Raw genomic sequence first — 450,570 nt, 5'->3', positions numbered from 1 at the left:
CCCCCGCGGGCGGCGTCGACGAGTTCGACCCCGACTACGACCAGGTGAAGCAGATGGTGAAAGACAAGCTGCACCCGCCGACCGAGACGGAGGCGCCCTCCTCGTGACCGTGACCCTGCGCGTCGTGCTGGACCAGCTCGTCGCCCCGACCTCTCCCGACCTCGCCGAAGCCTCCGCCTCGCTCACCGCGGCGCTCGTGGCCACCGCCCCGCGCGGCTGCGACGTCGCAGCGATCGTCCCCTCCCCGGGTATCCCCGAGGAGCACGCGATCGCCGGCCTCACCTCCGAGACCCGCCTGGCCGTGCGCCGCCGCGAGCTCGCGGCATCCTGGCAGCTCGGTGTCGCCCCCGGCATCGGCAAGGGGCTCATCCACTCGCCGACCGCCCTCGCCCCGCTCGTGCGCCACGACCGTGTCAACGAGACGCACCAGATCGTCGTGACGCTGTGGGAGCTGCGGGCGTGGGAGACGCCCGACGAACTGCCCCGGGCCGAGATGCTCGCGTGCCGGGCCCTGCTGTCGCGCGTGACGAAGCACGCCGACGCCGTGATCGTCCCCACGCACGCGATGGCCGCGCGACTCGCCGACGTCGCCAAGGCGAAGCTGGTCAAGAAGGTGCGCGTCATCGAAGGTGCGCCCGCCGCGGGACTCCGGGTGCCCTCGGACGCGGTCGGGCGACTGCGCGCCCTCGACCTGCCCTCCACGTCGATCGTGCTCGCCGGTGGCACGGCGGCCTCCGACGGCCTCGAGGCCGCGTTCGCCGCGGTCGTCGCGTCGGGGTGGGACGGCGACGTCGTCGTCCTCGACGTCCCCGAGGGCGACGAGCCCGCCGTCGCCGAGGTCGCCGTGGCAGCGGGGATCGCTGAGACGCGCGTGCACGCGCGCGGAGCGCTCGACCGCTGGGACCGCGCCGCCGTGCTCTCGCACGCCGCGGCGTTCGTCACCGCGTGCGGCCGCACCGATTGGCCCTGGCGCGCGGTCGACGCACTCGCCGTCGGCATCCCGATCGTCGCCGTCGACACCCCCGTGCACCGCGAGGTGCTGGCGGATGCCGCCGCCTTCGCCGCCGCGGACGACCTCGGCGCCGCCCTCACCCGCGCGCTGGGGGAAGACGCCGAGCGCCTTCGCGTGCTCGCCGGCGACCGCGCGAAGGGGTTCGCGTGGGAGCTGTCGGCCGAGCGGGTGTGGGCGCTGCACGCGGAGCTGTGACGCAGCCCGCCCCTATGCTCGACTCCATGTCTTCACGCGTCGGTATCGTCGTCCGGACCCGGCAGCGGCCGGAGTTCCTCCGCCGGGCGCTCACCGACATCGCCGCACAGACATTCACCGACTTCCGTGTGGTCGTCGTGAACGACGGGGGAGACCCCGCACCGCTCGAAGCGGTCGTCGCCGACGCCCCGCTCGACGCCGTCTCCGTGCGGCACGTCCCCGCCGGAGAGGGCGGCCGCTGCGTCGCGGCGAATCTCGGCGTGAGCGACGTCGGGAGCGAGTACGTCGTGCTGCACGACGACGACGACCGTTGGCATCCGGAGTTCCTCGCGCGGACCGTCGCGTGGCTCGATGCTCATCCCGCGGACGCCGCGGTCGCGGTGCCCACCGAGATCGTCTACGAAGAGAAGCGCGGCGGCGTCTGGACCGAAGTGGGACGCGCGCCGTTCTGGGCCGGCATGCAGCGCATTTCCCTCAGCGACATGATGCGGATCAACCGGGCCGTGCCGATCTCCGTGCTGTACCGCCGCGCGATCCACGACGAGGCGGGCTGGTACGACGAGACCCTCGACGCCGTCGAGGACTGGGACTTCTACCTCCGGGTCCTCCGCCGCGCCGGTTTCGGCTTCCTCCCGGGGGAGCCCCTCGCCTTCTGGACGCAGAGACCGGATGCCACCGGCCTCGACGCCAACAGCATGTTCGCCCTCACGAGGGAGCACGCGAACGACGACGAACGCGTGCGCGACCGTGCGCTGACGGAGTGGGTGCGGCGCGAGGGAGAGGGCCTCCCGCTGTACCTGGCATCGCTGCAGGACGAGCTGATCGCGCACATCGACCGGCGTTTCGACGAGTTGCACGCCCGCCTGCGCGAGGACGTGCGCGGTGACGTCCGGCGCGAGATCGACGCTCACCAGCCGGTGATGTCGCGGCTGCGGCGACTGCGGTCCCGCATCGGCGGTCGGTAAAGACCTGGCGTCGGTGCGGCGTGGCAGCAGCGATGCATTCGAAGCGCGTTCATAATGACTGCGTGAATCACGCCACCGATGCTGCCGTTCCGTCCCCCCTACGGCGCGCTCGCGTCGCGCTCCCGCTGATCGTCATCGCAGGAGTGCTGACCCTGTCGGCGTGCGCCACCCCGGGGTCCGCGACGCCCGACCCGACCGACGGCGCGACCACGAGCGCCCCCACCTCTTCACCGACGGCCTCGCCCACCGCGACGTCGGACGCGAGCCCGTCTCCGAGCCCCACCGTCGTCGACGCCACCGAGGCCCCCTACAACGGGGAGATCCTCATCATCACCTCCGAGGTGCGCGACGACTCCCTCGAGGTGTCCGCCATGGTCCCCAAGGTCTCGGAATCGGGCGGAACGTGCACCCTCACCCTCGAAGCGACCGGAGCGCGCGTCTCGAGCGAGGCCAACGAGGGCAAGGACGTCACCTACTGCGGGCTGATGACCATCGCGCTCGGCGGCGCGGACCCGACGTTCGTCGTGGAGTACTCGTCGCCCACGACGTCGGCGAAGTCCTCGGTCACGACGGTCGAGCCCGCGTCGTGAACCCGGCACCGCCGCACCGTCGCGCTGCCGCGATCATCGCGATGTGGGCGTGCGCGCTCGCACTGCTGGTCGCCGCCCCGGTGGCGTTGCCCGCGACGATCGCACCCGTCGACTCCGCTGCGGCTGCGAACGCCGCGGATTGGAATCCGGGCAACATCATCGACGACGCGGTCTTCTACGACAGCAACGCCATGGGCTCGCCCGAAATGCAGGGCTTCATGGAGCAGCAGGTGAAATCGTGCCGCTCCGGCTACACCTGCCTCAAGGACTACCGCCAGAACACCGACAACCGTCCCGCCGACAAGTACTGCAACGGCTACACCGGCGCCCCCAACGAGAGCGCCTCGACGATCATCGACAAGGTCGCCCGCTCGTGCGGTGTCAGCCAGAAGGCGCTTCTCGTGCTCCTGCAGAAGGAGCAGGGTCTCGTGACCTCGACGGCTCCGTCGGCGTGGAACTACTCGGCCGCCACCGGCCAGGGATGCCCCGACACCGCGCCGTGCGACGCGTCGACGTCCGGTTTCTTCTACCAGGTCTACTACGGCGCGCGTCAGTTCGAGATCTACCGTCTGAACCCGACGTCGTGGGGCTACCAGGCGGGGCGCTACAACAACATCCTCTACAACCCCAACGGCAACTGCGGCACCCAGCGGGTCTACATCGAGAACCAGGCGACGGCCGGCCTGTACATCTACACGCCCTACGTGCCCAATCAGGCGGCGCTGAACAATCTCTACGGCACGGGCGACGGGTGCTCCGCGTACGGCAACCGCAACTTCTGGCGGACGTTCACGGACTGGTTCGGCTCGACGTCCCGTGTTAATCCGATCGGCAACGTCGAGCTCGTCGAGGCCCGTCCGGGAGAGTTTCGTGTCGCGGGCTGGGCATTCGATCCTGACACCACCGAGCCCATCGCCGTCCACGTGTACGTGGGCTCGGTGGGCACGGCAGTCAGTGCGGAACTTGAGCGTCAAGACGTGGCGGGGGCCTATCCGAAAGCCGGATCGCGACACGGATTCGACGCAACCATCAAGGCCACTGGCTCCGGCGCCGTCGACATATGCGTTTACGCGATCAACTCCGGGCCAGGCAGCACGACAGTTCTTGGCTGTTGGAACCGCACGGCTATGAGCGGGTCACCCGTGGGAAACCTCGAGGCGGTCACCGCGTCCGGGGGCAACGTCGTTGTGTCCGGGTGGGCGCTTGACCCCGACACGACCGACTCATTGTCGGTTCACCTCTACGTCGGCGACAAAGGGACGGCCCAGACGGCTGATATGAACCGTGCGGATATCGCCGCGGCGTATCCCGCCTACGGTGCCAAACATGGGTTCAGCGCAACCCTCGCCAGTCCACCTGGACCGCAGAGCGTATGCGCGTACGCGATCAACGTTGGTGCTGGCTCGAATGTGGAGCTCGGGTGCAAGGACGTCGTCGTATCAACCGCTTCGGACAAAGGAAGGGTACCCATCGGGAACATCGAGGCCGTCTCGGTCAACGGCGCTCAGGCCACCGTGAGCGGATGGGCGCTAGACCCCGACACCTCTTCGCCAATCAATGTCCACATCTACGTCGGTTCGCAAGGAACCGCCTACATTGCAGATGAAGAGCGGGCAGATGTGGGCGCCGCCTATCCGGGACTGGGGACGAAACACGGATTCTCCAAAACAGTGGCTCTGCCTGCGGGTCGGTCGGATGTGTGCGTGTACGCCATCAACGATGGCGCAGGTGGCAATGTTCAGCTCGGCTGCCGCACCGTTACCGCGTCCGCGCCCGACCCCGGTCGTGTCCCCATCGGTAATCTTGAAGCGGTTCGCGTCGAAGGCCGCACCGCTACGGTCATAGGGTGGGCGCTGGACCCCGACACCAGCGAACCCATTCGAGTTCACCTCTATGTCGGTAACTCCGGAACCGCGCTGACAGCTGACGCGAGTCGCCCTGATGTGGCGGCTGCCTACCCGGGTCTCGGGGATCGCCACGGCTTCTCTCAGGCGCTCACACTACCGGCGGGCACATCAGATGTGTGCGCATACGCCATAAACAATGGCGCCGGGGGAAACGTCCTGGTGGGGTGCAAGAAGGTGACTTCTCAGTAATCAGTTGCGCCTCGCGCTGATACCCGACGCGTGCAGGAAGCGTAGGTGAGATGGCGCACTCCGAAACGATCGGTGGTTGCACTCTTAGCGCCACTGCATACTGGCGCCGTAAATATTGGCGTCCGCTTCCCCGGCCCCGCTGACGGAGATGGTGCCGAACTGATCACAGTTTTACGACGGCCTCCCGGTCGCGGAGGGGTGGTCGGAGAGTTGCGAATCGGACCCGGCCTGGACGCTCGCCCTCAGCGTGTCGTCCGCCGGCCGATGATAGTGAGGGTGACAACCGCGACGCCGGTCAGGAACGCCAGTGCCAGCAGCACCGGGGGGAGCGGCGGCGTCCACTTCCACGCAGCCTCGAGCGGCGCCGACGCGCCAGAGAGGTAGCGGTGAGCGGTCAGGATGCCGACAACAACACTGCCCACGGCGAAGAACCCGGCGAGAAGCCAGCGCATCCCGTCCTCCCACTGCAAGATCATGGGCTCGCCCCGTCGCGCGTGCGCGATGCTCGTATCAACTGTCAGCGTGCCGATCACGACGAGCGCTGCAACGAGCGGAAGGGTATAACGGCCCTGCCACCCACCACCGGACCACTGCAGCCCCGCAAGGAGCCCCGGTGTCAAGGCAGCCGCTGCGAATGCAACAACGATGGCGATTCTTTGGCGAGCGGGTGCGAAGCCGAAACAGGCCACCAGGATGGCGCCGAGCAAGAATACCCACGCGGCGGAGAGTATTTGCGGGCTGGGGAGGTCGAGCCAGCCGAGGGTGCCGTACATCTGAGCGACCTGATTGTGATACTGCGAGAAGAAGACCGATATGCCCGTAATCCCATCGCCCAGAGTTGCCGGCCGGACGACGCCGACGTAGTTGGTGCCGTGGATAAGAACCCAGATGACGCTGAGAGCGGTCGTGAGAGCGAACGACCCGGCAATGATCCAGGAACGGCGGTCGACTGCAAGGCGCCGCATCCGTGTTCGACCCGCCGCGATGAGGACGATTGAGGCCGTTATCGCGAGAAATAGGGGAGACAAGCCTCGTGTGACGATCAAAACGCATCCGGAAGCGACTAGGAGCGAGTGCGCCTCGCTCCACGCCCTACGCCCGCTGCTCTCAGCGACAGCGAAGCCCGAAACGGCAGTCGCGAAGAGGGTTGCGATCTCCCAAGCGCTGGGGTTGAGCACCATGCCGACGTAGAGAGTCATCGGGGTGAGAATGAGGGAGATGGAGGCAAGAGGGAGGCGCGATCGGGTATTACGCGCCAAGAAGGAGGTGGTCCACGCGAGGAATACTGCTGTAACCGATGCCGCGAGTGCGCGGGAGATGTACAGACCGTATTCGGTGGGGACGAGCAGGGTGCCCACACCCGTCCACGCGTAGAACACAGGATTGTACAAGCCCGCATTCGTCTGAGTGAGCATCTGTGCGGATGACGCCGTGGCGTAGGCGCCCTGACACGCTGCTGTCACGTCCGGCTGAAAAGCGATGCACGTGGCGAATTGGTGGATGTTCGCCAGACGCGCTGGCAGCATGGGCTCCAGCATGCCTGCTTGTCCGCGCACGACTGCCGCCGCGTACACGTAATGCGCTGCCTCATCAGCGCCTGACGCCACAGGCAGAAACACCGCGCCCGATAGAAGGATCGCCATGAAGGCGATGAAGAGGAGCAGGCTCCCGCCGAAAGCGTGGCGGTACAGAACGGCGTGGAGAGGCCGAAGAATCATGGAGATGAGGAATCCTTCACTGCGGCGCAGACGGCGCGGAAGCACGACGGCAGGCGTGCTCAACCCTACAAGGCGCGCGCACGACGACATCCTCTGGCCCCTCGGGAGCTGAGCGGTCGTGCTGGTACGATGAACAGGATGTTTGCGGGAGGATCCAACACCTTGATCATCGTTCCCGCGTGGAACGAGGGCGAGAGCGTCGGCAACACCGTACGCGAGATCGTCGACCAGCCGGAAGCGTGGGACATCCTTGTCGTGGATGACGGTTCCCTCGACGACACGGCGTTACGCGCTGCGGAAGCGGGTGCGACGGTCCTGTCGCTGCCCTTCAATATGGGAGTCGGTGGCGCAATGCGCGCCGGATTCACGTACGCGCAACGCCACGGTTATCGCTACGCTATCCAGGTTGACGCCGACGGCCAGCACAATCCCCGCGACATCGTCACCGTCTTGGCTGGTCTGGCCGAAGCGGACATCTCAATCGGTGCGCGATTTGCCGACGTGGGCGACTACTCTGCCCGTGGGCCGCGCCGGTGGGCAATGCGACTTCTTGCCGCCGTGCTGAGCCGGATCGCGAGAACGCGGCTTACCGATGTCACGAGTGGGTTCCGGGCGGCCAATGAGAAGGCCATCGCGCAGTACGTGCGCTACTATCCGGCGGAGTATCTCGGTGACACCGTCGATTCGCTCGTCAGCGCTTTGCACTCGGGGCTGAGCGTTACGCAGGTGCCTGTCGCCATGCGCCCCCGAGCGGGTGGCCGCCCGAGCCAGAACCCTCTCGGGGCGACGATCTATCTCTTGCGTTCCGTTTTCGCTCTTAGTCTCGCCATAATGCGCGGGACTACCACTCGTACGGGAGTAAGCACATGATCGTCGCGGCCGGGATCACCTTCGCCGTGCTAGTGCTGGCGCTGATCATCGTCATGCTGCTACGTCGCCAACTGCGCGAGAAGTACGCCACGCTCTGGCTATTGATCGGTTTGGCGCTGTTGGTCATCTCGATCTTTCCCGGTTTGCTCCTTCAGCTGACCCACATACTCGGCGTTGAGGTCCCAGCGAACCTCATCTTCGCCCTGTCCATCGTTCTCCTCGTTGGAGTATCACTTCACCTCTCATGGGAGTTGTCCCGCGCCGAGGATGAGATCCGGCGACTCGCCGAAGACGTTGCCATCAATCGTGCGGAGATCGAGGCGCTATTGCGGCGCGTTCGAGACTTAGAGAGCCCGGGTTCCTCGACGAGCTCTGCGGACGATCATCACCGGTCGCGGTGAAATCTGCGACGCTCGGCGAAAATCCAGTGCCGGTACACGAAGTAGTTCCACACCGTCGTTGAACCGACGGCAACAACTTTCCCGACGATCCAGGGAAGGCCAAGCGACGCGGCTGCCGAGACAATTCCGGTTGTGGCGAAAGTGTTGAACATAACGAGTGCCGTGTACTTCGCCGCACTGGATGCGACACCGGCTGTGGATCCGAACGTGAAGGTGCGTTGCAGCACGTACGTTATCGCGAAGCTCATCAGAAACGCTGCCGGAGTGGCCACCACCAGTGGTACCGATAGAAGATCGTGCAGTCCGGCGAGCAGACCGACATCTATGAGGAAAGCTCCGCCGCCCACCACCAGATACCGCACCGCGCTGCTCGACCAGACGTAGTTCATGGCCTGCGTGAGGCGTCCTCGGCGCGCGCGGGATGGTCGCTCGTCCTCGCGATCGGTCATGCCGACTCTAGGTAGGCGCGCAGGCGTTCGCTAACGTCGCCGAGGGGCAGGTTCGCGGCCGCAGCAGCACGCAGGTCGAGCAAGCTGTTCGCAGGTCGAGCTGCGACGGGTGTGGGTGAATTGGCGAAGTACTCCGCCGTACTCAGCCCTGTCACCCGCTCAGGATCGTGACCCTTCAGTCGGAACACCTCCCGGGCGATGTCGAACCACGTGCCCGGTTCGCCCCGACTTGTGACGTTGTAGACCCCCCACGGGGCAGTGCCGCGGATGAGTGTCCGGATCGCCGCGGCGATATCCGAAGTGAAGCTGAGGCGTCCGATCTGATCGTCGACAACCCGCGGAGAGACCCCGCGCTCGGCGAGGGAGGCCATGGTGCGCACGAAGTTCGCGCCGTCACCGATCACCCAACTCGTGCGCACGATGTAGTGATGCGGCACGACAGAAACGATGGCGTCGCCGGCAGCCTTCGTCTGACCGTAAACGCCTAGAGGAGCGACAGGGTCGGACTCAAGGTAGGCGCCGTCTTTGAGGCCGTTGAAGACGTAGTCGCTCGACACGTGTACGAGGGTGAGGTCATTCTCGGCGGCCACACGAGCAAGACCCGCGACGGCCGTGACGTTCGCCGCCCACGCCTCGGTGCGACCCTCGGGAGTCTCAGCGGCGTCGACCTTGGTGTAGGCGGCAGCGTTGATGATGGTGCCATAGTCGCGCCAGCGACGTGCGGTGCCCAGATCGGGTGAGGTGAGGTCGAGGTCCGCGCGCGTGGAGTATTCCATCCAAGCGTGTTCGCCGAACTCCGCGCGCAAAGCCCGACCGAGCTGACCGTTCGCGCCCGTGACGAGAATCTTCTTCGGGGGCATCGGGACGACCTCCGCCAGTCGCGGGTGCTTCTGGTCCTTCTCACTGATCTCGACGTCGGCGAGCGGGATGGGCCACGCGATCGCGGCCGTCTCGTCAGCGAGGTTGAGGAATGTGTAGGTCGCATCGGGGGACCAGTGGTCGTTGACGAGATAGGTGTAGGCGGTGTCGGGCTCGAGCGTCTGATACGAGTTGCCGACGCCGCGCGGCACGAAGATGGCGGTTGAGGGGTCGAGCTCGGCGGAGAACACCGCGCCGAAGGTTTCGCCTTCGCGCAGGTCGACCCAGGCGCCAAAAATGCGGCCGGTGGCGACCGAGACATACTTGTCCCAGGGTTCGGCGTGGATACCGCGGGTGGTGCCGACGGCGTCGTTGAAGGAGATGTTGTTCTGCACGGGGCCGAAGTCGGGTAGCTCGACTCCTGCGGCGGACATCTTCTCGCGTTGCCAATTCTCCTTGAACCACCCGCGCGAGTCGCCATGCACGGGCAGGTTGATCAGCATCAGACCCGGAATCGAGGTCCCACGGGCGCTCAGGGCCTTGCCAAACGCGGTCATCACTGCCCCTTGCTGGCGTAGAACGCCTCGACGCCGTCTTTGGTCGGTGCCCACCACGCCTCGTTGTCGCGATACCAGCCGATGGTCGCGGCAAGCCCCGATTCGAAGTCGCCGTAGGTAGGAATCCAGCCCAGTTCGGTGCGTAGCTTTGTGGAATCAATGGCGTAGCGCAGATCGTGGCCGGGGCGGTCCGTGACAAGGTCGTAAGCGTCCACGGGCTGTCCGGTAATCTGCAGGATCAGCTCGACGACACTCCTGTTGTCTTTCTCGCCGTCGGCGCCGATCAGGTAGGTCTCGCCGATCTCACCCTTCTCGAGGATCGTGAGCACCGCGGAGGAGTGGTCGTCAGCGTGGATCCAGTCCCGCACGTTCTCACCCGTTCCATAGAGCTTCGGACGAATCCCTCGCAGTACGTTCGTAATCTGGCGGGGGATGAACTTCTCAACGTGCTGGTACGGCCCGTAGTTGTTTGAGCAATTGCTGATCGTGGCGCGAACTCCGAACGAGCGCACCCACGCGCGCACGAGCAGGTCGGATCCGGCCTTCGTTGACGAGTACGGCGAGGAGGGGTTGTACGGCGTGCTCTCGGTAAAGCGAGCCGGGTCGTCGAGTTCGAGATCGCCGTAGACCTCGTCGGTAGAGATGTGGTGGAAGCGCACCCCATAGCGGCGCGCGGCTTCGAGCAGCGTGTAGGTGCCGATAATGTTGGTGTCCAGGAACGGGCGCGGGTCGTGCAGAGAGTTGTCGTTGTGCGACTCGGCGGCATAGTGCACGACGGCATCCGCCTCCGCGACCAGCGGGTCGACGATCGCGGCGTCGGCGATGTCGCCGACGACTAGCCGCACCCGATCCGCGGGGAGACCCTCCAGAGAGGCCCGGTTGCCCGCGTAGGTGAGCTTGTCGAGCACGGTCACGGTGTGGTCGGTGTGCGCCACGACGTGGTGCACGAAATTGGAACCGATGAAACCGGCGCCACCGGTCACGAGAAGTCGACTCATGGGCTCCAGATTACTGGGCGGTGCCGACTCGCTCCGGCGGTGCGCGATTGGTGCGGGTGCCGAGATGGGGAAGACTGAGACCATGCGCGGAATCATTCTCGCGGGCGGCACGGGCTCGCGGCTCCATCCCATCACGCTGGGTATCTCCAAGCAGCTCGTGCCCGTCTACGACAAGCCGATGATCTACTACCCGCTGTCGACGCTGATCCTCGCCGGCATCCGAGACATCCTGATCATCACCACGCCGCAGGACTCCGAGCAGTTCCAGAGGCTGCTGGGCGACGGTTCGAGGTTCGGTATCTCGCTCACCTACCGGGTCCAACCCTCGCCCGACGGCCTCGCACAGGCTTTCATCCTCGGCGAGGAACACATCGGGTCGGAGTCGGTGGCATTGGTGCTCGGCGACAACATTTTCTATGGACAGGGCATGGGCACGCGCCTGCGCCAGTACACCGAGCTCGACGGCGGTGTCGTGTTCGGTTACCGCGTCGCCGATCCGACGGCGTACGGCGTGGTGGAGTTTGACGCCGACGGCCGCGTGGTCTCTTTGGAGGAGAAGCCCGCGGTCCCCAAGAGCGACTACGCCGTGCCCGGCCTCTACTTCTATGACAACGACGTAATCGAGATCGCGCGCAATCTCACCCCCTCGGCCCGTGGCGAGCTCGAGATCACCGACGTGAACCGGACCTACCTGGAACAGGGCCGGCTGCGCGTCGAGCTGCTCCCGCGGGGAACGGCATGGCTCGACACCGGCACGTTCGACTCCCTCAGCGAGGCGACCGAGTTCATCCGTACGGTCGAGAAGCGGCAGGGCCTTTCCATCGGTTGCCCAGAAGAGGTCGCCTGGCGTATGGGCTTCCTCTCCGACGCAGAGCTACGCGAGCGTGCGGAGCCGCTTGTGAAGAGCGGGTACGGTGCATACCTGCTCAAGGCCCTTGCACAGGGAAGCATCGACGGTCCGATCTAGGATCTCGTTTGGTCCGTGTGCGGTTGCAACCCCTGCCGCATCCGACATGCCTGCGGATGCGAAGAGGGGTGAGAAAGGTGCGTGCGTTGGTCTTCCCTCCCGATGGACGTCGACTCGTCATCTATGTCGTCTACGACCGGCGCGGGGGTGTGGACGACTACGTCGTGCATGCGCTCGCCGGTCTGCGTGACCGCGCCTCCCGGATCCTCGTGGTCGTCAACGGCAAGCTGACCGCCTCGGCGCGCCAGCGCCTGGAGCCGGTGTCGGACGAGGTCCTCGTGCGCAAGAACGTCGGGTTCGACATCTGGGCGCACAAGGAGGCCCTAGAGCACGTGGGTGCGGCGCTGGCCGACTTCGACGAGGTCGTGCTGACCAACGACACCTGGTTCGGTCCCGTCCGCCCCTACGGGCCGGTCTTCGACCGCATGGATGCGCTCGATGCGGATTTCTGGGGCATGACCGACCACGCACGGGAGGAGCCGAACCCCTTCACCGGTGAGGGGGTGCTGGCCTACCACCTGCAATCGTTCTGGATCGCCGTGCGCCGCTCGATGTTCACTTCCGAGCGGTGGGCGAGCTATTGGCGGGCCCTTCCAGCGATGCCGTCGTACTTCGATGCCGTTCTGAAGCACGAAACGATCTTCACCGAGACCTTCGTTGAAGCGGGATTCACGTCCGCGGTCGCCTACGCATCTGACGACTACCCCACCGATCATCCAGCGCTGTTCAACCCCACCTTGCTCCTCGACGACGGGTGCCCGCTGGTCAAGCGCCGGCCGTTCTTCCACTGGCCGCCTTTCCTCGATCGCCACGCGGTGATCGGGGCGGCGTTGATGGAGCGGATTGAATCCTACGGCTACCCGCCCGCGCTGATCCTGGACAATCTGGCCCGCACGGTCCCGCCGAAGGTGGTTAACACCAACCTCGCGATGCTCGATGTGCTTCCGCTGAGCACGGTGGCGGCCACCGAGGATCCGTCGTCGCTCCGGGTGCTCGTCGTGCTGCACGCCACCGGCGTAGCGTCCGCCACCTCGCTCATCGAGCGGCTCGCCTGGTTCCCATCGCCGGTCGACGTAATCGTGACGGTCTCGGACGCCGCTCTTGCGCCCGCGCTAGAAGAACTGCTCGCCGCTCAGGGGGAGCACCTGGGAATGTCGACGGTTCGCGTCGTCGCGTCGGCGAACGGCCGCGATATGAGCGCGTTTCTCATCGGATGCCGCGAAGAACTTCTCAGTGACCGCTGGGATGTCTTTGTCAAACTGCACGACCGGGTGCCGTCGCACCGTGGCCGGACAGTGTCCGACTACTTCCGGCGCTACCTGCGCGACAACCTGCTCGGCAGTCCCGCTTACATCGCCAATCTACTGGCCCTGTTCGTGCGCGAACCTGGGCTTGGGGCTGTCTTCCCCCCGGTGATCCAGACCGGTTATGCCACGACGGGTGAGGGGTGGTCGTGGTACCGGGGGATGGGTCAGGACGTGGCAGACCGCCTCGGCATCCGTGTCCCGCTCGACGGCATCACTCCGCTGGCGCCTCTCGGGGGGATGTGGATCGGCCGGCCGCGGGCGTTGCGTCCTTATCTCTCGGAGAAGTGGACGTACCACGACTTCCGCGACCGGTCCAAGGAACTGGTGCCCGACCTGCAGCGCTTGCTGGAGCGCCTCGTGTCCGCGTCCGCCGGCGAGGAGGGGCTGCATTCCAGGACGGTCCTCGACCCCGAGCACGCGAGCCTGACGCACCTGTCGATGGAGTACAAGATCGACCAACTCGCCGTCAATCTGCCGGGCTACCCGATCGACCAGATCCAGTTCCTGCATCGTGCGGGATGGATGGGGACGGCGGGGGCCGTGGCTTTCTTCCGGATGTACATGAAGACCAACCACAACGCCGTCGTCAAGCGGCTTGACCCCGTCATGCACCCCTTCGGGCAGGGGGCGCGCGCTGTCCTTCGCTCCGGACGCGCCGCCGTCGCGGCGGGTCGTGCGTTCGTGAAGGGGAATCGACGATGAGCACCGCCGAGGTCCCTCAGGCCGTCGTCTTCCCTGAAGCCGGTCGCCGCCTGATCATCTACACGATCTACGATCGCCGCGGCGAGATCGACGACTACGTCGTCCACGCCCTCCAGAACCTGCGCCCGCACGGCCACCGCATTCTCGCCGTGATTAACGGTCGAATGAGCCCGGAGGGTCGCGAGCGCCTCGCACCCGTCGCCGATGAGGTGCTCGAGCGGGAGAACACCGGATTCGACATCGGCGCGCAGCGCGACGCCCTCCGCCACCTCGGCGAGCGGGTGTCGGAGTTCGACGAGATCGTCCTAACGAACGACACCTGGTTCGGTCCGGTGCGCCCCTTCGCCCCGATCTTCGAGCGGATGGATGCCCGCCCCGTGCACTTCTGGGCGATGACCGATCACACCGCGGAGGATCACAACCCCATCACGGGCAAGGGCACGCTGCCGTACCACTTCCAGTCGTTCTGGATCGCGGTGCGTCGGGAGATGTTCCTCAGCGAGGCGTGGCGTCGCTACTGGCGCGATCTGCCGGCCATCTCGAGCTATCGCGACGCGGTTGTCGAACACGAGCTGGTCTTCTACCGCGCCTTCCACAACAGCGGCTTCACGGGCGAGGCAGCTTTTGCGTCCAACGATTACGGCGTCGTGAACGCCACACTCTTCGCTCCACTCGGGCTCATCGAAGACGGGTGTCCAGTGCTTAAGCGCCGGCCGTTCTTCCATTGGCCGCCGTTCCTCGACCGCTACGCGGTCATCGGTCGTTGGTTGCTCGACGCGGCGGCGGAGGGCGGGTACCCGATCGAGATCGCCCTGTCGAACCTCGCCCGCAACGTCGAGCCCAAGGTGCTCAACGCGTCCGCGGGTCTCATGGATGTCATCAGCGCAGACCACGTTCCCTACGACCCGGCGCGGCCGCTGCGAGTCGTCGTGATTGCGCACATCTTCTACGACGAGATGACCGAGGAGATGATCGAGCGCGCCGACACCTTGCCGGTGCCGTACGACCTCGTCGTGACCACGCCGGACGCCGATCGAGCGCGGCGCATCGCCGACCGGCTTGAGAGGCTGCCCGGCTCGCGCGGCGACATCTCCGTGCGCGTCGTCGACTCGAACGACGGGCGTGATCAGAGCGCATTCCTGATCGGATGCCGAGACGTGCTGCTCTCCGACCGGTACGACCTCGTCGTCAAGCTACACAGCAAGAAGACGCCGCAGGACGGCTTCAACGTGGGGACCCATTTCCGCGAGCAGCAGTTCCTGAACCTCCTGCACGACGGCGAACACACGTCCCGGGTGCTCGCGTTGTTCCAGAGGGAGCCCGGGCTCGGGCTCGCCTTCCCGCCGATGATCCACATCGGCTACCCCACCCTCGGGCGCGCGTGGTGGGCCAACAAGCCGGGCTTCGCCGTGCTGGCGGAGGAGCTCGGCATCCGTGTTCCGCTCGACGACGTTTCACCGCTCGCGCCGTACGGGTCCATGTTCTTCGCCCGCCCGGAGGCGCTCCGACTGCTCGTGAAGCATCCCTGGACCTATTCCGCCTTCGGCGGCGCCGAGGCGTACCAGGACGGTGGACTGGCGCATATCCTGGAACGCATGCCGTCATACGCGGCGGGCGAGCTGGGGTACCACTCTCGCACGATCGTCGCACCCGACTACGCAGCGATCAGCCACACGGCGCTGGACTACAAGCTGGACGAGATGGCCGGGACCACCCCCGGCTTCGCATTCCAGAAGATCGACCGGCTCCGCGCTCTCGGCTACGTCGGCAGCGGGACGGGCAAGGACTTCCTGCGCATGTACATGCGTTTGAACCACATGGGCACGGTGCATCGCCTGCGACGGGTGATGGATCCGGCGAAGAACCCGGGCCGGTGGATCCATCGTGTCGCCGATGGACTGACGAGACGACGGAAGAACCGATGACAGGACAGCGAGCACTGCACCGATGAGCACGGAGACCGAGGCGAGATTCGCTCGCATCAGCGAGGAGCCCTACGCGATCGTCGATTCGCGCGGCCGCCGCGCCACCGGACGACTCGGCAAGATCGGCGAGATCCTCGGGCGTCGGGACTTGTTGAATCTCCTCGTGCGCCGCGACCTCCAGGCGCGCTACCGCGACAGCTTCCTTGGCTTCCTCTGGACGGTCATCCGTCCGCTGATCCAGTTCCTGATGTATTTCATCGTGCTGGGACAGTTCCTGCGGGCGGCCGAGGGCATCGACAACTTCGCCGTCTACCTCTTCTCGGGCCTCACGCTGTACGCGTTCTTCAACGACATGGTCTTCGGCGCGACGGGTTCGATCCTGCAGAACGGTGGCCTGGTCAAGAAGATTTACCTCCCGCGAGAGATCTTCCCGCTGGCGAGCATCGGCGGCGCCGGTTTCATGTTCCTCGTGCAGCTGGGCGTGCTCGTCGTCGCGGCACTGATCTTCCGCGCCCTCCCGGAACCGGCCGAAATGCTATGGTTCTTCCCCTCGGTGATCCTGATCATCGTCTACGGTCTGGCCATCGGGCTACTGCTGTCGGCCCTGAACGTCTATCTGCGCGACATCCAGTACTTGACCGAGGTCGTGCTGATGCTCGCGATGTGGGGTGCTCCGATCGTCTACTCGTGGCGCATGGTGCAAGACGTGATCACGCGTTTCCAGCTGCCGGAGTGGGTACTCGACGTCTACGCGTCCAACCCGCTGACCATCGCGGTCCTCGGCTTCCACCGCGCCTTCTGGGGTGCGGGCACCGCCGAGGACTATCCCGCCAATCTCGGTCTGCGCATGCTCGTCGCCGGTGTGGTCGGTCTCGTCCTGCTCGTGATCTCGCACCGCGTCTTCACCCGCATGCAGGGCAATTTCGCTCAGGAGCTGTAATGACGAACATCGCCACCGCCGCACCGGACATCGTGCGCCTCACATCAGTCTCGAAGCACTTCCAGGTGCGCAAGGACAACAGCCTCAAGGATCGCGTCGTGCACCTCGGGCGGCTGGGCAAGTCGTTCCGGAAGGACTTCGTCGCCGTCGACGACGTCTCCCTCACCATCCAGGCAGGAACGACGGTCGGGCTGCTCGGTGCGAACGGGTCAGGCAAGAGCACCCTGCTCAAGCTGATCGGCGGCATCCTGTCCCCGTCCACGGGACTTGTCGAAACGCGCGGTCGGATGGCGGCGCTACTCGAACTCGGTGCGGGGTTCCACCCCGACCTGAGCGGCCGGGAGAACGTGTACCTCAACGCCTCCATCCTCGGCATGAGCCGCGAGGAGATCGACCGGGAGTTCGACAACATCGTCGACTTCAGCGGGATCGGAGACTTCATCGACACCGCGGTGAAGTTCTACTCCTCGGGGATGTACGTGCGTCTGGCCTTCGCGGTCGCGATCCACACCGATCCCGACGTCCTGCTCGTCGATGAGGTGCTGGCCGTGGGCGACGAGACGTTCCAGCGCAAGTGCATGGACCGCATCACCGAGTTCCGCGCGCAGGGCCGCACGATCATCCTCGTCACGCACTCCGCCCAGCAGGTGGCCGAGCTGTGCGACCGGGGGATCGTGCTCAAGGACGGCTCCGTGGTCTTCGACGGAGAGACCCGCGAGGCCATCGGGGCACTGCGTGACGTGCTGGAGGGCCGCCGCGTCGGCGAAGCGCCGCCGGAGCAGACCGTCCACCCCATCCAGGTCAAGCAGGTCGAACTGCTGTCCGATGACGGCGAGCGCACGAAGACGATCAATGAGGGCGATCCCCTCACCATCCGCGTGCACGTCGACTCGATGAAGCCGATCGAACGCTGGGAGCTCGGGTTCAGCATCGACACCCCCCTCGGGCACATGGTGCTGGCGTCGAACACCGAGATGCTCGAGCACCGCCTCGACCCCATCTCCGGGCCCGTGTCCGTGGATCTGCGCGTCGCGGCGATGAACCTTGGCGCCGGTCAGTACTACGTCAACGCCAACGCGGCCGGCGTCAGCGAGCCGAGCAGCCACGGGCTCGCCCAGGGCGCTCTCTTCACCGTCCGCGCCCGAGAAGAGGGCACAGTCGGCACGGTCGCGGCCAGCGTCTCGATCATGGGTGCGTCGAACGATGGAGTCCGCAGCGCCGGATAGACGCTCCGCAACCCGTGCGGGAGCGAATCAGCCGGGGCGCTCGCTCGGATCGGGCCCGGTGGCACTCAGTCCAAGGCGGCGTTTAGGAGTGTGCGGGCCCGTGCGTCGAAAGAGTGCTCTTTGCGGACGCGATCGGAGATAGCCTTCAGCTCGGCGCGGGACGGGAACAAGCCGGATGGGTCGTCGGACAGCATCGCGATGAGCTCAGGCACCGAATCCCACATGACGACAGCGGGTCCGAACAGATCGGCGATGCCGTCGACGCGGTCGCTGATGGCGCGGCCACCTGAGGCAATCACGTCGAAGAGGCGGTTACCGACGAAACCGCGCTCCTGCATCGCCGGCCAGTGATCGTTCAGGACGATCGCAGCACTCTCGTAGAGTGCGGGCAGCTCGTCATTGCTCACCCCGGTAGCCACAATCCGCTCGGCCGGAATCCATCCGCGCCAATCGGGGCCGATGACCGTGACCGGGATGCCCGCGCGGATCGGTTCGACGACGGAGGGGCGCAGGATTCCGCGCGCGGTGCCGACAAAGAGGATGTCGTCGCCCCGCGGCCGTCCGCCGGGATGGAACCGCGTGGCATCCGTGCACTGCGGCAGAGGGGTGATTGTCACGCCCAGCTCTGCCGAGGCATGCCGCGACCAGGGCGCGGACGCTGCGAAGACTCGATCGAAACCGACAACATCATCGGCGGCGATCTCGTCGGGGTGGCTGATGATCCACAGCAGCGACCGGCCGAACGGGGATGCCTTGATCGGTTCGGGGCCACGCAGAGCGACCGTGACGTCGTCGAGTTGTCGCGTCGGACGAGAGCGCGCCGCATAGGAGTCGATGACCACCTCCTGTCCGAGGCGTCGCAGGGCGGCCGCTAGCGCGCGCGCGAAATGGGTATCGCCCCATCCTTCAGCGCGCGGCCCGACCGGTGTCGCGGTGCGGAGGGCCCACCGCAGTCGGGGCACGGTGGTGCCGTCGGGGAGTTCGACCGTCTGCGGTGGGCGGCGGATGCCCGGCGCCTGTGATGTGCGCTCCCAGCCCGCGCGCCGCAGCAGGGCGGTCGCGTCGACGTCGAGCGGCGGCAGGTCGGGGAGGGGGACACGCGACCGCGTGCGCGACTCGAGGTCGAGTGCGATGATCCGCCGGCGCCCCAGACGAGCGGCGGGGTCGTCTCCTTGTAAAGCGGCGTCCACGTCAGCGCGGTGTGCCGCGAACGTCGTGCCTGCGAGGGCGGGGACCTCCAACGCTGTCTCGGTGCCGAAGGCAGCGAGGTCCTCCAGGGGATGACCGGCGAGCAGGCGGCCCTCGGACGTCGCGCCGACCGCGGCGATGGTGCCGTCGCCGTCGCACCAGACGGGGCCGATGACGACACCCGTACCGGCCTCCTCCACGCGGCGGGCCAGCGCCGCCGCCGTGTCAGCCGTCAGCGTCTCGTTCGGCCCGCGTACGACCACGACGTCGGCTTGCGAGGAGGTCAGGAGCTCGTCGAGGGCGACGCTGGCGTCGTCATGTCGACGCCGACTCACGCGGACCCTCGGTTGTGACGCGGCGAAGATGCTCGCCAGGACCCAATCCTCGCTGCGATCGTCCATCACCGCGATCGCGACGCCGTGATCCTCGTGCTCAGCGAAGCGCACCGCCTCGGCGAGGGATTCGTCGAAGTCCCATTCCTCAGGTCCAAGCGCGATCAGCAGCTCCCGCCGCAGCGGCACGGCACCGGAGAGCGGGGCTACCTCACCGCCTACTCGTGCGCGGTGCGCCGCGTCGATGATGACGCGAGAGAGGTCGTGCCAGGGGACCGACGCCGGCGCCGCGGAGGGACCGAAAGGGAGGGAGTGGTCGTGGCGGCGGTGCCATGCATGAGCGAGGGGACCTCCGTTTGCGCTCAACGCCTCGGGGTGTCGCTCACCGTAGGCTACGGCGTCCCAAAGCGGACTCACCTGCAGCCCCCGTGGATCAGCAACCAGGTAGGCGTAAAGCGCCGGAACACGCCACGCCTCGGGGAGGTGATCGCCGACGGACGTGTCGACGAAGAGAGGGGACAGCCGAAAACCGTCTCGAGACCCGCCATCGACGTATCGCCGGATCGCCGCCCGCGCACTCATCGGAACGCCGGTCTGGGCGCGGACGTAGTCGAGGTCGACGATGTCGGCTCGCTCGATGGTGCGCGCCCACCAGAGCCGATCAACCCGGGCGACGAGGGGACGCAGGAGCGGCAGATCCCGCGCGTGACGCACGCGCGATCGCAAAGCGGACAGCATAATTCGACTATAGGCAGTGGTCTTGACTGCTCTCCGCCGCGTAGGCCCGGAGTGGAGAATCACACGGGCGCTCCCGTTATCGCCGGACCGCGTCCTCGGACCTTGAGCGGGACGGAAAAGACGGATCTACTCGCGCCGGACTGGATCACCCTCGACGCGCGCTGACCCGCTTCGCCCCCGGACCGCGCCTCAGCCCGCGAGTACCCCGCGGAAGTACTCCACCGTCCGCTCGAGACCGGCGCGCAGCGCGATCGTCGGCTCCCAGCCGAGTTCGCGACGGGCGAGGTCGATGTTGGGCTGGCGCTGCTTGGGGTCGTCCTGGGGGAGCGGGCGGTGCTCGATCTGCGACGAGCTGCCCGTGATCTCGAGGACGGCGTTCGCGAGCTCCAGCATGGTGAACTCGCCGGGATTGCCGACGTTGATGGGGCCCGTCACCTCGTGCCCGGTGTTCATGAGGCGCACCATACCGTCGACCAGATCGTCGACGAAGCAGAACGAGCGGGTCTGCGAGCCGTCGCCGTAGATGGTGATGGGCTCGCCGCGCAGCGCCTGCACGATGAAGTTCGACACGACGCGCCCGTCGTTGGGGTGCATGCGCGGGCCGTACGTGTTGAAGATGCGGATGACCTTGATCGACAGGTCGTGCTGGCGCCGATAGTCGAAGAACAGCGTCTCGGCGGCGCGCTTGCCCTCGTCGTAGCAGGAGCGGGTGCCGATGGGGTTGACGTTGCCCCAGTAGTCCTCGGTCTGCGGGTGGACGGCGGGGTCGCCGTAGACCTCGGAGGTGGAGGCCTGCAGGATCGGCACGCGCAGTCGCTTCGCCAGGCCGAGCATGTTGATGGCGCCCATCACGCTGGTCTTGGTGGTCTGCACCGGGTCGTGCTGGTAGTGCACCGGGGAGGCGGGGCACGCGAGGTTGTAGATCTGATCGACCTCGACGTAGAGCGGGAACGTCACGTCGTGGCGCATCAACTCGAAGTGCGGGTTGCCGAAGAGGTGCTCGACGTTACGACGCGACCCCGTGAAGAAGTTGTCGACGCAGATGACCTCGTTGCCCTCGGCGAGGAGGCGCTCCGACAGGTGGGACCCGATGAAGCCGGCGCCGCCGGTGATCAGAACTCTCTTTGACACTTCCTCACCCTATCAGCGGGCCCTTGCGGGGCCCGGGGTGCCGCCGCGTCAGCGGGTGGTCGACACCATGCGGGACTGTCCGAACGTGCGGCCCAGTGCGCCTTCCAGTCGGCCGAGGAACATCGGCCACCCGTCGAGGAGCGTGATGGGCTTCGGGTTGCGCACACCGTAGAGCAGGCCCGCCACGGTGAACGCGGCGCGCCACCAGAGCGGGTAGCCGTGGGTCGCGAACGCGCGCCCGGTGCCTCGCCCGTAGGCGCGCAGCTTGCGACGCCGCTCGGCGTCGCTCAGTCCGAAGCCGGTCGAGATCCCATCCACGTGCACGGCGGCGGGAAGCCAGCGGAAGTCGCGGACGAGTCCCGGCTCGAGCGCCATAGCCCGCAGGAGCAGGTCGGTGCCCTCCGCGACCTGCCACGGCGTCGCCGAGCCCGGGCCCATGTTCTCGTCGAAGCCGCCGACGGCGTCGAAGAGCGAGCGCCGCATCAAGATGCCCATCTCGATGACCGACCAGACGTTGTACTTGTCCAGCGGTGTCCCGGGTTCGGGGAGGGTGGTCTTCGGGCCCCGCTCGTCCCACGACGTGAAACCGCCCGCCCGGAACGACGGGTCGTCGACGGCGGCGTGCAGCGCTTCGACGGTGCCCGCGGGGTAGGTGGTGTTGTCGTTGGGGAACGTGACGACGGCCTCGCCCGCGGGAAGCGCCGCGACACCGGTGTTGCGCCCCAGCGAAGCGCCACGGCCCGAGGAGGTGGCGGTGACCGCGACCCCCCTCTCGGCGAACTCGACGGCGAGGGCGGAGACCTCGTCCTGCGCCCCCTGCGCGACCAGCACCACGTGGTCACCGGGCTGCAGCTGGCCCTCCAGGGACGTCAGGAGGGCGCGGAGGGGGTCGAGGCGCCCCAGGGTCGTCACGACGAAGCCGATGTTCACGCTTTCGATTCTGCCCGGGATGCCCGCGGTGCGCGGAATCAGCGCGCCTGCGCGGCGATGATCTCGTTCCAGGCGGAGGTCGTGGCATCCCAGGTGAACCGCTCCGCGTTCTCGCGGCTGGCGCGCGCAAGGTCGGCGCGAAGAGCGGAGGATGCCGCGACCTCGGCCATGAGCGTGGCAAGCGCGTCGGGCCGGGTCGGTGGGAAGTAGCGGGCGGAGTCCCCGAGGATCTCGCGGTTGATCGGGATGTCGGAGGCGAGGACCGGCGCTCCGAGGCGCTGCGCTTCGAGCGGGGGGAGCCCGAAGCCCTCGTGCAGGGAAGGCCACACGAAGGCGTCGGCCCGGGCGAACGCCTCCGCGAGCTCTTCGTCGCTCACCGGTCCGCTCCACACGAGGCGCTGCGGATCGATATCCTTCTGCGCCGCGTAGGGCTCGAGCTCGGGGTCGAGCTTGCCCACGAACTCGACCTCGACGGCCGTGTCCGAGGGCAGCAGCGCGAGGGCGTCGAGGACGGCCCGCGTGTTCTTCGCCGCCCCGTGACGGCCGAAGGCGACCAGACGGGTGGGGGAGCCGGCATCCGGAGCCTTCTGCGGCGGAACGGGCAGGCTGTCGGCGCCCTCGTAGACGACCTCGATCCGCGAGACGTCCACACCGAAGCGCTCGGCGATCTCGTGCTGCGAGGCGTGGCTCACCGTGACGAGACTCTGTCCGCGCCGCAGCATTCCGTAGCGCACGGCGAGCTGCCACTGGAGGCGGAAAGGGAGGGTGAAGTCCTGCGGCCGGATGGCCGGGGCGATGTCGTGCAGCACCGTGATCTGTCGCCGATAGAGCATCGGGGCGATGTTCGCGAAGTTCAGCAGCAGGGGTGAGCCGTTGCGGCGGAGCCATCGCGGCAGCTCGAGCTGCTCCCACGCGGGTCCGGCGAGCCGGCCCACGGTCTCGGTGCGCACACCGGCGACGCTCGAGGTGTCGGCCGCTGCGGGGACCAGGAGGACGACGTCATCGCGTGCCGCCGCCAGGTGGTGGGTGAGTTCGGTGGCGAAACGGCGCACGCCGCCGAACGAGTCGATGAGGAAACGGCCGTTGATGGCGACGGTCATCGCGCGGTCCTTTCGGGGGAGGCGGCGCTCACGGCGCCACCTCGACGGTCTCGTGGCGCAGGTCGCGCAGCACGCGGAGGCAGCGACGGGTGAGCAGAAGGGCGGCGGCGCCCTCGGTGAACGCGTAGCCGAGGGCGGCTCCCACCGGACCCCACGCGATGCCGAGGCCGATCATGAGGGGGATACCGAGCACGGTGGCGATCAGAGTGGCCCGCATGACGGCTGCGGCTTGACCCGCCGGGAACAGCACGAGTCGCGCGACGGCGGTGCGCACCGAGAAGAAGAAGAACACCAGCCCCATGACCAGGAGGATGTCGAAAGGTGCGGGAGCGGCCGGGAGGTAGACGCTCGTCAGCCACGGTCCCACCAGCGCCAGGCCCGCCCAGCCGAGCAGTCCGGTCGCGGTGGCCAGACCGATCGCGACGGTCATGCGCCGCGCCCGGTGCGGGCCGTGCGCCTCGCCGATCCACGCCTGCAGGGCGTTGGCGAGGGTCATGGGGATGAACTGCCCGAGCTTGAGCATCTTGTCGGCGGTGGCGTAGCCCGAGGCCGCGGTGGGCATCGCCGTCACGTTGACGACCGGCGCCGGGACGCTGGAGTAGCCGCTCAGGCCGGCATCGTTCAGGGCGACGGCGAGGTTCGACCGCAGCAGTCGCGGCAGATCCCGGGGGCGCGGCCAGGGACCCGGATGCCGGCGAAGCAGACGCATCGTGAAGATGCTCGTGCCGACGAGGGTGACGAGAATCCCCGCGAGCGGATAGAGCACGACGACGCCCGTGGCGAGCACGAGGGCCGCGGCGGCGAGGTTGGCGAGCAGGCGCGGGGCCGCGTCGAAGATGACGATCGTCCGCGGGTCGCCGACGCCCGCGGAGAACCACGTGAACGACAGCGCGATGAGCGCGCCCTGCATGCCCATCAGGATGGTCAGCCACTCCGCACCCGGCGTCGCGATCAGCCAGCAGATGACGGCGAGTGCCGGGAGGGCGAGGATCGAGATCGACAGTCGCACGATCAACGATTCGCGGTAGAGCCGGGCGCGCTCGTCGTCGTTCCCCGCGATCGAGATGAGCGCGGGGCCCACCGTGGCCCACCCCCACCCGATGGCGATCGCGGCGAACGTGCCGATCGACTCACCCGCGATCGCGCTCGCCCATCCGCCGGGCCCCGCGATCTGGGTGACGGCGGGCAGGGCGATGATCGGCGAGAGCGCGGCGATCGCCGGCACGAGCAGGAAGCCGAGGAGGCGGCGCTTCATCGAGGGAGCGGTCATCGACGGCTCCCCGCGAGCACCGCGTCGAGCACGCGAGCGGTACCGTCCGCGGCGTCGTCCCAGGTGAATCGGGCGGCCCAGTCCTTCGCCGCCGCGCGCCGAGCGGCGTCCGTCGGGGCGGACAGCGCCGCCGAGATCGCGGCGCCGAAGGTCGCGGCATCCGTCGCATCGGCGTAACGGGCCGCGTCGCCGCCGACCTCGCGCAGCACCGGGACGTCGTTCGCCAGCACGGGCACACTGCGCCGGAGGGCATCGACGACGGGGAGACCGAAGCCCTCGACCAGCGACGGGCACACGTAGAGGTCGGCGACCTGGAACAGCGCCTCCAGCTGTGCGTCGCTCACCCAGCCGGGGAGCACCACATCCTGCTGCAGGCCGAGACGGACCACGTCGTCTTCGAGAGGATCGGGCAGGCTGCTGCCGGCGACCACCGTCACGGGACGATTCTCGGCGGGCAGGGTCGCGACGGCCTCGAGCAGTCCGCGGAAGTTCTTGTGCGGCATCCGGTTGCCGACACTCATCACGATCGGACGGCCGGCCGGGAAGGCGAAGGACGCGAGCTCGGCACGCGGGTCGTCGACGGGGCGCGGGGCGGAGCTGCCGTTGTGCACGACCGAGATGCGGTGCGCGTCCACGCCGAGATGACGGCCGATGCTGGCGGCGGCGGCGTGCGAGACCGTGATCACCCGGTCGGCCGACCGCGCCGACCGGCGCATGAGCGTCGAGGTCACGGCGCGCTGCGCCCGCTGCGCGAGGCTGCCGCGGACCTCGTCGTAGATGGCATCGTGGACCGTCACGACCCGCGGCAGGCCCCGCAGGACCGGACCGAAGTTCGCCGGAGCCCAGATGAGGTCGGCGCGGGCGCGGCGACCGGCGAGCTCGGTGCCGGCCACGGCCCCCAACGCCCACGTCGCCGGGTCGGCGCCGACCCAGGGGAGCGTCCGCACGGAGCCGGGAAAGAACGCCGAGACCCGGTCGGTGCCCGCTCGTCCCGTGAGCGCCGCGAAGCGCACGTCCGGCAGACGTTCGGCCAGGCGGGGCAGGATCTCCCGCACGTACGTCTCGGTACCGCCCCGCGCACCGGTGAAACCGAGCAGGTCGACCAGGACGCGTCTCGAGGACATCAACTCTCGATGACGGCTTCGGGGCGCTGCTCGCGCCGGGGCGTGGTGAGCACGCCCGAGAAGAAGCTCATCATCGCGGTCTGGAATCCGAGGATGATCAGCAGCGCGCTGGGCACGGCGATCCGCACGGCCTGCGCCGCGTTCTGCTGACCGAAGTCGAGATTGCCCCATACGGCGACCTGGACGATACCGATGACGATGCCGAGGAAGAACAGGCCCACACCGATCAGCAGGCCGCGTTCGGCGGACCACTTCGCGACGATTCGTCGGTACCGCTCACTCGTCGGGAGGAAGCCCTCCTGTGTGGCGTACAGCTTCGTGAGCCAGAAGAACAACAGCGATTGGAACCCGATCACGCATAGGGCGCTCGCGTAGACCATGGTCGTGACGTCGAAGCCGACGCCGCCGATGTTCACCCCGCCGAAGGCCAGCACCGCCACGGCGATCGCGCCGAGGAAGAACGCGACCAGACCCGGGTAGACGAACAGCCACCGGGGGGCGAAGAGCAGGAGGAAGCGCAGGTGGCGCCAGCCGTCGTGCCAGCTGCGCAGGTGCGGCGGGCGCGAGCGGCCGTCCTTCTTCAGCGTCGTCGGCACCTCTTCGATGCGGAAGCGGGCGAGCGAGGCGCGCACGACCATCTCGGAGGCGAACTCCATACCGGTGGTCTGCAGGTCGAGTTCGCGGATACGCGCGCGATTGAAGCCGCGCAGGCCGCAGTGGAAGTCGCGGATGCCGGGCTTGAAGAAGAGCTCGCCGATGAACGACAGCACCGGGTTTCCGAGGTACTTGTGCAGCGGTGGCATGGCGCCGGGGGCGATACCGCCGCGGAAGCGGTTGCCCATGACGAGATCGGCGCCGGCCCGCAGTCGCTCGACGAAGGGCTCGAGGTTCTCGAAGTCGTAGCTGTCGTCGGCGTCGGCCATGATGATGTACCGTCCGCGGGCCGTCTCGATGCCGTTGATGAGCGCGGCGCCGTAGCCCCGGCGCGGCGCGTGCGACACACGCGCACCGAGTCGCTCGGCGATGGCCTGCGAGCCGTCGGTGCTGCCGTTGTCGGAGATGAGCACTTCTCCCCGGATGCCGCTGCGGTCCAGGAATCCCTGTGCCTTGCGGATGCAGACCTCGAGCGTCTCGGCCTCGTTGAGGCAGGGCATGAGGATCGTCAGTTCGACGTCCGTCGGTGCGGGAGTGGTCACGGGCTGTCTTCTTTCGTCTTCACCGAGGTGGGGCTCGGCAGCGGCAGTGCCGAGAGGATCCCTTCCACGGTGCGGCGGATGGTGCGGGTGTCGAGGGCGGTGTCGTACCAGGCGCGCGCGGAGCGGCGCAGGTCGTCACCGCCGTCGACGACGTCCCGGATGGCCCGGGCGAGGTCGGTGGGGTCGGTGGTGGGCGAGACGACGCCGTTCACTCCGGCGTCGATGAGTTCGGTCGAGGCGTTGCCCTCGTCGTCGACGAGGACGACAGGAGTGCCGTGAGCGTTGGCCTCGACCACGACGAGACCGTACCCCTCGCGCCGCGACGGATTCACCAGGCACACCGCGCCGTGCAGGAGCGCGTCGAGCTCGGCATCCGAGACGAAGCCCGGGAGATCGGTCCAGGCGTCGCCGCCGACGCGGCTCACCTCCGCGCGGACGGCGCCGGAACTCGGACCGGTGCCGAGGATCACGAGACGCAGATCGGGGACGCTCTCGCGCGCCGCGGCGACCGCCGCGGGAAGGACCTCGACACGCTTGTCGGGGATGTGCCGGCCGACGTAGAGCACGTAGGGCGGCGACGCGGCCGGCCCGGCCTCGGCGACCTGAACGGCGCCGTCGATGAGACCGGGACTGACCAGCGGCGGTCGACGCAGTCCCTCGCGACGCAGACGGGTGGCGCTCAGCTGCGAGTGGCACGTCGCGAGCGGGGTGATGGCGATGGCGGCACGCTGCAGGACCCAGGCGATCGTGCCGGTGAGCGCGCCCGAGTACTCGACCCACTGCCGACGGTGCCACACCTCGAGATAGTCGACGACGAGCTTCGTCCCCGAGCCCAGGAGCGCGAGTCGAGCAGCGAAGACGTTGAAGATCGGCAGGCCGCTGACGATGACGGCGGCGTAGCGGCGCCGTCGCCGCAGGAGGGCGGTGAACAACGCGGTGGCATAACGGAGCGCGGCGGGGATGCGGCGCACCCCGCCCGCGTCGTAGAGCGAGAGGCGACGCGTGATCGGCAGGATGCGGAAGTGCTCTTCGGCCGGGGTCGCGCCGTCCCATTGCACCGACGTGAGGTAATCGACGTCGAACCCGAGATCGCCGAGGACGTCCGCCGACGCGCGGTACTGGCGTTCGCCCCCTCCCGTGGTGAACGGGAAGAGGCAGTCGTACGCGACGGCGACCGTGGAGGAACGGGTCACGTCAGCAGCCCTCGATGTGGAAGAGGCGGGCGTTCGGCCCCTCGGAGTCGACGAGCTGGAGGTGTCGGCCCGGGCTCAGATCCTGGATGCCGTCGTAGGCCGCGGCGCCGGCGGGATCCATCACGTCCTGACGACCGAAGTCGAGCACGTAGTCGATGCCGAGCTGATCGACGGTCCGGCAGACGGCCGGATCGGTGTCGATGTCGCGCAGATGCGCATTGAGGAACAGCAGTTCCGGCGAGGGACTGCCGAAGACGTGCTTCTGGGTCACCTGCCGGTCGGCGAAGGCGAGCGCGAGCGAAGCCCCCGTCCGAGGGCTGCCGGCGATGAGCGCATCCTCGGGGGTCTCGCCGTCGAGGCGCTCCAGCAATGCCTCTTCGTCCGACGAGAGGATGAGGGAGCTGTCCGTGTACGCGTACGCCTCGCGGACCTGGTCGAGGGCCATGCGCACGTTCGGACCCGTCGCGACGGAGAAGAGCGCGAGAACTCCGAGCGCCGCGGCGCCGATGCCGACCCATCGAGGAGTCCGACGGTGGCGCGCGGCGCGCCGGACCAGGTCGACGACGGTTATCGCGCCGAGGGTCGCCACCGGGATGGCTACCAGTGGTAGGAGGGCGGCGAGGCGGTTCGAGTCGTTGTACCAGGGGTTGGTCACCAGCTGACGCAAGGGGCTGTCGATGCGCAACCCGGAGGCGATCGCGAAGAGGGCGACGGCCACGGCGAACGGCATGACGGCCGGGAGCCACCGCGAACGGCGGGCGACGGCGAAGAACCCGACGATCAGCAGGATCGAGATCAGGGTGGTGGGGTTGTATCCGCGCGGTGAGACGAACAGCCCCTCTCCCAGAGACTGCGACAGCTGCTGCCACGGGGTCCATCCCGAGTGCTCCGCTCCCGTTCGGAAGACCGCGAGGGTCGCCGCCAGCGCGAGGCCGAAACCGACGACCGCCGCCGCGAGGAACAGGATCGATCCGCGCGTGCGTTCGCTCGCCGCCTTCACTGCGGCGGAGGTGATGACGACCGCGGCGGCGAAGAACAGGAGACTGAGGAACGCGTTCGGGTGCCCGAGGAACGTTCCTCCGGCCAGGAGGGCGACGAGCAGGGCGGAGCGCACCAGCGCGGGTGCACCCCGCTCCGGCAGCATCGTCACGACGGCAGCGAGTGCCGCGGGGATCATCGCGTACCCGACGAGGTTCGGGTACAGCACGCCCCAGTTGAAGAACAGGGCCGGGAAGGCGCCGAAACCCGTGGCGAGGGCGGCGGCGGTGACGTAGGCGGTCCGACGTTCGGCGAAGAACGCTCCGGCCAGTGCCATCACGGACGCGGGCCACAGGATCGAGACGATGGCGAGGTTCGCGCCGTTGACCGCGACCGGAACCGTCGCGCCCGTCATCTCGGCACCGAGAGTCGTCAGCGCATGCCACGCATTCGGGTAGAAGCCGATGTCGGAGGTCGACCCGATCTGGAAGGGCGACGCGCTGCCGTTCTGCAGAGCCGAGGCGATGGCGTTCAGGTGGACGATGTTGTCGAACCGCTGCGCGATGTTCCCGGGCGCGCCGAAGGCCCGCGCGAAGATGACGGCGTTGACCACGGCAGCGAGAGCGAGGGCGACGACGACGAACAGGCCCGTGCGGGGTGCGCGCGGGCGCGGATCCGCGGTCGCGCGACGGCGGAGGATGAGGCCGATACATGCGACGACGAGCGTGACCAGGACGAGGGGAATCAGACCCCAGCTCAACCCGACGAGGGGGGCGACCGACGCGGCGACGGCCGCGATTGTGGCCGAGATCGCCGGTGCGAGCAGCAGGCGTTGAGGGCTCCGCCATCCCCATCCGGCGACGATGACCGACGCACCCGGGAGGATCAGGACCAGTGCGACGACGAGGTACGCCGGAACCGCGCTGATCCACTCACTCATACGATTTCTTCTCCGTCTGCGGTCATTTCGACACGCCATCGTATCGGACCGTCTCTGCGGGGCCGCTGGACGCGGTCAGCGGACCTCGGAGACGCCGCGGGTAGTATCGAGCGGACGTTTCCCTCGGGGGTGAGCCCCGGCATCCGAATCGAAAGCCCTCTCTCATGGATCTCCTCATCGTCGGCTCGGGCTTCTTCGGCCTCACCATCGCCGAGCGTGCCGCTGCCGCGGGTCGCAAGGTCACGGTCATCGACCGTCGTCATCACATCGGCGGCAACGCCTACTCGGCGGACGAGCCCGAGACGGGCATCGAGGTGCACCAGTACGGTGCGCACCTGTTCCACACCTCGAACCCGACGGTGTGGGAGTACGTCAACCGCTTCACGGAGTTCACGAACTACGTGCACCGCGTCTACACCACGCACAAGAACGTGGTGTTCCCGCTGCCGATCAACCTCGGCACGATCAACCAGTTCTTCCAGGCCGCCTACACCCCCGATCAGGCGCGCGCGCTCGTGCAGGAGCTGGCGGGGGAGTTCGATGCGAAGGATGCCGCGAATCTCGAGGAGAAGGGCATCGCGCTGATCGGCCGGCCGCTGTACGAGGCCTTCATCCGCGACTACACCGCGAAGCAGTGGCAGACCGATCCGAAGGACCTTCCCGCCGAGGTGATCTCGCGTCTGCCCGTGCGGTACACCTACGACAACCGGTACTTCAACGACACGTGGGAGGGTCTGCCCGTCGATGGGTATACCGCCTGGCTGGAGCGCATGGCCGATCACCCGAACATCGAGGTGAAGCTGTCGACCGACTACTTCGACGAGTCGCAGCCGCTGAACAAGAACGCGACGGTCGGTCAGGTACCGGTGGTCTACACCGGTCCCGTCGACCGGTACTTCGACTACGCCGAGGGTGAGCTGTCGTGGCGCACGCTCGACTTCGAGCAGGAGGTGCTGCCGATCGGCGACTTCCAGGGGACGAGCGTGATGAACTACGCCGACGCCGATGTGCCGTACACGCGCATCCACGAGTTCAAGCACTTCCACCCCGAGCGCGCCGACCGCTACCCGACCGACAAGACGGTCGTGGTGCGTGAGTACTCCCGCTTCGCCACGCGCGCCGATGAGCCGTACTACCCGGTCAACACCGCCGACGACCGCACCGGGCTGCTGGCCTACCGGGAGCTCGCGAAGGGCGAGAAGGACGTGTTCTTCGGCGGACGTCTGGGCACCTACCAGTACCTCGACATGCACATGGCGATCGGTTCCGCCCTCTCGATGTGGAACAACCAGCTGGCGTGAGCTCGGCGCCCACCACCTCTCCCTCTCGCACTCGCGTTGTCGTCGCCGACGGCGACAGGTGGGCGTACCGCCCCGACGTCGACGGTCTACGCGCCGTCGCGATCCTCCTGGTCGTGTCGTACCACGTGTGGTTCGGACGGGTATCGGGCGGCGTCGACGTCTTCCTGATGCTGTCGGCGTTCTTCCTCACACGGGGGTTCGTCCGCCGCATGGACGGCCCCTCGCCCACCCGACCCGTCGCGCACCTGCTCGGCATCTTCCGTCGCCTGCTGCCCGCGGCCGCGGTGACCCTCGTCGGCGTGCTCGCCACGGTGTGGCTGGTCTACCCGGAGACGATGTGGCGCCCGGTCTGGGAGCAGACGTGGGCGTCCCTGACCTACACGCAGAACTGGCTCCTGGCGGTGGATGCCGTCGACTACTACGCGCGCTCCCAGGCGCTGAGCCCGCTGCAGCACTTCTGGTCGATGTCGGTCCAGGGGCAGGCGTTCGTGCTGTGGGTCGCTCTCCTCGCCCTGTGCCAGGGGATCGTGCGCCGCCGCGGCTGGTCACCCGATCGCGTCGTGGCCGTCGTCTTCGGTGCGGTGTTCGTCTTGTCGTTCCTCTATTCGGTCGTGCGGACCGAGACCGCTCAGCAGGCGGCCTACTTCGACACCGGCGCACGGCTGTGGGAGTTCGCGGCCGGGTCTCTGCTCGTGGTCGCCTTGCCGCACCTGCGGATGGGGAGGGTGCTCGGGGCGGTCATCGGCTGGGTCGGGCTCGCCGGGCTCCTCGTCCTCGGGGCGGTGCTCGACGTGCGGGGTGGCTTCCCGGGCTTCCTCGCGCTCTGGCCCGTGCTATGCGCGTCGGCGATCGTGGCGTCGGGCGCTCCCGAGGCCGGCGGGACCGGACCGGCGCGGCTGCTGGCATCCCGCCCCCTGCGCGCCCTCGGCCGCGACGCCTATGCGCTGTATCTCGTGCACTGGCCCATCCTCATCACCTTCCTCGTCGTGAACGACCGGGCCGAGGTGGGGCTGGTCGGGGGCCTTGGGATCGTCGGGCTCTCGCTCGTACTTGCGCGCATCGTCACGCGCGTCGTCGACGCCCCCCTGCGGGCATGGCGCCGATCCGACCGCTCTCCGCTCGTCCCTCTCGCGATCGTCGCGACCGCCGTCAGTGTGGTCGCCCTGCCCGTCGGGGCGTGGCAGACGACGACCTGGGCGCGCGAGCGTGCGATCGAGGCGCAGGCGGAGGCGATGAACCCGGGCGCCGGGGTCCTCCGCGACGCCTCCCTCGCCGAGCTCCCCGCGGACGCTCCTCTCCTGCCGCTGCCCACGTTGCTCGAAGACGAGTGGACGCAGTCCGACCGCGGATGCACGGGCGTGTGGAGCACCTCGACCGACATCCTGAACGGAACGTGCGGCGAGACGGAGCACATCACCCGTGCGCGCCGCACGGTCGCCGTCATCGGGGATTCGCACTCGCAGCAGGTCACCGCGGCCCTCTTCCCGGTGGCCGCCGAGAACGGCTGGGGAGTGGTCTCGCTGATCAAGGGCGGGTGCTCGATGGGGCTCGACGAGCCGGGCATGGACGACCAGTGCGACCAGTGGCGCGAGGAGGCCATCTCTCTCGTCGAACGGGTGCGACCCGACGCCGTCATGACCGTGCTCACCCGATCCGACGCCGGGGAGGACGACGAGATGCTGCGCCCGGGGATCGACCGGTTCCTGGACCGGATGGAGGATGCCGGTATCCCGGTCTTCGGCATCCGCGACAATCCGCGCTTCTCCTTCGACATGTTCGGGTGCGTCAGCGGCAGCGACGACCTCCTCGAATGCGCGACTCCGCGCGCGGCGTCGCTGGCGGACCGCAATCCGGCGGAACCGCTCGCCGGCCGGGAGGGATTGACCCTGGTCGATCTGACGCCATGGATCTGTCCCGACGATCTGTGCGTCGGCGTCATCGGCAACGTCGCGGTCTATCGCGACGACAACCACCTGACGCGCATGTACGCGCGCACGCTGGCGCCGCTGATGGCGGAGCAGCTGCCGACGCGGCTCGGTTGACGCCGAACAGCCGCTCGCGACGATTCGCGCGCCCTCGGCACGCGGCGACTCAGACCGCGGTCGTGGCCTCCAGCGGCGGCATCGGCTCCCAGGAGTCGTCCCGGGCGATCTTCCGCCCGTCGCGCAGACCCCGGAACAGGTGGCTGGTGCCCGTGACCTTGCGCTCGACGACGACGAGACGGATGAGCTCCTTCACGAACGTCAGCGCGGTACCCGCGGCGAAGGGGAGCGTTCGGTACACGCCGTGGGCGCGGTAGTACTTCGCCAGGTACGCGCGGTTGCGCATGATGTAGTACCGGTAGGCATCGCTCGAGGCGTTCATGTGACGGATGCCCATGTCCCACTGCTTGATCTCGCGGGTGCGGCGCAGCACGAACTCGTTCACGATGACCGAGGGCGTCTGGCGCGACGCGAGCCACCCGTACAGCTGGTCGTCCCAGTAGATGAAGAAGCGCGGGTCGGGCAGGCCGATCTTCGCGACGATGTCGCGGTGGATGAACATGCCCTCGAAGCATCCCGAGTTCATCGGCTTGAAGCCGCTCGCATCGAACGCGGCGGGCGCATACGGGATCGGGATGGCCATCGACTCGGCGACCCGGTACTGCCAGTAGAACTCGCTGCCGTCGTAGTCGTAGCGCCGACCCTGGATGCTGCGGAAGCGCGGCGCCCAGTGCCCCATGCGCGCGAGGCCGTCGGACACCACCTCGACGTCGTCGTCCATGAGCCAGATCCACTCGGAGCCCAGCTCGTAGGCGACGCGCATGCCTTCGCTGAACCCGCCGGATCCGCCGGTGTTCGTGTCGAGGCGGCGGTACACCAGCTCGGTCGGGAGCCGGTCGCGGAAGGACTCGACGACCTCGGTGGTGTCGTCTGTCGAAGCGTTGTCGATGATGACCAGGTGACCCGGGGCGGGGTCCATGCGCTCGATGCTCTCGAGCAGACGGGTCAGCAGGTGCGTCCGGTTGTAGGTGACGACGACGATCGTCGCGGTCTTCGGATCGAAGGATGCCGTGGTCACGGGCGCTCCTCGAACGTCGCGCGCCACTGCGCCTCGGAGACGAGGTCGGGCAGGGCGCGGCGGTACTGACGGGACAGTCGGGGCCACTCGCGCTGGAGGCGGCGGTGCAGTTTCCAGCTGTCGACGAGCATGCGGCGGAACTGCGCGCGGTCGCGCGTGTAGATGTTCTTCCCGGAGCCGTCGGCGGCGCTCACGAGCGCGCTGTCGTACAGGGGCACGCGCCACCAGTTGGCATCGCCCTTGCCGAACTCCACCTCGGGCTGAGCGACGTTCTCGGCCTTGGGCGTGTGGAACCAGTGCGAGAGGAGAGTGCGCGCGGTGAAGGTGCGCAGGGCGATCCCCGTGGGGCTGTCGAACTGGTGCTGCTTCAGACGCTTGAAGACCTGGCGGCCGCGGCGCGAGCGCAGCGGCACCCCCGAGTCCTTGTGCACGACGGTCTCGGGGTGCTTCTTCGCGACCGCTCGAGCCTCGGGCATGGCCGTCGCGAGGTTCTCACGCATGTGCGCGGGACCGGACAGCACATCCCGCAGCGCGCGGTGACGCAGCTCGACGGGGTAGTACTGCATCATCATGAGGTGCTTGAGGTCGACGCGTCGGCTGTGCCGGATGAGCGTTCCCCCCAGCGGTGAGCGCGAGTGCAGCAGGGCCGCGACGATGCGGTTGCGGGCGTGGAAGTAGGCCTGCCAGTCGATCGAGTCGTCCTTGCCGATCCACGACACGTGCCACAGGGCCACACCCGGCATCGAGACGGTCGGGTAGCCGGCATCCCGTGCCCGGACGCAGAACTCCGCGTCGTCCCACTTGATGAAGGCGGGAAGGGAGAGGCCTATCTCGCGCAGGATGCTGGTGGGGATGAGGCACATCCACCAGCCGTTGTAGTCGGCGTCGAGGCGCATGTGCAGCAGCGGCGACTGCCGGAGGTTCGCGACGCTGAAGTCATGGGGGAGGCGCTCCTGGAAGAGCGCGCGCCACATGAAGGGGGCGTCGTCGACGACCTCGGCCCAGGCGTGCAGCTTGGGGCGGTCGAGCAGGTCGAACATGTGCGCGCCGACGATGGTGGGGACCGAGGCGTAGCGACCGAAGACCACGGAGCGGCGGATCGATTCGGGCTCGATGCGCACGTCGTCGTCGAGCAGCTGCACGAAGTCGCTGCCCTCGCGAGCCAGCGTCTCGACCATGGCGCGGGCGAAGCCGCCGGAGCCGCCCAGGTTGGGCTGGCGGAGGACCTGCAGCGTCTCGCCGAGGCGTTCGGCGACGGCGGGGTACGCGTCCTGGGCCTCGACGAGATCGGTGCCCTGGTCGATGATGAAGACGCGGTCGACGACATCGAGCACATCGGGGGCGTCGGCGAGGGCCTGCAGCGTCTCGACGCAGTAGTCGGGCTTGTTGTAGGTGGTGACGCCGATGCTGGCCTTGCCGCCGCGGACGGGCTCCTGCTCGGTCGTCCACTCGGCGCCCTCGAACATCGCGTCGGTGCGGTCGGCGGCGACGTCGAACCAGATCCAGCCGCCGTCGCTGTACTGATCGAGCACGAGGTCGAACACGGAGGCGCTCTGCTCGCCGGAGACCTCGCGGGTCTCGATGCGCTGCTTCGTGCCGCCGCCGTTCGAGCGGTAGACGAGGATCGTCGCGTCGCCGGAGGTTCGCACCGTCAGCCGTACCTGGCGGACGGCCGTCCAGTGCTGCCAGTACGAGGCGGGGAAGGCGTTGAAGTAGGTGCCGAACGAGACGCGGCGTCCGGCCACGATGCGGGCCCGGTGCCGGTCGAGGATGTTGCCGAGCTGGGCGACGTTGGTGACCCGGACCGGTTCCTCGTCGATCGTCGACCACGTCTCGGGGTCGACGTACAGGGGGAGGAGGTCGGGGTCGCGGTCGAGCGGCAGGACGGCGTTCTGCAGGGTGTACGTCACGAAGAGATCTTTCGTCTAGGCGCAGGGGCCGCGGACGGCCAGCGGGAAGTCTACCCGGAGCGCTCCCGGCGAGCCTGAGCGCGGGCGCCCGCTCGACCTACCCGCGCGGCAGCTCGCCGCGCTCGATCGAGATGCTCTGCTCGCTCGGGCCGACGCCGACGAGCGGGGTCTGCTTGATCTTCGCGCCGAACAGGATGACGAACATCCACCCCCACAGCAGCAGCGGACCGGAGTCGGTGAGCCCCTGCACGACGAGCAGGGCGCCGAGCAGGGTCGGCAGCAGCGTCAGGGGGGAGTGGGGGCGGTCGTCGCGCAGGTCCCAGCGCGGTCGGTCGACGGCGAAGAACCACGAGCGCCAGAGGTAGGCGAGGTAGACGAGGGTCAGCAGGGCGACACCGATGCCGCCGAGCTGCAGGTACGCGTCGAGCCACATGCTGTGGGCCTGGATGACGGTCTGACCGTCTTCGAGGATCCACCGGTCTATGAGCGGCTCGGTGGGAATCCACGGCGTCGAGAATCCCCACCCGATGAACGGATGCTGATCGGCTCGCGCCAAGACGTCGGCCCAGATGCTGTCGCGACCCGTGAGGTCGGCCCCGCGGCCCAGGAGGTCGAACAGTGCGGGGCGGTTGATCCACAGGGTCGCGCCGCCGCCCAGTCCGATGAACGCGTACAGCAGGTACCAGCGGGTGCGCTCGCCGGGGCGGCGGGCCGTGCGCATGACGAGCACGGTGGCCAGGACCAGCGCGACGAAGGCCGCGGCGATCCACGCGGTGATCGACTCGGCGCGCACGAAGAGGAACGCGGCGACGGCGATCCACACGACGAGCAGCACGCGGCGCGGAGCGCCGACGGCGAGACGGATGCCGAAGACGATGATGGCGACGAGCATGACGGCCGCGAGCAGGTCGGCGTTGCCGAGCAGGCCCTGGATGCGCCCACCGGAGAACAGGGCGCCGTTCGACCAGGGCGCCGCCGGCTCGACCCCGGGAGCGGGCACGACGAAGCCCGCAAGCAGCGGTCCGCGGACGAACACGGCGACGGCGAGCTCGAAGATCAGCGAGAGTCCGACGATCCACTTCGCGGCCGACGCCACGGCGCGCACGACATCGCGCCACGTGAGCACGGCGCCGACGAAGAGTCCCTGGAACGTCGTGATGATCAGCAGCAGCCAGGTGACGACGGATGCCAGAGGCCACGCGCTCCACGCGATCGACGCGGTCGCCCAGGCGAGGTAGCCGAACGCGAGCCACGGCAAGCGGCGCACGGCGAGCGGCGGCCGGGTGACGGCCCAGATGACGGCCGAGACGAGGGCGGAGACGATGACGACCCCCGCGGTGACCACGGGCCCGACCGCAGCGACGATTCCGACGCCCCCGAGGGCGAGGACCAGCAGCAGGACGCACCAGCCGCGCAGCAGGAGGTGCCCGGTCGTCTCGCGCGCGGGCGCCGTCGGCAGCGCCGACACGGGGTGAGTCGTGTACATCGCCATGGTGCGTTCAGGCTACCGCCCGGCCCCGGTCGCGGGCGGGCCCGATGGATAGGCTGTCGTCGTGCTTGTCGCCATCTCGAATACGCCCCGCGACTACGCCTGGGGCAGCCCGACGCTCATCGCCGACCTCGAGTCCCGCGAACCCACGGGGGCGCCCGAGGCCGAGGTGTGGTTCGGCGACCACCCGGGCTCTCCCGCCCTCGTGCACGACGGCTCCGACCTCTCGCTCGACGCGTGGCTGCCCGCTCACGCCGCCCAGGACGGCGTGCCCGCGAAGCTTCCCTACCTGCTCAAGCTGCTCGCCGCCGGGGCGCCGCTGTCGATCCAGGTGCACCCGTCGAAGGAGCAGGCCGAGAAGGGCTTCGCCCGCGAAGAGGCCGAGGGCGTCGCCCGCGACGCCGCGGACCGCAACTACAAGGACGACAACCACAAGCCCGAGGTCATCGTGGCCCTCAGCGAGACGTTCACCGCTCTCGCGGGGCTCCGCGACATCGATCGCACGCGGGTGCTGGTCGAGGCCCTCGGCGACGCTCCGGCCGTCCAAGCTCTGCGGGACCGGCTCTCGGCGGACGATGCCGCCCAGGCTCTCCGCGCCGCGATCGGGTGGCTCCTCGGTGAGGCCGACGGGGCCGAGATCGCGCAGATCGTGGATGCCGCGGCATCCGCCGATTCCGAGGAGTTCGCGGCCGAGCTCGAACTGACGCGCTCGCTGCACACGGCGTACCCGGCCGACCCGGGGATCGTGGTGGCCCTGCTGATGAACCTCGTGGAGCTGCGCCGGGGGGAGGCGATCTTCGTGCCCGCGGGCGTGCTGCACGCCTATGTCGCCGGCCTGGGCGTGGAGATCATGGCGGCCAGCGACAACGTGCTGCGCGGCGGGCTGACCCCCAAGCACATCGACGTCGCCGAGCTGCTCCACCTCGTGGACTTCCGACCCGGCGAGCCGCCGTACCTCCGTCCCGAGGCTGCGGGGGAGGGGGCCGAGGTCTTCGCCCCCGGCATCCCCGACTTCTCGCTCGGCCACCTGAGCGGCGGCGGAGCCGCGGGCCTCGACCTGCGGGGTGTCGCGATCGCCCTCGGCGTGACCGGGGCGGCCACGATCACCGGCGCCTCGGGCGCGAGCCTCGTCCTCGAGCCCGGCCGGGCCGCCCTCGTCACCCCCGACGAGACGCCGCTGCGCTCCGACGGCGCCGGTGAGGTCTTCGTCGCGATGCCGGGGGCCTGAGCGCGCGACACGCCGTCGGCGCCCGTGAAGGTTCACCTCGGCCTTGAGGGTTTACGATCCGCGACTTGACCAATCGGAATCACACGAGTGTAATTATGCGTACGCGAAACCGCGTCATGGGGGCTTGAACGAGGCGGAGGACGATATGGCGACGTCGCAGTACCGGTCCGGGGTCCCGGAGAACTGGTTCGTCGACCCGGTGGATCTCGGTGTACCCGGGGTGCGCCGTGACATCGACTCGACCGACGAGAACGCCCTCGCGTGGCAGACCGACGCGTTGTGCTCGCAGACCGATCCCGAGGCCTTCTTCCCCGAGAAGGGCGGCTCGACCCGCGACGCGAAGCGCATCTGCACCTCGTGCGACGTCAAGTCCGAGTGCCTCGAGTACGCGCTGCAGAACGACGAGCGCTTCGGCATCTGGGGCGGCCTCAGCGAACGGGAGCGCCGCAAGCTCAAGCGCCGCGCCTGATCCCGGCGCCGCCACGGCGGCATCCCGTGAGCGAATCCGCCGCCGACGGCGCGGCGTCCGAGATCGCGCGGGAGCGCACTTAGGCTGATCCGCGTCATGCCCGCCCGTGTACACGCCATCCTCGTCGTGCGTCCCGAAGGACGCACGCCCGCTGCGAACCATCTGGAACGCACGCTCGCCGCGCTCGCGGCCCAGACCCGACCCGTCGACGCGCTGACGATCGTGCTCTGCGGCGCAGACCCGGCCCTGACACGGCTCGCGGCCTCGTCGGGTGCCGAGGGCGTCATCACCGCTCCCGCGGGCACCTCGTACGCCGTCGCCACCGCGCTGGCGACACCCCGCCTCACGGGCGACACCGTCTGGTTGCTGGCCCAGGACACCGCGCCCGACCCCGACGCCCTCAAGCGTCTGGCCGGCGCGCTCGAACTCTCGCCGCCCCTCGTGATCGCCGCCCCCAAGCTGGTGTCGTGGGACGACCGCGGCGTGATCCAGTCGCTGGGCGTGAGCATGAACCGCTACGGCGGGACCGTCGACCTCGCCGCGGGAGAGCTCGACCAGGGCCAGCGCGACGGCGATGCCGACGTGCTCGGCGCCGACGTGCGGGGTCTGCTCGTCCGGCGCGAGGCGTGGGACGCCCTCGGCGGACTCGACCCGGCGCTCGGGGGAGCCGACGAGGGCCTCGACCTGGGCGTGCGCGCCCGGCTCGCCGGTCACCTCGTCTCACTCGTTCCGGCCGCCCGTCTCGCCGTCGCCGGTGACGGCGTCGCGGCGATGGCACGCGGCCGCCGGCGCGCCCGCCGCCGCGCGTTCGCCACGCGGACCGCGCAGTTGCACCGACGCCTGGTCTACGCGCCGGCGCCCGCCGTGCTGCTGCACTGGCTGTCGTTCCTCCCGCTCGCCCTGTGGCGCAGCGTCATGCACCTCGTCACGAAGATGCCCCACCGCGTCATGCCGGAGTGGGGCGCGACGATCCTCGTGATGGTGCGACCCGCGGCCGTCGCCCGCGCCCGGCGGCGCATCCGCTCGGCGCGCAACGTGGGCTGGTCGCGCATCGCGCCGCTGCGCGTCTCGCGGAACGAGATGCGTCTGCGGTGGGAAGGCGACATCGCCGACCCCGACGCCCCGGTTCGCTCGGAGCTGCGCTTCTTCGTCGGCGGTGGGGCGTGGGCCGTGCTGGGGGCCCTCGCGGTCTCGGCCGCGCTGTTCGCCCCCCTGTTGGCCTGGCCCGTGCTCGGCGGCGGCGCCCTCGCACCCCTGCGCGCGAACGTCGGCCAGCTCTGGCAGGACGCCGCGTGGGGCCTGCGCCCCCTCGGCTGGGATGCCATCGGCCCGGCCGACCCGTTCTCGGCCCTCGTCGCGCTCATCGGCACCCTTTCCCCGGGAGAGCCCTCGCGCGCCTTCGTCGTCCTGTGGGTCCTCGCGCTGCCGCTGGCCGTGCTCGGCGGGTGGTTCGCCGCGACCCGCGTGACGGAGTCGTCGCTGCTGCGCATCGTCGGTGCGGTCGCGTGGGCGCTGGCCCCCACCTTCCTGGCGTCGCTCGTCGAGGGCCGCCCCGCGGGCGTGCTCGTGCACCTGCTGCTGCCGTGGTTGTTCTACGCCGCGAGCGTGGCGCACCGGTCGTGGGCGCCGGCGGGAGCGGCATCCCTCCTCCTCGTCGCCGTGCTCGCGTGCGCCCCGTCCCTCGCCCCGGCGGCCGTCGTGCTGTGGTCCGCGGCGCTCGTCGTGGTCGCCCTGGTCGCCGGCCGGGGCGTGGCGCGCGTGGTGTGGCTGCTCGTGCCCTCGATCGTGATCTTCGCGCCGCTGGTGTGGACCCAGGTGCGTGCGGGGAACCCCTGGGGGCTGCTCGCCGATCCCGGTGTCCCGTTCGTCGGAGCCGAGAACACCGCCGACCCGCTCGGCCGTGCGCTCCTGGCCGCCGGCTTCCCGACCTCCGACCCGGGCGGGTGGGCGAGCCTGCTGGGCGGGCCGGTCTGGTGGGTGGGACTCCTCGTGGCGCCCCTCGCCGTGCTCGCGCTGCTGTCGGTGCTCACGCCCCGGTGGATCGCGGCATCCGGTCTCATCGTGATCGCGGCCGCGGGCCTGGCGACGGCGTTCGCCGCCGTGGGGGTGGCCGTCTCGTTCGACGACGGCGCCGCGGTGCCGCTCTGGCCGGGAGCCGGGCTGAGCCTGGCGTGGATCGGTGTGGTCGGGGCGGCCGTCGTCGCGCTCGACGCGGGCATCCCCGCGCGCGTACGCGTGGTGCGGCCCGTGGCGGCGCTGGTGACGCTCGGGGCCCTCGCCGTCGCCGTCGCGCCCGCGTTGACCGCCCAGCCCGCCGGAGCAGAATCCGGCCGCACCGAGCTCACCAACGGGCCGGTGTCGACGCTCCCGGCCTTCATCGCCGCCGAAGGGCGTGGCTCCCTGGACATCGGCACGATGGTGCTGGACCCGGGCAGCGACGGCCTGCGGGTGCAGGTCGTGTGGGGCGGAAGCGCGACGCTGTCGGGGCAGAGCACGGTCTCCGCCACCCGTACCTCCGCCGATCCCGCTGACGAGGAGCTGGCGGCCGTCGCCGCCGACCTCGTCACGCCCTCGGCCGACGACGTCGTCTCGCGCCTCGCCGCCCGGGGCATCGGGTTCGTCCTGCTCGCGTCCGCGCCCGAGGGGCAGGACGACGTCATCCGGGGCGGGCGGCTCGGGGCCGCCGCCGCGCTCGATCAGCGCGATCTGCTCGACCCCGTCGGAACGACCTCGCGCGGCGAGCTGTGGCGTGTGAACACCGATGTGACGCCCCGGCCCGCGCTCGACGACCACCGCCTCGGCCTCCAGCGGCTCGTGGCGATCGGCTCGCTCGGCGTCATCCTCGTCGCCCTGCTGCTCGCCGTCCCCACCGCCGCCTCGCGCCGCACCGCCCGCCGCACCCCCCGCATCGTGGGGCCGACCCCGGGAGGAACGCGATGAGCGACCGCCGTCTCGCCCGTTTCGCCGCGACCAGCGCCCGTGTCGTGGCCGGGGCCGCCGTGGCCGGGGCCGCCGTGGTCGGGACGGTCGTCGCGATCGCCGCGCCCTGGCCGCAGTACCGAGCCGAACCGGTCAGCATCCAGGCCACTCCCGCACCGGGCGACACCGTCCTCGCCTGCGACGGCCCGGTGCTGGCGCTGGGACGCAGCGCCGACGCGGCCAACGGACTGAGCGCGGCCGCGGCGCAGCAGATCGTCAGCGGTCCGGCCGCGTCGGAGGCCGAGACGACGGCGCTGACCGGCGCCACCGGCGACTCGTCCGGCGAGGCCGAGGCCCTGCGCGCGGCCCCCCGCGATCGCGTGCAGACCCCGCTCGCCGCCGCCGGGTCGTCGACCGTCGTGTCGGACGACCTCATCGGCTTCTCGGCATCCGCCTGTCGGCCCCCGCTCGCGGAGTCGTGGCTGGTCGGCGGCGCCACCACCACCGGTGCGAACGACCTCGTCGTCCTCGCCAACCCGGGGAGCGTCCCCGCGACCGTCCAGCTGTCGGTCTACGGCGCGCAGGGCCTGTCGTCGCCGCCGTCGGGACAGAACATCGTCGTCGCGGCGGGCCAGCGCCGGGTCGTCCCGCTCGCGGGGCTGCTGCTGGGGGAGGAGAGCCCGGTCGTGCGGGTCGAGTCCGCCGGCGCGCCCGTACACGCCTCCCTGCAGGCGAGTCTGACCCGCCTCCTGCTGCCCGGGGGCAGCGACCAGGTCGCCCCCCTCGCGGAGGCCGACACGCGCCTGGTCATGCCGGGGGTGCAGGTGCTGACCACCGGCGAGGGGCAGGCGGGCACCGTCCTGCGCCTGCTGTCGCCGGCGTCCGACACGACCGCGAGCGTCACGCTCACCCCCGTCGACGCGGCCACGGCCGCTCCCGCCCCCGTGGAGATCCCGCTCACGGCCGGACTGCCCACCTCATACGACCTGTCCGGTCTCGCGGCCGGCGTCTACACCGTCGACGTCTCCGCCGGCGCCCCGATCGTCGGCGCGACGTGGTCGACGACCGGCTTCGGAGAGGGCGCCGATTTCGCCTGGTACGCGCCCGCGCCCGAGACCACGACCGGAAGCGTCGTGGCCGTGGCTCCGGGCGCGGGCTCGTCCGTCGTCCTGGCGGGCGGCGATGCCGACGCCGCGGTGACCCTCACGCCCGTTGAGGGCGGAACACCGGTCTCGACGACGGTCGCCGCCGGTACCACCGTCTCGGTCCCCGTCGACGCCGCGGTCTACCGCCTCGAGACCTCGGCGCCGGTCCGGGCTGCGGTGACGTACAGCGGAGACGGCGCGCTCGCGGCCTACCCGCTGTGGCCCGCGGATGCCGCGGCCTCGGCGCTGACGATCCTGCCCTGAGGCGTCTGAGCGACGCCTGCCGTCCGGACAGCGGCGGCCATGGCCGCGCCGGGTCAGAAGAAGCGAAAGCGCTCGGGACCGAGGTCCCAGGGGTCGCGATCGAGGTACTCGGCTGCCGCGCGGAAGACGGCGCCCTCGATCTGCATCCGTCGGTGGAGATCGTCGTCGTGGTGCGGGTGCCCCAGGCGTTCGATCGGCACGCGGTAGAGAATGATGCGCTTCTCGTCGCGCAGCACCGTCCACCGGGGGATGCCGTCGGCTGCGGCGGGCGGCATGATCCCGATCTCGAACGACACCTCGCGCAGGTCGGACCACGCCGACCGGAGGAACTCCGCCGCCGCGCCGACGGCGATGTCGAACCGCTCGACGCGCGTGTCGATGGGCGGCAGCGGCGGGCGCACGACGGGGCTGCGGTTCTCACGCCCGTGTCGGCCGTGACGCGAGGGCCGGGCGACCGGTCGCGCTTCGCGGGCTCGACGACGCATCATGGGCCCATCCTACGGTCGCCCGTGCCGCCCCGGCGGCCGGTTCGAGGCGTTCGGGCCTCGTCGGTGCGCGGCGCGGCGCGGACGCGGTGTCGGGGGTGCTGACTAGGCTGGCCGCGATGCGCGACAGACTCTGCTCGAAGGTGGGATGCGCCCGCGAGGCGATGAGCACCCTCACCTACGACTACGGCGACCAGATGGCGGCTCTGGGCCCCCTGGGTCCCGCGGGTGACCCGCACGCGCACGACCTGTGCGCGATCCACGCCGACCGGCTGTCGGTGCCGAAGGGCTGGGTCGTCGTCCGTCACGAGACGCTGCGCGCCTGACGCGCCGCCCCCGTCCGGCCGGTGCCCGACGGGGTGGTCGTCGGCCGGTGATCAGGCCCGCTCGGTCAACGCTGCGGCGCGGCGGTTCTCGCCCATCAGCGCCCGGTACTCACGGTCGCGGCGCGCGCCCGAGACCGCGCGCACGAAGGTCTCGGGATCGGTCGCCGGCAGGGGCGACACGAAGGGGCTCACGGCCTCGGCGAGGGATGCCGCGACCCGCACACGCGCGGCCGGGTCGAGGGCGTCTGCGGTGCGCACGAACTGCGAGACCCGGGCGGCGAGGCGGTCGGGCAGGCGCGAGACGTCGGCGATGCGCGCCCACTCCGCCAGGCTCGGCGGCACTCCGGGGGCGGCGGGGGGCAGCGGCTTCGTGCGGGTGCGTTCGCTCGCCGTGCCCGCCAGGAGATCGCCGAGGCGCTGCGCGCGCGGCGTGAAGATCCCGACGACGGCCGCAATCGCCCCGAAGGTGAACCACAGCTCGAGCACGCCGACCAGAGCGCGGATGAAGGCCTGGCGGAAGCCGGCGGCCCCGCCGTCGGTGCGCACGATCCGTGCGCCCACCGCGAGGCGGCCGAGGCTGCGCCCGCGCGAGAGCGTCTCGACGGCGGTGGGCATGACCACCATCACCAGCACGAGCAGCGTGATCGAGGCGATGCCGATCGCCGACATCGGCAGTGCGGCGTTCGCGACCATCGTGCCCAGCAGGAGCGCGCCGGCGATCAGCAGCACCACACCGACGATCATGTCGATGAGGGCGCCCACCGCGCGGAGGAAGAAACCGACCGGCTGCACGTCGAGGGCGACCGCCTCGCCGGTCAGCGTCTCGTCGGCGGCCATCTGCACGACGGTGACGGCGGGGCCGGGGGTCGACGACGAAGCCATGCGTACAGTTGACCATATGGACCTCGACGCGCTGACGGCCGCCCGCCGGGACGAGTGGGCGCGACTCGACGCCCTCGGCCGCACACGGCACCTCAGCGGGGCCGAGGTCGACGAGCTCGTCACCCGGTACCGCGCAGCCTCGGCCGACCTGGCCGACATCAAGACCTCCGCCGGACGCACGCCGCAGGGCGATCACGTCTCGATCCTGCTCGCCCGCACCCGTCTGCGACTGACGGGGGTGCGAGAGAACGTGGTGAAGCAGCTGCCGCGCTTCTTCCTCCTCCAGCTGCCGGCGGCGCTGTACCGCGTGCGCTGGATGACACTGGCGGTCACGGTCTTCTTCGTCGTGGTGGCGTCGCTCGTCGCGCTGTGGATCACCACCGACCCGGCGGTCGTCGCCGCCCTCGGTGCGCGCAGCGAGCTGCAGGACTACGCCGACAACCAGTTCGTCAGCTACTACCGCGAGAACCCCAACGCGATCTTCGCGGGCACCGTGTGGACCAACAACGCCTGGATCGCCGCGCAGTGCGTGCTGTTCGGGGTGACGGGCTTCTGGCCGCTCATGGTCATCATGCAGAACGCGGTCGGCGTGGGGCAGTCGGCGGCGATCATGATCGCGTTCGACCGCGGCGACGTCTTCTTCCAGTTCATCCTCCCGCACGGTCTGCTCGAGCTCACGGCGATCTTCGTGGCCGGAGCGGCGGGTCTGCAGATCTTCTGGGCGTGGGTCGCCCCCGGCCGGCGGACGCGCGGCGCGGCGCTCGCCGCGGCGGGGCGCTCGCTCGCGACCGTCGCGGTAGGGCTCGTCTTCGCGCTCGCGCTGTCGGGCCTCGTCGAGGGCTTCGTCACCCCGCGCGAGTGGCCGTGGCCGGTGAAGATCGCGATCGGCGCGGCCGCCCTCGGGGTGTTCCTCTTCTACATGCTCTGGGTGGGCCGCCGCGCCGCCCGGGCCGGCGAGACGGGGGATCTCACCGAGTACGAGGCCGGAACGCCGACGCTCACGGCCGGGTGACGGCATCCGTCGTTCCCGACCGTTTCCCGGCGTGTCATTTTTGATTCATTCAAAACAAGCTAGGCTGATCGCATGCTCGACAGTCGACCGGATGCCGCCGCGGATGCCCTCATCCGCGGTGCGGGTCTGCGGGTGACGGCGACGCGTGTCGCTGTTCTCGAAGCCCTGCGCGCCCGGCCGCACGCCACCGCCGACGCCGTCTACGACGGGATCGTCGGCATCCTCCCCGGCACGAGTAAGCAGTCGGTGTACAACGCGCTCGGCGACTTCGCCGACGCGGGTCTCGCGCGCCGTATCGAACCTGCCGGCCACGCCGGCACGTTCGAACTGCGGGTCGGGGACAACCACCACCACGTGGTCTGCACCGGGTGCGGGCGCATCGACGACGTGGACTGCGTCGTCGGCGCTGCGCCGTGCCTGCACATGCCGGAGGGGAGCGGTTTCTTCATAGAGACCGCCGAGGTGACGTTCTGGGGCGTGTGCTCCGATTGTCGAGCGAAGTCCGAAGCCGAAAAACCGAGAGGATCCCGATGAGCGACACTCTGAACGGATGCCCCGTCTTCCACGACGGCGGAGCCCCCGACGACAACCGACTGCCCGTGGGCGAAGCCCCTGCCGACAGCGAGCCCGTCGGCGCCCTGCCCCACCCGACCCAGGGATCGGCCAACCGCGTGTGGTGGCCCGAGTCCCTCAACGTCAGAATCCTCGCGAAGAACAACGCGCAGCGCGACCCGCTCGACGAGGGCTTCGACTACAAGGCCGCGTTCGAGGCGCTCGACCTGGACGCCGTCAAGAAAGACCTGCAGGCCGTCATGACGACCTCGCAGGACTGGTGGCCCGCCGACTTCGGTCACTACGGCCCCCTCATGATCCGCATGGCCTGGCACAGCGCCGGCACCTACCGCGTGACCGACGGTCGCGGCGGCTCGGGCGCGGGCATGCAGCGCTTCGCGCCGCTGAACAGCTGGCCCGACAACGTCAACCTCGACAAGGCCCGCCGCCTGCTGTGGCCGGTCAAGAAGAAGTACGGCCAGTCGATCTCGTGGGCCGACCTGATGATCCTCGCCGGGAACGTCGCGCTCGAGGACATGGGCTTCCCGACCTTCGGCTTCGCCGGCGGCCGCACCGACGTGTGGGAGCCCGACGACGACGTGTACTGGGGCCCCGAGACCACGTGGCTCGGCGACGAGCGCTACAGCGGCAACCGCGAGCTCGAGCGACCCCTCGCCGCGGTGCAGATGGGCCTCATCTACGTCAACCCCGAGGGACCCAACGGCAACCCCGACCCGCAGCTGTCGGCCCACGACATCCGCGAGACGTTCGGTCGCATGGCCATGAACGACGAGGAGACCGTCGCCCTCATCGCCGGTGGTCACACCTTCGGCAAGACGCACGGCGCGGCGAGCGACTCGCACGTCGGCGTCAACCCCGAGGCCGCCGACATCAACGACCAGGGCCTGGGTTGGAAGAACAGCCACGGCACCGGCAAGGGTGACGACACGATCACCAGCGGTCTCGAGGTCACCTGGACCTACCACCCGACCCGCTGGGACAACGAGTTCTTCCACATCCTGTTCGCCTACGAGTGGGAGCTCTTCCAGAGCCCCGCCGGCGCGCACCAGTGGCGTCCCGTCAACGGCGGGGGAGCCGACATGGTTCCCGAGGCGCACTCCGCCGGCCGCCGTGAGCCCCGCATGCTCACGAGCGACCTGGCGCTGCGGGTCGACCCGGCCTACGAGAAGATCTCGCGCCGCTTCGCCGAGGACCCGGCGGCGTTCGCGGACGCCTTCGCCCGCGCCTGGTTCAAGCTGACCCACCGCGACATGGGCCCGCGCGAGCGCTACCTCGGCTCCGAGGTCCCCGCCGAGGTGCTCGTCTGGCAGGACCCCGTCCCCGCCGTCGACCACCCACTGATCGACGCCGACGACGCCGCAGCGCTGAAGCAGCAGATCCTCGACAGCGGTCTGTCGGTGCAGCAGCTCGTCACCACGACGTGGGCCGCGGCATCCACCTTCCGAGGGAGCGACAAGCGCGGTGGCGTGAACGGTGCGCGCATCCGCCTCGAGCCGCAGAAGAGCTGGACGGTCAACAACCCCGAGCAGCTGGCATCCATTCTCGAGACCCTCGAGAAGATCAAGGCCGAGTTCGACGCGCAGGGCGAGAAGAAGGTCTCGATCGCCGACCTCATCGTGCTCGCCGGCAACGCCGGTGTCGAGCAGGCCGCTCTCGCCGGTGGTGTCGAGGTCGAGGTGCCCTTCACCCCGGGCCGCACCGACGCCTCGCAGGAGCAGACCGAGATCGAGTCGTTCCGCTGGCTCGAGCCGATCGCCGACGGCTTCCGCAACTACGCCTCGCGCGAGGCGCGGCTGCCCGCGGAGTTCCTGCTGCTCGACAAGGCCAACCTGCTCACGCTCACGGCACCCGAGATGACCGTGCTCGTCGGTGGCCTCCGCGCGATCGGGGCGAACTGGGACGGCAGCGACTGGGGCGTCTTCACCGACACCCCCGGTGCGCTGACGAACGACGTCTTCGCGAACCTGCTCGACCTCGGCACGACGTGGAAGCCGCTCGACAGCGGCAAGCACGCCTTCGAGGGAACGCGCGACGGTTCGGGCGAGAAGGTCGGGATCGGAACGCGCGTCGACCTGGTGTTCTCGTCGAACTCCGAGCTGCGCGCGCTCGCCGAGGTCTACGCCTCCGACGACGCGAAGGAGAAGTTCGTGCGCGACTTCGTCGCCGCCTGGCGCAAGGTCACCGAGCTCGACCGGTTCGACCTGGTCTGAGCCGCATGCCGGCCGCTTCGCGGCTCGGCGCCCGGAAGGCCCGTCCCCTCGCGGGGGCGGGCCTTCCGTCCTGTCCCCCCCGTCCCGTCCCCCCCCTCCTTTCCCCGGTGACTTGCGCCATATGCCCCTCCCGCGTGCGCGCGAGGGGCATCCGGCGCAAGTCATCAGGGGCGCGAAGCCAAAGGGGGACCCGCGCCGCGACAAGCGGGGCGCGGTTCGGCCGCGAAATCACACGATCCGCACGAGATCGCACGTCGCGAGGCCGCCGGAGCGTGTGCGCTCGGCAGGATCGTGTGATCTCGGCAGAGCCGGCGCGGCACCGGCCGGGCCGGCGGGCGGATGCCGTGGATCAGGCGCGCGCGAGACGGCGCAGGCCCTCGTCCAGCGACACGGCGGGGCTCCAGCGCAGATCGCGGCGGATCGCGGTCTGGTCGAACCAGTGCGCGGTCGACAGCTGCTCGGCGAGGAAGCGGGTCATCGGGGGCTCGTCCTGGCCCGGACGCACGGCCCAGACCCGTTCGATGAGCGAGCCCGCGGCCTTCGCCAGCCCCGCGGGCACGCTGAAGCGCGGCGGCGCGACACCCGAGGCGCGGCAGATCCCGGCGAGCAGATCGCCCACCGGACGCGGCTCCCCGTTGGTCAGCACGTAGGCGCGGCCGCTGACCTCGTCGACGCGGTCGAGGGCGGCGACGATCCCGGATGCCGCATTGTCGACGTACGTGGAGTCGATGAGCGCCGTGCCCCCGTCCAGCAGGGGCAGGGTGCCCCGGCGTGCGCGGGCGACGACGCGTTCGATGAGCTGCGTGTCACCCGGGCCCCACACGAGGTGCGGGCGGATCGCGACGAGGGCGGTGTCGCCGGTCGCGCGGGAGAGCGCGAGCAGCTCGGCCTCGGCCTTGGTGCGGGCGTACTCGCCGCGCGCGGCAGCGGGGTCGGCGGGCTCGGCCCCGACGCCGGCGAGGGCGTGACCGGCGTGCGCGACCGACGGCGAGGAGACGTGCACGACGCGCGTGACGCCCGCGGCGGCGGCGGCGTCGAGCAGGATGCGGGTGCCCTCGACGTTCACCGCGCGGAACTGGGCGGGATCGCCGGCGAGCGAGACCTTCGCCGCGAGGTGCACGATCCCCTCGATCCCCTCGAGGGCGGAGGCCACGGCATCCGGATCGGTGACCGAGCCGAGCCGGTCCTCGGCGTCGTCGACCCCGGAGGGGCGGCGCTGCAGGGTGCGGACCTGGTGGCCGGCGTCCTGGAGGGCGCGGACGACCGCACGTCCGAGGAAGCCGGACGCCCCGGTGGCGAGGACCCTCACGGTGCCGCCGGCTTCTCGCCCGCGAGCACGCGCTCGGCCCAGGCGGCGAGGCGCGACCGGTCGATCTTGGAGTTGTGGCGGATGTCGGTCGGCAGGGTCGGCACGACGAGCACGGCCGCGAGGCGCTGCGACGTCGCCGCGCGCACCTGCTCGGTCAGATCGGGGGATGCCAGTCCCGGACGCGTCGCGCCCGCCTCGACGACCGCGACGACGACCTGTCCGCCCAGCGGCCCCACGCCGACGGCCGCGGCGCGCGAGACGGCGGGCACCGTCTCGATGTCCTGCTCGATGCCCACGGGGGTCACGGGGCCCTCGGCGGTGGTGATGACGTGAGGGAGGCGCCCCTCGACCCAGAGGCGTCCGTCGGCGTCGAGGTGTCCGACGTCTCCGGTGCGGTGCCACCGCTCGGGGAGGCCGCGACGGGCTTCGCGATCGGTGAGGTAGAGGCGGAAGTAGCCGCGCTTGAGGTGCGGCGCCGAGATGACGATCTCGCCGGTGACACCGGCATCCGTCGTCGGCTCGCCCGTCGAGCGGCCCTCGGCGTCGATCGCGGAGATGCGGACCTGGCCGGTGCCCAGCGGGCGCCCGACGCACACGCCCCGGTCGCCCGCGGCGGCCTCGATCTCGGGCAGGGTGACGTCGGCGACGAGGAGGCACTCGGTCATGCCGTACGGGGTGTGGGCGACGGCGTTCGGCATGAGTTCCTGCGCACGGCGCAGCAGGTCGATCCCCACCGGCGCACCCGTCGACAGGAAGGTGCGCACGCGGGCGAGAGCCGCGCGGTCATCGGCGTCGAGGGCGCCCGCGGTCGCCACGACGTTCGCGACGGCGGCGGGCGAGAGGAACACGATCCGCGCGTCGGACGCCCGGACCGCCGCGGCGACGGACACGGCGGTGAGGGTGCGCGGGGCCGAGACGTCCATGTCGGGCGTGGCCGAGCGGGTGCCCAGCGCCGGCCCCAGCAGCGCGAAGGGCGCGAAGCCGGTGACCAGTCCCGTGTCGGCGGCGACGTCGAAGTGCGCGGCGAGGGTGTCGCGCAACGCCGTCAGCTGGGCGTGGGTGTACACGACGCCCTTGGCCGGCCCGGTCGATCCGGAGGTGAACAGCACCGCTGCGTCGGCGTCGGCTGCCGGAGGTGCCGGCAGCGACCGTCCGCGACCCGCGCGGGCGAGGTCGGACAGGCTCGCCTCCACACCGAGCGCCCGGGAGGTGACGGCGGGGAGCGAGGCGGCCGAGATCCGGCGTCCCGGCCAGCCGAGGGCGCGGGCCGCGGCGAGACCGGCGACCTCGCCGATGACCACGTCGGGCACGGCACCGCGCACGGCTCGGGACAGACCCGAGATGCCGAGACCCCGGTCGGCCACGACCACCACGGCCCCGATGCGCACGCACGCGTACAACGCCGCCGTGAGCGTCGGGCCGGGAGGCACCAGGAGCGAGACCCGGTCTCCCGCGCGGACGCCGAAGGCGTCGAGACCGGCGGCGAGCTCGTCGACGCGGGCGGCGAGCTGACGCCAGCTCACCCGCAGCGGGGCGCCGTCTCGGGCGGTGCTCATGTCGATCACGGCGGTGTCGTCGTCGTCGCGGCGCGCCTCCAGGGCGTCCCACAGGCGACCCGGGGCGTCGTCCGCGGGCGCCGGGGCGGCGGCCGAGCGAGAGGATCGAGGTGCGGGCGTCCCGGCATCCCGGACCTTCTCGTCGAGCCAGTCGAGCACGACCTCGGCGTAGGGCCGCTCCTCGGCAATCAGATGGCCGGCGCCCTCGAAGCGGTGCACATCGGCGTGCGGGAGGCGCTCGGTCAGGTCGTCGAGGTGGTCCTCGCCGAAGACGGGGTCCTTGGGTCCGCGCAGGAACAGCGCCGGCACGTCGAGCTCGCGCAGCCCCGCCGAGAGGCGGTGCAGGGCCGGGGTGCTCTCGTGGTCGGGGGTCGCGGGGATGTCGGCGACGAAGCCGCCGATGCCGCGCCGACGGGCGACGGTCGCGTACGGGGCGCGGAAGGCGGCCTTGACCGCGGGGTCGAGGTCGGCGAGGGCCAGGGTGGTGTCGAGGAACGCCGTGGTGCCGGTGGTCCCGGCCGCGAGCATGCCGCGAGCGGTGGCGACCCGCAGCGCGAAGGGCAGTTCGGCGTCCTCGGGGTGGTGGACGGCGGTGTTGAGCGCGACGATCGCGGCGAGCCGATCGCGGTTCTCGACCGCCCACCCGAGCGAGACGGGTCCGCCCCAGTCGTGGCCGATGGTCACGACCGGACCGCGGATGCCGAGCTCCTCGACGAGCGCGCCCAGGTCGGCGATGCGCTGGCCCAGCGTCCGCCGCAGGGGCGAGCGCTCCGAGAAGCCCATCTCGAGCTGGTCGACGGCCACGACCCGCCACGCGGTCGCACCGGCCTCGGCCCGCGCCAGCGACCCCGACACGAGGGCCCGCCACAGGTAGGACCAGGTGGGGTTGCCGTGCACGGCGACGATCGTGCCGACGGGGTCGATCCCGCGTTCGGCGAGGGCGTCTCCGGTGTCGAGCACGTGCCACAGGCGCGTGGCGCCGCTGTCGGCGAGGACGCCGTCGACGGCGAGCAGGCGGGAGAGCGCCGGGTCGAGCCCCGGCAGGCCCACGGGGGGAAGGGTCGCGCCGAGGGTCGTGACCCTCACCAGGCCAGCTCCAGCATGCCGGTGTTCAGCCCGGAGCCCACTCCCATCAGCAGGACGCGATCGCCCCGGCGCAGCGTCTTCTGCTCGTCGACGAGGGTGATCGGAATGGATGCCGGTCCGACGTTGCCCAGGTGCGGGTAGGTGACGGGGACCTTGGCGCGGTCGAGCTTCGCCGCGCGCACGATCGCGGAGGTGTGCACGGAAGAGACCTGGTGGGTGACGTAGCGGTCCATGCCCGTCCACGAGAACTCGTCCTTGGCTTCTTTCCACGCCGACACCACGAGGTCGAGACCGCCCTTGAGCAGGGCCTTGGCGTCGGTGAACATGCCGTCGACGCTGCCGACGCACAGGTCGTAGAACTGGGTCGCGGCACGCGTGACGCCGCCGACGATGCGGTGTCCCTCGGGGTGGTCGCTCGCGCGGCCGAGCACGGCGGCGGCGGCGCCCGACCCGAGGGTCAGGGAGGCGAACTCCTGCATGAAGGCGTCGCGGTCGAGGTCCTCGCGCACGAGCCGGTTGATGGTGTTGACCTGGATCTCGTCGGCATCCTCGCCGTTGACGATGAGGGCGTACTTGACCTGGCCCGACTGGATCATGCCCGCCGCGAGGCTCATGCCGTTGATGAAACCGAGGCAGGCGTTGGCGACGTCGAAGTTGATCGCGGAGCTGGGGAGCCCCAGGCCGTGGTGCAGTCGCACGGCCACCGAGGGCTCGAGGTGCTTGCGGGTGACCGAGGTGTTGATGATGAGGCCGACCTCGCTGGGGTCGACACCCGCTTCGGCGAGAGCCTGCTTGCCGGCGGCGATCGTGGCCTCGTCGGAGGACTCGCCCTCCGCCCAGTTGCGCCGTTCGTTGACCCCTGCGACGCGGCGAAGGAGGCCGGGCTTGAGCTTCAAGCGCTGCAGCGCCGGGGCCAGGCGCTCCTCGATGTCGTCCGACGTCGTCACGCGGCTGGGCAGGACGCTCGCCACCGAAACAAGGGCCACATCGTCGAAGTGCGTGGTGGCGTTACCTGGCAAGAGATCTCCCGCATCCTGTGCGTAGCGGCGCGGCCGCGCACACAGAAGAGCGTCGACGACCGAAAAGGGTACCCCCCAGGATAAGCCGCGTCGTATGTCGCGGGCTGCATGGGGGCTGGACGTGCTAGAGCCGTCCGGCCGCCTTCAGCGCCAGGTACCGATCGGCCACGAGGGGCGGGAGGTCATCGGCCGACGCCGTCACCGCGTCGCCGCCCGCTCGCACGACCGCGTCGCGCACGCGCTCGGCGTCGTGCCGCGCCCGCTCGATCGCCGCCGCCGTGTACACGTCGGCGGCGTCACGGTGGGCGGGGGCCTCCCCGGGTCCGTCGGTCGCGGTGGCGACCAGCAGCCGGGACCGGGATGCCACGGCGGGCAGCGCCGCGAGGAAGGCGCGCGCCGCCTCGGGGTCGTCGGCCGCGGTCAGCAGCACGACCAGGGCCGGACGCACTGACAGGCGCCGGACCTCGGCGAACGCGGCATCCCAGTCGGTGTCGATCAGCTGAGGTTCCACGGGAGCCATCGCGTCGACGAGGGCCGGGAGCAGGGGCGCGCCGTCGACACGGGTGACCCGCGCGCGCGTGGTGCGGTCGAACATCACCAGGTGCACGTGATCGCCGGCCCGCTGCGCGAGCACCGACAGCAGCAGCGTCGCCTCCATCGCGGCGTCCAGGCGCACGCCGTCGCCCACGCGGGCGGCCGCGGTGCGGCCCGTGTCGACGACGATCACGACGTGACGGTCGCGCTCGGGGCGCCACGTGCGCAGCATCGTGGTGCCCGCCCGCGCGGTGGCGCGCCAGTCGATCGAGCGGACGTCGTCGCCGCGCACGTACTCGCGCAGGCTGTCGAACTCGGTGCCCTGACCGCGCACCTGCAGCGTCGTGTTGCCGTCGAGCTCGCGGAGGCGGGCGAGCCGCGAGGGGAGGTGCCGGCGCGAGGTGAACGGGGGGAGGACGCGGATCCGCGCCGGCGCATCGACGACGGCCTGACGCCCGGCGAGTCCCAGGGGCCCCGCCGAGCGGACGACGACGAAGGCGCTGCGCAGCTCGCCGCGTCGGCGGGGGAGCAGCGGGAGGGGAACGGACCGGCGCTCCCCGGGGGGAACGGTGACACGTCGACGCTCCGAGGGCGCGCCCGCCGTCGGCTGCCAGGCGTCGCGCACCCGTGCGCGCAGCAGCCTCGTGCCGACGTTGCGCACGCGCAGCTCGCCCGGGACCGGCTCGTGGAGCAGGGCCCGGTCGGGCAGCACGCGGGAGATCTCCACGCGGCGGGGATCGGCGGCGAGGACGACGTCGACGAGGGTCAGCAGTGCGCTCAGCGCGACCCACCCGATCGCCGCCGCCCACGCCGGGACCCCCGCGCCGCTCAGCAGCACGAGGGGGACGACGCCGAGCGCGACGAGCAGGGCGAGACGGCCGGAGACGACCATCAGATCGGCACGCGTGTCTGCTGGAGCACGGAGGTGAGGATGGCGTCGACCGAGACGCCCTCGATCTCGGCCTCGGGGCGCAGGCGGATGCGGTGGCGCCACACCGGCACGAGCATGGTCTGCACGTGATCCGGCGTGATCGCCGGGTAGCCGCCCAACCACGCCCACGCCTTGGCCGCGGCGAGCAGACCCGTCGTGGCACGCGGGCTCACGCCCGTGAGCACCGAGGGGCTCTGACGGGTGGCGCGGGCGAGGTCGACGACGTAGCCGAGCAGGTCGTCGTCGACGGCGACGGATGCCGCTGCGCGCTGCGCCGCGAGGATCTGCGGGGCCGTGACGACCGCGGCGACACCGGCGTCGTCGAGCCGGCGCGGATCGAAGCCGGCGGCGTGGCGGCGGAGCACGTCGACCTCGGCGTCGCGGCCGGGCAGATCGACGACGAGCTTGAGGAGGAAGCGGTCGAGCTGCGCCTCGGGCAGGGTGTAGGTGCCCTCGTGCTCGATGGGGTTCTGGGTGGCGGCGACCAGGAACGGGTCGGGGAGCGGACGACTCTCGCCGTCGGACGAGACCTGCCGCTCCTCCATCGCCTCGAGCAGAGCCGCCTGGGTCTTGGGGGGCGTGCGGTTGATCTCGTCGGCGAGCAGCACGTTCGTGAACACCGGGCCGGGGCGGAACTCGAAGCCGCCCGCGCGGGCGTCGTAGACGAGGGAGCCCGTGACGTCGCCGGGCATGAGGTCGGGGGTGAACTGCACGCGGCGCGTGTCGAGACCGAGGGCCCGGCTGAACGAGCGCACGAGCAGGGTCTTCGCGACCCCGGGGACGCCCTCGAGCAGCACGTGACCGCGCGAGAGCACCGCGATGAGCAGTCCGGTGATCGTGCCGTCCTGCCCGACCACGGCTTTCCCGACCTCGAGGCGCACGCGGTGCATCGCGTCGCGCAGTTCAGCGTGGTCGGCGGGACCGAGGGATGCCGTCGACCACGTGTCGCGCGAGACGGGCGGGGGAGTGGAGTGATCGGGGCTGTCGGTCATCGGGTGGTCCCTTCGGTTCGGACGGCGGCGCGCACGCTCTCCTCCAGGTCACGGAGGCGATCGGCGGCCGCGACGAGCTCGCGGTCGGTTCTGGGCAGGTCGTCGATCAGGATGCCGCGCACGCGGGGGCGGTCCGCGCCGAGGCGAGCGGCCACCGCGTCGGCGACCTCCTCGGGCGCGCTGCGGGCCGAGAGCCCCAGGAGGCGTTCGAGACGGCGGCGCGCGGCGCGACGCAGCTCGTCGAGGGCGTGCGCGGCGTCGCCGGAGGCGGTGTAGAGGCGCGCCCGACCCTCGGTGGTCTCGTTCGCGCGGACGGTCACCGGGAGGCGTTCGGTCACGAGCGGCCCGAACCGGCGTCCGCGCCACACGGCGGTCACGAGGGCGGCCAGCAGCAGGAGCACCACCGCGGGCGAGACCCACGGCGGGGTGAGGTCGGAGATGCTCGGGGCCGATCCGCCCCCGTCGCCGTCGGACAGGCTCGGGACGTACCAGACGAGTGTCTCACCGCGTCCGAGCACACCGAGGGCGAGCGCGGCGTCGCCCTCGCTCGTCAGCGCGTCATTGGTGAGGACGGAGCGGCCGTCGAACGCGGTCACGGTGCGCTCGCCGTCGGCGAGTTCGAGGAGGCCGAACTCGCCGTCGACGGGGAAGCATCCCTGCACCCCCTCGCCGGGGACGAGCAGATCGCCGACCCGCGCGGACCGGGCGTTGGCCGCCGCGGGGACCTCGCAGTCGGCCGCGGAAGCCACGTCGTCGGCGAAGCCGCCGAGTCGCGAGCCGTTCATCAGCATGTCGAGCGCGCGGGAGAGGGGTTCGACCAGCACGACGTGGCGCGCCCGGTCGGCCAGGTCGCGCACCGCGTCGTCGGACAGCGCGGGGGCGTCGGGAAGGACCAGGGTCGCCCCCGGCTCCCGGAGTGCCCGTTCGGCTGCGCCGCGGTCGCGCGCGATCTCGACGCGCACGCCCTGCTCCTCGAGGAGGCGCACGATCGCCCGGGTGCCCTCGGGTCCCGCCGACTCCGGGTCGAGGACGCCGCGTGTCTGGTAGCCGCCGTACGCGAACCACCCGCCGACGACGCCGACCAGGAGCAGGCTCAGCCCCAGCGCGAGCCACCCGAGCGCGCTGCGGCGGCGCGAGCCCGCGGACGCGCTGACGACCGCGGTCACGCCGGAGCCGCCGGGATCGGGCGGGCGCGGACCGCGGCGTCGTCGAGATCGACGATCGAGCGATAGCGCTCGGAGGTGCCGGGACGTCGGAGGTAGCGCACGTCGTCGAACGTGTCGACGCCGGTCTCGAGATCCCCGGCGAGAGCGGGGAGCGCCCGCTCCGTCGCGCGGGCGAAGGCACGCACGGTCGCGCCCGGCGGGACGTCGACCAGCCCGCGCTCGGTGAGACCGCGCGCGAAGGCGCGGAAGCGCAGCACGATCGCGGCATCCCATTGCTCACGGGCGGCGGCGGACTCGGCATCCGCGCGCAGCTCCTCGGCGGAGCGGGCGTCGTCGTCGTCGAAGAGGGCGCGAGCGGCGGTCGTGGCGCGCACGCTCGCGCGCGGGCGCCCCCAGATGAGGATGCCGAGGACGATCGCGGCCACCACGATGACAGCCAGCACGATGAGGACCGAGGGGCTCCAGCCGCCGTTCTCGGGCACGCGGAAGAGGTTCTCGAAGAAGTCGCCGACAGCCTGTGCGATGCGGTCCACGATGTTCGGCTGCGCCGCCTGATAGGCGGGGTCCGAGAGCTCGCGCTCCGCCCAGTCCCGAGCCTGGTCGGGGTCGGGCAGGAGCGGGAAGACCGCCGTCGCGGGGATCACGCGCCGCCGTTCGACCCGGGCGCGGCCCACCGCGTCGCGGCGGGGCTGTCGGGGGAGGCCGCAGGAGGGGCGTCGGCCGGCGCGGCCTCCGGCGCAGCGGGCGCTGCGGACGGTTCCGCCGGCGCGGGCGGCGCGGGCGGCGCGGGCGGTGTCGACGGCGGCATGGCGTTCGCGGGCGCGGGCGGCGCTGCGACCCCCGGCGCCTGCCCGTACACGGGGGGTGCGCCGTACGGGACGTACCCCCTCGGCGGGGCGTGTCCGCCGGGGGCGACGGCGGTCGGGCGCGCCACGACGCGCCCCACGCCGATGAGGTACGGGTCGGCGAGGTCGGTCGCCCCGGCGTCGCGCGCCTCGACGTAGGTTTGCAGGTCGTGGTCGAGCGCCTCGACGCGCATCCTCGCGTCGACGTACACGAGCACCGCGGAGGTGGATTGGACGACGAGCGCGATGCACTGGATGAGCAGGACGCCGGCCTGCCCCGCCACCTGGACCGCGACGATCACCGCGATCGTGCTCGGATCCGACCCTCCCGTCGGGGCCAGGATCCCCGTCACCACGCTCGAGATGAGGCTGAACGGGATGGAGATGATCTGCGCGACGACGCTGAACCCGAAGGAGATGATGACGATCACGCCGAGGGTCGGCCAGAACCGCCCGCGCGTCAGTCGCCAGGAGCGCGCGATCGCCGCGAACACCGGGGACCGTTCGAGGATGATGACCGACGGCACCAGGAACAGCTTCGTGCTCAGCCACAGGTAGAGGGGGATGAGGGCGAGGAACGCCAGGACGCCGACGACGGCGCCCACCCAGGTGGCGGCGATGACGAGGAGGACCACGATGCCGGCGAGGATGCCGATGACGATGGACACCGCGGCGAGCGTCAGCGCGCCGTAGCCGATCAGCCGCCAGACCGCCGGCCGGACCCGGCCCCACACGGCCTCCAGGCTCGGCTTCTCCGCGACGACGGCGTGGGCCACCTCTGCCACCACGACGCCCTGCACGATGACGGTGAGCGCCCCGGTCAGCGCCCCGAGGACGAGCGCGGTCGCCGCCGTCAGTGCGATGGAGCCGGCCATGATGGCGTCGTAGTCGTCGCTGCCCGCCGTGACGGTGTCGAGTCGCGCGAAGCTCGCGACGCCGACCGCGCTGATCGCCGCGGTGACGACGACGGAGGCCACCGCCTGCACCACGAGGGCGAAGCCCAGCAGCACCTTGGGGTTGTGCCGGAGCGCCGTGAACGAGCGTCCGAGGATCGTGCCGAAGCCGTAGGGGTGCAGCGGAACGATGCCCGGGCGGGCTGCCGGAGTCCAGGCCGGATACGCGGTCACGGTGGCGCCTCCTCGTCGCGTGGCGGATGTCCTCATCGTGTCACACGCCCCCGACACGCTCGCCTCGCGTGCAGGGAGGTCGACTACTCTCGATACGAGGCGCCCCCGACCGGGGCGTCATGCCCGTTTCCCGAGCGGGTTCGAGACGGAAGACGTACACCCGAATGACTTCACGGATCCTGGTGGTCGACGACGACACCGCGCTGGCCGAGATGATCGGCATCGTGCTGCGCACCGAGGGATTCGACACGGTGTTCTGCGCGGACGGTGCGCAAGCGGTCGACGCCTGGCGCAGCCAGCGGCCCGATCTCATCCTGCTCGACCTCATGCTGCCGGGCGTCGACGGCATCGAGATCTGCACGCGCGTGCGGGCGGAGTCCGGGGTGCCGATCATCATGCTGACGGCGCGCACCGACACCGCCGACGTGGTCAAGGGGCTCGAGTCCGGCGCCGACGACTACATCATGAAGCCCTTCAACCCGAAGGAGCTCGTGGCCCGCATCCGCACGCGGCTGCGGCCCGTGCAGGCCCCGGTCGACGAGACGCTGCGCATCGGCGACCTCGTCGTCGACGTCGCCGCGCACGAGGTGCGCCGCGGCGACGCCCCGATCGCGCTCACCCCGTTGGAGTTCGAGCTGCTGGTCGCGCTCGCCGAGAAGCCGCAGCAGGTGTTCTCGCGCGAGATGCTGCTGGAACAGGTGTGGGGCTACCACTACAAGGCCGACACGCGCCTGGTGAACGTGCACGTGCAGCGGCTGCGCGCCAAGATCGAGGCCGACCCCGACAACCCGCGGATCGTCACCACCGTGCGCGGCGTGGGCTACCGCGCCGGCGCGGTGGCCTGAGCGGGTCATGACCGGCGCGGTGCGCACGCTCCCGCCGCGGACGCGAGGGTTGCGCGACTGGCGGGCCGTGCGCGACCGTCTCGCGACCCTCTGGCGGCGCTCGCTGCGCTTCCGCACGATCGTCATCACCGTCGCGCTGACGGCCGTGACGATCCTCGTCACCTGCGTGGCGATGGCCCTCGTCATCCAGAACGAGCTGTTCACGGCCCGCAAGGACCAGGTGCTGCTCGAGGCGCAGCGCGCCACGGCCGCGGCCCAGGCGACCCTCGACGCCGCCGTCGACTCCACCGACCCGGCCGCCGCGCAGACCCTCATGAACGGCATCGCCACCCGCCTGTCGCAGCAGTCGTCGAGCGATCTCATCGCGCTGTACCGCATCGGTCCGCCCTCGCCCCTGGCCCCGCAGCCCTTCATCTCGCCCGCGTTCGAGTCGGGTCTGGTCACCGAGGCGTTGCGCACCCAGGTGCAGTCGAGCCCCGACCTGCAGTGGTGGCAGTCCGTGGCCCTGCCCTCGGACGGCGGACGCGACGTCCCCGGCATCCTCGTCGGACACCAGTTGCGCTTCCCCGCCGAGGACGGTGTCGACTCCTACGAGCTGTACATGGGGTACGACCTCACGAGCGCCTCGCAGACGCTCGCGTTCGTGCAGGTGCTGCTGTGGGTGGTCGGGCTCGTGCTCGTGCTGCTGATCGGGGCCATCGCCTGGTTCGTGCTGCGATCCGTGACGACGCCGATCGCGGATGCCGCCGAGACCAGCGCCAAGCTCGCGGCCGGCGACCTGGGCGTGCGCCTGCCGGTGCGCGGCGAGGACGAGCTGGCGACCCTGAACCGCTCGTTCAACGCCATGGCGGACAGCATCGAGTCGCAGATCAAGGAACTGGCCGACCTCTCGCTCGTCCAGCAGCGCTTCGTCTCCGACGTCTCGCACGAGCTGCGCACGCCGTTGACCACCATCAAACTCGCCGCCGACATGATCAACGATCAGCGCGAGGAGTTCGATCCGGTCACCGGTCGCGCCGCCGAGCTCCTGCACGCGCAGGTGCAGCGCTTCGAGGTCCTCCTGACCGACCTGCTCGAGATCAGCCGGTACGACGCCGGTTCGGTGCAGCTCGAGCTCGAGGCCACGAGCCTCGCCCACCTGGCCGAGGACGTGATCCTCTCGATGGAGCAGCTCGCCGAGGGCCACGGTTCCGACGTGCGGCTGGTCGCCCCGGGCGGGTACACCCCGGTCGACATGGACCCTCGTCGCATCCGCCGCATCGTCCGCAATCTCCTCGGCAACGCCATCGAGCACGGCGAGGGGCGGCCGATCGTCGTCTCGGTCGACAGCACCCGGGATGCCGTGGCCCTCGGCGTCCGCGACTTCGGTCTCGGCATGCGCGCCGAAGACGTGGAGCGCGTGTTCGACCGGTTCTGGCGAGCCGACCCCTCGCGCGTGCGCACCATCGGCGGCACGGGCCTGGGGCTGTCGATCGCCCTCGGCGACGCGCGGCTGCACGGCGGCACCCTCGCGGTGTGGTCCGAGTACGGACGCGGATCGAACTTCGTCCTCACCCTGCCGCGCGACGGCAAGCCGGTGGGCACCTCGCCGCTGCCCCTCGTGCCCGACGACGAGCAGGGCGGCGCCCTCGAGGCCTTCGGTCTCACGCAACCCATCGCCACCCGCCCCGGCGTCCGGAGGACGACATGAGACGCGCCCTGGCCCTCGTGAGCCTGGCCCTGGTGCTCGCGCTCGCCGCGTGCACCGGTCTGCCCACCTCCGGTTACGTCAATCCCGGTCGCGGGCCCCAGGTCGACGACACCCAGGCCTTCGCCTTCGTGCCCGACGGCCCGCAGGAGGACGCCACGCCCGCTGAGATCGTCGAGGGCTTCCTCCGCGCGGGTTCCGGTCCCGCCGACGACTGGGCGACGGCGAAGATGTTCCTGGCCTCGGGGACGAAGTGGGACCCCAGCGCGCGGGTGACGATCGATCGTCTGGCGGACCGTCGGGCCACGCCCACCGCCGACGGCAGCGGTGTCTCCGTGTCCCTGAGCACCGTCGCCACCGTCGACGCCTCGGGGGCGTACTCGCCCAGCGCCGGGAGCACCGCGCAGTCGCTGTCGTTCACGCTGGCGCGCGTCGACGACCAGTGGCGCATCACCTCCGCCCCCGACGGCGTCGTGCTGTACGAAGAGGTCTTCCCGACCGTGTACCAGTCGGCATCCGTGGTCTACTTCGATCCGAGCTGGAGCGCCCTCGTCCCCGACGTGCGCTGGTTCCCGCGGCCGCTCGTGGCCAGCCGCATCGCGACCGCGCTCGTCGACGGTTCCCCCAGCGGATGGCTCGCCGGTGCCGTGCGCAACGCCTTCCCCGACGAGCTCTCGCTCGTGGGGCGATCGGTGACGTTGACCACCGGCGGAGTGGCGCAGGTGCAGTTGCCGCGGGCGGCGCTGGCCCTGGATCGCACGACGCTGGATCGCATGCAGACGCAGCTCGGGCGCAGTCTCGCCACCGCGGGCATCAGCGACGTGCAGATGACCGTGGAGGGCACCCCGATCGCCGCGAGCGAGGTCTCGGTCCGGGTCACCCGGGTCGATCCGACGCCGGCCGTGCTGACCACGGCGGGGGTGTTCGGCGCGCTGTCGGGCGACAGCGTCGAGGCCATCCCCGGTCTCTCGGATGCCGTCGAGTCGCTCGAGCCGCTCTCGATCGAGCTGGAGGTCGATCGGAGCCTCGCCGCCGTCCGCACCCGCCAGGGCGGGATCGCCAGTGCCCTGGCCGACGGGAGGACCTTCCTCCTGGACGATCGACCGGGCCTCATCGCCCCGACGATCGACGCGGACGGCGCGATCTGGAGCGTGCCCTCCACCGCGCCGACCCAGGTGCGCGTCACCACCGCCGAGGGTGTGCCGCGCGAGGTGGGCAACGCCTGGCCCGACGCCTCGGAGATCGTCGCGATGCGCATCTCGCGCGACGGCACCCGTGTGGCCGCGATCGTCACGGTCTCGGGTGTGCGGGAGGTGTGGGTGGCCGGCATCCAGCGGGAGGGCGGCGACATCGACCTCGGTGCGCCGCACGTGTTGTCGCTGTCGCAGCAGGGGGCGTTCGACCTGGCATGGCTCGACGACACGACGGTCGGGGTGCTCGCCGGCGTCGACGGGTCGAGCACGCTGCGCGAGTTGAGCGTGGGCGGGCGCGGCATCGAGGCGACGGCGCCCGACGGCGCGATCTCGCTGGCCGCCGGGAGCACCAGCGTGCGCGTGCTCGACGACCAGGGGCGGCTGTACAGCCGCCGCGGCAGCTCGTGGACCCTCGTGGCGACCGACGTGCGCGTCCTCGCGGCGCAGCAGGGGACGACCTCCTGACCCTCCTCCCCATCGCGCCCACGCCGCCGGTCGTCCCCGGAAGGACCCTCCGGCGTCCCGGGGCGAGGGGCGTTGCGTCCACGATGGTCGGATGCGGCTTCCTCCCATCCTCGTCACGGCCTTCCGCGACGCCCTGACGTTCTGGTTGCCGACGGCGTGCGCCGGATGCGACGCACCCGACGTGTCCCTGTGCACCGGATGCCGCCGCGCCCTGCGTCCGCGTCCGTCCCGGCGAACGCTGGGGCCCGGGCTCGTCGTCACCAGCGCGCTCGTCTTCGACGGCGTTGTCGCGCGATGCGTGCGCGCGCTCAAAGAGGAGGGCCGCACGAGCCTCGCCCGCGACCTGGCACCGGCGCTCGCCGCCGCTCTCGCCGCGACCGTGCCGCCGGGGGCGCGGGTCGCGGTCGTCCCGGGAACGCGCGCCGCCTTCCGGCGTCGCGGGTACCGCCCCGTCGAGCTGCTCCTGCGCCGCGCGGGGCACCGACCCGCGCGTCTGCTGCGGGTCGTGCGGGCCCCTGAGGATCAGCGAGGCCTCGGCCGCGCCGCACGAGGGGAGAACGTCGGGGGAGCGTTCGCGGCGCGCGCGGTCGCGGGCGGCACGGTGGTGGTCGTCGACGACGTCGCGACGACGGGGGCGACGCTCCGGGAGGCGGCCCGGGCGTTGCGCGCGGCCGGAGCCGACGAGGTCGTCGCGGTCGCGCTGGCGCACACGCCGCGTCGCAGCGTATCGGAAGAGGAATCGGAGGTGATTGACACGTGACAGGGCGATGACGTGGCACTAGCGTGGGGATGACTGAAGGCGACGGACGTTCCGCCCTTAGACCGGGCGGAACCCGGAACAAGGAGGTCACGGATGGACACCAACATCGTCGGCGTGGGAGTCGGTATCACCGATCGTTTCCGCTCGGTGGTCGAAGAGAAGGTCAGCCGCATCGAGCACCTGGCGCCGCGCGCTCAGGCCCTCGAGGTCAAGGTGACGCACCGTTCCTATCGCAACGGCCGCATGGAAGACGACACGGTCGAGCTCACCCTCGACGGCAAGGGCCCGATCGTCCGTGCGGAGGCGACCGATACCGACAAGTTCGCCGCCCTCGACCTGGCGGTCGACAAGATCACCGAGCAGGTGCGTCGGGCGAAAGAGAAGCGCGTCGACTCGCGCAACCACCCGCGCGGGGCCAAGTTCGAGAAGGGAACCGGCGAGATCGCCGGCATCGACGTCGAACCCGCGTCGGTCGAGGTGTTGCGCGCCGTGGCCACCGGCGCGGTGCCGATCCAGAACGAACAGGACGACGAGGCCGACTACTCGCCCGTCGTCATCCGCCAGAAGGAGTTCGGAGCCGAGTGGATGACGGTCGAAGACGCCGTCGACCGCATGGAGCTGGTCGGTCACGACTTCTTCCTCTTCATCGACGCCCGCAGCGACCACCCGAGCGTCGTCTATCGCCGCAAGGGATGGGATTACGGTGTGATCGCCCTCGCGACCCAGGCCCAGCCCGCCGCGCAGGTCGCGTCCTGATCCACGACTGACGACGAAGCCCCCGTCCGAGGACGGGGGCTTCGTCGTGAAGGTGGTCGGCGGGTCAGCCGTCGAAGATGTCGCCGAGGAGCGAGCCGATCACGAGACCGCCGAGCATTCCGCCCACCATGTTGCCGCCGCCCATTCCGCCGCCGCGTCCGTACCCGCCGCCGCGACCGTAGCCGTCGCCGCCCCAGTCGTTCGGACGGGACTGCTCGATGTCGCGCTGGGCGATCTGAAGGGCCTCGGATGCCAGGGACCCCGCGCGGCGCGCGGTGGCCAGGGCCGTGTCGCGCTGATCTTCGGGGACGGGTCCGAGGGGGAGGTCGGCGCGCAGTCGCTCGGCCTCGACGAAGCGGGTCCGCGCGTCGGCGCCGATCCATCCGCGGTGGCCGGTGATGAGGCCGCGCGCGACGGCGAGCTGCCGGTCGGCGTCGTCGATGGCGTGCTCGACCTGTTCCTGTGAGGGCACGGGGCGGGCCGCGCGCTCGCGCGCGAGGTCGAGATCGGCGTTCGCCTGGCGGAGGGCGGACAGCGCGGAGAAGGGGTCGGAACGCGTTCCCGAGGCCGGGAGCGCCGTGAGCGCCTGCTGGAGCTTCGCCATGGCCTGCGTCACCGCGGGCGTCTGCGCGCCCTGTCGCGCCTCGACGAGGTCGGTGCGCGAGTCGTCGACCACCGCGGCGAGCGTGGACTCGGCGCGCAGCGCCTCGATCTCGAAGGTGTCGACGGCATCCAGGAGGGATTCGGCCCGGCGCACGGCTTCGGTGGCCGCCTCGAGGGCCACCGAGGCCTGCTCGCGCTGGCCGGCTTCGCGGCGCCGCTCCGACACGCTCGCGGTGTGCACCGCGAAGTCGAGGAGCTGGTCGATCTCGTCGGGGTTGCCGCCGATCTGGGCGAGGGCCGAGTCGCTGTACCGGCGCGAGAGCCGTTCGACGACCTCGCGGGCGTTCGGCACGCGCGCGGCGAGACGATCACGGTCGGCGCGGACGCGGGCGAGGGTCTCGGGGGCGCGGCGCACGGCGTCGATCTTGGGCTGCAGCACCTGCGTGCGCTCCTCGAGCAGGTCTTCGGCCCACTCCGACAGCTGGATGATGCGCGCGTTGCGCGTGCGCAGCTCTTCCTTGGTGTCGGGGATCTCGTCGTGGTTCAGCTGGTGCAGCTGGAAGGCCTCGGCGAGGTGCGTGCGCACGGAGTCAAGCGCGGCCGCGAGGTCTTCCGTGGCCTTGTCGCCCAGTTCGGCGCGAGCGAAGTCGAGCTCGTCGGAGGTGAGACGCACGCGCTCGTCTGCGGCGACGATCGCCAGTTCCGCGCGACGCGCCAGATCGGCGTCCGCAGCGTCTTGTTCTTCACGCTTCCTCTTGCCCCAGAAACCCGCCATGGCTCGATCCTAGGCCGCGTCTTTCCGCCCGTCGCCGTGTGTTCGCTGCGGGCGCGCATCGGGGTGTCCGGATTGCGGGCTCCTCGCAGGTCACGAACGGGTAACACGGCTAGCATGGGCGGAGTATGCCTGTTCGCAGGCCGGTGTCCACGTGGGCGCCGCACCCGACAGATGGAGATTCTTCGTGGCAAATCCGCTCGAGAAACTGCTGCGTGCTGGCGAGGGCCGCATCCTGCGCCGACTGCAGGGCGTCGTGAAGGCGACGGGAGCCCTCGAAGAGGACTACGAGCAGCTCACCGATGACGAACTGCGCAACGAGACGATCGAGCTGCGCGCCCGCTACGACGCCGGCGAAACGCTCGACCAGCTGATGCCCGAGGCCTTCGCGGCCGTTCGCGAGGCGGCGAAGCGCACGCTCGGCCAGCGCCCCTACGACGTGCAGATCATGGGCGGCGCCGCACTGCACCTCGGCAACATCGCCGAGATGAAGACCGGTGAGGGAAAGACGCTGACCGCGGCGCTCCCGGCCTACCTGAACGCCATCGCCGGCAAGGGCGTGCACGTCATCACGGTCAACGACTTCCTGGCCAGCTACCAGTCCGAGCTCATGGGCCGCGTCTATCGCGCGCTCGGCATGACCACGGGCACCGTCGTCGCCGGTCAGACGCCCGAGGTGCGCCGCGAGCAGTACGAGGCCGACATCAGCTACGGCACCAACAACGAGTTCGGCTTCGACTACCTGCGCGACAACATGGCGTGGCGCAAGGAAGACCTGGTTCAGCGCGGCCACTTCTTCGCCATCGTCGACGAGGTCGACTCCATCCTCATCGACGAGGCCCGCACCCCGCTGATCATCTCGGGTCCGGCATCCGGGGAGGCCAACCGCTGGTTCGCGGAGTTCGCGAAGCTGGCCCGCACCCTCGAGGCCGGGGTCGACTACGAGGTCGACGAGAAGAAGCGCACGATCGGCGTGCTCGAGCCCGGTATCGAGAAGGTCGAGGACTACCTCGGCATCGACAACCTCTACGAGTCGGCGAACACGCCGCTCATCTCGTTCCTCAACAACTCGATCAAGGCCATCGCGCTGTTCAAGCGCGACACCGACTACGTCGTGATGAACGACGAGGTCATGATCGTCGACGAGCACACCGGCCGCATCCTGGTCGGTCGTCGCTACAACGAGGGCATCCACCAGGCCATCGAGGCGAAGGAGGGTGTGCCGGTCAAGGCTGAGAATCAGACCCTCGCCACGGTGACCCTGCAGAACTACTTCCGCCTGTACGACAAGCTCTCGGGCATGACCGGTACCGCCGAGACCGAGGCGGCCGAGTTCATGTCGACGTACAAGCTCGGCGTGGTGCCGATCCCCACGAACAAGCCGATGATCCGCAAGGACCAGTCCGACCTCGTCTACAAGAACGAGACGGCCAAGTTCGCCCAGGTCGTCGAGGACATCGTCGAGCGCCATGAGAAGGGCCAGCCGGTCCTCGTCGGCACGACGAGCGTCGAGAAGAGCGAGTACCTCTCACGGCTGTTGGCCAAGAAGGGCGTGCGCCACGAGGTGCTCAACGCCAAGAACCACGCGCGCGAGGCCGAGATCGTCGCCCGCGCCGGCCGTCTCGGCGCCGTGACCGTCGCCACCAACATGGCCGGTCGTGGAACCGACATCATGCTCGGCGGCAACGCCGAGTTCCTGGCCGTGCAGGAGATGAAGGCGAAGAACCTCGACCCCGTCGAGACGCCCGAGGCCTACGAGTCCGAGTGGGACACCGTCTACCAGGCGATGCGCGACACCGTGGCCGAGGAGGCGGCGAAGGTCGTCGAGGCCGGGGGCCTCTACGTGCTCGGCACCGAGCGCCACGAGTCGCGTCGCATCGACAACCAGCTGCGCGGTCGCTCGGGCCGTCAGGGCGACCCCGGCGAGAGCCGTTTCTACCTCTCGCTGACCGACGACCTCATGCGCCTGTTCCAGTCGGGGGCGGCCGAGGCCATCCTCGCCCGCACCAACTTCCCCGACGACGTCGCGATCGAATCGGGCCTCGTCTCGCGCGCGATCAAGAGCGCGCAGTCGCAGGTCGAGTCGCGCAACGCCGAGATGCGCAAGAACGTGCTCAAGTACGACGACGTGCTCAACCGTCAGCGCGAGGCCATCTACGCCGACCGTCGGCACATGCTCCAGGGCGACGACATCGCCGACCGTGTGCAGCACTTCATCGAAGACGCGATCACCGCGGTCATCGACGACCACACCGGCTCGGGCCACACCGAGTCGTGGGACTTCGACGCCCTCTGGACAGAGCTGAAGACGATGTACCCCGTGAGCGTCACGATCGACGAGGTCGTGGCCGAGGCGGGCGGCAGCAAGGGGCGCATCACGCCCGAGGGACTCAAGCGCGAGATCATCTCCGACGCCCGCATCGCCTACGAGAACCGCGAGAAGCAGCTCGGCGAGCAGGCGCTGCGCGAGCTCGAGCGCCGCGTCGTGCTGCAGGTGCTCGACCGCCGCTGGCGCGAGCACCTCTACGAGATGGACTACCTGAAAGACGGCATCGGCCTGCGGGCGATGGCGCAGCGCGACCCGCTCATCGAGTACCAGCGCGAGGGGTACCAGATGTTCCAGTCGATGATGGGCCAGATCAAGGAGGAGTCGGTCGGCTTCCTCTACAACCTCGAGGTCGAGGTCCGAAAGGTCGAGGGCGACGAGGCGCAGGTCGAGGCCAAGGGCCTGACCCCGACGCCGGTCGAGACCCAGCGGCTCGAGTACTCCGCGGCGAACGACGCGGGCGAGGTCGAGGTGCGCAACGACCGCGGCCAGGTGCAGCAGGCGGCCACCAACCGCGTGCGCCAGGCGGCGCAGGCGCAAGCCCCGGCCGCGGAGGCCGCCCCGGCGGGCCCGCGCGGTGCCTTCGGTCAGCGCACCGCCGCGCCCGAGGAGGCGACGGCGAACAACCGCGCCGACCGACGGGCCGCGAAGAAGAAGTAAGAGCGACACGGATGCCGCGCCCCCTCGCCGGGGCGCGGCATCCGTGTTCCACGCGACGGCGGCGCGGGCGGTCCACGCGGTGTCGATTGGCCGGATCGGGGCGGGGATATCCTGAACCGATGAGCCCGCTGCGCCCCGTCGACCAGTCATCCAAGCTGAAGGACGTCCTGTACGAGATCCGCGGGGAGGCCCTCGTCGAGGCCGACCGTCTGGAGGCCGAGGGGCACTCGATCCTCAAGCTCAACACCGGCAACCCGGCGATCTTCGGGTTCGAGGCCCCGCATCAGATCGTGCGCGACATGATCGCCTCGGTGCCGAACGCGCACGGCTACAGCGACAGCCGTGGCATCCTGTCCGCCCGCCGCGCGGTCGTCTCTCGCTACGAGCAGGAGCCCGACTTCCCGCACCTCGACCCCGATCACGTGTTCCTGGGCAACGGCGTGTCCGAACTCATCACGATGACGATGCAGGCCCTGCTCGACGAGGGCGACGAGGTGCTCATCCCCGCGCCCGATTACCCGCTGTGGACGGCGATGACGAGCCTGGGCGGCGGCACGCCCGTGCACTACCTCTGCGACGAGCAGCGTGAGTGGCAGCCCGACCTCGAGGACATCCGCTCCAAGGTCACCCCCCGAACCAAGGCGATCGTCGTCATCAACCCGAACAACCCCACGGGCGCGGTGTACTCGCGCGAGATCCTCGAGGGCATTGCCGACATCGCCCGTGAGCACTCGCTCCTGCTGCTGGCCGATGAGATCTACGACCGCATCCTGTTCGACGACGCGGTGCACATCCCGATGGCCACCGTCGCGCCCGACCTGCTCTGCCTGACCTTCAACGGCCTGTCCAAGACGTACCGCGTCGCCGGCTACCGATCGGGTTGGCTTGCGATCACCGGGCCGAAGGAGCACGCGCAGGGGTTCCTGCACGGGATCAACCTGCTGGCATCCACGCGGCTGTGCCCCAACGTGCCGGCGCAGTTCGCCGTCCAGGCGGCGCTGTCGGGCGTGCAGTCGATCGACGCGCTCATCGCCCCGACCGGTCGCCTCCACGAGCAGAGGGATGCCGCCTGGGAGGGGCTCGAAGCGATCCCCGGCGTCTCGTGCGTCAAGCCGCGCGGAGCGCTCTACGCCTTCCCGCGCTTCGATCCCGACGTCTACGAGATCCCGGACGACGGGAAGTTCGTCCGCGACTTCCTCGTGGCCGAGCACGTGCTGCTCGTGCAGGGCTCGGGTTTCAACTGGCCGGCGACCGATCACGTGCGCATCGTGACGCTGCCCGAGGCGCGCGTCATCAGCGACGCGATCGATCGGCTCGGCAACTTCCTCGCCTCCTGGCGGCCGTGACGACGTCCTCGGTCGGCGGGGCGGGCCCGCTGCGGGTCAGAGGACGCCGAGGGAGGTGACCCGCCAGCGCCCGTCGAGCCCCTCGAGGCGCAGGGCGATGGCCCGGGTACGCACGCGGGTGGACGCGGTCACGGTGGCCTCGACGACGTGGTCGGCGGGGGAGAAGAGGTGGACGCTGCGGATGAGGTGCGTCGTGCGGGGGCCCACGACCCCGCGGGCGCTGCGAGCCCGGGCGGCGAGGTTGGCCCGCACCGCGACGGTGCGGTAGACCTCCTCCGACAGCCAGCGGGAGAGCTGTTCGACCTCGCGCGAGCCGGCGAGCACCTCGAGGATGCCGCGCACGACGTTCAGCGTGAACGTCTCGGGCGAGGGGAGGTCGTTCGCCGAGGTTTTCTGTCGGCGGAAGAACTCCTCGGACTGGGCGGAGACGGCGAGCGACTTCCGCGTCGCGTGCGATCGGGGGTTCGGCTGGGACATGGGTTCCCCTCTGGTGGGTCGATGCGTCCAGCGAGCGGGGGGTGACGCCGACTGTAGGCCACCCGCGATTCGCGCCTCCGGCGTTCTCCCTGACGCGCGAGAGCTCCGGGAGAGGGTGAGGATGCCGCCGTCGAGCGGGATGACGCCGTCCGACCGGGCGATCTCGCGCCTCGGCGGGGCTCGCCGAACCGCCCCGGAACCGCGCGCGGATTCCCTCGCGGAGGCTCCGGCCTTCACCCTGTCCGCCGTTCTGGGGAGGCGTTGATTTCACCCGCGGGCTCACCTGCCGCCATCGGCGTCGCGGACGACGAGCGACGGGGTGCGCTCTAGGGTGGAGGGGTGTCGACACTCAGTGAACTCGTCTACGCCCAGGGCCGCTCCAGCGAGGCCGACGTCGAGTGGCTGCACCGGCTCGCCGGCGACGGCCAGCTGCTGGCCGACCTCGCCTTCGCCGACATCGTGATCTGGGTCCCGACGCAGGACGACTCGTTCGTCGCCGTCGCGCACACCCGGCCCGGGGGAGCGGCGACGCTGTTCTACCGCGACATCGTCGGCGATCGCGTACGCCCCCAGTGGCGCACCCAGGTGCGTGAGGCGTTCCAGAGCGGGCGCATCGTGGACTCGGCATCCCCTGACTGGTTCGAGGAGACGCCCACCCGTGTGCGGGCGGTGCCGATCGTCCGCGAGCTCTCGCGAGAAGGTGCCGCCGTCACCACCATCGGCGTGCTGACGCGCCACACCAACCTCGGCGAGACGCGCACGCCCTCGCGCCAGCAGATCACCTTCAACGACTGCGCCGACGACCTGTTCGGGATGATCGCCTCGGCCGAGTTCCCCGATCTAGCCGCTCCCACGGCGCCGCGTCGCGGTGCGCCCCGTGCGTCCGACGGCCTCATCCGGCTCGACGTCGACGGCATCACCACGTTCGCGAGTCCCAACGCCCTCTCGGCGTTCAACCGCATGGGCTTCGACGACGAGCTCGAGGGCGAGTCGCTCGCCGAGGTCACCGCCCGCATCCTCCCCGCCAAGCGTCAGGACGTCGACGAGTCGCTTCCGGTGGTCGTGAGCGGCCGGGCGCCGTGGCGCGCCGACATGGAGGCGCGCGGCGTGCAGGTGTCGCTGCGCACGATCCCCTTGCGTGATCGCGGGACGCGCATCGGCGCCATCGTGCTGAGCCGCGACGTGACCGAGATCCGCCACCAGGAGCAGGAGCTCATCACCAAGGACGCGACGATCCGCGAGATCCATCACCGGGTGAAGAACAACCTGCAGACGGTCGCCTCGCTCCTTCGCATCCAGGCTCGCCGTACCCACTCCGACGAGGCGCGCGACGCGCTGACGCAGGCCATGCGCCGCGTCTCGGCGATCGCCGTCGTCCACGACACCCTGTCGGAGGGGTTGGCCCAGAACGTCGACTTCGACGACGTGTTCGCCCGTGTGCTGAAGCTGGTCGCCGAGGTGGCGGCCGCGCCGAACACGCGGGCGCGGACGCGCACGACGGGGCAGTTCGGCACGCTGCCGAGCCAGTTCGCCACCCCCTTGGCGCTCGCCCTCACCGAGCTGGTGACCAACGCCGTCGAGCACGGTCTGGCGGGCCAGGAGGGCGACGTCGAGATCGCCGCGGAGCGAACCGGTGAGATCCTCGCCGTGAGCGTGCGCGACACCGGCGTCGGACTCCCCGAAGGACAGGTCGGCCGGGGGCTCGGGACGCAGATCGTGCGCACGCTCATCCAGGGCGAGCTCGGCGGCACCATCGACTGGCACACGCTGATGGGCAGCGGCACCGAGGTGACGATCGAGATCCCGTTGCGCTACATCGGCGGCACCGCGACCTGAATCGCGGTTCCGCTGCCCGGGGGATCGCGGCGGCTCGGTATCTCCGTCATCGGGTGGTGCGGGGTCCGGCTGCCGCGTGCAATGCCTCACAACGCGAAGAAGCCCGCCCCGGGAGGGGCGGGCTTCTTCGCGAGGCGTGTCGTCAGGACGCGCGGCGGGCGCGGGCGGCGCGGCGCTTGAGCGCGCGGCGCTCGTCTTCGCTCAGGCCGCCCCACACGCCCGAGTCCTGGCCGGACTCGAGGGCGTACTGCAGGCACACCTCGGTGACGGTGCAGCGGGCGCAGACCGACTTGGCCTTCTCGATCTGATCGACCGCGGGGCCGGTGTTGCCGACCGGGAAGAACAGCTCGGGGTCGACGGTCAGGCAGGCTGCTTTGTCGCGCCAATCCATGGGGGTGCTCCTTGTAACAGAAAAAATGGACGATTCGGCACCGGGATTCGGGTCCGGTACCCTGGTGGGAACGCGAGCGATTGCTCGCCCCACTTCGCTGTGGGAGCACACGGCTTGTTCCATGCTCCCATAGCGATTCCGCCTGATCAAGAGGTAACCGCGAGGTTTCCGGAACGTAACGGCGCCGTAGCGCCCTCGAGGAGGCCTTTCGGATGCCGGTTCGTCTCGCCGCCGCCGTCGTCCTCGGGCTCGAGGCCGTCGGCATCCTGGCCCTGGCGGGGTGGCAGACCGTCGCGCTCATCGGCGGCGACACCGACTCCGTGGTCAGCTCGATCGCGCTGATCGTGCTCACCGTGATCGGCGCGGTCGCCGTCGGCGCATTCGGGGTGTCCACGGCGCGGGACGTCTCGGCCGGGCGATCGGGCGGGATCGTGACGCAGCTGCTGATCCTCTCGGTCGCGATCGGCGCGATCACGGGGGAGTGGGCGGCGCCCGGGATCGCTGCGCTCATCGCTCTTCCCGCCGTGATCGGTCTGGTGCTGCTCGTCCTCGCCGTCCGCCGCGCCGCGCCGCGGCGCCGCGACGACGACTGACGCCGCGGCATACGCGAAGGCCCCGCCGCCGGAAACCGGAGCGGGGCCTCGAAGCGGGTCTCAGGCGGCGGCGAGCCCGAGCGTCTTGCGCAACCGCGCGACGTGGCCCGTGGCCTTGACGTTGTAGAGCGCCTCGACGATCTTGCCGTCCTCGTCGACGACGAAGGTCGAGCGCAGAACACCGGTGACGGTCTTGCCGTAGTTCTGCTTCTCGCCCCACGCGCCGTAGGCCTCGTGGACGGCGTGGTCGGCGTCGCTGAGCAGCGGGAAGGTCAGCGCATCGCTGTCGCGGAAGGAGCGCAGCTTCTCGGGGAGATCGCGGGAGATCCCGAGCACCGTGTACCCCGCGCCCTGCAGCGACGCGAGGCTGTCGCGGAAGTCGCAGGCCTGCGTGGTGCAGCCGGGGGTCTGCGCCGCCGGGTAGAAGTAGAGGATCACGCGGCGCCCGCGGAAGTCGCCGAGCGAGACGGGGTGTTCGTCCTGATCGAGCAGGGTGAAGTCAGGGGCGGTGTCGCCCTTTTCGAGGTTCGTCACCCCTCCAGCCTAGAACGCTCGATGCTCTGGAACGTCGTCAGCAGGCGCTGCAGCGAGTCGAGCCGCGCCTCGGCTCCGGGGCCCAGGCGACCGGAGGCCACGGCTTCGATGATCGCGCAGTCGGGGGCGTCCGGCAGGTGCGTGCACCCGCGCGGGCAGTCCTCGGCCGCCTCGGCGAGATCCGTGAAGGCGCCCAGCACGTGGGCCGGGTCGACGTGCCCGAGCCCGAACGAGCGCACGCCCGGGGTGTCGATGACCCACCCGCCGCCGGCGGGGCCCCGGTAGCGCAGCGAGACCGCGGATGAGGACGTGTGCCGGCCCCGCCCGGTGACGACGTTGACGTGGCCGATCGCGCGCTCCGATCCGGTCAGAGCGTTCACGAGCGTGGACTTGCCGACACCCGAGTGGCCGACGAACACCGTGGAGTGCCCGGCGATGGCCTCGCCGATCGCCCCGAGCGGCATGTCGTCCTGGGCGCTGGTGAACACGCGCAGATCGACGCCGGCGAAGTGGGAGAGGAACTCGGTCGGGTCGGCCAGGTCGGTCTTGGTGACGACGAGGAGAGGGCGGATGCCGGCATCCAGCGCCGCGACCAGGTACCGGTCGACGAGGCGTTCGCGCGGCTCGGGATCGGCCGCGGCGACCACGATGAGCATCTGGTCGGCGTTGGCGACGATGACCCGCTCGACCTGGTCGGTGTCGTCGGCGCTGCGGCGCAGGAGCGAGGTGCGCTCCTCGATGCCGACGATGCGGCCGAGCGTGCCCTCGTCGCCGGAGAGGTCGCCCACCACGCGCGCCCGGTCACCGTTGACGATCGGCTGCTTGCGCAGCTCGCGTGCTCGCGTGGCCAGGACCCGGCGCTCGTTCTCGCCGTCTTCGTCGACGAGCACCGTGTAGCGGCCCCGGTCCACGCCGAGGACCCGGGCGACCTGCGCATCGGCGTGCGCCGGACGACGCTTCGTGCGGGGGCGGTTCGCCTTGGGGTTCGGCCGTACCCGGATCGACGACTCGTCGTAGGCGAGGTCGTCGTCGTCGTCGCCGTCGTCGAGCCAGCTCACGCTCTACTCCGCGGCATCCGCGCCCAGCATGCTCCGCCAGAGGGAGGCGAACTGGGGGAGCGTCTTGGCGGTCGTGCCGATGTCGTCGACCCGGACTCCCGGGACGCGAAGGCCGATGAGGGCGCCCGTGGTGGCGAGGCGGTGGTCGTGGTGCGCCTTCCACTCGCCTCCGTGCAGCGGCCGAGGGACGATGCGGATGCCGTCGTCGAGCTCGTGCGCCTCTCCGCCGATCGAACGGAGGTTGCCCACGAGGGCGGCGATGCGGTCGGTCTCGTGGCCGCGGATGTGGCCGATGCCGTGCAGCGTCGTGGGACCGTCGGCGAAGGCGGCCAGGCCGAAGAGCGTCGGCGCCAGCTCGCCCGCGGCCGAGAGGTCGAGCTCGACGCCGACGATGCCCTCGTCGCCCGCCGCGACCGTGAGTGCGCCGCCGCGTCGGCTGACCCGCGCGCCCATCTCGGCGAGGATGTCGACCAGGAGGGCGCCGGGCTGGGTGCTGTGCAGGGGCCACCCTGTGACGGTGACCGAGCCGCCCGTCACCATCGCCGCCGCGAGGAAGGGCGCGGCGTTGGAGAGGTCGGGCTCGATCGCGACGTCTTTGTGCCGGATCGGACCCGCGGGCACGACCCACTCGCCGGGCGCGGGGCGTTCGACGTGGATGCCGCGGTGCGCGAGGGACTCGACCGTCATGTCGATGTGCGGAACGCTGGGCAGCCGGGAGCCGACGTGACGCAGGCGCAGGCCCACGTCGAACCGGGCCGCCGCGAGCAGCAGCCCGGAGACGAACTGGCTCGACTGGCTGGCGTCGATCTCGACCTCGCCGCCGCGCACGTGCCCATGCCCGCGCACCGAGAAGGGCAGGGCCCAGTGGCCGCCGTCGTCGATGTCGACGCCGACGTCGCGCAGCGCGCGGATCATCGCGCCCATCGGGCGGTGCAGGGCGCTCTCGTGCGCTGTGACGTGCACGTCGCCGCGGGCGAGGCCCGCCAGCGGAGCGACGAAGCGCATCACCGTTCCGGCCTGGCCGCAGTCGACCTCGCTCCCGCCGACGAACGCGGCGGGCGGGGTGACGAGCAGATCGGGGCCGAAGGGGGAGTCGGTGCCGATCTCCTCGATTCCCACGCCGAGAGCGCGCAGCGCCCGGATCATGTGCGCGGAGTCTTCGGAGTGGAGGGGCGCGTGCAGCGTGCCCGGACCGTCGGCGATCGCCGCGAGCACGAGTTCGCGGTTGGTCAGCGACTTCGAGCCGGGGACGGTGACCGTGGCGTCGACGGGACCGTCGGCGACGGGCGCGTCCCACGCGCCGCGAGGAGTGGCGGCGGAAGGGGAATACCCGAGCGGAGTCATCGGTTCCTAGCCTACTGAAAGGGGACGACACGTGACCGCACTTCTCGAGCGAGACCTGGCACCGGGCACCGCGCCGGTGCTCGTCGACATGCCCGACGTAGACTGGCGCGCGATGAACGACACGGCAGATGCGACGGAGCCCCGCGCGCAGTTCGAAGAGCAGGCGCTGCCCTTCATGGACCAGCTCTATGCGGCGGCCATGCGCATGACGCGCAACCCGGCCGACGCGGCCGACCTCGTGCAGGAGACCTTTGTGAAGGCCTTCGGATCGTGGGCGAGCTTCACGCAGGGCACCAACCTCAAGGCGTGGCTGTACCGCATCCTGACGAACACGTACATCAACACGTACCGCAAGAAGCAGCGCGAGCCCTATCAGAGCGCCATCGACGACCTCGAGGACTGGCAGCTCGGCGGCGCCGAATCGACGACCGCGAGCAGCGCCCGTTCGGCCGAGGCCGAAGCGATCGACCACATGCCGGCATCCGTCGTGAAGGACGCGCTGCAGTCGATCCCCGAGGATTTCCGGATGGCGGTGTACCTCGCCGACGTCGAGGGCTTCGCCTACCAGGAGATCGCCGACATCATGAAGACTCCGATCGGCACGGTCATGAGCCGTCTGCACCGCGGCCGGCGGCTGCTGCGCGACCTGCTGTCGGACTACGCCAAGGAGCGCGGCATCCAGGCCGCGACGGGAGAGAAGAAATGAGCGACTGCGGCTGCGACAAGGCACGACGCGATCTCGAGGAGTACCTGCGCAACGAGGTCTGCAAGACCGAGGCGAAGGACATCCGCGAACACCTCGAGAACTGCCCCGGATGCCAGGACGAGGCGCTGGTGGCGCGCACCCTGACCGACGTGGTGGCGCGCGCGTGCAAAGAGACGGCGCCCGACGAGCTGCGCGACCAGGTGCTGGCGCGCCTGCGGGCGATCCAGGCGACCCACTGAGCCCACGGGTCGCCGCGGCTCGCACGGTGTCGGAGCCGGTCCCTAGGCTGGGGACATGGCATCCATCGACACCCTGACGCTGCCCCTCGATCCGACCTCGACCGCCGAGCTCGCCGCCGGCGGCCTCGACTACGAACGGGTCGACGCCGACGGCGAGGGGTTCCGCCCGTTCCAGCGCGCGGTCGCGCGCGGCTTCCTCGGCGGCGAATCGACGGATGCCGAGGCGGAGAACGCCCGCTCGACGTTGCGCACCCGGCGACTCACCGGGGTCTTCGACCGGGCCGGCAGAGAGCCCGAGGTCCCCGTCGGGACGATCGACTCGTGGTCGAGCGCGCTCACCGTCTCTCCGGGACGATCGCTGGATCTGTGGTCGATCAGCGCCGTCACGGTGGCCCCGACCCACCGTCGGCGCGGCATCGCCACGGCGATGCTCGGCGGAGAGCTGCGCACGGCCGCCGCGGCCGGTTTCGCCATCGCGGGCCTGACCGTCACCGAGGCGACCATCTACGGGCGCTGGGGCTTCTCCCCGGCCGCGTGGGCCTCCGACGTGGTCGTCGACACGCGGCGTGCGCGGTGGACGGGCCCGGTCGCGCCGGGGCGCCTCGACTTCGTGGCGAAAGAGGGGCTCGTCGACCTGCTCGCCGCCGTGCACGAGCGCGTCCGCGTGCGTCGCCCCGGCTCGGTGCCCGGGTGGGAGGGGCGGTGGCGCGGGGTCGCCGGTGTCGCTCCCGGCGACAAGGATGCCGAGAAGGTGCGCGCGGTCGTCTACCGCGATCCCGAGGGCGTCGAACGCGGCATCCTGGTCTACACCCTCGACGAGAAAGACGACTACGCGGCCCACGATCTGTCCGTCCGCGCGCTCTTCGCCGACGGCGACGAGGCGTACGCCGCGCTGTGGCGATTCGCCCTCGAGCACGACCTGGTCGCGCACGTGCGGGCGTGGCTGCAGGCACCGGTGCCGCCCGTGCAGTGGATGGTGGCCGACCGACGCGCGGTCACCGCGACGCTCACGGATCATCACTGGCTGCGCATCCTCGACGTGCCGCGCGCGCTGTCCTCGCGCCGGTACGGCGCCCCGCTCGAGCGCACGATCCGGGTGAGCGATCCGCTCGGCTTCGCCGACGGCACCTGGCGGGTGCGCATCGACGATGACGGCGACGCGCACGTCGACGCGGTGGAGGCGGGGGTCGAGGCCGAGGTGCGACTGACCGTGAACGCCCTCTCCTCGTTGCTGCTCGGCGGGGTGCGGGCGACCGAGCTCGCGGCGGCGGGACTGGTCGCGGGCGATGCGGCGGCGCTCGCCGAAATCGACCGATCCTTTGCGCCTGCTATGACTCCGCTGCTCGACATCTGGTATTGACCACGCGGCCGCGGCATTCCTCATAGGCTTTCCGCGATGTCCGAATCCACGCCCCCCGCGCCCGAGGCGCCCGCCCCGTCCCGGCTGCGCGCGGTGGCCGTGTTCTTGCGCGCGTTCCTCGCGCGAAACCCCGTGGCCGTGGCCACCGCGGTCGTCGTGCTCACCGCCGCGGCCCTCACGGGAGCCCTGTGGAACGACGACGGAGCGCTCGTGTGGGGAGCCGGGCCGCTGGCCACCTTCGCGAACGGGCGGTGGTGGACACTGCTCACCGCGCTCGTCGTGCCCGACTCCGCGGTGGACGCCGTCCTGTCGGTCCTGCTCGCCCTCACCGTCCTGGCCGCCGCGGAGCGGCTCCTCGGCTCGCGCCGCACGGCGGTCCTGCTCGGGGCCGTGGGGCTCGGCGGCCTGCTGGTGGGCATCGGCCTCCACGCCGCGGCGTGGACGCTGACCGACCTGCGTCCTGTGGTGGCGGCCGAGGTCCCGGTGCTCGACCCGACGACCCCCATCGCGGGCGTCGTGATGGCGGGGACCGCCTTCGCCACGACCCTCTGGCGTCGCCGGCTGCGCCTCGTGGGCTTCGCTCTGCTCGGACTCTTCGCCCTCTACGCCGGCGATGCCGACTCCTGGTATCGCCTCGCCGCCGCCGTTCTCGGGCTCGTGGTCGGGGTCGTCCTCGCGCGCGGCCGCGACCACCGCTCCTGGCACCGCAGCTCGACGCGCGAGACGCGGACGCTGCTCGCCCTGCTCGTCGCCGTCGTCGGCAGCGGCCCCCTCGTCGCCCTCCTCAGCGGTGGCGGACGCGGCCCCCTGTCGCTCGTGGTCGACGCCTACACGCAGTACGACGACGAGCTCCTCGCACAGTGCGGCCGCATCTCCGCCTCCGTCTGCGACGAGCAGGTCGCCCTGCTCATGACGCGGGGTGCGGGTCCCGCCCTCCTCGCCGTCGTGCCGCTGGTCCTCCTGCTGGTGGCGGCCTGGGGTCTGCGGCAGGGGCGGCGTTCGGCGTGGATCGTCGCGGTGGTCGTGCTCGTGGCATCCGCGGTCCTGCCCATCGTGTCGCTGCTGGACGGGCGCCTGCGCATCGACCCCTGGGTCGACGGCAGCGGCGCCGAGTACGTGCTGTGGGCGCTCGCGTCGATCGTCATCCCCCTCATGCTCGCCGCCGCGCTCATCGTCGCCCGGGCGCGGTTCTCGGTCCGCGCCACCCGTCGTGCCGCGCGCGTCGCCGCCGCCGTCATCTCGCTCGCCTTCCTCGCCTGCGCCACCACGCTCTTCGTCGTCGAGGCGGTGGGCAAGCGTGCCTTCGACCGGGACGTCTCTGTCCTCGACCTGCTCGGATTGACGCTGCGCCGATTCCTGCCGCCCGCCTTCACCCACCCCGGCGGCTCGACCGCCTTCCCCCACAGTGGCCCCGCGCTGTTCGCCTACCAGTGGGTCGGCGTGCTGTTCTGGGCGATCGTGCTCACTGCCCTGCTCTGGCTGTACCGTCGCATCCAGCGTCCCGATCCCGACGGCGACGGGCTCTACCGCACGCTGCTGCGCCGCCGCAGCGACACCCTCGGGTTCCTCGGCACGTGGGAGGGTAACCTGCACTGGTACTCCGCCGACCGCGAGTGCGCCGTGGCCTACCGCCTCGTCGGGGACGTGGCCCTCGCCGTCGCCGATCCGCTGGCCCCCGAGGGCCGCCGCCCCGACGCGCTGCGCGGCTTCACCGACTTCTGCGTCGAGCAGGGGTGGATCCCGGCGTTCTACAGCGTGCACTCCGACACCCTCGACGATCTCGTCGCCCTGGGCTGGCGGCATGTGCCGGTGGGCGTCGAGACCGTCATGGACCTGCCCGGGCTCACCTTCGCGGGAAAGACCTGGCAGAAGGTGCGCCAGCCGCTCACCCGCGCCGAACGCGAGGGGTACACCGCGGTGTGGTCGCGCTGGCACGAACTGACCGTCGCGCAGGCGTCGCAGGTGCTCGCGATCGACGAGGAGTGGGTCGCCGACCGTGCGCTGCCCGAGATGGGGTTCACGCTCGGTTCCCTCGACGAACTGCGCGATCGCGACGTGCGGTTGCTGCTGGCGGTAGGCCCCGACGACCGCATCGAAGCGGTGACGAGCTGGATGCCGAGCTGGACCGACGGTGAGATCACCGGGTGGACCCTCGATTTCATGCGGCGTCGCACCGAGGGTCCCAACGGCATGATGGAGTTCCTCATCGCCAAGGCGGCCCTCGAACTGCAGGCCGAGGGCGCGACCGTCCTCAGCCTGTCGGGCGCACCCCTGGCCGACGATCCCGGCGAGAGCCCCGACGGCGACCCCGCCCCGCTGCGCGCCCTGCTGCGGTGGCTGGCGGAGGTGCTCGAGCCCGCGTACGGCTTCGCCTCGCTCTTCCGGTTCAAGGGCAAGTTCCGCCCGCGCTACCGCCCGCTCGCGCTCGCCTACCGCGATCCGCTCCAACTGCCCGGGATCGGTGCCGCCGTGGGTCGAGCGTACCTCCCCGACGCCTCCCGGCGTGACATGGTGACCCTGGCCCGCACCGCCTGGGAGGGCCGACGGTGAACAAGTTCCTGCTGTCTCTCGAGCTCATCGACAGCCCCCTGCTGACGGTGTGCGCGATCATCGCCGTCCTCGGGCTCGTCGCGGTGGTCCTCTGGCGTCCCCGCCGCCTCGTCACCACGCTGGTCATCGGCGTCGCCGCGGGCATCGCGATGTTCGTCGTCGCCAAGATCCTCGAGGCGATGGACGCCTTCCAGGGGCCGCTGCCCTCGGGAGCCATCTGGTGGGGCTCCGGCGCCGTGGCCGCCGCAGCCGTGGGTGTCGTCGGCCTCTTCCGGCGCCCCTGGCCGCGGCGGGTGATCGGAGCGGTGACGGTCGTCGCCGCGCTGCTGGCCGGAAGCCTCGGCGTCAACACCTCCTACGGGGTGACCCACAACCTCGCCGCGATCCTCGGCGTCCAAGCCCTCGACCCGGCGTCGCTGCCGCAGGCCACGGCCTCGACCGGTGACCCGGCCACGCTATACCAGACCTGGCAGCCGCCCGCCGACATGCCCGCGAAGGGCTCCGTGAGCGCCCTCACCGGCAGCTCGAAGATCCCGACCGGTCAGTACGCCGCCCGCGACGCCTCGCTCTACCTCCCGCCGGCCGCTCAGGTCGCGAACCCGCCGGCGCTTCCCCTGCTGGTGTTCATGATGGGTCAGCCCGGCTCACCCGACCCGACGGCGCTGGCCAAGGCGCTCGACGCGTTCGCGACGCAGAACAAGGGACTCGCTCCCATCGCGATCGTCGTGGATCAGCTCACCGCTCCCGAGCGCGACCCGGCGTGCGTGGACTCAGCGAAGTTCGGCGCCGTCTCGACCTACATCAACCAGCTCGTGCCGCAGTGGGCGTCCGCCAACCTCAACATCGTCCAGGACCACCGATACTGGACGATCGGCGGGTTCTCCAACGGCGGTTCCTGCGCCGCGTTGTACGGGTCGAAGTACCCGGGTACGTGGGGGCAGATGCTCGACATCATGGGCAATGAGTTCCCCGGCTCCGAGCACGTGTCGCAGACGGTGTCCGACGTGTACAACGGCGACGCCAACGCCTTCCAGGCCAACAAGCCGTCGGTCGTCATGGCCGCGGCACCGGCGGGGACCTTCAGCGGTCACACCGCCATCTTCACGTGGGGCAGTCTCGACACCACGTACGGACCGGGACAGCAGGCCAACGCCGACGCGGCGAAGGCCGCCGGCTTCACCGTCCTCACCCACGTCGTCGAGGGGGCCGGTCACACCGGTGAGGCCCTCGACGGCAGCCTCGCCTTCGCGATCCCGGCTCTGGCACCGGCCCTGGGGCTGGCGGCTCCGTCCTCCTGACGCCTCGGGCTCTCCCACCACGGCTGGCCGCTCTGGGCCGTGCGAGATTGCGCCGGGCGGCGCCGCGCTGCGTGACCAGGGATCGCGACGCGCGGGCCGGCATCCCGTGCCGACGCGAGGTCGCGGCGGACGCGCCGTCAACCACGCTGCGTGGGGTGAGGTGACCGCGGGCGGGTCGGCATCCACCCGTCCTAGACGAAAGGGCCCGATCGACAGACGTCGACCGGGCCCTTTCGGCGTTCGGATCAGCGCGCGAGCGCTTCCTTCATGATCGCGGCGTGCTCGTTGGCGTGCACCTTGGGCGAGCCGGTCGCGGTCGAGGCCGCGGCGGCGCGCGAGATGCGGCGGATCGAGCGGCCGCCGAGTCGGTCGGCGACCTCGAGGGCGATGAACGGCCACGCGCCCTGGTTCTCGGGCTCGTCCTGCACCCACACGAGTTCCGCGTTCGGGTACTGCTCGAGCACCGCGCGCAGCTCGTCGATCGGCGCCGGGTAGTACTGCTCCAGGCGCACGAGGGCGATCTCAGGGTTGGGGTTCTTCTCGAGCTCCGCGCGCAGATCCCAGTGGATCTTGCCGGCGTGCAGCAGCACGCGCTTCACGGCGCCCTTGTCGATGCCGCGGTCGTCGTCGAGCACCGGCTCGAAACGACCCTCGAGGAAGTCCTCGACCGGGCTCGTCGCACCGCGCAGGCGCAGCATCGCCTTGGGCGTGAACACCACGAGCGGACGACGCGGACGCTGGTACGCCTGGCGGCGCAGAAGGTGGAAGTACGACGCCGGGGTCGACGGGCGCGCGACGATCATGTTGTCTTGCGCGCACATCTGCAGGTAGCGCTCGATGCGCGCCGACGAGTGGTCGGGGCCCTGGCCCTCGTAGCCGTGGGGGAGCAGGAGCACGACGCTGGACTGCTGCGCCCACTTCTGGTCGGCCGACGAGATGAACTCGTCGATGACCGACTGGGCGCCGTTGGCGAAGTCGCCGAACTGGGCCTCCCACAGCACGAGCGCGTCGGAGCGCTCCACCGAGTAGCCGTACTCGAACGCCATGGCCGCGTACTCGCTCAACAGGGAGTCGTAGACCCAGAAACGGCCCTGGTTCTCGCTGAGGTTCGCCAGCGGCAGCCATTCCTGACCGTTGTCGCGGTCGTGCAGGACCGCGTGGCGCTGCACGAAGGTGCCGCGACGCGAGTCCTGTCCGGCGAGGCGCACCGGGGTGCCCTCCATCAGCACCGAGCCGAAGGCGAGGAGCTCGCCGAAGGCCCAGTCGATGTTGCCGTTGCGGCTCATGTCGTGGCGCTTGTCGAGCAGCTGCTGGAGCTTGGTGTGCACGGTGAAGCCGTCGGGCTTGTTCACGAAGGCGTCGCCGATGTGCTGCACGACCTCGCGCGAGACGCCGGTCGTCTCGGGCGCGCCGACCGCGGGCTCGTCGGCGGCGTCGGTCGTGACCACGGGGTTGGTTCCCGTCTCGGCCTCGTGCGTGTCGGCGAAAGCCACCTCGAGGCGGCTCTGGAAGTCGCGCTTCGCCTGCTCGTACTCGTCTTCGGTGATGTCGCCGCGACCGACGAGGGACTCGGTGTACAGACGGCGAACGGACCGCTTCGCCTCGATGAGGTTGGTCATCAGGGGCTGCGTCATCGACGGGTCGTCGCCCTCGTTGTGACCGCGGCGGCGGTAGCAGACGAGGTCGATCACGATGTCGCGGTGGAACTCCTCGCGGTACAGGAACGCGAGCTCCGCGGCGCGGACGACGGCCTCGGGGTCGTCGCCGTTCACGTGCAGAATCGGAGCCTGGATGGTCTTGGCGACGTCGGTGGCGTAGACCGAGGTGCGCGCGTCGGTCGGCGTGGTGGTGAAGCCGACCTGGTTGTTCACCACGACGTGGATCGTGCCGCCGGTGCGGTAGCCGCGCAGCTGCGACATCTGCAGCGTCTCGACCACGACGCCCTGACCCGCGAACGCGGCGTCGCCGTGCACGAGGATGGGCAGCCACGAGAACGTGCCGATGGGCTTGCGGTCCTGCTTGGCGCGCACGATGCCCTCGAGGACGCCGTCGACGGTCTCGAGGTGGGAGGGGTTCGCGGCCAGGTAGACGGGGAGCTCGTCGCCGGCGTCGCCGACGAAGGTGCCCTCGGTGCCGAGGTGGTACTTCACGTCGCCCGAACCGCGCTTGCTGCCGATCGCGACCGCACCCTCGAACTCACGGAACACGTGACCGTAGGTCTTGCCGGCGATGTTGGTCAGCACGTTGAGACGGCCGCGGTGGGCCATGCCGATGGCGGCCCCGTCGAGGCCGGCCGAGGCCGCGCCCTGGAGGATCTGGTCGAGCAGCGGGATGAGCGACTCGCCGCCCTCGAGGCTGAAGCGCTTCTGCCCGACGTACTTGGTCTGCAGGAAGGTCTCGAACGCCTCCGCCTGGTTCAGCTTCGAGAGGATGCGCAGCTGCTCGTCGTGACCGGGCTTGGTGTACTTGACCTCGATGTTGCGCTGGAACCACTGGCGCTGCGCCGGGTCTTGGATGTGCATGTACTCGACGCCCATGGTGCGGCAGTACGAGTCGCGCAGCACTCCGAGGATGTCGCGGAGCTTCGCGACGCGCTTGCCGCCGAGGCCGTTGGTGACGAACTCGCGGTCGAGGTCCCAGAAGGTGAGGCCGTGCGACTCGATCTCGAGGTCGGGGTGCGTGCGCTGGACGTACTCGAGCGGGTCGATGTCGGCCATGAGGTGGCCGCGGACGCGGAAGGAGTTGATGAGCTCCTGCACGCGGGCGCTCTTGTCGATGCGCTCGGAGATGTCGACGCTGATGTCGGGCGCCCAGTGGATGGGCGCGTAGGGGATGCGCAGCGCCGCGAAGATGTCGTCGTAGAAGCCGCGCTGCCCGATCAGCAGCTCGTGCACCTTCTTCAGGAACTCGCCCGAGCCGGCACCCTGGATGACGCGGTGGTCGTAGGTGCTGGTGAGGGTAATCGTCTTGCCGATCGCGAACTCGTTGAGCGTCTTCTCGCTCGCGCCCTGGAACTCGGCCGGGTAGTCGAGCGCGCCGGCGCCGATGATCGCGCCCTGGCCGCGCATCAGGCGCGGGACCGAGTGCACGGTGCCGATGCCGCCGGGGTTGGTGAGCGAGATGGTGGTGCCCTGGAAGTCGCCCGGGGTCAGCTTGTTGTTGCGGGCGCGGCGCACGAGGTCTTCGTACGAGGCGAGGAACTCGCCGAACGTGAGCGTGTCGGCGCGCTTGATGCTGGGCACGAGAAGGGCGCGCGAGCCGTCGGGCTTGGGCATGTCGATGGCGATGCCCAGGTTGACGTGCGCGGGGGCCACGACCGAGGGCTTCCCGTCGACCTCGGCGTAGTAGACGTTCTGGCTCGGGAACTCCTTGAGCGCCTGGATGAGCGCCCACCCGATGAGGTGCGTGAAGCTGACCTTGCCGCCGCGCGTGCGGGACATGTGGTTGTTGATGACGATGCGGTTGTCGATCATCAGCTTCGCGGGGATGGTGCGCACGCTCGTCGCGGTGGGGACCGTGAGCGAGTCGTCCATGTTGGATGCCAGGGCCTTCGGCATCCCCTTCAGGACCGTGACGCGGTCTTCCTCGGTGCTCTCGGACCCGGCCGAGGGGGCGGCGGCCGGAGCCTGCGCCGGGATCGGCTGCGGGGCGGCGGGCTTGGCCGTCGTACGCGCCACGGGCGCCTGACCGACGATCGGGATGGGTGCCGTCACCGGCTTGGGCTCGGTGGGAGCTGTCGCGGACGGCGGGGCGGCGGCGGTTCCGTCGACGACCGGGTGGTACGCCTCCAGAATCGGCCACCAGGCCTTGTCCACGGAGTGCTTGTCGACCTTGAACTGTTCGTAGAGCTCGTCTACGAGCCACTCGTTCGCGCCGAACTCGCCCTCGCTCGAAGTACCGACGCCCGTCACCTGGCTCGACACAGTCGATCGCCTGCTTTCCTCGATGAAGATTCCTGTGGATACGCGCCTCGTCGCCGTGAAGACGCCGACGTCGCGCGCGAAAACCCAGCCTAGCCGAGGTTCCTGCGTGCCTCCCGGGGTCTTTACATTCCGCTGATGTGGTGAGGTGGATGCCATGGAGTTCTACGGCGCATCCCCCGAGGTCGACCTCACCTATTCCGACGTCTTCCTCGTCCCCCGTCGGTCCGACGTCCGCAGCCGTCTCGACGTGGATCTGGCCCCCGGCGACGGCACCGGCGCGACCGTCCCGCTGGTGTCGGCGAACATGAACTCGGTGACCGGGACGCGGCTCGCGGCGACCCTGGCCCGTCGCGGCGGCCTGGGCGTGTTGCCGCAGGACCTTCCGCTCCAGGAGCTCGACGCCGCGATCCGGTGGGTCAAGGCGCAGCCGGTCCCGTGGGACAGCCCCCTGGTGCTGCCTCCGCACGCCACCGCGGCCGAGGCGGCGAAGCTGCTGCCCCCGACCGAGGGCCACGGCATCCTGGTGGCCGATCCGCACGCCGAGAGCCTCGCGATCGACGACGTCGTGGGGATCGTGCCGGCGACCCGTCTGGCCACCGCTCTGCCCGACGCGCAGTTGGGCGACCTCGTCCGCGCGCGGCCCGTCTCGATCGACGCCGACGACGTCGCCGACGCACGTCACGCCTTCGACCTGCTCGTGGCGGCCGAGGCGGAGGTCGTCGCCGTGCTGCAGCACGGCCGCGTGGTCGGCGTGCTCTCGCAGCGCAGCGCCCTGCGCTCCACCCTGTACCGTCCCGCCGTCGACGCCTCGGGTCGCCTCGTGGTCGCCGCCGCCGTCGGCGTGAACGGCGACGTGGCGTCCAAGGCGAAGGCCCTCGCGGCCGCGGGTGTCGACGTCCTCGTCGTCGACACCGCCCACGGACACCAGGAGCAGATGCTCCGCGCGCTGCGCGAGGTCGCGGCGCTGGATCTCGGCATCCCGATCGCCGCGGGCAACATCGTCACCGCCGAGGGTGTGCGCGACCTCACCGAGGCCGGTGCCTCGATCCTGAAGGTCGGCGTCGGACCCGGGGCGATGTGCACGACGCGCATGATGACGGCCGTGGGCCGCCCGCAGTTCTCGGCCGTGCTCGAGACCGCCGAGGCGGCCCGTGCCGTCGGAGCGCACGTCTGGGCCGACGGGGGAGTGCGCTACCCGCGCGACGTGGCGCTCGCCCTGGCGGCGGGAGCGGCCTCGGTGATGATCGGCTCGTGGTTCGCGGGAACCATCGAGGCCCCCGGCGAGCTGCTCGCCGACGCGGACGGGCGCATCTACAAGGAGTCCTGGGGCATGGCCTCGACCAAGGCGGTCCAGGGCCGCTTCGGCCGGCTCGACCCGTACGAGCGCGCCCGCAAGGAGCTGTTCGCCGAGGGGATCTCGTCGTCGAAGATCTATCTCGACCCGCAGCGCCCCGGTCTGGAGGACCTGCTCGACATGATCACCTCGGGCGTGCGCTCGTCGTTCACGTACGCGGGAGCGGCCAGCGTCGCCGAGTTCCACGAGCGCGCGCGGGTGGGCCTGCAGTCGGCCGCCGGGTACGAGGAGGGCAAGGCGCTGCCGGTCAGCTGGTGACGGCTCGCTCGAGGTCGGCGGCGGCCTCGAGCGTGATCCAGGCGCCCAGCTGCACCGACAGGTCGAGATCGTCGCCCTCCGGGCGCGCCGGGCGACGCGCGTCGGCGGCGAAGAGGGTGCCGTGGCGCCCCTGCCACAGAGCCTCGGCGTTGCGGTCGACGAGTCGCCGGGCGGCGTCCGCGGCGGCGTCGACGACCGGGCCCCGGGCCGCGGCCAGATCCCGCGCCGCGACGGCCAGGTAGCGCGCCAGGATGCCGGCGAACAGACCGCCGTCGCCGCCGCCCGCCCCCGGGAACAGCCCGTCGGGCGCGCACCAGCTCTCCACCGCGTGCACCAGGGCGCTCGCCCGCTCGACGTGGGTCCACGCGGGATCGGTCGGGTCGGCGAGCGCCGGGGCGCCCACGACCAGCGCGGATCCGATCGCCGCGCCCTGGTTGTACGTCCACAGCTCCGATCGCACGACCCCGTGCTCGACGCCGTCGCGGACGAGACCGGTCTCCGGGTCGTCGAGGGTGGATGCCACCCACGCGTCGAGCCGAGCCGCGTCGGCCGGGTGCCCGGTCAGGCCCAGTACCATCGATCCGGGGTTGTTCGCGGGGGCGTTGTACAGCTCGCTGCCCACCGCCCACGGGAGGGCCCCGAGATCGGGGTCGATCGCGCGGCGGAGGCGCTCCGAGATCCGGCGGAGTGCGCGTGGATGCCGATCGGCTCGCGCCAGCGCCAATCCCATCCACGCGATGTCGTCGTAGAACGGTGTCGTCCAGCGCCCGATCGTGCGCACGGTCACGCCTCGACCGATCCGGCGGATCAGGCGGCGACGCCGGACGTCGGGGCGGTGCGTCTCGGCGTCGGCGAGCACGTGCAGCAGGTGGGCGTGCCACCAGTAGTGCCAGGTGCGCGCCCCGGTCTTCTCCGAGGCGGCCGCGTGCGCCCACGCGACGGGGCCGTACCGGTGGAGGAAGCGCTCGGTCACCGCGGCCTCCGCGGCGGCGGCGCGTCGCTGCGCGGGGGAGTCGGCATCCATGTCACCCATCCTCCCCACCTCGAGCGCGACGGGGGATCGGGATGCCGGGGGCCCGGGGCTGCTTTAGAATCGACGGCACGATGGACGACCCTCCCAGTTGTAGACCCAGGCCCCAACGACCCTCTTCCGCCGGACGACCGAGCGGGGGTGATGCCTGATGGATTACGTCATGCTGGGCGTGGGGCTCCTGCTCACGGTGGGGACCGGACTGTTCGTCGCGAGCGAGTTCGCCCTCGTCAATCTCGACCGCGCCGACCTCGAATCCCGTCGCGCCGCCGGGGAGACCCGGTTGTCGCTGACGATCGACGCGCTGCGCATCACCTCGACGCACCTGTCGAGCGCGCAGCTGGGCATCACGCTCACGACGCTGCTCACCGGCTACACGATGGAACCGGCGATCTCGAACCTCCTGCGTCCGCTGTTCGCCTCGTGGGGACTGCCCGAGGCCGTCATCGTCTCGGTGGCCGCGATCATCGGCGTCGGCTTCGCCACCGTGCTGTCGATGATCCTGGGCGAGCTCGTCCCCAAGAACTTCGCGCTGGCCATCCCGCGTCAGACGGCGAAACTCGTCATCCCCTTCCAGGTGGCCTTCACCGCGGTGTTCAAGCCCGCCATCGTCGTGCTCAACGGCAGTGCCAACGGCGTGCTGCGCGCCCTCGGCGTCGAGCCGAAGGAGGAGCTGTCGGGCGCCCGCTCGGCCGAGGAGCTGTCGAGCCTGGTCAAGCGCTCCGCGAGCGCCGGGATGCTCGAGAAGGACACCGCGAGCCTGCTGGATCGCAGCCTCACCTTCGCCCGCCTCAGCGCCGCCGACGTCATGACGCCCCGCCCGAGCGTGCACGCGCTCGCGGCGGGCGACCCCGCCGACGACGTCGTGCAGCTCGCGCGTCGCACCGGCCACAGCCGCTTCCCCGTCTACGGCGAATCGATGGACGACATCGTCGGCGTCGTGCACCTCAAGGCCGCGATCGGGGTCCCGCGCGACCGCCGCGCCGACGTGCCCGTGGCCGCGCTCGCGACCGAGCCGCTGCGCGTGCCCGAGACCGTGCACCTCGACGCGCTCGTCTCGGAGCTGCGCTCCCGCGGCTACCAGATGGCGATCGTCGTCGACGAGTACGGCGGGACGGCCGGGGTCGTGACCCTGGAGGACCTGGTCGAGGAGATCGTCGGAGAGGTGCTCGACGAGCACGACCGCTCGCGTGCCGGCGTCGTGAGGTCGGCGGCATCCCTCACCTTCCCCGGTGATCTTCGTCCCGACGAGGCCCTCGACCGCGCGGGCGTCCGCGTGCCGGAGGGCGAGGTGTACGACACCGTCGGCGGTTTCATCATGGCCGCTCTCGAGCGCATCCCCGCCGTGGGCGACACCGTCGCCATCGACGACGGCGTGCTCGCCGTGCAGCGCATGGACGGCCGTCGCGTCGACCGCGTGCAGTTCACGCCCCGCCCCGAGGAGCAGGACATCGACGATCTCGTCCGCGCGGCGAAGGGCGGTGATCAGCGATGAACGACTGGGCCGGAATCGCCTGGCTGGTGGTGCTGCTGGCCGCCAACGCCTTCTTCGTCGGTGCCGAGTTCGCCGTCATCTCGGCACGGCGTTCGCAGATCGAGCCGCACGCCGACCGCGGGTCGCGGGCGGCCAAGACCGCGCTGTACGCGATGGAGCACGCCACGCTCATGCTCGCGACCTGTCAGCTGGGCATCACGATCTGCTCGCTGCTGATCCTGAACGTCTCCGAGCCCGCGATCCACCACCTGCTCGAAGGACCGCTGGGGCTCACCGGCATCCCCGAGGCGGCGGTCGACGTCGTCGGCTTCGTCGTGGCGCTGCTGGTCGTGTCGTACCTGCACGTCGTGTTCGGCGAGATGGTGCCGAAGAACCTCGCCTTCTCGCTGCCGGACCGCGCCGTCCTCATGCTCGCCCCGCCGCTCGTGGCCGTCTCGAAGGCGTTCCACCCGATCATCGTGGCGCTGAACTGGACCGCCAACCACGTGCTGCGCTTGTTCCGCGTCGAGCCGAAGGACGAGGCCGCCTCGACCTACACGCTCGACGAGGTCGCCACGATCGTGACGCAGTCGCGCCGCGAGGGCGTGCTCGACGACGCCTCGGGAACGGTGACCGCGGTGGTCGAGTTCACCGAGAAGAAGGCGGCCGACATCGCCGTGCCGATGGGCCGGCTCGTCACGCTTCCCGAGACGATCACGCCCGCCGAGATCGAACGCGCGGTCGCCCAGCACGGGTACTCGCGGTACGTCATCGTCGACCCGGCGGGCAACCCCACCGGCTACGTGCACCTGAAAGACGTGCTGCGCGCGGCCGAGGGGGCGGATGCCGACATGCTGCGCCCCATCCCGGCGAAGCGGGTGCATCACATGGTCTCGGTCCTCGAGACCACCGACCTCGAGGACGCCCTCGCCCTCATGCGCCGTTCCGGCCGCCACCTCGCTCAGGTGCGCGACGACAGCGGCGACGTGCAGGCGGTGCTCTTCCTCGAGGACGTCATCGAGGAGCTCGTCGGCGAGGTGCAGGACGCCACCGAGCGTCGCCGCTTCGTCTGATCGCAGAACACCGGATGCCACGGGCCCGGCGCCTCGTGGCATCCGGTGTCTTCGTCATGCGTGCGTGGGGGCGCCCAGGTCACGTGACGTGGGTGGGAGCCCCCGCCGTGGCGCGTGGTGTCGGCGAGGTCACGTGACGTGGGCGAAAGCCCCCGCCGTGGCGCGGGGTGTCGGCGAGGTCACGTGACGTGGGCGTCAGCGTGCGATGCTACGTCGCGCGGAAACGCCTGCGTCAGTACGCGCGCAGGTACTGCGCGGGGGCGGGCGAGTCCGCGCCGAGCGCGGCGGCCGCGCGCAGCGCGTAGTGCGGGTCGCGCAACCACTCACGTCCCGACATGATCGCGTCGGCGCGCCCGTCGGCGAGGATCTGCTCGCCGAACGAGGGGTCGTCGATCATGCCGACGGCGCTGACGAGCAGTCCCGTCTCGCGGCGCACGGCGGCGGCGTACTCCACCTGGTAGCCGGGGCCCGGGACGATGTGCTGCTGCGGCACGAGTCCGCCGCTGGAGACGTCGATGAGGTCGGCGCCGGCGTCGGCGACCAGGCGCGCGGCGGCGACCGTGTCGGCGACGTCCCAGCCGCCCTCGGCCGCATCGGTCGCCGAGAACCGCACGAACACCGCGGCGTCGGGCGCGGCGGCGCGCACGGCCTCGGTCACCCGCACGGTCAGCCGCACGCGGTTCTCGAACGAGCCGCCGTACTCGTCGTCGCGGTGGTTGGTCAGCGGCGAGAGGAACTGGTGGAGGAGGTAGCCGTGGGCGGCGTGGACCTCGAGCACCTCGAAACCGGCGGCCACCGCGCGGCGTGCGGCATCCGCGAAGTCGGAGACGACCTTCTCGATGCCCGCGGCGTCGAGGGCGACCGGCTCGGCGAATGCGTCGTAGGCGACGGCCGAGGGAGCGACGGGGGTCCATCCTCCGTCGGCGGGTGCGACGGTGCCGCGACCACCGGTGAGCGGCGAGGTGGTCGAGGCCTTGCGGCCGGCGTGGCCGAGCTGCACGCCCGCGACCGATCCCCGTGCGCGGATCGCCGCGACGATCGGGGCCCACGCGTCCGCCTGGGCGTCGTTCCAGATGCCCGCGTCATCGGGTGAGATCCGGCCCTCGGGCGAGACGGCGCTCGCCTCGGCGATCACGAGCCCCGCCCCTCCCGCGGCGAACTGCGCGAGGTGGACGTGGTGCCAGTCGTTCGGGATGCCGTCGACCGCGCTGTACTGGCACATCGGCGACACCCATAGACGGTTGCGCAGCTCGATACCGCGGATGGTCAGGGGTGTGAAGAGGGCACTCATGAGGGACCTTCGCGTTCTAGGGTGGCGCCATGACGGCGAGGGAGTTCAGCGGGCACGATGTCGCGCGCGCACTGCGCAAGCCAACGGCGGACGACGACAAGTATTCCCGTGGGGTGGTCGGGCTCCGCACCGGCTCGGCCCGGTATCCGGGTGCCGCGGTGCTCGGCGTCGAGGCCGCGTGGCGCACCGGGACGGGTATGGTCCGCTACCTCGGTCCCACCCGCGCCCAAGACTTCGTCCTGCAGCGTCGTCCCGAGACCGTGACGGCCGATGGGCGCGTGCAGGCGTGGGTGATGGGATCGGGGACGGATGCCGCCCAGCGCGACGCGGCCGAGACCGCGGCGCTGCGCGGGATCCTGCGCGGGGAGGTCCCGGTCGTCGTCGACGCGGGCGCCCTCGATCTCGTCCCGGGTGCGACCGCCCCGGTGATCGCGACCCCGCACGCGCGGGAGCTCGACCGTCTGCGTGCCTCGCTCGGGCTCGGCGAGGCGGAGGCGGGCGACGAGGACGCGCGCGAGCGGGCGGCGCGCGAGACCGCCGAGGCGTTCGGGGGCGTCGTGCTGTCCAAGGGGGCGGTCACGATCGTCGCCGCCGCGAGCGGGTGGACCCGGCGGGTGTCCGCGGGGACGCCGTGGCTGGCGACCGCCGGCACCGGTGACGTGCTCGGGGGAGTGCTCGGGGCGATCACGGCGGGAGCGGTCGCGGCCGGTCGGACCGGCATCGACGATCTGGCGGCCTGCGCCGCCGCCGCGGCCTGGGTGCACGGGCGGGCCGGGGTCGCGGCATCGCTCTCCCGCGGAGCGGACGGCGGACCGATCGCCGCTCTCGACGTGGCCGAAGCGCTGCCGCCCGTGATCGCGGAGCTGCTCGCGGACTCGATCGCGTAACGAATAGCGCCGGCGCCCGCGCGACCGCGGGGGAGGTCGCGGTCGGCGTCCGAGGCGTCCGGGGCGGCCCGCTTAGGATTGTGCGGTGTTGAGGCGTGTCGTTCCCCTGTTGATCGCGTTCGTCGCCGTGCACGTCGTGGTGGCGATCCTGGGCTACGAGCAGCCCAACGAGCCCATGGGCGACGTGTACCTCGTGTACGAACCCTGGTCGCGCTGCGCCCTCTTCGGAGGGGTCGACCTGACCTCCTGCACCCGAAGTGCCAGCTGGGAATGGCCGGGGATCACCGAGAAGTGGATCTACCCGCAGCTGGCCTTCCTGCCGATGACCTTCGCCTGGGTCTTCGCGTGGGCGGTCGGATACACGCCCGCCTGGGCGATCACCGTGGCGCTGTTCAACCTCGTCGCCTTCGTCGTGCTGGTGGGCAAGGGCCGTTCGACCGGTCGCGTTCTCGCCGCATGGTTCTGGCTCGCCGCCATCCTCCTGATCGGACCCGTGGGGCTCTACCGCATCGACGGCATCACCGTCCCGTTCGCGATCCTCGGCAGCATCTGGATGCTGCGCCGCCCGTTCGTGGCATCCCTCCTCCTCTCGATCTCGGTGTGGATGAAGGTCTGGCCCGCGGCGATCCTCGCCGCCGGTCTCGTCGTCGTGCGCCGTCGTCTCGCGCTCGTGTGGGGCGCGGTGGCCGTGTCGCTGTTCACGATCATCCCCGTCGTCTCGCTGGGCGGCGCCCCGTACGTCTTCGGCTTCGTGGGGGATCAGACCTCGCGCGGCATCCAGATGGAGGCGCCCGTCGGTGGTCTCTACATGTTCCTCGCCGCCTTCTACGTGCCCGGCAGCGAGGTGTACTACGACGGCGACGTGCTGACGTTCCAGGTCACCGGCCCGGGCGCCGAGCCGCTGATCGCTGCGATGACGCCGATCATGCTGCTGGTCATGGTGGGGGTGGCCGTCGTCGGCATTCTGAAGATGCGTCGCGGCGCGACCTTCCTCTCGCTCTTCCCCGTGCTGTCGCTGGCGCTGGTGACCGCGTTCATCGCCCTGAACAAGGTCGGTTCGCCGCAGTACTACGTCTGGCTGTTCGCCCCGGTCGTGCTCGGGCTCATGATCGACCGGCGTCGCTGGTACGCCTTCGCGGGCATGACGCTCGTGATCGCCGCGCTCACGCAGTGGATGTATCCGCTGCTGTACGACGGGCTGATGGCCACGCACCCGAACCCCTTCCCGGTCGTCGTGCTGGAGGTGCGGAACCTCCTCGCGCTCGTGCTGCTCGGGTGGGCGATCGTGCGCGTGATGCGGGTGCCGACGGGGCGGGTCCGCCCGCCGGCGGGACTGCGCGAGATCGTCACGGGACGCCGGCCGATTCCCGCGCGGATGCCGTCGCGCCGCTGATGCGGCCACCCGTTCCGCGTCGCGAGGCGGGGTCGTAGTCTTCAACCATGCTCATCGCCTTCTCGGTCGCCCCCTCCGGGGTCGGCACCGCCGCCACGGAGAACCCCGACGGATCCGTCCACGACGCGGTCGCCGCGGCCGTGGCCGTGGTGCGCGCCTCGGGTCTGCCCCACCGCACGACCTCGATGTTCACGGAGGTCGAGGGCGAGTGGGACGAGGTGTTCGCCGTCGTCAAGGCCGCGACGGACGCCGTGATGCCCTACGGCTCGCGGGTCTCGCTCGTGCTCAAGGCCGACATCCGTCCCGGGCGCACGGGAGAGATCGAGGGCAAGGTCCAGCGGCTCGAAGACGCGCTCGAGCGCCGCGACGACTGACCCCGCTCCCGTGGGCGCACGGCGCGCCCGTGACCTCGAAACGATTCGACGGCAGCCCGCTCCGGCGGCTAGCATCGCCTGGTGACCTCTTCGACGATCTCGAGAGGTGCGGCGATGCGGGCGCTCCTTTCCCTCGCCATCGGCAGCTTCGGCATCGGCATGACCGAGTTCGTGGTGATGGGCCTGCTGCCCAACATCGCCCGCGAACTCGTCCCCGGGGCGTGGGCGGCCTCTCCCGACGACGCGATCGCCCAGGCCGGCTGGCTCATCTCGCTCTACGCGTTGGGCGTCGTCGTCGGCGCCCCGACGATCGCCGGGTCCGTCGCCCGCTTCCCGCGCCACCGCGTCATGATCGCGCTCGCCGCGGCGTTGGCGTTCTTTTCCGTGCTGACCGTGATCGCCCCCACGTTCGAGCTCGTCGCGGCATCCCGGTTCCTCGCCGGCCTCCCGCACGGCGCCTACTTCGGCATCGGCGCCCTCGTGGCGGCCGACGCGCTCGGCCCCGGCAACCGCGCCAAAGGCGTCGCCTTCGTTCTCACCGGCCTCACCATCGCCAACGTCGTGGGTGTGCCGCTGGGCACGCTGCTGGGGCAGCAGGTGGGCTGGCGTGCCGCGTTCGCCGTCGTCGCGGCGATCTTCCTGCTCGCGACGATCTGTATCGCCCTCTTCGTCCCGAAGCACCCGGGCAGCCCCGGCCGCCGTCTGCGCGACGAGCTGCGCGTCTTCCGCATCGGCCAGGTGTGGTTCGCCCTCGGTATCGGTGCGATCGGATTCGGCGGGTTCTTCGCGATGTACAGCTACATCGCCCCCATGATCACCGACGTCGCCGGGCAGCCCGAGTGGGGCGTCTCGATCGTGCTGGTGCTCGTGGGAATCGGCATGACGATCGGCAACATCGTCGGCGGTGCCCTCGCCGACAAAGACCTGCGATTCTGGCTCTTCACCGGCCTCATCGCCCTCGGCGTGGCATCCGTGGGTCTCGCGCTCACGGCGGGCTGGATCGTCAGTCTCGTGCTGTTCGCCTTCCTGGTGGCGTTCTGCGGGTCGGCGCTGAGCCCGGCGATCCAGACGCGCCTCATGGACGTCGCCGAGGACAACCAGTCGATCGCCGCCGCCCTCAACCACTCGGCGCTGAACATCGGCAACAGCCTCGGTGCGTTCCTCGGCGGTCTCGCGATCGCGGCGGGACTCGGGCTCGTCGCCCCGGCCTGGGTCGGGGCGCTGCTCGCTCTCGGCGGTCTGCTGGTGGCGGTGCTGTCGTACCGCGTCGAGGACCGCTCGGGCCGGCACCCCGAGCACCGGATGCCGGCGGCCGAGGCCGCGCAGACCGCGATCACCGGCTCCATCCCGACGCAGGGCTGAGACAGCGCCGACGCGATCACGCGCTCGCGTCGCGCCCCTTCGGCCGGAGTCGAGTGTCCAGGCCACGCCGCGTCGCGCGGGGTGTGCGGCGTTTCGTGGACACTCGACGGTCGCCCCCGGCCCGTGACACCACGTGCCGGGAGCGGTGGGGCACCGGACCGGTGGATGCCGGTGTGTCCGGCATCCGGGATCGTCAGGTCGCGAGGAGCCGACGCAGGTGCGTGGCGACGGCGGCGGTCTCGATGAGGAAGCCGTCGTGGCCGAAGTCGCTCGAGAGCACGACCGAGGCGTCGCCGTCGAGCGTGTTCGGGATGCCGCGGGCGATGCGGTGCTGCCCGTCGATGGGGAACAGCCGGTCGCTGTCGATGCCGAGCACGAGCGTCGTGGCGGTGACGCGACGCAGGGCGTCCTCGACGCCGCCGCGGTCGCGACCGACGTCGTGGGAGTTCATCGCCTCGACGAGGGTGAGGTAGCTGTTCGCGTCGAAGCGTCGGGTGAACTTGTTGCCGTGGAAGTCGAGGTACGACTCGACCGCGAAGCGGCCGCCCCGGCCGAGCGGGCTCACGCCCGACTGCCAGGAGCGCTGGAACCGCTGGTTGAGTTCGGTCGGGCTGCGGTAGTTCAACAGCGCCATGCGGCGGGCGAGGGCCAGACCGCGGTGCGGGCCGTCGCCGTCGCCCGCGTCGTAGTACTCCCCGCCCGCGAAGCGCGGGTCCACGCGGACCGTGTCCAGCTGCACGGAGTTCAGCGCGATCTGATCGGCCGTGGTGACCGGCGGTGCCGACAGGATCGCCGCGCGTTCGACGCGACCGGGGTGCCCGACGGCCCACTCGAGGGCGTGCATGCCGCCCATCGAGCCGCCGACGACGGCGTGCCAGCTCTGCACCCCGAGCCGGTCGGCGAGGAGGGCCTGGGCGGCGACCTGATCGCGGATCGTGAGATACGGGAAACGGGAGGCCCACTCGTAGCCGTCGGGCGCGATGCTCGCGGGACCGGTGGAGCCCTGGCATCCGCCCAGCATGTTCGGGGCGACGACGAAATAGCGGTCGGTGTCGATCGCCGCTCCCGGCCCGACGAGGTCGCTCCACCAACCGGCGGTGGGGTGCCCGGGAGCTGCGGCGCCTCGCACATGGCTGTCGCCGGTGAGCGCGTGCAGGATGAGCACCGCGTTGTCGCGGGACGGGGACAGCTCGCCCCACGTCTCGTAGGCGAGGCGCACGTGCGGCAGGGACTCGCCGTTCTCGGTCTCGAACATGCCGAACGAGGCGAACAGGCGGTCCCCGGCCGGGTCGCCGTCGCGCCACGCGCCCGTCGCGGGCGGACGACCGAGGAGCGAGCGGGCGTCGGCCTCCGTCACCGGGGCCGAGGGCACCGTGTCTTCGGAGATCTGCCAGTCCATGGCATCCATTCTCGCCCGTGCGGAAGGGGTCGATCGGACTGTTACGGTCGCAGACCGCGTTGGTCGCCGATGTCAAGAACCCGTCGTCTCGCGGGTGGGCTCGCCATGATCGCGGCATGGCGAACTTCCTCCTCATCGCGGCCTCGAGCGACATCGGTCAGGCGACGGCGAAGCGACTCCGTGACGCGGGGCACCGCGTCCTCACCACCGCCCGGGACTCCTCGCGGATCGAGCCCGATTTCCGCCTGGACGCCACGGACTTCGACGCCGTGGACCGCGTCGTCGGCGAGGCGGGTGAGCTCGACGGCATCGCCGTGTTCGCGGGCTCGATGCTGCTCAAGCCCGCGCATCTGACCTCGCGCGAGCAGTACGACGAGCTCATCGGCGCGTCGCTCACCACCTCCTTCGCGGCGGTGCGTGCGGCGGGTTCGCACATGCGCGGCGGGGGAGCGGTGGTGCTGGTGTCGTCGGCGGCGGCCCTGGCCGGACTGCCGAACCACGACGGCATCGCCGCGGCGAAGGCCGGCGTGATCGGCCTTACGCTGTCGGCCGCGGCGAGCTACGCGGCGCACGGCCTGCGTGTGAACGCCGTGGCGCCGGGACTCGTGCAGACGCGGCTGACCGAGAAGCTCACCTCGAGCGACATGTCGCGGAAGGTGTCCGAGGCGATGCACCCGCTCGGCCGCCTCGGCGAGCCCGACGACGTCGCCCGGGCGGTGGAGTTCCTGCTCGCGCCGGAGAACGCGTGGATGACGGGCCAGGTGCTCGGCGTCGACGGCGGGCTCGGGAGCCTGCGCCCGCGGCAGAAGGTCTGACCGCCCTCGTGGCGTGAGTCGCCAAGGTTTGTCGCTTCGGCAGGCCCTGAAGCGACAAATTGTGGCGACTCACGCTCGGGATGCGGCGGGTCAGGCGCGCGCGGGCATGGGGCCCGCCAGGGAGGGGAGGAGAATCCGGGAGGGGAGGAGGAGCGGGCGGCGTTCGGCCCTCCCGTGCCCGGATCTCCTCCCTTCGCGGGCTGCCCCGCGGCTGACGCGCCGGGATGCGCGAACGCCCCGACCCGGGTGGGGGCGGGGCGTTCGGCGTCTACGGCGGCTCAGGCGCGCGCGGCCTCCGAGAGGCGTCGCGCGGCGGCGAGGGCCTGATCGAGGTCGGCCTTGAGGTCGTCGATGTTCTCGAGACCCACCGACAGACGCACGAGACCGGGGGTCACGCCCGCGGTCAGCTGCTGCTCGGGCGTGAGCTGCGAGTGGGTCGTGGATGCCGGGTGGATGACGAGCGAGCGCACGTCGCCGATGTTGGCGAGGTGGCTGAACAGGCTCAGCGAGTTGACGAACTCGCGACCCGCTTCGACCCCGCCCTTGAGCTCGAACGACAGCACCGCGCCGACGCCCTTGGGGGCGTAGTTGTTGGCGGCGGCGTACCACGGCGAGGTGGGCAGACCCGAGTAATTGACGCTCGCGACGTCGGGGTGCGACTCCAGCCACTCCGCGATCTCCTGCGCGTTCTGCACGTGGCGCTCGATGCGCAGCGACAGGGTCTCGATGCCCTGGATGAGCTGCCACGCGCTCTGCGGCGAGATCGAGGCACCGAGGTCGCGCAGCAGCTGCACGCGGGCCTTGATCACGTAGGCGAGCCCGTCGCCGACCGCCTGGGTGTAGACGGCGCCGTGGTACGAGGGGTCGGGCGTGGTGAGACCCGGGAAACGGTCGGAGTGCTCCGACCACGGGAAGCGCCCGCCGTCGACGATGACGCCGCCGATCGTGGTGCCGTGTCCACCGAGGAACTTCGTCGCCGAGTGCACGATGATGTCGGCCCCGTGCTCGAAGGGACGGATCAGGAACGGCGTGGCGATCGTGTTGTCGACGATGAGCGGCACACCGGCCTCGTGCGCCACGTCGGCCACCGAGCGGATGTCGAGCACGTTGATCTTCGGGTTGCCGATGGTCTCGGCGAAGAAGAGCTTCGTGTTGGGGCGGACAGCCGCGCGCCACTCCTCGGGGTCGTCCTGGTTCTCAACGAACGTCGTCTCGATGCCGAGCTTGGCGAGGGTGTACTTGAACAGGTTGTAGGTACCGCCGTAGATCGAGCTCGACGAGACGATGTGGTCGCCCGCCTGCGCGATGTTCAGCACGGCGAAGGTCTCGGCCGCCTGTCCGCTGGCGACGAGGAGGGCGCCGGTGCCGCCCTCGAGGCCCGCGACGCGCTGCTCGACGACGTCCTGCGTGGGGTTCTGGATACGCGTGTAGATGTTGCCGAACTCGGACAGCGCGAAGAGGTTCGCCGCGTGGTCGGCGTTGTCGAAGACGTACGAGGTGGTCTGGTAGATCGGGGTGGCGCGGGCCTTGGTGACCGGGTCGGGCTGGGCGCCCGTGTGGATCTGCTTGGTCTCGAAACGCCAGTTCTCGGGTGCCGACATGGCTGCTCCTCAGGTCTGGGGGTCGGGGCGGTCGCCGCGACCTTTTGCGAGCGTAGACATCCCCTTCCGATGCCGACAAGCGTCCCGGACACGGGCCGTAACACCCAGCTCTCGCGCCCCCCGGCGGAGGCGCGGCGCGATCCGAGGGCCCGCCCCGAAGCCGGTGGACCCTGCGACGGAGCGGCGTGTCGGAGGTCGCCGGTAGCGTGGATGCCATGACGCGACGCGCAGTGGTGACCGGGGCCAGTTCGGGTATCGGAGAGGCGACGGCACGACTGCTGCGCGCACGCGGGTGGGACGTCGTGGGGGTCGCCCGCCGCGCCGAGCGCCTGGCCGCCCTCGAGGCCGAGACCGGGGTCGTGGCGCACGCGGCCGACCTGACCGACGCCGACGCCGTCTCGGCGCTCGCCGCCTGGCTCGACGAGACCGGCGGCGTCGACGCCGTGGTGCACGTCGCCGGAGGGGCGCGCGGCAGCGACCGCGTCGAAGACGGCGACCCCGAGGACTGGCGCTGGATGTTCGAGGCGAACGTACTGTCGGGGCAGCGGCTCGTGGCATCCCTCCTCCCGGCTCTGCGTCGCGCGGCCGAGACGACCGGTCACGCCGACCTGCTGTTCGTCACCTCGACCGCCGCGCAGACGGCGTACCCCGGCGGCGGCGGGTACAACGCCGCGAAGGCGGGGGAGGCGATGCTCGTGCACGCTCTGCGGCAGGAGCTCAACGGCGAACCGCTCCGCGTGATCGAGATCGCCCCGGGCATGGTGCGCACCGAGGAGTTCACCCTCAACCGTCTGGGCGGCGACAAGGATGCCGCCGACAAGCTCTACGAGGGCGTCGAGGCGCCGCTGGTGGCCGACGACGTCGCCGACGTGATCGCGTACGCGCTCGAAGCGCCGGCGCACGTCAATCTCGACCTCGTCACGATGCGCCCGGTCGCGCAGTCGGCGCAGCACCTGCTGGCGCGCGGACCGCTGCGCACGCGGTGACCGCACGGGGCTGACGTGGCCGAGGCGAGGGTGCTCGACATCGATGCGCTGCGCGCTCGACCCAGCCGGGCCGAGGTCTCGCGCTTCTGGAGGCGGTTCCGGCAGGACAACCCTCGCGCGCGTGACCCCGAGGGTCGGGGCCGACGCATCGCGCTCACCGTCAACGTCGTGCTCCTGGCGACCGTCGTGCTGGTGCTCTCGCTCGTCATCGCGTCCGAGATCCGCCGGGGCGGCGACGCGGTTCCGATCATGGTCGTCATCGCGCTGCTCATGCTCGCGGCGCTCGTCCTGTGCGCGTCGCTGCTGCGGCGCGCGAGCCGACGACGAACCCCGCCTCGGGTGCACTGGGCCCTGGCGCACTTCGCGCAGGACAACGCCCTCGAGTACACGCCCGGACCCCGGTCGGGAACGATGCGGGCGTGGTGGAGCATGACGGGTCACAGCGTCTCCCGCGCGATGTCGCGCCGCACGCCCGATGGGCGGAGGGTCGAGTGGGCGGACTACGAGATCCGCAATGCCACCTCGGCCTTCACCTACCCGCCGGTCGGCGGCTGGATCGCGATCGGCCTGCGCCGTCCCCTGCCGCACATGATCGTGCGGGCGACCCGGCGCGGCACGCGGGCGTTCGCCGTCGCGGCGGTTCCCGACGCCGGACAGCGGCTCTCTCTCGAGGGGGATTTCGACGAGCACTTCGCGCTGTACTGCCCCGAGGGATACGAAGCCGACGCGCTCTACCTGTTCACGCCCGACGTGATGGCCCAGGCGATCGACGATGCGGGCGGGTGGGACATCGAGATCGTCGACGATCTGCTGCTGATGGTGCACCCGCGCGATGTCGTCACGACCGACCCCGAGCGGTGGGTCGAGGTCGTCCGCACGGCGGACGCCTTCGTGTCGAAGCTGGAGCAGTGGGAGCGGTGGCGCGAAACGCAACACCGGGAGGAGCCGCCCGGGCGGGGTGCTCTTCGCGGCTCGACCGGCGTCGCGCCGGCGGGACGACGCCTGCGTACCTCGTGGGGAGTCTTCGCGTGGCTGACGTTCGGTCTCGTCGCGGCGCTGTTCGTCGGAATGGTCGTGGTGGCCCTCCTCTGATCGGTCCGGCGCCGCGTGCACGACGTTTCGGCGGTCACGAGACGCTGCGAGGGGCAGAGACCCCCAGGAGACTCAGGCGAGATCGCCGCGCGCCGCCGTCGCCGAGACCCCGGCCTCGTCGGCATCCGCGAAGGCGACCTTGGGCACGAAACACAGCAGCAGGGCGGCGAGGAAGCCGCCCGCGCTGCAGATGAGCCACACGGTGACGTAGCCCGCGAGGGGCGCGGCGGTGCCGATCGCCGCTCCGGCCCCGCCGGCGAGGACCACCCCGAAGATCGCCGACGACATCGTGCCGCCGATGGTCTTGGTCGTATTCGTCAGCGCCGAGGCGACGCCGGTCTGCCCGCGGGGGGCGGCGGCCGCGGCGGCCGCCGGCATGGCCGCCACGAGGGCCCCCGACCCGAGGCCCGCGATGCTCAGGCAGAGCAGCACCTGCCACAGCTCCGTGTGCAACGGGAGGAACAGCGCGTAGCCGATGCCGACGAGCGCGGCCGCGCCGATCAACGTGACCCGGGGACTCGCGCGACGAGAGGTGACGGCGAACAGCACGGCGCCGACGATGAGCGAGACCAGGTAGACACCGATCACGTTCGAGCGGTCCGACGCGTCGAGACCGAGTCCGTACCCGAGCGATCGGTCGGTTCCGGCGTAGGTCGCGAGCGGGCCCTGCGCACCGAGCAGGCTGATGCCGACGAGGAACGCGGTGGCCTGCACCGGCCACATCTCGGGACGGCGCAGAACGCGGATGTCGACCGCGGGGTCGCTCTGGCGCAGCTCGAACATCACGAAGGCGACGCCCAGAGCGACGCCCGCAGCGAGGAGCCCGACGATGACGACCGGCCCCGGCCCCACGGGGAGACGCACGAACGACAGCGCGCCGGTCACGCACAGCAGAGCCGCGGCGAGGAGGACGAATCCGCCCACGTCGAGCCGCCGTCCGGTCTCGGAGGGCTGCGATTCGGGCACGCCCCGCCAGATCACCACGCACACCACGGTGACGACCACCGCCGGGATCGCGAGCGAGAGGCGGAGGTCGCCCCCGCTGGCGGCGAAGATGCGCCCCGCCGCGAGAGCGCCGATGATGGCACCCGCCTGCAGGCCCACGACCAGAAGCCCCGCGGCGCGTCGCGTCTGCGACACGCCTCTCCGCTGGCGTCGGCCGCGGTCGAAGATCAGCGCGATCTCCAGCGGCAGCCACACGACGTAGAACCCCTGCAGGGCCCAGGCGAGCAGGAACGTCGTGAAGGAGTCGGCGAAGACCAGCCACCAGCTGGCCGCCGCGGTCGCCACGGCTGAGAGCAGCAGGATGCGCTTGTGACCGAACATGTCGCCGAGCTTGGCGAGCACCGGCAGCACCAGCGCCGACAGCAGCAGCTGCGCCGCCTCGAACCAGTTCACGTCGGCGTCGCGGATGCCGAGATGCTCGACGATGTCGGGCAGCAGAGGCACGTAGAACCCCTGGAGGATGCCGCTGGCGAGCTCGACCAGCACGAACCACCCGATGAGGCCCGCGGTCACCCCGAGCGCGGAGCCGCGCACCCGGCCGACCGCGCCGGAGACGCGTGACATGGCGCGACAGTAGCACCGCGCGCGGCGGCATCCGTCCCTTCTCGCGGTGGGGGCGGCGCACGGCGAGACGCCCGGCCGCGACGGAGCCGCGGCGCCGGGGGAGCGGCATCCGGGAACGCCCTAGGGTGAGAGCAGTCGACGAGAGGAGCCCGCGGTGGCGGACGAGCGCGAGCGGTTGAGCTGGGACGACTTCGGAGCGGCGACGCGCGCGATCTCGCGGACGATCGTGGCCGACGGCTTCGAGCCCGAGGTGGTCGTGGCGATCGCCCGCGGCGGGCTCCTGCCGGGAGGCGCCATCGCCTACGGCCTCGGCGCCAAGAACTGCGGGGCCCTGAACGTGGAGTTCTACACCGGTGTCGGCACGGTGCTCGACGCGCCCGAAGTGCTTCCGCCCGCTCTCGACCTGTCGTACCTGTCGGGGCGACGGGTGCTGCTGGTCGACGACGTCGCCGACAGCGGACGCACGCTCGACCTCGCCGTCCGGCTCCTCGGCCGGCACGGCGCCGAGGTGCGTTCCGCGGTGATCTACACCAAGCCGTCCACCATCATCCAGCCCGACTACTCGTGGAAGGACACCGACCTGTGGATCGACTTCCCATGGTCGGCCCTCGGGTCGGTGCATGAGGAAGACGCGGCGTGACGGCGAAGACCCTCGCCGAGCTCGCGCAGGCAGGGCTCATCGACGCCTCCTGGGTGGAGCCGCTCGCTCCTGTCGCGTCCGACATCGCCGCCGTCGGCGAACGACTGCGCGCGGAGGGCAAGCCGTACCTGCCCGCCGGCGAGCTCGTGCTGCGGGCCTTCCGCATCCCCCTCGACTCGGTGCGCGTGCTCATCGTCGGGCAGGATCCCTACCCCACCCCCGGGCACCCGATCGGGCTGTCGTTCGCCGTCGACCCGCACGTGCGCCCCCTCCCGCGCAGCCTGGCCAACATCTACCGTGAACTCTCCGACGACCTCGGCATCGCCCCCGCACCGCACGGCGACCTTTCGGCGTGGGGCGCTCAGGGCGTCATGTTGCTGAACAGGGTGCTGACCGTGGCGCCGGGGGAGCCGGCATCCCACCGCGGTTGGGGATGGGAGCGCGTCACCGAGCACGCCATCCGGTGTCTCGTCGCACGGGACGCGCCCCTGGTCGCCGTGCTCTGGGGCAAGGATGCCGCCAACCTCGCGCCCCTGCTCGGCGAGACCGCGATCGTGTCGTCGGCGCACCCCTCCCCGCTCTCGGCGCGGCGCGGATTCTTCGGTTCCCGGCCCTTCTCGCGGGTCAACGCCCTGCTCGAGACGCAGGGGGCTCCGGCCGTCGATTGGCGCCTTCCGTCCTGAGGGCGGCGCCGCGCGGCCCGCGGACACACGCCCGAAACGGGGGCGGCCGTAGAGTGGCGACGTGCTGGAAGAGGAGTACGAGAAGAGCCGCCGGCGGCTGCCCGCGCATCTGCGCCGTGCGCCCGAGCCCGAGCAGCCCTTCTCGTTCGAGATCCGGCCGGCGACCGAGGCCGACATCCCCGACATCCGCGAGATCTACAACTACTACGTGCGCAACTCCGTCGTGACCTTCGACGAGAAGGCGTGGCCCCTGGCCAAATGGCGCGACAAGTTCGCCACCCTGCACAAGCTCGGGCTGCCGTTTCTGGTTGCACAGTCGCCGAGCGGCCAGATCCTCGGCTACGCCCTCGTTCAGCCCTGGCAGTCGAAGTCGGCGTACCGCTACACCGTCGAGAACTCGATCTACCTGGGTCAGGCGGCCGCGGGGAAGGGCCTCGGGCGTGCGCTGCTCGAGGCGCTCATCGATGCCTGCCAGGAGCTCGGCATCCGCGAGATGGTCGCTGCGATCAGCGACAAGGGCGCCGACGCGTCGATCGCCCTGCATGAGAAGCTCGGCTTCACCGAGGTGGGCCGCATGGGTCGCGTCGGGTTCAAGTTCGGGCGGTGGCTCGGGGTCGTGTACCTGCAGAAGAGCATCCCGTCGAAGAAGAAGCGGCGGAGGCTGTTCGGCTGAGGCTGTGCGGGGCTGCGGCTCGGCGGGGCGGGGGCGGCCGCGCTGCGGGGTGCCGGACTCCGGAGTTTTGGTGCGCGGATGCCGCTTCTCGGGTTTGTGGGTGGTTTAGCGCCGCGATTTTCCGGAGTTCCGCTCGGCCGCGCCGACCGCGCGGCGGTGAGTTCGGGCGCGGGGACGCGGGCGGCGGCACGAGCGTGGCGCGGGCCCTGCGGAGGCGCGGCGGGGCTGCCGCACGTGCCGAACTCCGGAGTTTCGGTGCGCGGATGCCGTCTCCCGAGCTCGCGGGTGATGTGGCGCCGCGTTTCTCCGGAGTTCGGCGAGTCCGGCCGGTGCGACCACGGCGGGTTGTGGCGCGGCAGCACGAGCGCCGCCCGCGGCGCGGGAGGACCGGCGCGAGCGTAGGGCCGCGGCGGCCGAGAGCGCGCGTCAGGGCCGCGGCGGCATGTGACGCGCGCCAGGGCCGCGGCGGCAGAGAGCGCGCGTCACGGCCGCGGCGGCAGAGAGCGTGCGTCAGGGCCGCGGCGGCAGAGGACGGGCGTCAGGGGCGCGGCGCGGAGGGCGCGGCCTGGCGCACCTCGTCGACGAGGCTGCGCCACGGGCCCTCGAGCTGACCGTCGCCCAGACGCGCCTGATGCACGGCCGTGTCGCCCCGGTGCACTTCGATGCGCCATTGGTAGCGGTCGGCACCGGGGGAGGCGGAGGGGGCCTGGTCCCACGGGCAACTGTCGACGAGCTGCCGCCATCGGGGGAGCCGCTCCGGTTCGGGCTCGGCCCGCCACTGCTTCGACAGGCCGGCGATTCCGCCGGAGCGCACGACCAGCACGCTCCAGCGCTCTTCGGTCTCAGGCTGCGGCATCCTCCATGACGCCGACTCCGGCCCATGCGGCGCGGACGGCGGCGACCTCCTCCGACTCCTCACCGTACTCCGCGGCCGCGGCCGCGAGGGTCGCGGCAGAGAAGGAGCGGAAGTCGGCGGTGGACGAGAGGGTGCCGGCGGTGATCGTGCGGTACCAGATGAGACCGGCGCGCTCCCAGGCGAAACCGCCCAGCGCGGTGGCGGCCAGGTAGAACGCGCGGTTGGGGATGCCGGAGTTGATGTGCACCCCGCCGTTGTCGTCCTGCGTCTCGACGTAGTCGCGCATGTGCCCGGGCTGCGGATCTTTGCCGAGCACGTCGTCGTCGTACGCGGTGCCCGGCGCCTTCATCGAGCGCAGCGCCTCGCCCTGCACGGCGTCGGCGAAAATGCCCTCGCCGATCAGCCAGGTCGCCTGCTCGACGCTCTGCCCGAGGTGATGCTGCTCGGCGAGCGCGCCGAATACGTCGGAGAGCGACTCGTTCAGAGCCCCCGACTGCCCCTGATATTCGAGCCCCCCGGCGGCCTCGGTCACGCCGTGGCCCAGCTCGTGCGCGATCACGCTCAGGGAGCGCGTGAAGCCGACGAACACCTCGCCGTCGCCATCGCCGAACACCATGCGCTCGCCGTTCCAGAACGCGTTGTCGTAGTCGTCGCCGTAGTGCACCGTCGCCAGGAGCGAGCCGCCGGCGGCGTCGATCCCGTCGCGTGCGAAGGCGTCCCAGAAGAAGTCGTAGGTCGCGCCGAGGCCGTCGTAGGCTTCGTCGACCGCGGAGTCGCCGGTGGGACCGTCGTCTTCGCTTCGGACGCGACGACCCGGCAGGTTCTCGGTGTTCGCCGCGTCGGAGATGATGCGATCGGGCGCGGGCCCGGTCTCGGCGACCAGGGTGTCGCCGTCGATCGACAGGCGCAGGCGTGTGCGCGTGGGGCGCGGCGGACGCGGGGCGGCGAGGGTCTTGCGCGCGGCGGCGGCGGCGCGGGCGAGGCGCGGGTCGTCGGTGGAGGCGAGCCGATCGAGCAGGAACGGGGGAACGATTCCGGGGGTCATGCGCCGAGGCTAGCGCCGACCCCCGACATCGCGGCATCCCTTGTGAGGAACCGGCGCGATCCCTCCGTGACGCCGGGCGGCCGGCATCCGTCACCGGAACGGGCGATGCGGCGAGAAGAGGGGGTCCGAGCGGAACAGCCCGCTCTCATGACGTCCCGCTGCCGCCACCGTCGCCGCAGCACGGCGCAGCCCGCCCTCAGGCCGGCAACGTCGGAATGGATGCCAGCAACTGGCGCGTGTACGCCGCCTGCGGCTGCAGCAGCACCTTCTCGGTCGGCCCCTGCTCGACGATGCGGCCGTCCTTCATCACCACGACCTGGTCGCACACGTTCTGCACGACGCCGATGTCGTGCGAGACGAGCACGAGGGTGAGCTGCTTCTCGGTCCGCAGACGCGCGATGAGGCGCAGGATCTGCGCGCGCACGGTGACGTCGAGCGCCGACAGCGGCTCGTCGCCGACGAGGATCCGAGGCCGGTGCACGATCGCGCGGGCGAGGGCGATGCGCTGGCGTTGGCCGCCGGAGAACTCGTGCGGGAAGCGCGTAGCCATGTCGGCGTCCAGACCCACCTGCTCGAGGACCTCGCGCACCCGCGCGCGGCGGTCGCCGTCGATGCCGAGGGCCCAGAGCGGCTCGCCGACGATGCGCTCGACGCTCATGCGGGGATCGAGCGAGGCGTAGGGGTCCTGGAACACGATCCCGGTCGCCCGGCGCAGCCAGTGCAGCGACCGTGCCGAGCCGCGCGCGTCGACGGCCCGACCGTCGACCTCGACGGTTCCGGCGCTCGGCGCGTCGAGACCGAGCAGCAGACGCACCAGCGTGGACTTGCCCGACCCCGACTCGCCGATGATGCCCACCGCACTGCCGGCGAGCACCGAGAGGTCGACGTCGGCGAGACCCACGGTTCGCTCGGCCCGCCCGATGCCCCGCGCCCGCGGAGTGGGATAGGTGCGGGACAGGCCCCGCGCGCGCAACAGCGTCTCGGTCACGGGGTCTCCTCGGAGGGGTCGACCGCGCTCCCGCGGGCGGGGAGTTCGGGATGCCACAGGGTGGCTGTCGCATCCCGCAGCAGCGCCTGCGTGACGGGCGAGGACGGCGCCTTCAGGAGATCGACGACCGCGCCCTCCTCGACCACTCTTCCGTGCTCGAGGACGACGGCGTGGGTGGCGACCTGCGCGAGGACCGCGAGGTCGTGCGTGATGAAGACGAGGGACATGCCGGCATCCTGGACGAGGGAGCGCAGGAGCGACAGGACGCCCGCCTGGATCGTGACGTCGAGGGCCGTGGTCGGCTCGTCGGCGATGAGCAGCCGCGGGCGGCACGCGAGCGCCATCGCGATCGCGACGCGCTGACGCTGGCCGCCGGAGAGCTGGTGCGGGTAGCGCGAGACGATCCGATCGGGGTCGGGCAGGGCCACGCGCTCGGCCTCGACGACGGCGCGACGCAGCGCCTCGCGGCGCGAGATGCCCTCGTGGATGCGCACCGACTCGCCGATCTGCCGACCCACCGTACGGATGGGGTTCAGAGCCGTGCGGGGCTCCTGGAAGACGATGCCGATGTCGTCGCCGCGCAGGCGCGCGAGCTCGCGATCGGGGAGTCCGAGGATCTCGCGACCGTCCCACCGGATGCTGCCCGAGGCCCGCGCCCCCTCGGGGAGGAGACCGAGCACCGCCAGGGCCGTCAACGACTTCCCCGAGCCGGATTCGCCGATGAGTCCGACCCGCGCGCCGTCGGGGACGTCGAACGACACGCCGTCGACCACCGTGCGACCGCCGATGTCGATGCGCAGGTCTCGCACGACCAGGCTCACACGACCACCCCCGGCACGTGCGTGCGCGCCGCGGGGGTGCGCTCGCCGAGGGTGGGGTCGGCGGCCTCGCGGAGGGCGTCGCCGAGCAGGTTCAGGCCCAGCACGGTCAGCGTGATCGCCACGCCCGGCCAGACGACGGTGAGCGGGTGCACGGCGATGTAGGCCTGGAGGTCGCTGAGCAGGACGCCCCACGAGGGCTGGGTCACGGGAGCTCCGAAGCCCAGGTACGACAGCCCTGCCTCGGCGAGCACGGCCACGGCCATGCCCCACGACAGCTGCACGATGAACACCGGCGCCACGTTGGGGAGCAGGTGCCGGGTGAGGTTCTGCCCGGTCGACAGCCCGCTCGCGCGGCCGGCGAGCACGAAGTCGCTGTGCAGCACGCGTCGCAGCTCCGGCCGCGTCACGCGCGCGACGTTCACGCCGAAGCCGATGCCCACCGACCAGATCACCACGGCGAGGGAACCGCCCCACACCGCGGAGATCATCATCGCGATGATGAGCACCGGGAACGCGATGAGGATGTCGACGAGCACCGCCACGCCCTCCCGGACCCAGCGTGCCGTGAGAGCGCCCAGGGCTGCCAGGGCGATACCGAGGACGGATGCCACCGCACCCGCGCCGACGGCCACGATCACGGTCGTGCGCGCTCCGGCCATGAGCAGACTCGCGATGTCGCGGCCGCTGTTGTCGGTGCCGAGCACGTGCGGCCACGACGGGTCCGCCCACCGCGCGCGGGCGTCGACGGCGGCGGGGTCGAAGGGCGTCCAGACGAGCGACACCAGCGCGGTCGCGATGACGAGGACGACGATCAGGATGCCGAACCGCCCGGTCCACAGGCTCCAGAGGCGTCTCATGGTGCTCATGCGGCCTCCCTCTGCCGGGGGTCGATGAGGCGATGGGCGAGGTCGACGAGGAAGCCGACGATCAGGACGAAGCCGGTGAGGGCCAGCAGCTCGCCCTGCACCTTGGGCAGGTCGCGCGAAGCGACGTCGGCGACCAGCATGCGTCCGACGCCCGGGAGGGTGAACAGCTGTTCGATGACGACTGCGCCGACGATGATCCCGGCGACCTGCAGGCCGAGCACCGTGATGACCGACAGCCCCACGTTCGGCAGACCGTGGGAGAGCAGGGCGCGCGTGCGGGTCAGGCCCTTCGCGGCGGCGGTGCGGACGTAGTCCTGGCCGACCGCCTGGAGCGTCGCGCTGCGCACGAACCGCAGGAGCATCGCGCCCTCGACGACGCCGATCGTCAGGGCGGGCAGGACGAGGGCGCGCACCGCCGCGGCGGGGTCGTTCCATCCCGCGCGGGGGAAGCCCTGCGGCGGCAGCCAGCCGAGCCAGACGGCGAACACCACCACGAGCATGAGACCCGCCCACACCACCGGGACGGCCGCCAGCGCCTGCGCGACGACGCTGAGCGCGGTGCCCGCGACCCGGCGACGGCCGAGCGCTGAGAGCACCCCGAACGGGATGCCGACGACGAGGGCGACCGTCAGGGACATCACCGCCAGGGGTACCGTCACGCGGGCCTTGTCGGCCAATTCGGCCGCCACGGAGGTGCCGGTGATCAGCGAGGTGCCGAGGTCACCGCGGAACACCCCGCCGATCCAGTCGACGTACTGCGACAGCAGGGGCGCGTCGAGCCCGAGGCTCGCTCTGACGGCGGCGACCTGCTCGGGCGTCGATTCCGCTCCGGCGATGAGCTGCGCGACGTCTCCGGGGAGGACGCGCAGCGAGACGAAGATCAGCACGCTGGCCACGGCCAGGCCCACCACGAGCAGGCCCAGCCGCGTCAGCGTGTAACGGATCACTCCGCCGCGACCGTCACGCCCGCCAGCGGCAACCGCACGTTGAGCGAGTTCTTCGGGAAGTCGCCGACGTTGGTGCCCACCGCGGTCAGGGGCGTGGACAGGAACAGCCAGTCGGCGGCATCCTCGTCGCTCACGATGCGCGCCGCCTCGGCGAGCAGGTCGGAGGACTGCTGCTCGTCGGTGGTGGCGAGCGCCTGCGTGTAGAGGGCCTGCACCTCGGGGTTGTCGTAGCCGAAGTAGTACGAGGGGTTGGCCCAGTTGCTGAAGTCGCGAGCCTCGACGTGGCGGACGAAGCTGAGGTCGTAGTCCTTGTTCGTGTAGACGTCCTGCAGCCACGCGGTGAAGTCGACCGAGTCGACCTTCAGGGTCACGCCCACGTCGGCGAACGAGGACACTAGGAAGGTGGGGATCGTCGTGGGGTACACGTTGGGGATCGTCAGCGTGAGATCGAGGTTCTCCGCGCCCGCCTCGGCGAGGAGCTCACGCGCGCGGTCGGGGTTGTACGAGATGCTGCCGGAGAGGTCTTCATAGCCGGGGTCGAGCGGCGGGATGGGACCGTAGAGGGTGCTGCCGGATCCCAGCGTCTCGATGAGGGCGTCGTGGTCGATGGACAGACGCAGCGCCTCGCGCACGCGCTGGTCGTTGAGCGGTGCGCGCTGGTTGTTGAACGCCAGGGTGCCCTTGTCGGTGGTCAGGCCCGACTCGATCGCGAAGTTGCCCGTGCCCTCGATCTGGCCGCGCAGTTCGGGGTCGATCTCGAGGGCGACGTCGACGTCTCCGCTGACGGCCGCGTTGACTGCCGCGCTCTGGTCGGGGATGTAGTCGAGCACGACGGAGGCGACGCGGGCCTTGTCGCCCCAGTACCCGTCGTAGCGGGCGAGCGTGAGGCTCTGCCCGGTGTTCCAGGACTCGACGCGGAACGGGCCGGTGCCGTTGGCCGCGGTCTGGAAGTTCGTCGTGTCGCCGTTCTTGAAGATCAGACCCGCGCGACCGGTGAGGGCGAACAGGAAGTCGATGTTCGGCTGCGAGAGCGTGACGACGACGGTCGAGGCGTCGGGCGAGGCGATCGACGCCACGTTCGCCAAGTCCGCGCTGTTCTGGATGGTCGCGTCGTCCTTCGCCGTCTGCAGCGACGTCACGACGTCGTCGGCGGTCAGCTCCGACCCGTCGTGGAAGGTCACGCCCGAGCGCAGGGTGAAGGTGTAGGTGAGGCCGTCGGGCGAAACGTTCCACTCGGTGGCCAGCGCCGGCACGATGGCGTTGTCCTGGTCGCCGTCGCGGGTGACGAGGCCCTGGTAGACGTTGTCGATGAGGGCCTGCTCGAGCGCGGCGCCGCTGGTGCGGCGGATGTCGAGGTTCGACGGCTCGAGGCTGAGACGAACGGTGAGGGTCGCGTTCGGGTCGGCCTCTCCGGTCGGGCCGGTGGAGGTGGGGGAGCCGGTGCACGAGGTGAGCAGGAGGGCTCCGATCAGGAGCGCACTCGTGGCGAGGGCGGTGCGGCGCAGCATTGCGGGGTTGTCCTTTCGCAGGCCGAGGGCATCCGGGTGCTGTGGATGCCGTGCAGGGGTGCCAACAGCCTACTTTCACCCGCATTCCCGCGACGTCGCGTGTGACGGTGCGCGACGGCGTATGACGCGGACGGCTGCGGTCAGCCGCGATCGATGATGTCGCGGAGGATCGCGGCCAGTGCCCCCGGGTCCTCCTCGTGCACGTTGTGGCCGGTCGGCAGCTCGCGCACGTCGGCGCCCGGGACGCGGCGGAGGAACTCCTCGGCATCCGGTTCCGTGACGAAACCGCGCGTGCCGCGCACGAGGGTGACGGGTGCCTCGACGGCCGCGATGTCGTCCCAGCCGGTCTCCGACAGCACCGCCTTGACGGCATCGGGGGTCGAGGGGTCCTCCCCGGCGTTCGCGGCCGCCGCCGCGAGATGGGCGAAGTGGTGCTTCCACTCCACCCGTCCATCGGCCCGCACCCGGGAGTTGAGGAAGACGCCTCGCGTGGCCGCCTCGCGGGAGCCGCCGAGACCGAAGGCGAGCGCCCTGTCGACGAGCTCCTCGCGGGAGGTCCAGTCGGTGGGGCCGGCGAAGAAGGCGCGGATCTGTGCGGGACCCGCGCTCGGATCGACCCCGGGGGTGATGTCGACGATGACGAGACGTGCGACGAGGTCGGGTCGGGATGCCGCGACCGCGGCCGCGGTGAGCCCGCCCAGCGAATGACCCACGAGCGTCTGCGGGGCGTCGGTCCACTGTTCCAGCGCGGTGACGATGTCGGGGGTGAGCACGCGGGCGACGTAGGCCGCGTCGTCGCGCCACGACGAGTCGCCGTGACCGGGGAGGTCCAGGACGAGGGCGGGGACGCCCAGGTGCAGCAGCGTGGTGTCCCACGTGTGGGCGTTCAGTCCCGCGCCGTGCAGAAGCGTCACCACCGGGGCGGACTCGCCCCAGCGCAGCCCGCTGAGGCGACGGCCGTCGGCCAGCGTCGTGTCCACGCGGTGCACGGCGGGGAGGTCGCGGCCGAGGTCGGTGGATTGAGCGGGCAGGAACGAGAACTCGTCGAGCGCGGGCATGCGGGACAGCCTGTCATCCGGGGAGCGGATGCCGCCAGCGCGTCGCGGGCAAACCGTCCGTGTCGCCGCGCGTCCGCCCCGTGGGAGGGGAGCGGGCGATCCGTGCGTGTCGCCGTGCGTCGGCCCCGGCGCCGGGGGAGCGGGGCGGACATAGGCTGTCGCCATGGGCGAGGAACGGCGCGTGCACCTGTCGAAGAAGGCTCCCGAGGCGTACGAGGCGCTGCGCTCGTTCTCGACGACGGTCGGCCGCATCGCCGCGGAGGCCGGTATCGACGCGCGGCTGCGCGAGATCGTCCAGATCCACGCCTCGCAGCTCAACGGTTGCGCGTTCTGCGTGCGCGTGCACGTCGACGCGGCGGTCAAGGCCGGCCTCGACGCCGACGTCATCGCGCAGATCGCGACCTGGCGCGAGTCCGGGGTGTTCGACGAGCGCGAGCGAGCGGCTCTCGAACTGACCGAGGCCTTCACCTTCATCCACGAGGGAGGCGTGCCCGACGACGTGTACGACCAGGCGGGCGGCATCCTGAGCGAGCCTGAGTACGTCGCCCTCAGCTGGGTGCTCGTGGCCATCAACGCCTTCAACCGCGTCGCGATCGCCGGCCGCTACCCGGTGCCGCCCCGCTCCGGCGCCCCCGCAGTCGTGTCCCCGGATGCCGCGCCCCCGGCGACGACGGCCCCGCGCGCGCCGCACGTGCATCCGGAGGGCGACGCATGAGCGCATCGCTCGTCTCGGGCGCGGTCAACTTCCGCGATACGGGAGGGCTGCCGGCGGGCGGGCGCCGCACCCGATCGGGTGTGCTCTACCGTTCCGGCAACCTCGTCGCCGTGGACGACGCGGGCGCGCAGACGCTCCGTGACCTCGGCATCCGGCGGGTCATCGACCTGCGCGACGAGTCCGAGGTCGCCCATGCGCCGAGTCGCCTCGACGACTCCGTCGAGATCCAGCACGAACCCCTCTTCCTCGGCTCGGTCGCGTCGTTCTTCACGCGCGACCTCGGCCTCGACGAGATGTACGCCGCCTTGGTCGACGACTCCGCCGACCGGGTCGTGTCCGCGATCCGCGGCATCCTGGACGCGCAGCCCGTGCTCGTGCACTGCACCGTGGGCAAGGACCGCACGGGCGTCACCGTCGCGCTCGCGCTCGCCGCGGCCGGCGTCGACCGCGAGGCGGTCATCGCCGACTATGCCCGCACCGAGGACTTCCTGCCGGCCGAGCGCAACGCGCGGGTCCTCGCGGCCATCCGGGCGGTGCACCCCGACAACCGTCACGCCGAGGCCCTGGCGACCCGCTCGCCCGCGCCGGTCATGCGCACCCTCCTGGAACGGATCGATCGCGAGGCCGGTTCTGTCGCGGACTTCCTCGTCGCGAACGGGATGACCGCGGCCGAGGTCGAGCGGCTGCGCGCGGTGCTGGTCGGCTGAGCGGCAACCGGTCGACATCGAGATACCGAGCGGGAACTCAGGTTAGGCAACCCTTCTTCGGCGGTATAGTGGGAGGCATCATGGCCCCCTCCACCGAGCACAACGACGCCGCCTGCCGCGCGTCGCGGCACACCCGTGTCCAGCACCTCATCACCGCCGACGAGACCTCTCTCGCCGAGCTCGAGACGCTGCTGGCCACCCTGCCGATCTGCTCGACCGGGCGCGTGTTCATCGAGGTTCCCGACGCCACCTGGATCGGCCCCGTCGCCGCTCCCGCGCGTATGACCCTCACCTGGCTCGACCGTTCCCGCCGCGGCGGGGCCCCCGGTACCGGTCGCGCCTGCGCGCCGGGCCAGGCGCTCGTCCGCGCCGTGTCGGGTTGGGCCGGCGAAATGCTGTGCTGCGACGACGATGCGACGCGGATCGTGCTGCTGGGCGGCTACCTCGGCACGGCCGAGATCGTCGACGAGCTCGTGAGCCGCCACGGCGTCGACGCCCAGGCGATCCACACCCCCGAACGCTTCGGACTCGCCACCGCCCGCTGACCGCTCCAGGAACCTTCAACTTCCCCGGGGGACGTAGTTCCCCTCGATCAACCCCGCCTCGATCTCGAAACGGTTGCGCAACGGGTCGCGGCCGGCCAGGGCGTACAGCACGGGCATGAGGAAGCCGTAGCGGCGCCACTGGCGCTGATGCACCGCCTCATGGCCGAGCACGACGTCGGTGGGGCGGTCGTCGCCGGTGAGGAAGCACCCGCCCACGCACACGCCGCCGCGCGGGAAGGCCCACGCCGGCAATCCGCGGAACACCCAGAGGCCGTGCCGCTTCTCGACGCGACCGGTGCTCCACAGCGACCCCCACACCCAGCCGACCGTGCAGCCGTACCAATAGCCGACGCGGCTGACGGGGGAGTCCAGCAGCAGACGCGGGATGAAGCGATCGAGACGACGGCCGCGGGCGACGGCCCGGTCGGCGTGCTCGCGCCAGTCGACCGGGGGGCGGGGGATGGGGCTCACGCGAGAGCCCCGATCAGGCGGAGGATCGTCCCGAGATCGTCGACCGCGGCGGCCGGCGACGACGGGGAGAACTCGGTCAGGGTCGCCCCCGCCAGCGGCATCCGCTCTCGAAGACGGCGGATGGATGCCGCGACGTCGGCGGTCCGCGCGCCGAAGGGCTCGGGCAGGGCGACGCCGGTGATGTCGGCGGGATCGAGCACGTCGAGGTCGACGTGGACGAACACGCGGGATGCGCCGGTCGCCGCCACCGCGTCGGCGAGGCTATCGGGATCGGCGAGGTCGGCGGGGAGCAGCCGGCGCATGCCGTTCTCGTTCGCGAACCGGTGCTCCTCGGCCCCCATCGTGCGGGTGCCGGCCAGCACCACGCGGGAGGGAGGGATGCCGGGCGCCAGGCGCAGCAGCTCGTTCCCGTCTCCGACCAGGGCGCGCAGCACCATGCCGTGGAATGCACCGCTGACGCTGGTGTCGGGGGTGTGAAGGTCGGCGTGGGCATCGAGCCAGACGAGCGCGAGATCGTCGGCGGCGACGGCCGAGACCGCGCCGAGAGCCACGCCGCAGTCCCCGCCCACCACGATCGCGGGCTCCGGGGAGGCGCCGACGGCGTCTTCGATGCTCTGCCGCATCCGGACGAGGGCGCTGAGGCGGTGGATACCGGACCCTTGCGCGTCCCCCGCCTCGGCGGGCACCTCCAGCATCGTGGTGGCGGCGCGCGGCAGGTCGCCGGCGATCGCCTCGGCGCCGTCAATCAGCTGCATCGCGCGCGACGACGACGAGCCCTGCCACTGCGGGGCCACGATGAATCGGGTCATGCGATCTCCTCCGCTGAAAGACGGGAGTGCACCGCCCGATGAACGGGCGGTGCACTCCCGGCGTCGTCAGACCTGGTCGGGGCTGGGCGCGTCGATCGCGGCGCGCTGCGGTCCACCGACCTTCAGCGCGGCGAGGCGGGCCTCGACCTCGGTCAGTTCACCCACGTCTTCGAGGGCGTTGAACTGCGCGTCGATGCTCGAGGCGGCGAGCTCCTGCTTGCCGGCGGCGAGAGCCTCCTGGCGGCGGATCTTGTCTTCGAAGCGGCCGAGCTCGCTCGTCGGGTCGAGCACGTCGATCGACTTGACGGCATCGTGCACCCTGTTCTGAGCCTCGGCGACCTTGGCGCGGGCCGTGAGCTCGTTGCGCTTGGCCTTGAGCTGCTCGAGCTTGGTCTTCATGCCGTTCAAGCCGTCTTTGAGCTTGTCGACGACCTCGGTCTGCGCGGCGATGGTGGGAGCGGCGGCCTTGGCCTCGCCCTCGGCGGTGATCTGACGCTGGAGGGCGATCTTGGCGAGGTTGTCGAACTTGTCGGCTTCGCTCAGGTTGCCGCCGGCGCGCAGCTCGTCGCCCTTGCGGCTGGCGGCGAGGGCCTTGTTGCCCCACTCGGCCGCGGCCTGAACGTCTTCCTGGTGGTCGCGCTCGAGCAGACGCAGGTTTCCGATGGTCTCGGCGATGGCCGACTCTGCGTCGGCGATCGAGTTCGAGTAGTCGCGGACGAGCTGGTCGAGCATCTTCTGCGGGTCCTCGGCCTGGTCGAGGAGCGCGTTGACGTTCGCGCGGACGAGAGTCTGGATGCGACCGAAGATGGACTGCTTGGCCATGCGGGGTGTTCCTTCCTGAGGGCGACGGTGTCGAGTCTGGTGGCGGATACTACGAATTGTCTGTGATCGAGCGGTGCGCCCGCGAGGGGTGGATCATCGCCGCCCTCCTCGTCCTCCGCCGGCGCGGCTGCGCCCGCCACCGGAGAAGCCTCCTCCACCGCCGCTGCGCGAGCGCCCGCCGCCGGAGAAGCCTCCGCCGAAGCCGCCGCTGCGAGAGCGACCGCCCGATGATCCGCCGAAGCCGCCGACGAGCCCGCCCAACCCGCCGCCGCCGAAGCCGCCGCGGGAGCGTCCGCCGCCGAGCAGGGCGTTGACGGCGATGCCGCCCAGGATCGCCCCCATCATGTCGCCGCCCCCGCCGCCCCCGCCGCCCCCGCCGCCCGGGCCCCCGAAGGACCCCACGTCGTTCTGCGCGGCGGAGCCCGCGGCGCTCGCGAGCTGGGCGGCGCGTTGCGCGTGAGCCAGGGCTCCGACCGGATCGGCCGCGCGCAGCTGTTCGGCCTGCACGAGCGCGGCACCGGCCTCGGCGAGCCGGGTGCGCGCCGTCGCTCCCACCGCGCCCCGGCGGGCGGCGATGAAATCCTCGGTCGCGGTCACCTGGGCGCGCGCCTGCGCGAGGGCGGTGTCGAGCTGACTCTCCGCGCGCCGCCGGCGCTCGGCGGCGTCGCGCGCCTCGTCGAGCACCGCGTCGATGGTGCCGTTCGCCTGCTGCAGCGTCTCGATCGCCCGCAGGGGGTGAGGACGGTCCGCCGCGAGTTCCGCGCGCGCCTCGTCGAGCTGCGACCGGGCCGAAGCAGCCGCGGCGGCGATGCGCCCGTCAGCGTCGGGCAGGTGCGCCGCCGCGGCGAGGTCGCCCTCGATCTCGGCCACGAGAGCCGAGGCGCGCTGTTGCGCGTCCGACAGGGCCTCCTCGAGGGTCGCCACGGCGCGCTCGAGGGTGTCGGCCTGGGCCACCGCCGCCTGGGCGGCGCGGATCGCGACCGCGGCCTCACCGGTTTTGCCCGCGGCCAGGGCGGTGTCGGCCGCGGCCTCCTGGCTGCTCGCCAGCTCGAGGCGGGTGAGCGCCTGGGCCGGATTGTCGACGACGGACGACAGCGCGTCGTCGCTGAACCGTCCGGTCAGTCGTGTGAGCCCGTCCTCTGCGGCGGCGAGCGCCGCGGCCACGGTCGCATGCCGCTCACGCGTCGCCGCGAGGGCCGCGGGAGCGTCGGCCTCGAGGGCGCGCAGCTCGTCGAAGGCGGCCGCCTTGGCATCCAGAGCATCGTCGGCGGACGCGCAGAGACGCAGGATCTCGCTGTAACCCGCGCGCTGCTGCTCGGGAGTCTCGGGGGTGTCGTCGTCGAGCTGCTGCTGCATCGCGAAAGCGCGATCGAGATCGGTCTTCGCCTGAGCGAGCACCTCGACGAACGGCGCGGCGGCCTCGTCGCCGAACTGCGCGCGGGCGAAGCCGAGCTCCTGCTCGCTGGTCTTGAGGGCGTCGTCGGTGGCCACGAGGGCCGAGCCGGCGCGCCGGGACAGGTCGTCGATGCTCTCGCTCGGAGCGGATCCCGCACCGCCCGTCGTCGCCCGACGGCGCCGCCGGACGGCCAGCCAGATGAGCGCCGCGGCGATGGCGAGAAGGAGCACGCCGACCAGCACGATCGGCACGAGGTTGGGACCGTTCTCGGTTGCCGGGGTCGGCGGCGGGTTCGGCAGGTTGCCGCCCGATTGGGCGTGCGCGATGCGCAGGCCGTCGGCGGCGGCGATCGCGGCGCCGGCGTCATCGCCGGCTTCGAGCGCCGGCTGGACGCGTTCCTGCTCGATCGCGGTGAGCTGCGCCGCCGTGATGCTGCCGCCGTCGACATCGCCCGAGAGGTAGTACTGGAACGTGTCGCCCACGACCGCCACCGCGAGGAGATACTGGTGCGGCCCGAGATTGTTGCGGTTGGCGGTCTCGTTCGCCCAGTCGTCGGCGCCCGAGGGGTTGTCGAAGCCGTCGACGTACACGGCCCAGAGATCGAGTCCCGTCTGCTCGGAGAAGGCGAGCAGGCTCCGCTGCACCTCGGTCTCCTGCGCGTCGGAGAGGGCGTTCGCCTGGTCGAGCACGTAGCTCGAGCCCAGTGAGAGCGGGGGGACCGCCGCGGCCGGAAGCGGAGCGAGGAGAACCCCGACGATCGCGAGGATGAGCGTCAGGACCGCCCCTGCCGCCTTCGGCTGTCGCATGCATCCCCCTTCGGTCGCCGGATGGTTCCACCCTATAAACGACCTCCGACACCCGGGAAGAAGCGGCGCGCCCGTCGAGACCGCCCCGGGCGGGCGCATAGGCTCGAACGCTCGGAGGTACACCATGGACGACCGCTACGGAACCGACGTGCTCGCCCGCGGGTGGCGCGACGCGGGACGCGTCCGACCCGCCGAGGTCGCGGCATCCACCGACCTCGTGGTCGAGGTCGCGGGCAGCGACTTCGTCGGAGCGGTGACCCGCATCGACGGCATGAACGTCGAGCTCGAGGACCGCTTCGGCAAGCGAAGACTGTTCCCCCTCGGCGGCGGCTTCCTCGTCGACGGCAATCCGGTCGTGCTGAAGGCCCCCGCCGCGGCGCCGAAGGGGCGCACACGCACCGCCTCCGGGTCGTTCGCGGCAGAAGACCAGCGCGCCCGCACCGCCCGCGCCAGCCGGATCTTCGTCGAGGGCAAGCACGACGCCGAGCTCGTCGAGAAGGTGTGGGGCGCCGACCTCCGCGCCGAGGGTGTGGTCGTCGAGTTCCTCGAGGGGGTCGACCTGCTCGAGGACAAGCTGGATGCCGAGCCCCCCACCGCCGAGCGCCGCTACGGCGTGCTCGTGGATCACCTCGTGCCGAACTCCAAGGAGTCGCGCATCGCCGAGAAGATCGCGCGCGGCCGCCACGGCGCACATGTGCGCATCGTCGGCCATCCCTTCGTCGACGTGTGGCAGTGCGTCACCCCGCGGGCGCTCGGCATCGCCGCGTGGCCCGAGGTGCCCCGAGGCATCGAGTGGAAGGTCGGCGTGTGCCGCGCCCTCGGCTGGCCCGCCGAGGAGCAGGCCGACACGGCCCGCGCCTGGCAGCACATCCTGTCGAAGGTCACCACGTTCCGCGACCTCGAACCGGCCCTGCTCGGCCGCGTCGAGGAGCTCATCGATTTCGTGACCGTCCCGTGAGCGGCCGCAAGCGCGCGCTCTCGCGTGAGGGGTCGGAAACTGTCGCTTCGGCGTCGGCTGAGCGACAGAAAGCGACCCCTCACGCGGCGGATAGCCTGGGGGACATGGATGCCAGCGCGCCCGTCTTCCGCGACAAGCCGGTGTCGTTCGTGCGGCGCAGCGGCCGCATGTCGGAGGCGCAGGACCGCGCCTGGGCCGAGCTCTCGCCGTTCTACCTGTTGCCCGTCGAGCGCGCCGCCGCCGCGACCAGCGTGAAGGCCGGCACGGCGATCGACCCCGCGGACGTCTACGGGCGCCGGGCTCCGCTGGTCGTGGAGATCGGCTCCGGCCAAGGCCACCAGATCGTGTCCGCCGCGGCCGCGCACCCCGACACTGACTTCCTCGCCGTCGAGGTCTTCACCGCGGGCCTCGCCCGCACGATGCTCGACGCCGATCGCGAGGGCGTGAAGAACCTGCGCCTCGTCGAGGCCAACGCCCCGGAGGCGCTCGAACACCTCCTGCCCGCGGCAAGCGCCTCCGAGCTCTGGGTCTTCTTCCCCGACCCGTGGCACAAGAACAAGCACACCAAGCGGCGCCTCGTGGCGCCGGAGTTCGCCCGCATCGCCGCCCAGGCGCTGCGCCCCGGCGGCACGCTCCGCCTCGCGACCGACTGGCAGGACTACGCCGATCAGATGCGCGACGTCCTCGACGAGGCGCCCGGCTTCGAGCGGGCGTTCGCGGGGGAGTGGGCCGAGCGCTTCGAGGGGCGCGTGCTCACCGCCTTCGAGCGCAAGGGCCTGCGCGTCGGGCGCGACATCCGCGACCTGACGTACACCCGGGTCACGCCGTGACCGCGCACACCGCGGTGCCGGTCCGCGAGCGCTCCACGTGGACGCTCAAGCTCATGCCGGCGCTGCTGGTGTGCCTCGCCGCCCCGGTGCTGTTCGTCGTCCAGATCGTGTGGCTGGGCTGGGTCCTGCTCGCCCTCGCGGTGGCATCCGGTGTTCTCGTCGACCGTCGCGCGGGCGTTCCCCTCGCCCGGAGCGACGAGCCGAGCATCGCCCGCGACGTGTCGCTCGTGGCGATCGGCCAGTTCATCGTCAGCCTCATCCCGCTGCACGCCGAGCTCGACAACGCGGCCTTCGTGCGCTTCACGCTCGCCCTCGGGGGCGCGGTGGTCGTGCCCTACGTGATCTCGCGCTTCGTCTACCGCGACCGCGCGATCTCGTTCCCGTGGCGAGGGGGCGGTCGGTGGACCTGGTGGCAGTGGGCGTGGCTCGGCGGCGTGATCGTGCTCGGCTACCTGATCCTGCCGTTCTACTTCATCACCTCCGGCGTCTACACGAACTGGCCCGAGGTGACCACGCCCGACCTCATCGCCCGGCTGTTCGTCGGCGTCGGCGCGGTCGGCATCTGGGACGAACTGTTCTTCATCTGCACGGTCTTCGTGCTGCTGCGCCGGCACTTCCCCGACCTCACCGCGAACCTGCTGCAGGCGATCGTGTTCGTCTCGTTCCTGTGGGAGCTCGGCTACCAGGCGTGGGGACCGCTGCTCACGATCCCGTTCGCGATCGTGCAGGGCTTCCTCTTCCTGAAGACCCGCTCGCTCTGGTACGTCGTGACGGTGCACCTGCTGTTCGACGCCGTGGTCTTCGGCGTGCTCGTCCACGCGCACAATCCCGATGCGGCATCCATCTTCCTGATCTGACCCCGGATGCCGCGCCCCGGCGCCCCGTTCTGTCTGGGGTCTACACCGATAAACGCTCCGGCGAGTGAAACACGACCTGTGACGGCATGTCTCACTCGCGCGAGCGTTTATCGGGGCTGGGCACGCGTGCACCGGCGCTGCCCAGCCACCGCCGCTACGCTGGAGATCGGACGCCCGCCGCGTCCCCGGACGAGGGATCAGTACCCGGACAGCGACAAGACTGGCCAAGGAGCACAGCCATGTCGTGGATCGTCCTCATCGTGTCCGGAATCCTCGAGGCCGTCTGGGCCACCGCCCTCGGCCGCTCGGAGGGCTTCACCAAGCTCTGGCCGAGCGTGATCTTCGGCGTCGCGCTCGTGGCATCCATGGGCGGGCTGGCCTTCGCGATGCGCGAGATCCCCACCGGCACCGCCTATGCGGTGTGGGTCGGGATCGGCGCCGCGCTCACCGTCGTGGTCGCCATGGTGGGCGGAACCGAGACGGTCTCGGTGCTCAAGGTCCTGCTCGTGCTGGGGCTCGTCGGCTGCGTGATCGGCCTGAAGCTGGTCGGCGACGCGCACTGACCGGACGGTCGGCCCGGAAGTCAACGGGAGGGAACGTGCAGTTTGATCCGCTACGATCTGGCCCACTGCACTTATCCGGGCCCGACACCGTCGTCACTCGCCCACATCTTCCCCTGTGAAAGGTTCCGAGTGAGCGCACCGCCGAGCGAGCTTGTCACCCCGACGCAACCGTCGCGGGTCATCGGGCGTCCGAGTCGACGCATCGACCGCCTTCGCGACTCCCGCGTGGGCCGTGCCCTGCGCCAGTACGGGCACGACGTCCTCCGCAAGCCCGAGGGCATCGTCCCCATCGAGCGCGGCGCCTTCACCAAGGTCCTGATCCTCTGGGCCATCGCCCGCGTGGTCAACTTCGGCCTCCTGTGGGGCTTCTATTCGATCGCCAAGGCGGCGCGCTGGGGCTTCGGTCCCGACAGCGAGCGTCTGGGCACCTTCTTCGACTACCTCACCGGGTGGGATGCCGACCGCTACGGGCAGATCGCGGCCCAGGGCTACCCGATGTCGCTGCCGATGAACGTCTCGGGCGACATCCTCCCGAACAACTGGGCCTTCCTGCCCGTGTTCCCCACGCTCGTTCGCGTGGTCTCCGGCGCGACGGGGCTCGGTTGGCAGCCGGTCGCGGTGCTGCTGAGCCTCGGTGCGAGCCTCGGTGCGACGTGGCTGCTGTTCGTGCTCATGCGCACCGTCACCAAGCCGCAGCCGGCGTGGTGGGCCGTGGTGTTCTTCTCCTTCGCGCCGATGTCGTTCCTCTTCGTCATCGGCTACAGCGAGGGCCTGTTCATGCTGCTGATCTTCGCCGGCATGCTGCTGGCGATCAAACGCCGCTACCTCTGGATCCTGCCCATCGGTCTCGTCACCGCGTACACGCGTCCCGGCGTCCTCGCTCTCGGGCTCGCCCTGGGCATCGTGTTCCTGGTGCGCTTCTTCCGCCGCAAGGTCGACCCGTTCCCGATGCGCGAGTGGGCGTCGCTCATGGCATCCGGTCTCGCGATCGCGGTGGCGGGTCTGTCGTGGAATCACATCGCTCAGTACGTCACCGGCACGCACAACGCCTACATCCGCACCGAGCTGGGATGGTGGCTCGACTACGTCGGAAACGACGAGTTCACCCCCTTCACCCCCTGGTTCCGGCAGGCGTCGACGCACCTCGGCGTGGTCGGTGTGATCCTCGTGATCGCCCTCATCGTGGGCTTCCTCGCCCTCATGTGGTCGCGCCCGGTCCGCAAGCTCGGCCTGATGGTCGTGACCTACGGCTTCAGCTACGGCGTGTACATCCTCGCGGTGTTCCTCCCGCAGCAGAGCACGTTCCGTCTGCTCATGCCGATGGCCCCGCTGCTCGGCGATGAACGCTGGTCGTCGACCCCGCGCCGCCGCGTCGCGATCCTCACCGGCTGCATCGTGCTGCAGGCGGTGGGCATCCTGCTGCTCTGGACGCGCGGCAACCCGTGATCCGATCCTGAGACGAGGAGAGGGGCGGTGCCGTGCGGCACCGCCCCTCTCCTCGTCTCGCGGTGTCAGTCGGGGCGACCGCCGGGATCGACGGCCTCGACCGTGGCCTCCTCAGCCGGGTTGTCGGCATCCAGCTCCGCGGAGCCGACCGCATCGCCCTCCTCATCGGCGAAGGCGCCCGCGGCGGAGTCCTCCGACGCGGGACCCGGCTGCGTCTCGGGCTCCAGCGGCACGGTGGGCTCGGACGGCGTCGGCACGGTCGGCTCGGCGGGGTTGGGCGCCGTGGGTTCGGACGGCGTGGGGCTGATGGGATCGGTGGGGGAATCGGGGAAGGGGGTCGGCGTGCTCATGAACCGACTCTGCGCCGACGACGCCGGCGGCGCGAGCCCCTTCCCGATCCGGTGGCAACGGTGTAACCGCCGAGCATTAGGCTCTTCGGCGAAGTGGAACACCGAGGGGGTCGAGTGTCGACAGCACACGACGTGACGCGCCGAGCGGCGATCGCGCAGTACCGGCTCGTGGGGGAGCCGTCCGAGCCCGACCTGCAGGGCCTCGTCGAACTCGCGGCCACCGTGTGCGGAGTGCCCACCGCGGTGATCAACATCATCGACGATCGCATGCAGCATCAGGTCGCAGCGGTCGGCATCCAGGCGGCGTCGTGCTCGCGGGAGGACTCGATGTGCGCGGCGGTCATCCACGACCCGCGCCGCGTGGTGGTCCCCGATGCCCGCCTCGACCCGCGCTTCGCCGACAACGCCTTCGTGACGGGCGAGATCGCCCTCACCCGCTTCTACGCCTCGAGTCCTCTCATCACCCCCGACGGCGTCGCGATCGGGACGCTGTGCGTCTTCGACTCCGAGGTCGGCGACCTCTCGGATGCCAGCAGCCGCGCCCTCGATCTGCTCGCCCACCAGGTGATCGATGTCCTCGAGCTGCGCCGTGTCGAACGCGACCTGCGGGAGTCCAATGCGCAGCTCGAGAACTTCGCGGTGCAGGTGAGCCACGACCTGCGCAACCCGCTCACGGCCCTGACGGGCTTCCTCGAGCTCGCGGCCGACAGTCCGGAGATGGTCGACGCTCCGCGCGCGTCCCGCTCCCTGGAACGCGCCGAGGCGGCCGCCCAGCGCATGACGTCGATGATCGCCGACCTGCTCGACTTCGCCCGGATGGGCGGGACGCGGCCCCACCTGACGGAGGTCGACATGGCAGACACGGTCGACGCGGTTCTCGAGGACCTCGACGGGACGATCGTGCGCACGGGCGCGACGGTGACGGTGGATGCCGAAACCTTCGTCCGCGGCGATGACACGCTGCTCCGGGTGCTGTTGCAGAACCTGATCGCCAACGCAGTGAAGTTCACCGTGGCCGCCGGGCGCGTGCCGACGGTCATCGTCACCGTCGAGACTCTCGCGGACGGATGGCGGGTGTCGGTGGACGACAACGGCGAACCGGTCGCGCCCGACCTTCGCGAGAGGGTGTTCGAACCGATGCAGCGCGGTCACGGCGCCGAGGTGCAGGGCCTCGGCATCGGACTGTCCACGTGCCGCCGCATCGTCGACGCCCACCACGGTTCGATCGGGCTCGACGTCTCGCCCCAGGGCGGGACGCGCGCATGGTTCGTCCTGCCGGCGGCGGCCTGACCGCGGGACGCTGCCGCACATCGACCGCCGCCGTGGGCCGCGCGTTCGGACGGCCGCGCCGGTACCGGGCGACGCGCCGGGGCGCAACCTCCGCGACGAGTGTCGCCGCCGGGCCGTAGCGTGGGCGGTGTCGAGGCGGTTCCTGCCGGCATCCGCCCGCACCCCGGCGACGAGGAGGAACGCGTCATGGCCCGCAACGTCCGTCTGCTGCACTGCACCCCCGACGACGTGTTCCGCGTTCTCGCGAACGGGTGGCTCTACCCCCTGTGGGTGGTCGGCACCTCGCGCATGCGCGACGTGGGCGAGGCGTGGCCGGCCGAGGGGGCGTCGCTGCACCACTCCTTCGGCTCCTGGCCGGTCCTCGTCAACGACACCACGGTGATGCGCGTGTGGGACCCGCCGCGCCGCGCCGTGCTCGAACCCCACGGCGGCCCCATCGGCATCGCCCGCGTCGCGATCGACGTCAAGCCGCGGGGCGACGCGTGCGTCGTGCGCATCCAGGAGGAACCGGTGACCGGGCCTACGAAGATCCTCCCCGACACCGTCTTCGACGCGATCACGCGGTGGCGCAACGCCGAGACGCTGCACCGTCTCGCCTACCTCGCCGAGGGCGGCGCCCCCGGGACGACCGGCGGCGCCGATGCGATCGGCCACGAGTCCACTGCCGAGAAGGAGCCGATCCAGCGATGACCGAGAGCTACGACGCGATCATCGTCGGCTCCGGCCCCAACGGGCTGGCCGCGGCCGTCACGCTCGCGCGGGCGGGTCTGTCGGTCGCCGTGTACGAGAAATCCCCGACGTTCGGGGGCGCGGCCTCGACCGCCGAGCTGACACTCCCCGGTTTCCGGCACGACCTCGGGTCGGCGGTGCACCCCCTCGCCCTCGAGTCGTGGTTCTTCCGCGAGTTCGGCCTCGACCGGCGGGTGCCGCTCATCGTGCCCGAGGTGTCGTACGCGCACCCGCTCGACGGTGGCCGTGCGGCGCTGGCGTACCGCGACCTGTCGCGCGCGGCCGAGGGGCTCGGCGTCGACGGTCCGGCGTACGAGCGGCTCATGCGCCCGCTCGTCGATCACCTCCGCGGAGTCGCCGACTTCACCGGCAACGCACTGCTGCGCGTCCCCGGCGACCCGATCGCGGCCGTGCTGTTCGGCATCCGGGCCCTCGAGCAGGGCGGGCCGTGGTGGAACGCACGCTTCCGCGAGGAGGTGGTGCCCAGCCTCATCACGGGTGTCTCGGCGCACACAATCCTGCACCAGCCGAGCCTCGCGGCCGGTGGTGCCGGTCTCGTCCTCGCCACCTACGGGCACGGCCGCGGGTGGCCCATCCCCGTCGGGGGCAGTCAATCGATCGCCGACGCGATGATCGCCGACATCCGCGCGCACGGCGGGGTGCTCCACGCCGGGGTCGACATCTCCTCACTCGACGAACTGCCGCCCGCCCGCGCGGTCCTGGTCAACAGCACGCCGCGCGCGCTCATCCGCCTGGCCGGCGACCGGATGCCGGCCTCCTACCGCCGCGCCCTCGAGCGCTTCCGCTATGGCGACGGGGTCGCCAAGGTCGATTTCGCGCTGTCCGACCCCGTGCCGTGGGCCCACCCCGACATCGCGCGGACGGGGACGATCCACATCGGGGGAACGCGCGCCGAGATCGCGGCGGCCGAGAACGCTGTCGCGCGTGGCGAGCTCCCCGACGCCCCCTACGTCCTCGCCGCCCAGCCCACCCTGTTCGACAGCACGCGTGCCCCGGCCGGTAAGCATGTGCTGTGGGCCTACACGCACGTGCCCTCGGGGAGCCCGGTCGATCGTGAAGAGGCCGTCATCCGGCAGATCGAGCGCTTCGCGCCGGGGTTCCGCGACACGATCCTCGCCACGGCGTCGCGCACGGCGGTCGACGTCGCCGCGTGGAACCCCAACTTCGCCGGCGGCGACATCTCGGCGGGAGCCCCCACCCTCACGCAGCTGCTCGGCCGACCCGTCTACCGCCCCGATCCGTGGCGCACGCCGATGAAGGGCGTGTACCTGTGCTCGTCCTCGACAAGTCCTGGGCCCGGCGTGCACGGTCTCGCCGGGTGGCAGGCGGCGTTGAGCGCTCTCCGGCACGAGTTCGGCACGCGGCTGCGTCCCGACCTCGCCCCGCGCGACGACCAGCTCATCGCCGCGGCGCGCTAGCCGTGCCCGAGGGCGACAGCGTCTACCGCTTGCGCGGGCGCCTGGATGCCGCGACCCGGGGCGCCCACGTGGGCGACGGCGAGCTCCGCTCCGGCAACGCCGCCGGTCGCTCGCTCGCCGGACTCGCCATCGATTCCTACGACACGCACGGGAAGCATCTGCTCACCAGGTTCGACGACGGCTCGACGCTGCACACTCACCTGCGCATGCAAGGCAGCTGGACGATCACGCGGGCGGGACGATCCCTGCCGACCGCCGCCCGCGGGAAGGCGCGGGTACGGCTGCGTCTGCTCGACGGACGGGAGGTCTGGGGTCTCGACCTCCCCGTCGTCGAGCTGGTGCCCACCGCCCGGGAGAGCGATGTCGTCGGATATCTCGGCCCCGATCCCCTGCGCGAGGACTGGGATGCCGCCGAAGCCGTCGCCCGTCTGTCGGTGCGGCCCGAGCGCACCGTCGTCGCGGCCCTTCTCGACCAGACGCGCATCGCGGGTCTGGGCAACCTGTGGGTGAACGAGGTCGCCTTCCTGCGCGGCATCCATCCCCTCGCTCCGATCGGCGGGACGGACGTCGCGGCGCTGGTAGCGACTGCGGCCCGCTGCCTCCGCGTATCGGCGACCGTGCCGGGCATGTACCAGGTCACCACGGGTGATCGCCGCACGGGGGCGTCGCACTGGGTCGTGGGTCGTGCGGGCCGACCGTGCTTGCGCTGCGGAACGCGCGTGCGCGTGCGCGACGAAGTGCAGAACGACCCGGAGCGACGCCGCACCTGGTGGTGCCCGCGCTGTCAGCCGCTTGCGGACGGCACCGATGTCGGAACCCCGGAGTAGAACGGAACGATGGCCGTCGAGCGAGAGAACCTGCTGCGCGTGACACGCATCTACGCCGAAGAGGCGGCGCTCGAGCTCGAGCGCGGGCGCGAGATCGTCGCGCGCTGGCCCGACGCCGACATCGTGTCCATCGCGTCGCACTGGCAGATCCCCGAGGTGCACGGCGACGAGCCGAACGTCGCGCGATGGGTGCGCATCAAGACCGAGGCGCTCGTGCTGGGGGTCAAGAAGAGCGTCGCGACGCGTGTGAACGGGCGCTCCGCCGACTTCATCGCCCCGTCACTGTCGAACGGCTGCGCGATGGCGTGCGCCTACTGCTACGTGCCGCGCCGCAAGGGATACAGCAACCCGATCACGGTGTTCGCGAACATCGACCAGATCACACGGCACCTGGCCCGGCACATCGCGGCGAGGGGAGCGAAGACCGAGCCCAACCAGTGCGACGCCGATGCCTGGGTGTACGACATCGGGGAGAACGGCGATTGTTCCGTCGATGCGCTGATCAGCGAGAACGTCCGCGACGTGTGCGACCTGTTCCGGATGACTCCCACGGCGAAGGCGTCGTTCGCGACGAAGTTCGTCAACCGCGACCTGCTCGACTGGGACCCGGCGGGCCGCACGCGCATCCGCTTCTCGCTCATGCCGGCGTCGACGGCCAAGGTGACCGACCTGCGCACGTCGCCGATGGCCGAGCGGATCGCCGCGATCAACGACTTCGTCGACGCCGGGTACGAGGTGCACGTGAACTTCTCGCCCGTCATCCTCACCCCGACCTGGCTGCAGGATTGGGCTCAGCTGTTCGATGAACTCGACGCCGCGCTGCACCCGCGCGCGAAGGCGCAACTGGCGTGCGAGGTCATCTTCCTCACGCACAACGAGGGCCTGCACGAGGTCAACCTCGGCTGGCACCCGCGGGGTGAGGAGCTGTTGTGGACGCCGTCGACGCAAGAAGAGAAACGCTCGCAGAACGGTGCCGTGAACGTGCGCTACCGGCATCCCCTCAAGGCGCAGAGCGTGGCGGCGCTCACCGCCCTGATCTCGCAGAAGCTGCCCTACTGCCGGGTGCGGTACGCCTTCTGAGCGCTCAGCCGATGTCGCCGGTCGGCGAGCCATTGGTCGTGGCGGCCTCGTCGGCGTCCTGCTGCGCGGCAGCTCCCTCCTCGGGGGATTCGCTGCCGGCGCCGTTCGACTGGTCGTCGGGGGCGTCGTCGGTGGGGCGATCGTGATCGGTCATTCGTCTCTCCATCCGTGGGATCGAGCGCCGAGCCTGTCACGGCGGAGCGGCCGTGTACAGGGGGTCGACGATCAGAGCGGTACGACGCCGAAACGTTCGGCGAACTCGGCGCTCGCGGCGTCTTCGAAACGGTCTGCGTCGTCGCGCAGGTCGATATCGCCCATGTCGTTCACAGGTAGGGCGCGAGCGCACCGGCGGTGAGCGCGAAGGCGAGAGCCGTACCGCCGACGGCGGTGGCGGCGACCAGTGACGCCCGGTCCAGGCGGCGGCGGTGGCGGACGTTGGCGGGGTGCGTCGTGGAACGCAGCGACGCCTTGGCGATCTCGAGCGTCTCGTACCGGCCGATCGGGATGCCGTGCGCGTCGCGCGAGACGAATCCGCCCGACACGGCGTCGACGCAGCCGAAGTACTCGCCGCCGCGGTGGGCGACCCAGAATCCCGTGTCGACTTTCGCCCACAGGACGCGGGCAGCGGAGAGCGGGGTGGGGGAGGGGGCGGGGGTGATGCTCACGTCACGCCGCCACGGAGAGAGGACGACGACGAACCGGGGCGGCGGTACGCGCCGGCGCCGGGCGGGAGGCGATCTCGGCCGCCGGAATCTCGGCGGTGAGGTCGATGACGAGTCCGGCGGACGAGTTGGCCATGTCGGCCATGTTCTTCAGCGCGGTGGCGTTGAGGGACTCGGGCTCGGCGGAGTCGAAGACGAAGCGGAGGGGGATCGCGGGCTGCAGCCACAGGGTCGAGCGCCCCGGGGCGCCGTCGATGTGCGCCCAGGTCACGGTGAAGCTCTCGCTGCGGCGGAGCTTGGTCGTCGCGACGACCTTGAGGTGGGAGAGCAAGCGGTCCGGGATCTGGATCGACTCGGTCGAGGTGCCGTAGAACAGGTGGCCCATGGGGGAACTCCCTTCGGAAGCGATTAACTGTGCTTAGAACATACTCGCTTAGTAACTAGTTTGTCTAACTATTCTTTTCGTGTAGAGTGTCGGCAGAGCGGGGAGGAGTGTGTCATGACAGACGTCGAAACCACGTCCCGCCGAACGGCGTCGACGGGGCCGACCGATGGGGTCACCTATTGGTACGGGGATGAGCCCGCCGACCGTCGTCAGCGCAGCAAAGCCGTTCTCGAAGCCCTGCGCATCTACCGCGCTGCCGAGGTGGCGATGCGCCGCCGGACGCGCGACTCGATGTCGATGGGCGAGAACGAACTGCTGGTGCTGCGCTACCTGCTCCGCGACTCCACACGCACGGTGCGTCCGGGGGAGCTCACGCGGTACCTGGGCCTGTCGACGGCGTCGACCACGGCGATCCTCGACCGGCTCGAACGATCCGGGCACATCGTCCGAACGGCGAACCCCGACGATCGTCGCAGCATCTTCATCAGTGCGACACCCCGAGCCGACGCGGAGGTGCGTCAGACACTCGGGAACATGCACGACCGCATGTTGGCTGCCGTCATCGACATGACGCCCGACGAGTCGGCTGCAGTCATCGCCTTCCTTCAGCGTATGAGCGACGCCGTCGACGGCGTCGCGGTCGACACTCGGGCGGTCGAGTCCCCGTGATCTACGTGCTCGTCGGCGGCCCGCGCGACGGACAGCACGTGGACGACCTGCCTCGCGGCTACCGCCTTTCCCTCAGCGATCCTCAACCTGCGCCGTTCGGCGAGTTCGACACCGTGCGCGCGGTGTGGTTCGAGCTCGACGAGGCGATGTTCCGGTCCGCCCAGCGACGCGATTGAGGCGCGCCCGCACGCGCGTGGCGGCGGCGCTTCGGTGACGGTGTCTATCCCACCGTCGGCACTCGGGCAACCCACCCTCCGCAGGCGTCGTCGTCCCGCAAGGTAGGGGAATGCGATGCGTGACCTATGCCGGCGAGACCGTGATCACATCTGACGACGTCGCCGCGTCATTGGTCGAATTGACGGCGGCGGTGGCCAAGGAGGGCCAGGCGGAGGCCGTGAGCATCCCCATCGTCACCGAGGAGAAGAAGGTGGCGCAGGCGGAGCTCGTGATCGGGGTCGGAAACGACGTCCTCTCCGCTCCGGTCGAATGGAACGACGAGGAGCCGGACTTCTCGCATGCCGCGGAGGAGCTGAAGAACCACCGCTTGTTCCCGCGCACGCACCTGCACGCCGTGGAATCCGACCCGGAGGCTGACGACGCGCCGATCGACTGGGACTTCGATCAGCCGACCGAGGCCTGACCCGTCGCGCCGCCAAGACAACCCCCGGCCGACACAAAGATGTTTGCGCTGGAGGCGCGGCATCCATTAGCTTCGGGAGTCCGTGCCGACCGGCACGCAGAGCCAGGAGACGACGACGCATGAGCGCCCAGCGCAATCAGCGACAGGAGCCGCAGGGAACGAACCTGCCGTTCCTGTACTCGTCGACCCCTCCGGCGCCGGCCGCGTAGACCTCGTCTTCTCGCGCCCCGCACCGTCAGGTCCGGGGCGCTTTCCTTTTCCGTGGAAGCTCCAGCCCCGACCCGGGCTCGCTCCCCGCGCAGCAGCGCTCCACACGAAGGAAAGGACCCATGCAGAAGCTCACCGAACGACTCGTGTCGTGGGCGAGCCTGATCGACGACAAGACCGTCGAACAGGCCCGCACCTCGTCGCGCATGCCGTTCATCTACCCCCACCTCGCCCTCATGCCCGACGCCCACCTGGGTTTGGGTGCGACGGTCGGCTCGGTGATCCCGACCCTCGGGGCGATCATGCCCGCGGCCGTCGGCGTCGACATCGGGTGCGGCATGATCGCCGTGAAGACGCAATTCGACGCCCCCGACCTCGACGGTCGGGACCTCGCGGAGCTCCGCCAGCAGATCGAGCGCGCCATCCCGCTCTCGGCAGGACGCGACAACCGCAAGATCGTCGCCACCGCCGAGCCGCGCGTCGCGGAACTCGAGGCACTCGCCGAGAAGGCCGGGTTCGATCCGGCGACCTACGCGGGGCACTGGCGGAATCAGCTCGGGTCGCTCGGCAGCGGCAATCACTTCATCGAGATCTCGCTCGACGAGAACGATGACGTGTGGATGTTCCTGCACTCCGGCTCCCGGGGCATCGGCAACCGCATCGCGCAGCACCACATCAAGGTGGCGCAGCGCCTGGCGACGCAGTGGTGGATCGAGCTTCCGCATCCCGACCTGGCCTACCTCGTCGAGGGGACGCCCGAGTTCGCCCGGTACATCGCCGAACTGCGGTGGGCGCAGCACTTCGCGCTGCTCAACCGCGAGGAGATGATGGACCGCGTCGCGAACCAGCTGGGTCGGTTCCTCGACACGCCCGTCGAGGAGCTCGAGCGCATCAACTGCCACCACAACTTCACCGAGTCCGAGATGCACTTCGGCAAGCGGGTGTGGGTGTCGCGCAAGGGCGCGATCATGGCCGATGCCGGTCGACCGGGCCTGATCCCGGGATCGATGGGCACGGCGTCGTACGTCGTGGAGGGCAAGGGCAACCCCGTCGCCCTGAACTCCTCTCCGCACGGCGCAGGTCGCGAGTACTCCCGGTCCGCGGCCCGCAAGACCTTCACGCACGAGCAGCTGCGTGAGGCGATGGCGGGCATCGAGTACCGCGACACCGACGCCTTCATCGACGAGATCCCGCAGGCGTACAAGCCGATCGACCGGGTCATGGCGGATGCCGCCGACCTGGTGACCGTGCGGCACACCCTGCGGCAGATCGTCAACGTGAAGGGCGACTGACAACGGATGCCACGGACGCGACACCGCGCCCGTGGCATCCGTCGTCCGGGGGAGGAAATCGTCCTTCCGGTTGATGCGCGCGAGCATCGGCCCCGGCGAGCATGGAGGTGCTCGCGAAAGCCGCGCGAGTGCGAACTTCCCCCGGAGTGGAGGATTCATGTCACCCGACCGCACCCATCTGCTCGACGTCGGCACCGGCGACACCCAGGCCCGCCGCGAACGTCAGCGTGCGAGCATCCGTCACGCGGCCCACCGTCTGGCGGCTTTCGTCGGCAGCTCGGCGACCGACGTCGATGACGCCTCCCGCGCCGCCGAGACGGCGCTGCGCGCGGCCGTGTCATCGGGGGCGGGTCTCGAGCGGGTCTCGGCCGAACTCGAGGTCAGTGTGCGGGCGCTGCGCGCCATCGTCGACGGCACGGTACCGCTGCGCAGCCTGCACCCCGACGCGCGGTTGCGCACGTCGTGAACGCTGCGTGCCGCCCGATCAGCGCACGCGCTCGAGCCGGTAGCGGTCGTCGCTGAAACCGATGATCAGATAGCCGATCACGTAGAACAGTGCGAGCAGGAAGATCGAGAACACCCAGCCGTGTCCGAACGCCCGGCCCACGCGCAGCTGGACGACGATGTGGAACACGAACCCGACGATCGGGATGAGGTAGAGCAGGGCGAGCCAGCCCGAGAACCCCGCGACCTTGGTGAGGAAGACCACGTTCACGATGGGGATGATCGCGAGCCACCCCGCATAGCCCGCCTTCGAGAACACGCGCCAGAGCGCGACGACCATCAGCACGTACATGGCGACGGCGACGAGGGACGTCGTCCCGTTCAGGGCGAAGAGCGACGTCTGCTCGGTGATCGAGGAGGGCGATGAGGTCAGCATGCGCTCATCGTAGGGCCGTCCGTCGCGTCTGGATTCGTGCGGATCGGCGTCGACCGCGACGGGCGGGGTTACCCTCGGGGGAAGACGGCAGAGGCGGCGAGATGAGCGAACGCAGATTCGAGTGGGGCGGGCTGGGCGCCGACCGCGGCGACTACGTCACCGCGGCGGAGGCGCTCGCGATGCTCGAGGTGCTCGTCATCGCCCAGGCCGATCTCTCGGTTACCACCGAGCTGCGCGACGGAGCCGCGTGGGCGCGCCTCTCACGCGGCGATCGGTGGGCGATCGTGTCGACCCCCGGCTCGCGATGGTTCTCGGTCGAGACCGATACCGGTCACCGTACGCAGTTGGTCGATCAGAGATCGTCGAAGGACCAGAGCGCGCAGCTGCTGGCCGTCTATGTCGACGTGGCCGAGGCGTACGTGCGCGGCGACGCCCGCCCCGAGCCCGGGGGAGCGTTCGGCGGGTCCATCGTGACCGTGGACGTGGACGGCCGTCGCGTCATTCTCACGCAGCCCGTTTCGCGCCGCGTGCGCAACATGTTCGGCCGATAGCCGCGCGTCAACCCGCTGCGTCCGGCTGCCTCCGGTTGCCAGGCTGGAGGTTCCACTTCACGAAGGGACCCCTCATGAGCGACCCCCAGAACTCTGCCCCGGCGGACGACGCGAAGGACCTGGGCGACGACCCCACGGTCAAGCCCAGCCAGGAGAACGACGTCGACGAGGAGTCCAAGGCGCCCGCCAAGGACGACCCGAACGCCGACCACCAGGCCACGGGGATCGGCGTCATCGGCGACGAATGACCCGGATGCCAGAGACTCGGCGCCGGCGTCCGTCGGGCCGGTCCATCCGGTCGGGGTGTGCCGCATCGCGATGCTAACCTTGACCGGTCCGCCTCCGTAGCTCAGGGGATAGAGCGTTGGTTTCCGGTACCAAAGGTCGCAGGTTCGATTCCTGTCGGGGGCACCACCAGAGAATGGCCGCGATCGCCGATCGCGGCCATTCTCGTTCCTCGGGTCAGTCCTCGTCCGTGACGGCACCGGTCGGCTCGGCGTCCTCGACGATGTGACGCGAGCCGAGTTCGTCGGCGGTGGCGCGTCCCTGGTCGATCGCCTCCTCACGGCTCGAGAAGCTGGCCGACAGCTCGGGGCGGCCCTCGACCGCGTTCTCCCACTGGCCGCGGTTGGATCGGGTGGTCACGTCGTTCTCGCTCATGGCATCCATGTCACACCCGGGAGCGGTACGCCGAACCCGTCTTGACAGGCGTTGTCAAGACGTGTCGCCGAACGGGGAGCGGGTTGGCATGCTGAGGGGCACTCTCGAAAGGGGTCTCTCATGAGCATCGGAGCCGGCATCGCGCTGTTCGTCATCGGCGCCATCCTCGCCTTCGCGGTGAACCTGCCCAACGACTACGTCAGCCTCAGCATGATCGGATACATCATGATGGGTGCGGGAGTGGTGGTCTTCCTGATCGGCGTGGTCCTCCTCGTCCGTCGTCGCCAAACCGACACGGTCACCCGCACCGAAGGAGTCGGGGGCGCCCAGGTCACCCGGTCCACCACGCGCTCCTCGAACGACGACCTCGTCTGACTGCGACGGGGGTGCACCCCGGAGGCAGAGCATGAGCGAACCGACACCCACCGTCGCCTACGACCCTGCCGTCGACGGCCTGATCGACGGGCGCTACCGCCTCGGCCGGCTCCTCGGCCAAGGCGGCTACTCGCGTGTCTACGAAGCCGTCGACACGGCGCTCGAGCGCACCCTCGCGCTGAAGATCATCGAGGGCGACGGCGCCGATCCCGCAGACGTCGCACGCGTGCGGTCGGAGATCCGGCTGCTCGCCTCGCTGTCGCATCCCTCGCTCGTCACGCTCTACGACGCCAAGCTCGACGCGCACCCCGCGTACCTGGCGATGGAGCTCATCTCGGGCCCGACCCTCACCGACCGCATCGCCCGAGGGCGCATGACCGGGCCCGAGACCGCACGGGTCGGCCGGGAGATCGCCGAGGCCTTCGCCGTCATCCACGCGCGCGGTATCGTGCACCGAGACGTCAAGCCGTCCAACATCCTGCTGCGACCCGCCGCCCACACGGGTGAGACCCCGCGTGCCACGCTGGCCGATTTCGGCATCGCCTCGTTGGTCGGCGCGACGCGGGTCACCCGCCCCGACACCGTCGTGGGCACCGCCGCCTACCTCAGCCCGGAGCAGGCGCGCGGCATGCCCGCCGCTCCCGCGAGCGACGTCTACGCCCTCGGCCTCGTCCTGTTGGAGACGCTCACCGGGTCGCGCCCCTTCACCGGGCTGACGCCGCACGAGGCTCTGGCGGCGCGACTGGTCGCGGCTCCCGAGATCCCGGCGCACATCCCCGGTCCGTGGCGGGAGGTGCTCGAGAAGATGACGGCCCTGAATCCGAGCGAGCGACCGGATGCCACGGCCCTCATCGTCGCCCTCCGCACCCTCTCGGGGGTGACCGTCCCGGCGGCGCCCACCGGCGCGGAGACGGCGGTCCTCCCCGGCGCGACGGCGCCGACGCGCATCTTCGATCGACCGGCTCAGCCCGACGCGCCGCGATCGGCCGCTCCATCCCGGCGACGGCCGTCGCGGCGCACCGTGCTCGTGGCATCCCTCGTCGCGTTCGTGCTGGCCACCGGGGCGGTGACGGCGGTCGCGCTCAGCGGAGGGTCAACCCCGTCCGATCCGGGTCTGCCCGCGCTGCCCCAGCCCCTCGACCAGCACGTCGACGACCTGTGGAACGAGGTGGGCCCGTGATGCGCCGCTTGATTCCCGCCCTGGCCGTGCCGGTGGCGCTCGCCGTCGCGCTCGCCGGGTGCACTCCTCCGGCCGCAGAGCCGACCGCGTGGCAGCAGAGCGTGCGGACCGTCGCCGACCAGGCATCGACCGGCGACTACTCCGCCGCTCTGGCGAGCCTGGATGCGCTCGAGGCCGACGTGATCGCCCGGCGCGACGCGGGCGAGATCACGACCGAGGAGGCCGACGGCATCCTCTCCCGCATCGCCACGGTGCGCGCCGACCTGTCCTCGCTCGCTCCGACGCCCGCTCCCGAGGAGACCTCCGAGCCGGTGCAGACGTCCGAACCGGTCGAGACGACCGCGCCCGTCGAGACGGTGCAACCCACCCAGGGCGGCTCGGACGACACGGGAACGGACGACGGCGCCGACGACGAGAAGGGGCCCGCGGACAAGGGCTCCGAGAACAAGGGCCCGGGCGGGAAGGACGACAAGACACCCGCGCCGAAGGACACCGGCGGGCCGGGCAAGAAAGACGGCTGAGGACGGGTCGACCACCGCGGGCCGCGCACCCTCCGGAGCGTGCGAGGATTGCCCGGTGCCGCGCCGAGTGACCGCTGAACTCGACCTCGATCTGGGGGCGTCCGTCGACCTCGTCTTCCAGATCACCGCCGCCCAAGGAGTGCCCCTCGTCAGCGAGAAACTCTCCTTCGCGCAGGGCAATCGCCTCTGGACGCCGACCGAGATCATCGACTCCTCCGGAAGTCGTCTGCACCGTCTCACGGGCGAGCAGGGGCCGCTGGCCGTTCGCTACGAGGCCGTTGTGGACGGAGTCGCGTCGCGCCCGCGCACGGGCGACCTCGAGACCATCACCTACCTGCGTCCGAGCCGGTACTGCCAGTCCGACGAGGTGTTCGCCCAGGCGCGACGCCAGTTCCGCGGGCTCGCGGGCGAGGAGCTGTTGGCCGCGGTGTCGACGTTCGTGGCATCCACCGTCACCTACACGCCCGGCCTCAGCCTCGGCACCGACAGCGCCGTGACGACCCTGACGACCGGTCAGGGGGTCTGCCGCGACTATGCGCACGTGGTGATCGCCCTGCTGCGGGCGATGGACGTGCCCGCGCGGTACGCGGCGTGCTACGCCCCGGGACTGGAGCCGATGGACTTCCACGCCGTCGCCGAGGCGTACCTCGACGGCGCCTGGTACGTCATCGACGCGACCCGGCTCGCCGACCGCCGCTCGCTCGTGCGCATCGCGACCGGCCGCGACGCCGCCGACTGCGCGTTCCTCAGCTACCACGGCGGATACGTCGGCCTCGAACGCATGCGGGTGGACGCCGTCCTCGACGCCGAGGTGCCGTCCGGCGCCGACGACCACGAGGCGCTGGTGCAGATCGGCTGAGGCGTCCCGGTCCCCTCCGCGCACACGGGGCACTCATTCGCTCGCCCTAGACTTGACGGGTTATGGATCCCGCAGCCCTCTCCACCGCCCTGCTCGCCGTCATCGCTCCGCTCGCCGAGGCACGACGAGAGGGCTCGTCCGAGGGGCTCACCGCGGCCGATCTGCCTCTGGAGCGGCCGAAGAACCGCGACCACGGCGACTGGGCGTCCAACGCGGCGCTGAAGCTGTCGAAGGTGGTCGGGGTCAACCCGCGCGAGTTCGCCGGCGAGATCGCGGCGGGCCTCGAGGCCGTCGACGGCATCGCGAGCGTCGAGGTCGCCGGTCCGGGCTTCATCAACATCCGCCTGGATGCCGCTGCCGCCGGTGCCCTGGCGAAGACGATCGTCGACCAGGGGGCGGCGTTCGGCACGAACGACTCGCGCGCCGACGAGGTCATCAACCTCGAGTTCGTCAGCGCCAACCCCACCGGTCCGATCCACCTCGGCGGCACGCGCTGGGCCGCCGCCGGAGACGCTCTCGCGCGCATCCTGTCCTCGCAGGGCGCGAAGGTCACCCGCGAGTACTACTTCAACGACCACGGGGCGCAGATCGACCGCTTCGCCCGTAGCCTCGTCGCCGCCCACCAGGGCGACCCGACCCCCGAAGACGGGTACGGCGGCGCGTACATCGGCGACATCGCACAGCGAGTGGTCGCCCAGTACGACGGTGACATCGACGCCCTCGATCCGGATGCCAAGCAGGAGGCCTTCCGCGAGCTGGGCGTCACGCTCATGTTCGGCGAGATCAAGCAGTCGCTGCACGAGTTCGGCGTCGACTTCGACGTGTACTTCCACGAGAACGACCTGCACGACTCCGGGGCCGTCGACCGGGCCGTCGCGCGGCTGCGCGAACTCGGCCACATCTTCGAGGCCGACGGGGCGACCTGGCTGCGCTCGACGGAGTTCGGCGACGACAAGGACCGCGTCATCATCAAGTCCGACGGGAACCCCGCCTACATCTCGGGCGACCTGGCGTACTACCTCGACAAGCGCGAGCGCGGCTTCAACCGCTGCATCATCATGCTCGGCGCCGATCACCACGGCTACGTCCAGCGCCTGATGGCGATGTGCGCGGCCTTCGGCGACGAGCCGAACGTCAACCTCCAGGTGCTCATCGGTCAGATGGTCAACCTCGTGCGCGACGGCCAGCCGATGCGCATGTCCAAGCGCGCCGGCACCGTGGTGACCCTCGAGGATCTCGTGGAGATCGTCGGCGTGGATGCCGCCCGCTACGCGCTCACGCGCAGCTCGGCGGACTCGAACCTCGACATCGATCTCGACGTTCTGCAGAAGCGCACGAACGACAACCCGGTGTTCTACGTGCAGTACGCCCACGCCCGCACGCACAACGTCGCCCGCAACGCGCACGCCTCCGGGGTCGACCGTTCGGAGTTCGCCCCCGAGCTGCTCGACCACGAGACGGAGTCGGCGCTGCTGGGCGCGCTGCAGGAGTTCCCGCGCATCCTCTCGTACGCCGCCGAGGTGCGCGAGCCGCACCGCGTCGCGCGCTACCTCGAGGAGCTCGCGGGCCTGTACCACCGCTGGTACGACAACTGCCGCGTCATCCCGCTCGGCGACGCCCCGGTCGAGCCGGTGCACCGCACCCGCCTGTGGCTCAACGACGCCACCGGCCAGGTGCTGCGCAACGGTCTGACGCTGCTCGGCGTGAGCGCCCCGGAGCGCATGTAGTCATGACGGATGCCGCCCGCCCCCGTCGTCGCACCGGTCGCTGGATCGCGGTGCTCCTGGTGCTGGCGGTGCTGCTGGCCGCCCTCGTCGTCGCGGCGGAGTTCATCGCCCGCTCGGTGGTGACCGGGACGGTGCGCACCCTCGTCGTCGAGAAGGTGGGTCTCCCCGCCGACCAGCCGGTCGACGTGGAGCTCGCCGGTCTCGTCCTGCCGCAGTTGGTGTCGGGCCGTCTCGACGACGTCCAGGTCGCGAGCGACGACGTCGCGCTCGGCCCGCTCACCGGCGATGTGCGCGTCGAGATGCAGGGTGTGCCGATCGACGGGGCGTCCGCCGCGACGGGCGGCACCGCGACGGTGCGCCTCGACGAGGCCCAGCTGCGCGAACTGCTCGGCCGACTCGACGGGTTCCCGGCCGACGGCCTCACGGTCGCCGCCCCCGACGTGTCCGTGTCGACCGACATCTCCGTGCTCGGCATCCCGATCCCCGTCGGCATCTCGCTCACGCCCGGCGCCGCGGACGGCCAGCTCACCCTGACACCCTCGGCGTTCCGCCTCGCCGGCAACGAGGTCGACGCCGACACGCTGCGCTCCCAGCTCGGCGGGCTCGCCGACGCCGTGCTGGAGACGCGCAGCGTCTGCATCGCCGACCAGTTGCCGCGTGCGCTCACGCTCACCTCGGCGTCGGCCCAGGGCAGCGATGTGGTCGCGTCGTTCGCGATCGACGGAGCCATCCTGAACGATCCCGCACAGCAGGAGAACGGCTTCTGCGGCTGAGCGCCCTGCTGCCGTGAGGAGCGGTACGTGGCGGCTTCCGGGGCGTCCGAGCGGCCGGCGCGGGAGAAGAGCGGCATACGCGGTGCCCTAGACTGCTGGGACTGCCCGTCGCGTGACTCTCCGCGCGGGTGGGAGCCGTGATCCGCGGCCGTCGCGTCGCCGCAAAACCCGATTGGTCCCTCTGTGTCCGTCTCGCACTCCGCCCTCGTGCCCGAGTGGCTCACCGCCCCGGCCGAAGCGAACGAGCTCGTCCCCTCCGTCTGGCCCGCCTCGGCGCACCGCGTCGCCGACGGCTCCGTCGAAGTCGGCGGCGTCTCGGTGTTCGATCTGCGCGATCGTTTCGGAACGCCCCTGTACGTGCTCGACGAGGCCGAGGTGCGCGCCCACGCGCGTCGCACCCGGGAGGCCTTCGAAGCCGCGGCCGCACGGCACGGCATCCGGGCTCGCGTGTACTACGCGGGCAAGGCGTTCCTGTCCACCGAGGTCGTGCGCTGGGTTGTCGCCGAGGGGCTCTCGGTCGACGTCTGCACACGCGGAGAGCTCGAGGTGGCGCTCGCCGGCGGCGCCGAGCCGGCGCGCCTGGGTTTCCACGGCAACAACAAGAGCGTGGCGGAGCTCGAACGAGCCGTCGACATCGGTATCGGCTCGGTCGTTGTCGACAGCCCGATCGAGATCGAGCGCCTCGCGGCGATCGCCGAGCGCCGCGGAGCGGTGCAGACCGTGCTGGTGCGCGTGCGCACCGGCGTCCACGCCGAGACCCACGCCTTCCTCGCCACCGCGCACGAAGACCAGAAGTTCGGATTCTCGCTCGAGGGCGCCGTCGAGGCCGTGACCCGCATCCGCCAGCTGCCGAGCCTGCGCTTCGTCGGTCTGCACGCCCACATCGGGTCGCAGATCTTCGACCCCTCGGGCTTCCGGGAGTCGGCCTCGCGGCTGGTCGACCTGCACGCCGACCTGCTCGCCGGGGGAGAGATCCCGCTGCTGAACGTCGGCGGCGGCTTCGGCATCTCCTACACCTCGGTCGACGACCCGCAGCCCATCGAGACGATCGCCGACGGCATCCTCGACGCCATCGCCGACGAGTGCGCGGCCCGTGGCATCCCCCTCCCCGATGTCGCCTGCGAACCCGGCCGCTCGATCGTCGGTCAGGCCGGGGTCACCCTGTACGAGGTCGGCACGGTCAAGACCGTCGCCGCCGGTGAGGGTCTGGATCGCACCTACGTCAGCGTCGACGGCGGTATGAGCGACAACGCGCGCCCCGCGCTGTACGGCGCCGACTTCTCGGCCCGGGTCGTTTCGCGCACCAGTGCCGTGACACCCGCCCTGGCGCGCGTCGTGGGGCACCACTGCGAGTCGGGAGACATCGTGGTGGATGCTGAGTACCTTCCGGGCGACATCACCCCGGGCGACCTCCTCGCCGTGCCCGCGACGGGGGCGTACTGCTTCTCGCTCGCGAGCAACTACAACTACACACCCCGCCCGCCCGTCGTCGCGGTGCGCGACGGCGCGGCGCGCGTCATCGTCCGCGGTGAGACGGTCGACGACCTACTCGCCCGCGACGTCGGGGTCGCGGCATCCGACTCGACCCTGTCCCGCGGCGCGTCCGCACCATCTGACGGAGACACCGAATGACCGACTACCGCACACTGCGCGTGGCGCTCCTGGGCGCCGGCGCGGTCGGCTCGCAGGTCGCCGACCTGCTCCTCAAGCACGCAGCCGAGCTCGCCGACCGCGCGGGCGCCACGCTCGAGCTCGCCGGCATCGCCGTCCGCGACATCGACGCCAAGCGCGACGCCGACCTGCCGCGCGAGCTGTTCACGACCGACGCCGAGACGCTCATCGTCGGAAGCGACATCGTCATCGAGCTCATGGGCGGCATCGAGCCCGCCCGCACGCAGGTGCTGCACGCCATCGCCTCGGGCGCCGACGTCGTCACGGCCAACAAGGCGCTCCTGGCCACGCACGGCTCCGAGGTGTTCGAGGCCGCCGACCAGGTTGGCGCCGAGGTCTACTACGAAGCCGCCGCCGCGGGGGCGATCCCCATCATCCGCCCGCTGCGCGACTCGCTCGCGGGCGACCGGGTGGTGCGCATCATGGGCATCGTCAACGGCACGACGAACTACATCCTCGACCGCATGGACACCGAGGGCGCCGACTTCGCGGACGTCCTCGCGCAGGCGCAGGCCCTCGGCTACGCCGAGGCCGACCCCACCGCCGATGTCGAGGGCTACGACGCCGCGCAGAAGGCCGCGATCCTCGCGAGCCTCGCCTTCCACACCACGGTCCCGCTCGACGCCGTCCACCGCGAGGGCATCACCTCGGTCGACGCCGCGATGATCGAGTCGGCCCGTCACGCCGGGTACGTCATCAAGCTCCTCGCCGTGTGCGAGCGCCTCACCGCCGACGACGGCGCCGAGTCGATCTCGGTGCGCGTGTACCCGGCCCTCGTCGACCGCGCGCATCCGCTGGCGAGTGTCCACGGCGCGAACAACGCCGTCTTCGTCCAGGCCGAGGCCGCGGGCGACCTCATGTTCTACGGCGCGGGCGCGGGCGGCGTGCAGACCGCCTCGGCCGTGCTGGGCGACGTCGTCTCGGCCGCGCGTCGGCACATCGCCGGGGGAGTGGGCGTGGGCGAGTCCACGCGTGCCAACCTGCCGGCCGTGCCGATCGGGCACGTGATCACGCGCTACCAGATCACGCTCGAAGTCGACGACAAGCCCGGCGTGCTCGCCACCGTCGCCGGCATCCTGAGCGAGGGGCGCGTGTCGATCGCGACCGTCGAGCAGACCGTCATCGAGGCGGCCCCGGATGCCGAGGAACCGGGCGCGTCGACAGGCTCAGCGACCGGAGCGGGCTCCGCCCGGCTGGTCATCGGAACACACAAGGCCCGCGAGCAGGATTTGAGCGAGACCGTCGAGCGTCTCGCCGCGAGCGGCGTCGTCGAGCGCGTGGTCTCCGTGCTGCGTGTGGAAGGGAACTGACATGGCACACCTCTGGGGCGGAGTCCTCCGCGAATACGCCGACCGACTGGGCGTCACCGACGCCTCCACGGTCGTCACCCTCGGCGAGGGCGGGACGCCGCTGCTGCCCGCTCCCGCGCTGTCGCGTCGTACCGGCGCCGACGTGTGGGTCAAGTACGAGGGGATGAACCCGACCGGGTCGTTCAAGGACCGCGGCATGACCGTCGCCCTCTCGCGCGCCGTCGAGCACGGCGCCAAGGCCGTCATCTGCGCGTCGACCGGCAACACCTCGGCCTCGGCCGCGGCCTACGCCGCGCACGCCGGCATCACCGCGGCGGTGCTCGTGCCGGAGGGCAAGATCGCGATGGGCAAGCTCAGCCAGGCGGTGGCGCACAACGGCCGTCTCATCCAGATCCGCGGCAACTTCGACGACTGCCTCGAGATCGCGCGCGAGCTCGCCGACCACTACCCGGTACACCTCGTCAACTCGGTCAACCCCGACCGCATCGAGGGGCAGAAGACCGCCGCGTACGAGGTCGTCGAGGTGCTGGGCGACGCTCCCGACTTCCACGTCATCCCGGTCGGCAACGCCGGCAACTACACCGCCTACTCGCGCGGCTACCGCGAAGAGGCGGCGCGCGGCGTCGCCACGCGCGTTCCCCGGATGTTCGGCTTCCAGGCCGCCGGCTCCGCCCCGCTCGTGCGCGGCGAGGTCGTCAAGCAGCCCGAGACCATCGCCAGCGCGATCCGCATCGGCAACCCCGCCTCGTGGGAGCTGGCGCTCGAGGCGCGCGACGCCACCGACGGCTACTTCGGCGCGATCGACGACGCCGGCATCCTCGAGGCGCAGAAGATCCTCGCCGGCGAGGTCGGGATCTTCGTCGAGCCCGCCTCCGCGATCAGCGTCGCGGGGCTGCTCGAGCGCGCCGAGGCCGGGGTCGTCCCCGCCGGGGCCAAGGTCGTGCTCACCGTCACCGGTCACGGCCTGAAGGACCCCCAGTGGGCCCTGCGCCGCGCCGACGGCACGGACGTCTCGCCGACGGTCGTCGACGCCACGACGACGGAGGTCGCCTCCGTGCTCGACCTGCAGCCGGTGACCGCGTGAGCTCAGGCCCCGGTCGACGGGTCGCGGTCCGCGTCCCCGCCACCAGCGCCAACCTCGGGCCCGGATTCGACACCCTCGGCCTGGCGCTGAGCGTCTACGACGAGCTCGAGGTCGAGCAGCTCGACGGCGACCGCCTCGAGATCGAGGTCGAGGGCGAGGGCGCCGTCGACGTGCCCCGCGACGACACGCACCTCGTCGTACGCGCCATGGCGCACACCTACGCCTCGGTCGGCCGCACCCTCCCGGGCCTCCGACTGACCGCGCGCAACGTCATCCCGCACGGGCGCGGCATGGGGTCGTCCGGGGCCGCGGTGGTCGCCGGCATCCTGGCCGCGAAGGGACTGCTCGAGGGCGAGGTCGCTTTCAGCGACGTCGACCTGCTGCGCCTGGCCACCGAGATGGAGGGGCACCCCGACAACGTCGCCCCGGGACTGTTCGGCGGTCTGACGATCGCGTGGATGGATGCCGAGGGCCCGCAGCACAAGCAGCTCATCGTGCACCGCGGTGTCTCTCCGCTCGTCCTGGTGCCGAGCTTCACGATGTCGACGGCCGTCGCCCGCAGCCTGCAGCCGCTGCAGGTGCCGCGCGAGGACGCGGTGTTCAATGTCTCGCGCTCGGCCCTGCTGATCGCGGCCATGACCCAGAGCCCCGAGCTGCTCATGGCGGCCACCGAAGACAAGCTGCACCAGAACTATCGCGCGCAGGCGATGCCCGAGACCGATCTCCTGGTGCGCTCGCTGCGCGCGGCGGGATTCGCGGCCGTCGTCTCCGGTGCCGGTCCGAGCGTTCTGGTGCTCGCCGACGGGCCGGGGCAGCGACTCGCGGCGGCAGATCTTACGGCATCCGTGGTCGACACCCCTTGGCAGGCGCTCATGCTCGCCGTCGACGTCAAGGGTGGTACAGTGAAAAACGCAGAGGGTTCCGCGTAACTTCGCGAATCTGAGCCTCTGCACCACCTGCGAAGTCCGCAACACATCGCGAACCCGGTATCGGCTGCAGTCTCCCGAACCGCTGGTGTCCTTCGTCTGCGTTCTGCACGGCGACGCGCGATCTGATCACGTTTCATTTTCTGAGGAGCACTCGTGGAGTCCATCTCCGAGACCCAGCCCGTCGACGCGCCCGAGGGTGTCGAGACCCCCGTCGACGAGCAGCCGACGGCCGCCCCCGAGGGCGCCGACGCGACCGACGCGGCACAGACCGAGGGCGCCGCCGCCCCGGATGCCGAGGAGGCCGCCGCCGAGCAGCCGGAGGCGCTGTTCACCGACGACGCCCTTGCCGCCGGCGAGGCCGCGGAGGCCCCCGCGGCCGAGGCGCCCGCCGAGCCCGAAGCGGCCGCCGAGCCCGAAGCGGCCGCCGAGCCCGAGGTGCCCGCCGCCGAGGCTCCCGCGACCGAGCCCGAGGCGCCGGCCGCCGACACCGCGGAGGTCCCGGCCGCCGCCGCTGCGGAGGCACCCGCCGAGGAGGCCGCGCCCGAGAAGCCCGCTCGCGCCCCGCGCAAGCGCGCCCCCCGCCGCGCCAAGAGCCCCACGGCTGAAGAGAAGGCCGCCGCCGAGGCCGCTGCCGCCGAGGCCGCTGCCGCCGAGGAGGCCGCTGCGGCCGACACCGCGGTCGTCGCCGACGACGACGCGACCACCCCCGTCACCACCGCGGCCGACGTGGCCGCCGACGCCGAGGCCGCCGCCGAGACGCCGAGCGTCGACGAGGCCGCCCCCACCGCCGACGAGGCGCCCGCGGCATCCGACGCTCCCGCCGACGAGGCGGCCGAGGCGACGGCATCCGAGGCCCCCGCCGCAGAGCAGGCGGAGCAGAGCGACGAGACCCCGTCGCGCGGCCGCGGCCGCAGCCGGTCGCGCAATCGCAACCGCAACAAGGCCGACGCCGCCGAGAAGACCGAGGCCGCCCCCGCCGAGGAGGCCGAGGCGGCGCCGCAGAACGGGCAGCGCGAGAACGCTCAGCGCGAGAACGGCCAGCGCGACAACGCGCAGAACGGTCAGCAGGCGCAGCAGCAGCAGGGCCCGGCGAACAGCCGTAACCGCCAGCGCAACAAGCGCCGCGGCCAGAACAGCACGGGCGACGAGTTCGAGACCGAGATCGGCGAAGACGACGTCCTCGTCCCGATCGCGGGTGTCCTCGACGTGCTCGACAACTACGCATTCGTGCGCACCACCGGCTACCTGCCCGGCCCGAGCGACGTCTACGTCTCGCTCGGCCAGGTCAAAAAGTACAACCTGCGCAAGGGCGACGCGGTCGTCGGTGCCATCAAGCAGCCCCGTGAGGGCGAGCAGCAGGGGCGTCAGAAGTACAACGCGCTCGTGCAGGTCGACTCGATCAACGGCCTGTCGGTCGACGACGCCGCCGCTCGCGTCGAGTTCACCAACCTCACGCCGCTGTACCCCCAGGAGCGCCTGCGCCTGGAGACCGGCCCCGAGAAGCTGACGCAGCGCATCATCGACCTGGTCGCCCCCGTCGGCAAGGGCCAGCGCGGTCTGATCGTCGCGCCCCCGAAGGCCGGCAAGACGATCGTGCTGCAGCAGATCGCCAACGCGATCGCCACGAACAACCCCGAGGTCCACCTCATGGTCGTGCTCGTCGACGAGCGCCCCGAAGAGGTCACCGACATGCAGCGCACGGTCCGCGGAGAGGTCATCGCCTCGACGTTCGACCGCCCGGCCGAGGACCACACCACCGTCGCCGAGCTCGCGATCGAGCGCGCCAAGCGTCTCGTGGAGCTCGGTCGCGACGTCGTCGTGCTGCTCGACTCGATCACCCGCCTCGGCCGCGCATACAACCTCGCCGCGCCCACCTCGGGACGCGTGCTCAGCGGTGGTGTCGACGCCTCGGCGCTGTACCCGCCCAAGCGCTTCTTCGGCGCCGCGCGCAACATCGAGAACGGCGGATCGCTCACGATCCTGGCCACCGCCCTCGTCGAGACCGGGTCGAAGATGGACGACGTGATCTTCGAGGAGTTCAAGGGCACCGGCAACAGCGAGCTGCGCCTGAACCGTCAGCTTGCCGACAAGCGCATCTTCCCCGCCGTCGACGTCAACGCGTCGAGCACGCGTCGCGAAGAGATGCTGCTGTCGAACGACGAGGTCAAGATCACCTGGAAGCTCCGCCGTGCGCTGGCCGGTCTCGAGCCCCAGCAGGCCCTCGAGGTCGTGCTCGGCAAGCTCAAGGAGACGCAGTCGAACGTCGAGTTCCTCGTGCAGATGCAGAAGTCGATCCCGGCGCCCGCGCGCGGCGGTGACGACAACAGCATCCGCTGACCCGGGGCGCAGACGCGATGTCGGTGCCTGCGATGTTCGAGTCGGTCCGGGGGCTCCTCGACGAGCACAAAGCCGTCCAGGAGGAGCTCTCCGACCCGGCCGTGCACGCCGACGCTGCGCGGGCCAAGCGCGTCAACCGGCGCTACGCCGAGCTGTCGCGCATCGTCGCGGCGCATGACGCCTGGGTCTCGGCATCCGATGATCTGGATGCCGCCCGCGAGCTCGCGAAAGAAGACGCGGCGTTCGCCGACGAGGTGCCGGCGTTGGAGGAGCGGGTCGCCGAGACGCAGGAGCGTCTGCGGCGCCTGCTCATCCCGCGCGACCCCGATGACGCCCGCGACGTGATCATGGAGATCAAGGGCGGCGAGGGCGGGGCCGAGAGCGCCCTGTTCGCTGCCGACCTGCTGCGCATGTACCTGCAGTACGCGGCGTCGATGGGCTGGAAGACCGAACTGCTCGAGCGCACCGAGTCCGACCTCGGCGGCTACAAAGACGTCCAGGTCGCGATCAAGGGCTCCTCCAGCGACCCGGCCCAGGGCGTGTGGGCGCACCTGAAGTACGAGGGCGGCGTGCACCGCGTGCAGCGGGTGCCCGCGACCGAGTCCCAGGGGCGCATCCACACCTCGACCACGGGTGTGCTCGTGTTCCCCGAGGTCGACGAGCCCGAAGAGGTCGCGATCGACCCGAATGACCTGAAGATCGACGTGTTCCGCTCATCGGGCCCGGGCGGGCAGTCCGTCAACACCACGGACTCGGCCGTGCGCATCACCCACGTGCCCACGGGGATCGTGGTGTCGATGCAGAACGAGAAGTCGCAGCTGCAGAACCGCGAGGCCGGTATGCGCGTGCTGCGCGCGCGCCTGCTCGCCAAGCAGCAGGAGGAGCGCGACGCCGTCGCCGCCGATGCGCGGCGGTCGCAGATCCGCGGCATGGACCGCTCCGAGCGCATCCGCACCTACAACTTCCCCGAGAACCGCATCGCCGACCACCGCACCGGGTACAAGGCCTACAACCTCGACCAGGTCATGGACGGTGCCCTCGGCCCGATCATCGAGTCGGCGATCGCCGCCGACGAAGAGGCACGGCTGGCGGCGCTCGCGGACTCCTAGGATCGGGTGGTGCTCACCGCCGCCCAGATCATCGCCTTCGACGACACCCCGCCGCCCCCGGGATGCTCCCCGTGGGTCGGTGCCCCCGAGCAGGTGCGGCACATCGAGATCGTCGAACCGGATGCCGCCTGGCCCGACATCTTCGCCTCCTTCCGGTCCGCGATCGTCGGCGCGCTCGGCGAGCGGGCCCTGGCCGTGGAGCACGTCGGCTCGACGTCGGTGCCCGGTCTCGCGGCGAAGCCGGTGATCGACATCGACCTCACCGTCGCCGACACCGACGACGAGGACGCCTACGTCCCGCACCTCGAAGCCCTCGGATTCATGCTGCGCGTCCGCGAGCCGTGGTGGCTCGGGCACCGGTGCCTGGTGTCGGCCGCCCCCGCCGCGAACCTCCACGTCTGGCCGCCCGACAGTCCCGAGGCGGCTCGTCACCGGCTCTTCCGCGACTGGCTGCGGATCGACGGCGCGGACCGCGAACGCTACGCGGCGATCAAACGCGCCGTGGCGGCCGACGGCCTGATGAGCGAGTACAACGCCCGCAAGCAGGGCGTGATCCGCGAGATCTACGCGCGGGCCTTCGCCGCGGCGGGCTTCCTGCCCTGACCTCGGCGCTCATCCCGCGCCGTGGGCGTCGCCGGAACAGTCCGAACGGGTCTCCGTGTTCAGTCGTCCCATGCGGGCGGGTGGGGGAGCGGTCCGCGGCGGGATTCGAGCTGCGCGGCGAGCGAGAGCAGCGCGGCTTCTCCGCCGGGGCGTCCGACCATCTGCACCGAGACCGGGTGGCCGGTGGCATCGGCGGTCACCGGCAGGGTCAGGGCGGGCAGGCCTGCGACGTTGACGAAGCTGGAGTACGGCGCGTACTCGACCTGCATCGCGAAGGTGCGCTCCGGGCTGTGGCCCGCGTAGGCGCCCACGGGCTGCGGCACTTGCGCGAGAGCGGGCATCAGGACGGCATCGAAGGCCGAGAAATCCGCGATCGTCCGACGCTCGAACGCCCGTGCGGCGGTGAGTCCGTCCAGCAACTCGAGGGCGCTCAACCGGCGTCCTTCCTGCACGAGCCAGGCGGTCAACGGCTCGACGAACTCCATGTCGGCCGCCGTGAGGGGGATCCGCGCGGCGCTCGCGCGCCAGAGCACGTGGAAGAGCGACGCGTAGCCGACCGGATGCCACTCGGCATCCGTCACCGCGTGACCCGCGTCGGAGAGCCAGGCGGCCGCCGTGTCGAAGGCGGCTCGTGCGTCGGCGTGGAGGCGGATGTCCTCCTCGTCGTCCCACGGCGACACCGTCGTGACGCCGATGCGGAGGGCACCCGGCTCTCGCCGCGCCGCGTCGACGAAGGGCCCTCCGCCCGGGGCGGCCGTCGCGTAACGGAACGGGGCGATGCCGACGAGCGCGTCGAGCAGGAGTCCAGCGTCCTCCGCCGAGCGCGCGATCGGCCCCGTCACCGACAGGCCGTCGGGGGAGTCGAAGCCCGATCCGATCGGCAGCCGCCCGCGCGAGGGCTTGAGCCCCACCACGCCGACGGTGGAGGAGGGGATGCGGATCGACCCGCCGCCGTCGGAACCCACCGCAGCGGGCAGCAGTCCCGCCGCGACCGCCACCGCGGCGCCTCCGCTCGACCCGCCTGCTCCGGCTGCCGGGCGCCAGGGGTCGCGGGCCGGGGCGTGGATCCGCGGCTCCGTGAACCCGGTCAGCCCGAACTCCGAGGTGCTCGTCTTGCCGAGGTTCACCGCTCCGGCGGTGTCCAAGGCCGCGGCGAGGGGGTCGGATGCCGCGGGCACGTGGGCGGCGCGCGAGCGCGAGCCGTACCGCGTCGGCACCCCCGCCCGGGCCACCAGGTCCTTGTCGGCGAGGGGTACTCCCCACAACGGACCCCGCTCGCTTCCGACGGTGATCTCGGCCGCGCGGCGGCGCGCGGCATCCGGGGTCACCTCGGCGAATGCGCCGAGATCCGCGAAGCGCCCGATGCGCGCGAGGTAATGTGCGGTGAGCTCGGCGGGGGAGAGGTCGCCGGCGCGCAGGCCCTCGACCTGCGCCGCGAGCGAGAGGTCGTGCAGCCGGGTCATCGTTCGAGCCTAGAGGTGCTCCGCCTCGTCAGATCCAGTACTCGGGCGTGGTCAGCAGGGCGCGGGTGTCGTCACCGCTGCGTCGCGTGCGGGCCTTGGCCGGCACCCCGACCAGGACGCTGTCGGCCGGCGCGTCCCTCGTGACCACGGCGTTCGCGCCGACCACCGAGCGCGCCCCGAGCGTGATGGGACCGAGGATCTTGGCTCCCGCACCCACCGCGACGCCGTCGTGCAGCGTCGGGTGGCGTTTGCCGCCCTCGCGCTGACGACCGCCGAGCGTCACACCGTGGTAGAGCATGACGTCGTCGCCGACCTCGGCCGTCTCACCGACCACGACACCCATGCCGTGGTCGATGAAGAAGCGACGGCCGATCGTCGCGCCGGGGTGGATCTCGACGCCCGTGAGCCATCGCGTCACCTGCGACAGCGCGCGCGCGGGGAAGCGCAGCCCACGATGCCACAGGCGGTTCGCCACCCGGTACGACCACACCGCGTGCAGCCCCGGGTACAGCAGTGCGATCTCGAGACCGCCGCGCGCCGCGGGATCGCGGAGCTTCGCGGCCTCGATGTCCTCACGGATGCGCGAGAGGGCCCCCACGTCAGTCTTCGCGCAGGTGCTCGTAGAGCGCCGTGGAGAGGTACCGCTCGCCGTAGGAGGGGATGATCACGACGATGTTCTTGCCCGCGGCCTCGGGGCGGCGGGCGACCTCGAGGGCGGCCCAGATCGCCGCGCCCGAGGACATGCCCACGAGGATGCCGTCTTTCGCGGCCGTCTCGCGCGCCAGGCGGATGGCGTCGTCGAACTCGACGTCGATGACCTCGTCGAGGATGTCGCGGTCGAGGATCGCGGGCACGAAGTTCGGGCCGATGCCCTGGATCTTGTGCGGCCCGGGGTGGCCCTTGGTGAGGATCGGGGAGTCGGCGGGCTCGACGGCGACCACCTTCACGCCGGGGACGCGCTCCTTCAGCACCTGGCCGACACCGGTGATGGTGCCGCCCGTGCCGATGCCGGCGACGAAGTAGTCGACCTTGCCGTCGGTGTCGCGCAGGATCTCCTCCGCGGTGGTCTTGCGGTGGATGGCCGGGTTGGCCTCGTTCTCGAACTGGCGCGCCCAAACGGCGCCCGGCGTCTCGGCGACGATGCGCTTGGCCTCGTCGACCGCGTGCGACATGCCCTTGGTGGGGTCGGTGAGGACGAGTTCGGCGCCGAACGCCTTGAGCAGGACGCGGCGCTCCTTCGACATCGAGGCCGGCATGGTCAGGATGACCTTGTACCCGCGCGCCGCACCGACCATGGCCAGGGCGATGCCGGTGTTGCCGCTCGTGGACTCCACGATCGTGCCGCCCGGCTTGAGCTCTCCCGAGGCCTCGGCGGCGTCGACGATCGCGATGCCGAGGCGGTCCTTGACGCTCGAGGCCGGGTTGTAGAACTCCAGCTTCAACAGGATCTGCGCCTCGGTGCCCTCGGCGACGCGGTTGAGCCGCACCAGGGGGGTGTCGCCGAATGCGGAGGTGATGTCGGAGTGAATGCCGGGCATGGAGCGCCTTTCGCCGTCGATCAGAACGCGACCAGCCTAGGCGAGGCCTCCGACGCCGGTTCTTGTGTGACGCTGCGCTACTAGGCTGGGGTCCCGACATGCCCGAGACGTCCTCGCCCCCGCCCGCCGCCCTCCGCGTCGCCGACGTCGTCCGCGACACCGTCGCGCGCTTGTCCGCCGCCGGGATCCCCGACCCGCAGGTGGATGCCGAGCTCCTCGTCGCCCACGTGCTCGACACGTCGCGCGGGGGAGTGCAGGCCGCGGCGATCCGCGGCGACGGGTTTCCCGATGCGCTCGCGTCGTCCTTCGCGGCTCTCGTGGACCGCCGCTGCGCCCGCGAGCCGCTGCAGCATCTGACGGGCCTCGCACCGTTCCGCTCGATGGAGCTCGCGGTCGGCCCCGGTGTCTTCGTCCCGCGTCCCGAGACCGAGATGGTTGCTCAGCTGGCCATCGACGCGCTGCGCGCCGTGGCATCCGAGGCTCCGATCGCCGTGGATCTCGGCACCGGCAGCGGCGCGATCGCCCTCGCGATGGCGACCGAGGTGCCGAACGCGCGCGTCTTCGCCGCCGAGAACTCCGTCGACGCCTTCGTCTGGACGAAGCAGAACGTCGCGCGGCTCGGAGCCGAGAACGTGACGCTGGCGTTCATCGACCTCGCCGAAGCCTTCCCCGAGCTCGACGGGACCGTCTCGGTCGTGGCATCTAATCCCCCCTACGTCCCCGACGACGCCATCCCGCGCGACCCGGAGGTGCGGCTGTTCGATCCGCCGGCGGCGCTGTACGGCGGGCCGGACGGATTGGACGCGGTCCGTCAGCTCAGTCGGGTGGGACTGCGCCTGGCACACCCCGGCGGCGCGATCGTCATCGAGCACGGGGAGTGGCAGGGCGAGGCGATCCGCGACATCCTCACCGCCGACGGATGGCGCTCGGCGGCGACCCACCCCGACCTGACCACGCGCGACCGGGCCACGACCGCCGTGCGGCCCTGATCGTCCGCGGGGCGGGGCGCGACTAGACTGGCGCGCGACATGTCACCCGTATACGACTGCCGTGACGAGTCGCAGCTGCTGTCCGGAATGCGCCACGCGCGTCAGGCGATCGGCCGCGGCGAACTCGTCGTGCTCCCCACCGATACCGTCTACGGAATCGCCGCCGACGCGTTCAACGCGCGCGCCGTCGCGGGGCTCCTCGAGGCGAAGGGACGCGGCCGCCAGCAGCCGCCGCCCGTGCTCGTGCCCGGTGTCGGGACGCTCCGCGCGCTCGTGGCCGAGGTGCCGCCCGCGGTCGACGACCTCGTGCGCGAATTCTGGCCCGGTGGCCTGACCATCGTCCTCCCCGCTCAGCCGTCGCTGTCGTGGGACCTGGGCGACACCCACGGCACGGTGGCGGTGCGCATGCCTGCCCAGAAGCTCACCCTCGAGCTGCTGGAGGAGACCGGTCCGCTCGCGGTGTCGAGCGCCAACCTCACCGGCCGGCCCGCCGCCGTCGACATCGATTCCGCGCGCGACATGCTCGGCGACAGCGTCGCGGCGTATCTCGACGCCGGCGCCAGCGAGACCGGCATCGCCTCTACCATCATCGACGCCACGACACTCGTCGGCGGGGCCGAACCGATCGTCCGGGTCCTGCGCGAGGGTGCGATCTCGCGCGAGCGCCTGCGCGCCGTGCTCGGCGACCTGCTCGAGCCCGATCCCGTCGAGGAGACCGACGCGGACCCCCTCACCGCCGCGGCGTCGACCGACGCGGCCCCGGATGCCGAGGCCCCCGGTCCGTGACCCAGTACCTCCTCACCATCCTCTTCACGGCCGCGGTGACCCTCGCGCTGTCGTGGGTGGTGTGGAAGCTCGCACTGCGGTTCAAGCTGTATCCCGGCATCCGCGACCGGGACGTGCACAAGACGCCGACGCCGCGGCTGGGCGGCGTGGCGATGTTCCTGGGCGTCCTGGCGGCGTTCGCGCTGTCGAGCCGCAACCCCTACTTCTCGATCTTTTGGGTCGATCCGGTCCCGGTGCTGTCCCTCCTGGGTGCGGTGCTGCTCATCGTGCTCGTCGGTGTGGCCGACGATCTCTGGGACCTCGACTGGATGATCAAGCTGGGCGCGCAGTTCGTCGCCGCCGGCGTCATCGCGTGGTTCGGGCAGCTGCAGATCCTGTCACTTCCGATCGGCGCGCTGACCGTGGGCTCGAGCTGGGTGAGCTTCCTGCTCACCGTGTTCGCTCTGGTCGTGGTCATGAACGCCGTCAACTTCATCGACGGCCTGAACGGGCTGGTCGCGGGCGTCTGCCTCATCGCGAACGGCGTCTTCTTCGCGTACTCCTACCTCCTCGTGCGCGACACCGGTGCGAGCACGTACTTCAACCTCGCCTCCTTCATCGCGGCGGTGCTGGTGGGGGCCTGCCTCGGATTCCTCCCGATGAACTGGACCCCCGCCAAGCTCTTCATGGGCGACGCCGGCGCTCTCATGCTCGGCCTGTTGATGGCCAGCTCCGCGGTGGCGATCACCGGACAACTCGATCCCGCCGTGCTCGATCCCGAGAAGATCGGGCGTTCCCAGCTGCTCGGTGCCTTCATCCCGATCCTGCTGCCGGTCGTCATCGTGCTGCTCCCGCTGCTCGATTTCGGCCTGGCCGTCGCGCGACGTCAGTGGGCCGGGCGCTCCCCGTTCTCGCCCGACCGCAAGCACCTGCACCACCGCATGCTCGACATGGGGCACAGCGACCGCGACGCGGTCCTCATCTTCTACAGTTGGACCGCCGTGGTGAGCCTGGCGTTCCTGCTGATGTACATCGGCACGCAGCAGAGCTGGCCCGGCGATTACGCGATCGGCATCGCGTTCGGCCTCGTCGGCGTCGCGGCGTGCGTCGTGCTCACCCTCCTGCCCTCCTCGCACCGCCTGCGGCGGTTGTCCCGCCGCGTCCGCCCGACCCGACCGGAGTCCCCCTCATGAGCAGCATCACCCCCGCCCCCCGCCGCGCCCTCTCGAGCACGCCGGTGCTGCGCACGGCGCTCACGTGGGGCGGTGTCGTCACCCTCGTCCTGCTCGTCGTCGGCGGACTCGTCGGCTTCCTGGTCGGGGGAGCGGGGGGCCTCGGCAGCGCCCTCGCGGGCGTGGCCGTCAGCGCGATCTTCCTCGCCGTGACCGCCGCGAGCATCCTCATCGCCAACCGCTGGTTCGGCGACCCGCTCTACGTGCCGATCTTCTTCGGCATCGTGCTGGGGGGCTGGCTGCTCAAGCTCGTGCTCTTCATCATCGCGATCGTGATCCTGCGCGGCCAGGACTGGGTCGACCCGATGGTCTTCTACATCGCGCTGGTGGTGAGCGTGGTGGCTTCGCTCGCCGTGGATGTCGTCGTCCTGCTGCGCATGCGCATCCCCAGCGTCAGCGACGTCAGCCTCCCCACCGACCCGGATGCCGGCGACCGCCGGTCCTGATCCCGCCCATAACCCACCCGATCGGCGCCCGCCGCACGATACTCCGGGGGCGAGACGATCCGCCCTCCGGACGCATGCATCCGCCGGGAGTTTGATAGGGTGGCATAAGTACCCGCCCGCGATGGGAACTCTTCTCCAGGTTCGCACTTCGGGTACCATCACCGACCATCGTCGCAACGGTTCACACCGATGCCCCGAAGCTGGAGCCAGCGCTGACTACTCAAGCTGCGACCCTGATCACGAACTTCGCGTCTGCGGGTGCGGAATTCCACCCGCCCTCCATCTCGGAGTTCTTCCCCGACGCGGTGCTGTTCGAGGGCACGATCTTCGCGATCACGCGAATCAACCTCATCCAGATGCTCGCGACGGCGGTCCTGGTCACGCTCCTCATCGTCGGCACCCGTCGGATGACCGTGGTTCCCGGTCGGTTCCAGAGCGTCGTCGAGATGGGCCTGGACTTCGTCCGCGTCAACATCGCGGAAGACATTTTGGGCCGCAAGGACGGCAAGCGCTTCCTTCCGATCCTCACCACGATCTTCTTCATGGTGCTGTTCATGAACATCACGGGCGTCATCCCGTTCCTGAACATCGCCGGCACCAGCGTCATCGCGGTTCCGATGCTGCTCGCGATCGTTGCCTACGTCACGTTCATCTACGCGGGCATCAAGAAGAGCCCCAGCGGGTTCTTCCGCAACTCGCTCATGCCTCCCGGGCTGCCCTGGTTCCTCTACATCCTCATCATCCCGCTCGAGTTCCTCTCGACCTTCATCATCCGCCCCGTCACCCTGACGCTGCGTCTGCTGATGAACATGGTCGTCGGCCACCTCATGCTCGTGCTGTTCTTCGCTGCGACGCAGTTCTTCGTCGTCGACCTCAGCGGATGGTGGACGGCGCTCGGCGCCGGCTCCCTGGCCTTCGGCTTCGCCTTCACCCTGTTCGAAATCTTCGTCGCCTTCCTCCAGGCGTACGTCTTCGCGATCCTCACCGCGGTCTACATCCAGCTCGCGGTCGCAGAAGAGCACTGAGCGGCCCGGCGCACGCCGAGCCACCCAACGAAAGGAAAAAACCCGTGGACGCAACTACGGTTCTCGCCCAGGTCACCGGTAACGTCGCCACGATCGGCTACGGCCTCGCCGCGATCGGCCCCGCCATCGGCGTGGGCATCGTCGTCGGCAAGACGATCGAGGGTGTCGCCCGTCAGCCCGAGCTCGCGGGCCGCCTGCAGGTCCTGATGTTCATCGGTATCGCCTTCACCGAGGCGCTCGCCTTCATCGGTATCGCGACCGGCTTCATCTTCACCTGATCCCGGCCGCTCTCGATTCACTGTAAGGAGACAGGATGCTGAACGCTCTTGTCACTCTCGCCGCGGAGCCCGCGGGGGAAGCGCACAACCCGCTGCTTCCCGCGGTCTACGACATCATCTGGTCGGCGGTGTGCTTCGTCGTCATCATCTTCGTGGTGTGGCGCGTCGCTCTGCCGCGCATGGCGAAGCTGCTCGACGAGCGCAGTGCTGCCATCGAGGGCAACATCGCGAAGGCCGACGAGGCCCAGCGCCAGGCCGAGGCCGCCCTCGAGCAGTACACCGCGCAGCTCGCCGAGGCGCGCCGCGAAGCCGGTGAGATCCGCGAATCCGCTACGCAGGACGGTCGCAAGATCGTCGCCGAGGCCCGCGAGACCGCTGCCGCCGACGCCGCACGCATCACCGCTTCTGCGCACGCGCAGATCGAGGCCGAGCGTCAGGCGACCCTCGTGCAGCTGCGTTCCGAGGTCGGTACCCTCGCGGTCGACCTCGCCGGCAACGTGATCGGGGAGACCCTGTCCGACGACGCGCGCGCCAACGCCGTGGTCGACCGCTTCCTCGCCGAGCTCGAGGCCTCCGAGAAGGCGGCCAAGTAATGGGCAGCGCGACCACTCAGGCGCGGACCGCGACGTCGGAGGCCCTGGCCTCCACGTCGGGTGTCGATCTCGACGTCGCTCGCGAGCTGTTCGCGGCCGTCGGTGCCGTGAGCGGATCGGCGCAGCTGAGCGGCGCGCTGTCCGACTCCTCGGCGCCGGCCGCCGCTCGCGCGGCCCTGGTGTCGGGCGTCTTCGGCTCGTCGTACCGTCCCGCCACGGTGGCCCTGCTCACCAGCGCCGCGCAGCAGCGCTGGTCGAGCTCGGCCGAATTCGTCGAGGGTCTGGAAGAGCTGGCGGTGCGCGCCACCGCGGTCGCCGAGACCAACGACATCGAGCCCGAGCTGTTCTCGTTCTCGCGCACGGTCGCCGCCAACGGCGAGCTCGAACTCGCCCTCGGCGGTCGTCTCGGCGACGCGTCGGCGAAGGGCTCGCTCGTGTCGACCCTGCTCGACGGTCGTGTCAGCGCCGGGACGACGCTGATCGTCTCGTCGCTCGTGCAGAACGCCCGCGGTCGCCGCGTCCGAGCCCTGCTGCGTCGCGCCGAGAGCATCGTCGCCGACCAGCGTGCGCGCATCGTGGCGACCGTCTCCGCCGCCGCGCCCCTGAGCGCCGAGCAGCAGACGCGTCTGCAGAACGCTCTCAGCGCACGTTACGGTTCGGCGGTCACGCTGAACACCGTGATCGACCCGACGGTGGTCGGCGGTCTGCGCGTGCAGGTCGCGGACGACGTCATCGACGCGAGCGTGTCCGCACGCCTCGCCGACCTCCGCCAGCGGATCGCAGGCTAAGACTTTCCGCCCGAGTGGGCGTGGATCTGGGGGCCGAGTGCCCCACGAACGAAGGAAGACAATGGCAGATCTCTCTATCAGCCCCGACGTCATTCGTGACGCGCTGAAGGACTTCGTCAACGCCTACGAGCCCACCGGCGCCGCGGCGACCGAGGTCGGCGCCGTCGTCGACGCGGCCGACGGCATCGCGCACGTCGAGGGCCTTCCGGGCGTCATGGCCAACGAGCTCATCCGCTTCGCGGACGGCACGCTGGGCCTCGCTCAGAACCTCGACGAGAACGAGGTCGGCGTCGTCGTGCTCGGCGACTTCGCCGGCATCGAAGAGGGCCAGAGCGTCACGCGTACCGGCGAGGTCCTCTCGGTCGGCGTGGGCGACGGCTACCTGGGTCGCGTCGTCGACCCGCTCGGCAACCCGATCGACGGTCTCGGCGAGATCGCGACCGAGGGGCGCCGCGCGCTCGAGCTCCAGGCGCCCGGCGTCATGCAGCGCAAGAGCGTGCACGAGCCCCTTCAGACCGGCATCAAGGCCATCGACGCCATGATCCCCGTCGGCCGCGGCCAGCGTCAGCTCATCATCGGCGACCGCCAGACCGGTAAGACGGCCATCGCGATCGACACGATCATCAACCAGAAGTCCAACTGGGAGTCGGGCGACGTCAACAAGCAGGTCCGCTGCATCTACGTCGCCATCGGCCAGAAGGGCTCGACCATCGCCTCGGTGAAGGGCGCGCTCGAGGACGCCGGTGCGATGGAGTACACCACCATCGTCGCGGCCCCCGCCTCCGACCCCGCCGGCTTCAAGTACCTGGCGCCCTACACCGGTTCGGCCATCGGCCAGCACTGGATGTACGGCGGCAAGCACGTCCTGATCATCTTCGACGACCTGTCGAAGCAGGCCGAGGCCTACCGTGCGGTGTCGCTGCTGCTGCGTCGTCCGCCGGGCCGCGAGGCGTACCCCGGTGACGTCTTCTACCTGCACTCGCGTCTGCTGGAGCGTTGCGCCAAGCTCTCCGACGAGCTCGGTGCCGGTTCGATGACGGGTCTGCCCATCATCGAGACCAAGGCCAACGACGTCTCGGCGTACATCCCGACCAACGTGATCTCGATCACCGACGGCCAGATCTTCCTGCAGTCCGACCTCTTCAACGCCAACCAGCGTCCGGCGGTCGACGTGGGTATCTCGGTGTCGCGCGTCGGTGGTGACGCCCAGGTCAAGTCGATCAAGAAGGTCTCCGGAACGCTCAAGCTCGAGCTGGCCCAGTACCGCTCGCTCGAGGCTTTCGCGATGTTCGCGAGCGACCTCGACGCCGCCTCGCGCCGCCAGCTCGCCCGCGGTGCGCGCCTGACCGAGCTGCTGAAGCAGCCGCAGTACTCGCCGTACCCCGTTGAGGAGCAGGTCGTCTCGATCTGGGCCGGCACGAACGGCAAGCTCGACACCGTCGAGGTGTCCGACGTGCTGCGCTTCGAGCGCGAGCTGCTGGACTACCTGCGTCGCAACTCGACCGTGCTCGACACGCTGCGCGAGACCAACGTGCTCGGCGACGACACGCTGGCCGAGCTCGAGCAGAAGATCGACGCGTTCGCCAAGGAGTTCCAGCCCGGCAAGGACCAGAGCGTCGTCGGCGCCGAGAAGGTCGATGCCGCTGAGGCCGAAGACGTCAACCAGGAGCGAATCGTCAAGGGCCGTCGCTGACAGCGACGACACGAGAACGTAAATCATGGGCGCACAACTGCGGGTCTACAAGCAGAAGATCTCCTCTGCTCAGACGACCAAGAAGATCACGAAGGCGATGGAACTCATCGCGGCCTCACGCATCCAGAAGGCGATGGCGCGTGTGCGCGCGGCATCGCCCTTCGCGCGGGCCGTCACGAGCGCCGTCTCCGCGGTGGCCACGCACTCCTCCGTCGATCACCCGCTGACGACCGAGCGCGAGAACATCCGCCGTTCGGCCGTGGTCATCTTCACCTCCGACCGCGGCCTCGCCGGCGCGTTCAACTCGCAGATCCTCCGCGAGGGTCTCGAGCTGGCCGAGCTCCTGCGCTCGCAGGGCAAGGACGTGGTGTTCTACCTCGTCGGTCGCAAGGCCGTCGGCTACTTCCAGTTCCGCCGCATGGCGAGCGCTGCGCAGTGGGTCGGCGACACCGACACCCCGCAGTTCTCGACTGCGGAGGAGATCTCGGATGCCGTCCTCCAGGCGTACCGCGCCGGTGGCGAGAACGAGGGCGTCGACGAGATCCACCTCGTGTACAACCGCTTCGTCAGCATGATGACGCAGTCGCCCGAATCGGTGCGTCTGCTTCCGCTCGAGGTGCTCGAGGCCGACGAGGCCCCGGCGCAGGCCGAGGTCTACCCGCTCTACGAGTTCGAGCCGGACGCCGAGACCGTTCTCGACGCGCTCCTGCCGGTGTACGTCCAGAGCCGCATCTTCAACGCCCTGCTGCAGTCGTCGGCCGCCAAGCACGCCGCGACCCAGAAGGCCATGAAGTCGGCCAGCGACAACGCCGACAAGCTCATCACCGACTACACCCGTCTGCGCAACAACGCGCGTCAGGCGGAGATCACGCAGCAGATCGCCGAGATCGTCGGCGGCGCCGATGCCCTGGCATCCGGCAAGTAAGTTCCCAAGGAGAGAAGAAGCCATGAGCCTCACCGCCGAGAAGACCGACGCGGCCGTCGTCGGACGCGTCGCGCGCGTCACCGGCCCGGTCGTCGACATCGAGTTCCCGCACGACGCGATCCCCGACATCTACAACGCGCTGAAGACGACGATCGCCATCGGCGACCAGTCGACCGAGATCACCCTCGAGGTCGCCCAGCACCTCGGTGACGACCTCGTGCGCGCCATCGCCCTCAAGCCGACCGACGGCATCGTCCGCGGTCAGGAGGTGCGCGACACCGGCGGCCCCATCTCGGTGCCCGTCGGCGACGTCACCAAGGGCAAGGTCTTCGACGTCACCGGTGAGGTGCTCAACGCCGCTCCCGGCGAGACCATCGAGGTCACCGAGCGCTGGGGCATCCACCGCAAGGCGCCCAGCTTCGACCAGCTCGAGTCCAAGACCGAGATGTTCGAGACCGGCATCAAGTCGATCGACCTCCTGACCCCCTACGTGCAGGGTGGAAAGATCGGCCTCTTCGGTGGTGCCGGCGTCGGCAAGACCGTCCTCATCCAGGAGATGATCCAGCGCGTCGCGCAGGACCACGGTGGTGTGTCGGTGTTCGCGGGTGTCGGTGAGCGCACCCGTGAGGGCAACGACCTCATCGGCGAGATGGAAGAGGCGGGCGTCTTCGACAAGACCGCCCTCGTGTTCGGTCAGATGGACGAGCCGCCGGGGACGCGTCTTCGCGTCGCCCTCTCGGCGCTGACGATGGCGGAGTACTTCCGCGACGTGCAGAAGCAGGATGTGCTGTTGTTCATCGACAACATCTTCCGCTTCACGCAGGCCGGTTCCGAGGTCTCGACGCTGCTCGGCCGCATGCCCTCCGCCGTGGGCTACCAGCCGAACCTCGCCGACGAGATGGGCGTGCTCCAGGAGCGCATCACCTCGACGCGCGGTCACTCGATCACCTCGCTGCAGGCGATCTACGTCCCCGCCGACGACTACACCGACCCGGCGCCGGCCACGACCTTCGCGCACCTCGACGCGACGACCGAGCTCTCGCGTGAGATCGCGTCCAAGGGTCTGTACCCGGCCATCGACCCGCTCACCTCGACGAGCCGCATCCTCGACCCGCGCTACATCGGTGCCGACCACTACCGCGTGGCCACCAGCGTGAAGCAGATCCTGCAGAAGAACAAGGAACTGCAGGAGATCATCGCGATCCTCGGTGTCGACGAGCTCTCCGAAGAGGACAAGATCGTCGTGTCGCGTGCACGTCGCATCCAGCAGTTCCTCTCGCAGAACACCTACATGGCCAAGAAGTTCACCGGCGTCGAGGGCTCCACGGTCCCGATCAAGGAGACCATCGAGTCGTTCGACGCCATCGTCAAGGGCGACTTCGACCACGTGGCCGAGCAGGCCTTCTTCAACGTCGGCGGTATCTCCGACGTCGAGGCCAAGTGGGCGCAGATCCAGAAGGAGAACGGCTGACATGTCGTTGCGCGTGAGCCTGGTGTCGGCAGACGCCGAGGTGTGGACGGGGGAGGCCTCGCTCGTCGTCGCCAAGACCGTCGAGGGTGAGATCGGCTTCATGCAGGGGCATGAGCCGGTGCTCGCGATCCTCGCCCAGGGCGAGGTGCGCATCACCCGCGCCGACGGCTCGAAGATCCTCGCCAACGCCGAGGACGGCTTCCTGTCGATGGCGAACGACGAACTCACGATCGTCGCCGGAAACGCCGCCCTCGTCTCCTGACGCCGCTTCATCGCTGACGCGCGTCGCCCGGTCCGCCGGGCGCCGCGCGTCGCTTTTTCTTCGGAGTCCGCATGCTCGTCCTGCTTCCCCCGTCCGAGACCAAGCGCCCCGGGGGCGAGGGGATGCCCCTCGATCTCGATGCGCTGTTCCTGCCCGCGCTGCGCGCCCCGCGCGAGACGGTGATCGACGCCCTCGTCGCGCTCTCGGCAGATGAGGACGAAGCCGCGCGCGTGCTCAAGCTCGGCGCGAAGCGTCGCCATGAGGTCGCCGACAATGCGGCGCTGCGGACCTCCCCGACCGTGCCAGCCGTCGACAGGTACACCGGGGTGCTCTTCGATGCCCTGGATGCCGCGACCCTCGACGCGTCGGCGCGCTCGTGGCTCGGTCGTCACGTCGCGATCCACTCGGCGCCGTTCGGGCCGGTCGGTGCGCTCGACGGCATCCCCGCGTACCGTCTGGCCGCCGGCACGTCGGTCCCCGGACTGCCCGCACTGCGGCGCGTGTGGGCCGACGCGACCCGGGACGCCCTCGAGCGTGCAGCCCCGGGCTTCGTCCTCGACCTGCGCTCGGAGGCCTACGCCGCGCTGGGCCCGGTGCCCGCGGGCGTGCCCTCGGTCTACGTGCGGGTGGTGACGGAGGGCGACGGGGGAGCGGTGCGCGCGCTCAACCACTTCAACAAACACGCGAAGGGCGCGCTCACCCGGGCGTTGGCCGCCTCGGGCGCCCAGGTCGACTCGCTCGACGACCTGCTCGTGTGGGCGGGCCGTGAGGGGTGGATCATCCGGCCGCAGGCGGCCGGAGAGGTATCCCTCGTCGTGTGACTTTCTCGGCGAGCTTGCTTTCAGCGAACACCCAGCTTCGCTAGCATGTGTCCGCGGGAGACGCCCGCCGGTGGAGCGCTGGGCGCTCGAATCCGTCCGAGAGGAACCTCGTCAACATGATGCATCTCGCTTACAACGACTACGGGACGAGCGGAGCCGAAGCGGCGTTCGTCGCCGTGACGTACCTGTTCATCTTCCTGTTCTCGATCATCGGCTACCTCATCAGCGCCTTCCTCCTCATGAAGGTCTTCGACAAGGCCGGCGTGCAGGGCAAGTGGCGCGCGTGGGTGCCGATCTACAACTACATCGTCTTCGCCAAGCTCGGCGACATCTCGCCGTGGGTGGTCCTGGCTCTGGTGGTCGCGAGCTTCATCCCGATCCTGAACTTCCTGACCGGTCTCGCCCTCACGGTGGTCATGATCATGGCGGCCTACCGCGTCGCCGAGAAGTTCGGCCGCCCCTGGCCGCTGCTGCTGCTGTTCATCCTCGGTCCCCTCGGTATCTGGATCTTCCTCGGCATCCTGGCCTTCGGTAACAGCCCCTGGAACCCGAACGTGCGCCCGGCCCCGTGGGCCTCGTCGTTCCTCGCCGACAAGACGGTCTGGAGCGGCATCCCGGTCCAGCCCGGGCAGACCGTCTCCGGTGCGAACGGCAACGGGTACGGCGGCTACGGCGGAGCGACTCCGCCCGCCCCCGGCTACGGCTCGGCGACGCCTCCGCCGCCCGCGGCGGGCGGCTACGCCCCGCCTCCCGCGAGCGGCACGACCCCGCCGCCGCCGGCGCCGCCGGCCGGCCCGCAGGTCTGACCCGACGATGAGCTCCCCGCCCCGGCGGGGAGCTCATCCGTTTCCACCGCGTTAGCGTGGGGGGATGACCTCGGCTGCTCTTCCCCTCCGTCCCGTCGGCCGCTCCGGACTGCGGGTGTCCGCCGTCGGCCTCGGCTGCAACAACTTCGGCCGCGCCGGCACCGCGACCGAGACGCTCGAGGGGACCCGTGACGTGCTCGACGCCGCTATCGACGCGGGCGTGACCTTCCTGGACACGGCCGACATCTACGGGCGCGAGTTCGGTCTGTCGGAGACGCTGATGGGCGAGGCGCTCCAGGGTCGCCGCGACCGCGTCGTGCTCGCCACGAAGTTCGGCCACGCCGACTTCGCCCCCGCCGTGACGGGAGGGGCGAAGGCGTCGCGGGCGCACGTGCGTCGAGCGGTCGAGGACTCCCTGCGGCGCCTGCGCACCGACTGGATCGACCTGTACCAGCTGCACACCCCCGATCCGTCCACGCCGATCGAGGAGACCCTGGACGCGCTCTCGGATCTGGTGCGCGAGGGCAAGGTGCGCTACATCGGCCACTCCAATTTCGCGGGGTGGCAGATCGGCGAGGCCGATCACGCCGCGCACGGGGTGCGTTTCGTCTCGGCGCAGAACCAGTACAGCCTGCTCGCGCGAGCCGTCGAACGCGAGGTGCTGCCCGCGGCGCAGCGCTACGGTCTGGGCTTCCTGCCCTTCTTCCCGCTGCACAACGGCCTGCTCACGGGCAAGTTCACGCGCGAGGGCGGACCCGACGGCAGCCGGATCATGCGCCAGCGTCCCCACCTGTGGCGCGACGCGCCCTGGGACGCCCTCGAGCGCTACCAGTCCTTCTGCGACGAGCGGGGGATCACCATGCTCGAGGCGACCTTCGGCTGGTTCCTCGCGAACCCGCTCGTCTCCAGCGTCATCGCCGGAGCGACCAGTGCGGAGCAGGTGCGCGCGAACGCGGCGGCGGCGACCGCGTGGTCGCCGGACGAGGCGGATCTCGCCGAGCTCGACGGCATCCTGGCGCTACCGGCCGATCCGGCGGCCGGATGACGCGCGGCGCGTCCCGGGCCGAGCGCCCGGCGTCGACTAGGATGACAGGGCCGTGCGTTCCCGCCGGCTCAGCTGTCGGCCAACCGGAGGATCGTTCGTGCCCGAGGTGACCACCCACACGCGCCGCGTCCCGCTCGAGGGCGGCACACTCGAGCTGTCGTGGGCGGCGAGCACCGAGACGGGGCGTCGCCGCGAGGTCAACCAGGACGCCGTCCTCGCTGAGTATCCGCTCTTCGTCGTCGCCGACGGGATGGGCGGCCACCTGGGCGGCGAGATCGCGAGCGCGAGCACGGTCGATCGGTTGCGCGCCGTCGTCGACGGGGGCACGGTCTCGACCAAGAACATCGAGAAGGCCCTCTCGCGCGCGGTCAAGGACATCGTCTCCCACCCCGAGACGACCGACGAGGGAACGGGGACGACCCTCACGGGCGTCTACCTCGAGACCCACACCGACGAGCCGCACTGGGTCACCCTCAACATCGGCGACTCGCGCGTCTACCTGCTGCGCGACGACGAGATCGTTCAGGTCACCACCGACCACTCCGTGGTCCAGGAGCTCATCGCGGCCGGGCGGCTCAGCCCCGAAGAGGCCGAGAACCACCCCTACGGCAACGTCATCACCCGAGCCGTCGGCCCGAGCGACAGCGTCAAGCCCGACTACCTCCGCCTCGACGTCGTCGACGGCGACCGCTTCGTCATCTGCTCCGACGGGCTGACGAAGGAGCTGACCGATTTCGGCATCCGACACTTCCTCGACGCTCATCGTGATCCCGCCGCGGCCGTTTCGGCCATGATGGCGGCGGCGCTCGAGAACGGCGGCCGCGACAACATCACCATCGTGGTACTCGACGTCGCCCGCCATTCCGGCTGAGACCCGCTCTTGACCCCGGCGGGCCGCTGATCCTACGTTCGGCCTATGACCTCCGCACCCGAACGGACGGCCGGCAAGGGCCTGGCCAGCGGCACCCTGGGGCTGTGGGGCTCGACCGTGATCGGTCTGGCATCCACCGCCCCCGTGTACTCGCTCGTGGCGACCCTGGGCTTCGTCGTCCTGGCCGTCGGCGCCTCGGCCCCGATCGCGTTCATCCTGGCGTTCATCCCGATGCTGTTCATCGCCTTCGCGTACCGCGAGCTGAACAACGAGGTGCCCGACTGCGGCACGACTTTCACGTGGGCGACGAAGGCCTTCGGCCCGTGGGCCGGCTGGATGGGTGGCTGGGGCGTCGCGGTGGCGGGCATGGTCGTGCTGGCCAACCTGTCGCAGATCGCGGGAATCTACCTGTGGTCGCTCGTCGGCGACGGGTCCCTCGCCGAGAACGTGCCCCTCGTGACGGCGACGGGGGTGGGCTTCATCGCGCTGATGACCTGGATCAGCTACCGCGGGGTGGAGATCGGTGAGCGCATCCAGAACATCCTCCTCGCGGTGCAGTACCTCGTCCTGGCGCTGTTCGTCGTGCTGGCGCTGTGGAAGTTCTTCGACGGCTCGGCACCCGATGCGACCCCGTTCGACCTGGCATGGTTCGACCCGTTCGGCTTCAGCGACTGGAGCGGTTTCACCGAGGCGGTGCTGCTGGCGCTGTTCATCTACTGGGGCTGGGACACCTGCCTGGCGCTCAACGAGGAGACGAAAGACCCGAAGCGCATCCCCGGTCGGGCGGCGCTGCTGACCACGGTGATCCTGCTCGGCACGTACGTGTCGGTGACGGTCGCGGCGATGATGTACGCCGGCGTCGGCGAAGACGGGTCGGGGCTTGCCAACCCCGAGAACGCGGACGACGTCTTCCTCGCGCTCAAGGACGGGCTCTTCGGTCCCTTCGGCTGGGTGCTGATCGTGGCGGTGCTCATCTCGGCGGTGTCGTCGACGCAGACGACGATCCTCCCCACCGCGCGCGGCACCCTCGCGATGGCCGCGTACAAGGCACTGCCCGAACGCTTCCGTTCGGTGCACCCGCGCTTTCGGACGCCGTCGTTCTCGACGTTGGTCATGGGCGTCGTGGCGAGCGTCTACTACGTGGGCATGACCCTCATCAGCGACAACATCCTGCAGGATTCAATCCTGTCGCTGGGTCTCGCGATCGCGTTCTACTACGCGATGACCGGTTACGCGTGCGTGTGGTTCTACCGGCGCGAGCTGTTCTCCTCGGGCCGGAACCTCGTGACCCGCGGCATCCTGCCGCTGCTGGGCGCGCTCATGCTGACGTTCGCGTTCGTGCAGTCGGCGATCGACATGTACGACCCCGAGTACGGCAACACGGTGCTGCTGGGGGTCGGCGGCACGTTCGTCGTGGGCGTCGGGGCGCTCGCGTTCGGCGTCGTGCTGATGCTGCTGTGGTTCCTCTTCCCCGGGTCGAAGCCGTTCTTCCGGGGGGAGAGCCTCAATCGCGACACCGAGGTGCTCGTGCCGGACGAGCCGATCGCGCACCCGCGGTCGGTCGACGGCGGCATCTGAGCGCTCGCGGACGTAGGCCCGGCGGTCGGGTCCGCGCACGTCGCCCGCGGTCGCGACGGCGACGCCGAGCCGCCGAACACGCCCGCACCGGGCGCTGACCCGCGCGTCAGACGGCGGAGCGGATGGACCCGACCTCGTGCCCGCCGCCGAGCACCGACAACGACAGGTGCGCGACCGTCTCGTCGACCTCGGTCGAGGAGAGGGCGCCGACCCGCTCCAGCAGTCGCAGCGCGACGACGTGACCGGCGCGGTTGGAGCCGTCGAACATCTTCAGGGCGACGGTGGTGCCGTCGGGCGCGGTCATGACCTGCACGCCCTCCGCGCCCATCTTGGAGAACACGCCCAGCCGTTCGATCACGACGGTGTCGGGGCGTCCAGGGCCGTCGATCGTCCACGGGTTCTCGCGCACCGCCCGGACCAGCGTGCCCGCGCTGCGGTGCAGCGCGAAGGGCGAGCGCTCCGACGAGGTGGCGATGCGCTGGATCGCCCGCGCGAGGCCGACGAGGCTCATCGCGTACACGGGTGCCCCGCAGCCGTCGATCGCCGTCGTGGTCATGCGCTCTCCGACGAGGCGCTCGATGACCTCGCGGATGTGCGCCTGCAGCGGGTGCTGCGGGTCGAGGTAGCCCTCGGTGGGCCACCCGTTGGCGACGCAGGTGAGCAGCATGGCGGCGTGCTTGCCGGAGCAGTTCATGCGCAGGGGCGAGGGAGCGGCGTGGTCGCGCACCATCTCGTCGCGCGAGGCGGTGTCGGTGGGCCAGGCGGCGGGGCAGCCCAGGTCGTCTTCGGTGAGGCCGGCGGATTGCAGGATGCCGCGGGCCACCTCGGCGTGGCGTTCGGTGCCGCAGTGGCTGGCCATCGAGATCGCCAGGCGCTCGTCGGCGAGCTCGGCGCCGGCCGACAGGCAGGCGAGGGCCTGCAGCGGCTTCATGCTCGAGCGGGGCAGGAACGGCGCCGTCACCTCGCCGAGGGCGAGCTTCTCGGAGCCGTCCGGTGCAAGGACCACCGCGACGCCGAAGTGACGGGATTCGACGAAGCCGTTGCGGTCGACGACGGCGAGTTCGACGGAGGCGGGGGGCGTGGCGGGCATCCCTCCATCGTATCGCCGGGGCTGTCCCGAACCCGGCGCGCGAGTCGCCAGGATTTGTCGCTTCCCGGGCAACCGAAGCGACAATTTCTGGCGACTCACGCGAACAACACCGGCAGACTGGGGGGATGAACGGAGAGCACCACTACCGCCTGCGCTCGACCTGGACCGGAGACCGGGGCAGCGGCACCAGCGGCTATCGCGACTACGACCGGTCGGTGACCCTCGAGGTCGACGGGAAGCCCGCGATCGCGGCATCCGCCGACAAGCCCTTCCGCGGCGACCCGGCCAAGTGGAACCCCGAGGAGCTTCTGCTCGCTGCGCTGAGCGAATGCCACCTGCTGTCGTACCTGCACGCCTGCGTGACCACCGGCGTGGTCGTCACCGGGTACGAGGACGACGCCTCCGGCACCCTGCAGGAGGACGGCAACAGCGGGGGAGCGTTCACCGAGGTCGTGCTGCGCCCGCGTGTGCGAGTGGCCGAGCAGTCGATGGTCGAGGCTGCCGTGGCCGCGCACCGCCAGGCGCGCGAGTGGTGCTTCATCGCCAATTCGGTCAACTTCCCGGTCCGGCACGAGCCGGTGGTCGTCGTCGGCTGACCCGCGCACGCCCCCGCGGTCGCGGTCGTCGTACAGTGAGCGCATGCAGCTCGAACCGGCCCTGCGGCGCCTCGACCGGATCGCGGGGGGCAGGCACGCCCATCACCGCGTCGACGAGACCGACGACCCGAAGGTCCGGCGGGCGTTCCGCGCGGTCGCGCTCCTGCTCGCGGCGGGCTTCGTGCTCGGCGTCGCGACGGTGGTGGTGGCGCTGGTCATGACGCTCGACGGCGCCGACGTGGGGTTCGCGGTGTGGATGCGCTGCCTCGTCGTCCTCGCCATCACCACGACCCTGTTCTACTTCCTCTGGCGGGCCCGCGCCGGGTGGTACTGGGCGTTCCGGCGCCTGCAGCTGTTCAGCCGCATCTTCCCCGTCGTCGCCCTCGTCCTCGCCGCGATCCCGGGCCTGTACCCCTTCTGGGTCGTCACGGAGCAGATCCTGTTCGCCATCCTGCTGATCGGCGTCTCGGACTATCTGCAGTCCGACGCCGTGCGCGCGGCGTACCCGAAGCCCGCGCGCTGAGCCGCGGCATCCCTCATCCCCGCCACAGACGGGATGCCACCGAGCCGGGGCACGAAGAAACCCCGCCGGCAGGGGGCCGGCGGGGTTCCGTTCTCAGGTGGTGATCACCGCACGTCGTCGTCGATCCAGTCCATGGACTTGGTGACGGCCTTCTTCCACAGGCGCAGCTCGCGCTCGCGCTCGCTGTCGTCCATGTTGGGCTCCCAACGCTTGTCCTCCTGCCAGTTCGCGCGGAGGTCGTCGAGGTTGTCCCAGAATCCGACCGCGAGCCCCGCGGCGTAGGCGGCGCCGAGCGCGGTGGTCTCGGCGACGACCGGGCGGACGACGGGCACGCCGAGGATGTCGGCCTGGAACTGCATGAGCGCATCGTTCGCGGTCATGCCGCCGTCGACCTTGAGCTCGGCCAGATCGACGCCGGAGTCGGCGTTGACGGCATCCAGCACCTCACGGGACTGGAAGGCGGTCGCCTCGAGGGCGGCGCGGGCGATGTGGCCGCGGTTGACGTAGCGCGTCATGCCCACGATGGCACCACGGGCGTCGGGGCGCCAGTACGGCGCGAACAGGCCCGAGAACGCCGGCACGAAGTACACGCCGCCGTTGTCGTCGACGCTCTCGGCGAGCTTCTCGACCTCGGGGGCCGAGGAGATGATGCCGAGCTGGTCGCGCAGCCACTGGATGAGCGAGCCGGTCACGGCGATCGAGCCCTCGAGGGCATAACGGGCGGGCTGATCGCCGAGCTTGTAGCCGAGCGTCGTCAGCAGACCGTTCTTCGAGTGGACGATCTCCTCGCCCGTCTGGAAGATGAGGAAGTTGCCGGTGCCGTAGGTGTTCTTGCTCTCGCCCGGGTCGAACGCCGCCTGACCGAAGGTCGCGGCCTGCTGGTCGCCCAGGATGCCGGCGATCGGCGTCTCGCGCAGCAGCGACGACGACTCGACGGTGCCGTAGACCTCGGAGGAGGAGCGGATCTCGGGGAGCATCGAGGCGGGGACGCCGAAGTCGGCGAGGATGTCCTCGCGCCACGACAGGGTCTCGAGGTCCATGAACAGGGTGCGGCTGGCGTTGGTCACGTCGGTCGCGTGCACACCGCCGTCGATGCCGCCGGTGAGGTTCCACAGCACCCAGGTGTCGGTCGTGCCGAACAGCAGGTCGCCCGCCTCGGCCTTCTCGCGGGCTCCGTCGACGTTCTCGAGGATCCAGACGATCTTGGTGCCCGAGAAGTAGGTCGCCAGGGGCAGACCGACGATGCTCTTGTAGCGCTCGGGGTCGCCGTCGGCGAGGCGGTCGACGATCGACTGCGTGCGGGTGTCCTGCCACACGATGGCGTTGTAGACGGGCTTTCCGGTGTTCTTGTCCCAGACCACCGCGGTCTCGCGCTGGTTGGTGATGCCGACGGCGGCGATGTCGTGGCGGGTGATGTCGGCGCGGCTGAGGGCCAGGCCGATCACCTCCTGGGTGTTGCGCCAGATCTCGAGCGGGTCGTGCTCGACCCATCCCGCGCGCGGGAAGATCTGCTCGTGCTCCTTCTGTCCGACGGAGACGACGCTCCCGGACTTGTCGAAGATCATCGCGCGCGTCGAGGTCGTGCCCTGGTCGATGGCGAGGACGTAGTCGGCCATGGATGGACTCCTTTGTCTGTGTTCAGTGAGAGATGAGGGGGAGTGGGAGGGGCGGGGACGCCGGCCGGCGCCCCCGCGGAGGGGTCAGTTGGCGAGGCCGAGGAGCACGGGGGCCAGCAGACCCGCGAGCAGACCGCCGACGAGGGGGCCGGCGACGGGGACCCAGGCGTAGCCCCAGTCGCTCGAGCCCTTGCCCTTGATCGGGAGGATCGCGTGGGCGATGCGGGGGCCGAGGTCACGGGCGGGGTTGATGGCGTAACCGGTCGGGCCACCGAGGGAGGCGCCGATACCGACCACGAGCAGGGCCACGGGAACGGCCGAGAGTCCACCGATGCCGGCCGGCACGCCGACGCTCGCGACGCCGTAGTCGGCGAAGCCGAAGATCACGAACACCAGGACGAAGGTGGCGATGACCTCCGTGACGAAGTTGAAGCCGTACGAGCGGATCGCGGGGCCGGTGCTGAAGACGCCGAGCTTGGCGGCCGGGTCGGGCTCGTCGTCGAAGTGCTGCTTGTAGGAGGCCCACGCGAGGACGGCACCGATGATGGCGCCGACCATCTGGGCGGCGACGGCCACGAAGAACTGCGCGACGCCGATCTTGCCGGCCACCAGGAGGCCGATCGAGACGGCGGGGTTCAGCTGAGCGCCGGAGTACGCGGAGACGATGACACCGGCGAAGACCGCCAGGCCCCATCCCCAGTTGACCATCAGGGTGCCGCCGGCGTTGCCCTTGGTCTTGGCCAGGGCCACGTTGGCGACCACGCCGCAGCCCAACAGGATGAGCATCGCGGTGCCGACGACCTCCGAGAGGAAGTACAGCCCCAAGTTCACTTCTTGCATGTCGTCATCGACCTTTCGTTCGTCACCCGGACACCTTCGGCTCGGGTGGTAGTGCGGCTCGGTGCTCCGAACCTACGGCTCCCGTGCGGGCGCGCAACAGGTGGCGCGCCCGCACGTTCTCTCAGATTCGCGCCACTCCGGACTGCGTCAGGTCGACGCGGTGGGCGGAGCGGAGGATCTCCGTCGTGCGGGCCACCTCATCGTCCACGCGGGTGGAATCCCACCCGAGCGGCTCGGCGACGGCCTCGGCGACCTCGCGCAGCGTGCGCTCTGTCATGCCGCCCACGAAGGCGAGGTGCGTACGCCGCAGGAGCACGTCGATCAGGTGCACGACCTGCTCGTTCTTCGCGATGAAGGCGAGCTCCTCGCGGTAGTAGCCGTCGGCATCCGGAACCGGGGTGGGCTCCGCGGGGAGCGCCGCGAGGATCGCGTCGGCACGCGTGCCGTAGCGCTCCAGCATGGCCTCGACGAGCCCGGCGGAGTGGGCATCCGTGCGCGCGGCGATCCACCGGCGCCGCTGCTCGGGCGTCGACGGGAAGCCGGCGCCGCCGCCGATCGCCAGCCCCTGGGTGCTGACGCGGTGCGGGCGGCGCAGCTTCTGCAGCGTCTTCATGCTGAGGTGCTCGGCGAGAGCGCGGAAGGTGGTCCACTTGCCGCCGACGAGGCTCATCGCCGGCACGCCCGCGATCTCGTCCTCCACGATGCGGTAGTCGCGCGACACGAAGCCGGGGGCGGTGTCATCGTGGCGGGGGAGCGGGCGGATGCCCGAGAACGTGTAGACGATCTGCTCGCGCGCGACCGCGACGGTGGGGAACACGTGGCCGATCAGGTCGAAGAAGTACTCGATCTCGTCGTCGGTGCACACGACGGGCTTCGAGGGGTCGGCGTCGATGTCGGTGGTGCCCACGAGAACGCGGTCCTTGAGCGGGTAGATCAGCACGATGCGGCCGTCGGAGTGCTCGAAGAAGATCTCGCGACCGCCGGTGGCGGCGAGCAGCTCGGGGTTGTCGAGCACGATGTGGGAGCCCTTCGTCCCGCCCATGAACGAGGTGTCGAGGCCCATCGCCTGGTTGGCCAGGTCGGTCCAGGGGCCGGCCGTGTTGAGGACGACCTTCGCCTTGACGCTGAACTCTTCGCCGGACACCTCGTCGCGCACACGCACGCCGTTCGCGTCGGCGCCGACGGCCGAGACGTAGTTGACGGCCTGGGTGCGGCCGCCGCCGGCCTCGATCCCGTCGCGGAGCACGTCCAAGGCGATGCGTTCGGGGTCGTGCATCGACGCGTCGAAGTAGGTGGCCGTGTAGGCGAGGTCGCTGTTGAGCTTGGGCAGCTCCGCGAGCGACTTCTTCTTGCCCAGGAACTTGTGGCGGGGCACCGACCCGCCGTCGCGCGAGAAGGTGTCGTACATGATGAGCCCGACCTTGATCAGCAGGGCGCCGCGCTCGTTGGGCTTGCCGCGACCGTGCGTGACGAGCAGGCGGAAGGGGGCGGAGAGGATGCCGGAGAACGTCTTGTAGATCGGGATCGTCGTCTCGAGCGGCTTGACGTAGTGGGGGGCCGTCTTGAGCAGGTCGTTGCGCTCGGTGACGGCTTCCTTCACGAGGCGGAATTCGCCGTTCTCGAGGTAGCGGATGCCGCCGTGCACCATGTGGCTGGAGGCCGACGACGCGCCGGAGACGAAGTCCCCACGCTCGACGAGAGCGACGCTGACGCCCTGCAGGGCGAGGTCGCGGAGGGTGGCGAGGCCGTTGATGCCCCCTCCGATGATGAGGACGTCGAGGTCTTCGGCGTCGCGGAGCGCCTGGACGCCGGCGCGGAGCGGAGTAGCGGGGGACGACATGTCGACTGCGACCTTTCGTTGTTGGTACGACGATCACAATGCGCCTGTCTGCACGTTGTTGCAAGCCCCTTGAACAAACGTGCAGAATAGTGATCATGAAGGTGACCGGACGGTGGTGACGCAGGCGGAGGAGCGCTCCCGCGACGCTCTGCGCGCCGCGCAGCTCTACTACATGCAGGACCTCACGATGGACGCCATCGCGCACGAGATGAGGGTCTCCCGCTCCTCGGTGTCGCGACTTCTGCAGCACGCGCGCGACGTCGGACTCGTCACGATCTCGATCAGCCCGCCCGACGACGCCCGCGGCCAGATGGCCCAGCGCATCGCCGATCGCTTCGGCATCACCGCGCACGTCGTGCCCACCCCCGCGCGCACGTCGGAGGCCGACCGGCTCGAGCGCACCGCCCTGACCGCGGCGCGCATCCTCGCCGAACGCGTCGAGTCATCCATGACGATCGGTGTCGCGTGGGGATCCACGCTGTCCGCGATGGCTCGACACGTGCCGCAGAAGGATGTGCACGACACCCACATCGTCCAGATGAACGGCGCGGCCAACATCCGCACCTCCGGCATCCCGTACGCGGGCGAGATCCTGTCGAAGTTCGGCTCCGCCTGGTCGTCGTCCGTGCACCAGTTCCCGGTGCCGGCGCTTTTCGACGACCCGCGGACCAAGCAGGCGATGTGGCGCGAGCGTTCCGTGCGCTCGGTGCTGGAGATCCAGCAACGCGTGGGTCTCTTCGTCTTCGGTCTGGGCTCCCCCCACGCGGACGTGCCCTCGCACGTCTACAGCGGCGACTACTTCGACGAACGCGACCGCGCGGTCATCGAGCGCGAGGGCGTCGTCGGGGATTGCGCGACGGTCTTCTACCGCGCCGACGGGTCGAGCGACATCCCCGAGCTGAACGCGCGCTCCAGTGGACCCGATCTCGACACCGTCCGCCGCATCCCGCGTCGGTTCTGCGTGGTGTCCAGCCTGTCGAAGCTCGACGGCCTGCGCGGCGCGCTCGCCGCGGGCCTGGTCACCGAGCTCGTCGTCGAGGAGGCGCTCGCTCGGCGTCTGCTCAGCGTCACGCGCTGAGCAGGGCGCTCTGCCGGCTCGGCCGTCCTCGCGGCCTGAGTGGTCCGGGCGGGCTCCCCGCGCGGCGCCGCGTGCCCGCGTCTCGACCCGGCCGCGCGCTCAGCGTTCGCCGAAGCCGTCGGCGATGAGCGCGCGCAGCTCGTCGAGCGCCTGGGCCGCCTCCGGCCCCGAGGCGCTCACGCGCACGAGGGAGCCCTGGCGCACACCGAGCGCCATGAGGGCCAGCAGGCTCCGCCCCGACACCTCGTCGGAACCGGCGGTGAGATCGACGATGCGTACGTCCGCGTCATGACGCGAGGCCGCCTTCACGAAGGTCGCGGCGGGTCGCGCGTGCAGGCCCGAGGGGTTGCCGATCACCGCCTCGAATGACGAATCGCCCTCCGGGGTGCGATCGGGGGATGCCGCGGCCTCGTCCGTCGTGGCCGTCTCGCCGTCGCCGAGCTGCCGCTGCTTGGCCTCTCCCGCCGAGCGCACCTCTGCGGCGACGACATCGAGTCCCGCACCCCCGGCGGCGGTGACGACGGCGGCGACGAGCCCCTCCACGAACGGCGCAGGGCTGAGCCGGACGCGCTCGGGCTCCGCGACGAACTCGAGAGCCGTCTCCGCGCTGAGGATCGCCGAGCCGAGGTCCATCAGCACGAGGACGCCGTCTCCGGAATCCGCCGCGTCGATCGCGGCGGCGATGGCGACGGCATCCGTCCCGAGGTCGTCGTCGGGGCCGCCAGCCGCGATCCGCACCGCCGGCGGGTCGTCCCCGCCCATCTGCAGGGCGAGGTGGACGGCGGCCTCGGCGAGCGGGCGCGAGTGCGAGACGGCGACGAGCCCGATCACTCCGCGGCCGCCAGGGTGTCGCGCAGCGCTTCGAGCAGGAGGGTCGCGGACGCGGCACCCGGGTCGAGGTGCCCGGCGCTGCGCTCGCCCAGATAGCTTGCGCGTCCCTTCCGCGCCACGAGCGGTTCGGTCGCGTCGCGACCGCGGGCGGCGGCATCCGCCGCGGCGCGGGAGGCTGCGGCCGGGCCGTCGCCGGCCGCGGCGTCCCACGCGTCGAGGGCGGGGGAGAGGGCGTCGATCATCGTCTTGTCGCCGAGCTCGGCCTTGCCCCGGGCGATCACCCCGTCGACACCGGCGCGGAGCGCGGCGCCGAGGGTGGCGGCATCCACCTCTCCCTCCGTGCCGAGCGCGGGACCCATGCGCAGGAACAACGTGCCGTAGAGCGGGCCGCTGGCGCCGCCGACCGATGAGACGAGGGTCATGCCGACCGTCTTGAACAGGTCGGCGGGCGTCTCGGGGACCGGATCGAGCCCTGCGACCACCGCGTCCAGGCCCCGCGCCATGTTCGAGCCGTGGTCGGCGTCGCCGATCTCGGAGTCGAGGCGCGTCAGCTCGTCCTTGTGCGCGTGGACCGCGTCGCGGAACGCCCGGAGCCACTGCACGAGGAGGTCGGTCGAGACGGCGCCGCTCATGCGCCCCACCGCAGCCCCGGCGTCACCACGGGCGCGTCCCACAGGCGCAGCATCTCGTCGTCGGCCCGGACGACCGTCAGAGACGCCCCCGCCATATCGAGGCTCGTGATGTAGTCGCCGATGAGCACGCGCTGCGCCTCGACGCCGGCCTCGGCCAGCAGCGGCGCGATCTCGCCGTACAGCAGGTACTGCTCGATCAGCGGGGTGCCGCCCAGGCCCGACAGCAGCACGATCGCCGGCCCCGCGGGGGCGCCGAAGTCGTGCACGATCGGGTCGACCATGAGCTTCGCGATCTCCTGAGCGGATGCCAGCTTCACGCGGGAGCGGCCGGGTTCGCCGTGGATGCCGACACCGACCTCCATCTCGTCGTCGGGCAGCTCGAAGGTGGGGCGACCTGCGGCGGGGACGGTGCAGCTCGTGAGCGCAACGCCCATCGAGCGGCCGGCATCGGCGACCCGGCGGGCCAGATCGGCAACGGCGGCGAGGTCGGCCCCCTCCTCGGCGAGGGCACCGACGATCTTCTCCAGGATCACGGTCGTGCCGGTGCCGCGGCGACCGGCGGTCCACGTCGAGTCCGTCACGGCGACGTCGTCGGCGACCACGACCGACTCGACCTGCACGCCCTCCGCGGCGGCGAGCTCGGCCGCCATCTCGAAGTTCAGCACGTCGCCGGTGTAGTTCTTCACGATGTGCAGCACTCCCGCACCCGAGTCGACGGCCTGCGTGGCCGCGAGCACCTGGTCGGGGGTGGGGGAGGTGAACACCTCGCCGGCGGCCGCCGCGTCCAGCATCCCGCGTCCGACGAAACCGCCGTGCATCGGCTCGTGTCCCGATCCGCCGCCCGACACCAGGGCCACCTTGCCCGGGCGCGTCGGCTCGGCGCGCAGGATGACGCGGTTTTCGGCATCCACCCGCACGTCCGGATGAGCGGCCTGGATGCCGCGGAGCGCCTCCGCCAGGACGTCGGCGGGGTCGTTGACGAACTTCTTCACGGTGCCTCCTCGTTGTGGCGACGACGGTCCGGGCCGTCGGTTTCGACCCTGCTCGCCGGGCGCCGTCACGTCAAGGAGGAAAAGGCGGGCCTCAGAGCCGCTCGTGGGGGAGGACCTGCTTGATGCGCTCGATCGGGTTCTGCGCGGGCGCCTCGTTGTAGGCGTTGGCCAGCTCCTGCTCGCTGAGGGCGTGGATCGCGGCCATGATCTCGTCGGTGGCGGCGCGGCGCGCGCGACCCGAGGAAGCGGCGCCGTGGGGGGAGAGGTCGAGGGGAGTGCCGAAGCGCACGGTGATGCGCTCCTTCGTCGTGGGGATCTTCGCACCCACCGGCATGACCTTGTCGGTGCCGATCAGGCCCACGGGGACGACGGGGGCACCGGTCTGCAGGGCGAGGAAGGCGACGCCGGTGCGCCCCTTGTAGAGCCGGCCGTCGAGGGAGCGGGTGCCCTCGGGATACAGGGCGACCGCGCGACCGTCGTCGAGCAGCGCGCGCTGCTGCTCGAGGGCGTCGAGGGCCTTCTGCCCGGCGCCGCGCTCGACGGGGATCGCGCCGATCGCGGTGAAGAACTGACGCGAGGCCCACTTCTCGAAGTACGCCGACTTCGCCATGAAGTGCACGGGTCGAGGGGCGGCGACCGGGATCGCGATCGAGTCGATGAACGACAGGTGGTTGCTCGCGAAGATCACCGGCCCGGTGCGCGGGACGTTCTCGCGCCCCTCGATGCGCGGGCGGTACACCGCGCGCGCGAGCGGGGCGATGAGGAGACGTCCGAGGCTGTAGGTGGCGCCCATCTGCTCCGGCGGCGCAGCGGGGGTCTCGGCGGGGACGTCGGAACTCACCCGACGAGATTACTCGCCGCCGCATGCCCGGGCGTGCATGGGGACTCCCAGCCACGGCAAAGCGGGATGGGGGAAGATGGAGCATCCCCGGCTCCCTTCGAGAGGTCTCCCGTGCGCTTCCGCCCGATCGCTTCCCTGTCCGTCGTCGCCGCCGCGGCGCTGCTGCTGGCCGGATGCGCCGGCTCGCCCGACGCCTCGCAGACGCCGAGCGACAGCGCGACCGCCGACACGGCCGGATGCCAGACCCCCTTCACCGGCGACGTCCCCGACGGCCTCGAGGTGTCGGGCGACTTCTCGAGCGCCGTCACCGTCACCCGTCCCGACGGTTTCGCCCCGGACGCCATCCAGCGCAGCACCCTCATCGAGGGATCGGGTGATGAGATCGCGCCCGGCGACCTCGTGAAGGCGAACTACACGGTGGTCGACGCGAGCACCGGCGAGGTGCTGCTGGACTCGTTGACGTCGGATCCGGCCGGGATGGACATGATCGTCAACGCCCAGCAGATCTTCGGCGCGGCCGTCTCGTGCGTCCCCGTCGGCTCGCGCACGGTCTCGACCTTCCCCGCCGGCACCCTGGGCGAGGGCTCTCCTGCCTACGTGCTCGTCGCCGATGCGCTCGCGGAGCTCCCCACCCGCGCCGACGGCGAGGAGGTGGCTCCGGTCGCGGGCCTGCCGACCGTCACCTTCGCCGACGACGGCGCTCCGACCATCACGGTCGGCAGCGACCCCGCACCCACCGAGACCCGCGTGGAGAACCTCCGTCGCGGCGACGGCGACGTCGTCAACCCCGGCGACACCGTCATCGTGCAGTACACGGGTGCTCTCTACTCGGACGGCACCGTGTTCGACTCGAGCTGGACGAAGGGCGCGCCCACGTCGTTCGCGACCACGGCCGTGGTGCCCGGGTTTAAGAAGGCGCTGGAAGGACAGACGGTCGGGTCGCAGGTCCTCGCCGTCGTGCCGCCGGCCGACGGATACGGCGATCAGGCCAACGACGCGATCCCCGCGAACTCGACGCTCGTCTTCGTGGTCGACATCCTGGGCGTCCAGCACGCCCCCGCCGCGGGATAAGTAGGCTGAGGGGATGCGCCGCGTCCTCATCCTCGGTTCCACCGGTTCGATCGGGACGCAGGCGCTCGACGTCATCGCCAGCAACGCCGATCGCTTCGAGGTCGTCGGTCTGGCCGCCGGCAGCGACCGCGCGGGCGTCGAGGCGCAGGCCGCGGCGTTCGGCGTCGAGCACACCGCCCTCGGCGCCGCCGAGGCGGAGCAGCTCGTCCGCGACGTCGAGGCCGACGTGGTGCTCAACGGCATCACCGGTTCGGTGGGCCTCGGCCCCACGATCGCCGCGCTCGAGGAGGGCCGCACCCTCGCCCTCGCCAACAAGGAGTCGCTGATCGTCGGCGGCGACCTCGTCACCGCCCTCGCGGCCCCGGGCCAGATCGTGCCGGTCGATTCCGAGCACTCGGCGATCGCGCAGGCCCTGCGATCGGGTGGGGCGCACGAAGTGCGCCGCCTCGTGCTCACGGCATCCGGGGGCCCGTTCCGCGGCCGCTCGCGCGAAGAGCTCGCGGACGTCACCCCCGCCGAAGCCCTCGCCCATCCCACCTGGGACATGGGGCGCGTCGTCACGACGAACTCGGCGACCCTCGTCAACAAGGGGCTCGAGGTGATCGAGGCGCACCTGCTGTTCGACGTGCCCTACGACCGCATCGACGTCACGGTGCACCCGCAGTCCATCGTGCACTCGATGGTCGAGTTCACCGACGGCTCCACCATCGCCCAGGCCTCGCCGCCGGACATGCGGCTGCCCATCTCGCTCGGGCTCGACTGGCCGCACCGCATCGCGGGTGTCGGCGCTCCGCTCGACTGGACGCGCGCCTCCCAGTGGACCTTCGAGCCGCTCGACGAAGAGGCGTTCGGATCGGTCGCGCTCGCGAAGAAGGTCGGGCGGGCCGGGGGCACGTACCCGGCCGTCTTCAACGCCGCGAACGAGCAGGCCGTCGACGCCTTCCACGAGGGCCGCCTGAGCTTCCTCGAGATCGTCGAGCTCATCGAGCGGGTCGTCGAGCGCCACGAGTCTCCCGCCGCGCTCACGCGCGAGTCGCTCGCCGAGGCCGAGGACTGGGCGCGCCGAACGGCCGACGAGGTCATCGCTTCGCGCTGATCCGCCTCGGGCGCTGCGCGGTCGCTGCGGCACCGGGCCGGCGGCCCGGCTCAGCGCGGGATCGCGGCGGGGCGACTCAGGCGGGGAAGTCGACGGGTCGCTCCGGATCCGACGACGGGGTGCCGTCGGCGGGGTAGGGCACGGGCCACTGCGGCTCGGGCACCGGCCAGCCGGCCGCGCGCAGCGCGCGACGCGACAGCTCCCGCGCCGAGTACGGGGTGCGCACGCCGCGGATGTCGCGGTAGTCTTGGTGTCCGGGACCGGCCCACAGGATCGCGTCGCCCTCGCCGACGAGCTTCACGGCCTCGAGGATCGCGCGCTCGGGGGGCGTGAACTCGAGGATCTCGGCGTCGGGCCGGGCGAGGCGCGCGCCCTCGACGAGCACCTCGCGAATGGCATCCGGATTCTCGTGGCGCGGGTGATGGTCGGTGATGACGAGGATGTCGCTGCCCTCGACGGCGGTGCGGCCCATGTCGTGGCGCTTGGTCGCGTCGCGGTCGCCGTCGGCGCCGAACACCATGACGACCTTGCCGGGTGTCACGCGGCGCACCGCGGCGAGGGTCTTCTCGAACGCGTCGGGGGAGTGGCCGAAGTCGACGTAGACCGCGGGCCCCTCGGGCCCGGAGACGAGCTGCGTGCGGCCGGGAAGCGACGCTTCGATGCGCGAGCCGTCGAGCGTGCTGTACAGGTGCTCCCAGGTGTAGCCGGTCTCGAGCAGCATGATGATCGCCAGCCCGGCGTTGGCGGCCATGTGCCGCCCGATCACGGGGACGACGGTGGTGAGGGACCGGCCCCGGCCGTCGCTGAGCGTGAACTCGGTGCCCTCCTGACGCTCGTCGACGATCTCGACGGTCCAGTCGGCGCGCGCGGCCGGGTCATGGGCGATCGCGGGGGTGATGACGGTCACGACGGGGATCTCGGCGCGTGCGGCGATCTCGCCCCCGGCGGCGGAGTCCAGGCACACGACGCCGCGCCGTGCGCGGTCGGGACGGAACAGGGGGAGCTTCGCCTCGAAGTACTCGCGCATGTCGGCGTAGTCGTCGAGGTGGTCGTGGGTGAGGTTGGTGAAGCCGGCGACATCGAAGACGAGTCCGTCGACGCGGTGCCGCGTGAGGGCCTGGGCGCTGACCTCGACGGCGACGGCCTCGACGCCGCGCTCACGCATGAGGGCAAGCAGCGCGTGGAACTCCGAGGCCTCGGGCGTGGTCAGGCGCGACACGATCACCTCGCCGGCGATGTGACGCTCGGCGGTCGAGGACAGGCCGGTGATGACGCCGAGCTGGCCGAGGATGCCTTCGAGCAGGTGCGAGACGCTCGTCTTGCCGTTCGTGCCGGTCGTCGCCAGCAGCCGCGGCAGCTCGTCGTCGGGTCCGGTGCCGTACACCCACGCCGACAGATCGCCGAGGAGCGCGCGGGGGTCGTCGACGACGACGAGGGGAAGACCGGTCGCCCCGGCGATCTCGGCGCCCGCCTCGTCAGTGATGACGGCGACCGCCCCGCGCTCGGCCGCGGTCTGCGCGAACTCCGCACCGTGACGGTTCACGCCGCGGATGGCGACGAACGCCTCTCCGTCGCGGAGGTCGGCGGTGGCGAGCGTGATGCCGGTGAGCGTCGTGCCGTCGACGTCGCCGCGGGTGCGCGCCCCGAAACGACGGGCGAGTTCGGCGAGGTCGCGATGGGGCGGGTTCTCCGGTCGGAGGACGGGCGGCAGGTTCGAGGGGGCGGCGGATGACATCGCCTCCATTGTCTCATCCGGTGTCGCACAGACACCGCATCGAGGCCGCACGGGCGGTTCAAAGCCGGGCGGCGGTATCGTCGGCGGGTGACTGCGATCGCCTTCCTCATCGGCGTCATCGTGCTCGTGATCGGCCTGGCCGTCTCGATCGCGCTGCACGAGATCGGGCACCTGCTGCCCGCCAAGCTCTTCGGCGTGCGCGTCGGCCAGTACATGATCGGCTTCGGACCGACGCTGTGGTCGAAGCGGATCGGCGAGACGGAGTACGGCTTCAAGGCTCTTCCGCTCGGCGGGTTCATCTCGATGGCGGGCATGTACCCGCCCGCACCCGAGGGGGAGGAGCCCGGGCGCAAACGCTCCCGCTTCTTCGCGACCATGGTGCAGGACGCCCGGGACGCCAACGCCGAGACCCTCATCGCCGCCGACGATCGCGTCTTCTACAAGCTGCCGGTGTACAAGCGCATCATCGTGATGCTCGGCGGCCCCGTCATGAACCTGCTGCTGGCCTTCCTGCTCTCGGCGATCGCGGTGAGCGGCATCGGCGTCGCCACGGCGACCACGACGGTCGCCTCGGTCTCGCAGTGCGTCATCCCCGCCAGCGAGGGCCGCACGGACTGCACCGCGAGCGACCCGACCGCTCCGGCCGCGGCCGCCGGCATCCTCCCGGGCGACGTCATCGTCTCGGTCGACGGCACCGCCGTGTCGACCTTCGCCGAAGCGGCGGCGATCATCCAGGACGCCCCCGGTCGGCCGCTGCCGGTGGTGATCGACCGTGACGGCTCGCGTCAGACCGTGACGGTCACTCCGCAGAGCACCGATCGCGCCGTCACCGACGCGCAGGGCCGGCCCGTGACCGACGCCTCGGGGGCGACGGAGTACGAGACGGTCGGCTTCGCGGGACTGCGGGCACAGGAGGCGCTCGTGCCCCAGCCCATCTGGGCCGGCCCCGAAGCCACCGTCCAGCAGGTCGGCGCGGTGGCGCAGATCATGACGCAGCTGCCGGTACGCATCTACGAGACCGCCGCCGACCTGGTCACGGGTCAGCCGCGCGATCCGAACGGCCCGCTGAGCGTCGTCGGCGCGGGGCGTCTGGCGGGAGAGTTCGCCGCCGTCGACGCGCCCATCCTCACCCGCGTGGGGTCGATCATCGGTCTGCTGGCGGCGCTGAACATCGCCCTGTTCGTCTTCAACCTCATCCCGCTGCTGCCGCTGGACGGCGGACACGTCGTGGTGGCGCTGTGGGACGGATTCAAGCGCTGGTTCGCGCGCATCCGCGGCAGGGTGGCGGCGCCCGTGGATGCCACGAAGCTCGTGCCCGTGACCTTCGTGGTCGTGGTGCTGCTGGTCGGGATGGGCGGTGTGCTGTTCCTCGCGGACATCTTCAACCCGGTGCAGCTGCTGTAGCGCTCCGGGGGCGGCTTCGACAGGCTCAGCCACCGCGGACCGGCTCAGCCACCGTTCGCGGCGGAGGTCCCTGAGCTCGTCGAAGGGTCCGGGGGCGGCTTCGATAGGCTCAGCCACCGCGGACGGGCTCAGCCACCGCGCATGAGGTCCTTGCGCCTGCGAAGGGTCTGAACCCCTCGACGTCAGAGCACGTGCGAGATGAGCCGCTCCAGCGTCCGCATGCCGTCGCGCGACAGGATCGACTCGAGGTGCCCCTGCACGCTCGCGAAGCCGGGTCCGCGCAGCGCGTACACGTCTCCGGTCGCGGGGTCGGCGGCGACATCGATGTCGAGGTGGGTCACGACATCGCCCTCGCCATACGTGATCCCGCGTCGGTCGCCCGGGTGCACGCGCGCCGTGAACGTGTTGTAGAACCCGATCGAGGCGTCTTCGCCGAACACGTCCACGCTCTTCTGCAGACCCTGGTGCGGTCGGTCGAGCGGCATGAGCTCGACGCCGAGCGAGTCGGCCAGGATCTGGTGGCTCAGGCAGACGGCGAGCAGGGGGTCGCGACGAGCGGTCCGGCGTCCGACGACGTTCCGCATCGCCGCCATGCGCGGGGTATCGTCTCGCGGGTCGCCGGGTCCGGGGCCCGACACGACGAGGTCGGCGGCATCCACGTCGGCATCCGTCACCTCCGACCAGTGCACGATGCGGGTGTCGAGGCCCAGGTGACGCAGCTGGTGGGCGAGCATCGTGGTGAAGCGGTCCTCGGCATCCACGACGAGCGCGGTGCGCCCGGCGAACGGACCCGACCCGTCGGGGTCCTGCGGGTTCATCCAGAACGGCGCGAGACGGTCGTTGCGGGATGCCAGCAGCTCGGCGATCGCGGGGTCCTCGGCGAGGGGGCGCTGCGGGGCGGTCGGGGCGTCGGGGTCGGCATCCGGGGTCGCTTTCGGCGCATCGCGCGGGATCGCGCCGATCGCGCCAAGAACGCCCGCGGCCTTGCCGTGCGTCTCGCCGACCTCGCCGTAGGGGTCGGAGTGGCGCACGAGCGTCGCGCCGACGGGCACGCGCAGGCGTCCGTCGACGAGGTACGCCGTGCGGATGAGGATCGGGGCGTCGAGGTCGTGCGTCGGTCCCTCGCTGGCGCCGTTCGGGGTGAACAGCGCGGCGACGCCGGAGTAGTAGCCGCGCGGCGTGGTCTCGTGCCGGGCGATGACCGTGCAGGCGTTCTGCATGGGGGAGCCCGTCACCGTGGGGGCGAACATCGTCTCGCGCAGGATGTCGCGGGGGTCGAGGTCGCTGCGCCCGCGCAGCATGTACTCGGTGTGGGTGAGCCGCGACATCTCTTTGAGGTGCGGGCCCGTGATGCGTCCGCCGTCGCTGCAGACGGCGCTCATCATCTTCAGCTCCTCGTCGACCACCATGAAGAGCTCCTCTGTCTCCTTGGTCGAGCGCAGGAACTCCGCGAGCGTCTCGGCGGTCGCTCCGCCCGCGGGGTGGCGGAAGGTGCCCGAGATGGGGTTCATCGTGACGATGCCGTCCTTGGCGCTCACGTGCGCCTCCGGGCTCGCGCCGACCGCGATGTGCCCGTCGGTGACCACCGCGAACGTCCAGTACGCACCCTTCTCGTGCTCGAGCAGAGCCCGGAACCACGTGAGCGCGGCGATGCGCGGGTCGACGTCGACGCCGGCGACGAAGTCGCGGCGGATGACGAAGTTCGCGCCCTCGCCGCGGCCGATCTCCTCCGCGATGACGCGACGGACGATGTCGGCGTACTCCTCGTCGGCGATGTCGAAACCGGCGTCCTCGAGCGGCACGGGGGAGGAGGGGAGGGATGCCATGGCCTCGGCGCGATCGAGGGCGACCCGCCCGTCGATGACCAGGCACCGCAGCGGAGCGCCGTCGTCGTGGCAGACGAAGCCGCGTTCGCGCACCTGGCGGTAGGGCACGAGGGCGAGCACTTCGCGCGCCGCGCCGGTGGCATCCGTCAGGGGGATGTCGGCGAGCAGCTCGACGTCGACGACGTCTCCGGTGAGCACCTCGACCGTTGCCCCGTCGCGGGCGATGAGGGCGAAGGGCGCGGCGCCGGCGGCGAGATCGTGGAGGAGGGAGGAGGGGTGGGGCCCGGTCATCGAAGTTCTTCCATCTGTGGACGAGGTCCGGAGCGGCCGCCGGAAACACGAAGACCGCCCGGGTTCCCCGAGGGGAGGGCGGTCTGTTGCATGCGCGCGCACCGCCTAGACGGTGGGCCACCAGGAGGGACATGCGCGCATGGCGCCGAACCTATCACAGGGGGCGGTTCAGCCTCCGTGCGGGCGCGGCGGCGTAGGCTGTGCGCGTGCCTGCTGTGAACCTCGGAATGCCCCGCGTGCCGGAGACCCTCGCGCCCCGTCGCAAGACCCGTCAGATCAAGGTCGGCAAGGTCCTCGTGGGCGGCGATGCCCCGGTGAGCGTCCAGTCGATGACCACGACGCCGACGACCAACATCAACGCAACGCTGCAGCAGATCGCCGAGCTCACGGCATCCGGGTGCGAGATCGTGCGCGTCGCCGTACCGTCGCAGGACGATGCCGACGTGCTGCACATCATCGCCAAGAAGAGCCAGATCCCGGTCATCGCCGACATCCACTTCCAGCCGAAGTACGTCTTCCAGGCGATCGACGCCGGCTGCGGCGCGGTGCGCGTGAACCCGGGCAACATCCGCAAGTTCGACGACCAGGTCGGGGCCATCGCGAAGGCCGCGAAGGACGCCGGGGTGTCGCTGCGCATCGGCGTGAACGCCGGTTCGCTCGACCGCCGTCTGCTCGAGAAGTACGGCAAGGCCACGCCGGAGGCGCTCGTCGAGAGCGCTGTCTGGGAGGCCTCGCTGTTCGAGGAGCACGACTTCCACGACTTCAAGATCTCGGTCAAGCACAACGACCCGATCGTCATGGTGAAGGCCTACCGCCTGCTCGCCGAGCGGGGCGACTGGCCCCTGCACCTCGGTGTGACCGAGGCGGGGCCCGCGTTCCAGGGCACGATCAAGAGCGCCACCGCGTTCGGCATCCTGCTGTCCGAGGGCATCGGCGACACGATCCGCGTCTCGCTGTCGGCCCCGCCGGCTGAGGAGGTCAAGGTCGGCCACCAGATCCTGCAGTCGCTGAACCTGCGCGAGCGCAAGCTCGAGATCGTCTCGTGCCCCTCGTGCGGTCGCGCGCAGGTCGACGTCTACACCCTCGCCGACGACGTCACCGAGGGCCTGAAAGACATGACCGTCCCGCTGCGCGTGGCCGTCATGGGCTGCGTCGTGAACGGCCCCGGCGAGGCGCGCGATGCCGACCTGGGTGTCGCGTCCGGCAACGGCAAGGGTCAGATCTTCGTCAAGGGCCAGGTCATCAAGACCGTTCCCGAGGCCGAGATCGTGCAGACGCTCATCGAGGAGGCCAACCGCCTCGCCGACGAGATGGGCCCCGACGCTGCTCCGGGCACCGCGCAGGTCATCACGGCCTGAGCCGCTCGCGCGGTCCACGCGCCGAGGATCGGACCGGGAGCATTCGGCTTTTGGTCCGATAGCGTCGGAAGTCTCATGACCGACTCCCGCTCCGCCTCGCCGTCCCGTCCGCTCATCGCCGGGGTGGTCACCGCCCTCGTCGGCTTCACGAGCACCTTCGCCGTGGTCCTCACGGGGCTGCGCGCCGTCGGTGCGTCGCCCGCTCAGGCCGCGAGCGGACTCCTCGCCATCACCCTGGTGGTCGGCATCGGCTGCATCGTGCTCGCCGGGCGCTACCGCATCCCCATCACCGTCGCCTGGTCGACCCCCGGGGTGGCCCTCCTGGCTGCGACCGGTGCCGTCGACGGGGGATGGCCGGCCGTCGTGGGCGGCTTCCTCGTCTCGGCGGCGCTGATCCTGTGCACGGCGCTGTTCCCTCCGCTCGGGGCGCTCATCGCCCGCATCCCGCCCTCGATCGCCCAGGCGATGCTCGCCGGGGTGCTGCTGCCGCTGTGCGTGGCCCCGTTCCTGGGCCTCGTCGCCGACCCCTGGGGCGTCGCCCCGATCCTCGTGGTGTGGCTCGTGGCATCCCGCTTCCTGCCCCGGTGGGCGGTCCCGCTCGCCTTCGTCGCGGCGATCGTCGTCGTGACGGTCGAGCTCGCGCGGTCGGGGGCGAGCGTGGATGCCGCAGCCCTCGTGCCGCGGCTCGAGTTCACCGCCCCGGCCCTCACCGTCGGCGCCGTGATCGGCATCGCCTTGCCGCTGTTCGTGGTGACCATGGCCTCGCAGAACGTGCCCGGCGTCGCCGTCATGCGCAGCCTCGGCTACACGATCCCCTGGCGCCCCGCGATGCTCGTCACGGGGCTCGGCTCGGCCGCCGCCGCCGGCTTCGGGGGTCACGCGATGAACCTCGGCGCGATCAGCGCGGCGATCGCCGCGGGGCCCGACTCCCACCCCGATCCGAAGAAGCGCTGGGTGGCGGGGATCTCGGCCGGCGGCACCTATCTCGTGCTCGGAGCGCTGTCGGCGGCGTTCGCGGCCATCGTGCTGCTCGCCCCGGCGGGGGTCATCCCCGCGGTCGCGGGCGTCGCCCTCTTCGGCGCCTTCGGCTCCGCCGTGCAGCAGGCGATCGACGACCCCGGCGAGCGGGTGCCCGCCGTGGTGACGTTCCTCGTGGCGGCATCCGGGATCGCGGTGCTCGGGGTGAGCGCGGCGTTCTGGGCGCTGCTGGCGGGCCTCGCCGTGCGCGGGGTGCTGCACGTCGGTCGCGCTCGGGCGTGACACCGGGCAGAGACGCCCACCGCCGTGCGACGCGAGGTACCCCCGGCGTGAGGCCACCGGCATCCACCGCTCTAGACTCGACTCTCGTGGTCACCCGTCTGTCGAACTACTTCCTCCGCACGCTCCGCGAAGACCCCTCGGATGCCGAGGTCACGAGCCACCGTCTGCTCGTACGCGCCGGTTACATCCGACGCAACGCCCCCGGCGTCTTCGCGTGGCTGCCGCTCGGTCTGAAGGTCAAGGCCAAGATCGAGACGATCGTCCGCGAGGAGATGGCGAACGCGGGTGCCTTCGAGGTGCACTTCCCCGCTCTGCTGCCGCGCGAGCCGTACGAAGTCACCGGCCGCTGGGAGGAGTACGGCGACGCGCTGTTCCGCCTGCAGGACCGCAAGGGCGCCGACTACCTGCTCGCCCCGACCCACGAGGAGATGTTCACCCTCCTGGTGAAAGACCTGTACTCGTCGTACAAAGACCTGCCGCTGACGATCTACCAGATCCAGGACAAGTACCGCGACGAGGCGCGTCCTCGCGCAGGCCTCCTGCGCGGCCGTGAGTTCACGATGAAGGACGCGTACTCCTTCGACGCGACGGATGCCGGTCTCGACGCGTCGTATCAGGCGCAGCGCGACGCCTACGAGCGCATCTTCACCCGCCTGGGCCTCGAGTACGTCATCGTCGCCGCCGACGCGGGGGCCATGGGCGGCTCGAAGTCGGAGGAGTTCCTGCACCCCACCCCGATCGGCGAGGACACCTTCGTGCGCTCGGCCGGCGGGTACGCGGCCAACGTCGAGGCATTCGCCACCGTCGTTCCTGACGCGCTGCCCATCGAGGGGCAGCCCGAGCCGGTCGTCTTCGACTCGCCGAACACCCCCACGATCGCGACCCTCGTCGACCACTCCAACGCGCACCTCGGCGCCCCCGCGCCCGGTATCGCCGGTCCCGCGACGGCCGAGGCCGCGGAATGGACCGCCGCGCACACGCTCAAGAACGTCGTCCTCGCGCTCACGCACCTCGACGGCACGCGTGAGCTCGTCGTCGTGGGCCTGCCCGGTGATCGCGACGTCGACGACAAGCGCGTCGAGGTCGCCTTCGCCCCCGCCGAGGTCGAAGCCGCCACCGAGGCGGACTTCGCGAAGAACCCGCTGCTGGTCAAGGGCTACATCGGCCCCTGGTCGCCCACCGGGGCGGTCCTGGGCGAGGAGTCGGCGACGAAGATCCGGTACTACCTCGACCCCCGCGTGGTCGACGGCACCGCCTGGATCACCGGCGCCAACATCGACCAGAAGCACGTGCACTCCCTCGTCGCCGGCCGCGACTTCGTCGGCGACGGCTTCGTCGAGGTCTCGACCGTCCGCGAGGGCGACCCGGCGCCCGACGGTTCCGGCCCGGTGGAGCTCGCGCGCGGCATGGAGATCGGCCACGTGTTCCAGCTCGGCCGCAAGTACGCCGAGGCGCTGGGTCTGAAGGTGCTCGACGAGAACGGCAAGCTCGCCACCGTCACCATGGGCTCCTACGGCATCGGCGTCACCCGCATCCTCGCGATCATCGCCGAGCTCAACAACGACGACAAGGGGCTCATCTGGCCCACCTCGGTCGCCCCGTTCGACGTACACGTCGTCGCAACCGGCCGCGACGCCGCCGCCTTCGAGCTCGCGGCCTCCGTCTCCGAGCAGCTCGAGGCCGCCGGTGTCGACGTTCTTTACGACGACCGCCCCAAGGTGTCGCCCGGTGTGAAATTCGGCGACGCCGAACTCGTCGGCATCCCGCGCATCCTCATCGTCGGTAGAGGTGCGGCTGAGGGCCAGGTCGAGCTCTGGGACCGCCGCACGGGGGAGCGCGAGACCGTCTCGGTCGCCGACGCCGTGGCGGCGCTCACGCGCTGACGTCCTCGTCGGAACGGCATCCCTCCCGCCTCTCGCGGACGGGATGCCGTTTCCTCGTTCCCGCCGGCGCCGGCCTCGGTAGCGTGGATGCCATGATCTCGGCCCCGCGTTTGTCCCTGTCCGACGGCTCCACCATCCCCCAGCTCGGAATCGGCACCTACAAGGTGCCCGCCGAGGTGACCGCCGGTCTCGTCGAGGGCGCGCTCGCCGCCGGCTACCGCCACGTCGACACGGCCGCCCTGTACGGCAACGAGGCCGAGGTGGGCGAGGGCTTACGCGCCTCGGGCCTCGACCGCGACGAGGTGTTCGTCACGACCAAGGTCTGGAACGACGACCAGGGGTTCGACGAGACGCTCCGGGCTTTCGACGCCAGCGCGGCGAAGCTCGGCCTCGACCGCGTCGACCTGTACCTCATCCACTGGCCGATCCCGAGCGCCGACCGCTACGTCGACACCTGGAAGGCCCTGCTGCGGTTGCAGGGGGAGGGGCGCGCCACCTCGATCGGCGTCAGCAACTTCTCGATCCCGCACCTCGAACGCCTGCGCGACGAGACCGGCGTGCTCCCCGCGGTCAATCAGGTGGAGCTGCACCCGCGGTTCCCGCAGGACGAGCTCGTCGACTGGCACGTCGCACACGGCATCGTCACCGAATCGTGGGCGCCGCTCGCGCGCGGGGGACTGCTCGACGAGCCCGTTCTCGGCCGTATCGCCGACAAGTACGGCAAGACGCCGGCGCAGGTCGTCGTGCGCTGGCACCTCGACCGCGGGCTCGTCGTCTTCCCCAAGTCGGTGTCGCCGGAGCGCATCCTTGAGAACGGCGACGTCTTCGACTTCACCCTCGACGCCGACGACCACGAGGCGATCGCCACTCTCGAAACGGGGGAGCGGACGGGACGCGACCCCGACCTCGACTGAGCGACCGCTCAGGCGTCGAGCCGGGCGTAGCGGGCGCGGAAGATGGTGAACACGCCGTAGGCGAGGAAGCCGAGGCCGACCAGCAACGCCAGGAGGGGACCGGCGGGCACGGCGATGACCGCCGAGGTCGCGCCGTCCAGGCCTCCCGCCGTGTCCGGCTCGACGGTGACCGCGGCGACGACCACCAGCACGCCCACGATGATGAGGGCCACGCCCTTGGTCACGAAGCCGACGACGCCCAGCACGGTGAGGGCGACACCGACGGGTCCGTCGGGGGTGCGCACCTTCGAGTGGAACGACCGGCGCAGTCCCATCCAGACGAACCCGATCCCGACGCCGGCGACCGCGAGGCCCACCGTCCCGAGGACGAATCCCCCGATGGGCCAGGACAGGACACCCTCGCTGAGGTCCTCGGCCGCCTGTTCGGCGTGCGGGCGCGCGCCGAGAGCGACGGATGCCGACACCAGGCCGATCGCGACGAAGACCAGGCCCTGAGGCGCCTCGGCGAAGATCCGACCGATGCGACGCCACACCGTGAGGTGCCGGGGTGCGAACGCCTGCAGAAGATGCCACGCACCCAGGGCGACGAGCCCGATCGCGAGCGCCCACAGCGCCGCCGCCCCCAGGGGCGCGGCCGCGAGCGCGCGGAACGCCCCCGTCTGGTCGCTGTCCTCCTGCGCGCCGAAGCCCACCGCGATGACCAGCCCGCCGATGAGCAGATGCAGGATGCCGTTGGCCGCGTACCCCGCGCGGGCGGTGACCCGGAACGCGGGGTTGGCCTCCGCTTCGCGGGCGGCGGTGCGAGCGGAGGACGGCACCTCGAAACCGTATGCCGATACCGGCGCGCGCGACAATCCGGTTGCGATGCCGGGCGTCGGCATCCTGTCGGGGGGCTTCGCGCAGACGGCCTCATGCGGCGAACGGGTGAAGATCCTGTGTCAACGCCGTTGCCGTGTTGGCACACGGGTTCGCATGTGATTACGGTCGGACCGTGCCCGAGAACACCTCTGAGCTGCGCCCCACGCACCCGCTCGCCATCGCGCCCGTCGTCGCCCCCGCCGCCTCCGTCGACGGGTTCGCGAAACAGTTCCTGCAGAACCTGAACTTCGACCAGGGTGTGACGCTGTCGACCTCCGACGTCAACGACCAGTACCTGGCGCTGGCGTATACGGTCCGCGACTACCTCATGGCCCGCTGGTTCGACGACCGCGCCCAGCAGAAGACGCAGCAGGCCAAGACCGTCTGCTACCTCTCGGCCGAGTACCTCCTCGGGCGTCAGCTCGACAACAACCTGCTCGCCGCCCGCTTGACCGACATCGCCACCGAGGCCCTCGCCCAGTGCGGCATCGACATCGACGATCTGCGCGCCGTCGAGATCGAGCCCGGACTCGGCAACGGCGGTCTCGGCCGCCTCGCCGCCTGCTTCATCGACTCGCTCGCGACCATGAGCGTCCCGACGATCGGCTACGGCATCCGCTACGAGTACGGCATCTTCCGCCAGGCCTTCGCCGACGGGCAGCAGGTCGAGCAGCCCGACGCGTGGCTGCGCATGGGATCGCCGTGGGACTTCGCCCACCCCGAGGCCGCTCAGACCATCTCGTTCGCCGGGACCACCGAGACCTACGACGACGGCGGTGTGGAACGCACGCGCTGGGTGCCCGAGTGGAACGTGCTCGCGGTGCCGTACAACATGATGGTTCCCGGCTATCACAACGGCCGCGTCAACACCCTGCGCCTGTGGCGGGCGCAGGCGACGAACGCCTTCGACCTGCACACTTTCAACTCCGGCGACTACGTCGAGTCGGTGCGCGCTCAGACCTTCGCCGAGAACATCTCGAAGGTGCTCTACCCCGAGGACTCCACGCCCCAGGGCAAGGAGCTGCGTCTGCAGCAGCAGTACTTCTTCGTGGCGGCATCCATCGCCGACTTCATCGAGAACGTGCTGCCGGGCGACTTCGACCTCGACAAGCTCCCCGAGCGCGTCATCTTCCAGCTCAACGACACCCACCCGGTCATCGGCGTGCCCGAGCTCATGCGCGTGCTCGTCGACGAGAAGAAGCTCGAGTGGGATGCCGCGTGGGCGATCACGCAGAAGTGCTTCGCGTACACCTGTCACACGCTGCTGCCCGAGGCCCTCGAGGTGTGGTCCGTCGATCTGCTCGGCCGTCTGTTGCCGCGGCACCTCGAGATCATCTACCGCATCAACGACGAGTTCCTGCTCGAGGTGCGCGAGCGCTTCGGCGACGACGAGATGCTCATCCGCAACATGTCGATCATCGGCGAGCACCCGTACCGCTCGGTGCGCATGGCGTACCTGGCCACGGTCGCGGGGTCGAAGGTCAACGGCGTCGCCGAGCTGCACTCGCAGCTCCTACGCGACAACGTGCTGAAGGACTTCGCCGCGATGTGGCCCGACAAGTTCACGAATGTCACCAACGGCGTCACGCCCCGCCGCTTCCTGCGGCTGGCCAACCCCGAGCTCTCGGCCCTCATCACCGAGGCCCTCGGCGCGGGGTGGACCGTCGACCTCGAGCGCCTGCGCGGGCTCGAGGCGCTCGCCGACGACGCCGACTTCCGCGAGCGCTTCGCAGCGGTCAAGGCCGCGAACAAACGCCGGTTCAGCCGCGTGCTCGAGGCGCGCGGCGAGACGCCGCTCGATGACGGCCACATGCTCGACGTGATGATCAAGCGCCTGCACGAGTACAAGCGCCAGACGCTGAAGGTGCTGCACATCGTCAGCACGTACGAGGGGATCGTCTCCGGCCGCCTCGATGTGGATGCCGTGCAGCCGCGCACGTTCCTCTTCGGTGCCAAGGCCGCTCCCGGCTACGGCATGGCCAAGCGCATCATCCACCTCATCAACGCCGTGGGCGAGGTGGTGAGCGCCGACGAGCGGGTCCAAGGCAAGCTGAAGGTGCTCTACCCCGCGAACTACAACGTCACCCTCGCCGAGAGCATCATCCCCGCCGCCGACCTGTCGGAGCAGATCTCGCTCGCCGGCAAGGAGGCGTCGGGCACGGGCAACATGAAGCTCGCCCTCAACGGCGCCCTCACGATCGGCACCGACGACGGAGCGAACGTCGAGATCCGCAAGCTCGTGGGCGACGACAACTTCTTCCTCTTCGGCATGAGCGAGCCCGAGGTCGAGGCACTGTGGGCCGAGGGCTATCGCCCGGCCGACTTCTACCAGGAGGACGACGAGCTGCGCCGCGCGATCGACCTCATCGCCTCGGGAGCGTTCTCGGACGGCGACCGCACCATGTTCGAACCGCTCGTGTCGAACCTGCTGTACGACGACCGTTTCATGGCGCTCGCCGACTTCCGGTCGTACCTCGACGCGCAGGACCGGGTCGACACCGCTTACGCCGACCAGGACGCGTGGGTCCGCTCCGCGATCCTCAACGTTGCCCGCAGCGGCTACTTCTCATCCGATCGCGCCATGCGCGACTACCTCGACCGCATCTGGCACGCGACCCCGGTGAACTGAGCGGTCCCGGATGCCGCGTCTTCGGGTCGCGGCATCCGGAACTCCGGCGGGGGCAGGCGACGCTGCCGCCCGCCGCCGCGGCGCGTCGCTTCGCGATCGGGGGTGCCTGCTCGGCCGCCTGCACCGGTTTGCGACCCTCCAGCCCTCGCCGAACTCCTGAGAACCGGTCGCGGGTCCCCTCGACGGGCCCGATTCTGCCGACCCCGCGGCGGGCGCGCGTCTCCTTCGTCAGGAGTTCGGCTAGCCTCGGCCGGGTCACGCGCTCCGTCACCGCCGGCGCGGACCCGGGAAACGCCTGTGCGACGCGGGACGCATCCGTGCCGCGGGTCGCGAGGCGTGCGGCATCCCGGGTATCGTAGGAGGGTTGTCGGCACCGGTCGTGTCGACGAAAGCTGAACAACGGAGGGCCTTGTGGACATCGATCTCGCACTTCTGAAGACGATCGAACGCGAGAAGGAGATCCCCTTCGACGAACTCGCGCGCATCATCGAGCAGGCGATCCTCACCGCCTACGCCAAGCACATCTCGCCCAGCGGCGAGATCCCGGCGGGCGCCCGCGCCTCGCTCGACCGCAAGACCGGGCACGTGGGCATCTTCACTCCCGTCACCGACGACGAGGGCGCCGTGGTCGGCGAAGAGGAGCAGGCGCCCGACGACTTCGGTCGCATCGCCGCCTTCGCCGCCAAGCAGGTCATCAGCCAGCGTCTGCGCGACATCGCCGACGACGCCGTGCTGGGGGAGTTCCGCGGCAAAGAGGGCGACATCGTCGCGGGCGTCGTGCAGCAGGGCCCCAACCCGCGCATGGTGCACGTCGACCTCGGCACCGTCGAGGCCATCCTCCCGCCCGAGGAGCAGGTCCCCGGTGAGACGTACGCGCACGGCTCCCGCCTCCGCGTGTACGTGACCAGCGTCGCCAAGGGCAACAAGGGACCGCAGATCACCGTGTCGCGCACCCACCCGGGTCTGGTCCGCAAGCTCTTCGCGCTCGAGGTCCCCGAGATCGCGGCCGGCCTGGTCGAGATCGTCTCGCTCGCGCGCGAGGCCGGCCACCGGTCGAAGATCGCCGTCAAGGCGAACGACCCGACGGTGAACGCCAAGGGCGCCTGCATCGGCGAGCTGGGCCGGCGCGTGCGGGCCGTCACCGAGGAGCTCGCGGGCGAGAAGATCGACATCATCGACTACGACGCCGAACTGCCGCGCTTCGTGGCGAACGCGCTGTCGCCGGCCAAGGTCACCTCGTCGTTCGTCCTCGACGCCTCGACCAAGGCGGTTCGCGCGCTCGTCCCCGACTACCAGCTGTCGCTGGCGATCGGCAAGGAGGGGCAGAACGCACGCCTCGCCGCCAAGCTGACCGGCGCCAAGATCGACATCCAGCCCGACAGCATCCTCGAAGACAACTGACCGTCCCACTCCCGCGTGAGCACGAGGTGTAGGATGGAACCCGTACGAACGTGCGTCGGATGCCGCGCACGCGCCCCCCGATCCTCGCTCCTGCGTGTGGTCGCGGACGGGTCGGTCCTCGTCAGAGACGAGAGAGCCGTCCTGCCCGGTCGGGGAGCGTGGGTGCACGAGACGGACGCGTGCGTGGGGAAAGCTCTCGCGCGTCGCGCCTTCGTACGAGCATTGCGTGTGTCAGGCCCGCTTGACACGCAGACCTTCGAATCAACCATCCAGCGAAAAGGCTGAACGGCTATGGACACGAAGTGAACGGCTCGAAATGAGACCCGTCCGCAACTAACGGTCTGCCCTGTCCGGGGTAGACCCCTCAGACAGGAGAATTGTGGCAAAACCACGCGTGCACGAGATCGCTTCCGAGCTCGGCGTCGACAGCAAGGTCGCGCTTGCGAAGCTGAAGGAGCTCGGCGAATTCGTCAAGAGCCCCTCTTCCACCATCGAGCCCCCGGTGGCTCGTAAGCTCCGCGCCGCTCTCGCGGCCGAGGGCTCCTCCGGCTCCTCGGATGCCAAGCCCGCCGCGCCCGCGGCGCGCCCCAGCACCGGCGCCCGTCCCGGTCCCGCGCGTCCCGCGGCGACCCCCGGCGCGCGTCCGTCCGGACCCACCCCCGGACCCGCCAAGCCCGCTGCCCCGGCCGCGGCGCCCGCGCCGGCGGCATCCACCCCCGCTCCGGCCGCTCCCGCGGCCACGCCCGCCGCGAAGCCCGCGGCTCCGGCGGCGACCCCCTCGGCGCCCACGCCGGGTGCGGGTGCCCCCAAGCCCGGCCCGAGCGCGCCCCCGCGTCCGGGCGGAGCCCGTCCGGGCAACAACCCGTTCGCCTCGTCGCAGGGCATGGGCCAGCGTCCCGCCGGTCCCCGTCCCGGCAACAACCCCTTCGCGTCCGCGCAGGGCATGGGCCAGCGTCCGACCCCCGGCAACATCCCGCGTCCGCAGGCCCCGCGTCCCGGTTCGCCGCGTCCCGGCGCCCCGCGTCCCGGCGGTGCCGGTCGTCCCGGTGGCGGCGGTCGTCCCGGCGCTCCGTTCCAGCAGCGTCCCGGCGGTCCCGGTCGTCCCGGCGGTGCCGGCGGCGGCTTCCAGCGTCCCGGTGGCGCACCGGCCGGCGGGTTCGCCGGTCGTCCCGGCGGTGGTGGCGGTCGCGGCCGTGGCCCCGGCGGCGGTACCGCGGGCGCCTTCGGTAAGGGCGGCGGCAAGTCCAAGCAGCGCAAGTCGCGTCGGGCGAAGCGGCAGGAATTCGAGATGCGGTCGGCGCCGGTCGTCGGCGGCGTCAACGTCTCGAAGGGCAACGGCGAGATCATCCGCCTGCGCCGCGGCGCCTCCATCGCCGACTTCGCCGACAAGCTCGAAGCCCTGCGCGGCTACACCGTGCAGCCCGGCACGCTCGTGACCATCCTGTTCAACCTGGGTGAGATGGCCACCGCGACCGAGTCGCTCGACGAGGCCACCTTCGAGGTGCTCGGCGAGGAGCTCGGCTACAAGATCCAGATGGTCTCGCCCGAGGACGAAGACAAAGAGCTCCTCGAGGGCTTCGGTCTCGACCTCGACGCCGAGCTGGAGGCCGAGAGCGAGGACGACCTCGAGATCCGTCCTCCCGTGGTCACCGTCATGGGTCACGTCGACCACGGTAAGACGCGACTGCTCGACGCCATCCGCCAGACCAACGTGGTCGCGGGTGAGGCCGGCGGCATCACGCAGCACATCGGTGCGTACCAGATCTGGACCGAGCACGAGGGCATCGAGCGCGCGATCACCTTCATCGACACCCCGGGTCACGAGGCGTTCACCGCCATGCGTGCCCGTGGTGCGCAGGTGACCGACATCGCGATCCTCGTGGTCGCGGCCGACGACGGCATCATGCCCCAGACGGTCGAGGCGCTGAACCACGCCCAGGCGGCGAACGTGCCCATCGTGGTCGCGGTCAACAAGGTCGACAAGCCCGACGCCAACCCCGCCAAGGTGCGCCAGCAGCTCACCGAGTACGGTCTGGTCGCCGAGGAGTACGGCGGAGACGTCATGTTCGTCGACGTCTCGGCGCGACAGAACCTCAACATCCAGGCCCTCCTGGATGCGGTCCTGCTCACCGCCGACGCCGGCCTCGACCTGACGGCCAACCCGAACAAGGCGGCGCGCGGTGTCGCGATCGAAGCCAAGCTCGACAAGGGCCGCGGGTCGGTCGCCACGGTGCTCATCCAGTCGGGAACGCTGCGCGTCGGCGATGCGATCGTCGCCGGCACGGCTTACGGCCGTGTCCGCGCGATGATGGACGAGAACGGCGAGTCGGTCGAAGAGGCCTACCCGTCGCGTCCCGTGCAGGTGCAGGGTCTCAACTCGGTCCCCCGAGCCGGCGACGTCTTCATCGTCACCGAGGAGGACCGCACCGCGCGCCAGATCGCCGAGAAGCGCGAAGCTGCCGAGCGCAACGCCCAGCTGGCCAAGGCCCGCAAGCGCATCTCGCTCGAGGACTTCACCCGCGCTCTCGAAGAGGGCAAGGTCGAGTCGCTCAACCTCATCATCAAGGGTGACGTGTCGGGTGCCGTCGAGGCGCTCGAGGAGTCGCTGCTCAAGATCGAGGTCGACGACAGCGTCCAGCTGCGCATCATCCACCGCGGTGTGGGTGCGATCACCGAGTCGGACATCAACCTGGCCACGATCGACAACGCGATCGTGATCGGCTTCAACGTCCGTCCCGACACGAAGGCCCGCGAGCGCGCCGCCCGCGAGGGTGTCGACGTGCGGTTCTACTCGGTCATCTACAACGCGATCGACGACGTCGAGCAGTCGCTCAAGGGCCTGCTCAAGCCGGAGTTCGAAGAGGTGCAGTCGGGTGTCGCCGAGATCCGCGAGGTGTTCCGCTCCTCGAAGTTCGGCAACATCGCCGGTGTCATCGTGCGGTCGGGGACGATCACGCGCAACGCCAAGGCCCGCGTCATCCGCGACGGTGTCGTGCTGGCCGACGGCCTGGCCATCGAGTCGCTGCGTCGCTTCAAGGACGACGTCACCGAGGTCCGCACGGACTTCGAGTGCGGTATCGGCCTGGGCAAGTTCAACGACATCCAGGTCGGCGACGAGATCGAAACGACGGAAATGGTCGAGAAGCCGCGAGGCTGATCGTCGTGCGGGGGTCGTGCCACGTGGCGCGGCCCCCGCTTCGGCCTGCGGGGTGTGCATCTCCGAGAGCAGAGCGGGGCCCCTACCCCGATGCTCTCGGAGATGCACACCCCTCCGGCCTACGCTGGTGCAGTTGCCACGCGACGCGCCTCCCACCCGGCGATGAGCCACGGGGGCACTCGACTCGCGGCGGTATGGGAAAAGAAGGAGAAGGACGTGGCAGGGGAACGACAGGCGCGAGTGGCGGACCGGATCCGCGTGGTGCTCGCCGAACGGCTCGAGAAGGGTCTGCGCGACCCGCGACTCGGGTTCGTGACGATCACCGATGTGCGGGTCACCGGTGACCTCCAGCACGCGTCGGTGTTCTACACCGTCATGGGCGACGAGGCGCACCGCAACGACACCGCGGCGGCGCTGAAATCGGCGACCGGCATGCTGCGCAGCGAGGTCGGCAAGAACCTCAACACGCGACTGACTCCGACGCTCGAGTTCATCCTCGACGCGATCCCCGAGAACGCCGACCACATCTCCGCCCTGCTGCGCGAAGCGCGCGAGCGCGATGAGTCGGTCGCCGCCTCCGCCGCCGCGGCCACGTACGCCGGCGACGCCGACCCGTACGTCAAGCCGCGCGAGCACGACGACTTCGACGACGACGAGGACGCCGCGCGCGACTGAGTCCCGAGACGACACGGCCGGATGACGCCCTGAGGGGTGGCATCCGGCCGTCGTTCTTCCCGGGTGTCTCCCGTCTCCGCGGCGGCGGGCTCGGTCTGCGCCGCCGTGAGGGCCCGCCGGAGCACGGAACCCGCCCCGGACACGTCGCCGACGGGCGGAATCAGGATGCCGCGTGGCCGGGCAGGCGGAGGAGGCCGTCCACCGCTTCGACGAGGCCGTCGGCGATGAGCGAGTCGATCGCTCTGTCGCGCTGGACGGTATCGGGCCAGTCCGCCAGGATCGCGACGAGGGGGACGGGAGCGGGGGCCGCCTGGCGCAGCGTCTGCAGCACGACGCCGCGGGCCTGCCGGTCGCTGCCCTCGTACGTCGCCTGGCGGCGTCGGCGGTCCTCGGACTCCGGGTACCCCGCCGCTCGCCACGCGCACAGGTCCGACAGGGGGCACACCTCGCACTTCGGAGACCGGGCAGTGCAGACGAGCGCCCCGAGCTCCATCGCCGCGGCGTTCACGATCGCGGCATCCGGGATGTCGGTGGGGAGCTCGGCTTCCATCGCCGCGAGGTCGCGCTTGTGCGGCGGCCCGGGTTGCGCGCGCCCCTCGACGGCGCGGGCCAGCACGCGGCGCGTGTTGGTGTCGACCACCGGATGCCGGTCCCCGTAGGCGAAGACGGCGACGGCGCGCGCGGTGTAGTCGCCGATCCCCGTCAGCGCGAGCAGCGCGTCGACGTCACGCGGGACGACGCCGTCGTGACGATCGCGGATCTCGACGGCCGCGCGGTGCAGCCACAGCGCGCGTCGGGGGTACCCGAGGTTCGCCCACTGCGTGACGGCGTCGCCCGGGGGCGAGGCGGCGAGAGCGCTCGGGGTGGGCCAGCGCGCGAGCCACGCCCCCAGGAGCGGGATGACGCGGTTCACCGGGGTCTGCTGCAGCATGAACTCGCTCACGAGCGTGCCCCAGGCGCCGAACCCGTCGCGACGCCACGGAAGATCGCGCGCCGCGTCGCGGTACCAGGCGATGAGCGGCGCGGCGAGTCCTGGCATCCCTCCAGCCTAGGAGGAGCGCAGCCGTCGGCGCTCCGGGAGGAGAGGCGGCGGCCGGATGCAGCGGGCGGCGGTGTCGGTGGTCGACCGTAGGCTGGAGGCATGCCGAGCGAGAACCCCGTCGAGACCCTGCAGCGGAGCCTCCGCGACCTGATGCGGCAGAACGCCCGCGCCGGTCGCGTGGTCGTGGCGATCGAGGCGCTGGACGCCGACGGCGCCCGCGCCTTCGCCGACGGATTCGCCGCGGCGGTCGCCGCCGACGGCACCGAGGTGCAGCGGGCGAGCGTCGACGATGCGCAGACCGATGTGCGCGAGACCGTCGTGGCACCGTTCCGCGCCGGGCAGGGAGATGCCGTGCTCGTCGTCGACGGCGTCTTCCTCCAGACGGCGGAGCGTCGCGGGCTCTGGAACTTCTCGGTGTGGTTAGAGGTCAACCCGCCCGTCGGCGCTCCGCGCCCGGAACTGCCCGAGGAGCAGGGGCACTACGTCCGCACGGCGCGCCCGCGCGTCGCGGCTTCGGTCATCGTCGAGAACTCCGACCCCGCCCACCCCGTGCAGGTCTTCGGGGACTTCTGCTGATGGTCCGCCCCGGCATCCTCCTGGTCGACAAGCCAGGGGGCATCACCAGCCATGACGTCGTGTCGCGGGCCCGGCGAGCGTTGGGCACCCGCAAGATCGGCCACGCGGGCACGCTCGACCCCATGGCGACGGGCCTGCTCGTGCTCGGTGTCGAGGGCGCGACCCGGCTGCTCACCTACATCGTGGGCGCCGACAAAACCTACGAGGCCACGATCCTGCTCGGCGTCAGCACCGACAGCGACGACGCCGACGGGGTCGAGACCTCTCGAGCGGATGCCGCCGCTGTGGAGGCCGTGACGGACGAGGCGATCGCGGCGGGCATCGCCGGGCTCACCGGTGAGATCGATCAGGTGCCGAGCACGGTCTCGGCGATCAAGGTCGCCGGGCGCCGCGCGTATGACCTCGCCCGTGCCGGCGAAGAGGTCGAGCTCACGGCCCGGCGGGTCACTATCTCTCGCTTCGACGTGAACGTCACCCGCCGCTCAGGGGCGACGATTGAACTCGACGTCGTCGTCGACTGCACCAGCGGGACGTACATCCGCGCCCTCGCCCGCGACCTGGGACGTGCCCTCGGCGTGGGCGGGCACCTCACGGCGCTTCGTCGTACGCGCATCGGGGCCTTCGACGTCTCGGCCGCGGCATCCGTCGACGACCTCGCCGAGGGAGTGCTCGTCGAACCCGCCACCGCGGCGGCGGTCGTCGTCGGTGCCCTGGCGGTGGGGGCCGACGAGGCCCGCGACCTCCGCCACGGCAAGCGCATCGACGGGGGAGGGCGGCTGACCGGTCCTCGGGCAGCCGCGATCGACCCCGACGGCCGGCTCGTCGGCATCGTCGAGAAGCGCGGGACGCAGCTCAAGAGCGCCATGAACATGCCCGAGGAGGCCGCCCGATGATCCTGTGGTTCACGCTCGCGCAGGTCGGTGTCGCCGTCCTGGCCGGCGTCGTGGCGATCATCGCGGGTCTCATCGGTCGCCGCCCCGGAGACGTGACCGTCGGCTCGCTCGCCCTCATCGAGCTGCTGCTCATCGTGCAGATCGTCGTGGCGATCATCGCGCCGTTCGCGGGCAACCCGCCGTCGGGGAGCCTGCTGGAGTTCTGGACCTATCTCGTGTCCGCCGCCCTCGTGCCGGTCGCGGGTGCCGCCTGGGCCCTGATCGAACGCAGCCGCTGGAGCACCGTGGTCATGGGCGTCGCCGCCCTCGCCGTCGCCGTGATGGTGTGGCGCATGCACGTCATCTGGACCGTGCAGATCGCCTGAGTCCGGGCCGCCGGGCGGCGCGGCCGCGGGCGAACTAGAATCGACAGGTCATGGCATCCACCACTCCCACCCGCCGTCGGGGGATGACCGGCATCGGCCGTGTCCTCGTCGTCGTCTACGGCATCATGGCGCTCGCCGCCACGGGCCGTTCCTTCGTGCAGATCGTGCGCGAGTTCGACGACGCGCCCCTGGCGTATTCGCTGTCCGCCCTCGCCGCGGTGGTGTACATCCTCGCCACGCTCGCGCTCGTCTTCTCGGCACGACCCGCCTGGTACCGCGTGGCGTGGATCGCGATCGTCTTCGAGCTCGTGGGCGTGCTCGTCGTCGGCACCCTCAGCCTCGTGCTCCCCGCGCTCTTCCAGCATCCGACGGTGTGGTCGGTCTACGGGTACGGCTACCTCTTCATCCCGCTCGTGCTGCCGTTCCTCGGACTGTGGTGGCTCGTGCGGCACCGCCGGACAACGTCGTGATCGTCTTCCGCGACCCCGCGGAGGTCCCCGCCGGTTTCGGGCCGTCGGTCGTGGCGATCGGCAAGTTCGACGGCGTGCACACCGGCCATCGTGCCGTGATCGACCGCGCTCGCGTCGACGCGTCCGACGGAGCGCGCGTGGTGGCGGTGACCTTCGACCGCAACCCGCTGAGCGTGCTGCGGCCCGAGAAGTGCCCGCCCGACGTCATAGGGCCCCACCAGAAGCTCGACCTGCTCGAGCGGGCCGGGGTGGATGCCACCCTGCTGCTCACCTTCGACCAGGCCCTGGCGGCCATCTCGGCGGAGGAGTTCGTCCGCGGCATCCTCGTCGACGCCCTGCAGGCGAGAACCGTCCTCGTCGGGCGCGACTTCCGCTTCGGCGCCGGGGGAGAGGGCGACCCCGTCCTGCTGGAGCGACTGGGCGCCGAGCACGGCTTCCGCGTCGACGTCGTCGACGACGTGCGGGCGGTCCACGCCGACCGCCGGGTCTCGTCGACGTGGATCCGCGAGGCGCTCTCCGCGGGCGACGTCTCCACGGCCGCGCGGCTGCTCGGTCGAGCCCCCTCCGTGTGGGGCGAGGTCGTCCACGGGCTCAAGCGCGGCCGCGAGCTCGGGTATCCGACCGCCAATCTCTCTGCCGACCTCGAGGGCTTCGTCCCCGCCGACGGCGTCTACGCCGGGTGGCTCGTCGATGTCGACGGGGCCAGGCGCATCAGCTACCCCGCCGCGATCAGCGTGGGGACCAACCCCACCTTCGACGACGTGCACGCACGCCAGGTGGAGGCCTACGTCATCGACGAGACCGGCCTCGACCTCTACGGGCACCACGTCGAGGTGCGCTTCGTCGAGCGGGTGCGCGAGATGACCGCGTTCGCCGGCATCGATGCGCTGCTGGTGCAGATGGCCGACGACGTCGAACGCGCGCGGGCGATCCTGCGCTGAGCGCGGGGGCGCAGGGCGGGCGGCATGCGGGCCTGAGTCGCGTGGTGTGTTGCGGGTGGGTCGGTGGGGCTCGGGGCGTGTCACGTGGCCCCGGGGCGTCGTGTGTGGCCCCGGGGCCACGGCGGGCCTGGCGACGGGACCCTGAGTAGCGCGGTGTGTTGCGGGTGGGTCGGTGAGGCTCGGGGCGTGTTGCGTGGCCCCGGGGCGTCGTGTGTGGCCCCGGGGCCACGGGCAGCGAACCGCCGCGCGCGACCACCGCATGCCGCACGGCCCGACCGGCCCGGCGTCACTCCTGCCGCGACAGGTGATTCCGGATGCCGAGGAACGATGCCGCCGCCCCGAGCACCATCAGCGCGGCGGTGAAGACGGCCGCGCGATGGAAGCCGTCGAGGTCGAGGGAGCCGCCGACGACGGCCGACACGGCGGCGATCGCGAGCAGTCCCGCCACCCGCGACACGGCGTTGTTCACGGCCGAGGCGATGCCCGACTGCTCGGTGTCGATCGCCCCGAGCACCGCGGCGGTCAGGGGCGACACGGTCGCGGTGAGACCCAGGCCCCACACCACCACCGCCGGCAGCACCTGCGTCCAGTAGTCGAAGTCCGCCCGTACGCTCAGCAGCAGCAGCGCCCCCACCGCCATCACGACGGGTCCGAGCGTCATGAACAGTCGCGGCCCGAAGCGGCCGGCGAGCGCACCCATGCGCGAGCTGAGCAGGATCATCAGCACCGTGCTCGGCAGCGACGCGAGCCCGGCGAGCGTTGCGGACAGTCCCGCGCCTTGCTGGAGGTACACGCTGACGACGAAACCGTTCAGCGACAGCGCGGCGTACACGAACACCGTCGCGAGGTTGCCGGCCCAGAAGTTGCGGGATCGGAAGAGATCGAGCGGCATCATCGGATCGCGCGCGGTGCGTTGGCGTGCGAGGAAGCCTGCGAAAGACAGGATGCCGATGACCCCCGGCACCCAGATGACCGGCGACGCCCAGCCCAGGTTCGGCTGCTCGATGAGGGCGAAGACGATCCCGCCGAGACCCAGGGCGCACAGCACCGCCCCGATGATGTCGACGCGCGCGCCGGAGCGCCGCTGGTCGCGGTGGCCGAGGCGGGCGAGCAGCCACATGGTCACCGCGATCGGCAGCACGTTGACGAGGAACACCAGTCGCCACGACAGGGTGTCGACGAAGATGCCGCCGATGAGGGGGCCGGCGATCATGGCCACGGTCGTCGCGCCCGTCCAGATGCCGATCGCGCGGGCCTGAGCGGGTCCGCGGAACGTGGAGGTGATGAGGGCGAGAGAGCTCGGCACGAGCAGGGCGCCCGCGATGCCCTGCAATGCCCGCGCGACGATGAGGAACTCGGCGGTGGGTGCGGCCGCGATGGCGAGGGAGGTCACCCCGAAGCCGATCAGGCCGATACGCAGCACCACGATGCGGCCGAGCACGTCGCTGAGCGAGCCGGCCACGAGGATGAAGGCGCCGAGTGTCACGAGGTAGGCGTCGACGACCCACTGCTGGGTCGACAGGCCGCCGCCCAGTTCTCCCGCGATCGCGGGGAGGGCCACGGTGACCACGGTCCCGTCGAGGAACGACACGAACGAGGCGAGGACCGCGATCGCCAGCACGGTGCGCTGTTCGCGCGTCATCGTCTCGGTCACCGTTCCAGCGTAGGGTCGGCCGCCTACATCGGGGCGGAGACGTCGACGTCGCAGGCCCTCCCTCACTGCTCCGGGAATACCCCCAGGGGGTATCGTGGTTGTCAGCGGTGAACGGAGGGACAGCCATGGGCGAACGCGCCGAGACCAGCGAAGCGGTCCTCGACATCGAGGGAATGACCTGCGCGAGCTGCGTGGCTCGCGTCGAGAAGCGGCTCGGCCGCGTCGAGGGTGTCGAGGCTGCGGTCAATCTCGCGACCGAGACCGCGCGGGTGCGCTATCCGTCCGACCTCGATCCCGCGGCCCTCGTCGACGCCGTTCGCGCCGCCGGATACGACGCCACCGTGCGCACGCGTTCGACCTCCTCCGCCGATTCCGCGCCGGCATCCGTCTCTTCGAGCTCCCTCTCACGTGAGCACCCGGATGCCGGCACCCCGGCGCCCGAAGCCGTCCCCGTGCCCGCACCCGGAGGCGAGATCGACGCGGTGACCGGCGCCGGCATCGCCGAGGCGCACGCACGTGGCGGGCACGAGGCCGCGACCGGCCGGGCCCCCGACGGGATCGCGGCCCACGGCGGCCACGTCCACGACACCGCCGACGCGTCCGGCTCCACGCCGCTGCGCGTGCGGCTGTGGGTCTCCCTCGCGCTGGCCGTACCCGTGGTCGCGCTCGGCATGATCCCGGCGTGGCAGTTCCCCGGGTGGCAGTGGGTGTCGCTCGCGCTCGCGACGCCGATCGTGCTCTGGGGCGGCTGGCCCTTCCACCGTGCGACGCTGCGCAACGCCCGACACGGGGCCGCGACCATGGACACGCTGATCACCCTGGGCACCTTCGCGGCTTACCTGTGGAGCGTCTGGGCGCTCGTGTTCGGGACGGCCGGGCGGATCGGCATCCGGCACGAGGTCATGCTCTTCGGTCCCGTGCACGACGCGACCAGCGTCGTCTACTTCGAGGTCGCCGCCGCGGTGACGGTGTTCCTGCTGCTCGGGCGCGTGATCGAGCAGCGCTCGACCCGGCGCGCCGGGGCGGCGTTGCGCTCCCTGCTCGACCTCGGCGCGCGGGAGGCGGAGCTCGCCGACGGAGGCCGCATCGACATCGACCGGCTCGCGGTCGGCGACCTCTTCGTCGTGCGGCCGGGCGCCACGGTCGCCACCGACGGAGAGGTACTGGAGGGGCGGGCCTCGATCGACGAGAGCATGCTGACCGGAGAAGCCCTGCCGGTCGACGTCGGTCCCGGATCCACCGTCACCGGCGGCACGATCGCCTCGGGCGGCCGGCTGGTCGTCCGCGCCACCGGGGTCGGTGAGCACACCCGGCTCGCGCGCATCGCCCGTCTCGTCGAAGACGCCCAGCTCGGCAAGAGCCGCGTCCAGCGTCTCGCCGACCGCATCTCGGGCGTCTTCGTGCCGGTCGTCATCGTCCTCGCCGTGGCGACCCTCGTCGCGTGGCTCCTCGCCGGGCAGCCCGTCGCCGCCGGCTTCACCGCGGCGGTCGCGGTGCTCATCATCGCCTGCCCGTGCGCCCTGGGCCTGGCCACGCCCATCGCGATCCTCGTCGGTACGGGCCGCGGGGCACAGCTCGGCATTCTCGTCACAGGACCTGCGGCCCTCGAGTCGGCCGAGCGGATCGACACGATCGTGCTCGACAAGACGGGCACGCTGACCAGCGGCCGCATGAGCGTCGCCGCGGTCACGACGGCCGAGGGCCAGGATGCCGCCGACGCCCTGCGGCGGATCGCCGCGGTCGAACGCGGGTCGGAGCATCCCGTCGCTCATGCGATCGTCGAGGCCGCGGGGGAGGGCGTCGTCGCCGCCGACCTCGAGGCGCTGCCCGGCCGTGGCGTCACGGGCCTCGTCGACGGTGTGCGCGTGTTCGCCGGCCGGCCGGCGCTTGCCGCCGATCTCGGCGCGGATCTTCCTGCGGCGCTCGCCGCGGCGGTCGAGGCGGGCGAGCGGCGCGGCACCGTCGTGGTCGCCGGCTGGGCTGGCCCCGACGGAGCGATGACCGCCCGGGCCGTGATCGAGGTGTCCGACACCGTGCGTCCGGAGAGCGCCGCGGCGATCGCCCAGCTGAAGGCGATGGGCCTGGAACCCGTGCTCCTCACCGGCGACAACGAGCACGTCGCCCGCGCGGTCGCCGCCGAGCTCGGCATCGAGCGTGTGCGAGCCGGCGTCCTCCCCGAGGGCAAGGTCGACGAGATCGCGGCGCTGCGCCGCGAAGGGCGCACCGTCGCGATGGTCGGCGACGGGGTCAACGACGCCGCCGCACTGGCATCCGCCGATCTGGGGATCGCGATGGGCGGGGGGACGGATGCCGCGCTGCACGCCAGCGACATCGCCCTCATGCGCGACGACCCGCGGGGGATCGTCACGGCCCTGACCCTCAGCCGTCGGACGATGCGCATCATTCGCGGCAACCTCTTCTGGGCCTTCGCGTACAACGTCGCCGCGCTGCCCCTGGCGGCGCTCGGGCTGCTGAACCCCATGCTCGCGGGCGCGGCGATGGCGTTCTCGAGCGTCTTCGTCGTGCTGAACAGTCTGCGTCTGCGCCGCTGACGCGCGCGTGAGGCGCCAGAATCTGTCGCCTGGCGGTCCCGTTCGGCGACAAATCCTGGCACCTCACGCGGAAAGGTGATCCCGGCCGCTAGAATGGGGGCGACCCCGACTTCCGCTGTCCTCGCGAGCCGTTCCGGCGTAGACGCGTTGCGGGTCGCCGACACCGCTTCTTCGGCGGCGGTTCGAGCGACGAACTCCGGGGTCACTGATCCACCGGCATTCGCCGGACGCTCCGGATCGTCATCCGGACGACACGCTCAGGAGGAGCATGCCGACCACGGCAACCGCGTCCCGAGGCTCGAGCCAACGGCGCAGGAAGACCACGTCATCCCGACGCGATGATGAAGCACCCGTCATCCCGATCCTCGCCCGAAAGGTGCGCGAGGTCGAGGCCAAGGCGCAGCGCGGAAAGCTCGGGCCCACCAACCGGGTGAAGTTCCAGGTGATCGCGTTCCTCGTGCGCGAGGAACGCGCTCGCGTCAAGGCTGACACCGAGATCACCGACGCCGCCCGCGCCGAACTGCTCAAGCGCCTCGACGGCGTCGCGACGATCCTCGCCAAGACGGCCGCGCGCGACACCTCGCTCATCCAGCTGCTCGAGGTCGATCAGGCCACCTCTCCCGTCGCCCGACGCATGCGTCGCGACTGGCTGCTGGAGTCGGGAGCCGAGCTGCCGCCCGACGAGCTCATCATCACCGACAACACGCCCAAGGTGGCCCCGGTCGTCCCGGCGGCTCTCGCCGAGAAGCAGGTCGTGCCGGCATCCATCGAGGCGCGCCAGATGGCGAACCCCTTCCTCGCGCCCGACCTCACCCCCCGCCCGAGCGGAGACGCCCCGCGTCGCCGCCTCGACGGCTGGGAGCTGATGGGCCCCCTCTACAAGGCGTTCGAGACCGGCGCCGGCGGCTCCGCCGCGAGCATGGAGCTGCCGCCCGTGCCCGAGTTCGACCGCGTCTCGCCGCGCGGACTCGAAGTCATGCCGCACCAGTCGCGCTTCCTCGAGGCCGTGCGCCAGGGGCACCGCTCGTTCCTGCTCGCCGACGAGCCGGGTCTGGGCAAGACCGCCGAGTCGGTCCTGGCCGCCTCGGTCGCCGACGCGTACCCGCTGCTGGTCGTCGTGCCCAACGTCGTGAAGATGAACTGGGCTCGCGAGGTGCAGCGCTGGACGCCGCACCGCCGAGCGACCGTGATCTCGGGCGGCGGCGCCGACATCGACGCCTTCGCCGACGTGTTCATCGTCAACTACGAGATCCTCGACCGGCACCTGTCGTGGCTGTCGTCGATCGGCCTCAAGGGCGTGGTCGTCGACGAGGCGCACTTCATCAAGAACCTCACGTCGCAGCGCTCGCAGAACGTGCTGGCCCTGGCATCCCGTGTCCGTCAGCAGACGCGCGACCCGCTCATGCTGGCACTGACCGGTACTCCGCTGATCAACGACGTCGAGGACTTCGACGCCATCTGGCGTTTCCTCGGGTGGACGAACGGCGAGAAGCCCGGCCCCGAGCTCATGGAGAAGCTGGATGCCACCGGCCTGACCCCCGCCGACAAGGCGTTCTACCCCGAGGCGCGCGAGGCCGTGATCTCGATGGGCATCGTGCGACGCAAGAAGAAGGACGTCGCCGCCGACCTGCCCGACAAGCTCGTGGCCGACCTCCCCGTCGAGCTCGACGACGAATACGGTCGCTCGATCCGCCAGGCCGAGCGCGAACTCGGCGCCCGCCTCGCGGCGAAGTACCGTCGCATCATCGAGGCGCGCGGCGATCGGGGCCTCGCCGCCGGCGAGATCGACGAGGACATCGTGCGCCTCGTCGCGCACGGCGAGCTCGAAGAGAGCAAGGCCGCGGGCTCGGGCAGCGAGAACGTCTTCACGATGGTCCGCCGCATCGGTCAGGCCAAGGCGCACCTCGCGGCCGACTACGCCGTGCAGCTGCAGCGTTCGGTCGGCAAGGTCGTCTTCTTCGCGAAGCACATCGACGTGATGGATGCCGCGGAGGCCCACTTCAAAGCCTCCGGCCTCAAGGCCGTGTCGGTGCGCGGTGAACAGACCTCCACCGCGCGCCAGGCCGCGATCGACGCGTTCAACAGCGACCCCGACGTGGGGATCGCGGTGTGCTCGCTGACCGCCGCCGGTGTCGGCCTGAACATGCAGGCCGCGTCGAACGTCGTGCTCGCCGAGCTGTCGTGGACCGCCGCCGAGCAGACGCAGGCGATCGACCGCGTGCACCGCATCGGCCAGGAGGAGCCCGTCACCGCGTGGCGCATCATCGCCGCGCACACGATCGACACCAAGATCGCCGAGCTCATCGACTCGAAGGAGGGTCTCGCCGCGCGCGCCCTCGACGGCCAGGCCATCGAGCCCGGCTCGAGCGACTCCGTGCAGCTCTCGGCGCTCATGCACCTGCTGCGCCAGGCGCTCGGCAAGGCCTGATTCGCGTTGTCACGAACGTCCCGGCGCTTCGGCGCCGGGGCGTTCGTGCGTGCTGGGCTCTTCGGTTCGGGGCGGATTCGGCGGCTCGGGGCGAAGATGGCCCGCCCCGAAGAGCAGGATTCGCCCCGAACCTCGGGCTCGGGTCGCTGAGCGCGCGGCGACGGAGCAGACCCGGGGCCGGGTGCGTGGTCCGCCTCCGTCACCGTGTGGCAGCGGTCCCGCCCGCGGCGATAAGGTCGAAGACGGCAACGGCGCCGCCCCCTCCACCCGAACCACAGCACCAAGAGGACTCTGCCCATGAAGATCGGCATCCTGACCAGCGGCGGCGACTGCCCCGGGCTGAACGCGGTCATCCGTGGCGTCGTGCTGAAGGGCACGACGAACTACGACATCGAGTTCGTCGGCATCCGCGACGGGTGGCGTGGCGTGGTCGACGGCGACTTCTTCCCGCTCACGCGTCACGAGGTGAAGGGGCTGTCCAAGGTCGGCGGCACCATCCTCGGCACGAGCCGCACCAACCCCTACGAGGGTGCGCGCGGCGGCGCCGAGAACATCTCCAAGACGATGTACGGTCACCGGCTCGACGGCATCCTGGCCATCGGTGGCGAGGGCACCCTGGCCGCGGCCGACCGTCTGTCGAAGGACGGCATCAACGTCCTCGGAGTGCCGAAGACGATCGACAACGACCTGCGCGCGACCGACTACTCGTTCGGCTTCGACACCGCCGTCAACATCGCGACGGATGCCATGGACCGCCTGCGCACGACCGGTGACTCGCACCAGCGCTGCATGGTGGCCGAGGTCATGGGCCGCCACGTCGGCTGGATCGCGCTGCACGCGGGCATCGCCGCGGGCGCGCACGTGATCTGCATCCCCGAGGTGCCCATGTCGATCGAGGAGATCGTCGAGCAGGTCACCCGCGCGCACGACCGCGGCCGCGCGCCCCTGGTCGTCGTGTCGGAGGGCTTCAAGCTCAAGGGCATGGACGAGGCGTTCAGCGACAAGGGTCTCGACGCCTTCAACCGCCCCCGCCTCGGCGGCATCGGCGAGCTCCTGGCCCCCGAGATCGAGCGCCTGACCGGCATCGAGACCCGCTCCACCGTCCTCGGCCACATCCAGCGCGGCGGGTCGCCCTCCGGCTTCGACCGCGTCCTCGCGACGCGCCTGGGCCTGCACGCCGCCGATGCCCTGCACGAAGGCGCCTGGGGGCAGATGGTCGCGATGCGCGGCACCGACATCGTGCGCGTCCCCTTCGCCGACGCCCTCGGCGAGCTCAACAGCGTGCCCCTGTACCGCTACGAGGAGGCGGCGGCGCTGTTCGGCTGAGCCGTTTCCGTCGACGCCCCGTCCCGCTTCGTGCGGGGCGGGGCGTTGTCGCGCGTGCGTTCACGGTCGCCCGGCGACGACAGCATCCTTGAGCGGTGCCGGGCCTACGCGCCCCGACTCGCGGAGGGGCAGTTCTTCAGCCACGAGACGGTGTTCGCCCTCCGGGGTCTCAGCACCCCGGAGTGGCCGTACACACCGCGCGTGCACGTGTCGGCGCATCGCCCCGCCCGCGAGCCGCGCACACGCGGCGTCGTCGGTCATCGATTGCAGACGCGGGAGCCGGCCATCGAAGCCGGACCCGACGGGATGCCGATCGAGAACGCCGTACGCGCCTGGCGGCAGTGCGGACGGTTATGGCGTCTCGACGACCTGGTCGCAGGAGCCGACGCGCTCCTGGCAGGGCGGGAGCCGCTCGCAACCGTTGCCGGCCTGGACGCCGAGATCACACGCATGGGTGATGTCCGGAGTGGCATCCTGCGTCGAGCACTCTCGCTGGCACGTCCGGGGGTGAGGTCGCCGCGGGAGACCCTCCTGCGCCTCCTTCTCACACGCCACGGGTTGCCGGAGCCCGACGTCAACATCGACATCTTCACCGGGCGCGGAGAATTCGTCGCGGAGGTCGATCTGGTCTTCGAGAGGTGGCGCGTCGCCGTCGAGTACGACGGGCGGGTCCACGCCGAGAATCCACGGCAGTTCGCTCGCGACGCCGACCGGTGGGCGGCGATCCGCGAAGCGGGGTGGGATCACGTCCGGATCCTCAGTCACCACCTCCGTGCGGACGGCGGTTCGGCGGTATTTCTCGTCCGCGCCGCGCTCATCAGGGCAGGCTGGCGGCCCGGCCACTGACCCTTGTCCCACTTATGGCTGGTTAAAGTCGCCCTAACCAGCCATAAGTGGGACAAGCACCGTCATATGTGGGACACACTGCCCCCGCAGCCACCGCCCCACCACCGAAGCCGAACGCCCCGCCGCGCCAGGCGACGAGGCGTTCTGCAAGCGGCGGGGTTACTCCGCCAGGCCGAGCACGTCAAGCAGCCAGGCGAGCTCGAACGCGCGCTCCCGCCAGGCGTTGTAGCGGCCGCTGACGCCGCCGTGGCCCGCGACCATCTCGCACTTCAACAGCGCGTCGGCGCCCACCTCGCGCAGGCGCGCGACCCATTTGGCGGGTTCGACGTACAGCACGCGGGTGTCGTTGAGCGAGGTGACCGCGAGGATGCGCGGGTACTCGACGCCCTCGCGGACGTTCTCGTACGGCGAGTACGACTTCATGTAGGCGTAGACGTCGGCGTCGTGGAGCGGGTCGCCCCACTCGTCCCACTCGATCACCGTGAGGGGCAGGGAGGGGTCGAGGATCGTGGTCAGCGCGTCGACGAAGGGAACGTCGGCCAGCACCCCGGCGAAGAGCTCGGGGGCGAGGTTGGCGACGGCGCCCATGAGCAGACCTCCGGCGCTCCCGCCCTCGGCGACGATGCGATCGGGGGTGGTGTATCCGGCGTCGACGAGGTGCCGAGCGGCCGCGACGAAGTCGGTGAACGTGTTGCGCTTGGCGAGCAGTTTGCCGTCTTCGTACCACTGGCGGCCCATCTCGCCGCCGCCGCGCACGTGCGCGACGGCGAAGACGACGCCGCGGTCGAGCAGCGACAGGCGCGGCACCGAGAAGCCGGGTTCGATGGAGTGCTCGTAGGAGCCGTAGCCGTACACGTGCACGGGACGGGGCGAGGAGCCCGGCTCGCCGAACGAGCGCTTCCACACCAGCGACACCGGGACCTGCGTGCCGTCGTCGGCGGGGGCCCACACCCGAGCCTGGCCGTAGTCGGCGGGGTCGAATCCGCCGAGCACCGGCTGGCGCTTGCGCAGCAGCAGTTCGCCGGTCTCGACGACGTAGTCGAAGACGGTGCCGGGGGTGACGAACGAGCCGTAGCCGAGGCGCAGCACCGGGGGAGCGTACTCGGGGTTGCCGCCCGTGCCGACGCTGTACAGCGGCTCGTCGAAGGCGATCTCGGTGACCGCGCCGTCGGCGTACGACAACATGCCCAGGCGCGCGAGACCGTCGCGGCGGTAGCCGACCACGCCCCAGTCGCGGAACGTGTCGACGCCCAGCAAGCGGTGGCCGGTGCGGTGCGCGATCACCGTCTCGCGGCGACCCTGGGGATCGGATGCCGACACCCGCACGAGCTCGAAGTCGAGGGCGCCGTCGTTGTGCAGGATGTAGAGCACGTCTTCGCCGTCGACCACGGCGTGCGACGAGGAGTACTCCACGCCCTCGCGACGCGGCCACACCACGCGGGGCTCGCCGCGCAGGTCGTCGGCATCCAGGATCCACTCCTCGCTCGTGATCGAGGAGCCCATCTCGATCACGAGGAAGCGGTCGCTGCGGGTGAAGTCGGCGCCGACCCAGTAGCGGTCGTCGGGCTCGTGGAGGAGCTTCACGTCGTCGGCGACGGGCGTGCCGATCTCGTGCAGCCACACGGTGTCGGGGCGCCACGCGTCGTCGACCGTCGTGTAGACGATGAAGCGCCCGTCGGGCGAGAACGTCGCTCCCGAGAAGGTGCCGGGGATCTCGTCGGGGAGGGTCTCGCCGGTGGTGAGGTCGCGCACGCGCACGGTGTAGCGTTCGTCGCCCGCGACGTCGATGCCGTACAGCATGCGCGTGCCGTCGTTCGTGATCTCGAAGCTGCCGAGCGAGAAGAAGTCGGTGCCCTCGGCCTCGACGTTGCCGTCGAACAGCACCTGCTCGCCGGGGACGGGCCGGTCGGGGGACAGCACGGGCGGGGTCCAGTCGTCGGGGGAGTCGAGCGGGGCGCGGCACTGGATGCCGTACTGCGCGCCGGCGACGGTGCGTCCGTAGTACCACCAGTCGCCGCGGCGGGCGGGTACTGACAGGTCGGTCTCGAGCGTGCGGCCCTTGATCTCGCCGAAGATCTCGTCGCGCAGGGCGCCGAGGTGCGCGGTGCGCTCTCCCGTGTAGGCGTTCTCGGCCTCGAGGTGCGCGATCACCTCGGCGTCGTCCTTGGCCCGCAGCCACTCGTAGGGATCGTCGAAGGTGTCGCCGTGGTGGGTGCGCGGGGCGGGGCGGCGGTCGGCGACGGGCGGGGCGAGCTTCGGGTCGAGATCGGTCACCGTTCCACGCTAGTGCGCCCTCGCCGCATCGGTCCGCGAGAATGCACAGGATGCCGCGCCCCCGACGCCCGCAAGTTTGACCGCTGCTGTCCTCGGTGAAATGATGACGACGCGACCTCGGTGAACGAGTGTCGAACTCCAGGTGAACTCTTCGTTCGTCGCGCCGATCCCGTCGGCATCCCTTCCTCCTTCTCACGGAAAGCGAACGGTGGAGAGCGCAGCCCTCATCATCGTGCTGGTCATCGTGCTGGCACTGTTCTTCGATTTCACCAACGGGTTCCACGACACCGCGAACGCGATGGCCACCCCCATCGCCACGGGTGCGCTGAAGCCGAAGGTCGCCGTCCTGCTGGCCGCGAGCCTGAATCTCGTCGGCGCCTTCCTCTCGACGGAGGTGGCCAAGACCATCTCGGGCGGAATGATCCGCGAAGACCAGTTGAGTCCGGACATCTTCCCGCCGATCATCTTCGCCGGTCTCATCGGCGCGATCACCTGGAACATGCTCACGTGGCTGCTGGGTCTTCCCTCGAGCTCGTCGCACGCCCTCTTCGGCGGCCTGATCGGCGCGACGCTCGTGGGCGTGGGGGCCTCGGCGATCGACACGGGCGTGGTGCTGAGCAAGGTCATCCTCCCGGCGCTCATCGCTCCGCTGACGGCCGGTCTCATCGCGTTCACCGTCACCAAGATCGCCTACGGCGTCACGCGCCGCTACGACATGAAGGCCGACGGCCGCGACGGCTTCCGCTGGGGGCAGATCTTCACCTCGAGCCTCGTCGCCCTGGCGCACGGCACCAACGACGCGCAGAAGACGATGGGCGTCATCACCCTCGCCCTCATCACGGTCGGCTGGCAGTCGTCGGCGAACCCCGACCCGCAGCTCTGGGTCGTCTTCGCGTGCGCGCTCACGATCGCGCTGGGCACGTACATGGGCGGCTGGCGCATCATCCGCACCCTGGGGAAGGGCCTCACCGACGTGAAGCCCGCGCAGGGCTTCTCGGCCGAGACCTCCACGGCGGCGACCATCCTGGCATCCAGCGCCCTGGGCTTCGCCCTCTCGACGACGCAGGTCGCGTCGGGCTCGGTGATCGGCTCGGGCCTCGGTCGTCGCGGATCGACGGTGCGGTGGAACACGGTCGGACGCATCATGATCGGGTGGGTCCTGACCCTCCCCGCCGCCGGTGCCGTGGGTGCCGCCGCGGCGCTCATCGTGGTCTGGCTCGGCGGGTGGGGTGTCGCGGTCGACGCGGTCATCGCGGTCGTCATCATCCTCGGTCTGTTCCTGCGCTCGCGCCGCGACGAGGTCACCTCGGCCAACGCGATGAGCGAGGTCGCCGACTCCGGCGCCGCGGTGAAGGTGCCGCGCAAGCCCGGACCCACGCGTCGTCAGCGCCGCCTCGAGCGCGCCAAGGCCGGGAAGGACGCCTGATGGTCATCGACTGGGAAGCCTTCCTGCACGTCTTCGTCGCGGCCCTGCTGGGCGCGTCGATCGTGGTGACGTTCTACGCGCTGGGCCTGCGTCTGCTCGTGCGCGGCGGTCGTCCGCCGCTGGTCGCTCCGGCGGAGTTCACGGATGCCATCACCGTGCTCACCGACAAGCAGAAGCGCCGGCACGAGAAGGCGGTCGCCAAGGCCGCGAAGAAGAACCCGCTCAGCGAGGGCCAGAAGCGGATCTCGCTCGTGGGCGCCTACGCCTGCTTCGCCGTCTGCGGGGCGGCGGTGCTCGGTGCACTGCTGCTGATCCTGTTCAACCACTGAGTCGCTCGCCCCGGCGATGTCGGGGGTCGCTCGTAGGCTGAGGGCATGGCATCCGTGCAGTTCGGTCAGCACGCGCCCGCGGCGCGCACCATCCTCCACCTCAGCGACACCCACCTGCTGGGCGGCGACCGCCTGCTCGGCGACCGCTACGACACCGCCCGGCATCTGCGCCGCACCCTCGAGGCGGCCGAGGCGACAGGCGTTCGACCGGATGCCGTGGTCTTCACGGGCGATCTCACCGACCTGGGCGAGCCCGAGGCGTATCGCGCCCTCCGAGAGGCCGTCGAGCCGTGGGCGGCGCGCCTCGGCGCCCCGGTGGTGTGGGTCGCCGGCAACCACGACGAGCGTCCCGCCCTGCGCGAGCACCTCCTCGATGCGGCACCGACCGAGGAACCCGTGACGGGGGTCTGGGATCTGGGCGGACTGCGGCTCATCGCCCTGGACTCGACCGTCCCGGGGTGGCACCACGGCGACCTCGACGCCGCACAGCTCGAGTGGCTGCGCGCCGAGCTCGCCGAGCCGGCGCCGCTGGGCACGATCCTGGCGCTGCACCACCCGCCGCTGCCCACGCACATCCCGTTCTTCGACATCCTCGAGCTGCGCGATCAGGCGGGGCTCGCCGCCGCGATCGCGGGAAGCGACGTGCGGGCGATCCTCGCGGGTCATCTGCACTACTCGACCTCGGGCACGTTCGCCGGTGTCCCGGTCAGCGTCGCCTCGGCCTCCTGCTACACGATGGACCTCGCCCGTCCCGCGGATGCGGTGAACGGAATGGATGCCGGTCGCTCCTTCCACCTCGTCCACGTGTGGGACGACACGATCACCCACGCCGTCGTGCCCGTCGTCGACGCCGAGACCTCGGGGATCTTCACTCCCGAGTGGACGGCGCGCATGGCCGCGCTCAGCCCCCAGGAGCGACTCGAGGCCTTCTCCCGCAAACGCGGCTGAGCGACACCGGACGGCAATAGACGCCGCGGACGGTGTCGATCGTGCGACCGGCCGCCGTGTCCAGCGCCCGGGCGGGACCTGCTCGTTAGGCTCGTGGCATCCCTGCTCGCCGTGACACCCACGAGGACTTCCACATGGCTTTGGACGCAATGACGCGCACCCGCACCGAGACCGACTCCCTCGGATCGCTCGAGATCCCCGCCGACGCCTACTGGGGGATCCACACCGCCCGGGCGCAGGAGAACTTCCCGATCGCGAAGCGACCGATCTCGGTCTACCCCGACCTCGTCCGGGGGCTGGCGATGGTCAAGCAGGCCTCGGCCCGCGCCAACCGCGAGATCGGAGTGCTCGACGCGGCCAAGGCCGACCTGATCGATCGGGCCGCACAGCGCGTCATCGACGGGGAATTCCACGACGAGTTCACCGTCGGCGTCATCCAGGGCGGGGCCGGAACCTCGACCAACATGAACGCCAACGAGGTCATCACGAACATCGCGCTCGAGATGGCGGGGCGCGAGAAGGGCGACTACGCCTTCCTCTCGCCAATCGACGACACCAACCGCAGCCAGTCCACGAACGACGTCTATCCGACCGCGATCAAGATCGGCCTCTCGCTCACGCTGCAGAGCCTGCTCGACGAGCTCGCGCTGCTGCGCCGGTCGTTCCTGACGAAGTCCGAGGAGTTCCACGACGTCCTCAAGGTCGGTCGCACCCAGCTCCAGGATGCCGTGCCCATGACGCTCGGTCAGGAGTTCCACGGCTTCGCGACGACGCTCGGTGAGGACTACGACCGCCTGAAGGAGAACGCCTACCTGCTGTTCGAGATCAACATGGGGGCGACGGCGATCGGCACGGGCATCACCGCGCACGCCGGCTACGGCGGAGCGGTGCTGCGGCACCTCCGTCAGATCACCGGTCTCGATCTCGAGACCGCGAGCGACCTCGTGGAGTCCACGAGCGACACGGGCGCGTTCATGTCGTTCTCGTCGTCGCTCAAGCGCAACGCGATCAAGCTGTCGAAGATCTGCAACGACCTCCGCCTGCTCTCCAGCGGCCCGCAGGCGGGTCTCGGCGAGATCAACCTCCCGCCGCGTCAGGCGGGTTCGAGCATCATGCCCGGCAAGGTCAACCCGGTCATCCCGGAGGTCGTCAACCAGGTGGCGTTCTCGGTCGTGGGCGCCGACATGACCGTCACCATGGCGGTCGAGGGCGGACAGCTGCAGCTCAACGCGTTCGAGCCGGTCATCGCGCACTCGATCTTCCAGTCGATCACGTGGATGCGCCAGGCGATGTGGACTCTCCGCGTCAACTGCGTCGACGGCATCACGGCCAACCGCGAGCGCCTCGGCGCGATGGTCGGTTCGTCGGTCGGCGTCGTCACGGCGCTCACGCCGTTCATCGGCTACGCCGCCGCCGCGGCCCTGGCCAAGACCGCGCTGCTGACGCACCGCAACGTCGCCGACCTGGTCGTCGAGGCCGGACTGATGTCGCGCGACGAGGTCATGAAGCAGATCTCGCCCGCTCGACTGTCGGGGCTGCAGGCCGTGACGGCGGCGATCCCGATCGTGCGCGCGGCCGACAGCGTCGTCGAGGACTGACGCGGCAGGGGAGAGCGAAGGGCCGGACGAGACCGTCTCGGCCCTTCGCCGTGCGTACCGGCGGTGCGCCGTGACCGGAGTGGCCCGCCTGGCCGTGGTACGCGCGTATGGGTCGACGGCGAGATGGCCCCGGGGCCACTTCTGTCGCCCCGGGGCCACCTGCGGGCACGTCGGTTCTCGGTGACGAGCACGGAGATCGCCCCGGGGCCACCTGCATCGCCCCGCCGACGCCGCATCGCGGGGCCCGCACGGAGGGCCGGGGCGCCGGCATCCGGGATCGAACCCGGATGCCGCCTCAGTCGAGGATGCGGCAGTGGGTGGTCAGCTCGCCGATGCCGTCGATGCCGACCGTGACGGTCGAGCGGTCGCGCAGGAAGATCTGCGGGTCGCGCGAGTATCCGGCGCCGCCCGGGCTGCCGGTGGAGATGAGGGTTCCGGGCAGGAGCGTCACGGATTCGGACAGCTTGTTGATGAGCGTCGCCACCGAGCGCACCATCTGGCCGGTGCTGGCATCCTGCACCGTGTGTCCGTCGACGACGGTCCAGATGTGCAGGTCCTGCGGGTCGGGGATCTCGTCGGCGGTGACCACGAACGGACCCGTCGGGGTGAAGCCGTCGAACGACTTGCAGCGCGACCACTGCGCTTCCGAGAACTGGATGTTGCGCGCGGTCACGTCGTTGACCACCGTGTAGCCCCACACGTGTCCGAGAGCCTCGTCCTCGGGGATGTCGCGGCCGGGGCGACCGATGATGACGCCGAGCTCGGCCTCGTAGTCGACCGCCTCGCTCAGCGAGCGCGGCCATGACGTCGTCTCGCCGTGCGCGGTGAGCGAGTTCGGCCACAGCACGAATACGGTGGGACCGGCGTCGGTCTTCAGACCCAGCTCGCCGGAGTGCGCGGCGTAGTTGAGCCCGACGGCCAGGATCGAGGGGGGAGCGAGCACCGCCGATGCGTACCGGATGCCGGCCAGCGGATGCCGCGGAGCAGCCGTCACCGCGTCACGGACGCGCGCGAGGAGCTCGTCTCCACCCGCGATGAGCTGCTCGAGGGTGCGCGGTGCGCCGTCGAAGAGCTCATCGACGAACGAGAACTCCTCGCCGTGGACGCTGACGAGACGGGGGGCGTCGGCCCCCTCCTGTGAACGGACGTGGGCGAAACGCATGCCTCCACGCTACCGGGCCGGGCCGGGCGGGACGCCCGCAACCCCCGGATGACGGGTGCGAGCGCGCCCCTAGGCTGAGCGCATGAGCACCCCTTCGCCGTTGTCGCGGCCCGACTCGGCCGAGCCTCCGCGCATCGAGACCGCGCCCCGGGCCGCCGTCTCGGCCGCCCCGCCCCGCTCGCGTCGCGGCGGTGTTGCCCTGTGGATCGTGGCCGTGCTGCTCGTGCCGCTCCTGGCGCTGCTCGTGCGTTACTTCACCGGGTTCCTGGGCACCGCGGCGTCGTTCATCGGTCTGCTGCTCGCCGCGATCCCCTTCGTGATCGTCTGGTTCGCGGTGCGATACATCGACCGCTGGGAACCGGAGCCGCGACGCCTGCTGGTCTTCGCGGTGGCGTGGGGGGCGATTGCCTCCGTCGTGATCGCCCTCGGCGTCGACCTGCTGGTCACCGTCGTCACCGGCGGTCTCGCCCCGGCCTTCGGGTCGGTCGTGCAGGCACCGATCGTCGAGGAGATAGCCAAGGGCCTCGGCGTGCTGCTGCTCTTCGCCTTCGCGCGCCGCGCGTTCGACGGTCCCGTCGACGGCATCGTCTACGGCGCGCTCATCGGCGCCGGCTTCGCCCTCACCGAGAACGTCCAGTACTTCGCCATCAGTTATCTCGAGGGCGGCCCCGCGCAGGTCGCGAGCACGTTCTTCCTCCGCGCCGTGCTGTCGCCCTTCGCGCACGTGATGTTCACCAGCCTCACCGGCTTCGCGTTCGGCCTGGCGGCTCGACGGGGGCTGCGCACCTCCGCCGCCCTGTCTTACGGCATCCCCGGGGTCATCGGCGCGATCGTGCTGCACGGGCTGTGGAACGGCTCGGCGACCTTTTTCGACTTCTTCGAGCTGTATGCGGCGCTCCAGGTGCCGCTGTTCGTGCTGTTCATCCTCGGCATCCTGGCCCTGCGCCGGGAGGAGTCGCGGCTCACGCGGGCGCGCCTGGGCGAGTACGCCGCGGCCGGGTGGTTCACGCCGCAGGAGGTCGACATGCTCGCCACGCCGCCGGGCCGCAGGTCGGCGATGGCGTGGGCGCGTACGCTGCCGGGCGACCGCTCGGGGGTGATGAAGGGTTTCATCACGGATGCCACGGCCCTCGCCGCCGCTCGTCAGCGCTCGCTGTCGGGGCGCGACCCGTACGCGCCGACGACCGAGCGCTACCTGCTCGAGCGCACGACGGCGGCGCGCGCGGCACTGCTGCGTCCCTGAGGGGTCTTGACACCGCCGCAGGGTGGGAGCACCATCGGGGTAGGCCAACTCAGCGCCCGGTCGACACGCAGGCATCGCCGCGGCACCGGGCGCTGAGTCTTTCCACCGGTGTCTGTCCAGGGGCTTCGCCGGAGCGCTGGGCGTGCTTGGATGGACGCATGACTGATCGCACCAAGCCGGAGTTCGACGCTCCCAGCGGCCCCGCCCCCTCCGACCTCGTCATCCGCGACATCATCGTCGGCGACGGCGACGAGGCCAAGCCCGGCGACACCGTCACCGTGCACTACGCCGGAGTCGAGTACGAGTCGGGCGAGGAGTTCGACTCCTCGTGGGGCCGTGGCGAGAGCATCCAGTTCCCCCTCCGCGGCCTGATCCAGGGCTGGCAGGACGGCATCCCGGGCATGAAGGTCGGCGGACGCCGCGAGCTCGTGATCCCGCCGCACCTGGCCTACGGTCCCGCCGGCGGGCACTTCCTGGGCGGCAAGACGCTCATCTTCATCATCGACCTGCTGAAGGTCGGCTGATCGGGCGATCTTCACCGAACATTCACGAACCCGAGGGGGCCGCGGCTCGCTCGGGTTCGTCGTTTTCCTCGATCGTGGAATACATTCGTATGAATGGGAGTTGGCCCCAGGCAGGACGCCGACACGGCTCCCCAGACCTTTAGGAGTGACATGACCGACACCACCGCCCTCGACATCCCCGGCTACAAGGCGGGCACCTGGGTCCTCGACCCCGCCCACAGCGAGGTCACCTTCTCGGTGCGCCACATGATGATCTCGAAGGTCCGCGGCACCTTCGGCATGAAGAGCGCCACGATCGTCGCCCCCGAGAACCCGCTCGAGGCCACCGTCGAGGCCTCCGTCGACGTCACCTCGGTCGACACCAAGGACGAGGGTCGCGACCAGCACCTGCGCTCCGCCGAGTTCTTCGACGTCGAGACCTACCCGACGATGGACTTCCGCTCCACCGGCGTTCGCCTCGAGGACGGCGACTTCCTCGTCGACGGCGACCTGACCATCCACGGCATCACCAAGCCCGCGACGTTCGCGCTCGACTTCGGCGGCTTCGGCACCGACCCGTGGGGCAACTACAAGGCCGGCGCGACCGCCAAGACGGTCGTCAACCGCGAGGACTTCGGCCTCACCTGGAACGCCGCCCTCGAGACCGGCGGCGTGCTCGTCGGCAAGGACGTCACCATCGAGCTCGACCTGCAGCTCGCGCTCCAGGCGTGATCATCGCGAAGGCCCCGGGTGCTCGGCATCCGGGGCCTTCGTCGTCCCCGCGGACCGGGTTCAGGCGAGGATGCGACGGGGCAGGCGGATCCGCTGCTGCACCAGCAGGATGCCCAGGAACACCACCGCGGCGCCGACCGGCTCGTTCCAGCTGATGCGCTCACCCAGGACCAGGATGCCGAGACCGACCCCCACGACCGGCGTGATGTAGGTCACGGTCGAGGCGCGCGTCGGACCCCAGGCGCGCAGGGTGTTCTGGTTCCACACGTACGCGACGCCCGTGCCGAGGACGCCCAGGGCCACGATGCTCCCGACGACCGGGAGGGTCAGCCGCATCGGCTCGGCGAGGATGACGGGCGAGAGCAGGAGCATGAACGCCGCCGCCGGTCCGATGTAGCCGAACGCGAAGGCGATGCCGCTCAGCCCGCTGTCGCCGAGGAACCGCCGCATGTACGCCAGGCTCACGCCGTAGCAGGCGGTCGCACCGAGCAGAGCGAGCTGCGCGACCGTGCTGTCGCCGACCTCGCCCACCGCCCCGGGGGCGATGATCACGACCACGCCCACGATGCCGACCCCGATCCCGATCAGCTGCCCGAGGCGCAGGCTCTCGACGCGGAACACCGCCCACGCCATGATCGCGGTCATGATCGGCGTGGTCGCGTTGAAGATGCTCGCCAGGCCCGACGACACGTGCTGCTCCGCCCACGCGAACAGCAGGAACGGCACGACGCAGAACGTCATCGCCAGAACGCACAGGTGCCCCCACGTGCGCAGCCCGCGGGGGAGCCGCTCGCGCCGGATCGCCACGATCGCGGCCAGCGCCAGAGCGCCGAACAGCAGGCGTCCGCCCGCGACCTGCGCCGGGGTCATGCCGGTCAGGGCCACCGCGATGAAGAGGAAGCTCGACCCCCACACGATTCCGGTGAGCACGAACTGAACGGCGACCGAGACGGGGGAGGGAGCGGGGGAGGATGCCACGATTTCGACCATACGACCGGTGACCGCCCGCGCGGGGGTCGAGCGGATGCGACGTCCGGAATCCGCCGACGGTCGGCAGGTTCCGCGCGAACGAGCCGGGTCAGGGCTTCGGGTCGAGGGCGTCGTAGGCGCGGAAGCGCGGCGAGAAGCGCACCAGCGTGCCCACGAGTCCCAGGATCAGGATGCCGCCGAACAGCGGCGGGACCCACAGGGCAGCGAGGGTCGCGAGAGTGCCGGCGTAGAGTGCGCCCACGCGAGGACCGCCGGCGACCACGACGATGAAGATTCCCTGGAGACGCCCGCGCATGGCATCCGGGACCGCCGCTTGCATCATGGTCGAGCGGTAGATCGCGCTGACGTTGTCGGCCGCGCCCGAGACGGCCAGGGTGAGGGCCGCGAGGGCGATGAGCGCCACCGCGGCGTGCGTCTCGTCGACGAGCGCGGGGCGCAGCCACCCCAGGCTCGCGGCGAGCAGCACCAGGCCGAAGAGCCCGATCGACAGACCGTAGACCTGTATCGCGCGCTCGATGCCGAGCCCCTGGCGTCGTACGCGACCGATCGGGCCGGAGAACAGGCTCGAGAGGAAGGCGCCCGCCGCGACGGCGGCGGTGAGGACGCCCGTAGTGATCGCGCCGCCCCCGAGCAGGACCGCGCCGAGGGCGGGGAACAGTGCGACCGGCTGCCCGAAGGCCATCGCGATGATGTCGAGGATGTACTGCAGGCGGATGTTCGGGGCGCGGCGGAGGAAGCGGACTCCGTCACGGAAGGACTCCAGCCCCGGGCGCACGATCTCGCCCTCGGGGCGGAGCTTCGGCAGCGACCACAGGCCGAGGAACAGCGAGGTCATGAGTACGACGTCGAGCGAGTACGTCCACGCGTACCCGGCGACCGCCACCAGGACCCCCGCGAGGGCGGGTCCGGCCATGACCATGATCCCGACGGTCACGCCCTGCAGCGCCGCCGCGGCCGGCAGCAGGTCGCGCGGGATCAACCTCGGGGTGATCGCCGACTTCGTGGCCATGACGATCGAGTTCGCCGCCGAGTTGACCACGCTGAGCACGAACAGCCAGCCCACGGTCTCGAGGCCCGTCCAGGCGAGGATCGCCAGCAGCGCGGTGGAGGCGAAGGTGACCACCGCGGCGAGCAGGGCCACCGTGCGCCGGTCGAACGCGTCGGCGAGCATGCCGCCGTACAGCCCCGCGACGATCATGGGCAGCAGCCCTGCGACGGCGATCATCGACACCGCGAAGGTGCTCTGCGTCAGCTCGAACACGTGCAGCATGACCGCGACGACCGTCAGCTGCCCGCCGAGGCCCGCGAGCGTCGACCCGATCCACAGCCGCGCGAAGGCGGGGGAGGTGGTGAGGGGGCGCAGGTCGATGAACGCTCCGCGCGCGCCTCGACGCGGGGGCGCGGCGGGATCGGTCTGACTCACGGCTCGAGGCTACGCCAGGCCTCCGACACCGGGCGTCGCGGACGGGTGCGGTCGCGGCATCCGGATGCTGGTAGACTCATGCGGTTGCCGTTCGATCGGCCGCGGATAAAGAGAGCTCGCACATCGTGTGTCGGGCGCCGCGCAATGAGAAGGAAGGGGATCCCATCTATGGCACTCGAAGCAGACGTCAAGAAGGCGATCATCGAAGAGTACGCGACGCACCCCGGTGACACCGGATCCCCCGAGGTGCAGGTCGCGATGATGACGCAGCGCATCAAAGACCTGACCGAGCACCTCAAGATCCACAAGCACGACCACCACTCGCGCCGTGGACTCTTCCTGCTCGTCGGTCAGCGCCGTCGCCTGCTGGGTTACCTGCAGGACGTCGACATCAACCGTTACCGCTCGCTCATCGAGCGTCTCGGTCTGCGTCGCTAATCGCACCAGCGTTCTATCGCGCAAAACATTCTTGGAAGGCCGCCCCACGGTGTGGGGCGGCCTTCGGCGTTCCCGGATGCCCTGGCCCCGTGGCATCCGCTCTGCCTCCGCGGGACCGTGGCGGTGTCCCCTCCGCGGGACCGTGGCGGTGTCCCCTCCGCGGGACCGTGGCGGTGTCCCCTCCGCGGGACCGCGGCGGGTTTCCTTCCGCGATAAACGCCGCCCCGAGTGAGACACGCGCTGACAGGGCGTGTTTCACTCGACGCGGCGTTTATCGGCGGACCCTCGCGGGCAGGTAGGCGGGCGTGCGGCCGCAGACGCGACCGGCGCGCGACCGTCGGCGACTCAGGATGCCGTGCGGGCGGCGAGCAGGTCGGAATGCCAGCGCTCGGCCACGTCGGGGTGGGCGCGCAGACGCGACTTGAGGGCGTTCTCGCCGTAGGTGGCGTGAATGGGGTTCGTCGGGTCGTCCTCGACGCCGCAGGCCTCGGCGGCGAGCTCCGCCGGCAGCTCGATGATGGGCAGTCGTGCGTCCAGGGCGGGGTTGAAGAAGAACGGCACCGAGATGCGCTCGTCGGGGAAGCGCGGCGAGATCACGCGGTGGTTCGTCGCCCGCAGGTAGCCCTGGGTGGCGTACTCGAGCAGTTCGCCGATGTTGACCACGAAGGCGCCGGACACCGGGGGAGCGTCGACCCACTCGCCGTCGCGCTCGACCTGGAGTCCGCCCTTGCCGGGCTCCACCCACAGCAGCGTCAGGACGCCGGAGTCCTTGTGGGCGCCGACGCCCTGCTGCGGGGTGGGGTCGTCCTTGCCGGGGTAGCGAACGATTTTGATGAGGGTCTGCGGGTCTCCGAAGTGCCGGTCGAAGTACTGCTCCTCGGCGCCGAGGGCGAGCGCCCACGCGCGCAGCAGTTTGCGCGCGACGCCGGTGAGGTGGTCGTGCCACTCGGTGACGACGTCCTTCAGCTCGGGTTGTGCCGCGGGCCAGAGGTTCGGGCCGATCAGGCGGTTGTACCCCGGTCCCTCGCGGTCGTCGATCGCGTCGCGCTCGGGTCCGATGTCGATCTGCTCGCGCCAGTCGACGCGTCCCTGCGTGCGCTCGCCGCCGACGCGCGTGTAGCCACGGAAGTGCGGGCTCGTCACGTTCTCGATCGAGAGCTTCTCGGCCTCGGGGAGCGCGAAGAAGTCCTTCGCGACCTTCAGGAGGTTCGCCTCGAGCTCGGCGCTGACGCCGGTCCCGGTCAGGTAGAAGAACCCGACGTCGTGCGTCGCGGCACGCAGCTCGTCGCGGAAGCGGGCGGCGGCATCCGGGCCCTGGTCGAGGAGCGAGAGGTCGAGGACGGGGAGATTCAGGTCGGACATGCGTCGAGGCTAGATCGCCCTCGTCGAGTGGCGCCCGAATGTTGCCGACGGTTACCGCGGGAGTGATGCGGACTCCGAGGCGACACAAAGGTGCGCGCAGCGGCGAGAATGCGTAATCTGTCCTGGTCAGGTGAGGCTGCCCTTACCTGATCCGCAGTGTCGCGGCATCCTCCGTCGTTCGAAAGTCGGTCACGCCCGTGCTCGCCACCTTCCTCATCGGCCTCCGTGAAGGCCTCGAAGCCGCCCTCGTGGTCGGCATCCTCGTCGCCTACCTCACCCGTCTCGACCGGCGCGACGCCCTCCCGCGCCTCTGGGCGGGCGTCGGACTCGCCGTCGCCCTCGCCCTCGCCATCGGCGCGGTGTTCACCTTCGGCGCTTACATGCTGACGTTCGAGGCGCAGGAGCTGCTCGGGGGCGGCCTGTCGCTGCTGGCCGTGGCGATGGTCACCTGGATGATCTTCTGGATGCAGCGTGCCGGCCGAACGCTCAAGGCCGGCCTCGAGGGCGGCGTCGACAAGGCGCTCCGCGGCGGCGTGTGGGCGCTGGTCGCGATCGGCTTCGTCTCGGTCGCTCGCGAGGGTGTCGAGACGACGCTGCTGCTGTGGTCGATGGTGCAGTCGTTCGGCGACGCCCCGCTCGCTCTTCTCGGAGCGCTGCTCGGTCTCGCCGCGGCGGTCGTGCTCGGTTGGCTGATCGCCCGCGGCATGCTCCGCCTCGATCTCTCGCGCTTCTTCACCTGGACGGGCGGATTCCTCGTCGTCGTCGCGGCGGGGGTGCTCGCCTACGCCTTCCACGATCTGCAGGAGGCCGGTGCGCTGCCCGGTCCCTTCGGCGCAGGAGCCCCGCTCGACCCGGCGACGGGTCTCGTCGCCACCGGCTGGGCGGGCTTCCCCTTCGGCTGGGCGTTCGACGTCTCCGGCGTCATCGCCCCGGGCGGTCCGCTCGCCGCGCTGCTGCAGGCCACCGTCGGCTTCATGCCGCAGATGACGTGGCTCCAGGTGCTGGCGTGGATCGCCTACGTCGCGGTCGTCGTCCCGCTCTTCGTGCGGGGTGTCCGTGCCAACCGGCGTTCGCGTCGGGTCGCGGGTTCGGCTCCGGCCTCGACCCCCGACCCTGTCACCGCCACCTCGTAGACCCCCGGCGCCGCTCGCGTGCCCGACGCCACGGCATCCATCCCTTCCGAACGGAGCATCATGAACCCGACTCGCCTCCTCGCGGCCACGGCCGTGGCCGGCGCGGCCGCCCTCGTCCTGTCCGGTTGCGTCGCGAAGTCCGACGCCGCCGCCTCCGGTGCCCTTACGGTCACCTCGACCGACGACGGCTGCGCGGTGTCGTCCGCCAGCGCGCCGAGCGGCACGGTCGCTTTCGACGTCACCAACCAGAGCGACCAGGTCACGGAGTTCTACCTGCTGGCATCCGATGGTCTGCGCATCGTCGGCGAGGTCGAGAACATCGCCCCCGGCGCCTCGCGCAACCTCACGGTCGTCGCCCAGCCCGGCGAGTACTTCACGCTCTGCAAGCCCGGCATGGTCGGCGACGGCGTGGGCCGGGCGAGCTTCTCGGTCACCGGAGAAGCGGTCGCCGTCACCGGGGCGGATGCCGAGCAGAAGCAGCAGGCCGTCGACCTCTACGCCGCGTTCGTCAAGGATCAAGTGGGCCAGCTCATCCCCGCGGTGCAGACCTTCGCCGCCGCGTACGAGTCGGGCGACGACGCCGCGGCGCGCGAGCAGTTCCCGCGCGTGCGCGCGTTCTACGAGCGCATCGAGCCGATCGCCGAGGCGCTCGGCGACCTCGACCCGCGCATCGACTACCGCGAGGTCGACGCGGTCGCCGAGGGTCTGGACTGGACCGGGTTCCACCGCATCGAGAAAGACCTGTGGGTCCCCGCGCAGGACGCGCTCAACGCCGACGGCGAGACGCCGGCCTGGGAGAACTGGGCGCCGTCGACCCCGGCCGAGCGTGCGACGTACGGCGACAAGCTCATCGCCGACACGCAGGAGCTCTATGACTACGTGCACTCCGACGCGTTCACCGAGGCGCTGACCACGCAAGGTGTCGCGGGTATCTCGAACGGCGCGATCGCCCTGCTCGACGAGGTCGCCACCGGCAAGATCAGCGGTGAGGAGGACTGGTGGTCGGGCACCGACCTCAACGACTTCGCCGCCAACGTCGAGGGTTCCAAGATGGCGTTCTCGCTCGTGCGCGACTTCGCCGACTCGAAGGGCGACAAGGGCACCGCGCTGGTCTCGCGCATCGACGGCGGCTACGCCGACCTCGAGGCGGCGCTGGCGACCTACGGCTCGCTCGACGCCGGCTTCGTCCCGTACGGCCAGATCACCGAGGCCGACAAGCGTCGGCTGACCGACCTCATCAACGCCCTCGCCGAGCCGCTGTCGCAGCTCACGGTGACGATCCTGGAGTGAGCGTGACCGAGCAGGAGGAGCAGACTCCGCAGGCGGGCCTCTCGCGTCGCGGACTGATGGGCCTCGCGCTCGGCGCGGGGGCCACGGGCCTCGTCGTGGGCGCCGGCGCGGGTCTGGTCGGGGGACAGGCGTACGCCCTCGAGCAACAGAAGACGGCGAGGGATGCCGCGGCCCCGGCGAGCGGCATCCATCAGCCCGGCATCACGACGCCCGTGCAGGAGCACCTGCACTTCGCGGCGTACGACATGATGGCGCGCACCACCCGCGATGACCTCGCCGAACTGCTGGCGGATTGGACGTACGCCGCCACCCGCATGATGCAGGGGCTCGAGGTCACCGCCACCGGCGCCGTCGGCGGCTCGCCCGAGGCGCCGCCGGACGACACGGGCGAGGCGCTGGGGCTTCCGGCGAGCAACCTGACCATCACCTTCGGCTTCGGTCCCTCGCTGTTCGACGCGCGCTTCGGGCTCGAGGGACAGCGGCCCGACGGGCTCGAGCGGCTCCCCGCGTTCCTCGGCGACGACCTCGACCCGCTGCGCTCGGACGGCGACCTCTGCATCCAGGCGTGCGCCGACGACCCGCAGGTGGCGGTCCACGCGATCCGCAACCTCAGTCGGATCGCGTTCGGACGGGCCACGATCCGCTGGTCGCAGCTCGGTTTCGGCCGCACCTCCAAGACCACGTCGGACCAGTCGACTCCGCGCAACCTCTTCGGCTTCAAGGACGGAACGGCCAACATCCTCGCCGACGACACGGCCGCCCTCGACGAGAACGTGTGGGTCTCGGCATCCGAGGGTCCGGCGTGGCTGGCGGGCGGGTCGTATCTCGTCGCGCGGCGCATCTCGATGCTCATCGAGACGTGGGACCGCACGCGACTCGCCGAGCAGGATCGCGTGATCGGACGCGACAAGGCGCGGGGCGCCCCGCTGTCGGGCGGCGACGAGTTCACGGCGCCCGACTTCGCCGCCACCGGATCGACGGGAGCTCCCGCCATCGACCCGCGCAGCCACGTGCGGCTCGCCCACCCCGACATGAATGGCGGCATCCGGCTCCTTCGCCGCGGCTACAACTTCGTCGACGGGACCACCGACCTCGGGCGGCTGAACGCCGGACTGTTCTTCCTGTCGTTCCAGAAGAGCCCGCAGCGCTACATCACGGTGCAGAGAGCGCTGTCGACGGATGCCATGAACGAGTACGTGCGTCACGTCGGCTCAGGGCTCTGGGCCGTGCCTCCCGCTCCGGCTGCCGGGGTGTCGGTGGGGGCCGGACTGCTCGGCGCGTAGCGCGTTCCGGTCTCCGTTGCCGGGCGGGTGCGCCGCCGCGACGCGCTGGGTGGCCGTGCGCGAGATCACACGATCCGTACGAGATCACGCGTTCGGTGGGTGACGGGACGCGTGATCTCGGACCGGGCGTGTGATCTGGCGGGCGCTCGGGCGGATGCCGCGGCGCGGGCGCGGAATAAAGCTGGGCGCCTCGCGTTGGAGTATGTATATTCAGATGCATACAAACAGGAGGCGCATCGTGAACGAGACGAGCAACTGGCCCGGAATGCAGTTCGGTGTCATGACGGTGAGCGACATCACCCAGGACCCGACGACGGGGAAGACCCCGAGCGAAGCCCAGCGCATCAAGGACACGCTCACGATCGCCAAGCACACCGAGGAGGTCGGTCTCGACGTCTTCGCCCTCGGCGAGCACCACAACCCGCCGTTCTGGTCGTCGTCGCCCACGACGACGCTCGCGTACATCGCCGCCCAGACCGAGCGCCTCATCCTCACGACGTCGACGACCCTCATCACCACGAACGACCCGGTGAAGATCGCCGAGGACTTCGCGATGCTGCAGCATGTGTCGGGCGGTCGCGCGGACCTGATGCTCGGTCGCGGCAACACCGGCCCCGTCTACCCCTGGTTCGGCAAGGACATCCGTCAGGGCCTGCCGCTCACGATCGAGAACTACGACCTGCTGCACAAGCTGTGGCGCGAGGACGTCGTCGACTGGGAGGGGAAGTTCCGCACGCCCCTGCAGGGCTTCACCTCGACCCCGCGGCCCCTCGACGGCGTGCCGCCCTTCGTCTGGCACGGCTCGATCCGCACTCCCGAGATCGCCGAGCAGGCCGCGTACTACGGCAACGGCTTCTTCGCGAACAACATCTTCTGGCCCAAGGAGCACTACCAGCGCCTGATCACGCTGTACCGCGAGCGCTTCGCCCACTACGGTCACGGCACGCCCCAGCAGGCGATCGTCGGTCTCGGCGGTCAGGTGTTCATGCGCGCGAACTCCCAGGACGCGGTGCGCGAGTTCCGTCCGTACTTCGACAACGCGCCCGTGTACGGGCACGGCCCGAGCCTCGAGGACTTCAGCGAGATGACCCCGCTGACCGTCGGCTCGCCGCAGCAGGTCATCGACCGCTACGCCGCGATGCGCGAGACGTTCGGCGACTACCAGCGCCAGCTCTTCCTCATCGACCACGCGGGGCTCCCGACCAAGACGGTGCTCGAGCAGCTCGACATCCTCGGCTCCGAGGTCGTCCCGGTGCTCCGCAAGGAGCTGCAGAAGAACCGCCCGGCCGAGGTGCCCGACGCGCCGACGCACGCCAACCAGGTCGAGAAGATCTACGCAGGTGCGGCTCCGCGCCAGGCCGTCCCCGGCGCGAACCGCGGCGACAACATGGTGGCGGGAAGCCCGTACCAGGATGCCGCTCCGCGTTCCGGCAGCGCGTTCGGTGCCGCGGCGACGAAGGTCGGTGCCTGACATGGCCGCGCGCCGTATCGCGGTCATCACCGCGGGTCTGTCGACGCCCTCGTCGACGCGCATGCTCGGGGATCGCCTCGCCCACGCGGCTCTCGCCGAGCTGCGCGAGCGCGGGATCGACGCGACGAGCGACGTCTTCGAACTGCGCGACTACGCCCATGAGCTCACCGACAACCTGCTGACCGGTTTCGCGCCGCCGGCGCTCGAGCAGATGATCAACACGGTCGTCTCGGCCGACGGCATCATCGCCGTCACGCCGATCTTCTCGACGAGCTACTCGGGGCTGTTCAAGTCGTTCATCGACGTGCTCGACCCGCAGGCGTTGAACGGCACCCCCGTGCTCATCGGCGCGAACGCCGGCACCGCCCGGCACTCGCTCGCGATCGACTACGCGATCCGCCCGCTCTTCACCTACCTGCACGCCAATCCCGTGCCGACCGGTGTGTTCGCGGCATCCAGCGACTGGGGTTCGAATGCCGACGAGGTCGCCCCGCTCGGCTCGCGCGTCGATCGCGGCGCCCGTGAGTTCGCGGATGCCATCGCGGCCCGTGAGCCCGTTCGCGACGCCGACCCGTTCGACCCGTCGTCGTACCTCGGCGAGGGCCGCTCCTTCGGACATCTGCTGGGTGGTCTGTCGGGCGAGTGAGCCCGTGATCGAGCCCCGCTGCCCCGAGTGGGCGGCGGGGCTTCGTCGTGCGGACCTAGGGTGGAAGCCGAGCAGAGGGAGTCGCGATGGATGCCGCGCAGTGGGACGAGCGTTACCGCGCCTCCGCCGGGGGAGTCTGGGCCACTCAGCCGCCCGCCGTGGTGCGCGAGATCGCCGCGACCCTGGTCCCCGGTACGGCGATCGACGTCGCGACCGGCGACGGGCGTACGGCGTTGTGGCTCGCCGAGCGCGGGTGGGCGTGCACCGGGGTCGACTTCTCGAGCGCGGGTCTCGCGCTCGCCGCGGCGCGACCCGGCGGCGACAGGGTCGACTGGACCGTGGGCGATGTGCGCGAGTGGCATCCGAAGACACCCGTCGACCTGGTGATCTCGTGCTATCTGCACCTTCGCGACAGCGCGGCGGCCATCGCGCGCATCGCGGAGTGGGTGGCTCCGGGGGGAACCCTCGTGGTCCTCGGTCACGACGTCGAGAACATCGCCGCGGGAGGACACGGACCAAGCGACCCTGCGATCCTCTACACGCCCGAGCTGCTGCGCGGCGCGGTCGATGAGCGGTTCAGGATCGAGCGGTGCGAGCGGGTCACCCGCACGAGCGCGGACGCCGAGCTCCGTGACGGGCACCAGGCTGCGGCGATCGACACGCTGCTGCACGCCGAGCGGGTGCGCTGAGACGCCGCCCCCGTGAGGTCGCGGGCGGCGTCCGGGGGACGCCGACGACTTCGCTTCGCTCGCGGCGCCGGTGGCCCGACAGGGTCGCCTGCTGTGCCCGGCTCAGAGCACGATCTCGTCGGCAGCTCGCAGCTCGCGGGCGGCCACCGGTCGCAGACCCCGACGGACGAAGGTGTCGGCGGCGGCCAGCGGCCCGACCTCGATCCCCGCCTCGGCGGCAATGTCGGCAATCGGAACCTGGAAGGTGCGGAAGGCGCCCAGTGGCGGGACGGCGAGACCCTGCCGGGTGTCGACCAGGTCGCTCTGATCGAGCACGAATCCGGCCGCCGCGAGGGCGTCGTCCTGACGCCAGACGGCGATCTTCCAGAAACGCAGCGGCACCCGGATGCCGCGATACGGCGGATCGTCGGGCTCGAGCACGGGGGCGGTGAACACCGCGAGGCGCTGATCGGTCGTCTCGGCATAGGCGAGCACGTGGTCCTCGAGGCCGAGCCACAGCTCCTTCGACTGGTTGAATCCCGCCGCCTGCGGGGCGGCGTTCGTGTAGAAGAACGTGGCCTCCGTGGCATCCCGGGCTTCGGACGCCGAACCCCAACCGGGATCGCGACGGCGCACGAGATGGCCCCGGTCGAGGTCGTTGCGACTGTAGACGTCGGGACCCGCCTGCGCGTCGGCGGCCACGCGCGGGTCGAGCCGCCACTCGCCGGTGCGGGGCTGCTCGCGCAAGGACGCACCGTCGATCACGACGCCCGTCACCGCCGCGAAGCGGCGCTCCTCATCGAGCAGCACCGAGAACCGCGGGTAGTCGAGTCGTGTCGTCCGGCGGTCGGGGGAGGGCAGGGGCAGGGGGATGCCGAGGAAGTCCGGGTCGTAGCCGTCGCTCATGCCTTCATCGTGCCGGTGACCACCGACATCGCGACAGACTGGGGACATGGAACAGCTGGTGAAGACCCGCGCCGACGCGCCCGACGGCTTCTTCGCCGCGGAGGCGGCCGGACTGCGGTGGCTCGCCGACGCGGGCGGCGCCCGCACGGCGAGGGTCCTCGAGGTCGGGGACGACCGCATCGCGCTCGAGCGCATCACCGAGGCCGCCCCGACCGCCGCAGCCGCGACCGCCTTCGGTGAAGCGCTCGCCGCGACGCACGCCGCGGGGGCCGAGGCCTTCGGGTCGCCGCCGCCCGGATGGGAGGGCGGCATCTTCATCGGTCGACGCCCGCAGCCCGCGGTCCCGACGTCGACCTGGGGAGCTTTCTACGCGGCTCAGCGGGTCGAGCCGTTCGTGCCCATCGCCGTCGCCGCGGGCAACCTGTCGGCATCCGGGGCGGAGATCGTGGGTCGGGCGTGCGCCCTCATCGCGCAGGGCGCCTTCGACGACGGCGAGCCGCCCGCGCGGCTGCACGGCGACCTCTGGGCCGGGAACGTGCTGTGGGCAAGCGAGGGCGTCGTGCTCATCGATCCCGCGGCGCACGGCGGTCACCGCGAGACCGACCTCGCGATGCTCGCGCTCTTCGGCTGCCCGTTCCTCGAGCAGATCCTCACCGCCTACGACCGGGCTCGACCGCTGGCCGCCGGGTGGCGGGAGCGGGTCCCGGTGCATCAGCTGCACCCGCTCGCCGTCCACGCCGCCGGACACGGGCCGTCGTACGGTCGGGCGCTGGTCGACGCCGCGGAACGGACGCTCGCCCTGGTCTGAGGCGCCGGGGCGCCGGCGTCCGGGACCGGAGAGCGGGGTAACGGATGCGGAGCCGCGCATGGGATGCGAACGGACGCCGGTTCGTCGTCCGAATCCGCCGTTCCGCTGGGCGCTCGGAACCCCGCCCTCTTCAGCCCCGAGCCGCCGCCCGCCGCTTCGCCCGCCGGGCCAGCACGAGGTCGATGCCGACGCCGATCCCCACCGCCACGGCGATCGACACCCCGACCGCCACCACGGGCCCACCGGGGACCACCGCCGCCACGACCGCGCCGATCACCGCCTGGTAGGCCGCCCACGCCAGCGCGGCCAGCGCCGCCACCCCCAGGTACCGGGCCGGGCCCACGCGCGCGGCCCCCGCGGCAAGGTTCACCGCGAGCCGCGCGAACGGCACGAAGCGCGCCGTGAACAGCACCACGGCGGCGTTGCGCTCCAGTCGCGCCCGCGCCCAGTCGAGGGCCGCCCGCACGCGGGGTCCGCGCATCCACGCCCAGCGCTCGACGCCGACCGTGCGCCCCACGAGGTAGCAGCACGCGTCGCCGGCGAAGGCGGCTGCTGCGGCGACGACGATGACCCCGGCCAGCGGCGGCGTCCCGTGCGAGACGGCCAGGGCGCCGAACGCCGTGACGGCCGCTTCACCCGGGATGACCACGAGGAACGCGTCGGCGAAGACGAGCGCCGCCATGCCGAGCAGCGCCCACGGGCTCGCCGCAATCGCCTGCAGCCAGGCGTCGACTCCGTCCATCCCGTCACTCTCCGCCGCGGATCGAGACGCCCCGCCGACGCGGGGGTGACGGCGGGCGGAGCATCGGGTGAACATCGCGAACGTCGTCCCGGAAACGCCCTTCCGCGCCCCACCCTGGTCTCGTGAGAGTCGCGCTGCTGGCCGAATCCTTCCTCCCGCACATGAACGGGGTCACCGGCTCCGTCCTCCACGTGCTGCGCCATCTCGCCGAGGCGGGGCACGAGACGCTCGTCATCGCCCCCAAGTCGGGCGACGTCACCGCCGACCTGCACGGCGCGCGCACCGAGCTGCTGCGCTCGGTGCCGCTGCCGTCGTACCCCGAGGTACGGGTGGTGTTCGCCCGCGCGGCCCGCCTGGGTGCGCTGCTGCGCGACTTCGATCCCGACGTCGTGCACCTGGCATCCCCGTTCGTGCTGGGTTGGCAGGGGCTCGCCGCCGCCGACGCCCTGAAGATCCCCTCTGTGGCGGTGTATCAGACCGACGTCGTCGCCTACGCGCAGAAGTACGGCCTGCCGCACGCCACGGCGCTCGTCGCGGCGCACGTCGCGCGCCTGCACCGCCGGGCGACCCTGACCCTCGCGCCGTCGTCGGCCTCGACCCGCCAGCTCGAGGAGCTGGGGGTGGACCGCCTCCGCCGCTGGGGGAGGGGAGTGGATGCCGTCCGCTTCGCGCCCGAGCACCGCGACGACGCGTGGCGTGCCCGGATCGCTCCCCACGGGGAGCGCATCGTCGGATACGTCGGACGCCTCGCGCCGGAGAAGCAGGTCGACGATCTGCGCGCGCTGGCCGATCTGCCCGGCACCCGTCTGGTGATCGTGGGCGACGGGCCCTCGCGTCCCGCGCTCGAGAAGGCGATCCCGGATGCCGTCTTCACCGGCCACCTGTCGGGCGCGGCGCTCGCGTCGACCATGGCGGGCTTCGACGTGTTCGTGCACCCGGGGGAGAGCGAGACCTTCGGCCAGACCATCCAGGAAGCGCTGGCCAGCGGGGTCCCCGTCGTGGCGACGGGCGTGGGCGGCCCGCTCGACCTCGTGCGTTCCAGCGTCGACGGATGGCTCTACAAGCCCGGCGACCTCGACGACCTGCGGGCGCGCGTCGCCGATCTGGCGGGAGACGAGTCCAAGCGCCGCGCGTTCGCCCGCGCCGCGCGGGACGCCGTGCACGGTCGCACCTGGGAGGCGCTCACGCGAGATCTCGTCGGGCACTACCAGGATGCCGTCGCCCTCCGCCGGGTCGACGACAGTCTGCTGCGGCGAGGCGGACCGCGCCCGGCGGCGGCGACGCCCTCGCGGTCGCGGGGACGGTGGACGCGCTTCGTCGCGCTCGGCGACTCGCTCACGGAGGGGCTGTGCGACGCCTCGCGCATGCCGGAGGGCCGGTTCCGCGGCTGGGCGGACCGTCTCGCCGAGCTCCTGGCGCACACCAGCGACGAGGGGCCGTTCCGCTACGCCAATCTCGCGGTGCGCAGTCGGCGCGTCCGGCACCTGATCGACGAGCAGGTTCCGGCGGCGCTCGCGCTCGAGCCCGATCTCGTGTCGATCCTCATCGGCGCGAACGATCTCGTGGGCCCGGCGCCGGTGATCCCGGCGCTCGTCGCGGAGGTCGAGTCCGCCGTGCGGGCGGTGCGTCGCACCGGGGCCGACGTGCTGCTGGTGACGACCTTCCTGCCGCGCCGGCCCGCGGCCCGCCTCTTCGCCCGGCGCTTCGCGGCCTACAACGTGGAGCTGCGACGCATCGCCGCCGAGCAGGGGGCGATGCTGCTCGACCTCGAGGCGGTGGGGGAGATCGGCGATCCGCCGCTGTGGGCCGACGACCTGGTGCACCTGCGCTCGGCGGGGCACCGCCTCGTGGCCTATCGCGCGGCCGAGACGCTCGGTGTCCCCGACGCGCGTGCCCTGCTCGGGCTCGACGAGGCGCTCCACGCCGACGACGACGAGCGCGCGAGCGGCGTGTGGCTCACGCGCGACGCCCTGCCGTGGGTGTGGCGACGTCTGCGCGGGCGCACCGCGGGCGACGGAGTCCGCGCCAAGCACGACGACTACGTGGAACTGCCCACGCGCGGCGACCGTGAGCGGGCTCGCACGTCGTGACGGCTCGAATCACGCCGCCGAGTCCACACGATCCGGCCGAGATCACACGCTGTGGCGCGGCGAGATCGTGTGCGCTCGACCCGTTCGTGTGAGGTCGCAGCGTTCAGTACCAGCCGGTGCGCTGGGAATGGTCCCACGCCCCGCACGGGCTGCCGTAGCGCGACTTGATGTACGACAGGCCCCACGAGATCTGGGTCACGGCGTTGGTCCGCCAGTCGAGTCCGGCGGAGGCCATCTTCTCGCCGGGGAGGGCCTGGGGGATGCCGTAGGCGCCGCTGCTCGGATTGAGGGCGTCGGCGCGCCATCCGGACTCGCGGTTCCACAGGGAGTTCAGGCACGAATACTGATCGTCGCCCCATCCCCAGCCGCCCAGGGCGCCGCGCGCGTGTGCGCGCGCGTCGTTCGGACTCATGATCGGGCCCGCGGGAGCGGTCGCTCCGCCGCCGGAGCCTGACCCGCCGCCCGAGCCCGAGCCGGAACCGGGCCCGGAGCCCGAGCCGCCGCCAGAGCCGGATCCGCCGCTCGAGCCGGAGCCACCGTTCGAGGCGGAGCCCCCGCCGGAGCCGCCGTTCGCGGGTGCCGCGCCCCCACCCGTGGATCCCGAGCCGGCCGAGGTCGAGCCACCGGGCGCCGCGCCGCCGCCGGTGGCGCCGCCCGGTGCGGCGGCGTCCTGCTGCGCCTTCTCGCGTTGACGGGCGGCGCGCTCCTCGGCCGCCGTCGTCTCGCGCAGGGCGGCCAGCTGCGCGTAGAGGTCGTCGAGGCGCGCCTGAGCGGCCGTGACGGCCGAGGACTCGGCATCCGCCTGCGTCTGCGCCTCCGCGGCGGCGGACTGCGCCTGCTGGGCCAGACGCGCCGCTTCGTCGCGGGCCTGCTCCGCCTGCGCGCGCAGCGACGACGCGACGTCGGCGGCGCTGCGGGCCGTTCCGGCGGTGCGAGCGGCGGCGGCGGATACGCGATCCAGGATGCCGAGCCGCTGGAGCAGGGAGTCTGGGTCGGCGTCGGTGAGCAGCTGCGCCACCAAGGGACCTCCGCCGACCGTGCGGTACAGACGCGCGGCGCTGAGTCCGGCCGCCGCGGTCGCCGCCTCCATCGTGGTGTCCGCGGCGTCGCTGCGGGTGGTCAGGTCTGCCGCGCAGGATGCCGTGGACTCGGCGAGCAGTCGCGCGCGCTCGGCGGCGGCGGACGCATCCAGGGCGCGACGCGACGCCTGCGCGGCCGTGGCTTCGGCGGTATCCAATTCCTGCTTCACGCGCGCGACGGCGCCGTCGTCGACCGCGGCGGCCGCCGGGAGGACGACGGCGGAGGCGGGGAGCGGGGTCAGAACGGTGCCGAGCAGCACGCACGCGAGAAGCGTGTGACTGCTGCGACGGATGAGACCCATGAGGTCACGGTAGAGCACGACTGCCCGCCGCGCCCAGCCCTGGCGGGTCGTCGCTGATAGGGTGGAGCAGGATGCCGTCTTGGCATCCGCTCAACTACATATGAGCTCACGGAGCAGGCCGGCAGACGCTGGTCCCCTGTGGTGGACTCCCCGTCGTCTCGCCGGGTGGTCGTCTACTGGTGGCCAGTCGCCGGGATTTCCGGGCCGATTCGTCGGCGCGCCCTTTCTGCCTGTTCCTGCTCCTTCGCATGTCAGCTCGTCGTCCACACGGGGCGGCGAGCCTAAACAAAGAAGGAGGGACCTCTTGGAAGGTCCAGAAATCACCGCCGCCGAAGCCGTTCTCGACAACGGCCGGTTCGGCACCCGCACCGTCCGGTTCGAGACCGGACGCCTCGCCCAGCAGGCTCAGGGCGCCGTCGCCGCCTACCTCGACGAAGAGACGATGCTCCTGTCGGCCACCAGCGCCGGCAAGCACCCGCGTGAAGGCTTCGACTTCTTCCCGCTGACCGTCGATGTCGAAGAGCGTTCCTACGCCGCCGGCAAGATCCCCGGCTCGTTCTTCCGTCGCGAGGGTCGCCCCTCCACCGAGGCCATCCTCGTGTGCCGCCTCATCGACCGCCCGCTGCGCCCGTCGTTCGTCGACGGCCTGCGCAACGAGGTCCAGATCGTCGTCACCGTGCTCTCGATCGCTCCCGGCGAGTTCTACGACGCCCTCGCGATCAACGCCGCGTCGATGTCGACCCAGATCTCGGGTCTGCCGTTCTCCGGCCCCATCGCCGGTGTGCGCCTGGCGCTCATCCCCGGCCAGGGCGAGCACGCCGACCAGTGGGTCGCGTTCCCCAAGGCCGAGCAGCTCGAGGACGCCGTCTTCGACCTCATCGTCGCGGGCCGCGTGCTCGACGACGGCGACGTCGCCATCATGATGGTGGAGGCCGAGGCCACCGAGGGCAGCTGGAACATGATCAAGGGCGGCGCGACCAAGCCCAACGAGCAGGTCGTGGCCGAGGGTCTCGAGGCGGCCAAGCCGTTCCTTCGCCAGCTCGTCGACGCGCAGAACGAGGTCGCTCGTACCGCGTCGAAGGAGATCCAGTCGTACCCTGTCTTCCCGGCCTACAGCCAGGAGGTCTACGACTTCGTCGCCGGTCGCGCCTACGACCGCCTGGTGCCCGTGTACCAGATCGCCGACAAGCAGGAGCGTCAGAACGCCGACGACGAGGTCAAGACCTCGGTCAAGGAGCAGCTGCTCGCCGCCGTCGAGTCGGGCGAGCTGCCCGCCGTCGCGACGCTCGAGTTCGCCGCCGCCTACAAGTCGGTCACCAAGACGATCGTGCGCGGTCGCATCCTGGCCGAGGGCGTCCGTATGGACGGTCGCGGACTCGCCGACATCCGCCCGCTCGACGCCGAGGTGCAGGTCATCCCGCGCGTCCACGGCTCGGCGATCTTCCAGCGCGGCGAGACCCAGATCCTGGGCGTCACCACGCTGAACATGCTCAAGATGGAGCAGCAGATCGACTCGCTGTCGCCCATCACGAGCAAGCGCTACCTGCACCACTACAACTTCCCGCCGTACTCGACCGGTGAGACCGGTCGCGTGGGCAGCCCGAAGCGTCGCGAGATCGGTCACGGCTTCCTGGCCGAGCGCGCGCTCGTCCCGGTGCTCCCCAGCCGCGAGGAGTTCCCTTACGCGATCCGTCAGGTGTCCGAGGCCCTCGGCTCCAACGGTTCGACGTCGATGGGCTCGGTGTGCGCCTCGACCCTGTCGCTGCTGAACGCGGGTGTGCCCCTTCGCGCCCCCGTCGCCGGTATCGCCATGGGCCTCGTCACCGACGAGGTCGACGGCCAGACGCGCTACGCCGCGCTGACCGACATCCTCGGCGCCGAAGACGCTCTCGGTGACATGGACTTCAAGGTCGCGGGTACGTCGGAGTTCATCACCGCGATCCAGCTCGACACCAAGCTCGACGGCATCCCGTCGTCGGTGCTGGCGGCCGCCCTCACCCAGGCCAAGGAGGCTCGTCTGACGATCCTCAACGTCCTGAACTCGGCGATCGACGCTCCCGACGAGATGGCGCCCACCGCGCCCCGCGTCATCAGCGTGCAGATCCCGGTCGACAAGATCGGCGAGCTCATCGGCCCCAAGGGCAAGACGATCAACGCCATCCAGGACGAGACCGGAGCGCAGATCTCCATCGAGGAGGACGGCACCGTCTACATCGGCGCGACCGACGGCCCCTCGGCCGAGGCCGCCCGCGCCCAGGTGAACGCGATCGCCAACCCGACCAACCCCGAGGTGGGCGAGCAGTTCCTCGGAACCGTCGTCAAGATCGCGACCTTCGGTGCGTTCGTCTCGCTGCTTCCCGGCAAGGACGGCCTGCTGCACGTCAGCGAGGTGCGCAAGCTCGCCGGCGGCAAGCGCGTCGAGAACGTCGAGGACGTGCTCTCCGTCGGTCGCAAGATCCTCGTGCGCATCACGAAGATCGACGACCGCGGCAAGCTCTCGCTCGAGCCCGTGCTCGACGAGGATGCTGCCACGCCCGAGCCGGCTGACACGCAGAGCTCGGCCGCTGCGAGCGAGGGCCCCGAGGCTCCCGCCGAGGGCTGATCCTCTTCTGCGACCGGATGCCCGTCCCGCTTCTGCGGGGCGGGCATCCGCCGTGTGACGGGTGTGACGGATGTGACCGCTGAGCAGGCGGCGCGCGCAAGCGTTACCCAATATTTACCGCCGAGCCGAGGGAAACGGGGGCCGGTCCACGGCAACGCCCTAACCTCGAAGTACGTCGGGGGGCGTATCGATACGGCGCGTGCCGTACCGCCACCCCGGTACCCGGAGAGGGGATGCCACCATGAGCGGCTCGGGCGTCGATGAGACGGCCTCGCCGCGCCTGCGTCGGGATCGTCCGCCTCACCCCTCCGCGCCCATCACGCTGCAGGGGCCGGGCCTCGGCTCGCACGTGCGCGTCCCGCTGGGCGAGACCGGCTTCGAGGTGTTCCCGCTGTTCCTCGGCGGGGGCGAGTTCGGGTGGAACGTCGACGCGCGGGCGAGCCACGAGATCCTCGACGCCTACGCCGAGCTCGGCGGCAATGCTCTGCACACCGCCGACAGCTACGCCGCGGGACGCAGCGAGTTCATCATCGGGGAGTGGATGCGAACGCGCCGGGTGCGCGACGACACCGTGGTGACGGTGCGTATCGGGGGACACCCCGACAATCCCGGCTTGGATTCCGTCAATCTCGTGCGCGCCGTGGAGGCCTCGTTGACGCGGTTGAGCACCGACCGCATCGATGTGCTCTCGCTCGACGCGGTCCGCGGCGACGCCGCCATGCTCGAAGACACGCTCGCCACCAGCGAATGGCTCGTCGAGTCCGGCAAGGTCCGCGCGATCGGCGCCCACGGCTACACCGCCGCCCAGCTGGTGGAGGCGCGCATCCTCTCGTCGGCCGGGTACCCGCGCATCACGGTGCTCGACGTGCCGTACAACGTGCTGCGCCGCTCCGAGTTCGACGGCGACGTGCGCCTCATCGCCAGCGCGCAGAACATGGCGGTCACGCCGTCCCACCCCCTCGCGCACGGTTTCCTCGCCGGCGAGACCCGCTCCCGGGGCCAGTCCTCGCGGTCGGCGCGCGGCACGCAGGTGGCGGCCCATCTCAACCGCCGCGGGTCCCGCGTGCTCCGCGCGCTCGACACGGTCGGGGAGGAGCTCGGCATCCCCGATGCCGCGGTCGCGGTGGCCTGGCTGCTCGCGCAGAAGATCATCACCGCGCCCATCGTCAACGCGTTCGCCCCCCGTCACGTCGTCGAGTGCATGCGAGCCGTCGGGGTGCGTCTCAGTCGCGCCCAGCTGTCGGACATCGCGCGCGCCGCCGAGTGACCGCCCCGCGCGCGAGGCGTGACGTAGGCTGGGACGGAGCGCCGGAGGACGGCGGATCGACGACGGAGTGAGCTGACGTGACGCACTACATCTACCTGGTGCGCCATGGCGAGCACCAGGATGCCGAGCATGGGCTGACCGACGGTCCCCTGTCTCCGCGTGGTCAGCGTCAAGCGGCCCTGCTCGCCGACCGGCTCTCGGGGCTGCCTCTCGATGCGGTCTGGCACTCGCCTCTCGAGCGCGCGGCGCAGACCGCGCGCGCGGTGGCCGACCGTCTGCCCTCGGTGGCGCCGGAGTCCTCGGCGCTGCTGTTCGACTGCGTGCCCACCGGGATGACACCCGAGACGCCCGCGGCCTACGAACCGTTCTTCGGCTCCGTCACCGAGGCCGAGGTCGATGCGGGGCGCGCGCAGATGGCCGACGCGACCGCCGAATTCCTGGCGCGCAAGACCGGCGAGGTGCACGAGTTGGTGATCACTCACAACTTCGTCATCGCGTGGTTCGTCCGCGAGGTGCTGCAGGCTCCCGAGTGGCGGTGGATGACCATCAACCAGGCGTACTGCGGTCTGACCGTCATCGCGCAGAAGAAGGGTCGCCCGTGGACGTTGCTGTCCCACAACGACCTCGCGCACCTTCCGGTCGAGCTGCGCACCGGCTTGATCGATCCCCTCCCGGTCTGACGGAGGGATGCCGCTGCCCGGCGCACCCGGAATCGCACGGCGGTCCGCGGCGCGTCTGTGGACAACTCCGCGTCCAGCCCCGTCGCCGCGCCTAGGCTGGAACGCATGACGACGCGCGTGGCCATCGTGGGCGGTACCGGCAAGCTCGGCGGAGTGATCCGCGAGGTCGTCGAGGCCGAGGACGGCTTCGAGGTCTCTGCGGTGCTCGGCTCCCGCTCCGACCTCGCCGAGCTCGACGGGGCCGATCTCGTGATCGACGCGTCCACTCCGGCCGTCTCCATCGACGTCGTCCGTGCCGCGATCGAGCGCGGCCTGAACGTCCTCGTCGGCACCTCCGGCTGGTCGAACGAGCGCATCGCCCTGGTGCGGCCGCTCGTCGAGGCCTCCGGCACCGGTGCGGTGTTCATCCCCAATTTCTCGCTCGGCTCCGTGATCGGCAGCGCCCTCGCCGCGGCGGCCGCCCCGTTCTTCCCCTCGATCGAGATCGTGGAGGCGCATCGCGAGACGAAGGTCGACTCGCCCAGCGGTACCGCGGTGCGCACGGCCGAACTCATCGCGGCCGCCCGCGCCGAGGTCGGACCCGTGGAGTCCCCGCACGTCGATCAGCGCGCTCGCGGCCAGCGGGTCGCCTCGGTCCCCATCCACTCCCTCCGCCGTCCCGGTGTCGTCGCGCGACAGGAGACCGTGCTCTCAGGGGCGGGCGAATCGCTCTCGATCGTGCACGACACCGTCGACCCCGCGACGGCCTACGCGCCCGGCATCCGCATCGCCCTGGCGGCGGCTCGCGACGCGCGCGGCGTGACGATCGGCCTCGACGCCTTCATCGACATCGGCATGCGCACGCGTCCCCTTCCGCCCGAGGCCCCGGTGGCCGACGGCGACGTGTCGGGCCAGGTCGCGGGCGCCACCAGCGCATGAGAACCCGCGTCGCCGTCGCCGTGATGACGGTGCTGCTCCTGCTCTACGTGGTTCTCGCGGGTCAGCGCGCGCTGGTGCTGCTGAGCAGCGGCGAGCCGGTGGGGATCGCGATGGGCGTCGCCCTGCTCGTCCTCCCGCTCCTGGCGCTGTGGGCGATCGGACGCGAGCTGTGGTTCGGTGTGCGGGCGCAGAAGCTCGGCGAGCGGCTCGATGCCGAGGGTGGGCTCCCCGACGAGGAGCTGCCGGTGCGTCCGAGTGGGCGTATCGAGCGCGAAGACGGTGACGCCCTCTTCCCGGCGTATCGCGCCGACGTCGAAGCGAACCCCGGCGATTGGCGCGCCCGATTCCGGCTGGCCCTCGCCTACGACGCGGCGGGCGATCGGCGGCGTGCCCGCGAGGCCGTCCGCACGGCGATCCGACTCGAGGCGGCGGAGCGCCGCGCGGGCTGAGCGGCGAACGGCGCCGCCTCGCCCCGGAGTGCGTCGCGGCTCACGCCGCGTCGTGCGCGGGAACGGCTGAGGCCACGGCATCCTCGACCGTGCGATGGGTGAAGCGGAACCCGCTCTTCTCCAGCACGGTCGGGCGGACGTCGGCATCCGAGGTGAGAAGGGCCTCGGTGGCATCCGTCCCCAGGGCGAGCTTGACACCCCACACCGGCGCGCGCAGCACGTAGGGACGGTTCATGCGGCGAGCGAGCGCGAAGCCGAGGTCGTTCGCCGTCGCGCGGGTGGGACCCGTGAGGTTGACGGGGCCGGCGATGTCGGAGTCGATCACGTGACGGATGGCACGCACCTCGTCGTCGAGCGTGATCCAGGGCCACACCTGGGTGCCGCGACCGATCGGCCCGGAGATGCCGAGTTTCGTCAGAAGGAGCAGGGGTTTGAGCACTCCTTGCTCGTGCACGACCGGCGCGGTGCGCAGCATCGCCACGCGCGCGGCGTCGCCCGCGGTGCGGGCCGCCTCTTCCCAGTCGACGCAGATGTCGGCGAGCAGACCCTGGCCGCGCGGCGAGTCCTCGGTGAGGACGGCTCCCGGCTGCGAACCGTAGAACCCCGTCGCGCTGGCGTTGACGAGCGCGGGCGCATCCGCGCCGAGGGCGCGCACGGCCGCGGCCAGCGTCCGCGTCGGCGTGATCCGCGACCACAGCAGCGTGCTCTTGTAGGACGGCGTCCAGGGGAAGCGCCCGATCGAGGCGCCGTTGAGGCAGACGACGGCGTCGGCTCCGGCGATCACGTCGGGGTCGAGGGGCGAGGCATCCTGCAGCCACTGCTTCTCGTGCGCGTCGGTGGGGGCATGACGCACGAGGGAGGTCACCTCGACGCCGTCGCCTCGGAGCGATGAGATGAGGGCCGAGCCGATGAGGCCCGACGCGCCGGCGATGACGACGCGTCGGGCCGGGGTCTCAGCCAAGCGTGGCCTCGAGCGTGATGTCGATGCCCGCGAGTGCCTGCGACACGGGGCAGTTGGCCTTCGCGTCCGCGGCGATCTTCTGGAACGTCTCGTCGTCGAGGCCGGGGACGACGGCGTTGACGTTGAGGTGGCTGCCCGTGATGCCGGTGCCGGGCTTGAAGGTGATCGACGCGGTGGCGTCGACCGACTCCGGCGGGGTGCCGTTGTCGGCGAGGGCGTTGGACAGCGCCATGCTGAAGCAGGCCGAGTGCGCTCCGGCGAGGAGTTCCTCGGGCGTGGTGACCGAGCTCGACCCTTCGCTGCGCGCCTTCCAGTTCACGTCGAACGTGCCGATACCCGACGAGGTGAAGGTGACCTCACCCGATCCCTCGAACAGGCTGCCCTTCCAGGCGGTGGTGGCTTCGCTCGTGACGGCCATGGGAACCTCCGTTTTCTCGGCGCGGTCCGGGCGACCGCGACGCGGCCAGCCTAACGACGGAGCTTTGCCGCGAACGGGTCTTGACAGCCCGGACGGGGCCGGGCGTCAGGCGGGGGCCGGGCCGCGCCGACCGATGAGGCCCGCGCGCTGCAGAACGAGGTAGAGCTGGCATCCGAGGCACAGCCCGAACACCGCGTTGAGGAAGGCGGCGACGAACGCCATGGCGGCGGCGATCGGCAGTGCCCACGGAACGCCCGCCAGGTGCAGCAGGAGCCCGACCGCGGTGACGAACAGCCCGACGCCCTGGGCGAAGCGCGGCGGGCGAGGGTCCTCGAACTCCGTCGGCGGAGCCAGGCGTGGCTGGACCACGCGGCGGTAGAGCAGGCCCCACGGCGCGGTGCGGGGAGCGGCGACGCCCCAGAGGAACAGCAGCGCGATCACGAGCAGGAGGATGAAGCCGGGGTCGGCGGCGCGGTCCCCGAGCGTCGCCTGGGGGAGTGCCCAGTCGCTCGGCGATGCGGTTGCGCCGGCGGAGGTGGACGTCACCGCTCCGCGGCGCGTGGCGATGCCGAGCAGACCCAGCAGCGTCGCCACGAGCAGCAGGACGGCGGTGATGGATGCCGCGAAGCGCGGGCCGCGGGCATCGATGCGCGAGACGTCAGGCACGGGAGGCCTCCTTCTGCAGGGTGTCCAGTTCGAGTTCCACCACGGCTCGGCCGGGCGTGCCGCCGAAGCGCGTGCGCACGATGCCGCGGCGGTCCAGGACGAGGGTCGTGGGGGTCTGCAGCACGCGGAAGTGCTGAGCGATGTCGGGGCGGTGCGTGAGGTCGACGTCGAGGTGCCGCACGCCGTCGCGGGCGTCGGCGACCTCCGACAGCATCCGGTGCACCTGGGGGCAGCGCGAGCACATCTCGGTGCTGAACTGCAGGAGTGTCGCCTCCTCGCCGAGCGCGTCGGCGCCCAGGCGACGCGGATCGACGACCTCGGCCGAGTCGACGGCGCGGGCGCGACCCTGACGTGCGCGGGCGAGAAGGCCCACGGCCGTCGCCACGACGACGAGCGCGGCGATCGCGAGGAGGGCGAGGGTCAGATCCACGACGAGCAAGGCTAATGCGCGGGGGAGGTCCTCGGGCCGATGAGTCGTTGAGTGACGGGGGATCCCCGGCGTTCTCCGAGGCGCGTCGCGGCGGCATCCTGTATCCGTCGCTCCTCCCCAGGCGACGCCGGACCCCTGGACGCGCGCGCGACCGCCCCCCAGGCCGCGCCGCGGGTACTGTGACATGCGTGACCGCCGACATCCCCACGCCCTACGAAGACCTACTGCGCGACGTGCTCGAGACCGGCGTGCACAAGTCCGACCGCACCGGTACCGGCACCACGAGCGTCTTCGGACGACAGATCCGCTTCGACCTCGCCGAGGGGTTCCCCCTCATCACCACCAAGCGCGTGCACCTCAAGTCGATCGTGTACGAACTGCTGTGGTTCCTGCGCGGCGAGTCGAACGTGGCGTGGTTGAAAGAGAACGGCGTCACGATCTGGGACGAGTGGGCCGATGCCGAGGGAGAGCTCGGTCCCGTCTACGGCGTGCAGTGGCGCTCGTGGCCGACCGCCGACGGCGGCACGATCGATCAGATCGCCCAGGTCGTCGAGCAGATCCGTCGCGATCCCGACTCGCGGCGCCTCATCGTGTCGGCGTGGAACCCGGCCGACATCCCCGACATGGCGCTCGCACCGTGCCACGCCCTTTTCCAGTTCTACGTCGCCGACGGCAAGCTGTCGTGCCAGCTCTATCAGCGCAGCGCCGACATGTTCCTCGGCGTTCCCTTCAACATCGCCTCGTATGCGCTGCTCACGCTGATGGTCGCCCAGCAGACGGGCCTCGAGCCCGGCGAGTTCGTGTGGACGGGCGGCGACTGCCACGTCTACGACAACCATCGCGACCAGGTCCGCGAGCAGCTCAGCCGCGAGCCTTACGCGTCCCCGACGCTGCGTTTCGCCCGCAAGCCCGAGTCGATCTTCGACTACGCCTTCGACGACATCGTCGTCGAGGGCTATCAGCACCACCCGGCGATCCGCGGAGCCGTCGCCGTATGACCTCCATCGGGCTCGTCTGGGCCGAGGCGCACGGCGGCGTCATCGGCGCCGACGGCGGGATGCCGTGGAACGTCCCCGAAGACATGGCCCACTTCCGCAAGGTCACCGCGACGCACGACGTCGTCATGGGGCGCCGGACGTGGGAGTCGCTCCCGCCGCGGTTCCGGCCGCTTCCCGGCCGCCGCAACATCGTGGTCACCCGCGACGGCGACTGGGCCGACGAGGGCGCCGAACGGGCCGCTTCGCTCGAGGCCGCGCTCGCGCTCGCCACGGGTTCGGAGGTCTGGGTGATCGGCGGGGGGATGCTCTACGCCGATGCCGTGCGCGCGGCCGATGTGCTCGAGGTGACCCGTCTCGACCTCGACGTCGAGGGCGATACCCTCGCCCCTTCCACGGACGGATGGCGACGGGTGGCGGCCGACCCCGAAGCCGGATGGCACACCTCGCGAAGCGGCATCCGGTACCGCTTCGAGACCTACCGGCGCGGGCGGTGACATGAGGCGCACGGCGATGGTCACCGGCGCGAGCTCCGGGCTCGGGGCGGAGTTCGCCCGGCAGCTCGCCGCGCGCGGTGCCGACCTCGTGCTCGTCGCGCGCGACCGCGACAGGCTCGCGGTCGTCGCCGCCGAGGTGGGCGAGCGGTACGGCGTGAAAGCCGAGATCCTCTCCGCCGACCTGCTCTCCGCCGAGGGACTGGCCGCCGTCGAGGCGCGGGCCGCGGGCGTCGACCTCCTCGTCAACAACGCGGGTTTCGGGCTCGACCTGGCGTTCGAGCAGAACCCCATCGAGGCGGAGGTCCGGCACCTGCGTCTGCACGTCGAGGCAGCCATGCGCCTCAGCCGCGCCGCGCTGCCGGCGATGCTCGAGCGGGGGAGCGGGCGCATCGTCAACGTCGCCTCGGTGGCCGGTTTCGTTCCGCGCGGCACCTACGGCGCCGCGAAGGGCTGGCTCATCTCGTTCAGCCGGTGGGCGAACGTCGTCTACCGTCCGCGCGGCGTCTCGGTCACGGCCGTCTGCCCGGGGTTCGTCCACACCGACTTCCACGAACGACTCGGCCTGCCGCCGGGTCAGGAGGGCGTCCCGCCGGGCATGTGGCTCGACGCGACGACCGTGGTGCGAGAGGGGCTGCGCGACGCGGCGCGCGGGCGCAGCGTCTCGGTGCCGTCGTGGCGGTACAAGGTCCTCGTCGCCCTCTCCCGGCTGCTTCCCGACGGCCTCGTCGTGCGCGCCGCGTCGCGCGGACGCTGACCGGCGCCGCGCGCTCCCGGGAGGCGGGGGCGCGTCCCCGTCGAACCGATAACCTGGACGCATGACGCACTCCGGCAATCCCTTCGGTCAGGTGCTCGTCGCGCTCATCACCCCGATGACCGCCGACGGCGAAGTCGATTGGCCCGCGACCGAGAAGCACATCGACGACGTCATCACCGCCGGAGCCGACGGCATCGTCGTCACCGGCACCACCGGTGAGACCTCGACCCTCACCGACCCCGAGAAGCTGCGTCTCGTCGAGGTCGGCAAGAGCGTCTCGGCCGGTCGCGCGAAGATCATCACGGGCGGCGGTTCGAACGAGACCGCGCACGCGATCGAGCTCTACAAGGCGAGCGAGAAGGCCGGCGCCGACGGCATCATGATCGTCACGCCCTACTACAACAAGCCCACCCAGGCCGGCATCCTGACGCACTTCCGCCTCGTCGCCGACGCGACCGACCTGCCGGTCATCCTCTACGACATCCCCGGTCGCACGGGCGTGCCCATCAAGTACGAGACGATCCTGCGTCTGGCCAAGCACCCCAACATCCTCGCGATCAAAGACGCCAAGGGCGACTTCAGCGAGGTCAGCCGCGTGCTCAACCAGACCGACCTGATGTACTTCTCCGGCGACGACGCCAACGTGCTCCCGCACCTCTCGATCGGCGCCGCGGGACTCATCGGCGTGACGGCGAACATCGCCGCGGCTCCCTATCGCACGATCGTGGATGCCGTGAACGCCGGCGACCTGGCATCCGCCACCGCCGCGCACCAGAGCCTCGAGCCGCTCGTACGCGCCGTGATGACCCATGTGCCCGGCACGGTGGCGGCGAAGTACATCCTGCACGGCCTCGGCCGGATCGGCAGCCCCCGCGTCCGCCTGCCCCTCGTGGGGCCGGAGGAATGGGAAGCCGCCGTCATCGAAGACGAACTGGCCCTCGTGAAGAACGTGGCCGGCGCCGACTTCTCCAACTTCCGCCCCGACCGCAACGCGGCCGCCGGCGGTGCCCTGCCGAAGGTGCACGGCACCACGAGATAAGCATCGGCGTCCGCCGAACCGCGGCCAGGGACGCCACACGAAGGGATGCCGCGAGGCGGCATCCGAGGAGGCTCACATGCCCACGACCCCGTTCGATCCGCCCGCGCTCGCCGCCGGCACCCTCCGCGTCATTCCGCTCGGCGGTCTCGGCGAAGTCGGTCGCAACATGACCGTGTTCGAGTACGACGGCAAGCTGCTGGTCGTCGACTGCGGGGTGCTGTTCCCCGAGGAGCACCAGCCCGGCGTCGACCTCATCCTGCCCGACTTCGAACCCATCCGACACCGACTCGACGACATCGTCGGCGTCGTGCTCACGCACGGCCACGAAGACCACATCGGCGCCGTGCCCTACCTGCTCAAGCTGAAGGGTGACATCCCCCTCATCGGCTCCGGTCTGACTCTCGCCCTCATCGAGGCGAAGCTCAAGGAGCACCGCATCCGTCCCTACACGCTCACCGTGGAGGAGGGCCAGCGCGAGCAGGTCGGCCCCTTCGACCTCGAATTCGTCGCCGTCAACCACTCCATCCCCGACGCCCTGGCCGTCGCGATCCGCACCCCCGCGGGTCTAGTGCTCGCCACCGGTGACTTCAAGATGGACCAGCTGCCGCTCGACGGCCGCATCACCGACCTGCGCGCCTTCGCCCGCCTCGGTGAAGAGGGCGTGGACCTATTCCTCGTCGACTCCACGAACGCCGATGTGCCGGGCTTCACGCCCACCGAGCGGGGGATCGGGCCCGTGCTCGACCAGGTCATCGCCAAGGCCCCGCGCCGCGTCGTCGTGGCGAGCTTCTCGAGCCACGTGCACCGCGTGCAGCAGGTGCTCGACGCCGCGCACGCCAACGGTCGACGCGTGGCGCTCCTGGGTCGAAGCATGGTGCGCAACATGGGGATCGCCGCCGACCTCGGCTATCTGAACGTGCCCGACGGCGTGCTGATCGACTACAAGAAGGCCCGCGACCTGCCCGACGACCGGATCGTCTACATGTCGACGGGTTCGCAGGGTGAGCCGATGGCCGTCCTGAGCCGGATGGCCAACCTCGACCACGCCATCGAGCCGGGCGAGGGCGACACGATCATCCTGGCGTCCAGCCAGATCCCCGGCAACGAGAACGCGATCTACCGCGTGATCGACGGGCTCACCAAGCTCGGCGCGACGGTCGTGCACAAGGGCAACGCCAAGGTGCACGTCTCGGGTCACGCCGCGGCCGGCGAGCTGCTGTACTGCTACAACATCCTCAAGCCCAAGAACGTGCTCCCCGTGCACGGCGAGTACCGGCACCTGATGGCCAACGCCAAGCTGGCGCGCGAGACCGGCATCCCCGAGCAGAACACGATCCTCGGCGAGAACGGCACCGTCGTCGACCTGCGCGACGGCGTCGCCGAGGTCGTGGGCCAGGTCGACATCGGTTTCGTCTACGTCGACGGCTCGTCGGTGGGCGAGATCACGGATGCCGACCTCAAGGATCGCCGCATCCTCGGCGAGGAGGGCTTCATCTCGGTCATCGTCGTCGTCGACTCCGCCACCGGGAAGATCGTTTCCGGCCCCGAGATCCACGCCCGCGGCGTCGCGGAGGACGACAAGGTGTTCGACAGCGTCAAGCCCAAGATCGCGGCGGCTCTCGCCGAGGCGGCGAAGTCCGGAGTCCGCGACAACCACGCCCTCTCTCAGGTGGTCCGGCGCACGATCGGACGCTGGGTCAACCAGTCGCTCCGCCGCCGGCCGATGATCGTGCCGATGGTCATCGAGGCCTGATCGGATCGGAGCGTCGCGGGTTCGCCCCGGCGCTTCGTCGTTTCCGGTGCGTGGTCGTGCCGGATGCAGGGGTGCGCCGTCGTTCCAGGCTGCCCGGGGCGCCTCGTCGTGCAGAACGCCTCGGTGCTCCGTCGTTTCCCGGTGTCCGCGGCTGTCGCTATCATGCGGGCATGCCCGGTCTCCCGATCCGTGCGGCGCTGGCCTCCGACGGCGCCTTCCTCGCCGACATGACGGTCGAGGCCGCCACCTGGCGTGCCGGCGTCTCGCGCCCGCGGCACGAGATCCTGAGCAGTCCGGAGCACCGCCGCTACATCGCCGGGTGGATGCGCCCGGGTGACGCGGGATTCGTCGCCGAATCCCCGACCGGCGAGCCGGTCGGGGCGGCGTGGTACCGCATGCTGCCGCGCGACGAGCCCGGCTTCGGGTGGGTGGGTACGGGGGTGCCCGAGCTCGTGATCGGCGTCCGACCGGTCTGGCGCGCGCACGGCACCGGTCGCGCCCTCCTGCAGCGACTCGTCGATCACGCCCGGGCACAGGGGTACGCACGCATCAGCCTGAGCGTCGAGCGCGACAACTACGCGGTGTCGCTCTACCGCTCGGAGGGTTTCGCCGTCGTGCGCAAGGGCATCGGGCGCGACGTCATGGTCAAGCGCCTGGGCTGAACTCCGCGTCGGTACCCCCGAATGTCCGAGGTCCGGCCTACCGTGGAGGAATGCCTCGTACCTCGTCACCGTCCGGCGGTCGCGCTCCCGCCAAGGGGTCGTCGCGCGCGAAGGCCGCGGCACCCGCGTCCAAGCGTGCCGCCCCGGCGCCCAAGCGCTATGTCGACGAGCCCGAGAGGCCCGCTGTCGCCGTCCGGGCGTGGATGGCCGTCGCCCACGGCGTGGGCGGCATGTTCCGCGCCTTCGGCCCCGAGAACCTCGAGCGCGATCAGCGCCGCGACGGCTTCCCGTTCTTCCTCGTGGTGCTCGCCGCTCTCGGCGCGGTGGTCGAGTGGTTCTTCATCGGGACGGATGCCGCTGCGCTGATCAGTGCGTACAGCTTCGGCATGCTCTTCGGACGCGTGGCCTTCGTGCTTCCCGTGCTGCTCCTTCTGCTCGCGGGCTGGTTGTTCCGTCACCCCGCGTCGGTTCACGACAACGGTCGAGTGGGCATCGGGTTCGGATTGTTCGTCATCGTCCTGGCCGGCTTCTGCCATGTCGCGGGAGGGCGGCCGGCGCCGAGCGACGGTGGTCCGCCCGTGCTCAGTCCCGCCGGCGGCATCGCCGGCTGGATCGTCGGCGAGCCCCTCGCTCTCGTCCTGACGAATGTCGGCGCCTACATCGCGCTCTCGCTCTTGGCGGTGCTGAGCGTCCTCATCCTCACCAAGACGCCGCCGAACCGCATCGGCCGCCGTCTGGGCGACCTGTACGCCTGGATGTTCGGCGCCGAGCGTGCCGAGCGCGATGAGACGGCGGCGACGCAGGTGCTCCCGGCCCACGACGCCGACGACGAGCCGGCGGAGAAGTCGTTGCCGTGGTGGCGACGGAACAAGACGGGGCGCGAAGAAGAGACCGACGGGTCCCTCGGGTCGAACGACCTGACCGAGCTGCTGTCGCCCGGAACGACGCAGGGCGGCTTCGAGTCGGCGATGGTCGAGCCCGAGCCGATGACACGTCCGACGCCGCCGCCGCTCCCGCCGACCCCCGACGCCCTGACCGAGGTGTTCGACGCCACGGCTCTCGCGGGAGCCGCCGCGGGCCGCGGCCTGCATGACGACTCGCCCCTCGAGGCCGCCGTCGACGACGATCTGCCCGGCATCTCGGGACTCGGCGGAGACCACGCCGGCGCGCCGCCCGCGGCGAACTACCGTCTGCCCGCGGTCACTGCCCTCGCCGCCGGTACGCCGCCCAAGGCCCGCTCCGCGGCCAACGACGCCGTGGTCAAGGCCATCGAGAGCGTCATGGAGCAGTTCAAGGTCGACGCGCGCGTGACCGGCTTCTCGCGCGGTCCGACGGTGACGCAGTACGAGATCGAGGTCGGTCCCGGTGTGAAGGTCGAGCGCATCACCGCACTCACCAACAACATCGCCTACGCCGTCGCCTCGAACGAGGTCCGCATCCTCGCGCCCATCCCGGGCAAGAGCGCGATCGGTGTCGAGATCCCCAACGCCGACCGCGAGATCGTGACCCTGGGCGACATCCTCCGTTCGGATGCCGCGACTTCGTCCACGCACCCCATGACCATCGGCGTCGGCAAAGACGTCGGCGGCGGATTCGTCGTCGCGAACCTCGCGAAGATGCCCCACCTGCTCGTCGCCGGCTCTACGGGTTCGGGTAAGTCGAGCTTCGTCAACTCGATGATCACGAGCCTGCTCATGCGCGCGAAGCCGTCCGACGTGCGCATGGTCCTGATCGACCCGAAGCGCGTGGAACTCACGTCCTACGCGGGCGTGCCGCACCTCATCACCCCCATCATCACGAACCCCAAGAAGGCCGCGGAGGCGCTGCAGTGGGTCGTGAAAGAGATGGACATGCGCTACGACGACCTGGCGTCGTTCGGGTTCCGTCACATCGACGACTTCAACAAGGCCGTGGTCGCCGGCGAGATCCAGCTGCCGGCCGGCAGCGAGCGGGTCCTCAAGCCCTACCCCTACCTGCTCGTGGTCGTCGACGAGCTCGCCGACCTCATGATGGTCGCGCCGCGCGACGTCGAGGATTCGATCGTCCGCATCACGCAGCTCGCGCGCGCCAGCGGCATCCACCTCGTCCTGGCGACCCAGCGACCGTCGGTCGACGTCGTCACGGGTCTCATCAAGGCGAACGTGCCCTCGCGCCTGGCCTTCGCCGTGACCAGCGTCACCGATTCGCGCGTCATCCTCGATCAGCCCGGCGCCGACCGCCTGATCGGGCAGGGCGACGGTCTCTTCCTGCCGATGGGAGCGTCGAAGGCGCTCCGCGTGCAGGGGGCGTGGGTGAGCGAGCAGGAGATCGAGAAGGTCGTCGCGCACGTCACGCAGCAGGCGCGACCCGAATACCGCTCCGACGTGCAGGCCGCGGCCGAGAAGAAGGAGATCGACGCCGACATCGGTGACGACCTCGAGCTGCTCCTCGCCGCAGCCGAGCTCGTCGTGTCGACCCAGTTCGGCTCGACGTCGATGCTCCAGCGCAAGCTCCGGGTGGGCTTCGCCAAGGCGGGTCGTCTCATGGACCTGCTGGAGTCCCGCGAGATCGTCGGGCCGTCCGAGGGCTCCAAGGCACGCGATGTGCTGGTGACCAACGAGCAGCTGCCCGCCGTGCTCGCCCGACTGCGCGGCGATGACACCCCGTCTGCCCCGGCGGCCGACGCCGACGACCGCTACGGGGCGGATCCGATCGAGGCGCAGTTCGAGGGCCTGCCCGTGGTGAACGCCGACGACGACGAAGGCTCGGAAGACGCCTGGCAGCTCACGGGGCGAGACTGATGGCCGTCCACCCGCAGCTCCCCAACGCCATCACGATCGCGCGCATCCTGTGCGCGCCCGTCTTCCTGTGGCTTCTTCTGGCCGACGCGGGCGCCGGGGGCGGTCTCCGCTGGGCCGCCGCGATCGTCTTCATCGTCGCGATCGCCACGGACGGCGTCGACGGATACATCGCGCGCCGGTACGACATCGTCAGCGACCTCGGAAAGCTCCTCGATCCGATCGCCGACAAGGTGCTCACCGGCATCGCCTTCATCGGCTTGTCGATCCTGGGCGAACTTCCGTGGTGGGTGACGATCGTCGTCCTCGTGCGCGAGGTCGGGATCACGGTGTACCGCTTCGTCGTCGTCAGCGACCACGTGCTGGCCGCCGCGTGGATGGGCAAACTCAAGACGGTCTTCCAGGCCGTAGCGCTCTCGATCGCGCTCGCCCCCCTCTCGGGTCTGTCCGACGCGTCCGCGTGGCAGAGCACCGTCTGGTGGGCCGGGGTCGTCACCATGACCATCGCCGTGATCCTCACCATCGCCTCGGGCATCGACTACGTCGTGACCGAGGTGCGCGCGGCGCGCGGCAAGAAGGGGCGCCGATGATCGACGGCATCCCCGACGACCTCGACGAGACGGTCGTCCGCACGCCGCGCGAGAGCGCGTCCCTGCTCCTGGATCGACTCGTCGAGCTGGGCTGGACCGTCGCCGTGGCCGAGTCCCTCACGGGGGGACTCGTCGTCTCGTCGCTGGTCGACATCCCCGGCGCCTCACGCGCGGTGCGCGGGGGAGTCGTGGCCTACGCAACCGATCTGAAGCACGGGGTGCTCGGGGTGGATGAGGCGCTCCTCGAGGCCCACGGCGCCGTGCATCCGCGCGTCGCGCGGCAGATGGCGCGGGGTGTGCGCGAGGTGCTGGGGCGCGACGGCGCGGCCGCGGACGTCGGCATCGCCACGACGGGGGTGGCTGGGCCCGACGAGCAGGACGGGCAGCCTGTCGGCACGGTGCACATCGCCGTCTCGACGCCGCTGGGCACCCGCGTCGACTCCCTCGTCATCGCCGGGGATCGCGAGCGGATCCGGCACGAGACGGCGCATTTGGCGCTCCGGCGGGCCTTGGCGGCGCTGTGACGTGCGGATCACGGCGCGTGCAGACGAAATGCGGGAACAAATCTTGTCACATCGCGGTTTCGTCCTGCGATTCCCATCCTGTGCACAGCGCGCGGCATTAGGGTGACCTTCAACGGTGTTCAACAGTCGCCCATCCGGGCGGCGACGGAATCAGCAGTGAGGAGGGCCCCCTAATGATCCTGGTTCGTCAAGAGATCGGCGAAGTCCTGCGTGACCTCCGCCAGCAGAAGGGCCGTACCCTCCGCCAGGTCGCGAGCCGGGCGAGTGTCGCCCTCGGCTACCTCAGTGAGGTCGAGCGCGGTCAGAAGGAAGCCTCGAGCGAGATCCTGGCCTCGGTAGCCGAGGCGCTCGACGTGCCCATCTCGACCATCATGCGTCAGGTCGGCGACCGCCTCTCCGTTCTCGAGGGCCTGCAGACCTTCCCCGACGTCGTCCCCGACGACCTCGTCGCCGCGGTCGAGCCCGAGCTGTCGCTGCGCTGACGCTGCATGCGTCGTAGCGAGTTCGACCGCGCCGTCGCCGACGAATTCGGCGCGCGCGGCGGGTCCCTGCTGTCCGACCTCGTCCTGTCCGCCGTCGGCGGGCGCACGAGCATCGATGCACTCGCCGCCGGCGTCGATCCGCGCGACGTGTGGCTCGCGCTCTGCGCGGAGACCGACGTTCCCGAGAACCGTCGCTACGGTGTCGGTCGGTTGGAGCCGCGTCGTTCCTGATCCGCCTCGCCGACGGTCACGTGCTCCCGCTCGTCGGACCCAGGATTCGAACAGAGATCCACGGCGTGTCATCGAATCTACGTTCGATACCGGCGTAGGCTCCTCCACAACAGGGTTCGTGTTCGATCTCTCCCCAGATGGACGGTTCTCCGACGCCAATGTCGGAGGTGCTCTCTACGGTGGGAAACATCGAACGACACCCTGAACGCCTTGTCGGGTCACCTCACCGTCGGTGGGGGCGCGACAGCCTACAGGCGACCGGAACGCGAGCAGAAAGAAGACGTCATGCCCTCACCCGCAGAGCGCGAAAAGGCCCTCGAGTCGGCACTTGCCCAGATCGATCGGCAGTTCGGAAAGGGCTCGGTCATGCGACTGGGCAGCGACGACCGCGCACCCATCGAGACCATCCCCACCGGCTCCGTCGCCCTCGACGTGGCCCTCGGCATCGGCGGCCTTCCTCGTGGTCGCATCATCGAGATCTACGGTCCGGAGTCGTCGGGTAAGACGACCCTGACCCTTCATGCGATCGCCAACGCGCAGCGCGCCGGCGGTATCGCCGCGTTCATCGACGCCGAGCACGCCCTCGACCCCGAGTACGCCAAGAAGTTGGGTGTCGACATCGACGCGCTCCTCGTGTCGCAGCCCGACACCGGCGAGCAGGCGCTCGAGATCGCCGACATGCTGATCCGCTCCGGAGCGATCGACCTCGTCGTCATCGACTCCGTGGCCGCGCTCGTACCCGAGGCCGAGATCAAGGGCGAGATGGGCGACTCTCACGTCGGCCTCCAGGCCCGCCTCATGTCTCAGGCGCTGCGCAAGCTCACCGGTGGCCTCAACACCACCAAGACGACGGCGATCTTCATCAACCAGCTGCGCGAGAAGATCGGCGTCTTCTTCGGCTCGCCCGAGACCACCGCCGGTGGAAAGGCGCTGAAGTTCTACGCGTCGGTCCGCCTCGACATCCGCCGCATCGAGACGCTGAAAGACGGCACCGAGGCCGTGGGTAACCGCACCCGCGTCAAGGTCGTCAAGAACAAGATGGCGCCGCCGTTCAAGCAGGCCGAGTTCGACATCCTCTACGGCGTGGGCATCTCGCGCGAAGGCAGCCTCATCGACTTCGGTGTCGAGCACGCCATCGTGAAGAAGTCGGGTGCCTGGTACACCTATGAGGGCGAGCAGCTCGGCCAGGGTAAAGAGAACGCTCGCAACTTCCTCATCAAGAACCCCGACATTGCGGCCGAGATCGAGTCGAAGATCAAGACGAAGCTCGGTATCGGCGGGGCCGCGGCCGCGTCCGGAGAAGACGAGCTGGCCGCGCGCCGTCCGGCCTGATGAGCGACGACCACGACGACCCCGGTCGCCGATCCGCCGGGCCGGCGGGCGGCGACCGGGACGTCGATGCCCAACACGGCTCCGCTGACGGAGGGGGTCGGCTGCGAGGACTGCCCGGTGGGGGCGCCGGCGAGGGGCTCGCACCGGTCATTCCGCTCTTCGGCGGGCAACGGAACGCCGCGAGCGGGCCTGGAGTTCGCCACCGCAGCGAGGCCTCCGACGTGTTCTCGGCTGGTCGAGGCGGCGTTCGTCCTGATGACGAGCCCGCCGCCGCAACCTCGCGCTCGGCCGGTGCGGCGCGTTCCGGTGCGCCGGCCCGGGCCGAATCATCGGAGGCGTCCGACGGCGACGCGTGGGCCGGTGCGGGCTCGGGGCGGGACGCTGCGAGCGGCCGTCGACCTCGGCTGCGGGCCATCCTCACCGACGACCCGTCGTCCCCGGGTATCGACGGGGGCGCCCCCGAGAACGGCGCGGAAGAGGTCCTGGAGCGCGCTGAAGAGGTGCTGCTGCGCAAGCTGCGGTCGCGCTCGCTGTCGCTGTCGGAGGCGCGCACCGTCATCCGCGGCGTCGACGGGGCCGACGACGTCGTCGTCGACCAACTCATCGACCGGTTCGTCGATCTCGGCTATCTCGACGACGCGACGTTCGCCGAGCAACTGGTGCTGTCGGCGATCGAGAAGCGCGGGGAGGGGCGTCGGGCGGTCGCCGAGACGCTTCGCAAGCGGGGGATTCCGCGTGATATCGCCGAGGCCGCTCTCGCCGATCTCCCCGATGACGACGCAGAGCGGGCGCTGGAGTTCGCTCGATCGAAGATGCGCGGCATCGACGGGAAAGACTACGACGCCGCCCTGCGGCGGCTGGGCGGCCAGCTCGCACGTCGCGGGTATCCCTCATCGGTGGCCCTCACCGCCGCACGAACCGCTCTGTCCGAGGCCGGGATCGGTCGTGCGCGCTCCTTCGGTCGACCCGCTCCGGCATCCGGGGTCCGGTTCACTCCCGACGACTGACGGCGCGGTCGGCCTCGCCGGTTGCACCGGGGGCGCCACCGTCCGGCACCCGAGGCGCACGACCGTCGGCGCCGCCGTCCCTCATCACCTCGGGCCGTTGCCCCCGCCGGCGCCGATCCGATCGCCACCGCCGGCCACGATCATCGCGAGTTCGCGGCGTGAGGCCGCTCCGACCTTCAACCGTGCCTGATAGACGTGGGACTCCACCGTCCGGATCGACAGGAACAGCCGGGTCGCGATCTCGCGGTTGGTCAGGCCGTCGTACGCCAGAAGCGCGATCTCGTGCTCGCGCGCGGTGAGCTGCTCGCCGGCCGGAGCCGTCGTGGCGCCGGTCGAGGGGGTCACTTCGGGGTCGTCCGGTCGCGGCGTCGAGACGGACCAGAGGGCGTGGAGTCGGAGCTCATCGACGGGGAGGTGCTCCTGCCTCCCCGATCGTGCCGTCGCGCGCCGCACGGCCTCCGAGGCCACTGGGAGATCGGTGGTGGCCGCGAGCTGGACGAGCTCGTCGATCTCATCGGCCTGCGCCTCTCCGAGCGTGGCGAGCCGGAACAGGTCGCGGATCCGCAGGGCGGCGGCTGTGCCGGAGCGGGACAGGTCGGCGGTGGCCCGCGCGGAGGCGCGCGCATCCTTCAGCCGTCCCTCTGCCACGAGCACCGTCGTCTCGACGTAGAGTCGGCTCCGCCGCAGCAGCGGGGCGTCCAGGTCGTCGACCTGCAGCAGAACAGCACGGGCTTCGTCGAGCCGCCCGGCCAGCGCAAGTTCCTCCGCGACGGCCATCTCGATCATCGCGGCGGCGGGGTCCGCGACCGCTGACCGCTCGCGCGAGAGGGCGGACGTCAACTCACGCCGGGACTCGTCGGGCCGCCCGGCGCTTGCGAAGGCGATCGCGGCGGCGGCTCCGGCGATGGTGAGTTCGGCCGGGTCCTCTTCCCGTGCGGTCGAGAGCAGCTCGCGCTGGAGCCGCTCATGCAGCTCTGATCCGTCGGCTCCGGCGACGAGGTGCCCGGAGAGCATCGTCATCACCGCCGCCAGTCGGTCGCGCGTGCGGATGTCCCGCGGACTCGGGCGGGCGTCCAGCAGGTGCAGAGCCGACCGGTAGTGGTGGCGGGCGTCGCGCCACGCACCGCGGAAAGCCTCGGCGGTCCCGGCCGCGACGGCCGCGCGAAGACGCACCGTGCAGGAGGCATCGGACTCCGACACCGCCCGCCCGGCGGCATCCGCTGCGCTTGCCCAGTCCAGTCGCATGCCCGCTTGCGCCGCATGATCGAGGAGCTCCTCCACCCGCGCGTCCGCCGCGGCGACGACGGCGACGGCGACGTCGGAATCGCTGCACTGGAGCGCGACCCGCGCGGCGCGTCGGCGCGCGTCGACATCGTGGCGGTCGAAGGTGTCAGTCGCCGCAGACGGGGGACCCTCGTGGGCCAGCGCGACCTCGACGCGCAGGGCGGGATCGTCGACCGCCTGCAACCCGCGTGCGGCATGGGCGGCCGCGTGCGCCGCGTCGCCGTGATCGTTGGCCTCCTGGGCTGCGGCGAGGGCGACACGTGCGCGGAGGGCGGGGGGATGGGCGGTCTCACCCGACAGCTGCGGACCGAGGCGGTGCCACCGCTGCGAGACGGCGACGGCGATGGGCCGACTCCACCACTCGTCCTCCTCGGCGAGCATCCGCGCTCCGGCCCCGTCGACGAGAGCCTCCAGGTGGGCGACACCGATCCGGCGTTGCGCCTCGTGGGCGATGAGGTCGTTCGCCGTGAGCCGCCGCTCGGCGGAGGCGTCCGCGTGCAGGAGTCCGGTCGCGAGCAGGGCGTGCGCGCTCTCAGCGTTGAAGAGGCGGGTGGCCGCGGCGAGCTCGAGCCGCGGGAGGCGACGGACCCCGGCGAGGCACTCGAGGTCGGGGCGGGGGAAGTCGGAGGCGTGTCTTGCGACCGCGACGGCGAGACGAGAGTCGCGGGCGACCGTCCGCAGGGCGGTCAACGGGTCCCTGCCCGCGCGGGCCGCGGCGATGGCCTCCACCAGGAGATGCTGCAGGAGGCTGCGGGAGCCGTCGGCGCGCCACACGAGCCCGGCGCGGGTCGCACTGTCCAGGATCGCGGCGTCGGGGGACAGGTCGATGAGCTGGAGCGCCTCGTCTCCGCTCAGCTCGAGCAGGTCGCATCGGCGCGCCAGACCTTCGGCCCACAGATCCAGGACGGCTGCGCGCACGTGGTCGGACTCCGCGGGCCGCTCCACGGCTCGCGGTCGCGAGGTGCGCAGTCCGAACACCGCCGTCACGCGTCGCGCGGCGACGGCCGTCGCGAGAAGGCGCAGGGACACCGGATCCAGGAGGTCGACATCGTCGACCACCACGACGGCGTCCACTCGAGCGCGGTGCGGCTCGGCCCGGAGCGCGCCGAGAGCTTCGCTGCCCGTGGCAGCCAATGCTCCGAACTCGACGCGCGACAGGGCGGCGGACGGCTTCACCGCGATGACGGTCGTGCTCGAGCGCCCCAGCTCCCCGGCGATGGCTCGCAGGAGGAAGCTCCGACCGCTGCCGCGGGGACCCGCGACCACGAGCGAGGTCCCTCCGCGAAGGCGCCCGGCGAGCGTGGCGACATCGCGGTCGGATCCGACCAACGTTCCCTGTCGGCCGCTCGCACCCTCCGCGCGCATGTCCCTCCCCGGCGCCCCGCACCAGGGACGGCACCTCCCCACGATATCCACAGGACACGCAGGTTAGCGGCCGTGACGCGCACGCTTTCGCCCGGTAAGCGTCAGAAGCCGCTCGATGATCGGACTCCTGTGGAGACCGGCCGCTCGTCGGGAGCCCGACGTTTAGACTTGCTCGCATCATGACCACCCCCGTTTCGACCCCGACGCTGATCGCTCCCTCCGCCGCCGCGCAGAGCGAGAACGGCCCGCGTACGTACGAAGTCCGCACGTTCGGATGTCAGATGAACGTGCACGACTCGGAGCGTCTGTCCGGTTCGCTCGAGAGCGCCGGCTACATCCGCGCCGAGGCGGGCATCGAGGCCGACGTCGTCGTCATCAACACGTGCGCCGTGCGCGACAACGCCGCCGGCAAGCTGTACGGCACTCTCGGACACCTCAAGTCGCGCAAAGACGCGCACGAGGGCATGCAGATCGCCGTGGGTGGCTGCCTCGCGCAGATGGACAAAGACGCGGTGCAGCAGAAGGCTCCGTGGGTCGACGTCGTGTTCGGAACGCACAACATGGGCTCGCTCCCCGGCATGCTCGAGCGCGCGCGCCACAACGGCGAGGCCGAACTCGAGATCCTCGAGTCGCTCGAGATCTTCCCCTCGACGCTCCCGACCAAACGCGACTCCGTGCACAGCGGGTGGGTGTCGATCTCGGTCGGCTGCAACAACACCTGCACCTTCTGCATCGTCCCGAGCCTCCGCGGCAAAGAGAAGGACCGTCGTCCCGGCGACATCCTGAACGAGATCCGCCTGCTCGTCGACGACGGGGCGATCGAGGTCACCCTGCTCGGTCAGAACGTCAACTCCTACGGCGTCGAGTTCGGCGACCGCCTGGCGTTCGGCAAGCTGCTGCGCGCCGCGGGAGAGATCGAGGGACTCGAGCGCATCCGCTTCACGAGCCCCCACCCGGCCGCCTTCACTGATGACGTCATCGCGGCGATGGCGGAGACCCCGGCGGTCATGCCGCAGCTCCACATGCCGCTGCAGTCCGGCTCCGACCGCATTCTCAAGGCCATGCGCCGGTCGTACCGGAGCGAGAAGTTCCTCGGCATCCTGGATCGCGTGCGCGAGCGCATCCCGCACGCGGCGATCACGACCGACATCATCGTGGGCTTCCCCGGCGAGACCGAGGAGGACTTCCAAGAGACCCTCCGCGTGGTCGAGGCCTCGCGGTTCTCGAGCGCGTTCACCTTCCAGTACTCCATCCGCGAGGGGACCCCCGCGGCGACCATGCCCGACCAGGTCCCGAAGGCCGTCGTCCAGGAGCGCTTCGAGCGTCTCGTCGCGCTGCAGGACCGCATCTCGGCCGAAGAGAACCAGAAGCAGCTCGGGCGCACCCTCGAGGTGCTCGTGTCCGCCGGAGAGGGTAAGAAAGACACGGCGACCCACCGCCTCACCGGCCGCGCCGAAGACAACCGCCTCGTGCACTTCGAGCTGCCCGCGGGGTCGGCCGTCCCGCGCCCGGGCGACGTCGTGTCGGTGACCGTCACGCATGCCGCGCCCTTCCACCTGCTCGCCGATGCGGTCGACGGTGCACCGTTGCGCATCCGTCGCACCCGCGCCGGCGACGCGTGGGACCGATCGCAGGCCGAGTCCTGCGGTGTCCCCGCCCCCGCGGGCGGGGCGGGTGCGCCGCGCGCGGTGTCTCTCGGGCTGCCCACGCTGCGCGTCGGCGTGTGACCGCGCCGGTCCTCTGGGCCGTCGTCGGCGCCACCGGCACCGGCAAGACGGGGCTGTCGCTCGACCTCGCCGAGACGCTCGCCGCGCGCGGTCGCCCCGCCGAGATCGTCAACGCCGACGCCATGCAGCTGTACAGCGGCATGGACATCGGCACCGCCAAGCTGCCGAGCGCTGAACGGCGCGGCATCCCCCATCACCTCTTCGATGCGCTGGAGGTGACCGACGAGGCCGCGGTGGCCTGGTATCAGGATGCCGCCCGCGCCGCCGTCCGCGACATCCACGGCCGAGGCGCGGACGCGATTCTCGTCGGCGGTTCGGGGTTGTACGTCTCGAGCGTGCTGTGGGACTTCCGCTTCCCGCCGCGCGACGCACAGCTGCGCGCGCGTCTCGAAACCGAGCTCGAAGAGCACGGTCCGGGAGCGCTGTTCGCCCGTCTGCGCGAGGCCGACCCCGCGGCGGCCGAACGCATCGACCCGCGCAACGGTCGTCGCGTCGTGCGCGCGCTCGAGGTGCTCACGCAGGGGGAGCGGACGCACGGGGGTGCACTCCCGTCGGCGCCCGAGCTCTGGCATCCGTCCACGCGTATCCTCGCCACGTCCGTGCCGCGCGATGATTTGGTCCCCCTCCTGGACGCGCGCGTGGACCGCATGTGGGCCGACGGTCTCGTCGACGAGGTCGAGGGCCTTCGCTCTGCGGGTCTCGAGCGAGGCGTCACCGCCGGACGGGCGATCGGCTACGCGCAAGCGCTCGCGCAGCTGCGCGGCGAGCTGACGCGCGACGAGGCGGTGGCCGAGACCCAGGCGTTGACCCGGCGCTACGCGCGTCGGCAGGTGTCGTGGTTCCGCCGCTACGACGAAGCCGAGTGGCTCGACGCTCGGACGACGGACGCCGCACAGCTCGCCTCCCTCGCCGGAGGCGCGGCGTGACCTGGACGATCCGGGCTTTCGACCCCGCCGACGAGGACGCCGTCGTCGCCCTGTGGGAGGAAGCGGGCCTCACCCGTCCGTGGAACGATCCGCGAGCCGATATCCACCGCAAACTGCGCGTGCAGCCCGAGCTGTTCCTCGTGGCCGCCGAAGCCGACCGCGTCGTGGGCAGTGTCATGGCCGGATACGACGGTCACCGCGGCTGGCTGTACTACCTGGCGGCGGCTGACTCGCACCGCGGACGGGGGATCGGGCGCGCGCTCGTCGCGGAGGCGGAGCGGCTGCTCGAGCAGATGGGGTGTCCCAAGGTGCAGCTGATGGTCAGACCCGACAACCTCGCCGCCCGCGGGTTCTACGACGCCCTCGGGTACGAACCGTTCGACACGTGGGCGACCGGCCGGCGCATCGTGGTGGACGGCCCGGGAGGACCGCCTCCGCCCGCTCCGTAGACTGGAGCGATGGCGACTCTCCCGTTCACCAAGGGCCACGGAACCGGCAACGACTTCGTGGTGGTGGCCGACCCCGACGGCGACCTCGACCTCTCCGACGCGCAGGTGGCCGCGCTCTGCGACCGCCATTTCGGTATCGGCGCCGACGGGCTGCTGCGGGTGGTGCGCTCGAGCGCGCTCGCCGAAGGGGCGTCGGCGGCCGCCGACGGGGCCGAGTGGTTCATGGACTACCGCAACGCCGACGGCTCGAAGGCCGAGATGTGCGGGAACGGCACGCGCGTGTTCGCCCGGTACCTCAGCGACACCGGTCTCGCCTCGATCGACGACGGGTTGCGCATCGGCACCCGCGCCGGGATCAAGACGCTCACGCGCAGCGACCGCGGATTCGAGGTCGACCTGGGGGTGTTCGCGGTGGATGCCGACGAGACCCTCGTCCGCGCGAAGGGGCTGCCCGTCGCGCGACCCGGCGTCGGCATCGACGTCGGCAACCCCCACGTCGTGGTGGCCCTGTCGTCCGACGCCGAGCTCGACGGGCTGGATCTCGCCTACCAGCCGGTCCTCGACCCGGCGCCCCGGCACGGTGCCAACGTGGAGTTCGTGGTGCCGGCCGACCCGCTGGTGCGCGACGGCGTCGGGGCGATCCGTCTGCGTGTCTTCGAACGCGGCGTGGGCGAGACCCTGAGCTGCGGCACGGGCGTGGCGGCCGCGGCTCTGGCCGTCCGCCACTGGGCCGGGGCGGCCGCTCCCGATCACTGGGTGGTCGACACTCCCGGCGGCACGCTCGGCGTGCGCGTGTCGGACGGACGCGTGTACCTGTCGGGTCCGGCGTCGCTCGTCTTCACGGGCGAGGTCGCGCTCGCCTGAGGCCCGGGCCACGTCGTCGGGCGCTCAAGATCACACGATCGGCGCGAGCGCACGCGAACCGATGATGCACGATCGTGTGCGCTCGAGCGGAACGTGTGTCCTCGCCGCCACCGGGTCGGGGCGTGGCGCGCTGCTCAGGCCACGACGTCGATGGGCTCGCTCGGCGGGGATCCGTGGCGACGCACCCGCAGCACGCGGAAGCCGCGTCCGGTCGCGGCTCGCTGCACCCCGTAACCGTCGGCGAAGGTGGCGGCGAGCCAGCGCTGCAGCGAATCGGAGCCGAGGTTGCGCTGCACGACGAACCAGCCGTCGGAGCGCTCCGTCATGCGGGGGATCCAGTGCTGCAACATGCCGTGCAGCTCGTTCTTGCCCACCCGGATCGGCGGGTTGGAGCGGATGGTGCGGAACGAGACGTCGTCGGGAACATCTTCGGGCCGGACGGCGTTGATGTTCTCGAGGCCGAGGGATTCGGCATTGCGCCTCACGAGATCGAGAGCACGTTCGTTGACGTCGACCGCCCACACGGTCGCGTGCGGTGACGCGAGCGCCAGCGACAGAGAGATCGGACCCCACCCGGACCCCAGGTCGAGGAAGTTCCCACCGGCGGGCGGGGGAGGCGTGTTGGCCAGCAGCACCGAGGTCCCGGCATCCACATGATCGGGACTGAAGACACCGCCCGCCGTGACCACCTCGAGATCCCGGCCGGCCAGCGTCACACGGATGCGGCGCAGCTGCTCGGGACTCGACGGCGACGCGCTGAAATAGTGCTCGCTGCCCATCAGGCCAGGATATCCGACCGGCCCCCCGCCCGCCCGGGCGGATAAAGTGCCAGAACACGCGGGGACACCCGCGGACGAAAGGAACACATGACCGAACAGACCACACCCCCGAGCACCGAAGCGCCCGCCGTCGACCCGGTGGACCGTGTGCTCTCGCGCGCCGAAGCGCACCGCGGGGTCCGGGTCTTCGGTGCAGCACAGGCACTCCAGGACGCCACCACGGCCTACGGCGGAGACACCGACGGCGATCAGTGGGACCGTGAGGAGCGCGCGGCGCTGCGCCGCGTCGCCGGACTCTCCACCGAACTCGAGGACGTCACCGAGGTCGAGTACCGCCAGCTGCGCCTCGAGAACGTCGTCCTCGTCGGCGTGCACCCGCAGGGCGAGCAGACGGATGCCGAGAACTCGCTGCGCGAACTCTCCGCCCTCGCCGAGACGGCCGGTGCGGTCGTGCTCGACGGCGTGCTGCAGCGCCGGCCCCACCCCGATCCGGCGACCTACGTCGGGCGCGGGAAAGCGGCCGAGCTGCGCGACATCGTCGCCGCGGTCGGCGCCGACACCGTCATCGCCGACACCGAGCTCGCGCCCAGCCAGCGGCGCGCGCTGGAAGACGTCGTCAAGGTCAAGGTGATCGACCGCACCACGGTGATCCTCGACATCTTCAGCCAGCACGCCAAGAGCCGAGAGGGCAAGGCGCAGGTCGAGCTCGCGCAGCTCGAGTACCTGCTTCCGCGTCTGCGCGGTTGGGGTGACTCGATGTCGCGTCAGGCCGGTGGACAGGTCGGTGCCGGTGGTGCCGGTATGGGGTCGCGCGGTCCCGGTGAGACCAAGATCGAGCTGGACCGTCGTCGCATCCGCACCAAGATGGCCCTGCTGCGCAAGCAGCTGCGCGACTTCGCGCCCGCGCGCGAGGCGAAGCGTGCCGAGCGCAAGCGTCACACGATCCCCTCCGTGGCGATCGCCGGATACACCAACGCCGGCAAGTCGAGCCTGCTCAACCGCCTGACCAGCGCGGGCGTCCTCGTCGAGAACGCCCTGTTCGCGACCCTGGATGCCACCGTCCGCCGCTCCGAGACCAGCGACGGCCGCGTGTACACGCTCACCGACACCGTCGGCTTCGTCCGCAACCTGCCGCATCAGCTGGTGGAGGCGTTCCGCTCGACGCTCGAGGAGGTCGGGGACGCTGACGTCATCCTGCACGTCGTCGACGCCTCGCATCCCGACCCGGCGGCTCAGCTCATGACCGTGCGCGACGTGATGGGCGACGTGGACGCGAACTTCGGTCAGGAGATCGTCGTCTTCAACAAGGCCGACCTCGTGTCCGAGGACGACCGGCTGGTTCTGCGCGGGCTCGCGCCCAAAGCGATCTTCGCCTCGTCCCGAACCGGCGAGGGCATCGAGGAGCTGCGGGCGGCGATCGAGGACGCACTGCCGCTGCCGGCCGTCGAGGTGCAGGCGGTCGTGCCCTACGATCGCGGCGATCTCGTCTCGGCGGTGCACGAGAGCGGACTCATCGTCGCTCAGGAGCACCGCGAGAACGGGACGTTCCTGCACGCGCACGTGAGCGCGCGCCTGGCGGCGGACCTCTCGCCGTTCACAGCCTGACCGCCTCACGAAGGCATCGACGACAGCGCGTCGCCGGGGCCTTCGTGCGTGCGGCGATAACCCTCAGTCTGTGCCGGTCTCCACGTCGAGAGGGGGAACGCCGGGGGTCTCGAAGCCGAACACCGCGCCGAGGAAACCGAGTTCGCGTTCGAGGGAGTCGATCACCGTCTCGGACCGACGGAACCCGTGACCCTCGCCCTCGTAGAGCACGTAGGCGTGGGGGACGCCATGAGCGGCGAGGGCGTCGCGGATGGCTTCGGCCTGCGACGGGGGAACGACCCGGTCCTCCGACCCCTGCAGGATGAGCAGAGGAACGCGGAAGAGCTCGGGACGGCCCAGGGGCGAGCGCTCGAGGTAGACCGCCTCGGCCTCGGGCAGCGGGCCGATGAGGCCGTCGAGGTACCGCGCCTCGAAGTCGTGGGTGTCTTCGGCCAGGGCGCGAGCATCGCCGACGCCGTAGCGCGAGATGCCGGCCGAGAAGACGTCGGTGCGGGTGACGGCGGCGAGCACTGTCCAGCCCCCGGCCGAGCCGCCCGCGACGGCGAGGCGCTGCGGGTCGGCGAGCCCCGCCTCGGCGAGGGCGGATGCCGCTGCGGCGACGTCGTCGACGTCGACCACGCCCCATTGCCCTTTGAGGCGGTCGCGGTACGTTCGGCCGTAGCCCGTGGAGCCGCCGTAGTTGACGTCGAGCACGCCGATACCGCGGCTGGTGAAGAAGGCGGTCCTGGCCGACGGAGCCGGCCCGACGTGCGAGGTGGGTCCGCCGTGCACTAGAACCACGTAGGGCGGCCGCTCTCCCGCTATCGGGGCGGCGTCGGGGTTGGTGGGTGCGTAGGCGAAGGCATGCACCGGGCCGTGCGGCCCCTCGGTCGTGAGCGCGCGGGCGCGCGGCATCCATTCGTCGGGCCAGGAGCTGGCACCTCCGGTGACGAGCTCGACCGCGCCGGAGTCGAGGTCGACCACCCACAGGCCCGAGCGGCCACCGGCGTCGGAGCCCGAGAGCAGTACGCGCGACCCCGAGACGTCGTCGACCGCGGCCCCCGCCACGATGGGCACGTCGATGGGCCTCACCCCGCTGGGCGCGATCTCGACGATCTCGTCGGCCCCGTTCGTGCGGACCGCGACCACGCGGCCGTCGGGTGCCGCGGCGAACCACCGCGTCCCGAGGACCCACAGTCCGCCGCCCGTGTCGGCGTCGGTGGGAGCGAGGGGTTGCGGACCGCCGGAGAGCGGGTGGCGGAAGAGGTTCCAGCGTCCCTCGGGGTCGTCGGCGTAGAGGAGTTCGTCGTCGGCGACCCACACGGGTTGCAGGGGAGCGCGCCGATCGCCGCCGGCGAGATCGTGCACGGCTCCGCTCTCGAGGTCGGCGACGCGCAGGATCGTGGCGTCCCACGGCATGTCCGGGTGGTTCCACGCGATCCAGGCCAGCCGGCGGCCGTCGGGGGAGAGGGCGGGTTGCGCGAGGAAATCGCTGCCCTCCGCGAGCACCTCGACCGGGCCGTCGAGAGGGATGCGGACGATCGAGCGGTGGGGCACGCGGGAGGAACCGTGGGTCTCACGGACCGCGAGCAGGACGCCGTTCTCCCAACGCAGGCCGCCGTGCCGCACGGCGTCGTCGGCGGGCGTGAGGGGGCGCGCGCTCTCACCCGGACGGAGCGCGTAGACGCGCTGGTCGGTCTTCTCGACGTAGTACAGCTCGCCGTCGTCGGACGCCGTCCAGGCGCCGCCGCCGTACTCGTGCACGGCGGAGCGCGCGTTGGCGGGGGCGGGCAGCACCGTCTCGACGGAGCCGTCGGCCCGACGCCGCTTCACCGCGACGCGGCCCGCCTCGTGCGGGACGGACTCGCCCCACCAGATCTCGCCGCCCACGAGTCGGGCCCCGTCGACGCGCGGCGACGCCTGCGCGACGGACTCGGGCGTGATGGGCGAGGGCCAGGAACCGTAGGGGAGGGTGTCAGCCATGAGCCCAGCCTAGGCAGACCCTCCGACACCCATTCGGCGGCCGTGCCTGAGGCGCCTCAGAATCGGGTAACGCGCGCGGGATGGGATGGCGCGGCCTCCTCGCTCCGATTCCGGTGCAGGTTCCCGGTTCCGGCGCGGGGCGAGGTCCGTGACGCGAGGAGAGCCGGATGCCGCCGCGCGAGCGGACAACCGGCCCTCGGTGATCTGATCAGACGGTGCGCAGGACCGCCACGACGCGGCCGAGCACGACGGCCTCGTCGCCGAGGATCGGCTCGAAGGCGCTGTTGCGGGGGAGCAGCCAGGTGTGGCCGTCGCGGCGGCGGAACGTCTTGACCGTCGCCTCGCCGTCGAGCATCGCGGCGACGATCTCGCCATTCTCGGCGGTGGCCTGAGAGCGGACGACGACCCAGTCCCCGTCGCAGATGGCGGCGTCGATCATCGAGTCGCCCGAGACCTTCAGCATGAACAGCTCGCCCTTGCCGACCAGCTGACGGGGGAGGGGGAAGATCTCCTCGACCTGCTGATCGGCGGTGATGGGCACGCCCGCGGCGATCCGGCCGACGAGGGGCACCAGGGCGGCATCGCCCAGGGCGGGGGCGGCATCGGCGGGATTCTCGGCCGCGGCGCCGGGAAGGTCGATCAGCACCTCCATCGCGCGCGTCTTGCCGGGGTCGCGGCGGAGGTAGCCGCTGAGCTCCAGCTGGTTCAGCTGGTGCGTGACGCTCGAGAGCGACTTCAGCCCAACCGCATCGCCGATCTCGCGCATGCTCGGCGGATAACCGTGCCGCGCGATGGACCGCTGGATGACCTCGAGTATGGCCAACTGCTTGTCGCTGAGGTTCTTCCGCCGGCGGGTCTGCGGTCGTTCGCGGCCGGCGGCGGTCGTCGCGTCGGTCATCTGGGCTCCCCTCGCGCCGCGGGAATCGCGGCGGAAATTCGAATGTCGGAGGTTGGTGATGAGGTCTCCGTGTCGAAACCGTATCCGGTCGACGACCCGAATGGCACGGAGCTGCACGCGTGTCGCGTTCGATTCGTCTCCGATATACGGGCTCTTGACACCCGATCAGGTTCGAATATAGATTCGGAATACAGATTCGCACCACCACCCTCCCGGCCGAGGGTGGGGTGCGAATCTCTCCCCACCAAGGAGCACATCATGAGCAGCATCGCCCTCACCGCCCCGTCCACCCGCCTGCGGATCACCGCGCGCGGTCGTCGCGTCGTGGCGTTCCTCGTCTCCCTCCCCATCGCCGCCGTCCTCGCGGTCGCGATCGTCGGTGGTGGCTCCGCGCTCGCCTCCGGAGACGCCGGGGCCCCGACGGGGTCGTTCACCGAGATCACCGTCATGAGCGGCGAGACCCTGTGGTCGATCGCCGAAGACGTCGCCCCCTCGGCCGACCCGCGCGACGTGGTGGCCGAGATCACCCGTCTGAACGCTCTTCCGGGCGGTTCGGTGTCGGCGGGCCAGCGCATCGCGATCCCCGCCGAATACGCCCCCGCCGCCTGAGCGGCGAGACCCCCGCTCGCGCACGTCATCCGTCCTCGCCGCCTACGATGGGTGAGGTGACCGTACGCCTCGACGACCTCCCTCTTCGTGACGATCTGCGGGGGATGACCCCGTACGGAGCCCCGCAGGCGGCACTGCCCGTCGCGCTCAACGTGAACGAGAACACGCATCCCGTTCCCGCCGAGGTCGCCGACGACATCTTGGATGCCGTTGCTCGGGCGCTGCGCGACGTGAACCGCTACCCCGACCGCGAGTTCACCGGTCTGCGTGAGGCGTTCGCCGGCTACCTGGGTCACGGGCTCAATCCCGAGCAGATCTGGGCGGCCAACGGCTCGAACGAGGTGCTGCAGCACATCCTGCAGGCCTTCGGTGGCCCCGGACGCACCGCTATGGGCTTCGCCCCGACGTATTCGATGTATCCGATCCTCACGCGCGCCACCGGCGCCCGGTGGATCGCGGGGGAGCGCGAGCACGACTTCACGCTGAGCGCCGAGTCCGCAGCTGCCCAGGTGCGCGAGAAGCGCCCGGACATCGTCTTCCTGTGCGCCCCGAACAACCCCACCGGCACGCCGATGCGTCTCGACGTCATCGAGGCCGTCTACGAGGCCACCGACGGCATCGTGATCGTCGACGAGGCGTACGAGGAGTTCGCCCCGCGCGACGAGCCGTCCGCGGTCTCCCTGCTGCCGGGCCGATCCCGTCTCGTCGTCTCACGCACGATGAGCAAGGCGTTCGCGTTCGCCGGCGCCCGCGTCGGATACCTCGCCGCCGACCCGGCGTTCGTCGACGCCCTGCGTCTGGTGCGCCTGCCGTACCACCTGAGCGCGCTCACGCAGGCGGCTGCGACGGCGGCGCTCTCGCACGCTCCGACCATGCTGCAGATGGTCGACGAGATCGTCGCGCAGCGCGACCGCATCTCGGCGACGGTGTCGGCGCTCGGGTACACCGCCCACGAGTCCTGGACGAATTTCGTCCTCTTCGGCGGCGTCGACGACCCGGCCGCCACGTGGAAGGCGCTGTACGACCGGGGCGTCCTCATCCGCGACGTCGGCATCGCCCACCACCTGCGCGTCTCCGCCGGCACCGCCGACGAGACCACCGCGTTCCTCGACGCTCTCGCCTCGGTAGGATCGCGGTCATGACCGGCCCCGCCTCGCCCCGCACCGCTTCGATCACGCGCGAGACGAGCGAGTCCCGTGTCGAGCTCGAGCTCGATCTCGACGGTCGCGGAACCAGTGACATCCAGACGACGGTGCCCTTCTTCGACCACATGCTCACGGCCTTCGCCAAGCACTCGCTGACCGACCTGCGCGTGCGCGCCACCGGCGACACCCACATCGACGCCCACCACACCGTCGAAGACACTTCGATCGTGCTCGGCCAGGCGATCCGGCAGGCACTCGGCGACAAGTCCGGCATCGCCCGCTATGGCGACGCGCTCGTGCCGCTCGACGAAGCGCTCGCCCAGGCCGTCGTCGACATCAGCGGGCGTCCGTACCTGGTCCACACCGGCGAGCCGGCCGGCTTCGAGCACCACCTCATCGGCGGCCACTTCACCGGGTCGCTCGTGCGCCACTCGTTCGAGGCGATCTCGATCCACGCGGGACTCACGGTGCACGTGCGCGTGCTCGGTGGACGCGACCCGCACCACATCGCCGAGGCCGAGTACAAGGCGCTCGCGCGTGCTTTCCGTCACGCGAAGGCTCTTGACCCGCTGGTCGACGGCATCCCGAGCACGAAGGGCGCGCTGTGACCGGCAAGCCGGTCGTCGCCGTCCTCGACTACGGCTCGGGGAACGTCCACTCGGTGGTCAAGGCGCTCATCGAGGCCGGCGCGGACGCGCGCCTCACGTCCGACCGCGCCCTGCTGCTCGACGCCGACGGTCTGCTCGTGCCGGGAGTCGGGGCGTTCGACGCCGTCATGGGCGCGCTCAACGCCAGCCGTGGTGGGGAGATCATCGATCGCCGACTCGCGGGCGGTCGTCCCGTGCTCGGAATCTGCGTCGGCATGCAGGTGATGTTCGAGCGTGGCATCGAGCGCGGAGCCGACACCCCCGGACTGGGGGAGTGGCCGGGGACCGTCGCCGAGCTCGAAGCGCCCGTTCTGCCGCACATGGGCTGGAACACCGTGGCATCCGGAGAGGGTTCCCGCCTCTTCCAGGGGATCGAAGACGAGCGGTTCTACTTCGTGCACTCCTACGGGGCGCAGGACTGGACACTCGAGGTCACGCCGCCGTTCCCCGAGCCCGTGCTGACCTGGTGCACCTACGGGGCGCCGTTCCTCGCGGCGGTCGAGAACGGGCCGCTGTCCGCGACGCAGTTCCACCCCGAGAAGTCGGGCGAAGCCGGCATCCGCCTCCTCGCCAATTGGATCGACGGCCTGCGCACGACTACTGTGTGACCTCGTGCCCCGGCTCGGCGAGATGCGCCGAAGGGTGCGAGGAGCCATGAACGATTTCGCGTCCACGCCCGAACTTGTGCTGCTTCCCGCGGTCGACGTCGCCGACGGCAAAGCCGTCCGTCTGACTCAGGGTGAGGCCGGTACCGAGACCAGCTACGGCGACCCCGTCGACGCCGCCGCGGATTTCGCCCGCCAGGGTGCGCAGTGGATCCACCTCGTGGACCTCGACGCCGCCTTCGGTCGCGGCAGCAACGCGAACGTCATGCGCAAGGTCATCAAGCAGGTCAAGGGCGTGCAGGTCGAGCTCTCCGGCGGCATTCGCGACGACCGTTCGCTCGAGGCGGCTCTCGAGAGCGGTGCGAGCCGCATCAACCTCGGCACCGCGGCCCTCGAGAACCCCGAGTGGGCGGCGGACGTCATCAACCGCTACGGCGAGGCGATCGCCGTCGGTCTCGACGTGCGCGGCACGACCCTGGCCGCCCGCGGCTGGACCCGCGACGGCGGGGACCTCTGGACGGTCCTGGAGCGTCTCGAAGATGCCGGTTGCAGCCGCTACGTCGTCACCGACGTCACCAAGGACGGAACGCTGCGCGGGCCCAACATCGAGCTGCTTCGCGAGATGACCCAGCGTACCCCCAAGCCGATCGTCGCCTCGGGCGGTGTCTCGAGCCTCGACGACATCGCGGCGCTGCGTGACCTCGTTCCGCTGGGCGTCGAGGGTGCGATCGTGGGCAAGGCGCTCTACGCGGGCCAGTTCACCCTGGCCGAGGCGCTGGATGTCGCCGGACACTGACGATCCGCACGGCCACACCCACGGCGCCCACGCGGACTCCGCCGGCGTCCCGTGGGAGGGCCGCAGCTTCGCGGCCAACCCGCACTCGGGCGACGACGGCTCCGCCGACCCGGCGCTGCTGGCCGCACTCCTCGCGTTCCGCGCGGGGGAGGGCGATGGTCGCGCCGTCGTCGACGCGTACCGCGAGGCGCGCCTGCTGATCCCGCTGGTGGCCGAGAAGGGCGACCACGGCATCGGTGCCCACGGCCTCGAGGTCGACAAGACGCAGGAGCTGTCGATCGTGACGGTCGCCGCTCCCGACGGCCGCAAGGTGCTCCCCGTCTTCACGTCCGTCACGGCCCTGCAGACCTGGGATGCCATGGCTCGTCCCGTCCCCGCGGATGGGCGTCGGACGGCGTTGGCGGCGGCCTCGGAAGACACCGAGCTCATCGTCATCGACCCCGCGTCCGAGACGGAGTTCGTCCTCCGTCGACCGGCCGTGTGGGCGATCGCCCAGGGCGAGGCCTGGGAACCCGCGCACACCTCGCCGACCATCTTCACCGGCCTGCAGGAGAGCATCTCGGGCGAGCTCGCCGTGCTCGACCTCGCCGTCGAGTCGGGCGACCCGACCGGGCGCCTGCGCGGCCCCGAGCTGGTGGTCCACCTGCAGCTGATGTCAGGCCTGGAGCAGGACGAACTGGATGCCGTGCTCGCGCGCATCGCTCGACGCTGGGCGGCCGACGACCGCATCGCCGTCCTCGTGGACTCCCTCACGGTAAAGCTGCACCGCAGCTCCGACGCCTGAGCCTCTCAGCCGCCGTGGCGTGAGTCGCCAGAATCTGTCGCTCCCGCCCACCCGGAAGCGACAATTCCTGGCGACTCACACGCTCTCATACCCCGCGGGTGTCACGGGGGAGGCGGCCTGCGGCGGGAAAGGGCGAAGGAATGCCCCCTCCCCAGGTCAATCGGGGTAGGGGCCCCGCTCTTGACCTGGGGAGGGGGCATTCCGGAGCCCGGGACCACCCCCAGAACGACCGACTTACGTGACGGGACCCGTCCACTTCTCGCCCGGACCCTTGCCGATCGGGTCGGGGATGGTGCTCGCCTCGCGGAAGGCGAGCTGGAGCGAGCGCAGGCCGTCGCGGAGCGAGCGGGCGTGCATGTCGCTGATCTCGGGGGCGCCGGCGGTGATGAGTCCCGCGAGGGCGTTGATGAGCTTGCGGGCTTCGTCGAGGTCGAGCTGCTGGCCCGGGTCGTCGGCGAGACCTGTCTTCACCGCTGCGGCGCTCATGAGGTGGACGGCGGCGGTGGTGATGACCTCGACCGCGGGCACGTCGGCGATGTCGCGGGTGGCGGAGGCGGAGGCGCGCTCCTGTTCCTCCCAGCGGGCGAGCCGCTCGTCTTCGGCGTCGTGGCGGTGCGCGGACCGGTCGTCGGCGGGCTGGTCGGAGGGGATCGTGTCCACGTGTTTCTCTCTGCTAGACTATTGCGGGCTTCGGAGTATTCACTCCGTACGAAAGAGGATCGAATCCCACCCGCGCTTGCCGCTCCAGGCTACCGGGTTCCCGCACTCCACTCCGTCTTGCACGGAGCTGCCAGGGTGCAGAAGCCGGTGCGTCAGCGCCGTGCCGGGTGGCATGTCTCTCCTCTTCGCCCGTGATCCCGACGGATCGCGGCGGCCACCACCCGCACACAAGAGGAGTTCCGCATCAGCGATCCCCGCACCAACGAGCGCATCCGAGTCCCGGAGGTCCGTCTCGTCGGACCCAACGGCGAGCAGGTCGGCATCGTCCGCATCGAAGCTGCGCTGCGCCTGGCCCAGGAAGCGGACCTCGACCTGGTCGAGGTTGCGCCGAGCTCGAAGCCGCCCGTGGTCAAGATCATGGATTACGGCAAGTTCAAGTACGAGGCCGCTCAGAAGGCCAAGGAAACGCGTCGTAACCAGGCCAACACCGTCCTCAAAGAGGTCCGGTTCCGTCTGAAGATCGAGGCCCACGACTACATCACCAAGCTCAAGCGCGCCGAGGGCTTCCTCCAGGCGGGCGACAAGGTCAAGGCCATGATCCTGTTCCGCGGTCGCGAGCAGTCGCGTCCTGAGCAGGGTGTGCGCCTGCTCCGCAAGTTCGCGGAAGACGTCGCCGAGTTCGGCACCGTCGAGTCGAACCCCACGATCGACGGCCGCAACATGGTGATGGTGGTCGCTCCTCACAAGAACAAGTCCGAGGTCAAGACCGAGCAGAACGCGCAGCGCGCGGCCAACCGTGAGGCAGCGCGCAGCGCCGCTCGTGGCGACTCGGCCCCCGAAGACAAGCCCGCCTCGGCCCCCGCCGAGTAAGCTCCCCGACTCCCGCTCCGCCGGGAACACCAACGAAGGAAGACAGATGCCGAAGCAGAAGACCCACTCGGGCGCCAAGAAGCGCTTCAAGCTCACCGGTAGCGGCAAGCTCATGAAGCAGCAGGCCGGCATGCGCCACAACCTCGAGGGCAAGGCGTCGAAGCGCACCCGTCGCCTCAACCAGGAGCAGGTCCTGGCTCCCGGTGACGCCAAGGTCGCCAAGAAGCTCCTCGGCCACTGAGCGCCGACGCACGTTAGGAAAGATGAGAAATGGCTAGAGTCAAGCGGGCGGTAAACGCCCACAAGAAGCGTCGCGTCATCCTGGAGCGCGCCTCCGGTTACCGCGGTCAGCGTTCGCGCCTGTACCGCAAGGCCAAGGAGCAGGTCACCCACTCCCTGGTCTACGCGTACCGCGACCGTCGCAAGCGCAAGGGCGACTTCCGCCGCCTGTGGATCCAGCGCATCAACGCCGCGTCCCGCCAGAACGGCCTGACCTACAACCGGTTCATCCAGGGCCTCGGCCTCGCGGGTGTCCAGGTCGACCGTCGCATGCTCGCCGAGCTCGCCGTGAACGAGCCCGCCGTGTTCGCCTCGCTGGTCCAGACCGCCAAGGCCGCGCTGCCCAGCGACGTCAACGCTGCGAAGACCGCGTAAGCACGTCTGTCCCGGAACGGGCGTCCTCTTCGGAGGGCGCCCGTTCCGTCGTTCCTGCGCGGCATCCGGGGCGCATGCCGTCAGCGCCATAAACTGGACGGGTGCTGGAGAACCCCCGTTCGCCGCGGGTGCGCGCCGTGGCCAAGCTCAGCAAACGCGCTGCCCGTCAGGAGACCGGCCTGTTCCTCCTCGAGGGCCCGCAGGCCGCCCGGGAGGCCCTCGCGTGGGCGCCCGACACGGTGCTCGAGCTGTACGCGACGCCGACCGCCCTCGAGAAGCACACCGACGTCCGCGACGCGGCCGAGCGGGCGGGCGTCGATCTGCAGTACACGACCGAGGCCGTCCTGGATGCCATGGCCGACACCGTCACCCCTCAGGGCATCGTCGCGGTGGCCCGGCAATCACCCACCGCTCTGAAGGACATCCTGGCCGCGGGTCCCCGTCTCGTCGCGATCTGCGAGGAGGTGCGCGATCCGGGCAATCTCGGCACGATCATCCGTGCCGCCGACGCCGCGGGAGCCGACGCGGTGATCCTCACCGGCCGGACGGTCGACCCCTACAACCCGAAGGTGGTGCGCTCCACGACGGGGTCGCTGTTCCATGTGCCGGTCGCGGTCGACCTCGAGCTCGCCGACGTCGTCGAGCGCATGCACGAGGCGGGGCTGCGCGTCGTCGCCGCCGATGTCGAGGGCAGCGACTTCCTGGCATCCCGAGACCTGCTCGCCGAGCCGACGGCGTGGCTGTTCGGCAACGAGGCGCGGGGACTCGAGGAGGCCGCGCTCGCGCGAGCCGATCTGGCGCTGCGGCTGCCGATCTACGGCCGTGCCGAGTCGCTCAACCTCGCCACCGCGGCCAGCGTGTGCCTGTACGAGACGGCTTTCGCGCAGCGCGCCGGCTGAGACGCGCTGTTACAGAACGGTTAAGGCGGGCGCGGGAATGTGGTCGCCCGCGCGTCGCCCTCATAGGGTGAAGGCATGGCATCCGTTCCCCCGAAGACCGAGCCCCTGGTCGTCGTCGCCGACGTCCAGAAGCACTATGGGCAGTTCCAGGCTCTGAAAGACATCGATCTCACGGTCGACCGCGGCGAGGTCGTCGTGGTCATCGGCCCCTCGGGCTCGGGCAAGTCGACGCTGTGCCGCACCATCAACCGTCTTGAGACCATCACGAGCGGGACGATCACGATCGACGGCAAGGAGCTTCCCAAAGAGGGGAAGGGCCTGGCCGAGCTGCGTGCCGACGTGGGCATGGTGTTCCAGTCGTTCAACCTCTTCGCGCACCTGACGATCCTCGAGAACGTCACGCTGGGCCCCATCAAGGTCCGCAAGATGAAGAAGGCGGATGCCGAGAAGGAGGCGCGCGCCCTGCTCGACCGCGTGGGCGTGGGTCATCAGGCCGACAAGCTGCCCGCCCAGCTCTCGGGTGGTCAGCAGCAGCGCGTCGCGATCGCCCGCGCGCTGGCGATGAAGCCGAAGGTGATGCTCTTCGACGAGCCGACCTCGGCCCTCGACCCGGAGATGATCAACGAGGTACTCGACGTGATGGTCGGCCTCGCCAAGGACGGCATGACGATGATCGTCGTGACCCACGAGATGGGCTTCGCCCGCAAGGCGGCGAACCGCGTGGTGTTCATGGCCGACGGGCAGATCGTCGAGCAGGCGACACCCGAGCAGTTCTTCACGAAGCCCGAGTCCGACCGCGCCAAAGACTTCCTCTCGAAGCTCATCACGCACTGACGAACGACCCTGACGGCGACGAACGAGGAGGTTCCTTGCCGAGACGAGAGCATCGCCCGCCCCGCGGCGATCGCGCGCGCCGTCACCGACGACCCTTATCCGCACAGCACACGTAACCAAGGAGACATCACATGCGTAAATCACGTTTTCTCGCCGGCGCGAGCATCCTCGCCGCCGGCCTGCTGGCCCTGACGGCCTGCAACAGCGGCACCCCGGGTGCGGCTCCCGGCGACGGCGGCAGTGAGTCCGACGCTCCGGTCTACGGTGCGGTCGCCACCGACGTCACGATCGAGGGAAGCCCCACGTTCGAGAAGATCGCCTCGGCCGGCAAGGTCGTCGTCGGCGTGAAGGAAGACCAGCCCGGCCTCGGCTACCTCGACCCCGTCACGGGCGAGCGCAAGGGCTTCGACGTCGACGTCGCCCGCTGGATCGCCGCGTCGCTCGGGTACGACCCGGCCGACACCTCGAAGGTCGAGTACAAGGCCATCGCCTCGGCCAACCGCGAGCAGGCGCTCATCAACGGCGACATCGACTACTACGTCGGCACCTACTCCATCACCGACAAGCGCAAGGAGCAGATCGCCTTCGCCGGCCCCTACTTCCTCACCGGTCAGGGCCTGCTCGTCGCCGCCGACAACGACACCATCACGGGCAAGGACTCGCTCACGGCCGAGACCACCGTGTGCTCGGTGACCGGCTCGACGCCGATCCAGCGCATCCGCGAGCAGACTCCCGCTCAGGTCGTGGAATTCGACACGTACTCGCAGTGCGTCGAGAAGCTGAAGAACGGCGAAGTGGATGCCGTCACCACCGACGAGGCGATCCTGCTCGGCTACGCAGCTCAGGACCCCGACAACCTCAAGATCGCGGGCGAGCCCTTCAGCGAGGAGCGCTACGGCGTCGGAATCGCCAAGGGCGACACCGCTTTCCAGGAGTTCGTGAACACCATGTTCACCGACGGCGGCTCGACGTGGGAGGCCATCTTCGAGAAGAACCTCGGCGCCTCGGGCGTCGCGGGCGAGCAGCCGGCGGTCGACCCCGTCAGCTGACGCCCCGGTGCGGGCGGCGCCGAGAGCGCCGCCCGCACCACCCGAACGGCAGCACGAGAAAGAACGGACAGCGTACGGTGAACCAGATCTTCGACTACCCCGATCTGTGGGCGCAAGCCCTCTGGGGGACGGTCGTGCTCTTCGTGGGCGGCGGCCTGATCGCGCTCGTGCTCGGCTTCATCGTCGCGGCCATGCGCGTATCGCCCGTGCCCATCGCCCGAGGCGTCGGCGCGGTGTACGTGAACTGGATCCGCAACACCCCGCTCACGCTGGTGCTGTTCTTCTTCGCGTTCTGCGTGCCGCTGCTCGTCGACGTCCCGCGCGGCAGCTTCCTGGCGTTGGCCGTGTGCGGCCTGGGCGTCTACACGGCGACGTACGTCGCCGAGACCATCCGCGCCGGCATCAACACGGTCCCGGTGGGTCAGGCCGAAGCGGCTCGCGCCCTCGGCCTCGGTTTCGGGCAGGTGATGACGCTCGTCGTGCTGCCCCAGGCCACCCGCTCCGTCATCCCGCCCATGATGAGCGTGTTCATCGCCCTGCTCAAGAACACCACGGTGGCCGCCGGGTTCTCGGTGGTCAACCTCGGGAACATCCGCGCGACCATGAGCGAGAACGGTGAGAACCAGCTCGTGACGATCCTGCTCGTCATGGTCGTGTTCGTCATCCTCGTGCTGCTGTTGGCCGCGCTGCAGAACGCCGCCGAGAAGAAGTGGAAGGTGGCCCGATGAGCTCCTCCGTCCTGTACGACGTTCCGGGCCCCCGCGCGCAGCTGCGCAACCGCATCATCGGTGTCGCGACGCTGCTGCTCGTCGCCGCCGTGATCGGCTTCGTGATCTGGCGCTTCATCGACACCGGGCAGTTCTCCGCCGCCAAATGGAACGTCTTCACCTACTCCGCCATCTGGGAGCGGTTCGGTCAGGCGACGCTCGCGACACTCGCAGCCTTCGCCGTCGCCGCCGTCGGCGCTCTCGTGCTGGGGTTCGTGCTCGCGATCGGCCGTCTGTCGGATCACCGGTGGGTGCGACTCCCGGTCGGATGGATCGTCGAGATCCTCCGCGCCGTTCCCGTGCTCGTCTTCATGCTGCTGCTCTACTACGGCCTGCCAGTCATCGACATCAAGATGTCGTCGTACTGGGCCGTCGTCATCGCGCTCATCCTCTACAACGGGTCCGTGCTGTCGGAGGTCATCCGCGCCGGCGTCGAGGCGCTCCCGCGCGGTCAGAGCGAGGCCGGCTATGCCGTGGGTCTGCGCAAGTCCGGGGTGATGCGCCTCATCCTGCTCCCGCAGGCGATCCGCGCAATGCTCCCCGTGATCATCGCCCAGCTCGTGGTGACCCTGAAAGACACCGCGCTCGGCTTCATCATCACCTACCCCGAGCTGTTGTACTTCGCGCGTCTGCTCGGATCGAACGGCGAGTACGGCTCGCCGCTCATCCCGGCCGCCCTGATCGCGAGCGTGATCTACGTCGCGATGTGCCTCGCCCTGTCGTTCGCCGCCCACCGCGTCGAGGTCGGGCTGCGCAGGTCTCCGAAAGCCGGGGCCGTCGCTCCCGCGGAGCCCGCGGGTCAGACCGGCACCGACACCGAGCTGATCGTCGCGCAGCGCGGCCTCGGCAAGTACGACTCGAACGGCGGCGCCCGATTCTGAGTCACGGCACCGACGGGCGGGGCACTATCCCCGCCCGTCGGTAGACTCTCATCTCGTGTCCGACGCACCCGAGATCACCCCCGAGGCCGTCGCCTCCGCCGTCGATGAGGCTCTCGCCGCCATCGCCGCCGCCGCGACCACGGCCGAGTTGAAAGCCGCCCGCTCCGCGCACACCGGCGAGCAGTCCGCCCTGGCGCGGCTGAACGCCCAGATGCGCCACGTCGCCCCCGACCAGAAGGCCGCGTTCGGCAAGCTCGTCGGGCAGGCCCGCGGGCAGGTCAATCAGGCACTGGCCGCTCGCGAGGCCGAACTGGCCGAGGCCGAGACGGCCGCGCAGCTCGAGGCCGAGCGCATCGACGTCACGGCGCTGCCGCAGCGCGCGCGCGTCGGGGCGCGGCATCCGATCTCGCTCCTGCAGGAGCAGGTGTCCGACATCTTCGTCGGGATGGGATGGGAGATCGCGGAGGGCCCCGAGCTCGAACACGAGTGGTTCAACTTCGACGCGCTCAACTTCGACGTCGACCACCCGGCCCGGCAGATGCAGGACACGTTCTTCGTCGACCCGGTCGCGCGCCACCTCGTGCTGCGCACCCACACCAGCCCCGTGCAGGTGCGGTCGATGCTCGAGCGCGACCTGCCGATCTACGTGCTCTGCCCCGGCCGGGTGTACCGCACCGACGAGTTCGATGCCACGCACCTGCCGGTGTTCACGCAGTTCGAGGGCCTCGTCGTCGACAAGAACATCACGATGGCGCACCTCAAAGGCACGCTCGACCACGCCGCGCGCGTGCTGTTCGGCCCCGAGGCCAAGACGCGCTTCCGCGCGAACTTCTTCCCGTTCACCGAGCCGAGCGCCGAGCTCGATCTGTGGCACCCCACCTTCAAGGGCGGGGCGCGCTGGATCGAGTGGGGCGGCTGCGGCATGGTGAACCCCAACGTCCTGCGGGCCGCCGGCATCGACCCCGAGGAGTACTCGGGCTTCGCCTTCGGCATGGGCATCGAGCGCACGCTCATGTTCCGCAGCGACGTGCAAGACATGCGCGACATGGCCGAGGGCGATGTCCGCTTCAGCGAGCAGTTCGGAATGGTGGTCTGATGCGCGTCCCGCTCTCCTGGTTGCGCGAGTACGTCGACGTGCCCGCCGACGCCACGCCCGAGGACGTCCTCGCCGCGCTGGTGTCGGTCGGCTTCGAAGAAGAAGACGTGCACCGTTTCGAGCTGTCCGGCCCCATCGTGGTCGGCGAGGTGAAGGAGTTCACTCCCGAGCCGCAGTCCAACGGCAAGACCATCCGCTGGTGCCAGGTCGACGTCGGAGCCGAGAACGGGGGAGTGCGCGGCATCGTCTGCGGTGCCGGCAACTTCTTCGAGGGCGACAAGGTCGTGGTGACCCTGCCCGGCTCGGTGCTGCCCGGCCCCTTCCCGATCGCGGCTCGCAAGACCTACGGTCACGTGTCCGACGGCATGATCGCCTCGGCGAAGGAGCTGGGTCTCGGCAGCGAGCACAGCGGCATCCTGCGTCTGGTCGATCTCGGGGTCGACGCGCCGGTCGGAACGGATGCCATCGCGCTGCTGGGTCTCGACGACATCGCCGTCGAGATCAACGTCACGCCCGACCGCGGCTACGCCCTATCGCTTCGCGGAGTGGCGCGCGAGTACTCGCACGCGACCGGTGCCGACTTCCGCGACCCGGGTCTCGGCCACGCCGAGGCCGTCTCGCGCACGCCCGCGGGCTTCCCGGTCACGGTCGCCGACCAGGCGCCCATCCGCGGACGCGACGGGGCGACCGAGTTCGTCGCACGCATCGTGCGCGACGTCGATCCCTCGAGGCCGACGCCGCCGTGGATGATCACGCGGCTGTCGCTGGCCGGCATCCGCTCGCTGGGCGTGCTCATCGACATCACCAACTACGTCATGCTCGAGCTCGGTCAGCCGATCCACGGCTACGACCTCGACCGCCTGCAGGGAGGCATCACCGTGCGCCGTGCCGAGGCGGGCGAGAAGCTCGAGACCCTCGACGGCCAGGTGCGCACCCTCAGCGCCGAAGATCTGCTGATCACCGACGAGTCGGGCCCGATCGGTCTCGCGGGCGTCATGGGTGGCGGCCCGACCGAGATGAGCGACGCCACCCGCAATGTGCTCATCGAGGCGGCGACCTTCGACCAGGTCTCGATCGCGCGCACCGCGCGCCGGCACAAGCTGCCCTCCGAGGCCTCGCGTCGCTTCGAGCGCGGTGTCGACCCGCTCGTGCCCTACGTGGCGGCGGAGCGCGTCGCCTCGCTGATGGTGGAACTCGCCGGCGGCACCCTCGACACCGAGCTCGGCGGCTCGCTCGGTTCGACGTCGCGTCGCGAGGCCATCGCTCTTCCCTCGGGGTTCGTGCCCGGCCTGATCGGCGTCGCGTACACCGACGAGGAGATCGTGTCGGCGCTGCGCCTGATCGGCTGCACCGTCGAGGAGCACGAGGGCGGTTGGTCGGTGACGGCCCCGTCGTGGCGCCACGATCTCAGCGACAAGTGGACGCTCGCGGAAGAGGTCGCACGGATCGAAGGCTACGACCGCATCCCCTCGGTGCTGCCCACGCCCCCGTCCGGTCGCGGGCTCACCTCCGCCCAGCAGGGTCGCCGCCGCGTGGCCAACGCCCTGGCCTCGGCCGGCTTCGTCGAGACCCCGTCGTTCCCCTTCACCACCGAGGAGCAGAACGCGCTGCACGGCTCGCCGTCGGGCGAGAAGCTCCCGGGCGTGAAGCTCGCGAACCCGCTCGACGGTCTCGCGCCGTTCCTCCGCCGCTCGCTGATCCCGGCGCTCCTGCAGGTCGCGCACCGCAACGTCTCGCGCGGAATCGTCGACCTCGCGCTGTTCGAGAGCGGCACGGTCTTCCTCCCCAAGCCCGGCGTGCAGTACGGCACCCCGTCGGTGCCGCCGCTCGCCGTCCGGCCCGACGCCGCGACCCTCACCGCGCTCGACGCCTCGATCCCGCCGCAGCGCCGGCACGTCGCCGTGCTGCTCACGGGGCACACGGTCGCCAAGCAGCCGGGTCAGCCGGCCGTCGCAGCCGATCTCACCGACGCGGTCGACGCGGTGCGCGTCCTCGCCGCCGCCGCCGGGCTCGACATCGAGCTCGTGCAGGCGCAGCGCGCGGCGCTGCACCCGGGCCGCACCGCGCGCGTCCTCGCGTCGGGCACCGACATCGGCTACGTGGGCGAGCTCCTGCCCGCCGTCTCGGCCGCGGCCGACCTCCCCGGTCGCGTGCTGGTCGCCGAGCTCGACCTCGACGCGATGCTCGAGCTGGCGCAGTCCCGCGTGGTCGCGGCATCCCTCTCGGGGTTCCCGGCGGCCACGCAGGACGTCTCACTCACCGTGCCTCGCGATGTCGCCGCGGGCGACGTGCGTCGCGCGCTGATCGAGGGCGGGTCGCCCCTGCTGGAGGGGGCGCGCCTGGTCGACGACTATCGCGGGGCGGGGCTCGCCGAGGGCTCGAAGAGCCTGACGTTCGCCCTGCGCTTCCGCGCCGACGACCGCACCCTGACCTCGGCGGAGGCGACGGATGCCAAGCTCGCCGGCGTCGCGGTGGCCGCCGAGCGCTTCGGCGCGGCGATCCGCGACTGACCTGCGAACCCAGAAGCGCCGCGCGGCCTCGGCCGCGCGGCGCTTCGTCGTCTCCGCGGCCGTCGCTCACGTCGTCTGCCGAATGGGGGGCGGCTGGACGACGCTCCGATGCGACGGGTGGGGGCGGAGAACTGCCCTCATCGCCGGTAAGGGGGGCAGTCGGAAGTGCCCGGCGATGAGGGCAGGACACCGAGCATACGCGAATTTTGTCCCCCATTTGGGGGACATGCGGTGGACGGGCTGCAGACCTCGTCGATAGGGGCACCCGGGAAGCGATTTGCCCCCTCGCCGTCGCGGCCGATACCCTCGCCACATGTCGTCGATCACCGTTCGCACCGAGGCGCTCTTCGTGAGCACCGGTGGCGAGCGTCGACGTCGGGTCGCGCGCCGATTCTCGGCGACCTCGTAACCCGCCATCGGTCGGGCATACGGGCGTCGCCGCCCCGGTTCATGCTGATTCAGCACCAGCCCCGACTCGTAAGGTAGATGTATGACCCTCTCGGTCGCCGTTTCCGGCGCTTCCGGCTACGCGGGCGGCGAGATCCTCCGCCTCCTCGCCGACCATCCCGATGTCGAAATCCGCACGGTCACCGCGCATTCCAGCGCGGGACAGCCCCTCGTCGCCCATCAGCCGCACCTGCGCTCGCTCAGCCATCTCGAGCTGCAGCCGACCACGCCCGAGGTGCTCGCCGGGCACGACGTGGTGTTCCTCGCGCTGCCGCACGGTCAGTCGGCGCAGTACACCGACGCGCTCGCCGACACCCCGCTCGTGATCGACGCCGGTGCCGACCACCGCCTCACCTCGCCCGAGGACTGGGCGGCCTTCTACGGCGGGCCGCACCCCGATCCTTGGGCGTACGGCGTCCCCGAGCTGCCCGTCGTCGGCGGGAAGCAGCGCGACGCCCTCAGCGGGGCGAAGCGCATCGCCGCCCCCGGCTGCAACGCGTCGACCGTCGCGCTCTCGCTCGCGCCCGGCGTCGCCGTGGGCGTCATCGATGCGTTCGACATCGTCTCAGTGCTCGCCGTGGGCCCCAGTGGCGCCGGCAAAGCGGCCAAGACGAACCTCCTCGCGAGCGAGATCCTCGGTTCCGCCAACCCGTATGCCGTCGGCGGTACGCACCGGCACATCCCCGAGATCCGGCAGGCGCTCGTCGCGGCCGGAGCGCCGGGCGACGGCATCCGGCTCTCCTTCACCCCCGTGCTGGTCCCGATGGCCCGCGGCATCCTGGCCACCTCGACCGCTCCGATCAGCGAGGGGGCGACGGATGCCGAGATCCGCGACGCCTGGGAGCAGGCGTACGCCGACGAGCCATTCGTCGAGCTGCTGCCGGAGGGAGTGTTCCCGCGCACGGCCGACGTGCTCGGAGCGAACGTCGCCTCGCTCGGACTCGCGATCGATCGTGCCGCGAACCGCGTGGTGGTGGTCGCCGCCGTCGACAACCTCGTCAAGGGAACGGCCGGTGCCGCCGTCCAATCCATGAACCTCGCGTTGGGCCTCGCCGAGACCACCGCCCTTCCCCGGAACGGAGTCGCCCCGTGAGCGTGACCGCCCCCGCAGGATTCGAGGCGGCCGGTGTCGCCGTCGGACTGAAGTCGACCGGGGCGCGCGACGTCGCCCTCGTGGTGAACCGTGGGCCGCTGAAGGTCGGCGCCGCCGTCTTCACCTCCAACCGCGCGAAGGCCAACCCGATCCTCTGGTCGGAGCAGGTCGTGAAGGACGGCGTCATCGAGGCCGTCGTGCTCAACTCCGGCGGGGCGAACTGCTTCACCGGCTCGTTCGGCTTCCAGACGACCCACCAGACCGCGGAGCGCGCGGCCGAGCTGCTCGGCATCGGAGCGGGCGATGTGGTCGTGTGCTCCACCGGCCTCATCGGCACAGGCGACGAGGTGTTCCGCGCCAAGGTGCTCCAGGGCGTCGACGAGGGCGTGGCCGCCCTTTCGGCCGACGGCGGAGAAGATGCGTCGGTCGCCATCATGACCACCGACTCGAAGCCCAAGCGTGCCGTGCACGTCGGCGACGGCTGGTCGATCGGCGGCATGGCGAAGGGCGCCGGCATGCTGGCCCCGGGTCTCGCCACGATGCTCGTGGTGCTCACGACCGACGTCGTGCTCGACGCGGCCGAGGCCGACGCCGCCCTCCGCGCCGCGACGCGGGTGAGCTTCGACCGCCTCGACTCCGACGGCTGCATGTCGACCAACGACCAGGTCACGCTCCTCGCGAGCGGCGCCAGCGGGAAGACGGTGGATGCCGACGCCTTCGCCGCAGCCCTCGTCGCGGTGTGCGATGACCTCGCCGCGCAGCTGCAGGGCGACGCCGAGGGCTCCAGCCACGACATCACGATCGAGGTCGTGAACGCCGCGAGCGAGGACGACGCCGTCGAGGTCGGCCGTTCGGTCGCCCGCAACAACCTCTTCAAGGCCGCGATCTTCGGCAACGACCCCAACTGGGGCCGCGTGCTCGCCGCGATCGGCACCACCGACGCCGCCTTCGACCCGTACGACGTCGACGTGTGGATGAACGGGGTGCGCGTGTGCTCCGCGGGCGGGCCCGACCGCCCCCGCGAAGACGTGGATCTCACCCCTCGCGCCACCGACCTCGTCATCGACCTGAAGGTCGGCGACGCGACGGCGACGATCCGCACCAACGACCTCACGCACGACTACGTCCACGAGAACAGCGCCTATTCGTCATGACCCACGTCGATCTCCAAGACACCGACCCCGCCGAAGCCAGCGAGCGGGCGATCACGCTCGTCGAGTCGCTGCCCTGGGTGCGCAAGTACCGCGACCAGGTCGTGGTGGTGAAGTACGGCGGCAACGCCATGGTCAGCGACGAGCTGCAGGACGCCTTCGCCGCCGACATCGCCTACCTCCGCTACGTCGGCGTCAAGCCCGTCGTCGTGCACGGCGGCGGCCCGCAGATCTCGTCGATGCTGAACCGCCTCGACATCCCGAGCGAGTTCCGCGGCGGCTACCGCGTCACCTCGACCGAGGCGATCGGCGTCGTGCGCATGGTGCTCACCGGACAGATCAACCCGCAGCTCGTGGCCAAGGTCAACGCCCACGGGCCGCTGGCCACGGGCCTGAGCGGCGAGGATGCGGGGCTCTTCGGGGGTCGGCGTCGCGGCGTCGTCGTCGACGGCGTCGAGCACGATCTCGGCCGCGTGGGCGACGTCGTCACGGTCGACCCGCAGCCCGTTCTCGACCACCTGGCCGCCGGTCGCGTGCCGATCGTGTCGAGCATCGCTCCCGACCTCGACCACCCCGGCACCTCGTTGAACGTGAACGCGGATGCCGCGGCGGCGGCCCTCGCGACGGCCCTCAACGCCAAGAAGCTCGTCGTGCTCACCGACGTGCCGGGCCTCTACGCCGACTGGCCCAACCGCGACTCGCTGGTGTCCCACCTGACCTCGACGGAGCTGCGGGCGATGCTGCCGCGGCTGGAGTCGGGGATGATCCCGAAGATGCAGGCGTGCCTCGACGCCGTCGACGGGGGAGTGCCCACCGCGGCCATCATCGACGGACGTGTGCCGCACTCGGTGCTCGTCGAACTGTTCACCAGCAAGGGAATCGGAACGGAGGTGGTCGCATGACCACCGCAACCTGGCAGGACGACGCGGGACGGGATCTGGTCCGCAGCTTCGGCGACCGCATGGCGCTGTTCGTGCGCGGCGAGGGCGCGTACGTGTGGGACAGCGAGGGCACGAAGTACCTCGACTTCCTCGCGGGGATCGCCGTGAACGCCCTTGGTCACGCCCACCCCGTCTTCGTGAAGGCCATCACCGAGCAGGCGGCCACGCTCGCCCACGTGTCGAACTACTTCGCCACGCCCCCGCAGCTGGCGATGGCCGCGCGTCTCAAGCGTCTGGCCGGGACGGGCGAGTCGGGCCGGGTGTACTTCGGCAACTCCGGCGCCGAGGCGAACGAGGCGGCGCTCAAGCTCGCGCGCCTGCACGGTCGCGGCACCGATCGCACCCGTATCCTGACGCTCAAGGGTGGGTTCCACGGCCGCACCATGGGGGCTCTCGCCCTGACCGGCAAGCCCGCGCTCCAGGCCGACTTCCTTCCCATGGTCCCGGGGGTCGAGCACATCGACGCCACCGTCGAAGCCCTCGAGGCCGCGATGGACGTGCGCGTCGCCGCGCTTCTCGTCGAGCCCATCCAGGGCGAGGCCGGCGTCGTCGAGCTGCCCGAGGGATACCTGCAGGCGGCGCGCGAGATCACCGCCCGTCACGGTGCGCTGCTCATCGTCGACGAGATCCAGACCGGCGCCGGCCGGACGGGGGCCTGGTTCGGCTTCCAGCACGCCGGCATCGTCCCGGATGCCATCACGGTGGCCAAGGGCATCGGCGGAGGTTTCCCCATCGGCGCGCTCATCACCTTCGGCGCCGCGAGCGACCTGTTCTTTCCCGGCACGCACGGGTCGACCTTCGGCGGCAACGCCCTCGGCACCGCCGTCGGCGGGGCCGTGCTCGAGGAGATCGAGTCGGCGGGCCTGGTCGAGAACGCCGCTCGCCGCGAGGCGCAGCTGCGCGAGGGGATCGCCGCGCTCGGCTCCCCGCTCGTCGAGGGCGTGCGCGGCCGCGGTCTGCTGCTCGGCATCGGGCTCACCAGCCCGGTCGCCAAGGCTGTGGTCGCCGCCGCCCAGCAGCACGGTCTCGTCGTCAACGCCGCGAACGACACCACGATCCGCATCGCACCGCCGCTGACGATCCAGGATGCCGAGGTCTCGGCGTTCCTCGAGCTCTTCGGCGCCGCGCTGGCGACCGTCTCCGATGCCCTGATCCTAGAAGGAGCCCCCGCGTGACCCGCCACCTGCTGCGCGACGACGACCTGACCCCGGCCGAGCAGGCCGAGATCCTCGACCTCGCGATCGAGCTGAAGAAGGACCGCTGGGCGCTGAAGCCGCTCGAGGGGCCCCAGACGGTCGCGGTGATCTTCGACAAGTCCTCGACCCGCACGCGCGTGTCGTTCGCGGTCGGGATCGCCGACCTCGGTGGCTCGCCCCTGATCATCTCGACCGCCAACAGCCAGCTCGGCGGCAAGGAGACCCCCTCCGACACCGCGCGCGTGCTGGAGCGCCAGGTCGCCGCGATCGTCTGGCGCACCTACGCGCAGTCGGGGCTCGAGGAGATGGCGCGCGGAACCCGCGTGCCGGTGGTCAACGCGCTGAGCGACGACTTCCACCCCTGCCAGCTGCTCGCCGACCTGCTCACGATCCGCGAGCACAAGGGCGAGCTGAAGGGCCTGACGCTGTCGTTCTTCGGCGACGGGCAGAGCAACATGGCCCACTCCTACGTGCTTGCCGGCGTCACCGCGGGCATGCACGTGCGCGTCGCCGCGCCCGCCGACTACGCGCCCCGCGCCGACGTGATCGCGGATGCCGAGCGGATCGCCGCCGAGACCGGCGGCTCGATCACCCTGCTCGGCGACCCCGACGTCGCGGCATCCGGAGCCGACGTCGTCGTCACCGACACGTGGGTCTCGATGGGCAAAGAGGAGGAGAAGATCGCGCGCATCCGCGACCTGGGCGGCTTCAAGGTCACCAGCGAGCTGATGACGCGCGCCGCCGACGACGCGATCTTCATCCACTGCCTGCCCGCCGACCGCGGTTACGAGGTCGACGCCGAGGTCATCGACGGCCCGCAGAGCGTCGTCTGGGACGAGGCCGAGAACCGTCTGCACGCGCAGAAAGCGCTGCTGGTGTGGCTTCTGCGTCAGGACTGACCTCCCGCGCCGGCCGGCTCTGGACCCGTTTCGACGGTCCGGGCCGGCTGGCCGGTGTCGACCTCGCCCGCGGACTCGCGGTGCTCGGCATGCTCGCCGCGCACTTGCTCGACACCGATCGGGTGCTCACTCTCGAGCCCGACACCTGGGTGACGCTCGTCAACGGGCGCTCCTCGATCCTGTTCGCGGTGCTCGCGGGCGTCTCGATCTCGCTGGTGACCGGGGGGAGCCGGCCCCTCGCCCCCGAGCGCCGCCCCCGGGCGGCGGCGCGCCTCGCCCTGCGCGGGGCCCTGCTCTGGGTGATCGGGCTGTTGCTGGTGCTGACCGGCGTTCCCGTCTACGTCATCCTCCCCGCCTACGCGCTGCTGTTCGTGCTGGCGCTGCCGTTCCTGGGGATGCGGGCGCGCGGGCTGTTCCTGACCGCGGGCGTGCTGGCGCTGGTCATGCCGTGGATCCAGCCGGTGCTCGATGCGGCGCCGATCTGGGCGGGGGCCGGGGGAGAGGAGCTCGCCGCGATCGTGGGGTGGCACTACCCGTTCACCGTCTGGATCGCGTTCCTGCTCGCCGGGATGGGGGTGGGTCGTCTCGACCTGCGCGCGCTGCCCGAGCAAGCGATGCTCGTCATGGCGGGACTCTCGCTCCTGCTCGCCGGGTACGGCTTCGCGGTCGCGACTGCGCCGCTCGTCGCGCGGCAGCCGTACCTCGCGGCGGTGCTGACCGCCGAGGATCACTCGTCGGGTCTGTGGGAGGTCATCGGCTCGGGTGGGTTCGCCCTGTTCGTGATCGGCTCGTGCCTGCTGCTGTGCCGGACGCCCGTGCGCTGGGTCGCCGTGCCGCTGCGCGCGGTGGGGTCGATGCCGCTGACCGGGTACGTGCTGCAGCTCGTGGTGTGGGCGATCGTCGCGCTCGCGCTCCTCGGCGACACGTCCGATCTCCTCGGCATCCGGGAGGCGGGCCTGTTCGTGCCGCTCACCGCGGGGCTGATCGTCGGTTGCACGGTGTGGGCGCTCACGGTCGGCCGGGGTCCCCTCGAGACGGTCATCGACGCGATCGTCCGCGCCGTCGTCGGACGGGATGCCGCCCCTCGGCCGGATGCGCCGGACTCGACGCCCGTCACCGGCTCCGGCGGTGTCGGCGGCCCTCGGTAGGCTGGACGTATGAGCAGCGAGACCGGTCAGTCGACGAACGAGGGCGCCCTGTGGGGGGCCCGTTTCTCGGGCGGACCGTCTCCCGAACTGGCGGCGCTGAGCCGCTCCACCCATTTCGACTGGGACCTCGCGCTGTACGACATCCAGGGCTCGCACGCGCACGCCGCGGCTCTCGAGGCCGCGGGGTACCTCAGCGCCGACGAGGCGCGGGCGATGCACGACGGTCTCGACGACCTCGCCGCCCGCGTGCAGGACGGCTCGCTCGTCGCCGCACCCGGTGACGAAGACGTGCACGGGGCCCTCGAGCGCGTTCTCATCGAGACGGTGGGCCCGGCCCTCGGCGGCAAGCTCCGCGCCGGCCGCAGCCGCAACGACCAGATCGCGACCCTCGTGCGGCTGTACCTGCTCGATCACTCGCGCACGATCACGCGCGACCTCCTCCGCCTCATCGACGCTCTCGTGGCGCAGGCCGAGGCGCACGAGAGCGCGATCATGCCCGGCCGTACGCACCTGCAGCACGCACAACCGGTCCTCCTCGCCCACCACCTCCAGGCTTACGGCTGGGCGTTCGTGCGCGGTCTCGAGCGGCTGCGCGACTGGTCGGTGCGCGCCTCGGTGTCGCCCTACGGCGGCGGGGCGCTCGCCGGGGCGACGCTCGGCCTCGACCCCCAGCTCGTGGCCGACCGCCTGGGCCTGGCCCGCCCGGCCGAGAACTCGCTCGACGGCACGGCCTCCCGCGACGTGGTGGCCGAGTTCGCCTTCATCACCGCCATGATCGGCGTCGACCTCTCGCGCCTGGCGGAGGACGTCATCCTCTGGAACACCCGCGAGTTCGGCTTCGTCACCCTCGACGACTCCTACTCGACCGGCTCGAGCATCATGCCGCAGAAGAAGAACCCCGACATCGCGGAGCTCGCGCGCGGCAAGGCCGGACGCCTGATCGGCAACCTGTCGGGCCTGCTCGCGACGCTCAAGGGCCTGCCCCTGGCGTACAACCGCGACCTCCAAGAAGACAAGGAGCCGGTGTTCGACTCGGTCCGCACGCTCGAGCTCGTGCTGCCGGCGTTCTCCGGCATGATCGCCACCATGCGGTTCCACACCGACCGCCTGGCCGAGCTCGCCCCGCAGGGCTTCTCGCTCGCGACCGACGTCGCCGAGTGGCTGGTGCGGCAGGGCGTGGCCTTCCGCGATGCGCACGAGATCTCCGGAGCGCTCGTGCGGGCGTGCGAGGAGCGCGAGATCGGTCTCGAAGACGCCGACGACGCCCTGCTCGCGCGCGTGTCGCCCGCGCTCACCCCGCAGGTGCGCGAGGTGCTGACGATCGAGGGCTCGGTGTCGAGCCGTACGGGCGTCGGCGGGACGGCGCCGGTCCGCGTGGCCGAGCAGCGCGAGGAGCTCGTCGCGCGAGCTCAAGCGGCATCCCGTGCCCTCAACGGTTGATATCAGCGAATCGCTTATCAAATCGGGTAAATAAGCTTTAGACTTATCTCATGACCGTCGCGGTGATCGCCGACATCGTGGCTTCTCGGCAGCTGGCCGACCGGGCCGGTGCTCAGCGCGCGATCGCCGAAGCCGTGCAGAGGGTCGAGCGCGATCTGCCCGTCGCAACGGCCCCGCTCGCGGCCGTCGTCGGCGACGAGCTGCAGGGCGAGTACGCGGCGCTCACCGACGCGCTCGCCTCCCTTCTGCTGCTGCGCCTTGCGCTGCCCGACGACGTCGACTGCCGGTTCGGCATCGGCGTGGGCGACACGCGCCCGATCGAGCTCGAGGGACGCACGCTGCCCGAGGGGCCGGCGTGGTGGGCCGCCCGCGATGCCGTCGAGCACGTCGAACGGCTGCAACAGCGCGCCGCGCCGCTCGCGCGCACCGGCATCCGGCTCGCAGAGGGGCAGGATGCCACCATGTCCGAGGCCATTGCGCTCGCCGCCGCCTACGCGCTCAGCCGTGACCAGCTCGTCTCGGCGATGAGCGAGCGCACGCGTCGCCTGACCTACGGACGGTGCATCGGCCTGACGCAGCGCGAGCTGGCCGACGCGGAGGGCGTCAGCCAGTCCGCGGTGTCGCAGGCCCTGGCCGCGGGCGGTTCCGCGGCGATCATCGAGGGCTTCGACGTGCTTGCGGCGAAGGCGCGCGCATGATCGCCGCGGGACTGCTCCTGCTCGCGGTCGGTGCGGTCGACCTGCTGCGGCAGATGATCCGCACGCGCCGCGTCCTCGCCTTCGCGATCGCGGCCGTGCTGCTGATCGTGGCGTCCGCGGGTCTCGACGCCCTCGTCGCCGGCATCCTCGCCGTCGCGGTCGGTGCGATCTGGATGTGGGTCGTCCCCGAGAACGGTCCCGCCCGCGCCGGGCTCTGGCCGGTGGCCCTGCTCGGGCTCGCCGCCGCCGCGTGCGTCGTCGTGGCCCCGGGGCGCGAGCGGCCGGGACTGCTCGGACAGCTGTGGGCCTCGTACCGCCCCGGGGAGGCGGTCTCGATCGACGTGGCCGTGCTCGTGATCGGCTGCCTGGTGTTCCTGCTCGAGTCGGGCAACGCCGTGGTGCGCATCGCCCTGCGCTCCGAGATGGGCGGGGGCGCGGTCGACGCCGACGCGGCGCCCACCCTGAAGGGCGGCCGCCTCATCGGTCCGCTCGAACGCATCCTCGTCTTCGTGCTCACGCTCAGCGCGGCTTACACGCTCTTGGCCGCGGTCCTCGCCGCGAAGGGCATCGTGCGCTTCCCCGAGATCTCGCGCGACCGAGACGACGGCAACCGGGCCGAGTACTTCCTCATCGGCAGTCTCGTCAGCTGGGTGACGTCTCTGGCGGCGGCCTTCCTGGTGTGGTGGGGCATCCGCGCGGGGTGAGGAGCGCGGCGGGCCGCGAGAGCTGAGGTCGTGGCGGTGCCGTGGGTGGCGGCATCCGGGGTCGGAACGGCCCGCTGGTACCCTGAACCGGTGTCTGCACCGATCGACGCGGCGCCCGTGAGCGCCCTCGCCCCCGCCAACGACCCGACCTTCGACAACGTCTGGGACGAGCTGGTGTACCGCGGACTCATCCACGTCTCGACCGACGAAGGCGAGCTGCGCGAGCTGCTGGGCGGCGACCCGATCGTCTTCTACTGCGGGTTCGATCCGACCGCGCCGAGCCTGCACCTGGGCAACCTCGTGCAGCTTCTCACCATGCGTCGCCTCCAGCTCGCCGGTCACCGTCCCCTCGGCCTGGTCGGGGGTTCGACGGGTCTCGTGGGTGACCCCCGCCCCACCGCCGAACGCACGCTGAACACGCGCGAGACCGTCGCCGAGTGGGTGGCGCGCCTGCGCGCGCAGGTGGAGCGCTTCCTGAGCTTCGAGGGCGAGAACGCCGCCCGCATGGTCAACAACCTCGACTGGACCGCGCCGCTCAGCGCCATCGACTTCCTGCGCGAGATCGGCAAGCACTTCCGCGTCGGCACGATGCTGAAGAAAGACGCGGTCAGCGCGCGCCTGAACTCCGAGGCCGGCATCAGCTACACCGAGTTCAGCTACCAGATCCTGCAGGGCATGGACTACCTCGAGCTGTACCGCCAGTACGGCTGCGTGCTGCAGACCGGCGGCAGCGACCAGTGGGGCAACCTCACCAGCGGCACCGACCTCGTGCGCAAGGTCGAGGGAACGTCCGTCCACGCCATCGGCACGCCGCTGATCACTAACAGCGACGGAACGAAGTTCGGCAAGAGCGAGGGCAACGCCATCTGGCTGGATGCCGAGATGTGCAGCCCCTGGGTCATGTACCAGTTCTGGCTCAACACCGACGACCGCGACGTGGCCGAGCGCCTCAAGGTGTTCACGTTCCTCACGCGCGCCGAGATCGAGGAGTACGAGGCCCAGGTCGAGGCGGAGCCGTTCCGCCGCGCCGCGCAGAAGCGCCTCGCGCGCGAGGTCGTGACGACCGTGCACGGCGCCGAGGCGGCCGAGGCCGTGATCGCGGCGACCGAGGCGCTCTTCGGTCAGGGCGATGTGACCGCGCTCGACGCCGCCGTGCTGCGCAGCGCCCTCGAGGAGCTGCCGCATGCGACGGTGCCCGCGCGGTCGAGCGTCGTCGAGGCGCTCACCGCCACGGGCCTGTGCGCCAGCCTCAGCGAGGCGCGCCGCGCGATCGCGCAGGGCGGCGTCTCTCTCGACGGCGAGAAGGTCACGAGCGACGAGGCGGTCGTCGAGGGAACGCTCCCCGGCGGTGTCTCGGTGCTGCGCCGCGGCAAGAAGACGCTCGCGGGTCTGTTCCTCAGCTGATATGCCGTTCACGCCGAGCCATGCCGTCGTCGCGCTGCCCTTCCTGCGCACGCGGCTGGTTCCGGCGGGGATCGCGATCGGGGCGATGACCCCCGACCTGCCGCTCTTCGTCCGCGGGATGTGGCCCGGCTACGGCCTCACGCACGACCTCGCGTGGCTCCCGGTCACGGTCGTGGTCGCCGTCGTCCTGCTGCTGGTGTGGCGATGCGTGCTCCGACCCGCGACCCGGGAGCTCGTGCCGCGCCCGGTCGCGGAGCGCCTACCGGCGGACTGGGACGCCGGTGCCCGCGCGGCGGCGCGCGAGAGCGAAGGCGGGGGAGTCGTCGGCATCCTGTGGCTCGTCCTCTCGCTCGCGCTGGGGGTGGCCTCGCACATCGCGTGGGACCTGTTCACCCACGAAGGACGGGCGGGGGAGCAGCTGTTCCCCGCGCTCGCGGGGCAGTGGGGGCCGTTCACGGGCGCGAAGTGGCTGCAGCACGCCTCGAGCGCCGTCGGGCTGCTCGTGCTCGCGGTCTTCGCGGCCGTGTGGCTGTCGCGGCGCGCGGCCCGGCCGGTGCGAAGGGTGATCCCGGATGCCGTCCGCTGGGCGTGGTGGTTCTCGCTCCCGGTCGCGCTGGTCGGCGCGGCGGTCGTGGCGGTGGCTCTCAACGGCGGGTTCGATGCGGATTACACCCCCACGCACCTCGTCTACGGCGTCCTGACGAAGATCGCCGCCGTCTGGGCGGCGCTGACGCTCGCGCTGGCGGTGCTCGTGCAGGTGCGGCGCGCGCGGGCGGTCGTGCGCGTCGGGTAGCGCTCGAGCCTCCGGAGGGCGGTGGCTGAGCCCGTCGAAGCCACCGGCCCGCGGGTCACACGGGCGGGGCGACGGGCGACGGCTAGACTCGACGACGTTATGACGAAGGCGGGAGACTCGGTGTCGGCGAGCACGAAGGGCCAGAAGACGGGCGCGGACGAGGTCATCCTCGGACCCACCGGTCGCCCCTACCAGGGGTTCCCCACCCCGAAGCCGCTCGACAGTCACGGCCCCGCCCGCATCATCGCCCTCTGCAATCAGAAGGGCGGCGTCGGCAAGACGACCACCACGATCAATCTCGCGGCCTCGCTCGCCGGGTACGGCCGCCGCGTGCTGGCCATCGACTTCGATCCGCAGGGTGCGCTGTCGGCCGGTCTCGGCATCCAGACGCACGACGTGCCGACCATCTACGACCTGCTGCTCGACACCAAGCGCGACCCGCACGAGGTCATCGTGCACACGCGCGTCGAGGGACTCGACGTCATCCCCGCCAACATCGACCTGTCGGCGGCCGAGGTGCACCTCGTCAACGAGGTCGCCCGCGAGACGATCCTCGCCCGGGTGCTGCGCAAGGTCGCCGCCGACTACGACGTGATCCTCGTCGACTGCCAGCCCTCCCTCGGCCTGCTCACCGTCAACGCCCTCACCGCGGCGCACGGCGTGCTGATCCCGCTCGAGTGCGAGTTCTTCGCGCTGCGCGGCGTCGCCCTGCTGGTCGAGACGATCGACAAGGTGCGCGACCGCCTCAATCCCGCGATCGAGCTCGACGGCGTTCTCGCCACGATGTACGACCCCCGCACGCTGCACTCGCGCGAGGTGCTCGAGCGCGTGGTCGAGGCGTTCGGCGACGACGTGCTCGAGACGGTCATCGGCCGTACGGTGAAGTTCCCGGATGCCTCGGTCTCGGGCATGCCGATCACGGAGTTCGCGCCCGAGCACGCCGCCGCCCAGGCCTACCTGCGGCTGGCGCGGGAGCTGGTCGCCCGTGGCGCCGTCGCCTGACGAGACCCCCGACGCCGTCGCCCTCGCGTCGGCCCCTCAGCCCGCGACCGAAGTCCTCGAGCCCGCGGCCGAGGTCCCTGAGCCCGAGAACGAGGTCCCTGAGCCCGTGACCGAGGTCCCTGCGCCTGTCGAAGGGACCGGAAGCGACTCCTCGGGCTTCCGCGTCACGCTCCCTGTCTTCGACGGACCCTTCGACCTGCTCCTCACCCTCATCTCTCGCGCTGAGCTCGACATCACCGAGGTCGCCCTGAGCCGAGTGACCGACGAGTTCATCGCCTACCTCCGGGCGATGGGGCCGGAGGGCGATCTCGACGAGGCGAGCGAGTTCCTCGTCGTGGCCGCGACCCTGCTCGACATGAAGATCGCCGGTCTCCTGCCGCAGGGCGAGCTGGTGGATGCCGAGTCGGTGGCCCTCCTCGAAGCGCGCGACCTGCTGTTCGCACGTCTGCTGCAGTACCGCGCCTTCAAGGAGGTGTCGGCGTGGTTCGCCCGCTGCCTCCAGCGCGAGGACCGGCGCCACACCCGGAACGTGCGCCTCGACGAGAAGTACCGCAGCGCGGTTCCCGAACTGAAGTGGACCCTGAGCGCCGACGACTTCGCGGCGCTCGCCGTGGTCGCTCTTGCGCCGAAGCAGATCCCCACCGTCGGTCTCGACCACCTGCACGCCCCGCTCGTGAGCATCCGCGAGCAGGCCGCGATCGTGGTGACGCTGCTGCGCTCGGCCGGGACCTTGAACTTCCGCGACCTCGTCGCCGGGGTCACCGAGACCGGCGTCGTCGTCGCGCGATTCCTGTCGATCCTCGAGCTGTACCGTCACGCGGCGCTGTCGTTCGAGCAGCTCGAACCACTGGGGGAGCTGACCCTGCGCTGGACCGCCGAGAGGTGGTCGGAAGAGAACCTCGCCGCCCTGGGAGCCGACTATGACCGATGACACCGCCGCCCCGGAGGCGCCCGCGCGCTCGGTCGACCCGGCATCCGTCGCTCGTCGCCTCGAGGCGATCCTGCTCGTCGTCGAGGAGCCGCAGAGCCTCGTGAGCCTCGCCGCGGCCGTCGGTGCGCCCGTGCCGGCCGTGCGCCAGGCCGTCGACGCGCTCGTGGCGGACTACGACGGCGAGACCGGGGGGCCGGTGCGCGGCTTCGAGCTGCGCGAGGTCGGCGGAGGCTGGCGCCTGTACGTGCGCGAGGAGTACGACGACGTGGTCGGCGACTTCGTCAACACCCAGGCGCCCTCGCGGCTGTCGCAGGCGGCGCTGGAGACCCTGGCCGTCATCGCGTACAAGCAGCCCGTGACGCGCGGGCAGGTGGCATCCATCCGCGCGGTGAACGTGGACTCGGTCGTGCGGACGCTCCTCGCCCGGGGGCTCATCACGGAGGTCTTCACCGACTCCGACACGGGCGCGATCCACTACGGGACCACCGACCAACTGCTGGTCAACCTCGGCATCAACTCGCTCGACGAGCTGCCGCATATCTCGCCGTTGCTCGACGACGGCTCGGACGGATTCGACGGAGAGGTACTGAAGTGAGTGAAGCGGATGCCGAGGGCGTACGCCTGCAGAAGGTTCTCGCGAACGCGGGCGTGGCCTCGCGCCGCGTCTCGGAGCAGATGATCGTCGAGGGACGCGTGCGGGTGAACGGCGTGGTCGTCACCGAGCTCGGCTCGCGCATCGACCCCGAGGTCGACCTCGTCGACGTCGACGGCACGGCGATCCAGCTCGACGCGTCGAAGCGCTACGTCATCCTGAACAAGCCCACCGGGGTCGTCAGCTCGATGAACGACGATCGGGGCCGACCCGATCTGCGTCGGTACACGAAGGAGTGGGACGAGCGTCTCTTCAACGTCGGACGACTGGATGCCGACACCTCGGGCCTGCTCGTCCTCACCAACGACGGCGACCTCGCCCACGTGCTCGCGCACCCCTCGTTCGGGGTGACCAAGGTGTACATCGCCAAGGTCGAGGGGCAGGTGCTGCCGCAGACGATCCAGCGCCTCATCAAGGGCGTCGAGCTCGAGGACGGGCGGATCGCGGCCGACAAGGCGCGGCTGCTCGACTCCTCGCGGGGCGAGAGCCTCGTCGAGCTGACCCTGCACTCGGGCAAGAACCGCATCGTGCGCCGCATGATGGCCGAGGTCGGTCACCCGGTCGTCGAGCTGGTCCGGCGGCAGTTCGGGCCGCTGCACCTGGGAACTCTCCCGGTGGGCAAGGCCCGCGAGTTGACTACAGTAGAACGCGGTGCCCTGCTCACGCTGTCTCGTCGAGACGGCGACGCTCCCGTGGAGTGAGCCTCCCGGGCGTCTTGCGGCGCGAGCGGTGCCGCCCAGGGCAGGAGACCCGATGAGCGAAGTCAAGGCAACGTCCGCGCGCGCGGCCGGACCTTTGGCGACCCGCACGAGCGGCACCGTCCGCGTCGTCGGTTCGGGTCTTCTCGGCGCCAGCATCGGTCACGCGCTCACCGCCGCGGGCGTCGACGTCGTGCTCGTCGATGCCTCGCCCTCTCAGCTGCGCCTCGCGATCGACTACGGCGCGGGTCGCGCCGAGCGCCCCGACGACCGTCCGTCGTTGATCGTGGTGGCCGTTCCCCCCGACGTGACGGCCGACGTCGTCCAGCGCGAGCTCGAGGCGTTCCCGGATGCCGTCGTCACCGACGTCGCGAGCGTGAAGCTCGAGCCGCTGCGCACACTGCGCCAGCGCGGTGTCGATCTCACCCACTACATCGGCTCGCACCCCATGGCCGGTCGCGAGCGCGGGGGAGCCATCTCGGCCCGCGCCGACATCTTCGTCGGTCGCCCTTGGGTGGTCTGCCGCGACGGCGAGACCAGCGCGCACGACCTGTCGCTCGTCGAGGGGCTCGCGCTCGACCTGGGTGCGACCCTCATCGAGATGACTCCCGAAGAGCACGACGAGTCCGTCGCGCTCATGTCGCACGTGCCGCAACTGGTGGCGAGCCTGCTCGCGGGTCGTTTCGTCGAGGCGCCCGACGGCTCGCTGCGCCTCGCCGGCCAGGGCGTGCGCGACACGACGCGCATCGCGGCATCCGCTCCCGAGCTGTGGGTGCAGATCCTCGGGGCGAACGCGGCGCCCGTCGTCGCGGTGCTCGATCGGCTCGCGGCCGACCTCGGCGAGGTCGCCGACGCGCTGCGCGACCCCGACGTCCCCGGCGCCCGCCGTGCGGTGGCCGACACCATCCGCCGCGGCAACGAGGGCGTGGAGCGCCTGCCCGGCAAGCACGGCCAGAACCGCCGCTTCGATACCTTCGTCGTCATGGTCGACGACACCTCCGGCCAGCTGGGGCGCCTCTTCGGCGAACTCGGCGACCTCGACGTCAACGTCGAAGACCTACGCCTCGAGCACTCGCCCGGAGCCCCGTTCGGTCTCGCCGAGATCAGCGTCGTCCCCGACGCGGTCCGCCGGGCCGTCGACGGTCTCCAGCAGCGCGGTTGGCGGATTGCGAGCACCACCCATGACTGAGTCCACCCCCTCCGTGACCACGGCGCGCGCAGGCACCGCCGCGCCGGTCGTCGTCGCGATCGACGGTCCCGCCGGCAGCGGCAAGTCGAGCGTGTCGAAGGCCGCCGCGGGCCGCCTCGGCTACGGCTTCCTCGACACGGGGGCCGCCTACCGGGCCCTCGCCTGGCACGCCCTCGAGCACGGGGCCGACACCTCCGACGCCACCGCGGTGCTGGAGGTGTTCGGCGACTTCGACTACGCGATTTCGCTCGACCCGGCCGACCGCTGGGTGCGCGTGGGCGGCGTCGACGTCACCGCGGCGATCCGGGAGCCCCGGGTCACCGACGCCGTGAGCGGGGTGGCCCGCGTCGGCGCCGTGCGGCACGCCGTGAACGAGCTGTTCCGTCGGCTCGTGGCATCCGCTGGTCTGGCCGGTGTCGTGGTCGAGGGACGCGACATCACCACGGTGGTGTTCCCCGACGCGCCCGTGCGCGTCCTGCTCACCGCGGCGCCCGAGGTGCGCGCCGCCCGGCGCAGCGCAGAACTCACCGATCAGGACGCCGCCAAGGTCGCCGCCGCGCTGCACAAGCGCGACGCGGCCGATTCCACGGTCGTCGACTTCCTCACCGCCGCCGAAGGCGTGCTGGTCGTCGACTCGACCCACCTCGATTTCGAACAGACCGTCGACGCCGTGCTGAGCGTCGTCGACAACACGATGGGAGCCCGCGATGGGCGTTGAAGACGAGTACGAAGGCGGGCCCGACCAGCTCGCCGAGAAGATGGAGAACCTCGACGAGGTGCTCGCCGAGCAGCGGGCCGAAGCGCTGCGCGCGGGACTGGAGGACTTCGACCTCGATGAGGACGACGCCCAGCTGCTGGCGGGGCTCGCCTCGGGCGAGGGCGCGATCGAGTTCCTCCCCGCGCTGCCGGTGGTCGCGATCGTCGGCCGCCCGAACGTGGGCAAGTCGGCGCTGGTGAACCGCATCCTCGGCCGCCGCGAGGCCGTCGTCGAGGACACCCCCGGGGTCACGCGCGACCGCGTCACCTACAAGGCCGAGTGGCTCGACCGCCGCTTCTCGCTCGTCGACACCGGCGGCTGGGAGCCCGACGCCAAGGGCATCGACCGATCGGTCGCGGCCCAGGCGGAGGTCGCGATCGATCTCGCCGACGTGGTGCTGTTCGTCGTGGATGCCACGGTGGGGGCGACCTCGACCGACGAGCACGTCGTGAAGCTGCTGCGCAAGAGCAAGAAGCCCGTCTTCCTCATCGCCAATAAGGTCGACGACGCGCGCCAGGAGCCCGAGGCGACGGCCCTGTGGAACCTCGGCCTCGGCGAGCCCCATCCGGTCTCGGCCATCCACGGCCGCGGCGTGGCCGACCTGCTCGACGAGCTCATGAAGGTGCTGCCCGACGTGTCGGCGGTCGCCAAGTACGAGATCGGCGGACCGCGCCGCGTCGCGATCCTCGGTCGACCGAACGTCGGCAAGTCGTCCCTGCTCAACAAGGCCGCCGGTGAGGAGCGCGTGGTCGTCAACGAGCTCGCGGGCACCACCCGCGACCCGGTGGATGAGGTCGTCGAGCTTGGCGGCAAGCTGTGGACGCTCGTCGACACCGCCGGCATCCGTCGTCGCGTGCACCTGTCCCAGGGCGCCGACTTCTACGCGTCGCTGCGCACCTCGACGGCGCTGGAGAAGTCCGAGGTCGCCGTCGTCGTGATCGACGTCTCGCAGCCGATCAGCGTGCAGGACCTCAACATCATCGACCTCGTGCTCGAGTCGGGTCGCGCGCTCGTGCTGGCGTTCAACAAGTGGGACCGCCTGAACGACGACGACATGGAGAACCAGGACCGTCGCCGCTACCTGGAGCGCGAGATCGAGCAGGACCTCGCGCACGTCTCGTGGGCCCCCCGCGTGAACATCTCGGCGCGCACGGGTCGTCACCTCGACAAGCTCGTGCCCGCCCTCGAGCAGGCGCTCGAGTCGTGGGACACCCGTATCCCGACCGGCAAGTTCAACGCGTTCCTGTCGGAGCTCGTCGCCGAGCACCCGCACCCGCTGCGCGGCGGCAAGCAGCCGCGCATCCTGTTCGGCACGCAGGCGGCGACGCGTCCGCCGACCTTCGTGCTCTTCACGACCGGGTTCCTCGACCCCGGCTACCGCCGGTTCATCCAGCGGCGCCTGCGCGAGATCTACGGCTTCGAGGGCACGCCGATCGTGCTCAACATGCGCATCCGCGAGAAGCGTCAGCGCTGAGGCAGGTCACGAACGCCCTGATCCCCGCGCGGGGGTCGGGGCTTTCGTGCGTGGTGGCGATGCGGCGAAACATTCCTGCGCGGAGCGCTGCGGAATCGGTACAGTGCTTCCGCGCCGACGATCCCGTCGGCGCCTCGAATCGCCACGTGTCAGGGGGACACACATGTCGAACACGAACACCAACGTTGCGCTCGGGCAGCCGTACTACGGCGCTCCGATCGGCGCAGCCGTGCAGCGCTTCTTCAAGAAGTACGCCACATTCACCGGGCGGGCCAGCCGCAGCGAGTACTGGTGGTGGGTCCTGGTGAACGCCGTGGTGCTGGCGGTGCTCGGAACGCTCGCGCTGGTCACCGGAGGCGGAGGCGGAGTCGACGAGTACGGCGCGCCCGCCGGACCCTCGGGACTGGGCGTGGTCTTCCTGGTCCTCTACGTCGTCTGGGGACTCGCCACCCTCGTACCCGGCGTCGCCCTCGTGGTGCGCCGCCTGCACGACACCAACAAGAGCGGCTTCTGGATCTTCGTCGGTCTGGTTCCATTCGTGGGCAGCCTCATCCTGCTCGTGTTCATGCTGTTGCCGCCCGTGCCGGAGGGCGCGCGCTTCGACGCCTGAGCATTCATCGAACGCCCCGATCCCCGTGCGAAGGTCGGGGCGTTCGTGCGTTCGGGGCGCGTGCCTGTGGACGGGGCGTCCGCTTGCGCTGTCCGACCCCGTGTGACGTCCGACGGAGCCACCGCCGCCCGGCTGTGCCAGGCTGGACGCGATGACGATCGAGCCTCCCGCCCCCGGTGAACCGCGGCGCCCGCACGGACCCCGCGATCCCGGCGACGCCTGGGTCGTCGCGCCCACCGGCGAGAAGTACTGGGGTCGATTCGGTGCGGCCGGGCTGCTCGCCCTCGACCCGCTGCGCGGCGTGCTGCTGCAGCACCGCGTCGCGTGGAGCCACTTCGGCGACACCTGGGCGCTGCCCGGGGGTGCGCGGCACGAGGGCGAATCCGCCCGCGACGGCGCGCTGCGTGAATCCGGCGAGGAGGCGGGCGTCCCGGCGGACGCCGTGCGGGCGCGGTTCGAGAGCGTGCTCGACCTCGGAATCTGGTCGTACTCGACGCTCGTGGCCGATGTCACGACTCCCTTCGAGCCCGTGATCAGCGACCCCGAGAGCGTCGCTCTCGAGTGGGTGCCGGTCGACCGTGTCGACGCGTTGCCGCTGCACCCCGGGTTCGCGGCATCCTGGCCCGCCCTGCGCGCCGCGCTGTCGACCCGGCCCGCTCTCGTGGTCGATGTGGCGAACGTCATGGGCTCGGTACCCGACGGTTGGTGGAAGGATCGCGCCGGTGCGGCCGGGCGGATTCTGTCCCAGCTGGCGTCGCTCGACGCGGCGGGCGTGGATGCCGAGCTCCTCGGCCTCTCGGCCACGCGCTGGTTCCCGTCGATCACCGCGGTGCTGGAGGGCCAGGCGCGGTCCGCTCAACCGGTGGGGCGAGCGGTCGAGGTTCGCCGTGCCGAGGGTGAGGGAGACGATGAGATCGTGGCCGTCGCCCGGGCACTCGTCGCGATGCATCGGCCCGTCATCGTCGTGACGAGCGATCGCGAGCTGACGCGCCGCGTCGAAGAGCTCGGCGCCGTGTCGCACGGCACGCGCTGGTTGCTGGATCAGCTGGGCTGACCGGCGACGGCGGCGCCGCGCTCGGGCGCTGTCACCCGCACGACCTCAGGGCCCGCGCCGCGAAGCGGATGCGCGCGCCCGCGGGTCAGTCGACCTCGCGGCCCCGCAGCTTCTCGATCTCACGGCGGTCGCGTTTGGTGGGGCGCCCGGCGCCGCGGTCGCGGACGGGCACGAACGGCATGCTCTCCTTCGGCGGCGGCGGGGGAGTGCGGTCGTCGACCGACTCGGCGACCAGCGCTGCGCCGACACGCTTCGCGATGGTCTTCTTGACGACGAGGATCCGGTCGAAGCCCTGGATGCGCACGCGCAGTTCGTCGCCCGGTCGCACCGGTTGCGCGGCTTTCACGCGCTCCCCGTTGACGCGCACGTGGCCCGCGCGGCAGGCGGTGGTGGCCGCCGAGCGGGTCTTGTAGACCCGCACCGCCCACAGCCACGCGTCGACGCGGGCGGTGGTGGTGGCATCCGTCATGTCAGATCCTTCGTCGGCGAACCTCCATGGTAGGTCGGGCCGTCAGTCGTGCAGCGTCAGCGAGACGAGGGCGCGGTCGGGCTTCGGCCGGTCGACGACGTCGAAACCGGCGTCCTGGAACATCGACACCGTTCCGCGGTACAGCTGATTCGCGGATCTCTTCGTGACGGCGGGGTCGAGGGGATACGCCTCGACGACACGCGCACCGGCGTCGCGAGCGGCGGAGACGGCGGCATCCAGCAGCTTCTTCATCAGGCCCTGCCCGCGGTGCGCCTTTCGCACGACGAAGCACGAGACCGACCAGACGTCGCCGGCGTCGAGCGGCTCGCGCGTTGCGGTGGTGACATCCCGGGTGCGCAGAAGCCGCGCCTGATCGACGCGGGGTCCCACGCGCACCCAGCCCGCGGGCTCGCCGTCGACGTAGGCGATGAGACCGGGGGCACGATCACCGTGCATCTCGGCGTGGAAGCGCTGCGTGAGCTCGTCGCGCGACGTCTTCTCGAACTCGGCGTTGGTCAGCAGCCACCACTGGCACTGGCAGCCGGGACCGTCGCCGCTGCCGAGCGCCGTCTCGGCGTCGTCGAAGCGGTCGCCGGTGGCGGGCAGGATCTTGATCGTCATGACGCGACGGTAGCCATGGCCACGGACATCGACAAGGGCGTGCCACACGCCCGGGGTGGCGGCCGGTTCGCGGGGTGGCCGGGGAGGGGCTAATATAGGGGAGTTGCCCGCTCGCGGGCGACGGGATGTGGCGCAGCTTGGTAGCGCACTTGACTGGGGGTCAAGGGGTCGCAGGTTCAAATCCTGTCATCCCGACAGAAGAGCCCTGATAGAACGCAAGTTCTGTCAGGGCTCTCTTGTTTCCGTGGGCCGCTTTCGTTGGTCCCCTTCTGGTCCCCCGGCGGTTGGGGTCAGCGGTCGCTCGACGGTGTCGACGGTCGCTGGAGCACCGGACCTGTGGATAAGGCCATCGTGCTCATCGCCCTCGCCGCGGTGTGGGTCGGTGTCCCCCGCCACGAAAGAGGGGTGCGCCTTGAGCGTCTAGGCGTGCTCGGGGCAGTTCTGGTCACCACGGGTGTGGGAGCGGCCGTCGCCGCCGTCGCCACGGGCAGTGAGGACGGCTGGACCGCTGCATCAACACTCCTGTGCGCTGCTGCCGGGGTCGTGCTCCTGATCGCCTTCGTCATCGTCGAGCAGAGGACAGCGCACCCGATCATGCCCCTGCGGCTGTTCCGCGTGCGCAGTCTCGTCGGAGCGAACGTGTTCGGCTTCTTCCTATCTGCGGGACAGCTCGCCGCGTTCTACTTCTGCTCGCTCTACATTCAGCAGGTCTGGGGTATCGAGCCCGCCCTCGCGGGGGTGCTGTTCCTGCCATTCTCCCTCTTCGTGGTCGTCGGTATCGCGATCGCGCAGCGCCTCGCGGCCCGGATCGGTATGCGCACGGCGCTCCTCGTCCACGGTATCGTCGGCGCCGCCGGGCTCGGCTGGTTCTCCCTCATGCCCGCGGAATTCGCGTTCTGGCTGGGGATCGTCGGGCCCTCCCTGTTCGCAGCCGTCGGCATCGGAGGGGGCTTCATGCTGCTCGGGTCGGCCGGCACCTCCGGCGTCGTGCCGCACGACGCCGGCATCGCCTCGGGGGTGCTCAACAGCTCACGCCAGCTGGGCGGCACGATCGGACTCGCCGCCCTGGTCGCCGTGGCCACCGCAACGACCGGTGCGGCGGCGACCCCCGTCGACGCGCTCGCCCAGGGCTATCGCGCCGGGCTCGGATACGGCGCGGTGCTGCTAGCGATCGGAGCAGTCGCTGCGTTCGCGATCGTGCCGCGCTCCGCTCGGGCCGACTGATACACGAGGCAGGCAAGGAGCCCGAGCGCCCGATCGATGAGCTCAGACGACCCCGGAGGTGCCGAGCAGGAGACCGATGGCGAAGGTGGCTGCCAGCGCGAGCGCCCCGCCCGCCACGATGCGGACCACGGGGCGCAGGGCCGGACTGCCACCGATGCGTGCGCTGATGAAGCCCGTGGCGGCCAGGGCGAGAAGGACCGCGCCGAAGGCGACCGGGACGCGTATCTCGGGCGGGGGCAGCAAGATGGCGAGCAGGGGAAGGAGGGCTCCGAGGAAGAAGGCGAGCGCGGAGGCACCGGCGGCGGCGAGCGGGCTCGCGACTCCCTCCTCGTCGAGTCCCAGTTCCGCTTCCAGGTGCGCGGTCAGGGCGTCGTTCGCCGTGAGTTCGCCTGCGACCTGGTGAGCGGTCTGCGGCGAGAGACCGCGGGCCCGGTAGAGCTCGGCGAGTTCTTCGAGCTCACCCTCGGGGTCTTCCTCGAGCTCCGCACGTTCTTTCGCGATGAGGGCGCGTTGGCTGTCGGTCTGGCTGCTGACCGAGACGTACTCGCCGAGCGCCATGGAGATGGCACCTCCCACCAGGCCCGCGACGCCCGCGGCGAGGATGGGAGCGGTCGCGGTGGTCGCTCCGGCGACGCCGACGACGAGGGCGGCGACGGAGACGATCCCGTCATTGGCTCCGAGGACTCCTGCTCGGAGCCAATTGAGCCGTCCGGTGATGGCGGTGTTGTGAGGTTCGGGGCGGAGATCGGACGGAGGGAGAGGCGACCCGGTGGGCATGAGACACATGCAAGCACCGTTCGGGCTATAAGGCCAGGCCGCTCCATCCTCTGGCTTCACCCCTCACCGTCACCGCGGCCCGGCTCATATGAAGTCGTAACCATCTCGGGGCGCAAGATGGTCCGCAGTGCGGCTCTCCGGTGGTTTGCTGAGCGCATGTGGCAGATCGCGGGCCTTCCCGCACATCCTCTCCTCGTGCACGCCGTCGTCGTGCTCGTCCCGCTCGCAGCTCTCATGGTGGTGGTGGGGTCCGTCTGGCCGGCGGCGCGGAGGAGGCTGGGGGTTCTCACCCCTCTCGTCGCGGCCGTCGCGCTCGTGTTCGTCCCCCTCGCGAAAGAGGCTGGGGAGGCTCTCGAACGCCAGGTGCCGGAGTCCGCTGTGCTGGAAGCGCACACAGAGCTCGGTGATCAGCTCCTGCCGTGGGCGGTCGGGTTGTTCCTCGTGGCAGCTGCGCAGTGGGTGTGGTTCCGTCTCCGCGCGCGGAGATCGGCCGATGAGGGGCGCAGGGGACGTGCGCGAGTGGGTTCCCTCGTTCTCGCGGTGGTGGCGGTCACGGTCGCCGTCGGCACCACGGTCTCCGTCGTCCAGGTCGGTGACAGCGGGGCCCGCGCGGTCTGGCAGGGAGAGGCCGGAACCGGAGGGCAGTGATCCGTCACGCGTGGTGACCGGCCGGCGGTTCCCGTTCCCTCGAGCGATCGGCCCGAAGTGTGTCGGCGGCTCACGGCGTCGCCAGCGAGGTCTTCCGTCGTCTCCGCCCGGCCCGCCGCTCACGGCGTCGGTGCGTACTCCGGACACAGATGGATGCCGCTGAGCACCACGACCGCGCTCGCCTCGGGGCTCGAGAGCGCACCGCCCTGCATCGAGTCGAAGACCTCCTTCGGGGTGAGGCCGCTGTCGAACGCCGCGCAGACGGCGTGGCCGAGATCCAGCCAGAGCTGCACGGACGACAGGTCGGTCTTCGGGAGCTGTTTGCGCAACTCGGCGAGGTAGGCGGATTCCTGCGCGAACGTCTCACGGGCGGCTGCGTCGGGGTCGGGCGTCGCGGTCGTCTTCGACGGCGACGGGCCGACCGGGAAGGTCCCGCACGCGGTCAGGCTCCCGGTCACCAGCAACACGGCCGCGATCGCGGCCATCTTCTTCATGGGCTGAGCGTAGGCCACCGCACGTGCGCAGGGGAGGGGGATCACCCCCGTGCCGCGTCGACGCGAGCCCGGTGTCACGGCGTCCCGGACATCGGCATCCGGGGGTGCGATCGCGGCCTCCCGGATAATGACGGCATGACCACCGCGCGTATCGTCGTCCTCTTCGCCCTCGCCGCGGTCGCCGAGATCGGCGGAGCCTGGTTGATCTGGCAGGCGGTGCGCGAGAACCGGGGGTGGTGGCTCGCACTGATCGGCATCCTGGCCCTGGGGGCGTACGGGTTCGTGGCGGCGCTGCAGCCCGATGCGCATTTCGGTCGCGTGCTGGCGGCCTACGGCGGTGTGTTCGTGGCGGGGTCGCTCGCGTGGGGGATCGTGGTCGACGGCTTCCGGCCCACCGTGTGGGACTACGTCGGGTCGGCGGTGGCCCTCGTGGGGGCGGGGATCATCATCCTCGCCCCGTCAATGGCGCAGACGGAGTGAGGGGCGCGCGTACGCTGGCGAGCATGACGAACGTCCCCGGAGACATCAACCGGCTGCGTGCCGTGACGGAGAGAATTGATGCGGACAACCCGTTGAAGGTGCCGTTCACCTTCAACCAGGGGCACATCAGTCCGCGGCTCGAGCGTCTCGAGGCGAAGCTCTCCTACATGGTCGAATACATCGCCTACCTCGAGCAGCGGATCGAAAGGCTAGAGGAGCGAGTAGTTAACTAGGCGTACTTTTCCTCGTCTGTCAACCACCACCCGTCGCGGGGCCGGGCCGAGGACACTCGTTCCATGAAGAACGACACCACGCCTCACGAGGGCCTCGCCGACGACTTCGCCGAATCCGACTCCGCACGCCCCTTCGGGTCGTACCTGTCGCTGATCAACGGCGGAAGCTGATCGTCCCGAGCCTCCCCGCGAGGTTCGCCACCGCAGGGTCGGATGCTGAAAGCATTCGGCCCTGCGTCGTTCTCGGGGCCGTGCGTGCGGCGGTGCCGACGGCCCACGTTCACCGGTGGAACACCGCCCCTTGGACCGCTCGGTCGACTGCGTTGCGGGGTCCGCGCAGGGCGATGCCGACGAGATCGAGATCGGATGCCGCCACCTCGGCCACCGCGGCACGGTTCGCGGCGTCGTGAGACGTCGTGAAGAGCTCCCGCGTGTAGATCGCGAGAGCCACGTCATCGCGCGCGGCGGCCTTCGCCCGCGCCCGGCCCAGGGTCTCGGCATCCGCTGACATCACCATGACGGGCTGACGGAGCATCGGGAGGTAGGTCGTGCCGTCGGCGTCGCGATACGGCTCGCCGACGAGGGCGGGGGCGCTCGTCGCGATCCCCGTCATGAGGAAGGCGGTCACGTTCAGCTCCTGCCACGCGGCGAGGCCGTCGCGGACCACGACGACGACCTTGGTGTCGAAGGACGGGGCGGTGTTCTCGGTCATCTCCCCAGCATCGGCTGGGATGTCGGAGGGGTCTTGTACGTTTCTTGCATGGTCGATCGTGTGCGGGCGTGGCATCCGCGAGTGCCCCACCTGCGTGAGGCCTACTACGCCGATCTCGACCACGCCTATCCGGTGCACACGCATGCCGACTGGGCGGTCATGCTCGTCGATCGCGGCGTCGTCCGCTACGCGCTCGACGGCGCGGAGCACCACGCGGAGCCCCAGGCGGTCACGCTGCTGCCTCCCGGCATCCCGCACGACGGCCGGTCCGACATCGCGGGAGAGGGGTATCGCAAGCGTGTCCTGTACCTCTCGGGCGAATGGATGCCGTCGTCAACGGCCTCGCGCCTCGCGCGGCGACCGACCCTGGCACACGTCGGCGCGCTCGACGCCGTGCGCCGGGTGCACGCCGCGCTGCGGCATCCGGGCGATGAGCTCGCCGCGGAGCACTGGCTTCTCGCCGTTCGCGAGGCCGCGGTGTCGCACGCGGGATCGGGGTCAACCGCCGCGACCGACGCCCCTCTCGCCCTCCGCTTGCGCGACCTGCTCGACGATCGCCTCACCGAGACGTTCACCCTCGCCGACGCCGCTCGCGAACTGCACGCGCACCCGAGCCACCTCGTGCGGGTGTTCTCCCGCGCGTTCGGTATCGCGCCCCACCGCTACCTGCTCACCCGGCGCGTCGACGCCGCGCGGCGGCTCCTGCTCGATGGAGTGCGACCGGCAGACGTCGCCGCCCGCACCGGCTTCCATGACCAGGCGCACCTGACGCGGCACTTCCGACGCGTCCTGGGCGTCACACCGGCCCTCTTCGCGGCGTCGAGCGGCCGGATGCCATGACCCGGCCGACGATCGAGATCGACGGGGCGGCGGTGCACGGCATCCCCTCCCTCTACGCCGAACTCGATCGGGCGTTCATGCCGGACGAGGAGTGGACGCTGGGGGAGAGCCTCGACGCACTCGACGATCTGCTGTACGGCGGATTCGGCGTGCTGCACGGCGCGGACGGGGCCCGCGTCGTGTGGCACGATGCGGAACTCTCGCGCGCCGCGCTGGGTGTCGAGACGACACGCGCGTACTACCGCGCCAAGCTCGACCGACCCGACGTGTACGCGGCGGCACCGGCGCGGCGCGCGCTGGAGGCGCTGGATCGCGGGGAGGGTGAGACGTACTTCGACCTCGTGCTGCGGGTGTTCCGGGGTCATACCGAGGTCGAGCTGGTCCTCGACTGAGGTCGTCGGTGGGAGCGCCGGTGCGTTGCAGCGCAGCGGGTCTGCCGGCGGGGCGCGGGGAGAGGCTCCGACGGCTGGTGGCTACGGACGGGAGCCCGTCGCGGGCGGAGCATGCGACGAGAAGGCGTCGATCGACCCTTCGGTGCGGGAGACCTCGGGTTCGCTTCCCGCCCCACGGCTTCTCCCCACGGGACTGTTCGTCCGAGCTGTCCCCACATCGTGCTTCCGGTCGACGTCGATGTCGGAGGTCATCGCTAGCATGCACACATGATCTTCGATTCCCCTTCCAGCGGCCGGTCCGACCCGCTCGCGGCGGTGCTGTGCGAGGTCCTCGACGCGGATGCCGCCCTCGCGGGCGCCGAAGCCCGCAAGACGCGGGCACTGGCCCGCGCGGGACGTCTCGCGCTTGACGTCATGGCGGCGCAGCGGGCGTCGTCCCGCGCGGCGGAGATGGCTTTGCGGGAAGTCGCGTCGGAGATCGCAGCCGCGGGGTGCTTGTCCGATCGGAGCGTGCAGGCACAGATCGGGAAGGCGCTGGCGCTCGTGGATCACTTCCCGGCGACGGTGGATGCGTGGGAAGCAGGGGTGTTGTCGCGGGCGCACGTGCAGGCGATCGTGGATGCCGGCACCCCGGTGCCCGTCGATAGGCGCGGGGAGTTCGATGTTCTCGCTGTTACCACCGCGGAGGGGTTGAGTCCGGGACGGCTGCGGGCACGGTTGGCGACTTTGGCGGAACGTCTGCAGCCGGCGACGATCACGGAGCGGCACCAGCGGGGCCGTGAGGAACGGTGCGTGAGGGTGGTGCTGGGTGAGAACGGTATGTCGGATCTGATCGCGACGCTGCCGACGGTGTTGGCGGTGGGGATCTATGACCGGTTGACGCAGCAGTCGAGGGCGTTGATGGATGCGCGCGATGAGACCGGTTCGCCGGTCTCGGCGGGCACCGGTGTCGCATCATCGCCCGGCTCGGACCGACTGGGCGTCAGCGGCGCCGCGTTCGGGATCGGCCGTACTGGCGACGGTTCCGACGAAGGGCCGGAACGGAGAACGATGGGCGCCGCCGACTCACAGGAGCGCGACGCGACCGCAGGCGCCGGCGATCTTCGCAGCGTTGATCAGGTGCGGGCCGACATCCTCGCTGACCTGCTCCTCACCGCCGCCCCCGACGCCGACCCCACCCGCACCGACGACGGCCCCGGCGCACTCGGTGCGATCCGCGCGCGGGTGCAGGTCGTCGTCCCCGCACTGTCGGTCCTGAACCCCGAGCGGGAGAACATCGACCCCGCCGAACTCGTCGGACACGGCCCCATCGACATCGACACCGCCCGACGCCTCGCCGAAGCGACGAGGGTGCCCTGGGACCGAGTACTCACCCACCCCGTCACCGGAGCCGTGCTCTGCACCGACGCATATCAGCGGACCGCCGCGATCGACCGACACCTCCGCGCCCGCGACCGACACTGCCGGTGGCCCGGCTGCACCGCCCCCGCGATCCGCTGCGAAGTAGACCACAACCTCGACTACGCCCTCGGCGGGAAGACGCACGTGTGCAACCTCTGCCACTTCTGCCAGCGACACCACACCCAGAAGCAGTTCACCCGGTGGCAGGTCCGGCAACTCGCCGGCGGGGTCATGGAGTTCACCTCACCCACCGGGAGGGTCTACACCGACCACCCCCTGCCGTACTCACCGGCGGTGAAGTTCATCTCGGAGGATCTTGTCCCTCCGCCCTATCGGGAGTCCGCACCGTTCTGAGGGCACGGCGCTTCGGCAGATCACGGGATGCGCGCGCATGTTCGCGCCCGCCGCCTGTTCGCGCACGAGGGTGTCGGCGCGCGCGGCCGGACTCAGGTTCGCGTGAGCCGGCGCCGTTGCGCGTGCGTGCTCCAAACCGCGCGAGCCCGCGGAGAGGCTGACGCGGGAGTTGGAACCGGGCTTGCGTCGATCCGTGCCGTGATGGCGCGGGCCGGTCCGTTCCGGTCCGCTCGCATGGGCCCGCGGTCGCGCTGCTCGGGTCAGTCTTCACCCTGCACGCGCACGTGATACCGCCCGGCCGCGGCATTCGCGTCCTGACGACTGATCGAGCTGCATCAGCATCTCAGGATCCGAGATCTCGCGAACCGTACTCGAGCGGGTTCTCGACTGACGGTGTGTGGGTTATCTGCCGCAGGCGGCGCGACGGGGCGATGTATTCGCCCCGCGCAGGGGAGCGGGCGGATGAATTTTGGTCGGACTTTTATAGGTTTCACCCCCGCGGAGAAGCGATGGGCGGGGTGGCGAGAAGGGCGTGGCGCGATCAAAGGCCGCGGGCCATTTCAACATGCGTGAAGCCATGGACGACCCATTCGTCGGTAGTGCCCCGCGTCCAGAGCAGGACATCCCGCCCCCGGCCTCCCGCCCGATAGAGGAGAATTTCAGAATGGGCCTCGTCACAACGCACCCACGTCTCGAAGAGCCGGGAGTGCCGGCCGTACCGCTTCTTCGAGACGGTCGTGCCCCCGGGTGGCTCGCACCGGTCGTGCTCCTCTTCGCGATCCTTCCTGTTGTGATGGCCGTCGCCGATGACCGTCTCGGACTGCGCCTTGTGATGGCCTCGCTCGTGATCGTGATCTGTTCGGCAGCCGTCGTCGCTGTCGTCCGGTCTCGAACGATGACGACGGGTGTGGTCCGTTTTCACGACACGTCGCGCTCTTTGTGGCTGCGGCCGCCCGCATCGCCCTCCGTCGCGGTCGTCGTTCTTCTCATCCTCCTTCTCCTCCCCGCGGTCGCCCAGGGCGCCACGGACATCCTCGGGCTCGAAACGATGCCGTCTGTCCTCGTGAGACGGGGGCCCTATCTTCTCGCTGCGCTGGCCGCAGGTGGTCTCGTCGTGATGCTGTGGCGCCTGCGAACCGCGCCGGGGATAGAGATGACGCCGTCCGGTCTCCGCGGCATCCGCGGTGTGGGCTCAGTGAATTGGGGATGGGACGAGCTCGGTGACGTCAGCGTCGAACCAGGACGCGTCGCCCGCCTCGGTCTGGCACACGCGGAAGGGTCTCCAGCGTTCGCCGTACCTTTTCTCATGCTCGGTTCAGATCCACAGCGCGCGGCGGCTCTGCTGCGGTTCTTCAGGGACAACCCGGGCGAACGACCTGTCCTCGCTGAGGGAGGCGCAGCGGCCGTCCGGCGCGCCAACGATGTCCTGCGCGCGCGGGTGGTCTCCACTCGCTGACCCCGTCGCGGTCGGAACCTTTGACCAAGGGTTCGCCGCGGTCGTCGTTCAGGCCGACTCCCGGACGAGGCCGAGCTTTCAAGGCGACGACCGAGACGACCATGACACGCTCATGGGGGACCGACGGCCGCTTCTTTCATCAGCAGAGACGGGGAACACGAATGCCGCAGATCAAGAGAACCCTGCGACTCCCGCCCGAAATCCGAACCAGGGTGCCGGTGAACGTTCGATCCCGCGCGGTGGGGCCGGTCTTCATCGGTGCCTACGCATTAGGCGGACTCGCTGTCTTCCTGGCCATGGTGCTGGGAGTTCCCGGCGTGCAGCTGGTGATGGCAGCGATGGGCTTCACCGTTGCCGTCGCCGTGACGGCGGCGGTCATGCAGTTCAGACACGTCAAGGAACGTCGTCTCCTGATCGACGCCTCCGCGGAGTCGCTCTGGTTCAGACCGCGGGCTTCGCGCGCGGCCTGGATGGTGGCGGCGGCCGCCTCCACCATCGCGCCGGCAGCAGCGATGGTCTACGGGCTCACCAACGGTCTGCCCGGGAGCGCATCGCGCTCGATCGTCGTCGGCACGAGCGTCCTCGCGGTCATCGGTTTGGTGAGTCTCGGTCGCATGCTCTGGTCGACTCGGCTCCCCGCCGGTCTCGCGCTGACGGAGTTGGGCATTCACGGCATCCGCGGTGCGGGAGATGCCCAGCTGATGTGGGAAGACATCGCAGATGTGGGAATCGTGGCCGCTCCCTCGGCCAAGCTGTCGATCACGGACACGAAGGGCTCGCCTCCGGTCCTCGCCCCGATGCTTTACCTCGGGGCGGACGCGAACGACGTCGCGGTGGTGCTGCGCTTCTTCCGAGACCACCCCGAAGAACGGTCCGTGCTGTCGAAGGGCGGGAAGGCCGCGCTACAACGTGTGGAGCGGGTGTTGAGCGAAACGGCCGCGTGACGGCCCATCCGTCGGATCCCCTGAGCTGGAGTCAGTCGCCCGCCTTCTCGAGCCCCCGCGTGCGGATCTCTTCCACGTCGAGGTCGGCGAGGATCCTGCGGGCGACCAGGTCGTCGATGGTCCCCTCGCGACGCAGGCGCAACAGGACTTCGCGCTTGCGCTCGAGGATCGCGAGACGAAGACGCTGCGCTTCCTTGTGGCGCAGCAGGGGCGAGCGCTGCGTGACGTCGATGTCGTCGCTGACGGCGATCATCGTGAGGGGACCCGTGGAGGCAGCTCCGTCATCCGCACCCTGAACCGCACGGTCTGCGCTGCGTTGCTCGCCGTCGGGCCCGTCGGGCGGAACCGGTCCGAGGACCGATGAGGAATCGTCGAGCGACGCATCGAGCTCGGCGAGATCGCGCTCCTCCGCCGCACGAAGCCGCGCGACGGTGCGCGCGTTCGCGAGCTCGAGACGTTCGTACCCCTCACGCCGCGCGCGGTCGCGCACCCGGTCGCTGATGCCGTGCTCGACGGCGAGATCGTCGAGCGCCGACAGAGCGGCTCCGGAGATCGCCCGCTGCGCGAGCTCGTACTCCTCGACGGCGGCATCGTCTTGCGGCAGCTTCGCCCACCGGATCACCGCCGGCAGCAGCGGTCCCTGCACGAGCAGGGTGAGCACGATCACCCCGGCCGTGACGAACACGATCGCATCGCGACCGGGCACGGGGTCACCGCCGGCCGTCGTCACCGGAACCGAGAGGGCGATCGCGAGCGACACCGCCCCGCGGAACCCGGCCACGGTGCTGACGACCCTCGAGCGATGGCGCAGCGACCGCGACGACCCTGCGGGCGGCCTCGAGAACGGCGAGAACAACCACTGGAACACGTAGCGCACGACAAACAGAGCCAGCCAGGCGGCGACGGTGATGAGCAGGAGGATGCCGATCTCCGACGGGGAGATCTCGTGCAGCACGAGCTGCACCTCGAGTCCGATCAGAACGAACAGTGCACCGTTGAGCAGGAACACGCCGAAGGGCCAGGTGGCATCCGCTGCTCGACGCGACATGGCCGTCGTGATCCTCGGTGCGACCCAGGCCACGATGAGGCCGGCGAAGACGACGGCGAGCACCCCCGACGCCTCGATCAGTTCGGCGATCAGGAACGCCACGAACGGCACGAGCACGAGCGTGAGGTTGATGGTGAGGGTCGACTGCATCCGCCGCAGCGCGAAGAACGCGCCCGCCGCAACGGCGATGCCCGCTGCCGCCCCGCCCAGGTACGACAAGAGGACCATGCCCGTGATCTGCAGCGGCGTGATCTGGTCGCCCAGCAGCAGCGCTACGGCGATGGCGTAGAGCACGAGCGCGGTCCCGTCGTTCGTGAGGCTCTCGGCCTTGAGCTTCATGAACGTCTTCGCCGGCAGCAGTCGGCCGAGCGCGGCGACGGCGGTGGCGTCGGGCGGGGCCACCGCGGCCCCCAGCACGAGAGCTGCCTCCCAGGGCACACCCATCCACGTCGCGACTCCCGCGACGGCGAACGCGGATGCCACGACGAGCAGCGTGCTCATCGGAATGATGTAGCGCAGGGAGCGTCGTACCGAGCGCAGCGACGTCGTCCACGCCTCGCGGAACAGCATGACCGGAAGGAACAGCAGCAGCACCGTCTCGGGCGGCAGCTCGATCTGCCGGAGCTCGGGGATGAAACCGAGAGCGAGCCCGATCACGAGCAGCACGAGCGGTGTCGCCACCCGCAGGCGCGGTGCCAGCACCGTACCGACGAGCATGGCCACACCCAGCAGAACCGTGATCTCGAGTCCCTGCATGCCTACCGCCCTTCGCCGCGCCTCTGGACACAGCGTAGAGAGGGGCCGGGGCATTCCCGAAGGGCTCAGTACTGTCAGGGGGTGATGACCGATCGCACCGCCGATCCTGCACCGGCGCGGCGCACCCGGCTCCTGGTCGCCGTCGTCGTGATCGTGCTTGGAACGCCGGTCGGCATCGCCGCGTGGATCGGTGGAATCCTCCTGGCCGAATCGGTCGGCATCCCGATGTCGCCGGAGCAGGTCCTGGCGTGGATCCTCTCGGCCGTCACCGGGACGGTGCTGTGGCCGCTCGCCCTGCACCGACTGCACCGGCAGGTGTGGCGGCGCTCGTACGCCTGGGACGCCTCGGCGATACCGCCTCGACCGCAGCGGGGCGAAGCCGTGGTCCGCGCGACGGTGGTCGTGCTGGGCGCTGCTAGCATCGTCGCCGTCGGCGGCCCCCTCGACACCGTGTCCGCGCTGTCGACGCTGTGGGCGGCGCTGCCCGGCGGGCCGCGCGAGCATACGCTCGTGCTTCAGCTGGTTGCGACCGTGACGGGACTTGTCCTCACCGCCCCGATCCTCGCCTGCACCGGGCGCGCGCGCCGCCGGGCGGTGGGAGACCGGCGACGGCAGGAGCAGCTCCAGGAGCGGGAGAGCTGGGTGATCGCGGCGGGGGCCGCCTGGACCGTCGCGCTGCTGCTCAGCCTGATCGTCTCGGTCGCGCCCCTGAACACACTGTGATTCGGCCCCGGCACCCCGGGCGGGTGGCTTCGCTCCGAGGGGCGGGGCGATCCGGGCACCGCGGCGCGGCCGAGGTCGTCCGCTACGCCGGCAGGGCCACCTTCGCCTTCGCCCACGACCGGCCGCGGGTGTCCTTGAGGATGTCGTACTCGACGTCGACGTGCGGCTCGATCGCGCTGTACTTGTCGTTGGGCGCACCGATCACGAGCTGGAAGCCGAGCCCGCGCCACGCACCGATCGCGCGCGCCACCCCCGGCGGTCGATTGGCGAGTATCAGCGATCGCATTAGGCTGTCGGAACGGTCGGAGATGGGGGATCTACGGTGGCGCTCGGCGGCAACAGGGGAGACACGATGCGGCGCGATGTCATCGTGCCGCCCGCTCTTTACCTGCCTATCGTGAAAGACCCCGATGGGCGCGGCCAGCTGGCTGTCGTGCAGAAGCTCAGTGACGGGCGTCGAGGGTTGCTTGCCTACACGGCGCTCGACAGGCTCGCCGACGCCTGCGGGCGTGAACAGCCGTGGATGTTGCTGATGACCTCGGAGCTCGACCGGATCCGTCGCGTGCAACCGTTCGACGTCGTGGCCTTCGATCTCGACGTGCCGCCGCAGTCGCGTCGAGGGGGGCGCCTCGGGTGAATGATCCGATCTATGTCGACCGCGACAACATGACACGGCGCGTGGGCCTCGTCGTCGACGAAATAGAGCGACTCGATGGGGCACTGACCTCCATCCCGACCGCGGCTGACGGCGGAGCGGCATCCGCCCTCATCGGCTTCATCGCGGGTGCCGCAGCCGAGGCGGCGAACGAGTATTCGGGAGCCGTTCGCCTCGTGGGCGCGGTGACGGACAGCGTCCTCGACGACATTGCGGCGACCGAGGAGCAGGTGCTGAGCGAGATCTCGCACCTCGAAGAAGGACTCGATCAGTAATGCCGATCGACGCGAGAGTTCCCGGCGATCCGGCGAGCGTGCGCGCCGTCGCGGACTGGCTCGATCGGGTGAAGGAGGCGTACACCGGCGCCGATCTCGAACTCACCTACCTGTGGGGCGACTCGAACAATTACTGGACGGGCGAAGCCGGCACCGCCTGGCGGTCGGCGGTCGGTGACATCCGTGACCGGGCCGATGAAGTGGGCAGCTACACGAGCGACGCGGTCGAGGTGTTCCGGGCGTACGCCGGCCGCCTCGAACGCGCGCAGGAAGACGTCGCCACGCTTCGATCCCAAGCGGCGGCGGTGGGGCTCGAGGTCGTCGGCACGACGGTGCTTCCCCCGACGACATCTCTCGCGTACTGCCCGGGTCCGGGCGCCCCGGCCGCCGATCTCGAGGCGTACGACGAATACGTCTCGTTGACCGCAAGCTACAACGACCTCGGCGAACAGATCGGCACGATGACCGGCGAACTCGACGCATGGGTCGGTGAGCACATGGCTCCGCTCATCGCTCGCGTCGAGGTCCTGCAGAAGCTCGCCGGCACGGTGTCGGCTATCGCGGCCAAGGGCAACGAATCTCTCGCTACGTCCGTTCTGGACGGGTACGACAGCTTCTACGAACAGACGCTGAGCAATTGGCGCAAAGAGCACGACTCTCTTCAATCCGCGGCGGAGACCTTCCGCGATCAGCTGCGGTCCGGCAACCCGGCGCTGCGCGCCGCAGCCGAGGCGGCTGACCCGCACGGGATGCGCGCCGGGGTGGAAGAGCTGGCAGAGCAGATCGGCCACGTGTCGCGCGTCACCCGGGTGCTCCCGATCGCCGGCAACGTGATCGATGTCGTGTCACTCGCCGCTGACGTCGCAGACGGGGGTTCGCTCAGTTCCGGCGTCGCCGAGATCGTGGGTGGAATGGCCGGCGGGGCCGGGGGTGCTGCCGCCGGCGGGGCCGCGGCGGTGGCGCTCGGCAGCAACCCGGTCGGATGGGTGATCGGCGGAACGGTGATCGGCGGCCTGGCCGTCGGCGCGGGGGCCAGATGGTTGTGGGAGGCCGCCGTCCCCCTTGATTCACGCGAAACGATCGATGACTTTTTCACCGGACGGCAGCCGCGGCTCGAAGGATATGTCCCGCCGTCCCCCCGATCGCAGCCGTACCAAGGAGCGTATTGACCGTGGCCATCACCAGGATGTCACCGAGACTTCCCTCCACCGACCCACGCAACCCGGTCTTCCCCGACGGTCGCCGTCCTTCCTGGCTCGTCGCCGTGGTCGGCATTTTCGCCGTGCTCCCCGTCATCATGGCTGTCGCCGACGACCGGCTCGGACTGCGCCTGGTGATGGGAGCGCTGACCCTCACCATTGTCGGAGCCGCGGTCTGTCTGCACGTGCTCTTCAGCACGATCCAGGAACGCCTCCTGCGCGTCGATGACTCGGTATCCGGGATCTGGTTCCGTCCGGCCCCGGCCGCGACCGCGGTGCCGTTCGTCCTCGGCGGCCTGCTGCTGCTTCCCGCAGTCGCCCAGATCGTGGTCGACGTCGCGCATCTGGCGACGATGCCATCGTTCCTTCTTACGCGGGCGCCGTACGCTCTCGGCCTCCTCGGCCTCGGAGTGATAGCAGTGAACGCCGTGCGTCTGCGCGAACCGGCCGGCCTCCACCTGACGGCCGAGGGTCTCAGGGGCATCCGAGGCCGCGGTCGCGTGGACTGGGGCTGGGACGAACTCGCCGAGGTGGGGGTGGGTGCCGGCCCGGTCGCCAAGCTCACCCTCGTCGCCGACGGTGCGGGCCCGCGCGTGGAAGCGCCGATGCTCGCTCTCGGGTCCGATCCCAATCAGGTGGCCACAGTGGTGCGATACTTCCGTGACCTTCCCTCGGCACGAGAGACTCTCGACGGCCCGGGAGGCGTCGCCCTGCGCGGCGTCGACGACGCTCTGCGCGCCCGGGAGAGTTGAGCGCGTCGATCAAACCCGGGCGACCGCTCAACGTCAGCCGTTGGATGCTCCCTCCGACGCAGCGGACGGGATCCGCTGAGGTCATTCGTCGCTCCGCGGCCGAGGCCGTCCGCTACGCCGGCAGGGCCACCTTCGCCTTCGCCCACGACCGGCCGCGGGTGTCCTTGAGGATGTCGTACTCGACGTCGACGTGCGGCTCGATCGCGCTGTACTTGTCGTTGGGCGCACCGATCACGAGCTGGAAGCCGAGCCCGCGCCACGCACCGATCGCGCGCTTGGTGAAGTGCGCGTCGGCCTTGATGAGCGCCTCGTCGAGGAAGACGGGCGCGTAGCGCGGACGCTCGGCACCGGCATCCCCGAGCTGATACCGCAGCGCGGCGCCGACGATGAAGGCGATGAGCTCCTGGGATTCCCCGCCGGATTTCTCGCCGATGTGGTCGTACAGCGCCACGTGCTCGCCGGTGTCCGCCCGGAACCGTTCGGCGCTGACGCGCACGTGATTGCGCACGTCGACGAGGTCGGCGAAGTCGGGCGCCGTCGGCCGGATGCGGTTGATGAGTCGGGCCATCCGTGCGTACACGGCCTCGCGCTCCTCGTCGGAGGAGGCCGCGTCGATCGCCGCGCGCACGTCGCGCAGCTCCCGCCGGAAGCGGCGCCGCACCTCGGACTGGCTCTCGCGCGGCACGATCTGCAGACGGTGCTCGTCGTCGTAGAACGGCAGGTCCTGCATGATGTCGTTGATCGGTGCGATACGCTCGCGGATCTCGCGCAGGGCCCGCGTGAGGGCCGAGTCGAGGTTGGTGAGGTCGTTGCCCGACAGACGCAGCAGCGAGTCCCGCCACTCCGCCTCGAGCTCGTGCAGCCCACTCGCCTCGAGGTCGGCGAGGATCCGCTCGAAATCGCCGAGCGACTCGTCGGGATCGGCGAGCAGATTGGGGCTGGGCCACCGGTCGGTGAACGCCGTGAGCGTGCGGCGCAGGCTCTCGCGCTGATCGCTCCACGTCTCCTGCGCGCTGCGCTGCTCCTCGAGCAGGCGCTTCGACGCCGACTCGAGCGCGGCGTCGAACCGCGCGAGTTGCTGCGACGACGAGATCTCCTCGCCGGATGGCGCGACGAACAGCCCGTCGAGGTAGGCGGCCTCGTCGGGCGAGAGCGTCATCTCACGTTCCTCGGCGCGTTCGAGCAGGATCTGCGCGGCGTCGACGTCGTCGGTGACTTCCGCCCAGCGCGCGGCGAGCGCCTGCTGCTCGGTCTTGGCCGCACCGATCTCCTCGCGCAACCGCGCGGCTCGCGAGCGCGTCCCGGAGATCTGCTCCTGCAGCTCCGCGATGCGGGGGTTGCCCGCGGTGATCTCGACGATCGTCTCGTTCCAGCGGTCGAGTTCGCGTTCGACGGATGCCACGTCCACCTGGTCCCACGACAGGTCGGCGATCTTCTCGAGAGCTCCTCGCCGGTCGTCGAACGCGTCGAGCGCCGCGGCGGCCTCGTCGACCGTGGCCTTCGCGGCGGTCATGTCGCGCCGGACCGTGACGATCTGCTCGCCGAGCTCGGTGAGGCGCACGCGGGAGGAGAACCCGAGGATGCTGTGCCGCGCCGATCCGCCGTGGGCGCCGCGCGCCCCCTGGCTCGTCTGGCCCGAGATGGTGAGCGCCATGCGGTGCTGCGACAGCTCGTCCGCGGCATCCACGCAGACGAAGACGAACTGCTGCTCGAGTCGATCCTGCAGCCACCCGGTGAAGGGGGAGCGCCGGAACTCGAGCCGGCCCGGCAGCGTCGCCGGGTCGAGACCGCCGCGCTCGGGAAGGTCGGTGGGCACGCCCTCGAACCGCAGACGCTCCGACAGTCGCACGCCGTCGATCGCCGCACGGAAGGATGCCAGGTGCGCGGCATCGACGAGCAGCGTCGTCGCGAAACCGCCGAGGGCGAGCGTGAACGCCCCGCGCCACGGCTCGAACTCCGTGCGCACGTCGACGAGCTCGGCGACGAAAGGGAGCTCGGCGGCGGTCAGCCCCGCGGCCTCGGCCAGCGCCTCGCGCGCCTCGTGCAGACGCGGGGGGATGTTGTCGTCGCGGGTCTGCGTCCGACGATGCTCGGTCTCGAGGGCGGCGAGCTGCTGACGCAGGTCGGTGTGCCGACTGCTCGCGGCGACGAACGCCTCGCGCACGGCGCTCTTGGCGTCGGTGTCGCCCAGAGTGCGCCGCGCCTCGGCGACGAGGGCGGCGAACTGCTTCTCGGTCGCGACCTCGACCGACAGAACCGCGAGCGCCGCGTCGAAGCGCTCGCGATCGCGCTGCATGCCCGCGAGCTTGCGCTCGAGGGTGCGCAGCTCCCGTTGGGCCGCGTCGAGCCGGTCGCCGCCGGCGGCGCGCAGCACGTCGCCCAGACCCTCGCGCTCGGCTTCGGCCGCGTCGGCGAGGGCCTGGCGCTCCCGCACCAGAGCGTCGGTCGCGTGCGTGCGGTCGCGCAGTTCCGCCTCGACGGCGGCGAGCAGATCGACGCGCCGTTGCGCGCGCCACAGCGAGGCGCGCGACTCGGGATCGGTGAAACGACCGAGCGCGTCGATCAGCCCCAGACGCTCGGCGGCCTCGTCGATGCGCTGCTTCATGGCGCGGATGGGCTGCAGCGCCCGCACCTGCTGACGCGCCTCGATCATGCGCGTGCGGGTGCCCTCGAGCCCGTCGAAGTGGGTCACCACGGCGTCGGCGACGGCCAGCGTCTCGGGCTCCTCGAGCACCATCCGCTTGTACAGGTCGTCGACGGTGGTGATCTGCTGACCGGCCTGGATGCGCGCGAGCAGGCTCATCGCCTTCGCTCCCGCCCCCGCGGCGCCGATGCCGAGCACCGCGTGCAGCCGGGCCGAGAACTCGCGGTCGGTCGCGAGGGTGTCCAGGCCCGTCGCCCGCACCGCCGCGTCGGAGAGGTGGCTCTGCGCCGCCCGCTCGAGCCGGCGCAGGTCGAACGCCGCGTGCACGGTTGCGCGCACCTTCACGGCGTCGTCGAGCGTCCGCGCCGCCGCCGGGATGTACCAGGCGCGCACCGCGGTGAAACGGGCGCCGTCGTGATCGGCCCAGGTCATCGCGATCGCGGTCCACGTGTCGACGCCGTCGCCGCGCAGCACCCGCACCTTCGTGCCCTCGTCGGTGCGCGACTCGTCGAGCTTGCCGCGGCCGTAGGAGAGGATGTTGCGCTGCTCCTGCCCGCGCGGACGCCCCACGACCGCGCCGTTCGAGGCGCCGTTGAAGGGGGTCGTGTGCGGCATCATCAGCGCCACGTACGCGTCCATGAGGGTGGACTTGCCCGACCCCGACCCGCCGCACAGCAGCGTCGCGGTCGGCGCGAAGCGCACGCGGTGGGTCCCGTCGTAGCCGCCCCAGTTGATCAGCTGCAGGTCTTCGGCGACCCACTGCTGTCCGCGCGAGGCGGCGGGGATCAGCCCGAACAGCGTCTCGAGCATCGTCATGCGGATTCTCCCGTCCCGGTCTGCTCTTCGAGCCAGCGCTGCAGCTCCCGCAGCGTCTCGGCGCTGAGCACGACCTCGATGAGCGGACCGATGCGGTAGCGCCCCTCCGACTCCTCCTCGATGATGCCTTCGCGATCCAGCCGCGCGATCGCCGTGCGCACCGCACGTTGCTGACTCGCACGCGTGCCGTCCGACTCGGCGAAGTAGGTCAGCACGGTCTGCTCGACCTCCTCGACATCGACCCGGGCCGACGACGTCCCCGCCGTCGTCTCACGCTGGAACACCGTCCGCAGGTACACCAGCACGAGTGTCTCCGCGCGCGAATAGGCCTCGTCCTTCAGCAGGATCGGCACGTCGAGCTCGTCGCTGCGCACCTGCTCCTTGTAGGCCACCCCGCGGGAGTGGTCGACGACGAGCCGCACGAACAGGTCGTTCAGGCGCGACTCGATCATCTGCTGGTGCTCCAGCAGCAGCTTCCATTCGGCCGGCGAACTCTCGGCCAGCAGGAACCTCCGCTGCAGCACGCGCACGAGCACGCGCCGCACGTCCGGGTCCAGGATGCCGCGGTCGCCCGGGAACAGCGCGTCGGGGTCGTTCTCCATCGCTACGGGGGCGATGAACGCGGGCGTCTCGTCCGCGGCGGGCATCGTGTCGACGTCAGTCATCGGCATCCGTTCCTCCAGGGCGTGCGGTGGTCGCGGCCGTCACCGCACCGAACGCGAAGCGTCGCGTCGAGCCGTCGGGGCGCACCGCCTCGACCACCGAGACCTCGTCGCCCTCGACGAGACCGCCGCGGTGCACGATCTCGAGCAGACCGACGAGATCGACGGGACGCCGGGTCTCGGCATCCGCCCCCGCGAAGGCCTCCGCAAGGTCGAACCCGTCGCCCAGTCGCGCGACGTACGCCTCGAGCTCGGGGTAGTGCGGCCCGCCCCACGCGCGCGTGTCGGCGTCGACGAACTCGACGTCGTCGTCGACGGATGCCAACGGCTCCGGCGCCCCGGCCGGACGCACGTCGCTGACCGACCGGCGCAGGTGCCCGACATCGGCGAGGGGGAGCGTGCGCACCGGCTCGACGCGGCCGGGCGCACGCGTCTGGCTCCAGCGGTGCAGACCCGCCATCACGGAGCGCAGCAGGTCGTCGACCTGCCGGTCGCGGATCGGGTCGTGGGTGCGCACCTGCGCGGTGATGACGTGCGACGCGCGCCGCTGCGCGGTGAGCACCTCGTGCACACCCGCCTCGACGCGCCGGGCGATGGCATCCAGTTCCGCCCGCTGATCGGGGGTCATCAGGCGCGAGAACGGCTGGGTGAGCACGGCGTGCAGGTGCTCGGTGAGCTCGTCGATGTGCTCGGGGTCGCCGATGAGACGCAGCGCCCCCTGGAAGGCCCGCCCCTCGGGCGTGGCCTGCATCACCTGACGCCCGCGTTCGAGGTACTCGCGCAGGACGTCGCCGGTCGGGCGCACGTCGCGACGCAGCTCGGCGACGACGTCGCGCTGCATCGCCGCGATCGACTCGGCGACGCGGGAGAAGTCGGCCGGCAGCTCGCGGGCGAGATGGATGACGTTCTCGGCCTCCTCGAGCAGGTGGTCGTCGTCGAGCGGTTCGACGATGCCGTCGTCGAGGGCCGCGATCTCGGCATCCAGGGCCGCCCGCTCCGCCAGCAGCGCCTCGCGACGCCGCGCGGGATCGCTCTCCGCGTCGCGCGCGAGACGTTCGACCGCGTCGAGCAGCGTGCGCACCCGCGAGCGCGACACGCGTGCCCGACCGCCCCCGGCCCGCCCCGCAATCTCGAGAGCGCCGACCGCGTGCGCCGAGAGGCGGTACACCTCGACGTCCTCCTCGATCTGCAGGCCCAACCAGCCCACGCGCACCCACCCGCGGCAGATCTCTCGGGCGGAACCGGCGGGGATGCGACGATCCTCGTCCGAGTCGATCCCGGCGGCGCGCAGCTCGTCGATGGCCTCGGCCACCTCGACGTGCGCGTCGGCGACCGCGACGGCGGGCCGGTCGGGAGTGAACACGACCGAGAGCACCGCGACGACGAACGGCGCGAACCGGCCGTGCAGGAGGTCGAGCGTGGGGTTCTTGAACGCCGTCGCCGAGCGCAGGTATGCGGCTTCGGCTCGGGTGCGGGTCACTGGCTGAAGTCTACCGGCGCGTCTCCGGCTCCTCCGCACGCGTAGAGCGTCGCCCCGGAGACCTTGCCGACGTCGCCGCCCTCCGCGTGGCTGCCGAAGTCCCACGCGCCGAGCTCGCGGCATCCGTCGCCGGTGGCCACGTGCCGCACGGGATCGCTCTCCGGCGCGCCGTCGGCGACGGCGAGCAGCCGCGCTCGTCCCGAACGGACCATCCCCTCCAGCTGCGCGACGGTGAAGACGGGCACGTGCCCCGAGTATCCGCCGTCGGTGAGCACGTCGGCGCCCGTGGCGCCGATGATCTGCGCCGACAGCGCCCACGAGTCGGTGACCAGCAGCGCCGATCCGTCATCTCCGCCCCCGTGCGCCTGCGCCAGGGCCACCATCTGCGACACCGCCGGCGTCTGGTGCGGCGAGCCGCCCCACGGGGCCGGGGCCGAGAGGGTGAAGGTCTCGTCGGGGTGCCCGCCGCGTCCGGTCACCCCCACGTAGGCGTCGCCGCCGCTGCCGTCGCGCGCGTCGTCGAGCACCTGCAGGCTCGTCGCGATCGGCAGACACAGCAGGGCCGCGGCGAGCGCCGCGGGCGCGAGGCGGCGCTGCCCGGACTTCCCGCGGCCCACGGCGGGGCGCAGGGCTGCGGACGTACCGATGACGAGACCCGCGGCGCCGATCGCGAGAGCCGGCACCGACAGCACCGCGGGCAGGCGTGCCTCGGCCAGGAGCACCGCCCACCAGGCGCCCTGCACCAGGGCGATCGCCGGCAGCGTGAGCCGCTCGAGCCGTCGAGGCGATCGGAGCAGCCGCATCCCCTCCGCCCACGCGACGGCGGTCAGCAGGGCCAGCGGCACGCCGAGCGCCGCCGTGTACGCGGTGTGCGGCACGTGCGTCGCGCTGAGCACCGAGGCCGCGGTCACGAGCCACACGACGAGGGTCAGCACCGTCACGAACCCGTGCCGCCGTGCGGGGGAGGAGCGCCGTCCCCGACGGGCACGCAACCGCCAGAGCCCGAGCGCCGCACCGGCGATCGCCGCGGGATACAGCCACCCGATCTGCGTGACGAGCGGAAGCTCGAGCAGCTTCGCGATCGACGAGGAGGCATCGCCCGCGGTCACGGCATGCGGGGCGAGAGCGTGCAGCACGGCCGACACCGTGGATGACAGGCCGCCCGACGAGCCGGACGAACCCACCGCGCCGGGAACCGCTCCGGGGACGAGGCGGTTCAGCCCGTTGTACCCGAACACCATCGCGAAGACGTCGTCGTCGGTCGACCCGTCGACGTAGGGACGGGAACCGGCCGGGACGAGAGCGATCACCGTGATCCAGGCGAGCGACGCCGCGACCGCCGCCCCCGTCAGCACCCCGGCACGCGCGAGGCCGCGCCGCAGCCCGCCGGCGGCGACGAGGGTCCCCACCGCCAGCGCCGGGAGGACGAACCAGGCCGACATCATCTTCGCCTGGAAGCCGACGCCGATGAACGCCGCCGCGAGCAGGAGGGGCCACCAGCGCGCGGTCAGCACCGCACGCTGCCACCACACGACGGCGACCGCGAGCGACATCGTGAGCAGTCCGTCCTCCATCGGGTGGGCGAACATCGACACGAAGATCGGCGTCGATGCCGCGGCGAGCGCCGCGACGAGGCCCGCTCCGCGGCCGGCGAGGCGCAGACCGATGACGGAGCACGCGACGACGGTCACGACGCCCTCGATCACCTGCGGGAGCGCGATGGCCGAGATCGACATGCCGAACAGGCGGATGCTGAGCGCTTGCGGCACGGCGAAGCCGCTGAGCTTGTCGAGGGTGACGGTGGCGGCGGGGTCGAACGCGCCGAAGAGCAGCGCGCGCCACGACTGCGACATCGAGCGCGCCGAGGCCTCGTAGAACGAGAAGTCCCCGCCGCGCGAGAGGTTCCAGCAGGTGAGGACGACGAATGCCCCGACGATCGCCCCGAGCGTCGCCCGCGCCCACCAGGGCTCCCTCCACCAACGCGCGAGAGGGGCCTGCGGCGCCGGCGCGGACGGGCGGGAGCGGGGGCGCGCGAGCGGTGCGGGGAAGGCCACGCAGCACAGCGTCCTCCCGGCGGGAGTGGGCGGCGTATCAACCGGGTATGAGCGCGCTGTGCGTCCGAGCCCCGCCCGAGGTCCCGGCATCCCTGGCCCTGGCACTCATCACCGGCGCATAAGAACCGCCAGGCTGCGATGAAGGCGGCGCTGCCTACGATGCGCCGGTGACCGCCGCCGTCTTTCCCGCCACCGTCCCCGTCGTCCCCGAGCCCGTCGCCGTCCGCCGACCGCGCGGGTGGCCTCTCGGGCTCGCGGTCGTCGGTGTCGTCGCCCTCGTGCTGACCGGGTGGCAGGTGTGGGCCGGGGCGCCGAGCGAGTACTACGCCTCGATCGCCCTGTCGATGAGCCGCTCGTGGTCGAACTTCCTGTTCGGGGCGGTCGACCCCGCCGGAACGGTCACCCTCGACAAGATCCCGGGGTCGTTCTGGATCCCCGCGCTGTTCGTGCGCGTCTTCGGGTACTCGACGTGGGCGGTCATCCTTCCCAACGCGCTCGCCGCGGTCGCCGCCGCTCTCGTCACGGCGGTCGCGGCGCGCCGTCTCGCGGGTGTGCGGGCGGGACTCATCGCCGGGGCGATCGTCGCGGTGACCCCGATCCTCGTCGCGGTCGCCCGCTCGAACCAGCCCGAGACGTTCTTCGTGCTCGGGCTGTCGTTGACCGTCTGGGCCGCGGTGCGCGCGGTGCAGCAGCGCAGCCTCGGCTGGCTGGTGGTCGCCGGCGCGTTCGTGGGGCTGTCGTTCCAGTTCTACATGCTCGAGGCGTGGGCGGTGTGGCCCGCCCTTGCGGCGGCTTACCTGTGCACCCGGCAGTCGTGGGTGCGGCGCGCGGTCCACCTGCTCGTCGCGGGCGCGGTGAGCCTGGTCGCGTCGCTGTGGTGGGTGGTGCTCGTGTCGCTCATCCCCGCCGGGAGCCGGCCCTACATCGGCAGCACCCTCGCGAACGACCCCTGGGAGATGGTGTTCGGCTACAACGGGCTCGGCCGCTTCTCGGCCACCTCCGACAGCAGCGCCTACGAGTCGTTCACCCCGCCGTTCTCGGGGGAGCCGGGCGTCCTACGGCTGTTCAACGCCCAGCTCGCCGGACAGGTGGCGTGGCTCATCCCGGCCGCCGTCCTCGCGCTGGTCGTGCTGTGGGTGCTGCGGTTCCCGCGTCCCCTCGCGGTGCTGCTGACGGTCTGGCTGGCGACCTTCGCGGCGATGTTCTCGACGGTCGCCGGGATGCACCAGTTCTACACCGCCGCTCTCGCCGTGCCGCTGGGGCTGAGCGTGGCCACGGCCCTGGCGGTCGCGCATCGCGCGGGGAAGACGTGGCCGCAGGTCGCGATCGTCGGCGTCGCCGGGGCGACCGCGCTCGGCATCGGGATCGCCTCGGGCGGGTACAGCGTCCCCGTCTCGATCGCGCAGGCCGCCGTCGCCGCAGGCGCGATCGCCCTGCTGCTCTCCCGCCGCGGCTCCCGCCGCGTGACCACCGCGGCTCTGATGGTGGGGCTGCTGCTGACCCCGGCCGTGTGGTCGGCGGTCACCATCGCCCACCCCAACTCCATCAACCCGGTCGCCGGGGGCGTCTCGGAGATGTCGGGCGCGGGCTTCGGTGGACGCGGCGGCGGTGCCGGGGGAGGGATGCCGGCCGGTCCCGGCGCACCGGCGGGCCAGGGCTCGGGCCCGGCGCAGGGGCAGATCCCGGGCGCCGGTGGTGGGCCGGGGCAGGGTCAGGCCTCCGGCCAGGGTCCGGGCCAGGGTCAGGCGCAGGGCCAGAACGCCGGCCCGGGACAGGGCCAGGGTCAGGGCCGAGGCGGCGCAAGCGGAAGCCGTACCCGCGGCGGCACGGGTGCAGCGGGTCCGGGCGGAGGCGCCGCCGACACGGCTCTGCTCGCCTGGCTCGAGAGCCACGCCTCCGGCTCGACCTACCTCGCCGCGACCTTCGGGGCGCAGTCCGCCGCCCAGCTCATCGTCGCCAGCGACGGCGGGAGCTTCCTCCCCATCGGAGGTTTCAACGGAACGGATGCCGTCCCCACGCTCGACGCGTTCATCGCGCTCGTGGAGTCGGGCCAGGTGCGCTACGTCATCGAGGGGCAGGACGGCACCGGAACGGGCCGCGGACAGTCGGCGTCGAACGACACCGAATCCGCCCGGATCCGGGAGTGGGTCGGACAGAACTGCGCGATCGACGCCGCCGCGCCCTCGACGGTCTACGCCTGCGGCTGATCGCGAGTCAGGAACTCCAGACCCGCCTCGCGGAAGGAGCGGGCGCCGGGCGCGTTCACGTGATGACGGCCGGGGATGTCGGCGAACTCTCCCCGGGGGAGCAGACCCGCCAGGTGCGCCGACTGCGCGTGGATCGGGTCATCCGTACCCGTGGCGATCAGCACGGGCTGCTGCGGCGGCGACGCCGGATCCGGGTCGGTCTCGCCCAGCCGCATCCCCTCCGCGATCGCGACCAGGGCCCGCAGGTCGTTGCCGGGCACGCGCTCGGCGAGCGAGACGTAGCGCTGGGTGGTGGCATCCTGGACCGGCTCGCCGTGATCGAGGAACGCTCGAGCCTGCTCGACCTTCAGCCGCGCGAGCGGGCGGCCGTCCGGGATGCCGCCGAGCACCGCGCGCTCGACGTGCTCGGGGGCGTCGACGGCCAGCTGCCATCCCACCCGGCCGCCGAGGGAGTAGCCGAGGTAGCGCACCTGGTCGACCAGGTAGGTGTCGAGCACCGCCACGAGATCGGACACGAGGGTCGGCATGGTGTAGGCCGCGGCCTCGTGCGGCTTGTCGCTGGCGCCGTGGCCCCGCTGGTCGACGGCGACGACCCGGAAGCCCGCTCGCAGCAGATCCCGCACCCAGCCGGTGTTGACCCAGTTGTCGCGCGTGCTCGAACCGAACCCGTGCACGCACAGCACCGGCTCGGCCTCGGGGTCGCCCCAGGTGTAGGTGGCGAGGCGCACGTTGTCGCCGACGATGACGAACTGCGCGGGAGGGACCTCGGTCAGGGCGGGAACGGCATCCATTCCTCCGATCCTGGCAGAGACGCCGCCCCCCGGCCGGGTAGTGGTCATAGTGGTCTCATGGGTACACCTGCGCGCCGCGTCCCGGCTCTCGTCGCCCTGATGGTCGTCATCGCGGCGGGGCTCGCGACCCACCGGCTGCTGCCGTCGTCGGCGGCGACCGACATCGCCGGCGACGCGCTGTACGCCGTGGCCGCGTACGCGGGACTGGTGGTGCTGCTCCCACGGCTGCGCTCGGCGGCCGTGGCGGCGATCGCGACCGGCTGGTGCCTGGCGGTGGAGCTGTTCCAGGCCACCGGTATCCCTCTCGTCCTCGCCGAGCGCTTCGCGCCGATCGCCCTCGTGCTCGGGACCGGCTTCGACGCCCGCGACCTCCTCGTCTACGTCGCCGCCGTCGCGGCCGTGTGGGCGATCGACGGCGCCGTGCGGCGGAGGACCCTCCTCCCCACCACCGCCCCGACCGACCGCCCGGGCGAGTCGACGGTAGGGTGACGGCGTCGCACGACGAACGGAGGTCCCATGATCGTGGAGTTCGAGGGCGAGATGTTCCGCTGGGAGGCCCGCCTCGACAGCGACTGGTACTTCGTCGCCCTCCCGCTCGAGCTCAGTGACGACATCCGAGAGACGCAGACCTACCGACGCGGTTTCGGGGGTGTCCGCGTGGAGGTCGAGATCGGCGGATCCACCTGGCGCACCTCGATCTTCCCCCAGGCCGGAGGCGAATACGTGCTCCCGCTGAAGAGGGCGGTGCGCGACGCCGAGGGGATCGAACCCGGCGACGTGGTCCGCGCGCGCCTCACCGTCCTCGGCGCGTGACGCCCGTCGCGGGGGCGGCTTTCGCGCTGTTCGCCGCCCTCAGCCTCGCGCTCACCGTCGTCGACGTGCGCTCCCTGCGCCTTCCCGACGCCCTCGTCCTGCCCGGGTACGCGCTCGCCGGAGTCCTCGCGCTGTCCGACCTCCTCTCCGGCGAGCTCGAGCGCGCGGCGCGCACCGCCGTGGGGGCGACGGCGTTCTTCGCCGGCGCGCTCCTGCTCCATCGGGTGCGACCGGACGGCCTCGGCGGCGGAGACGTCAAGCTCCTCGGGGTCGCCGGCGCCTTCCTCGCCTGGCGGGGACCGGATGCCGTCGCCCTCGGCGTCGCCGCGACCGCCCTGCTCGGCGCGGCGACCGCGGCATCCGCCCTCCTCACCGTCCGCGGGACCCCGGGGGCGACGACCGCCGTGCCCTTCGGGCCGGTGATCCTCGCGGGGACCTGGTGGGCCATCGTGGTCGCGAGCGGATGAGCGGTCAAGCCTGCGGGGCGATCCGCCCGGCGCCGATAACCTGACCGCATGGCCGACCTCATCCGTCGCGTCACCGCGTGGGCCCTGTCGCTCCGCCTCGTGCGCGCCTTCCTCGTCTACTCGGGGGCGCGTGGCCCCATGCTGGCCGACAGTGTCACGTACCGCACCCTGTTCAGCGTCTTCGCGGCGGTGCTGCTGGGCTTCTCGTTCGCGACCCTGTGGATCTCCGGCAATCCCGATGCCCTCAACGCTCTGGTGAACGCCGTGAACAGCGTCGTCCCCGGGTTGATCGGCGAGAACGGCCTCATCAAAGACCTGTCCGGGATCGAGGCCCCGGGCTTCACCCTCGCGGGCGTCGTCGGAACGCTGGGTCTGCTGGGCGCCGCGATCGGCGCGATCGGGTCGCTGCGCTCGGCCTTCCGTCAGATCGCGGGCGTCACCACCGACGACACCCTGATCGTGTGGGTGCTGCTGCGTAACCTCGCGCTCGGCGTGGGCATCGGTGTCGCCCTGGTCGCCGGTGCCGGGGTCACCTTCCTCGCCACCGCGGGCCTGACCTTCGTCCGCGAGCTTCTCGGCGTCTCCGCCGACTCCTGGATCACCGCCTTCCTGACGTGGTTGCTGTCGACCGCGGTGGTGCTGGTTCTCGACTCCGCCGCCATCGCGGCGGCCTTCGCGGTGCTCTCGGGCATCCGCACCCGCCGGAGCACCCTGATCCGCGGCGCGCTGCTCGGCGGGGTGGGTCTCGTCGTCCTCCAGCAGTTGTCGGGCCTGTTCGTCGGCGGCGCCACGAGCAATCCGCTCCTGGCGACCTTCGCCTCCTTCATCGCCCTCCTGCTGTGGCTGAACCTGTCGAGCCAGGTCATCCTCATCGCCGGCGCGTGGATCACCGTCGCGACCGAGGAGGACCACGACCGGGTGCGGGCCAAGTACGGGGCGACCACGATGATCCAGTTCCGCGTCCGCCGTGCCGAGAAGGCGATGGCCGCCGCGACCGGCGAGCTCGAGGCGGCCCGTACTGCCGAGAAGAAGGAGCGGGCGGCTCTGGCCGACGCCGACCCGGCCGCCGCCGCCCGGGAAGCGGAGGCCGACGCCAGAGCCGACGCCGATGCCTGACGCGCGGACGGACGTCGTCGACCCCGCCACCCGGGTCCGCGCCTACACCGCCGACGCGGTGCGCGCCGCCGAGCGGCCGCTGCTCGCCGAGGGGCAGCCCCTCATGGCCTGGGCCGCAGCCGCCCTCGCCGACGTCGTCGCCGCGGAGGCGCTCGCCCACCCCGGGCCGATCCTCGTACTGGCCGGAGCGGGCGACAACGGCGGGGACGCCCTGTTCGCCGCCGCACGCCTCGCCGCGCGCACGCCCGTCGACCTCGTCCTCGTCCGCGATCGCGTGCATCGCGCGGCTCTGGACGCCGCCGTGGCGGCGGGAGCGCGCGTGCGGCCCGCGTCGGAGGTGTGCGACGGGATCGCCGACTACGCCGTCGTGGTCGACGGCATCCTCGGTATCGGTCGCCTCAGCGATCGTCGGCTGCGCGGCAGCGCGCGCGCTCTCGTGGAGTGCATCGCCGCCCGCGCCGTGCGGCCGCGGATCGTCGCGGTCGACCTGCCCAGCGGACTCGATCCCGACGACGGGACCGCGGATGCCGAGGTGCTCGCCGCCGACACGACGGTGACGTTCGGCGCGCTCAAGGCCGGACTCGTACGCGGGCGGGGGCCGGAGCTGGCCGGTCGGGTGCACCTCGTCGACCTCGGCCTGGAACCGATGCTGCAACGGGCGCGCCCCGCCGTGACCGCGGCCATCGAGATCGTGCGCGTCGCGGGCCGCCGCTGACGCGGCGCTGTGTCAGCGCGCGTACCGCTCGACGAACGTCCGCAGCATCCGCGAGGGAGCGGTCACGGGGGCTCGTCGCACCGCGGCGAGCGTGACGTCCAGCTCGTCGGCGGCGAAGTAGCCGTAGTCGGCGTACGCGTGGATGCGCGTCACGATGCCGTCGACGTCGAGCTCGGGGTGGAACTGCGTCGCGTAGACGTTGCATCCCACCCGGAACATCTGCACCGGGCACGTCGGCGACGAGGCGAGCAGCGTGGCGTGATCGGGCAGTGCCCGGATTGCCTCCTTGTGCCCCACGAACGCGGGGAAGGTGTCGGGCAGTCCCGCGGCGAGCGGGTCGTCGCGACCCGCGGGCGTCAGCGACACATCGACGACGCTGATCGGCTCGGCGAACGTGCCGTCGATGGGAGCTCGCAGGTGCGTCCCCAGGGTGCCCACGCCGTAGCAGGCGCCGAGGAACGGCGTGTCACGGGCGACGACCTCGTCCACGAGAGCGGCCATCTCCGCCTCGACGCGGCGCTGGACGGGCGACTTGCGCTCGAGCGGGTCGGAGGCGTTGAACGGGCTGCCGCCGACGAGGACGCCCGAGATCTCCTCGAGGTCGAGAGCCGGCATCGGGTCGCGCTCGAGCCGGACGCGACGCAGTCGCTCGGGAGGCAGCCCCGTGAAGCGCAGGAAGAGCGCGTACTCCTCGTCGGCCGGCCGGTCCTCGGCGCGCGTGGCGAGCAGGACGAACGGGCGGTCACCGGGCAGGGCGGTCGGGGTCACCCGAGCGATTCTAGGCGGGCGGTGTCAAGGCGCCGGGCCCGGGCGAGCGGCCGGTCTACGCTGGCGGCATGGCTATCGCACGACTGACCGGGGGCCCGCTCGACGGGCAGGTCATCCCGCTCGAGAACGACACCGACGACACCCTGATCCTGCCCTACAGCGAGGGACAGCTGGTCTACCGCCGCCAGAGCGAGCCCACCCAGACGGGCGACTCCGACGGTCCGACGCAGGCGGTGTTCGCCTTCGACGAGGAGACCGAGGACATCAACCCCGACGCCGACGGACGCGACGATTGAGCGCAGCCCCCGACGGCTCGTCGAACGTCGAGGTCGAGGTCAAATACGACGTCGACGCTGACACACCCCTGCCCGACTGGTCGCAGCTTCCCGGCGTGGCCGCGGTCGGCGAACCCGAACCGCGCGCCCTCGACGCCCGCTATCTCGACACCGCCGACGCCGCCCTGGCGCGCGCGGGGGTCGCGGTGCGCCGTCGTCGCGGCGGCCCCGACGAGGGGTGGCACGTGAAGGGCCCGCTCGAGGCCGGTGGTCGGCGCGAGACGCAGTGGCCCCTCGGCGAGGTCGCCGACGACGACGCCGATCCCGTCATGCCGGCGGAGATCCAGGATGCCGTCTCCTCCCTCGCCCAGCCGCCGTTCACCCCTCTGGCCCGGGTACGTAACGACCGCACCGCCTACGCGCTGACCGACGCCGGCGGGGGACTGGTGGCCGAGTTCGTCGATGACCGGGTGCGCGCCCGTGACGAGCGCCGCGGCGCGGAGTCGTCGTGGCGCGAGTGGGAGATCGAGCTGGGCCCCGCTGGTCCCGCCGACGATGCCGGACGCGCGGCCTTCTTCGCCGCGGTCGAGGCGGCGGTGTTCGCCGCGGGCGGCCGGCCCGCGGCATCCGGATCCAAACTCGCCCGCGCCCTCGGACACTGAGTCCCCGCGTACACGAGAAAGCCCGCCCGGAGAACCGGGCGGGCTTTCTTCGTCTTCGCCGATCAGAGGTTGATCATGTGTCCCGTCAGGCCGTGGAAGGCCTCCTGCAGACCCTCCGACAGCGTCGGGTGGGTGTGCACGTTGCGGGCTGCCTCGAGGGCCGTGAGGTCCCACTTCTGCGCGAGGGTGAGCTCGGGCAGCAGCTCCGAGACGTCGGGGCCGATGAGGTGGCCGCCGATGAGCTCGAGCGTCTCGGCGTCGGCGACGAGCTTGACGAAGCCGACCGGCTCGCCCAGGCCGTTGGCCTTGCCGTTGGCCGAGAAGGGGAACTTCGCGACCTTGATGTCGTGGCCGGCATCGCGGGCCTGCTGCTCGGTGAGGCCGAAGGAGGCGACCTGCGGGTTGCAGAACGTGGCGCGCGGCATGTTGCGGTAGTCGCCCAGCGTCTGGGTCTCGGCGTTGCCGATCGTCTCGGCAGCGACGACGCCCTGCGCCTCGGCGACGTGCGCCAGCTGCAGCTTGGCCGTCACATCGCCGATGGCGTAGATGTGCGGGACGTTGGTGCGCATGTGGTCGTCGATGTCGATCGCGCCGCGCTCGGTGAGCTTCACGCCGGTGTTCTCGAGACCGAAGCCGTCGACCTTCGGTGCGAAGCCGATCGACATGAGCACGCGGTCGGCGTCGATCGAGCCCTGTGAGCCGTCCTTCGCGGTGTAGGCGACGGTGACCTTGTCGCCGTGGTCGGTGACCGACTCGACCTTGGTCGAGGTGAGGATGTCGACGCCGTAGCCCTTGTACTGCTTCTGGATCTCCTTCGAGACCTCGGCGTCCTCGTTGGGGAGGGCGCGGTCGAGGAACTCGATGATCGTGACCTTCACGCCGTAGTTCGTCATGACGTAGGCGAACTCCATGCCGATGGCGCCGGCGCCGACGATGACGATCGACTCGGGGAGCTCACGGGTGAGGATCTGCTCCTCGTACGTGACGACGTTCTCGCTCAGCGTGACGCCGGGGAGCAGGCGCACGGTCGAACCCGTGGCGATGATGACGTTGTCGAAGGTGACCTGCTCCTTCGAGCCGTCGGTCTTGGTCACGTCGAGCGTGTGGTCGTCGACGAAGTGACCGCGACCCTCGTACTCGGTGACCTTGTTCTTCTTCATCAGGTAGTGGATGCCCTTGACGTGGCCGGCGGCGACGCTGCGCGAGCGGTCGAACGCCTTGCCGAAGTCGAAGGTGACGTCGCCGGAGATGCCGAACAGATCGGCCTTGGCGTGGAACGTGTGCGCGAGGTCGGCGTTGCGCAGGAGGGCCTTGGAGGGGATGCAGCCCACATTGAGGCAGACACCGCCCCAGTACTTCTCTTCGACGATCGCGACCGACAGTCCGAGCTGTGCGCCGCGGACGGCGGCGACGTACCCGCCGGGACCCGCACCAAGAATGACCAGATCGTAATGAGGCATGGTTCCAGCCTATCGCCCGGTTGCGCCGCCACCGGCGGTGTTCCGGGGCCCGCGCGAGGCGAAGACGTACACGAGCACGCCCGCCACGATCACGAGGGCGACCACGAGGAGGATCCACGGGAGGGGAGAGCTGTCGGTCGCGGTCTCGACGGGCGCCGCGGTCGCTGCGCCGGAGTCCTCGGCGGCCGCGCTCGCGCTCTCGGACGCAGTCGGCGCGGGGGCCGCGGTGGCGGTGGGGGTGACGCTGGGGCTCGCCGACGCCTGCGGGAGGGTGAAGGAGAGATCGCCGTCGATGGGGTGGCCGTCGCTGGAGACGACGCGCCACTTCACGGTGACGGTCCCGGATGCCGTTCCCGCCAGTGCCTGGGTGACCTCGGTGCCCGCCACCTCGGGCGCTCCGTCGGCGAGGGAGGTGCCCGAGGAGTCTGTCACCTCGACGACCGTCGCCCCGGCGTCGGGCAGCACGTCGGCGCTGAAGGTGAAGGTGATCTGCGGGGGCAGGGCGTCGAGAACGGCGTCGGCCGACGGATCGGTCGAGACGAGCTCGTCGTGGGCGGCGGCGGGCAGCGCCGGCACCAGGAGTGCTGCGGCGGCCAGCAGGGCCGCGGCCAGGACGGCGGGCAGGGTGCGCCGACGAGGCGCGGGGGAGGACGTCATGGATCGACCCTAACGAGCGCTCTCGGCACGCGGCCTGGGAGCCGCCTCGGGACGCGATCCCGGCCGACGTCCGCCGCGGACTCGACACGACCGACCTCCGGTCGATAGGTTCGAGTGTCTCGTCGGCTGCCACCGCGCCCCGAACCGCGGTGTCCGGTCTCGACGAACAGAGACAGATCACGCATCACCGTGGCCCGCTCGAGGTCGGTCGCCCCTTTCGGCGCAGACCGATCGGTTATGGTGAATGAGAAGGAGAAGCCGTGGACGAGACCCGCCGATTCGAGCGAGACGAGATCCGGCGCGCGGCCGATGCCGCCGCGACCGACCGATCGCACGACACGACCCAGACCCACGACGCCGATCTGTCGTTCGTACCCTTCGGTGCCGACCTCACCGAGGCCGAGCTCGAGGCGATCGACGCCCTCCCCTCGGGAGCGGCCCTGCTGATCGTGCGCTCCGGCCCGACCACGGGCGCCCGCTACCTCCTCGACACCGACGTGACCACCGTCGGTCGTCACCCCGAGGCCGACCTCTTCTTCGACGACGTCACGGTCTCGCGCCGCCACGCCGAGATCATCCGCAGTGGCACGGCCTTCGAGATCGTCGACCAGCGTTCGCTCAACGGCAGCTACGTCAACGGCGAGCGCGTGGACCGCTCCGCTCTGGTCAACGGCGCCGAGGTGCGCATCGGCAAGTTCCGGCTGAACTTCTTCGGTTCCCCGGTCGACCTGCCCGCGGCAGATCACTGATGGCGGCAGCCCCGTCCCGTAGTCGTCAGACGGCTGCGGGGTTGCTGAGCATCGGACAGGTGCTGGCGCGCCTCACCCCCGACTTCCCGGCGCTCACCTCCAGCAAGCTCCGGTTCCTCGAGGTGCAGGGCATCGTCTCGCCCACGCGCACCGAGTCCGGCTACCGCAAGTTCTCGCCGGCCGACCTCGAGCGGCTGCGCCTCGCGCTCACCCTGCAGCGCGACCACTACCTTCCGCTCGCGGTCATTCGCGATTATCTCGCCGACCTCGACGCCGGTCGCAATCCGGCGCCGCCCACGTCGATCCCGTCGATGACGGACGCTCCGCGCCGCTACCGGCGCGACGAGCTGCTCACCGCGGCCGGGGCCCGTCCGCAGCTGCTCAACGACGCGGTCAGCACGGGCGTCATCGCGGGGGCCGAGACCTACTCCGAGCAGACGGTCACCCTGCTGCGCGCGCTGGTGGCGCTCGACCGGCACGGCATCGAACCGCGGCACGTCCGGGCCCTCCGCCAGAGCGCCGACCGCGAGGTGGCGCTCGTCGAATCGGCCCTGTCGGCTCTCCTGCGACGTCCTGACGCGCCGTCCCGGGCGCGCGCGAGCGAGCTCGCACCGGAGCTCGCGGCCCGTCTCGACGAGGTCCGCACCATGTTCGTGCGCGAGGCCCTTGAGCGAATCCTGAGCTGAGCGCGACACGCCGCCCTCCTCGGAGCGGATGTCATTGCCGGGGGACCCTCGCTGATCTAGCGTGGAGGAAACAAGCCGATGAGGAGGACGCGAGCATGAACGCTGGCGACGCACTCGGTGAACCCCGGTTCGCCACCGACCTCCTCTTCACCGACGGTCTGCCCGAGATGGACGACGACACCGGCTATCGCGGAGCGGTCGCCGCCCGCGCTGCCGGCATCACCTACCGCCAGCTCGACTACTGGGCCCGTACCGAGCTCGTCGTCCCCACCGTCCGCGGCGCCAGCGGTTCCGGTTCGCAGCGTCTCTACGGCTTCCGCGACATCCTGGTGCTCAAGCTCGTCAAGCGTCTGCTCGACACCGGCATCTCGCTGCAGCAGATCCGCACCGCGGTCGAGCAGCTGCGCGCTGCCGGCATCCGCGATCTCGCGGGCACGACGCTCATGAGCGACGGTGCCTCGGTGTACCTGTGCACCTCGAACGACGAGGTGATCGACCTCGTCAGCCGCGGTCAGGGCGTGTTCGGAATCGCCGTGGGCAAGGTCCTGCGCGAGGTCGAGTCCACGCTGGTCGACTTCGAGACGGCCACGCCCGACAGCGTCGACGAGCTCGCGGCCCGCCGCGCCGCGCGCACCGCCTGACACTCCGCCGGCTCCCGGATGCCGCGGCATCCGGTCTCTCCCCGCGTGAGTCGCCACAATTTGTCGCTTCACGGCCCTTCGAAGCGACGATTTCTGGCGACTCACGCGAGGTGCCACGGCCGGCTGGCACGACGGGGTCAGGCCTGCGGGGCCTCGTTCTCGACGGGGATCCGGCCGGTGCGCACGATGCGGTCGAGCAGGGCGTCGAAGTCGGCGGCGAGCTCCTGCGCGGAATCTCCCGGCCACACGTGCAGCGGCTTGGCCGCGCCCTGCGCCTGCTGAAGGGAGGTGCGCTCGGGCAGCTGAGGGTTGAGCACGAGCGGGCCGAACATGTCGCGCAACTCTTTGATGCGGAACTGGTGCTCGATCGACTGGGGGCGGACCCGGTTCACCACGACGCCGAGCGGCTGGAGGCGGGGGGAGAGGCCGCGGCGGATCTCCTCGATCGCGCGCAGGGCGCGGTCGGCGGCGGCCACGGAGAACAGCCCCGGCTCGGTGACGACGATCACGCGATCGCTGGCCGCCCACGCGGTGCGCGTGAGGGCGTTGAGCGAGGGGGCGCAGTCGATGAGGACGAGGTCGTACTCGCTCTCGATCGTGGCCAGGGCTTCCTCGAGCTTCCACACGTCGCGCACGCTCGGGTGGGGGCCGTCGAAGTTGATGGCCGACGGGCTGCCGATGAGCACGTCTATGGTGCCCGGATGCACCTTCGCCCACCCGCTGGAGGTGATCGCCTGACGGACGACCTTCTCTTTCGGGTTCGCCAGGACATCGGCGATGTTGAGCCGACCGGCGACCTGGATGTCCATCCCGGTCGACACGTCGGACTGGGGGTCGAGGTCGACGACGAGAGTGCGAACGCCACGTGCGAAGGCGGCGGATGCCAGCCCGAGTGTCACGGTCGTCTTGCCGACCCCGCCTTTGAGAGAGCTGACGGAGAGTACGTGCACGAGAGTCCACGTTACCGTCCCCTAGGCTGTGAGCACATTCAGCTCCGCCAGCTTGACGTGAGGTGCGCATGTTCTCGAAGATCCTGGTCGCCAATCGCGGGGAGATCGCGATCCGCGCTTTCCGCGCCGCCTACGAGGTCGGAGCGCGCACCGTCGCGGTCTACCCCTACGAGGATCGTGCCTCGTTGCACCGTCTGAAGGCCGACGAGGCCTATCAGATCGGGGAGCGCGGTCACCCGGTCCGCGCGTACCTCGACGTCGACGAGATCATCCGCGTCGCCCGCGAGTGCGGAGCGGATGCCATCTACCCCGGCTACGGCTTCCTCTCCGAGAACCCCGAGCTCGCCGAGAAGGCCGCCGCCCACGGCATCACCTTCATCGGTCCGCCGGCCGAGGTTCTCGCGATGGCGGGCAACAAGGTCACCGCGAAGGAGCACGCGATCGCCGCGGGCGTGCCGGTGCTGCGTTCCACGGCGGCGTCCGACGACATCGACGCCCTCCTCGCGCAGGCCGATGAGATCGGCTTCCCGCTGTTCGCCAAGGCCGTCGCGGGCGGCGGCGGACGCGGTATGCGCCGGGTCGAGAGCATCGGCGAGCTGGCCCCGGCTCTGGCCGAGGCGATGCGCGAAGCGCAGAGCGCGTTCGGTGACCCGCGCATGTTCCTCGAGCAGGCCGTGCAGCGTCCGCGTCACGTCGAGGTGCAGATCCTGGCGGATGCCACCGGGGAGACCATCCACCTGTTCGAGCGCGACTGCTCGGTGCAGCGGCGCCACCAGAAGGTGATCGAGATCGCCCCCGCCCCGAATCTCGACGACGAGGTGCGCCGCGACCTGCACCGTTACGCGGTCGCCTTCGCGCGGTCGATCGGCTACCAGAACGCCGGCACGGTGGAGTTCCTGCTCGAGACGGCCGGCCCGCGCACGGGCGAGGTCGTGTTCATCGAGATGAACCCCCGGATCCAGGTCGAGCACACCGTCACCGAAGAGGTCACCGACGTCGACCTCGTGCAGTCGCAGATGCGCATCGCCGCCGGGCAGACCCTCGCCGACCTCCACCTCCATCAGGACGAGGTCCACCTGCGCGGCGCCGCTCTGCAGTGCCGCATCACGACGGAGGACCCCACGCAGGGCTTCCGTCCCGACACCGGCAAGATCACCACCTACCGCTCCCCGGGCGGCGCGGGCATCCGCCTGGACGGCGGCACCACGGCGGCCGGCTCGCAGGTGAGCCCGCACTTCGACTCGATGCTGTCGAAGCTGTCGTGCCGCGGTCGCGACTTCCCCGCGGCGGTCGCCCGCGCCCGGCGTGCCCTGGCGGAGTTCCGCATCCGTGGCGTCTCGACGAACATCCCCTTCCTGCAGGCCGTGCTCGACGACCCCGCGTTCGTCGCCGGCGACCTGAGCACCTCGTTCATCGACGAGCGACCCGAGCTGCTGAAGGGCCGCGAGTCGAAGGACCGCGGCACGAAGATCCTGTCGTGGCTGGTCGACACCACCGTGAACCGCCCGAACGGCGACAACCCGCTGAGCATCGACCCGGCGACGAAACTGCCCTCCGTCGATCTCGCCGCCCCCGCCCCGGCCGGCTCTCGCCAGCGGTTGCAGGAGCTCGGCCCCGCCGGCTTCGCGAAGGCCCTGCGGGAGCAGACCGCCCTCGCGGTCACCGAGACGACGTTCCGCGACGCGCATCAGTCGCTGCTGGCGACGCGCGTGCGCACCCGCGACCTCGTCCGGGTGGCCCCCTACGTCGCGCGCACGACGCCCGAGCTCCTCTCCGCCGAGGCCTGGGGCGGGGCGACCTACGACGTCGCCCTCCGTTTCCTCGGCGAAGACCCGTGGGAGCGCCTCGACGCGTTGCGCACGGCGCTGCCGAACGTCGCGATCCAGATGCTGCTGCGCGGCCGCAATACCGTCGGCTACACCCCGTACCCCACGGAGGTCACCGATGCGTTCGTCGCCGAGGCGGCGGCATCCGGGGTCGACATCTTCCGCATCTTCGACGCGTTGAACGACGTGTCGCAGATGCGCCCGGCGATCGACGCCGTGCTCGCGACGGGGACCGCGGTGGCCGAGGTCGCGGTCTGCTACACCGGCGACCTCCTGGACCCCGCCGAGAACCTCTACACGCTCGACTACTACCTGCGCCTGGCCGAGCAGATCGCCGACGCCGGCGCGCACGTGCTCGCTGTGAAGGACATGGCGGGCCTGCTGCGTCCGGCCGCCGCGGCGAAGCTCGTGGCGGCCCTGCGCGAGCGTTTCGAGCTGCCGGTGCACGTCCACACGCACGACACCGCGGGCGGACAGCTCGCGACCCTGCTGGCCGCCTCCGCAGCGGGGGCGGATGCCGTCGACGCGGCCGCCGCGCCCATGGCGGGCACCACGAGCCAGCCGTCCCTGTCGGCGCTGGTCGCCGCCCTCGCGCACACCGAACGCGACACGGGTCTCGATCTGGCCGCGGTGAGCGACCTCGAGCCGTACTGGGAGGCGGTGCGTCATCTGTACCGTCCGTTCGAGTCGGGACTGTCGGGGCCGACCGGCCGGGTCTACCGTCACGAGATCCCGGGCGGTCAGCTGTCGAACCTGCGTCAGCAGGCGATCGCGCTCGGCCTGGCCGACGACTTCGAGCTCATCGAGGACATGTACGCCGCAGCCGACCGCATCCTGGGGCGCGTTCCCAAGGTGACACCCTCCTCGAAGGTCGTGGGCGATCTCGCCCTGCACCTCGCCGCGGTCAAGGCCGACCCGGCCGACTTCGAGCGCAACCCCGAGAAGTACGACGTGCCGGACTCGGTCGTGTCGTTCATGGCCGGCGAGCTCGGCGACCTCCCGGGCGGGTGGCCCGAGCCGTTCCGCTCGAAGGTCCTGGCGGGACGGGATGCCAAGACCGGCGTCACCGCGTTGACCGACGACGATGCCGCGGCGCTGGCGGGGGAGTCCGCCGAACGGCGCTCCCGACTGAACCGACTGCTGTTCCCCGGACCCACGCGCGCGTTCACCGAGATGCGCGAGACGTTCGGCGACCTGAGCGTGCTGGACACGGCCGACTACCTCTACGGGCTGCGTCCCGGCGGAGAGCACACCGTCGAGATCGAGCGCGGCGTGCAGCTGTTCGTGGGCCTCGAAGCGGTCGGCGACGCCGACGACAAGGGCATGCGCACGGTCATGACGACGCTCAACGGCCAGCTGCGGCCGGTGTTCGTGCGCGACCGATCGATCGACGTCGAAGCACGCCAGGCCGAGAAGGCCGACACCTCGAAGCCGGGGCAGGTCGCGGCGCCGTTCTCGGGCGTCGTGACGATGAAGTCCGCGCCCGGTGACCGGGTGCAGGCGGGGCAGGCCGTGGCATCCATCGAGGCGATGAAGATGGAGGCGGCCATCACCGCCCCCGTCGACGGCGTGGTCGAGCGTGTCGCGATCGGTACCACGCAGCAGGTCGAAGCCGGAGATCTTTTGCTGGTCATCCGCCCCGCGCAGTAGCCTGGGAGGGGGCGCTTTCGCGCCCTCTTCCCGTTTGGAGACTGCAGTGACCCCCGACCGCACCGACGCGAACCCCGACGAGAACGCCGAGCACGGCGTCCTCGACGAGAGCGGGAACCTCGACACCGCGAGCATCACGATCCTCGGCGGCCACATCGCGCAGGTCAACGTCGACCTGCCCGTGGCGTCCGACGACGACACCGACGACGACGTGATCGAGGACGAGATCCGGATCGACGTCGACCTCCCCGCCCTCGACGCCCCGTCCGATGCCGATGCCGACGCCGAGACGGGCGACGTCCGCGAGCCGCACGTCGAGACGCTCCCCACCGGCGACATCATCCTCGAGCCGCACGACGAGACCCACGCCGGCGCCGACGAGGTGCACGAGGTGCACGACGCCGAGCTCGTCGACGACGCTCCCGTCCAGCCCGACGACCTCGAAGTCGTCGAGGACGTCGAGCTGCTCGAGGCGGACGCGGCCGAGCCGGTCGACCTCGAGCCCGCGGCGGACGACCTCCCCGCGGACGACGCGCTGGTCGACGATGCGTCGGACGACGACGTGTCGAGCGAGCGCGATGCCGCACCGGATGCCGAGGAGCCGAGCGCCGTCGAGCCGGTCGCCGAGGAGCCCGCGGCCGCCGAGGTCGCCGACCAGCCCGACGACCCCTCGTCCTCCGACGACACCCCGTCGGAGGGCGCTGCCGATCCGGTCGACGATCTCGCCGAGGAACGCCTGACCCACGCACCGTGGACGCCCTCCGCCCCCGAGGCGGAGTCCGCTCTCCCGGTTCCGGATGATGCCCCGGCGACGGACCATGCTCCGGCCTCGCACGACGCCCCGGCGACGGACGATGCTCCGGCCCTGCACGACGTTCCGGCGACGCAGGAAGCCCCCGCGGCCGCGCCGGCCCCCGCGGCCGACGACGCGGCATCCCGCGACGAGACCGCCGCACCGGTCGCGACGCGCGAGGAGCCGACCGCGCCCACCACCCGGGCCGAGCGCGCGGCGACCGGGGTCATCGGCACGATCCCGCTCACCCGCCGCAGCGCGCACCAGGCCGACGAGGCCGCGCGCCTCGCCGAGAAGGCCGCTCGCGTCGACCGCGCGCACGCGATGGAACGCGTGCAGACGCCGACCGCCGAGGTGGCCTACACGTCCAAGCGCATCGGGCAGATCGACGACACGCGCGAGAGCAGCGATCTGCTCACCGCCGACCGCCTCCTCGACCCGCGTCAGATCGCGCGCCCCGAGCCGGAGGGCATGTGGCAGCAGCTGGTGTACTCGGTCTCGCGTCACCGCATCAACCTCGGCGACGGTCGCCGCGCCCGCGAGCGCAAAGACCTCGACCGGCGCATCGCCGCACCGCTGTCGGGCGGCGCCCGCTTCGTCCCCGTGCTCTCGCGCAAGGGCGGCGTCGGGAAGACGACGGTCACGTCGCTGCTGGGCATGGCCCTCGCCGACGCGCGCGACGACCGCATCATCGCCGTCGACGCGAATCCCGACCGCGGCACGCTGGCCGACCGCGTCGGCCGGCCCAACGGGCGGACGGTGCGCGACCTCGTCCGCGCGCACGACGAGATGGCCGGCTACAACGACGTGTCCTCGATCGTCGCTCGCGACGAGACGCGACTGGACGTGCTGGCATCCGATGCCGACCCGCGGGTGTCCGAGGCCTTCAGCGACGACGACTACCGTCAGGTCGCAGACGTCGCCGCGCACTACTACTCGATCGTGCTGACCGACACCGGCACGGGTATAGTCCACTCGGTCATGGGGGCGACGCTCGAGATGGCCGACACGCTCGTCATCGTCGCCGGTCTCTCCGTCGACGAGGCTCGTCTGGCCTCCGAGACCCTCACCTGGCTCGAGACCAACGGCTATGCCGCGCGGGTTCGCGACGCGGTCGTGGTCCTCAACGCCTCGCGCCCCGGCGCACCCCTCGTGCGCGAGAGCGAACTCGAGGCGCACTTCCGTTCGCGCGTGCGCACGGTGATCCGGATGCCGTACGACCCGCGCATCGCGGCCGGAAGCGCCATCGCCTTCCGCGAGCTGCAGCCGGCCACCCGGCAGGCGGCGCGCGAGCTCGCCGCGGCCGTCGTCGAGGGTCTGCGCGCACCGGTGGCTGCGGCATGACCGTCCGACCGATCCGACTCTTCGGCGACCCGGTGCTGCGGGCCGTGAGCGCGCCCGTCGACGAGATCGACGACGGCGTCCGCGCACTCGTGCAGGACCTGCTCGACACCGTCGAGCTCCCGGGCCGCGCCGGCGTCGCCGCCCCGCAGATCGGGGTGGGCCTGCGCGCCTTCAGCTACAACATCGACGGCGACATCGGGTACATCCTCAACCCCGTGCTCGTCGAGACGCGCGGTGAGCCGGTCCCGACGGGGGAGGGCTGCCTGTCGGTTCCGGGCCTCTGGCACGACGCCATGCGGCACCCGTGGGCACGGGTCGAGGGCATCGACCTCGACGGCAACGAGGTCGTGCTCGAGGGCGAGGGGCTGCTCGCACAGGCCCTGCAGCACGAGACCGACCACCTCGACGGCATGCTCTACCTCTCGCGGCTGCCGGCGGAGACCCGCCGCGAGGCCATGCGCCAGGTGCGCGAGAGCGACTGGTTCTGACCCGAACCCTTCTGCTGTTCGCGACCGTTGTCACGAGAACGGCCCGGCCCCTCGGGGACCGGGCCGTCACTCTCGCCTGCGCTCAGGGAAGCGACACGTTGGTCGTGTTCACCGGAACGGCGTAGATGTCTTCGATCGCGTCGGAGAAGTCCTTCACGATGACATTGCGCTTGATGCTCATCTTGGGCGTGAGATGCCCGCTCGCCTCGGTCCACTCGGTGGGGAGGATCGTGAATTTGCGGATCGACTCGGCACGCGAGACGCGCGTGTTCGCGCGGTCGATCGCGCCCTGGACCTCGGCGCGCACCTTCTCATTCGTGCTCGCGTCGGCGAGCGACATGTCGGCGGGCAGGCTGTTGTTCGCCAGCCACGTCGGCAACATCTCGGGGTCGAGGGTCACCAGCGCCGAGATGAACGGCTTGTGGTCGCCGACGACGACGACCTGGCCGATGATGGGGTTCGCGCGGATCGGGTCCTCGAGGGCCGCGGGGGCGACGTTCTTTCCGCCGGCGGTGACGATGATCTCCTTCTTGCGCCCGGTGATCGCCAGGAACCCGTCGGAGTCGAAGGCGCCGATGTCGCCGGTTCTGAACCACTCGCCGTCGAACGCCTCGGCCGTGGCCTCGGGGTTCTGCCAGTACTCCCGGAAGACGTTGATGCCGCGCACCTGGATCTCGCCGTCGTCGGCGAGGCGGACGCCGACGCCGGGGAGCACGGGGCCCACGGTGCCGATCTTCGACTTCGAGGCCAGGTTCACCGTCGCCGGGGCCGTGGTCTCGGTGAGGCCGTAACCCTCGAGGATCACGACGCCGAGGCTGCGGAAGAAGTGCCCGAGGCGCGGACCGAGCGGAGCCGACCCCGACACCGCGTAGACGACCCGTCCGCCCATGGCATCCCGGAGCTTGGAGTAGACGAGCTTGTCGAACAGCGCGAACTTCAGCTTCAGGGGGAGGGGGATCTTCTTCCCGTCCTGCAGGCGCTGCGAGTGCTCGATCGCGGTGTCGGCGGCGAGGCGGAAGATGCGGCCCTTGCCACCGGCCTCGGCCTTCTGCTCGGCGGAGTTGTAGACCTTCTCGAACACGCGCGGCACGGCCAGCAGGAACGTGGGACGGAAGGTGCCGAGGGCGGGCAGGAGCTGCTTGGTGTCGGGCTGATGTCCCGTCTTCACTCCCGCGTGCACGTTCAGCAGCGAGATGAAGCGGGCGAAGACGTGGGCGGTCGTGATGAACAGCAGCGTCGAGGATCCGGGCGTCTCGACGACCTCGTGCAGCGCCTTCGCCGAGTTGCGGGCGAGTTCGACGAAGTTGCTGTGCACGAGGACGCAGCCCTTGGGCCGGCCGGTGGAGCCCGAGGTGTAGATGAGCGTGGCGATGTCGGACGCCTTCGCGAGGTGCCGGCGCCGCTCGATCTCTTCGTCGGTGATGTGGCCGCCGCCGGCGACGAGGGCGTCGAGATCACCGGCGTGCATGGCCCACACGTCACGGACCAGGGGCAGGTCGCTGCGCACCTCGTCGAGACGGTCGGCGTGCTCGGCCGATTCGAGGACGACCGCGATCGCGCCGGAGTCCGACAGGATCCACGAGATCTGCGACGGCGAACTCGTCTCGTACACCGGCACCATGACGGCACCGGCGTAGAACAGCGCGAAGTCGACGAGCGTCCAGTCGTAGGTGGTGCGCGCGATGAAGGCGACCTTCTCGCCCGGTTGGACGCCGGCCGCGACGAAACCCTTCGCCAGCGCGATCACCTGCCGCTCGAACTCGGCGGCGGTGACGTCGCGCCATCCATCGGCATCGGGCACCGCGAACAGGGGACGGTCGGGGGTCGATCGCACGCGGTCGGCGAGCAGATCGGACGCGTTCGCGTCCGGGTCGGCGGTGACGACGGCGGGGAGGTCGAACTGGATCACGGCAACTCCTTCGGTACCGGAAAGAAGGTCGATCGGTGCGTCGAGTCTATCCGCACGGATGGGCGCGACACCGGGAGGAAGCGTTCCCACACCGGGCGTCCGGGGTGGCTAGACTGCTTCGGGCCGCGCCGCTCGCTCGGCCCGGAAGGGAGCGCGGTGCGCAACATCGGCATCGATATCGGCGGGACGAAGATCGCCGGGGGCGTCGTGGACCACGACGGCACCATCGTCGAGAAGCTCCGTGTCGACACACCGATCGACCCCGCGGCCCTCGTGGACGCCGTGGTCGACATGGCCGATCACCTGCGCCGCGCACACGAGATCCACGCGATCGGCGTGGCCGCCGCCGGCTTCATCAGCCGCGACCGCAGCACCGTCATCTACGCGCCGAACATCGACTGGCGCGACGAGCCGCTGCGCGCGCGTCTCGAGCAGCGCCTCGGCGCGCCGGTCACGATCGAGAACGACGCGAACGCCGCGGGCTGGGGCGAGTACCGCTTCGGCGCGGGTCAGGGCGTGCGCGACATGGTCATGCTCACGATGGGCACCGGTGTGGGAGGCGCCGTCGTCACCGACGGCGAGCTGTTCCGCGGCGGGCACGGCATCGGTGCCGAGCTCGGACACCTGCGTTTCGTGCGCGGCGGCCACCCCTGCGGCTGCGGGCAGAACGGATGCCTCGAGCAGTACGCCTCGGGCCGTGCCCTGCAGCGCGAGGCCAACGCGATCGCCGACGAGGGCGGCATCGGTGCCGCTCTGGCAGCCGTCCGCGAGGAGCGGGGAGCGATTCCCGGACCGGCCGTCTCGCGCCTGGTCCTGGCCGGCGACCCGGGCGCCGTGGAGGCGCTCCGTCGCGTGGCCACGGCCCTGGGCGAGGCGTGCGGCGGTTTCCAGGCGGTGCTCGACCCCGAGGTCTTCGTCATCGGCGGGGGAGTGGCGCAGCTCGGAGCGGACCTGCTCGAACCGGTGAAGCTCGCGTACGAGACCTCGCTCCCGGGGTACGGTGAACGTCCGGTCGCGGAGTTCGCGATCGCCCGACTGGGCAACGACGCCGGGCTCATCGGGGTCGCCGACCTCGCCGGGAAGGAACGCTGACGATGTTCTACTGGCTCATGAAGTACGTGGTCATCGGACCGGTCATCAAGGCCGTGTTCCGTCCGTGGATGGTGGGCCGGCGCAACATCCCCGCGGAGGGCGCCGCGATCCTCGCGAGCAACCACCTGTCGTTCTCGGACTCGATCTTCCTCCCGCTCATGATCGACCGTCGGATGGCGTTCCTCGCCAAGAGCGACTACTTCACCGGCAAGGGGCTGAAGGGGTGGGCGACCCGCCTGTTCTTCACCGCGACGGGGCAGCTCCCCATCGACCGCTCCGGCGGCAAGGCCTCGGAGGCCTCGCTGAACACCGGCCTGGGCGTGCTCGGCCGCGGCGAGCTGCTGGGGATCTACCCTGAGGGCACGCGCAGCCCCGACGGGACGCTGTACCGCGGGCGCACGGGCATCGCCCGCATGGCGCTCGAGGCGCGCGTCCCGGTCGTCCCCGTCGTCATGGTCGACACCGGCGCCGTCATGCCGATCGGTCAGCGCGTACCCCGCGTCGGCCGCGTCGGCATCGTCATCGGGGAGCCGCTGGACTTCTCGCGTTTCGCGGGCATGGAGGGCGATCGGTACGTGCTGCGGTCGGTCACGGACGAGATCATGGTGGCGCTGCAGCGCCTCGGTGAACAGCGCTACGAAGACGTGTACGCCTCGACCGTTAAGGACCGTCTCGCCACGTCGCAGGCGGCGAAGGCGCCGACGTCCCGCCACTAGACTTCAGGGGTGAATCAGCAGCTCCCCGACCTCGACCACTGGCGAACCCTGCCCATCAAGCAGCAGCCCCAGTGGTATGACGAGGACGCGGTGACCGCGGCATCCGCAGAGCTCTCGACCCTCCCGCCGCTCGTCTTCGCGGGCGAGGTCGACATCCTGCGCGAGCGCCTCGCGCGCGCCGCCGCCGGTCAGGCGTTCCTCCTGCAGGGCGGTGACTGCGCCGAGACCTTCGCCGGCGCGACCGCCGAGCAGATCCGCAACCGCATCAAGACGGTCCTCCAGATGGCGGTCGTGCTCACCTACGGCGCGTCGATGCCCGTGGTGAAGATGGGCCGCATGGCGGGCCAGTTCGCCAAGCCGCGCTCGAGCGATGTCGAGACGCGCGGCGACGTGACCCTCCCGGCCTACCGCGGCGACATCGTCAACGGCTACGACTTCACCGAGGAGTCGCGCAAGGCCGACCCCGCGCGGCTGCTCAAGGGCTACCACACGGCCGCGTCGACCCTGAACCTCATCCGCGCCTTCACCCAGGGCGGCTTCGCCGACCTGCGCGAGGTGCACAGCTGGAACAAGGGGTTCGCCAGCACCCCGGCCAACCAGGCCTACGAGCGTCTCGCCACCGAGATCGACCGCGCCATCAAGTTCATGGAGGCCGCCGGAGCCGACTTCGACGAGCTCACGCGCGTCGAGTTCTACACCGGTCACGAGGGGCTGCTCATGGACTACGAGCGCCCGATGACCCGCATCGACTCGCGCACGGGGCTGCCGTACAACACCTCGTCGCACTTCCAGTGGATCGGGGAGCGCACGCGCGAGCTCGACGGCGCTCACGTCGACTACTTCTCGAAGATCCGCAACCCGATCGGCGTCAAGCTCGGCCCCACCACCACGGCCGAGACGGCGCTGGCGCTCATCGACAAGCTCGACCCCGAGCGCGAGCCCGGTCGCCTCACCTTCATCACGCGCATGGGGGCGGGCAAGATCCGCGACGCCCTGCCGCCGCTGCTCGAGGCCGTCCGCGATTCGGGCGCGACCCCGCTGTGGGTGACCGACCCCATGCACGGCAACGGCATCACCACGCCCACCGGCTACAAGACCCGTCGCTTCGACGACGTGGTCGACGAGGTGCGCGGGTTCTTCGAGGCGCACCGCTCCGTCGGCACGCACCCCGGCGGCATCCACGTCGAGCTGACCGGTGACGACGTCACCGAGTGCCTGGGCGGCTCGGAGCAGATCGACGAGGCGACCCTCGCGACGCGCTACGAGAGCCTGTGCGACCCGCGCCTGAACCACCGTCAGAGCCTCGAGCTCGCGTTCCTCGTGGCCGAGGAGCTCGAGAAGCGCTGAGCGTCCCTGCGTCCCGACCGACGCCCCCGACCCGTTCGTGGTCGGGGGCGTCGTCGTTCGCGGGAGCGTCCGGTCCGTCGACGGGCTCAGCGACTACAGCGTCGGCGTCAGCGTGACCGTCGAGCCCTGCGGGGCGGTCGTGCCCGCCTTGGGGTTCGTGGCACGAACCTTGTAGATGTCCCAGTACTTGAAGCCGAGCGGCAGGGTGCCGTCGTCGATGCCCGCATTCACCTCGAAGCCGAGGCCCTGGAGGGCCGCGACGGCGTCGCGGATCGACATCCCGACGATGTTGCCGGGGATCTCCACGGGCCGGGGCCCGATGGACACGCGCAGCGGAACGGTGTCGCCCGGGCGCCAGTTGCCGCCTCCGTCGCGCGAGCCGATCCCGATGACGACCCCGGATGCCACCGAGTTGCTGTACTCCTCGGTCACCGACGTCTCCAGGCCCGCGTCGCCGAGCGAGCGCTCCGCCCGGGACTGCGACTCGCCGACCACGTCGGGGATGGGCCCCAGCGAGACGGTGAGCGACGCGGCATCGCCCTCGTAGACGGTGCAGCCCTCGGTGCACGGGATCGCGTCGCCGCCCGAGCGGGGGATGACGGAGGCGCCCAGAACGGTGTCGGCGCCGGCGTCGGAGAACTCCTGCGCGGGATCTCCCACCCCGACGAAGGCGGCCTCGAAGATGCCGCGGACCTCGTCGGCGCTGCGACCGGCGAGCTCGGGGATCTGATGCGTGGCGGGCCCGATCGAGACGAACACCGTGACGACCGTCTCTTTGTCGAGACGGGTCCCGGGGTCGGGATCGGATCCCACCGTCGTGCCGGCCGGGATCTCCCGGTCGGTGACCTCCTGACGCTGCGCCTGCAGCTGCTGCTCGGTCAGCAGCAGCTGGGCGTCGTCGAAGCTGCGACCCGAGACGTCGGGCACGGCGACCAGCGAGCCGGGGCCGGAGCCGAAGTACCAGCCGGTGAAGCCGGCACCGCCGGCGAGGAGCAGGGCGACGACGAGCAGCCACACGCCGCGGGCCGTGCGTCGACGCGTGCGCTGGCGCAGGCGGGCCGCGTTGTCGGGAGCCTCGGTCGCCGCGACGGGCGGGAGCGAGGCGGTCTGGGGGAGCACCTTCGTCAGCTCGCGCGACTCGGCCGGGGTCGCGGGGCTCGCCGTGCCGACGGCGACCGCGCGGGCGACCTGCGGGGCGAGACCGAGGTCCTTCTCGACCGCGCGGAGGCGCTGCAGCATGGCGCCGGCGTCGAGCGGTCGGTCATCGGGAGTGCGCTCGGTGGCCCACAGCACGAGCTCGTCGAGCTGCTCGGGCACGCCCGGGTTCTTCGCGCTCGGGCGCGGAACCGAGTCGGTGGCGTGCTGGTAGGCGATCTGCATGGGCTGCTCGCCCTTGTAGGGCTGCTCGCCCGTGAGCATCTCGTAAAGCATGATGCCGAGCGAGTAGATATCGCTGCGCGCGTCTGCGGTCCCGCGTGTGACGAGCTCGGGCGCGAGGTAGGCGATCGTCCCCATGAGCTGCGCGCCGCTCGCGGTGTTCGCCGTCGTCGCGCGGGCCAGTCCGAAGTCGCCGATCTTGATGCGGCCGTCCTCGGCGAGCAGGACGTTCTCGGGTTTGACGTCGCGGTGGACGATGCCCGCGCGGTGCGCCGCCGCGAGCCCCGAGAGGATGGCATCCATGATCGTCAGCGTCTGATCGATGGTGAGCCGGCGATGTTCGCGCAGGAGCTCGCGCAGCGTGATGCCGGGGAGGTACTCCATGACCAGGTAGGCCATCTCGCCGTCCTGGCCCTGATCGAAGACGTTGACCACGTGCGGGTCGCTCAGGCGGGCGGCCGAGCGGGCCTCCTGGATGAACCGGCTCTGGAACACGGTGTCGTCGCTGAGGTGGCCGTGCATGACCTTCAGCGCGACGCGACGCTCGAGGCGCAGATCGGTCGCCACGTACACGGTCGCCATGCCGCCGCGCGCGATGCGCGCGCGCACCCGGTACCGGCCGTCGACGAGACGGCCGATCAGCGGGTCTGCCTGCTGACTCGTGCTCACGGGTCGAGTCTACGGAGGGGCCCCTGTGAGCCGGGGGAACGGCTCACCGCCACCTCGAATCGGACCGGGGGATGCCGAGACCTCAGCCGAGGACCGCGAGCCACGTGGTGGCGGGCTGCTCCCACTGCGCGTAGCGGTCGGGGTAGGCGGAGATCTGCACCGCCTGCGCGGCGTCCGCGTAGGCGAGCCCGTCCCAGCCGGGGATGTCGAGCAGGCCGCGGGTGGCGGGGCCGTTGGGGTCGGCGGCGCCGCCGTAGAAGACGCGGGTGGAACGCTCGCGGTCCATGATCTGCTCGGGCGTGCCCCAGCCCGAGCTCGGCCGCTGCTGGAAGAGCCCGAGCGAGTCGCGGTCGCCCCAGTCGAGGTTGCGCAGCCAGGACTCCTGCATCGCGGTGCCGAGGGCGATCACGATCCCGCGATCCGACACCCCGAGTTCTCGACCGATGCGGATGATGAGGCGGGCGTTGTCGGACTGCTCCGCGTCGAGTCCCGGCGCGGTGGTCACGGCGACGGATGCCGGTGCGGCGGCGCCGCTCGCCGGGATGCGCAGCACGTCGCCGGGGTAGATGATCGAGGCGCGCGTGAGGCCGTTGGCGGCCAGCACCGCGTCGACGGAGACGCCGTTGGCGGCCGCGATCGCTGAGACGGTGTCGCCTTGCGCGACCTCGTGCGTGCGCTCCGCGGGAGCGGGAGCCGGCGCCGCGTCGGACGGGGCGGGCGCGACGCCGATCGTGAGCACCTGGCCGGGGCGGATGACGCTGCCGGCCCCGAGGCCGTTGACGGCCTGCACGGTGGCGACGTCGACGCCGTGGGCGCGGGCGATCGCCCACACCGTGTCGCCGGGTTTCACGGTGTAGGTGCTCGGCGCGGTCATCGCGGAGACCGGAGTGGCCGCGCGCGGCGTCAGAGGCGGCAGCGAGGCGAGCGGCGGGGCGGGTGGGGCGGCCTGGGCGGCGTTCTCGCCGGTCAGGGTCAGGGCGATGGTGCCGGCGACGGCCGCCGGCCAGACGGCCGCCGCGCGTCGACGCGCGAGGGGAGGGGACAGGGGGAGTCGTCGCATGGTGGGGGGATTCCGTTCTTCCGACTGCCCCGCCACCGTGACACGGGGCGGGGCGGATGTCAACGAAAGGGGCGCATGTGACGGATGTGACAGGTGTTCCTCGTCAGATGAAGGACACGGGCGCGGCGGCGGCCCTCGGCCGGGGTGAGATAGTGAGATGGTGACCGACGCTCCCCGTTACGAGACCGACTGGCTGACAATCCCCGACCTGGTGGAGATCCTGGACGAACCCCTCGGCCGGGTGCGTCGCCTGATCGACGAGAGCTACCTCGTCGGCTCGCGCCGCGACGGGGTGTTCAAGGTCCCCGCGGTGTTCCTCGTCGACGACCGCCCGTTGCCGGCGCTGCGCGGCACCATCATCGTGCTCCACGACGCCGGCTTCGACCCCGACGAGACGATCGACTGGCTGCTCACCCCGGAGGACACCATCGGCGTCGCGCCGATCGAGGCCCTCCGCGCCGGACGCAAGAGCGAAGTCCGTCGCGTCGCGGCGACCCTCGCCTGACCCGCAGGCTCAGGCCGCGCGCTGGGTCGCGGCCTGCGCGAGCTCGCGCAGCCGCTCGACGGCGGACGCCTCGAACGGCGCATCCGCCAGCGCCGCATCCGCGCGCCGGGCGTAGTCGCCGATGAGGTCCTCGACCCGCGACAGGGCCCCGCTGTCGACGATCCTGCGCTGCAGCTCGGCGATCTCGCCGGCGCTCAGGGCGGGGTCGCCCAGGCGCTGGTCGACGCTCCGGCGTTCGTCGGGAGACAGCGCCTCGCGGGCGTAGGCCACGAGGACCGTGCGCTTCCCCTCCCGGAGGTCGTCGCCCACGGGTTTGCCGGTGAGAGTGCTGTCGCCGAAGACGCCCAGCACGTCGTCGCGCAGTTGGAAGGCCATGCCCACGTCGTGCCCGAACCGGCCGAGCGCGTCGAGCTGCGCGGAATCGGCGCCGCCGAGCGCCGCACCGATCTGCAGGGGCTGCTGGATGCTGTAGCGCGCCGACTTGTACGAGGCCACCCGCAGCGCGCGCTCGGCGTGCGTGTCGTCGGGATAGACGGTGTAGGCCGATTCCTCGGCGACGTCGAGGAACTGTCCGATCGTGACGTCGCGGCGCATGCGTGCGTAGGCGCGCCGGGTCTCGGATGCCGTGGCGACGCCCTCGAGACCTTCTTCGAGCAGGTCGTCGCTCCACGCGACGAGGAGATCGCCGAGCAGGATGGCGCCCGAGCGCCCGAAGGTGTCGGAATCGCCGGTCCAGCCGGCATCCCGGTGGGCGTTCTGCAGGGCGCGGTGGGCGGCGGGCTGTCCGCGACGGGTGTCGCTGTTGTCGACCAGGTCGTCATGGACGAGAGCGGCCGCGTGGAAGATCTCGAGCGAGGTCGCCACGGCGAGCGCCGCGGGGTCGAAGAGTTCGGCGGGGCCGCGGACGGCCTCCCATCCGGAGAGGCAGAAACGGGCCCGCAGCCGCTTGCCGCCGCGGAGCGCGGCGGCTCCCGAACGGGTGAGCGTCTCGGCCTCAGGGCCCAGTGCGGCGGCGTACGATAGCTGTTCGGAGAGGAACTTGTCGAGTCGCTGGGAAACAGCTTCGATCGGTTCCGGGGAGGTCGGCACGGGCCTAGCCTAGTGATCCACGCCGCGCGTAGAATCGTCCGCAACGAACAACAGAGGGGGATGCATGCCACTCTCCGAACAGGAGCAGCGTCTGCTGGATGAGATGGAGCGCCATCTCATGAGTAACGACACCGATGTCGTGTCGGCCCCCAGTCGCGCCCTCAGCTACCGCAACATCGTCCTCGGTTCGATCCTCGTGCTCGCCGGTCTCGGCGCTCTGGTCGCCGGAGTCTCGATCGGGTTCAACACCGGCATCCTGGGCATCGCCGTCGGCGTCCTGGGGTTCGTGCTCATGGTGGGCGGCGTCATCTTCGCGGTGACTCCCACCCGGGGTGCCGCTCAGGCCGCTCCCGCCGCGGCGAAGACCCGCCCTGCGCGTACTTCCGACAGTTCGTTCATGGACCGCATGAACGACCGCTGGGATCGCCGCCGCGACGGCCAGTAGGCTCCCTCCACAGCATCCGCACCGGTCCCCTTCGGGGGGCCGGTGCTTTTTCGTGCGCCCGGAGGGGTGTGTCGGATCGGAATACGCGTTCGCCCTCCCTTTTCCTCCACCGCCGCGCCACGATCGCGGCACCGGCCGCGGATACCCGCGGAATCACGGGGGAGCGGGCGGGTTCGGAAGTCGAGCCGACCACTGTACACACCCGAGCGTCCGCCCAGAAGACCCCTGATTTCGATAGCGAAGTGGAGGGCGGTGGAGTAAAGTGGGGGAAACTTCGCAGGCCGGACGAAGGGGGTGGGTGCCCGAATGCTGCTCGGTACGCACACTCCCAAGCTCGACGACAAAGGGCGCGTCATCCTGCCGGCGAAATTCCGTGACGATCTCGGCGCCGGAGTGGTGATCACACGGGGGCAGGACCGCTGCCTCTACGTGTTCAGCACCGAGGAGTTCGAGCGCGTGCACGAGCGGATCCGCGAGGCCCCGCTCAGCAACAAGCAGGCCCGCGACTTCCTGCGCATGTTCCTATCGGGGGCCAGCGCCGAGAAGCCCGACAGCCAGAACCGCATCACCGTTCCACCCGCCCTGCGCTCCTACGCGGGTCTCGGGCGCGAGCTCGTCGTCACCGGCGTCGGCGCCCACGCCGAGATCTGGGATGCCGAGGCCTGGAACGCGTACGCGGAAAGCAACGAAGAGACGTACGCCGAGATGGAGCAGGAGGTGATCCCGGGACTGTTCTGACCCTCCGGCTGTGATGCCCAGCCGCACGCCCTGACGCACTTCCCCGGCGCCAGGTCGAGCGGATGGGGATCAGAGCCGGAGGAGCCGCCCCGACATCATGGACATCCGCGACATCCACACCCCCGTCCTACTCGAGCGCTGCGCCGAGCTGCTCGGCCCCGCCCTGCAGCGGCCCGGCTCCGTCTTCGTCGACGGCACCCTCGGCATGGGCGGACACTCCGAAGCGTTCCTCGAGCGCTTCCCCGAGGCGCGCCTGATCGGCCTCGACCGCGACACCGACGCCCTGCGCATCGCGGGGGAGCGGTTGGCCCGCTTCGGCGACCGTGTGACGCTCGTGCACACCGTCTACGACGGGATCGCCGCGGCCGTGGCCTCCGCCGGGGTCGACAAGGTCGACGGCATCCTGTTCGACCTCGGGGTGTCGTCCCTCCAGCTCGACGTGGCCGACCGCGGCTTCGCCTACGCCCAGGACGCCCCCCTCGACATGCGCATGGACCAGACGGCGGGCGTCACCGCCGCCGAGGTCCTGGCGACCTATGGCGAGGGCGATCTGCGGCGCATCTTCGAGCGATACGGCGAGGAGAAGCTGGCCGGTCGCTACGCCCGGGCCATCATCGCCGCGCGCGCCGAGTCCCCGCTCGAGCGCTCGGGGCAGCTGGTCGACGTGCTGCAGGCCGCGACGCCCGCCGCGGTGCTGCGCGAGCGGCATCCGGCCAAGCGCGTGTTCCAGGCGCTGCGGATCGAGGTCAACGCCGAGCTCTCGGTGCTCGAGCGCACGATCCCGGCCGCGCTGAGCGTCCTGGGCGTCGGCGGACGCATCGTCGTGCTGTCGTACCAGTCGCTCGAAGACCGACTGGTCAAGCGCGTCTTCGCCGAGGCGTCGACCTCCACCGCCCCCCGCGGCCTGCCCGTCGAGCTGCCCGAACACGCGCCCAAGTTCCGACTCCTCGTGCGCGGTGCCGAAGTGGCCGGCGACGAGGAACGCGCCGCGAACCCCCGCGCCACCCCCGTGCGTCTGCGCGCGGCCGAAAGGATCCAGGAGGACGCATGAGTGCACCCCAGGCCATCGACGCGGCCTTCCTGCCCGATTTCCCGACGCCCGTCCGCGAGCGTCGGCTCACCGTCGTCCCCGCGACCGCGCGGCGGAAGGCCCCGCGCCGACTGTTCGGCGTGATCGCCGTGACGGGCGCCCTCGCCATCGTGCTCGTGCAGATGGGGCTCGGCATCCTGACGACCCAGAGCTCGTTCGAGATCGCCGACCTCACGCAGCAGCAGCGCGACCTGACGTATCAGAAGCAGATCCTCTCCGACGAGAGCGCGGGGTTGGCGTCTCCGCAGTACCTCGCGGCCAACGCCGCCGCCCTCGGCATGGTGATCGACGAGTCGCCCACGTACCTGCGGCTGAGCGACGGCGCGGTGATCGGTTCCGACAAGCCGGCCGACGCGAACTCGTCGGTGGATGCCAAGGGGCGCGGGTCCGTGCGCAACGCCCTGCTCGCGGGGGTCCCGCTCGTGACCGACCCCTCCGCCGCGACGACGGAGGCGGGCACGCCGACCCCCGACGGCGGTACCGCCCCGGCCGCGGGGACCGCCGCCGAGGGAACCGCGCCTCCGGCCGCCGAATCCACGACACCCCCGCCGATCAGCGACGGTCTGCCGACTCCCGCGACACGATGAGAGCCATGACGACAGCCACCTCCCGGTCCCCGCGGCGTCGCACCGTCATCGCCCTCGCGGTCGTCCTGATCGTCATCGTCGCCTTCGTCGTGCGCCTGATCGACATCCAGGTCGTCAACGCCCGCGAGCACGTGGACGACTCGCTGTCGATGGGCCTGCAGGGCTCGCGCACCGAATACGGGTCGCGCGGCTCGATCGTCGACGAGAACGGCGTGACCCTCGCGTCGAGCATGAACCGCTACGACGTCGAGATCGACCCCTCGCTCGCCGCGAAGGGCATCACCGTCCGCGGCGACGACGACACCGACGACGTGACCACGACGTGGCCCGAGATCGCGGCGAAGATCGCGGCGATCACCGGTCAGGACGCCGCCGAGGTGCAGACGATCGTCACCGACGCCGTCGCCGAGAATCCGCACTCCCAGTGGGCGCGCATCGCGCGCAACGTCTCGACCGAGCAGTACCGCGCGCTCGTGGCGCTGGGGCTGCCGTTCCTCAGCTTCCCGCCGCAGGCCGGGCGCATGTACCCCGACGGGGCGGTAGCCGGCAATCTGCTCGGCTTCGTCGGCACCGACGGTCAGCCCCTCGAGGGTCTCGAGAGCGCCGACAACGCCTGCTTGGCCTCCAGCAACGGCAAGGTCGTCTTCCAGCAGAGTCGCGACGGGGTGGTGCTCCCGGGCACCGAGGTGGTCACGCAGCCCGCCGTCGACGGCGGGACCCTGCAGCTCACGATCGACCGCGACCTGCAGTGGTACCTCCAGCAGCTCATCGCCGAGCAGGTGCAGAACACCGGCTCGCTCGGGGGCACCATCACGGTGGTCGAGGCGAAGACGGGGAAGATCCGCGCCCTCGCGGAGTACCCCACGGTCGACCCCAACGACCCGACGGCATCGCCCGCGGGGGAGCGCGGCAGCTCCGCCTTCCGCGACCCCCACGAGCCGGGATCGACGATGAAGGCGATCACCGCGGCGATCGGTCTCGACAGCGGGGCGTTCTCCGCCGACACGACGGTCACCGCGTCCTCCAGCGAGACGCTGCCCGGCGGAGCCCGCGTGTCCGACTCGTTCTCGCATCCCGAGAACCGGTACACCCTCACGGGCGTGCTCATCGACTCCTCGAACGTGGGCATCTCGAAGTTCGGCGAGATGATCCCGCTCGATACCCGCGTCTCCGCGCTGGGGAAGTTCGGGCTCACGCAGCAGACCGCCGTGGGGTTCCCCGGGGAGTCCTCAGGGATCATGCGCGACCCCGCCGGGTGGGACAAGCAGACGTTCTACAACACCACGTTCGGTCAGGGCATCTCGGTCACCATCCCGCAGCTCGCCGGTGCGTATCAGACGATCGCCAACGGCGGCGTGCGGATGCCGCTCTCGCTGGTCGAGGGCTGCACCGCCGCCGACGGCACCGTCACCGACGTCCCCGACGCCGAGGGGCAGCGCGTGGTGTCGGAGGACGCCGCCCGGCAGGTGTCGCAGATGCTCGAGAACGTCGCCACCCAGGGCACCCTGGCGTCCCAGGTGGCGATCCCGGGCTACCGCGTGGCCATCAAGACGGGTACCGGAGAGAAGACCGACCCCGAGACGGGCGCGTACAAGGGCGACGCGTACTTCACCACGATGATCGGTTTCGCCCCCGCCGACGATCCGCAGTACGTGGTGGAGGTCAACCTGGACGAACCGCGGACGGTAAAATCGTCCGCGGCCACCGCGCCCGCGTTCCAGAAGGCCCTCACGCAGGTTCTCAAGACCTACCGGGTGATCCCTTCCGGAACCACGACACCCGAACTGCCCAAGTTCGGCTGAGACACCCCGAACGCCGGTCTCGTCTCGGTAACGAATGCGACACGGAAAGGGCGTCCGCACAGCAATGATCTCCTCCCGCCTCTCCCACCTCGCCGATGTCCTCGGCGGGCGGCTGGTGCTGCGCCGCGGCGACACCGGCGACACCGCCGTCTCGGGCCTCGTCGACACCGACTCGCGGTACATCCGCGAGGGTGACGTGTTCGTCGCCAAGCCCGGCGAGGCGACCGACGGGCACCTCTTCGTCGCGTCGGCCGTCGACGCCGGAGCCGCCCTCGCGATCGTCGAACGCGAGCTCGACGACGACGTCTCGCAGATCGTCGTCCCCGATGCCGTGGCCGCGCTGAGCGACCTCGCCCGCGACAACGTGGCCCGTGCGCGTGCTGCGGGCGACCTGCGGATCGTGGGGATCACCGGCTCGAACGGCAAGACCACCACCAAGAACCTCCTCGCCCGCATCCTGGAGGACGAGGGCGAGACGGTGTCGCCCCGCGCCTCCTTCAACAACGAGGTCGGGGCGCCCCTGACGATGCTGCGGGTCGACGAGCGCACGCGCTTCCTCGTCAGCGAGTTCGGAGCGAGCGCCCCCGGGGCGATCGCGCACCTCGCGGGTCTGGTCACCCCCGACATCGGCGTCGTCCTCATGGTCGGCATGGCGCACGCCGGCGGATTCGGCGGCATCGAGTCGACCTTCCACGCCAAGAGCGAACTCGTCCGCGCCACCCGGGAGGGCGGTCTCGCCGTCCTCAACGCCGACGACCCGCGCGTCGCCGCGATGGAGCCGATCGCGCGCGAGCGCGGGCAGGCCGTGCGGTGGTTCGGGCGCGGGGAGCGGGCCGAGGTGCGCGCCGTCGACGTGGAGGTCTCGGCATCCGGGACCCGCGCCGACCTCGTGGTCGACGGGGAGGCGCACACCCTCACCCTCCGGGTGCTGGGCGAGCACCACGTCATGAACGCCCTCGCCGCGATCGCCGCCGCCACGGCCCTGGGCGTCGCGGCCGCCGACGCGATCGCGCGGCTCGAGACGGTCGAGATCGCCGAGCGGTGGCGCATGCAGCCGCTGGGCTCCGAGCGCGTGCGCATCATCAACGACGCCTACAACGCCAGCCCCGACTCCATGGCCGCGGCCCTGCGCACCCTCGCGCAGATCACCGGCCCCGACGAGCGCACGGTCGCCGTCCTCGGGGCGATGAGCGAGCTGGGGGAGTACGCCGACGAGGAGCACGACCGCGTGGGTCTGCTGGCGGTCCGGCTGCGCATCCAGCGCATCGTCGTGATCGGCGCCGAGGCGCGCCGCATGTACCTCGAGGCCATCGCCCAGGGCTCGTGGGACGGCGAAGCGGTGTTCTTCCCCGACGCCGACGCCGCCTTCGACTACCTCACGACCGAGCTGCGCGACGGCGACCGCGTGCTGGTGAAGTCCTCCAACTCGGCGGGGCTGCGCCACCTCGGCGACCGTCTCGGAGAGGTGTTCGCGTGAGAAGCCTTCTGACGTCCGCCGCGATCTCGCTGGCGTTCACGCTCTTCCTCACCCCCGTCTTCCTCCGGTGGTTCCGCAAGTGGGGCTGGGGGCAGGTCATCCGCACCCCCGAGAACGTGCACAACCCCTCGCACGGCGCCAAGCGCGGCACGCCCACGATGGGCGGCACGATCTTCATCCTCGGCACGATCATCGGCTACGTCATCGGCTCGTTCGCCGGCAACAACCCGCCGACCATCTCGGGCCTGCTCGTGCTGTGGATGATGCTTGGCTTCGGCGTCGTGGGCTTCATCGACGACTACATGAAGGTGCGCCACCAGAACAGCCTGGGCCTGTCGGGCTGGCGCAAGATCGCCGGTCAGGTGATCGTCGCGGTCCCGTTCGCGATCGTCGCACTGAACTTCCCGAACAGCGTCGGACAGACCGCCGCCTCGGGCTACGTCTCGGTGTTCCGCGACATCCAGCTGCTGTCGTTCTTCGCGCTCGGACCGATCCTCGGCTGGCTGCTCTACCTCGCGTGGATCTCGCTGATCGGCACGGCGACGTCGAACTCCGTCAACGTCGCCGACGGGCTCGACGGCCTCGCAGCCGGCTCCGGCATCTTCGTCGTCGGTGCGTACAGCCTCATGGCGTTCTGGCAGAACAAGCAGGTGTGCGCCGACGTGCTCGACCCCACCGTGCAGGCCGGGTGCTACGCCGTCCGGGATCCTTTCGATCTCGCGATCGTCTCGGCATCCTTCGTCGGCGCTCTCGTCGGGTTCCTCTGGTGGAACGCCCCCAAGGCGAAGGTGTTCATGGGCGATTGCGGATCGATGGCGATCGGCGGCGTGATCGCCGCGCTCGCGATCTTCACCCGCACCGAGCTGCTGCTCATCCTCATCGCCGGTGTCTACGTGATCGCGTCGGGCTCCGTCATCCTCCAGCGGGCGTACTTCAAGATCACGCGCGGCAAGCGCCTGTTCCTGATGAGCCCGCTGCACCACCATCTCGAGATGCGCGGGTGGCCCGAGGTCACCATCGTCGTGCGCATGTGGATCATCGCGGGGCTCCTCGCCGTCTCGGGTATCGGATTCTTCTACGTCGAATGGCTCGCACGCGTATGACCGACCTCTCCTCCCTGACCAGCTGGTACGCCGACTGGAAGGGCCTGCGCGTCGCCGTGCTGGGCCTGTCGGTCACCGGCTTCTCCGTCGCCGACACCCTCGCCGAGCTCGGTGCCGACGTGCTCGTCGTCACCGAGCGGGCGGATGCCGAGTACGCCCGGCTCCTGCCGGTGCTGGGCGTGCGCCTGCACGAGGGCCCGTTGAACGCCGTGCCCGAGCCGCTCGACGCCTTCGACCCGCAGGTCGTCGTCGCCTCCCCGGGCTTCCCCCCGGCGCACCCGCTCATCCGCTGGACGCAGGAACGCGGCACGGCGCTGTGGGGCGACGTGGAGCTCGCGTGGCGCGTGCGCGACAAGGTGACCCGTGCCGACGGCCGCCCGGCCGACTGGGTGCTCATCACCGGCACGAACGGGAAGACCACCACGACGCGTCTCACGGCCGAGATGCTCGTGACCGCGGGGGTGCGCGCGGTGCCCGTCGGCAACATCGGCACGCCCGTCCTCGACGCGGTCCGCGACCCGAACGGCTTCGACGCCCTCGTCGTCGAGCTCTCCAGCCACCAGCTCTGGTACCTCAACCTGCAGACCGGCCCCGACGCGCTCTCGCCGCACGCCGCGGTGTGCCTGAACCTCGCCGACGACCACCTCGAGTGGCACGGCGGCGCCGACGAGTACCGCGCCGCGAAGGCGGGCGTGTACGCCCGCACCCGCGTCGCGTGCGTCTACAACAAGGCCGACGTCGCCACGCGCGAGATGGTCGAGGACGCCGAGGTCGTCGAGGGCGCCCGGGCCATCGGCTTCGACCTGGGCGTGCCCGGACCCAGCGACCTCGGCGTCGTCGACGGCATCCTCGTCGACCGCGCCTTCCTCGAGGAACGCGCGACGTCCGCCCTGGAGCTCACCACCGTCGCGGACCTCGCCGAGCGGGGGCTATCGGCCCCGCACGTCGTGGCCAACATCCTCGCCGCGGCCGCCCTCGCCCGCTCGCTGGGCGCGACGCCCGCGCACATCCACGACGCGCTCGAAGCCTTCCGCCTCGACCCCCACCGCATCCAGGTCGTCGGCGCCCACGCCGGCATCACCTGGGTCGACGATTCGAAGGCGACCAACCCGCACGCCGCCTCGTCCTCGCTCGCGGCCTATCCCGGCGCCGTGTGGGTCGTGGGCGGTCTCCTCAAGGGCGTCGATCTCGGCGACCTCGTGCGGGCGCGCGGCGCATCGGTGCGCGCGGCGATCGTGATCGGCATCGAGCGCGGCGACATCGTCGCGGCGTTCGCGCGACACGCCCCCGCGGTTCCCCTGTTCGAGGTCGACCACGCCGAGACTGAAGACGTCATGGCCCGGGTCGTCGAACTGGCGGCGGGTGTGGCTCGGGACGGCGACACCGTGCTCCTCGCTCCCGCTGCGGCATCCTTCGACCAGTTCTCGTCCTACTCCGACCGCGGCGAGCGCTTCGCCGACGCGGTGCGGACGTGGATCGCGGGTCACGGCGGAGAATCGCGACCGTAACACCGAGGGGGACACGTGACCACGACGGCTCCTCCGACGCGGCAGGGCTCGGACGAGCCCGCCCGCACCGGCCTCTCCGCCCGCGTCTCGCTCGGGCGGGCCTTCCGGCCGGTGTCGACGGAGTTCCTGCTGATCACCTCGGCGGCCCTGTTGCTGACCGGTTTCGGTCTCGTGATGGTGCTGTCGGCGACGTCGGCGCTCGACGGCGCCCAGAACCCCTTCGAGCACGTGGTCAAGCAGGGCGTGTTCGCCGTCATCGGCATCCCGCTGATGTTCGTACTCAGCCGCGCGCCGCTGCGGTTCTGGAAGCGCATGGCCTGGCCGGCGCTGATCTTCGCGGTGATGTTCCAGCTGCTGGTGTTCACCCCGCTCGGCATCTCGGCGAACGGAAACCGCAACTGGATCAACATCGCCGGCATTCAGGCGCAGCCCGCCGAGTTCCTCAAGCTCGCCCTGGCGCTGTGGATGGGCTACGTGCTCTTCCGCAAGCAGACGCTGCTGAGCAACTGGCGGCACGTGTTCATCCCCATCGTCCCGGTCGGGGCGCTCGTCATCGCGACCGTGATGGGCGGGAAAGACCTGGGCACCGCAATGATCCTGGTGCTCGTGCTGCTCGGCGCGCTGTTCTTCTCCGGTGTGAAGCTGCGCATCTTCGTGCTCCCGGCGATCGCCGCCCTCGGCGCCGTGGCGTTGCTGGCGGTGACCAGCGCCGACCGCATGCGGCGCATCATGAGCTTCCTCGACCAGGATTGCCTCGCCAACTACCTGGGCGACTGCTACCAGCCGCTGCACGGCATCTGGGGTCTGGCCGCCGGCGGGGTCTTCGGGGTGGGCCTGGGCAACTCGGCCGAGAAGTACGACTGGCTCCCGGCCGCGGCCAACGACTACATCTTCGCCATCGTCGGCGAGGAGCTCGGCCTCATCGGGTGCGTCGTCGTGCTGGCGCTGTTCGCCGTGTTCGCGGTGGGGGCGTTCCACATCATCCGCCGCACCGACGATCCTTTCGTGCGCATCGTCGCCGGCGGCATCACGATCTGGATCGTCGGACAGGCCATGATCAACGTCGCCGTCGTGCTGCGCGTGTTCCCCGTGCTGGGTGTGCCGCTGCCGTTCATGTCGCAGGGCGGTACGTCGCTGCTGTCCGTGCTCATCGGCTGCGGAGTGCTGCTGTCGTGCGCGCGGACGCTGCCCGACCGTCGTGCAGTGGGAGAGACGCCGCCGCGTGCGGCGCGCCGGGCCGCGGCGTCACCCCGTCGTCCGCGCGGCTGACCGCACCCGGGCGCGACGCGGGCGCGCTCGACCTGGTTAGGGTCGAAGCGTGACGACTTACCTCCTCGCCGGCGGCGGCACCGCCGGGCACGTGAACCCCCTCCTCGCCGTCGCCGACGGTCTGCGCGCGCGGGACTCCTCGGCCGACGTGCTCGTCCTCGGTACGCGCGAGGGCCTCGAGGCGCGTCTCGTGCCGTTGCGCGGCTACGAGCTGCTGACCGTCGCGAAGGTGCCTTTCCCGCGCCGCCCGAACGGTGCGGCGGCGGCGTTCCCGGTGCGGTTCCTCCGCGCGGTCGCGCACGTTCGGCGTCTCATCCGTTCGCGCGGGGTCGACGTCGTCGTCGGCTTCGGCGGGTACGCGGCCGCGCCGGCCTACGTCGCCGCGCGGCGCGAGCGCGTCCCGTTCATCGTGCACGAGGCCAACGCCAAGCCGGGCCTCGCCAACGTCCTGGGCGCCCGGGGGGCCGCGGGCGTCGGGGTGGCGTTCGAGGGCACACCGCTGCGCGGCGCTCGCGAGGTCGGGATGCCGCTGCGCCGCGAGATCGTCGAGCTCGACGCCGCGGCCCGGCGCGACGAGGCGGCCGCGAACTTCGGACTGGATGCCGCGCGCCCGACGCTGCTCGTGTTCGGCGGCTCGCTCGGTGCAGTGCGCCTGAACGCGGCGTTCGGGGGAGCGTGGCGCGACGTGCTCGACGCCGGGTGGCAGCTGTTGCACGTCACCGGGCAGAACTCCGACCTGCCCGACCCGGGGGAGACGGGCTACGCGGTGGTGCGCTACGTCGACCGGATGGACCTGGCCTTCGCGCTGGCGGATCTCGTCGTCTCGCGATCGGGCGCGGCGACCGTCAGCGAGATCAACGCCCTCGGCATCCCGGCCGTGTACGTCCCCTACGCGGTCGGCAACGGGGAGCAGAGTCTGAACGCCGCGGCCTCGGTGCGCGCGGGGGCGGCGATCCTCATCGCCGATGCCGAGCTCACTCCCGAGCGCGTGCGCACCGACATCGTGCCGCTGCTCGCCGACGACGGTCGACGCACCGCGATGCGCGACGCGGCGGCGCGCACCGGCATCCGCACCGGCACCGAGAACGTGATCGCCCTGATCGACGAGGCCCTGGCCCGCCGCTGACCGTGACGGCGGGGAGGATGCCGTACCGCCCCGGGCGCGCCGGGGCGGACGCGCAGGATCGGCGACGTAAACTCGCAGACGCCATGATCAGACCCGACCTGAGCCTCCCGATCCCCGAGACCATCTCCTCCGCGCACTTCATCGGCGTGGGCGGCTCGGGCATGTCCGGACTCGCGCGCATGTTCCTCGACCGCGGCATCCGGGTCTCCGGCTCCGACCGCTCCGACAGCGCGGCCCTGCGCGATCTCGCCGCGCGCGGCGCCACCGTGCACGTCGGACACGACGCCGCGCACCTCGGTGAGGCCGACACCGTCGTGCACACCGGAGCCATCTGGCCCGAGAACCCCGAGTTCGTCACGGCGAAGCAGCGCGGTCTGCACGTCATCCACCGTTCGCAGGCGCTGCACTGGCTCATCGGGGGCCGTCGCCTGGTGTCGGTGGCCGGCGCCCACGGCAAGACCACCTCGACCGGCATGATCGTCACGGCGCTGCGCGCGCTGGATGAGGACCCCACCTTCGTCAACGGCGGGGTGATCGCCGACCTCGGCGCCTCGAGCGGCACGGGATCGGACGAGCTCTTTGTCATCGAGGCCGACGAGTCCGACGGCACGTTCGAGCTGTACGACACCTCCGTCGCGCTCATCACGAACGTCGACCCCGACCACCTCGACCACTACGGATCGCGCGACGCCTTCGACGCGGCCTTCGCCCGCTTCGCCGACGCGGCCCGCGAGGCCGTGGTCATCTCGGCCGACGACGCCGGCGCCCGTGCGGTGCGCGAGCGCATCACGCACGCGAACGTGATCACGTTCGGACAGGATGCCGACGCCGACGTGCGGCTCAGCGGCATCCGCACCGACGGCCCCGTCGCCTTCACGCTCACCGCCGACGGCGAGAGCGTCGAGGTGCGGCTTCGCGTCCCGGGCGCGCACAACGCGGTCAACGCCGCCGGTGCGGTGGCCGTGCTCCGCGTGCTGGGCCACTCGCTCGAAGACGCCGCGCGCGCCGTCGAGGGCTTCGGCGGCACGGTGCGCCGCTTCGAGCTGCACGGCGTGCAGCACGGCGTGAGCGTGTACGACGACTACGCGCACCACCCCACCGAGGTGGCGGCGGCGCTGTCGGCCGCGCGCACGGTCGTGGGAGAGGGGCGCATCATCGCCATCCAGCAGCCGCACACGTACTCGCGCACGCAGGAGATGTACCGCGAGTTCGCCGAGGTGCTCGAGACCCATGCCGACCACACCGTCATGCTCGACGTCTACGGCGCGCGCGAAGACCCCGTCCCGGGCGTCACGGGCGAGCTCGTCAGCGGCGCCTTCGCCGACCCCGGTCACGTGCACTACGTGCCGGACTGGCAAGCGGCGGCCGACTACACGGCTGCGATCGCGCGCCCCGGCGACTACGTCATCACCCTCGGCTGCGGCAACGTGTACCAGATCATCCCGCAGGTGCTCGAGGCCCTCTCCCGCACCGAGGCGCCGGCGGTCTGAGCGTGCGCCGGCCCTCGCCCCTGCCCCAGACGCCGGAGTCCGCGCGACCGCGCTCCGCGCGCGTGCCCGAGCGGGAGGTCGGGCATCCGGCCCCCGCCGAGGAGACGGCGCCGGTGACCCCCCTCGCGCAGTCCGAGGCCGACCCGGCGTGGGACGACACCGGGGCCGCGGGCCTGCGCGACGTGTGGCGCGCGTCGCGAGCACGGCGACGGGCGCTCAAGGCCGAGGTCAAGCGGTTCACGGTACGCCAGCGGCGCCGTCGGAACATCTGGATCGGGGTGGGCGCCGCCTTCCTCGTGATGGTCGTGGGCACGGCCGGGGCGGCGTACAGCCCGCTGTTCGCCGTCGAGCGCATCGACGTCGTGGGCGCCTCGCAGGTCGACGTCGCCGCCGTCACCGAGGCCCTCGACGCGCAGCTGGGCACGCCGCTGGCGATGGTCGACGACAGCGCCGTGAAGGCGGCGCTCGTGCGCTTCCCGCTGGTGGAGTCCTACACGCTCGAGGCGCGCCCTCCGCACGATCTCGTCGTGCGGATCGTCGAGCGCACCCCGATCGGCGTGATGCAGACCCCGGCCGGGTTCACCGTGGTGGATGCCGCCGGCGTCGAACTCTCGACCACGCCCGAGGTCCCCGCGGGGCAGCCGGTGCTCGAGATCGCCGGGGGAACGGACTCCGCCGCCTTCACCGCGGCGGGGCGTGTCGTGCGCGCCCTTCCGGATGCGGTGCGGGCGCAGGTCACCGGGGTGTCGGCATCCACTCCCGACGACGTCACCCTCACCCTCGGCGCGTCCGGCTCGCGCGTGGTCTGGGGCAGCGCCGACCGCTCGGCGGAGAAGGCGATCGTGCTGGACCGGCTGATGGCGAAGAGCCCGCCGGACCGCGCGAAGGAGTACGACGTGACCTCGCCCGAGGCGGGCGTCGTCCGCTGACGACCGCCGCTCAGGACGCGTCCCGGGCGATCTTCGAGGCGAAAACGGAACACGCCGCGTGTCGGTCCCGTCGCGCCCGTGGCGCCGCCTACCTTCGAGCTAAGGAATTGCATACCGGGCAATTCTTTAACCCTCAACATGAGGTTTAGAGTTTCGGGTTCGGGGACAAACGGAGGCCGGCATGAGCCACAACCAGAACTACCTCGCCGTGATCAAGGTCGTCGGTGTGGGCGGGGGCGGCGTCAACGCCGTCAACCGCATGATCGAGCTCGGCCTGCGCGGCGTGGAGTTCATCGCGATCAACACCGACGCCCAGGCGCTGCTGATGAGCGACGCCGACGTCAAGCTCGACGTCGGTCGCGAGCTCACGCGCGGCCTCGGCGCGGGCGCCGATCCCGAGGTCGGCCGTCGCGCCGCCGAGGATCACGCGGAGGAGATCGAGGAGGCCCTGCGCGGGGCCGACATGGTCTTCGTCACCGCGGGCGAGGGCGGTGGCACCGGTACCGGTGGCGCTCCCGTCGTCGCGAAGATCGCGAAGTCGATCGGCGCGCTGACCATCGGTGTCGTCACCAAGCCCTTCTCCTTCGAGGGCCGCCGCCGTCAGAGCCAGGCCGAGGGCGGCGTCCAGCGCCTGAAGGAAGAGGTCGACACCCTCATCGTCGTCCCGAACGACCGCCTGCTCGAGATCAGCGACCGCGGCATCTCGATGATCGAGGCCTTCGCCACCGCCGACCAGGTGCTGCTCGCCGGTGTCCAGGGCATCACCGACCTCATCACCACCCCCGGTCTGATCAACCTCGACTTCGCCGACGTCAAGTCGGTCATGCAGGGGGCGGGTTCCGCTCTCATGGGCATCGGCTCCTCGCGGGGGGCGGACCGCGCGATCAAGGCGGCCGAGCTCGCCGTCGAATCGCCCCTCCTCGAAGCCTCCATCGAGGGCGCGCACGGTGTGCTGCTGTCGATCCAGGGCGGCTCGAACCTCGGCATCTTCGAGATCAACGACGCCGCGCAGCTCGTGAAGGAAGCGGCGCACCCCGAGGCGAACATCATCTTCGGTACCGTCATCGACGACACCCTCGGCGACGAGGTGCGCGTCACGGTCATCGCCGCGGGCTTCGACGGCGGCGAGCCGTCGCTGCGCATCGACGCCGTCCCGGCGCAGCGTCCGGTCTCCGCGCCCGTGGTGCCGGTCATCCCCGCCGACGACGTCGCCCGTGACCTCGACGCGGCCGAGGAGCAGAAGGCCGCCACCGAGCGCACCCCGGAACGCCGCCCCGAGCCGGCACCGGTCACCGCCCGTGTGCCCGAGACCTCGTACGACAACGGCTACGCCGAGGACGACCTCGACGTCCCCGACTTCCTGAAGTAACAGCGAGCGTTCCGACGAAAGCGGGTCCGGTGTCCACCGGGCCCGCTCTCGTCGTCGAAGGAGACCCATGGACACCGCCCTGGCCGACCGCCTCGCCGCCGTCGACGAGCGCATCCAGGATGCCGCCCGCGCGGCGGGCCGCGACCTCGCGGGGATCACGCGCATCGTGGTGACGAAATTCCACCCGGCATCCCTCGTGAGCGACCTGTACGCGCTCGGCGTGCGGCACGTCGGCGAGAACCGACAGCAGGAGCTCACCGCCAAGCGCGCCGAGCTCGTCGGCATCCCGGATCTCGTCTGGCACTTCATCGGGCAGGCGCAGACGAACAAGGCCCGCGCCGTGAGGGCGGCGGCGGATGCCGTGCACTCGGTCGATCGTTCGCGCATCGCCGACGCGCTGCACGGCGCGGCCGACGGGCACGCCGCGCTCGACGTGCTCGTCCAGGTGAACCTCACGGACGACCCGGGCCGCGGGGGAGTCGCACCGGACGGCGCGGAGCGGCTCGCCGCGCACGTCGCGGAGCTGTCGAGCCTGCGGCTGCGCGGAGTCATGGCGGTCGCCCCGCTCGACGAGGAGCCGGCCCGCGCCTTCGAGCGCCTGCGGCGCTCGGCCGACGCGGTGCGCTCGGTGGTGCCCGACGCGGGCTGGATCTCGGCCGGCATGACGGGGGACTTCCCCGAGGCGATCGCAATGGGCGCGACACACCTGCGGATCGGCTCCGCAATCACGGGCCCGAGGCCCCCGCGCGACTAGCCTCGGACCAGACGAGCGAACGGAGGATGCGATGTCGAACCCCCTGAAGAAGACGATGGTGTACCTGGGCCTCGCCGACGAGGAAGAGACCTACGAGGAGACGGCGCCGCAGCCCATCGCGCGCAAGCAGGCCGCCCCGGCCGCTCCCGTGGAGAAGGCCGCGCCGGTGACCCCGCTGCACCGCCCCGCCGTGGTGCGCCAGCCCTCGGCCGGCCCGGTGAGCGAGATCCTCACGGTCCACCCCAAGCAGTACCGCGACGCCCAGACGATCGCCGAGAACTTCCGTGAGGGCATCCCGGTCATCATCAACCTGTCGCAGATGAGCGACGCCGACGCGCGTCGCCTGATCGACTTCGCGAGCGGACTCTCGCTCGGGCTGTACGGCCGCATCGAGCGGGTGACGAGCAAGGTCTTCCTGCTCTCGCCCGAGAACATCGCCGTCTCCGGCGACGGTGCGATCGCGCAGGCCGATCCCGAGGCTGCGCCCTTCGCGTCCCAGTAAGCGATCGTGGCCGTCCTGAGCCTGATCGGCTCCGTCCTCAGCGCGATCCTTTTCATCTACATCATCGTGCTGCTCGCGCGCCTCGTGCTCGAGTACATCCCGCTGTTCAACCGGGAGTGGCGTCCCCGCGGTGTCACCCTGGTGCTCGCAGAGATCGTCTACACGGTGACGGATCCGCCCATCAAGCTGATCCGCCGCATCATCCCGCCCCTGCGCATCGGGGGCGTCGCGATCGACTTCGGTTTCGCGATCGTGATGTTCGTCTGCTTCATGCTGTTGAGCGTCACGCGGTCCCTCGCGGCCGTGTGACCTCTCCGCCGCCGCCCTTCGGCCGTCATCTTCGACACCGGCGAGGGGCGGCGGCTATGCTGTTCCGAAGCGGTACGCCCCGGTGCGACACCCCCACAGTTCCGAATCAGAGCTCTCGAAAGAGGAAACACCATGGCACTGACCCCCGATGACGTCGTCACCAAGCAGTTCCAGCACGTGCGCTTCAAGGAGGGCTTCGACCCCGACGAGGTCGACGACTTCCTCGACGAGATCGTCGTCGAGTGGCGCAAGACCATCGCCGAGAACGAGGAGCTGAAGACCAAGCTCGCCGCCTACGAGTCCGGTGACGCCGCTCCGGCCGCCGCAGAGGCTCCGGCTGCCGAGGCCCCCAAGGTCGAGGAGCCCGTCGCCGAGACGCCCGCCCCCGCCCCCGTGGCCTCGGCCCCCTCCAACGACGTCGAGCCCGCCGCCCAGAGCGCCGGCATCATCGAGCTGGCCCAGCGCCTGCACGACGAGCACGTCGCAGAGGGCAAGGCGCAGCGCGACCAGCTCATCGGCGAGGCGCAGGCCCAGGCGGCATCCATCGTCGCCGAGGCCGAGCAGAAGGGCCGCGAAGAGCGCGCCCGCCTCGAGAAGGAGCGCACCACGCTCGAGGGCCGCATCACCGAGCTCCGCAACTTCGAGCGCGACTACCGCTCGCAGCTGCGCTCCTACATCGAGGGTCAGCTCCGCGACCTCGACACCACCGCGACGTCCTCGGGCTCGACGCCGGTGTCGGCCATCGGTCTGTAGGCCGACTCTTTGCGCAGTCGATCCCCTCTGCGTCCGGCGGCGGCCGGCATCACCATCGCGATCCTCGCGGTGTTGGTGCTGGCCGCCGACCAGTTGGCGAAGGTCGCCGCCATCGACGCCCTCCCGCCGGAGCGCGTCGTGCCGATCCTCGGCGACTTCCTGCAGTTCTATCTCGTCCGCAACCCCGGCGCCGCGTTCTCGCTGGGCGAAGGCGTCACGTGGCTGTTCACGATCGCCCTGGCCGTCGTCGCGGGCGTCATCGTCTTCCTCGCCGTCCGCCGGGTGCGGTCGCGGCTCTGGGCCGTCGTGCTGGGGCTGCTCCTCGGCGGGGTGCTGGGCAACCTCACCGATCGCCTGCTGCGCGAGCCGGGGTTCCCGGTCGGCCACGTCGTCGACTTCATCTCGACTCCGTGGATGATGCCCGCGATCTACAACGTCGCCGACATGTTCATCGTCACGATGATGGTGGCCGTGGCCGCGCTGGTCCTGTTCGGACTGCGACTCGACGGCACGCGCGAGACCCGCGCCTCGCGCTCGGCCGAGGGCGACGTCGAGGCGCCCGCCGAGCCGGGAGCCCGCTGACGTGGAGTCGCGGAGCCTGCCCGTCCCCGACGGGCTCGACGGGACGCGCATCGACCAGGCCCTGGCCAAGATGCTCGGTTTCTCGCGCACGTTCGCCGCGGAGGTCGCCGACGCCGGGGGAGTGAGCGTCGACGGCCGCCCCGCGGGGCGCAGCGACCGGTTGCGGGCGGGCGCGTGGCTGAGCGTCGAATGGGAGCCCAAGCGCGACCCCGAGATCGTGCCGGTCGAGGTGCCCGACCTGGGCATCGTCCATGACGACGACGACATCGTCGTGGTCGACAAGCCCGCCGGTGTCGCGGCGCACCCCTCCGTCGGGTGGGAGGGGCCCACGGTGCTCGGCGCCCTCGCCGCCGCCGGCTTCCGCATCGCCACGAGCGGCCCTGCGGAGCGCCGCGGGGTCGTGCACCGCCTCGATGCGGGCACGAGCGGCCTGATGGTGGTCGCCAAGACCGAACGCGCGTACACGCTGCTCAAGAGCGCGTTCAAGGACCGCGAGGTCGACAAGATCTACCACGCCGTCGTCCAGGGGCATCCCGACCCGCTCGCGGGCACCATCGACGCCCCCATCGGGCGGCATCCGCACCACTCGTGGAAGTTCGCGGTCACGCCCGACGGCAAAGACTCCGTGACCCATTACGAGACCCTCGAGGCGTTCCCGCGCGCCTCGCTGCTCGAGATCCATCTCGAGACCGGCCGCACGCATCAGATCCGCGTGCACATGGCGGCGCACCGCCACCCGTGCGCGGGCGACCCGCTGTACGGCGCCGATCCCACGCTGTCGGCACGCCTCGGTCTCACGCGCCAGTGGTTGCACGCGCACCGGCTCTCCTTCACGCACCCGGGCACGGGGGAGTGGGTCGAGTTCGAATCGGCCTATCCCGACGACCTCGCGCGCGCGCTCGAAATCCTCGGCGACGGCGTCTGATCCCACGCGGCCCTCGCTCGGGCGACCGCATGCCGAGCCCCGGCGACGCGCCCGGGTCGACGCGTGCACCTGGGCGCGCGCTGCGAGGTTCCGCGAGCGGTGTCGGAGGGCGAACGTAGACTCGTCGCGTGGCAGCAGACTCCTTCGTTCACCTTCACGTGCACAGCGAGTACTCGATGCTCGACGGCGCGGCGCGCATCGGTCCGATGGTCCAGGAGGCCGTCAAGCTGGGCATGCCCGCCATCGCCGTGACCGACCACGGCAACACCTTCGCGGCGTTCGAGTTCTACAAGACGGCGAAAGACGCCGGCATCAAGCCGATCGTGGGCATCGAGGCGTACGTCACCCCCGGCACCCACCGCTCCGACAAGGCGCGCGTGCGCTGGGGAACCCCCGAGCAGCAGAGCGACGACGTGTCGGGTTCGGGTGCCTACACACACATGACGCTGCTGTCCGAGACGACCGAGGGCATGCACAACCTCTTCCGTCTGTCGTCGCGCGCGAGCATGGAGGGCTACTACTTCAAGCCGCGCATGGACCGCGAGCTGCTGCAGACCTACAGCAAGGGACTCATCGCCACCACCGGGTGCCCTTCGGGCGAGGTGCAGACGCGCCTGCGACTCGGCCAGTACGACGCGGCGCGCGCGGCCGCGGCCGAGTTCCAGGACATCTTCGGCAAAGACAACTATTTCGCCGAGATCATGGACCACGGCCTCTCGATCGAGCGGCGGGTCATGGGCGATCTGCTGAAGATCTCGAAAGATCTCGGCATCCCCCTCGTCGGCACGAACGATCTGCACTACACCCACCAGCACGACGCGACCAGTCACGCCGCCCTCCTCTGCGTACAGTCGGGATCCACCCTCGACGACCCCAAGCGCTTCAAGTTCGACGGCGACGGCTACTACGTCAAGTCGGCCGCCGAGATGCGTCAGGTGTTCCGCGATCACCCCGAGGCGTGCGACAACACCCTTCTCATCGCCGAGCGCTGCGACATCGAGTTCAACACCTCGGCCAACTACATGCCGCGCTTCCCGGTCCCCCCGGGCGAGACCGAAGACAGCTGGCTGGTCAAAGAGGTCGAGAAGGGTCTCGAGTACCGCTACCCCGACGGCATCCCCGACTCGGTCCGCAAGCAGGCCGAGTACGAGACCGGCATCATCCTGCAGATGGGCTTCCCGGGATACTTCCTCGTCGTGGCCGACTTCATCAACTGGGCCAAAGACCACGGCATCCGCGTGGGTCCCGGCCGCGGGTCCGGTGCCGGATCGATGGTCGCCTACGCCATGCGCATCACCGACCTCGACCCGCTCCAGCACGGCCTGATCTTCGAGCGGTTCCTCAACCCCGACCGCGTGTCGATGCCCGACTTCGACGTCGACTTCGACGACCGTCGCCGCGGCGAGGTGATCCAGTACGTCACCGAGAAGTACGGCGACGAGCGTGTCGCGCAGATCGTCACCTACGGCACGATCAAGGCCAAGCAGGCGCTGAAAGACGCCGGTCGCGTGCTCGGTTTCCCCTTCAGCATGGGCGACAAGCTGACCAAGGCCATGCCCCCGGCGGTGATGGGCAAAGACATGCCTCTCGACGGCATGTTCAACACCGAGCACCCGCGCTACAAAGAGGCGGGGGAGTTCCGCACCCTCATCGAGACCGACCCCGAGGCCAAGACGGTGTTCGACACCGCGCTGGGGCTCGAGAACCTGAAGCGCCAGTGGGGCGTCCACGCCGCCGGTGTCATCATGTCGAGCGAGCCCCTGATCGACATCATCCCGATCATGCGCCGCGAGCAGGACGGGCAGATCGTCACGCAGTTCGACTACCCGTCGTGCGAGACCCTCGGCCTGATCAAGATGGACTTCCTGGGGCTGCGCAACCTCACGATCATCTCGGATGCCCTGGAGAACATCCGGATGAACCGGGGGGAAGAGCTCGACCTCGAGCACCTGCCGCTTGACGATCGGCCCTCCTACGACCTTCTGGCCCGCGGCGACACGCTGGGGGTGTTCCAGCTCGACGGCGGGCCCATGCGCTCCCTCCTGCGACTCATGCGTCCCGACAACTTCGAAGACGTGTCGGCCGTCATCGCGCTGTACCGGCCCGGACCCATGGGCGCCAACTCGCACATCAACTACGCCCTGCGCAAGAACGGTCAGCAGGAGGTCACGCCGATCCATCCCGAGCTCGAGGAGCCGCTGCGCGACATCCTCGACATCAGCTACGGCCTGATCATCTATCAGGAGCAGGTCATGGCGATTGCGCAGAAGGTGGCCGGCTTCTCGCTCGGTCAGGCCGACATCCTGCGTCGCGCCATGGGAAAGAAGAAGAAGTCCGAGCTCGACAAGCAGTACGAGGGTTTCTCGGGCGGCATGAAGGAGCGCGGCTACGGCGACGACGCCATCAAGGCGCTGTGGGACATCCTGTTGCCCTTCTCCGACTACGCCTTCAACAAGGCGCACTCGGCGGCGTACGGTCTGGTGTCGTACTGGACGGCCTATCTCAAGGCGCACTACCCCGCCGAATACATGGCGGCGCTGCTGACGAGCGTCGGCGACTCGAAAGACAAGATGGCGGTGTACCTCAACGAGTGCCGCCGCATGGGTATCCGCGTGCTGCCGCCCGACGTCAACGAGTCGATCCGCTTCTTCGCGGCCGTCGGCGAAGACATCCGCTTCGGTCTCGGCGCGGTGCGCAACGTCGGCACCAACGTCGTCGACGGCATCGTCGCCTCGCGTCAGGAGGCTCCGTTCGCGCACTTCCACGACTTCCTCGCGAAGGTGCCCATGCACGTGGCCAACAAGCGCACCGTCGAGTCGCTGATCAAGGCCGGCGCGTTCGACTCCCTGGGCTCGACCCGCCGCGCGCTCGTCGAGGTGCACGAAGACGCGTGCGAAGGCGCGGTGCTCGACAAGCGTCGCGAGGCCAACGGCGAGGTCGGCTTCGACTTCGACTCGCTATGGGACGAGCCCCAGCAGGTGGTGAAGGTGCCCGAGCGCCCCGAGTGGACGAAGAAGGACAAGCTCGCGTTCGAACGCGAGATGCTCGGCCTGTACGTGTCCGATCATCCCCTCGCCGGCCTCGAGGTGCCGCTGGCCAAGCACGCGTCGACGTCGATCCACGATCTGCTCGCCTCCGAAGACGTGCAGGACGGCGACCAGGTCACGGTTGCGGGCCTGCTCACGAGCGTGCAGCACCGCGTGGCGAAGCAGAGCGGCAATCCGTACGGCATGGTCACCGTCGAAGACTTCAACGGCGAGGTGACCGTGATGTTCATGGGCAAGACCTATGCCGAGTTCGCCCCCGTCCTGCAGGCCGACTCGATCCTCGTCGTGCGCGGCCGCGTGTCGCGTCGCGACGACGGTCTCAACCTGCACGCGCAGAGCGCCTTCGCTCCCGACCTCGAAGGCCTCGATGAGGCGGGCGGGCTCACGCTGGTCGTCCCCGAGCAGCGCGCGAACGAGGCGCTCGTCGGGGAGCTCGCGCAGATGCTGCGTCGTCACGCCGGGTCGACCGAGGTGATGCTGAAGCTGCACAAGGGGGGCACGGCCAAGGTCTTCGAGGTGCCGATGCCCGTCCGCGTGACCGCCGATCTGTTCGGCGAGCTCAAGGGGCTCCTCGGCCCCAACTGCCTGGGTTGACCCCCGCCGATTCCTTCCCGCGTACACGCCGCAAGCCCCAGCGGGCGCAGAAGAACCGCTGGTTAGGATGACCGAGCGCTGCGGCGCCCTGGTGAAAGGACCACCACCGTGACCGATCGAAACCCCCACGACGGCTTCGCCCCCGGCGAGCACGCTCGTCCCGACGACACCGGCGCCGTCTTCGGCCGTGACACCGACGACCACGCCCCCGTCTCCGCCGGTGCGCCTCACCGGCACGACGCCGACGGCGATCACGCCGACCCCCACGCGGCACGGCCCGCATCCGCGCACGCCAACGCCGGATCGCACCCGCATGATGCCGCTCGTCCCGCGGGCGGCCCGCAGTACGGCGTGGGTCCGTTCTCGGTCCGTGAGATCGCCCTCCTGGGCATCTGGGTCGTGGCGTTCTTCGTATCTTTCTTCCGCACGAACATCCTCGATTCGCCCTCCGCGGTGCTCGTGGGAGGCGGGAACGTCTGGCTCTCGGGCCTGTGGTGGATCCCCACGGTGGCCCTGCCCACCGTCGCGGTCGGCCTTCTCGTGCTCCGCCGCCTCTCGCCGCAGGGCATCCGCCGGGTCGGCTCGCTCGGCATCGACCAGTTCGCCTCGGTGGCCTTCACGGTGGCCGCGCTCGTCTGGGTCGCCTGGGTGTGGGACACCGTCGCGGTGTTCGACGAGACCGGGGTCTGGACGCGTTCGTGGGTGATCTGGGTCGAAGCGGTCCTGCTGCTCGCCGGAGTCGTCCTGACCGTCTTCGCACCCATCGTCCCGCCGTTCTCGCAGGATTTCCGCGAGCGTGAAGAGGTGCCCGCGCACCGCAGCGCCCGTCCGATCCGCCCCGTCGTGGCGCGCCCGCGCGTGCCCCGCGCCCCGCGTCCCGCGGCCGAAGGACATGCGGCGAGCCATGACGCAGACGCACCGACCCCGGGCAGCTACACCGGATCGACCGATCTCGCCCACGATGACGCCGCGCCCGCCACCAGTGTGCTTCCCGCCCACGGCGCAGACGACAACGACACCGACGTGTTCGCTCCGCTGCGGGCGGACGCCGACCGCGACCGCGACGAGGCTCGTCCGACGCGCGACGAGCACGCCGCCTGGCGCGCCCCCGAGCGGTCCGCCCACGACGAGGACGAGCACCATGACCACCCGCACGCGCAGGCCTTCTGGGCCCTCGCCCCGGTCGAGCGCGACGTCGTCGACGACTACGGCACGCCGATCTTCCGGATCGGCCCCACCGCGTGGGCGCTCGTGGTCGAGGACCGCGGCGAGACGTTCGTCGTCCGCCACGACGACGGCCGCATCGGCTACCTGCACGACGTCTCGGGCGTCACGCGCGGCTGAGCACAGCCTGCGAGCCGCCCGCCACGCGCGAGGCGGCTCGCGGGCGGCCGGTAGCCTGGACGAATGCTCCGCACGATCGATCTCCGCGGCCGCGTGCTCTCACCGGCCGAGCTCCTCGCCGTCGTTCCGCGCGCCGATGCCGCGCGCGATGAGGCCCTCGCCACGGCCGCCCGTCTCGTCGATGACGTCGCCCGCCGCGGCGAAGATGCCCTGCGCGAGCAGGCCGAGCGGTTCGATCGAGTGAGCGACCACGCCATCCGCGTCCCCTCGGAGCACCTCGACGAGGCTCTGCGCGACCTCGATCCGGCCATCCGCGCCGCGCTCGACGAGGCCATCGAGCGCGTGCGCACGGCGTCCGCCGCGCAGGTGCCCGCCCCGGTCGTCACCGACCTCGGTGATGGCGCGCGAGTGACGCAGCGCTGGCAGCCGGTTCGTCGGGTCGGTCTTTACGTCCCCGGCGGCAAGGCGGTCTACCCGTCGAGCGTCGTCATGAACGCGGTGCCCGCGCAGGTCGCGGGGGTGCGCGAGGTCGCCCTGGCCTCCCCGCCGCAGTCCGCTTTCGGCGGCCGGGTGCACCCCGTGATCCTGGCCGCGGCGCGCCTGCTCGGCGTCACCGAGGTCTACGCGATGGGCGGCGCCGGCGCCATCGGCGCCTTCGCCCACGGCGTCGCCGAGATCGGTCTCGACCCGGTCGACGTCGTGACCGGCCCCGGCAACAATTTCGTGGCATCCGCGAAACGCGCCGTCGCCGGTCGCGTCGGTACCGACTCCGAGGCCGGCGCCACCGAGATCCTGGTCGTCGCCGACGATTCGGCACGCCCGGGCCTCGTCGCCGCCGATCTGGTGAGCCAGGCCGAGCACGATGAGCAGGCGTCGGCGGTGCTCGTCACCGATTCGCCCGCCCTGGCCGAGGCCGTGCAGGCCGCCCTTCCCGCTCGCGTCGAGGCGACCCGGCACACCGACCGCGTCACCGCGGCGTTCCACGGGCCGCAGTCGGCGGTGGTGCTGGTCGACGACCTCGCTCAGGCCACCGCGTTCAGCAACGCCTACGCGCCCGAGCACCTCGAGCTGCACCTGGCCGATCCGCGGCCGGAGGACTTCGTCAACGCGGGCGCGGTCTTCGTCGGCCCGTACACCCCGGTCAGCCTCGGCGACTACCTGGCCGGAAGCAACCACGTGCTGCCGACGGGGGGTCAGGCGCGGTACGGAGCGGGCCTGTCGGCGGCGACGTTCCTGCGGCCGCAGCAGGTCGTCGAGTACGACCGCGACGCTCTGTCCCGGGTCCGCGACGCGATCGTGATCCTCGCCGAGGCCGAGGCGCTCCCGGCGCACGGCGAGGCCGTGACCGCGCGCTTCGAGGGATGAGGACGGCCCGATGCACTGCCCGTTCTGCCGCAACCCCGACTCCCGCGTCATCGACTCGCGCACGAGCGACGACGGACTCAGTATCAGGCGACGCCGTCAGTGCCCGAAGTGCGGGGGTCGGTTCTCGACGGTCGAGACCGCGAGCCTGAACGTCATCAAGCGCTCGGGTGTCGTCGAGCCCTTCAGTCGCGAGAAGGTCATGTCGGGCGTGCGCAAGGCGTGCCAGGGTCGACCGGTGACCGACGCGGATCTCGCCGTCCTCGCCCAGCAGGTCGAGGAGGCCATCCGCCAGACGGGATCCTCGCAGATCGAGGCCAACGAGATCGGCCTGTCGATCCTCGGCCCGCTCCGCGAACTCGACGAGGTCGCCTACCTGCGCTTCGCGAGCGTGTATCAGGCGTTCGATTCCCTCGACGACTTCGATGCGGCGATCGAGCAGCTGCGTGCCGACCACGCCGCTCGGGGAGCCTCCGCGGACGACGCCTCCGACGCCGTCCAGTAGCCTGGCGGGGATGTATCCCCTTCTCTTCCGCACGGTTCTCACCCGCCTCGACCCCGAGTTTGCGCACCACCTGGGCGCTCTCGTCATCCGTGTCGCGGGTGTCGAGCCCGTGGCATCCGTGGTCCGTCGCTTCACGGCGCCGCGGGCGGATCAGCGCGTGCACGCGCTCGGGCTCGAGTTCTCGTCGCCGTTCGGCGTGGCCGCCGGTTTCGACAAGAACGTCACGATGGGCCGGGGCCTCGGCGCTCTCGGCTTCGGGCACGTCGAGGTGGGCACCGTCACGGCCCTGCCGCAGCCGGGCAATCCCAAGCCCCGGCTGTTCCGTCTCGTCGCCGACCGCGCCGTGATCAACCGGATGGGGTTCAACAACGATGGAGCCGCGGCCGCCGCGGCCCGTCTGCGGCGTCTGCGTCGCGCGCGCCGTCGTCCCGTCGTCGGTGTGAACATCGGTAAGAGCCGCGTCGTCGCGGTCGAGGACGCCACGACCGACTACGTCCGCAGCGCCCGTCTGCTCGCCCCGCTCGCCGACTACCTCGTGGTCAACGTCTCCTCGCCCAACACCCCGGGCCTGCGCGGCCTCCAGGCCGTCGAGACGCTGCGGCCCCTGCTGACGGCGGTTCGGGATGCCGCGGGCGCAACGCCCCTGCTCGTCAAGATCGCGCCGGATCTCGACGACACCGAGGTGCAGGACATCGCGCGTCTCGCCGTCGACGCGGGGCTCGCGGGCATCATCGCGACGAACACGACCATCGCGCGCTCACCCCTGTCGACCGACGCGGCGAAGGTCGAGGCGATGGGCGCAGGCGGGCTCTCCGGGGCTCCGTTGAAGGCGCGCGCCGCCGAGGTGCTCCGCCTCGTACGTGCGGCCGTGCCGGCGGAGTTCGTGGTCATCTCGGCCGGGGGAGTGGAGACCGCCGACGACGTGCGCGAGCGTCTCGCCGCCGGTGCGACCCTCGTGCAGGGGTACACCGGATTCCTCTACCGCGGCCCGCTGTGGGCGTGGCAGATCAACCGCGGCCTCGCTCGCGCGAACTGACGATCGCGACCGCCGTCGCGCGCGGTGTTTCCGGCACCGAGTGTCCACAACACGCCGGTAAGCATCGGTCGCGCCCGGTGTGTCCTGGACACTCGCCCCGGGGTAGAGAAGAAGCGGCGCGCCCGGGGGCGCGCCGCTTCGTGAGACCCGAGGCGATCAGGCGGGGTACTGACCCCGCTTGACCTGAGCCTTCGGCAGACGCATGAAGCGCATCTGGACGGTGCGCATCGCCGCGTACCAGCCCAGGCCCTTCTCGAGCCGGGACTCGCCGAACTTCTCTTTGGCGGCGCGCTTGACGCGGATCGACGTGATGATCATGTCGCCGACGACGAAGAGGATGAAGATCCACAGGGCGACGAACGACCAGTACTGGAAGAAGCCCACCGGGATCAGCGTCGCCACGATCACCAGGACCATGAACGGCATGACGCCCTCGCCGAGGTGCCATCCGGCGTCGACGAAGTCGCGGGCGAAACGACGCTGCGGACCGCGATCGCGCACCGGCAGGTACTTCTCTTCGCCGGCGGCCATGCCGATGCGGGCCTTCTCGCGCTGCGCGGCGAGCTCGGCGCGCGCGCGGGCCTTCGCCTCCTTCGTGTCGGGGACGAGCGGGCGCTTGCGGGCGGCCTCCTGCTCGGCGCGCGACGGGGTCGCGCGACCCTTGCCCGAACCGAGCTCCGTCGGCTCGACGGGGGTGTCGTTGGGGGCGGGGGCGGGGGACTTGGCCACGGGAAACCTCGGTGATTCGCTGGTCGGGAGACTTAAGATTACTCGCATGACCCTCGACCTGTCCCGGCAGGAAGCTGTGCAAAAAGCAGCGGACGCCGGCATCCCCTCCGCCCTGGCCGATCTCGGCTCCCTCGTGCGCATCCCCTCGATCGCCTGGCCGGCCTTCGACCAGAGCGCCCTCGTGCGCAGCGCCGACGCCGTCGCCGCTCTCCTTACCGGCACCGGCGTGTTCGACTCCGTCGAGGTCAAGCGCGCCGCGATCCCGGGCACCGACGAGATGGGCCAGCCCGCGGTGCTCGCCACGCGCGCCCCCCGCAACGGTCGTCCGACCGTCCTGCTCTATGCCCACCACGACGTGCAGCCCCCGGGCGACGAGGCGCTGTGGGATTCTCCGCCGTTCGAACCGACGGTGCGCGACGGCCGCCTGTACGGCCGCGGCGCCGCCGACGACAAGGCCGGTGTCATGGCGCACGTCGGTGCCATCCGCGCGGTGTCCGAGGTACTGGGCGACGACCTCGACCTCGGCATCGCCGTCTTCATCGAGGGGGAGGAGGAGTACGGCTCGCGCTCCTTCGGACAGTTCCTCGCCGACAACGCCGAGGTGCTCCGCTCCGACGTCATCGTCGTCGCCGACTCCGGCAACTGGGACGAGCGCACCCCCGGCCTCACCGTTTCGCTGCGCGGGAACGCGCGCTTCACGCTGACCGTGCGCACCCTGGAGCACGCCTCGCACTCGGGCATGATGGGCGGCGCGGTCCCGGATGCCATGCTCGCCACGGTCAAGCTCCTGTCGACGCTCTGGGACGCCGACGGCGCGGTCGCCGTCGAGGGTCTCGCCACGCGCGACGCCGAGACGCCCGCCTACGACGAGGCGACGCTCCGCGCCGAGTCGGGTCTGCTCGAGGGCGTCAGTCCCATCGGCCGCGACTCGATCCTCAGCCGCATCTGGAACAAGCCGTCCATCACGATCACCGGATGGGATGCCACCCCGGTCGAGGCGGCATCCAACACCCTGGCCCCGCAGACGCGGGTGGTCATCAGCGCGCGCGTCGCCCCCGGACAGCATGCCGAGGAGGCGTTCGCCGCGGTCGAGAAGCACCTGCGCGCGCACGCGCCCTTCGGGGCCCACCTTGAGTTCTCCGACGTCGACTGCGGCGACTCGTTCCTCGTCGACACCAGCGGCTGGGCCGTCGAGGAGGCTCGAGCGGCGTTCGCCGACGGGTACGGCGTCGAATCGGTCGACGTGGGGATCGGCGGGTCGATCCCGTTCATCTCCGACCTCGTGCGGGAGTTCCCCGCGGCGCAGATCCTGGTCACCGGGGTGGAGGACCCCCACGCCCGCGCCCACAGCCCGAACGAGTCGCTGCACCTCGACACCTTCCGCAACGCGCTCGTGTCCGAGGCCTTGCTGCTGGCCCGGCTCAACGACCGCACGGTCTGATCGACCCGCGGGGACGGGACGGGCGTAGACTCGTCTCGTCCCCGCGACCGAAAACCCGAAGGGCATCGCCATGACCGACACCACTCTGTCGTCCGCCGCCGAGACCCGTGAGCACGGCGTCGGCCTGACCGCGGCCGCCTCCGACAAGGTCAAGAGCCTGCTGTCGCAGGAGGGTCGCGACGACCTCCGTCTGCGCGTCGCCGTGCAGCCCGGCGGCTGCTCGGGCCTCATCTACCAGCTGTACTTCGACGAGCGCTACCTCGACGGCGACAAGGTCGTCGATTTCGACGGCGTCGAGGTCATCGTCGACGAGATGAGCGTGCCGTACCTCGACGGCGCCAACATCGACTTCAAGGACACGATCTCGGAGCAGGGCTTCACGATCGACAACCCGAACGCCCAGGGCTCCTGCGCGTGCGGCGACAGCTTCCACTGACCCCCTGACGCCGTCCTCCGGCGCCGGATCGAGGGCCCCCGGATCCACGGATCGCACCGTGGATTCCGGGGGCTCTCGATGTCTCGGCACTGGACGAATGGCCTGAGAACGGTGAGAGGTTGCTCTAGACTGTCAGAGCAACATCCACGACCCGGAAAGGTGCATTGTGCCCTCCAAACGTCGCCTTCGCTGGGCAGCGCTCCCTCTCGGGATCGCCTCCGTCGCACTCCTCTCCGGGTGCACCACGACCCAGCTCCACGGCTTCCTTCCCGGCTTCGTCGACGACGGCACGCCCGCCACGAATCACACCGACATGGTCGCCGGTCTGTGGGTCAACTCGTGGATCGTCCTCCTCGCCGTGGGTGTGGTCACCTGGGGCCTCATGCTGTGGTCGGTCATCGCGTACCGCCGGCGCAAGGGCCAGTCGGGCCTGCCGGTGCAGCTGCGCTACAACATGCCGGTCGAGATCTTCTACACGATCGTGCCCCTGATCCTCGTGGTCGGCTTCTTCGCCTTCACCGCGCGCGACCAGAACACGCTCGAGACGCAGTACGAGAACCCCGATGTGTCGATCACGGCCTACGGAAAGCAGTGGGCCTGGGACTTCCAGTACAACGGCGAGCGTGAGGACAACTCCGACGCCGTCTACTCCATGGGCGTCCAGGCCAAGGCCACCTCCGACGGGTACGACCTCGACGACGTGCCCACCCTCTACCTGCCGGTGAACAAGACGGTGAAGATCGACCTGCGTTCGCGCGACGTCATCCACTCGTTCTGGATCATCGACTTCCTCTACAAGAAAGACATGTACATCGGTCGCGACAACGAGTGGTCGTTCACGCCCACTCGCGAAGGCACCTACGAGGGCAAGTGCGCGGAGCTCTGCGGTGAATACCACTCCGCCATGCTCTTCAACGTCAAGGTCGTCAGCGAGGCCGAGTACGACGACTATCTCGATTCGCTCCGCCGGGCCGGCGACGTGGGCGACATCAGCGACCTGTCGCGTCTGCAGAATCTGACGACGACCGGTACCGAAGGGAACGAGTGATCATGGCCACGACGCTTCCGCTCCAGGGGACGGGCACTTCGCGCTCGACGACTCTCCCGCCGCGTCAAGCCGCACTGCTGAGCACCACGCGTGTCGAGCAGAAGGGCAACCTGGTCGTCAAGTGGATCACCTCCACCGACCACAAGACCATCGGGTACATGTACCTGATCGCCTCCGTCATCTTCTTCATGCTCGGCGGCGTCATGGCGCTGATCATCCGCGCCGAGCTGTTCGAGCCCGGGATGCAGATCATCCCGACCAAAGAGCAGTACAACCAGCTCTTCACCATGCACGGCACGATCATGCTGCTCATGTTCGCGACGCCGCTCTTCGCCGGCTTCGCCAACGCGCTGCTGCCGCTGCAGATCGGGGCGCCCGACGTGGCGTTCCCGCGTCTGAACGCGTTCGCCTTCTGGCTGTTCCTCTTCGGCTCCACGATCGCCGTCTCCGGCTTCCTCACCCCGCAGGGTGCCGCCGGATTCGGCTGGTTCGCCTACCAGCCGCTCGCCAACGCGAGCTTCTCGCCGGGCGTCGGTGGAAACCTCTGGATGCTCGGACTGGGCATCAGCGGTTTCGGAACGATCCTCGGTGCGGTGAACTTCATCACCACGATCCTGACCATGCGCGCTCCCGGTATGACGATGTGGCGCATGCCGATCTTCTCGTGGAACACGCTCATCACGAGCATCCTGATCCTGCTGGCGTTCCCCGTGCTGGCCGCGGCGATCTTCGCCGCCGCCGCCGACCGCGTGCTCGGTGCCCACATCTACAGCCCCGAGAACGGCGGTGTGCTGCTGTGGCAGCACCTGTTCTGGTTCTTCGGCCACCCCGAGGTGTACATCATCGCGTTGCCGTTCTTCGGCATCGTGTCGGAGATCTTCCCGGTGTTCAGCCGCAAGCCGATCTTCGGGTACAAGACCCTCGTCTACGCGACGATCGCGATCGCCGCCCTCTCGGTGGCGGTGTGGGCCCACCACATGTACGTCACCGGCGGGGTCCTGCTGCCCTTCTTCGCTCTGATGACGATGCTCATCGCGGTCCCGACGGGCGTGAAGATCTTCAACTGGATCGGCACGCTGTGGCGCGGCTCGGTGACGTTCGAGACGCCGATGGTCTTCGCGCTCGGCTTCCTCGTGTCGTTCGTCTTCGGTGGTCTGACCGGCGTCATCCTCGCGTCGCCGCCGCTGGACTTCCACCTCTCCGACTCGTACTTCGTCGTGGCGCACTTCCACTACGTCGTGTTCGGCACCGTGGTGTTCGCGATGTTCGCCGGCTTCTACTTCTGGTGGCCCAAGTGGACCGGCAAGATGCTCAACGAGCGTCTCGGCATGGTGCACTTCTGGATGCTGTTCATCGGCTTCCACATGACCTTCCTCATCCAGCACTGGCTCGGTGTCGACGGTATGGTCCGCCGCTACGCCGACTACGCCGCCGCGGATGGCTGGACGTGGGAGAACCAGTTGTCCACGGTGGGGTCGATGATCCTCGGCGCGTCGATGATCCCGTTCCTGCTCAATGTGTGGATCACCGCCCGTAAGGCGCCGCGCGTGACGGTCGACGACCCGTGGGGCTACGGCGCGTCGCTCGAGTGGGCCACGTCGTGCCCGCCCCCGCGTCACAACTTCACCTCGATCCCGCGCATCCGTAGCGAGCGTCCCGCCTTCGACCTGAACCACCCCGAGGCCGGAATCCCGGTCGGCGTGGGCCCGGTCAAGGACGCGCCCGATACACCCGTGGTCGACGCCGCCGCCGGAGAGGTCAAGTAACGATGCGTACCAATGTCGGACTCTGGTGGATCCTCGCGGTCTTCGCCTTCCTGATCGCCGGCGTCTACACGGTGTGGAGCCTGCTTCAGCACGGTGGCGTCGAGTGGGTCGGAACCGTCGCCCTGGCCTTCCTCGGCCTCATGTCGGCCATGATCGCCTTCTACATCGGGCGTGTCCTGAAGTCACAGAACGGCGACCTCCCGGAAGACATCCTGACCGCCGACATCGACGACGGCGACCCCGAGATGGGTGAGTTCAGCCCGTGGTCGTGGTGGCCCATCGTTCTCGCGGCGTCCGCGGCGATCGCCGTGATCGGTCTCGCTGTCGGCACCTGGCTCGTCCCCGTCGGCTTCGCGGTCTTCGCGATCGCCATCGTCGGCTGGGTGTACGAGTACTACCGCGGGTACTTCGCGCGCTGATCCCGTGCCCGTCCGGCTGATCGCCGCCGCCGTCTCCGACGCCGGCGCCCACCGTCCCACCAACCAGGACGCCGCCTTCGCGGCGCCCTGGGGTGCAGCGGTGGCCGATGGCGTCGGCGGGGGTCCCTCGGGAGATCTCGCGTCCGCCGCTCTCGTCCACCGTCTCGTGGCCACGCGGGGGAGCGTCCTCGATGCGGACGGTCTGCTCGTACGCATCCGCGAGGCCAACTGGGACATCCGTGCCCACGTCGAGCGCGACCCCGCCCTCGAGGGTATGGCGACGACATTCACCGGCATCTTCCTCAGCTCGGCCGGCGATCTCCTCCTCGCCCACACGGGCGACTCCCGTGCCTATCTGCTGCGCGATGGCGCGTTCTCCCGAGAAACGCGCGACGACTCCTACGTGCAGGCCCTGGTCGACCACGGCATCATCCCGCCCGAGGCGGCGGCGGCGCACCCGCGCCGGAACATCATCACCGCGTCGCTCGGCGGAGCCGAGGGCGATGTCGTCTCCGTCGCGGAGCGGCCTCCGCAGGTGGGCGATCGCTGGATGCTGTGCAGCGACGGACTCACCGACTACGTGCCCGAGGCCGACGTTGCGCGTCTGATCGCCGAGGCCGATGATGCCCGTTCCGCCGCGGCATCCGCCGTCGCGCTGGCGCTCGAGGCCGGTACGCGCGACAACGTCACCGTCGTCGTGTGCGACGTGGTCGACGATGACGAGCCCGCCGCGGGCGACCCGATCTTCTTCGGCTCGGCCGCACGGTGGTTCGCCGAGGACGTCGAAACGGCCTGACGCGCCGTCGCGTGTGCTCGGCGCGGTGGGCAACCGCGCCAGGGGCGCATGGCCATCCCGCCGTGATCGTCCCATCCGTTCCGCTTCTCGTGCCGCCCAGAACGGCGCAGCGCACCGGATGAGCGACCCGTTCTACCGGTCCGCCCGTGCGAACGCGTCCATGGCCTCTTGGCAGAGCTCTGCGCTGCGCGGGCCGCCGTGGCCGTCCTCCTCGACGATCTCCAGGCGCGATCCCGGCCAGGCTCGGTGCAGTGACCACGCGGTCAGCGCGGGACCACTGATGTCTCGACGTCCGTGGACGAGGACGCCGGGGATGCCGTCGAGTTCGTGAGCGCGGGCAAGGACCGCTTCGGGGCCAGGGAGGAAGCAGTCCCGGGCCCAGTAGTGCGAGACCAGGGTGGCGACGTTCAGCCGGTGGCGTTCGTCTGCGTGCAGTGGTCCGGGAGTGGCGAGTGGCCCCAGGGACATGTGGGTGGCCTCCCACTCGTCCCACTGATCGCCGGCTCTCTGTCGCACGAGCGGGTCGGGGTCGGTCAGAAGCCTCGCGTAGCCCTCGATCGTGCGTTCATCCGCACGCAGGAGTGAGCGCAGGCGCTCGTAGGCCTCCGGGAACACGGGGGAGATGCCGTCAGTGATCCAGTCCACCTCCCAGCGGCTGCCGGTCGTCACGGCGAGGTTGACGATCTCGGTGACCCGATCGGGGTGCTCGAGGGCGTACGCCAGCGCGAGGGTGGACCCCCACGACACCCCGTGCAGGAGCCACCGACCGATGCCGAGTTCTTCGCGGACAGCCTCGATATCCGCCAGCAGATCGCTCATCGTCTGATGTCGCAGAGTGGGCAGGTCATCGGCGGCCCAGGGCGTGCTCTGCCCGCAGCCGCGCTGATCGATCCCGACGATGAGGTGCAGGTCGGGGTCGAAGCGCCGCCGATACCCGCCCTTGCCCAGTCCGCCGCCGGGCCCGCCGTGCAGATAGAGGGCCGGTCGCCCCTGAGGATTGCCGGAGGTCTCCCAGTACAACCGAGCGCCGTCGGGCCTGTCCAGGAACCCGGACGCGAACGGCTCTAGGGGAGGATGCTGCATCTCGGAATCCTAACGGCCTCCGATGCGGCTCCCCACGGTCAGGAGCGCACGACCATCACGGTGGGATCGAAGACACGCTCGCACGGACCCTCGTCGTTCTCAGTCGGCTGACCTTCACGGACCCAGTACTCGTAGCCGCCGATCATCTCGCGCACCGCGTAGCCCAGCGCAGCGAAGGCCAGAGCGCCTCTCTGTCCGGCGTTGCAGCCGGGACTCCAGCAGTACACGACGACGGGGGTGCCCGCCGGGATCTCCCGGGGAGCCCTGTCGGCGATCTGCCGATAGGGCATGTGGATGGCACCGGTGATGCGCCCCTGAGCCCACGCCTCGTCGCCGCGGACGTCGACCAGGACGACGTCTTCCCCGCGCCGCTGCGCGGCGTAGACATCGGACGGATCCGTCTCGAAAGCGAGACGGCGGGAGAAGTAGTCCTGTGCATCGGTCATGCCTCACACGCTATGGCCCAGCGAGGAGACGGGGGAGGGGAACGGATGCCATGCCCCCGCGCATCTCTGCCAGATCAGGTGCGCCGCGTCCGGGCCGGACAGCGTGTCCGCGGGCGAGGGCCGTCAGCCGCCGTCCGCAGCAGGCCCCGTAACGCACGAAAACCCCGATGCCGAAGCACCGGGGTTTTCGTAGTTGTGCGATTACTCGCTCTTGTCGCCGTTCGGGCGGTTGCGGTCTTGGAGCCCCTTGGGAGCCGGGATCTCGACCTCGACACGTTCGCCGACCGCGTTGCGGGGGCGACCGTCTTCATCGGCACGTGCGTTGGCACCGGCGATCTCGTCGGTCTCTTCGTGCGCGATGTGGTCGAGCTCGTGGTGCTGGTGCGCCACCGCGGCGTCGAGCTCGGCCTGCGTGAGGGGAGCGAGACGGTCCTCGAAGAACCAGCGCGAGACCGAGGCACGAACGTTCTCGTGCCAGGGGATCTGCCCCTTGTCGTTGGGACGGACAACGAGGGGCTCGTACGTCTCGTTGTCGACGAGCTTCCAGCGCTCGAACTCGTCGACGGGCTGGTGGACCTCGATGTACTCGCCGCCGGGCAGGCGCACGATGCGGCCCGACTCGTAGCCGTGCAGGGCGATCTCGCGGTCCTTCTTCTGCAGCGCGATGCAGATGCGCTTGGTGACGAAGTAGGCGAGGATCGGGCCGAGGATGAGCAGGGCCTGCAGGGCGTGGATGACGCCCTCCATCGTGAGGTGGAAGTGCGTCGCGATGATGTCGGACGACGCGGCGGCCCACATGACGGCGTAGAACGTGACGCCGGCGGCACCGATCGCGGTGCGCGTCGCGGCGTTGCGCGGACGCTGGGCGATGTGGTGCTCGCGCTTGTCTCCGGTGACCCACGCCTCGATGAAGGGGTAGATGAGCACCAGGACGATGAACAGACCCAGAACGGCCACCGGGAAGATGATGTTCCACGACCAGGTGTGGCCCCACAGCACGAACTCGAGGTGCGGCGGCACGAGACGCAGAGCACCGTCGGCGAAGCCGATGTACCAGTCGGGCTGCGTTCCGGCCGACACCGGCGACGGGTCGTAGGGGCCGTAGTTCCAGATGGGGTTGATCGTCACAAGCGCGGCGATCAGCACGATCACACCGAACGTGATGAAGAAGAAGCCGCCCATCTTGGAGGCGTACACGGGGAGGATCGGATAGCCCACGACGTTGCTGTTCGTGCGGGCGGGGCCGGCGAACTGCGTGTGCTTGTTGATGATCATCAGCATGAGGTGCACGGCCAGGAGCGCGACGAGGATCGCCGGCAGCAGGAGGATGTGCAGCGTGTACAGGCGTCCGACGATCGCGGTGCCCGGGAACTCGCCGCCGAACAGCAGGAACGAGGTCCAGGTGCCGATGATGGGCAGGCCCTTGATCATGCCGTCGATGATGCGCAGACCGTTGCCCGAGAGCAGGTCGTCGGGGAGCGAGTAGCCGGTGAAGCCCTCAGCCATCGCAAGGATGAAGAGGATGAAGCCCACGACCCAGTTGAGCTCGCGCGGCTTGCGGAACGCGCCCGTGAAGAACACGCGGAGCATGTGCACGCCGATGCCGGCCACGAAGACCAGAGCGGCCCAGTGGTGGATCTGGCGGACCAGGAGACCGCCGCGCAGGTCGAACGAGATGTGCAGCGCGGACTCCATGGCCGCCGACATCGCGATGCCGCGCATGGGCTCGTAGGCGCCGTTGTAGTGGGTCTCGACCATGGACGCCTGGAAGAAGAACGTCAAGAACGTGCCGGACAGCAGCACGACGACGAAGCTCCACAGCGCGATCTCACCGAGCATGAACGACCAGTGGTCGGGGAAGATCTTGCGGCCGAGCTCCTTGACCAGGCCCGACATGCTCGTGCGCTCGTCGAGGTAGTTGGCCGCGGCGCCGACGAATCGGCCGCCGAGCGGCTTGCCGTCACGGCCGGCGGGCGCCTGCGGCGGGCCGGAGTAGACGGCCGGCTCGGTGACGACGTTCTCGGTGGGGTGAGTACCGGTGCTCATGAGCGCTCCCAGAAGCTGGGGCCGACGGGCTCGTGGAAGTCACTCTGAGCGACGAGGTAGCCCTCGGCGTCGACGGTGATGGGGAGCTGCGGCAGGGGACGGGCGGCCGGGCCGAAGATGACGGCCGCACCGTTGGCGACGTCGAACTGCGACTGGTGGCAGGGGCACAGGAGGTGGTGGGTCTGCTGCTCGTACAGCGCCACGGGGCAGCCCACGTGGGTGCAGACCTTGGAGTACGCGATGATGCCGTCGTACGACCAGTCCAGGTTGTTGGTCTCGGGGTTGAGCTGCTCGGGCTGCATGCGCATGAGCAGCACGATCGCCTTGGCCTTCTCTTCGAGGTATCCCTCGTCGTGACCGAGGCCGGCGAGCTCTTCGGGGATGACGTGGAAGGCGGAGCCGAGGGTGACGTCAGCGGCGCGGATCGGGCGACCAGAGGGGTCGTGCGTCAGTCGCATGCCCTCTTTCCACATGGTGTGGCTGAGGAGCTTCACCGGGTCGGCGTCCTGGGGAGCGAGACCGCGGAACAGCGTGATGCCGGGGATGACCGAGGCGACGAGCGCGGCGAACAGCGAGTTGCGGATGATCTCGCGGCGACCGAAGCCGGAGTCCTTCTCGGCCTCGACGAAGACGTTGACCGCGCCCTCGCGGACCTGGTCACGACCACGGGTGGCGTGGCGGTCCTCGATGTACTCCTTGTCGGACATGACCGACTTGCCCCAGTGGATGGTGCCGATGCCGATCGCAAGGAGCGCGAAGGCGATGCCGAGGCCGATGAAGAGGTTGTTGTAGCGGATGTCGATCAGCGAGCCCGACTCGATCGGGAAGATCATGTACGCGATGCTCGCGAAGATACTCGCCGCGACCGAGATGTAGAACAGCGTGTAGACCGTGCGGACCGCGCGCTTCATCTCCTGCGGGTCTTTGTCGGTCATGCGCTGACGGTGACCGGGCAGGCCCGGGTTCTGGGCGGCGTCGGGAACCGCGACGGCGAGCCCCGAGCCGGGCTTCCAGGAAGCCCTCTCGTGCTCGAGTGCGTCGTCCTCGTGTGCCATGGTGCTCCTCGTGCGTTTACGTGATGTCGAAGACGACGGTCAGTTGGACTTCGCCGTGATCCACACGGTCAGGGCGATGAGCGCCCCGATCCCGAAGATCCAGATGAACAGACCCTCGGAGACCGGACCGAGCGAACCGAGGGCGTAGCCACCGGGCGAGTCGTTCTTCTGCAGGTACATCAGGTACGAGATGACGTCGCGCTTGTCTTCGGGGGTGAGGTTGAGGTCGTTGAAGACCGGCATGTTCTGCGGACCCGTGACCATGGCCGCGTAGATGTTGACCGGAGTGGTGGTGTGCAGGTCGGGGGCCCACTTGCCCTCGGTGAGCGCACCGCCGGCGCCGGCGACGTTGTGGCACATCGCGCAGTTGATGCGGAACAGCTCGGCGCCGTGCGACAGGTCGCCTTCGCCGTCGAGCAGGTCGGCCGACGGGTAGGCGGGGCCGGGGGCGGACGCCTGCACGTACGCCGCGATCGCGTTGACCTGCTCCTCGGTGAACTGCGGGGGCTTGACCGGGGCCTGCGGGCCTTGGGCCTGCAGCGGCATGCGGCCGGTCGACACCTGGAAGTGCACCGACAGCTCGCCGACGCCGAAGAGCGACGGACCCTGCTGGCTGCCCTGGAGGTCGAGACCGTGGCAGGTGGCGCAGTTCGCCTGGAAGAGCTTCTGACCCTCTTCGACGGCGGTGGCGTTGTTGACCTCGGTCACGGGGGTGCTCGAGGTGGCGGCCATCGCGGCCGAGGCGCCCGCGTAGACGCCTCCGGTGAGGAGGAGTCCGATGCCGATCAGCGCAGCGGCGGCCAGGGGGCTACGACGCCCGGACGACCGACGAGTCTTCTTCTCGCGTGCCATGTGCAGTACAGCTCTCTTACTTGAGGAAGTAGATGACGAAGAACAGGGCGATCCAGACGACGTCGACGAAGTGCCAGTAGTACGACACCACGATCGAGGTGGTCATCTCTTTGCGTCCGAAGTTCTTCACGGCGTACGCGCGACCGATGACGAGAAGGAAGGCGATGAGGCCGCCCGTCACGTGCAGGGCGTGGAAGCCGGTGGTGATGTAGAAGGCCGAGGCGTAGGGGTTGGCGCTGATGGGCATGCCCTCTGCCACGAGCGTCGCGTACTCCCACACCTGACCCGACACGAAGACCGCGCCGAGGATGAAGGTGAGGTAGAACCACTCCACCATTCCCCACTTGAGGAAGCCGGTGCGCGCGCCGGTGCGGTACGGCTGGTACCGCTCGGCGGCGAACACGCCCATCTGGCACGTGACCGAGGACAGCACGAGGATGATCGTGTTGACGGTCGCGAAGGGAACGTTGAGCAGCTGGGTCTCTTCGGCCCAGAGGGAGGCGGAGGTGCTGCGCAGGGTGAAGTAAATCGCGAACAGGCCGGCGAAGAACATGACCTCGCTGCCCAGCCACACGATGGTGCCCACGGCGACCGGGTCGGGCCGCTTCACGGCACGCACGGCCTGGGAATACGTCGCTGAGGTCGTCACCATCCCATTATGCGCGATCCCGGGCGCTGATATTCCCATCCCGAACTTGAGTTATTCCATCGTCGAGACTTAGGGAAGCCTCAGAATCCGCAAGGAATCCCCGGTGCAGACGCAGTTCCGCCGCGGCTCGGAAGCGACGCGGCCCGACGACACGCGTGTGCAAGGATCATGGCATGGCGGAACGCTTCACCTGGCCCGATCTGCTCACCTCGCTGCTGTCCGGCACCGACCTCAGCGTGTCGGAGTCCACGTGGGCGATGCGACAGGTCATGGCGGGCGAGGCGACGCCGTCGCAGCTGGCCGGGTTCCTCATGGCGCTGCGCGCCAAGGGCGAGACGGTGGAAGAGATCGTCGGCTTCCGCGACGCCATCCTCGAGGCCGCGGTGCCGCTCCCCGTGCGCGCCGAGGTCCTCGACATCGTCGGCACGGGTGGGGACCGCTACGGAACCGTCAACGTCTCGACGATGGCGGCGGTGGTGGCGGCGTCATCCGGTGTCCCGGTCGTCAAGCACGGCAACCGGGCGGCGAGTTCCGCGTCGGGTTCGTCGGACGTGTTGTCGTCCCTGGGGATCGCGCTGACCCTTTCTCCCGAGAAGGTGGCCGAGACCCTCGAGCGCACGGGCATCACGTTCGCGTTCGCGTCGGCGTTCCATCCGGGCTTCCGGCACGCGGCTGCCACGCGCGCCGAGCTCGGGGTGCCGACCGTCTTCAACTTCCTCGGGCCCCTGTGCAACCCCGCCCGTGCCGAGGCCAACGCCGTCGGCGTCGCGCACCTCGACCGGGTGCCGCTGATCACCGGCGTGTTCCGCACCCGCGGTGCGACGGCGCTGGTCTTCCGCGGTGACGACGGTCTCGACGAGCTGACCACGACCGGCCACAGCCGCCTCTGGGAGATCAGTCGCGGCGACGTGCACGAGCACGATCTGGATCCCCGGGATCTCGGCATCCCGCTCGCCGACATCGACGACCTGCTCGGCGGGTCGCCGGATCACAACGCGCAGGTCGTGCACCGGGTGTTCGCGGGCGAGACGGGTCCGGTCCGCGACATCGTGCTACTGAACGCGGCGGCGGGTCTGGTGTCGTTCCGGCTCTTCCAGGACGCGGCCCAGGTGCAGCGTCCCATCCTGGAGCGGCTCGCCGAGGCCATGTCCGACGCGGCGTCCGCCGTCGACGACGGGCGCGCCGCGGCGAAGCTCGCCGAGTGGGTGCGCGCCTCGAAAGAGCTGGCGGAGTAGACCGTGGACCCGCTCGACGCGCTCACCGAGATCGCGTACCTGCTCGAGCGGGAGCGGTCCTCGCGCTACAAGTCGAAGGCCTTCCGCACCGCCGCGGCGGCGATTGAGGGGTTGAGCGACGAGCAGCTCCGCGACCCGGCGCTCCGGCGTCGTGCGGGTATCGGCGAGTCGACCTTCGTCGTCATCCAGCAGGCGCTGGCGGGTGAGGTGCCGGAGCGGCTGGCGAAGCTGCGTGCCGAGTCGGCGCCGACCGGGGGCCAGGAGCTGCGCGGTCGGTTGAAGGGCGATCTGCACAGCCACAGCGAATGGTCCGACGGGCTGACGCCGATCGAGGCGATGGTGGACGCGGCGCGCGGTCTCGGCCACGAGTACCTCGCCCTCACCGATCATTCGCCCCGGCTCACCGTCGCGAACGGTCTGTCACCCGAGCGGCTGCGCGCGCAGATGGAGATCGTCCGCGGACACCGCGGCGACGGGTTCACGCTGCTGACCGGCATCGAGGTCGACATCCTCGATGACGGCGCCCTCGACCAGGAGGACGCGCTCCTGCATGCGCTCGATGTGGTCGTGGCATCCGCTCATTCCAAACTGCGCATGGAACGGGCGCCCATGACGAAGCGGCTCGTCGCGGCGGCGAGCGACCCGCGCGTCGACGTCCTCGGTCACGTGACCGGCCGACTCGTCGAGGGCGCTCGGGGGACGCGACCCCCGTCGCAGTTCGACGCGCGCGAGGTGTTCGCGGCGGCGGTGGCCTCGGGGGTGGCGGTCGAGATCAACTCCCGTCCGGAGAGGCAGGATCCGCCCGACGACCTGCTCGCCCTCGCCATCGAGGCGGGGTGCCTGTTCTCGATCGATTCCGACGCGCACGCTCCCGGACAGCTCTCTCTGCTCGACTACGGCGCCGCTCGCGCCGAGGCCGCGGGAGTGCCGGTCGAGCGGATCGTCACGACCTGGCCGCTCGACCGACTGCGCGCCTGGCTCGAGCGGAGCCGCTGAGCGCTCTCAAGCGGGGAGCGCGGCCAACGCCCTCGTCATCGACGACCCGAGGTTCCAGCGTTCGGCGAGGTGTTCGGCGGCGGTCCGGTCGACGGGGCCGAGGCGGTCGTCGAAGGGCGCGAGGTCGAGCTCGCGGGCCACGCGCACCACGGTCGGGGCCACCTCGAGGTAGTCCGCCGCGGCGGCGATCTTCGCGCGCTGAGCCGGTGTGCCCGCGGTGCCGTCGAGAACCCCGGAGAGGATGCCGTCGAGGTCGCCGCACGCGGCCAGCAACGACGCCGCGGACTTCTCGCCGATGCCCGCGACCCCGGGCAATCCGTCGGAGGGATCACCGCGCAGCACCGCGAAGTCGGCGTACTGGCGGGCATGCACTCCGTACTTGGCGAGGACGGCCGCGTCGTCGACGAGTTCGAGGTTGCTCATGCCCCGGGCCGTGTAGACAATGCGGATGCCGCGGTCGTCATCGACCAGTTGGAAGAGGTCACGGTCGCCGGTGACGATGTCGACCGGCACGTCGGCGCGGGTCGCGAGGGTGCCGATGACGTCGTCGGCCTCGTGCTCGGCGGCGCCGACCACCGGGATGCCGAGCACGGCAAGCGCCTCGCGGATGAGGGGGATCTGAGCCTCGAGCGGGTCGGGGACCTCCTCGACGTCCGGCCCGGCGGGCACGGCCTCGACCACGCGGTGCGCCTTGTAGCTCGGCAGCAGCTCGACGCGCCAGGCAGGCCGCCAGTCATCGTCCCAGCACGCGACGAGCCGCGTGGGCTCGTAGGTCGTGACGAGCTTGGCGATCATGTCGATCAGGCCGCGCACCGCGTTCACCGAGGAGCCGTCGGCCGCCTTGACCTTGTCGGGCACCCCGTAGAACGCGCGGAAGTACAGCGAGGCGGTGTCGAGGAGCATCAGGCGATCGGTCACGGTCTCGATCCTGGCACGCGGGGTGGTGCGCTCACCTAGAGTGGCCGGATGTCCTTCGGCTCCGCTTTGCGTCGTCCGGCTCCCGAGGCCGCGTGCCCGTGCGGGCGCGCGCCGTTCGGCGAGTGCTGCGGTCCCATCCTCGACGGCGCGGCCGCCCCGAGCGCCGAGCGGCTGATGCGTTCGCGCTACACCGCCTTCGCGGTCGGTGACACGGCGCACCTCGCGAGGTCGTGGCATCCGCGGACCCGCCCCGACGAGATCGACCTCGACGAGGGGACGGTGTGGACGGGGCTCGACATCGAGGACGCCGCCGAGGACGGGGATGCCGCGACCGTGACGTTCCGCGCCGGGTGGCGCCACGAGGGGCGGCGGGGCGAGATGCACGAGCGCAGCCGCTTCGTGCGGCGGGCGGGCCGCTGGGTCTACGTGGACGGCGACGTCGACTGAACCGAACCCGCCCGCGGGGGCCGTCAAGCCCGCGGGCCGATCCGGAGATCATGCGTAGGGTCGGTCGAGGTCGAGCGCGCCCCCGAGGTGGCCCGCGGCCCGGACGGCGCGGGGGATCCTCCCCGGCGATGATGGCGCGCGAAGACGACGACCCGACGACGGAGGAGGACATGACATGGAACGCATCGTGATCATCGGAGGCCACGGCAAGGTGGCCCTGCATCTCGCCCGGTTGCTGGCGGACCGGGGCGACGAGGCGACCTCCGTCATCCGCGCGTCCGAGCAGTCGTCCGACGTCGAGACCGCGGGCGGCAAGCCGCTCGTGCTCGACGTGGAGAAGGCGGACACCGACCGGATGGCCGAGGCCTTCGAGGGTGCCGACGCCATCGTGTGGTCGGCGGGAGCGGGCGGCGGCAGCGCCGAGCGCACCTACGCGGTCGACCGCGATGCCGCCCAGCGCGCGATCGATGCCGCCGCGAAGGCGGGCGTCCGCCGTTTCGTGATGGTCTCGTGGATCGGATCGACGCCGGACCACGGCATCGACCCCGACGACTCCTTCTTCGCCTACGCCGACGCGAAGCTCGCCGCCGATGACCACCTGCGCGCGAGCGACCTCGACTGGACCATCCTCGGCCCGGGCACCCTCACCACGGACGAGCCCACCGGTCGGATCACCACCGCGCCTCAGGGCAAGGCCGAGGTGTCTCGCGCCGACGTGGCGGCCGTCGCCGCCGCGGCGCTGGTGCAGCCGGCCACCATCGGCCGGTTCATCCGTTTCGGTCAGGGCGAGACCTCGATCGCGGAAGCCCTCGCCGACGGCCCGGGCCCCGCCGATAGCGTGGACGCATGAGCTCCCTCAGCGAGAAGGCGCAGTCCTTCGCACAGTTGCACACCGCCCCCGAGATCCTGCGCGTCGTGAACGTCTGGGACGTCGTCTCCGCTCGCGCGATCGCGGCCCTCCCCGAGACGAAGGCCCTGGCCACCGCCGGACACTCGATCGCGGCGACCTTCGGCTACGAGGACGGCGAGAACATCCCCCTCGACGTCATGCTCGACATGGTGGCGCGCATCGTCGCCGCCGTCGACGTCCCCGTGACCGCCGACCTCGACTCCGGTTTCGGCGACCCCGGTGAGACGACGCGTCGCGCGATCGGCGTCGGCGTCGTCGGCGCGAACGTCGAGGACCGGGTCAAGCCGTTCGACGAGGCCGTCGCCGCGGTCCGGGCCGTGATCGCCGCGGGCGAGGCGGAGGGCGTCCCCTTCGTGCTGAACGCACGCACCGACGTGTTCGTCAAGGGCGGCGACCGACCGCTCGACGACAAGATCGCGGATGCCGTGAAGCGCGGCCGCGCGTTCCTCGACGCCGGGGCGACCTCCGTGTTCGTCCCCGGCCTGCTGGACGCCGAGACGACCCGTCGACTCGTGGAGGGACTCGGGGAACAGCGCCTGAGCGTCATCGGTTTCCCGGGCGCGCTCACCGCCGCCGAGTACGAGAGGCTCGGCGTCGCGCGCATCTCCTACGGTCCGCTGACGCAGCGCGTCGCGCTGACCGCTCTGCAGGACCTCGCGATCGACCTCTACGACAACGGGGTCATCCCGTCGTCGGTGCGCGAACTCAACTGACCGGGAGCCGGGGCGTCGCGGCGCGGCGCCCCGGTCCGCTCCCGTCGAGCGGCGACGCCGATGCGGCGCGGCGCGCCGGCATCCCGTCACCGGCGGCGATCGGCGTGCCGGTCAGTCCTCGTCGTCCGGCGCCTCGTCGTCCACGACGATCACACCGTCGGGCACGGGGTCTCCGAGCAGCGGCTCCGCCGCGAGCGTGAGATCGATGGTCGCGCGCAGGAGGCCGCCGAGGGTGACCGACCGCAGCAGCTCCATCTGGTCGAGCTCGCCCAGGGGCGCGATGGCGGCGACCTGCCAGGCGCGCGGCAACGGCTCCTCCGCCAGCTCGACCTCCGGGTCCCACCGTGTCCCGCCGAATTGCTGAGCGCGGCCGAGGACGCGACGCACGATCCTCTCGGCCTCTTCGAGCAGGGGCAGCAGCGCCTCGTTCCACTCGAGGTCGGGAAGAGCGCGCACGTCGGCCCGCGGGTACGGATCGTCGTCGAGCCACTCGACGATCTCGAAACGCTCGGTCCCGCGGGCGACCACCTGCATCTGGCCGGCCTGGGGGACGACGTGGCTCAGCTGCGCCATCGTGCCGAGCGGGAAGCGCTGGTCGCCGCCGCCGGTCTCGGACCCCCGTTCGATGAGCACGACGCCGAAGGCGGGGTCGGTCTCGTCGAGCAGTCGCCCGAGCATCACGAGGTACCGCTCCTCGAAGATCCGCAGCGCCAGGGGCGTATGCGGGAAGAGGACGGCCCCGAGGGGGAACATCGCGGTACCCATGCGCCCAGTCAACCAGCGCGCACCGCGGGCGGGGCCGCCCGTCGGCGAATTCGCAGGCCCGGTGTCACGCCGTCTCGTCGCGCAGGGTCTCGTGCACCCGGTGCAGGTCCATCAGGAGCGATCCCACGAGGACCCAGTGCGCTGTCGACGGCGTCCGGATCTGCAGCGGGCGGGTGAGGGCGGGCTCCTCGTCGACGATCCGCTCGGGGCCGGCGTCCAGTGCGAAGGCGAGGCGGACGTCGTGCGCCGCACGGTGCAGCTGCTCGGCGATCGCCCGGACGGCGGGCTCGTCCATGATCGTGGACTCGTAGCCGTCGTACACGGCCCGGGTCATCCCGATGGTCTGCGTCACGACCGGGCTGAAACGCTCGAGCAGTCCGTCCATCGTGGCGAGCTCGGTGCGGTGCCGACCGCTGCGCGGGTTCAGGGCCAGGGAGTCGGCCCCGTCGCGGATGGCGTCGGCCGCGGCATCCCGAACCGGCCGGAGCAGGCGTGCCTCGAGCAGGAGTTCTTCCAGGGATGCCGGCGTTTGCGGCGTCTCGAGCGCGTCGCCGAGGCGTTCGAGGGCCGCGGCCAGCTCTCGTCCGAGCACGTCGACCTTCGCGCGGGCGGGAGGAACGAGCACGGGCGGCACGAGCACGGCGTTGACGACGATGCCGATGACGGCGCCGATGAGCGTCTCGAGAACACGGTCCAGGGCGTAGTTGGGGGTCGCTGTGCCCAGGGCCAGCACGAGGAGCGCGCTGATGGCGATCTGGTTCGTCGCGCCGGGAGAGATGCGCGCGGCCCAGGCCACCAGCAGCGCCACGCCCGCCGACAGCAGCGCGACCCAGGGCTGCGAACCGAACACGAGGCCCAGGAGCGCGGCGATGACCACGCCGAGGATCACCCCGACGCTGCGTTCGACCGCGCGGGTGAAGGACTGGTTGATGCTGGGCTGCACAACCAGGAGGGCGGCGATCGCGGCGAAGATCGGGGGCGGGCCCTGCACGAGCCACCCGGCGAGCAGCCACGCAGCCACGATCGCGATCGCGGATTTCGCGACCTGGAGCAGGGGCACCCGGCGGGCGGCGCGGAAGGTGAGGCTCTCGCGCATCGCGCGGGTGGAGGGGACGCGCACTCTCACGACGTCCGCGCCACGATGTCGGCGGCGTTGTCGGCGACCCATTCCATGAGCGGGATGACGCGGGTCATGAGATCACGCCCGCGTGGGGTGAGGGCGTACTCGACGCGCGGCGGGACCTCGGGGTAGGCGGTGCGCTGCACGAGTCCGTCCTGCTCCAGGGTCTTCAGCGTGCTCGCGAGCATCTTCTCGCTGATGCCGGAGACGTTGCGCCGCAGCACCCCCCAGCGCTGAGTGCCGTCGGAGAGCGCGAGCAGCACGAGGATGCCCCACTTCCCCATCACGTGATCGAGGACGGTGCGGGTCGGGCAGCCGTCGGCGAAGGCGCCGGCATTCTCGGCGCGGATCTCGGCAAGACTGACGCTCATGTGAGTACCTAACCAGAAAGTGGGTACCTCCATTCCGGAATGTGTCGGCGCGTCGCGGGTTGGACTCGGCGTACCGATCGAAAGGACACTCCCATGACCCTCCTCGTCACCGCCGCCTCCGGTCACCTCGGCCGTCTCGTCGTCGACGCCCTCCTCGAGCGCGGCGTGCCGGCATCCGACATCGTCGCGGGTGCGCGCACCCCCGCGAAGGTCGACGACCTCGCCGCCCGCGGCGTCCGCGTCGTCGAGCTCGACTACGCCCGGCCCGAGACGTTCGGCCCCGCCCTCGAGGGCGTGACGCGCGTGCTGCTCATCTCGGGAACCGAGGCCGACCGTGTCGCGCAGCACCGGTCGCTCGTCGACGCCGCCCGCGCCGCCGGCGTCGAGCGGCTGGTCTACACGAGCGCTCCGCGCGTCGACGAGGTCGACTACGCCCTCGGCGCCGACCACAAGGCCACGGAGCAGGCCATCGCCGAGTCGGGGGTGAGCGCCACGATCCTGCGCCACAACTGGTACACGGAGAACTATCTCGACGCCGTCGCCCGTGCCGCAGACACCGGCGAGATCGTCGCGGCGACCGGCGACGCGCGCGTCGCGAGCGCGAGCCGTCGCGACTACGCCGAGGCCGCGGCCGTCGCCCTGACCACCGACGACCTGGCCGGGCGCACCGTCGAGGTGGGCGGCGACGTCGCGTGGACCTACGACGAGCTCGCCGACGCCGCCTCCGAGGTGCTCGGTCGGCCGGTGACCTACACGCGCGTCTCGATCGAGCAGCTGACCGAGGGCCTGACGGCGGCGGGTCTGGATGCCGGCACGGCGGCGTTCGTGGCCGGGATCGACGACGCGATCGCCCGCGGCGCGCTGGGGGAGACCGACGGCTCGCTGTCGCGCATCATCGGCCGCCCGACGACGCCGCTCGTCGAGGGGCTGCGCGAGGGTCTCGCCGCCCGCTGAACCGGAGAGGCCCGGCGCGCGGGAGGGGTCCGGTCCCGTTGCCGACCGGCCCCTCCCGCGCCCGGTGACGGCGGCGGGGACTAGCGTCGAGGAATGGATGCCACGACCGCGACGCGCATGCTCGACGACCGGGAGCGCGAGGTCGAGCACCGGCTGTCGCGCTTGCGCGACGACGAGGCGAGCCTGCGCCGTGATCGGGCGGATGCCACGGCCGACGACGAGCACGACCCCGAGGGCTCGACGCTGTCGGGGGAGTGGGCCCAGGTCGACGCCCTGCGCCGGGGCGCCGAGGCGGAACGGGGCGAGATCGCCGCGGCGCGCGAGCGCGTGGCATCCGGGACCTTCGGCGTGTGCGAGAGCTGCGGGCGTCCGATCGCCGACGCGCGACTCGAGGTGCTGCCCTTCGCCCGACGCTGCATCTCCTGCGCGACCTGAACGCGTGCCCGGAGCGCGGGCGCGCGGCCCGTCGGACGGCCGCTTAGGCTCGAGGCATGGAACCCGTCCTCATCGCGCTGCTGTTCGCCAACGCCGTCTTCAACGTCGTCGTCTGGCCACGGTTCTACGTCCGTGTGGCCAAGGATCCCCGCGCGAAGAACGCCGCGGGCAAGGCCACACCGTTCCTCATCGTCCACACGGTGCTGATCGGGCTGGCCCTCGTGCTCGCGGTCGCCTCGGTGATCGCGGCGATCGCGGCGATCGTCGGCTGACCGTCCCCAGGCGACGGGCAGGGGCCCGCGGTAGACTCGGGTCCGCGGGACACCCCGCCGCACTCTGTGCAACTACCTACCGGTCCGGCAAGGCGGCACGTTCCATCGCCCCTCCCTGGAGACCCGTTCCATGACAGCGCCCGCCGTCGACCATCGCCCGCTCGTCCACCACACCGGCTTCTGGTACTTCCCGATCGCCTTCGTGGCTCGCCTGCCCTTCGCGATGATGACGGTCGGCGTCCTGGCGCTCGTGGTCGCCCTGCGCGGGTCGGTCGCCCTCGGCGGCCTCACCTCCGCGGCCGTCGGGCTGGGCGTCGTCGTCGCCGGCCCCGTGATCGGCGACCTCGCGGACCGCTACGGGCAGCGGCGCGTGCTGCTGCCGGTGGGTCTGGCCAACGGCATCCTGTTGGCGCTCTTCCCCCTCGTGGTGGGGTACGCGACCTCCGACGTCCTGCTGCTCGGGGCGGCCGTGGCGATCGGGCTGACCGGTCCCCAGACCGCGGCGATGTCACGCAGCCGCGTGATGGCGCTGATCGGTCTGCGCGTGCACCCCGCGCGGCGTGACCGTACCTTCTCGGGCGCCATGGCGTACGAGTCGGCGGCCGACGAGACGGCGTTCGTGATCGGTCCCTTCGTCGTCGGGGTGCTGGCGGCGGTGGTCGCCCCCTGGGCCCCGATCGTCGGGGCCGCGATCCTCAGCTTCGTCTTCGTCACCGCCTTCGCCCTGCACCCCACGGGCCGCGCGGTTCCCGAACGTTCGGAGCGTACGGCGATGGCCCCCCTGCGCGAGGTGCTGCACCCGCGCGTGCTCGTGCTCGTGGCGGCCGTGTTCGGCGTCGGCCTGTTCTTCGGCTCGACGCTCACCTCGCTGACGGCGTTCATGGAGGCCCAGGGGGCGCCCGAGGCGGGGGCCCTCCTGTACGGCGTGATGGGCGTGGGCTCGGCGGTGCTGGCCCTCGCGGTCGCCCTCGTCCCCGAACGCTTCGCCCTGCGCTGGCGCCTCGTGCTGTTCGCCAGCGTCCTGACGGCGTCCGCCGGGGCGTACACGGTCGGCGGATCCGTCGCGACGGTGACGCTGGTGCTGTGCCTGATGGGCGTGGGCGTCGGCCCCGCCCTCGTCACGCTGTTCAGCCTGGCGGGGCACCGGGCCCCCCGCGGCCGGTCCGCCTCGACGATGACCATCCTCGCCTCGGCCCTGACCCTCGCCCAGGCCCTGTCGTCGGCGGTGACCGGCGCGGTGGCCGAGAGCGTCTCCGTCGCCACCGCGATGCTATTCCCCGCGGGGGCCGCTCTCCTCGTGCTCGCGATGGCGGCGGTGAACGCCGCGGCCGCACCCCGGTGGGACCGGGCGTTCCCGCCGGCCGGGCTCAGCGCGGCAGCGGATACCGCCGCCGCAGCAGCAGACGCTGGCCCAGGGTCCACGCGGTCGTCACGGTGAGGTAGAGCGCGGCCGCGAGCGGCACGAACAGCGCCACCCCGGCCGTCGTGAACTGCAGGATGCCGAGCATCCCGGTCGTCCATGCGGGCGCCGACGGATCGACCGCGGGACGCAGCAGCCGGCGGGTGATCTCCGCCATGCCCGCGATCACGACGACGAGGGTCGCGAAGACGGCGAAGGTCGCGGCATCCACCGTGCCCGCCGACAGGGCGCCGACGAGACTCCGGCCCAGCGGAACGCCGAACACGTCGTGCTCGAGGAGGGTGTTCACGTGGCCGCCGACCTGCGGGTGGAGGAAGACGGCGTACAGCAGGCCGACGACGGGGGCTTGAGCGAGCACGGGGAGGCATCCGGCGAAGGGCGAGGCGCCCTCGTCCCCGTACAGCTGCATCGTCTCGCGCTGCAGCCGTTCCGGGTTCTTCCGCCATCGCTCCTGCAGCGCGCGCAGGCGCGGAGCGAGCCGTGCGCGCGTCTGCTCGGCACGCGCCTGCGACACCCCCACGGGGATGAGGGCGACGCGGACGACGAGCGTCACGAGGACGACGGCGACGGCGGCCGCGAGACCGGCGGTGAGGGGTTCGAGCAGCGAGGTGAGGGCGAGCAGGGCTCGCGTGGCGAGGTCGAGGAGCAGAGCGAGGGGCGGAAAGGCGAAGAGGTCCACGGGCATCCCATCAGAGCGAGTGATCACGGGCGGATCGGTCGCGGGGCGCGCCGAGGGTGCGCGGGCGACCGGCGTCGCGGTGTCGCTCGGGCCGTCGCTTCGGCGACGGGGAGGCTACGCGACGCGGGTCGCGAGCCCCGGGGCTCGAGGGCGCGGGTGACCCGCGGCGTCGGGATCGCTCTGGGAGAGGGATGCCGAGGGGTCGATCGGCCGTGCCGACCGCGGTGGGGCCGCGGCGACCAGCGCCGGGAGCACGACGAGCACGACGACCGCGGTCAGGACCACGGCCGCGGCGAGGACCACGGCGAGGAGGGGAGTGCTACCCCCGGGCGTGAGTGCCAGCTCGGCGGTCGCGAGGAGCAGGTTGACGGCGGCGATCAGCGATGCGATCACGAGCTCACCCCCCCCTCCGGCTGAGTACCCACGGTAGCAGCGCCCGTGTCGCTACGCTGTCGCCATGACCACCCTCGTCCTCACCGTCGTCGGCGACGATCGAGCGGGCCTCGTGTCCGCGGTCGCCGACATCGTCGACGCCCACGGCGGCAACTGGGAGAACAGCGAGCTCGCCGAGCTGGCCGGAGCCTTCGCCGGGATCATCGAGGTCTCGGTGGCGCCCGACCGCGCCGACGCCGTCCGCGCGGCACTCGAGGGGCTCGCCGGCACGCTCACCGTCACCGTCCACGCGGGGGCGGGCTCGGCCGCGACCGCGGGCCGCGCCGTCACCTTCGACCTCGTCGGCAACGACCGCCCCGGGATCGTCCGCGAGGTGTCGGCGGTCCTCAGCGCCCGCGGCGCGAGCATCGAGCGCATGTCGACGCAGACGACGGATGCCGCGATGGCGGGTGGACGCCTGTTCGAGGCCTCCGTCACCGTGACGCTCGCGCCCGAGGTCGCCGTCGACGATCTCGTGGCCGAGCTCGAGCGTCTGGCCGCCGAGATCCAGGTCGACGTCACCCTCGCGGACTGACCCGTCGAGCGCGGACCATCGCCGTCGACGTGCTCAGGCCCGGCGCGATCGTGACGCGAGGCGGGCGATCGCGCGCCACCCCAGCAGCAGGAGGGCGAGAGTGATCGTGGCCACGATGACGAACGCCACCGCCACCCCCTGACCGCTCAGCGCGCGCAGCACCATGCCCAGGGTGACGGTGATCGCCCAGACGGGGAGGCCGGTCTTCACGAGCGCCGTGGGCCTGTGCCAGGCGCGCGTGACGAGCCAGCCGACCAGCAGTGCCGCGACGAACGGCCACGCGGTGGTGGCGAGCCCCGAACCGAGGGGGCCGAGCACGTCGCCGTCGTGCGTCGCCCGCCCGATCGCGGCGAAGACGACGACGAGGACGACATCGATGATCAGGGCGAGCACGGGGGAGCGGCGCGAAGGGGACACGCCTCCATTGTCCCGCCCGGTCGCGGACGTATCGTCCGCGTATCGCGGGTTCGAGACACCAGGGCAACACGGCGCGGCGTGGGATGGGATCCCCCGAGCCCGGAGGTCTTCGTGTCCCACCGTCCCCTGTTCGTCCCGGCCCGCGTCCTGACCGCGGGCGCGGTGCTCACCGCGGTCGTCGCACTGACCCTCGCGCCCCGCGCGATCGCGTGGCCGGTCCGCACCCTCGTGCTCGAGGCCCTCGACCGCCTGCCGCCATCGTGGAGCGCGCCGATGGGGGAGATGGGCGCCGACGTGGCCCTCAACATCGCGTTCTTCGTCCCGCTCGGCGCGGCGGTCGCGCTGCTCCTGCCGCTGCGGTGGGCGCCGGCATCCCTCCCGCTGTGTGCGCTCGTGTCCCTCGGGGTGGAGATCCTGCAAGTGGGGGTCCCCGGGCGGGTCCCGGATGCCGACGACGTGGTCTCGAACACCCTCGGCGCCGCGATCGGGACCGCCGTCGTCATCGGGGCGCGGCTGGCCCTGCGCCCGCGAACGCGCAGACGCTAACGCGGCAACCGCAGCCGTGCGTGCAGTCCGCCGCCCGCTCGCGGCCACAGCTCGAGGCGGCCCCGGTGCGCGCGGGCGACCGAGGCGACGATCGCGAGCCCGAGTCCCGTCCCGTCGGCACGCCCGCGCGTGCGGCCGGCCCCGCGCACGAAGGGCTCGGGGAGCGTCGCGACGAGCTCGCGCGAGAGCTCCTCCCCGCTGTTGAGGACGTCGACGATCACCTCGTCGGGCTCTCCGCTCACCGCAACGCGCACCCAGCCGCCCGGGACGTTGTGGACGACGGCGTTGCGGACGAGGTTGGTCACCGCGTGTCGGACCAGCGTCTGGTCCACCCGCGCGACCCCGCCCGAGGCGCCGACGACTGCGAGGTCCACGCCCGCGCGGTCGGTCTCGGTCACGACGGCCTCGACGAGGTCGTCCACTTCCGCCGGTTCGAGGGTCAGTGCGTCCTCGCGCGTCGCCCGGGCGAGGGCGAGCAGCGCCTCGGTCAGGCGGATCGCCCGCTCGTTCGTGAGATCGAGACGGTGCAGCAACCGCTCCAGGTCGACCCCCGCGGGGTCGGCCCGGGCCACCTCGAGGAGCGTGCGCATCGTGGCATGCGGGGTGCGCAGCTCGTGCGAGGCGTTCGCGGCGAAGCGCTTCTGCTCGTCGAGGGTCTCCTCGACGCGAGCGAGCATCGCGTCGAAGGTGTCGGCGAGGTCGGTGAGCTCGTCACGGCGTCCCGGAAGCTCCACGCGGTGCGCGAGGTCACCGTCGCGCACCGCGCGGGCGGCATCCGTGATCCGACGCAGGGGGCGCAGCATCAGTCCTGATACGAGCCAACCGCCGGCGAGACCGATGACCGCGAGGGCGAAGACGGCGTACCAGGCGTAGCGGACGAACGCCTCGGTCAGATCGCGGCGGCCGGGCGTGAACAGTCCGCTCTCCGAGTAGAGGTTGCCATCCGGCAGGAACCGCAGCACCAGGAAACCGAGCACGAACACCGCGATCCCCACGATCACGACGAAACCGGCGTAACTCATGGTGAGCTTGAGCCGCACCGACAGTCCGGGCTCGCGCTCACGCATCGGTCGGGCCCATGCGGTAGCCGACGCCCGCGACCGTCTGGATGAGCCACGGCTCGCCGAGGCGCTTGCGCAGCGTCGAGATCGTGATGCGGACGGCGTTCGTGAACGGGTCGGCGTTCTCGTCCCACGCGCGCTCGAGCAGGTCCTCAGCGCTGACGACCCCACCGCCCGCCCCCATGAGCACCTGGAGCACGGCGAACTGCTTGCGCGTCAGCGAAACGTAGCGTCCGTCGCGGTAGACCTCGCGACGGAAAGGATCGAGCCGGATGCCGTGCACCTCGAGCACCGGCGGGCTCGCGGCCGCGGGGCGACGGGCGAGGGCCCGCAGGCGCATCACGAGCTCGCGCAGCACGAAGGGCTTCGTCAGGTAGTCGTCGGCTCCGCTCTCGAACCCTCTCGCCTTGTCGTCGAGGCGATCGGCCGCGGTGAGCATGAGCACGCGCGGGGCGGCCGGCTGCGCACTGAGGTGGCGGGCGATCTCGTCGCCGTTCGGACCGGGGATGTCGCGGTCGAGCACCACGACGTCGTACGCGGTGTAGCCGAGCACCTCGAGCGCCGTGTCGCCGTCGCCGGCGATGTCGGCCGCGATCGCCTCGAGACGCAGCCCGTCGCGGATGGCCTCGGCGAGGAAGGGTTCGTCCTCGACGATCAGCACGCGCATTCCGTCATCGTAGGCGCGGGCGTGTATCGCGGACGTATGCGCGGCGTCCACCCGGAGCCCTCCACCCGCCGCCGTCTCGGTAGCGTGGGGGGATGCCGACCCGACTGCTGCTCGTGGCCGATACGCACGTGCCGAAGCGGGCGCGATCCCTTCCCGCTGCTGTGCGTCGAGCGGCATCCGGGGTCGACCTCATCGTGCACGCGGGCGACTGGGTGAGCGCGAGCGTGCTCGATGAGCTGGAGTCGCTCGGACCGGTGCTCGGGGTCTGGGGCAACAACGACGGCGACGATCTGCGCTCGCGGCTGCCCGAGGTCGCCCGCGCCGAGATCGACGGGGTACGGGTCGCCGTCGTGCACGAGACGGGGGCGGCGACGGGTCGGGAGAGACGGATGGATGCCGCCTTCCCCCACGCCGACCTCCTCGTGTTCGGGCACAGCCACATCCCGTGGGACACCGTGACCCCGGGCGGGCTGCGCCTTCTCAACCCCGGCTCGCCGACCGACCGGCGGCGGCAGCCGGCCTGCACGCTCATGACGGCGACCCTGGCGGACGGCGAGGTCCGCGACGTCGAGCTGCACGAGGTCTCGCGCGACTGAGGCGCACACGCCCGCGCGTATCGCCGTCTTATCGTCTGCGCCATACGGGACGGCAACGTCGCCCCCGCTGGGCTGGGCGCATGGCATCCTCGGCACCCCGCATCGAATCCCCGTCCCGTCGTCGCGCCGTCTTCCTGGTGGTCGCGGCGGGGCTCGCCGTCGTCCTCACCGGAGCGGCGATGCTCCTCGCGACGGGGACGGCGTCGTCGTTCACGGCGGGGATGACCGCACACGCGCCGTTCGCACCGACCGAGGCCGACGGCATGATCCCCTCCGACGCACCGCTCACCGTCGACGACGACCGGCACCCTGCCATGACGGGTCTCGACGGCGAGCTGCGGGACGCCCTGCGCGCGGCGCAGGCGGCCGCGACCGTCGACGGGATCGTGTTCGACGTCACCAGCGGGTGGCGCAGCGCCGACTATCAGCGGTGGTTGCTGGGCGACGCGATCCGCACGTACGGTTCCGAGGCGATCGCCCGGCAGTACGTCGCCTCGCCGGAGGGGTCGAGCCACGTCACCGGCCACGCGGTCGACATCGGTTCGCTCGCGGCCCAGCTGTGGATCATCGACCACGGGCGCGAGTGGGGCCTGTGCCAGACGTACGCCAACGAACGATGGCACGTCGAGAAGGCCACGGATGCCGGAGGGACGTGCCCGGAGCCGAAGGCCGACGCGCGCGGGTGAACGACGACGGCGCCGCCCCCGAGGGGAGCGGCGCCGTCGGATGCGGGGCTATTCGACGTTCAGCTGTCGCGTCGGGGAGGTCAGCGGGCAGTCGAACGGGTCGCGGGCGGCCAGGCCCACGCGGTTCAGGTAGGCGATCACGATCGCGTACGACTGGAACAGCGTCGTCTCGACGTAGGGGACGCCGAGCGTGTCGCAGTGCTCGCGCACGATCAGCCGGGCGCGGCTGAGGTGCGGGCGCGGCATGTTCGGGAACAGGTGGTGCTCGACCTGGTAGTTGAGCCCGCCCATGAGCCAGGTGGCCCACCATCCGCCCGAGACGTTGCGGGAGGTGCGCACCTGCTTGCTGAAGAAGTCGAGCTTGGCTCCCTCGGCGATGACGGGCATGCCCTTGTGGTTGGGGGCGAAGGAGGCGCCCATGTACACGCCGAAGACGGCGACCGAGACGCCGAAAAAGGCGAACGCCAGGCCGACGGGCAGGAAGATGAAGATGGGCGCGATGAAGATCGCGTGGCGCAGCGCCAGCAGGCCGAGCTCGGTCCAGCGGCCCTTGATGGGCTCGCGCGAGAACAGGTGGCGCATGGCGAGCACGTAGAGGTTGATGCCCTCGAGCGTCAGCAGGGGGAAGAACAGGTACCCCTGGCGCTGGGTGATCCACTTCTGCACACCGCGGGCCTTCGCGGCGTCGACGTCGAGGAACGAGATGGTGTCGATCTCGATGTCGGGGTCTTTGCCGACGCGGTTGGGGTTGGCGTGGTGGCGCGTGTGCTTCGAGGCCCACCACGACCGGCTCATGCCCACGACGCCATTGCCGATCAGCAGCCCGAGGCGGTCGTTCGCCGGGCCCGACGCGAAGATCTGCCGGTGCGCGGCCTCGTGCGCGAGGAAGGCGACCTGGGTGAAGAGGATGCCGAGGGCGGCGGCGATGAACAGCTGGAACCAGCTGTCGCCGAGCAGGATGAAGCCGGTGATGCACCCGGCGAAGCCGAGCGCGATCGCGATGGCCACACCGAGGTAGAAGCCCGGGGTGCGAACGAGCAGCCCGCTCTCGCGGACGACCTGGGACAGCTCTGTGTAGGCCTTCGCGATCGGGGGGAATTCTTTGGTGCCGGAGTAGGTCTGACGAACGGGGCCGAGACGGGACTCGACGATGGTGGAGGCGATGGACGTGCTCCTCGGGTGGGGGTGACCGGGGTCGGGAGCCGAGGCGGCTACCCGGGCTGCGGCCCACATTACGGGTCGCTGTATGGATGACCCGGAATACATCCACATGTGCAGAAGCCTCACGGGAAACGGACACCTCGACGACCTCTGGAGCAGCTTAGAACGACGAAAGCCGGGGCGCCGCCGAAGCGACGCACCCGGCTTCCGCGGTGCGTGAGCGAAGCTTAGAGGGGGCGGATGTTCGCCGCCTGCATGCCCTTGGGGCCCTGCTCGGCGTCGAACTCGACCTTCTGCGCTTCCGTGAGCTCCTTGAAGCCGTTGCCCTGGATCGCGCTGAAGTGCGCGAACAGGTCGGCGGAGCCGTCGTCGGGAGCAATGAAGCCGTAGCCCTTTTCGGAGTTGAACCATTTCACGGTGCCAGTGGCCATCGTGTTCTTCCTTTATTCATGTTGGGCCGCACGTGCGGCCGTTGGCGCCGCTCCGACGCGTGCGGAGCGGACGGGGACGCCGCGTCACCGTGGTGGTGGCGCGTACGCGATGCCCGTCGACGGCGGCCTGGGCCGCACCGACGGACGTGTGGATGCCGAGGTTCTCGCCGAGCGGACCCTGGGCTTCGTAGCCCGAGGTGCCCGCGCCGACGAAACCGGCATAGTCGGATCCGGCCGTCGCGACATAGACGTCGAGATCGGCCTGGCGCCACGAGAGCGGCGAAGGGTGAAGCAGAGACACGAGAACTTTCCGCGAGTGCGAGGCGAGGACCGGAGCCGTCGAGCGACGCACGCGATGGTGTGAGGAGGGTTTGCTGTCGGAAACGGCTCGGCGCCGTGCGCCCGGCATCTCAACGATGAGGCGGGCGTCGATGAAGCAAGTCCCAGAACGAATACGGCCACGCTAGCACGGATGACTCGACGACGCCCGGGAGATTTCCCGAGCGTGCGGGAACGGGTGCACTGGGGTGATGGCATCCGCCGAGGACGAGGCTGGGGACGACGAGCGCTGGCTGGTCATCGACGGTCGGCGATGGCGCCGGACGGACCCGGCCCTCCCCGAGGACCTCGCGGCGCGCCTGCGGTCTCATCTCGGCCGCGCGCGCTCCGCGGTGCGCGTGGCGAAGAAGGGCGATGACGACGAGGCGGTGGCCGCGGCCCGTCGACGTGTGGGTGTCGCGAAGCACGGCCTGGGGGAGCGGGGCCCGCGATGGTGGGACGACGAGGTGGGGGCCCGGATAGGCCGGGCCCGGGCGGCGCTCGAGGAACTGGACCGTCTCGCGCCGCCGGAGAGAGCAGACGGTGCGGCGGACGTCAACACGTAGCGCCGGAGCCGGGCGCGCGGTTCGCTGAGGGTCCCAACCGAAGGAGTCTCATGTCCACCTCCGCGTCCGAGCTCGACACGCTCAACGATCTGCTCAAGAAGTTCCGTTTCGCCATGGTCACCACCCGCGCCGAGGACGGCGCCCTGCATGCGCACCCGCTGACGGTGCAGGAGCGGGAGTCCGACGGCGACCTGTGGTTCATCGTCGGCACGCACGCCTCCGCCGTCGAGCACGTGCGACGCGACCCGAAGGTCGGGCTGTCGTTCAGCTCCGACAGCACCTGGCTCTCGCTCGCCGGCGAGGCCGAGGTGGTCGACGATCTCGCGAAGCTCAAGGAGCTGTGGTCGACGAGCGTCGAGGCGTGGTTCCCCGACGGACCCGAGTCGCCGGGGGTGACGCTGCTGCGCGTGAACGCGCTGAGCGGTGAGTACTGGGGGAGCGCCGGTGGACGGCTCGCGACGGCCATCGCGCTGGTGACCTCCAAGGTCACGGGGGACCGGCCGAAGGGCGGGGAGAACGAGAAGTTCGACCTGCCGGGGTGACGTTGCGCCGGGCCCCGAGCGCGGGGCCCGGCGGAACTCACCCGCCCGACGGGTTGTCGACGGGAGCGTCGCCGTCGTCGGTGGTCTCGGGGATCGTGGGAGCGTCGGCGGTCTCGAGCTCGTCGGGATCGTCGGCGGTGTCGTTCGTGCGGTCCGGTGCGGTGTCCATGCCGCCACCCGACCACGCCGGGGCCGCGCGCCGCGCGGGCCTTGCGCGAACCGGGTCGGCGTGCCAGCGCAAGCCCCCGGATGCCGCCCCGGCGCTTTGCGACGATGACGACATGTCACGACCCGAGGTGCGCTCCAAGCCCTGCGCGTATTGCGGACGCCCGTTCACCGACCGCAAGCGCTGGAGCGGGCGCGACCAGTGGGACCAGGTGCTGTACTGCTCGCGCGGGTGCCGCGCGAACGCCGCCAAGCAGAGGCGGCGCGCATGAAGGCCGCGCTGATCCTCGCGACGCAGCAGTTCGCTGAGCACCCTGCTTTCTCCGACGACGACGTCGAGGAGTTCTTCTTCATCGAGTCGGCGCCCCGGTGGCGCAAGCTCCCGTACCACAGCCACAAGATCGTGCTGCTGACCTCGGCGATGCGGCACACCGCCGCGCGCCTCGAGGCCGATGGCAGGACCGTCCGCCGCGTCTCCCTCGACGACGACCTGACCTTCCGGACCGGGCTCGAGAAGCTGCTGACGAAGCACCGGGTGACCGAGCTGACGTGGATGAGCGACCCCAACCGCCCGGTCGACGAGCGGATCGCCCGCATCTGCCAGGCGCACGACGTCGACACCGATGTGCTCCCGGACGGTCTGTTCCTCACCCCCGAAGAAGACGTCGACGGCTGGTTCGCGGAGCATCCGACGCCGCTCATGGAGGACTTCTACCACTGGCAGCGCCGTCGCACCGGCATCCTGATGGACGGGGGCAAGCCCGCGGGGCGCCGCTGGAACTTCGACGCCGACAACCGCAAGCCGCTGCCGAAGAAGGGCGTGGACATCCCGCCCCTGCCGCGGCTCGAGCACGACGACATCACCCGCGCGGTCATCGCCGAGGTCGACGAGCTGTTCCCCGACCACCCGGGCAAGGCGGAGGAGTTCTGGCTCCCGGTGACCCCAGAGGAATCACGCGACTGGCTCGACGTCTTCGTCGCCGAGCGTCTGCACGATTTCGGTCGCTATGAGGACGCGATGAAGGCCGACGAGCCGTTCCTCTTCCACGCGATCATCTCGCCGATGCTGAACATCGGGCTGCTCACCGTGGAGGACGTGGTCGCCGCAGCCACCCGCACCGATGCGCCCCTGGCATCCGTCGAGGGGTTCATCCGCCAGGTGATCGGCTGGCGGGAGTACATGCGCGGCATGTACCGCGCGCACCCGAAGCTCGAGCACGTCAACGCGCTGCATCTCGACAAGCGCATCCAGAAGTACTGGTACTCGGGGGAGCGGATGCCGAGCGACCTGCCGATCCCCGTGCGCACCGTGCTGGAGCGCGTCCACCGCTGGGGCTACGCGCACCACATCGAGCGGCTCATGGTGCTGGGCAACTGGTTCCTGCTGCAGGGATACGCGCCGCGGCAGGTGAACGCGTGGTTCCTCGCGCTGTTCGTCGACGCCTATGACTGGGTGATGGTGCCGAATGTCATGGGCATGAGCCAGTTCGCCGACGGCGGCTTCGTCGCGACCAAGCCCTATGTCTCGGGAGGGGCGTATCTGCAGAAGATGGGGTCGTGGTGGCCCTCGGCTCAGGATGCCAAAGACTCGGTCTTCACGGACGCGTACTGGGAGTTCCTCGAGCGGAACGAGGACGTGCTGGCCGGCAACCACCGCCTGGGGCTGGCGCTCGCGCAGATGCGCAAGCGGCGCGACGCGAAGAAGTAGCGCCGAGCCTCGGGGCTGAGGTGGCTGAGCCTGTCGAAGCCACCGGGGGCGTGTGACGCCCGGTCCCTTCGACAGGCTCAGGGACCTCTGCGTGAGCGGCCGCTGAGCCTGTCGAAGCGTCCCGGGTCTCAGCTCTTCAGCTTGTTCAGCGCCGAACCCTTGTGGGCGGCCTTCGAGCCCGACTTCTCCGACTTCACGATGTAGGCCGGGTCGTCCTCGGATGCCGTGAACTTCTGCCCGTCGTGCTGGAAGTCCTTCGGCTTCTTCTCCACGACCTCGCCCTGGGTCTTGCCCTGCGGGGTGTCCCAGCTGACGCGGTCGCCCTTCGACAGATCCTTCGACATGTTCGTTCCTCTCGTTGGTCCCGCCATGCTGTCGAGGCCCGGCGGGACGCTCCGGGGGATTGACACGGTCGGGGGCCTACGTGGTCGAGACCGAAAGCGCAATGCCTCCGCGATGTCGGAGCCCCCGCCTAGCGTCGAAGTGGGCCTTTCGTTTCCCGGCCCACGACGTGAGGAGAGCCATGACCGAGCCGACCACCACGAACGGCGGAGCACCCGTCGCCAGCGACGAGCATTCCCAGAGCGTCGGGGCCGACGGCTCCATCGCGCTCACCGATCATTACCTCATCGAGAAGCTCGCGCAGTTCAACCGCGAGCGCGTCCCCGAGCGCGTCGTGCACGCCAAGGGCGGCGGCGCGTTCGGCACGTTCCGTACCACGGGCGACGTGTCGGCGTACACGCGGGCGGCACTATTCCAGCCGGGCGTCGAGACCGAGATGCTCGCACGCTTCTCGTCCGTCGCGGGCGAGCAGGGCAGCCCCGACACGTGGCGCGACCCCCGGGGCTTCTCGCTGAAGTTCTACACGACCGAGGGCAACTACGACCTCGTCGGCAACAACACCCCCGTCTTCTTCGTGAAGGACGGCATCAAATTCCCCGACTTCATCCGCTCGCAGAAGCGCCTCCCGGGCAGCCACCTGCGCGACAACACGATGCAGTGGGACTTCTGGACGCTGTCGCCCGAGAGCGCCCACCAGGTCACCTGGCTCATGGGTGACCGCGGCATCCCGGCGTCCTGGCGCCACATGAACGGGTACGGCTCGCACACGTACCAGTGGATCAACGCCGAGGGCGAGCGGTTCTGGGTCAAGTATCACTTCCACACCGACCTCGGTCACAAGACCCTCACGCAGGACGAGGCCGACCAGATCGCCGGTCAGGACGCCGACTTCCACATCCGCGACCTGTACGCGGCGATCGAGCGGGGCGAGTTCCCCACCTGGACGCTCAAGGTCCAGATCATGCCGTACGAGGACGCCAAGACCTACCGCTTCAACCCGTTCGATCTGACGAAGGTGTGGCCGCACAGCGACTACCCCGAGATCGAGGTCGGCACGATGGAGCTCAACCGCAACCCGGGCAACTACTTCGCCGAGATCGAGCAGGCGGCCTTCGAGCCGTCGAACTTCGTTCCCGGGATCGACGGCAGCCCCGACAAGATGCTGCAGGCCCGCATCTTCAGCTACGCCGACGCCCACCGTTACCGCGTGGGGACGAACTACCAGCAGCTGCCGGTGAACCGCCCGCACTCCGAGGTGCACTCGTACTCGAAGGAAGGCGCGATGCGCTACGAGTACAACCCGCCGGAGGTGCCGGTGTACGCCCCGAACTCGATCGGCGGCCCCGCGGCCGACCCGCGTCGCGCGGGCGACGGCGGATGGCACAGCGACGGCGAGCTCGTGCGCTCGGCGGCGACCCTGCACCCCGAGGACGACGATTGGGGTCAGGCCGGAGCGCTCGTGCGCGAGGTCATGTCGGCCGAGGAGCGCGACCGTCTCGTCGAGACGATCACCGGGCACGTCGGGGGAGTGACGCGCGCCGACGTGCGCGATCGTGCCGTGCAGTACTGGAAGAACGTGGACGCCGAGATCGGCTCCCGCGTCGAGGCCGGGCTCCCGCCGCTCGAGGGCACCACGGCGCCCGGCGAGCAGCTCAGCGAGCCGAACCCCGACGGCGACCTCGTCGGGCGCGACGTGGCGGGGCGCGTCTGATCACAGCGTGAGCGGGCCGGCGGCATCCGTGTTGCGGGTGTCGCCGGCTCCGGCCGGTCGTCGGCACGCCGTGCGTCGGCTCCGGCCGGGCGAGGGACCGCGTGCCGGTGAGGCGGAGCCACGACCGAGGCGCCGTCTCGCAACCGCGCGACGCCGCCCGCTGCGTCAGCGCAGCGCCCGCCACCGGGTACTCCAGCGCCGTGACCGGCTACAGCGCCGCGCGGTCCGCGCGCGTCAGCGAGAAGCGGGATGCCAGGACCCCGGCGATCAGCGCGCCCGCGCCGCCCGCGATCATGTCGCCGATGGTGTCGTCGTAGGTGACGAAGATCGCGTCGGTGATGAAGCGGTAGCCGAACCACTCGACCATCTCCCATACGGCGCTGAGCGCGAGCCCCGCCATGGTGGCGACGATGATCGGCGTGCGGCGGCAGCGCGTCGGCTCGATGACGCGCGCGTCGTCGAGGAGCACGAGTGCGACGGCGGCGAGCACCCCGGTGCAGACCAGGTGCACCACGAGGTCCCACCCCGTCCACGCGCGGTACAGGTCGATCACGTTGCTGCCCGCGGCCACGAACACGGTCACGCAGGTGACGAGGTCGAGGCCCGAGCGCAGCCCGATCATGCGCGAGAGCATCACCGCGGGCAGCGACATCGACAGCACGGCGACATCGGTGAACGGCAGGGCGAACAGCGACACGATCACCACGACGATGGCCACGGCCCGCACGGCATCGGCCAGCCAGTCGGTCGCACCGCGCGGCGGCCGCTTGAGGTTGGCGTACATCGCGCCGATCATGGCGACACCTTCGGGTGGATGCGCATCACGGCCTGCACGGGCAGGTGGTCGCTCGGCCACTGCGTCCCGGTCGGGCGCGGGTCGATGCCCACGGCTCTCACCCCCACGTCGGGGGTCGCGAGCAGGGCGTCGATGCGTCGGGCGCCGACCTTGGGTGCGGCGTAGTTGTTGAAGGTGCCCCACTCGGCGGTGCGGCGGGCGGGGGCGTACGACCACGTGTCGACCAGCAGTCCGTCCGCGAACATGGCCGACAGCTCGCCGGAGCGCACGTGCGCGTTGACGTCGGCCGTGAACAGCAGGGGCCGTTCGCGCCGGGCGACGAGATCGTGCAGCCAGGACGCGGATCGGCGGCGGGCGCGGCGCGAGAACGCGTCGAAGTGCGTATTCACGAAGGTGAACCGCGCGTCCGTGGCGAGATCGCGCAGCTGCGCGATGACCGCGATGCGCGGAATGGTGTTGCCCCACCCCGTCGAGCCGGGGACCTCGGGGGTGTCGGAGAGGGCGACCTGCTCCCAGTCCTCGACCTCGATCCGGTCCCGGTCGTAGAAGAGCGGAGTACCCTCGCCGTCGCGGCGGGGTCCGCGCCCGAGGCCGATCCGCCCGTAGTCCGAGCCGAGCGAGCTCTGCACCCACTGCGCCTGGTCGGGCATCGCCTCCTGCGTGCCCAGCAGGTGCGGCTTGTTGGCGGAGAGGAACGTGCGCAGCCGCTCCTTGCGCATCGGCCACCGGTCGGCGGGCGGCCACGTGATCCGGTCGAAGCGGCGGCGGATGTTGAAGCTCATCACGTGCAGCTCGGGCGGCTCGACGTCCGGGAACAGGATGCCGGTCATGAGCGCCCCCGCAGACCCCGACGCACCCACCGCGCCGGGGGGATGTCCGCCGGCCAGTGCGCGAACACCGTGCCCGCGCCGCGGCGGAAGCATCGCGCGAACCGGCGCGGCTCGACCGTCCGTGAGGAGACGCGCATGTGCGCGCCCGACACCCGGGCGATGCGATGCCGCCGGCCGAGGTGGTAGGCGAGATCGAGGTCGTCGTGGAGCTCGGGATCGAGGTGCACCTCGCCGCGGACGTCCTCCCACGCGCGCCGGCGGAACGCCATGTTCGATCCCCACAGCGGCGTGTGCCCGAGCGCCGGGGTGGCGAAGGCGGCGTAGGTGCCGAGGAACAGCCGGGCCATCGCCACGCGCCGACCCGCGGGGCCGTCATGGAACACGGCGCCGCCGGTCACGGCATCCACGTCCGGGTCCTCCAGCGCCTCGACCATGCTCTGCACCCACGTCGGCGATGGAAGGCTGTCGGCGTCGAGGCGGAGGACGAGGTCGCCGCGCGCGGCGTCGTAGCCCGCGGCCGCCGCGGCGGGGATGCCGCGCTCGCCGCAGAACACCACGCGCGCGCTGGCCGCCCGGGCGACCGCTGCGCTGTCGTCGGCCGAGGCGTTGTCGACGACGACGATCTCGGTCGGAGCGAGCGTCTGCACCGAGAGCGCCTGCAGGCACCGCTGCAGGTGGGCGCCGTCGTCGCGGCAGGGGATGACGACGGAGACGGTGACGGCCGGCATCGCGGGGCCTTGGGGCACGCTTCCTCCCGAGGACGAGTCCTCCCACGCTAGGCGATGGGCGGCGAACGTTTCCCGGCTTGACGCCTGCGCCGTCGGTCGACAGCGCAGGGCTTTCGTATCGTGGATGCCATGGCATCCGTCCTCAACGTCTCGGCGTACCTGTTCACGCGCATCGACGACCCCGCGTCCCTGCGGCCGGTCCTGCGCGAGCGTGCGAGCGAGGCGGGGCTGCGCGGGACGATCCTGCTGGCCGAGGAGGGCGTCAACCTGTTCCTGGCCGGGGAGGCTACCGCCGTGCGCGACTTCCTCGACGAGCTGCGCGTGGACGAGCGGTTCCGCGCGCTCGCGGCTAAGGAGAGCTGGTCGGACGAGGTGCCCTTCGGCAGACTCCTCGTCAAGGTCAAGAGCGAGATCATCCGCATGGACCGCCCGGCCGTGCGCCCGCAGGACGGCCGAGCCCCCGCGGTCAGCCCCGATACGCTCCGCCGCTGGCTCGACCGGGGAGCCGACGACGACGGCCGCGAGGTGGTGCTCGTCGATACCCGCAACGCGTTCGAGGTCGACTACGGCACGTTCGTCGGCGCGAGGGATTGGCGGATCGAGAGGTTCACGCAATTCCCGGATGCCGCGGACTCCCACCGCGACGAGCTCGAGGGCAAGACGGTGGTGAGCTTCTGCACGGGTGGGATCCGCTGTGAGAAGGCGGCGCTGCACCTGCGCGCGCAGGGCGTCGACGCGTACCAGCTCGACGGCGGGATCCTCGGCTGGTTCGAGGCGCAGGGCGGGGCGCACTGGAGCGGCGACTGCTTCGTGTTCGACGGTCGTGAGGCGCTCGATCCCGCGCTCGCCGCGCGCGCCGGGGCCTGACGTGCTCTGGGACCAGCACGCCTGCGTCGAGCTCGTCGAGACCGCCGACCTCGGCGACCTGCGGCGCTATCGCGCGGCCGGCGGAGGCTTCGTCTCGGTCAACGTCGGTTACTCCCCGCATACGCCGGAGCTCACGGCATCCCTCCTGCGGTCCTTCCGCGCCCAGGTCGACGCGGCGGACGGGCTGGAGCTGGCCGCGACGGTCACCGACATCGACCGCATCGCCGCTCGGGGTGACACCGCCGTCGCCTTCGACCTCGAAGACAGCGGGCCGCTCGGCGGCGACCTCGGTGCCGTGGCCGCCCTCGTCGCGCAGGGGGTGCGCACCCTCGGCCCGGTTTACAACCACGCCAATCGCGCGGGCGGCGGGTGTCTCGACGCGACCGACGACGGACTGACCAGGTGGGGCCGCGATCTCGTCGCCGAGCTGAACGCGCGCGGGATGGTTCCCGACGGCTCGCACGTCGGTGCGCGCACGACGCTCGACATGTGCGCGGTGTCGACCCGGCCCGTGGTGTTCAGCCACTCGAACATGCGCGCCGTGTGGGAGCACCCCCGCAACATCACGGACGATCAGGCGCGCGCGGCGGCCGAGACCGGCGGCGTGGTGGGCATCACGGGCGTGGGCATCTTCCTCGGGCCCAACACCCCGACGCTCGAGGCGATGGTCCGCCATCTCGACCACGCCGTCGACGTCGTCGGCATCGACCACGTGGGGGTGAGCACCGACTTCTCGTTCGACGGGGACACCTTCCGCGAGGAGATCGTCCGCACGCCCGAGCTCTACGACGACAGCTACACCCGGTGGGGCCTGCTGAAGTGGATGCCGCCCGAGACCTTCGTCCGGCTCGGCGCGGCGCTCGCCGCGCGAGGATGGAACGACACCGACGTCGCCGCCGTGCTGGGCGGCAACTTCCGCCGCGTCGCGGCCGAGAGCTGGGAGCCCCTGACATGACCGACCTGCAAGACGGCGCCCTCCTCCGCCCCGCGCGAGCGGGAGACGAGGGAGGCATCCTCGCGTGCATCCAGGCTCTCGCCGACTACGAGCGGGAACCGGATGCCGTCGACAACACCGCCGAGATGATCGCCGGGACGCTGTTCGGTGACGACCCGCGCGCGTTCGCCTTCGTCGTGGAGAAGGAGGGGGAGATCCGCGCCATCGCGATCTGGTTCCTCACGTACTCGACCTGGACCGGCCGCCACGGCATCTGGCTCGAAGACCTCTACGTGCACCAGCAGTACCGCTCGAACGGCTACGGCGTCGCCCTGCTGGCCGCGCTCGCCGCGGAGTGCCTCGCCAAGGGGTATCCGCGACTGGAGTGGACCGTGCTCGACTGGAACGAGCCCGCGATCGGTTTCTACCGCGCGCTCGGTGCCGAGGCGATGGAGGAGTGGACCACGCGACGGGTCACCGGCGAGGCGCTGACGGCGTTGGCGGCGCGGGGGTAGCGCCGCTCATCGCGCCAGGTCGGCCAGCACCGCCTCCGCCGCCCGCTGCCCCGAGACGAGGGCGCCCTGGATCGATGCGGTGTCGCGGTGATCGCCCGCGACGTATCGGCCGTCATCCAGACGGACGGGGCGACGAAGACGCAGCGGCGGGTCCTGCGCGGGGAGGGCCGCGGCGATGTCATCGCGACGCAACAGGCGCCACGGCCGGGTGTCGGCATCCCAGATCTCGGCGAGTTGTCGACGGATGCCGGCCTCCGACGCCTCCGTGGGCATCACGCACGTGGCCTGGATGAGGTGCTGCCCGCGCGGGGCGTAGGTCGGGGCCGTGTTCGTCATGACGGCCGTGTTGGCGATCGGCCCGCTCCGGCGCCCGTCCACGCGCAGAGCCGCGTCGGGAGAGGGTGCCTCGTCGGCGGCGAACCACCACGTCTGCAGGCCGCGCGGGCGCGGGAGGGGAATGTCGAGTGCGGGATCGAGCCCCGTGGTGACGACGATCGTCCGCGCGGTCACCGCCTCCCGCCCCTCCACGCCGAGGTGCCAGCCGCGGGCCCGGCGACGGCTCGACACCACCCGGTGACCGAGGCGGATGCCGGCTCCCGCGCGGCGCGCGGTGTCGGCGAGCTGGGCGGGGAGCGCACCGATGCCGGCGGCGGGGACCCCCGGTCGCCCGAGGGCGAAGCTGCGCACGAGCAGGCGCACGAAGGCGTCGCTCGTCTCCTGCCGGTCGTCGGCGATGACCCCCGACAAGAACGGCTCGAGCACCGCCTCACGCAGAGGGCCGCGCAGACCGGCGCGATCCCAGCCTTCCTCCAGCGCGACGCCGCCCCTCTTCGCGGCCCGAGCAGACAGGAGCGCGGGGCCGACCCAGCGAGCGAGCGCGGCGAGATCCGACGGACGAACGAGGCCGCTGCGCACCGTCTCGCCGATCGAGCCGGGGTGGCGCAGCGGGTGCGCGAGGCGCGCGAGCCGGTCCTCGAGCCGCACGCCGACCGCCACCGGGAAGCGTCGTAGCGCGAGGGCGTCGACGTCGACCCAGCGCCGCACGGCGGGGTAGGCGGGATTGAGCACGTGGAAGCCGAGGTCGAGGCGGAACCCGTCGACGATGTCGGTGCGTTCGCGCCCGCCGACCGCGTCGTGCGCCTCGAGGACGACAACGTCGCGTCCGTCTTCGGCCAGCCGGGTCGCGGCGCGCAGTCCCGCGAGTCCTGCTCCCACCACGACGACGTCGTACTCGCTCATGCAGCGAGCCTAAGCAGCAGGACAGCCGAGGCGCCCGGGGTTGCGGGGGTCAGCGAAGCGGCGCGATCGCCGCCGCGACGCGGTCGAGCGCTCCGGGCACGAGCGAGAAGTAGGCCCAGGTGCCGCGCTTCTCGCGGTTGAGGATGCCGGCATCCACCAGCACCTTCGTGTGGTGCGACACCGTCGGTTGCGACAGGCCGAGAGGCTCCTGCAGGTCGCACGCGCACGTGGCGCCGGCGTCCTGGGCGGCGATGATCGACACGATCCGCAGGCGAGCGGGATCGGCGAGCGCCTTCAGCGTCCTCGCGAGCGTCTCCGCCTCAGCCGGCGCCATCGCGGCGTCACCCGAGGAGACGCAGCAGGCAGCGTCGAGCACGGGGAGGGCGGTTCCAGGGGTCATGGCATCCATCATCGCCTTCGCATCGATGAACGTCAATATTGACGGATGTCGATGTGTTGAGTCATGCTGTTCCCGTTCGTCCCGACCCGAAGGAACCCTCATGTCCGCCACCGCCACGATCCTTTTCGTCTGCGTCCACAACGCCGGTCGCTCCCAGATGGCCGCCGGATACGCACGAGCCCTGGGAGGCGACCGCGTCCACGTGCTGTCGGGCGGGAGCGCTCCGGGTGACGCCCTGAACGCCATGGCCGTCGCCGCCATGGCGGAGGAGGGCATCGACATCAGCGCCGAGGTCCCCCAGCTTCTGCTCACCGAGGACGTACGCGCGTCCGACGCGGTCATCACGATGGGCTGCGGCGACGCGTGCCCGATCTTCCCGGGCAAGCGGTACGAGGATTGGGAACTGACCGATCCCGCGGGCAGGGGGCTCGACGAGGTGCGCCCGATCCGCGACGACATAAAGGCGCGCGTCATCATGCTGCTGCGCGAGCTGGGGGTCGACGCGTGAGCATGACGCTCACGGTTCCGCCGCGGCCCGGGGCCGACCGTCGCACGGGTCTTCCCGTCGCCGTCATCGGTGCCGGTCCCGTCGGCCTCGCCGCCGCTGCGCATCTGATGGAACGCGGGCTGCGGGTCGTCGTCTTCGAGGCGGGCGCCGTCGCCGGCGCGGCCGTGCACGCCTGGGGCCACACGCGGCTGTTCTCGCCGTGGCGATACGTCGTCGACGCCGCCGCGGGGCGTCTGCTCGAGGCCGAGGGGTGGACGGCTCCGGATGCCGAGGGCCTGCCCACGGGCCACGAGCTGATCGACCGCTACCTCGAGCCCCTCGCGCGCACCGCCGCCCTCGCATCCGTCATCCGGTACGGTACGCGCGTCGAGGCCGTCTCGCGCCAAGGCATGGACCGCACGCGGTCGATCGGCCGGGCAGCAGCGCCGTTCGTGCTGCGACTGCGCACGGCCGAGGGCGTGACGACTGCCTCGGCTCGCGCCGTCATCGACACCTCGGGCACCACGAGCTCGCCGCGGTCCCTGCTGTCGTCGGGTCTCGCCCACGGCGACCTCGGCGACCGCGTGACGACGGCTCTCCCCGACGTGCGCGGGCGCGACCGCGACCGTTTCATCGGCCGACGCGTGCTCGTCGTCGGTGCGGGTCACTCGGCGGCGAACGCCCTGATGGCCCTCGCCGCGCTCGCCGAGGAGGAACCGTCGACGCACATCGCGTGGGCCGTTCGCAACGACGGCACTGCGCGCCTGGCCGCTGATGCGGCCGATGACCTCGCCGCGCGCGGACGCCTCGGCGCGGCGGTCCACCGCCTGGTGGCCGACGGCCGTGTGAAGCAGATTGCTGCGTTCGAGATCGATGACGTGCGGCTCTCCACCGACGGCGTTCACGTCAGCGGCCGACGCGGAGGGGAACCGTTCGCCCTCGAGGTCGACGTGGTGGTCAACGCCACCGGCTTCCGCCCGGACCTGTCGATGCTGCGCGAGATCCGCCTCGGGCTCGATGAGATCGTCGAGGCGCCGCGGGCCCTCGCTCCGTTGATCGACCCGAACCTCCACTCGTGCGGTTCGGTGCCGCCGCACGGTGTCGCCGAGCTCACGCACCCCGAGCCCGACTTCTACCTCGCGGGCATGAAGTCCTACGGTCGAGCACCCACCTTCCTGCTGCTCACCGGGTACGAGCAGGTGCGCTCGATCGCCGCGGAACTCGCGGGCGATCGGAGGGCGGCGCGGCAGGTCGATCTCGTGCTGCCCGAGACGGGTGTCTGCACGACTGACGCGGGGTCCTGCTGCGCGTGAGCGCCGTGCTGCGTCCGCTCGCCGAGACGGACTGGATCGAGGTTCGTCGCATCTACGCGGAGGGCATCGCGACCGGTCACGCCACATTCGAGACGGTGCCCCCGGCGACCTGGGACGAGTTCGATGCGGGACGGCTCGCCGCGCACCGCTACGTCGCGGTCGTCGACGAGCGAGTGGACGGTTGGGCGGCGGTGTCACCCGTGTCGATGCGGCCCGTCTACCGCGGAGTCGTGGAGCACTCGGTCTACGTCGGGGCCGACGCCCGCGGCCGCGGGATCGGTCACCTGCTGGTCGAGGCCCTCATCGCCTCGACGGAGAGCGACGGCCTCTGGACGATCCAATCGTCGATCTTCGCCGACAACCACGCCTCGCTCGCGCTGCACGCGCGCCACGGGTTCCGTACCGTCGGTGTGCGTGAGCGCATCGCCCGCGACGCGGAGGGTGTCTGGCGCGACACCGTACTGATCGAAAGACGCAGTCCCGTGGTCGCCTGACACCACGAGGGCCCGGATGCCATGGCATCCGGGCCCTCGTTCTCGACTTACGCGGAGGCTTCCTCGCGCTTGGGCAGCACCCAACCGGGGCGCACGAAGTGACACGTGTACCCGTTGGGGATGCGCACGAGATAGTCCTGGTGCTCGGGCTCGGCCTCCCAGAACGGCGCCTCGGGCTCGATGGTCGTGACGACCTTCGCGGGCCAGATGCCCGACGCGTCGACGTCCGCGATCGTGTCGCGCGCGACCTTCTCCTGCTCGGGCGAGAGGGGGAAGATCGCCGAGCGGTAGCTCGTGCCGACGTCGTTGCCCTGGCGGTTCAGGGTCGACGGGTCGTGGATCTGGAAGAAGAACGCGAGGATGTCGCGGTACGAGGTCTGCGTGGGGTCGAAGACGATCTCGACGGCCTCCGCGTGACCGGGGTGGTTGCGGTAGGTGGCGTGGTCGTTCTGACCGCCGGTGTAGCCGACGCGCGTGTCGAGCACGCCCGGCTGCCGGCGGATGAGGTCCTCGACGCCCCAGAAGCAGCCGCCCGCGAGGACGGCGGTCTCGGTGCCGGGACGGCGGGTGATCTCGCCGGTGTCGGTGGGTCCGCTGGTCATGGTGTCGCTCCTTTTGCGGTTGCGGGTGCGGAAGGGGAAGAGGTTCATGAGGCTCGGCTCTCACGGAACAGGGGCAGGTACGCGCCGTAGCCCTGCTCTTCGAGGTCGGCGACGGGGACGAACCGCATCGCGGCCGAGTTCATGCAGTATCTCAGCCCGCCGCGGTCGCGGGGGCCGTCGTCGAACAGGTGCCCGAGGTGGCTGTCGGCCCCCGAGGAACGCACCTCGGTGCGCGTCATCCAGAGCGAGCGGTCGGTCTTGTTCACCACCGCGGCGTCGTCGATCGGCTTGGTGAAGCTCGGCCAGCCCGACCCGCTCTCGAACTTGTCTGTCGAGCTGAACAGCGGCTGTCCCGAGACGACATCGACGTAGATGCCGTCCTCGTGGTTGTCCCAATACTCGTTGCGGAACGGCGGCTCGGTCGCGTCGTCCTGCGTGACGGCGAACTGGCGGTCGGTGAGACGACTCAGCGCCTCCGACGTCTTCCGGTACTCCGTGCTCACGGTGCGTGTCCTTTCGTCATGTCGCCCGGTGCGGGCGTCATGGGGGGAGAACGTCGAGCCCGCCGGTTTTGGTCCCGTGGGGCTGGGAGCGGGCTGTGAGTTCTTTCCGGCCCCGGATGCCGGCGGCAAGCCCCCGCGTTCTCGTCGGTGCCCGCATTAGCGTGGCGCCATCGATCAGGAGGTTCGCATGACCCGCACCATCGTCATCACCGGAGCCAGCGACGGCATCGGCGCCGCGTCTGCGAAGCAGCTCGTCCAGGTGGGCGAGGAGGTGGTGGTCGTGGGGCGCAACCCCGACAAGACCGCCCGCGTCGCTCGCTCGCTCGGGGCCGACTCCTTCGTCGCCGACTTCAGCGACCTGGCGCAGGTGCGCGAGCTCGCGGCATCCCTGCTCGAGAAATACCCCCGCATCGACGTGCTCGCCAACAACGCCGGCGGCGTATTCGGCGAGCGCACCCTGACGAAGGACGGCTACGAGACAACCTTCCAGGTGAACCACCTGGCGCCGTTCCTGCTGACGAACCTGTTGCGCGAGCGGCTCGTGGAGTCGCGCGCGTCGGTCATCCAGACCTCGAGCGCCGCGGCGAAGCTGTTCCCGCGGTTCGACATCGACGACCTGCAGGGCGAGCACCGGTACTCCTCGACCACGGCGTACGGCAACGCGAAACTCGCCAACGTGCTGTTCACGAAGGAGCTCAACCGCCGGTTCGGAGACGGGGGGCTCTCGGCGGTCGCCTTCCACCCCGGCGTGATCGCCTCGAACTTCGGCTCAACGAGCGACGGGCCGTGGAAGTTTCTCTACAGCGGCCCGCTCGCCCAGCGCCTGATGACCTCGACCTCGGTCGGCGGAGCGCGCCTCACCTGGCTCGCTCTCGGCAAGCCCGGCGTGGACTGGACACCCGGCGGCTTCTACTCGAACAACAAGCCCGCGAAGACCAACCGTCTCGCGGACGACCCCGTTCTCGCCCGGCAGTTGTGGGAGCGCAGCGAGGTGCTGGTCGGTCTCGACGGCTGAGGGACGAAACCTCAGCGCGCGCCCGCGACCGGCGGGCGTACGTTCCAGCCGAAGCGTTCGAGGGCGTCGTGCAGACGCCGGGCCTGCGCCCACGCGATCTCGGCCGAGACGTCGGAGTAGACGTCGATCGCGAAGGGCGGAGGATCGGCGAACTTCGGAATCTCGACCTCGGCCCACGCGTGCGGGGCGAGCCACACGCGGGGGTGGGCGGTCCCGGCATCCTCGACTCCGCCGTCGGCGGCGAAGGCGATGGCGTCGAGCGCGTCGATCTTCGTGATCGGCATGTTCACGACGAGGGTCACCGCGTGCAGCACTCCGGTCATCGCACACCTCCCTTTCCTCATCCTCACACGCGCTCGCCGGGGGAGGGCCGGTCGTTCCGACCCCGGATGCCGGGTCTCGCCCGGCGCGCGTGATCGGTGCGCCGCCGTTAGCCTCGACCCATGTCGTCTCCCCGCGCGCAGCTCGAAGACCTTCTCGCCCAGGGCGTCGGCGACGTCTCGCCGTCTCTGCGGGCCCTCCCGGTCGAGGGCGAGGCGCGACCCGCGGCGGTTCTCATCCTGTTCGGGGTGCTCGACGGCATCCCGAGCTCTCGAGCGGCGGCGCACGTGCCGAGCGATCTCGACGTCCTCCTGTTGGCGCGGGCGAGCACCCTGCGCGCGCACCCCGGTCAGGTCGCCTTCCCGGGAGGGCGCGTGGACCCGGGCGATCGGGATGGCGTGGCCGCGGCGCTGCGCGAAGCGCGAGAGGAGACGGGGGTCGACACCGCCGGCATCGAGGTCCTGGGCACCCTCGCGCCGGTGCCGCTCGCCTTCTCACGACACGAGGTCACGCCCGTCCTCGCGTGGTGGACGCGCCCTACGCCGGTCCGCGCGATCGACGCGGCGGAATCGGCGGAGGTGTTCCGAGCCCCCGTCGCCGATCTGCTCGATCCCGCGCGTCGCGGGGTGACCGTCATCCGCCGGGACGGCCGCGAGTGGCGCGGACCGGCGTTCGCCCTCGAGACGGCCTCCGGGCCGCAGACGGTGTGGGGGTTCACGGCGATGCTGCTCGACGGTCTGTTCGATCGGCTCAGGTGGACGGAACCGTGGGACCGCGAGCGCGAGATCGCTCTCCCCGAAGCGGTGGGTGGCGGCGAAGACGCGTCCGTCTCCGCGCGCCGACCGTAACGCTCCCGGCGTACTTCGTCATCCGCGGTGTGGCGAGGGGCGCGGATCGCTAGCGTGGGACCCGTGACTGCGCCCATCGATCCCACCACCACCGCCGCCTGGTCTCGACTGACCGAACTGAGGGCCGCGTTCGAGCCCGACCTGCGCGGCTGGTTCGCCGCCGACGCCGACCGCACGCGCGAGCTCACCCGCACGGTCGGCGATCTGCACGTCGACCTGTCGAAGAACCTCGTCACCCCCGAGGTCCTCGAGGCCCTCGTCGCCCTCGCCGACGAGACGGGCGTGCGCGAGCGCTTCGCCGACATGCTCGCCGGCGCGCACCTGAACACGAGCGAAGACCGTGCCGTGCTGCATACCGCTCTTCGCCGTCCCGCCGACGCCGAGCCCGCGCTGGTCGTCGACGGCCAGCAGATCGATCACGACGTGCACGAGGTGCTCGACCGGCTCAGCGCCTTCGCCGATCGTGTGCGCTCGGGCGAGTGGCGCGGGGTGACCGGAAAGAAGGTCACCACCGTCGTCAACATCGGCATCGGCGGCAGCGACCTCGGTCCTGTCATGGTGTACGAGGCCCTTCTTCCCTCCGCCGACGCCGGAATCCACGCGCGCTTCGTGTCGAACATCGACCCGACCGACATCGCGCAGAAGACCGCCGACCTCGACCCGGAGACCACGCTCTTCATCGTCGCGTCGAAGACGTTCACCACCCTCGAGACGCTGACCAACGCCCGCCTCGCGCGCGACTGGCTCTGGGCGCAGCTCGCCGAGAAGGGCGCCATCGACGATTCGGATGCCGCCCGCACCGACGCCGTCGCCCACCACTTCGTCGCGGTGTCCACGGCGCTCGACAAGGTGTCGGCCTTCGGGATCGACCCCGCGAACGCGTTCGGGTTCTGGGACTGGGTGGGCGGCCGGTACTCCGTCGACTCGGCGATCGGGTTGTCTCTCGCCATCTCGCTCGGCCCCGACGTGTTCCGGGATCTGCTCGCCGGATTCCACACGGTCGACGAGCACGTGGCATCCACCCCGATCGAGCAGAACGTGCCGGTCCTGATGGGCCTGCTCAACGTCTGGTACACCAACTTCCTCGGGGCCCAGTCGCACGCGGTGCTGCCGTACGCCCAGCAGCTGCACCGCTTCGCGGCCTACCTGCAGCAGCTCACGATGGAATCCAACGGCAAGTCGGTGCGCTGGGACGGCACCCCCGTCACCACCGACACCGGAGAGGTGTTCTGGGGAGAGCCCGGCACGAACGGTCAGCACGCGTTCTATCAGCTCATCCACCAGGGCACCCGCCTCATCCCCGCCGACTTCATCGCCTTCGTCAACCCGGCCTACCCGCTGGCCGACGACGGGCGCGACGTCCATGGACTGTTCCTGGCGAACTTCCTCGCCCAGACCAAGGCGCTCGCGTTCGGCAAGACCGCCGAAGAGGTCGAGGCCGAGGGGACGACCGGAGCCCTCGTCGCCGCTCGCACGTTCCCCGGCAACCGCCCGACGACGTCGATCTTCGCGCCGTCGTTGACGCCGTCGGTCCTGGGCCAGCTCATCGCCCTGTACGAGCACATCACCTTCACGCAGGGCACGATCTGGGGCATCAACTCCTTCGACCAGTGGGGCGTCGAGCTGGGCAAGCAGCTGGCCCTGCAGATCGCCCCCGCGATCGAGGGCGACGACGAGGCGCTGGCCGCCCAGGATTCCTCCACCCGCGCGCTCCTCGACTACTACCGCGCACACCGCAGCTGACGCGCGGGGTCGCAAAGGACGGGGAGATCCTCGCCGTGAGGCCGATGCGGCGAGATTTTTCCTCGCCGCATCGGCCTCTCCTCGTCAGTGCCGGGCGCGCGGGTGGCGGCGCGTGGGCCCGCCCCGCGCGGCGTCACGGAAAAGTCCAGGTGGGAGTGCCTAAACGTCGACGTCTCCGACACGTCCACGGGAAGGTGCGAGGGTCGTCCATGCCGACGTGTCCGGCCCGGGGCGATGCCGCCCGCTCCCACCGGTCTTCCAGGTAACGAAAAGATAACGTCCAGAACCAGCACCCATGCTCGGGGCCCGTGCCGACCCGACGGCGCGACCGCCGTGCTCGATCCCGACGAGCGCGCCCCCCGACGAAAGATCTCTTTTGCTGCGTTCCGACATCAAACTCACCCACGTCAACCGCGCCCGGCGCACCCTCGTCACCGCGGCCACCTGCGCGGGTCTCGCGTTCGGCATGGTCGCGACGACCGGTCTCGCGATCGCCGCCCCCGTGTCGCTCCCCGACGCCTCCGCCTCGTCGTTCTCCGGGCCGAGCTCGTCGGTGCCCGTCTCGACCGCGCCCACACTCGACGCCGTGAGCACCGGTGCGGACACCGCTCTCGACGGCGCCCAGGCGGCCCTGTCCGACGCGAGCGCCGTGCAGGCCGACGTCGCGGCAACGGGTCTGCCGCTGTCGATCGGCGACGCCTCGATCGACACGACCACGTTGCAGGATGCCGTGGATCGCCTGACCTCGCGCGACCTGCTGCCCGTGCTGCTCGTGCCCGCCCTGAGCCAGAACGCCGAGACCGAGACCGAGCGCGTGAGCACGCGGGTCGCGGAGGTCAGGGGCAGCCTGGAGCAGGCCAAGGCCGAGAAGGCCGCCGCCGACGCCGCGGCCGAGGCGCAGCGTCAGGCCGAGGCCGCGGCTGCCGCGGAGGCGCAGCGTCAGGCCGACGCCGCCGCCGCGCTGGCCCGGGTCAACACCCCCGACGGCGCCAAGGCGTACGCGGCGCAGCTCGCGTCCGAGAAGTACGGGTGGGGGAGCGACCAGTTCTCGTGCCTCTCGTCGCTGTGGACGAAGGAATCGGGCTGGAACTATCAGGCGTACAACGACAACGGCGGCGCCACGGGCATCCCCCAGGCGCTCCCCGGCAGCAAGATGGCCACGTTCGGCGCCGACTGGCAGACCAACGCCGCCACGCAGATCGCGTGGGGCTTGGACTACATCTCCCGCGGGTACGGAACTCCTTGCAGCGCATGGGGCCACTCGCAGGCGATGAACTGGTACTGAGAATCCGCCGCACGGCGACCTCCGGCACCGCTCAACGATATATCGTTGTGTATCGCTGACTCAGATCGGGTCCGCGCGAAGGAGGTCGTCATGAGTGGTTCATTCCTGGGAGACGCGTTCGGCGGACGCGGTGGTCACAATGCTCCCGGCTGGCCGATGTCCAACATCCTCGAGGGTCTCGAGCAGCTGCGCACGCAGTTCGAGCAGAAGTCCGGCTCGACGCCCCGCATGAACAAGGGCGACGTGCGCTCGGCCGTGCTGTCGCTCCTGCTCGAGCAGCCCATGCACGGGTACCAGATCATCCGGGAGATCGAGGATCGCAGTGGCGGGTCGTGGAAGCCGAGCCCGGGCTCGGTCTACCCCACGCTGCAGCTGCTGACCGACGAGGGTCTGGTGCAGGCCGAGGAGTCCAACGGTCGCAAGACGTACTCGCTCACCGCCGAGGGTCGCGCGGCGGCCGGCGACGAGACCACCGAGCGCACCGCGCCGTGGGAATCGGCCGGTTCCCGTGACGGCGGACGCATGACCGCACTGCCCAAGGCGGGCGTCGAACTCGCCCAGGCCGCCGCGCAGGTCGCTCGGACGGGAGACAAGGAGCAGGTGGCGCAAGCGGTCGAGATCCTTGAAGAGGCCCGCCGTAAGCTCTACTCCATCCTCGCCCAGGGTTGAGGTCGCGCCGGCTCGACGGGGGCGCTTCGCCCGTCGGCATCCAGGAGGATCGATGACCGACGACGCCCTCATGAAGGCCCGCTACCGGCGGATCACGCGCTTCGCGGCGCGTTACCTGGTGCAGGCCTGGTGGTACGAGCTGTTCCTGCCGCGGTTCGGTCTCGGGTGGATCTCCGCCCGGGGCCGCACCCGCAGGCTCGAACGCATCGCGCAACGGTTCCACGTGTTGGCGGTCGATCTCGGCGGCCTCATGATCAAGGTCGGCCAGTTCATGTCGTCGCGCCTCGACGTGCTGCCGCCCTCGATCACGAAGCAGCTCGCAGGTCTGCAGGACGAGGTGCCCGCGGTCTCGTTCGAGCAGATGCGCGCTCGCGCCCAGGCCGAGCTCGGGATGCCGTTGGAACGCGCCTTCGCGAGCGTCGACGAACGTCCCCTCGCGGCCGCGTCGCTGGGTCAGGCGCACCGAGCGATCCTGTCGGACGAGCTCGCCGCCGAGACCGGGCTGAGCGCGGTCGTCCTGAAGATCCAGCGCCCCGGGATCGACCGCATCGTCGACGTCGATCTGCGCGCCCTCCGCAAGGTCGGCGTCTGGCTCAGCAAGGTCGCGCTCGTCCGCGACCGTGTCGACATGCCCTCCCTCGTCGAGGAGTTCGCCGTCACGAGCCTCGAGGAGATCGACTACCTCCACGAGGCCGCGAACTCGGAGCGCTTCGCCGCCGACTTCGGGGGAGAGGGCGGCGTCGCCGTCCCCGAGGTCGTCTGGGAGCGCACCACTCGCCGTGTCCTCACCCTGCAGGACGTCACGGCGATCAAGATCAACGACGTCGACGCCCTCCGCGCCGCCGGCATCGACCCCTCCGAGGTCGCCGCCCGGTTCGCGCAGGTGATGTTCGACCAGTTGTTCGACGACGGCTTCTTCCACGCCGACCCGCACCCCGGCAACGTCTTCGTGACCCCTCTCGGCGCGACGACGGATGCCGGCACCCCGGCCTGGCGATTCACCTTCATCGACTTCGGCATGATGGGCGAGGTCCCGCCGAGCCTGCGCCGCGGACTGCGTCGCGTGCTCATCGCGGCCGCCTCCCGTGACGGCAAGGGCCTGGTCGACGGCATCCGTGATGTGGGCGTTCTGCTGCCCTCCGCCGACACCATCCAGCTCGAGCGCGCCATGACGCAGCTCTTCTCGCGCTTCGGCGGTATGGGCTTCGCCGAGCTGCAAGAGGTCGACCCCCGGGAGTTCCGCGCGTTCGCGATCGAGTTCGGCGACGTCGTGCGGTCGCTGCCGTTCCAGCTGCCGGAGAACTTCCTCCTCATCGTGCGGGCGATGTCGTTGACGAGCGGCATGTGCAGCGCCCTCGACCCGGCTTTCAACATCTGGGATGCCGTCGAGCCCTACGCCCAGCGCCTGATCCGCGAGGAGAGCGGCAACACCGCCCAGGCGTTCGTGCGCGAGGTGGGGGCGGTGGCCGCCGTCACCGCGCGCCTCCCGCGCCGTGCCGACAACCTCATCTCGCGGTTCGAGGACGGGTCGGTCTCGGTGCAGACGCCGCGCATCGAGAGACGCCTGCGCGATCTCGAGCGGATGATCCGCCGGGTGGTGTCGGCGGTGCTGTTCACGGGGCTCCTGATCGGCGGCATCCTGTTGCAGGGCGAACAGGCCGTGCTCGGCATCGTCCTCATGGTCGCGTCGGTGGCGCCTCTGGCGCATGCGCTGCTCGCCGGTTTCGTGGCGCGCCGCAACGGCGCCTGAGGCCGTCGCCGGGACCGCGGAGAGCGCCTCCTTAGACTGGCTCGGTGCCGATGGAAGCGAGCCGCCCCCTGCTGAGCTGGCGGTTCGACGGCTCTCTGCGCACCTATCAGGCAGATGCCCTCGATCGTGTCGACGTCGACGCCGGGGAGCCGGTGCACCTGGTCGCCCCACCCGGGGCCGGCAAGACCCTGCTCGGCCTCCTGCTCGCCGCCCGGCGCGGCCCGCGGGCCGTGGTGTTCGCACCGACGACGGCGATCCGCGCGCAATGGGTGAGCGCCGCCCGCACTCTCGCCCACGATGACGCCGCCGTGTCGGACGATCCCGCGAGCCCGGCGGATCTCACCGCTCTGACGTATCAGTCCGTGAGCGTGGTGGACTCGGGCGAGCCGTTCGCCGAGCTCGCTCGCGCCCGATGGGCCGCGGAGCTCGTCGAGGACGACCGCACTCCCGAGCAGGCCGAGGACTGGCTCGTCGCTCTTCGGGCGGGCAATGCTGCGGCGTATGCCCGTGGCATCCGCTCCCGCTCCCGTGCCCTCCGGCGTTCCCTGGCGAGACAGGATGCCGCAGCCCTCACGGACGCCCTGCATCCGAATGCCCGCGAGCTCATCGATCGTCTCGTCGGCGCCGGTGTCGAGACGATCGTGCTCGACGAGTGCCACCATCTCCTCGACCACTGGGCGCTCGTGGTGGCGGCGCTCGTGGCACGGGTGCGCGCGAACGGCCGCGAGCCGCTCGTCATCGGCCTCACCGCGACCCTTCCCTCGCCGGACGACGCGAACGAGTACGACAACTACGTCTCGCTTTTGGGCGAGGTCGACCTGGAGGTTCCGGTCCCGGCGGTGGTGCGCGAGGGCGACCTCGCTCCGTACCGCGATCTGATCCACGTCGTCCGGCCGACCGACGAGGAGCTGGCCTTCCTCTCGGCCCACGCCGAGGCCCTGGCCGAGGCGCTGCGGACCACCTTCGCGGTGGGTACCGGGCGAGCGTTCCTGCGCGATCTGCTTCAGCGGCCGGAGTCGGCGCCCGATATCGACCCGTTCCGTACGCCCTCGGCGGCAGCGGCCTCCCCGGTGGCCGCGCGTCACCCGCGCGATCCGCTCGGCGAGATCGACGCCGCTCTGGCCAGGGCCTTCGCGGCCGATTTCGCCGGAGCCGAGGCGGCCGCGGCGATGTTCTCGGTCGTCGCACCCGACGACCCGCTGACCGCGTGCCTGCCGGCCGTCGCCCGCCGCGCACCCACGACCGAGGAGACGCTGCGCCTGCTCGGCCGTTTCGCCCTGGACCGGGTCCTTCCCGATCCGGAGCGCGCCGACGACTGGCAGCGGCTTCGTCGTCTCCTCGCGGATTTCGGCTTCGCCCTCACCGACCGGGGCGTGCGTCGCACGCGTGATCCGATCGACACGGTGCTGGCGTCGTCCGTGGCGAAGGACCGGGGAGCGTGCGACATCCTCGCCCGCGAGCGCGCCGAGCTCGGCGACCGCCTCCGCGCCCTCGTCGTCACCGACTTCGTCACCCACGGCAACGTGCACGGCGGTCTCCTCGGCGCGGCCGGAGCCGTTCGCACCTTCTCGATTGTGGCGACGGATGCCGAGACCTCGGCGCTGCGCTCGATCCTCGTCACGTCCTCGACGGTGCGCGTCGCGGGTCGGCACGCCGACACGGTCCTTCCCGCGTTGTCTCGAGAGCTCGGGTCGGACCTCACCGCGGAGCCCTGCTCCGACGACGCCGCTGCTCTCGAGGTTCGCGGGACCGCCGGTGCGGGCATCGTCGGCGCCGTCTCACGCCTTCTGTCCACCGGTGGTCTCGACGTGGTGGTCGGCACGCGCGGACTCTTCGGCGAGGGCTGGGACTGTCCGGCGGTCAACACTCTGATCGACCTCACCGCAGCGGCCACGGCCTCGGCGACGCAGCAGCTGCGCGGGCGCACCCTGCGGCTCGACCCCGCGTGGCCCGAGAAGGTGGCCCACAACTGGACGGTCACGGCACTGCTCCCGCCCACGTCCCCTCTCGACGCGCAACCGGATGCCGCGCGCCTCCGCCGCAAACACGCCTCGCTGTGGGGGCTCGACACCGACCACCCCGGCCGCATCGTGCGCGGTCTGGCGGCCGCGCTCGGGCACGACCGACGCGTCGCGCTCGACGAGGTGCTCGCCAAGGCACCGGGGTCGTCGCTGCACGGGGTGGACGGTCTGGCTCTCGTCCCGCCCCGGGCCGAGACCCGGTCCGCGTGGCGCGTCGGCAGCCCCTACGACGACCGGGAGGAGATCTCGGCCATCGTGGAGCGTCCCGCGCGGACACCCGTCTTCTCGACGTCGGTGATCGCGACGCGCGCGCTGGGGAGCTGGTCCGCCGCCGCGGTCGCCGTGCCCGCCGCGCTCCTGGCGGTCTCGCTCATCCTGCCTCTGCCGGCGGGCGCGGTGCTGGGTGGCCTGAGCGCGCTGGTCGGGGTCGTCCTCGCGCCGCCTTTGCTCGCGGCGTGGCGGCGAACCCGTCGACAGGCCCGGGATGCCGCAGCGACGCTCGAGAGCATCGCCCGGGTGATTTGGACGGCCTTGTTGGAGAGCGGGCGCGTCCAGTCGTCGCCCGCCGCCCCGACGCTCGCCGTCGAGCAGGGGGATGCCGGCACCGTCCGCGCCGCCGTGCGGGTCCCGGACGCTAGCCTCGCCGATCAACGCGCGTTCGCGGCAGCCCTCGGGGAGGTGTGCGGGCCGATCCGCACTCCACGTTTCGTGCTCGAGATCGACCGCGGGGGAGGTCCGTGGTGGGTGCGCCGCGTGCTCGAGCGAGCGGGGCGGTCGCGTCCCCGCAACTTCGTCGCGGTCCCCGCGGAGATCGGTCGTCGTCGCGCCGACGCCCTCCGTTTCCACGGTGCGTGGCAGGTCCACGTCGGGCCGGCCACGCTGCACGAGCTCGCGGGCTCGGAGAACCTCGCCCTGCTCGCAGAAGCGCGCCGCACCGGAGGATTCTCCGGAGCGGCGCGCTCGGTCATGCGGTGGAGCTGAGGGCTCAGTACCAACCGGTCGACTGGGAGTGGCCCCAGGCGCCGCACGGCGTCCCGTAACGGCCCGAGATGTAGCCGAGACCCCACGAGATCTGCGTGGCGGCGTTGGTCTCCCAGTCAGCTCCGGCCGACGACATCTTGCTGCCCGGCAGGGCCTGCGGGATGCCGTAGGCGCCGCTGCCGGCGTTGTAGGCGCGGTAGTTCCAGCCCGACTCCTTGTTCCAGAGCGAGACGAGGCACGAGAACTGGTCATCGCCCCAGCCGCGGCTGGCGAGCATGCCGCGAGCGGTCGCCTGCGCGCCCGCGACGCTGTTGTCGCCGGAGCCGCCGCCGCTGGGGAGGGGAGCCGACGATCCGCCGCCTCCGCTGCTGCTGGAGCTCGACGACGAGGATGCGGCCTTCTCCGCGGCGGCCTTCTCGGCGGCGGCCTTCGCGGCGGCGGCGGCCTCGGCCTCCTGGCGCGCCTTCTCGGCAGCCTCCTCCTCCGCTTTCTTGGCGACAGCGGCGTCGAGTCCTCCGCGCAGCTCGGCGACTCGCTGGTCGACCGTGGCCGAGGCCGCAGCGACCTCCTCGGCGAGGGCGGGGAGGAACGTCTCGGGCAGGGCCGACGCCGCCTCGAGGCGGTCCGCGGCCTGCTGCAGAGCGGCGGTGTCGACCGTGGCGGGCTGGCCGATGTCGAGACCGGATGCCGCGATGTCGTTCTGCACGCTGGCCGCGGCCTGCATCGAGGTCGACGCGGCGGTCTCCGCCGTCTCGGCCTGCGTCTTCTCGGGGCCGGGGGCGGCGGTGAGGACGGTGGGGGTGATCGAGGAGGCGAGCGAGAACGTCGCCGTCGACAGGTCGGTGGGGGAGGCGGTGGCGGCCGGCGCGGTGCCGGTGAGAGCCGCGGCCGCGACCACGCCGAGCACGAGCGCTCCCACGGTCGTCACGGGGCGACGACGAGTGCGGCGGGCGGCGAGGCGGCGGTCACGACGATTGGTGAGGGGCGTCGAGTCAGAGCGCATAGAACCGGTTTCACGTGAGGGGAGGACGGTGCGGGTGTCACCGTCCGACCCGCGTCCAGCGGGCACAAGACGGGGAGCCTGGCACGTGTTTCTGGACGCCACCTGGGCGGACCGATCCTCCACGGCCCCGGAAAAGCGCCGATCCGACCCGAATCGCCGCGGGCAGGAACCGTCTTGTGCGGGCATCGTCCCCTCGCGCGCCGGCGGCGGGATGTCAGCGGATGACAGGTATCCGAAGCGGGTGGGCGGCGGGGAGGCATGGTGCGTTAGACTGAGATGTCACACGTGGGTCCTGCCTGTCTGGTGGACCCGTGACATCGCACGAAACAATCCGCTTCGCTTCGACTCGTGGCTGGAGTCCGCCCTCCGGGCGGCGCCAGCCCGATGGCCCCGGTCTCCGGATCGACGGGCGCTGGAGTCGGAGCCCGACACCACACCCAACTAGGACAACCCACTACATGACTACCGCAACGACCGCCCCGGCTACCAAGCAGGTCGCGATCAACGACATCGGCTCCGCCGAAGACTTCCTGGCCGCGGTCGAGAAGACGCTCAAGTTCTTCAACGACGGCGACCTCATCGAAGGCACCGTGGTGAAGATCGACCGCGACGAGGTCCTCCTCGACGTCGGTTACAAGACCGAGGGCGTCATCCCCTCCCGCGAGCTCTCGATCAAGCACGACGTCGACCCCAACGAGGTCGTCAACGTCGGCGACCACGTCGAGGCCCTCGTTCTCCAGAAGGAGGACAAGGAAGGCCGCCTCATCCTGTCCAAGAAGCGTGCGCAGTACGAGCGCGCGTGGGGCGACGTCGAGAAGATCAAGGAGAACGACGGTGTGGTCACCGGTTCCGTGATCGAGGTCGTCAAGGGTGGTCTCATCGTCGACATCGGCCTCCGCGGCTTCCTCCCGGCCTCGCTCATCGAGCTGCGCCGCGTGCGCGACCTCACGCCGTACCTCGGCCAGGCGATCGAGGCCAAGATCCTCGAGCTCGACAAGAACCGCAACAACGTCGTGCTCTCGCGCCGCGCCCTGCTCGAGCAGACGCAGTCCGAGTCGCGCACCACGTTCCTCAACAACCTCCACAAGGGCCAGGTCCGCAAGGGCACGGTCTCGTCGATCGTCAACTTCGGTGCGTTCGTCGACCTGGGTGGCGTCGACGGTCTCGTCCACGTCTCCGAGCTCTCGTGGAAGCACATCGAGCACGCTTCCGAGGTCGTCGAGGTGGGCCAGGAGGTCACCGTCGAAATCCTCGAGGTCGACCTCGACCGCGAGCGCGTCTCCCTCTCGCTCAAGGCGACGCAGGAAGACCCGTGGCAGGTGTTCGCCCGTACCCACGCGATCGGCCAGATCGCTCCGGGCAAGGTCACCAAGCTCGTTCCCTTCGGTGCGTTCGTCCGCGTGGCCGACGGCATCGAGGGCCTCGTGCACATCTCCGAGCTGTCGGGCAAGCACGTCGAGCTCGCGGAGCAGGTCGTGTCGGTCGGCGAAGAGGTCTTCGTCAAGATCATCGACATCGACCTCGAGCGTCGTCGCATCTCGCTCTCGCTCAAGCAGGCCAACGAGTCGGTCGACCCCAACGGCACCGAGTTCGACCCGGCGCTGTACGGCATGGCGACCGAGTACGACGAGCGTGGCGAGTACAAGTACCCCGAGGGCTTCGACCCCGAGTCGGGTGCCTGGCTCGAGGGCTTCGACGCTCAGCGCGAGCAGTGGGAGCAGGAGTACGCCGCTGCCCAGGGTCGCTGGGAGGCCCACAAGGCTGCCGTCACCAAGGCCCTCGAGGCCGAGGCCGCCAACCCGACGGACTCCGGTTCGTTCGGCGGATCCTTCTCGTCCGAGTCGCCCGCGCAGGGCACCCTCGCCGACGACGAGTCGCTGGCCGCGCTTCGCGAGAAGCTCTCCGGTCGCTGATCCGACTCACGCCGAAGGCCGGTACCTCCTCGGAGGTGCCGGCCTTCGGTCGTTCTCGGGCGCAAGCCCTGGTCGCCATCCCGGGGGAGCGGGCAAGATGAATGCATGGCCTCTCGACTTCCGATCCTCATCACCATCGCCGGCGTCGCCGTGCTGTTCCTCGCGATCGCCTTCGTGTTCGCGCTCGTCCTAGGGGCGATGTTCTTCGGCGGCATCGAGTTCACCGGTGGACACATGGATGCCGCTGCCACGGCTGCGGCGTACCGACTCGCGGCGTGATCCCGACGTGACGGTGGGGCATCGCGTCGTTCCGCGTGGGCATGTACACGCTGTGGCCGTTCGG

Annotated in this window: 432 protein-coding genes, 2 tRNA genes and 1 riboswitch (1 of these 435 only partly in view); of the genes, 295 read left to right on the top strand and 139 right to left on the bottom strand. The window is 70.9% G+C overall.

The window, feature by feature from the left end:
• The 5 genes from Q9R20_RS02170 to Q9R20_RS02150 form a co-directional block, all read left to right on the top strand.
• Positions 1-107: the final stretch of an LCP family protein gene (locus tag Q9R20_RS02170; protein WP_311248392.1), read on the top strand. 1,300 nt of this gene lie to the left of the window's left edge; 107 of the gene's 1,407 nt are visible here — the last part of the coding sequence; its start codon lies off the left edge, out of view; the stop codon is at positions 105-107.
• Entirely contained in the window at positions 104-1,207 is a 1,104-nt protein-coding gene (locus tag Q9R20_RS02165) for a glycosyl transferase (RefSeq protein WP_311247794.1), read from the top strand. Before Q9R20_RS02170 ends, Q9R20_RS02165 begins: the two co-directional genes overlap by 4 nt.
• Before the next feature lie 26 nt (positions 1,208-1,233).
• Positions 1,234-2,172: a glycosyltransferase family A protein gene (locus tag Q9R20_RS02160; protein WP_311247793.1), complete on the top strand. Its 939-nt coding sequence runs from the start codon at positions 1,234-1,236 to the stop codon at positions 2,170-2,172.
• A 62-nt stretch (positions 2,173-2,234) separates the two neighbouring features.
• Positions 2,235-2,762 (top strand): hypothetical protein, encoded by a 528-nt coding sequence (locus Q9R20_RS02155; RefSeq protein WP_311247792.1) that lies wholly within the window; start codon positions 2,235-2,237, stop codon positions 2,760-2,762.
• On the top strand, positions 2,759-4,858 hold the full coding sequence (locus tag Q9R20_RS02150; RefSeq protein WP_311247791.1) for a hypothetical protein: 2,100 nt from the start codon (positions 2,759-2,761) through the stop codon (positions 4,856-4,858). The genes Q9R20_RS02155 and Q9R20_RS02150 overlap by 4 nt, the downstream gene beginning before the upstream one ends.
• A gap of 242 nt (positions 4,859-5,100) precedes the next feature.
• On the opposite strand, the gene Q9R20_RS02145 is transcribed toward Q9R20_RS02150, so the two are convergent.
• A complete protein-coding gene (locus tag Q9R20_RS02145; RefSeq protein ID WP_311247790.1) occupies positions 5,101-6,639 on the bottom strand; it encodes a DUF2142 domain-containing protein in 1,539 nt (512 codons plus the stop codon).
• A gap of 75 nt (positions 6,640-6,714) precedes the next feature.
• On the opposite strand from Q9R20_RS02145, the gene Q9R20_RS02140 reads away from it, so the two are divergent.
• The gene (locus tag Q9R20_RS02140) at positions 6,715-7,446 is read left to right on the top strand and encodes a glycosyltransferase family 2 protein (protein ID WP_311247789.1); all 732 of its coding nucleotides are present in this window, start codon (positions 6,715-6,717) and stop codon (positions 7,444-7,446) included.
• Positions 7,443-7,847, top strand: coding sequence for a DUF2304 domain-containing protein (locus Q9R20_RS02135; RefSeq protein WP_311247788.1), 405 nt, complete (start codon positions 7,443-7,445; stop codon positions 7,845-7,847). Before Q9R20_RS02140 ends, Q9R20_RS02135 begins: the two co-directional genes overlap by 4 nt.
• On the opposite strand, the gene Q9R20_RS02130 is transcribed toward Q9R20_RS02135, so the two are convergent.
• From Q9R20_RS02130 to rfbB, 3 genes are read right to left on the bottom strand one after another with little or no spacing between them, the layout of a single operon-like run.
• Positions 7,832-8,296, bottom strand: a complete 465-nt coding sequence (locus Q9R20_RS02130; RefSeq protein ID WP_311247787.1) for a GtrA family protein — start codon at positions 8,294-8,296, stop codon at positions 7,832-7,834. The genes Q9R20_RS02135 and Q9R20_RS02130 overlap by 16 nt on opposite strands.
• Positions 8,293-9,711, bottom strand: a complete 1,419-nt coding sequence (locus tag Q9R20_RS02125) for a bifunctional dTDP-4-dehydrorhamnose 3,5-epimerase family protein/NAD(P)-dependent oxidoreductase (RefSeq protein WP_311248391.1) — start codon at positions 9,709-9,711, stop codon at positions 8,293-8,295. Before Q9R20_RS02125 ends, Q9R20_RS02130 begins: the two co-directional genes overlap by 4 nt.
• Entirely contained in the window at positions 9,711-10,709 is a 999-nt protein-coding gene (rfbB, locus tag Q9R20_RS02120) for a dTDP-glucose 4,6-dehydratase (protein WP_311247786.1), read from the bottom strand. The genes Q9R20_RS02125 and rfbB overlap by 1 nt, the downstream gene beginning before the upstream one ends.
• Positions 10,710-10,791: 82 nt before the next feature.
• On the opposite strand from rfbB, the gene rfbA reads away from it, so the two are divergent.
• From rfbA to Q9R20_RS02095, 5 genes are all read left to right on the top strand, one after another.
• Positions 10,792-11,676, top strand: a complete 885-nt coding sequence (rfbA, locus tag Q9R20_RS02115) for a glucose-1-phosphate thymidylyltransferase RfbA (RefSeq protein ID WP_311248390.1) — start codon at positions 10,792-10,794, stop codon at positions 11,674-11,676.
• Positions 11,677-11,762: 86 nt separating this feature from the next.
• Positions 11,763-13,685, top strand: coding sequence for a rhamnan synthesis F family protein (locus Q9R20_RS02110; RefSeq protein ID WP_311247785.1), 1,923 nt, complete (start codon positions 11,763-11,765; stop codon positions 13,683-13,685).
• Positions 13,682-15,610, top strand: a complete 1,929-nt coding sequence (locus tag Q9R20_RS02105) for a rhamnan synthesis F family protein (RefSeq protein ID WP_311247784.1) — start codon at positions 13,682-13,684, stop codon at positions 15,608-15,610. The genes Q9R20_RS02110 and Q9R20_RS02105 overlap by 4 nt, the downstream gene beginning before the upstream one ends.
• Positions 15,611-15,632: 22 nt before the next feature.
• Positions 15,633-16,550 (top strand): ABC transporter permease, encoded by a 918-nt coding sequence (locus Q9R20_RS02100; RefSeq protein ID WP_311247783.1) that lies wholly within the window; start codon positions 15,633-15,635, stop codon positions 16,548-16,550.
• Positions 16,550-17,776 (top strand): ABC transporter ATP-binding protein, encoded by a 1,227-nt coding sequence (locus Q9R20_RS02095; RefSeq protein WP_311247782.1) that lies wholly within the window; start codon positions 16,550-16,552, stop codon positions 17,774-17,776. Before Q9R20_RS02100 ends, Q9R20_RS02095 begins: the two co-directional genes overlap by 1 nt.
• A gap of 65 nt (positions 17,777-17,841) precedes the next feature.
• Here Q9R20_RS02095 and Q9R20_RS02090 read toward each other — a convergent pair whose 3' ends face one another.
• The 9 genes from Q9R20_RS02090 to Q9R20_RS02050 form a co-directional block, all read right to left on the bottom strand.
• Positions 17,842-20,034 carry a glycosyltransferase gene (locus Q9R20_RS02090; protein WP_311247781.1) on the bottom strand — a complete coding sequence of 731 codons (2,193 nt, stop codon included), beginning with the start codon at positions 20,032-20,034 and terminating at the stop codon, positions 17,842-17,844.
• A gap of 189 nt (positions 20,035-20,223) precedes the next feature.
• Positions 20,224-21,165 carry a UDP-glucuronic acid decarboxylase family protein gene (locus tag Q9R20_RS02085; RefSeq protein ID WP_311247780.1) on the bottom strand — a complete coding sequence of 314 codons (942 nt, stop codon included), beginning with the start codon at positions 21,163-21,165 and terminating at the stop codon, positions 20,224-20,226.
• A 48-nt stretch (positions 21,166-21,213) separates the two neighbouring features.
• Positions 21,214-22,095, bottom strand: a complete 882-nt coding sequence (locus Q9R20_RS02080; RefSeq protein ID WP_311247779.1) for a glycosyltransferase — start codon at positions 22,093-22,095, stop codon at positions 21,214-21,216.
• 38 nt (positions 22,096-22,133) lie between these two features.
• Positions 22,134-23,195 carry a glycosyltransferase family 1 protein gene (locus tag Q9R20_RS02075; protein ID WP_311247778.1) on the bottom strand — a complete coding sequence of 354 codons (1,062 nt, stop codon included), beginning with the start codon at positions 23,193-23,195 and terminating at the stop codon, positions 22,134-22,136.
• A 28-nt stretch (positions 23,196-23,223) separates the two neighbouring features.
• Positions 23,224-24,465 carry a lipopolysaccharide biosynthesis protein gene (locus Q9R20_RS02070; RefSeq protein WP_150952311.1) on the bottom strand — a complete coding sequence of 414 codons (1,242 nt, stop codon included), beginning with the start codon at positions 24,463-24,465 and terminating at the stop codon, positions 23,224-23,226.
• The gene (locus Q9R20_RS02065; protein ID WP_311247777.1) at positions 24,462-25,589 is read right to left on the bottom strand and encodes a glycosyltransferase family 1 protein; all 1,128 of its coding nucleotides are present in this window, start codon (positions 25,587-25,589) and stop codon (positions 24,462-24,464) included. The genes Q9R20_RS02070 and Q9R20_RS02065 overlap by 4 nt, the downstream gene beginning before the upstream one ends.
• Positions 25,589-26,785, bottom strand: coding sequence for a glycosyltransferase family 2 protein (locus tag Q9R20_RS02060; protein ID WP_311247776.1), 1,197 nt, complete (start codon positions 26,783-26,785; stop codon positions 25,589-25,591). The genes Q9R20_RS02065 and Q9R20_RS02060 overlap by 1 nt, the downstream gene beginning before the upstream one ends.
• Complete coding sequence (locus Q9R20_RS02055) at positions 26,782-27,978, bottom strand: glycosyltransferase family 4 protein (RefSeq protein ID WP_311247775.1); 1,197 nt, start codon at positions 27,976-27,978, stop codon at positions 26,782-26,784. The genes Q9R20_RS02060 and Q9R20_RS02055 overlap by 4 nt, the downstream gene beginning before the upstream one ends.
• A 1-nt stretch (position 27,979) precedes the next feature.
• Complete coding sequence (locus Q9R20_RS02050; protein WP_311247774.1) at positions 27,980-29,896, bottom strand: DUF6541 family protein; 1,917 nt, start codon at positions 29,894-29,896, stop codon at positions 27,980-27,982.
• 164 nt (positions 29,897-30,060) lie between these two features.
• On the opposite strand from Q9R20_RS02050, the gene glf reads away from it, so the two are divergent.
• Together glf and Q9R20_RS02040 are read left to right on the top strand one after the other, a co-directional pair.
• The gene (gene glf, locus Q9R20_RS02045) at positions 30,061-31,197 is read left to right on the top strand and encodes a UDP-galactopyranose mutase (protein ID WP_295838918.1); all 1,137 of its coding nucleotides are present in this window, start codon (positions 30,061-30,063) and stop codon (positions 31,195-31,197) included.
• The gene (locus Q9R20_RS02040; RefSeq protein WP_311247773.1) at positions 31,194-33,239 is read left to right on the top strand and encodes an acyltransferase family protein; all 2,046 of its coding nucleotides are present in this window, start codon (positions 31,194-31,196) and stop codon (positions 33,237-33,239) included. The genes glf and Q9R20_RS02040 overlap by 4 nt, the downstream gene beginning before the upstream one ends.
• A gap of 49 nt (positions 33,240-33,288) precedes the next feature.
• Here the strand turns inward: Q9R20_RS02040 and Q9R20_RS02035 are convergent, their stop codons facing one another.
• The 3 genes from Q9R20_RS02035 to Q9R20_RS02025 form a co-directional block, all read right to left on the bottom strand.
• The gene (locus tag Q9R20_RS02035; RefSeq protein ID WP_311247772.1) at positions 33,289-34,257 is read right to left on the bottom strand and encodes a glycosyltransferase family 2 protein; all 969 of its coding nucleotides are present in this window, start codon (positions 34,255-34,257) and stop codon (positions 33,289-33,291) included.
• Entirely contained in the window at positions 34,254-36,167 is a 1,914-nt protein-coding gene (locus tag Q9R20_RS02030; protein WP_311247771.1) for a glycosyltransferase, read from the bottom strand. The genes Q9R20_RS02035 and Q9R20_RS02030 overlap by 4 nt, the downstream gene beginning before the upstream one ends.
• 97 nt (positions 36,168-36,264) lie before the next feature.
• Positions 36,265-37,659: an O-antigen ligase family protein gene (locus Q9R20_RS02025; RefSeq protein ID WP_311247770.1), complete on the bottom strand. Its 1,395-nt coding sequence runs from the start codon at positions 37,657-37,659 to the stop codon at positions 36,265-36,267.
• A gap of 61 nt (positions 37,660-37,720) precedes the next feature.
• Between Q9R20_RS02025 and manA the strand changes: the two genes are divergently transcribed.
• From manA to Q9R20_RS02005, 4 genes are all read left to right on the top strand, one after another.
• Entirely contained in the window at positions 37,721-38,884 is a 1,164-nt protein-coding gene (gene manA / locus Q9R20_RS02020; RefSeq protein WP_311247769.1) for a mannose-6-phosphate isomerase, class I, read from the top strand.
• Between the two features lie 145 nt (positions 38,885-39,029).
• A complete protein-coding gene (locus Q9R20_RS02015) occupies positions 39,030-39,353 on the top strand; it encodes a WhiB family transcriptional regulator (RefSeq protein ID WP_311247768.1) in 324 nt (107 codons plus the stop codon).
• 96 nt (positions 39,354-39,449) lie between these two features.
• Entirely contained in the window at positions 39,450-42,293 is a 2,844-nt protein-coding gene (locus Q9R20_RS02010) for a glycosyltransferase (RefSeq protein ID WP_311247767.1), read from the top strand.
• Positions 42,290-43,681, top strand: a complete 1,392-nt coding sequence (locus tag Q9R20_RS02005) for a DUF5719 family protein (protein ID WP_311247766.1) — start codon at positions 42,290-42,292, stop codon at positions 43,679-43,681. The genes Q9R20_RS02010 and Q9R20_RS02005 overlap by 4 nt, the downstream gene beginning before the upstream one ends.
• Before the next feature lie 53 nt (positions 43,682-43,734).
• On the opposite strand, the gene Q9R20_RS02000 is transcribed toward Q9R20_RS02005, so the two are convergent.
• A complete protein-coding gene (locus tag Q9R20_RS02000; protein ID WP_295839461.1) occupies positions 43,735-44,166 on the bottom strand; it encodes a hypothetical protein in 432 nt (143 codons plus the stop codon).
• Positions 44,167-44,285: 119 nt separating this feature from the next.
• On the opposite strand from Q9R20_RS02000, the gene Q9R20_RS01995 reads away from it, so the two are divergent.
• A complete protein-coding gene (locus Q9R20_RS01995) occupies positions 44,286-44,492 on the top strand; it encodes a DUF3499 family protein (RefSeq protein ID WP_136587001.1) in 207 nt (68 codons plus the stop codon).
• 51 nt (positions 44,493-44,543) lie between these two features.
• On the opposite strand, the gene Q9R20_RS01990 is transcribed toward Q9R20_RS01995, so the two are convergent.
• Positions 44,544-45,374 (bottom strand): RDD family protein, encoded by an 831-nt coding sequence (locus tag Q9R20_RS01990; RefSeq protein WP_311247765.1) that lies wholly within the window; start codon positions 45,372-45,374, stop codon positions 44,544-44,546.
• Between the two features lie 16 nt (positions 45,375-45,390).
• On the opposite strand from Q9R20_RS01990, the gene Q9R20_RS01985 reads away from it, so the two are divergent.
• The 3 genes from Q9R20_RS01985 (at position 45,391) to katG (ending at position 49,169) form a co-directional block, all read left to right on the top strand.
• On the top strand, positions 45,391-46,386 hold the full coding sequence (locus Q9R20_RS01985; RefSeq protein WP_311247764.1) for a stage II sporulation protein M: 996 nt from the start codon (positions 45,391-45,393) through the stop codon (positions 46,384-46,386).
• Between the two features lie 72 nt (positions 46,387-46,458).
• The gene (locus Q9R20_RS01980; RefSeq protein WP_311247763.1) at positions 46,459-46,920 is read left to right on the top strand and encodes a Fur family transcriptional regulator; all 462 of its coding nucleotides are present in this window, start codon (positions 46,459-46,461) and stop codon (positions 46,918-46,920) included.
• Positions 46,917-49,169 carry a catalase/peroxidase HPI gene (gene katG, locus Q9R20_RS01975; protein WP_311247762.1) on the top strand — a complete coding sequence of 751 codons (2,253 nt, stop codon included), beginning with the start codon at positions 46,917-46,919 and terminating at the stop codon, positions 49,167-49,169. Before Q9R20_RS01980 ends, katG begins: the two co-directional genes overlap by 4 nt.
• Positions 49,170-49,518: 349 nt before the next feature.
• Here the strand turns inward: katG and Q9R20_RS01970 are convergent, their stop codons facing one another.
• The 8 genes from Q9R20_RS01970 to Q9R20_RS01935 all read right to left on the bottom strand — a co-directional run bounded on the left by Q9R20_RS01970 (position 49,519) and on the right by Q9R20_RS01935 (position 59,734).
• Positions 49,519-50,478 carry an NAD-dependent epimerase/dehydratase family protein gene (locus tag Q9R20_RS01970; RefSeq protein WP_311247761.1) on the bottom strand — a complete coding sequence of 320 codons (960 nt, stop codon included), beginning with the start codon at positions 50,476-50,478 and terminating at the stop codon, positions 49,519-49,521.
• Positions 50,475-53,120: an alpha/beta fold hydrolase gene (locus Q9R20_RS01965; RefSeq protein ID WP_311247760.1), complete on the bottom strand. Its 2,646-nt coding sequence runs from the start codon at positions 53,118-53,120 to the stop codon at positions 50,475-50,477. Before Q9R20_RS01965 ends, Q9R20_RS01970 begins: the two co-directional genes overlap by 4 nt.
• Entirely contained in the window at positions 53,117-54,139 is a 1,023-nt protein-coding gene (locus Q9R20_RS01960) for a 3-oxoacyl-ACP synthase III (protein ID WP_311247759.1), read from the bottom strand. Before Q9R20_RS01960 ends, Q9R20_RS01965 begins: the two co-directional genes overlap by 4 nt.
• Positions 54,140-54,263: 124 nt before the next feature.
• Entirely contained in the window at positions 54,264-55,565 is a 1,302-nt protein-coding gene (locus Q9R20_RS01955) for a DUF58 domain-containing protein (RefSeq protein ID WP_311247758.1), read from the bottom strand.
• Positions 55,565-56,494 carry a MoxR family ATPase gene (locus Q9R20_RS01950; protein WP_311248389.1) on the bottom strand — a complete coding sequence of 310 codons (930 nt, stop codon included), beginning with the start codon at positions 56,492-56,494 and terminating at the stop codon, positions 55,565-55,567. Before Q9R20_RS01950 ends, Q9R20_RS01955 begins: the two co-directional genes overlap by 1 nt.
• 98 nt (positions 56,495-56,592) lie before the next feature.
• Positions 56,593-57,762: a DUF4350 domain-containing protein gene (locus Q9R20_RS01945; RefSeq protein ID WP_311247757.1), complete on the bottom strand. Its 1,170-nt coding sequence runs from the start codon at positions 57,760-57,762 to the stop codon at positions 56,593-56,595.
• The gene (locus Q9R20_RS01940; protein WP_311247756.1) at positions 57,759-58,406 is read right to left on the bottom strand and encodes a DUF4129 domain-containing protein; all 648 of its coding nucleotides are present in this window, start codon (positions 58,404-58,406) and stop codon (positions 57,759-57,761) included. Before Q9R20_RS01940 ends, Q9R20_RS01945 begins: the two co-directional genes overlap by 4 nt.
• Complete coding sequence (locus tag Q9R20_RS01935) at positions 58,403-59,734, bottom strand: glycerophosphoryl diester phosphodiesterase membrane domain-containing protein (RefSeq protein ID WP_311247755.1); 1,332 nt, start codon at positions 59,732-59,734, stop codon at positions 58,403-58,405. The genes Q9R20_RS01940 and Q9R20_RS01935 overlap by 4 nt, the downstream gene beginning before the upstream one ends.
• A gap of 164 nt (positions 59,735-59,898) precedes the next feature.
• Between Q9R20_RS01935 and mtrA the strand changes: the two genes are divergently transcribed.
• From mtrA to hpf, 5 genes are all read left to right on the top strand, one after another.
• A complete protein-coding gene (gene mtrA / locus Q9R20_RS01930) occupies positions 59,899-60,579 on the top strand; it encodes an MtrAB system response regulator MtrA (RefSeq protein WP_311247754.1) in 681 nt (226 codons plus the stop codon).
• Between the two features lie 7 nt (positions 60,580-60,586).
• Complete coding sequence (gene mtrB, locus Q9R20_RS01925) at positions 60,587-62,269, top strand: MtrAB system histidine kinase MtrB (protein ID WP_311247753.1); 1,683 nt, start codon at positions 60,587-60,589, stop codon at positions 62,267-62,269.
• Positions 62,266-63,924, top strand: coding sequence for an LpqB family beta-propeller domain-containing protein (locus Q9R20_RS01920; RefSeq protein WP_311247752.1), 1,659 nt, complete (start codon positions 62,266-62,268; stop codon positions 63,922-63,924). Before mtrB ends, Q9R20_RS01920 begins: the two co-directional genes overlap by 4 nt.
• A gap of 91 nt (positions 63,925-64,015) precedes the next feature.
• Complete coding sequence (locus tag Q9R20_RS01915) at positions 64,016-64,684, top strand: phosphoribosyltransferase family protein (RefSeq protein WP_311247751.1); 669 nt, start codon at positions 64,016-64,018, stop codon at positions 64,682-64,684.
• Between the two features lie 93 nt (positions 64,685-64,777).
• The gene (gene hpf, locus Q9R20_RS01910) at positions 64,778-65,440 is read left to right on the top strand and encodes a ribosome hibernation-promoting factor, HPF/YfiA family (protein WP_311247750.1); all 663 of its coding nucleotides are present in this window, start codon (positions 64,778-64,780) and stop codon (positions 65,438-65,440) included.
• Positions 65,441-65,504: 64 nt separating this feature from the next.
• Here the strand turns inward: hpf and Q9R20_RS01905 are convergent, their stop codons facing one another.
• The gene (locus tag Q9R20_RS01905) at positions 65,505-66,818 is read right to left on the bottom strand and encodes a hypothetical protein (RefSeq protein WP_311247749.1); all 1,314 of its coding nucleotides are present in this window, start codon (positions 66,816-66,818) and stop codon (positions 65,505-65,507) included.
• A 184-nt stretch (positions 66,819-67,002) separates the two neighbouring features.
• Between Q9R20_RS01905 and secA the strand changes: the two genes are divergently transcribed.
• Both secA and Q9R20_RS01895 read left to right on the top strand, forming a co-directional pair.
• The gene (gene secA, locus Q9R20_RS01900) at positions 67,003-69,801 is read left to right on the top strand and encodes a preprotein translocase subunit SecA (protein WP_311247748.1); all 2,799 of its coding nucleotides are present in this window, start codon (positions 67,003-67,005) and stop codon (positions 69,799-69,801) included.
• A 119-nt stretch (positions 69,802-69,920) separates the two neighbouring features.
• Complete coding sequence (locus tag Q9R20_RS01895; protein ID WP_311247747.1) at positions 69,921-71,147, top strand: pyridoxal phosphate-dependent aminotransferase; 1,227 nt, start codon at positions 69,921-69,923, stop codon at positions 71,145-71,147.
• Positions 71,148-71,183: 36 nt separating this feature from the next.
• Here the strand turns inward: Q9R20_RS01895 and Q9R20_RS01890 are convergent, their stop codons facing one another.
• A complete protein-coding gene (locus Q9R20_RS01890; RefSeq protein ID WP_311247746.1) occupies positions 71,184-71,624 on the bottom strand; it encodes an Rv3235 family protein in 441 nt (146 codons plus the stop codon).
• Between the two features lie 339 nt (positions 71,625-71,963).
• Here Q9R20_RS01890 and Q9R20_RS01885 point away from each other — a divergent pair, with 339 nt between their 5' ends.
• Positions 71,964-73,460 (top strand): histidine kinase N-terminal domain-containing protein, encoded by a 1,497-nt coding sequence (locus Q9R20_RS01885; protein ID WP_311247745.1) that lies wholly within the window; start codon positions 71,964-71,966, stop codon positions 73,458-73,460.
• A gap of 142 nt (positions 73,461-73,602) precedes the next feature.
• Here the strand turns inward: Q9R20_RS01885 and Q9R20_RS01880 are convergent, their stop codons facing one another.
• The gene (locus Q9R20_RS01880; RefSeq protein ID WP_013583608.1) at positions 73,603-73,851 is read right to left on the bottom strand and encodes a WhiB family transcriptional regulator; all 249 of its coding nucleotides are present in this window, start codon (positions 73,849-73,851) and stop codon (positions 73,603-73,605) included.
• 212 nt (positions 73,852-74,063) lie between these two features.
• Here Q9R20_RS01880 and Q9R20_RS01875 point away from each other — a divergent pair, with 212 nt between their 5' ends.
• On the top strand, positions 74,064-74,444 hold the full coding sequence (locus Q9R20_RS01875; RefSeq protein ID WP_311247744.1) for a histidine kinase: 381 nt from the start codon (positions 74,064-74,066) through the stop codon (positions 74,442-74,444).
• A gap of 60 nt (positions 74,445-74,504) precedes the next feature.
• Here Q9R20_RS01875 and bcp read toward each other — a convergent pair whose 3' ends face one another.
• The 3 genes from bcp to aroA are packed head-to-tail and all read right to left on the bottom strand — an operon-like array spanning position 74,505 to position 77,380.
• A complete protein-coding gene (bcp, locus tag Q9R20_RS01870; RefSeq protein ID WP_311247743.1) occupies positions 74,505-74,978 on the bottom strand; it encodes a thioredoxin-dependent thiol peroxidase in 474 nt (157 codons plus the stop codon).
• Entirely contained in the window at positions 74,975-76,036 is a 1,062-nt protein-coding gene (rsgA, locus tag Q9R20_RS01865; protein ID WP_311247742.1) for a ribosome small subunit-dependent GTPase A, read from the bottom strand. Before rsgA ends, bcp begins: the two co-directional genes overlap by 4 nt.
• A 3-nt stretch (positions 76,037-76,039) precedes the next feature.
• The gene (aroA, locus tag Q9R20_RS01860; RefSeq protein ID WP_311247741.1) at positions 76,040-77,380 is read right to left on the bottom strand and encodes a 3-phosphoshikimate 1-carboxyvinyltransferase; all 1,341 of its coding nucleotides are present in this window, start codon (positions 77,378-77,380) and stop codon (positions 76,040-76,042) included.
• A gap of 88 nt (positions 77,381-77,468) precedes the next feature.
• Here aroA and Q9R20_RS01855 point away from each other — a divergent pair, with 88 nt between their 5' ends.
• The 5 genes from Q9R20_RS01855 to Q9R20_RS01835 are packed head-to-tail and all read left to right on the top strand — an operon-like array spanning position 77,469 to position 83,533.
• Entirely contained in the window at positions 77,469-78,086 is a 618-nt protein-coding gene (locus Q9R20_RS01855) for a sigma-70 family RNA polymerase sigma factor (protein WP_396653663.1), read from the top strand.
• Positions 78,083-78,325: a zf-HC2 domain-containing protein gene (locus Q9R20_RS01850; RefSeq protein WP_295840444.1), complete on the top strand. Its 243-nt coding sequence runs from the start codon at positions 78,083-78,085 to the stop codon at positions 78,323-78,325. Before Q9R20_RS01855 ends, Q9R20_RS01850 begins: the two co-directional genes overlap by 4 nt.
• A 55-nt stretch (positions 78,326-78,380) precedes the next feature.
• A complete protein-coding gene (locus tag Q9R20_RS01845; RefSeq protein ID WP_311247740.1) occupies positions 78,381-79,685 on the top strand; it encodes a GNAT family N-acetyltransferase in 1,305 nt (434 codons plus the stop codon).
• Between the two features lie 36 nt (positions 79,686-79,721).
• A complete protein-coding gene (locus tag Q9R20_RS01840; protein WP_311247739.1) occupies positions 79,722-82,235 on the top strand; it encodes a DUF2156 domain-containing protein in 2,514 nt (837 codons plus the stop codon).
• On the top strand, positions 82,232-83,533 hold the full coding sequence (locus tag Q9R20_RS01835; protein WP_311247738.1) for an esterase: 1,302 nt from the start codon (positions 82,232-82,234) through the stop codon (positions 83,531-83,533). Before Q9R20_RS01840 ends, Q9R20_RS01835 begins: the two co-directional genes overlap by 4 nt.
• A 245-nt stretch (positions 83,534-83,778) precedes the next feature.
• Here Q9R20_RS01835 and Q9R20_RS01830 read toward each other — a convergent pair whose 3' ends face one another.
• Positions 83,779-87,456: a multifunctional oxoglutarate decarboxylase/oxoglutarate dehydrogenase thiamine pyrophosphate-binding subunit/dihydrolipoyllysine-residue succinyltransferase subunit gene (locus Q9R20_RS01830; RefSeq protein ID WP_311247737.1), complete on the bottom strand. Its 3,678-nt coding sequence runs from the start codon at positions 87,454-87,456 to the stop codon at positions 83,779-83,781.
• A 154-nt stretch (positions 87,457-87,610) separates the two neighbouring features.
• Between Q9R20_RS01830 and Q9R20_RS01825 the strand changes: the two genes are divergently transcribed.
• Positions 87,611-89,068, top strand: coding sequence for a GuaB1 family IMP dehydrogenase-related protein (locus Q9R20_RS01825; protein ID WP_311247736.1), 1,458 nt, complete (start codon positions 87,611-87,613; stop codon positions 89,066-89,068).
• On the opposite strand, the gene Q9R20_RS01820 is transcribed toward Q9R20_RS01825, so the two are convergent.
• The gene (locus Q9R20_RS01820; protein ID WP_311247735.1) at positions 89,058-90,092 is read right to left on the bottom strand and encodes a hypothetical protein; all 1,035 of its coding nucleotides are present in this window, start codon (positions 90,090-90,092) and stop codon (positions 89,058-89,060) included. The genes Q9R20_RS01825 and Q9R20_RS01820 overlap by 11 nt on opposite strands.
• 157 nt (positions 90,093-90,249) lie before the next feature.
• On the opposite strand from Q9R20_RS01820, the gene Q9R20_RS01815 reads away from it, so the two are divergent.
• Together Q9R20_RS01815 and Q9R20_RS01810 are read left to right on the top strand one after the other, a co-directional pair.
• The gene (locus Q9R20_RS01815; RefSeq protein WP_311247734.1) at positions 90,250-91,593 is read left to right on the top strand and encodes a hemolysin family protein; all 1,344 of its coding nucleotides are present in this window, start codon (positions 90,250-90,252) and stop codon (positions 91,591-91,593) included.
• Positions 91,590-92,645 (top strand): hemolysin family protein, encoded by a 1,056-nt coding sequence (locus Q9R20_RS01810; RefSeq protein WP_311247733.1) that lies wholly within the window; start codon positions 91,590-91,592, stop codon positions 92,643-92,645. The genes Q9R20_RS01815 and Q9R20_RS01810 overlap by 4 nt, the downstream gene beginning before the upstream one ends.
• 232 nt (positions 92,646-92,877) lie before the next feature.
• Here Q9R20_RS01810 and Q9R20_RS01805 read toward each other — a convergent pair whose 3' ends face one another.
• Positions 92,878-93,936, bottom strand: a complete 1,059-nt coding sequence (locus Q9R20_RS01805) for an NADH:flavin oxidoreductase/NADH oxidase (protein WP_311247732.1) — start codon at positions 93,934-93,936, stop codon at positions 92,878-92,880.
• Between the two features lie 29 nt (positions 93,937-93,965).
• Between Q9R20_RS01805 and Q9R20_RS01800 the strand changes: the two genes are divergently transcribed.
• The 4 genes from Q9R20_RS01800 (at position 93,966) to Q9R20_RS01785 (ending at position 97,952) form a co-directional block, all read left to right on the top strand.
• Positions 93,966-94,823, top strand: a complete 858-nt coding sequence (locus tag Q9R20_RS01800; protein WP_311247731.1) for an ADP/ATP-dependent (S)-NAD(P)H-hydrate dehydratase — start codon at positions 93,966-93,968, stop codon at positions 94,821-94,823.
• Between the two features lie 85 nt (positions 94,824-94,908).
• The gene (locus Q9R20_RS01795) at positions 94,909-96,216 is read left to right on the top strand and encodes a glycosyltransferase family 87 protein (protein ID WP_311247730.1); all 1,308 of its coding nucleotides are present in this window, start codon (positions 94,909-94,911) and stop codon (positions 96,214-96,216) included.
• A 47-nt stretch (positions 96,217-96,263) separates the two neighbouring features.
• Positions 96,264-96,590: a thiamine-binding protein gene (locus tag Q9R20_RS01790; protein ID WP_311247729.1), complete on the top strand. Its 327-nt coding sequence runs from the start codon at positions 96,264-96,266 to the stop codon at positions 96,588-96,590.
• A gap of 114 nt (positions 96,591-96,704) precedes the next feature.
• Positions 96,705-97,952, top strand: a complete 1,248-nt coding sequence (locus tag Q9R20_RS01785) for an MFS transporter (protein ID WP_311248387.1) — start codon at positions 96,705-96,707, stop codon at positions 97,950-97,952.
• Positions 97,953-98,145: 193 nt separating this feature from the next.
• Here Q9R20_RS01785 and Q9R20_RS01780 read toward each other — a convergent pair whose 3' ends face one another.
• The gene (locus tag Q9R20_RS01780; RefSeq protein WP_311247728.1) at positions 98,146-99,351 is read right to left on the bottom strand and encodes a homoserine O-acetyltransferase; all 1,206 of its coding nucleotides are present in this window, start codon (positions 99,349-99,351) and stop codon (positions 98,146-98,148) included.
• Between the two features lie 116 nt (positions 99,352-99,467).
• Between Q9R20_RS01780 and Q9R20_RS01775 the strand changes: the two genes are divergently transcribed.
• Positions 99,468-100,166 (top strand): SDR family oxidoreductase, encoded by a 699-nt coding sequence (locus tag Q9R20_RS01775; protein ID WP_311247727.1) that lies wholly within the window; start codon positions 99,468-99,470, stop codon positions 100,164-100,166.
• Positions 100,167-100,444: 278 nt separating this feature from the next.
• Here the strand turns inward: Q9R20_RS01775 and Q9R20_RS01770 are convergent, their stop codons facing one another.
• Complete coding sequence (locus Q9R20_RS01770) at positions 100,445-101,767, bottom strand: bifunctional o-acetylhomoserine/o-acetylserine sulfhydrylase (RefSeq protein ID WP_311247726.1); 1,323 nt, start codon at positions 101,765-101,767, stop codon at positions 100,445-100,447.
• A gap of 215 nt (positions 101,768-101,982) precedes the next feature.
• Here Q9R20_RS01770 and Q9R20_RS01765 point away from each other — a divergent pair, with 215 nt between their 5' ends.
• Both Q9R20_RS01765 and Q9R20_RS01760 read left to right on the top strand, forming a co-directional pair.
• Positions 101,983-102,753, top strand: a complete 771-nt coding sequence (locus Q9R20_RS01765; protein ID WP_311247725.1) for an SDR family oxidoreductase — start codon at positions 101,983-101,985, stop codon at positions 102,751-102,753.
• Between the two features lie 30 nt (positions 102,754-102,783).
• Positions 102,784-103,845, top strand: a complete 1,062-nt coding sequence (locus tag Q9R20_RS01760) for a hypothetical protein (RefSeq protein WP_311247724.1) — start codon at positions 102,784-102,786, stop codon at positions 103,843-103,845.
• 72 nt (positions 103,846-103,917) lie between these two features.
• Here Q9R20_RS01760 and Q9R20_RS01755 read toward each other — a convergent pair whose 3' ends face one another.
• Positions 103,918-105,414, bottom strand: coding sequence for an MFS transporter (locus Q9R20_RS01755; protein ID WP_311247723.1), 1,497 nt, complete (start codon positions 105,412-105,414; stop codon positions 103,918-103,920).
• A 154-nt stretch (positions 105,415-105,568) separates the two neighbouring features.
• Here Q9R20_RS01755 and Q9R20_RS01750 point away from each other — a divergent pair, with 154 nt between their 5' ends.
• The 3 genes from Q9R20_RS01750 to Q9R20_RS01740 all read left to right on the top strand — a co-directional run bounded on the left by Q9R20_RS01750 (position 105,569) and on the right by Q9R20_RS01740 (position 107,410).
• Positions 105,569-106,054: a phosphoribosyltransferase gene (locus Q9R20_RS01750; protein ID WP_311247722.1), complete on the top strand. Its 486-nt coding sequence runs from the start codon at positions 105,569-105,571 to the stop codon at positions 106,052-106,054.
• A complete protein-coding gene (locus Q9R20_RS01745; RefSeq protein WP_311247721.1) occupies positions 106,051-106,737 on the top strand; it encodes a uracil-DNA glycosylase in 687 nt (228 codons plus the stop codon). Before Q9R20_RS01750 ends, Q9R20_RS01745 begins: the two co-directional genes overlap by 4 nt.
• Before the next feature lie 61 nt (positions 106,738-106,798).
• On the top strand, positions 106,799-107,410 hold the full coding sequence (locus Q9R20_RS01740; protein ID WP_311247720.1) for an N-acetyltransferase family protein: 612 nt from the start codon (positions 106,799-106,801) through the stop codon (positions 107,408-107,410).
• A 538-nt stretch (positions 107,411-107,948) separates the two neighbouring features.
• Here the strand turns inward: Q9R20_RS01740 and Q9R20_RS01735 are convergent.
• The 8 genes from Q9R20_RS01735 to Q9R20_RS01700 all read right to left on the bottom strand — a co-directional run bounded on the left by Q9R20_RS01735 (position 107,949) and on the right by Q9R20_RS01700 (position 115,499).
• Positions 107,949-108,266, bottom strand: a complete 318-nt coding sequence (locus Q9R20_RS01735; RefSeq protein ID WP_311247719.1) for a protealysin inhibitor emfourin — start codon at positions 108,264-108,266, stop codon at positions 107,949-107,951.
• Positions 108,253-109,311 (bottom strand): M4 family metallopeptidase, encoded by a 1,059-nt coding sequence (locus tag Q9R20_RS01730; protein ID WP_311247718.1) that lies wholly within the window; start codon positions 109,309-109,311, stop codon positions 108,253-108,255. Before Q9R20_RS01730 ends, Q9R20_RS01735 begins: the two co-directional genes overlap by 14 nt.
• Positions 109,312-109,507: 196 nt before the next feature.
• Entirely contained in the window at positions 109,508-110,299 is a 792-nt protein-coding gene (locus Q9R20_RS01725) for an ATP-binding cassette domain-containing protein (protein ID WP_311247717.1), read from the bottom strand.
• The gene (locus Q9R20_RS01720) at positions 110,296-111,120 is read right to left on the bottom strand and encodes an ABC transporter ATP-binding protein (protein ID WP_311247716.1); all 825 of its coding nucleotides are present in this window, start codon (positions 111,118-111,120) and stop codon (positions 110,296-110,298) included. Before Q9R20_RS01720 ends, Q9R20_RS01725 begins: the two co-directional genes overlap by 4 nt.
• On the bottom strand, positions 111,117-111,986 hold the full coding sequence (locus Q9R20_RS01715; protein WP_311247715.1) for an ABC transporter permease: 870 nt from the start codon (positions 111,984-111,986) through the stop codon (positions 111,117-111,119). Before Q9R20_RS01715 ends, Q9R20_RS01720 begins: the two co-directional genes overlap by 4 nt.
• Entirely contained in the window at positions 111,983-112,933 is a 951-nt protein-coding gene (locus Q9R20_RS01710) for an ABC transporter permease (RefSeq protein WP_311247714.1), read from the bottom strand. The genes Q9R20_RS01715 and Q9R20_RS01710 overlap by 4 nt, the downstream gene beginning before the upstream one ends.
• A complete protein-coding gene (locus tag Q9R20_RS01705; RefSeq protein WP_311247713.1) occupies positions 112,930-114,441 on the bottom strand; it encodes an ABC transporter substrate-binding protein in 1,512 nt (503 codons plus the stop codon). The genes Q9R20_RS01710 and Q9R20_RS01705 overlap by 4 nt, the downstream gene beginning before the upstream one ends.
• 140 nt (positions 114,442-114,581) lie before the next feature.
• The gene (locus Q9R20_RS01700; protein WP_311247712.1) at positions 114,582-115,499 is read right to left on the bottom strand and encodes an alpha/beta hydrolase; all 918 of its coding nucleotides are present in this window, start codon (positions 115,497-115,499) and stop codon (positions 114,582-114,584) included.
• Between the two features lie 163 nt (positions 115,500-115,662).
• Here Q9R20_RS01700 and Q9R20_RS01695 point away from each other — a divergent pair, with 163 nt between their 5' ends.
• The 3 genes from Q9R20_RS01695 (at position 115,663) to Q9R20_RS01685 (ending at position 117,466) form a co-directional block, all read left to right on the top strand.
• Positions 115,663-116,214 carry a carboxymuconolactone decarboxylase family protein gene (locus tag Q9R20_RS01695; protein ID WP_311247711.1) on the top strand — a complete coding sequence of 184 codons (552 nt, stop codon included), beginning with the start codon at positions 115,663-115,665 and terminating at the stop codon, positions 116,212-116,214.
• Positions 116,211-116,921: a tyrosine-protein phosphatase gene (locus Q9R20_RS01690; protein WP_311247710.1), complete on the top strand. Its 711-nt coding sequence runs from the start codon at positions 116,211-116,213 to the stop codon at positions 116,919-116,921. The genes Q9R20_RS01695 and Q9R20_RS01690 overlap by 4 nt, the downstream gene beginning before the upstream one ends.
• Before the next feature lie 80 nt (positions 116,922-117,001).
• On the top strand, positions 117,002-117,466 hold the full coding sequence (locus Q9R20_RS01685; RefSeq protein ID WP_311247709.1) for an SIP domain-containing protein: 465 nt from the start codon (positions 117,002-117,004) through the stop codon (positions 117,464-117,466).
• Positions 117,467-117,481: 15 nt separating this feature from the next.
• Here the strand turns inward: Q9R20_RS01685 and Q9R20_RS01680 are convergent, their stop codons facing one another.
• The 4 genes from Q9R20_RS01680 to Q9R20_RS01665 all read right to left on the bottom strand — a co-directional run bounded on the left by Q9R20_RS01680 (position 117,482) and on the right by Q9R20_RS01665 (position 121,770).
• The gene (locus Q9R20_RS01680) at positions 117,482-117,937 is read right to left on the bottom strand and encodes a Fe-S oxidoreductase (protein WP_311247708.1); all 456 of its coding nucleotides are present in this window, start codon (positions 117,935-117,937) and stop codon (positions 117,482-117,484) included.
• Positions 117,934-118,746: an arginase family protein gene (locus Q9R20_RS01675; RefSeq protein ID WP_311247707.1), complete on the bottom strand. Its 813-nt coding sequence runs from the start codon at positions 118,744-118,746 to the stop codon at positions 117,934-117,936. The genes Q9R20_RS01680 and Q9R20_RS01675 overlap by 4 nt, the downstream gene beginning before the upstream one ends.
• A 66-nt stretch (positions 118,747-118,812) precedes the next feature.
• Complete coding sequence (locus tag Q9R20_RS01670) at positions 118,813-119,568, bottom strand: PspA/IM30 family protein (protein ID WP_295827603.1); 756 nt, start codon at positions 119,566-119,568, stop codon at positions 118,813-118,815.
• Between the two features lie 93 nt (positions 119,569-119,661).
• Positions 119,662-121,770: a TPM domain-containing protein gene (locus Q9R20_RS01665; protein ID WP_311247706.1), complete on the bottom strand. Its 2,109-nt coding sequence runs from the start codon at positions 121,768-121,770 to the stop codon at positions 119,662-119,664.
• A 124-nt stretch (positions 121,771-121,894) separates the two neighbouring features.
• On the opposite strand from Q9R20_RS01665, the gene Q9R20_RS01660 reads away from it, so the two are divergent.
• From Q9R20_RS01660 to Q9R20_RS01640, 5 genes are all read left to right on the top strand, one after another.
• Positions 121,895-122,728 (top strand): DUF3097 domain-containing protein, encoded by an 834-nt coding sequence (locus Q9R20_RS01660; protein ID WP_311247705.1) that lies wholly within the window; start codon positions 121,895-121,897, stop codon positions 122,726-122,728.
• Between the two features lie 104 nt (positions 122,729-122,832).
• Positions 122,833-123,558, top strand: a complete 726-nt coding sequence (gene trmB / locus Q9R20_RS01655) for a tRNA (guanosine(46)-N7)-methyltransferase TrmB (RefSeq protein ID WP_311247704.1) — start codon at positions 122,833-122,835, stop codon at positions 123,556-123,558.
• 53 nt (positions 123,559-123,611) lie between these two features.
• Positions 123,612-124,415 (top strand): CPBP family intramembrane glutamic endopeptidase, encoded by an 804-nt coding sequence (locus tag Q9R20_RS01650; RefSeq protein ID WP_311248386.1) that lies wholly within the window; start codon positions 123,612-123,614, stop codon positions 124,413-124,415.
• Positions 124,416-124,579: 164 nt separating this feature from the next.
• A riboswitch (guanidine-III (ykkC-III) riboswitch) is annotated at positions 124,580-124,644 on the top strand.
• A gap of 10 nt (positions 124,645-124,654) precedes the next feature.
• Complete coding sequence (locus Q9R20_RS01645) at positions 124,655-124,978, top strand: SMR family transporter (protein ID WP_311247703.1); 324 nt, start codon at positions 124,655-124,657, stop codon at positions 124,976-124,978.
• A 129-nt stretch (positions 124,979-125,107) separates the two neighbouring features.
• A complete protein-coding gene (locus tag Q9R20_RS01640; protein WP_311247702.1) occupies positions 125,108-126,424 on the top strand; it encodes a hypothetical protein in 1,317 nt (438 codons plus the stop codon).
• A 65-nt stretch (positions 126,425-126,489) separates the two neighbouring features.
• On the opposite strand, the gene Q9R20_RS01635 is transcribed toward Q9R20_RS01640, so the two are convergent.
• Entirely contained in the window at positions 126,490-126,774 is a 285-nt protein-coding gene (locus tag Q9R20_RS01635) for a hypothetical protein (protein WP_311247701.1), read from the bottom strand.
• Between the two features lie 114 nt (positions 126,775-126,888).
• Between Q9R20_RS01635 and Q9R20_RS01630 the strand changes: the two genes are divergently transcribed.
• The 5 genes from Q9R20_RS01630 (at position 126,889) to Q9R20_RS01610 (ending at position 132,139) form a co-directional block, all read left to right on the top strand.
• The gene (locus Q9R20_RS01630; RefSeq protein WP_311247700.1) at positions 126,889-128,064 is read left to right on the top strand and encodes a GAF domain-containing sensor histidine kinase; all 1,176 of its coding nucleotides are present in this window, start codon (positions 126,889-126,891) and stop codon (positions 128,062-128,064) included.
• Between the two features lie 186 nt (positions 128,065-128,250).
• Complete coding sequence (locus Q9R20_RS01625) at positions 128,251-128,754, top strand: SRPBCC family protein (protein ID WP_311247699.1); 504 nt, start codon at positions 128,251-128,253, stop codon at positions 128,752-128,754.
• Positions 128,751-130,232, top strand: a complete 1,482-nt coding sequence (locus tag Q9R20_RS01620; protein ID WP_311247698.1) for an NAD(P)/FAD-dependent oxidoreductase — start codon at positions 128,751-128,753, stop codon at positions 130,230-130,232. The genes Q9R20_RS01625 and Q9R20_RS01620 overlap by 4 nt, the downstream gene beginning before the upstream one ends.
• A 2-nt stretch (positions 130,233-130,234) precedes the next feature.
• Positions 130,235-131,059, top strand: a complete 825-nt coding sequence (locus Q9R20_RS01615) for a DNA-formamidopyrimidine glycosylase family protein (RefSeq protein WP_311247697.1) — start codon at positions 130,235-130,237, stop codon at positions 131,057-131,059.
• Positions 131,060-131,068: 9 nt separating this feature from the next.
• Positions 131,069-132,139 carry a spore photoproduct lyase family protein gene (locus tag Q9R20_RS01610; RefSeq protein WP_311247696.1) on the top strand — a complete coding sequence of 357 codons (1,071 nt, stop codon included), beginning with the start codon at positions 131,069-131,071 and terminating at the stop codon, positions 132,137-132,139.
• Positions 132,140-132,143: 4 nt separating this feature from the next.
• Here the strand turns inward: Q9R20_RS01610 and Q9R20_RS01605 are convergent, their stop codons facing one another.
• From Q9R20_RS01605 to Q9R20_RS01595, 3 genes are all read right to left on the bottom strand, one after another.
• Complete coding sequence (locus Q9R20_RS01605; protein ID WP_311247695.1) at positions 132,144-132,293, bottom strand: hypothetical protein; 150 nt, start codon at positions 132,291-132,293, stop codon at positions 132,144-132,146.
• Positions 132,294-132,462: 169 nt separating this feature from the next.
• A complete protein-coding gene (locus Q9R20_RS01600) occupies positions 132,463-132,804 on the bottom strand; it encodes a hypothetical protein (RefSeq protein WP_295836346.1) in 342 nt (113 codons plus the stop codon).
• A 1-nt stretch (position 132,805) separates the two neighbouring features.
• On the bottom strand, positions 132,806-133,186 hold the full coding sequence (locus Q9R20_RS01595; RefSeq protein ID WP_311247694.1) for a hypothetical protein: 381 nt from the start codon (positions 133,184-133,186) through the stop codon (positions 132,806-132,808).
• Positions 133,187-133,300: 114 nt separating this feature from the next.
• On the opposite strand from Q9R20_RS01595, the gene Q9R20_RS01590 reads away from it, so the two are divergent.
• From Q9R20_RS01590 to Q9R20_RS01570, 5 genes are all read left to right on the top strand, one after another.
• Positions 133,301-133,855, top strand: a complete 555-nt coding sequence (locus Q9R20_RS01590; RefSeq protein ID WP_311247693.1) for a MarR family transcriptional regulator — start codon at positions 133,301-133,303, stop codon at positions 133,853-133,855.
• On the top strand, positions 133,852-134,031 hold the full coding sequence (locus Q9R20_RS01585; protein ID WP_295836335.1) for a hypothetical protein: 180 nt from the start codon (positions 133,852-133,854) through the stop codon (positions 134,029-134,031). The genes Q9R20_RS01590 and Q9R20_RS01585 overlap by 4 nt, the downstream gene beginning before the upstream one ends.
• A gap of 110 nt (positions 134,032-134,141) precedes the next feature.
• Positions 134,142-134,495 carry a hypothetical protein gene (locus Q9R20_RS01580; RefSeq protein ID WP_311247692.1) on the top strand — a complete coding sequence of 118 codons (354 nt, stop codon included), beginning with the start codon at positions 134,142-134,144 and terminating at the stop codon, positions 134,493-134,495.
• A 329-nt stretch (positions 134,496-134,824) separates the two neighbouring features.
• On the top strand, positions 134,825-135,994 hold the full coding sequence (locus Q9R20_RS01575) for an RtcB family protein (RefSeq protein ID WP_311247691.1): 1,170 nt from the start codon (positions 134,825-134,827) through the stop codon (positions 135,992-135,994).
• A 157-nt stretch (positions 135,995-136,151) separates the two neighbouring features.
• Entirely contained in the window at positions 136,152-136,460 is a 309-nt protein-coding gene (locus tag Q9R20_RS01570) for a hypothetical protein (RefSeq protein WP_311247690.1), read from the top strand.
• A gap of 18 nt (positions 136,461-136,478) precedes the next feature.
• Here Q9R20_RS01570 and Q9R20_RS01565 read toward each other — a convergent pair whose 3' ends face one another.
• Positions 136,479-136,874, bottom strand: a complete 396-nt coding sequence (locus tag Q9R20_RS01565) for a DUF5684 domain-containing protein (protein WP_311247689.1) — start codon at positions 136,872-136,874, stop codon at positions 136,479-136,481.
• Positions 136,875-136,975: 101 nt separating this feature from the next.
• Here Q9R20_RS01565 and Q9R20_RS01560 point away from each other — a divergent pair, with 101 nt between their 5' ends.
• The 3 genes from Q9R20_RS01560 to Q9R20_RS01550 all read left to right on the top strand — a co-directional run bounded on the left by Q9R20_RS01560 (position 136,976) and on the right by Q9R20_RS01550 (position 137,839).
• On the top strand, positions 136,976-137,425 hold the full coding sequence (locus tag Q9R20_RS01560) for a hypothetical protein (protein WP_311247688.1): 450 nt from the start codon (positions 136,976-136,978) through the stop codon (positions 137,423-137,425).
• 74 nt (positions 137,426-137,499) lie between these two features.
• The gene (locus tag Q9R20_RS01555) at positions 137,500-137,673 is read left to right on the top strand and encodes a hypothetical protein (RefSeq protein WP_311247687.1); all 174 of its coding nucleotides are present in this window, start codon (positions 137,500-137,502) and stop codon (positions 137,671-137,673) included.
• A 90-nt stretch (positions 137,674-137,763) separates the two neighbouring features.
• Positions 137,764-137,839, top strand: a tRNA-Arg gene (locus Q9R20_RS01550).
• 48 nt (positions 137,840-137,887) lie between these two features.
• Here Q9R20_RS01550 and Q9R20_RS01545 read toward each other — a convergent pair.
• Entirely contained in the window at positions 137,888-138,085 is a 198-nt protein-coding gene (locus Q9R20_RS01545) for a DUF2188 domain-containing protein (protein WP_311247686.1), read from the bottom strand.
• A gap of 120 nt (positions 138,086-138,205) precedes the next feature.
• Here Q9R20_RS01545 and Q9R20_RS01540 point away from each other — a divergent pair, with 120 nt between their 5' ends.
• The 13 genes from Q9R20_RS01540 to Q9R20_RS01480 all read left to right on the top strand — a co-directional run bounded on the left by Q9R20_RS01540 (position 138,206) and on the right by Q9R20_RS01480 (position 152,563).
• A complete protein-coding gene (locus Q9R20_RS01540; RefSeq protein WP_295836307.1) occupies positions 138,206-138,460 on the top strand; it encodes a DUF6458 family protein in 255 nt (84 codons plus the stop codon).
• A 31-nt stretch (positions 138,461-138,491) separates the two neighbouring features.
• Positions 138,492-139,640: a serine/threonine-protein kinase gene (locus tag Q9R20_RS01535; RefSeq protein WP_311247685.1), complete on the top strand. Its 1,149-nt coding sequence runs from the start codon at positions 138,492-138,494 to the stop codon at positions 139,638-139,640.
• On the top strand, positions 139,637-140,161 hold the full coding sequence (locus tag Q9R20_RS01530; RefSeq protein WP_311247684.1) for a hypothetical protein: 525 nt from the start codon (positions 139,637-139,639) through the stop codon (positions 140,159-140,161). Before Q9R20_RS01535 ends, Q9R20_RS01530 begins: the two co-directional genes overlap by 4 nt.
• A gap of 55 nt (positions 140,162-140,216) precedes the next feature.
• Positions 140,217-141,020: a transglutaminase family protein gene (locus Q9R20_RS01525; protein WP_311247683.1), complete on the top strand. Its 804-nt coding sequence runs from the start codon at positions 140,217-140,219 to the stop codon at positions 141,018-141,020.
• Between the two features lie 62 nt (positions 141,021-141,082).
• Entirely contained in the window at positions 141,083-142,747 is a 1,665-nt protein-coding gene (gene argS, locus Q9R20_RS01520; RefSeq protein WP_311247682.1) for an arginine--tRNA ligase, read from the top strand.
• A 2-nt stretch (positions 142,748-142,749) separates the two neighbouring features.
• On the top strand, positions 142,750-143,520 hold the full coding sequence (locus Q9R20_RS01515; protein WP_311247681.1) for a DUF2993 domain-containing protein: 771 nt from the start codon (positions 142,750-142,752) through the stop codon (positions 143,518-143,520).
• Between the two features lie 183 nt (positions 143,521-143,703).
• Positions 143,704-145,152 carry a diaminopimelate decarboxylase gene (lysA, locus tag Q9R20_RS01510; RefSeq protein ID WP_311247680.1) on the top strand — a complete coding sequence of 483 codons (1,449 nt, stop codon included), beginning with the start codon at positions 143,704-143,706 and terminating at the stop codon, positions 145,150-145,152.
• Complete coding sequence (locus tag Q9R20_RS01505) at positions 145,149-146,501, top strand: homoserine dehydrogenase (protein WP_311247679.1); 1,353 nt, start codon at positions 145,149-145,151, stop codon at positions 146,499-146,501. The genes lysA and Q9R20_RS01505 overlap by 4 nt, the downstream gene beginning before the upstream one ends.
• Position 146,502: 1 nt before the next feature.
• On the top strand, positions 146,503-147,585 hold the full coding sequence (gene thrC / locus Q9R20_RS01500) for a threonine synthase (RefSeq protein WP_311247678.1): 1,083 nt from the start codon (positions 146,503-146,505) through the stop codon (positions 147,583-147,585).
• On the top strand, positions 147,582-148,514 hold the full coding sequence (thrB, locus tag Q9R20_RS01495) for a homoserine kinase (protein ID WP_311247677.1): 933 nt from the start codon (positions 147,582-147,584) through the stop codon (positions 148,512-148,514). The genes thrC and thrB overlap by 4 nt, the downstream gene beginning before the upstream one ends.
• Positions 148,515-148,667: 153 nt before the next feature.
• Positions 148,668-150,851, top strand: coding sequence for a transcription termination factor Rho (gene rho, locus Q9R20_RS01490; RefSeq protein ID WP_311247676.1), 2,184 nt, complete (start codon positions 148,668-148,670; stop codon positions 150,849-150,851).
• A 32-nt stretch (positions 150,852-150,883) separates the two neighbouring features.
• Entirely contained in the window at positions 150,884-151,960 is a 1,077-nt protein-coding gene (gene prfA / locus Q9R20_RS01485; RefSeq protein ID WP_311247675.1) for a peptide chain release factor 1, read from the top strand.
• Positions 151,961-151,969: 9 nt separating this feature from the next.
• Positions 151,970-152,563, top strand: coding sequence for a GrpB family protein (locus tag Q9R20_RS01480; RefSeq protein ID WP_311247674.1), 594 nt, complete (start codon positions 151,970-151,972; stop codon positions 152,561-152,563).
• A 59-nt stretch (positions 152,564-152,622) separates the two neighbouring features.
• Here Q9R20_RS01480 and Q9R20_RS01475 read toward each other — a convergent pair whose 3' ends face one another.
• The 3 genes from Q9R20_RS01475 to cysK are packed head-to-tail and all read right to left on the bottom strand — an operon-like array spanning position 152,623 to position 155,564.
• Positions 152,623-154,026 (bottom strand): amidase, encoded by a 1,404-nt coding sequence (locus tag Q9R20_RS01475; protein ID WP_311247673.1) that lies wholly within the window; start codon positions 154,024-154,026, stop codon positions 152,623-152,625.
• Positions 154,027-154,054: 28 nt separating this feature from the next.
• Positions 154,055-154,624, bottom strand: coding sequence for a serine O-acetyltransferase EpsC (epsC, locus tag Q9R20_RS01470; protein WP_311247672.1), 570 nt, complete (start codon positions 154,622-154,624; stop codon positions 154,055-154,057).
• A 1-nt stretch (position 154,625) separates the two neighbouring features.
• The gene (gene cysK, locus Q9R20_RS01465) at positions 154,626-155,564 is read right to left on the bottom strand and encodes a cysteine synthase A (protein ID WP_311247671.1); all 939 of its coding nucleotides are present in this window, start codon (positions 155,562-155,564) and stop codon (positions 154,626-154,628) included.
• Between the two features lie 98 nt (positions 155,565-155,662).
• On the opposite strand from cysK, the gene prmC reads away from it, so the two are divergent.
• From prmC to Q9R20_RS01380, 17 genes are all read left to right on the top strand, one after another.
• Positions 155,663-156,553, top strand: a complete 891-nt coding sequence (gene prmC, locus Q9R20_RS01460) for a peptide chain release factor N(5)-glutamine methyltransferase (RefSeq protein WP_311247670.1) — start codon at positions 155,663-155,665, stop codon at positions 156,551-156,553.
• Between the two features lie 39 nt (positions 156,554-156,592).
• Complete coding sequence (locus Q9R20_RS01455) at positions 156,593-157,339, top strand: L-threonylcarbamoyladenylate synthase (protein ID WP_311247669.1); 747 nt, start codon at positions 156,593-156,595, stop codon at positions 157,337-157,339.
• Positions 157,336-158,511, top strand: coding sequence for an MraY family glycosyltransferase (locus tag Q9R20_RS01450; protein ID WP_311247668.1), 1,176 nt, complete (start codon positions 157,336-157,338; stop codon positions 158,509-158,511). The genes Q9R20_RS01455 and Q9R20_RS01450 overlap by 4 nt, the downstream gene beginning before the upstream one ends.
• Positions 158,508-158,996 carry a hypothetical protein gene (locus Q9R20_RS01445; RefSeq protein ID WP_311247667.1) on the top strand — a complete coding sequence of 163 codons (489 nt, stop codon included), beginning with the start codon at positions 158,508-158,510 and terminating at the stop codon, positions 158,994-158,996. Before Q9R20_RS01450 ends, Q9R20_RS01445 begins: the two co-directional genes overlap by 4 nt.
• 356 nt (positions 158,997-159,352) lie before the next feature.
• Positions 159,353-160,021: a F0F1 ATP synthase subunit A gene (gene atpB / locus Q9R20_RS01440; RefSeq protein WP_396653662.1), complete on the top strand. Its 669-nt coding sequence runs from the start codon at positions 159,353-159,355 to the stop codon at positions 160,019-160,021.
• A 44-nt stretch (positions 160,022-160,065) separates the two neighbouring features.
• The gene (gene atpE / locus Q9R20_RS01435; protein WP_043360904.1) at positions 160,066-160,299 is read left to right on the top strand and encodes a F0F1 ATP synthase subunit C; all 234 of its coding nucleotides are present in this window, start codon (positions 160,066-160,068) and stop codon (positions 160,297-160,299) included.
• A 35-nt stretch (positions 160,300-160,334) separates the two neighbouring features.
• Positions 160,335-160,892 carry a F0F1 ATP synthase subunit B gene (locus tag Q9R20_RS01430; RefSeq protein WP_103210253.1) on the top strand — a complete coding sequence of 186 codons (558 nt, stop codon included), beginning with the start codon at positions 160,335-160,337 and terminating at the stop codon, positions 160,890-160,892.
• Entirely contained in the window at positions 160,892-161,680 is a 789-nt protein-coding gene (locus Q9R20_RS01425; RefSeq protein WP_311247666.1) for a F0F1 ATP synthase subunit delta, read from the top strand. The genes Q9R20_RS01430 and Q9R20_RS01425 overlap by 1 nt, the downstream gene beginning before the upstream one ends.
• Before the next feature lie 61 nt (positions 161,681-161,741).
• Positions 161,742-163,373: a F0F1 ATP synthase subunit alpha gene (gene atpA, locus Q9R20_RS01420; protein WP_295839105.1), complete on the top strand. Its 1,632-nt coding sequence runs from the start codon at positions 161,742-161,744 to the stop codon at positions 163,371-163,373.
• Between the two features lie 25 nt (positions 163,374-163,398).
• Positions 163,399-164,298: a F0F1 ATP synthase subunit gamma gene (locus tag Q9R20_RS01415; protein WP_311247665.1), complete on the top strand. Its 900-nt coding sequence runs from the start codon at positions 163,399-163,401 to the stop codon at positions 164,296-164,298.
• A gap of 22 nt (positions 164,299-164,320) precedes the next feature.
• Entirely contained in the window at positions 164,321-165,769 is a 1,449-nt protein-coding gene (gene atpD / locus Q9R20_RS01410) for a F0F1 ATP synthase subunit beta (protein WP_311247664.1), read from the top strand.
• 1 nt (position 165,770) lies between these two features.
• Positions 165,771-166,031 carry a F0F1 ATP synthase subunit epsilon gene (locus tag Q9R20_RS01405; protein WP_295839108.1) on the top strand — a complete coding sequence of 87 codons (261 nt, stop codon included), beginning with the start codon at positions 165,771-165,773 and terminating at the stop codon, positions 166,029-166,031.
• A gap of 71 nt (positions 166,032-166,102) precedes the next feature.
• On the top strand, positions 166,103-166,852 hold the full coding sequence (locus tag Q9R20_RS01400; protein WP_311247663.1) for a peroxide stress protein YaaA: 750 nt from the start codon (positions 166,103-166,105) through the stop codon (positions 166,850-166,852).
• A gap of 116 nt (positions 166,853-166,968) precedes the next feature.
• Positions 166,969-167,658 (top strand): DUF5684 domain-containing protein, encoded by a 690-nt coding sequence (locus Q9R20_RS01395; RefSeq protein ID WP_311247662.1) that lies wholly within the window; start codon positions 166,969-166,971, stop codon positions 167,656-167,658.
• 64 nt (positions 167,659-167,722) lie between these two features.
• The gene (locus Q9R20_RS01390) at positions 167,723-168,703 is read left to right on the top strand and encodes an aldo/keto reductase (protein WP_311247661.1); all 981 of its coding nucleotides are present in this window, start codon (positions 167,723-167,725) and stop codon (positions 168,701-168,703) included.
• Between the two features lie 97 nt (positions 168,704-168,800).
• Complete coding sequence (locus Q9R20_RS01385; protein WP_311247660.1) at positions 168,801-169,574, top strand: protein phosphatase 2C domain-containing protein; 774 nt, start codon at positions 168,801-168,803, stop codon at positions 169,572-169,574.
• A gap of 45 nt (positions 169,575-169,619) precedes the next feature.
• A complete protein-coding gene (locus Q9R20_RS01380) occupies positions 169,620-171,152 on the top strand; it encodes an APC family permease (RefSeq protein WP_311247659.1) in 1,533 nt (510 codons plus the stop codon).
• Positions 171,153-171,258: 106 nt separating this feature from the next.
• On the opposite strand, the gene Q9R20_RS01375 is transcribed toward Q9R20_RS01380, so the two are convergent.
• Positions 171,259-172,242 carry an asparaginase gene (locus Q9R20_RS01375; RefSeq protein WP_311247658.1) on the bottom strand — a complete coding sequence of 328 codons (984 nt, stop codon included), beginning with the start codon at positions 172,240-172,242 and terminating at the stop codon, positions 171,259-171,261.
• A gap of 125 nt (positions 172,243-172,367) precedes the next feature.
• Between Q9R20_RS01375 and Q9R20_RS01370 the strand changes: the two genes are divergently transcribed.
• Together Q9R20_RS01370 and Q9R20_RS01365 are read left to right on the top strand one after the other, a co-directional pair.
• Positions 172,368-172,838, top strand: a complete 471-nt coding sequence (locus tag Q9R20_RS01370) for an OsmC family protein (protein WP_311247657.1) — start codon at positions 172,368-172,370, stop codon at positions 172,836-172,838.
• Positions 172,839-172,881: 43 nt separating this feature from the next.
• A complete protein-coding gene (locus tag Q9R20_RS01365; protein ID WP_295839116.1) occupies positions 172,882-173,361 on the top strand; it encodes a hypothetical protein in 480 nt (159 codons plus the stop codon).
• A gap of 104 nt (positions 173,362-173,465) precedes the next feature.
• Here Q9R20_RS01365 and glpK read toward each other — a convergent pair whose 3' ends face one another.
• The 3 genes from glpK to Q9R20_RS01350 form a co-directional block, all read right to left on the bottom strand.
• Entirely contained in the window at positions 173,466-174,977 is a 1,512-nt protein-coding gene (gene glpK / locus Q9R20_RS01360; RefSeq protein WP_311247656.1) for a glycerol kinase GlpK, read from the bottom strand.
• 84 nt (positions 174,978-175,061) lie between these two features.
• On the bottom strand, positions 175,062-175,817 hold the full coding sequence (locus Q9R20_RS01355; RefSeq protein ID WP_311247655.1) for an MIP/aquaporin family protein: 756 nt from the start codon (positions 175,815-175,817) through the stop codon (positions 175,062-175,064).
• A gap of 121 nt (positions 175,818-175,938) precedes the next feature.
• Entirely contained in the window at positions 175,939-177,657 is a 1,719-nt protein-coding gene (locus tag Q9R20_RS01350) for a glycerol-3-phosphate dehydrogenase/oxidase (protein WP_311247654.1), read from the bottom strand.
• Between the two features lie 112 nt (positions 177,658-177,769).
• On the opposite strand from Q9R20_RS01350, the gene Q9R20_RS01345 reads away from it, so the two are divergent.
• Positions 177,770-178,735 carry a sugar-binding domain-containing protein gene (locus Q9R20_RS01345; protein WP_311247653.1) on the top strand — a complete coding sequence of 322 codons (966 nt, stop codon included), beginning with the start codon at positions 177,770-177,772 and terminating at the stop codon, positions 178,733-178,735.
• A 99-nt stretch (positions 178,736-178,834) separates the two neighbouring features.
• Here the strand turns inward: Q9R20_RS01345 and dhaM are convergent, their stop codons facing one another.
• The 4 genes from dhaM to Q9R20_RS01325 form a co-directional block, all read right to left on the bottom strand.
• Entirely contained in the window at positions 178,835-179,566 is a 732-nt protein-coding gene (gene dhaM / locus Q9R20_RS01340) for a dihydroxyacetone kinase phosphoryl donor subunit DhaM (protein ID WP_311247652.1), read from the bottom strand.
• Positions 179,563-180,198, bottom strand: a complete 636-nt coding sequence (gene dhaL, locus Q9R20_RS01335) for a dihydroxyacetone kinase subunit DhaL (RefSeq protein ID WP_311247651.1) — start codon at positions 180,196-180,198, stop codon at positions 179,563-179,565. Before dhaL ends, dhaM begins: the two co-directional genes overlap by 4 nt.
• Complete coding sequence (dhaK, locus tag Q9R20_RS01330; RefSeq protein ID WP_311247650.1) at positions 180,195-181,190, bottom strand: dihydroxyacetone kinase subunit DhaK; 996 nt, start codon at positions 181,188-181,190, stop codon at positions 180,195-180,197. The genes dhaL and dhaK overlap by 4 nt, the downstream gene beginning before the upstream one ends.
• A gap of 91 nt (positions 181,191-181,281) precedes the next feature.
• On the bottom strand, positions 181,282-181,983 hold the full coding sequence (locus Q9R20_RS01325; protein WP_311248384.1) for a lysophospholipid acyltransferase family protein: 702 nt from the start codon (positions 181,981-181,983) through the stop codon (positions 181,282-181,284).
• A gap of 159 nt (positions 181,984-182,142) precedes the next feature.
• Between Q9R20_RS01325 and Q9R20_RS01320 the strand changes: the two genes are divergently transcribed.
• Together Q9R20_RS01320 and dxr are read left to right on the top strand one after the other, a co-directional pair.
• Positions 182,143-183,102 carry an FKBP-type peptidyl-prolyl cis-trans isomerase gene (locus tag Q9R20_RS01320; RefSeq protein ID WP_311247649.1) on the top strand — a complete coding sequence of 320 codons (960 nt, stop codon included), beginning with the start codon at positions 182,143-182,145 and terminating at the stop codon, positions 183,100-183,102.
• 13 nt (positions 183,103-183,115) lie between these two features.
• On the top strand, positions 183,116-184,198 hold the full coding sequence (gene dxr / locus Q9R20_RS01315) for a 1-deoxy-D-xylulose-5-phosphate reductoisomerase (RefSeq protein WP_311247648.1): 1,083 nt from the start codon (positions 183,116-183,118) through the stop codon (positions 184,196-184,198).
• 76 nt (positions 184,199-184,274) lie between these two features.
• Here the strand turns inward: dxr and Q9R20_RS01310 are convergent, their stop codons facing one another.
• Positions 184,275-185,933 (bottom strand): UDP-N-acetylmuramoyl-L-alanyl-D-glutamate--2,6-diaminopimelate ligase, encoded by a 1,659-nt coding sequence (locus tag Q9R20_RS01310; RefSeq protein WP_311247647.1) that lies wholly within the window; start codon positions 185,931-185,933, stop codon positions 184,275-184,277.
• Between the two features lie 87 nt (positions 185,934-186,020).
• On the opposite strand from Q9R20_RS01310, the gene Q9R20_RS01305 reads away from it, so the two are divergent.
• Positions 186,021-187,337 (top strand): site-2 protease family protein, encoded by a 1,317-nt coding sequence (locus Q9R20_RS01305; RefSeq protein WP_311247646.1) that lies wholly within the window; start codon positions 186,021-186,023, stop codon positions 187,335-187,337.
• A 182-nt stretch (positions 187,338-187,519) separates the two neighbouring features.
• Here the strand turns inward: Q9R20_RS01305 and Q9R20_RS01300 are convergent, their stop codons facing one another.
• Positions 187,520-189,454: a chorismate-binding protein gene (locus Q9R20_RS01300; protein ID WP_311247645.1), complete on the bottom strand. Its 1,935-nt coding sequence runs from the start codon at positions 189,452-189,454 to the stop codon at positions 187,520-187,522.
• 206 nt (positions 189,455-189,660) lie between these two features.
• Here Q9R20_RS01300 and ispG point away from each other — a divergent pair, with 206 nt between their 5' ends.
• From ispG to Q9R20_RS01280, 4 genes are all read left to right on the top strand, one after another.
• Positions 189,661-190,812: a flavodoxin-dependent (E)-4-hydroxy-3-methylbut-2-enyl-diphosphate synthase gene (gene ispG / locus Q9R20_RS01295; RefSeq protein ID WP_311247644.1), complete on the top strand. Its 1,152-nt coding sequence runs from the start codon at positions 189,661-189,663 to the stop codon at positions 190,810-190,812.
• 75 nt (positions 190,813-190,887) lie between these two features.
• A complete protein-coding gene (locus Q9R20_RS01290) occupies positions 190,888-192,072 on the top strand; it encodes a benzoate/H(+) symporter BenE family transporter (protein WP_311247643.1) in 1,185 nt (394 codons plus the stop codon).
• An 86-nt stretch (positions 192,073-192,158) separates the two neighbouring features.
• Positions 192,159-193,955 (top strand): proline--tRNA ligase, encoded by a 1,797-nt coding sequence (locus Q9R20_RS01285; RefSeq protein WP_311247642.1) that lies wholly within the window; start codon positions 192,159-192,161, stop codon positions 193,953-193,955.
• A gap of 92 nt (positions 193,956-194,047) precedes the next feature.
• A complete protein-coding gene (locus Q9R20_RS01280; protein ID WP_311247641.1) occupies positions 194,048-194,869 on the top strand; it encodes an aldo/keto reductase in 822 nt (273 codons plus the stop codon).
• An 8-nt stretch (positions 194,870-194,877) separates the two neighbouring features.
• On the opposite strand, the gene Q9R20_RS01275 is transcribed toward Q9R20_RS01280, so the two are convergent.
• Complete coding sequence (locus tag Q9R20_RS01275) at positions 194,878-195,687, bottom strand: DUF1206 domain-containing protein (protein WP_311247640.1); 810 nt, start codon at positions 195,685-195,687, stop codon at positions 194,878-194,880.
• Between the two features lie 173 nt (positions 195,688-195,860).
• On the opposite strand from Q9R20_RS01275, the gene Q9R20_RS01270 reads away from it, so the two are divergent.
• From Q9R20_RS01270 to rbfA, 5 genes are all read left to right on the top strand, one after another.
• Positions 195,861-198,356 (top strand): glycogen/starch/alpha-glucan phosphorylase, encoded by a 2,496-nt coding sequence (locus Q9R20_RS01270; RefSeq protein WP_311247639.1) that lies wholly within the window; start codon positions 195,861-195,863, stop codon positions 198,354-198,356.
• A gap of 411 nt (positions 198,357-198,767) precedes the next feature.
• Positions 198,768-199,757, top strand: coding sequence for a transcription termination factor NusA (nusA, locus tag Q9R20_RS01265; RefSeq protein ID WP_295839708.1), 990 nt, complete (start codon positions 198,768-198,770; stop codon positions 199,755-199,757).
• A 33-nt stretch (positions 199,758-199,790) separates the two neighbouring features.
• Positions 199,791-200,042, top strand: coding sequence for a YlxR family protein (locus Q9R20_RS01260; protein WP_295839709.1), 252 nt, complete (start codon positions 199,791-199,793; stop codon positions 200,040-200,042).
• A 94-nt stretch (positions 200,043-200,136) separates the two neighbouring features.
• A complete protein-coding gene (gene infB, locus Q9R20_RS01255; RefSeq protein ID WP_311247638.1) occupies positions 200,137-202,914 on the top strand; it encodes a translation initiation factor IF-2 in 2,778 nt (925 codons plus the stop codon).
• Between the two features lie 216 nt (positions 202,915-203,130).
• Positions 203,131-203,589: a 30S ribosome-binding factor RbfA gene (gene rbfA, locus Q9R20_RS01250; protein WP_311247637.1), complete on the top strand. Its 459-nt coding sequence runs from the start codon at positions 203,131-203,133 to the stop codon at positions 203,587-203,589.
• A 160-nt stretch (positions 203,590-203,749) separates the two neighbouring features.
• Here the strand turns inward: rbfA and Q9R20_RS01245 are convergent, their stop codons facing one another.
• The gene (locus Q9R20_RS01245) at positions 203,750-204,628 is read right to left on the bottom strand and encodes an A/G-specific adenine glycosylase (protein WP_311247636.1); all 879 of its coding nucleotides are present in this window, start codon (positions 204,626-204,628) and stop codon (positions 203,750-203,752) included.
• Between the two features lie 102 nt (positions 204,629-204,730).
• Here Q9R20_RS01245 and Q9R20_RS01240 point away from each other — a divergent pair, with 102 nt between their 5' ends.
• From Q9R20_RS01240 to Q9R20_RS01220, 5 genes are read left to right on the top strand one after another with little or no spacing between them, the layout of a single operon-like run.
• Complete coding sequence (locus tag Q9R20_RS01240) at positions 204,731-205,207, top strand: hypothetical protein (protein ID WP_311247635.1); 477 nt, start codon at positions 204,731-204,733, stop codon at positions 205,205-205,207.
• Positions 205,207-206,100 (top strand): tRNA pseudouridine(55) synthase TruB, encoded by an 894-nt coding sequence (truB, locus tag Q9R20_RS01235; RefSeq protein WP_311247634.1) that lies wholly within the window; start codon positions 205,207-205,209, stop codon positions 206,098-206,100. The genes Q9R20_RS01240 and truB overlap by 1 nt, the downstream gene beginning before the upstream one ends.
• Positions 206,097-206,465, top strand: a complete 369-nt coding sequence (locus tag Q9R20_RS01230; protein WP_311247633.1) for a hypothetical protein — start codon at positions 206,097-206,099, stop codon at positions 206,463-206,465. Before truB ends, Q9R20_RS01230 begins: the two co-directional genes overlap by 4 nt.
• Before the next feature lie 50 nt (positions 206,466-206,515).
• On the top strand, positions 206,516-206,935 hold the full coding sequence (locus tag Q9R20_RS01225) for a hypothetical protein (protein WP_311247632.1): 420 nt from the start codon (positions 206,516-206,518) through the stop codon (positions 206,933-206,935).
• Positions 206,932-207,876: a bifunctional riboflavin kinase/FAD synthetase gene (locus Q9R20_RS01220; protein ID WP_311247631.1), complete on the top strand. Its 945-nt coding sequence runs from the start codon at positions 206,932-206,934 to the stop codon at positions 207,874-207,876. Before Q9R20_RS01225 ends, Q9R20_RS01220 begins: the two co-directional genes overlap by 4 nt.
• Positions 207,877-208,162: 286 nt before the next feature.
• Here the strand turns inward: Q9R20_RS01220 and Q9R20_RS01215 are convergent, their stop codons facing one another.
• Positions 208,163-209,518: an MFS transporter gene (locus Q9R20_RS01215; RefSeq protein WP_311248383.1), complete on the bottom strand. Its 1,356-nt coding sequence runs from the start codon at positions 209,516-209,518 to the stop codon at positions 208,163-208,165.
• Between the two features lie 137 nt (positions 209,519-209,655).
• Here Q9R20_RS01215 and Q9R20_RS01210 point away from each other — a divergent pair, with 137 nt between their 5' ends.
• From Q9R20_RS01210 to Q9R20_RS01195, 4 genes are all read left to right on the top strand, one after another.
• Positions 209,656-212,082 carry a heavy metal translocating P-type ATPase gene (locus Q9R20_RS01210; RefSeq protein WP_311247630.1) on the top strand — a complete coding sequence of 809 codons (2,427 nt, stop codon included), beginning with the start codon at positions 209,656-209,658 and terminating at the stop codon, positions 212,080-212,082.
• 268 nt (positions 212,083-212,350) lie between these two features.
• Positions 212,351-214,510: a DEAD/DEAH box helicase gene (locus tag Q9R20_RS01205; RefSeq protein WP_311247629.1), complete on the top strand. Its 2,160-nt coding sequence runs from the start codon at positions 212,351-212,353 to the stop codon at positions 214,508-214,510.
• Positions 214,511-214,807: 297 nt separating this feature from the next.
• A complete protein-coding gene (locus Q9R20_RS01200; protein WP_311247628.1) occupies positions 214,808-215,836 on the top strand; it encodes a 6-phosphofructokinase in 1,029 nt (342 codons plus the stop codon).
• Positions 215,837-215,890: 54 nt separating this feature from the next.
• Complete coding sequence (locus Q9R20_RS01195; protein WP_311247627.1) at positions 215,891-216,682, top strand: hypothetical protein; 792 nt, start codon at positions 215,891-215,893, stop codon at positions 216,680-216,682.
• A 159-nt stretch (positions 216,683-216,841) separates the two neighbouring features.
• Here the strand turns inward: Q9R20_RS01195 and Q9R20_RS01190 are convergent, their stop codons facing one another.
• Positions 216,842-218,956 carry a S9 family peptidase gene (locus tag Q9R20_RS01190; protein ID WP_311247626.1) on the bottom strand — a complete coding sequence of 705 codons (2,115 nt, stop codon included), beginning with the start codon at positions 218,954-218,956 and terminating at the stop codon, positions 216,842-216,844.
• Between the two features lie 208 nt (positions 218,957-219,164).
• Here Q9R20_RS01190 and Q9R20_RS01185 point away from each other — a divergent pair, with 208 nt between their 5' ends.
• From Q9R20_RS01185 to Q9R20_RS01170, 4 genes are all read left to right on the top strand, one after another.
• Positions 219,165-220,382 carry an inorganic phosphate transporter gene (locus tag Q9R20_RS01185; protein WP_311247625.1) on the top strand — a complete coding sequence of 406 codons (1,218 nt, stop codon included), beginning with the start codon at positions 219,165-219,167 and terminating at the stop codon, positions 220,380-220,382.
• On the top strand, positions 220,382-220,711 hold the full coding sequence (locus Q9R20_RS01180) for a peptidase (protein ID WP_311247624.1): 330 nt from the start codon (positions 220,382-220,384) through the stop codon (positions 220,709-220,711). The genes Q9R20_RS01185 and Q9R20_RS01180 overlap by 1 nt, the downstream gene beginning before the upstream one ends.
• A gap of 45 nt (positions 220,712-220,756) precedes the next feature.
• The gene (locus tag Q9R20_RS01175) at positions 220,757-221,659 is read left to right on the top strand and encodes a phosphodiesterase (RefSeq protein WP_311247623.1); all 903 of its coding nucleotides are present in this window, start codon (positions 220,757-220,759) and stop codon (positions 221,657-221,659) included.
• 134 nt (positions 221,660-221,793) lie between these two features.
• Positions 221,794-223,257, top strand: coding sequence for an aspartate ammonia-lyase (locus Q9R20_RS01170; RefSeq protein ID WP_295839525.1), 1,464 nt, complete (start codon positions 221,794-221,796; stop codon positions 223,255-223,257).
• A gap of 295 nt (positions 223,258-223,552) precedes the next feature.
• Here Q9R20_RS01170 and Q9R20_RS01165 read toward each other — a convergent pair whose 3' ends face one another.
• Positions 223,553-224,419, bottom strand: a complete 867-nt coding sequence (locus Q9R20_RS01165; protein ID WP_311247622.1) for a fumarylacetoacetate hydrolase family protein — start codon at positions 224,417-224,419, stop codon at positions 223,553-223,555.
• 82 nt (positions 224,420-224,501) lie between these two features.
• Between Q9R20_RS01165 and Q9R20_RS01160 the strand changes: the two genes are divergently transcribed.
• From Q9R20_RS01160 to Q9R20_RS01150, 3 genes are all read left to right on the top strand, one after another.
• Positions 224,502-225,662: a PrsW family intramembrane metalloprotease gene (locus Q9R20_RS01160; protein ID WP_311247621.1), complete on the top strand. Its 1,161-nt coding sequence runs from the start codon at positions 224,502-224,504 to the stop codon at positions 225,660-225,662.
• 158 nt (positions 225,663-225,820) lie between these two features.
• Complete coding sequence (locus tag Q9R20_RS01155) at positions 225,821-226,186, top strand: FKBP-type peptidyl-prolyl cis-trans isomerase (protein WP_013583439.1); 366 nt, start codon at positions 225,821-225,823, stop codon at positions 226,184-226,186.
• A 150-nt stretch (positions 226,187-226,336) separates the two neighbouring features.
• Positions 226,337-226,897: a YceI family protein gene (locus Q9R20_RS01150; RefSeq protein WP_311247620.1), complete on the top strand. Its 561-nt coding sequence runs from the start codon at positions 226,337-226,339 to the stop codon at positions 226,895-226,897.
• A 60-nt stretch (positions 226,898-226,957) separates the two neighbouring features.
• On the opposite strand, the gene Q9R20_RS01145 is transcribed toward Q9R20_RS01150, so the two are convergent.
• Both Q9R20_RS01145 and Q9R20_RS01140 read right to left on the bottom strand, forming a co-directional pair.
• Positions 226,958-227,875 (bottom strand): DMT family transporter, encoded by a 918-nt coding sequence (locus tag Q9R20_RS01145; RefSeq protein ID WP_311247619.1) that lies wholly within the window; start codon positions 227,873-227,875, stop codon positions 226,958-226,960.
• Positions 227,876-227,975: 100 nt separating this feature from the next.
• Positions 227,976-229,310 carry an MFS transporter gene (locus Q9R20_RS01140; RefSeq protein WP_311247618.1) on the bottom strand — a complete coding sequence of 445 codons (1,335 nt, stop codon included), beginning with the start codon at positions 229,308-229,310 and terminating at the stop codon, positions 227,976-227,978.
• Between the two features lie 168 nt (positions 229,311-229,478).
• Here Q9R20_RS01140 and rpsO point away from each other — a divergent pair, with 168 nt between their 5' ends.
• Positions 229,479-229,748, top strand: coding sequence for a 30S ribosomal protein S15 (rpsO, locus tag Q9R20_RS01135; protein ID WP_013583433.1), 270 nt, complete (start codon positions 229,479-229,481; stop codon positions 229,746-229,748).
• 345 nt (positions 229,749-230,093) lie between these two features.
• Here the strand turns inward: rpsO and Q9R20_RS01130 are convergent, their stop codons facing one another.
• Complete coding sequence (locus Q9R20_RS01130) at positions 230,094-231,110, bottom strand: 2-oxoglutarate and iron-dependent oxygenase domain-containing protein (RefSeq protein ID WP_311247617.1); 1,017 nt, start codon at positions 231,108-231,110, stop codon at positions 230,094-230,096.
• Positions 231,111-231,307: 197 nt separating this feature from the next.
• Between Q9R20_RS01130 and efeU the strand changes: the two genes are divergently transcribed.
• The 6 genes from efeU (at position 231,308) to Q9R20_RS01100 (ending at position 237,622) form a co-directional block, all read left to right on the top strand.
• Positions 231,308-232,243, top strand: coding sequence for an iron uptake transporter permease EfeU (gene efeU / locus Q9R20_RS01125; protein WP_311247616.1), 936 nt, complete (start codon positions 231,308-231,310; stop codon positions 232,241-232,243).
• 60 nt (positions 232,244-232,303) lie between these two features.
• On the top strand, positions 232,304-233,533 hold the full coding sequence (gene efeO / locus Q9R20_RS01120) for an iron uptake system protein EfeO (protein WP_311247615.1): 1,230 nt from the start codon (positions 232,304-232,306) through the stop codon (positions 233,531-233,533).
• The gene (efeB, locus tag Q9R20_RS01115) at positions 233,530-234,816 is read left to right on the top strand and encodes an iron uptake transporter deferrochelatase/peroxidase subunit (RefSeq protein WP_311247614.1); all 1,287 of its coding nucleotides are present in this window, start codon (positions 233,530-233,532) and stop codon (positions 234,814-234,816) included. Before efeO ends, efeB begins: the two co-directional genes overlap by 4 nt.
• Before the next feature lie 265 nt (positions 234,817-235,081).
• Positions 235,082-236,287, top strand: a complete 1,206-nt coding sequence (locus Q9R20_RS01110; RefSeq protein WP_295839605.1) for an LLM class flavin-dependent oxidoreductase — start codon at positions 235,082-235,084, stop codon at positions 236,285-236,287.
• Position 236,288: 1 nt separating this feature from the next.
• Positions 236,289-236,933, top strand: coding sequence for an FMN reductase (locus Q9R20_RS01105; RefSeq protein WP_311248382.1), 645 nt, complete (start codon positions 236,289-236,291; stop codon positions 236,931-236,933).
• An 86-nt stretch (positions 236,934-237,019) separates the two neighbouring features.
• The gene (locus Q9R20_RS01100; RefSeq protein ID WP_311247613.1) at positions 237,020-237,622 is read left to right on the top strand and encodes a methyltransferase domain-containing protein; all 603 of its coding nucleotides are present in this window, start codon (positions 237,020-237,022) and stop codon (positions 237,620-237,622) included.
• A 102-nt stretch (positions 237,623-237,724) separates the two neighbouring features.
• On the opposite strand, the gene Q9R20_RS01095 is transcribed toward Q9R20_RS01100, so the two are convergent.
• The gene (locus Q9R20_RS01095) at positions 237,725-238,507 is read right to left on the bottom strand and encodes a DNA/RNA non-specific endonuclease (protein ID WP_311247612.1); all 783 of its coding nucleotides are present in this window, start codon (positions 238,505-238,507) and stop codon (positions 237,725-237,727) included.
• A gap of 46 nt (positions 238,508-238,553) precedes the next feature.
• Here Q9R20_RS01095 and Q9R20_RS01090 point away from each other — a divergent pair, with 46 nt between their 5' ends.
• Positions 238,554-239,315 (top strand): fructosamine kinase family protein, encoded by a 762-nt coding sequence (locus Q9R20_RS01090; RefSeq protein ID WP_311247611.1) that lies wholly within the window; start codon positions 238,554-238,556, stop codon positions 239,313-239,315.
• Positions 239,316-239,445: 130 nt separating this feature from the next.
• Here Q9R20_RS01090 and Q9R20_RS01085 read toward each other — a convergent pair whose 3' ends face one another.
• Positions 239,446-240,057: a VTT domain-containing protein gene (locus Q9R20_RS01085; protein WP_311247610.1), complete on the bottom strand. Its 612-nt coding sequence runs from the start codon at positions 240,055-240,057 to the stop codon at positions 239,446-239,448.
• Positions 240,058-240,179: 122 nt separating this feature from the next.
• Here Q9R20_RS01085 and Q9R20_RS01080 point away from each other — a divergent pair, with 122 nt between their 5' ends.
• Positions 240,180-242,147 (top strand): glycosyltransferase, encoded by a 1,968-nt coding sequence (locus Q9R20_RS01080; RefSeq protein WP_311247609.1) that lies wholly within the window; start codon positions 240,180-240,182, stop codon positions 242,145-242,147.
• A 103-nt stretch (positions 242,148-242,250) separates the two neighbouring features.
• On the opposite strand, the gene Q9R20_RS01075 is transcribed toward Q9R20_RS01080, so the two are convergent.
• Positions 242,251-243,528, bottom strand: coding sequence for a hypothetical protein (locus Q9R20_RS01075; protein ID WP_311247608.1), 1,278 nt, complete (start codon positions 243,526-243,528; stop codon positions 242,251-242,253).
• A 304-nt stretch (positions 243,529-243,832) separates the two neighbouring features.
• On the opposite strand from Q9R20_RS01075, the gene Q9R20_RS01070 reads away from it, so the two are divergent.
• The 5 genes from Q9R20_RS01070 (at position 243,833) to Q9R20_RS01050 (ending at position 249,444) form a co-directional block, all read left to right on the top strand.
• Positions 243,833-246,130 (top strand): polyribonucleotide nucleotidyltransferase, encoded by a 2,298-nt coding sequence (locus Q9R20_RS01070; RefSeq protein WP_311247607.1) that lies wholly within the window; start codon positions 243,833-243,835, stop codon positions 246,128-246,130.
• A gap of 241 nt (positions 246,131-246,371) precedes the next feature.
• Complete coding sequence (locus tag Q9R20_RS01065; protein WP_311247606.1) at positions 246,372-247,397, top strand: aldo/keto reductase; 1,026 nt, start codon at positions 246,372-246,374, stop codon at positions 247,395-247,397.
• A 77-nt stretch (positions 247,398-247,474) separates the two neighbouring features.
• On the top strand, positions 247,475-248,077 hold the full coding sequence (locus tag Q9R20_RS01060; protein ID WP_311247605.1) for a histidine phosphatase family protein: 603 nt from the start codon (positions 247,475-247,477) through the stop codon (positions 248,075-248,077).
• Between the two features lie 105 nt (positions 248,078-248,182).
• Positions 248,183-248,995, top strand: a complete 813-nt coding sequence (gene dapB / locus Q9R20_RS01055; protein ID WP_311247604.1) for a 4-hydroxy-tetrahydrodipicolinate reductase — start codon at positions 248,183-248,185, stop codon at positions 248,993-248,995.
• Positions 248,992-249,444, top strand: a complete 453-nt coding sequence (locus Q9R20_RS01050) for a hypothetical protein (protein ID WP_311247603.1) — start codon at positions 248,992-248,994, stop codon at positions 249,442-249,444. Before dapB ends, Q9R20_RS01050 begins: the two co-directional genes overlap by 4 nt.
• Before the next feature lie 40 nt (positions 249,445-249,484).
• Here Q9R20_RS01050 and Q9R20_RS01045 read toward each other — a convergent pair whose 3' ends face one another.
• From Q9R20_RS01045 to Q9R20_RS01030, 4 genes are all read right to left on the bottom strand, one after another.
• Positions 249,485-250,405, bottom strand: coding sequence for a TIGR01777 family oxidoreductase (locus Q9R20_RS01045; protein ID WP_311247602.1), 921 nt, complete (start codon positions 250,403-250,405; stop codon positions 249,485-249,487).
• A complete protein-coding gene (locus Q9R20_RS01040; protein ID WP_295839561.1) occupies positions 250,398-250,823 on the bottom strand; it encodes an OsmC family peroxiredoxin in 426 nt (141 codons plus the stop codon). Before Q9R20_RS01040 ends, Q9R20_RS01045 begins: the two co-directional genes overlap by 8 nt.
• Positions 250,824-250,928: 105 nt before the next feature.
• Complete coding sequence (locus tag Q9R20_RS01035; protein WP_311247601.1) at positions 250,929-251,489, bottom strand: DUF4395 domain-containing protein; 561 nt, start codon at positions 251,487-251,489, stop codon at positions 250,929-250,931.
• Positions 251,482-251,919 carry a thioredoxin family protein gene (locus Q9R20_RS01030; RefSeq protein ID WP_311247600.1) on the bottom strand — a complete coding sequence of 146 codons (438 nt, stop codon included), beginning with the start codon at positions 251,917-251,919 and terminating at the stop codon, positions 251,482-251,484. Before Q9R20_RS01030 ends, Q9R20_RS01035 begins: the two co-directional genes overlap by 8 nt.
• 188 nt (positions 251,920-252,107) lie before the next feature.
• Here Q9R20_RS01030 and Q9R20_RS01025 point away from each other — a divergent pair, with 188 nt between their 5' ends.
• The 13 genes from Q9R20_RS01025 to Q9R20_RS00965 all read left to right on the top strand — a co-directional run bounded on the left by Q9R20_RS01025 (position 252,108) and on the right by Q9R20_RS00965 (position 264,562).
• Positions 252,108-252,917 (top strand): thymidylate synthase, encoded by an 810-nt coding sequence (locus Q9R20_RS01025; protein WP_311247599.1) that lies wholly within the window; start codon positions 252,108-252,110, stop codon positions 252,915-252,917.
• Entirely contained in the window at positions 252,914-253,411 is a 498-nt protein-coding gene (locus Q9R20_RS01020) for a dihydrofolate reductase (protein WP_311247598.1), read from the top strand. The genes Q9R20_RS01025 and Q9R20_RS01020 overlap by 4 nt, the downstream gene beginning before the upstream one ends.
• Before the next feature lies 1 nt (position 253,412).
• A complete protein-coding gene (locus Q9R20_RS01015) occupies positions 253,413-254,165 on the top strand; it encodes an SDR family NAD(P)-dependent oxidoreductase (protein WP_311247597.1) in 753 nt (250 codons plus the stop codon).
• Positions 254,166-254,226: 61 nt separating this feature from the next.
• Entirely contained in the window at positions 254,227-255,204 is a 978-nt protein-coding gene (dapA, locus tag Q9R20_RS01010; protein ID WP_295839573.1) for a 4-hydroxy-tetrahydrodipicolinate synthase, read from the top strand.
• Between the two features lie 76 nt (positions 255,205-255,280).
• The gene (locus Q9R20_RS01005) at positions 255,281-256,957 is read left to right on the top strand and encodes a ribonuclease J (protein WP_311247596.1); all 1,677 of its coding nucleotides are present in this window, start codon (positions 255,281-255,283) and stop codon (positions 256,955-256,957) included.
• Positions 256,958-257,127: 170 nt separating this feature from the next.
• Positions 257,128-257,619, top strand: coding sequence for a GNAT family N-acetyltransferase (locus Q9R20_RS01000; RefSeq protein WP_311247595.1), 492 nt, complete (start codon positions 257,128-257,130; stop codon positions 257,617-257,619).
• 50 nt (positions 257,620-257,669) lie between these two features.
• On the top strand, positions 257,670-260,399 hold the full coding sequence (locus Q9R20_RS00995; protein ID WP_311247594.1) for a DNA translocase FtsK: 2,730 nt from the start codon (positions 257,670-257,672) through the stop codon (positions 260,397-260,399).
• The gene (gene pgsA, locus Q9R20_RS00990) at positions 260,399-260,986 is read left to right on the top strand and encodes a CDP-diacylglycerol--glycerol-3-phosphate 3-phosphatidyltransferase (protein WP_311247593.1); all 588 of its coding nucleotides are present in this window, start codon (positions 260,399-260,401) and stop codon (positions 260,984-260,986) included. Before Q9R20_RS00995 ends, pgsA begins: the two co-directional genes overlap by 1 nt.
• A complete protein-coding gene (locus Q9R20_RS00985) occupies positions 260,983-261,510 on the top strand; it encodes a CinA family protein (RefSeq protein ID WP_311247592.1) in 528 nt (175 codons plus the stop codon). Before pgsA ends, Q9R20_RS00985 begins: the two co-directional genes overlap by 4 nt.
• 173 nt (positions 261,511-261,683) lie before the next feature.
• Positions 261,684-261,992: a helix-turn-helix domain-containing protein gene (locus Q9R20_RS00980; RefSeq protein ID WP_076674741.1), complete on the top strand. Its 309-nt coding sequence runs from the start codon at positions 261,684-261,686 to the stop codon at positions 261,990-261,992.
• 6 nt (positions 261,993-261,998) lie between these two features.
• Complete coding sequence (locus Q9R20_RS00975; RefSeq protein WP_311247591.1) at positions 261,999-262,223, top strand: DUF3046 domain-containing protein; 225 nt, start codon at positions 261,999-262,001, stop codon at positions 262,221-262,223.
• A gap of 285 nt (positions 262,224-262,508) precedes the next feature.
• On the top strand, positions 262,509-263,555 hold the full coding sequence (gene recA / locus Q9R20_RS00970; protein WP_311247590.1) for a recombinase RecA: 1,047 nt from the start codon (positions 262,509-262,511) through the stop codon (positions 263,553-263,555).
• 221 nt (positions 263,556-263,776) lie between these two features.
• Positions 263,777-264,562, top strand: a complete 786-nt coding sequence (locus Q9R20_RS00965; RefSeq protein WP_311247589.1) for a regulatory protein RecX — start codon at positions 263,777-263,779, stop codon at positions 264,560-264,562.
• An 84-nt stretch (positions 264,563-264,646) separates the two neighbouring features.
• Here Q9R20_RS00965 and Q9R20_RS00960 read toward each other — a convergent pair whose 3' ends face one another.
• Positions 264,647-267,175, bottom strand: a complete 2,529-nt coding sequence (locus Q9R20_RS00960; protein ID WP_311247588.1) for a LuxR C-terminal-related transcriptional regulator — start codon at positions 267,173-267,175, stop codon at positions 264,647-264,649.
• Positions 267,176-267,390: 215 nt separating this feature from the next.
• Between Q9R20_RS00960 and miaB the strand changes: the two genes are divergently transcribed.
• From miaB to dapF, 4 genes are read left to right on the top strand one after another with little or no spacing between them, the layout of a single operon-like run.
• On the top strand, positions 267,391-268,938 hold the full coding sequence (gene miaB, locus Q9R20_RS00955; protein WP_311247587.1) for a tRNA (N6-isopentenyl adenosine(37)-C2)-methylthiotransferase MiaB: 1,548 nt from the start codon (positions 267,391-267,393) through the stop codon (positions 268,936-268,938).
• On the top strand, positions 268,935-269,864 hold the full coding sequence (gene miaA / locus Q9R20_RS00950) for a tRNA (adenosine(37)-N6)-dimethylallyltransferase MiaA (RefSeq protein ID WP_311247586.1): 930 nt from the start codon (positions 268,935-268,937) through the stop codon (positions 269,862-269,864). The genes miaB and miaA overlap by 4 nt, the downstream gene beginning before the upstream one ends.
• Positions 269,861-270,313 carry a GNAT family acetyltransferase gene (locus Q9R20_RS00945; RefSeq protein ID WP_311247585.1) on the top strand — a complete coding sequence of 151 codons (453 nt, stop codon included), beginning with the start codon at positions 269,861-269,863 and terminating at the stop codon, positions 270,311-270,313. The genes miaA and Q9R20_RS00945 overlap by 4 nt, the downstream gene beginning before the upstream one ends.
• A 9-nt stretch (positions 270,314-270,322) precedes the next feature.
• The gene (gene dapF, locus Q9R20_RS00940; protein ID WP_311247584.1) at positions 270,323-271,177 is read left to right on the top strand and encodes a diaminopimelate epimerase; all 855 of its coding nucleotides are present in this window, start codon (positions 270,323-270,325) and stop codon (positions 271,175-271,177) included.
• A 134-nt stretch (positions 271,178-271,311) separates the two neighbouring features.
• Here the strand turns inward: dapF and Q9R20_RS00935 are convergent, their stop codons facing one another.
• Complete coding sequence (locus tag Q9R20_RS00935) at positions 271,312-271,956, bottom strand: methyltransferase (protein ID WP_311247583.1); 645 nt, start codon at positions 271,954-271,956, stop codon at positions 271,312-271,314.
• A gap of 87 nt (positions 271,957-272,043) precedes the next feature.
• Here Q9R20_RS00935 and hflX point away from each other — a divergent pair, with 87 nt between their 5' ends.
• Positions 272,044-273,561: a GTPase HflX gene (hflX, locus tag Q9R20_RS00930; RefSeq protein ID WP_311247582.1), complete on the top strand. Its 1,518-nt coding sequence runs from the start codon at positions 272,044-272,046 to the stop codon at positions 273,559-273,561.
• A gap of 63 nt (positions 273,562-273,624) precedes the next feature.
• Here hflX and Q9R20_RS00925 read toward each other — a convergent pair whose 3' ends face one another.
• Positions 273,625-275,523 (bottom strand): prolyl oligopeptidase family serine peptidase, encoded by a 1,899-nt coding sequence (locus tag Q9R20_RS00925; RefSeq protein WP_311247581.1) that lies wholly within the window; start codon positions 275,521-275,523, stop codon positions 273,625-273,627.
• 208 nt (positions 275,524-275,731) lie between these two features.
• Complete coding sequence (gene lexA, locus Q9R20_RS00920) at positions 275,732-276,421, bottom strand: transcriptional repressor LexA (RefSeq protein WP_311247580.1); 690 nt, start codon at positions 276,419-276,421, stop codon at positions 275,732-275,734.
• A gap of 258 nt (positions 276,422-276,679) precedes the next feature.
• On the opposite strand from lexA, the gene Q9R20_RS00915 reads away from it, so the two are divergent.
• From Q9R20_RS00915 to Q9R20_RS00890, 6 genes are read left to right on the top strand one after another with little or no spacing between them, the layout of a single operon-like run.
• Positions 276,680-277,030: a LysM peptidoglycan-binding domain-containing protein gene (locus tag Q9R20_RS00915; protein ID WP_311247579.1), complete on the top strand. Its 351-nt coding sequence runs from the start codon at positions 276,680-276,682 to the stop codon at positions 277,028-277,030.
• Positions 277,031-277,077: 47 nt separating this feature from the next.
• Positions 277,078-278,172: a histidinol-phosphate transaminase gene (locus tag Q9R20_RS00910; protein ID WP_311247578.1), complete on the top strand. Its 1,095-nt coding sequence runs from the start codon at positions 277,078-277,080 to the stop codon at positions 278,170-278,172.
• The gene (hisB, locus tag Q9R20_RS00905; RefSeq protein WP_311247577.1) at positions 278,169-278,783 is read left to right on the top strand and encodes an imidazoleglycerol-phosphate dehydratase HisB; all 615 of its coding nucleotides are present in this window, start codon (positions 278,169-278,171) and stop codon (positions 278,781-278,783) included. The genes Q9R20_RS00910 and hisB overlap by 4 nt, the downstream gene beginning before the upstream one ends.
• Complete coding sequence (hisH, locus tag Q9R20_RS00900) at positions 278,780-279,430, top strand: imidazole glycerol phosphate synthase subunit HisH (protein WP_311247576.1); 651 nt, start codon at positions 278,780-278,782, stop codon at positions 279,428-279,430. The genes hisB and hisH overlap by 4 nt, the downstream gene beginning before the upstream one ends.
• Positions 279,431-279,476: 46 nt before the next feature.
• Positions 279,477-280,223, top strand: coding sequence for a bifunctional 1-(5-phosphoribosyl)-5-((5-phosphoribosylamino)methylideneamino)imidazole-4-carboxamide isomerase/phosphoribosylanthranilate isomerase PriA (gene priA, locus Q9R20_RS00895; RefSeq protein WP_150951695.1), 747 nt, complete (start codon positions 279,477-279,479; stop codon positions 280,221-280,223).
• Entirely contained in the window at positions 280,207-281,007 is an 801-nt protein-coding gene (locus tag Q9R20_RS00890) for an SseB family protein (RefSeq protein ID WP_311247575.1), read from the top strand. The genes priA and Q9R20_RS00890 overlap by 17 nt, the downstream gene beginning before the upstream one ends.
• 234 nt (positions 281,008-281,241) lie before the next feature.
• On the opposite strand, the gene Q9R20_RS00885 is transcribed toward Q9R20_RS00890, so the two are convergent.
• Positions 281,242-281,667, bottom strand: coding sequence for a DUF1844 domain-containing protein (locus Q9R20_RS00885; protein WP_311247574.1), 426 nt, complete (start codon positions 281,665-281,667; stop codon positions 281,242-281,244).
• A 243-nt stretch (positions 281,668-281,910) separates the two neighbouring features.
• Here Q9R20_RS00885 and infC point away from each other — a divergent pair, with 243 nt between their 5' ends.
• From infC to Q9R20_RS00735, 30 genes are all read left to right on the top strand, one after another.
• Entirely contained in the window at positions 281,911-282,537 is a 627-nt protein-coding gene (gene infC, locus Q9R20_RS00880; protein WP_311248381.1) for a translation initiation factor IF-3, read from the top strand.
• Between the two features lie 46 nt (positions 282,538-282,583).
• Positions 282,584-282,778: a 50S ribosomal protein L35 gene (gene rpmI, locus Q9R20_RS00875; RefSeq protein WP_311247573.1), complete on the top strand. Its 195-nt coding sequence runs from the start codon at positions 282,584-282,586 to the stop codon at positions 282,776-282,778.
• A 29-nt stretch (positions 282,779-282,807) separates the two neighbouring features.
• The gene (gene rplT, locus Q9R20_RS00870) at positions 282,808-283,191 is read left to right on the top strand and encodes a 50S ribosomal protein L20 (protein WP_108317752.1); all 384 of its coding nucleotides are present in this window, start codon (positions 282,808-282,810) and stop codon (positions 283,189-283,191) included.
• A 101-nt stretch (positions 283,192-283,292) separates the two neighbouring features.
• Complete coding sequence (locus tag Q9R20_RS00865) at positions 283,293-284,090, top strand: RNA methyltransferase (RefSeq protein WP_311247572.1); 798 nt, start codon at positions 283,293-283,295, stop codon at positions 284,088-284,090.
• Between the two features lie 75 nt (positions 284,091-284,165).
• The gene (locus Q9R20_RS00860; RefSeq protein ID WP_396653651.1) at positions 284,166-284,924 is read left to right on the top strand and encodes an amino acid ABC transporter ATP-binding protein; all 759 of its coding nucleotides are present in this window, start codon (positions 284,166-284,168) and stop codon (positions 284,922-284,924) included.
• A gap of 131 nt (positions 284,925-285,055) precedes the next feature.
• Positions 285,056-285,973 carry a glutamate ABC transporter substrate-binding protein gene (locus Q9R20_RS00855; protein ID WP_311247571.1) on the top strand — a complete coding sequence of 306 codons (918 nt, stop codon included), beginning with the start codon at positions 285,056-285,058 and terminating at the stop codon, positions 285,971-285,973.
• Positions 285,974-286,050: 77 nt separating this feature from the next.
• Entirely contained in the window at positions 286,051-286,701 is a 651-nt protein-coding gene (locus Q9R20_RS00850; protein WP_311247570.1) for an amino acid ABC transporter permease, read from the top strand.
• A complete protein-coding gene (locus Q9R20_RS00845; protein WP_311247569.1) occupies positions 286,698-287,621 on the top strand; it encodes an amino acid ABC transporter permease in 924 nt (307 codons plus the stop codon). Before Q9R20_RS00850 ends, Q9R20_RS00845 begins: the two co-directional genes overlap by 4 nt.
• Before the next feature lie 55 nt (positions 287,622-287,676).
• On the top strand, positions 287,677-288,717 hold the full coding sequence (pheS, locus tag Q9R20_RS00840; RefSeq protein WP_311247568.1) for a phenylalanine--tRNA ligase subunit alpha: 1,041 nt from the start codon (positions 287,677-287,679) through the stop codon (positions 288,715-288,717).
• A complete protein-coding gene (gene pheT, locus Q9R20_RS00835) occupies positions 288,717-291,227 on the top strand; it encodes a phenylalanine--tRNA ligase subunit beta (RefSeq protein ID WP_311247567.1) in 2,511 nt (836 codons plus the stop codon). The genes pheS and pheT overlap by 1 nt, the downstream gene beginning before the upstream one ends.
• 490 nt (positions 291,228-291,717) lie before the next feature.
• Entirely contained in the window at positions 291,718-292,767 is a 1,050-nt protein-coding gene (gene argC, locus Q9R20_RS00830) for an N-acetyl-gamma-glutamyl-phosphate reductase (RefSeq protein ID WP_311247566.1), read from the top strand.
• Positions 292,764-293,921, top strand: coding sequence for a bifunctional glutamate N-acetyltransferase/amino-acid acetyltransferase ArgJ (gene argJ, locus Q9R20_RS00825; RefSeq protein ID WP_311247565.1), 1,158 nt, complete (start codon positions 292,764-292,766; stop codon positions 293,919-293,921). Before argC ends, argJ begins: the two co-directional genes overlap by 4 nt.
• Complete coding sequence (gene argB, locus Q9R20_RS00820; RefSeq protein ID WP_295839617.1) at positions 293,918-294,820, top strand: acetylglutamate kinase; 903 nt, start codon at positions 293,918-293,920, stop codon at positions 294,818-294,820. The genes argJ and argB overlap by 4 nt, the downstream gene beginning before the upstream one ends.
• Positions 294,817-296,034 (top strand): acetylornithine transaminase, encoded by a 1,218-nt coding sequence (locus tag Q9R20_RS00815; RefSeq protein ID WP_311247564.1) that lies wholly within the window; start codon positions 294,817-294,819, stop codon positions 296,032-296,034. The genes argB and Q9R20_RS00815 overlap by 4 nt, the downstream gene beginning before the upstream one ends.
• Complete coding sequence (gene argF / locus Q9R20_RS00810) at positions 296,031-296,954, top strand: ornithine carbamoyltransferase (RefSeq protein WP_311247563.1); 924 nt, start codon at positions 296,031-296,033, stop codon at positions 296,952-296,954. The genes Q9R20_RS00815 and argF overlap by 4 nt, the downstream gene beginning before the upstream one ends.
• A complete protein-coding gene (locus Q9R20_RS00805) occupies positions 296,933-298,102 on the top strand; it encodes a heparan-alpha-glucosaminide N-acetyltransferase domain-containing protein (protein WP_311247562.1) in 1,170 nt (389 codons plus the stop codon). Before argF ends, Q9R20_RS00805 begins: the two co-directional genes overlap by 22 nt.
• A gap of 9 nt (positions 298,103-298,111) precedes the next feature.
• The gene (gene argH / locus Q9R20_RS00800) at positions 298,112-299,542 is read left to right on the top strand and encodes an argininosuccinate lyase (protein WP_311247561.1); all 1,431 of its coding nucleotides are present in this window, start codon (positions 298,112-298,114) and stop codon (positions 299,540-299,542) included.
• 50 nt (positions 299,543-299,592) lie between these two features.
• Positions 299,593-300,240, top strand: coding sequence for a SatD family protein (locus Q9R20_RS00795; RefSeq protein WP_311247560.1), 648 nt, complete (start codon positions 299,593-299,595; stop codon positions 300,238-300,240).
• Complete coding sequence (locus Q9R20_RS00790; protein ID WP_311247559.1) at positions 300,237-300,944, top strand: hypothetical protein; 708 nt, start codon at positions 300,237-300,239, stop codon at positions 300,942-300,944. Before Q9R20_RS00795 ends, Q9R20_RS00790 begins: the two co-directional genes overlap by 4 nt.
• Before the next feature lie 90 nt (positions 300,945-301,034).
• Positions 301,035-302,348: a tyrosine--tRNA ligase gene (gene tyrS / locus Q9R20_RS00785; RefSeq protein ID WP_311247558.1), complete on the top strand. Its 1,314-nt coding sequence runs from the start codon at positions 301,035-301,037 to the stop codon at positions 302,346-302,348.
• 1 nt (position 302,349) lies between these two features.
• On the top strand, positions 302,350-303,141 hold the full coding sequence (locus Q9R20_RS00780; RefSeq protein ID WP_311247557.1) for a DUF4184 family protein: 792 nt from the start codon (positions 302,350-302,352) through the stop codon (positions 303,139-303,141).
• Between the two features lie 99 nt (positions 303,142-303,240).
• A complete protein-coding gene (locus Q9R20_RS00775; RefSeq protein ID WP_311247556.1) occupies positions 303,241-304,143 on the top strand; it encodes a ParA family protein in 903 nt (300 codons plus the stop codon).
• Positions 304,127-305,074 carry a segregation and condensation protein A gene (locus tag Q9R20_RS00770; RefSeq protein ID WP_396653650.1) on the top strand — a complete coding sequence of 316 codons (948 nt, stop codon included), beginning with the start codon at positions 304,127-304,129 and terminating at the stop codon, positions 305,072-305,074. Before Q9R20_RS00775 ends, Q9R20_RS00770 begins: the two co-directional genes overlap by 17 nt.
• Positions 305,064-305,669 (top strand): SMC-Scp complex subunit ScpB, encoded by a 606-nt coding sequence (scpB, locus tag Q9R20_RS00765; protein ID WP_311247555.1) that lies wholly within the window; start codon positions 305,064-305,066, stop codon positions 305,667-305,669. Before Q9R20_RS00770 ends, scpB begins: the two co-directional genes overlap by 11 nt.
• Positions 305,666-306,427 carry a pseudouridine synthase gene (locus Q9R20_RS00760; protein ID WP_311247554.1) on the top strand — a complete coding sequence of 254 codons (762 nt, stop codon included), beginning with the start codon at positions 305,666-305,668 and terminating at the stop codon, positions 306,425-306,427. Before scpB ends, Q9R20_RS00760 begins: the two co-directional genes overlap by 4 nt.
• Positions 306,428-306,479: 52 nt before the next feature.
• The gene (locus Q9R20_RS00755; RefSeq protein ID WP_311247553.1) at positions 306,480-307,613 is read left to right on the top strand and encodes a prephenate dehydrogenase; all 1,134 of its coding nucleotides are present in this window, start codon (positions 306,480-306,482) and stop codon (positions 307,611-307,613) included.
• A complete protein-coding gene (cmk, locus tag Q9R20_RS00750; RefSeq protein WP_311247552.1) occupies positions 307,606-308,331 on the top strand; it encodes a (d)CMP kinase in 726 nt (241 codons plus the stop codon). Before Q9R20_RS00755 ends, cmk begins: the two co-directional genes overlap by 8 nt.
• On the top strand, positions 308,321-309,844 hold the full coding sequence (der, locus tag Q9R20_RS00745) for a ribosome biogenesis GTPase Der (protein WP_311247551.1): 1,524 nt from the start codon (positions 308,321-308,323) through the stop codon (positions 309,842-309,844). Before cmk ends, der begins: the two co-directional genes overlap by 11 nt.
• A 163-nt stretch (positions 309,845-310,007) precedes the next feature.
• Positions 310,008-310,454 (top strand): DUF805 domain-containing protein, encoded by a 447-nt coding sequence (locus Q9R20_RS00740; protein WP_311247550.1) that lies wholly within the window; start codon positions 310,008-310,010, stop codon positions 310,452-310,454.
• Positions 310,455-310,605: 151 nt separating this feature from the next.
• Positions 310,606-311,508 carry an NUDIX domain-containing protein gene (locus Q9R20_RS00735; RefSeq protein WP_311247549.1) on the top strand — a complete coding sequence of 301 codons (903 nt, stop codon included), beginning with the start codon at positions 310,606-310,608 and terminating at the stop codon, positions 311,506-311,508.
• A gap of 85 nt (positions 311,509-311,593) precedes the next feature.
• On the opposite strand, the gene Q9R20_RS00730 is transcribed toward Q9R20_RS00735, so the two are convergent.
• Positions 311,594-311,977 carry a S4 domain-containing protein gene (locus tag Q9R20_RS00730; protein WP_311247548.1) on the bottom strand — a complete coding sequence of 128 codons (384 nt, stop codon included), beginning with the start codon at positions 311,975-311,977 and terminating at the stop codon, positions 311,594-311,596.
• A gap of 42 nt (positions 311,978-312,019) precedes the next feature.
• Positions 312,020-312,598 (bottom strand): GNAT family N-acetyltransferase, encoded by a 579-nt coding sequence (locus tag Q9R20_RS00725; RefSeq protein WP_311247547.1) that lies wholly within the window; start codon positions 312,596-312,598, stop codon positions 312,020-312,022.
• Positions 312,599-312,719: 121 nt separating this feature from the next.
• Between Q9R20_RS00725 and Q9R20_RS00720 the strand changes: the two genes are divergently transcribed.
• Together Q9R20_RS00720 and Q9R20_RS00715 are read left to right on the top strand one after the other, a co-directional pair.
• Positions 312,720-312,793, top strand: a tRNA-Pro gene (locus tag Q9R20_RS00720).
• A gap of 141 nt (positions 312,794-312,934) precedes the next feature.
• Positions 312,935-313,822 carry an MFS transporter gene (locus Q9R20_RS00715; RefSeq protein ID WP_311247546.1) on the top strand — a complete coding sequence of 296 codons (888 nt, stop codon included), beginning with the start codon at positions 312,935-312,937 and terminating at the stop codon, positions 313,820-313,822.
• A 42-nt stretch (positions 313,823-313,864) separates the two neighbouring features.
• Here the strand turns inward: Q9R20_RS00715 and Q9R20_RS00710 are convergent, their stop codons facing one another.
• Positions 313,865-314,608 carry a VIT1/CCC1 transporter family protein gene (locus Q9R20_RS00710; RefSeq protein ID WP_311247545.1) on the bottom strand — a complete coding sequence of 248 codons (744 nt, stop codon included), beginning with the start codon at positions 314,606-314,608 and terminating at the stop codon, positions 313,865-313,867.
• A 108-nt stretch (positions 314,609-314,716) separates the two neighbouring features.
• Between Q9R20_RS00710 and Q9R20_RS00705 the strand changes: the two genes are divergently transcribed.
• Positions 314,717-315,247, top strand: coding sequence for a DUF2231 domain-containing protein (locus tag Q9R20_RS00705; protein ID WP_311247544.1), 531 nt, complete (start codon positions 314,717-314,719; stop codon positions 315,245-315,247).
• A 119-nt stretch (positions 315,248-315,366) separates the two neighbouring features.
• Here the strand turns inward: Q9R20_RS00705 and Q9R20_RS00700 are convergent, their stop codons facing one another.
• Positions 315,367-315,741 (bottom strand): DUF732 domain-containing protein, encoded by a 375-nt coding sequence (locus tag Q9R20_RS00700; RefSeq protein WP_311247543.1) that lies wholly within the window; start codon positions 315,739-315,741, stop codon positions 315,367-315,369.
• Positions 315,742-315,876: 135 nt separating this feature from the next.
• Between Q9R20_RS00700 and Q9R20_RS00695 the strand changes: the two genes are divergently transcribed.
• Both Q9R20_RS00695 and Q9R20_RS00690 read left to right on the top strand, forming a co-directional pair.
• Complete coding sequence (locus Q9R20_RS00695; RefSeq protein ID WP_311247542.1) at positions 315,877-316,221, top strand: YnfA family protein; 345 nt, start codon at positions 315,877-315,879, stop codon at positions 316,219-316,221.
• 23 nt (positions 316,222-316,244) lie between these two features.
• Positions 316,245-316,454 carry a hypothetical protein gene (locus tag Q9R20_RS00690; protein WP_311247541.1) on the top strand — a complete coding sequence of 70 codons (210 nt, stop codon included), beginning with the start codon at positions 316,245-316,247 and terminating at the stop codon, positions 316,452-316,454.
• 280 nt (positions 316,455-316,734) lie between these two features.
• Here Q9R20_RS00690 and Q9R20_RS00685 read toward each other — a convergent pair whose 3' ends face one another.
• Positions 316,735-317,166, bottom strand: a complete 432-nt coding sequence (locus Q9R20_RS00685; protein ID WP_311247540.1) for a DUF2000 domain-containing protein — start codon at positions 317,164-317,166, stop codon at positions 316,735-316,737.
• A gap of 48 nt (positions 317,167-317,214) precedes the next feature.
• Here Q9R20_RS00685 and Q9R20_RS00680 point away from each other — a divergent pair, with 48 nt between their 5' ends.
• From Q9R20_RS00680 to Q9R20_RS00660, 5 genes are all read left to right on the top strand, one after another.
• Positions 317,215-318,006: an AraC family transcriptional regulator gene (locus Q9R20_RS00680; protein ID WP_311247539.1), complete on the top strand. Its 792-nt coding sequence runs from the start codon at positions 317,215-317,217 to the stop codon at positions 318,004-318,006.
• Complete coding sequence (locus tag Q9R20_RS00675) at positions 318,003-318,398, top strand: barstar family protein (RefSeq protein ID WP_311247538.1); 396 nt, start codon at positions 318,003-318,005, stop codon at positions 318,396-318,398. The genes Q9R20_RS00680 and Q9R20_RS00675 overlap by 4 nt, the downstream gene beginning before the upstream one ends.
• Positions 318,399-318,665: 267 nt before the next feature.
• Positions 318,666-320,153, top strand: a complete 1,488-nt coding sequence (locus Q9R20_RS00670) for a DUF222 domain-containing protein (protein WP_311247537.1) — start codon at positions 318,666-318,668, stop codon at positions 320,151-320,153.
• A 664-nt stretch (positions 320,154-320,817) separates the two neighbouring features.
• A complete protein-coding gene (locus tag Q9R20_RS00665; protein ID WP_311247536.1) occupies positions 320,818-321,609 on the top strand; it encodes a hypothetical protein in 792 nt (263 codons plus the stop codon).
• A gap of 161 nt (positions 321,610-321,770) precedes the next feature.
• Positions 321,771-322,553: a hypothetical protein gene (locus Q9R20_RS00660; RefSeq protein ID WP_311247535.1), complete on the top strand. Its 783-nt coding sequence runs from the start codon at positions 321,771-321,773 to the stop codon at positions 322,551-322,553.
• Positions 322,554-322,584: 31 nt separating this feature from the next.
• On the opposite strand, the gene Q9R20_RS00655 is transcribed toward Q9R20_RS00660, so the two are convergent.
• Complete coding sequence (locus Q9R20_RS00655) at positions 322,585-324,357, bottom strand: Na+/H+ antiporter (protein WP_311247534.1); 1,773 nt, start codon at positions 324,355-324,357, stop codon at positions 322,585-322,587.
• 84 nt (positions 324,358-324,441) lie between these two features.
• Between Q9R20_RS00655 and Q9R20_RS00650 the strand changes: the two genes are divergently transcribed.
• Positions 324,442-325,080 (top strand): hypothetical protein, encoded by a 639-nt coding sequence (locus Q9R20_RS00650; RefSeq protein WP_311247533.1) that lies wholly within the window; start codon positions 324,442-324,444, stop codon positions 325,078-325,080.
• An 82-nt stretch (positions 325,081-325,162) separates the two neighbouring features.
• Here the strand turns inward: Q9R20_RS00650 and Q9R20_RS00645 are convergent, their stop codons facing one another.
• Complete coding sequence (locus Q9R20_RS00645; protein WP_311247532.1) at positions 325,163-325,330, bottom strand: hypothetical protein; 168 nt, start codon at positions 325,328-325,330, stop codon at positions 325,163-325,165.
• A gap of 72 nt (positions 325,331-325,402) precedes the next feature.
• On the opposite strand from Q9R20_RS00645, the gene Q9R20_RS00640 reads away from it, so the two are divergent.
• The 4 genes from Q9R20_RS00640 to Q9R20_RS00625 are packed head-to-tail and all read left to right on the top strand — an operon-like array spanning position 325,403 to position 327,961.
• The gene (locus Q9R20_RS00640) at positions 325,403-325,717 is read left to right on the top strand and encodes an SAV_915 family protein (RefSeq protein ID WP_311247531.1); all 315 of its coding nucleotides are present in this window, start codon (positions 325,403-325,405) and stop codon (positions 325,715-325,717) included.
• The gene (locus Q9R20_RS00635) at positions 325,714-326,010 is read left to right on the top strand and encodes a hypothetical protein (RefSeq protein WP_311247530.1); all 297 of its coding nucleotides are present in this window, start codon (positions 325,714-325,716) and stop codon (positions 326,008-326,010) included. The genes Q9R20_RS00640 and Q9R20_RS00635 overlap by 4 nt, the downstream gene beginning before the upstream one ends.
• Complete coding sequence (locus Q9R20_RS00630; RefSeq protein ID WP_311247529.1) at positions 326,010-327,179, top strand: hypothetical protein; 1,170 nt, start codon at positions 326,010-326,012, stop codon at positions 327,177-327,179. The genes Q9R20_RS00635 and Q9R20_RS00630 overlap by 1 nt, the downstream gene beginning before the upstream one ends.
• Before the next feature lie 2 nt (positions 327,180-327,181).
• On the top strand, positions 327,182-327,961 hold the full coding sequence (locus tag Q9R20_RS00625) for a hypothetical protein (protein WP_311247528.1): 780 nt from the start codon (positions 327,182-327,184) through the stop codon (positions 327,959-327,961).
• Between the two features lie 112 nt (positions 327,962-328,073).
• Here Q9R20_RS00625 and Q9R20_RS00620 read toward each other — a convergent pair whose 3' ends face one another.
• Genes Q9R20_RS00620 through Q9R20_RS00605 form a run of 4 tightly spaced genes read right to left on the bottom strand, consistent with a single transcriptional unit; the run spans position 328,074 to position 335,617 of the window.
• On the bottom strand, positions 328,074-331,421 hold the full coding sequence (locus tag Q9R20_RS00620) for an SbcC/MukB-like Walker B domain-containing protein (RefSeq protein WP_311247527.1): 3,348 nt from the start codon (positions 331,419-331,421) through the stop codon (positions 328,074-328,076).
• Positions 331,418-332,086, bottom strand: a complete 669-nt coding sequence (locus Q9R20_RS00615; protein ID WP_311247526.1) for a DUF4194 domain-containing protein — start codon at positions 332,084-332,086, stop codon at positions 331,418-331,420. The genes Q9R20_RS00620 and Q9R20_RS00615 overlap by 4 nt, the downstream gene beginning before the upstream one ends.
• Positions 332,079-333,563 (bottom strand): DUF3375 domain-containing protein, encoded by a 1,485-nt coding sequence (locus Q9R20_RS00610; protein ID WP_311247525.1) that lies wholly within the window; start codon positions 333,561-333,563, stop codon positions 332,079-332,081. Before Q9R20_RS00610 ends, Q9R20_RS00615 begins: the two co-directional genes overlap by 8 nt.
• Positions 333,560-335,617, bottom strand: a complete 2,058-nt coding sequence (locus Q9R20_RS00605) for a glycosyltransferase family 39 protein (RefSeq protein WP_311247524.1) — start codon at positions 335,615-335,617, stop codon at positions 333,560-333,562. Before Q9R20_RS00605 ends, Q9R20_RS00610 begins: the two co-directional genes overlap by 4 nt.
• Before the next feature lie 167 nt (positions 335,618-335,784).
• On the opposite strand from Q9R20_RS00605, the gene Q9R20_RS00600 reads away from it, so the two are divergent.
• The gene (locus tag Q9R20_RS00600) at positions 335,785-337,824 is read left to right on the top strand and encodes a glycosyltransferase family 39 protein (protein WP_311247523.1); all 2,040 of its coding nucleotides are present in this window, start codon (positions 335,785-335,787) and stop codon (positions 337,822-337,824) included.
• Here the strand turns inward: Q9R20_RS00600 and Q9R20_RS00595 are convergent.
• Complete coding sequence (locus Q9R20_RS00595) at positions 337,809-338,615, bottom strand: alpha/beta hydrolase (protein WP_311247522.1); 807 nt, start codon at positions 338,613-338,615, stop codon at positions 337,809-337,811. The two genes, Q9R20_RS00600 and Q9R20_RS00595, sit on opposite strands and share 16 nt — an antisense overlap.
• Positions 338,616-338,672: 57 nt before the next feature.
• On the opposite strand from Q9R20_RS00595, the gene Q9R20_RS00590 reads away from it, so the two are divergent.
• The 5 genes from Q9R20_RS00590 to Q9R20_RS00570 are packed head-to-tail and all read left to right on the top strand — an operon-like array spanning position 338,673 to position 341,726.
• Positions 338,673-339,104, top strand: a complete 432-nt coding sequence (locus Q9R20_RS00590) for a DUF2809 domain-containing protein (protein ID WP_311247521.1) — start codon at positions 338,673-338,675, stop codon at positions 339,102-339,104.
• A gap of 27 nt (positions 339,105-339,131) precedes the next feature.
• Positions 339,132-339,428, top strand: a complete 297-nt coding sequence (locus tag Q9R20_RS00585; protein ID WP_311247520.1) for a DUF1905 domain-containing protein — start codon at positions 339,132-339,134, stop codon at positions 339,426-339,428.
• On the top strand, positions 339,425-339,895 hold the full coding sequence (locus Q9R20_RS00580; RefSeq protein WP_311247519.1) for an A24 family peptidase: 471 nt from the start codon (positions 339,425-339,427) through the stop codon (positions 339,893-339,895). Before Q9R20_RS00585 ends, Q9R20_RS00580 begins: the two co-directional genes overlap by 4 nt.
• A 48-nt stretch (positions 339,896-339,943) precedes the next feature.
• Positions 339,944-341,011, top strand: coding sequence for a YihY/virulence factor BrkB family protein (locus tag Q9R20_RS00575; protein WP_311247518.1), 1,068 nt, complete (start codon positions 339,944-339,946; stop codon positions 341,009-341,011).
• Positions 341,004-341,726 (top strand): NAD(P)H-hydrate epimerase, encoded by a 723-nt coding sequence (locus Q9R20_RS00570; protein WP_311247517.1) that lies wholly within the window; start codon positions 341,004-341,006, stop codon positions 341,724-341,726. The genes Q9R20_RS00575 and Q9R20_RS00570 overlap by 8 nt, the downstream gene beginning before the upstream one ends.
• Before the next feature lie 12 nt (positions 341,727-341,738).
• On the opposite strand, the gene Q9R20_RS00565 is transcribed toward Q9R20_RS00570, so the two are convergent.
• The gene (locus Q9R20_RS00565) at positions 341,739-342,494 is read right to left on the bottom strand and encodes a glutamine amidotransferase (protein WP_311247516.1); all 756 of its coding nucleotides are present in this window, start codon (positions 342,492-342,494) and stop codon (positions 341,739-341,741) included.
• Between the two features lie 68 nt (positions 342,495-342,562).
• Here Q9R20_RS00565 and Q9R20_RS00560 point away from each other — a divergent pair, with 68 nt between their 5' ends.
• Entirely contained in the window at positions 342,563-342,790 is a 228-nt protein-coding gene (locus tag Q9R20_RS00560; protein ID WP_311247515.1) for a response regulator, read from the top strand.
• Positions 342,787-343,431, top strand: a complete 645-nt coding sequence (locus Q9R20_RS00555; RefSeq protein ID WP_311247514.1) for a CYTH domain-containing protein — start codon at positions 342,787-342,789, stop codon at positions 343,429-343,431. Before Q9R20_RS00560 ends, Q9R20_RS00555 begins: the two co-directional genes overlap by 4 nt.
• 62 nt (positions 343,432-343,493) lie before the next feature.
• Here Q9R20_RS00555 and lpdA read toward each other — a convergent pair whose 3' ends face one another.
• Entirely contained in the window at positions 343,494-344,891 is a 1,398-nt protein-coding gene (gene lpdA, locus Q9R20_RS00550) for a dihydrolipoyl dehydrogenase (protein WP_311247513.1), read from the bottom strand.
• A gap of 9 nt (positions 344,892-344,900) precedes the next feature.
• On the bottom strand, positions 344,901-345,548 hold the full coding sequence (locus Q9R20_RS00545) for a copper resistance protein CopC (RefSeq protein ID WP_311247512.1): 648 nt from the start codon (positions 345,546-345,548) through the stop codon (positions 344,901-344,903).
• A 260-nt stretch (positions 345,549-345,808) separates the two neighbouring features.
• Here Q9R20_RS00545 and Q9R20_RS00540 point away from each other — a divergent pair, with 260 nt between their 5' ends.
• The 3 genes from Q9R20_RS00540 to Q9R20_RS00530 all read left to right on the top strand — a co-directional run bounded on the left by Q9R20_RS00540 (position 345,809) and on the right by Q9R20_RS00530 (position 347,624).
• Positions 345,809-346,297, top strand: a complete 489-nt coding sequence (locus Q9R20_RS00540; protein WP_311247511.1) for an FHA domain-containing protein — start codon at positions 345,809-345,811, stop codon at positions 346,295-346,297.
• Positions 346,297-346,983: a MerR family transcriptional regulator gene (locus Q9R20_RS00535; protein WP_311247510.1), complete on the top strand. Its 687-nt coding sequence runs from the start codon at positions 346,297-346,299 to the stop codon at positions 346,981-346,983. The genes Q9R20_RS00540 and Q9R20_RS00535 overlap by 1 nt, the downstream gene beginning before the upstream one ends.
• Positions 346,984-347,078: 95 nt before the next feature.
• Positions 347,079-347,624 carry a MerR family transcriptional regulator gene (locus Q9R20_RS00530; protein WP_295840034.1) on the top strand — a complete coding sequence of 182 codons (546 nt, stop codon included), beginning with the start codon at positions 347,079-347,081 and terminating at the stop codon, positions 347,622-347,624.
• Positions 347,625-347,761: 137 nt separating this feature from the next.
• Here the strand turns inward: Q9R20_RS00530 and Q9R20_RS00525 are convergent, their stop codons facing one another.
• Positions 347,762-348,574 carry a ParA family protein gene (locus tag Q9R20_RS00525; protein ID WP_295840033.1) on the bottom strand — a complete coding sequence of 271 codons (813 nt, stop codon included), beginning with the start codon at positions 348,572-348,574 and terminating at the stop codon, positions 347,762-347,764.
• Positions 348,575-348,642: 68 nt separating this feature from the next.
• Between Q9R20_RS00525 and Q9R20_RS00520 the strand changes: the two genes are divergently transcribed.
• Genes Q9R20_RS00520 through Q9R20_RS00510 form a run of 3 tightly spaced genes read left to right on the top strand, consistent with a single transcriptional unit; the run spans position 348,643 to position 354,675 of the window.
• A complete protein-coding gene (locus tag Q9R20_RS00520; protein WP_311247509.1) occupies positions 348,643-352,050 on the top strand; it encodes a pyruvate carboxylase in 3,408 nt (1,135 codons plus the stop codon).
• A 46-nt stretch (positions 352,051-352,096) separates the two neighbouring features.
• The gene (locus tag Q9R20_RS00515) at positions 352,097-354,187 is read left to right on the top strand and encodes a MinD/ParA family protein (protein ID WP_311247508.1); all 2,091 of its coding nucleotides are present in this window, start codon (positions 352,097-352,099) and stop codon (positions 354,185-354,187) included.
• Positions 354,184-354,675: a peptide deformylase gene (locus Q9R20_RS00510; protein ID WP_295840030.1), complete on the top strand. Its 492-nt coding sequence runs from the start codon at positions 354,184-354,186 to the stop codon at positions 354,673-354,675. Before Q9R20_RS00515 ends, Q9R20_RS00510 begins: the two co-directional genes overlap by 4 nt.
• 82 nt (positions 354,676-354,757) lie before the next feature.
• On the opposite strand, the gene Q9R20_RS00505 is transcribed toward Q9R20_RS00510, so the two are convergent.
• The gene (locus tag Q9R20_RS00505; RefSeq protein WP_311247507.1) at positions 354,758-356,584 is read right to left on the bottom strand and encodes an AMP-dependent synthetase/ligase; all 1,827 of its coding nucleotides are present in this window, start codon (positions 356,582-356,584) and stop codon (positions 354,758-354,760) included.
• A gap of 156 nt (positions 356,585-356,740) precedes the next feature.
• Between Q9R20_RS00505 and Q9R20_RS00500 the strand changes: the two genes are divergently transcribed.
• The 3 genes from Q9R20_RS00500 to Q9R20_RS00490 are packed head-to-tail and all read left to right on the top strand — an operon-like array spanning position 356,741 to position 359,739.
• A complete protein-coding gene (locus Q9R20_RS00500) occupies positions 356,741-357,676 on the top strand; it encodes an ROK family glucokinase (RefSeq protein WP_311247506.1) in 936 nt (311 codons plus the stop codon).
• 2 nt (positions 357,677-357,678) lie between these two features.
• Positions 357,679-358,392: a 1-acyl-sn-glycerol-3-phosphate acyltransferase gene (locus Q9R20_RS00495; RefSeq protein WP_295840025.1), complete on the top strand. Its 714-nt coding sequence runs from the start codon at positions 357,679-357,681 to the stop codon at positions 358,390-358,392.
• A 9-nt stretch (positions 358,393-358,401) separates the two neighbouring features.
• The gene (locus Q9R20_RS00490) at positions 358,402-359,739 is read left to right on the top strand and encodes a class II 3-deoxy-7-phosphoheptulonate synthase (protein ID WP_295840024.1); all 1,338 of its coding nucleotides are present in this window, start codon (positions 358,402-358,404) and stop codon (positions 359,737-359,739) included.
• A gap of 93 nt (positions 359,740-359,832) precedes the next feature.
• On the opposite strand, the gene pknB is transcribed toward Q9R20_RS00490, so the two are convergent.
• Positions 359,833-361,785, bottom strand: coding sequence for a Stk1 family PASTA domain-containing Ser/Thr kinase (gene pknB / locus Q9R20_RS00485; RefSeq protein WP_311247505.1), 1,953 nt, complete (start codon positions 361,783-361,785; stop codon positions 359,833-359,835).
• Between the two features lie 82 nt (positions 361,786-361,867).
• The gene (locus Q9R20_RS00480) at positions 361,868-362,845 is read right to left on the bottom strand and encodes a LysM peptidoglycan-binding domain-containing protein (protein WP_311247504.1); all 978 of its coding nucleotides are present in this window, start codon (positions 362,843-362,845) and stop codon (positions 361,868-361,870) included.
• A gap of 160 nt (positions 362,846-363,005) precedes the next feature.
• Here Q9R20_RS00480 and Q9R20_RS00475 point away from each other — a divergent pair, with 160 nt between their 5' ends.
• Positions 363,006-363,350 (top strand): Rv2175c family DNA-binding protein, encoded by a 345-nt coding sequence (locus tag Q9R20_RS00475; protein WP_311247503.1) that lies wholly within the window; start codon positions 363,006-363,008, stop codon positions 363,348-363,350.
• A gap of 9 nt (positions 363,351-363,359) precedes the next feature.
• Here the strand turns inward: Q9R20_RS00475 and Q9R20_RS00470 are convergent, their stop codons facing one another.
• The gene (locus tag Q9R20_RS00470) at positions 363,360-364,439 is read right to left on the bottom strand and encodes a polyprenyl synthetase family protein (RefSeq protein ID WP_311247502.1); all 1,080 of its coding nucleotides are present in this window, start codon (positions 364,437-364,439) and stop codon (positions 363,360-363,362) included.
• A 64-nt stretch (positions 364,440-364,503) separates the two neighbouring features.
• Here Q9R20_RS00470 and Q9R20_RS00465 point away from each other — a divergent pair, with 64 nt between their 5' ends.
• The 24 genes from Q9R20_RS00465 to Q9R20_RS00350 all read left to right on the top strand — a co-directional run bounded on the left by Q9R20_RS00465 (position 364,504) and on the right by Q9R20_RS00350 (position 391,085).
• Positions 364,504-364,884 carry a DUF3040 domain-containing protein gene (locus tag Q9R20_RS00465; protein WP_311247501.1) on the top strand — a complete coding sequence of 127 codons (381 nt, stop codon included), beginning with the start codon at positions 364,504-364,506 and terminating at the stop codon, positions 364,882-364,884.
• 306 nt (positions 364,885-365,190) lie between these two features.
• Positions 365,191-365,622: a division/cell wall cluster transcriptional repressor MraZ gene (gene mraZ / locus Q9R20_RS00460; RefSeq protein WP_264630642.1), complete on the top strand. Its 432-nt coding sequence runs from the start codon at positions 365,191-365,193 to the stop codon at positions 365,620-365,622.
• A gap of 97 nt (positions 365,623-365,719) precedes the next feature.
• Positions 365,720-366,673: a 16S rRNA (cytosine(1402)-N(4))-methyltransferase RsmH gene (rsmH, locus tag Q9R20_RS00455; protein ID WP_311247500.1), complete on the top strand. Its 954-nt coding sequence runs from the start codon at positions 365,720-365,722 to the stop codon at positions 366,671-366,673.
• A complete protein-coding gene (locus Q9R20_RS00450; RefSeq protein ID WP_311247499.1) occupies positions 366,670-367,299 on the top strand; it encodes a hypothetical protein in 630 nt (209 codons plus the stop codon). Before rsmH ends, Q9R20_RS00450 begins: the two co-directional genes overlap by 4 nt.
• Before the next feature lie 5 nt (positions 367,300-367,304).
• The gene (locus tag Q9R20_RS00445) at positions 367,305-369,101 is read left to right on the top strand and encodes a penicillin-binding protein 2 (protein ID WP_311247498.1); all 1,797 of its coding nucleotides are present in this window, start codon (positions 367,305-367,307) and stop codon (positions 369,099-369,101) included.
• 64 nt (positions 369,102-369,165) lie between these two features.
• Positions 369,166-370,578, top strand: a complete 1,413-nt coding sequence (murF, locus tag Q9R20_RS00440; protein ID WP_311247497.1) for a UDP-N-acetylmuramoyl-tripeptide--D-alanyl-D-alanine ligase — start codon at positions 369,166-369,168, stop codon at positions 370,576-370,578.
• On the top strand, positions 370,575-371,681 hold the full coding sequence (gene mraY / locus Q9R20_RS00435; protein ID WP_295840011.1) for a phospho-N-acetylmuramoyl-pentapeptide-transferase: 1,107 nt from the start codon (positions 370,575-370,577) through the stop codon (positions 371,679-371,681). Before murF ends, mraY begins: the two co-directional genes overlap by 4 nt.
• Positions 371,663-373,189, top strand: coding sequence for a UDP-N-acetylmuramoyl-L-alanine--D-glutamate ligase (gene murD, locus Q9R20_RS00430; protein ID WP_396653649.1), 1,527 nt, complete (start codon positions 371,663-371,665; stop codon positions 373,187-373,189). Before mraY ends, murD begins: the two co-directional genes overlap by 19 nt.
• A gap of 15 nt (positions 373,190-373,204) precedes the next feature.
• Positions 373,205-374,458, top strand: a complete 1,254-nt coding sequence (ftsW, locus tag Q9R20_RS00425; RefSeq protein ID WP_311247496.1) for a putative lipid II flippase FtsW — start codon at positions 373,205-373,207, stop codon at positions 374,456-374,458.
• A 49-nt stretch (positions 374,459-374,507) separates the two neighbouring features.
• Entirely contained in the window at positions 374,508-375,584 is a 1,077-nt protein-coding gene (locus Q9R20_RS00420) for a glycosyltransferase (RefSeq protein ID WP_311247495.1), read from the top strand.
• 83 nt (positions 375,585-375,667) lie between these two features.
• Complete coding sequence (gene murC, locus Q9R20_RS00415; RefSeq protein WP_311247494.1) at positions 375,668-377,074, top strand: UDP-N-acetylmuramate--L-alanine ligase; 1,407 nt, start codon at positions 375,668-375,670, stop codon at positions 377,072-377,074.
• 2 nt (positions 377,075-377,076) lie between these two features.
• Positions 377,077-378,003, top strand: coding sequence for an FtsQ-type POTRA domain-containing protein (locus Q9R20_RS00410; protein ID WP_396653648.1), 927 nt, complete (start codon positions 377,077-377,079; stop codon positions 378,001-378,003).
• A 181-nt stretch (positions 378,004-378,184) separates the two neighbouring features.
• On the top strand, positions 378,185-379,372 hold the full coding sequence (gene ftsZ / locus Q9R20_RS00405; RefSeq protein ID WP_311247492.1) for a cell division protein FtsZ: 1,188 nt from the start codon (positions 378,185-378,187) through the stop codon (positions 379,370-379,372).
• A gap of 67 nt (positions 379,373-379,439) precedes the next feature.
• Positions 379,440-380,126 carry a YggS family pyridoxal phosphate-dependent enzyme gene (locus Q9R20_RS00400; RefSeq protein ID WP_311247491.1) on the top strand — a complete coding sequence of 229 codons (687 nt, stop codon included), beginning with the start codon at positions 379,440-379,442 and terminating at the stop codon, positions 380,124-380,126.
• A gap of 31 nt (positions 380,127-380,157) precedes the next feature.
• On the top strand, positions 380,158-380,628 hold the full coding sequence (locus Q9R20_RS00395; protein WP_108317885.1) for a cell division protein SepF: 471 nt from the start codon (positions 380,158-380,160) through the stop codon (positions 380,626-380,628).
• 6 nt (positions 380,629-380,634) lie between these two features.
• Entirely contained in the window at positions 380,635-380,937 is a 303-nt protein-coding gene (locus Q9R20_RS00390; protein ID WP_295840001.1) for a YggT family protein, read from the top strand.
• A 132-nt stretch (positions 380,938-381,069) separates the two neighbouring features.
• A complete protein-coding gene (locus Q9R20_RS00385) occupies positions 381,070-381,690 on the top strand; it encodes a DivIVA domain-containing protein (RefSeq protein ID WP_311247490.1) in 621 nt (206 codons plus the stop codon).
• Between the two features lie 9 nt (positions 381,691-381,699).
• The gene (lspA, locus tag Q9R20_RS00380; protein ID WP_311247489.1) at positions 381,700-382,272 is read left to right on the top strand and encodes a signal peptidase II; all 573 of its coding nucleotides are present in this window, start codon (positions 381,700-381,702) and stop codon (positions 382,270-382,272) included.
• A gap of 1 nt (position 382,273) precedes the next feature.
• Complete coding sequence (locus Q9R20_RS00375) at positions 382,274-383,197, top strand: RluA family pseudouridine synthase (RefSeq protein WP_311247488.1); 924 nt, start codon at positions 382,274-382,276, stop codon at positions 383,195-383,197.
• A 176-nt stretch (positions 383,198-383,373) separates the two neighbouring features.
• Positions 383,374-386,838 carry a DNA polymerase III subunit alpha gene (gene dnaE / locus Q9R20_RS00370; protein ID WP_396653661.1) on the top strand — a complete coding sequence of 1,155 codons (3,465 nt, stop codon included), beginning with the start codon at positions 383,374-383,376 and terminating at the stop codon, positions 386,836-386,838.
• A 108-nt stretch (positions 386,839-386,946) separates the two neighbouring features.
• On the top strand, positions 386,947-388,182 hold the full coding sequence (locus Q9R20_RS00365; RefSeq protein WP_311247486.1) for a hypothetical protein: 1,236 nt from the start codon (positions 386,947-386,949) through the stop codon (positions 388,180-388,182).
• A gap of 63 nt (positions 388,183-388,245) precedes the next feature.
• Positions 388,246-389,547 carry a histidinol dehydrogenase gene (hisD, locus tag Q9R20_RS00360; RefSeq protein ID WP_311247485.1) on the top strand — a complete coding sequence of 434 codons (1,302 nt, stop codon included), beginning with the start codon at positions 388,246-388,248 and terminating at the stop codon, positions 389,545-389,547.
• A gap of 10 nt (positions 389,548-389,557) precedes the next feature.
• On the top strand, positions 389,558-390,049 hold the full coding sequence (gene nrdR / locus Q9R20_RS00355; RefSeq protein ID WP_295839993.1) for a transcriptional regulator NrdR: 492 nt from the start codon (positions 389,558-389,560) through the stop codon (positions 390,047-390,049).
• A gap of 10 nt (positions 390,050-390,059) precedes the next feature.
• Complete coding sequence (locus Q9R20_RS00350; protein WP_311247484.1) at positions 390,060-391,085, top strand: quinone-dependent dihydroorotate dehydrogenase; 1,026 nt, start codon at positions 390,060-390,062, stop codon at positions 391,083-391,085.
• Positions 391,086-391,241: 156 nt separating this feature from the next.
• Here the strand turns inward: Q9R20_RS00350 and Q9R20_RS00345 are convergent, their stop codons facing one another.
• Positions 391,242-391,814, bottom strand: a complete 573-nt coding sequence (locus tag Q9R20_RS00345; RefSeq protein WP_311247483.1) for a DUF3043 domain-containing protein — start codon at positions 391,812-391,814, stop codon at positions 391,242-391,244.
• Between the two features lie 46 nt (positions 391,815-391,860).
• Here Q9R20_RS00345 and Q9R20_RS00340 point away from each other — a divergent pair, with 46 nt between their 5' ends.
• From Q9R20_RS00340 to Q9R20_RS00315, 6 genes are all read left to right on the top strand, one after another.
• The gene (locus Q9R20_RS00340; protein WP_311247482.1) at positions 391,861-393,255 is read left to right on the top strand and encodes a dipeptidase; all 1,395 of its coding nucleotides are present in this window, start codon (positions 391,861-391,863) and stop codon (positions 393,253-393,255) included.
• Between the two features lie 70 nt (positions 393,256-393,325).
• The gene (gene erpA, locus Q9R20_RS00335) at positions 393,326-393,691 is read left to right on the top strand and encodes an iron-sulfur cluster insertion protein ErpA (protein WP_295839988.1); all 366 of its coding nucleotides are present in this window, start codon (positions 393,326-393,328) and stop codon (positions 393,689-393,691) included.
• 166 nt (positions 393,692-393,857) lie between these two features.
• Complete coding sequence (gene coxB / locus Q9R20_RS00330) at positions 393,858-394,739, top strand: cytochrome c oxidase subunit II (protein WP_311247481.1); 882 nt, start codon at positions 393,858-393,860, stop codon at positions 394,737-394,739.
• Positions 394,740-394,741: 2 nt separating this feature from the next.
• On the top strand, positions 394,742-396,505 hold the full coding sequence (gene ctaD, locus Q9R20_RS00325; RefSeq protein ID WP_311247480.1) for a cytochrome c oxidase subunit I: 1,764 nt from the start codon (positions 394,742-394,744) through the stop codon (positions 396,503-396,505).
• A 2-nt stretch (positions 396,506-396,507) separates the two neighbouring features.
• Entirely contained in the window at positions 396,508-396,924 is a 417-nt protein-coding gene (locus Q9R20_RS00320; protein ID WP_311247479.1) for a cytochrome c oxidase subunit 4, read from the top strand.
• 4 nt (positions 396,925-396,928) lie between these two features.
• Positions 396,929-397,720: a protein phosphatase 2C domain-containing protein gene (locus Q9R20_RS00315; protein WP_311247478.1), complete on the top strand. Its 792-nt coding sequence runs from the start codon at positions 396,929-396,931 to the stop codon at positions 397,718-397,720.
• A gap of 132 nt (positions 397,721-397,852) precedes the next feature.
• Here Q9R20_RS00315 and Q9R20_RS00310 read toward each other — a convergent pair whose 3' ends face one another.
• The 6 genes from Q9R20_RS00310 to Q9R20_RS00285 form a co-directional block, all read right to left on the bottom strand.
• On the bottom strand, positions 397,853-398,803 hold the full coding sequence (locus Q9R20_RS00310; RefSeq protein ID WP_311247477.1) for an alpha/beta fold hydrolase: 951 nt from the start codon (positions 398,801-398,803) through the stop codon (positions 397,853-397,855).
• 38 nt (positions 398,804-398,841) lie between these two features.
• Positions 398,842-399,249, bottom strand: coding sequence for a rhodanese-like domain-containing protein (locus Q9R20_RS00305; RefSeq protein WP_311247476.1), 408 nt, complete (start codon positions 399,247-399,249; stop codon positions 398,842-398,844).
• A 201-nt stretch (positions 399,250-399,450) separates the two neighbouring features.
• Positions 399,451-401,295, bottom strand: a complete 1,845-nt coding sequence (locus Q9R20_RS00300) for a cytochrome bc complex cytochrome b subunit (RefSeq protein ID WP_311247475.1) — start codon at positions 401,293-401,295, stop codon at positions 399,451-399,453.
• Positions 401,292-402,350 (bottom strand): ubiquinol-cytochrome c reductase iron-sulfur subunit, encoded by a 1,059-nt coding sequence (locus tag Q9R20_RS00295; RefSeq protein ID WP_295839977.1) that lies wholly within the window; start codon positions 402,348-402,350, stop codon positions 401,292-401,294. Before Q9R20_RS00295 ends, Q9R20_RS00300 begins: the two co-directional genes overlap by 4 nt.
• 39 nt (positions 402,351-402,389) lie before the next feature.
• On the bottom strand, positions 402,390-403,202 hold the full coding sequence (locus Q9R20_RS00290; RefSeq protein WP_295839975.1) for a c-type cytochrome: 813 nt from the start codon (positions 403,200-403,202) through the stop codon (positions 402,390-402,392).
• 16 nt (positions 403,203-403,218) lie between these two features.
• Positions 403,219-403,854: a heme-copper oxidase subunit III gene (locus tag Q9R20_RS00285; RefSeq protein WP_311247474.1), complete on the bottom strand. Its 636-nt coding sequence runs from the start codon at positions 403,852-403,854 to the stop codon at positions 403,219-403,221.
• 170 nt (positions 403,855-404,024) lie between these two features.
• On the opposite strand from Q9R20_RS00285, the gene trpD reads away from it, so the two are divergent.
• Both trpD and Q9R20_RS00275 read left to right on the top strand, forming a co-directional pair.
• Positions 404,025-405,086 (top strand): anthranilate phosphoribosyltransferase, encoded by a 1,062-nt coding sequence (gene trpD, locus Q9R20_RS00280; protein WP_311247473.1) that lies wholly within the window; start codon positions 404,025-404,027, stop codon positions 405,084-405,086.
• Positions 405,087-405,089: 3 nt separating this feature from the next.
• A complete protein-coding gene (locus Q9R20_RS00275) occupies positions 405,090-406,082 on the top strand; it encodes a PHP domain-containing protein (protein WP_311247472.1) in 993 nt (330 codons plus the stop codon).
• A 6-nt stretch (positions 406,083-406,088) separates the two neighbouring features.
• Here the strand turns inward: Q9R20_RS00275 and Q9R20_RS00270 are convergent, their stop codons facing one another.
• Positions 406,089-407,000 (bottom strand): 5'-3' exonuclease, encoded by a 912-nt coding sequence (locus Q9R20_RS00270; RefSeq protein ID WP_311247471.1) that lies wholly within the window; start codon positions 406,998-407,000, stop codon positions 406,089-406,091.
• A gap of 48 nt (positions 407,001-407,048) precedes the next feature.
• Here Q9R20_RS00270 and Q9R20_RS00265 point away from each other — a divergent pair, with 48 nt between their 5' ends.
• The 3 genes from Q9R20_RS00265 (at position 407,049) to Q9R20_RS00255 (ending at position 409,070) form a co-directional block, all read left to right on the top strand.
• Positions 407,049-407,447 (top strand): YchJ family metal-binding protein, encoded by a 399-nt coding sequence (locus Q9R20_RS00265; protein ID WP_311247470.1) that lies wholly within the window; start codon positions 407,049-407,051, stop codon positions 407,445-407,447.
• 175 nt (positions 407,448-407,622) lie between these two features.
• Entirely contained in the window at positions 407,623-408,297 is a 675-nt protein-coding gene (locus Q9R20_RS00260; protein ID WP_311247469.1) for an SDR family oxidoreductase, read from the top strand.
• Entirely contained in the window at positions 408,294-409,070 is a 777-nt protein-coding gene (locus Q9R20_RS00255; protein WP_311247468.1) for an isocitrate lyase/phosphoenolpyruvate mutase family protein, read from the top strand. The genes Q9R20_RS00260 and Q9R20_RS00255 overlap by 4 nt, the downstream gene beginning before the upstream one ends.
• Before the next feature lie 111 nt (positions 409,071-409,181).
• On the opposite strand, the gene Q9R20_RS00250 is transcribed toward Q9R20_RS00255, so the two are convergent.
• The 3 genes from Q9R20_RS00250 to Q9R20_RS00240 all read right to left on the bottom strand — a co-directional run bounded on the left by Q9R20_RS00250 (position 409,182) and on the right by Q9R20_RS00240 (position 411,326).
• Positions 409,182-409,835 carry an LON peptidase substrate-binding domain-containing protein gene (locus Q9R20_RS00250; RefSeq protein ID WP_311247467.1) on the bottom strand — a complete coding sequence of 218 codons (654 nt, stop codon included), beginning with the start codon at positions 409,833-409,835 and terminating at the stop codon, positions 409,182-409,184.
• 64 nt (positions 409,836-409,899) lie between these two features.
• Positions 409,900-410,955 carry an FUSC family protein gene (locus tag Q9R20_RS00245; protein WP_311247466.1) on the bottom strand — a complete coding sequence of 352 codons (1,056 nt, stop codon included), beginning with the start codon at positions 410,953-410,955 and terminating at the stop codon, positions 409,900-409,902.
• Between the two features lie 2 nt (positions 410,956-410,957).
• Positions 410,958-411,326 (bottom strand): helix-turn-helix domain-containing protein, encoded by a 369-nt coding sequence (locus Q9R20_RS00240; RefSeq protein ID WP_311247465.1) that lies wholly within the window; start codon positions 411,324-411,326, stop codon positions 410,958-410,960.
• Between the two features lie 93 nt (positions 411,327-411,419).
• Here Q9R20_RS00240 and Q9R20_RS00235 point away from each other — a divergent pair, with 93 nt between their 5' ends.
• From Q9R20_RS00235 to Q9R20_RS00220, 4 genes are all read left to right on the top strand, one after another.
• Positions 411,420-412,280 (top strand): SDR family oxidoreductase, encoded by an 861-nt coding sequence (locus Q9R20_RS00235; RefSeq protein ID WP_311247464.1) that lies wholly within the window; start codon positions 411,420-411,422, stop codon positions 412,278-412,280.
• A 93-nt stretch (positions 412,281-412,373) separates the two neighbouring features.
• Positions 412,374-412,715, top strand: coding sequence for a TraR/DksA C4-type zinc finger protein (locus Q9R20_RS00230; RefSeq protein ID WP_295839012.1), 342 nt, complete (start codon positions 412,374-412,376; stop codon positions 412,713-412,715).
• Between the two features lie 56 nt (positions 412,716-412,771).
• Positions 412,772-412,987 carry an SCO4848 family membrane protein gene (locus Q9R20_RS00225; protein WP_295839013.1) on the top strand — a complete coding sequence of 72 codons (216 nt, stop codon included), beginning with the start codon at positions 412,772-412,774 and terminating at the stop codon, positions 412,985-412,987.
• A gap of 130 nt (positions 412,988-413,117) precedes the next feature.
• On the top strand, positions 413,118-414,425 hold the full coding sequence (locus Q9R20_RS00220) for an MFS transporter (protein WP_311247463.1): 1,308 nt from the start codon (positions 413,118-413,120) through the stop codon (positions 414,423-414,425).
• Here the strand turns inward: Q9R20_RS00220 and Q9R20_RS00215 are convergent.
• Together Q9R20_RS00215 and Q9R20_RS00210 are read right to left on the bottom strand one after the other, a co-directional pair.
• Positions 414,355-415,086 (bottom strand): membrane protein insertase YidC, encoded by a 732-nt coding sequence (locus Q9R20_RS00215; protein WP_311248377.1) that lies wholly within the window; start codon positions 415,084-415,086, stop codon positions 414,355-414,357. The two genes, Q9R20_RS00220 and Q9R20_RS00215, sit on opposite strands and share 71 nt — an antisense overlap.
• 114 nt (positions 415,087-415,200) lie before the next feature.
• Positions 415,201-415,479, bottom strand: coding sequence for a DUF6412 domain-containing protein (locus tag Q9R20_RS00210; RefSeq protein WP_311247462.1), 279 nt, complete (start codon positions 415,477-415,479; stop codon positions 415,201-415,203).
• A 64-nt stretch (positions 415,480-415,543) separates the two neighbouring features.
• On the opposite strand from Q9R20_RS00210, the gene Q9R20_RS00205 reads away from it, so the two are divergent.
• The gene (locus Q9R20_RS00205; protein ID WP_311247461.1) at positions 415,544-416,053 is read left to right on the top strand and encodes an ACT domain-containing protein; all 510 of its coding nucleotides are present in this window, start codon (positions 415,544-415,546) and stop codon (positions 416,051-416,053) included.
• Between the two features lie 33 nt (positions 416,054-416,086).
• On the opposite strand, the gene Q9R20_RS00200 is transcribed toward Q9R20_RS00205, so the two are convergent.
• The gene (locus Q9R20_RS00200) at positions 416,087-416,470 is read right to left on the bottom strand and encodes a DUF3054 domain-containing protein (protein WP_311247460.1); all 384 of its coding nucleotides are present in this window, start codon (positions 416,468-416,470) and stop codon (positions 416,087-416,089) included.
• Positions 416,471-416,581: 111 nt separating this feature from the next.
• Between Q9R20_RS00200 and Q9R20_RS00195 the strand changes: the two genes are divergently transcribed.
• Positions 416,582-417,016 carry a VanZ family protein gene (locus Q9R20_RS00195; RefSeq protein ID WP_311247459.1) on the top strand — a complete coding sequence of 145 codons (435 nt, stop codon included), beginning with the start codon at positions 416,582-416,584 and terminating at the stop codon, positions 417,014-417,016.
• Here Q9R20_RS00195 and Q9R20_RS00190 read toward each other — a convergent pair.
• Both Q9R20_RS00190 and Q9R20_RS00185 read right to left on the bottom strand, forming a co-directional pair.
• Positions 417,013-418,083 (bottom strand): HAMP domain-containing sensor histidine kinase, encoded by a 1,071-nt coding sequence (locus Q9R20_RS00190; RefSeq protein ID WP_311247458.1) that lies wholly within the window; start codon positions 418,081-418,083, stop codon positions 417,013-417,015. The two genes, Q9R20_RS00195 and Q9R20_RS00190, sit on opposite strands and share 4 nt — an antisense overlap.
• On the bottom strand, positions 418,076-418,744 hold the full coding sequence (locus Q9R20_RS00185; RefSeq protein WP_311247457.1) for a response regulator transcription factor: 669 nt from the start codon (positions 418,742-418,744) through the stop codon (positions 418,076-418,078). Before Q9R20_RS00185 ends, Q9R20_RS00190 begins: the two co-directional genes overlap by 8 nt.
• 92 nt (positions 418,745-418,836) lie before the next feature.
• On the opposite strand from Q9R20_RS00185, the gene Q9R20_RS00180 reads away from it, so the two are divergent.
• Positions 418,837-419,340: a metallophosphoesterase gene (locus Q9R20_RS00180; RefSeq protein ID WP_311247456.1), complete on the top strand. Its 504-nt coding sequence runs from the start codon at positions 418,837-418,839 to the stop codon at positions 419,338-419,340.
• Between the two features lie 80 nt (positions 419,341-419,420).
• Positions 419,421-420,026 (top strand): D-alanyl-D-alanine carboxypeptidase family protein, encoded by a 606-nt coding sequence (locus Q9R20_RS00175; RefSeq protein ID WP_311247455.1) that lies wholly within the window; start codon positions 419,421-419,423, stop codon positions 420,024-420,026.
• Between the two features lie 48 nt (positions 420,027-420,074).
• Here the strand turns inward: Q9R20_RS00175 and Q9R20_RS00170 are convergent, their stop codons facing one another.
• The 3 genes from Q9R20_RS00170 to Q9R20_RS00160 all read right to left on the bottom strand — a co-directional run bounded on the left by Q9R20_RS00170 (position 420,075) and on the right by Q9R20_RS00160 (position 421,919).
• Entirely contained in the window at positions 420,075-421,259 is a 1,185-nt protein-coding gene (locus tag Q9R20_RS00170) for an acyl-CoA desaturase (RefSeq protein WP_311247454.1), read from the bottom strand.
• A gap of 155 nt (positions 421,260-421,414) precedes the next feature.
• A complete protein-coding gene (locus Q9R20_RS00165; protein WP_013583139.1) occupies positions 421,415-421,618 on the bottom strand; it encodes a cold-shock protein in 204 nt (67 codons plus the stop codon).
• A gap of 16 nt (positions 421,619-421,634) precedes the next feature.
• Positions 421,635-421,919: a hypothetical protein gene (locus Q9R20_RS00160; RefSeq protein WP_311247453.1), complete on the bottom strand. Its 285-nt coding sequence runs from the start codon at positions 421,917-421,919 to the stop codon at positions 421,635-421,637.
• A 229-nt stretch (positions 421,920-422,148) separates the two neighbouring features.
• On the opposite strand from Q9R20_RS00160, the gene Q9R20_RS00155 reads away from it, so the two are divergent.
• Complete coding sequence (locus Q9R20_RS00155) at positions 422,149-422,502, top strand: biopolymer transporter Tol (protein WP_311247452.1); 354 nt, start codon at positions 422,149-422,151, stop codon at positions 422,500-422,502.
• A 50-nt stretch (positions 422,503-422,552) separates the two neighbouring features.
• Entirely contained in the window at positions 422,553-423,044 is a 492-nt protein-coding gene (locus Q9R20_RS00150; protein WP_311247451.1) for a pyridoxamine 5'-phosphate oxidase family protein, read from the top strand.
• Between the two features lie 37 nt (positions 423,045-423,081).
• Here the strand turns inward: Q9R20_RS00150 and Q9R20_RS00145 are convergent, their stop codons facing one another.
• Positions 423,082-423,213 carry a hypothetical protein gene (locus tag Q9R20_RS00145; protein ID WP_311247450.1) on the bottom strand — a complete coding sequence of 44 codons (132 nt, stop codon included), beginning with the start codon at positions 423,211-423,213 and terminating at the stop codon, positions 423,082-423,084.
• 112 nt (positions 423,214-423,325) lie between these two features.
• Between Q9R20_RS00145 and Q9R20_RS00140 the strand changes: the two genes are divergently transcribed.
• Together Q9R20_RS00140 and Q9R20_RS00135 are read left to right on the top strand one after the other, a co-directional pair.
• Positions 423,326-423,481: a DUF2256 domain-containing protein gene (locus Q9R20_RS00140; protein ID WP_150951372.1), complete on the top strand. Its 156-nt coding sequence runs from the start codon at positions 423,326-423,328 to the stop codon at positions 423,479-423,481.
• Positions 423,478-424,917 carry a cryptochrome/photolyase family protein gene (locus Q9R20_RS00135; protein ID WP_311247449.1) on the top strand — a complete coding sequence of 480 codons (1,440 nt, stop codon included), beginning with the start codon at positions 423,478-423,480 and terminating at the stop codon, positions 424,915-424,917. Before Q9R20_RS00140 ends, Q9R20_RS00135 begins: the two co-directional genes overlap by 4 nt.
• Before the next feature lie 128 nt (positions 424,918-425,045).
• Here Q9R20_RS00135 and Q9R20_RS00130 read toward each other — a convergent pair whose 3' ends face one another.
• Positions 425,046-425,261 carry a DUF2945 domain-containing protein gene (locus Q9R20_RS00130; protein ID WP_311247448.1) on the bottom strand — a complete coding sequence of 72 codons (216 nt, stop codon included), beginning with the start codon at positions 425,259-425,261 and terminating at the stop codon, positions 425,046-425,048.
• Between the two features lie 179 nt (positions 425,262-425,440).
• On the opposite strand from Q9R20_RS00130, the gene Q9R20_RS00125 reads away from it, so the two are divergent.
• Positions 425,441-426,970, top strand: coding sequence for a catalase (locus tag Q9R20_RS00125; protein WP_311247447.1), 1,530 nt, complete (start codon positions 425,441-425,443; stop codon positions 426,968-426,970).
• A 208-nt stretch (positions 426,971-427,178) separates the two neighbouring features.
• Here the strand turns inward: Q9R20_RS00125 and Q9R20_RS00120 are convergent, their stop codons facing one another.
• From Q9R20_RS00120 to Q9R20_RS00110, 3 genes are read right to left on the bottom strand one after another with little or no spacing between them, the layout of a single operon-like run.
• On the bottom strand, positions 427,179-427,766 hold the full coding sequence (locus tag Q9R20_RS00120; RefSeq protein ID WP_311247446.1) for a hypothetical protein: 588 nt from the start codon (positions 427,764-427,766) through the stop codon (positions 427,179-427,181).
• On the bottom strand, positions 427,763-428,596 hold the full coding sequence (locus Q9R20_RS00115) for an endonuclease/exonuclease/phosphatase family protein (protein WP_311247445.1): 834 nt from the start codon (positions 428,594-428,596) through the stop codon (positions 427,763-427,765). The genes Q9R20_RS00120 and Q9R20_RS00115 overlap by 4 nt, the downstream gene beginning before the upstream one ends.
• A complete protein-coding gene (locus Q9R20_RS00110) occupies positions 428,593-429,342 on the bottom strand; it encodes a glycosyltransferase family A protein (RefSeq protein ID WP_311247444.1) in 750 nt (249 codons plus the stop codon). Before Q9R20_RS00110 ends, Q9R20_RS00115 begins: the two co-directional genes overlap by 4 nt.
• Before the next feature lie 111 nt (positions 429,343-429,453).
• On the opposite strand from Q9R20_RS00110, the gene Q9R20_RS00105 reads away from it, so the two are divergent.
• Genes Q9R20_RS00105 through Q9R20_RS00095 form a run of 3 tightly spaced genes read left to right on the top strand, consistent with a single transcriptional unit; the run spans position 429,454 to position 431,640 of the window.
• Positions 429,454-430,191 (top strand): sulfurtransferase, encoded by a 738-nt coding sequence (locus Q9R20_RS00105; RefSeq protein ID WP_311247443.1) that lies wholly within the window; start codon positions 429,454-429,456, stop codon positions 430,189-430,191.
• Between the two features lies 1 nt (position 430,192).
• Complete coding sequence (locus Q9R20_RS00100) at positions 430,193-431,146, top strand: membrane dipeptidase (RefSeq protein WP_311247442.1); 954 nt, start codon at positions 430,193-430,195, stop codon at positions 431,144-431,146.
• Entirely contained in the window at positions 431,143-431,640 is a 498-nt protein-coding gene (locus Q9R20_RS00095; protein WP_311247441.1) for a GNAT family N-acetyltransferase, read from the top strand. The genes Q9R20_RS00100 and Q9R20_RS00095 overlap by 4 nt, the downstream gene beginning before the upstream one ends.
• Before the next feature lie 6 nt (positions 431,641-431,646).
• Here Q9R20_RS00095 and Q9R20_RS00090 read toward each other — a convergent pair whose 3' ends face one another.
• Positions 431,647-432,879 (bottom strand): NAD(P)/FAD-dependent oxidoreductase, encoded by a 1,233-nt coding sequence (locus Q9R20_RS00090; RefSeq protein WP_311247439.1) that lies wholly within the window; start codon positions 432,877-432,879, stop codon positions 431,647-431,649.
• 49 nt (positions 432,880-432,928) lie between these two features.
• Entirely contained in the window at positions 432,929-433,279 is a 351-nt protein-coding gene (locus Q9R20_RS00085) for an ArsR/SmtB family transcription factor (protein ID WP_396653647.1), read from the bottom strand.
• Between the two features lie 100 nt (positions 433,280-433,379).
• On the opposite strand from Q9R20_RS00085, the gene Q9R20_RS00080 reads away from it, so the two are divergent.
• Genes Q9R20_RS00080 through Q9R20_RS00070 form a run of 3 tightly spaced genes read left to right on the top strand, consistent with a single transcriptional unit; the run spans position 433,380 to position 435,573 of the window.
• Positions 433,380-433,787: a heat-shock protein HtpX gene (locus tag Q9R20_RS00080; RefSeq protein WP_311247438.1), complete on the top strand. Its 408-nt coding sequence runs from the start codon at positions 433,380-433,382 to the stop codon at positions 433,785-433,787.
• A 2-nt stretch (positions 433,788-433,789) separates the two neighbouring features.
• On the top strand, positions 433,790-435,079 hold the full coding sequence (locus Q9R20_RS00075; protein ID WP_311248375.1) for an FAD-dependent oxidoreductase: 1,290 nt from the start codon (positions 433,790-433,792) through the stop codon (positions 435,077-435,079).
• Complete coding sequence (locus Q9R20_RS00070) at positions 435,076-435,573, top strand: N-acetyltransferase family protein (protein WP_311247437.1); 498 nt, start codon at positions 435,076-435,078, stop codon at positions 435,571-435,573. Before Q9R20_RS00075 ends, Q9R20_RS00070 begins: the two co-directional genes overlap by 4 nt.
• 47 nt (positions 435,574-435,620) lie before the next feature.
• On the opposite strand, the gene msrA is transcribed toward Q9R20_RS00070, so the two are convergent.
• The gene (gene msrA, locus Q9R20_RS00065; RefSeq protein WP_058622371.1) at positions 435,621-436,175 is read right to left on the bottom strand and encodes a peptide-methionine (S)-S-oxide reductase MsrA; all 555 of its coding nucleotides are present in this window, start codon (positions 436,173-436,175) and stop codon (positions 435,621-435,623) included.
• 44 nt (positions 436,176-436,219) lie between these two features.
• Positions 436,220-436,678 (bottom strand): peptide-methionine (R)-S-oxide reductase MsrB, encoded by a 459-nt coding sequence (gene msrB / locus Q9R20_RS00060; protein WP_311247436.1) that lies wholly within the window; start codon positions 436,676-436,678, stop codon positions 436,220-436,222.
• A gap of 187 nt (positions 436,679-436,865) precedes the next feature.
• On the opposite strand from msrB, the gene Q9R20_RS00055 reads away from it, so the two are divergent.
• Entirely contained in the window at positions 436,866-437,693 is an 828-nt protein-coding gene (locus Q9R20_RS00055) for an SDR family NAD(P)-dependent oxidoreductase (protein WP_311247435.1), read from the top strand.
• Positions 437,694-437,704: 11 nt separating this feature from the next.
• On the opposite strand, the gene Q9R20_RS00050 is transcribed toward Q9R20_RS00055, so the two are convergent.
• Positions 437,705-438,016, bottom strand: coding sequence for a hypothetical protein (locus tag Q9R20_RS00050; protein WP_311247434.1), 312 nt, complete (start codon positions 438,014-438,016; stop codon positions 437,705-437,707).
• A gap of 120 nt (positions 438,017-438,136) precedes the next feature.
• On the opposite strand from Q9R20_RS00050, the gene Q9R20_RS00045 reads away from it, so the two are divergent.
• The 6 genes from Q9R20_RS00045 to Q9R20_RS00020 all read left to right on the top strand — a co-directional run bounded on the left by Q9R20_RS00045 (position 438,137) and on the right by Q9R20_RS00020 (position 447,311).
• Positions 438,137-438,862, top strand: a complete 726-nt coding sequence (locus Q9R20_RS00045) for a CoA pyrophosphatase (RefSeq protein ID WP_311247433.1) — start codon at positions 438,137-438,139, stop codon at positions 438,860-438,862.
• A gap of 63 nt (positions 438,863-438,925) precedes the next feature.
• Positions 438,926-440,605, top strand: coding sequence for a glucose-6-phosphate isomerase (gene pgi / locus Q9R20_RS00040; protein WP_311247432.1), 1,680 nt, complete (start codon positions 438,926-438,928; stop codon positions 440,603-440,605).
• Positions 440,606-440,981: 376 nt separating this feature from the next.
• Positions 440,982-441,890 carry a phospholipase gene (locus Q9R20_RS00035; protein WP_311247431.1) on the top strand — a complete coding sequence of 303 codons (909 nt, stop codon included), beginning with the start codon at positions 440,982-440,984 and terminating at the stop codon, positions 441,888-441,890.
• A 90-nt stretch (positions 441,891-441,980) separates the two neighbouring features.
• A complete protein-coding gene (locus tag Q9R20_RS00030; protein ID WP_311247430.1) occupies positions 441,981-442,559 on the top strand; it encodes a PadR family transcriptional regulator in 579 nt (192 codons plus the stop codon).
• Between the two features lie 52 nt (positions 442,560-442,611).
• Positions 442,612-444,309 carry an AarF/UbiB family protein gene (locus Q9R20_RS00025; RefSeq protein ID WP_311247429.1) on the top strand — a complete coding sequence of 566 codons (1,698 nt, stop codon included), beginning with the start codon at positions 442,612-442,614 and terminating at the stop codon, positions 444,307-444,309.
• 44 nt (positions 444,310-444,353) lie between these two features.
• Positions 444,354-447,311 carry a hypothetical protein gene (locus Q9R20_RS00020; protein ID WP_396653646.1) on the top strand — a complete coding sequence of 986 codons (2,958 nt, stop codon included), beginning with the start codon at positions 444,354-444,356 and terminating at the stop codon, positions 447,309-447,311.
• A gap of 4 nt (positions 447,312-447,315) precedes the next feature.
• On the opposite strand, the gene Q9R20_RS00015 is transcribed toward Q9R20_RS00020, so the two are convergent.
• Positions 447,316-448,314 (bottom strand): lytic transglycosylase domain-containing protein, encoded by a 999-nt coding sequence (locus tag Q9R20_RS00015; RefSeq protein ID WP_311247428.1) that lies wholly within the window; start codon positions 448,312-448,314, stop codon positions 447,316-447,318.
• Positions 448,315-448,772: 458 nt separating this feature from the next.
• On the opposite strand from Q9R20_RS00015, the gene rpsA reads away from it, so the two are divergent.
• Positions 448,773-450,227: a 30S ribosomal protein S1 gene (rpsA, locus tag Q9R20_RS00010; RefSeq protein WP_311247427.1), complete on the top strand. Its 1,455-nt coding sequence runs from the start codon at positions 448,773-448,775 to the stop codon at positions 450,225-450,227.
• Positions 450,228-450,332: 105 nt separating this feature from the next.
• Positions 450,333-450,506, top strand: coding sequence for a hypothetical protein (locus Q9R20_RS00005; protein ID WP_311247426.1), 174 nt, complete (start codon positions 450,333-450,335; stop codon positions 450,504-450,506).
• Positions 450,507-450,570: the final 64 nt, after the last annotated feature.

Source organism: Microbacterium sp. PRF11, assembly GCF_031844085.1.
GTDB lineage: Bacteria > Actinomycetota > Actinomycetes > Actinomycetales > Microbacteriaceae > Microbacterium.
The sequence above is the reverse complement of the archived record's forward strand: the minus strand, read 5'-3'. Positions and strand labels throughout refer to the sequence as shown.

Bases quoted from the DNA above. Each gene is read 5' to 3' on its own strand.
- recA (WP_311247590.1), top strand. From the start codon at position 262,509: ATGCCCTCACCCGCAGAGCGCGAAAAGGCCCTCGAGTCGGCACTTGCC.
- Q9R20_RS00985 (WP_311247592.1), top strand. From the start codon at position 260,983: ATGATCGACGGCATCCCCGACGACCTCGACGAGACGGTCGTCCGCACG.
- Q9R20_RS00230 (WP_295839012.1), top strand. From the start codon at position 412,374: ATGGATGCCACGACCGCGACGCGCATGCTCGACGACCGGGAGCGCGAG.
- Q9R20_RS01075 (WP_311247608.1), bottom strand. From the start codon at position 243,528: ATGGGTCTCATCCGTCGCAGCAGTCACACGCTTCTCGCGTGCGTGCTG.
- rpmI (WP_311247573.1), top strand. From the start codon at position 282,584: ATGCCGAAGCAGAAGACCCACTCGGGCGCCAAGAAGCGCTTCAAGCTC.
- nrdR (WP_295839993.1), top strand. From the start codon at position 389,558: ATGCACTGCCCGTTCTGCCGCAACCCCGACTCCCGCGTCATCGACTCG.
- atpA (WP_295839105.1), top strand. From the start codon at position 161,742: ATGGCAGATCTCTCTATCAGCCCCGACGTCATTCGTGACGCGCTGAAG.
- Q9R20_RS01815 (WP_311247734.1), top strand. From the start codon at position 90,250: ATGGATTACGTCATGCTGGGCGTGGGGCTCCTGCTCACGGTGGGGACC.
- Q9R20_RS00050 (WP_311247434.1), bottom strand. From the start codon at position 438,016: ATGACCGGAGTGCTGCACGCGGTGACCCTCGTCGTGAACATGCCGATC.
- Q9R20_RS01635 (WP_311247701.1), bottom strand. From the start codon at position 126,774: ATGAGCACGCCGACCCCCTTCCCCGATTCCCCCACCGATCCCATCAGC.
- Q9R20_RS00320 (WP_311247479.1), top strand. From the start codon at position 396,508: ATGCGTACCAATGTCGGACTCTGGTGGATCCTCGCGGTCTTCGCCTTC.
- Q9R20_RS01575 (WP_311247691.1), top strand. From the start codon at position 134,825: ATGCAGAAGCTCACCGAACGACTCGTGTCGTGGGCGAGCCTGATCGAC.
- thrC (WP_311247678.1), top strand. From the start codon at position 146,503: ATGGCACACCTCTGGGGCGGAGTCCTCCGCGAATACGCCGACCGACTG.
- pgsA (WP_311247593.1), top strand. From the start codon at position 260,399: ATGGCCGTCCACCCGCAGCTCCCCAACGCCATCACGATCGCGCGCATC.
- Q9R20_RS02135 (WP_311247788.1), top strand. From the start codon at position 7,443: ATGATCGTCGCGGCCGGGATCACCTTCGCCGTGCTAGTGCTGGCGCTG.
- Q9R20_RS01165 (WP_311247622.1), bottom strand. From the start codon at position 224,419: ATGCGTTTCGCCCACGTCCGTTCACAGGAGGGGGCCGACGCCCCCCGT.
- argC (WP_311247566.1), top strand. From the start codon at position 291,718: ATGACCCTCTCGGTCGCCGTTTCCGGCGCTTCCGGCTACGCGGGCGGC.
- Q9R20_RS00655 (WP_311247534.1), bottom strand. From the start codon at position 324,357: ATGCAGGGACTCGAGATCACGGTTCTGCTGGGTGTGGCCATGCTCGTC.
- Q9R20_RS00595 (WP_311247522.1), bottom strand. From the start codon at position 338,615: ATGGATGCCGTTCCCGCCCTGACCGAGGTCCCTCCCGCGCAGTTCGTC.
- Q9R20_RS02050 (WP_311247774.1), bottom strand. From the start codon at position 29,896: ATGAGTGAGTGGATCAGCGCGGTTCCGGCGTACCTCGTCGTCGCACTG.
- hisB (WP_311247577.1), top strand. From the start codon at position 278,169: ATGACCGGCCCCGCCTCGCCCCGCACCGCTTCGATCACGCGCGAGACG.
- Q9R20_RS01730 (WP_311247718.1), bottom strand. From the start codon at position 109,311: ATGACCCCCGGAATCGTTCCCCCGTTCCTGCTCGATCGGCTCGCCTCC.
- rsmH (WP_311247500.1), top strand. From the start codon at position 365,720: ATGGACATCCGCGACATCCACACCCCCGTCCTACTCGAGCGCTGCGCC.
- Q9R20_RS00170 (WP_311247454.1), bottom strand. From the start codon at position 421,259: ATGTGGGCCGCAGCCCGGGTAGCCGCCTCGGCTCCCGACCCCGGTCAC.
- atpB (WP_396653662.1), top strand. From the start codon at position 159,353: ATGCTCGCGACGGCGGTCCTGGTCACGCTCCTCATCGTCGGCACCCGT.
- Q9R20_RS00545 (WP_311247512.1), bottom strand. From the start codon at position 345,548: ATGACGTCCTCCCCCGCGCCTCGTCGGCGCACCCTGCCCGCCGTCCTG.
- Q9R20_RS01610 (WP_311247696.1), top strand. From the start codon at position 131,069: ATGGCCGTCGAGCGAGAGAACCTGCTGCGCGTGACACGCATCTACGCC.
- Q9R20_RS00570 (WP_311247517.1), top strand. From the start codon at position 341,004: ATGCCTGACGCGCGGACGGACGTCGTCGACCCCGCCACCCGGGTCCGC.
- Q9R20_RS01985 (WP_311247764.1), top strand. From the start codon at position 45,391: ATGGACCTCGACGCGCTGACGGCCGCCCGCCGGGACGAGTGGGCGCGA.
- Q9R20_RS00705 (WP_311247544.1), top strand. From the start codon at position 314,717: ATGGTCCGCAGTGCGGCTCTCCGGTGGTTTGCTGAGCGCATGTGGCAG.
- argS (WP_311247682.1), top strand. From the start codon at position 141,083: ATGGATCCCGCAGCCCTCTCCACCGCCCTGCTCGCCGTCATCGCTCCG.
- der (WP_311247551.1), top strand. From the start codon at position 308,321: ATGGGCGTTGAAGACGAGTACGAAGGCGGGCCCGACCAGCTCGCCGAG.
- Q9R20_RS01735 (WP_311247719.1), bottom strand. From the start codon at position 108,266: ATGCCGCAGCCTGAGACCGAAGAGCGCTGGAGCGTGCTGGTCGTGCGC.
- murC (WP_311247494.1), top strand. From the start codon at position 375,668: ATGATCAGACCCGACCTGAGCCTCCCGATCCCCGAGACCATCTCCTCC.
- Q9R20_RS01990 (WP_311247765.1), bottom strand. From the start codon at position 45,374: ATGGCTTCGTCGTCGACCCCCGGCCCCGCCGTCACCGTCGTGCAGATG.
- Q9R20_RS01230 (WP_311247633.1), top strand. From the start codon at position 206,097: ATGATCCTGTGGTTCACGCTCGCGCAGGTCGGTGTCGCCGTCCTGGCC.
- Q9R20_RS00265 (WP_311247470.1), top strand. From the start codon at position 407,049: ATGTCCTTCGGCTCCGCTTTGCGTCGTCCGGCTCCCGAGGCCGCGTGC.
- Q9R20_RS01290 (WP_311247643.1), top strand. From the start codon at position 190,888: ATGACCGACTCCCGCTCCGCCTCGCCGTCCCGTCCGCTCATCGCCGGG.
- Q9R20_RS01380 (WP_311247659.1), top strand. From the start codon at position 169,620: ATGACCTCCGCACCCGAACGGACGGCCGGCAAGGGCCTGGCCAGCGGC.
- Q9R20_RS01875 (WP_311247744.1), top strand. From the start codon at position 74,064: ATGCCGGTTCGTCTCGCCGCCGCCGTCGTCCTCGGGCTCGAGGCCGTC.
- Q9R20_RS01515 (WP_311247681.1), top strand. From the start codon at position 142,750: ATGACGGATGCCGCCCGCCCCCGTCGTCGCACCGGTCGCTGGATCGCG.
- Q9R20_RS00400 (WP_311247491.1), top strand. From the start codon at position 379,440: ATGGACACCGCCCTGGCCGACCGCCTCGCCGCCGTCGACGAGCGCATC.
- Q9R20_RS01770 (WP_311247726.1), bottom strand. From the start codon at position 101,767: ATGTCGGCACCCGAGAACTGGCGTTTCGAGACCAAGCAGATCCACACG.
- Q9R20_RS01700 (WP_311247712.1), bottom strand. From the start codon at position 115,499: ATGCCCGCGCTCGACGAGTTCTCGTTCCTGCCCGCTCAATCCACCGAC.
- Q9R20_RS01810 (WP_311247733.1), top strand. From the start codon at position 91,590: ATGAACGACTGGGCCGGAATCGCCTGGCTGGTGGTGCTGCTGGCCGCC.
- Q9R20_RS00165 (WP_013583139.1), bottom strand. From the start codon at position 421,618: ATGGCCACTGGCACCGTGAAATGGTTCAACTCCGAAAAGGGCTACGGC.
- Q9R20_RS00045 (WP_311247433.1), top strand. From the start codon at position 438,137: ATGTCGTCTCCCCGCGCGCAGCTCGAAGACCTTCTCGCCCAGGGCGTC.
- Q9R20_RS00350 (WP_311247484.1), top strand. From the start codon at position 390,060: ATGTATCCCCTTCTCTTCCGCACGGTTCTCACCCGCCTCGACCCCGAG.
- Q9R20_RS01565 (WP_311247689.1), bottom strand. From the start codon at position 136,874: ATGCTGACCTCATCGCCCTCCTCGATCACCGAGCAGACGTCGCTCTTC.
- Q9R20_RS01955 (WP_311247758.1), bottom strand. From the start codon at position 55,565: ATGGTCGTCTCCGGCCGTCTCGCCCTGCTCGTCGCGCTCGGCGTCGTC.
- Q9R20_RS01650 (WP_311248386.1), top strand. From the start codon at position 123,612: ATGCCGGCGCTGCTGGTGTGCCTCGCCGCCCCGGTGCTGTTCGTCGTC.
- Q9R20_RS01000 (WP_311247595.1), top strand. From the start codon at position 257,128: ATGCCCGGTCTCCCGATCCGTGCGGCGCTGGCCTCCGACGGCGCCTTC.
- mraZ (WP_264630642.1), top strand. From the start codon at position 365,191: ATGCTGCTCGGTACGCACACTCCCAAGCTCGACGACAAAGGGCGCGTC.
- Q9R20_RS00685 (WP_311247540.1), bottom strand. From the start codon at position 317,166: ATGACCGAGAACACCGCCCCGTCCTTCGACACCAAGGTCGTCGTCGTG.
- efeO (WP_311247615.1), top strand. From the start codon at position 232,304: ATGAACCCGACTCGCCTCCTCGCGGCCACGGCCGTGGCCGGCGCGGCC.
- Q9R20_RS00725 (WP_311247547.1), bottom strand. From the start codon at position 312,598: ATGACGATCAAGATCCTGCCCGCCACCGGCGACCGCTTCGACGACGCC.
- Q9R20_RS02015 (WP_311247768.1), top strand. From the start codon at position 39,030: ATGGCGACGTCGCAGTACCGGTCCGGGGTCCCGGAGAACTGGTTCGTC.
- Q9R20_RS02100 (WP_311247783.1), top strand. From the start codon at position 15,633: ATGAGCACGGAGACCGAGGCGAGATTCGCTCGCATCAGCGAGGAGCCC.
- Q9R20_RS01840 (WP_311247739.1), top strand. From the start codon at position 79,722: ATGTCCGAATCCACGCCCCCCGCGCCCGAGGCGCCCGCCCCGTCCCGG.
- Q9R20_RS00260 (WP_311247469.1), top strand. From the start codon at position 407,623: ATGGAACGCATCGTGATCATCGGAGGCCACGGCAAGGTGGCCCTGCAT.
- Q9R20_RS01210 (WP_311247630.1), top strand. From the start codon at position 209,656: ATGGGCGAACGCGCCGAGACCAGCGAAGCGGTCCTCGACATCGAGGGA.
- scpB (WP_311247555.1), top strand. From the start codon at position 305,064: ATGACCGATGACACCGCCGCCCCGGAGGCGCCCGCGCGCTCGGTCGAC.
- Q9R20_RS02105 (WP_311247784.1), top strand. From the start codon at position 13,682: ATGAGCACCGCCGAGGTCCCTCAGGCCGTCGTCTTCCCTGAAGCCGGT.
- prmC (WP_311247670.1), top strand. From the start codon at position 155,663: ATGCCCGAGACGTCCTCGCCCCCGCCCGCCGCCCTCCGCGTCGCCGAC.
- mtrA (WP_311247754.1), top strand. From the start codon at position 59,899: ATGACTTCACGGATCCTGGTGGTCGACGACGACACCGCGCTGGCCGAG.
- Q9R20_RS00630 (WP_311247529.1), top strand. From the start codon at position 326,010: ATGCCGATCGACGCGAGAGTTCCCGGCGATCCGGCGAGCGTGCGCGCC.
- Q9R20_RS00935 (WP_311247583.1), bottom strand. From the start codon at position 271,956: ATGGGCAGCGAGCACTATTTCAGCGCGTCGCCGTCGAGTCCCGAGCAG.
- Q9R20_RS00155 (WP_311247452.1), top strand. From the start codon at position 422,149: ATGGCATCCGCCGAGGACGAGGCTGGGGACGACGAGCGCTGGCTGGTC.
- Q9R20_RS02130 (WP_311247787.1), bottom strand. From the start codon at position 8,296: ATGACCGATCGCGAGGACGAGCGACCATCCCGCGCGCGCCGAGGACGC.
- Q9R20_RS01455 (WP_311247669.1), top strand. From the start codon at position 156,593: ATGTCACCCGTATACGACTGCCGTGACGAGTCGCAGCTGCTGTCCGGA.
- Q9R20_RS00085 (WP_396653647.1), bottom strand. From the start codon at position 433,279: ATGACCCCTGGAACCGCCCTCCCCGTGCTCGACGCTGCCTGCTGCGTC.
- dhaL (WP_311247651.1), bottom strand. From the start codon at position 180,198: ATGAGCGGCGCCGTCTCGACCGACCTCCTCGTGCAGTGGCTCCGGGCG.
- Q9R20_RS02005 (WP_311247766.1), top strand. From the start codon at position 42,290: ATGAGCGACCGCCGTCTCGCCCGTTTCGCCGCGACCAGCGCCCGTGTC.
- Q9R20_RS00650 (WP_311247533.1), top strand. From the start codon at position 324,442: ATGACCGATCGCACCGCCGATCCTGCACCGGCGCGGCGCACCCGGCTC.
- Q9R20_RS01350 (WP_311247654.1), bottom strand. From the start codon at position 177,657: ATGTCGTCCCCCGCTACTCCGCTCCGCGCCGGCGTCCAGGCGCTCCGC.
- prfA (WP_311247675.1), top strand. From the start codon at position 150,884: ATGTTCGAGTCGGTCCGGGGGCTCCTCGACGAGCACAAAGCCGTCCAG.
- Q9R20_RS01905 (WP_311247749.1), bottom strand. From the start codon at position 66,818: ATGGCGGGTTTCTGGGGCAAGAGGAAGCGTGAAGAACAAGACGCTGCG.
- Q9R20_RS00300 (WP_311247475.1), bottom strand. From the start codon at position 401,295: ATGAGCACCGGTACTCACCCCACCGAGAACGTCGTCACCGAGCCGGCC.
- Q9R20_RS01300 (WP_311247645.1), bottom strand. From the start codon at position 189,454: ATGACCGGGCCCCACCCCTCCTCCCTCCTCCACGATCTCGCCGCCGGC.
- Q9R20_RS00660 (WP_311247535.1), top strand. From the start codon at position 321,771: ATGCCGCAGATCAAGAGAACCCTGCGACTCCCGCCCGAAATCCGAACC.
- pheT (WP_311247567.1), top strand. From the start codon at position 288,717: ATGCGCGTCCCGCTCTCCTGGTTGCGCGAGTACGTCGACGTGCCCGCC.
- trpD (WP_311247473.1), top strand. From the start codon at position 404,025: ATGGCGGAACGCTTCACCTGGCCCGATCTGCTCACCTCGCTGCTGTCC.
- Q9R20_RS01800 (WP_311247731.1), top strand. From the start codon at position 93,966: ATGACGGCGAGGGAGTTCAGCGGGCACGATGTCGCGCGCGCACTGCGC.
- Q9R20_RS00665 (WP_311247536.1), top strand. From the start codon at position 320,818: ATGGGCCTCGTCACAACGCACCCACGTCTCGAAGAGCCGGGAGTGCCG.
- Q9R20_RS00560 (WP_311247515.1), top strand. From the start codon at position 342,563: ATGGCTATCGCACGACTGACCGGGGGCCCGCTCGACGGGCAGGTCATC.
- Q9R20_RS01015 (WP_311247597.1), top strand. From the start codon at position 253,413: ATGAGGCGCACGGCGATGGTCACCGGCGCGAGCTCCGGGCTCGGGGCG.
- Q9R20_RS00690 (WP_311247541.1), top strand. From the start codon at position 316,245: ATGACGAACGTCCCCGGAGACATCAACCGGCTGCGTGCCGTGACGGAG.
- Q9R20_RS00145 (WP_311247450.1), bottom strand. From the start codon at position 423,213: ATGGACACCGCACCGGACCGCACGAACGACACCGCCGACGATCCCGAC.
- Q9R20_RS01180 (WP_311247624.1), top strand. From the start codon at position 220,382: ATGGTCATCGACTGGGAAGCCTTCCTGCACGTCTTCGTCGCGGCCCTG.
- Q9R20_RS00585 (WP_311247520.1), top strand. From the start codon at position 339,132: ATGATCGTGGAGTTCGAGGGCGAGATGTTCCGCTGGGAGGCCCGCCTC.
- Q9R20_RS01370 (WP_311247657.1), top strand. From the start codon at position 172,368: ATGAACGGAGAGCACCACTACCGCCTGCGCTCGACCTGGACCGGAGAC.
- Q9R20_RS01765 (WP_311247725.1), top strand. From the start codon at position 101,983: ATGACGCGACGCGCAGTGGTGACCGGGGCCAGTTCGGGTATCGGAGAG.
- argB (WP_295839617.1), top strand. From the start codon at position 293,918: ATGACCCACGTCGATCTCCAAGACACCGACCCCGCCGAAGCCAGCGAG.
- Q9R20_RS01855 (WP_396653663.1), top strand. From the start codon at position 77,469: ATGCCCGACGTAGACTGGCGCGCGATGAACGACACGGCAGATGCGACG.
- Q9R20_RS01690 (WP_311247710.1), top strand. From the start codon at position 116,211: ATGAGCGCATCGCTCGTCTCGGGCGCGGTCAACTTCCGCGATACGGGA.
- Q9R20_RS00480 (WP_311247504.1), bottom strand. From the start codon at position 362,845: ATGCGACGACTCCCCCTGTCCCCTCCCCTCGCGCGTCGACGCGCGGCG.
- Q9R20_RS01605 (WP_311247695.1), bottom strand. From the start codon at position 132,293: ATGACCGATCACGATCGCCCCACCGACGACGCCCCCGACGACCAGTCG.
- Q9R20_RS00615 (WP_311247526.1), bottom strand. From the start codon at position 332,086: ATGACTGACGTCGACACGATGCCCGCCGCGGACGAGACGCCCGCGTTC.
- Q9R20_RS01430 (WP_103210253.1), top strand. From the start codon at position 160,335: ATGCTGAACGCTCTTGTCACTCTCGCCGCGGAGCCCGCGGGGGAAGCG.
- Q9R20_RS01225 (WP_311247632.1), top strand. From the start codon at position 206,516: ATGGCATCCACCACTCCCACCCGCCGTCGGGGGATGACCGGCATCGGC.
- Q9R20_RS00105 (WP_311247443.1), top strand. From the start codon at position 429,454: ATGGCATCCGTCCTCAACGTCTCGGCGTACCTGTTCACGCGCATCGAC.
- Q9R20_RS00670 (WP_311247537.1), top strand. From the start codon at position 318,666: ATGATCTTCGATTCCCCTTCCAGCGGCCGGTCCGACCCGCTCGCGGCG.
- Q9R20_RS02025 (WP_311247770.1), bottom strand. From the start codon at position 37,659: ATGGCGATGTACACGACTCACCCCGTGTCGGCGCTGCCGACGGCGCCC.
- Q9R20_RS00095 (WP_311247441.1), top strand. From the start codon at position 431,143: ATGACCGACCTGCAAGACGGCGCCCTCCTCCGCCCCGCGCGAGCGGGA.
- Q9R20_RS01395 (WP_311247662.1), top strand. From the start codon at position 166,969: ATGATGCATCTCGCTTACAACGACTACGGGACGAGCGGAGCCGAAGCG.
- Q9R20_RS00080 (WP_311247438.1), top strand. From the start codon at position 433,380: ATGTCCGCCACCGCCACGATCCTTTTCGTCTGCGTCCACAACGCCGGT.
- dapB (WP_311247604.1), top strand. From the start codon at position 248,183: ATGACGACGCGCGTGGCCATCGTGGGCGGTACCGGCAAGCTCGGCGGA.
- Q9R20_RS00130 (WP_311247448.1), bottom strand. From the start codon at position 425,261: ATGTCGAAGGATCTGTCGAAGGGCGACCGCGTCAGCTGGGACACCCCG.
- Q9R20_RS01570 (WP_311247690.1), top strand. From the start codon at position 136,152: ATGTCACCCGACCGCACCCATCTGCTCGACGTCGGCACCGGCGACACC.
- trmB (WP_311247704.1), top strand. From the start codon at position 122,833: ATGGATGCCAGCGCGCCCGTCTTCCGCGACAAGCCGGTGTCGTTCGTG.
- Q9R20_RS00220 (WP_311247463.1), top strand. From the start codon at position 413,118: ATGACAGCGCCCGCCGTCGACCATCGCCCGCTCGTCCACCACACCGGC.
- Q9R20_RS00755 (WP_311247553.1), top strand. From the start codon at position 306,480: ATGAGCGAAGTCAAGGCAACGTCCGCGCGCGCGGCCGGACCTTTGGCG.
- Q9R20_RS01260 (WP_295839709.1), top strand. From the start codon at position 199,791: ATGGAACCCGTACGAACGTGCGTCGGATGCCGCGCACGCGCCCCCCGA.
- Q9R20_RS00845 (WP_311247569.1), top strand. From the start codon at position 286,698: ATGAGCTCCTCCGTCCTGTACGACGTTCCGGGCCCCCGCGCGCAGCTG.
- dapA (WP_295839573.1), top strand. From the start codon at position 254,227: ATGACGCACTCCGGCAATCCCTTCGGTCAGGTGCTCGTCGCGCTCATC.
- Q9R20_RS01675 (WP_311247707.1), bottom strand. From the start codon at position 118,746: ATGACCCGATTCATCGTGGCCCCGCAGTGGCAGGGCTCGTCGTCGTCG.
- murF (WP_311247497.1), top strand. From the start codon at position 369,166: ATGATCTCCTCCCGCCTCTCCCACCTCGCCGATGTCCTCGGCGGGCGG.
- truB (WP_311247634.1), top strand. From the start codon at position 205,207: ATGGTCCGCCCCGGCATCCTCCTGGTCGACAAGCCAGGGGGCATCACC.
- lexA (WP_311247580.1), bottom strand. From the start codon at position 276,421: ATGACCGACGCGACGACCGCCGCCGGCCGCGAACGACCGCAGACCCGC.
- aroA (WP_311247741.1), bottom strand. From the start codon at position 77,380: ATGACTCCGCTCGGGTATTCCCCTTCCGCCGCCACTCCTCGCGGCGCG.
- Q9R20_RS00030 (WP_311247430.1), top strand. From the start codon at position 441,981: ATGAGTGGTTCATTCCTGGGAGACGCGTTCGGCGGACGCGGTGGTCAC.
- Q9R20_RS01780 (WP_311247728.1), bottom strand. From the start codon at position 99,351: ATGGACTGGCAGATCTCCGAAGACACGGTGCCCTCGGCCCCGGTGACG.
- Q9R20_RS01845 (WP_311247740.1), top strand. From the start codon at position 78,381: ATGGCATCCATCGACACCCTGACGCTGCCCCTCGATCCGACCTCGACC.
- Q9R20_RS00975 (WP_311247591.1), top strand. From the start codon at position 261,999: ATGCGTCGTAGCGAGTTCGACCGCGCCGTCGCCGACGAATTCGGCGCG.
- Q9R20_RS01820 (WP_311247735.1), bottom strand. From the start codon at position 90,092: ATGGATGCCGACTCCCCCGCGCAGCGACGCGCCGCCGCCGCGGAGGCC.
- Q9R20_RS01670 (WP_295827603.1), bottom strand. From the start codon at position 119,568: ATGGCCAAGCAGTCCATCTTCGGTCGCATCCAGACTCTCGTCCGCGCG.
- Q9R20_RS00235 (WP_311247464.1), top strand. From the start codon at position 411,420: ATGACCCTCCTCGTCACCGCCGCCTCCGGTCACCTCGGCCGTCTCGTC.
- Q9R20_RS00015 (WP_311247428.1), bottom strand. From the start codon at position 448,314: ATGCGCTCTGACTCGACGCCCCTCACCAATCGTCGTGACCGCCGCCTC.
- Q9R20_RS01850 (WP_295840444.1), top strand. From the start codon at position 78,083: ATGAGCGACTGCGGCTGCGACAAGGCACGACGCGATCTCGAGGAGTAC.
- erpA (WP_295839988.1), top strand. From the start codon at position 393,326: ATGACCGACACCACTCTGTCGTCCGCCGCCGAGACCCGTGAGCACGGC.
- Q9R20_RS00700 (WP_311247543.1), bottom strand. From the start codon at position 315,741: ATGAAGAAGATGGCCGCGATCGCGGCCGTGTTGCTGGTGACCGGGAGC.
- Q9R20_RS00465 (WP_311247501.1), top strand. From the start codon at position 364,504: ATGCCACTCTCCGAACAGGAGCAGCGTCTGCTGGATGAGATGGAGCGC.
- Q9R20_RS00295 (WP_295839977.1), bottom strand. From the start codon at position 402,350: ATGGCACACGAGGACGACGCACTCGAGCACGAGAGGGCTTCCTGGAAG.
- Q9R20_RS00510 (WP_295840030.1), top strand. From the start codon at position 354,184: ATGACCGTCCGACCGATCCGACTCTTCGGCGACCCGGTGCTGCGGGCC.
- Q9R20_RS01375 (WP_311247658.1), bottom strand. From the start codon at position 172,242: ATGCCCGCCACGCCCCCCGCCTCCGTCGAACTCGCCGTCGTCGACCGC.
- dxr (WP_311247648.1), top strand. From the start codon at position 183,116: ATGCGCCGCGTCCTCATCCTCGGTTCCACCGGTTCGATCGGGACGCAG.
- Q9R20_RS00005 (WP_311247426.1), top strand. From the start codon at position 450,333: ATGGCCTCTCGACTTCCGATCCTCATCACCATCGCCGGCGTCGCCGTG.
- Q9R20_RS01580 (WP_311247692.1), top strand. From the start codon at position 134,142: ATGCGATGCGTGACCTATGCCGGCGAGACCGTGATCACATCTGACGAC.
- ctaD (WP_311247480.1), top strand. From the start codon at position 394,742: ATGGCCACGACGCTTCCGCTCCAGGGGACGGGCACTTCGCGCTCGACG.
- Q9R20_RS00150 (WP_311247451.1), top strand. From the start codon at position 422,553: ATGTCCACCTCCGCGTCCGAGCTCGACACGCTCAACGATCTGCTCAAG.
- Q9R20_RS00025 (WP_311247429.1), top strand. From the start codon at position 442,612: ATGACCGACGACGCCCTCATGAAGGCCCGCTACCGGCGGATCACGCGC.
- Q9R20_RS00055 (WP_311247435.1), top strand. From the start codon at position 436,866: ATGACCCGCACCATCGTCATCACCGGAGCCAGCGACGGCATCGGCGCC.
- Q9R20_RS01790 (WP_311247729.1), top strand. From the start codon at position 96,264: ATGCTCATCGCCTTCTCGGTCGCCCCCTCCGGGGTCGGCACCGCCGCC.
- Q9R20_RS00075 (WP_311248375.1), top strand. From the start codon at position 433,790: ATGACGCTCACGGTTCCGCCGCGGCCCGGGGCCGACCGTCGCACGGGT.
- Q9R20_RS02090 (WP_311247781.1), bottom strand. From the start codon at position 20,034: ATGCTGTCCGCTTTGCGATCGCGCGTGCGTCACGCGCGGGATCTGCCG.
- ftsZ (WP_311247492.1), top strand. From the start codon at position 378,185: ATGAGCCACAACCAGAACTACCTCGCCGTGATCAAGGTCGTCGGTGTG.
- Q9R20_RS00520 (WP_311247509.1), top strand. From the start codon at position 348,643: ATGTTCTCGAAGATCCTGGTCGCCAATCGCGGGGAGATCGCGATCCGC.
- Q9R20_RS01980 (WP_311247763.1), top strand. From the start codon at position 46,459: ATGCTCGACAGTCGACCGGATGCCGCCGCGGATGCCCTCATCCGCGGT.
- Q9R20_RS01880 (WP_013583608.1), bottom strand. From the start codon at position 73,851: ATGGATTGGCGCGACAAAGCAGCCTGCCTGACCGTCGACCCCGAGCTG.
- Q9R20_RS00535 (WP_311247510.1), top strand. From the start codon at position 346,297: ATGGCGGCAGCCCCGTCCCGTAGTCGTCAGACGGCTGCGGGGTTGCTG.
- Q9R20_RS00620 (WP_311247527.1), bottom strand. From the start codon at position 331,421: ATGACGATGCTCGAGACGCTGTTCGGGCTGATCCCCGCCGCCTCGCGC.
- Q9R20_RS00190 (WP_311247458.1), bottom strand. From the start codon at position 418,083: ATGCGTGAGCGCGAGCCCGGACTGTCGGTGCGGCTCAAGCTCACCATG.
- Q9R20_RS00675 (WP_311247538.1), top strand. From the start codon at position 318,003: ATGACCCGGCCGACGATCGAGATCGACGGGGCGGCGGTGCACGGCATC.
- Q9R20_RS01920 (WP_311247752.1), top strand. From the start codon at position 62,266: ATGAGACGCGCCCTGGCCCTCGTGAGCCTGGCCCTGGTGCTCGCGCTC.
- Q9R20_RS01660 (WP_311247705.1), top strand. From the start codon at position 121,895: ATGGACGACCGCTACGGAACCGACGTGCTCGCCCGCGGGTGGCGCGAC.
- Q9R20_RS01090 (WP_311247611.1), top strand. From the start codon at position 238,554: ATGGAACAGCTGGTGAAGACCCGCGCCGACGCGCCCGACGGCTTCTTC.
- Q9R20_RS01130 (WP_311247617.1), bottom strand. From the start codon at position 231,110: ATGTCCGACCTGAATCTCCCCGTCCTCGACCTCTCGCTCCTCGACCAG.
- Q9R20_RS00225 (WP_295839013.1), top strand. From the start codon at position 412,772: ATGGAACCCGTCCTCATCGCGCTGCTGTTCGCCAACGCCGTCTTCAAC.
- Q9R20_RS01200 (WP_311247628.1), top strand. From the start codon at position 214,808: ATGAAGATCGGCATCCTGACCAGCGGCGGCGACTGCCCCGGGCTGAAC.
- Q9R20_RS01280 (WP_311247641.1), top strand. From the start codon at position 194,048: ATGATCTCGGCCCCGCGTTTGTCCCTGTCCGACGGCTCCACCATCCCC.
- Q9R20_RS00290 (WP_295839975.1), bottom strand. From the start codon at position 403,202: ATGGCACGCGAGAAGAAGACTCGTCGGTCGTCCGGGCGTCGTAGCCCC.
- Q9R20_RS00915 (WP_311247579.1), top strand. From the start codon at position 276,680: ATGAGCAGCATCGCCCTCACCGCCCCGTCCACCCGCCTGCGGATCACC.
- Q9R20_RS01050 (WP_311247603.1), top strand. From the start codon at position 248,992: ATGAGAACCCGCGTCGCCGTCGCCGTGATGACGGTGCTGCTCCTGCTC.
- Q9R20_RS00255 (WP_311247468.1), top strand. From the start codon at position 408,294: ATGAGCTCCCTCAGCGAGAAGGCGCAGTCCTTCGCACAGTTGCACACC.
- Q9R20_RS00450 (WP_311247499.1), top strand. From the start codon at position 366,670: ATGAGTGCACCCCAGGCCATCGACGCGGCCTTCCTGCCCGATTTCCCG.
- Q9R20_RS01005 (WP_311247596.1), top strand. From the start codon at position 255,281: ATGCCCACGACCCCGTTCGATCCGCCCGCGCTCGCCGCCGGCACCCTC.
- Q9R20_RS01065 (WP_311247606.1), top strand. From the start codon at position 246,372: ATGAGCGGCTCGGGCGTCGATGAGACGGCCTCGCCGCGCCTGCGTCGG.
- Q9R20_RS01915 (WP_311247751.1), top strand. From the start codon at position 64,016: ATGCGGCTTCCTCCCATCCTCGTCACGGCCTTCCGCGACGCCCTGACG.
- msrA (WP_058622371.1), bottom strand. From the start codon at position 436,175: ATGACCAGCGGACCCACCGACACCGGCGAGATCACCCGCCGTCCCGGC.
- Q9R20_RS01040 (WP_295839561.1), bottom strand. From the start codon at position 250,823: ATGGCCGTCACGAGCGAAGCCACCACCGCCTGGAAGGGCAGCCTGTTC.
- Q9R20_RS01475 (WP_311247673.1), bottom strand. From the start codon at position 154,026: ATGACCCGGCTGCACGACCTCTCGCTCGCGGCGCAGGTCGAGGGCCTG.
- Q9R20_RS01365 (WP_295839116.1), top strand. From the start codon at position 172,882: ATGCAGCTCGAACCGGCCCTGCGGCGCCTCGACCGGATCGCGGGGGGC.
- Q9R20_RS02160 (WP_311247793.1), top strand. From the start codon at position 1,234: ATGTCTTCACGCGTCGGTATCGTCGTCCGGACCCGGCAGCGGCCGGAG.
- Q9R20_RS00120 (WP_311247446.1), bottom strand. From the start codon at position 427,766: ATGATCGGCGCGATGTACGCCAACCTCAAGCGGCCGCCGCGCGGTGCG.
- glf (WP_295838918.1), top strand. From the start codon at position 30,061: ATGGATCTCCTCATCGTCGGCTCGGGCTTCTTCGGCCTCACCATCGCC.
- Q9R20_RS00395 (WP_108317885.1), top strand. From the start codon at position 380,158: ATGTCGAACCCCCTGAAGAAGACGATGGTGTACCTGGGCCTCGCCGAC.
- Q9R20_RS01100 (WP_311247613.1), top strand. From the start codon at position 237,020: ATGGATGCCGCGCAGTGGGACGAGCGTTACCGCGCCTCCGCCGGGGGA.
- Q9R20_RS01400 (WP_311247663.1), top strand. From the start codon at position 166,103: ATGCTCGTCCTGCTTCCCCCGTCCGAGACCAAGCGCCCCGGGGGCGAG.
- Q9R20_RS01105 (WP_311248382.1), top strand. From the start codon at position 236,289: ATGGCCGCGCGCCGTATCGCGGTCATCACCGCGGGTCTGTCGACGCCC.
- Q9R20_RS01425 (WP_311247666.1), top strand. From the start codon at position 160,892: ATGGGCAGCGCGACCACTCAGGCGCGGACCGCGACGTCGGAGGCCCTG.
- Q9R20_RS01110 (WP_295839605.1), top strand. From the start codon at position 235,082: ATGCAGTTCGGTGTCATGACGGTGAGCGACATCACCCAGGACCCGACG.
- Q9R20_RS01755 (WP_311247723.1), bottom strand. From the start codon at position 105,414: ATGTCACGCGTCTCCGGCGCGGTCGGCCGGGTGCGCGGCTCCGCGCTC.
- Q9R20_RS00860 (WP_396653651.1), top strand. From the start codon at position 284,166: ATGGCATCCGTTCCCCCGAAGACCGAGCCCCTGGTCGTCGTCGCCGAC.
- Q9R20_RS01020 (WP_311247598.1), top strand. From the start codon at position 252,914: ATGACCTCCATCGGGCTCGTCTGGGCCGAGGCGCACGGCGGCGTCATC.
- Q9R20_RS01445 (WP_311247667.1), top strand. From the start codon at position 158,508: ATGAGCAGCATCACCCCCGCCCCCCGCCGCGCCCTCTCGAGCACGCCG.
- Q9R20_RS01390 (WP_311247661.1), top strand. From the start codon at position 167,723: ATGACCTCGGCTGCTCTTCCCCTCCGTCCCGTCGGCCGCTCCGGACTG.
- Q9R20_RS01505 (WP_311247679.1), top strand. From the start codon at position 145,149: ATGACCGACTACCGCACACTGCGCGTGGCGCTCCTGGGCGCCGGCGCG.
- Q9R20_RS00695 (WP_311247542.1), top strand. From the start codon at position 315,877: ATGACCACCGCGCGTATCGTCGTCCTCTTCGCCCTCGCCGCGGTCGCC.
- Q9R20_RS02075 (WP_311247778.1), bottom strand. From the start codon at position 23,195: ATGACCGTCGCCATCAACGGCCGTTTCCTCATCGACTCGTTCGGCGGC.
- Q9R20_RS01540 (WP_295836307.1), top strand. From the start codon at position 138,206: ATGAGCATCGGAGCCGGCATCGCGCTGTTCGTCATCGGCGCCATCCTC.
- Q9R20_RS01325 (WP_311248384.1), bottom strand. From the start codon at position 181,983: ATGGGCGCCACCTACAGCCTCGGACGTCTCCTCATCGCCCCGCTCGCG.
- argH (WP_311247561.1), top strand. From the start codon at position 298,112: ATGAGCAGCGAGACCGGTCAGTCGACGAACGAGGGCGCCCTGTGGGGG.
- Q9R20_RS01545 (WP_311247686.1), bottom strand. From the start codon at position 138,085: ATGAGCGAGAACGACGTGACCACCCGATCCAACCGCGGCCAGTGGGAG.
- mtrB (WP_311247753.1), top strand. From the start codon at position 60,587: ATGACCGGCGCGGTGCGCACGCTCCCGCCGCGGACGCGAGGGTTGCGC.
- murD (WP_396653649.1), top strand. From the start codon at position 371,663: ATGGCTCGCACGCGTATGACCGACCTCTCCTCCCTGACCAGCTGGTAC.
- Q9R20_RS01805 (WP_311247732.1), bottom strand. From the start codon at position 93,936: ATGAGTGCCCTCTTCACACCCCTGACCATCCGCGGTATCGAGCTGCGC.
- Q9R20_RS01695 (WP_311247711.1), top strand. From the start codon at position 115,663: ATGGGCGAGGAACGGCGCGTGCACCTGTCGAAGAAGGCTCCCGAGGCG.
- Q9R20_RS01095 (WP_311247612.1), bottom strand. From the start codon at position 238,507: ATGAGCGACGGCTACGACCCGGACTTCCTCGGCATCCCCCTGCCCCTG.
- Q9R20_RS00310 (WP_311247477.1), bottom strand. From the start codon at position 398,803: ATGCAGCATCCTCCCCTAGAGCCGTTCGCGTCCGGGTTCCTGGACAGG.
- Q9R20_RS01310 (WP_311247647.1), bottom strand. From the start codon at position 185,933: ATGTCATCCGCCGCCCCCTCGAACCTGCCGCCCGTCCTCCGACCGGAG.
- Q9R20_RS01150 (WP_311247620.1), top strand. From the start codon at position 226,337: ATGACCGACACCACCGCCCTCGACATCCCCGGCTACAAGGCGGGCACC.
- Q9R20_RS00780 (WP_311247557.1), top strand. From the start codon at position 302,350: ATGCCGTTCACGCCGAGCCATGCCGTCGTCGCGCTGCCCTTCCTGCGC.
- Q9R20_RS01560 (WP_311247688.1), top strand. From the start codon at position 136,976: ATGAGCGAACGCAGATTCGAGTGGGGCGGGCTGGGCGCCGACCGCGGC.
- Q9R20_RS01415 (WP_311247665.1), top strand. From the start codon at position 163,399: ATGGGCGCACAACTGCGGGTCTACAAGCAGAAGATCTCCTCTGCTCAG.
- Q9R20_RS00815 (WP_311247564.1), top strand. From the start codon at position 294,817: ATGACCACCGCAACCTGGCAGGACGACGCGGGACGGGATCTGGTCCGC.
- atpD (WP_311247664.1), top strand. From the start codon at position 164,321: ATGAGCCTCACCGCCGAGAAGACCGACGCGGCCGTCGTCGGACGCGTC.
- Q9R20_RS01085 (WP_311247610.1), bottom strand. From the start codon at position 240,057: ATGGACGGAGTCGACGCCTGGCTGCAGGCGATTGCGGCGAGCCCGTGG.
- Q9R20_RS00730 (WP_311247548.1), bottom strand. From the start codon at position 311,977: ATGACGGATGCCACCACCACCGCCCGCGTCGACGCGTGGCTGTGGGCG.
- Q9R20_RS00135 (WP_311247449.1), top strand. From the start codon at position 423,478: ATGAAGGCCGCGCTGATCCTCGCGACGCAGCAGTTCGCTGAGCACCCT.
- Q9R20_RS01240 (WP_311247635.1), top strand. From the start codon at position 204,731: ATGCCGAGCGAGAACCCCGTCGAGACCCTGCAGCGGAGCCTCCGCGAC.
- Q9R20_RS00340 (WP_311247482.1), top strand. From the start codon at position 391,861: ATGACCCTCGACCTGTCCCGGCAGGAAGCTGTGCAAAAAGCAGCGGAC.
- cysK (WP_311247671.1), bottom strand. From the start codon at position 155,564: ATGCCCGGCATTCACTCCGACATCACCTCCGCATTCGGCGACACCCCC.
- Q9R20_RS00305 (WP_311247476.1), bottom strand. From the start codon at position 399,249: ATGACCGATGCACAGGACTACTTCTCCCGCCGTCTCGCTTTCGAGACG.
- Q9R20_RS01155 (WP_013583439.1), top strand. From the start codon at position 225,821: ATGACTGATCGCACCAAGCCGGAGTTCGACGCTCCCAGCGGCCCCGCC.
- Q9R20_RS01355 (WP_311247655.1), bottom strand. From the start codon at position 175,817: ATGCAAGAAGTGAACTTGGGGCTGTACTTCCTCTCGGAGGTCGTCGGC.
- Q9R20_RS00590 (WP_311247521.1), top strand. From the start codon at position 338,673: ATGGGTACACCTGCGCGCCGCGTCCCGGCTCTCGTCGCCCTGATGGTC.
- Q9R20_RS00910 (WP_311247578.1), top strand. From the start codon at position 277,078: ATGGGTGAGGTGACCGTACGCCTCGACGACCTCCCTCTTCGTGACGAT.
- Q9R20_RS00925 (WP_311247581.1), bottom strand. From the start codon at position 275,523: ATGGCTGACACCCTCCCCTACGGTTCCTGGCCCTCGCCCATCACGCCC.
- Q9R20_RS00735 (WP_311247549.1), top strand. From the start codon at position 310,606: ATGACGATCGAGCCTCCCGCCCCCGGTGAACCGCGGCGCCCGCACGGA.
- Q9R20_RS01620 (WP_311247698.1), top strand. From the start codon at position 128,751: ATGACCGAGAGCTACGACGCGATCATCGTCGGCTCCGGCCCCAACGGG.
- Q9R20_RS02125 (WP_311248391.1), bottom strand. From the start codon at position 9,711: ATGACCGCGTTTGGCAAGGCCCTGAGCGCCCGTGGGACCTCGATTCCG.
- Q9R20_RS01170 (WP_295839525.1), top strand. From the start codon at position 221,794: ATGGCTTTGGACGCAATGACGCGCACCCGCACCGAGACCGACTCCCTC.
- Q9R20_RS00530 (WP_295840034.1), top strand. From the start codon at position 347,079: ATGAACGCTGGCGACGCACTCGGTGAACCCCGGTTCGCCACCGACCTC.
- Q9R20_RS00180 (WP_311247456.1), top strand. From the start codon at position 418,837: ATGCCGACCCGACTGCTGCTCGTGGCCGATACGCACGTGCCGAAGCGG.
- rplT (WP_108317752.1), top strand. From the start codon at position 282,808: ATGGCTAGAGTCAAGCGGGCGGTAAACGCCCACAAGAAGCGTCGCGTC.
- Q9R20_RS01590 (WP_311247693.1), top strand. From the start codon at position 133,301: ATGACAGACGTCGAAACCACGTCCCGCCGAACGGCGTCGACGGGGCCG.
- Q9R20_RS00285 (WP_311247474.1), bottom strand. From the start codon at position 403,854: ATGGTGACGACCTCAGCGACGTATTCCCAGGCCGTGCGTGCCGTGAAG.
- hpf (WP_311247750.1), top strand. From the start codon at position 64,778: ATGGACACCAACATCGTCGGCGTGGGAGTCGGTATCACCGATCGTTTC.
- Q9R20_RS00855 (WP_311247571.1), top strand. From the start codon at position 285,056: ATGCGTAAATCACGTTTTCTCGCCGGCGCGAGCATCCTCGCCGCCGGC.
- Q9R20_RS00790 (WP_311247559.1), top strand. From the start codon at position 300,237: ATGATCGCCGCGGGACTGCTCCTGCTCGCGGTCGGTGCGGTCGACCTG.
- Q9R20_RS00250 (WP_311247467.1), bottom strand. From the start codon at position 409,835: ATGGGTACCGCGATGTTCCCCCTCGGGGCCGTCCTCTTCCCGCATACG.
- Q9R20_RS00980 (WP_076674741.1), top strand. From the start codon at position 261,684: ATGATCCTGGTTCGTCAAGAGATCGGCGAAGTCCTGCGTGACCTCCGC.
- Q9R20_RS02065 (WP_311247777.1), bottom strand. From the start codon at position 25,589: ATGTCCTCGAGACGCGTCCTGGTCGACCTGCTCGGTTTCACCGGTGCG.
- Q9R20_RS00795 (WP_311247560.1), top strand. From the start codon at position 299,593: ATGACCGTCGCGGTGATCGCCGACATCGTGGCTTCTCGGCAGCTGGCC.
- Q9R20_RS02000 (WP_295839461.1), bottom strand. From the start codon at position 44,166: ATGCGTCGTCGAGCCCGCGAAGCGCGACCGGTCGCCCGGCCCTCGCGT.
- Q9R20_RS01895 (WP_311247747.1), top strand. From the start codon at position 69,921: ATGAGCCCGCTGCGCCCCGTCGACCAGTCATCCAAGCTGAAGGACGTC.
- rfbA (WP_311248390.1), top strand. From the start codon at position 10,792: ATGCGCGGAATCATTCTCGCGGGCGGCACGGGCTCGCGGCTCCATCCC.
- Q9R20_RS01535 (WP_311247685.1), top strand. From the start codon at position 138,492: ATGAGCGAACCGACACCCACCGTCGCCTACGACCCTGCCGTCGACGGC.
- Q9R20_RS00890 (WP_311247575.1), top strand. From the start codon at position 280,207: ATGTCGCCGGACACTGACGATCCGCACGGCCACACCCACGGCGCCCAC.
- Q9R20_RS00140 (WP_150951372.1), top strand. From the start codon at position 423,326: ATGTCACGACCCGAGGTGCGCTCCAAGCCCTGCGCGTATTGCGGACGC.
- Q9R20_RS00115 (WP_311247445.1), bottom strand. From the start codon at position 428,596: ATGACCGGCATCCTGTTCCCGGACGTCGAGCCGCCCGAGCTGCACGTG.
- Q9R20_RS02010 (WP_311247767.1), top strand. From the start codon at position 39,450: ATGCCCGCCCGTGTACACGCCATCCTCGTCGTGCGTCCCGAAGGACGC.
- Q9R20_RS00495 (WP_295840025.1), top strand. From the start codon at position 357,679: ATGTTCTACTGGCTCATGAAGTACGTGGTCATCGGACCGGTCATCAAG.
- Q9R20_RS00445 (WP_311247498.1), top strand. From the start codon at position 367,305: ATGACGACAGCCACCTCCCGGTCCCCGCGGCGTCGCACCGTCATCGCC.
- priA (WP_150951695.1), top strand. From the start codon at position 279,477: ATGAACGATTTCGCGTCCACGCCCGAACTTGTGCTGCTTCCCGCGGTC.
- Q9R20_RS01160 (WP_311247621.1), top strand. From the start codon at position 224,502: ATGAGCACCCCTTCGCCGTTGTCGCGGCCCGACTCGGCCGAGCCTCCG.
- Q9R20_RS01625 (WP_311247699.1), top strand. From the start codon at position 128,251: ATGGCCCGCAACGTCCGTCTGCTGCACTGCACCCCCGACGACGTGTTC.
- Q9R20_RS01215 (WP_311248383.1), bottom strand. From the start codon at position 209,518: ATGACGCGCGAACAGCGCACCGTGCTGGCGATCGCGGTCCTCGCCTCG.
- Q9R20_RS01890 (WP_311247746.1), bottom strand. From the start codon at position 71,624: ATGTCCCAGCCGAACCCCCGATCGCACGCGACGCGGAAGTCGCTCGCC.
- Q9R20_RS01245 (WP_311247636.1), bottom strand. From the start codon at position 204,628: ATGCCAGGACTCGCCGCGCCGCTCATCGCCTGGTACCGCGACGCGGCG.
- cmk (WP_311247552.1), top strand. From the start codon at position 307,606: ATGACTGAGTCCACCCCCTCCGTGACCACGGCGCGCGCAGGCACCGCC.
- Q9R20_RS00125 (WP_311247447.1), top strand. From the start codon at position 425,441: ATGACCGAGCCGACCACCACGAACGGCGGAGCACCCGTCGCCAGCGAC.
- Q9R20_RS01705 (WP_311247713.1), bottom strand. From the start codon at position 114,441: ATGCTGCGCCGCACCGCCCTCGCCACGAGTGCGCTCCTGATCGGAGCC.
- Q9R20_RS01555 (WP_311247687.1), top strand. From the start codon at position 137,500: ATGAGCGACCCCCAGAACTCTGCCCCGGCGGACGACGCGAAGGACCTG.
- rpsA (WP_311247427.1), top strand. From the start codon at position 448,773: ATGACTACCGCAACGACCGCCCCGGCTACCAAGCAGGTCGCGATCAAC.
- Q9R20_RS01825 (WP_311247736.1), top strand. From the start codon at position 87,611: ATGGAGTTCTACGGCGCATCCCCCGAGGTCGACCTCACCTATTCCGAC.
- Q9R20_RS00775 (WP_311247556.1), top strand. From the start codon at position 303,241: ATGACGAAGGCGGGAGACTCGGTGTCGGCGAGCACGAAGGGCCAGAAG.
- Q9R20_RS01685 (WP_311247709.1), top strand. From the start codon at position 117,002: ATGGCCCCCTCCACCGAGCACAACGACGCCGCCTGCCGCGCGTCGCGG.
- hisD (WP_311247485.1), top strand. From the start codon at position 388,246: ATGCTCCGCACGATCGATCTCCGCGGCCGCGTGCTCTCACCGGCCGAG.
- Q9R20_RS00575 (WP_311247518.1), top strand. From the start codon at position 339,944: ATGGCCGACCTCATCCGTCGCGTCACCGCGTGGGCCCTGTCGCTCCGC.
- Q9R20_RS01950 (WP_311248389.1), bottom strand. From the start codon at position 56,494: ATGCACCGCGTGCGCCTCGAGGTCGGGAAAGCCGTGGTCGGGCAGGAC.
- Q9R20_RS01715 (WP_311247715.1), bottom strand. From the start codon at position 111,986: ATGAGCACCATGAGACGCCTCTGGAGCCTGTGGACCGGGCGGTTCGGC.
- Q9R20_RS01665 (WP_311247706.1), bottom strand. From the start codon at position 121,770: ATGCGACAGCCGAAGGCGGCAGGGGCGGTCCTGACGCTCATCCTCGCG.
- Q9R20_RS01175 (WP_311247623.1), top strand. From the start codon at position 220,757: ATGGCATCCGTGCAGTTCGGTCAGCACGCGCCCGCGGCGCGCACCATC.
- dapF (WP_311247584.1), top strand. From the start codon at position 270,323: ATGGCGACTCTCCCGTTCACCAAGGGCCACGGAACCGGCAACGACTTC.
- Q9R20_RS00995 (WP_311247594.1), top strand. From the start codon at position 257,670: ATGCCTCGTACCTCGTCACCGTCCGGCGGTCGCGCTCCCGCCAAGGGG.
- lpdA (WP_311247513.1), bottom strand. From the start codon at position 344,891: ATGCCTCATTACGATCTGGTCATTCTTGGTGCGGGTCCCGGCGGGTAC.
- Q9R20_RS00240 (WP_311247465.1), bottom strand. From the start codon at position 411,326: ATGAGCGTCAGTCTTGCCGAGATCCGCGCCGAGAATGCCGGCGCCTTC.
- Q9R20_RS00185 (WP_311247457.1), bottom strand. From the start codon at position 418,744: ATGCGCGTGCTGATCGTCGAGGACGAACCCTTCCTCGCCGAGGCCATC.
- Q9R20_RS00680 (WP_311247539.1), top strand. From the start codon at position 317,215: ATGGTCGATCGTGTGCGGGCGTGGCATCCGCGAGTGCCCCACCTGCGT.
- Q9R20_RS00205 (WP_311247461.1), top strand. From the start codon at position 415,544: ATGACCACCCTCGTCCTCACCGTCGTCGGCGACGATCGAGCGGGCCTC.
- rfbB (WP_311247786.1), bottom strand. From the start codon at position 10,709: ATGAGTCGACTTCTCGTGACCGGTGGCGCCGGTTTCATCGGTTCCAAT.
- Q9R20_RS00090 (WP_311247439.1), bottom strand. From the start codon at position 432,879: ATGAGCGAGTACGACGTCGTCGTGGTGGGAGCAGGACTCGCGGGACTG.
- Q9R20_RS01405 (WP_295839108.1), top strand. From the start codon at position 165,771: ATGTCGTTGCGCGTGAGCCTGGTGTCGGCAGACGCCGAGGTGTGGACG.
- Q9R20_RS02070 (WP_150952311.1), bottom strand. From the start codon at position 24,465: ATGACCGCTCCCTCGATGAAGCGCCGCCTCCTCGGCTTCCTGCTCGTG.
- Q9R20_RS00710 (WP_311247545.1), bottom strand. From the start codon at position 314,608: ATGTGTCTCATGCCCACCGGGTCGCCTCTCCCTCCGTCCGATCTCCGC.
- Q9R20_RS01205 (WP_311247629.1), top strand. From the start codon at position 212,351: ATGCCGACCACGGCAACCGCGTCCCGAGGCTCGAGCCAACGGCGCAGG.
- rpsO (WP_013583433.1), top strand. From the start codon at position 229,479: ATGGCACTCGAAGCAGACGTCAAGAAGGCGATCATCGAAGAGTACGCG.
- Q9R20_RS01645 (WP_311247703.1), top strand. From the start codon at position 124,655: ATGTCGTGGATCGTCCTCATCGTGTCCGGAATCCTCGAGGCCGTCTGG.
- Q9R20_RS01785 (WP_311248387.1), top strand. From the start codon at position 96,705: ATGCGGGCGCTCCTTTCCCTCGCCATCGGCAGCTTCGGCATCGGCATG.
- dnaE (WP_396653661.1), top strand. From the start codon at position 383,374: ATGCTCGACGGCGCGGCGCGCATCGGTCCGATGGTCCAGGAGGCCGTC.
- Q9R20_RS00385 (WP_311247490.1), top strand. From the start codon at position 381,070: ATGGCACTGACCCCCGATGACGTCGTCACCAAGCAGTTCCAGCACGTG.
- miaB (WP_311247587.1), top strand. From the start codon at position 267,391: ATGACCACCCCCGTTTCGACCCCGACGCTGATCGCTCCCTCCGCCGCC.
- Q9R20_RS01995 (WP_136587001.1), top strand. From the start codon at position 44,286: ATGCGCGACAGACTCTGCTCGAAGGTGGGATGCGCCCGCGAGGCGATG.
- Q9R20_RS02095 (WP_311247782.1), top strand. From the start codon at position 16,550: ATGACGAACATCGCCACCGCCGCACCGGACATCGTGCGCCTCACATCA.
- Q9R20_RS01595 (WP_311247694.1), bottom strand. From the start codon at position 133,186: ATGGGCCACCTGTTCTACGGCACCTCGACCGAGTCGATCCAGATCCCG.
- Q9R20_RS00740 (WP_311247550.1), top strand. From the start codon at position 310,008: ATGTCGAACACGAACACCAACGTTGCGCTCGGGCAGCCGTACTACGGC.
- glpK (WP_311247656.1), bottom strand. From the start codon at position 174,977: ATGGCCGACTACGTCCTCGCCATCGACCAGGGCACGACCTCGACGCGC.
- hflX (WP_311247582.1), top strand. From the start codon at position 272,044: ATGACCGAACAGACCACACCCCCGAGCACCGAAGCGCCCGCCGTCGAC.
- Q9R20_RS00175 (WP_311247455.1), top strand. From the start codon at position 419,421: ATGGCATCCTCGGCACCCCGCATCGAATCCCCGTCCCGTCGTCGCGCC.
- Q9R20_RS02140 (WP_311247789.1), top strand. From the start codon at position 6,715: ATGTTTGCGGGAGGATCCAACACCTTGATCATCGTTCCCGCGTGGAAC.
- Q9R20_RS01775 (WP_311247727.1), top strand. From the start codon at position 99,468: ATGGCGAACTTCCTCCTCATCGCGGCCTCGAGCGACATCGGTCAGGCG.
- katG (WP_311247762.1), top strand. From the start codon at position 46,917: ATGAGCGACACTCTGAACGGATGCCCCGTCTTCCACGACGGCGGAGCC.